416 protein-coding genes, 5 tRNA genes, 4 rRNA genes, 1 other RNA gene, 8 pseudogenes and 1 riboswitch (2 of these 435 running past the window's edge) are annotated in these 461,373 nt (G+C 50.2%); of the genes and pseudogenes, 157 read left to right on the forward strand and 277 right to left on the reverse strand.

Features of this window, described 5'->3' with window-relative positions; genetic code table 11:
• Nucleotides 1-330: ribosomal RNA gene (locus tag C5610_RS09390) — 16S ribosomal RNA — on the reverse strand (it extends 1,213 nt beyond the left edge of the window).
• A gap of 550 nt (nt 331-880) precedes the next feature.
• Between C5610_RS09390 and C5610_RS09395 the strand changes: the two genes are divergently transcribed.
• Entirely contained in the window at nt 881-1,660 is a 780-nt protein-coding gene (locus C5610_RS09395; RefSeq protein WP_158682679.1) for a hypothetical protein, read from the forward strand.
• Between the two features lie 49 nt (nt 1,661-1,709).
• Here the strand turns inward: C5610_RS09395 and rplQ are convergent, their stop codons facing one another.
• From rplQ to rplN, 17 genes are all read right to left on the reverse strand, one after another.
• Nucleotides 1,710-2,111, reverse strand: coding sequence for a 50S ribosomal protein L17 (gene rplQ, locus C5610_RS09400; RefSeq protein ID WP_105306936.1), 402 nt, complete (start codon nt 2,109-2,111; stop codon nt 1,710-1,712).
• A 38-nt stretch (nt 2,112-2,149) separates the two neighbouring features.
• On the reverse strand, nt 2,150-3,139 hold the full coding sequence (locus tag C5610_RS09405; protein WP_105306937.1) for a DNA-directed RNA polymerase subunit alpha: 990 nt from the start codon (nt 3,137-3,139) through the stop codon (nt 2,150-2,152).
• Nucleotides 3,140-3,164: 25 nt separating this feature from the next.
• The gene (gene rpsD, locus C5610_RS09410) at nt 3,165-3,785 is read right to left on the reverse strand and encodes a 30S ribosomal protein S4 (protein ID WP_105306938.1); all 621 of its coding nucleotides are present in this window, start codon (nt 3,783-3,785) and stop codon (nt 3,165-3,167) included.
• Nucleotides 3,786-3,814: 29 nt separating this feature from the next.
• Nucleotides 3,815-4,204: a 30S ribosomal protein S11 gene (gene rpsK / locus C5610_RS09415; protein ID WP_105306939.1), complete on the reverse strand. Its 390-nt coding sequence runs from the start codon at nt 4,202-4,204 to the stop codon at nt 3,815-3,817.
• A 12-nt stretch (nt 4,205-4,216) separates the two neighbouring features.
• The gene (gene rpsM / locus C5610_RS09420; protein WP_105307779.1) at nt 4,217-4,573 is read right to left on the reverse strand and encodes a 30S ribosomal protein S13; all 357 of its coding nucleotides are present in this window, start codon (nt 4,571-4,573) and stop codon (nt 4,217-4,219) included.
• Nucleotides 4,574-4,693: 120 nt separating this feature from the next.
• On the reverse strand, nt 4,694-4,807 hold the full coding sequence (rpmJ, locus tag C5610_RS09425; RefSeq protein WP_105306940.1) for a 50S ribosomal protein L36: 114 nt from the start codon (nt 4,805-4,807) through the stop codon (nt 4,694-4,696).
• 24 nt (nt 4,808-4,831) lie between these two features.
• Complete coding sequence (secY, locus tag C5610_RS09430) at nt 4,832-6,160, reverse strand: preprotein translocase subunit SecY (RefSeq protein ID WP_105306941.1); 1,329 nt, start codon at nt 6,158-6,160, stop codon at nt 4,832-4,834.
• Between the two features lie 5 nt (nt 6,161-6,165).
• Nucleotides 6,166-6,600: a 50S ribosomal protein L15 gene (gene rplO, locus C5610_RS09435; RefSeq protein ID WP_105307780.1), complete on the reverse strand. Its 435-nt coding sequence runs from the start codon at nt 6,598-6,600 to the stop codon at nt 6,166-6,168.
• Between the two features lie 3 nt (nt 6,601-6,603).
• Nucleotides 6,604-6,786, reverse strand: coding sequence for a 50S ribosomal protein L30 (gene rpmD, locus C5610_RS09440; protein WP_105306942.1), 183 nt, complete (start codon nt 6,784-6,786; stop codon nt 6,604-6,606).
• Between the two features lie 6 nt (nt 6,787-6,792).
• Nucleotides 6,793-7,293, reverse strand: a complete 501-nt coding sequence (gene rpsE, locus C5610_RS09445; RefSeq protein ID WP_105306943.1) for a 30S ribosomal protein S5 — start codon at nt 7,291-7,293, stop codon at nt 6,793-6,795.
• A 9-nt stretch (nt 7,294-7,302) separates the two neighbouring features.
• Nucleotides 7,303-7,656 (reverse strand): 50S ribosomal protein L18, encoded by a 354-nt coding sequence (gene rplR / locus C5610_RS09450; RefSeq protein ID WP_105306944.1) that lies wholly within the window; start codon nt 7,654-7,656, stop codon nt 7,303-7,305.
• A gap of 9 nt (nt 7,657-7,665) precedes the next feature.
• The gene (gene rplF / locus C5610_RS09455) at nt 7,666-8,199 is read right to left on the reverse strand and encodes a 50S ribosomal protein L6 (protein WP_105306945.1); all 534 of its coding nucleotides are present in this window, start codon (nt 8,197-8,199) and stop codon (nt 7,666-7,668) included.
• Between the two features lie 14 nt (nt 8,200-8,213).
• A complete protein-coding gene (gene rpsH, locus C5610_RS09460; RefSeq protein ID WP_105306946.1) occupies nt 8,214-8,606 on the reverse strand; it encodes a 30S ribosomal protein S8 in 393 nt (130 codons plus the stop codon).
• A 26-nt stretch (nt 8,607-8,632) separates the two neighbouring features.
• Nucleotides 8,633-8,938 carry a 30S ribosomal protein S14 gene (rpsN, locus tag C5610_RS09465; RefSeq protein ID WP_105306947.1) on the reverse strand — a complete coding sequence of 102 codons (306 nt, stop codon included), beginning with the start codon at nt 8,936-8,938 and terminating at the stop codon, nt 8,633-8,635.
• Nucleotides 8,939-8,949: 11 nt separating this feature from the next.
• Complete coding sequence (gene rplE, locus C5610_RS09470) at nt 8,950-9,489, reverse strand: 50S ribosomal protein L5 (protein WP_105306948.1); 540 nt, start codon at nt 9,487-9,489, stop codon at nt 8,950-8,952.
• Between the two features lie 20 nt (nt 9,490-9,509).
• The gene (rplX, locus tag C5610_RS09475) at nt 9,510-9,824 is read right to left on the reverse strand and encodes a 50S ribosomal protein L24 (protein ID WP_105306949.1); all 315 of its coding nucleotides are present in this window, start codon (nt 9,822-9,824) and stop codon (nt 9,510-9,512) included.
• A gap of 10 nt (nt 9,825-9,834) precedes the next feature.
• Nucleotides 9,835-10,203, reverse strand: a complete 369-nt coding sequence (rplN, locus tag C5610_RS09480; RefSeq protein WP_006956444.1) for a 50S ribosomal protein L14 — start codon at nt 10,201-10,203, stop codon at nt 9,835-9,837.
• Between the two features lie 274 nt (nt 10,204-10,477).
• Between rplN and C5610_RS09485 the strand changes: the two genes are divergently transcribed.
• Genes C5610_RS09485 through C5610_RS09510 form a run of 6 tightly spaced genes read left to right on the forward strand, consistent with a single transcriptional unit; the run spans nt 10,478 to nt 16,263 of the window.
• Nucleotides 10,478-13,267 carry a monovalent cation/H+ antiporter subunit A gene (locus C5610_RS09485; RefSeq protein WP_105306950.1) on the forward strand — a complete coding sequence of 930 codons (2,790 nt, stop codon included), beginning with the start codon at nt 10,478-10,480 and terminating at the stop codon, nt 13,265-13,267.
• Nucleotides 13,267-13,608: a Na+/H+ antiporter subunit C gene (locus C5610_RS09490; RefSeq protein WP_105306951.1), complete on the forward strand. Its 342-nt coding sequence runs from the start codon at nt 13,267-13,269 to the stop codon at nt 13,606-13,608. The genes C5610_RS09485 and C5610_RS09490 overlap by 1 nt, the downstream gene beginning before the upstream one ends.
• Complete coding sequence (locus tag C5610_RS09495) at nt 13,608-15,131, forward strand: monovalent cation/H+ antiporter subunit D (protein ID WP_105306952.1); 1,524 nt, start codon at nt 13,608-13,610, stop codon at nt 15,129-15,131. The genes C5610_RS09490 and C5610_RS09495 overlap by 1 nt, the downstream gene beginning before the upstream one ends.
• Nucleotides 15,124-15,612, forward strand: a complete 489-nt coding sequence (locus C5610_RS09500; RefSeq protein WP_105306953.1) for a Na+/H+ antiporter subunit E — start codon at nt 15,124-15,126, stop codon at nt 15,610-15,612. The genes C5610_RS09495 and C5610_RS09500 overlap by 8 nt, the downstream gene beginning before the upstream one ends.
• Nucleotides 15,606-15,875 carry a K+/H+ antiporter subunit F gene (locus C5610_RS09505; protein WP_105306954.1) on the forward strand — a complete coding sequence of 90 codons (270 nt, stop codon included), beginning with the start codon at nt 15,606-15,608 and terminating at the stop codon, nt 15,873-15,875. The genes C5610_RS09500 and C5610_RS09505 overlap by 7 nt, the downstream gene beginning before the upstream one ends.
• Before the next feature lie 10 nt (nt 15,876-15,885).
• Nucleotides 15,886-16,263, forward strand: coding sequence for a Na+/H+ antiporter subunit G (locus C5610_RS09510; protein ID WP_105306955.1), 378 nt, complete (start codon nt 15,886-15,888; stop codon nt 16,261-16,263).
• 35 nt (nt 16,264-16,298) lie between these two features.
• Here the strand turns inward: C5610_RS09510 and C5610_RS09515 are convergent, their stop codons facing one another.
• The 16 genes from C5610_RS09515 to dusA form a co-directional block, all read right to left on the reverse strand.
• Entirely contained in the window at nt 16,299-17,720 is a 1,422-nt protein-coding gene (locus C5610_RS09515) for a hypothetical protein (RefSeq protein ID WP_105306956.1), read from the reverse strand.
• Between the two features lie 162 nt (nt 17,721-17,882).
• Complete coding sequence (rpsQ, locus tag C5610_RS09520; RefSeq protein WP_105306957.1) at nt 17,883-18,146, reverse strand: 30S ribosomal protein S17; 264 nt, start codon at nt 18,144-18,146, stop codon at nt 17,883-17,885.
• Nucleotides 18,146-18,337, reverse strand: coding sequence for a 50S ribosomal protein L29 (gene rpmC, locus C5610_RS09525; protein WP_006956453.1), 192 nt, complete (start codon nt 18,335-18,337; stop codon nt 18,146-18,148). Before rpmC ends, rpsQ begins: the two co-directional genes overlap by 1 nt.
• On the reverse strand, nt 18,337-18,750 hold the full coding sequence (gene rplP, locus C5610_RS09530; protein ID WP_105306958.1) for a 50S ribosomal protein L16: 414 nt from the start codon (nt 18,748-18,750) through the stop codon (nt 18,337-18,339). Before rplP ends, rpmC begins: the two co-directional genes overlap by 1 nt.
• 12 nt (nt 18,751-18,762) lie before the next feature.
• Entirely contained in the window at nt 18,763-19,443 is a 681-nt protein-coding gene (gene rpsC / locus C5610_RS09535; RefSeq protein ID WP_105306959.1) for a 30S ribosomal protein S3, read from the reverse strand.
• Between the two features lie 10 nt (nt 19,444-19,453).
• Nucleotides 19,454-19,786, reverse strand: coding sequence for a 50S ribosomal protein L22 (gene rplV / locus C5610_RS09540; protein WP_053954203.1), 333 nt, complete (start codon nt 19,784-19,786; stop codon nt 19,454-19,456).
• 13 nt (nt 19,787-19,799) lie between these two features.
• Nucleotides 19,800-20,078, reverse strand: a complete 279-nt coding sequence (rpsS, locus tag C5610_RS09545) for a 30S ribosomal protein S19 (protein WP_026860408.1) — start codon at nt 20,076-20,078, stop codon at nt 19,800-19,802.
• Nucleotides 20,079-20,094: 16 nt separating this feature from the next.
• Nucleotides 20,095-20,919 (reverse strand): 50S ribosomal protein L2, encoded by an 825-nt coding sequence (rplB, locus tag C5610_RS09550; protein ID WP_105306960.1) that lies wholly within the window; start codon nt 20,917-20,919, stop codon nt 20,095-20,097.
• A gap of 14 nt (nt 20,920-20,933) precedes the next feature.
• The gene (gene rplW, locus C5610_RS09555) at nt 20,934-21,236 is read right to left on the reverse strand and encodes a 50S ribosomal protein L23 (protein ID WP_105306961.1); all 303 of its coding nucleotides are present in this window, start codon (nt 21,234-21,236) and stop codon (nt 20,934-20,936) included.
• The gene (gene rplD, locus C5610_RS09560; RefSeq protein ID WP_105306962.1) at nt 21,233-21,838 is read right to left on the reverse strand and encodes a 50S ribosomal protein L4; all 606 of its coding nucleotides are present in this window, start codon (nt 21,836-21,838) and stop codon (nt 21,233-21,235) included. Before rplD ends, rplW begins: the two co-directional genes overlap by 4 nt.
• Before the next feature lie 18 nt (nt 21,839-21,856).
• Complete coding sequence (gene rplC / locus C5610_RS09565; RefSeq protein ID WP_105306963.1) at nt 21,857-22,495, reverse strand: 50S ribosomal protein L3; 639 nt, start codon at nt 22,493-22,495, stop codon at nt 21,857-21,859.
• Nucleotides 22,496-22,533: 38 nt separating this feature from the next.
• Complete coding sequence (gene rpsJ / locus C5610_RS09570) at nt 22,534-22,845, reverse strand: 30S ribosomal protein S10 (RefSeq protein WP_006956423.1); 312 nt, start codon at nt 22,843-22,845, stop codon at nt 22,534-22,536.
• A gap of 272 nt (nt 22,846-23,117) precedes the next feature.
• Nucleotides 23,118-24,335, reverse strand: a complete 1,218-nt coding sequence (locus tag C5610_RS09575) for a dipeptidase (protein ID WP_105306964.1) — start codon at nt 24,333-24,335, stop codon at nt 23,118-23,120.
• A 56-nt stretch (nt 24,336-24,391) separates the two neighbouring features.
• A complete protein-coding gene (locus C5610_RS13755; protein ID WP_262339856.1) occupies nt 24,392-24,514 on the reverse strand; it encodes a hypothetical protein in 123 nt (40 codons plus the stop codon).
• Between the two features lie 24 nt (nt 24,515-24,538).
• The gene (locus C5610_RS09580; RefSeq protein WP_126820523.1) at nt 24,539-24,805 is read right to left on the reverse strand and encodes a hypothetical protein; all 267 of its coding nucleotides are present in this window, start codon (nt 24,803-24,805) and stop codon (nt 24,539-24,541) included.
• A gap of 186 nt (nt 24,806-24,991) precedes the next feature.
• Nucleotides 24,992-25,951, reverse strand: coding sequence for a tRNA dihydrouridine(20/20a) synthase DusA (gene dusA, locus C5610_RS09585; protein WP_241970656.1), 960 nt, complete (start codon nt 25,949-25,951; stop codon nt 24,992-24,994).
• Between the two features lie 183 nt (nt 25,952-26,134).
• Here dusA and zur point away from each other — a divergent pair, with 183 nt between their 5' ends.
• From zur to C5610_RS09605, 4 genes are read left to right on the forward strand one after another with little or no spacing between them, the layout of a single operon-like run.
• Nucleotides 26,135-26,575, forward strand: a complete 441-nt coding sequence (gene zur, locus C5610_RS09590) for a zinc uptake transcriptional repressor Zur (protein WP_105306967.1) — start codon at nt 26,135-26,137, stop codon at nt 26,573-26,575.
• Between the two features lie 35 nt (nt 26,576-26,610).
• Nucleotides 26,611-28,962: a M1 family metallopeptidase gene (locus C5610_RS09595; protein WP_158682680.1), complete on the forward strand. Its 2,352-nt coding sequence runs from the start codon at nt 26,611-26,613 to the stop codon at nt 28,960-28,962.
• A 25-nt stretch (nt 28,963-28,987) separates the two neighbouring features.
• Nucleotides 28,988-29,455, forward strand: coding sequence for a DUF6702 family protein (locus C5610_RS09600; RefSeq protein ID WP_126820521.1), 468 nt, complete (start codon nt 28,988-28,990; stop codon nt 29,453-29,455).
• Nucleotides 29,456-29,479: 24 nt separating this feature from the next.
• Nucleotides 29,480-29,950 (forward strand): chemotaxis protein CheX, encoded by a 471-nt coding sequence (locus C5610_RS09605; RefSeq protein WP_105306969.1) that lies wholly within the window; start codon nt 29,480-29,482, stop codon nt 29,948-29,950.
• Here C5610_RS09605 and dnaB read toward each other — a convergent pair whose 3' ends face one another.
• The 13 genes from dnaB to C5610_RS09670 form a co-directional block, all read right to left on the reverse strand.
• A complete protein-coding gene (gene dnaB / locus C5610_RS09610; RefSeq protein ID WP_105306970.1) occupies nt 29,951-31,345 on the reverse strand; it encodes a replicative DNA helicase in 1,395 nt (464 codons plus the stop codon).
• Between the two features lie 49 nt (nt 31,346-31,394).
• Entirely contained in the window at nt 31,395-32,351 is a 957-nt protein-coding gene (locus C5610_RS09615; RefSeq protein WP_105306971.1) for a DUF4097 family beta strand repeat-containing protein, read from the reverse strand.
• Between the two features lie 15 nt (nt 32,352-32,366).
• Nucleotides 32,367-32,897 carry an anti-sigma factor gene (locus C5610_RS09620; RefSeq protein ID WP_105306972.1) on the reverse strand — a complete coding sequence of 177 codons (531 nt, stop codon included), beginning with the start codon at nt 32,895-32,897 and terminating at the stop codon, nt 32,367-32,369.
• Nucleotides 32,894-33,409: an RNA polymerase sigma factor gene (locus C5610_RS09625; protein WP_105306973.1), complete on the reverse strand. Its 516-nt coding sequence runs from the start codon at nt 33,407-33,409 to the stop codon at nt 32,894-32,896. Before C5610_RS09625 ends, C5610_RS09620 begins: the two co-directional genes overlap by 4 nt.
• A 143-nt stretch (nt 33,410-33,552) precedes the next feature.
• The gene (rplI, locus tag C5610_RS09630) at nt 33,553-34,005 is read right to left on the reverse strand and encodes a 50S ribosomal protein L9 (RefSeq protein WP_105306974.1); all 453 of its coding nucleotides are present in this window, start codon (nt 34,003-34,005) and stop codon (nt 33,553-33,555) included.
• Between the two features lie 41 nt (nt 34,006-34,046).
• Nucleotides 34,047-34,274, reverse strand: coding sequence for a 30S ribosomal protein S18 (gene rpsR, locus C5610_RS09635; protein ID WP_006956988.1), 228 nt, complete (start codon nt 34,272-34,274; stop codon nt 34,047-34,049).
• A 10-nt stretch (nt 34,275-34,284) separates the two neighbouring features.
• The gene (gene priB / locus C5610_RS09640) at nt 34,285-34,584 is read right to left on the reverse strand and encodes a primosomal replication protein N (RefSeq protein ID WP_105306975.1); all 300 of its coding nucleotides are present in this window, start codon (nt 34,582-34,584) and stop codon (nt 34,285-34,287) included.
• 38 nt (nt 34,585-34,622) lie between these two features.
• Entirely contained in the window at nt 34,623-34,973 is a 351-nt protein-coding gene (gene rpsF / locus C5610_RS09645) for a 30S ribosomal protein S6 (protein WP_105306976.1), read from the reverse strand.
• 142 nt (nt 34,974-35,115) lie between these two features.
• Nucleotides 35,116-35,559, reverse strand: a complete 444-nt coding sequence (locus C5610_RS09650; protein WP_105306977.1) for a signaling protein — start codon at nt 35,557-35,559, stop codon at nt 35,116-35,118.
• Nucleotides 35,549-36,295 (reverse strand): 23S rRNA (guanosine(2251)-2'-O)-methyltransferase RlmB, encoded by a 747-nt coding sequence (gene rlmB / locus C5610_RS09655; protein WP_105306978.1) that lies wholly within the window; start codon nt 36,293-36,295, stop codon nt 35,549-35,551. The genes C5610_RS09650 and rlmB overlap by 11 nt, the downstream gene beginning before the upstream one ends.
• A complete protein-coding gene (gene rnr / locus C5610_RS09660; protein WP_105306979.1) occupies nt 36,292-38,601 on the reverse strand; it encodes a ribonuclease R in 2,310 nt (769 codons plus the stop codon). The genes rlmB and rnr overlap by 4 nt, the downstream gene beginning before the upstream one ends.
• A gap of 138 nt (nt 38,602-38,739) precedes the next feature.
• On the reverse strand, nt 38,740-41,289 hold the full coding sequence (locus C5610_RS09665) for an acylase (protein WP_105306980.1): 2,550 nt from the start codon (nt 41,287-41,289) through the stop codon (nt 38,740-38,742).
• Nucleotides 41,290-41,396: 107 nt separating this feature from the next.
• Entirely contained in the window at nt 41,397-42,176 is a 780-nt protein-coding gene (locus C5610_RS09670; RefSeq protein WP_105306981.1) for a PhzF family phenazine biosynthesis protein, read from the reverse strand.
• A 456-nt stretch (nt 42,177-42,632) separates the two neighbouring features.
• On the opposite strand from C5610_RS09670, the gene C5610_RS09680 reads away from it, so the two are divergent.
• Nucleotides 42,633-43,220 carry a CBS domain-containing protein gene (locus C5610_RS09680; RefSeq protein WP_105306983.1) on the forward strand — a complete coding sequence of 196 codons (588 nt, stop codon included), beginning with the start codon at nt 42,633-42,635 and terminating at the stop codon, nt 43,218-43,220.
• A 38-nt stretch (nt 43,221-43,258) separates the two neighbouring features.
• Here the strand turns inward: C5610_RS09680 and C5610_RS09685 are convergent, their stop codons facing one another.
• Nucleotides 43,259-44,107 carry an MBL fold metallo-hydrolase gene (locus tag C5610_RS09685; protein WP_241970655.1) on the reverse strand — a complete coding sequence of 283 codons (849 nt, stop codon included), beginning with the start codon at nt 44,105-44,107 and terminating at the stop codon, nt 43,259-43,261.
• A gap of 110 nt (nt 44,108-44,217) precedes the next feature.
• On the opposite strand from C5610_RS09685, the gene C5610_RS09690 reads away from it, so the two are divergent.
• Nucleotides 44,218-45,582: a M24 family metallopeptidase gene (locus C5610_RS09690; protein WP_105306985.1), complete on the forward strand. Its 1,365-nt coding sequence runs from the start codon at nt 44,218-44,220 to the stop codon at nt 45,580-45,582.
• 44 nt (nt 45,583-45,626) lie between these two features.
• On the opposite strand, the gene C5610_RS09695 is transcribed toward C5610_RS09690, so the two are convergent.
• Nucleotides 45,627-45,713, reverse strand: a tRNA-Leu gene (locus C5610_RS09695).
• A 200-nt stretch (nt 45,714-45,913) separates the two neighbouring features.
• Between C5610_RS09695 and C5610_RS09700 the strand changes: the two genes are divergently transcribed.
• Entirely contained in the window at nt 45,914-46,423 is a 510-nt protein-coding gene (locus tag C5610_RS09700) for an RDD family protein (protein WP_105306986.1), read from the forward strand.
• On the opposite strand, the gene lptG is transcribed toward C5610_RS09700, so the two are convergent.
• Nucleotides 46,420-47,490, reverse strand: coding sequence for an LPS export ABC transporter permease LptG (gene lptG, locus C5610_RS09705; RefSeq protein ID WP_105306987.1), 1,071 nt, complete (start codon nt 47,488-47,490; stop codon nt 46,420-46,422). The two genes, C5610_RS09700 and lptG, sit on opposite strands and share 4 nt — an antisense overlap.
• Nucleotides 47,490-48,590 (reverse strand): LPS export ABC transporter permease LptF, encoded by a 1,101-nt coding sequence (gene lptF, locus C5610_RS09710; RefSeq protein WP_105306988.1) that lies wholly within the window; start codon nt 48,588-48,590, stop codon nt 47,490-47,492. Before lptF ends, lptG begins: the two co-directional genes overlap by 1 nt.
• Nucleotides 48,591-48,723: 133 nt before the next feature.
• Here lptF and pepA point away from each other — a divergent pair, with 133 nt between their 5' ends.
• From pepA to C5610_RS09725, 3 genes are read left to right on the forward strand one after another with little or no spacing between them, the layout of a single operon-like run.
• Nucleotides 48,724-50,232 (forward strand): leucyl aminopeptidase, encoded by a 1,509-nt coding sequence (gene pepA, locus C5610_RS09715; RefSeq protein WP_105306989.1) that lies wholly within the window; start codon nt 48,724-48,726, stop codon nt 50,230-50,232.
• Nucleotide 50,233: 1 nt separating this feature from the next.
• Entirely contained in the window at nt 50,234-50,677 is a 444-nt protein-coding gene (locus C5610_RS09720) for a DNA polymerase III subunit chi (protein ID WP_105307782.1), read from the forward strand.
• A 13-nt stretch (nt 50,678-50,690) separates the two neighbouring features.
• A complete protein-coding gene (locus C5610_RS09725; RefSeq protein ID WP_105306990.1) occupies nt 50,691-53,540 on the forward strand; it encodes a valine--tRNA ligase in 2,850 nt (949 codons plus the stop codon).
• 49 nt (nt 53,541-53,589) lie between these two features.
• On the opposite strand, the gene rraB is transcribed toward C5610_RS09725, so the two are convergent.
• Nucleotides 53,590-53,976, reverse strand: a complete 387-nt coding sequence (gene rraB / locus C5610_RS09730; RefSeq protein WP_105306991.1) for a ribonuclease E inhibitor RraB — start codon at nt 53,974-53,976, stop codon at nt 53,590-53,592.
• The gene (locus C5610_RS09735) at nt 53,973-54,704 is read right to left on the reverse strand and encodes a 1-acylglycerol-3-phosphate O-acyltransferase (RefSeq protein ID WP_105307783.1); all 732 of its coding nucleotides are present in this window, start codon (nt 54,702-54,704) and stop codon (nt 53,973-53,975) included. Before C5610_RS09735 ends, rraB begins: the two co-directional genes overlap by 4 nt.
• An 86-nt stretch (nt 54,705-54,790) precedes the next feature.
• Between C5610_RS09735 and C5610_RS09740 the strand changes: the two genes are divergently transcribed.
• A complete protein-coding gene (locus C5610_RS09740) occupies nt 54,791-55,897 on the forward strand; it encodes an HD-GYP domain-containing protein (RefSeq protein ID WP_105306992.1) in 1,107 nt (368 codons plus the stop codon).
• Here C5610_RS09740 and parC read toward each other — a convergent pair.
• From parC to C5610_RS09760, 4 genes are all read right to left on the reverse strand, one after another.
• A complete protein-coding gene (gene parC, locus C5610_RS09745) occupies nt 55,894-58,170 on the reverse strand; it encodes a DNA topoisomerase IV subunit A (protein WP_105306993.1) in 2,277 nt (758 codons plus the stop codon). The two genes, C5610_RS09740 and parC, sit on opposite strands and share 4 nt — an antisense overlap.
• Nucleotides 58,171-58,182: 12 nt before the next feature.
• Nucleotides 58,183-60,075, reverse strand: a complete 1,893-nt coding sequence (gene parE, locus C5610_RS09750) for a DNA topoisomerase IV subunit B (RefSeq protein ID WP_105306994.1) — start codon at nt 60,073-60,075, stop codon at nt 58,183-58,185.
• Between the two features lie 140 nt (nt 60,076-60,215).
• Nucleotides 60,216-60,671, reverse strand: coding sequence for a DUF1249 domain-containing protein (locus C5610_RS09755; protein WP_105306995.1), 456 nt, complete (start codon nt 60,669-60,671; stop codon nt 60,216-60,218).
• Between the two features lie 3 nt (nt 60,672-60,674).
• Entirely contained in the window at nt 60,675-61,292 is a 618-nt protein-coding gene (locus C5610_RS09760) for an NUDIX domain-containing protein (protein ID WP_105306996.1), read from the reverse strand.
• 216 nt (nt 61,293-61,508) lie between these two features.
• Here C5610_RS09760 and tolC point away from each other — a divergent pair, with 216 nt between their 5' ends.
• On the forward strand, nt 61,509-62,870 hold the full coding sequence (gene tolC, locus C5610_RS09765; RefSeq protein ID WP_105306997.1) for an outer membrane channel protein TolC: 1,362 nt from the start codon (nt 61,509-61,511) through the stop codon (nt 62,868-62,870).
• Between the two features lie 110 nt (nt 62,871-62,980).
• Nucleotides 62,981-63,907, forward strand: a complete 927-nt coding sequence (gene lpxL, locus C5610_RS09770; RefSeq protein WP_105306998.1) for an LpxL/LpxP family Kdo(2)-lipid IV(A) lauroyl/palmitoleoyl acyltransferase — start codon at nt 62,981-62,983, stop codon at nt 63,905-63,907.
• On the opposite strand, the gene glnE is transcribed toward lpxL, so the two are convergent.
• Together glnE and C5610_RS09780 are read right to left on the reverse strand one after the other, a co-directional pair.
• Nucleotides 63,904-66,738, reverse strand: a complete 2,835-nt coding sequence (gene glnE / locus C5610_RS09775; RefSeq protein WP_105306999.1) for a bifunctional [glutamate--ammonia ligase]-adenylyl-L-tyrosine phosphorylase/[glutamate--ammonia-ligase] adenylyltransferase — start codon at nt 66,736-66,738, stop codon at nt 63,904-63,906. The genes lpxL and glnE overlap by 4 nt on opposite strands.
• Before the next feature lie 7 nt (nt 66,739-66,745).
• Entirely contained in the window at nt 66,746-68,257 is a 1,512-nt protein-coding gene (locus C5610_RS09780) for an inorganic triphosphatase (protein WP_105307000.1), read from the reverse strand.
• 227 nt (nt 68,258-68,484) lie between these two features.
• Between C5610_RS09780 and putA the strand changes: the two genes are divergently transcribed.
• The gene (putA, locus tag C5610_RS09785; protein ID WP_105307001.1) at nt 68,485-71,652 is read left to right on the forward strand and encodes a bifunctional proline dehydrogenase/L-glutamate gamma-semialdehyde dehydrogenase PutA; all 3,168 of its coding nucleotides are present in this window, start codon (nt 68,485-68,487) and stop codon (nt 71,650-71,652) included.
• A 47-nt stretch (nt 71,653-71,699) separates the two neighbouring features.
• On the opposite strand, the gene C5610_RS09790 is transcribed toward putA, so the two are convergent.
• The 4 genes from C5610_RS09790 to C5610_RS09805 all read right to left on the reverse strand — a co-directional run bounded on the left by C5610_RS09790 (nt 71,700) and on the right by C5610_RS09805 (nt 76,153).
• The gene (locus tag C5610_RS09790) at nt 71,700-72,125 is read right to left on the reverse strand and encodes a hypothetical protein (RefSeq protein WP_105307002.1); all 426 of its coding nucleotides are present in this window, start codon (nt 72,123-72,125) and stop codon (nt 71,700-71,702) included.
• Nucleotides 72,106-73,890, reverse strand: coding sequence for an acyl-CoA dehydrogenase C-terminal domain-containing protein (locus C5610_RS09795; protein ID WP_105307003.1), 1,785 nt, complete (start codon nt 73,888-73,890; stop codon nt 72,106-72,108). Before C5610_RS09795 ends, C5610_RS09790 begins: the two co-directional genes overlap by 20 nt.
• Nucleotides 73,891-73,978: 88 nt before the next feature.
• The gene (locus C5610_RS09800; protein ID WP_105307004.1) at nt 73,979-74,701 is read right to left on the reverse strand and encodes a general secretion pathway protein GspB; all 723 of its coding nucleotides are present in this window, start codon (nt 74,699-74,701) and stop codon (nt 73,979-73,981) included.
• A 3-nt stretch (nt 74,702-74,704) separates the two neighbouring features.
• Nucleotides 74,705-76,153 carry an ExeA family protein gene (locus C5610_RS09805; RefSeq protein ID WP_105307005.1) on the reverse strand — a complete coding sequence of 483 codons (1,449 nt, stop codon included), beginning with the start codon at nt 76,151-76,153 and terminating at the stop codon, nt 74,705-74,707.
• Between the two features lie 95 nt (nt 76,154-76,248).
• On the opposite strand from C5610_RS09805, the gene C5610_RS09810 reads away from it, so the two are divergent.
• Nucleotides 76,249-77,340, forward strand: coding sequence for a multifunctional CCA tRNA nucleotidyl transferase/2'3'-cyclic phosphodiesterase/2'nucleotidase/phosphatase (locus C5610_RS09810; RefSeq protein WP_105307784.1), 1,092 nt, complete (start codon nt 76,249-76,251; stop codon nt 77,338-77,340).
• Here C5610_RS09810 and folK read toward each other — a convergent pair.
• Both folK and folB read right to left on the reverse strand, forming a co-directional pair.
• Complete coding sequence (gene folK / locus C5610_RS09815) at nt 77,329-77,823, reverse strand: 2-amino-4-hydroxy-6-hydroxymethyldihydropteridine diphosphokinase (RefSeq protein WP_105307006.1); 495 nt, start codon at nt 77,821-77,823, stop codon at nt 77,329-77,331. The genes C5610_RS09810 and folK overlap by 12 nt on opposite strands.
• Nucleotides 77,824-77,838: 15 nt before the next feature.
• A complete protein-coding gene (gene folB / locus C5610_RS09820) occupies nt 77,839-78,222 on the reverse strand; it encodes a dihydroneopterin aldolase (RefSeq protein WP_105307007.1) in 384 nt (127 codons plus the stop codon).
• A 96-nt stretch (nt 78,223-78,318) separates the two neighbouring features.
• Here folB and plsY point away from each other — a divergent pair, with 96 nt between their 5' ends.
• On the forward strand, nt 78,319-78,912 hold the full coding sequence (gene plsY, locus C5610_RS09825; RefSeq protein WP_105307008.1) for a glycerol-3-phosphate 1-O-acyltransferase PlsY: 594 nt from the start codon (nt 78,319-78,321) through the stop codon (nt 78,910-78,912).
• A gap of 1 nt (nt 78,913) precedes the next feature.
• Here the strand turns inward: plsY and tsaD are convergent, their stop codons facing one another.
• A complete protein-coding gene (gene tsaD / locus C5610_RS09830) occupies nt 78,914-79,939 on the reverse strand; it encodes a tRNA (adenosine(37)-N6)-threonylcarbamoyltransferase complex transferase subunit TsaD (RefSeq protein WP_105307009.1) in 1,026 nt (341 codons plus the stop codon).
• A 119-nt stretch (nt 79,940-80,058) separates the two neighbouring features.
• Here tsaD and C5610_RS09835 point away from each other — a divergent pair, with 119 nt between their 5' ends.
• A complete protein-coding gene (locus C5610_RS09835) occupies nt 80,059-81,639 on the forward strand; it encodes an amidase (RefSeq protein WP_105307010.1) in 1,581 nt (526 codons plus the stop codon).
• Here the strand turns inward: C5610_RS09835 and C5610_RS09840 are convergent.
• Both C5610_RS09840 and C5610_RS09845 read right to left on the reverse strand, forming a co-directional pair.
• Nucleotides 81,636-82,667 carry an alkaline phosphatase D family protein gene (locus tag C5610_RS09840; protein WP_105307011.1) on the reverse strand — a complete coding sequence of 344 codons (1,032 nt, stop codon included), beginning with the start codon at nt 82,665-82,667 and terminating at the stop codon, nt 81,636-81,638. The two genes, C5610_RS09835 and C5610_RS09840, sit on opposite strands and share 4 nt — an antisense overlap.
• Complete coding sequence (locus C5610_RS09845; RefSeq protein WP_105307012.1) at nt 82,667-83,701, reverse strand: type IV pilus twitching motility protein PilT; 1,035 nt, start codon at nt 83,699-83,701, stop codon at nt 82,667-82,669. Before C5610_RS09845 ends, C5610_RS09840 begins: the two co-directional genes overlap by 1 nt.
• A 31-nt stretch (nt 83,702-83,732) precedes the next feature.
• Between C5610_RS09845 and C5610_RS09850 the strand changes: the two genes are divergently transcribed.
• Genes C5610_RS09850 through C5610_RS09865 form a run of 4 tightly spaced genes read left to right on the forward strand, consistent with a single transcriptional unit; the run spans nt 83,733 to nt 86,250 of the window.
• Complete coding sequence (locus tag C5610_RS09850) at nt 83,733-84,440, forward strand: YggS family pyridoxal phosphate-dependent enzyme (protein ID WP_105307013.1); 708 nt, start codon at nt 83,733-83,735, stop codon at nt 84,438-84,440.
• 2 nt (nt 84,441-84,442) lie between these two features.
• Complete coding sequence (proC, locus tag C5610_RS09855; protein ID WP_105307014.1) at nt 84,443-85,267, forward strand: pyrroline-5-carboxylate reductase; 825 nt, start codon at nt 84,443-84,445, stop codon at nt 85,265-85,267.
• Between the two features lie 8 nt (nt 85,268-85,275).
• Nucleotides 85,276-85,803 (forward strand): YggT family protein, encoded by a 528-nt coding sequence (locus tag C5610_RS09860; protein ID WP_105307015.1) that lies wholly within the window; start codon nt 85,276-85,278, stop codon nt 85,801-85,803.
• A 12-nt stretch (nt 85,804-85,815) separates the two neighbouring features.
• Nucleotides 85,816-86,250 (forward strand): DUF4426 domain-containing protein, encoded by a 435-nt coding sequence (locus tag C5610_RS09865; RefSeq protein WP_241970654.1) that lies wholly within the window; start codon nt 85,816-85,818, stop codon nt 86,248-86,250.
• A gap of 8 nt (nt 86,251-86,258) precedes the next feature.
• On the opposite strand, the gene C5610_RS09870 is transcribed toward C5610_RS09865, so the two are convergent.
• Nucleotides 86,259-87,986 (reverse strand): potassium/proton antiporter, encoded by a 1,728-nt coding sequence (locus C5610_RS09870; RefSeq protein WP_105307016.1) that lies wholly within the window; start codon nt 87,984-87,986, stop codon nt 86,259-86,261.
• Between the two features lie 46 nt (nt 87,987-88,032).
• Between C5610_RS09870 and rdgB the strand changes: the two genes are divergently transcribed.
• Nucleotides 88,033-88,686: an RdgB/HAM1 family non-canonical purine NTP pyrophosphatase gene (gene rdgB, locus C5610_RS09875; RefSeq protein ID WP_410054409.1), complete on the forward strand. Its 654-nt coding sequence runs from the start codon at nt 88,033-88,035 to the stop codon at nt 88,684-88,686.
• On the forward strand, nt 88,679-89,830 hold the full coding sequence (gene hemW / locus C5610_RS09880; protein WP_105307017.1) for a radical SAM family heme chaperone HemW: 1,152 nt from the start codon (nt 88,679-88,681) through the stop codon (nt 89,828-89,830). Before rdgB ends, hemW begins: the two co-directional genes overlap by 8 nt.
• A gap of 219 nt (nt 89,831-90,049) precedes the next feature.
• Here the strand turns inward: hemW and trmB are convergent, their stop codons facing one another.
• Both trmB and C5610_RS09890 read right to left on the reverse strand, forming a co-directional pair.
• Nucleotides 90,050-90,763, reverse strand: a complete 714-nt coding sequence (trmB, locus tag C5610_RS09885) for a tRNA (guanosine(46)-N7)-methyltransferase TrmB (protein WP_105307018.1) — start codon at nt 90,761-90,763, stop codon at nt 90,050-90,052.
• 105 nt (nt 90,764-90,868) lie between these two features.
• Nucleotides 90,869-91,963 (reverse strand): OmpA family protein, encoded by a 1,095-nt coding sequence (locus C5610_RS09890; RefSeq protein ID WP_105307019.1) that lies wholly within the window; start codon nt 91,961-91,963, stop codon nt 90,869-90,871.
• 205 nt (nt 91,964-92,168) lie between these two features.
• Between C5610_RS09890 and mutY the strand changes: the two genes are divergently transcribed.
• The 4 genes from mutY (at nt 92,169) to C5610_RS09910 (ending at nt 96,011) form a co-directional block, all read left to right on the forward strand.
• Nucleotides 92,169-93,233, forward strand: coding sequence for an A/G-specific adenine glycosylase (gene mutY, locus C5610_RS09895; RefSeq protein WP_187346264.1), 1,065 nt, complete (start codon nt 92,169-92,171; stop codon nt 93,231-93,233).
• A complete protein-coding gene (locus C5610_RS09900; RefSeq protein WP_105307020.1) occupies nt 93,230-93,502 on the forward strand; it encodes an oxidative damage protection protein in 273 nt (90 codons plus the stop codon). Before mutY ends, C5610_RS09900 begins: the two co-directional genes overlap by 4 nt.
• Nucleotides 93,503-93,645: 143 nt before the next feature.
• The gene (gene proB / locus C5610_RS09905; RefSeq protein WP_105307021.1) at nt 93,646-94,761 is read left to right on the forward strand and encodes a glutamate 5-kinase; all 1,116 of its coding nucleotides are present in this window, start codon (nt 93,646-93,648) and stop codon (nt 94,759-94,761) included.
• Nucleotides 94,758-96,011, forward strand: a complete 1,254-nt coding sequence (locus tag C5610_RS09910) for a glutamate-5-semialdehyde dehydrogenase (RefSeq protein WP_105307022.1) — start codon at nt 94,758-94,760, stop codon at nt 96,009-96,011. Before proB ends, C5610_RS09910 begins: the two co-directional genes overlap by 4 nt.
• A gap of 81 nt (nt 96,012-96,092) precedes the next feature.
• On the opposite strand, the gene waaA is transcribed toward C5610_RS09910, so the two are convergent.
• Nucleotides 96,093-98,129: a lipid IV(A) 3-deoxy-D-manno-octulosonic acid transferase gene (gene waaA, locus C5610_RS09915; protein ID WP_262339862.1), complete on the reverse strand. Its 2,037-nt coding sequence runs from the start codon at nt 98,127-98,129 to the stop codon at nt 96,093-96,095.
• A complete protein-coding gene (locus C5610_RS09920; RefSeq protein WP_105307023.1) occupies nt 98,078-98,830 on the reverse strand; it encodes a glycosyltransferase in 753 nt (250 codons plus the stop codon). Before C5610_RS09920 ends, waaA begins: the two co-directional genes overlap by 52 nt.
• A gap of 120 nt (nt 98,831-98,950) precedes the next feature.
• Here C5610_RS09920 and C5610_RS09925 point away from each other — a divergent pair, with 120 nt between their 5' ends.
• Genes C5610_RS09925 through C5610_RS09935 form a run of 3 tightly spaced genes read left to right on the forward strand, consistent with a single transcriptional unit; the run spans nt 98,951 to nt 101,710 of the window.
• Entirely contained in the window at nt 98,951-99,610 is a 660-nt protein-coding gene (locus tag C5610_RS09925) for a flavin reductase family protein (RefSeq protein WP_105307024.1), read from the forward strand.
• Entirely contained in the window at nt 99,603-101,165 is a 1,563-nt protein-coding gene (locus C5610_RS09930; RefSeq protein ID WP_105307025.1) for a cryptochrome/photolyase family protein, read from the forward strand. The genes C5610_RS09925 and C5610_RS09930 overlap by 8 nt, the downstream gene beginning before the upstream one ends.
• Nucleotides 101,166-101,182: 17 nt before the next feature.
• Nucleotides 101,183-101,710, forward strand: a complete 528-nt coding sequence (locus C5610_RS09935; RefSeq protein ID WP_105307026.1) for a lipocalin family protein — start codon at nt 101,183-101,185, stop codon at nt 101,708-101,710.
• Nucleotides 101,711-101,718: 8 nt separating this feature from the next.
• On the opposite strand, the gene C5610_RS09940 is transcribed toward C5610_RS09935, so the two are convergent.
• Entirely contained in the window at nt 101,719-103,500 is a 1,782-nt protein-coding gene (locus C5610_RS09940) for a DEAD/DEAH box helicase (RefSeq protein ID WP_105307789.1), read from the reverse strand.
• Nucleotides 103,501-103,876: 376 nt separating this feature from the next.
• On the opposite strand from C5610_RS09940, the gene C5610_RS09945 reads away from it, so the two are divergent.
• From C5610_RS09945 to C5610_RS09965, 5 genes are all read left to right on the forward strand, one after another.
• Nucleotides 103,877-105,334 (forward strand): NAD-dependent succinate-semialdehyde dehydrogenase, encoded by a 1,458-nt coding sequence (locus C5610_RS09945; protein WP_241970652.1) that lies wholly within the window; start codon nt 103,877-103,879, stop codon nt 105,332-105,334.
• Nucleotides 105,331-106,701 carry an aldehyde dehydrogenase family protein gene (locus tag C5610_RS09950; RefSeq protein ID WP_105307028.1) on the forward strand — a complete coding sequence of 457 codons (1,371 nt, stop codon included), beginning with the start codon at nt 105,331-105,333 and terminating at the stop codon, nt 106,699-106,701. The genes C5610_RS09945 and C5610_RS09950 overlap by 4 nt, the downstream gene beginning before the upstream one ends.
• Before the next feature lie 88 nt (nt 106,702-106,789).
• Nucleotides 106,790-107,641 carry a thioredoxin gene (gene trxA / locus C5610_RS09955; RefSeq protein ID WP_105307029.1) on the forward strand — a complete coding sequence of 284 codons (852 nt, stop codon included), beginning with the start codon at nt 106,790-106,792 and terminating at the stop codon, nt 107,639-107,641.
• 56 nt (nt 107,642-107,697) lie between these two features.
• On the forward strand, nt 107,698-108,774 hold the full coding sequence (gene zapE, locus C5610_RS09960; RefSeq protein WP_105307030.1) for a cell division protein ZapE: 1,077 nt from the start codon (nt 107,698-107,700) through the stop codon (nt 108,772-108,774).
• Between the two features lie 44 nt (nt 108,775-108,818).
• Nucleotides 108,819-110,282, forward strand: a complete 1,464-nt coding sequence (locus C5610_RS09965; RefSeq protein WP_158682681.1) for a winged helix-turn-helix domain-containing protein — start codon at nt 108,819-108,821, stop codon at nt 110,280-110,282.
• Here the strand turns inward: C5610_RS09965 and C5610_RS09970 are convergent.
• Together C5610_RS09970 and C5610_RS09975 are read right to left on the reverse strand one after the other, a co-directional pair.
• On the reverse strand, nt 110,279-111,346 hold the full coding sequence (locus C5610_RS09970) for an efflux RND transporter periplasmic adaptor subunit (protein WP_105307032.1): 1,068 nt from the start codon (nt 111,344-111,346) through the stop codon (nt 110,279-110,281). The genes C5610_RS09965 and C5610_RS09970 overlap by 4 nt on opposite strands.
• Before the next feature lie 14 nt (nt 111,347-111,360).
• Nucleotides 111,361-114,450: an efflux RND transporter permease subunit gene (locus tag C5610_RS09975; RefSeq protein ID WP_105307033.1), complete on the reverse strand. Its 3,090-nt coding sequence runs from the start codon at nt 114,448-114,450 to the stop codon at nt 111,361-111,363.
• Nucleotides 114,451-114,688: 238 nt separating this feature from the next.
• On the opposite strand from C5610_RS09975, the gene C5610_RS09980 reads away from it, so the two are divergent.
• From C5610_RS09980 to nspC, 5 genes are all read left to right on the forward strand, one after another.
• Nucleotides 114,689-116,113 carry a sodium-dependent transporter gene (locus C5610_RS09980; protein WP_105307034.1) on the forward strand — a complete coding sequence of 475 codons (1,425 nt, stop codon included), beginning with the start codon at nt 114,689-114,691 and terminating at the stop codon, nt 116,111-116,113.
• Nucleotides 116,113-117,726 (forward strand): GNAT family N-acetyltransferase, encoded by a 1,614-nt coding sequence (locus C5610_RS09985; protein ID WP_105307035.1) that lies wholly within the window; start codon nt 116,113-116,115, stop codon nt 117,724-117,726. Before C5610_RS09980 ends, C5610_RS09985 begins: the two co-directional genes overlap by 1 nt.
• Nucleotides 117,727-117,798: 72 nt before the next feature.
• Nucleotides 117,799-119,964 carry a prolyl oligopeptidase family serine peptidase gene (locus C5610_RS09990; protein ID WP_105307036.1) on the forward strand — a complete coding sequence of 722 codons (2,166 nt, stop codon included), beginning with the start codon at nt 117,799-117,801 and terminating at the stop codon, nt 119,962-119,964.
• 71 nt (nt 119,965-120,035) lie between these two features.
• Nucleotides 120,036-121,235 carry a saccharopine dehydrogenase family protein gene (locus C5610_RS09995; protein WP_105307037.1) on the forward strand — a complete coding sequence of 400 codons (1,200 nt, stop codon included), beginning with the start codon at nt 120,036-120,038 and terminating at the stop codon, nt 121,233-121,235.
• A 1-nt stretch (nt 121,236) separates the two neighbouring features.
• Entirely contained in the window at nt 121,237-122,370 is a 1,134-nt protein-coding gene (gene nspC, locus C5610_RS10000; protein ID WP_105307038.1) for a carboxynorspermidine decarboxylase, read from the forward strand.
• Nucleotides 122,371-122,408: 38 nt separating this feature from the next.
• On the opposite strand, the gene C5610_RS10005 is transcribed toward nspC, so the two are convergent.
• The 13 genes from C5610_RS10005 to rluD form a co-directional block, all read right to left on the reverse strand.
• Complete coding sequence (locus tag C5610_RS10005; RefSeq protein WP_105307039.1) at nt 122,409-123,059, reverse strand: tetratricopeptide repeat protein; 651 nt, start codon at nt 123,057-123,059, stop codon at nt 122,409-122,411.
• 15 nt (nt 123,060-123,074) lie between these two features.
• Complete coding sequence (locus C5610_RS10010) at nt 123,075-123,848, reverse strand: type III pantothenate kinase (RefSeq protein WP_105307040.1); 774 nt, start codon at nt 123,846-123,848, stop codon at nt 123,075-123,077.
• On the reverse strand, nt 123,835-124,815 hold the full coding sequence (gene birA, locus C5610_RS10015) for a bifunctional biotin--[acetyl-CoA-carboxylase] ligase/biotin operon repressor BirA (RefSeq protein WP_105307041.1): 981 nt from the start codon (nt 124,813-124,815) through the stop codon (nt 123,835-123,837). The genes C5610_RS10010 and birA overlap by 14 nt, the downstream gene beginning before the upstream one ends.
• The gene (murB, locus tag C5610_RS10020) at nt 124,808-125,827 is read right to left on the reverse strand and encodes a UDP-N-acetylmuramate dehydrogenase (RefSeq protein WP_105307042.1); all 1,020 of its coding nucleotides are present in this window, start codon (nt 125,825-125,827) and stop codon (nt 124,808-124,810) included. The genes birA and murB overlap by 8 nt, the downstream gene beginning before the upstream one ends.
• Before the next feature lie 191 nt (nt 125,828-126,018).
• Nucleotides 126,019-126,134: ribosomal RNA gene (gene rrf / locus C5610_RS10025) — 5S ribosomal RNA — on the reverse strand.
• Nucleotides 126,135-126,262: 128 nt separating this feature from the next.
• Nucleotides 126,263-129,143 (reverse strand): 23S ribosomal RNA (locus C5610_RS10030).
• A gap of 242 nt (nt 129,144-129,385) precedes the next feature.
• A tRNA-Ala gene (locus tag C5610_RS10035) sits at nt 129,386-129,461 on the reverse strand.
• Between the two features lie 97 nt (nt 129,462-129,558).
• Nucleotides 129,559-129,635, reverse strand: a tRNA-Ile gene (locus tag C5610_RS10040).
• Nucleotides 129,636-129,745: 110 nt separating this feature from the next.
• Nucleotides 129,746-131,288: ribosomal RNA gene (locus C5610_RS10045) — 16S ribosomal RNA — on the reverse strand.
• The 16S, 23S and 5S rRNA genes sit together here with 2 tRNA genes alongside, the layout of an rRNA operon.
• A 372-nt stretch (nt 131,289-131,660) precedes the next feature.
• The gene (pssA, locus tag C5610_RS10050; RefSeq protein WP_105307043.1) at nt 131,661-132,491 is read right to left on the reverse strand and encodes a CDP-diacylglycerol--serine O-phosphatidyltransferase; all 831 of its coding nucleotides are present in this window, start codon (nt 132,489-132,491) and stop codon (nt 131,661-131,663) included.
• Nucleotides 132,492-132,617: 126 nt separating this feature from the next.
• On the reverse strand, nt 132,618-135,188 hold the full coding sequence (clpB, locus tag C5610_RS10055) for an ATP-dependent chaperone ClpB (protein ID WP_105307044.1): 2,571 nt from the start codon (nt 135,186-135,188) through the stop codon (nt 132,618-132,620).
• Between the two features lie 68 nt (nt 135,189-135,256).
• A complete protein-coding gene (gene pgeF / locus C5610_RS10060; protein WP_105307045.1) occupies nt 135,257-135,964 on the reverse strand; it encodes a peptidoglycan editing factor PgeF in 708 nt (235 codons plus the stop codon).
• A complete protein-coding gene (gene rluD / locus C5610_RS10065; RefSeq protein ID WP_105307046.1) occupies nt 135,939-136,907 on the reverse strand; it encodes a 23S rRNA pseudouridine(1911/1915/1917) synthase RluD in 969 nt (322 codons plus the stop codon). The genes pgeF and rluD overlap by 26 nt, the downstream gene beginning before the upstream one ends.
• A 119-nt stretch (nt 136,908-137,026) precedes the next feature.
• On the opposite strand from rluD, the gene C5610_RS10070 reads away from it, so the two are divergent.
• Entirely contained in the window at nt 137,027-137,785 is a 759-nt protein-coding gene (locus C5610_RS10070; RefSeq protein ID WP_105307047.1) for an outer membrane protein assembly factor BamD, read from the forward strand.
• Between the two features lie 39 nt (nt 137,786-137,824).
• On the opposite strand, the gene glnB is transcribed toward C5610_RS10070, so the two are convergent.
• The 22 genes from glnB to C5610_RS10180 form a co-directional block, all read right to left on the reverse strand.
• Nucleotides 137,825-138,163, reverse strand: coding sequence for a nitrogen regulatory protein P-II (gene glnB / locus C5610_RS10075; RefSeq protein WP_105307048.1), 339 nt, complete (start codon nt 138,161-138,163; stop codon nt 137,825-137,827).
• A 14-nt stretch (nt 138,164-138,177) separates the two neighbouring features.
• Complete coding sequence (locus tag C5610_RS10080) at nt 138,178-139,821, reverse strand: NAD+ synthase (RefSeq protein WP_105307790.1); 1,644 nt, start codon at nt 139,819-139,821, stop codon at nt 138,178-138,180.
• 76 nt (nt 139,822-139,897) lie between these two features.
• Nucleotides 139,898-141,025 (reverse strand): flagellar biosynthesis protein FlhB, encoded by a 1,128-nt coding sequence (flhB, locus tag C5610_RS10085; protein ID WP_105307049.1) that lies wholly within the window; start codon nt 141,023-141,025, stop codon nt 139,898-139,900.
• A 9-nt stretch (nt 141,026-141,034) separates the two neighbouring features.
• Nucleotides 141,035-141,817 (reverse strand): flagellar biosynthetic protein FliR, encoded by a 783-nt coding sequence (gene fliR, locus C5610_RS10090; protein WP_105307050.1) that lies wholly within the window; start codon nt 141,815-141,817, stop codon nt 141,035-141,037.
• Entirely contained in the window at nt 141,817-142,086 is a 270-nt protein-coding gene (gene fliQ / locus C5610_RS10095) for a flagellar biosynthesis protein FliQ (protein WP_105307051.1), read from the reverse strand. Before fliQ ends, fliR begins: the two co-directional genes overlap by 1 nt.
• 8 nt (nt 142,087-142,094) lie before the next feature.
• Nucleotides 142,095-142,841: a flagellar type III secretion system pore protein FliP gene (gene fliP / locus C5610_RS10100; RefSeq protein WP_105307052.1), complete on the reverse strand. Its 747-nt coding sequence runs from the start codon at nt 142,839-142,841 to the stop codon at nt 142,095-142,097.
• On the reverse strand, nt 142,838-143,089 hold the full coding sequence (gene fliO, locus C5610_RS10105; RefSeq protein ID WP_105307053.1) for a flagellar biosynthetic protein FliO: 252 nt from the start codon (nt 143,087-143,089) through the stop codon (nt 142,838-142,840). Before fliO ends, fliP begins: the two co-directional genes overlap by 4 nt.
• An 85-nt stretch (nt 143,090-143,174) precedes the next feature.
• Nucleotides 143,175-143,609: a flagellar motor switch protein FliN gene (gene fliN / locus C5610_RS10110; RefSeq protein ID WP_105307054.1), complete on the reverse strand. Its 435-nt coding sequence runs from the start codon at nt 143,607-143,609 to the stop codon at nt 143,175-143,177.
• A 32-nt stretch (nt 143,610-143,641) separates the two neighbouring features.
• Nucleotides 143,642-144,706 (reverse strand): flagellar motor switch protein FliM, encoded by a 1,065-nt coding sequence (gene fliM / locus C5610_RS10115; protein ID WP_105307055.1) that lies wholly within the window; start codon nt 144,704-144,706, stop codon nt 143,642-143,644.
• 16 nt (nt 144,707-144,722) lie between these two features.
• Entirely contained in the window at nt 144,723-145,262 is a 540-nt protein-coding gene (gene fliL, locus C5610_RS10120; RefSeq protein ID WP_105307056.1) for a flagellar basal body-associated protein FliL, read from the reverse strand.
• A 70-nt stretch (nt 145,263-145,332) separates the two neighbouring features.
• The gene (locus tag C5610_RS10125) at nt 145,333-147,126 is read right to left on the reverse strand and encodes a flagellar hook-length control protein FliK (RefSeq protein WP_105307057.1); all 1,794 of its coding nucleotides are present in this window, start codon (nt 147,124-147,126) and stop codon (nt 145,333-145,335) included.
• A gap of 73 nt (nt 147,127-147,199) precedes the next feature.
• A complete protein-coding gene (gene fliJ / locus C5610_RS10130; RefSeq protein WP_105307058.1) occupies nt 147,200-147,667 on the reverse strand; it encodes a flagellar export protein FliJ in 468 nt (155 codons plus the stop codon).
• Nucleotides 147,668-147,674: 7 nt separating this feature from the next.
• On the reverse strand, nt 147,675-149,012 hold the full coding sequence (gene fliI / locus C5610_RS10135) for a flagellar protein export ATPase FliI (protein ID WP_187346265.1): 1,338 nt from the start codon (nt 149,010-149,012) through the stop codon (nt 147,675-147,677).
• 2 nt (nt 149,013-149,014) lie between these two features.
• On the reverse strand, nt 149,015-149,764 hold the full coding sequence (fliH, locus tag C5610_RS10140) for a flagellar assembly protein FliH (RefSeq protein ID WP_105307060.1): 750 nt from the start codon (nt 149,762-149,764) through the stop codon (nt 149,015-149,017).
• A gap of 22 nt (nt 149,765-149,786) precedes the next feature.
• Entirely contained in the window at nt 149,787-150,833 is a 1,047-nt protein-coding gene (fliG, locus tag C5610_RS10145; RefSeq protein ID WP_105307061.1) for a flagellar motor switch protein FliG, read from the reverse strand.
• A complete protein-coding gene (fliF, locus tag C5610_RS10150) occupies nt 150,826-152,517 on the reverse strand; it encodes a flagellar basal-body MS-ring/collar protein FliF (RefSeq protein ID WP_187346298.1) in 1,692 nt (563 codons plus the stop codon). Before fliF ends, fliG begins: the two co-directional genes overlap by 8 nt.
• Nucleotides 152,518-152,562: 45 nt before the next feature.
• Nucleotides 152,563-152,895, reverse strand: a complete 333-nt coding sequence (fliE, locus tag C5610_RS10155) for a flagellar hook-basal body complex protein FliE (RefSeq protein ID WP_105307063.1) — start codon at nt 152,893-152,895, stop codon at nt 152,563-152,565.
• Nucleotides 152,896-152,982: 87 nt separating this feature from the next.
• The gene (locus tag C5610_RS10160) at nt 152,983-154,359 is read right to left on the reverse strand and encodes a sigma-54-dependent transcriptional regulator (protein WP_105307064.1); all 1,377 of its coding nucleotides are present in this window, start codon (nt 154,357-154,359) and stop codon (nt 152,983-152,985) included.
• Nucleotides 154,352-155,356, reverse strand: a complete 1,005-nt coding sequence (locus C5610_RS10165) for a sensor histidine kinase (RefSeq protein ID WP_105307065.1) — start codon at nt 155,354-155,356, stop codon at nt 154,352-154,354. Before C5610_RS10165 ends, C5610_RS10160 begins: the two co-directional genes overlap by 8 nt.
• Before the next feature lie 117 nt (nt 155,357-155,473).
• A complete protein-coding gene (locus C5610_RS10170; RefSeq protein WP_105307791.1) occupies nt 155,474-156,907 on the reverse strand; it encodes a sigma-54 dependent transcriptional regulator in 1,434 nt (477 codons plus the stop codon).
• 27 nt (nt 156,908-156,934) lie between these two features.
• A complete protein-coding gene (locus tag C5610_RS10175; protein ID WP_105307066.1) occupies nt 156,935-157,450 on the reverse strand; it encodes a DUF1285 domain-containing protein in 516 nt (171 codons plus the stop codon).
• Nucleotides 157,451-157,455: 5 nt separating this feature from the next.
• Complete coding sequence (locus tag C5610_RS10180) at nt 157,456-158,079, reverse strand: LuxR C-terminal-related transcriptional regulator (RefSeq protein ID WP_105307792.1); 624 nt, start codon at nt 158,077-158,079, stop codon at nt 157,456-157,458.
• A gap of 198 nt (nt 158,080-158,277) precedes the next feature.
• Between C5610_RS10180 and C5610_RS10185 the strand changes: the two genes are divergently transcribed.
• The 3 genes from C5610_RS10185 to pdxH are packed head-to-tail and all read left to right on the forward strand — an operon-like array spanning nt 158,278 to nt 162,218.
• Nucleotides 158,278-159,954: an amidohydrolase gene (locus C5610_RS10185; protein WP_105307067.1), complete on the forward strand. Its 1,677-nt coding sequence runs from the start codon at nt 158,278-158,280 to the stop codon at nt 159,952-159,954.
• A gap of 32 nt (nt 159,955-159,986) precedes the next feature.
• Complete coding sequence (locus tag C5610_RS10190; RefSeq protein ID WP_105307068.1) at nt 159,987-161,549, forward strand: response regulator; 1,563 nt, start codon at nt 159,987-159,989, stop codon at nt 161,547-161,549.
• A gap of 30 nt (nt 161,550-161,579) precedes the next feature.
• Nucleotides 161,580-162,218 (forward strand): pyridoxamine 5'-phosphate oxidase, encoded by a 639-nt coding sequence (gene pdxH / locus C5610_RS10195; protein WP_105307069.1) that lies wholly within the window; start codon nt 161,580-161,582, stop codon nt 162,216-162,218.
• A gap of 4 nt (nt 162,219-162,222) precedes the next feature.
• Here pdxH and C5610_RS10200 read toward each other — a convergent pair whose 3' ends face one another.
• On the reverse strand, nt 162,223-163,299 hold the full coding sequence (locus C5610_RS10200; RefSeq protein ID WP_105307070.1) for an Ldh family oxidoreductase: 1,077 nt from the start codon (nt 163,297-163,299) through the stop codon (nt 162,223-162,225).
• Between the two features lie 71 nt (nt 163,300-163,370).
• Between C5610_RS10200 and C5610_RS10205 the strand changes: the two genes are divergently transcribed.
• The 4 genes from C5610_RS10205 (at nt 163,371) to C5610_RS10220 (ending at nt 167,428) form a co-directional block, all read left to right on the forward strand.
• Nucleotides 163,371-164,408, forward strand: a complete 1,038-nt coding sequence (locus C5610_RS10205; RefSeq protein ID WP_105307071.1) for a 6-phosphofructokinase — start codon at nt 163,371-163,373, stop codon at nt 164,406-164,408.
• Between the two features lie 23 nt (nt 164,409-164,431).
• Nucleotides 164,432-165,352, forward strand: a complete 921-nt coding sequence (gene speB, locus C5610_RS10210; protein WP_105307072.1) for an agmatinase — start codon at nt 164,432-164,434, stop codon at nt 165,350-165,352.
• Complete coding sequence (speA, locus tag C5610_RS10215) at nt 165,352-167,262, forward strand: biosynthetic arginine decarboxylase (RefSeq protein WP_105307073.1); 1,911 nt, start codon at nt 165,352-165,354, stop codon at nt 167,260-167,262. The genes speB and speA overlap by 1 nt, the downstream gene beginning before the upstream one ends.
• Before the next feature lie 90 nt (nt 167,263-167,352).
• A tRNA-Phe gene (locus C5610_RS10220) sits at nt 167,353-167,428 on the forward strand.
• Between the two features lie 105 nt (nt 167,429-167,533).
• Here the strand turns inward: C5610_RS10220 and C5610_RS13640 are convergent.
• The 10 genes and pseudogenes from C5610_RS13640 to C5610_RS10265 all read right to left on the reverse strand — a co-directional run bounded on the left by C5610_RS13640 (nt 167,534) and on the right by C5610_RS10265 (nt 177,059).
• Nucleotides 167,534-168,175 carry an ATP-binding protein gene (locus tag C5610_RS13640; RefSeq protein WP_222842994.1) on the reverse strand — a complete coding sequence of 214 codons (642 nt, stop codon included), beginning with the start codon at nt 168,173-168,175 and terminating at the stop codon, nt 167,534-167,536.
• A gap of 164 nt (nt 168,176-168,339) precedes the next feature.
• Entirely contained in the window at nt 168,340-168,747 is a 408-nt protein-coding gene (locus C5610_RS13645) for an AAA family ATPase (protein WP_208107642.1), read from the reverse strand.
• A 264-nt stretch (nt 168,748-169,011) separates the two neighbouring features.
• Entirely contained in the window at nt 169,012-172,143 is a 3,132-nt protein-coding gene (locus C5610_RS10230) for an efflux RND transporter permease subunit (protein WP_105307074.1), read from the reverse strand.
• Between the two features lie 12 nt (nt 172,144-172,155).
• The gene (locus C5610_RS10235; protein WP_100690626.1) at nt 172,156-173,058 is read right to left on the reverse strand and encodes an efflux RND transporter periplasmic adaptor subunit; all 903 of its coding nucleotides are present in this window, start codon (nt 173,056-173,058) and stop codon (nt 172,156-172,158) included.
• Entirely contained in the window at nt 173,055-174,302 is a 1,248-nt protein-coding gene (locus C5610_RS10240) for a TolC family protein (protein ID WP_105307075.1), read from the reverse strand. Before C5610_RS10240 ends, C5610_RS10235 begins: the two co-directional genes overlap by 4 nt.
• Nucleotides 174,303-174,349: 47 nt before the next feature.
• Nucleotides 174,350-174,673 carry a hypothetical protein gene (locus tag C5610_RS10245; RefSeq protein WP_006955685.1) on the reverse strand — a complete coding sequence of 108 codons (324 nt, stop codon included), beginning with the start codon at nt 174,671-174,673 and terminating at the stop codon, nt 174,350-174,352.
• A gap of 75 nt (nt 174,674-174,748) precedes the next feature.
• Nucleotides 174,749-175,252 (reverse strand): signal peptidase II, encoded by a 504-nt coding sequence (gene lspA / locus C5610_RS10250; protein WP_011234872.1) that lies wholly within the window; start codon nt 175,250-175,252, stop codon nt 174,749-174,751.
• Nucleotides 175,253-176,131: a cation transporter gene (locus C5610_RS10255; protein WP_187346266.1), complete on the reverse strand. Its 879-nt coding sequence runs from the start codon at nt 176,129-176,131 to the stop codon at nt 175,253-175,255.
• Between the two features lie 97 nt (nt 176,132-176,228).
• Nucleotides 176,229-176,324: pseudogene (locus tag C5610_RS10260) on the reverse strand (DUF4277 domain-containing protein); the annotation flags it as partial.
• A gap of 549 nt (nt 176,325-176,873) precedes the next feature.
• Entirely contained in the window at nt 176,874-177,059 is a 186-nt protein-coding gene (locus tag C5610_RS10265) for a hypothetical protein (protein WP_034733748.1), read from the reverse strand.
• Nucleotides 177,060-177,270: 211 nt separating this feature from the next.
• Between C5610_RS10265 and C5610_RS10270 the strand changes: the two genes are divergently transcribed.
• The 5 genes from C5610_RS10270 (at nt 177,271) to C5610_RS10290 (ending at nt 184,134) form a co-directional block, all read left to right on the forward strand.
• Nucleotides 177,271-178,521 (forward strand): TolC family protein, encoded by a 1,251-nt coding sequence (locus C5610_RS10270; RefSeq protein WP_105307077.1) that lies wholly within the window; start codon nt 177,271-177,273, stop codon nt 178,519-178,521.
• A 3-nt stretch (nt 178,522-178,524) separates the two neighbouring features.
• Nucleotides 178,525-179,637, forward strand: coding sequence for an efflux RND transporter periplasmic adaptor subunit (locus tag C5610_RS10275; protein ID WP_105306728.1), 1,113 nt, complete (start codon nt 178,525-178,527; stop codon nt 179,635-179,637).
• Between the two features lie 11 nt (nt 179,638-179,648).
• Entirely contained in the window at nt 179,649-182,846 is a 3,198-nt protein-coding gene (locus C5610_RS10280) for an efflux RND transporter permease subunit (protein ID WP_105306729.1), read from the forward strand.
• Nucleotides 182,847-182,908: 62 nt separating this feature from the next.
• A complete protein-coding gene (locus tag C5610_RS10285) occupies nt 182,909-183,796 on the forward strand; it encodes a cation diffusion facilitator family transporter (protein WP_105307078.1) in 888 nt (295 codons plus the stop codon).
• Between the two features lie 2 nt (nt 183,797-183,798).
• A complete protein-coding gene (locus C5610_RS10290) occupies nt 183,799-184,134 on the forward strand; it encodes a YnfA family protein (RefSeq protein WP_006956209.1) in 336 nt (111 codons plus the stop codon).
• Between the two features lie 48 nt (nt 184,135-184,182).
• On the opposite strand, the gene merR (C5610_RS10295) is transcribed toward C5610_RS10290, so the two are convergent.
• Nucleotides 184,183-184,626 (reverse strand): Hg(II)-responsive transcriptional regulator, encoded by a 444-nt coding sequence (gene merR / locus C5610_RS10295; RefSeq protein ID WP_006956210.1) that lies wholly within the window; start codon nt 184,624-184,626, stop codon nt 184,183-184,185.
• Between the two features lie 74 nt (nt 184,627-184,700).
• Here merR (C5610_RS10295) and merT point away from each other — a divergent pair, with 74 nt between their 5' ends.
• Genes merT through merA (C5610_RS10310) form a run of 3 tightly spaced genes read left to right on the forward strand, consistent with a single transcriptional unit; the run spans nt 184,701 to nt 186,823 of the window.
• Nucleotides 184,701-185,051 carry a mercuric ion transporter MerT gene (gene merT / locus C5610_RS10300; protein WP_105307079.1) on the forward strand — a complete coding sequence of 117 codons (351 nt, stop codon included), beginning with the start codon at nt 184,701-184,703 and terminating at the stop codon, nt 185,049-185,051.
• A 13-nt stretch (nt 185,052-185,064) separates the two neighbouring features.
• Nucleotides 185,065-185,364 (forward strand): mercury resistance system periplasmic binding protein MerP, encoded by a 300-nt coding sequence (gene merP, locus C5610_RS10305; RefSeq protein WP_105307080.1) that lies wholly within the window; start codon nt 185,065-185,067, stop codon nt 185,362-185,364.
• A 55-nt stretch (nt 185,365-185,419) separates the two neighbouring features.
• On the forward strand, nt 185,420-186,823 hold the full coding sequence (gene merA / locus C5610_RS10310) for a mercury(II) reductase (protein WP_105307081.1): 1,404 nt from the start codon (nt 185,420-185,422) through the stop codon (nt 186,821-186,823).
• A 141-nt stretch (nt 186,824-186,964) separates the two neighbouring features.
• On the opposite strand, the gene C5610_RS13830 is transcribed toward merA (C5610_RS10310), so the two are convergent.
• From C5610_RS13830 to cadR, 14 genes are all read right to left on the reverse strand, one after another.
• Nucleotides 186,965-187,105: a cupredoxin domain-containing protein gene (locus C5610_RS13830; RefSeq protein WP_153849795.1), complete on the reverse strand. Its 141-nt coding sequence runs from the start codon at nt 187,103-187,105 to the stop codon at nt 186,965-186,967.
• Nucleotides 187,106-187,150: 45 nt separating this feature from the next.
• The gene (locus tag C5610_RS13880; protein WP_006956214.1) at nt 187,151-187,318 is read right to left on the reverse strand and encodes a DUF5676 family membrane protein; all 168 of its coding nucleotides are present in this window, start codon (nt 187,316-187,318) and stop codon (nt 187,151-187,153) included.
• A 1-nt stretch (nt 187,319) separates the two neighbouring features.
• Complete coding sequence (locus C5610_RS10320) at nt 187,320-187,724, reverse strand: hypothetical protein (protein ID WP_262339863.1); 405 nt, start codon at nt 187,722-187,724, stop codon at nt 187,320-187,322.
• A gap of 214 nt (nt 187,725-187,938) precedes the next feature.
• Nucleotides 187,939-188,292, reverse strand: a complete 354-nt coding sequence (locus tag C5610_RS10325; RefSeq protein WP_105307083.1) for a cupredoxin domain-containing protein — start codon at nt 188,290-188,292, stop codon at nt 187,939-187,941.
• Nucleotides 188,293-188,329: 37 nt separating this feature from the next.
• Nucleotides 188,330-190,591: a heavy metal translocating P-type ATPase gene (locus C5610_RS10330; RefSeq protein WP_105307084.1), complete on the reverse strand. Its 2,262-nt coding sequence runs from the start codon at nt 190,589-190,591 to the stop codon at nt 188,330-188,332.
• Between the two features lie 79 nt (nt 190,592-190,670).
• The gene (locus C5610_RS10335; RefSeq protein WP_092841979.1) at nt 190,671-191,129 is read right to left on the reverse strand and encodes an ATPase; all 459 of its coding nucleotides are present in this window, start codon (nt 191,127-191,129) and stop codon (nt 190,671-190,673) included.
• Between the two features lie 27 nt (nt 191,130-191,156).
• Complete coding sequence (locus tag C5610_RS10340) at nt 191,157-191,528, reverse strand: cation transporter (RefSeq protein WP_105307085.1); 372 nt, start codon at nt 191,526-191,528, stop codon at nt 191,157-191,159.
• 57 nt (nt 191,529-191,585) lie between these two features.
• Nucleotides 191,586-191,924 carry a P-II family nitrogen regulator gene (locus C5610_RS10345; protein ID WP_105307086.1) on the reverse strand — a complete coding sequence of 113 codons (339 nt, stop codon included), beginning with the start codon at nt 191,922-191,924 and terminating at the stop codon, nt 191,586-191,588.
• A gap of 93 nt (nt 191,925-192,017) precedes the next feature.
• Nucleotides 192,018-192,395 carry a hypothetical protein gene (locus C5610_RS10350; RefSeq protein ID WP_133540735.1) on the reverse strand — a complete coding sequence of 126 codons (378 nt, stop codon included), beginning with the start codon at nt 192,393-192,395 and terminating at the stop codon, nt 192,018-192,020.
• A gap of 99 nt (nt 192,396-192,494) precedes the next feature.
• On the reverse strand, nt 192,495-195,620 hold the full coding sequence (locus tag C5610_RS10355; RefSeq protein WP_105307087.1) for an efflux RND transporter permease subunit: 3,126 nt from the start codon (nt 195,618-195,620) through the stop codon (nt 192,495-192,497).
• Complete coding sequence (locus C5610_RS10360) at nt 195,613-197,139, reverse strand: efflux RND transporter periplasmic adaptor subunit (RefSeq protein ID WP_105307088.1); 1,527 nt, start codon at nt 197,137-197,139, stop codon at nt 195,613-195,615. Before C5610_RS10360 ends, C5610_RS10355 begins: the two co-directional genes overlap by 8 nt.
• Before the next feature lies 1 nt (nt 197,140).
• Nucleotides 197,141-198,430 (reverse strand): TolC family protein, encoded by a 1,290-nt coding sequence (locus tag C5610_RS10365; RefSeq protein WP_262339864.1) that lies wholly within the window; start codon nt 198,428-198,430, stop codon nt 197,141-197,143.
• A 658-nt stretch (nt 198,431-199,088) separates the two neighbouring features.
• Nucleotides 199,089-199,739: an FAD-binding oxidoreductase gene (locus C5610_RS10375; protein ID WP_241967841.1), complete on the reverse strand. Its 651-nt coding sequence runs from the start codon at nt 199,737-199,739 to the stop codon at nt 199,089-199,091.
• Nucleotides 199,740-199,927: 188 nt separating this feature from the next.
• Entirely contained in the window at nt 199,928-200,335 is a 408-nt protein-coding gene (gene cadR, locus C5610_RS10380) for a Cd(II)/Pb(II)-responsive transcriptional regulator (RefSeq protein ID WP_004364961.1), read from the reverse strand.
• Between the two features lie 95 nt (nt 200,336-200,430).
• Here cadR and C5610_RS10385 point away from each other — a divergent pair, with 95 nt between their 5' ends.
• The 3 genes and pseudogenes from C5610_RS10385 to C5610_RS10395 all read left to right on the forward strand — a co-directional run.
• Nucleotides 200,431-201,327, forward strand: coding sequence for a cation transporter (locus C5610_RS10385; RefSeq protein ID WP_004364974.1), 897 nt, complete (start codon nt 200,431-200,433; stop codon nt 201,325-201,327).
• Between the two features lie 3 nt (nt 201,328-201,330).
• Nucleotides 201,331-201,844 (forward strand): annotated as a pseudogene (gene lspA / locus C5610_RS10390) (signal peptidase II).
• Between the two features lie 21 nt (nt 201,845-201,865).
• Nucleotides 201,866-202,441: pseudogene (locus C5610_RS10395) on the forward strand (ISL3-like element ISPpu12 family transposase); the annotation flags it as partial.
• A gap of 32 nt (nt 202,442-202,473) precedes the next feature.
• On the opposite strand, the gene merR (C5610_RS10400) reads toward C5610_RS10395, so the two are convergent.
• Complete coding sequence (merR, locus tag C5610_RS10400) at nt 202,474-202,908, reverse strand: Hg(II)-responsive transcriptional regulator (protein ID WP_105307091.1); 435 nt, start codon at nt 202,906-202,908, stop codon at nt 202,474-202,476.
• Nucleotides 202,909-202,979: 71 nt separating this feature from the next.
• Here merR (C5610_RS10400) and C5610_RS10405 point away from each other — a divergent pair, with 71 nt between their 5' ends.
• The 7 genes and pseudogenes from C5610_RS10405 (at nt 202,980) to C5610_RS10440 (ending at nt 207,819) form a co-directional block, all read left to right on the forward strand.
• Nucleotides 202,980-203,330, forward strand: coding sequence for a mercuric transport protein MerT (locus C5610_RS10405; protein ID WP_001294663.1), 351 nt, complete (start codon nt 202,980-202,982; stop codon nt 203,328-203,330).
• A 13-nt stretch (nt 203,331-203,343) separates the two neighbouring features.
• Nucleotides 203,344-203,619: a mercury resistance system periplasmic binding protein MerP gene (merP, locus tag C5610_RS10410; RefSeq protein ID WP_000732292.1), complete on the forward strand. Its 276-nt coding sequence runs from the start codon at nt 203,344-203,346 to the stop codon at nt 203,617-203,619.
• A gap of 35 nt (nt 203,620-203,654) precedes the next feature.
• Nucleotides 203,655-204,077: pseudogene (merC, locus tag C5610_RS10415) on the forward strand (organomercurial transporter MerC).
• Between the two features lie 51 nt (nt 204,078-204,128).
• A complete protein-coding gene (gene merA, locus C5610_RS10420; protein WP_105307092.1) occupies nt 204,129-205,823 on the forward strand; it encodes a mercury(II) reductase in 1,695 nt (564 codons plus the stop codon).
• 17 nt (nt 205,824-205,840) lie between these two features.
• A pseudogene (locus C5610_RS10425) lies at nt 205,841-205,990 on the forward strand (MerR family transcriptional regulator); the annotation flags it as partial.
• 35 nt (nt 205,991-206,025) lie between these two features.
• A pseudogene (locus tag C5610_RS10430) lies at nt 206,026-206,745 on the forward strand (ISL3-like element ISPpu12 family transposase); the annotation flags it as partial.
• 327 nt (nt 206,746-207,072) lie between these two features.
• Nucleotides 207,073-207,819: a MauE/DoxX family redox-associated membrane protein gene (locus tag C5610_RS10440; protein ID WP_008489767.1), complete on the forward strand. Its 747-nt coding sequence runs from the start codon at nt 207,073-207,075 to the stop codon at nt 207,817-207,819.
• Nucleotides 207,820-207,845: 26 nt separating this feature from the next.
• Here the strand turns inward: C5610_RS10440 and C5610_RS10445 are convergent, their stop codons facing one another.
• The 9 genes from C5610_RS10445 to C5610_RS10485 form a co-directional block, all read right to left on the reverse strand.
• Entirely contained in the window at nt 207,846-209,156 is a 1,311-nt protein-coding gene (locus tag C5610_RS10445; RefSeq protein ID WP_105307093.1) for an APC family permease, read from the reverse strand.
• Nucleotides 209,157-209,177: 21 nt separating this feature from the next.
• Nucleotides 209,178-209,612, reverse strand: coding sequence for a YybH family protein (locus tag C5610_RS10450; RefSeq protein WP_008489764.1), 435 nt, complete (start codon nt 209,610-209,612; stop codon nt 209,178-209,180).
• A gap of 17 nt (nt 209,613-209,629) precedes the next feature.
• Nucleotides 209,630-210,478: a copper resistance D family protein gene (locus C5610_RS10455; protein ID WP_262339865.1), complete on the reverse strand. Its 849-nt coding sequence runs from the start codon at nt 210,476-210,478 to the stop codon at nt 209,630-209,632.
• Nucleotides 210,475-210,825, reverse strand: a complete 351-nt coding sequence (locus tag C5610_RS10460) for a copper resistance protein CopC (RefSeq protein WP_006956248.1) — start codon at nt 210,823-210,825, stop codon at nt 210,475-210,477. Before C5610_RS10460 ends, C5610_RS10455 begins: the two co-directional genes overlap by 4 nt.
• Before the next feature lie 27 nt (nt 210,826-210,852).
• Nucleotides 210,853-211,596: a copper resistance protein B gene (locus C5610_RS10465; protein ID WP_105307094.1), complete on the reverse strand. Its 744-nt coding sequence runs from the start codon at nt 211,594-211,596 to the stop codon at nt 210,853-210,855.
• An 11-nt stretch (nt 211,597-211,607) separates the two neighbouring features.
• Nucleotides 211,608-213,371: a copper resistance system multicopper oxidase gene (locus C5610_RS10470; protein ID WP_105307095.1), complete on the reverse strand. Its 1,764-nt coding sequence runs from the start codon at nt 213,369-213,371 to the stop codon at nt 211,608-211,610.
• Nucleotides 213,361-213,579 carry a twin-arginine translocase TatA/TatE family subunit gene (gene tatA, locus C5610_RS10475; RefSeq protein ID WP_053954069.1) on the reverse strand — a complete coding sequence of 73 codons (219 nt, stop codon included), beginning with the start codon at nt 213,577-213,579 and terminating at the stop codon, nt 213,361-213,363. Before tatA ends, C5610_RS10470 begins: the two co-directional genes overlap by 11 nt.
• 2 nt (nt 213,580-213,581) lie before the next feature.
• On the reverse strand, nt 213,582-214,073 hold the full coding sequence (locus tag C5610_RS10480) for a DUF411 domain-containing protein (RefSeq protein WP_105307096.1): 492 nt from the start codon (nt 214,071-214,073) through the stop codon (nt 213,582-213,584).
• A gap of 66 nt (nt 214,074-214,139) precedes the next feature.
• Nucleotides 214,140-214,484, reverse strand: a complete 345-nt coding sequence (locus C5610_RS10485) for a hypothetical protein (RefSeq protein WP_011234488.1) — start codon at nt 214,482-214,484, stop codon at nt 214,140-214,142.
• A gap of 75 nt (nt 214,485-214,559) precedes the next feature.
• Here C5610_RS10485 and C5610_RS10490 point away from each other — a divergent pair, with 75 nt between their 5' ends.
• The gene (locus C5610_RS10490) at nt 214,560-214,754 is read left to right on the forward strand and encodes a hypothetical protein (protein ID WP_105307794.1); all 195 of its coding nucleotides are present in this window, start codon (nt 214,560-214,562) and stop codon (nt 214,752-214,754) included.
• 95 nt (nt 214,755-214,849) lie between these two features.
• On the opposite strand, the gene C5610_RS10495 is transcribed toward C5610_RS10490, so the two are convergent.
• Genes C5610_RS10495 through C5610_RS10520 form a run of 6 tightly spaced genes read right to left on the reverse strand, consistent with a single transcriptional unit; the run spans nt 214,850 to nt 222,300 of the window.
• Entirely contained in the window at nt 214,850-217,927 is a 3,078-nt protein-coding gene (locus C5610_RS10495; protein ID WP_105307097.1) for an efflux RND transporter permease subunit, read from the reverse strand.
• 8 nt (nt 217,928-217,935) lie between these two features.
• Nucleotides 217,936-219,456 carry an efflux RND transporter periplasmic adaptor subunit gene (locus C5610_RS10500; protein ID WP_158682682.1) on the reverse strand — a complete coding sequence of 507 codons (1,521 nt, stop codon included), beginning with the start codon at nt 219,454-219,456 and terminating at the stop codon, nt 217,936-217,938.
• 22 nt (nt 219,457-219,478) lie between these two features.
• Entirely contained in the window at nt 219,479-219,763 is a 285-nt protein-coding gene (locus C5610_RS10505) for a hypothetical protein (protein WP_105307099.1), read from the reverse strand.
• Nucleotides 219,760-220,986, reverse strand: coding sequence for a TolC family protein (locus tag C5610_RS10510; RefSeq protein WP_158682683.1), 1,227 nt, complete (start codon nt 220,984-220,986; stop codon nt 219,760-219,762). Before C5610_RS10510 ends, C5610_RS10505 begins: the two co-directional genes overlap by 4 nt.
• On the reverse strand, nt 220,986-221,927 hold the full coding sequence (locus C5610_RS10515) for a M48 family metalloprotease (RefSeq protein ID WP_158682684.1): 942 nt from the start codon (nt 221,925-221,927) through the stop codon (nt 220,986-220,988). The genes C5610_RS10510 and C5610_RS10515 overlap by 1 nt, the downstream gene beginning before the upstream one ends.
• Nucleotides 221,920-222,300: a BlaI/MecI/CopY family transcriptional regulator gene (locus tag C5610_RS10520; protein WP_105307102.1), complete on the reverse strand. Its 381-nt coding sequence runs from the start codon at nt 222,298-222,300 to the stop codon at nt 221,920-221,922. Before C5610_RS10520 ends, C5610_RS10515 begins: the two co-directional genes overlap by 8 nt.
• Nucleotides 222,301-222,786: 486 nt before the next feature.
• Here C5610_RS10520 and C5610_RS10525 point away from each other — a divergent pair, with 486 nt between their 5' ends.
• The 3 genes from C5610_RS10525 (at nt 222,787) to C5610_RS10535 (ending at nt 223,660) form a co-directional block, all read left to right on the forward strand.
• Nucleotides 222,787-223,020 carry a hypothetical protein gene (locus C5610_RS10525; protein WP_105307103.1) on the forward strand — a complete coding sequence of 78 codons (234 nt, stop codon included), beginning with the start codon at nt 222,787-222,789 and terminating at the stop codon, nt 223,018-223,020.
• Between the two features lie 69 nt (nt 223,021-223,089).
• Nucleotides 223,090-223,497 (forward strand): hypothetical protein, encoded by a 408-nt coding sequence (locus tag C5610_RS10530; RefSeq protein ID WP_158682685.1) that lies wholly within the window; start codon nt 223,090-223,092, stop codon nt 223,495-223,497.
• Complete coding sequence (locus tag C5610_RS10535) at nt 223,478-223,660, forward strand: hypothetical protein (RefSeq protein ID WP_105307105.1); 183 nt, start codon at nt 223,478-223,480, stop codon at nt 223,658-223,660. Before C5610_RS10530 ends, C5610_RS10535 begins: the two co-directional genes overlap by 20 nt.
• On the opposite strand, the gene C5610_RS10540 is transcribed toward C5610_RS10535, so the two are convergent.
• Nucleotides 223,641-224,393 carry a hypothetical protein gene (locus C5610_RS10540; protein ID WP_105307106.1) on the reverse strand — a complete coding sequence of 251 codons (753 nt, stop codon included), beginning with the start codon at nt 224,391-224,393 and terminating at the stop codon, nt 223,641-223,643. The genes C5610_RS10535 and C5610_RS10540 overlap by 20 nt on opposite strands.
• A gap of 176 nt (nt 224,394-224,569) precedes the next feature.
• On the opposite strand from C5610_RS10540, the gene C5610_RS10545 reads away from it, so the two are divergent.
• The 3 genes from C5610_RS10545 to C5610_RS10555 are packed head-to-tail and all read left to right on the forward strand — an operon-like array spanning nt 224,570 to nt 226,797.
• Complete coding sequence (locus tag C5610_RS10545; protein ID WP_105307107.1) at nt 224,570-225,220, forward strand: DUF1707 domain-containing protein; 651 nt, start codon at nt 224,570-224,572, stop codon at nt 225,218-225,220.
• Nucleotides 225,221-225,268: 48 nt separating this feature from the next.
• Nucleotides 225,269-225,886: a glutathione S-transferase family protein gene (locus C5610_RS10550; RefSeq protein WP_105307108.1), complete on the forward strand. Its 618-nt coding sequence runs from the start codon at nt 225,269-225,271 to the stop codon at nt 225,884-225,886.
• A gap of 11 nt (nt 225,887-225,897) precedes the next feature.
• Entirely contained in the window at nt 225,898-226,797 is a 900-nt protein-coding gene (locus C5610_RS10555; protein ID WP_105307109.1) for a mechanosensitive ion channel family protein, read from the forward strand.
• 49 nt (nt 226,798-226,846) lie between these two features.
• On the opposite strand, the gene C5610_RS10560 is transcribed toward C5610_RS10555, so the two are convergent.
• Both C5610_RS10560 and C5610_RS10565 read right to left on the reverse strand, forming a co-directional pair.
• A complete protein-coding gene (locus tag C5610_RS10560; RefSeq protein ID WP_105307110.1) occupies nt 226,847-229,507 on the reverse strand; it encodes a TonB-dependent receptor domain-containing protein in 2,661 nt (886 codons plus the stop codon).
• Between the two features lie 76 nt (nt 229,508-229,583).
• Nucleotides 229,584-232,340 (reverse strand): hypothetical protein, encoded by a 2,757-nt coding sequence (locus tag C5610_RS10565; protein ID WP_105307111.1) that lies wholly within the window; start codon nt 232,338-232,340, stop codon nt 229,584-229,586.
• Nucleotides 232,341-232,519: 179 nt separating this feature from the next.
• Between C5610_RS10565 and C5610_RS10570 the strand changes: the two genes are divergently transcribed.
• Nucleotides 232,520-233,362, forward strand: a complete 843-nt coding sequence (locus C5610_RS10570) for an MBL fold metallo-hydrolase (protein ID WP_105307112.1) — start codon at nt 232,520-232,522, stop codon at nt 233,360-233,362.
• Nucleotides 233,363-233,377: 15 nt separating this feature from the next.
• On the opposite strand, the gene argH is transcribed toward C5610_RS10570, so the two are convergent.
• From argH to argC, 5 genes are read right to left on the reverse strand one after another with little or no spacing between them, the layout of a single operon-like run.
• Nucleotides 233,378-235,213, reverse strand: a complete 1,836-nt coding sequence (gene argH / locus C5610_RS10575) for an argininosuccinate lyase (protein ID WP_105307113.1) — start codon at nt 235,211-235,213, stop codon at nt 233,378-233,380.
• The gene (locus tag C5610_RS10580; protein ID WP_105307114.1) at nt 235,206-236,414 is read right to left on the reverse strand and encodes an argininosuccinate synthase; all 1,209 of its coding nucleotides are present in this window, start codon (nt 236,412-236,414) and stop codon (nt 235,206-235,208) included. The genes argH and C5610_RS10580 overlap by 8 nt, the downstream gene beginning before the upstream one ends.
• The gene (locus tag C5610_RS10585; protein WP_105307115.1) at nt 236,411-237,373 is read right to left on the reverse strand and encodes an ornithine carbamoyltransferase; all 963 of its coding nucleotides are present in this window, start codon (nt 237,371-237,373) and stop codon (nt 236,411-236,413) included. Before C5610_RS10585 ends, C5610_RS10580 begins: the two co-directional genes overlap by 4 nt.
• A 21-nt stretch (nt 237,374-237,394) precedes the next feature.
• Complete coding sequence (argB, locus tag C5610_RS10590; RefSeq protein ID WP_105307116.1) at nt 237,395-238,147, reverse strand: acetylglutamate kinase; 753 nt, start codon at nt 238,145-238,147, stop codon at nt 237,395-237,397.
• Entirely contained in the window at nt 238,144-239,160 is a 1,017-nt protein-coding gene (gene argC, locus C5610_RS10595; protein ID WP_105307117.1) for an N-acetyl-gamma-glutamyl-phosphate reductase, read from the reverse strand. Before argC ends, argB begins: the two co-directional genes overlap by 4 nt.
• A 107-nt stretch (nt 239,161-239,267) precedes the next feature.
• Here argC and argE point away from each other — a divergent pair, with 107 nt between their 5' ends.
• From argE to aceA, 4 genes are all read left to right on the forward strand, one after another.
• The gene (gene argE / locus C5610_RS10600; protein WP_105307118.1) at nt 239,268-240,413 is read left to right on the forward strand and encodes an acetylornithine deacetylase; all 1,146 of its coding nucleotides are present in this window, start codon (nt 239,268-239,270) and stop codon (nt 240,411-240,413) included.
• A gap of 63 nt (nt 240,414-240,476) precedes the next feature.
• Entirely contained in the window at nt 240,477-242,105 is a 1,629-nt protein-coding gene (locus tag C5610_RS10605; protein ID WP_105307119.1) for a methyl-accepting chemotaxis protein, read from the forward strand.
• Nucleotides 242,106-242,296: 191 nt separating this feature from the next.
• The gene (gene aceB / locus C5610_RS10610; RefSeq protein ID WP_105307120.1) at nt 242,297-243,880 is read left to right on the forward strand and encodes a malate synthase A; all 1,584 of its coding nucleotides are present in this window, start codon (nt 242,297-242,299) and stop codon (nt 243,878-243,880) included.
• 31 nt (nt 243,881-243,911) lie between these two features.
• Nucleotides 243,912-245,249 (forward strand): isocitrate lyase, encoded by a 1,338-nt coding sequence (gene aceA / locus C5610_RS10615; protein ID WP_105307121.1) that lies wholly within the window; start codon nt 243,912-243,914, stop codon nt 245,247-245,249.
• Here the strand turns inward: aceA and aceK are convergent.
• Entirely contained in the window at nt 245,233-246,939 is a 1,707-nt protein-coding gene (gene aceK / locus C5610_RS10620; protein ID WP_105307795.1) for a bifunctional isocitrate dehydrogenase kinase/phosphatase, read from the reverse strand. The genes aceA and aceK overlap by 17 nt on opposite strands.
• 153 nt (nt 246,940-247,092) lie before the next feature.
• Between aceK and C5610_RS10625 the strand changes: the two genes are divergently transcribed.
• The 5 genes from C5610_RS10625 (at nt 247,093) to C5610_RS10645 (ending at nt 252,642) form a co-directional block, all read left to right on the forward strand.
• Complete coding sequence (locus tag C5610_RS10625; protein WP_105307122.1) at nt 247,093-248,364, forward strand: efflux RND transporter periplasmic adaptor subunit; 1,272 nt, start codon at nt 247,093-247,095, stop codon at nt 248,362-248,364.
• 10 nt (nt 248,365-248,374) lie between these two features.
• A complete protein-coding gene (locus C5610_RS10630; protein ID WP_105307123.1) occupies nt 248,375-249,076 on the forward strand; it encodes an ABC transporter ATP-binding protein in 702 nt (233 codons plus the stop codon).
• Between the two features lie 11 nt (nt 249,077-249,087).
• Nucleotides 249,088-250,401: an ABC transporter permease gene (locus C5610_RS10635; protein WP_105307124.1), complete on the forward strand. Its 1,314-nt coding sequence runs from the start codon at nt 249,088-249,090 to the stop codon at nt 250,399-250,401.
• Between the two features lie 12 nt (nt 250,402-250,413).
• Nucleotides 250,414-251,631 carry an ABC transporter permease gene (locus C5610_RS10640; RefSeq protein WP_187346267.1) on the forward strand — a complete coding sequence of 406 codons (1,218 nt, stop codon included), beginning with the start codon at nt 250,414-250,416 and terminating at the stop codon, nt 251,629-251,631.
• A gap of 72 nt (nt 251,632-251,703) precedes the next feature.
• A complete protein-coding gene (locus C5610_RS10645; protein WP_105307125.1) occupies nt 251,704-252,642 on the forward strand; it encodes a LysR family transcriptional regulator in 939 nt (312 codons plus the stop codon).
• Nucleotides 252,643-252,666: 24 nt separating this feature from the next.
• On the opposite strand, the gene C5610_RS10650 is transcribed toward C5610_RS10645, so the two are convergent.
• Nucleotides 252,667-255,840 (reverse strand): amidohydrolase family protein, encoded by a 3,174-nt coding sequence (locus C5610_RS10650; RefSeq protein ID WP_105307126.1) that lies wholly within the window; start codon nt 255,838-255,840, stop codon nt 252,667-252,669.
• A gap of 151 nt (nt 255,841-255,991) precedes the next feature.
• Here C5610_RS10650 and C5610_RS10655 point away from each other — a divergent pair, with 151 nt between their 5' ends.
• From C5610_RS10655 to C5610_RS10665, 3 genes are read left to right on the forward strand one after another with little or no spacing between them, the layout of a single operon-like run.
• Nucleotides 255,992-257,353: a GAF domain-containing sensor histidine kinase gene (locus C5610_RS10655; RefSeq protein ID WP_105307127.1), complete on the forward strand. Its 1,362-nt coding sequence runs from the start codon at nt 255,992-255,994 to the stop codon at nt 257,351-257,353.
• 23 nt (nt 257,354-257,376) lie between these two features.
• Complete coding sequence (locus C5610_RS10660) at nt 257,377-257,838, forward strand: TerB family tellurite resistance protein (RefSeq protein WP_105307128.1); 462 nt, start codon at nt 257,377-257,379, stop codon at nt 257,836-257,838.
• Complete coding sequence (locus C5610_RS10665; RefSeq protein WP_105307129.1) at nt 257,835-258,575, forward strand: transporter substrate-binding domain-containing protein; 741 nt, start codon at nt 257,835-257,837, stop codon at nt 258,573-258,575. Before C5610_RS10660 ends, C5610_RS10665 begins: the two co-directional genes overlap by 4 nt.
• Here the strand turns inward: C5610_RS10665 and C5610_RS10670 are convergent.
• The 3 genes from C5610_RS10670 to azu all read right to left on the reverse strand — a co-directional run bounded on the left by C5610_RS10670 (nt 258,559) and on the right by azu (nt 263,250).
• Nucleotides 258,559-261,669 (reverse strand): efflux RND transporter permease subunit, encoded by a 3,111-nt coding sequence (locus C5610_RS10670; protein ID WP_105307130.1) that lies wholly within the window; start codon nt 261,667-261,669, stop codon nt 258,559-258,561. The genes C5610_RS10665 and C5610_RS10670 overlap by 17 nt on opposite strands.
• On the reverse strand, nt 261,669-262,727 hold the full coding sequence (locus C5610_RS10675) for an efflux RND transporter periplasmic adaptor subunit (RefSeq protein ID WP_241970624.1): 1,059 nt from the start codon (nt 262,725-262,727) through the stop codon (nt 261,669-261,671). The genes C5610_RS10670 and C5610_RS10675 overlap by 1 nt, the downstream gene beginning before the upstream one ends.
• Nucleotides 262,728-262,800: 73 nt before the next feature.
• Nucleotides 262,801-263,250, reverse strand: coding sequence for an azurin (gene azu, locus C5610_RS10680; RefSeq protein WP_105307131.1), 450 nt, complete (start codon nt 263,248-263,250; stop codon nt 262,801-262,803).
• An 81-nt stretch (nt 263,251-263,331) separates the two neighbouring features.
• Here azu and C5610_RS10685 point away from each other — a divergent pair, with 81 nt between their 5' ends.
• The gene (locus C5610_RS10685; protein WP_105307798.1) at nt 263,332-264,486 is read left to right on the forward strand and encodes a trans-sulfuration enzyme family protein; all 1,155 of its coding nucleotides are present in this window, start codon (nt 263,332-263,334) and stop codon (nt 264,484-264,486) included.
• Nucleotides 264,487-264,538: 52 nt separating this feature from the next.
• On the opposite strand, the gene C5610_RS10690 is transcribed toward C5610_RS10685, so the two are convergent.
• The gene (locus C5610_RS10690; RefSeq protein ID WP_105307132.1) at nt 264,539-266,230 is read right to left on the reverse strand and encodes an NAD-dependent malic enzyme; all 1,692 of its coding nucleotides are present in this window, start codon (nt 266,228-266,230) and stop codon (nt 264,539-264,541) included.
• Nucleotides 266,231-266,466: 236 nt separating this feature from the next.
• On the opposite strand from C5610_RS10690, the gene C5610_RS10695 reads away from it, so the two are divergent.
• The gene (locus C5610_RS10695) at nt 266,467-266,862 is read left to right on the forward strand and encodes a hypothetical protein (RefSeq protein ID WP_126820238.1); all 396 of its coding nucleotides are present in this window, start codon (nt 266,467-266,469) and stop codon (nt 266,860-266,862) included.
• Here the strand turns inward: C5610_RS10695 and C5610_RS10700 are convergent.
• The 4 genes from C5610_RS10700 to C5610_RS10715 are packed head-to-tail and all read right to left on the reverse strand — an operon-like array spanning nt 266,845 to nt 270,924.
• Nucleotides 266,845-267,273, reverse strand: coding sequence for an MAPEG family protein (locus tag C5610_RS10700; protein WP_105307134.1), 429 nt, complete (start codon nt 267,271-267,273; stop codon nt 266,845-266,847). The two genes, C5610_RS10695 and C5610_RS10700, sit on opposite strands and share 18 nt — an antisense overlap.
• Nucleotides 267,274-267,286: 13 nt before the next feature.
• Entirely contained in the window at nt 267,287-268,033 is a 747-nt protein-coding gene (murI, locus tag C5610_RS10705; RefSeq protein ID WP_105307135.1) for a glutamate racemase, read from the reverse strand.
• Between the two features lie 6 nt (nt 268,034-268,039).
• Nucleotides 268,040-270,286 (reverse strand): heavy metal translocating P-type ATPase, encoded by a 2,247-nt coding sequence (locus C5610_RS10710; protein ID WP_105307136.1) that lies wholly within the window; start codon nt 270,284-270,286, stop codon nt 268,040-268,042.
• On the reverse strand, nt 270,283-270,924 hold the full coding sequence (locus C5610_RS10715; protein WP_105307799.1) for a DUF998 domain-containing protein: 642 nt from the start codon (nt 270,922-270,924) through the stop codon (nt 270,283-270,285). The genes C5610_RS10710 and C5610_RS10715 overlap by 4 nt, the downstream gene beginning before the upstream one ends.
• A 116-nt stretch (nt 270,925-271,040) precedes the next feature.
• On the opposite strand from C5610_RS10715, the gene C5610_RS10720 reads away from it, so the two are divergent.
• A complete protein-coding gene (locus C5610_RS10720; protein WP_222842996.1) occupies nt 271,041-271,775 on the forward strand; it encodes a 3',5'-cyclic-nucleotide phosphodiesterase in 735 nt (244 codons plus the stop codon).
• Nucleotides 271,776-271,803: 28 nt separating this feature from the next.
• On the opposite strand, the gene C5610_RS10725 is transcribed toward C5610_RS10720, so the two are convergent.
• The 7 genes from C5610_RS10725 to thiC all read right to left on the reverse strand — a co-directional run bounded on the left by C5610_RS10725 (nt 271,804) and on the right by thiC (nt 278,297).
• Nucleotides 271,804-272,244, reverse strand: a complete 441-nt coding sequence (locus tag C5610_RS10725) for a PH domain-containing protein (protein ID WP_105307137.1) — start codon at nt 272,242-272,244, stop codon at nt 271,804-271,806.
• 78 nt (nt 272,245-272,322) lie between these two features.
• The gene (thiH, locus tag C5610_RS10730) at nt 272,323-273,429 is read right to left on the reverse strand and encodes a 2-iminoacetate synthase ThiH (protein ID WP_105307138.1); all 1,107 of its coding nucleotides are present in this window, start codon (nt 273,427-273,429) and stop codon (nt 272,323-272,325) included.
• The gene (locus C5610_RS10735) at nt 273,426-274,196 is read right to left on the reverse strand and encodes a thiazole synthase (protein ID WP_105307139.1); all 771 of its coding nucleotides are present in this window, start codon (nt 274,194-274,196) and stop codon (nt 273,426-273,428) included. The genes thiH and C5610_RS10735 overlap by 4 nt, the downstream gene beginning before the upstream one ends.
• Before the next feature lie 2 nt (nt 274,197-274,198).
• Nucleotides 274,199-274,399 carry a sulfur carrier protein ThiS gene (gene thiS, locus C5610_RS10740; protein ID WP_105307140.1) on the reverse strand — a complete coding sequence of 67 codons (201 nt, stop codon included), beginning with the start codon at nt 274,397-274,399 and terminating at the stop codon, nt 274,199-274,201.
• Nucleotides 274,389-275,141: a HesA/MoeB/ThiF family protein gene (locus C5610_RS10745; protein ID WP_198678837.1), complete on the reverse strand. Its 753-nt coding sequence runs from the start codon at nt 275,139-275,141 to the stop codon at nt 274,389-274,391. The genes thiS and C5610_RS10745 overlap by 11 nt, the downstream gene beginning before the upstream one ends.
• Nucleotides 275,131-276,618, reverse strand: coding sequence for a thiamine phosphate synthase (gene thiE / locus C5610_RS10750; RefSeq protein WP_105307141.1), 1,488 nt, complete (start codon nt 276,616-276,618; stop codon nt 275,131-275,133). Before thiE ends, C5610_RS10745 begins: the two co-directional genes overlap by 11 nt.
• The gene (gene thiC / locus C5610_RS10755; protein WP_105307142.1) at nt 276,615-278,297 is read right to left on the reverse strand and encodes a phosphomethylpyrimidine synthase ThiC; all 1,683 of its coding nucleotides are present in this window, start codon (nt 278,295-278,297) and stop codon (nt 276,615-276,617) included. The genes thiE and thiC overlap by 4 nt, the downstream gene beginning before the upstream one ends.
• Nucleotides 278,298-278,384: 87 nt before the next feature.
• Nucleotides 278,385-278,496: riboswitch (TPP riboswitch) on the reverse strand.
• A 172-nt stretch (nt 278,497-278,668) separates the two neighbouring features.
• Here thiC and C5610_RS10760 point away from each other — a divergent pair.
• From C5610_RS10760 to C5610_RS10785, 6 genes are all read left to right on the forward strand, one after another.
• A complete protein-coding gene (locus C5610_RS10760; RefSeq protein WP_105307143.1) occupies nt 278,669-280,048 on the forward strand; it encodes a diguanylate cyclase in 1,380 nt (459 codons plus the stop codon).
• 54 nt (nt 280,049-280,102) lie between these two features.
• Nucleotides 280,103-280,354 carry a TIGR03643 family protein gene (locus C5610_RS10765; protein WP_105307144.1) on the forward strand — a complete coding sequence of 84 codons (252 nt, stop codon included), beginning with the start codon at nt 280,103-280,105 and terminating at the stop codon, nt 280,352-280,354.
• Nucleotides 280,355-280,465: 111 nt separating this feature from the next.
• Complete coding sequence (locus tag C5610_RS10770) at nt 280,466-282,229, forward strand: putative bifunctional diguanylate cyclase/phosphodiesterase (protein ID WP_105307145.1); 1,764 nt, start codon at nt 280,466-280,468, stop codon at nt 282,227-282,229.
• Nucleotides 282,230-282,314: 85 nt separating this feature from the next.
• Complete coding sequence (locus tag C5610_RS10775; protein ID WP_105307146.1) at nt 282,315-282,533, forward strand: DUF4177 domain-containing protein; 219 nt, start codon at nt 282,315-282,317, stop codon at nt 282,531-282,533.
• 5 nt (nt 282,534-282,538) lie between these two features.
• Nucleotides 282,539-282,796 (forward strand): membrane protein insertion efficiency factor YidD, encoded by a 258-nt coding sequence (yidD, locus tag C5610_RS10780; protein ID WP_241970622.1) that lies wholly within the window; start codon nt 282,539-282,541, stop codon nt 282,794-282,796.
• The gene (locus tag C5610_RS10785) at nt 282,783-283,163 is read left to right on the forward strand and encodes a hypothetical protein (protein WP_105307148.1); all 381 of its coding nucleotides are present in this window, start codon (nt 282,783-282,785) and stop codon (nt 283,161-283,163) included. Before yidD ends, C5610_RS10785 begins: the two co-directional genes overlap by 14 nt.
• A gap of 328 nt (nt 283,164-283,491) precedes the next feature.
• Here C5610_RS10785 and C5610_RS10790 read toward each other — a convergent pair whose 3' ends face one another.
• From C5610_RS10790 to C5610_RS10820, 7 genes are all read right to left on the reverse strand, one after another.
• Nucleotides 283,492-283,965 carry a hypothetical protein gene (locus C5610_RS10790; RefSeq protein WP_105307149.1) on the reverse strand — a complete coding sequence of 158 codons (474 nt, stop codon included), beginning with the start codon at nt 283,963-283,965 and terminating at the stop codon, nt 283,492-283,494.
• Nucleotides 283,966-285,249, reverse strand: coding sequence for an AAA family ATPase (locus C5610_RS10795; RefSeq protein WP_105307150.1), 1,284 nt, complete (start codon nt 285,247-285,249; stop codon nt 283,966-283,968). It lies immediately after the preceding gene.
• A gap of 656 nt (nt 285,250-285,905) precedes the next feature.
• Entirely contained in the window at nt 285,906-286,493 is a 588-nt protein-coding gene (locus C5610_RS10805) for a hypothetical protein (RefSeq protein ID WP_158682686.1), read from the reverse strand.
• A 79-nt stretch (nt 286,494-286,572) separates the two neighbouring features.
• Nucleotides 286,573-287,520, reverse strand: a complete 948-nt coding sequence (locus tag C5610_RS10810) for a hypothetical protein (protein ID WP_222842997.1) — start codon at nt 287,518-287,520, stop codon at nt 286,573-286,575.
• A 232-nt stretch (nt 287,521-287,752) separates the two neighbouring features.
• Nucleotides 287,753-287,905 carry a hypothetical protein gene (locus C5610_RS13595; RefSeq protein WP_158682687.1) on the reverse strand — a complete coding sequence of 51 codons (153 nt, stop codon included), beginning with the start codon at nt 287,903-287,905 and terminating at the stop codon, nt 287,753-287,755.
• Between the two features lie 13 nt (nt 287,906-287,918).
• Nucleotides 287,919-288,272: a TnsD family Tn7-like transposition protein gene (locus tag C5610_RS13885; RefSeq protein ID WP_105307154.1), complete on the reverse strand. Its 354-nt coding sequence runs from the start codon at nt 288,270-288,272 to the stop codon at nt 287,919-287,921.
• A 431-nt stretch (nt 288,273-288,703) separates the two neighbouring features.
• Nucleotides 288,704-289,744, reverse strand: coding sequence for a DUF429 domain-containing protein (locus C5610_RS10820; RefSeq protein ID WP_105307155.1), 1,041 nt, complete (start codon nt 289,742-289,744; stop codon nt 288,704-288,706).
• A gap of 121 nt (nt 289,745-289,865) precedes the next feature.
• On the opposite strand from C5610_RS10820, the gene C5610_RS10825 reads away from it, so the two are divergent.
• The 9 genes from C5610_RS10825 to C5610_RS10865 all read left to right on the forward strand — a co-directional run bounded on the left by C5610_RS10825 (nt 289,866) and on the right by C5610_RS10865 (nt 301,430).
• The gene (locus C5610_RS10825; RefSeq protein WP_105307156.1) at nt 289,866-290,246 is read left to right on the forward strand and encodes a hypothetical protein; all 381 of its coding nucleotides are present in this window, start codon (nt 289,866-289,868) and stop codon (nt 290,244-290,246) included.
• 53 nt (nt 290,247-290,299) lie between these two features.
• Entirely contained in the window at nt 290,300-292,309 is a 2,010-nt protein-coding gene (locus C5610_RS10830; protein WP_105307157.1) for a type I restriction-modification system subunit M, read from the forward strand.
• Nucleotides 292,306-293,532, forward strand: a complete 1,227-nt coding sequence (locus C5610_RS10835) for a restriction endonuclease subunit S (RefSeq protein ID WP_105307158.1) — start codon at nt 292,306-292,308, stop codon at nt 293,530-293,532. Before C5610_RS10830 ends, C5610_RS10835 begins: the two co-directional genes overlap by 4 nt.
• Entirely contained in the window at nt 293,529-296,750 is a 3,222-nt protein-coding gene (locus C5610_RS10840; RefSeq protein ID WP_105307159.1) for a type I restriction endonuclease subunit R, read from the forward strand. The genes C5610_RS10835 and C5610_RS10840 overlap by 4 nt, the downstream gene beginning before the upstream one ends.
• A 174-nt stretch (nt 296,751-296,924) precedes the next feature.
• Nucleotides 296,925-297,137, forward strand: a complete 213-nt coding sequence (locus tag C5610_RS10845; protein WP_105307160.1) for a hypothetical protein — start codon at nt 296,925-296,927, stop codon at nt 297,135-297,137.
• Between the two features lie 68 nt (nt 297,138-297,205).
• Nucleotides 297,206-298,225 (forward strand): IS21 family transposase, encoded by a 1,020-nt coding sequence (istA, locus tag C5610_RS10850; RefSeq protein ID WP_105306323.1) that lies wholly within the window; start codon nt 297,206-297,208, stop codon nt 298,223-298,225.
• Complete coding sequence (gene istB, locus C5610_RS10855; RefSeq protein ID WP_105306322.1) at nt 298,222-299,019, forward strand: IS21-like element helper ATPase IstB; 798 nt, start codon at nt 298,222-298,224, stop codon at nt 299,017-299,019. Before istA ends, istB begins: the two co-directional genes overlap by 4 nt.
• Nucleotides 299,020-299,232: 213 nt before the next feature.
• Entirely contained in the window at nt 299,233-300,177 is a 945-nt protein-coding gene (locus C5610_RS10860; protein WP_158682688.1) for a nucleoid-associated protein, read from the forward strand.
• Between the two features lie 2 nt (nt 300,178-300,179).
• Complete coding sequence (locus C5610_RS10865) at nt 300,180-301,430, forward strand: hypothetical protein (RefSeq protein WP_105307162.1); 1,251 nt, start codon at nt 300,180-300,182, stop codon at nt 301,428-301,430.
• Between the two features lie 9 nt (nt 301,431-301,439).
• On the opposite strand, the gene C5610_RS10870 is transcribed toward C5610_RS10865, so the two are convergent.
• From C5610_RS10870 to gcvT, 4 genes are all read right to left on the reverse strand, one after another.
• The gene (locus C5610_RS10870) at nt 301,440-302,051 is read right to left on the reverse strand and encodes a SprT-like domain-containing protein (RefSeq protein WP_105307163.1); all 612 of its coding nucleotides are present in this window, start codon (nt 302,049-302,051) and stop codon (nt 301,440-301,442) included.
• A 136-nt stretch (nt 302,052-302,187) separates the two neighbouring features.
• Nucleotides 302,188-305,076 carry an aminomethyl-transferring glycine dehydrogenase gene (gene gcvP, locus C5610_RS10875; RefSeq protein WP_105307164.1) on the reverse strand — a complete coding sequence of 963 codons (2,889 nt, stop codon included), beginning with the start codon at nt 305,074-305,076 and terminating at the stop codon, nt 302,188-302,190.
• A 109-nt stretch (nt 305,077-305,185) separates the two neighbouring features.
• Nucleotides 305,186-305,575, reverse strand: a complete 390-nt coding sequence (gene gcvH / locus C5610_RS10880; RefSeq protein ID WP_105307165.1) for a glycine cleavage system protein GcvH — start codon at nt 305,573-305,575, stop codon at nt 305,186-305,188.
• Nucleotides 305,576-305,608: 33 nt separating this feature from the next.
• Nucleotides 305,609-306,688, reverse strand: coding sequence for a glycine cleavage system aminomethyltransferase GcvT (gene gcvT, locus C5610_RS10885; RefSeq protein ID WP_105307166.1), 1,080 nt, complete (start codon nt 306,686-306,688; stop codon nt 305,609-305,611).
• Between the two features lie 141 nt (nt 306,689-306,829).
• Here gcvT and C5610_RS10890 point away from each other — a divergent pair, with 141 nt between their 5' ends.
• Complete coding sequence (locus C5610_RS10890; RefSeq protein ID WP_105307167.1) at nt 306,830-307,672, forward strand: LysR family transcriptional regulator; 843 nt, start codon at nt 306,830-306,832, stop codon at nt 307,670-307,672.
• A gap of 26 nt (nt 307,673-307,698) precedes the next feature.
• On the opposite strand, the gene C5610_RS10895 is transcribed toward C5610_RS10890, so the two are convergent.
• From C5610_RS10895 to C5610_RS10910, 4 genes are read right to left on the reverse strand one after another with little or no spacing between them, the layout of a single operon-like run.
• Nucleotides 307,699-308,871, reverse strand: coding sequence for an FAD-dependent oxidoreductase (locus C5610_RS10895; protein WP_105307168.1), 1,173 nt, complete (start codon nt 308,869-308,871; stop codon nt 307,699-307,701).
• Nucleotides 308,868-310,019 (reverse strand): 2-octaprenyl-6-methoxyphenyl hydroxylase, encoded by a 1,152-nt coding sequence (gene ubiH, locus C5610_RS10900; RefSeq protein ID WP_105307169.1) that lies wholly within the window; start codon nt 310,017-310,019, stop codon nt 308,868-308,870. Before ubiH ends, C5610_RS10895 begins: the two co-directional genes overlap by 4 nt.
• A complete protein-coding gene (gene pepP, locus C5610_RS10905; RefSeq protein WP_105307170.1) occupies nt 310,001-311,323 on the reverse strand; it encodes a Xaa-Pro aminopeptidase in 1,323 nt (440 codons plus the stop codon). Before pepP ends, ubiH begins: the two co-directional genes overlap by 19 nt.
• A 14-nt stretch (nt 311,324-311,337) precedes the next feature.
• On the reverse strand, nt 311,338-311,904 hold the full coding sequence (locus C5610_RS10910) for a UPF0149 family protein (protein ID WP_105307171.1): 567 nt from the start codon (nt 311,902-311,904) through the stop codon (nt 311,338-311,340).
• A gap of 146 nt (nt 311,905-312,050) precedes the next feature.
• On the opposite strand from C5610_RS10910, the gene zapA reads away from it, so the two are divergent.
• A complete protein-coding gene (gene zapA, locus C5610_RS10915) occupies nt 312,051-312,365 on the forward strand; it encodes a cell division protein ZapA (protein ID WP_105307172.1) in 315 nt (104 codons plus the stop codon).
• A gap of 19 nt (nt 312,366-312,384) precedes the next feature.
• A non-coding RNA gene (gene ssrS, locus C5610_RS10920) (6S RNA) lies at nt 312,385-312,572 on the forward strand.
• Between the two features lie 19 nt (nt 312,573-312,591).
• Here the strand turns inward: ssrS and C5610_RS10925 are convergent.
• A complete protein-coding gene (locus C5610_RS10925) occupies nt 312,592-314,160 on the reverse strand; it encodes an amidohydrolase family protein (RefSeq protein WP_105307173.1) in 1,569 nt (522 codons plus the stop codon).
• Between the two features lie 41 nt (nt 314,161-314,201).
• On the opposite strand from C5610_RS10925, the gene C5610_RS10930 reads away from it, so the two are divergent.
• The 3 genes from C5610_RS10930 to serA all read left to right on the forward strand — a co-directional run bounded on the left by C5610_RS10930 (nt 314,202) and on the right by serA (nt 316,781).
• On the forward strand, nt 314,202-314,783 hold the full coding sequence (locus C5610_RS10930) for a 5-formyltetrahydrofolate cyclo-ligase (RefSeq protein ID WP_105307174.1): 582 nt from the start codon (nt 314,202-314,204) through the stop codon (nt 314,781-314,783).
• Between the two features lie 72 nt (nt 314,784-314,855).
• Nucleotides 314,856-315,518, forward strand: a complete 663-nt coding sequence (gene rpiA / locus C5610_RS10935) for a ribose-5-phosphate isomerase RpiA (protein WP_105307175.1) — start codon at nt 314,856-314,858, stop codon at nt 315,516-315,518.
• A 27-nt stretch (nt 315,519-315,545) separates the two neighbouring features.
• The gene (gene serA / locus C5610_RS10940) at nt 315,546-316,781 is read left to right on the forward strand and encodes a phosphoglycerate dehydrogenase (RefSeq protein WP_105307176.1); all 1,236 of its coding nucleotides are present in this window, start codon (nt 315,546-315,548) and stop codon (nt 316,779-316,781) included.
• Between the two features lie 2 nt (nt 316,782-316,783).
• Here the strand turns inward: serA and phoU are convergent, their stop codons facing one another.
• The 15 genes from phoU to C5610_RS11015 all read right to left on the reverse strand — a co-directional run bounded on the left by phoU (nt 316,784) and on the right by C5610_RS11015 (nt 332,862).
• Nucleotides 316,784-317,509, reverse strand: a complete 726-nt coding sequence (phoU, locus tag C5610_RS10945; RefSeq protein ID WP_105307177.1) for a phosphate signaling complex protein PhoU — start codon at nt 317,507-317,509, stop codon at nt 316,784-316,786.
• A 10-nt stretch (nt 317,510-317,519) separates the two neighbouring features.
• Nucleotides 317,520-318,338 (reverse strand): phosphate ABC transporter ATP-binding protein PstB, encoded by an 819-nt coding sequence (pstB, locus tag C5610_RS10950; RefSeq protein WP_105307178.1) that lies wholly within the window; start codon nt 318,336-318,338, stop codon nt 317,520-317,522.
• A 28-nt stretch (nt 318,339-318,366) separates the two neighbouring features.
• Nucleotides 318,367-320,028 carry a phosphate ABC transporter permease PstA gene (gene pstA / locus C5610_RS10955; protein ID WP_105307179.1) on the reverse strand — a complete coding sequence of 554 codons (1,662 nt, stop codon included), beginning with the start codon at nt 320,026-320,028 and terminating at the stop codon, nt 318,367-318,369.
• Between the two features lie 20 nt (nt 320,029-320,048).
• Nucleotides 320,049-322,316, reverse strand: coding sequence for an ABC transporter permease subunit (locus C5610_RS10960; protein ID WP_105307180.1), 2,268 nt, complete (start codon nt 322,314-322,316; stop codon nt 320,049-320,051).
• 163 nt (nt 322,317-322,479) lie between these two features.
• The gene (locus C5610_RS10965; protein WP_105307181.1) at nt 322,480-323,469 is read right to left on the reverse strand and encodes a PstS family phosphate ABC transporter substrate-binding protein; all 990 of its coding nucleotides are present in this window, start codon (nt 323,467-323,469) and stop codon (nt 322,480-322,482) included.
• A 99-nt stretch (nt 323,470-323,568) separates the two neighbouring features.
• On the reverse strand, nt 323,569-324,894 hold the full coding sequence (phoR, locus tag C5610_RS10970; protein ID WP_105307182.1) for a phosphate regulon sensor histidine kinase PhoR: 1,326 nt from the start codon (nt 324,892-324,894) through the stop codon (nt 323,569-323,571).
• Between the two features lie 41 nt (nt 324,895-324,935).
• Nucleotides 324,936-325,622: a phosphate regulon transcriptional regulator PhoB gene (gene phoB, locus C5610_RS10975; RefSeq protein ID WP_105307183.1), complete on the reverse strand. Its 687-nt coding sequence runs from the start codon at nt 325,620-325,622 to the stop codon at nt 324,936-324,938.
• A gap of 101 nt (nt 325,623-325,723) precedes the next feature.
• Nucleotides 325,724-326,647, reverse strand: a complete 924-nt coding sequence (locus C5610_RS10980; protein WP_105307184.1) for an AEC family transporter — start codon at nt 326,645-326,647, stop codon at nt 325,724-325,726.
• Nucleotides 326,648-326,734: 87 nt separating this feature from the next.
• A complete protein-coding gene (locus tag C5610_RS10985; RefSeq protein ID WP_105307185.1) occupies nt 326,735-327,697 on the reverse strand; it encodes a porin in 963 nt (320 codons plus the stop codon).
• Between the two features lie 166 nt (nt 327,698-327,863).
• Nucleotides 327,864-329,126 (reverse strand): tetratricopeptide repeat protein, encoded by a 1,263-nt coding sequence (locus tag C5610_RS10990; RefSeq protein ID WP_262339866.1) that lies wholly within the window; start codon nt 329,124-329,126, stop codon nt 327,864-327,866.
• Between the two features lie 10 nt (nt 329,127-329,136).
• Entirely contained in the window at nt 329,137-329,739 is a 603-nt protein-coding gene (locus C5610_RS10995; protein ID WP_105307187.1) for an energy transducer TonB, read from the reverse strand.
• Between the two features lies 1 nt (nt 329,740).
• The gene (locus tag C5610_RS11000; RefSeq protein ID WP_105307188.1) at nt 329,741-330,148 is read right to left on the reverse strand and encodes an ExbD/TolR family protein; all 408 of its coding nucleotides are present in this window, start codon (nt 330,146-330,148) and stop codon (nt 329,741-329,743) included.
• 14 nt (nt 330,149-330,162) lie between these two features.
• The gene (locus C5610_RS11005) at nt 330,163-330,693 is read right to left on the reverse strand and encodes a MotA/TolQ/ExbB proton channel family protein (RefSeq protein WP_105307189.1); all 531 of its coding nucleotides are present in this window, start codon (nt 330,691-330,693) and stop codon (nt 330,163-330,165) included.
• 3 nt (nt 330,694-330,696) lie between these two features.
• Nucleotides 330,697-332,073 (reverse strand): MotA/TolQ/ExbB proton channel family protein, encoded by a 1,377-nt coding sequence (locus C5610_RS11010; protein WP_105307190.1) that lies wholly within the window; start codon nt 332,071-332,073, stop codon nt 330,697-330,699.
• A gap of 12 nt (nt 332,074-332,085) precedes the next feature.
• A complete protein-coding gene (locus C5610_RS11015) occupies nt 332,086-332,862 on the reverse strand; it encodes a DUF3450 domain-containing protein (RefSeq protein WP_105307191.1) in 777 nt (258 codons plus the stop codon).
• 202 nt (nt 332,863-333,064) lie between these two features.
• On the opposite strand from C5610_RS11015, the gene C5610_RS11020 reads away from it, so the two are divergent.
• Both C5610_RS11020 and rdgC read left to right on the forward strand, forming a co-directional pair.
• Nucleotides 333,065-334,810, forward strand: a complete 1,746-nt coding sequence (locus C5610_RS11020; RefSeq protein ID WP_105307192.1) for an ATP-binding protein — start codon at nt 333,065-333,067, stop codon at nt 334,808-334,810.
• Nucleotides 334,811-334,846: 36 nt separating this feature from the next.
• On the forward strand, nt 334,847-335,749 hold the full coding sequence (gene rdgC / locus C5610_RS11025; RefSeq protein WP_105307193.1) for a recombination-associated protein RdgC: 903 nt from the start codon (nt 334,847-334,849) through the stop codon (nt 335,747-335,749).
• On the opposite strand, the gene C5610_RS11030 is transcribed toward rdgC, so the two are convergent.
• Entirely contained in the window at nt 335,742-336,593 is an 852-nt protein-coding gene (locus tag C5610_RS11030) for an HDOD domain-containing protein (RefSeq protein WP_105307194.1), read from the reverse strand. The two genes, rdgC and C5610_RS11030, sit on opposite strands and share 8 nt — an antisense overlap.
• Nucleotides 336,594-336,693: 100 nt before the next feature.
• Here C5610_RS11030 and C5610_RS11035 point away from each other — a divergent pair, with 100 nt between their 5' ends.
• Entirely contained in the window at nt 336,694-338,376 is a 1,683-nt protein-coding gene (locus C5610_RS11035; protein WP_105307195.1) for a dipeptidyl-peptidase 3 family protein, read from the forward strand.
• Nucleotides 338,377-338,412: 36 nt separating this feature from the next.
• On the opposite strand, the gene C5610_RS11040 is transcribed toward C5610_RS11035, so the two are convergent.
• Nucleotides 338,413-340,587, reverse strand: a complete 2,175-nt coding sequence (locus C5610_RS11040) for a S9 family peptidase (protein ID WP_105307196.1) — start codon at nt 340,585-340,587, stop codon at nt 338,413-338,415.
• A gap of 138 nt (nt 340,588-340,725) precedes the next feature.
• Here C5610_RS11040 and C5610_RS11045 point away from each other — a divergent pair, with 138 nt between their 5' ends.
• Both C5610_RS11045 and srmB read left to right on the forward strand, forming a co-directional pair.
• A complete protein-coding gene (locus C5610_RS11045; protein WP_241970620.1) occupies nt 340,726-341,577 on the forward strand; it encodes a universal stress protein in 852 nt (283 codons plus the stop codon).
• 8 nt (nt 341,578-341,585) lie between these two features.
• Nucleotides 341,586-342,800 carry an ATP-dependent RNA helicase SrmB gene (gene srmB, locus C5610_RS11050; protein ID WP_105307197.1) on the forward strand — a complete coding sequence of 405 codons (1,215 nt, stop codon included), beginning with the start codon at nt 341,586-341,588 and terminating at the stop codon, nt 342,798-342,800.
• Nucleotides 342,801-342,805: 5 nt separating this feature from the next.
• On the opposite strand, the gene C5610_RS11055 is transcribed toward srmB, so the two are convergent.
• The 4 genes from C5610_RS11055 to pomA all read right to left on the reverse strand — a co-directional run bounded on the left by C5610_RS11055 (nt 342,806) and on the right by pomA (nt 346,456).
• Nucleotides 342,806-343,168 (reverse strand): VanZ family protein, encoded by a 363-nt coding sequence (locus C5610_RS11055; RefSeq protein ID WP_262339867.1) that lies wholly within the window; start codon nt 343,166-343,168, stop codon nt 342,806-342,808.
• 11 nt (nt 343,169-343,179) lie between these two features.
• A complete protein-coding gene (gene thiI, locus C5610_RS11060) occupies nt 343,180-344,646 on the reverse strand; it encodes a tRNA uracil 4-sulfurtransferase ThiI (RefSeq protein WP_105307804.1) in 1,467 nt (488 codons plus the stop codon).
• 107 nt (nt 344,647-344,753) lie between these two features.
• Nucleotides 344,754-345,686 carry a flagellar motor protein MotB gene (locus tag C5610_RS11065; RefSeq protein WP_105307198.1) on the reverse strand — a complete coding sequence of 311 codons (933 nt, stop codon included), beginning with the start codon at nt 345,684-345,686 and terminating at the stop codon, nt 344,754-344,756.
• Nucleotides 345,687-345,688: 2 nt separating this feature from the next.
• The gene (pomA, locus tag C5610_RS11070) at nt 345,689-346,456 is read right to left on the reverse strand and encodes a flagellar motor protein PomA (protein WP_105307199.1); all 768 of its coding nucleotides are present in this window, start codon (nt 346,454-346,456) and stop codon (nt 345,689-345,691) included.
• 206 nt (nt 346,457-346,662) lie between these two features.
• Here pomA and C5610_RS11075 point away from each other — a divergent pair, with 206 nt between their 5' ends.
• From C5610_RS11075 to dxs, 3 genes are read left to right on the forward strand one after another with little or no spacing between them, the layout of a single operon-like run.
• On the forward strand, nt 346,663-346,899 hold the full coding sequence (locus C5610_RS11075) for an exodeoxyribonuclease VII small subunit (RefSeq protein WP_105307200.1): 237 nt from the start codon (nt 346,663-346,665) through the stop codon (nt 346,897-346,899).
• Nucleotides 346,896-347,783: a (2E,6E)-farnesyl diphosphate synthase gene (gene ispA, locus C5610_RS11080; RefSeq protein ID WP_105307201.1), complete on the forward strand. Its 888-nt coding sequence runs from the start codon at nt 346,896-346,898 to the stop codon at nt 347,781-347,783. The genes C5610_RS11075 and ispA overlap by 4 nt, the downstream gene beginning before the upstream one ends.
• A gap of 13 nt (nt 347,784-347,796) precedes the next feature.
• Nucleotides 347,797-349,644 (forward strand): 1-deoxy-D-xylulose-5-phosphate synthase, encoded by a 1,848-nt coding sequence (dxs, locus tag C5610_RS11085; protein ID WP_105307202.1) that lies wholly within the window; start codon nt 347,797-347,799, stop codon nt 349,642-349,644.
• Here dxs and C5610_RS11090 read toward each other — a convergent pair.
• The 12 genes from C5610_RS11090 to C5610_RS11145 form a co-directional block, all read right to left on the reverse strand.
• Nucleotides 349,641-350,114, reverse strand: coding sequence for a phosphatidylglycerophosphatase A (locus C5610_RS11090; protein ID WP_105307203.1), 474 nt, complete (start codon nt 350,112-350,114; stop codon nt 349,641-349,643). The two genes, dxs and C5610_RS11090, sit on opposite strands and share 4 nt — an antisense overlap.
• On the reverse strand, nt 350,111-351,106 hold the full coding sequence (thiL, locus tag C5610_RS11095; protein WP_105307204.1) for a thiamine-phosphate kinase: 996 nt from the start codon (nt 351,104-351,106) through the stop codon (nt 350,111-350,113). Before thiL ends, C5610_RS11090 begins: the two co-directional genes overlap by 4 nt.
• Nucleotides 351,107-351,165: 59 nt before the next feature.
• The gene (gene nusB, locus C5610_RS11100) at nt 351,166-351,585 is read right to left on the reverse strand and encodes a transcription antitermination factor NusB (protein ID WP_105307205.1); all 420 of its coding nucleotides are present in this window, start codon (nt 351,583-351,585) and stop codon (nt 351,166-351,168) included.
• A gap of 10 nt (nt 351,586-351,595) precedes the next feature.
• Entirely contained in the window at nt 351,596-352,060 is a 465-nt protein-coding gene (ribE, locus tag C5610_RS11105) for a 6,7-dimethyl-8-ribityllumazine synthase (RefSeq protein ID WP_105307206.1), read from the reverse strand.
• Nucleotides 352,061-352,118: 58 nt separating this feature from the next.
• Nucleotides 352,119-352,769, reverse strand: a complete 651-nt coding sequence (locus C5610_RS11110) for a GNAT family N-acetyltransferase (protein ID WP_105307207.1) — start codon at nt 352,767-352,769, stop codon at nt 352,119-352,121.
• Nucleotides 352,769-353,371, reverse strand: coding sequence for a lysophospholipid acyltransferase family protein (locus tag C5610_RS11115; protein ID WP_105307208.1), 603 nt, complete (start codon nt 353,369-353,371; stop codon nt 352,769-352,771). Before C5610_RS11115 ends, C5610_RS11110 begins: the two co-directional genes overlap by 1 nt.
• Nucleotides 353,368-354,249, reverse strand: a complete 882-nt coding sequence (locus tag C5610_RS11120) for a DUF3014 domain-containing protein (protein ID WP_105307209.1) — start codon at nt 354,247-354,249, stop codon at nt 353,368-353,370. The genes C5610_RS11115 and C5610_RS11120 overlap by 4 nt, the downstream gene beginning before the upstream one ends.
• Nucleotides 354,250-354,291: 42 nt before the next feature.
• Nucleotides 354,292-355,074, reverse strand: a complete 783-nt coding sequence (gene yaaA, locus C5610_RS11125) for a peroxide stress protein YaaA (protein WP_105307210.1) — start codon at nt 355,072-355,074, stop codon at nt 354,292-354,294.
• Between the two features lie 40 nt (nt 355,075-355,114).
• On the reverse strand, nt 355,115-356,062 hold the full coding sequence (gene secF, locus C5610_RS11130; protein WP_105307211.1) for a protein translocase subunit SecF: 948 nt from the start codon (nt 356,060-356,062) through the stop codon (nt 355,115-355,117).
• A gap of 8 nt (nt 356,063-356,070) precedes the next feature.
• Nucleotides 356,071-357,918: a protein translocase subunit SecD gene (gene secD, locus C5610_RS11135; RefSeq protein ID WP_105307212.1), complete on the reverse strand. Its 1,848-nt coding sequence runs from the start codon at nt 357,916-357,918 to the stop codon at nt 356,071-356,073.
• Between the two features lie 28 nt (nt 357,919-357,946).
• Nucleotides 357,947-358,282, reverse strand: coding sequence for a preprotein translocase subunit YajC (gene yajC / locus C5610_RS11140; RefSeq protein ID WP_105307213.1), 336 nt, complete (start codon nt 358,280-358,282; stop codon nt 357,947-357,949).
• Between the two features lie 131 nt (nt 358,283-358,413).
• The gene (locus C5610_RS11145; RefSeq protein WP_241970618.1) at nt 358,414-359,922 is read right to left on the reverse strand and encodes a sigma-54-dependent transcriptional regulator; all 1,509 of its coding nucleotides are present in this window, start codon (nt 359,920-359,922) and stop codon (nt 358,414-358,416) included.
• A 172-nt stretch (nt 359,923-360,094) separates the two neighbouring features.
• On the opposite strand from C5610_RS11145, the gene C5610_RS11150 reads away from it, so the two are divergent.
• Nucleotides 360,095-360,712, forward strand: coding sequence for a trimeric intracellular cation channel family protein (locus tag C5610_RS11150; RefSeq protein WP_105307214.1), 618 nt, complete (start codon nt 360,095-360,097; stop codon nt 360,710-360,712).
• A gap of 2 nt (nt 360,713-360,714) precedes the next feature.
• Nucleotides 360,715-364,077, forward strand: a complete 3,363-nt coding sequence (locus C5610_RS11155) for a PAS domain-containing hybrid sensor histidine kinase/response regulator (protein ID WP_105307215.1) — start codon at nt 360,715-360,717, stop codon at nt 364,075-364,077.
• Here the strand turns inward: C5610_RS11155 and C5610_RS11160 are convergent.
• Together C5610_RS11160 and C5610_RS11165 are read right to left on the reverse strand one after the other, a co-directional pair.
• Nucleotides 364,027-364,683 (reverse strand): response regulator transcription factor, encoded by a 657-nt coding sequence (locus C5610_RS11160; protein ID WP_105307216.1) that lies wholly within the window; start codon nt 364,681-364,683, stop codon nt 364,027-364,029. The genes C5610_RS11155 and C5610_RS11160 overlap by 51 nt on opposite strands.
• Before the next feature lie 111 nt (nt 364,684-364,794).
• Nucleotides 364,795-367,008, reverse strand: coding sequence for a TonB-dependent receptor (locus C5610_RS11165; RefSeq protein ID WP_105307217.1), 2,214 nt, complete (start codon nt 367,006-367,008; stop codon nt 364,795-364,797).
• 212 nt (nt 367,009-367,220) lie between these two features.
• Between C5610_RS11165 and C5610_RS11170 the strand changes: the two genes are divergently transcribed.
• The 3 genes from C5610_RS11170 to C5610_RS11180 are packed head-to-tail and all read left to right on the forward strand — an operon-like array spanning nt 367,221 to nt 371,345.
• Nucleotides 367,221-368,513, forward strand: coding sequence for a GntP family permease (locus C5610_RS11170; protein WP_105307218.1), 1,293 nt, complete (start codon nt 367,221-367,223; stop codon nt 368,511-368,513).
• Nucleotides 368,514-368,523: 10 nt separating this feature from the next.
• Nucleotides 368,524-370,167 carry a long-chain fatty acid--CoA ligase gene (locus tag C5610_RS11175; protein ID WP_187346268.1) on the forward strand — a complete coding sequence of 548 codons (1,644 nt, stop codon included), beginning with the start codon at nt 368,524-368,526 and terminating at the stop codon, nt 370,165-370,167.
• Nucleotides 370,164-371,345 (forward strand): homoserine O-acetyltransferase, encoded by a 1,182-nt coding sequence (locus tag C5610_RS11180; protein ID WP_105307219.1) that lies wholly within the window; start codon nt 370,164-370,166, stop codon nt 371,343-371,345. Before C5610_RS11175 ends, C5610_RS11180 begins: the two co-directional genes overlap by 4 nt.
• A 403-nt stretch (nt 371,346-371,748) precedes the next feature.
• Here the strand turns inward: C5610_RS11180 and C5610_RS11185 are convergent, their stop codons facing one another.
• Both C5610_RS11185 and C5610_RS11190 read right to left on the reverse strand, forming a co-directional pair.
• Nucleotides 371,749-373,500: a TIGR03545 family protein gene (locus tag C5610_RS11185; protein ID WP_105307220.1), complete on the reverse strand. Its 1,752-nt coding sequence runs from the start codon at nt 373,498-373,500 to the stop codon at nt 371,749-371,751.
• 2 nt (nt 373,501-373,502) lie between these two features.
• Entirely contained in the window at nt 373,503-374,009 is a 507-nt protein-coding gene (locus C5610_RS11190) for a TIGR03546 family protein (RefSeq protein ID WP_105307221.1), read from the reverse strand.
• 110 nt (nt 374,010-374,119) lie between these two features.
• Between C5610_RS11190 and C5610_RS11195 the strand changes: the two genes are divergently transcribed.
• The gene (locus tag C5610_RS11195; RefSeq protein ID WP_241970617.1) at nt 374,120-375,547 is read left to right on the forward strand and encodes a RimK family protein; all 1,428 of its coding nucleotides are present in this window, start codon (nt 374,120-374,122) and stop codon (nt 375,545-375,547) included.
• The gene (locus C5610_RS11200) at nt 375,537-376,016 is read left to right on the forward strand and encodes a GNAT family N-acetyltransferase (RefSeq protein ID WP_105307223.1); all 480 of its coding nucleotides are present in this window, start codon (nt 375,537-375,539) and stop codon (nt 376,014-376,016) included. The genes C5610_RS11195 and C5610_RS11200 overlap by 11 nt, the downstream gene beginning before the upstream one ends.
• Here C5610_RS11200 and glpQ read toward each other — a convergent pair.
• Nucleotides 375,991-377,025 carry a glycerophosphodiester phosphodiesterase gene (glpQ, locus tag C5610_RS11205; RefSeq protein ID WP_105307807.1) on the reverse strand — a complete coding sequence of 345 codons (1,035 nt, stop codon included), beginning with the start codon at nt 377,023-377,025 and terminating at the stop codon, nt 375,991-375,993. The genes C5610_RS11200 and glpQ overlap by 26 nt on opposite strands.
• 16 nt (nt 377,026-377,041) lie before the next feature.
• Nucleotides 377,042-378,097, reverse strand: a complete 1,056-nt coding sequence (locus C5610_RS11210) for a cysteine synthase A (RefSeq protein WP_105307224.1) — start codon at nt 378,095-378,097, stop codon at nt 377,042-377,044.
• Nucleotides 378,098-378,338: 241 nt separating this feature from the next.
• On the opposite strand from C5610_RS11210, the gene C5610_RS11215 reads away from it, so the two are divergent.
• From C5610_RS11215 to cfa, 3 genes are all read left to right on the forward strand, one after another.
• Nucleotides 378,339-378,677, forward strand: a complete 339-nt coding sequence (locus C5610_RS11215) for a P-II family nitrogen regulator (protein WP_105307225.1) — start codon at nt 378,339-378,341, stop codon at nt 378,675-378,677.
• Nucleotides 378,678-378,687: 10 nt separating this feature from the next.
• Nucleotides 378,688-379,863 (forward strand): ammonium transporter, encoded by a 1,176-nt coding sequence (locus C5610_RS11220; protein WP_105307226.1) that lies wholly within the window; start codon nt 378,688-378,690, stop codon nt 379,861-379,863.
• Between the two features lie 84 nt (nt 379,864-379,947).
• Nucleotides 379,948-381,063, forward strand: coding sequence for a cyclopropane fatty acyl phospholipid synthase (gene cfa, locus C5610_RS11225; protein ID WP_105307227.1), 1,116 nt, complete (start codon nt 379,948-379,950; stop codon nt 381,061-381,063).
• Nucleotides 381,064-381,066: 3 nt separating this feature from the next.
• Here the strand turns inward: cfa and C5610_RS11230 are convergent, their stop codons facing one another.
• Entirely contained in the window at nt 381,067-382,110 is a 1,044-nt protein-coding gene (locus tag C5610_RS11230) for an AI-2E family transporter (RefSeq protein ID WP_105307228.1), read from the reverse strand.
• Between the two features lie 123 nt (nt 382,111-382,233).
• On the opposite strand from C5610_RS11230, the gene C5610_RS11235 reads away from it, so the two are divergent.
• From C5610_RS11235 to C5610_RS11245, 3 genes are all read left to right on the forward strand, one after another.
• Nucleotides 382,234-383,922 carry an EAL domain-containing protein gene (locus tag C5610_RS11235; protein ID WP_105307229.1) on the forward strand — a complete coding sequence of 563 codons (1,689 nt, stop codon included), beginning with the start codon at nt 382,234-382,236 and terminating at the stop codon, nt 383,920-383,922.
• Nucleotides 383,919-386,138, forward strand: a complete 2,220-nt coding sequence (locus C5610_RS11240) for a GGDEF domain-containing phosphodiesterase (protein WP_158682689.1) — start codon at nt 383,919-383,921, stop codon at nt 386,136-386,138. The genes C5610_RS11235 and C5610_RS11240 overlap by 4 nt, the downstream gene beginning before the upstream one ends.
• A gap of 78 nt (nt 386,139-386,216) precedes the next feature.
• On the forward strand, nt 386,217-386,504 hold the full coding sequence (locus C5610_RS11245) for an ArsR/SmtB family transcription factor (protein ID WP_262339868.1): 288 nt from the start codon (nt 386,217-386,219) through the stop codon (nt 386,502-386,504).
• A 152-nt stretch (nt 386,505-386,656) separates the two neighbouring features.
• Here C5610_RS11245 and C5610_RS11255 read toward each other — a convergent pair whose 3' ends face one another.
• Both C5610_RS11255 and C5610_RS11260 read right to left on the reverse strand, forming a co-directional pair.
• Nucleotides 386,657-387,226 (reverse strand): gamma-glutamylcyclotransferase, encoded by a 570-nt coding sequence (locus C5610_RS11255; RefSeq protein WP_105307232.1) that lies wholly within the window; start codon nt 387,224-387,226, stop codon nt 386,657-386,659.
• A gap of 18 nt (nt 387,227-387,244) precedes the next feature.
• Entirely contained in the window at nt 387,245-388,810 is a 1,566-nt protein-coding gene (locus tag C5610_RS11260; RefSeq protein ID WP_262339869.1) for a methyl-accepting chemotaxis protein, read from the reverse strand.
• Between the two features lie 167 nt (nt 388,811-388,977).
• Here C5610_RS11260 and C5610_RS11265 point away from each other — a divergent pair, with 167 nt between their 5' ends.
• The 5 genes from C5610_RS11265 to yghU are packed head-to-tail and all read left to right on the forward strand — an operon-like array spanning nt 388,978 to nt 393,679.
• On the forward strand, nt 388,978-389,472 hold the full coding sequence (locus C5610_RS11265; RefSeq protein WP_105307233.1) for a DUF962 domain-containing protein: 495 nt from the start codon (nt 388,978-388,980) through the stop codon (nt 389,470-389,472).
• A complete protein-coding gene (locus C5610_RS11270) occupies nt 389,469-390,725 on the forward strand; it encodes a mechanosensitive ion channel family protein (protein ID WP_105307234.1) in 1,257 nt (418 codons plus the stop codon). The genes C5610_RS11265 and C5610_RS11270 overlap by 4 nt, the downstream gene beginning before the upstream one ends.
• Nucleotides 390,726-390,772: 47 nt before the next feature.
• The gene (locus C5610_RS11275; RefSeq protein WP_105307235.1) at nt 390,773-391,582 is read left to right on the forward strand and encodes an alpha/beta hydrolase family protein; all 810 of its coding nucleotides are present in this window, start codon (nt 390,773-390,775) and stop codon (nt 391,580-391,582) included.
• Between the two features lie 2 nt (nt 391,583-391,584).
• Nucleotides 391,585-392,826: a kynureninase gene (gene kynU / locus C5610_RS11280; protein ID WP_105307809.1), complete on the forward strand. Its 1,242-nt coding sequence runs from the start codon at nt 391,585-391,587 to the stop codon at nt 392,824-392,826.
• A gap of 16 nt (nt 392,827-392,842) precedes the next feature.
• A complete protein-coding gene (gene yghU, locus C5610_RS11285) occupies nt 392,843-393,679 on the forward strand; it encodes a glutathione-dependent disulfide-bond oxidoreductase (protein WP_105307236.1) in 837 nt (278 codons plus the stop codon).
• On the opposite strand, the gene C5610_RS11290 is transcribed toward yghU, so the two are convergent.
• The 3 genes from C5610_RS11290 to C5610_RS11300 all read right to left on the reverse strand — a co-directional run bounded on the left by C5610_RS11290 (nt 393,676) and on the right by C5610_RS11300 (nt 396,101).
• Nucleotides 393,676-394,428 (reverse strand): sulfite exporter TauE/SafE family protein, encoded by a 753-nt coding sequence (locus C5610_RS11290; protein WP_187346269.1) that lies wholly within the window; start codon nt 394,426-394,428, stop codon nt 393,676-393,678. The two genes, yghU and C5610_RS11290, sit on opposite strands and share 4 nt — an antisense overlap.
• A 127-nt stretch (nt 394,429-394,555) precedes the next feature.
• Entirely contained in the window at nt 394,556-395,185 is a 630-nt protein-coding gene (locus tag C5610_RS11295; RefSeq protein ID WP_105307237.1) for a peroxiredoxin, read from the reverse strand.
• A gap of 19 nt (nt 395,186-395,204) precedes the next feature.
• On the reverse strand, nt 395,205-396,101 hold the full coding sequence (locus tag C5610_RS11300) for an MBL fold metallo-hydrolase (protein ID WP_105307238.1): 897 nt from the start codon (nt 396,099-396,101) through the stop codon (nt 395,205-395,207).
• 268 nt (nt 396,102-396,369) lie between these two features.
• Between C5610_RS11300 and C5610_RS11305 the strand changes: the two genes are divergently transcribed.
• Nucleotides 396,370-397,248: an MBL fold metallo-hydrolase gene (locus C5610_RS11305; RefSeq protein ID WP_198678834.1), complete on the forward strand. Its 879-nt coding sequence runs from the start codon at nt 396,370-396,372 to the stop codon at nt 397,246-397,248.
• 11 nt (nt 397,249-397,259) lie between these two features.
• Complete coding sequence (locus C5610_RS11310; RefSeq protein ID WP_105307239.1) at nt 397,260-399,005, forward strand: bifunctional protein tyrosine phosphatase family protein/NAD(P)/FAD-dependent oxidoreductase; 1,746 nt, start codon at nt 397,260-397,262, stop codon at nt 399,003-399,005.
• 54 nt (nt 399,006-399,059) lie between these two features.
• Here C5610_RS11310 and C5610_RS11315 read toward each other — a convergent pair whose 3' ends face one another.
• The 6 genes from C5610_RS11315 to C5610_RS11340 all read right to left on the reverse strand — a co-directional run bounded on the left by C5610_RS11315 (nt 399,060) and on the right by C5610_RS11340 (nt 406,947).
• The gene (locus C5610_RS11315; RefSeq protein ID WP_105307240.1) at nt 399,060-400,697 is read right to left on the reverse strand and encodes an amino acid ABC transporter ATP-binding/permease protein; all 1,638 of its coding nucleotides are present in this window, start codon (nt 400,695-400,697) and stop codon (nt 399,060-399,062) included.
• On the reverse strand, nt 400,694-402,325 hold the full coding sequence (locus C5610_RS11320; protein ID WP_105307241.1) for an ABC transporter ATP-binding protein/permease: 1,632 nt from the start codon (nt 402,323-402,325) through the stop codon (nt 400,694-400,696). Before C5610_RS11320 ends, C5610_RS11315 begins: the two co-directional genes overlap by 4 nt.
• Before the next feature lie 9 nt (nt 402,326-402,334).
• Nucleotides 402,335-403,342, reverse strand: a complete 1,008-nt coding sequence (cydB, locus tag C5610_RS11325; protein ID WP_105307242.1) for a cytochrome d ubiquinol oxidase subunit II — start codon at nt 403,340-403,342, stop codon at nt 402,335-402,337.
• Between the two features lie 11 nt (nt 403,343-403,353).
• Nucleotides 403,354-404,736 carry a cytochrome ubiquinol oxidase subunit I gene (locus C5610_RS11330; protein ID WP_105307243.1) on the reverse strand — a complete coding sequence of 461 codons (1,383 nt, stop codon included), beginning with the start codon at nt 404,734-404,736 and terminating at the stop codon, nt 403,354-403,356.
• Nucleotides 404,737-404,797: 61 nt separating this feature from the next.
• Nucleotides 404,798-405,346, reverse strand: a complete 549-nt coding sequence (locus tag C5610_RS11335) for a DUF3365 domain-containing protein (protein WP_158682690.1) — start codon at nt 405,344-405,346, stop codon at nt 404,798-404,800.
• A gap of 206 nt (nt 405,347-405,552) precedes the next feature.
• The gene (locus tag C5610_RS11340; RefSeq protein ID WP_105307245.1) at nt 405,553-406,947 is read right to left on the reverse strand and encodes a DUF945 family protein; all 1,395 of its coding nucleotides are present in this window, start codon (nt 406,945-406,947) and stop codon (nt 405,553-405,555) included.
• A 133-nt stretch (nt 406,948-407,080) separates the two neighbouring features.
• Between C5610_RS11340 and gdhA the strand changes: the two genes are divergently transcribed.
• From gdhA to C5610_RS11355, 3 genes are all read left to right on the forward strand, one after another.
• On the forward strand, nt 407,081-408,433 hold the full coding sequence (gene gdhA, locus C5610_RS11345) for an NADP-specific glutamate dehydrogenase (RefSeq protein ID WP_105307246.1): 1,353 nt from the start codon (nt 407,081-407,083) through the stop codon (nt 408,431-408,433).
• A gap of 4 nt (nt 408,434-408,437) precedes the next feature.
• Nucleotides 408,438-408,974 carry a DUF3750 domain-containing protein gene (locus C5610_RS11350; RefSeq protein ID WP_410054417.1) on the forward strand — a complete coding sequence of 179 codons (537 nt, stop codon included), beginning with the start codon at nt 408,438-408,440 and terminating at the stop codon, nt 408,972-408,974.
• 73 nt (nt 408,975-409,047) lie between these two features.
• Nucleotides 409,048-411,240 (forward strand): OsmC domain/YcaO domain-containing protein, encoded by a 2,193-nt coding sequence (locus tag C5610_RS11355; RefSeq protein ID WP_105307248.1) that lies wholly within the window; start codon nt 409,048-409,050, stop codon nt 411,238-411,240.
• Here the strand turns inward: C5610_RS11355 and C5610_RS11360 are convergent.
• Both C5610_RS11360 and C5610_RS11365 read right to left on the reverse strand, forming a co-directional pair.
• On the reverse strand, nt 411,227-413,275 hold the full coding sequence (locus C5610_RS11360) for a methyl-accepting chemotaxis protein (protein ID WP_105307249.1): 2,049 nt from the start codon (nt 413,273-413,275) through the stop codon (nt 411,227-411,229). The two genes, C5610_RS11355 and C5610_RS11360, sit on opposite strands and share 14 nt — an antisense overlap.
• A gap of 58 nt (nt 413,276-413,333) precedes the next feature.
• The gene (locus tag C5610_RS11365) at nt 413,334-414,734 is read right to left on the reverse strand and encodes a serine hydrolase domain-containing protein (protein ID WP_105307250.1); all 1,401 of its coding nucleotides are present in this window, start codon (nt 414,732-414,734) and stop codon (nt 413,334-413,336) included.
• 200 nt (nt 414,735-414,934) lie between these two features.
• Between C5610_RS11365 and C5610_RS11370 the strand changes: the two genes are divergently transcribed.
• The 3 genes and pseudogenes from C5610_RS11370 to C5610_RS13890 all read left to right on the forward strand — a co-directional run.
• Nucleotides 414,935-415,774: a transporter substrate-binding domain-containing protein gene (locus tag C5610_RS11370; RefSeq protein ID WP_158682691.1), complete on the forward strand. Its 840-nt coding sequence runs from the start codon at nt 414,935-414,937 to the stop codon at nt 415,772-415,774.
• Entirely contained in the window at nt 415,761-416,084 is a 324-nt protein-coding gene (locus tag C5610_RS11375; protein ID WP_105307252.1) for a hypothetical protein, read from the forward strand. Before C5610_RS11370 ends, C5610_RS11375 begins: the two co-directional genes overlap by 14 nt.
• A gap of 338 nt (nt 416,085-416,422) precedes the next feature.
• Nucleotides 416,423-416,911: pseudogene (locus tag C5610_RS13890) on the forward strand (methyl-accepting chemotaxis protein); the annotation flags it as partial.
• 3 nt (nt 416,912-416,914) lie between these two features.
• Here C5610_RS13890 and C5610_RS11385 read toward each other — a convergent pair.
• The 4 genes from C5610_RS11385 to C5610_RS11395 form a co-directional block, all read right to left on the reverse strand.
• Nucleotides 416,915-417,811 (reverse strand): LysR family transcriptional regulator, encoded by an 897-nt coding sequence (locus C5610_RS11385; protein WP_105307253.1) that lies wholly within the window; start codon nt 417,809-417,811, stop codon nt 416,915-416,917.
• Nucleotides 417,812-417,829: 18 nt separating this feature from the next.
• Nucleotides 417,830-418,003, reverse strand: a complete 174-nt coding sequence (locus C5610_RS13600; RefSeq protein WP_158682692.1) for a hypothetical protein — start codon at nt 418,001-418,003, stop codon at nt 417,830-417,832.
• 65 nt (nt 418,004-418,068) lie between these two features.
• Nucleotides 418,069-419,616 carry a S10 family peptidase gene (locus tag C5610_RS11390; protein ID WP_262339870.1) on the reverse strand — a complete coding sequence of 516 codons (1,548 nt, stop codon included), beginning with the start codon at nt 419,614-419,616 and terminating at the stop codon, nt 418,069-418,071.
• Nucleotides 419,617-419,675: 59 nt separating this feature from the next.
• Nucleotides 419,676-420,395: a helix-turn-helix domain-containing protein gene (locus C5610_RS11395; RefSeq protein WP_105307254.1), complete on the reverse strand. Its 720-nt coding sequence runs from the start codon at nt 420,393-420,395 to the stop codon at nt 419,676-419,678.
• 148 nt (nt 420,396-420,543) lie between these two features.
• Here C5610_RS11395 and C5610_RS11400 point away from each other — a divergent pair, with 148 nt between their 5' ends.
• The gene (locus C5610_RS11400; RefSeq protein WP_105307255.1) at nt 420,544-421,572 is read left to right on the forward strand and encodes a LacI family DNA-binding transcriptional regulator; all 1,029 of its coding nucleotides are present in this window, start codon (nt 420,544-420,546) and stop codon (nt 421,570-421,572) included.
• Nucleotides 421,573-421,625: 53 nt separating this feature from the next.
• Here C5610_RS11400 and C5610_RS11405 read toward each other — a convergent pair whose 3' ends face one another.
• The 4 genes from C5610_RS11405 to C5610_RS11420 all read right to left on the reverse strand — a co-directional run bounded on the left by C5610_RS11405 (nt 421,626) and on the right by C5610_RS11420 (nt 430,288).
• Nucleotides 421,626-424,013 (reverse strand): glucan 1,4-alpha-glucosidase, encoded by a 2,388-nt coding sequence (locus C5610_RS11405; RefSeq protein ID WP_105307256.1) that lies wholly within the window; start codon nt 424,011-424,013, stop codon nt 421,626-421,628.
• An 11-nt stretch (nt 424,014-424,024) separates the two neighbouring features.
• Nucleotides 424,025-425,524 (reverse strand): MFS transporter, encoded by a 1,500-nt coding sequence (locus tag C5610_RS11410; RefSeq protein WP_105307257.1) that lies wholly within the window; start codon nt 425,522-425,524, stop codon nt 424,025-424,027.
• A complete protein-coding gene (locus C5610_RS11415; protein WP_105307258.1) occupies nt 425,524-427,347 on the reverse strand; it encodes an alpha-amylase family glycosyl hydrolase in 1,824 nt (607 codons plus the stop codon). The genes C5610_RS11410 and C5610_RS11415 overlap by 1 nt, the downstream gene beginning before the upstream one ends.
• Before the next feature lie 97 nt (nt 427,348-427,444).
• Nucleotides 427,445-430,288, reverse strand: a complete 2,844-nt coding sequence (locus C5610_RS11420; RefSeq protein WP_105307814.1) for a TonB-dependent receptor — start codon at nt 430,286-430,288, stop codon at nt 427,445-427,447.
• A gap of 416 nt (nt 430,289-430,704) precedes the next feature.
• Between C5610_RS11420 and C5610_RS11425 the strand changes: the two genes are divergently transcribed.
• Nucleotides 430,705-432,321, forward strand: coding sequence for an alpha-glucosidase family protein (locus C5610_RS11425; RefSeq protein WP_105307259.1), 1,617 nt, complete (start codon nt 430,705-430,707; stop codon nt 432,319-432,321).
• Between the two features lie 106 nt (nt 432,322-432,427).
• Here C5610_RS11425 and tehB read toward each other — a convergent pair whose 3' ends face one another.
• Together tehB and C5610_RS11435 are read right to left on the reverse strand one after the other, a co-directional pair.
• The gene (gene tehB / locus C5610_RS11430; protein WP_105307260.1) at nt 432,428-432,997 is read right to left on the reverse strand and encodes a tellurite resistance methyltransferase TehB; all 570 of its coding nucleotides are present in this window, start codon (nt 432,995-432,997) and stop codon (nt 432,428-432,430) included.
• 304 nt (nt 432,998-433,301) lie between these two features.
• A pseudogene (locus C5610_RS11435) lies at nt 433,302-433,722 on the reverse strand (Fic/DOC family N-terminal domain-containing protein); the annotation flags it as partial.
• A 732-nt stretch (nt 433,723-434,454) separates the two neighbouring features.
• Here C5610_RS11435 and C5610_RS11440 point away from each other — a divergent pair.
• From C5610_RS11440 to C5610_RS11450, 3 genes are all read left to right on the forward strand, one after another.
• Nucleotides 434,455-435,750 carry a GIY-YIG nuclease family protein gene (locus C5610_RS11440; protein WP_158682693.1) on the forward strand — a complete coding sequence of 432 codons (1,296 nt, stop codon included), beginning with the start codon at nt 434,455-434,457 and terminating at the stop codon, nt 435,748-435,750.
• 400 nt (nt 435,751-436,150) lie between these two features.
• Complete coding sequence (locus C5610_RS11445) at nt 436,151-437,152, forward strand: reverse transcriptase domain-containing protein (RefSeq protein ID WP_158682694.1); 1,002 nt, start codon at nt 436,151-436,153, stop codon at nt 437,150-437,152.
• A 1-nt stretch (nt 437,153) separates the two neighbouring features.
• On the forward strand, nt 437,154-438,530 hold the full coding sequence (locus C5610_RS11450; protein ID WP_158682695.1) for an AAA family ATPase: 1,377 nt from the start codon (nt 437,154-437,156) through the stop codon (nt 438,528-438,530).
• A gap of 191 nt (nt 438,531-438,721) precedes the next feature.
• On the opposite strand, the gene C5610_RS11455 is transcribed toward C5610_RS11450, so the two are convergent.
• The 7 genes from C5610_RS11455 to C5610_RS11485 all read right to left on the reverse strand — a co-directional run bounded on the left by C5610_RS11455 (nt 438,722) and on the right by C5610_RS11485 (nt 446,044).
• Nucleotides 438,722-438,797 (reverse strand) — tRNA-Ile (locus C5610_RS11455).
• Between the two features lie 46 nt (nt 438,798-438,843).
• On the reverse strand, nt 438,844-440,256 hold the full coding sequence (locus C5610_RS11460) for a sensor histidine kinase (RefSeq protein WP_105307264.1): 1,413 nt from the start codon (nt 440,254-440,256) through the stop codon (nt 438,844-438,846).
• A 70-nt stretch (nt 440,257-440,326) separates the two neighbouring features.
• The gene (locus C5610_RS11465) at nt 440,327-441,103 is read right to left on the reverse strand and encodes an amidohydrolase family protein (protein ID WP_105307265.1); all 777 of its coding nucleotides are present in this window, start codon (nt 441,101-441,103) and stop codon (nt 440,327-440,329) included.
• 75 nt (nt 441,104-441,178) lie between these two features.
• Nucleotides 441,179-443,014: an RNA polymerase sigma factor RpoD gene (gene rpoD, locus C5610_RS11470; RefSeq protein WP_105307266.1), complete on the reverse strand. Its 1,836-nt coding sequence runs from the start codon at nt 443,012-443,014 to the stop codon at nt 441,179-441,181.
• A 125-nt stretch (nt 443,015-443,139) separates the two neighbouring features.
• Nucleotides 443,140-444,888 carry a DNA primase gene (dnaG, locus tag C5610_RS11475; protein WP_105307267.1) on the reverse strand — a complete coding sequence of 583 codons (1,749 nt, stop codon included), beginning with the start codon at nt 444,886-444,888 and terminating at the stop codon, nt 443,140-443,142.
• A 167-nt stretch (nt 444,889-445,055) separates the two neighbouring features.
• A complete protein-coding gene (gene rpsU, locus C5610_RS11480) occupies nt 445,056-445,271 on the reverse strand; it encodes a 30S ribosomal protein S21 (RefSeq protein WP_006954239.1) in 216 nt (71 codons plus the stop codon).
• Between the two features lie 86 nt (nt 445,272-445,357).
• Nucleotides 445,358-446,044, reverse strand: coding sequence for a hypothetical protein (locus C5610_RS11485; protein ID WP_158682696.1), 687 nt, complete (start codon nt 446,042-446,044; stop codon nt 445,358-445,360).
• Between the two features lie 255 nt (nt 446,045-446,299).
• Here C5610_RS11485 and C5610_RS11490 point away from each other — a divergent pair, with 255 nt between their 5' ends.
• A complete protein-coding gene (locus tag C5610_RS11490) occupies nt 446,300-447,736 on the forward strand; it encodes a serine/threonine-protein kinase (RefSeq protein ID WP_158682697.1) in 1,437 nt (478 codons plus the stop codon).
• On the opposite strand, the gene tgt is transcribed toward C5610_RS11490, so the two are convergent.
• The 13 genes from tgt to tkt all read right to left on the reverse strand — a co-directional run.
• Complete coding sequence (tgt, locus tag C5610_RS11495) at nt 447,712-448,827, reverse strand: tRNA guanosine(34) transglycosylase Tgt (protein WP_105307815.1); 1,116 nt, start codon at nt 448,825-448,827, stop codon at nt 447,712-447,714. The two genes, C5610_RS11490 and tgt, sit on opposite strands and share 25 nt — an antisense overlap.
• Nucleotides 448,828-448,849: 22 nt before the next feature.
• Nucleotides 448,850-449,899 (reverse strand): tRNA preQ1(34) S-adenosylmethionine ribosyltransferase-isomerase QueA, encoded by a 1,050-nt coding sequence (queA, locus tag C5610_RS11500; protein ID WP_105307270.1) that lies wholly within the window; start codon nt 449,897-449,899, stop codon nt 448,850-448,852.
• A 99-nt stretch (nt 449,900-449,998) separates the two neighbouring features.
• Entirely contained in the window at nt 449,999-450,889 is an 891-nt protein-coding gene (locus tag C5610_RS11505; protein WP_105307271.1) for a hypothetical protein, read from the reverse strand.
• Nucleotides 450,889-451,434, reverse strand: coding sequence for a hypothetical protein (locus C5610_RS11510; protein WP_105307272.1), 546 nt, complete (start codon nt 451,432-451,434; stop codon nt 450,889-450,891). Before C5610_RS11510 ends, C5610_RS11505 begins: the two co-directional genes overlap by 1 nt.
• On the reverse strand, nt 451,412-451,864 hold the full coding sequence (locus tag C5610_RS11515; RefSeq protein WP_262339871.1) for an RNA polymerase sigma factor: 453 nt from the start codon (nt 451,862-451,864) through the stop codon (nt 451,412-451,414). Before C5610_RS11515 ends, C5610_RS11510 begins: the two co-directional genes overlap by 23 nt.
• A 242-nt stretch (nt 451,865-452,106) precedes the next feature.
• Nucleotides 452,107-453,378 carry an inorganic phosphate transporter gene (locus tag C5610_RS11520; protein WP_105307274.1) on the reverse strand — a complete coding sequence of 424 codons (1,272 nt, stop codon included), beginning with the start codon at nt 453,376-453,378 and terminating at the stop codon, nt 452,107-452,109.
• A gap of 11 nt (nt 453,379-453,389) precedes the next feature.
• Nucleotides 453,390-454,070, reverse strand: coding sequence for a TIGR00153 family protein (locus C5610_RS11525; RefSeq protein ID WP_105307275.1), 681 nt, complete (start codon nt 454,068-454,070; stop codon nt 453,390-453,392).
• 94 nt (nt 454,071-454,164) lie between these two features.
• On the reverse strand, nt 454,165-456,084 hold the full coding sequence (locus C5610_RS11530; protein ID WP_105307276.1) for a methyl-accepting chemotaxis protein: 1,920 nt from the start codon (nt 456,082-456,084) through the stop codon (nt 454,165-454,167).
• Between the two features lie 109 nt (nt 456,085-456,193).
• Nucleotides 456,194-456,973 carry a YdiY family protein gene (locus tag C5610_RS11535; RefSeq protein ID WP_241970612.1) on the reverse strand — a complete coding sequence of 260 codons (780 nt, stop codon included), beginning with the start codon at nt 456,971-456,973 and terminating at the stop codon, nt 456,194-456,196.
• A 96-nt stretch (nt 456,974-457,069) separates the two neighbouring features.
• Nucleotides 457,070-458,134: a class II fructose-bisphosphate aldolase gene (gene fba, locus C5610_RS11540; protein ID WP_105307278.1), complete on the reverse strand. Its 1,065-nt coding sequence runs from the start codon at nt 458,132-458,134 to the stop codon at nt 457,070-457,072.
• 28 nt (nt 458,135-458,162) lie between these two features.
• The gene (locus C5610_RS11545) at nt 458,163-459,344 is read right to left on the reverse strand and encodes a phosphoglycerate kinase (protein WP_105307279.1); all 1,182 of its coding nucleotides are present in this window, start codon (nt 459,342-459,344) and stop codon (nt 458,163-458,165) included.
• A 45-nt stretch (nt 459,345-459,389) separates the two neighbouring features.
• Nucleotides 459,390-460,403 (reverse strand): erythrose-4-phosphate dehydrogenase, encoded by a 1,014-nt coding sequence (gene epd / locus C5610_RS11550; protein WP_105307280.1) that lies wholly within the window; start codon nt 460,401-460,403, stop codon nt 459,390-459,392.
• Between the two features lie 3 nt (nt 460,404-460,406).
• Nucleotides 460,407-461,373, reverse strand: the end of a protein-coding gene (tkt, locus tag C5610_RS11555) for a transketolase (protein ID WP_105307281.1). It continues 1,031 nt past the right edge of the window; 967 of the gene's 1,998 nt are visible here — the last part of the coding sequence; the start codon falls outside the window, past its right edge; the stop codon is at nt 460,407-460,409.

Here is a 461,373-nt window from a genome sequence, read left to right on the forward strand (position 1 = left end):
GTGTCTCAGTCCCAGTGTGGCTGATCATCCTCTCAGAACAGCTAGGGATCGTCGCCTTGGTGAGCCGTTACCTCACCAACTAGCTAATCCCGCTTGGGCCCATCTCTAGGTGTGAGGCCCGAAGGTCCCCCACTTTGGTCCGTAGACATTATGCGGTATTAGCCACCGTTTCCAGTGGTTGTCCCCCGCCTAGAGGCAAGTTCCCAAGTATTACTCACCCGTCCGCCGCTCGTCAGCAAAGAAGCAAGCTTCTTCCTGTTACCGCTCGACTTGCATGTGTTAGGCCTGCCGCCAGCGTTCAATCTGAGCCATGATCAAACTCTTCAATTAAAAGTAGTTCAATCAACTCAATGAATTACGCGTTTTTGCTTAGCTTCAAATTTGAAACCTTGCTGAACACTCATTCAAAAGTTGCAATACATAGTTCGTTTTGCTTAACTTTTGCAAGTGCCCACACAGTTTGCTTGGCTTGATATATTGTTAAAGAGCGTTGCTTCTTTCCGAAGCAGGGACGCGTATTTTACATCCCTTTTCGTTATCGTCAAGCGCTTTTTTCTGCTTTTTGATAACTCTTTTTTCTTTCGTTGTCGGAAGCCGGCTACTCGTCTCGCGTGCGGCTTTCTCCCTGACAACGGCGGCGAATTATAGAGATCTTATCTCGCCTTGCAAGCACTTTTTTTCATTTTTTTAATATTGATGACTTTCTCATCAATTTTGTTAATGGGTTGTATATTATTAGGGAACTCATGCTATGTTTGAGTGACTAATAGAAGACACAATAATAATTATCATCCGTTACTCACCATAACAGCAATGTTTTGCCGGGGGTTAAATGGCGCTAACAAACCGAGTTGGGATCACCTTCATTGGTGCAACACTCATGTTTAGTAGTACAGTGCTCTCGTTACCGGGTCACGCCGCGACGGTAGCGACATCGCAAGGCGATGAGCTGATCAGCTACATTAAGTTATTACCCGCTACTGAGCAAAAGAAAATCGAAACCTATGAAAGCGTTATTCGCGATCACCTAAATCAAAACTTTTCGATTATTCGCACTGTGCGCATTCTTACTACTCACTACCCACAGGATGTCGAACAGATTCTACTTGCGGCCTATCAGCAACATCCAAAGCGAATTGCCGTTATCAGCCGAGCCGTCATTCGTAGTGAACCAGCACTTACCACCGATGTTTTGGATACGGCGCTGAGTGTTGCGCCTGATGATTGCGAACAAATTGTACGCATGGCCATTGAAGCCGAGCCCGCCTATATCGACGATATTGTTGCGGTTGCAGCTCAGCACGCACCGGAAAAGTTAGACAGTATTATTCGAGTTGCCATAACCACAGAACCTGATTTCAGTGGTTCAATCGTGCGTTCGGCGGCGCTTAGCTCACCGACGGAATTCTTTGATGCTCTGGTCAATGCCGTTACTCAAATTCCAGATTCCGCACAAACTATTTTCTACGCGGTACGTGATTTTTTCACCGACAGCGAACAAAGCCCGCAAACGGTTCCGGCAACAAGTTCAGAACAATGGAGTGCCTTTATCAATCAGGCTAAATCCAGCGGTGTAACCCGGGAAGAAATGGAATGGTTTAAAGAACAGGGCTATATAACAGAACAGCAGCTTGCTGCCGTATACGAGAATGGTCATTGATGAAAACAAAAAAGCCGGCAAAAGCCGGCTTTTTTAATCGTTTAAAAGCTTATTCCGCTGTTGCTTCTTCAACAACTTCTGCTTCTTCAACTTCTGGTCGATCGACTAACTCGATGTAAGCCATAGGAGCGTTATCGCCAGCACGGAAGCCACACTTCATAATGCGAGTGTAACCGCCTGGACGCTGTTCATAACGCGGACCAAGTTCATTAAACAACTTGCCTACAACTTCTTTATCACGAGTGCGTGCAAACGCCAAACGACGGTTTGCAACGCTGTCTTGTTTCGCCATTGTGATTAATGGCTCTACTACGCGACGCAACTCTTTCGCTTTTGGTAACGTCGTCTTAATGATTTCGTGACGCACCAGAGAGCTAGCCATGTTGCGGAACATCGCTTGACGATGGCTGCTATTGCGATTTAGTTGACGACCACTCTTACGATGGCGCATACCTATACCCTTCTCAGTATATCAATTACTAAGATGACTTAGTCGTTATCAACGAGGCTAGCGGGTGGCCAGTTCTCAAGGCGCATGCCCAGAGACAGTCCACGTGATGCTAGCACGTCTTTGATTTCGGTCAGCGATTTCTTACCAAGGTTAGGCGTTTTCAATAGCTCAACCTCAGTACGCTGTACTAAATCACCAATGTACTGAATTGCTTCTGCCTTGAGGCAGTTCGCAGAACGAACAGTTAACTCAAGATCGTCTACCGGACGAAGCAGAATTGGATCAAACTCCGGCTTCTCTTCTTTCTCTTCCGGCTCGCTGATATCACGAAGCTCTACAAACGCTTCCAGCTGTTCAGCCAGAATGGTTGCCGCGCGGCGGATAGCTTCTTCTGGATCTAACGTGCCGTTAGTTTCCATATCGATAACCAGCTTATCCAAGTCGGTGCGTTGCTCGACACGAGCCGCATCAACACTGTAAGCAATACGCTCAACAGGGCTGAATGACGCATCAACCAGGAGACGACCGATTGGACGTTCATCATCGTCTTCAGACTGACGAGATGACGCAGGAACATAACCACGACCACGTTCGATTTTAACACGCATGTTAAACTCACTCTCACCGGTAAGGTGACAGATAACGTGCTCAGGATTTACGATTTCAACATCACCGTCGTGCTGGAAATCGCCTGCGGTTACAGGACCTGCACCGGATTTGTTCAAGGTCAACGTCGCTTCGTCTTTACCTTCCAGGCTGACTGCCAGTCCTTTCAGGTTCAACAAAATTTCGATGACGTCTTCCTGTACGCCCTCTTTACTGCTGTACTCGTGCAGTACGCCGTCGATTTCCACTTCAGTCGCTGCACAGCCTGGCATTGACGACAATAGAATACGACGTAACGCATTACCTAAGGTGTAACCAAAGCCACGCTCTAGAGGCTCCAGTGTCACCTTGGCATGAGTCGGGCTAACTTGCTCGATGTCGACTAACCTCGGCTTTAGGAATTCGGTAACAGAACCCTGCATTGTGTCCTCTCTCTATGCTTAAGCTTTACTTAGAGTAAAGCTCTACGATCAACTGTTCGTTAATTTCAGCAGACAAGTCGCTACGTTCTGGAAGACGTTTGAACTGACCTTCCATCTTGTTGCCGTCTACTTCTAACCAAACTGGCTTCTCACGTTGCTCAGCCAATTCCAGTGCTGCTGCAATACGTGCCTGCTTTTTAGCTTTCTCACGTACTGAAACAACATCTTCAGGACGAACCTTGAACGATGGAATGTTAACAACTTGACCGTTTACAACCACAGCCTTGTGGCTGACCAGTTGGCGAGCTTCTGCGCGTGTAGACGCAAAGCCCATGCGATAAACTACGTTATCCAAACGCTGTTCAAGCAACTGCAACAGGTTCTCACCGGTATTGCCTTTCAGACGAGCGGCTTCTTTGTAGTAGTTACGGAATTGCTTTTCTAGTACGCCGTACATACGACGAACTTTTTGCTTCTCGCGCAACTGCACACCGTAGTCCGACAGACGACCGCGACGGGCGCCGTGTTGTCCAGGTGCAGTTTCGATCTTACATTTAGAATCGATTGCGCGTACGCCGCTTTTCAGGAACAAATCTGTTCCTTCACGACGGCTTAGCTTGAGTTTAGGACCCAAATATCTTGCCATGATCTTTCTCCAACTATCGATTCACGCCTTTAAACGCGACGTTTCTTAGGCGGACGACAACCGTTGTGAGGAATCGGTGTCACATCGGTAATATTTGTGATGCGGTATCCCACGGCGTTCAGAGCACGAATCGATGATTCGCGGCCTGGACCAGGACCGTTTACAAATACTTCCAGGTTTTTCAGACCGTATTCCTTCGCCATTTCACCTGCACGCTCTGCCGCTACCTGAGCAGCGAACGGCGTTGATTTCCGTGAACCACGGAAGCCTGATCCACCAGCAGTAGCCCACGCTAACGCGTTGCCCTGGCGATCAGTGATGGTGATAATGGTGTTATTGAAAGATGCATGCACGTGAGCCATGCCATCGGCGACTTGCTTTTTAACGCGCTTGCGAGAACGAGTCGGTGTTTTAGCCATTACTCAATCTCCTTACTTCTTAATTGGCTTGCGCGGACCTTTACGAGTGCGCGCATTAGTTTTAGTGCGCTGTCCACGTAAAGGAAGGCTGCGACGATGACGAAGTCCACGGTAACATCCGAGATCCATCAACCGTTTGATGTTCATTGATACTTCACGACGTAAGTCACCTTCTACTACATATTTGGCAACTGCGTCACGAAGCGCGTCTAGTTTCTCTTCTGACAATGAACCGATCTTAGTGTCTTCAGCAATACCAGTCGCTGCACAGATTTCCTGTGAGCGAGTACGGCCAACACCATAGATTGCAGTTAATGCAATAACTGCGTGTTTATTGTCAGGAACGTTAATGCCAGCGATACGGGCCACTAACACGTCTCCTATAATTTGTAGGCATCAGTTGAAAAGCCCGTTAGGATACTCAACCGAATGCCGAATTGCAAACACTTCAAAGGGGGTGACCCAACGGCCACCCACCTTTCCTTCGAATCAACCTTGTCGTTGCTTATGCTTTGAATCACTGCAAATCACGCGCACAACACCGTTGCGCTTGATGATTTTACAGTTACGACAGATTTTCTTCACGGAAGCACGAACTTTCATTGCTACTCTCCGTTCTATCCAACCTTAGCGGCCGTAGCCTTTAAGGTTAGCTTTTTTCAGCACAGAATCATATTGATGTGACATCAAATGAGTCTGTACCTGTGCCATGAAGTCCATGATGACAACCACGATAATCAATAACGATGTACCGCCGAAGTAGAACTGAACGTTCCACGCAATCATCATAAACTCAGGAACCAAACAGACAAAGGTAATGTACAGTGCACCAGCAAGGGTCAAACGAGTCATTACTTTGTCAATGTACCGCGACGTCTGTTCACCTGGGCGTATGCCCGGGATAAACGCGCCGGATTTCTTCAGATTATCTGCTGTCTCGCGAGGGTTAAACACCAACGCGGTATAGAAGAAACAGAAGAATATGATCGCAGCCGCGTATAATAACACATAAAGCGGCTGTCCTGGAGATAAAGTCATCGATACTTGTTGTAAAATATCAGCGACCATTCCTTCACCGGAACCGAACCAGGTTGCGATGGTACCAGGAAACAAAATAATACTCGATGCAAAAATTGGTGGAATAACACCGGCCATGTTCACTTTTAATGGCAAGTGTGTGCTTTGCGCTGCGAAGACCTTACGACCTTGTTGACGTTTTGCATAGTTAACAACGATACGACGTTGACCACGCTCGACGAAAACAACGAAATAAGTGACTGCGAGAACAACCACACCAATTAATAACAACAGCAACAAGTGCAAGTCACCTTGACGGGCTTGCTCAAATGTTTGACCGATAGCAGATGGTAACCCTGCTACAATACCCACGAAAATCAGGATAGAGATGCCGTTACCAATACCGCGCTCAGTAATCTGCTCACCCAGCCACATCAGGAACATGGTTCCCGTGACAAGGCTCACAACCGCAGTAAAATAGAATCCAAAACCAGGGTCAATAACCAGCCCAGGCATCAAATTCGGTAAACCGGTCGCGATCCCAACAGACTGGAACGTTGCCAGTATCAGAGTACCCCAGCGCGTATATTGACTGATCTTACGTCGACCCGACTCGCCCTCTTTTTTCAGCTCTGCCAAGCGTGGATGAACCACGGTTGCCAATTGCATGATAATTGAGGCCGAAATATACGGCATGATACCAAGTGCGAATACTGACGCACGTTCTAAAGCACCACCGCTGAACATGTTAAACATGGCAACGATGGTGTCTTTTTGCTGTTCGAACAACTGAGCTAAAACCGCAGCATCAATACCAGGAATAGGCACAAAGGAGCCCGCTCGGAAAACGATGATCGCTCCTAATACAAACAACAGGCGACGCTTGAGTTCCGACGTGCCACCTTGCGCTCGATTTGATTCCAATCCTGGTTTAGCCATGAGCTCTATCCTTCGATTTTGCCGCCAGCAGCTTCAATAGCTTCGCGAGCGCCTTTGGTGACTTTAAGACCTTTTACAGTCACGTTGCGAGTGATTTCGCCAGACTTGATGACTTTTACAGCCAACACGTTCTTACGAATCAGGCCCGCAGCCTTCAATGTTGCTAAATCAGCAACATCACCATCGACTTTCGCAATCTCTGCCAAGTTTACTTCCGCAGTGGTCATTGCCTTGCGAGAAGTGAAACCGAACTTAGGCAGACGACGCTGAATTGGCATTTGACCGCCTTCGAAACCTGGCTTAACGCTGCCACCAGAGCGAGACTTCTGCCCTTTATGACCACGACCACCGGTTTTACCCAGACCTGATCCAATACCGCGTCCAACGCGTTTCTTGCTGCTTTTTGCACCAGGTGCAGGAGAAAGAGTGTTTAATTCCATCATTTATCCCTCCACCTTAACCATGTAATTAACTTGGTTCACCATACCGCGGACTGCAGCAGTGTCTTCCAACTCTACTGTGTGACCAATGCGGCGGAGACCTAAGCCACGTAGTGTAGCTTTGTGCTTCGGTAAACGACCGATGCTGCTACGCGTCTGTGTTACTTTGATTGTCTTTTTCGCCATTGTTCACTACCCCAGTATTTCGTCAACGCGCAATCCACGCTTCGCAGCAACCTGCTCCGGCGATTTCATGTCGTTCAATGCTTTGATAGTTGCACGAACAACGTTGATTGGGTTGGTTGAACCATATGCTTTTGACAGCACGTTATGAACGCCTGCGACTTCCAGTACCGCACGCATCGCACCACCTGCGATGATACCGGTACCTTCAGATGCAGGTTGCATATATACCTGTGAACCTGAGTGACGACCTTTAACAGGGTGTTGCAAAGTTTCGCCTTTCAGCTGCACGGTTACCATGTTACGGCGTGCTTTTTCCATCGCTTTTTGAATAGCGGCTGGAACTTCACGTGCTTTACCGTAACCGAAACCGACTTTACCTTTGCCGTCGCCAACTACAGTCAGTGCGGTGAAGCTAAAGATACGACCACCTTTAACAACCTTCGCCACACGGTTGACCGTAATCAACTTCTCGATCAGTTCACCGTTTTGAGCTTCTGCATTTGCCATGTTCGTCTCCTAGAACTGAAGTCCAGCTTCGCGCGCAGCGTCTGCTAATGCAGCAACGCGGCCGTGGTATTTAAAACCACTACGGTCGAAAGTGACGCTGGTAACGCCCTTTTCTACCGCACGCTCAGCGATGATTTTACCCACGACTTTAGCGGCGTCGACGTTACCCGTCGTTTTCAGCTGGTCGCGGACTGCCTTTTCAACCGTTGATGCGGCTGCAAGCACTTCAGAACCGTTTGGGGCGATCAACTGTGCGTAAATGTGACGCGGCGTACGGTGTACAACCAGTCGCTTTGCACCCAAAGCTTTAATTTGTTTACGTGCGCGAGTAGCACGACGTAAGCGAGCTGCTTTCTTGTCCATCGTATTACCCTACTTTTTCTTGGCTTCTTTACGGCGCACTTGCTCGTCTGCATAACGTACACCTTTACCTTTGTAAGGCTCTGGCTTGCGGTATGCGCGAATGTTAGCGGCAACTTGACCCACTAACTGCTTATCTGCGCCTTTAACGACAACCTCGGTTTGAGAAGGAGTTTCAATGGTGATTCCTTCAGGAATCTCGAACTCCACAGGGTGTGAAAAGCCCAGCGTCAGGTTCAGTTTTTTACCTTGTGCTTGCGCACGGTAACCAACACCAATCAGCTGTAACTTGCGCTCAAACCCTTTAGTTACTCCAACCACCATGTTTTGCAATAATGCACGCGCAGTACCTGCTTGCGCAGTGGCGTTAGCAACGCCATCACGCGCAACAGTGCGCAGTTCGTTGTCTTCTTTTACCAATTCAACGGCATCATTGACTACGCGACTCAGTGAGCCTTGGGCACCTTTAACTGTTACTTCCTGGCCATTTAGCGCAACTTCAACGCCAGCAGGAATTTCAATGGGTGCTTTAGCAACACGTGACATTTCCTACCTCCTAATTACGCTACGTAACCGATGATTTCGCCACCAAGACCAGCTTGGCGAGCGGCACGATCGGTCATTAGGCCTTTCGATGTTGAAACAACAGCGATACCAAGACCACCCATCACGTTAGGCAGCTCGTTGCGCTTCTTATAGATGCGCAAACCTGGGCGACTAACGCGCTCGATAGATTCGATTACTGGCTTGCCTTCGAAATACTTCAATTCGATTTCAAGCTCAGGTTTTGCATTACTCTCGGTGGTAAAGCCAACGATAAAACCTTCCTGCTTAAGCACTTCGGCGATAGCCACTTTCTGCTTAGATGAAGGCATTTTCACTGTAACTTTATTAGCACCTTGAGCGTTGCGAATGCGTGTGAACATATCCGCAATTGGATCTTGCATGCTCATATTTGCTTTCTCCCGTGATTCGTGGCTTACCAGCTAGCTTTTTTCAAGCCAGGAATTTCACCGCGCATCGCCATCTCACGGACCTTGATACGGCTCATGCCGAATTTACGAAGGAAACCATGAGGACGACCAGTAATACGACAACGGTTACGTTGACGCGTCGGACTGGCATCACGTGGGAGCTGTTGCAATTTAAGAACTGCTTCCCAACGCTCTTCGTCTGATGCATTTACGTCATTAATGACCGCTTTCAGTGCGTTGCGTTTTTCTGCGTACTTAGCAGCGAGTTTGGCTCGCTTAACGTCACGCGCTTTCATTGACTGTTTTGCCATAACTCTACACCTTACTTTCTGAACGGGAAGTTAAAGGCAGCTAGCAAAGCACGAGCTTCGTCATCTGTGCCAGCATTTGTGGTAATGGTGATATCCAGACCACGTACCTTGTCGACTTTGTCATAGTCGATTTCCGGAAAGATGATCTGCTCACGAACACCCATGCTGTAGTTACCACGGCCATCGAAAGATTTCGGGTTAAGGCCACGGAAGTCACGGATACGTGGAATTGCAATCGAGATTAAACGTTGCAAGAAATCCCACATGCGCTCGCCGCGCAGAGTTACTTTACAGCCAATCGGGAAGCCTTCACGGATTTTGAAACCGGCGACAGACTTGCGTGCTACAGTACGAATCGGCTTTTGACCAGAGATTGCCTCTAAGTCAGCCACTGCATTATCAAGTACTTTTTTGTCAGCCAGAGCTTCACCAACACCCATGTTCAGGGTGATTTTCTCAATCCGAGGGACTTGCATGACGCTGTTGTAGCTGAACTGTTTAACCAGCTCAGGAACTACCGATTCTTTATAAAAATCATGCAGTTTCGCCATCGTAAAACTCCAAAATTGAATTAAATGATTGCGTTGTTCGATTTGAAGAAACGGACTTTTTTGCCGTCTTCAATACGAAATCCAACACGATCTGCTTTACCTGTCTCTGGGTTAAGGATCGCTACGTTCGATACGTGGATAGGCGCTTCTGTTTCAACAATGCCGCCAGACTCACCAAGTGCCGGATTTGGCTTTTGGTGTTTCTTGACAACGTTGACGCCTTCTACGATCACGCGATCTTTATCAGTAAGAACTTTTAGGACTTTGCCTTGCTTGCCCTTGTCCTTTCCTGCCAGGACGACTACTTCGTCATCACGTTTAATTTTTGCCGCCATAATGGACTCCTTATAGTACTTCTGGTGCCAGCGAGATAATCTTCATAAACTGCTCTGAACGCAGCTCACGAGTTACCGGCCCGAAAATACGAGTACCAATCGGCTGTTGGTTGTTGTTTAACAACACAGCCGCGTTGCGGTCAAAACGGATGACCGACCCGTCTTGACGACGGACGCCTTTTCTGGTGCGAACGACCACCGCATTCACAACATCACCTTTCTTCACCTTACCGCGCGGAATTGCTTCCTTAACAGTAACTTTGATGATATCGCCGATGTTTGCGTAACGGCGGTGCGAACCACCTAGAACCTTAATACATTGTACGCTGCGCGCGCCGGAGTTATCGGCAACGTCCAGGGTAGTTTGCATTTGGATCATTTCAGTGCCCCGCTTAGTTAAAAAAACAGACCCTCTCGGGTCGTGCTGCCTTTGGTTTTTCCCTTATAAAAAGGGCGGCGAATTGTAACAGATAAAATTACGATGTGGTAGGGCTATCTAACTTTTTTTCTAAAGATAAGCTAAGTGGCGTATTTTATGCTTTCGGATTCAGTTGGCAGTAAACCGCGGGGATGGTAAATTCGTACCCATCACAACATAAAAAGCTCCGAATAATCAATAACTGAGCATTGGCAACTGGAACGATAATAAGCCTATGAACCTACTCTTTATTATCATGGCGCCACTTTTTGGAGCGCTATTACCGTTATTTCTTAAACGAACGCCGCGCACAATACAGACGCTGGTGACACTCGCGATTCCGCTGGCCGCCATTATTGTATTGCTACAGTATGCGCCTCTGACGCTGGCGGGAGAGGTACCTAAGCAATTCGTTGAATGGCTGCCCGCACTGGGGTTAAATTTCGCCTTGCGGCTGGATGGTCTGTCATTGTTGTTCGTCAGTTTAATTCTGGGTATTGGCGTGTTGATTATCGGCTACGCGCACTACTACTTATCGACGGAAGACGACGAAGGACGCTTCTACGCTTGCCTGTTGCTGTTTATGGCGTCGATGCTTGGCATCGTCATGGCTGACAATATATTGTTGATGTGGGCGTTCTGGGAGCTCACCAGCATTTCTTCTTTCTTGCTGATTGGCTACTGGTTCCATAGCAGTGACGCCCGCCGTGGCGCCCGCATGGCACTTGCGACAACCGGCGCCGGTGGTCTGGCTCTGCTGGCCGGTTTACTGATCATCGGTAACATCGCCGGCAGTTATGAATTCTCAGCGGTTTTGGCCGCTGCCGATACCATTAAAAATCATCCCTATTATCCGGCCGCACTGATTTTGCTGTTGCTGGGAGCCTTTACCAAATCGGCCCAGTTCCCGTTTCAGTTTTGGTTACCCCATGCCATGGCTGCACCTACGCCAGTAAGTGCGTACTTACACTCAGCAACTATGGTTAAGGCGGGTATTTTCTTGCTGGCTCGCTTCCACCCGGTTATGGGCGGCACCGAGCTATGGCTGACCATTGTTACCATTGTCGGCCTGATTACAATGTTAGTCGGCGCTTACTTTGCACTGCTCAAAAATGACCTGAAAGGACTACTGGCGTTCTCGACAGTCAGTCATTTGGGATTGATTTGTATGCTCCTCGGTATCGGCAGCGAGGGCGCCGTTATCGCGGCTCTGTTTCACATCATCAACCACGCCTGCTTTAAAGCCGGGTTGTTCATGACCGCCGGTATTATCGACCACGAAAGCGGCACGCGCGATATGCGTAAGTTACAAGGACTTATGGGGCTGATGCCGGTCACCGCAACACTCGCCATGATCGTTGCCGCGGCTATGGCAGGCATTCCGCCGTTCAATGGCTTTATGTCCAAGGAGCTGTTCCTCGATCAGGCTGTACAACAGCATTTGTTCGGAGGCCTATCCTGGTTTGTCCCAATTTTAGCGACGGTGGGCGCTGCACTATCGGTAGCCTACTCAATTCGTTTTATTCACGATGTGTTCTTTAACGGAGAATACAAGCCGTTACCCAAGAAGCCTCATGATCCGCCGCGCATGATGTCGGCACCGGTTGCCCTGCTGGCGGTGTTCTGTATCGCCATTGGTTTAGCGCCAATGACTATGGTATCCGGCATCCTCGACAGTGCGTCAAGTGCCGTGCTTGCGCAAAGTGTGGCGGTTAAGCTATCGCTGTGGCATGGCTTTAATCTGCCATTGTTGATGAGTTTTGTTGCCGTTGTAGCGGGGATTCTTATCTACGCCGCCCGTGATCAGTTGTTTACGTTCAATCGCCAATTTGACGGCCAGGATGCGAAACATAACTTTGAACGCATTGTGCAACGTGTCAGTGATGCGGCCAGCCGTTTATTTGATCGTCTCGACACCGGGTCGTTGCAGCGTTACATCGCCTTTGTGCTGATTAGTGTCATTGTTGTGATGCTGCCGTCGCTGGTCGATATCAGTATGTTGACCGGCAGCAAAGCTCAACAACCCATCGACATGGTTTCTATGGTGGGCGCGATGGTGCTGATCATTGCCGCTTTTGCAACCGCAACGATGCACCGCAACCGCTTTGTTATGCTGATGATGCTGTCGGTGGTCGGGTTGATGGTATCGCTTTCGTTTGCGCACTTCTCAGCACCGGATCTGGCCATGACACAGCTGGTGGTGGAAGTGGTTAGCATCATCCTGATGATTCTGGCGCTGTTCTTTATGCCTCAGAAAACCGCGCGAGCCTCCAGTGGACACCGGGTATTTCGCGATATTATCATCGCCAGCTTCATCGGTGGCATCGTCGCCACGCTGAATTTTGCCATCTTAACGTCGCCGGCAGAAACCATCTCTGACTTCTTTATTGCTAACGCCAAAACCGGCGGTGGCGGCACGAACGTCGTCAACGTCATTCTGGTCGACTTCCGGGGTTTTGATACGTTAGGAGAAATCACGGTATTGGCGATTGCAGCAGCGGGTATCCATAAGCTACTGAACAAACTGAAACCCTTTATGCCGTCCAGTGATGTTGATGGGCGTCCATGGCACCGCATTAAGCATCCGCTGATGCTCACGAATGTCGCCAATTTGGTGTTGCCAATGGCAATGATGGTTGCGGTGTATATTTTCCTGCGTGGCCATAACCTGCCGGGTGGCGGCTTTATTGCCGGGCTTATCGCTGCGTCAGCAATGATCCTGCAATACATCGCGAACGGGGTCGACTGGGTTAAGGATCGCTTCAACGTGAATTACCAGTCACTGATGTCAATTGGTGTGATGATCGCGGCATTGACCGGGGTCGGCAGTTGGCTATTCAGTAAGCCGTTCCTGACCAGTTGGTTCACCTATCTTAAATGGCCGTTGGTGGGTAAATGGGAGTTTGCTACCGCCTTATTGTTCGACCTGGGGGTATTCCTCACCGTGATTGGTGCGACCATGATGATTTTAAGTAACTTTGGCAAGATGACCACTCGCCACCGTCCAACGTACGAGGGCAATTAATGGAAACTTTATATTCGGTAACTGTTGGCATTTTAACTGCCTGTAGTGTGTTTTTAATTTTACGCGGCCGTTCTTTCCCGGTCGTGGTAGGTATTACGATGCTATCTTATGCCGTCAACCTGTTCCTGTTCTCCACCGGGCGGCTCACCATTGACGGTGCGCCCATCCTTGGTACAAAAGACAGTTATGCCGATCCACTGCCACAGGCATTGGTATTGACCGCTATTGTCATCGGTTTTGCCATGACCGCTTACTCGATCATTCTGGCGGTCCGTACACGTGGCGAAGTCGGTACGGATGAGGTCAGCGACACGGACAGCGATGCGGAGGGTAAACGCTGATGTTACAGCAACACTTAGCCATTTTACCGATATTGATTCCGCTGTTTACGGCATTACTGCAGCTTTTGCCCTGGGGTAGTCGACCACAGCCTAAGCGCCGTGCTATCGGTTTAATAGCCAGCATACTCACCCTGGTCAGCACCGTATTTTTACTGATCGATGTTAATCAGCAGGAAATGCTGGTATATCTGCTCGGCAACTGGGAAGCGCCCTTTGGTATCGTCCTTATGGTCGATCGCCTCAGTGCGTTAATGATGTTGCTGACGGCGGTTCTCGCGTTACCGGTATTGGTCTACGGCTGCTATGCAGAAGACAACCTGGGTTCGCACTTCCAGGCCCTGTTCCAGTTTCAAATTATGGGCATTATGGGCGCCTTTGCGACCGGCGATATTTTTAACCTGTTCGTCTTCTTCGAAGTCTTGCTGATTTCATCCTATGCACTGATGATGCATGGCGGCGGTAAGTTCCGCGTGCGCGCAACCTTGCACTATGTATTACTTAACCTGCTGGGTTCCGCCCTATTCCTGATCAGTATCGGCACGCTTTATGGGGTCACCGGCACGCTCAACATGGCCGATATGGCCGTTAAAATACAGTCGTTAAGCGGTGATGAAGCCATTCTCGCGAAGGCCGGCTCATTGATGTTACTGATTGTTTTTGGCCTGAAAGCCGCCATTCTGCCGTTGCATTTTTGGTTACCACAGGCTTACTCAACCACCACCGGTGTGGTTGCTGCGTTGTTTGCCATTATGACCAAAGTCGGCGTCTATTCCATCATTCGGGTTTACTCATTGATTTTTGGCGCCGATGCCAATGAACTTGCGCTGGTAGCGCACGATTGGCTGTGGGTCATGGGGCTGCTGACGTTATTGGCGGGTGCCATCGGTATTCTCGCCGCCCGTGATTTACGCTTGATGGTGGCGTATTTGGTGGTGATTTCAGTGGGTACGCTGGTCGCTGCCTACAGCCTGTCTTCGACCGCCACTACGGGTGCAACGCTGTTCTACCTGGTGCACTCAACCTTCATCACTGCGGCGCTGTTCCTGCTTGCCGACCTGATGGCTTACGAACGCGGTAAAACAGCGTCACGAATTGTGTCCGGTAAAAAGATGGCGAACCATTCAACCTACGCCACTTTCTTTTTAATCGGAGCCATTGCAATTATAGGCTTACCCCCGTTATCCGGGTTTGTCAGTAAACTGATGATTCTGGAGTCTGCAGCGGCCAACGGCCATAACTTCTGGCTCTGGGCCGCCATCATCGGCGCAACCTTTATTATGTTGGTCGCCGTCACTCGTGCCGGTAGCAAAATGATCTGGCACACGTTATCAGGCAAACCCTCAGAGCATTCAGCGCCGCTGGGTAAACGGCTGGCGTTAGCAAGCCTGCTATCGTTGTCACTGCTGATCACGCTGTTTGCCCAGCCGATTCGCGATTACACCGATGCCACGGCTGAGCAGCTACGTGATGTCGACAGTTATCCTTACCATGTTTTGCCTAAAGCGGGAGGCAACAATGAGTAAACTCTTTCCGGCGCCCTATTTAAGTTTATTTTTGTTACTGATTTGGTTGTTGTTGTTTAACTCAATCGCGGCCGGTGTGGTATTGCTTGGGATCATCTTTTCGCTGTTGATTCCCATCGTTTTTCGCAACGCCTGGCCTGCCTTTGCGCGGGTTAAAAAACCGCATTTGGCGGCTGTTTATTTTTGTATTTTGCTGTTCGATATCATCGTCGCCAACTTTAAAGTCGCGGCGCTGATACTGGGCAGACGGAAGTCAATTAAACCGGCGTTGCTGGTTTACCCGCTGAATATGACGGAAGAGCTTCCGGTAACCATCCTGGCCAGTACCATTACCTTAACGCCCGGCACGGTTTCCTGTGAAATCACTCGTGGCCGCAAAGGAATATTAATCCATGCGTTTTCTGAAGATGATCCGGAACAGGTAATCAACACCATCAGAAATCGCTATGAGCGCCGCTTAAAGGAGATTTTTGAATGTTAGGCATCATCTTACAGGTCGCTTTTTTATTATTCAGCCTGTCGATTCTGATGAACTTCTGGCGACTGATTAAGGGGCCGGATCTACCTGACCGGATCCTGGCACTGGACACCGTCTACATTAACTCATTGGCTCTGCTGCTGTTACTTGGTATGTATCAAAATACCCAAACGTATTTCGAAGCAGCCTTATTGATCGCCATGTTTGGCTTTGTTGGCACCATTGCAGCAGGTAAATTTCTGTTGCGCGGTGACCTTATCGAATAGGGGTATAATAATGGACGTACTTAATGAACTTCCGCTCTGGAGCCAGTACCTTATCGGATTCTTTATCTTACTGGGTTCTATCTTTGCGTTTATCGGATCGTTGGGTCTGGCGGTTCTACCGGACTTTTTTACTCGTCTGCACGCGCCCACCAAAAATACCACGCTGGGTATTGGCGGCATTGTCATCGCTTCGATTATTGCGACATCAGTACAAGGCAGTGTTACGTTGAGTGAGTTGTTGATTGCCATCTTTTTGTTTTTAACAGCGCCTATTAGCGCCCACATTATGGCAAAAGCAGCACTGCATACAGAACTGAAGATGTTTCATCGCACCCGGGATTATCGACAAGAAGGTGACACTTACGAGCACAAAAAAGCCGACTCTTGAGGTCGGCTTTTTTAATGCTGCTATTAACCGGGTGGTTAGAAGTAGTAACCAAAGTTAATGTTAAAGCGGTCATTAACCTCACCACCGTCGGTGGCAATATTACCGCCGATGAATGGCTGGTTTTTAGCGCGTACGTAATCGACGTAGGTGTAGAAACCGCCACCGGCCGCTACCGCAACACCCAGTACGTTCATCCAGGTATCGTCTTGATAACCCGCTTTATCGGTAATGATGCTATGGTCATTATAGAAGGTTAAGCTGGTGATAGGGCCAATCTCTACAGGCAATGTATAGGCGACGTTACCGGTGTAGATTTTCGCTTCCGTAGGAATCGCATCGTAATAGGCATAAGCGCCCATATAAACGCCGCGGTTTTCTACCTCAAGATCATACTCATAATCAGCATACTGTAACTGCACGTTCCACGGACCGTTGTTATAGTTAGCATGAGCGCCCCAAGCAAAACGGTTACCAACGTTTTGGTCATTGTACTGAGCGTACTGCTCAAAACCTTCCGCGACCGTGCCTGAGTAGTAGTTATTACCCTGCGCAGACAAGCCGACTTCCAGGTTGTGGTCATCCGCGAACGTGAACACTCGTGCACCACGGACAGCATAGCTGTTGCTCTCGCCCACAGCTAACCCTGGGGTATCGTAAGCGCCCTGTCCAGGCAAACGAATACCCACGGTGTCGTAGTTGTAACGAGCCGTGCGATCGCTGGTAGAGCCGTCTACACCACCCTGTTCATCGGATTTGTGATAGGCAATATCAAACTGCCATTGATCGTCGCGATACAATAACCGGATGCCGTTGTCGTGCTCGTCCTCTAAACCAACATAGAAGGTCGAGTTAAAGAAGTAACTGTGCGAGTTATAAGGCATGTTACCGAATGGAACTTTGACGACACCTACCTGACCTTGCCAGTTATCGGTGAAGTTATACCCAAACCAAGCGTGTTTAACGGTGTCCATGTAATGGAACCAACGGTATTCCGCCGACAAGATGACATCGCCAATTTCGCCGTCGAAGTTAAGACGGAAAATATCAAAGTCTAGGTCACCGGTGCGGTTTTCATTGCCCGAGTTGTAATTATTGTATTCATACTGAAAACGTACGGCACCATGGACTTTAATGGGCCAATTTTCGTTTTCTTCGGTTTTTTCTTCGAGTTTCGCTAAGCGAGCCTGAACGCCTGAGTCTGCTGCCGCTTCATCAGTTGCGCGGGTTCGCTTTTTAGCACCTTTTTTGTAGTCTTTACGCGTCATCATTTCTTCATGACGCTGCTGCATTTGTTCCTTTTTCTGTTCCTGCTCTGCTAATCGCTGCTCAAGTTCAGCCAGTTTCTGCTTCAGCATCTCGATTTCGGATTGCACACTCTGCTCGTCCTGTGGTGCCGCATGCGCGAGCACCGGAGAAGCTGCCAATACCGAGGCTGCTAGTATCCATCCTTTTGCCATAAAGAACTCCTTTGTTGGGCGCTAGTTTTAAACCTGTCAGTATAACGAAAGATTTGATTTATATTTTAGTATAACTTCCTGACTATTACCGACATTTTTAACGTTTAGATCAAAAAAGGCCTCCACAAGGGAGGCCTTTTGTCGTTCAAACGTTATCTGCTATTAGACAACGGTAGCACGCTCAACAACTTCAAGCAGTGTCCAAGATTTGTTCTTAGACAATGGGCGTGATTCGCGAACGATCACGACGTCACCCATTTTGCACTGATTGTCTTCATCGTGTGCATGTACCTTAGTTGTACGCGAGATGTATTTGCCGTAGACCGGGTGCTTAACACGACGCTCAACAGCTACAGTGATGGTCTTATCCATCTTATCGCTGACAACTTTGCCTTGCAGAGTACGAATACGTTTTTCTTCAGCCATTACGCACCTGCCTTCTCGTTTAAGATGGTTTTGATACGTGCGATATCGCGACGTACTTGCTTCATCATGTGAGTCTGATTCAGCTGACCGGTTGCCGCTTGCATGCGCAGGTTAAACTGCTCACGACGCAAGTTCAGCAATTCTTCTTGCAGCTGCTCAACGGTTTTTTCTTTCAATTCACTTGCTTTCATCACATTACCGTCCGAGTCACAAAAGTGGTTTTGAATGGCAGTTTACGAGCCGCAAGACGGAACGCTTCACGTGCCAGTTCTTCAGAAACACCGTCCATTTCGTACAGTACGCGACCTGGCTGAATCTGAGCAACCCAGTATTCGACGTTACCTTTACCTTTACCCATACGAACTTCTAATGGCTTCTTGGTAATTGGCTTGTCTGGGAATACACGGATCCAGATTTTACCTTGACGCTTAACGTGACGAGTCATAGCACGACGGCCAGCTTCAATTTGACGCGCGGTCATACGACCACGGTCAGTCGCCTTCAAACCGAAGGTTCCGAAGCTGACTTTGTTACCAGACTGCGCCAGACCACGGTTGCGGCCTGTGTGAACCTTACGGAATTTTGTACGCTTAGGTTGTAACATTATCGTCTCTCCTTACTTACGGTTTTTGCCGCGCTTAGGAGCTGGCTTTTCTTCTGTTGGCAAGCCACCTAAGACTTCGCCACGGAAAATCCAGACCTTCACACCAATGATACCGTAAGTGGTGTTCGCTTCTGACGTCGAGTAGTCGATGTCCGCACGCAACGTGTGCAGAGGTACACGACCTTCACGGTACCACTCAGTACGTGCGATTTCAGCACCGCCCAAACGGCCACTAACTTCAACCTTGATGCCTTTGGCACCCAGGCGAATGGCGTTTTGAACAGCACGCTTCATCGCGCGACGGAACATAACACGACGTTCCAACTGACCGGCAATGTTGTCAGCAACAAGCTGAGAGTCCAGCTCAGGCTTACGTACTTCAGAAATGTTGATTTGCGACGGAGCGCCAGTCAACTTCTGAACCTGCTTGCGCAGTTTTTCTACGTCTTCGCCTTTTTTACCGATAACAACGCCTGGACGTGCAGTGTGAATGGTCACACGAACACTTTTAGCAGGGCGCTCGATAACGATACGCGACACTGATGCATTGCGCAGTTCCTTTGTCAGGAACTTACGTACCTGATGGTCACTGTGCAGGTTATCAGCGAATTCGTTTGTATTCGCATACCAGGTTGCATTCCATGGTCTGGAGATACCTAGGCGAATACCATTAGGATGTACTTTCTGACCCATAATTTATCTCCTAGCTATCCGACACGACCACAGTAATGTGGCTGGTGCGCTTAAAGATACGATCGGCACGGCCTTTCGCACGTGGCTTGATGCGCTTCATCGTAGGACCTTCGTCTAAGAAGATCTTAGCGACTTTCAGCTCATCAATGTCCGCACCTTCGTTGTGTTCCGCGTTAGCGATAGCTGATTCAAGAACTTTCTTGATCAAGCCAGCTGCTGCTTTCGGGCTGTACGCAAGGATGTCCAGTGCTTTCTCTACTGGCAAACCGCGAATTTGGTCTGCGACCAAACGGCCCTTCTGAGCAGAAACGCGGGCAAATTGGTGTTTAGCAATTGCTTCCATCACTCTCTACCTCTTACCGTTTCTTCGCTTTCTTATCAGCAGCGTGGCCGCGATAAGTACGGGTTGGTGCGAATTCACCCAGTTTATGACCGATCATTTCGTCAGAAACGAAAACTGGAACGTGTTGACGGCCGTTGTGAACAGCGATCGTCAAACCGATCATATCTGGAATAATCATTGAACGACGGGACCAAGTTTTAATTGGCTTCTTATCCCCGGCTTCCAACGCTTTCTCCACCTTATTTAGCAGGTGAAGGTCAATAAATGGACCTTTTTTAAGAGAACGTGGCATGTTTAATCCTCAACTCTTATTTGTTGCGACGGCGTACGATGAACTTATCAGTACGCTTGTTTTTACGGGTTTTGTAGCCCTTGGTCGGCGTGCCCCAAGGTGTCACTGGGTGACGACCACCAGAGGTACGGCCTTCACCACCACCGTGCGGGTGATCAACTGGGTTCATCGCCACACCACGAACGGTAGGACGAACACCGCGCCAACGTTTGGCACCGGCTTTACCCAATTGACGAAGCATATGCTCTGCATTGCCCACTTCGCCGATAGTTGCACGACCTTCAGACTGCACACGGCGCATCTCGCCAGAACGCAAACGGATGGTGACATAAGCACCGTCACGGGCAACGATCTGTGCGTAAGCACCTGCTGAACGAGCCAGCTGTGCGCCTTTACCTGGTTGCATTTCCAAAGCGTGAACAACAGTACCCACTGGGATGTTGCGCATCGGTAATGCGTTACCTGGTTTGATAGGTGCATCAGAGCCTGACTGAATGCGGTCGCCCACGTTCAGGTTCTTAGGCGCAAGAATGTAACGACGTTCGCCGTCTGCATACAGTACCAAAGCGATGTTCGCTGAACGGTTTGGATCGTATTCGATACGCTCAACCTTACCAGGGATACCATCTTTGTTACGTTTAAAGTCGATAATACGGTAATGGTGCTTATGACCACCGCCGATGTGGCGAACCGTAATACGACCGTTGTTGTTACGACCACCAGACTTGCTGTTTTTCTCTAGCAAGGGGGCGTAAGGCTTGCCTTTGTACAGGTCCTGACCGACGACTTTAACGACGTGGCGTTGACCCGGAGACGTAGGCTTACTTTTAACTACAGCCATGATTATTCCTCCTGTTACTCAGCGCCGCCAACGAAGTCGATGTCAGCACCCTCTTTCAGGGCTACGTACGCTTTTTTCCAATCGTTGCGTTTACCGAAACGGAAACCGGTACGCTTGGTTTTACCCTTCACGTTCACGGTGCGTACGTTCTTAACTTCAACTTCAAAAAGTTTTTCGACAGCTGCTTTAATTTCGGATTTGGTCGCATCTTTAGCTACTTTGAAAACAACCGTGTTGTTGCCTTCAGCAGTCATGGTGCTTTTTTCCGAAACGTGAGGTGCTAGGATCACATTAAGCAAACGTTCTTCGCGCATCATGATAACACCTCCTCAAGCTGCTTGACTGCGTCGGCAGTCATCAGGACGTTTTCGAAAGCGATTAAGCTAACAGGGTCGATACCTTGAACGTCGCGTACGTCAACTTTGTGCAAGTTGCGAGAGGCTAAGAACAGGTTCTCGTCCACATCTTTAGTCACGATCAAAACGTCGTTCAGGTTCAAACCTTTCAGTTTTTCAACCAATTGCTTAGTCTTCGGTGCGTCAACACTGAAGTTTTCAACAACGGTTAAACGATCCTGACGAATCAGTTCTGACACGATGCTTTTGATCGCACCGCGGTACATCTTTTTATTTACTTTTTGGGCATGACTTTGCGGTTTAGCCGCAAATGTCGTACCACCTGAGCGCCAGATCGGACTGCGGATAGTACCCGCACGTGCACGACCGGTGCCTTTTTGACGCCATGGCTTCTTGCCGCCGCCTGCAACTTCAGAACGAGTCTTCTGTGCTTTAGTACCCTGACGGGCACCGGCTGCGTAAGCAACGACTACCTGGTGGACAAGTGCTTCGTTAAACTCACGTCCAAAGGTAGCTTCGGAAACCTCAAGAGCGCCTTTTGCGTCTTTCAATGTTAATTCCATCACCATTCTCCTCAGACGTTACGCCTTGACCGCAGGTTTAACGATAACATCACCACCGGTAGCTCCAGGGACCGCACCTTTGATCAACAACAGGTTGCGTTCTGCATCTACACGGACCAACTCAAGTGATTGAGTAGTGACGCGTTCGTTACCCATTTGACCAGCCATTTTCTTGCCTTTAAATACTTTACCAGGCGACTGGTTTTGACCGATTGAACCCGGTGCACGGTGTGACAATGAGTTACCGTGGGTAGCGTCCTGAGTGCGGAAGTTCCAGCGCTTCACGGTACCGGCAAAGCCTTTACCTTTAGAAGTTCCGGTAACATCCACTTTCTTTACTTCTGCAAATACTTCAACAGTCAGTTCAGAACCAACTGTGTAGTCTTCGCCTTCGCCATCTGCAAGGCGGAATTCCCAAAGACCGCGACCAGCCTCTGTACCAGCTTTAGCAAAGTGACCTGCTAAAGGCTTGGTGACACGGCTTGCTTTCTTCTCGCCTGTGGTCACTTGAAGCGCGCGATATCCGTCAGTGTCGTCAGATTTAACCTGAGTCACACGGTTCGCCAACACTTCGATCACAGTAACAGGAACAGAAGCGCCGTCTTCCTGGAAGACACGCGTCATTCCTACTTTACGACCGACTAGACCTATAGCCATTGTTAAAACCTCTCGTGTGTAATCCTATTACTGCCCACTTAACCCAAGCTGATCTGTACATCAACACCAGCTGCCAAATCTAAACGCATCAGAGCGTCTACGGTTTTGTCAGTTGGGTCCATGATATCGATCAGACGCTTGTGGGTGCGGATTTCGTACTGGTCACGCGCATCTTTGTTTACGTGTGGAGAAATCAGCACGGTGAAGCGTTCTTTCCGTGTTGGCAGTGGAATTGGACCACGTACCTGAGCACCAGTGCGCTTAGCAGTATCTACGATCTCTGCCGTTGACTGGTCGATCAGACGGTGATCGAACGCTTTCAAACGAATCCGAATTCTTTGATTAGCCATAAAAAATCAAAGCCTCAATTAAAGAGCATTTAAAAAAGAGCACAGACAAACGCAAACCTCCCTGGCACATACCGGGGGTGCGATCATCTACGTCAACCATTCAGTCCCCTATCGGGACTGTTGTGGAACATCAATTATGTAAGTCAGTCGACTTAGGGAAAATTGACGTGGTCGCGAATTATACAGCTTCGCGACCGTATGTCAACATTTAGCAGTAAGTAGGTCGCGCCTATGGCGCGACTTCATGGTATGACTTGCGCCACAGGCGCAAGTTACTTCGCGAGGTCTTCCACCTGCTGCCAGACACGCATAAAGTTGCCCCCCAGAATCATTTCGATTTCTTTTTCTGAATAGCCGCGCTCTAACAACCCTTGTACCAGGTTTGGATAGGTCGATACATCTTTCAAACCAACCGGCAAAGAGTCACCCACGCCGTCGTAGTCTGAACCAATACCGATGTGTTCAACACCGATCAATTCTTTAACGTAGTCGATATGGTCGAGTACCTGATCGAGTGTTGCGTAGGGATATGGGTTATTGGCTTCGATCTCCGCTACGCGGCGTTTTGCTTCATCACTTTCCTTGCCAAACTGCTCATACACCGCTGCAATGCGCTTTTTCATCATATCGCGATAACGGTTGGCTTGCTGAGCAACAAAGGAGGAGCCAAAGTTAATTTGAACGACACCGCCGTTTTCCGCCAGTTTCTTCAGCATATCGTCGCTCATGTTACGCTCAAAGCCGGGCGTAAACTGACGTAAAGACGAATGCGAGGCGATAACCGGCGCTTTGGTTGTTTCGATAACATCATAAAAGGCGTCGTCAGAGATATGTGATACGTCGATCATCATGCCAATGTCATTACAGGCTTTGACTAAATCGAACCCGAACTCACTCAGACCGTTCCACTGTTTACGGATGTCATAAGAAGAATCGGAAATGTGGTTGGTTTGCGAATGGGCAAACGAAATGTAACGGACACCGCGCTCATAGAACATCTCAAGATTCGCCAGATCGCCTTCCATCGGCGTACCGTTCTCCATCCCCATGGCTATCGACATCAGTCCATTGTTCATATTTTCGCGAGCTTCGGCCGGCGAGTAAGCCAACGCAAATTTATCCGGAGCGCGACCGACCAGTGCTTCCATACTGTCGATCAAATCATGCGCTAACTCGATACTGCCGCCGGTTTGCTCATACTCCGCAGGAATATAAATTGCCATAAAGGGCACATTAAGACCGCCGGCAACGGCGCGCGGATAATCGAAATCGCCATCGGCTGTTGCCACCGAGACATCTTCCCAGCGGTTATGAATGCGATACGGAACATCAATATGTGTATCGGCAATTAAATACTTCTTCGCCAGTTGTTGTGCTTTTTCACTCGCTTGATATTCGCCGTTGGCGCTATTGTCCTGGGCGACCGCGTAAAATGTGGCACAGGCTCCCATTACCGCCAGCAATGACGCTTTTATCGTTGTTTTTAACATGCTCAGTCCTCGGTAATACAACAGTTGTTCTTGTGACCAAGCAGGTTAGCAAATCTTTAACTGTGGCGCATCATTGATGCGCCAAACATGATAAAAGCGCCGATGACTAACGTTCCGATAACTAAGGTTCCTAGCACCGGCGCAATAAGCCAGGCAAGCCACCATTCATTGATAAACATGGTTAACCTCCACTTACTACAGAATTAGTGAGATTGAGGTTGGCTGGCTTTTTCGTCGACCGTTTCATTAGCCGCGACGGTTTGCTCGCTCTCAGACATCAGCAACTCATCGCCCCAGGCTGATAAAGTTTCAATAACAGTCGCTTTTGTGACGTTAAACAGTTCTACCGACACGTTGGCAACCTGCTCACTGATGAAGGATGTGGATTCTTCTTCTGCCTGTTGAGCGGAAGCGGTACTTGACAGCATAAGGGCTGTTACAGCTACGGAAGTTAATACAAGCTTTTTCATGATGTTCTCCTTTGTATTCGCCATTTTGTTCGACTTATCAGTTAAGTCGTAGGTACTAATACAAAGGTTGTGCCAACTTCCAAATATGTCTTAACTCATTGATTTTTATTGTTTTATTTTTTAGCAACACAGCGAGTGGATGACAGCCCTTAGAGTGGGCAATAACTTTTTAGCAAATTTGACCAACTAGCTGGTCAAATCCGCTAATTTGGTCTCGCGACTTTCCCGAAAAGCCAATGCTCCCTCGATCAGTGCGCGCGCGTCATCCGCTTTAGGACCTTTAATGCTCAGGTACTGACGCCATTTCTTGCCACCCGGCTGACCCTGGAAAAGCCCCAGCATATGGCGTACCACATGCCACGCACGTCCACCGCCACGGATATGTTGATCGATATAGTCGATCATCTGCACGGCAACGGCTTCACGGTGTGATGGTATGGTTGACGCTTCGTCGATGGTCGCAAGCTCGGTCAGCAACCAAGGGTTCTGGTAGGCCTCTCGACCAATCATAACCGACTCTACATAGGTGAGGTGATGATAAACCTCGGTCAACGTTGTTATTCCCCCATTGATACTCATTGGCACACTCGGGTAGCGCTGTTTGGCACGATAAACACGGTCGTATTGCAACGGCGGGATCTCTCGGTTTTGCTTTGGACTCAAGCCACTTAACCAGGCTTTACGAGCGTGTAACGTCAGTTGATCCACGCCCGCAGCAACCACTGCATCCAGAAACCGATACAGAAATTCATCAGAGTCCTGTTCGTCAATGCCGAGGCGGGTTTTCACGGTTACCGGAATATCCGTCACTTGCTTCATCGCCGCGACGCATTCAGCAACGGTTTCGGGCTGAGCCATCAAGCAGGCACCAAAACTGCCGTTCTGAACCCGGTCGGACGGACACCCCACATTAATGTTGACTTCATCGTAACCTCGTTGTTGAGCCAATGCCGCGCAACGCGCCATCGCCTCAGGGTCACTCCCGCCTAATTGCAACGCGACCGGATGTTCAGCCTCGTTATAGGCAAGAAAGTCCTGTTGCCCGAACAGTATTGCGCCGGTTGTCACCATTTCCGTATAAAGTAGTGTCTGCGGTGACAATAGCCGATGAAAATACCGGCAATGGCGATCCGTCCAATCCAGCATCGGGGCGACTGAGGTTTTGTAAGGGTAAGACGACATAAGGCTGCAAAAACCCGGGAAACGTTTGATGATTGTGGCGATTATACCCAATAATTGGCTAACTCTCATCCGCCATTGTCAGAAAAGCGGTTGCCTGCCCCTTAAAAGGGATTACAATAGGACTTCAATATTGAGAAATGAAACGCTATGACGAAGTCAGAAACCGAACGTCTTGTTCGCAAGGCAGAAAAACTGTGCCAGAAACGAGGCGCCCGTATGACGCCAACACGTAAGGAAGTGTTCACTATCCTTGCGATGCAATCTGGCTCGATTGGCGCTTACGATCTTCTGGAACAGTTAAAAGCAGCGGTTCCTAATGCCAAGCCGCCAACCATTTACCGCGCTCTGGATTTCTTGCAAGAGCAGGGGTTCGTGCACAAAATCACTTCATCGAACAGTTTCGTGCTTTGCTCTCATTTCGATCATCACCACCCGGTGCAAATGTTAATCTGCGAATCCTGCGGCAATGTCCAGGAAATACAATCCGAAGGTGTGTACGAAGAACTTCAGCATCAGGCTGAAGATCAAGGCTTCCTGGTCCAAGAGCAGACCATTGAGGCGCATGGTTTATGCGCTAACTGCCACTAACTAAAAATAACGAAAAACAACAAGTAGGATGTCCCATGAAACTACCTTACCTGCTGGGAATTACCGTTGCCAGCATTGGCTTTACAACCCTTGCCAACGGGCAAGCCTTTGACGACAAATTCCGCCAGTTAAATGACGATAAATTCAGAACCCCTAATGTTTATCGCACCGCATCCGGCGCACCGGGTCACGAATACTGGCAACAGGAAGTCGACTACGACATTCGCGTTACACTGAACGATGACAACCAGAGTGTCAGTGCACGCAGCACCATCACCTACACCAACAACTCACCTGACACCTTGCGTTATTTGTGGGTTCAACTGGATCAAAACCGTTTTAAGAAAGACTCTATCGGGCCACAATCCAGAGCAACTTCAGCAGACAGCCTAGAGCGTGTCAGTTTCTCACGCATGGAGAGCATGCTCACCCAGGAAGAGTTTCCGGCGGGCTACACCATTACCGATGTCAGTGATACACGTGGCGAGCCGATGGATTACACCATCAATGATACCATGATGCGCATTGACCTCGACGAAGCACTGGCGTCCGGCGACAGTGTCACCTTTAATATCGGTTGGCAGAACAACATTATCGAAGCCGATGTCTTAGGGGGTCGTGGTGGTTACGAGTATTTTGAAGACGACGGTAACTATCTGTATGAAATGGCTCAGTGGTTTCCGCGCATGGCCGCTTATTACGACGTTGAAGGCTGGCAGAACAAACAGTTTATCGGCAATGGCGAGTTTGCGCTCGAGTTTGGCGATTACACCGTTGCTATTACAGTACCGGCCGATCACATTGTAGCGTCCACCGGCGAATTGCAAAATGCCGACGAGGTTCTAACCGACGTCCAGCTTGAGCGTCTGGAACAAGCCAAGTCAGCGGATAAGCCGGTTAAAATTGTGACCGAAGAAGAAGCCTTAGAAAACGAGAAAGAAGGTACCGACGAGACCAAAACCTGGGTCTTCAAAGCGGAACAAGTTCGTGATTTCGCCTGGGCTTCGTCGCGTAAGTTTATTTGGGATGCACAACGCTATCAGAAAGGTGAAACCGACGTGATGGCGATGTCATTTTATCCCGAAGAAGGCAACCCACTGTGGGAGCGTTATTCAACGGCGTCAATTATTCATACCATTGACGTGTATAACGATTACAGCTTTGACTACCCCTACCCTGTTGCCATTTCGGTAAACGGCCCGGTCGGTGGCATGGAGTACCCCATGATCACCTTTAACGGTCCGCGCCCATACCTGGATGAAGACAGCGGTAAAAAATATTACTCCAAGCGCACCAAATACGGTTTAATTACCGTCATTATCCACGAAATCGGTCATATTTATTTTCCGATGATCGTTAACTCTGACGAACGTCAGTGGACCTGGATGGATGAAGGCATCAACACCTACCTGCAGTTCCTGGCAGAACAGGAGTGGGAGCCGGATTACCCGTCCTGGCGTGGTGATGCGCGTAATATCGTGACCTACATGGCAAGTGATAATCAAATGCCGATCATGACCAACTCCGAGTCTATTCTGCAGTTTGGCAACAACGCCTACGGTAAACCGGCAACGGCGCTGAACATTCTGCGTGAAACCATTGTCGGTCGCGAGCTGTTTGATTTTGCGTTCCGTGAATACGCCAATCGCTGGAAGTTTAAACGCCCGACACCTGAGGACTTGTTCCGCACGTTGGAGGATGCCAGCGGTGTCGATTTGGACTGGTTCTTCCGCGGTTGGTTTTACACCACGGACCATGTTGATATCAGCCTCGACCAGGTAAACCTGCTGACCGTCAGTACGCAGGACCCGGAAATTGAAGCGGCATGGCGCAAGCAGGTTGATGAGCAGGATCCCGAAACCATCACCGCCATTCGTAACCAGGACGTGATGTACAAAATCCATCAACAAGAGCAGTTGCAGGACTTTTATAACGAACACGACGAATACACCGTGACCAACGCTGATCGCAACAAGTACAAGCAGCTACTGGATGGTCTGAACGACGAGCAAAAAGAGATGCTGAACAACGGCAGTAACTTTTATGTCTTAGACTTCAGCAATCTGGGCGGTCTGGTCATGCCTATCCTGCTGGACCTGCACTACGAGGACGGCAGCAAAGAACACGTCCGGATTCCGGCAGAAATCTGGCGCCGCTCTCCAGAGCAAGTCAGCAAACTGCTTATCCGCGACAAGACCATCAAAGAAATCGTGCTGGACCCATACTGGGAAACGGCTGATGTTGATACCACCAACAACTATTGGCCAGCCCGTCCGGTACCGTCACGCATCGAGCTGTTTAAGCGTGGTGACCGCGACAACAGCATGATGGAAGATTACGATGAAGAACTGAAAACCGATGAACCAAAAACCGACGATGAGAACTAAATTCGCCGCTGTTTTTGGCGTTATCATGAGTATTGCGCTGCTGCCCACGGCAGCAGCGCATAAATACTTTTTTGGTCTGACTGAAGTCAGTCATAACGCCCGAACGGAACACCTTGAAGTGGTTCACCAATACACCCTTCATGACGTTCAGCGGGCACTCAAATTAAACTATGGCGACGACTTTCAGATCGACGATTCCGGTGCGGAAGAAAAAATAAAAGCATGGCTTGAAAACCATTTCGAGCTGTTTGACAGTAAAGGTAATAGGCTTAAATTAAACTGGGTCGGCTTTGAAGCCGATTTCCAGAACATTTGGCTGTACCAGGAATACGCGGCAGACACAGCAGAATTTTGTGACTGGCGTGTTAGTAACACGATGTTAATGGATGTCTTTTCGGCACAGGTCAATACCATTAATTTTGTAACTCCGGCAGCAACCCATGGGGTGACGCTGACCAAAGGACGTAGTTTAAAGTCCGTTAGTTGTAACTGATTACAAAAAAAGGGACGAGATTGCATGAATGCTGAATTCGTAAATCCATTTCTGCAGGCATTGCAAAATGTATTGTCAATGATGGCGCAAATGGAGTTGAAACCCGGCAAACCTCAAATCAAGAAAGATGAATATGCGCGCGGTGATGTCTCCGGCATTATCGGTATGGTGGGACCACAAATAAAAGGCTCATTTTCTATCTCTTTTGAGGAGAATCTGGCGTGTGAAATAATGCACAAAATGCTCGGTGAAATGCCAGAATCAGTCGATGATGAAGTCTGTGACATGGTCGGCGAGATCACCAATATGGTTACCGGTGGTGCAAAGAAGACGCTCGGCGAAAAAGGCTATGAATTTGATATGGCCACACCTATCGTCGTGTCCGGTCGCGACCATACCATTTCTCACCGCTCAGAAGGGCCGAAAATCATCATGCCTTTCAGCCATATCGCCGGTAAAGCGTATATCGAAATTTGTTTCGATAAAATCAGTTAATTAATAATGGTCATCGTCTGCGGCGCGGGCAAAGTTGTCGAACCGTGACAGATGACCATGAAATTTCAGCTCAATTTTACCAATCGGGCCATTCCGCTGCTTACCGATAATAATTTCGGCCAGGCCTTTCTCAGCGCTGTCAGGGTGATAAACCTCATCACGATAGATGAACATGATAACGTCGGCGTCCTGCTCGATAGAGCCCGATTCACGTAAATCTGAGTTAACCGGTCGTTTGTCCGAGCGTTGCTCCAGTGAGCGGTTCAACTGTGACAGCGCAACCACCGGTACATTTAACTCTTTCGCCAGTGATTTAAGTGACCGCGATATTTCGGCAATTTCCAGGGTGCGGTTTTCCGACATCCCCGGCACCGTCATCAATTGCAGATAATCCACCATAATCATGGCTAAGCCACCGTGATCGCGGGCAATACGACGCGAGCGCGAGCGTACTTCGGTGGGGGTTAACCCCGACGCATCATCGATGTACAAGTTATTCTTTTCATTGAGAATGTTCATGACCGAAGCAATTCGGGCCCAGTCATCGTCTTCGAGTTTACCGGTACGGACTTTGTTTTGATCCACCCGGCTCAGAGACGCCAGCATACGCATCATGATCTGTTCCGCCGGCATCTCGAGACTGAATACGAGCACCGGTTTTTCTTCATTCATGGCGATGTTTTCAGCCAGGTTCATGGCGAACGTGGTCTTACCCATAGATGGACGTGCGGCAACGATGATTAAATCGGATGGTTGCAGCCCAGCCGTCATTTGGTCGAGGTCATGGAATCCACTGGAGACGCCGGTAACGCCATTGTGATTCTTAATTTTGCTGAGCGCATCAATACGTTCGATAGTTTTCGCCAGAATGTCACTGACACCCTTTGGTCCTTCGGTCGCACTGGTGCGTTTTTCCGCAATTCGAAAGACTTTGCTCTCGGCTTCGTCGAGAAGCTCCTGACTGGTACGGCCCTGGGTATCATAGCCGGACTCGGCAATATCGTTAGCAGCGGCAATCATCTCGCGTAATACCGCGCGCTCTCGGACGATGTTTGCATACGCCAGAATGTTGGCAGCACTGGGGGTGTTTTTTGAGATTTCGCCAAGGTAAGCGAAGCCCCCTACTTTTTCCAGTTCACCGGCCGCTTCAAGCGTTTCTGATACGGTCACCAAATCCATCGGTTGGCTGTTATCAGCCAACTTCTGCATCGCCTGAAATATCAGTCGGTGGCCCCGATGATAAAAGTCCTGCGCAATAATGCTTCCGGCAACTTTGTCCCAGGCATCATTATCTAACATCAGACCGCCAAGCACCGACTGCTCTGCTTCGATCGAGTGAGGCGCTGATCGCAGCGCCTCGATAGATTTATCCGTTTTTTTAGCGGGTTCAGCCATGCAAAGTTATTCTCATTGGTTAGCGTCAAACAACCCGCTTACTATAGCGTTAATCGCGTTTGATTTCGATACTTCCTGATACGGTGCTCACTTTTACCTGAGCCGCTCCCGAACCTGCACTGAACTGCAGTGAGGAAGCCGTACCCCAGCGTGACTCTTCGGCTTTGTCAGCGGTCAACTCATTAATGATGTCACCGCCGGCATTGGCTTTAAGGTTAAAACTGGCATTAACGTCGTCGCTAAAGCGGAATAACAAGTCGCCACTGACGGAGGACGCATCCAAAGTAGCGGTATCACTCAAACCCAAGTGCAACTCGACATCACCGCTGACATTTTTGACCTGACCGTCATCAATGGTCGGTAATTTCATCCGCACATCGCCCGAAACATTCTGCAATTCAAAGCGACGTAACGCATTGGAGCGTACTTCAAGGTCGCCACTAACGGCCTGATACTTAGCCCGGTTGGCATTATTCTCAACATCTTTGATATCGCCACTCACCGTTTCCAGTACCACTTCACCGGCCAATTGGCTGGCATCGATATCACCGGATACCGTTTTTAATAACACATTTTGTGACGCGTTAGTGAGTTTAATATCACCACTAACCAAGGTGATATCGGTACCGCCGCTCAGATCCGATGCATTGACATCCATCGACACCCCTTCAACTTTCAAAGGGCTACTTTCCGGCATATATAAGGTCAGTTCGGAACCGTCTTCATCATTATAGCTCCAACCATTTTGCTCCGGTGTACGCACCTCTATCCGAACGCCATTACCGCGCAATTCGAAAATGAGGTCTTCGGCCCGTTTATCCAGCGTACCGACTAAACGGACTTGGTCTTTATCGTGGGTAATCACTTCCAGCTCACCGCGCTCATTGTTCAGATACACACGGGTACCGGCACTCACATCGAGGGTTTTGTCCACCGACTGCTGTGCGAAGGCCATAAAGCTGGCACTGGCTAATAACGCGCTTGCGAGTAATGATACTGTTTTCATAACGTTTCTCCTGGTCTAAATTTCTTCCAACACGGGCTGTTGCTGATACGCGTGTTTCAGTAGTTGAATTTCTTGCTCATTGATCCAGCGCAGCATGTCGATCATCTGCGCGTCACCGCCGTTTTCCTGCATCGACAGCAGTAACTGTTGCTTGGCGTTACGCAAGCTGGCTAATGACTCAATGTAATTGTTTTGCGTCATTTCGTAGCCGGCTAACTGGTAACCACTGGCCATAGCGTCAACCTGCTGATGCTGGGCCTGATTCATTTGTTGGGCCAGTAAGTACCATTCGCTGACATCCGGCTGCTTGGTAACCGGACTTTGCAGGCCAACAATAACGGCTACCGTCATCAAACTGGCAGCTACCGCTGACAGACCGCCTGCAAACCACCATTTTGTCGCGATTGGAGTGGCTGTTTGTTGTACTGGACGCTCTTCCAGTCGCGACTCGATGCCGGCCCACAAGTCCGCCGGTGGGGTTACCCCTGAGTCCTGCTGCTGATGTTCATGAATCATCGCATCAAGTTGCTGTTTTTTGTCTTTCATAACCACTCCTGCATAAGGTTACGAGCCCGGTGAAACTGAGATTTACTGGTTCCCTCGGCAATTCCCAACAAATCGGCAATTTGTTGATGAGAATAATTATTCAATGCGTGTAACACGAAAACTTGTCGGGTCTGCTCCGGCAGTTTTATCACTAACTGATCCAGCGCGCCCAAGTCGATGCCATCCTCTAAATCGGCGCAGCGATTAGGGTCCTCTTGCTCCGCCGCCCGCTGATTGCGTTTAAACCAACGCGTTTGTTTTCGTAGTTCCGTAATGGCGACGTTGTTCGCCAAGCTGTAGAGCCAGGTTGAAAACTTTGAGCGCTGGTCAAATTTCGGCAGGCTGCGCCATACCTGGACAAAAATTTCCTGCACCAAATCATCCGTTAATGACGCATCCGCTGTAAGCCGCAATACCTGTCCATAGACATTCCTTATGTGTCGATCATAAAGTCGTTTGAATGCAGCCTTGTCGCCTTTTGCAGCCAGTGCTATGTCGGTGGTTTCGGACACCGCGTTCTCCCTGTCTACGTGATTTGTTATTGAATTTGGTAATAAGTCGCTGTCGGTTGTAGCAGGGTTTACAAGGGAGGTAAAATTTTTCAAAAAAAAAGCTGCCCGAAGGCAGCTTTTTCGCTATTGCTTTTGCTCACTGCTTAGTCAGCAGCAACAACTTTCAATTTCACGTTAGCAAACACGTCCGCGTGTAAGTGTAATTCCAGCTCGTATTCGCCAGTTTCACGGATGGTACCATGAGGCATTAATACTTCTGCTTTCTTCACTTCTACGCCGGCAGCAGTGATCGCGTCAGCGATATCACGAGTGCCGATTGAACCGAACAGTTTACCTTCGTCGCCAGCTTTCGATGCAATTTCAATCGTATCCAGTGCATTGATTTTTTCAGCACGAGCTTCAGCCGCTGCCAACTGGTCAGCAAGCTTCGCTTCGTACTCAGCGCGACGCTGTTCGAACAATTCGATGTTTGATTTGGTTGCCGGAACTGCTTTGCCCTGAGGGAACAAGAAGTTACGAGCGTAACCAGCTTTAACGCTAACTTGGTCGCCAAGGCCACCCAGGTTAGCAATTTTATCTAATAAGATGATGTTCATTTTTCGCTACCCCTAATCTTGGTATTCGAACCGATGCTATCTTACTGATGTGAATCAGTGTAAGGCAGCAGTGACAAATAACGCGCACGTTTGATAGCACGAGCTAACTGGCGCTGATATTTTGCAGAGGTTCCAGTAATACGGCTAGGAACGATTTTACCCGATTCGGTAATGTAGTTCTTAAGCGTAGCGATGTCTTTGTAATCAATCTCTTTAACGCCTTCTGCCTTAAAACGGCAAAACTTACGGCGACGGAAAAAACGAGCCATGATGGTCTCCTTAAATCTGTTCTAGATGCTGAGCATGAAGTACTAATCGCGCGAGTCCATTTTTGTCCTCGTGGCGATGCAGAAAACCTTCTGCGTGAACTTCACTACCCACCGTCAATTTTTGTAACCAGTGTTGTAACCCTTCACCGCTCATAACAAGCTGCAGCTTTACGTATGACTGTCTACTCATGCCGGCTTCCGGCTGCATTGAACGATGCTCAATGGTCACCATTAAATGTTCGATGCCTGAAGGACTGGTTTCCAGCTTCACTGGCTTACAAACGGTTCCGGTAATGTGCAGTCGATTCATACGTCTCTCTGTGAAGGTACAGCCTTACTCATTATGAGTTATGCGGCTTCACTGTCACCTTTACGATCTTCCTTCGGCTTAGTCAGCGGCGAAGGTTCAACGATCGCTTCTTTTTTGCGCATGATCATGTTGCGCAATACTGCATCGTTAAAACGGAATGCAGTTTCCAGCTCTTCCACAACTTCTGCAGACGCTTCGATGTTCAACAGAACATAGTGTGCTTTGTGCAGTTTGTTGATTGGGTAAGCCAGTTGACGACGGCCCCAGTCTTCTAAACGATGGATTTGACCACCACCTTGCTTGATCGTTTCGCTGTAGCGCTCGATCATGCCAGGTACTTGCTCGCTCTGGTCCGGGTGGACCATAAATACGATTTCGTAATGACGCATTACAGTGTCCTTTTGGTTCATATAGCCTCAGTTCAGCTCAGCCGCACTGACATAGAAGCAAGGAACTCAACTAGTAGTTTATACAATGGCTGATTTAAGCCGCGCGATACTAACGCAAAATGACGATGATTGCAATCACCACCTAATCAGGCGATGTGCTTTGTTGAGCGTGGTCGGACTCGATGCGGTCCGTGAGCAGCCTTACCAGACGGTCGGCCAGCTCGTTCTTTACCTCACTTTCACCGCGCACGACAATGTGTTCAAAGCGCTCGTCGTTACGATAAAGCGTAGCATCTAGTTGTACCGCGGAGCCTGACTCGATCAGTTGTATCACCACATCGTACTGCGCTTCACGTTCGCTCACTTTATGCCACTCGTGGCGGACATCGAGCCGATTATCAACATCTTCGGCAACGTCACGCAGTAACTGCGTCGGCGACGGCTCAAACTGGTAGTCAAACGAAACGTAAGGTTTGGTCGAGCGAAGGAATTCACCGGACTCCCAGTTAGGAGTCCAACTGACAAATAACATGGCGATCAAAAAAAGTGCAATGCCGATCGGGAACAGGCGACGTTTAAGATCCATGGCGCTGTCTCACCACCTCAAACAAACAAATACCGCTGGCAACCGAAACATTCAGGCTACTCACACTACCGGCAAGGGGAATGGCAACCAGTTCATCACACGTCTCACGCGTCAAGCGGCGCATGCCCTTACCTTCAGCCCCCATCACCAATGCTGTGGCACCGCGATAATCAACATCGTATAGCGACTGCGTCGCTTCTCCGGCCGTGCCGGTCACCCACACGTTCAATTGCTGCAGATCTCGTAACGCGCGGGCTAAATTAGTCACCACCACCAGCGGAACCACTTCAGCAGCCCCACAAGCGACCTTTCTGACCGTTGGCGTTACTTGAGCCGATTTATCTTTTGGCACAATTACTGCCGTAACGCCGGCAGCATCTGCGGTGCGCAGGCACGCTCCTAAATTATGCGGGTCGGTAACACCGTCCAACACCAAAAACAACGGCGCGCCGTCACTTTGTTCTACCAGCCGCGTAAGGTCGTGCTCATTGAGCGTCGGCAAGGACGTCACCGTCGCAACCACGCCCTGATGATTACCGCCTTCGGCACGTTTATCCAGCGCCGGTTTCGGTACCCACTGCGGGCGAATGCCTAAGCCATGAGCCTGTTGCACTATTCCGTTAACCGCATCGTCCTGACGCTCTTTCGAGACATACAGTTCAACCAGACGGTCCGGATGGTTGTCCATTATTGAGCGGACCGCATGCAAGCCAAATACCGTTACTTTTTGACTCATGAGGGGTTATTACCTTTGTTTTTACTGCCTTTACGAGGTTTATTCCGGTTGGAACCCTTACCCCGTGACGACTTACCCTGTGATTTTTTCCGTTGTGTTTTGCCCGAATTACGTTTGCGTTGCTTACCCGTCGGGCTTTCAGCCCCCAGTAACGTCAGGTCAATTTTACGCTCATCCAGATCTACCGTTTTCACTGACACTTTGACTTTATCGCCGAGACGATAAATGGTGCGGGTATTCTCGCCAATCAACATGCCTTTCTGGTTGTCATACTGGTAATAGTCATCACCCAGGTTACTGATGTGTACCAACCCGTCGATTTGGTATTCATCCAGGCGTACAAACAACCCGAAGTTGGTCACCGAGGACACCACACCGGTAAACTCCATACCAATATGATCCAGCATGAACTCACACTTGAGCCACTCATCCACCTGCCGTGTTGCGTCATCCGCACGTCTTTCGGTCATCGAGCAGTGCACGCCTAAATCATCCAACTCTTTCTCGCTGTAGCTCCAGGCGCCGGTTAACGACTGCTCAGTACCTTCACGTTTACGCAGTATTGCCTTGATTGCCCGATGCAAAATCAAGTCAGGATAACGCCGAATGGGCGAGGTGAAGTGAGAGTAGGACTTCAAGGCCAGACCAAAGTGACCCTCATTCTCCGGCTGATAGACGGCCTGCTGCATGGATCTCAGCATCATGGTTTCAATTAACTCATGATCCGGACGGTCTTTAACCTCTTCCAGCAGTTTGCCATAATCCGTCGGTGTCGGTTTATCACCACCACCAAGGTTTAATCCCAGTTCAGCTAAGAAGGCGCGGAAGCTGGTCAGGCGTTCATCGGCAGGCGCTTCATGCACACGAAACAGCGCATTAATGTCCTCATCATCTTCAACCAGCCTTGCTGATGCGACATTGGCTGCAATCATACATTCTTCAATGATCTTGTGCGCGACATGACGCTTAACCGGCTCAATACGTTCAATTTTACGATGCGCATTAAAAATGAAACGCGTTTCTTGCGTATCAAACTCAATGGCGGAACGCTGCTTGCGAACGGTTGCCAGAGCTTTGTACACATTATGCAACTCTTCAATATTGCTGAGTACGTCTTTGTACTGTTCGCGCAACTCAACATCGCCGTCGAGAATTTGTTTCACTTTGTTGTAGGTCAAGCGGGCATGACTGTTCATGACCGCGGGATAAAAACGCGACTGTTTTAATTTTCCGCGCGGACCTATCTCCATTTCGGCAACCATACACAAACGGTCGACGTTGGGATTAAGGGAACACAAGCCATTGGAGAGCTTTTCCGGCAACATCGGAATCACATTGTTCGGGAAGTACACCGAGTTACCCCGGTTCACCGCTTCGTCATCCAGTAATGTGCCAGGGCGCACGTAATAGGAGACATCGGCAATCGCCACCCACAGGCGCCAGCCTTTGTCTTCCGGCAACGCACAAACCGCATCGTCAAAATCACGCGAGTCTTCACCGTCGATGGTAATCAGTGGCAGCTCTCGCAAGTCAATGCGGCCTTCATAGGCCTCTTTAGGCACTTCTTCGTCGTATTTCGCAAGTTCACGGTCAAGACCGTCGGGCCACTCATTCGGGATATCATGCTCCCGCATCGCAATTTCAATTTCCATGCCGGGCGCCATATGGTCACCAAGCACTTCTGAGATTTTGCCAATCGGGCTGGTGCGACGATTGGGGCGGCGGGTAATGGTGACAACCACTAACTGACCGTGACGGGCGCCGGCATTATCCGCGTGCGGAATTAAGATGTCCTGGCTGATGCGTGAATCGTCAGGGACGACGATGCCGATATCGTTCTCAACAAAGTAACGTCCGACAATATCACTGTCTCGCGGTTCGACCACCCGCACCACACGTCCCTCGGGACGGCCGCGGTTATCGGTTCCGGCCGGTTTTATCAGCACGATATCGCCGTGCAGCACCGAATACATCTGATGATGTGGAATAAAAATGTCTTTGCCGCCATCGTCTGGTTTACAAAAACCAAATCCGTCACGGTGTCCGATAATGCGGCCACGAATCAATTGCATCCGCTCCGGCAGGCCATAGCAGTTCGCTCTGGTATAAACCAACTGGCCATCTCGTTCCATCGCCCGCAGGCGGCGTTTTAACCCCACCAGCTGACGCTCATCATCGAGTTTAAAATGACTGATGAAATCGTCAATATGCACAGGTTTCAGTCGCTCGTCGACCAGCACCAGCAGCGCTTCCCGAGAGGGGATTTCGACTTCGTATTGTGGTGCATTTTCGTTGCTGTCGGTCATAGAATCCTTTTAATTTGCTACCAATAAATGTTTTGGCTTTGGCACAGTATACGCCTCTCTGTCGGCAATGTCAGTTAATGAAAAATGACAACCAAAAAGCCCCCGACTGAGCGGGGGCTTTTTAGTGCTTATCTCCGTCTATTCATTGTCTTGGCTAAGACTCAACTGACGAACGGTATTGGCCTCAATGTCACTGTTGTTAAACCAAATTGAACGCAATTGTGGTTGCTGTGAATACAGCAAGGTTTGATCAATGTAATGATCAGACAGCACATTGCGTGATTGCGAATAACTCAGCAAGCCCTGAGCAGAAGGCCCTTGTTCAGTGAACTCCATGGTGAACATCCAGCTTGAGCCGTAACTGATGTGGTAGCCAAGCCCCGCTTCGGTCAAATTCGAGCCATCCACTTGCGGATAAATCAAACGCGGATAAATCGTACCGTCCGAGCCTGTATTAGCGCGGAACACGTTAAAGCCACCTTCAATGTTATTGGCGCCCCCCCAAGGTAGGCGTTGTCCTGAAGGCTGACCGTCGGGCAACGCCCGTTCGACAAACTGTACCTCGCCTAATGGCGCGTCGATGTCTAGTCCAAGCGACTGGATACGAACCATGGCGTTACCCAAATCGGTCAGTACGGATACGTTATTAACCAGGTCACGCGGAGTGTTTAACGGGTCAGTCGGATCAAAGTCCACCTGCCACTTCGGATCACGATTAAACTCCGTTGCAAACTCGCGGAACAGCATGGCTCCGACGCTGTCTTTGTTCATGGTTCCGTCCCACTGTGCCAACGTATCGCAGGCCGGTTTGATACTCTGGTTACCGGCGACCGTGGCAACAGGTTGTTCACCCTGACGCGAGCACAATGACAACAAGTCATCCAGCACCGCTTCAGCCAGATAGCTACGGTTGCTGAGCAATTTTTCAGCAATATCTTCGCGGGTAAATTTACCGTCAGCTGAACCACCCTCGGCTAACATCTTCTGACCCAATCGTGAACGCCATGACTGTTCATTACCGACAGGCCCCCACAATGGCGCCACGTCGTCAATCGGTTGCTCCGGATTGGTCAGCCAGAAACTGTCGTTGGAGTTCTGCACAAAGTCAGTGCGCAGTAACGAAGGTGCGCGACTAAACGGCATCTTGCCATCGGCTTTAAATAACGCTGAATTGCCCGGCATTACCGGAAAACCAGCCGACTGGCTGATACCCTGCAACAACGTATTCTGCTGCCAGGCCGCGAGTGCTTCTTCACTGATATTCGGTACCGACGAACCATCGGTAAAGAAGGCATCACCATCGTCGTCCACCGACATCGCGTTATTGAATACGGTTCCGGTGTAATCGATAAAGCTCTGCCGATACTCCTCAATATTACGGGAGCGGTTCATCGCCAACCAGTGGTCAAGAATTTCATAATTCGGCAGGTTGGCATCGTAAATCGCATAAGCAACATCTTTACCGAAGTCATCGACACCCCAGGTGAGCGGCGAATTCGGTACTTTTATAATGGTACCGAAGTCACTGTGATAACTGGTTTTCTGCAAGGTGATGCTCTGTCCGCCGCCAACATTGACCTGGATCTGATGGGTTTTGGTGGTCATTTCGACCGGTTCCCCGTCGACCAGATAAGTTGTTCCTGTTTCATCTTCAGGATCCAGCTCGAGCTGATGCACCACGAAGCGATTTGCGGTTGAAAACGTATGGGTCCATGCCACATTTTCGTTAAATCCGATGTTTACCACGCCCGGCATACCGGATAACGAGCCGCCTGCGACTTTCAATTCGCCGGGAATTTCAATACCAAACTGCCAGAAGCGCTGATTACCGGTGTGCGGGAAATGCGGATTTGCCAATAACATCCCCTGCCCTGTAGCACTCAAATCGCGCCCAATCGCCCAGCCATTTGAGCCCATCTCCGTCGGGTTGGGTTCAGGCATATGAACGCTGACTTTTGAAAAGTCTAGGCTGGCGGTCTCCTGCGCCGGCATTACCGGTTGCGGGGTATAGTCCTGACCCGGAGGAGCGGCGACGAAAACCGCGCCGGTAAAGTTACTGGCACCAGGCAGCAACGCAACACCCTGTGCGTACGTTAGCATGTCAATCGGCGTGATTTCACGAACAAAAGGCTGGCCGGCACACTGCGGATCGATATTAGCGACGCCGGTATCGTTTAAATATCGGTTATAACCTGCGGCATATCCCTGCAATAGCGCCTTGGATTCATCGCTTAGGTTAGCAAAACCTTGCTCGGCATTGTCACGAATTCCCAAGGCCAGAAAACCAAAATCATCAATCACATTCTGACTGTTACCTGAACCAATAGGATTGTCAGGCCCGAAAAACATCGAACGTTGAGAGTTAAACTTAACGATCTGATCGGCAAGAATACAGATATTATCCTGCGCGAAGGCATAGCCCACGCCAAATGCCATACTTTCAAGATTATCAGCGGTAATATACGGCACGCCATAGGTGGTCCAGGCAATATCTGCCTGCAACTGACCATCCTCGTCAAATGTAGAAAGCGGCTCCTGCTCCGGAAGCGGGCTGCTGTAGTCCGGTTCTTCTGTCGCTGGGGGCGCCTGATATTCAGGGACTTCGTTGTCAAACTCACACCCCGCGAGCGCAACGGCCCCCGCTAAGATCATCCCTTGATAGATCCGACTTGTTTTTGGCAAATTCATCGCTTTGTCCTTTGTTATTGTATTTTGCAAACGATACTGCCTAATTCGTTTAACTGCTGAGTATGTAACCAAGTGGTCTAACCTGCAAGCAGTAAGCCGCCTTTTGCTTACAGATTTATCGTGCCAATAAGGTAATCCACCGCACGCCCGTAGAGCTGTACCCGTTCGCCCTTGACCACACAGCGAATAGTGCCGCCGCGCGCCGATAATTGACGGGCATTAAGTTCTGACTTTTGCAGTTGCTCAGCCCAGTATGGTGCCAATTGACAGTGCGCCGAACCGGTCACGGGGTCCTCCGGAACGTTGAGTTTTGGGTAAAAGCAGCGGCTGACACAATCGTATTGGTCACCGGCTGCGGTAACCACGACACCACGCGAATCCAATTGGCGTAGCGGCGTCAAGTCGATTACCAATGACTGCACTTGCTGCTCATTATCCAACACCACAATGTGATCATAACCCAGCAATACGTGGTTGGGCTCGAACCCAAGTGCTTCGGTAATGGCAGTCGGCGTTGCCACCGGGGTCGGTCGGGTTGCCGGAAAATCCATCATCAGTCCGCCTTCGGACCGATGCACGATAAGCTCACCACTGCGACTGCTGAAACGCACTTCATCCTGGTCAAAGCCCAGATGCGAAAATACCACATGAGCCGCTGCCAGGGTCGCGTGACCACAAAGGTCAACTTCCGCAGCCGGAGTAAACCAACGTAACTCGTAACCCGCGGCTGACTTAACCAGAAACGCGGTTTCAGAAAGGTTATTTTCCTCGGCAATGCGTAACAATAAGTCATCATCCAGCCATTGTGGCAACGGCACCACCGCTGCTGGATTGCCCTCGAACACGCGCTCTGCAAACGCATCAACCTGAAATAATTTTAGTTTCACCGGAACTTACCCCTTGCGGTTATTTCTAATTGGCTATACATAGTAATGTATGAAAACGATGCTGATAAAGACACTTAACCTATTACTCCTGCTAACGAGCGCAATCTCTTTTGCGTACGTTGAACAAGTGTGGGCGGACTCCGGTACTGGCGAAGCCCGCCAGTTTGTCCATCAGGCATCCGATTTTCAGCGTCATACCGAGCGTTGCAACGAAAACTGCCAAACCCATTGCAATGAAAAGGACTCCCAGGACACCAGCGCCCTAACCGGTTTTGCGCAGCTTACGCTTAACGCTGTTAAGCACTCAAGCTCAGTCGCTGATGAGCCGGCGGGGTTTGCTCACACTCGCCACCAACACCCGCAAACGCGCGCACCCCCAGTCACTTCTTAACACAACGACTACCCTCGCTCTACCGCGTTGCAGAGCGCACTTTGTTGTAATTAAGGAGTACTAAAATGACACCATTTAAAGCCCTTCAGTCTGCGCCATCGAGCACGGAACTGAATACTCTGGCCGATATTGAGCCGCCGGAAAAATTGAGCTGGAACGACGCAGCTTTGCAGGTATTTGATGACTTTCAACGCCACGACCCCATCATGGTCAGTGCGAATAGCACGCTGGCAGCCACAGAAAAACTGCTGACCAGTAGCGGACAGCGCTATGCCTGCGTTACCAATGCACAGCACAAAATCATTGGTATTGTTGCATTACGAGAGTTTTACGGTCGCCGGGCCATGCAACTTGGCTTACAAGCGCAGATACCTCGTCAGGACGTCGCTGTTAAAGACTTGATGACGCCACTAATGCAACTGCCGCAAGTGGAATACCGTCAGTTGCTATCAGCACGAATTGGCGACGCTGCAGCCACCTTAAAAATGAAAGGTCACGACTTTATTGTGATAAAAACCGGTGACGTTATCCGCGGTGTTGTTTCCTCTCTGCGTATCGCCCAGCGTACCGGAGAGTCCGTTAATATTTACCATTCGGCATCGACGTTTGCGGAAATCATGACGGCGGTCAGCCATAAAGAACTGACGGATTAAAATAACCCTGACCGTGGTAGCCGATCCCTCCGGGACGGCTACCGTCGGTCAAAGTAAGACATTGCCAACAAGGTATCATGAACGCCTTTGATGTTTAGCGGAAGCCACTCCTCATACATCGCCAAATCCCGATAATCGTCGAGCTTGATCTCGGCCTGCAATTCCGCCAATGATTTACCGTCCAACATTCCCTCGACAACCGCAAGGTAAAGATCCTGAAGGTAATTTAAATACCGTTGCACATCATGCCGGGTTCCCATTTCAGCATGTCCGCCCACAAAAACATCGAACGCCGGTTGCCTTAAAATTTCTTGAGTTGAATGGATCATGCCGTGAATGTCATAACCGGGCAGATCTTTATAGGGCATCCGACCAATGACGATCCAGTCGACCACATACAGCACGTTAGCCGGCATAAAGCGCATACTGACGGAACCACGTCCATTGTTAGGCCCGTGATAATTGAGTTGAACAGAACTGTCCCCCAGCTTGACCGTCATCCCATCCGCAAAGGTCTGCGTTGGCAGCACAGTAGGCGTTTGGGTCCACTCCAGATCTTCGGCCGCGTACTCATGCGCGAGTATTTCCACCTCAGCATCAGCCAGTTGTTCACCTCCCAGCGTATGATCAATATGATTGTGACTGTATGCCATATAGCGGATGGGTTGATTAAACCGTTGTTTAATTTGTTGTTTTAAGTAGGCCGCCGCCTTTGGATTAATGGGATCAGTAACAAACACACCACTTTGCGTCACCATGAACACGGAATGGTAATGCCCGGCACTGAATCGATAGACGTTTTCTTTCACTCGCTCGATGCGATAGTCCGCGGCCGATAAACAACCGCTGTAAACCAACAAACTGATGAATAACATTCTTAGCCACATATTGATCACTCCGCCTTATCTTAGCTGCCTCTCACCGTCGCTGGCATTAAGCTCTACTAACTAAAGCCAACTTATGCAAAACTGGCAAAAAAACATAACGAGAACGACTTATGACTTATCGTATCGCCACCCTCCTTGCCGCTGGTTTATTCGCACTCACGTCGGCGCAGGCAGACGCTCTGCAAGCTCAAGGACGTGTTATCGAATCAGCCGACCAGTTTCAGGTTGTTGCTCACCGTGACCGCATCGAACCGATGAACGCCATAACCAATCATCGCCTTGATACGTTACTTCCAACGTTAATGGATGCCGCTGATCTTGATATGTGGCTGGTTATTAACCGCGAGTACGCTGAAGATCCGGTCTACTTTTCCCTCGTGCCGCAGCCTACTTTTGCTGCCCGGCGCACCACGATGCTTATTTTTAACCGACATGAGGATGGTCATGTCGAAAAACTGTCGGTCAACACCTACCCATTTGGCAAGCCCTATGAGTCCGTCTGGTCCGGCGGTGATCTGGATGAGCAATGGCAGGCTTTGGCAACCCTGATCGCTGACAAAGACCCGCAACGCATTGGTATCAACGTATCAAAGGACTGGCCAGTAGCAGATGGCCTCACGCAAGGTTTACACAAACGCTTGCTTGAGGTGTTACCGCAGCACTATCAACAACGATTGGTTTCCGCTGAGGACCTCGTCGTGCGCTGGGTAGAAACCCGTACGGAGCGGGAAGTCAGCATCCTCAGTAGCGCAGTTGCTGTTGCTCGAGGCGTTATCGCTGAAGCATTCAGCAATAAAACCATCACCCCCGATGTAACCACCACCGACGATGTGGCCTGGTACATTCGCGAGCGCTTTGAGAAGCTGGGGCTGGAACCTTGGTTTATGCCTTACGTGACCTTCCAGCGGCAAGGTCATCGATGCGACGACAATATGCCGTTCTGTAGCACCGGTAATGGGATCATTAAGCGTGGTGACGTGCTACATACCGACGTAGGCATTTGTTATCTGGCGATGTGCACCGACACTCAGGAAATGGCCTACGTGCTTAAGCACGATGAAAATGAAGCGCCACAAGGACTAACCGACGCGCTGGCGACCGGCAATCGCTGGCAGGATATATTAACCACTGAATTTGTCGCTGGTCGCAGCGGTAACCAGATACTGGCGGCTACGATAAAAGCGAGCCAAGCGGCTGGCATTAACAGCAGCACCTATACACACCCCATTGGTTTTTACGGCCATGCCCCAGGCCCAACGATCGGTATGTGGGACAATCAAGGCCCAACACCTGTCCGTGGCGATTGGCCTTTACACGCCAATACCGCTTATGCAATTGAAGGTAATATCAAACAATCGGTGCCGGAATGGGATGGCCAGATGATTCAGATTATGCTTGAACAAACCGCCTTTTTCGATGGCGACAAGGTACTCTACAGTGCCGGGCGTCAAACGCAGTGGCATTTAATCCGCTAGTCTGCTTGTGGGAATTACTGATTGGTGTTAGTTACGAGTGTTATTGGTGCCGAGGGGGGGACTTGAACCCCCACGCTGTTACCAGCGGCGGATTTTGAATCCGCTGCGTCTACCAATTCCGCCACCTCGGCATAAAGATGGGATGTCATTGTTGGCGACGGATGGGATTATACCCGTGCGAAAGTGCTAATCAAGCACTTATTGCAGAATTTTTTCAGCATTGCGTTTGATTGCTGATTAGTTGAGCAATTCGGTCTCTTTTGCGGTGACTGCCGCTGCCTAAACCAACGTGTTATGATAACAGCGCCGTTTAACTAGACTGAAAAACTCTATGGTTTCCAACGCTCAAAAATTACACGCCAGTTTTCCAAGTGCGGGCTTTCCCCGTCGTCTGGCAGCCTGGATATATGACTTACTGGTTGCCGTTGCCATCATTATGCTGGCTTCTGCACTGGCACTTGCTTTTGCCGGCATACTTTCTGCCAGTGGTATGATAACCCTGACCGAAGACTTCGATCACGCAGCCTGGCTGGCTCAAGGGCCTTGGTACAGCATCTATCTTGTCGCCGTGCTCGCGCTGTTTTTTGGTTATTTCTGGAAAACCTCCGGCCAAACCGTCGGTATGCGCGCGTGGCGTTTGAAACTGCAAAACCGCGATGGCAGCAAACTCAGCGTCCGCCAAACCTTAGTGCGGTTGCTCACCTGTTTTGCCGGACTCGGCACCTTGTGGGTGCTGGTGGACTTTAAAAACCGCCGCGCACTGCAGGATTACGCGGCCGGCACCGAGTTAGTGGTACTGTCGAAGGAGGCCAACCAGTTGTTCTACTGGCATGAACTTTAAGCATGGTTTTTCTGCATAAAGTAAACCGCCAGGCCGGCAAACACCACACTGGGTAAAATCGCTCCTAACACCGCTGGTATCTGGTACACCTGTGCCAGCGGACCAAATATTTCATTGGTCACGTGGAAACCGAAGCCAGTCACCACGCCCAGCAAGATTCTCGCCCCCATACTGGTTGAACGCAAGGGTCCAAAGATAAATGACATGGCCACCAGCAACATCACCGCGACCGTCAGCGGCGCAAGCACTTTCCGCCACAGCGCCAGCTCATAACGTTGCGAAGACTGCTGATTACTCTCGAGATAGTTCAAGTAATCCACCAATCCTGTTATCGACAATGACTCCGGTTTTACCGTGACGACGCCCAGTTTATCGGGTGTCAATGAGGACTGCCAGGTCATTGAAGGTAGTTGCCGCTCAACAATCTTCCAGTCCTGAATTTCGGTCACCACCACTTGATTGAGACGCCATTTACTGTCCGCAAACAAGGCTGAGCGAGCGTAGGTAACCTGTTGCAATTGCTGTTGTTGATCAAATTCGTAGATCAAAACGCTGTTCAATTGACCGGTATCCTGCACCTCACCGATATTGATGAAGTTTGTGCCGTCTTTGGCCCACACTCCCCGTTGCGCAGAAATCAGGCTACCGCCGGAGATTTCCTGGGCGCGAATTAAGCGACCTTTGGCTTCCATGGGTGGCGCTACCCACTCACCAATCGCCATCACTGCCACCATCATGATAATGGCGGTTTTCATCACCGCAGCGGCTATATTCAGGCGCGAACGGCCTGCCGCCATCATCACCACCAGCTCTGAATTACTGGCCAGCATACCCATGCCGATCAAACCGCCGAGCAAGGCCGCCATCGGAAAAAACACTTCGACATCTCGGGGCAGGCTGTAAAACACAAACAGTGCAGCATCAACCACTTCATAACTGCCACGCCCCACCGCCTTTAATTGTTCGACAAAACGGATCAGCGCCGACAATCCGGTGAGTACGGCTAAACTGAGCAAAGACGTACGCAGTACGGTCATGCCGATATAACGTTCTAATATCGATAGCATCAGCTACGCCTCCACTTTAAGCTCGCTAGCATTTTTAAGCCGACCGGCCGACCTTTGCCAATCAAAATCATACCAAACACCAATAACCCGACATGAATCCACCATAATCCGATTGCCGCCGGTATAACACCGTCACGTACAGCCGACTTGGCCGCCATAAGGAGCAGAAAATAGCCCAGATAAATGAGCAGTGCCGGAGCCATCCGGGCAAACTTGCCCTGTCTCGGATTAACGCGGCTTAACGGTACCGCAATCAGCGTCAGCAACGGCATCGCCAGCGGTATCGCGATACGCCACTGAAATTCAGCGACTGCGGCATTACCGGGCTCGTTCAATAATTCCAACGTGGTATAAGCTTCTAACTTGCGCAGTTGTTCATTGACCGGTTGCTCTTTGATTTGCAGTCGGTAGCTTTCAAACTGCATTAATTGGTAGCTGTTACGATCCCCGGCAAAGCGTTTGCCCGCGGTCAGTTCGAGCCACTGCTCACCGCCCGGTTCAGTGATCACCCGGCCACCGTCCGCCATCACCACACTGCCGCCCTGCAACTCGCCCTGCTCGTGTTGATGCTGGGCAACAAACACGTTATCCAACTGACCGTCGTCGCCCTGCGCTTCGATAAAAATAACCGCTTTCTGGTTACTCGCCTGCTGAAAGCGGCCGGGCATCAACGCGGTGAGGCCACTGTCGGCACGTGCTTTATCCTCAATTTGCTGCTCTTGATCCAGCGCCCAGGGCACAGCCCACAAGGTCAGCACGGCCGTTACCGCAGCTAACACCAGTGACAACACCAGCGTAACCCGGGTTACGTACCACTCACTGACGCCGCAGGCGTGCAACACCGTCATCTCGTTGTCGGCATAGATGCGGCCGTGCGCCAGCAAAATGCCTAAAAACAAACTGAGGGGTAAAATCAGCGATAACAACGCTGGCAAGTTCAGTGACAGCAACTGAAAAATAATGGTCCCGGGTATGTCACCTTCAGAAGCGTCGGAAAGCACGCGAACAAACTTTTGGCTGACAAAAATTGTCATCAAAATGAATAAAACCGCGAGTTGTGACTTAAAGGTCTCGCTGATTAAATATTTAAATATGCGCACTGACTTTCGCTCTTAACATGGGTTTTTACTGGAATAGCTGAGATTTTTAAGTAAACTTGTTATTTTAACAACAAATTTATGCTTTGGGTAAACTATAGCAGGCCTTTAGCCCTACCGAAACAGGAGCCTTTTCATGGAGTTCAGCGTAAAAAGTGGCAACCCGGAAAAACAACGCTCTGCTTGTATCGTCGTTGGTGTGTTTGAACCCCGTCGATTGTCAGGCGTAGCCGAACAACTCGACAACGTCAGTGAGGGGTATCTGAGTAACTTATTGCGACGCGGAGATCTCGAAGGCAAATCGGGCCAGGTGTTATTGCTGCATCATGTACCCAATGTGCTGGCGGAGCGAGTATTACTGGTTGGTTGCGGTAAAGAGCGGGAACTGGACGAACGTCAGTACAAACAAATCATCGCTAAAACCATCAATACCCTGAACGAAACCGGCTCGATGGAAGCCGTCTGTTTCTTGAGTGAACTGCATGTTAAAGGGCGCGATACCTACTGGAAAGTTCGTCAGGCCGTTGAGGCCGCACGCAGCACCATTTACAGCTTTAACCAACTGAAAACGAAAAAAGAAGAGCCCCGTCGGCCACTGCGTAAACTGGTCTTTAATGTGCCAAGCCGCAAAGAACTTGGCATTGGTGAGCAGGCGGTACAGCATGGCCTGGGCGTTGCCGCGGGCATGGATCGTTGCCGCGATGTCGCCAACATGCCACCTAACATCTGTACACCTCGCTACCTCGCCGAACAAGCGCAGGAAATTGCCAGTCAGTACGACAACTTAAGCGTAACGACCGTCGAAGAGAAAGAGATGGAAGCGCTGGGTATGAACGCATACCTTGCGGTAGGCCGGGGTTCGGAGCATGAATCAGTACTTACGTTAATGCATTACCGCGGCGCGGCTGATGATCAGGCACCGATTGTGCTCGTCGGTAAAGGCCTGACCTTTGACTCCGGCGGTATCTCCATCAAGCCTTCCGCCAACATGGATGAAATGAAATACGACATGGGCGGCGCTGCCGGCGTTATTGGTGCCATGCAGGCACTGGCTGAACTGCAGCTGCCGATTAATGTCATTGGCGTTATGGCCGGCTGTGAAAACATGCCCGACGGCAAAGCCTATCGCCCCGGTGATATTCTCACCACCATGAGCGGACAAACGGTAGAGGTGCTGAATACCGACGCAGAAGGGCGGTTGGTCCTATGCGATACGCTGACTTATGTTGAGCGTTTTGAGCCTGAGCTCGTCATTGATCTGGCAACTCTGACCGGTGCCTGTGTTGTGGCGCTGGGCGCGCACGCTTCCGCGGTGCTTAGCCAACATAACCCGCTGGCCAGCGAAATCCTTAATGCCGCTGCGCAAAGTGGTGATAAAGCCTGGCGCCTGCCGCTGTGGGACGAATATCAGTCACAACTTGATAGCCCATTTGCCGACATGCAGAACATCGGTGGCAAAGAAGCCGGCACCATTACGGCTGCCTGTTTCCTATCACGCTTTACCAAAAAGTACACCTGGGCGCACATGGACATCGCCGGCACGGCCTGGCAAGGCGGTGCCAATAAAGGATCAACCGGACGCCCGGTGCCGTTATTGACCCAATTTTTGATCAACCGCTGCAGCAATGCAGAAAGCGCCGAGTAAGATGCCGAAGGTTACTTTCCTGCTGTTACCGGACGTACCGGAAGACGAGCAAAATCGGTTGATTTGCGATAAAATCGCGGATCTTTTTCGGCACTATCGTAAAGTGCGGGTTTGCGCGTCATCGCAAACCCAGGCCGAGGCCTTAGACGAACTGCTGTGGCAGCGGCCTGCCGATGGCTTTATCCCGCACAATTTGCACGGCGAGGGCCCGGCCAACGGCGTACCGGTAGAAATTATCTGGCCACAGGCCGAAAACGTTAGCCGGCGACCCGGCTACGTTTTATTTAACCTGGCGGAGCAAGTACCGGCGCAGGCACAACAAAGCCAGACACTATTCGATATCGTTCCGCCGGCCGAGGCACAGAAAGCACTCGCACGGGAACGCTACAAACATTATCGGGCCAATGGGTGTGAACTGAACACTCAGCCCTTGAATCCAGCTTAACAGAAAGGTCATTATGGATAAGACGTATTCCCCAAAAGACATCGAAGAAAACCTCTACCAACAGTGGGAAGAAAAAGGCTATTTTAAACCCAGCGGTGAGGGTCAGCCCTACTCCATTATGATTCCGCCACCAAACGTTACGGGTAGCCTGCATATGGGTCATGCGTTTCAGCATACCATTATGGATACGCTGACCCGCTATCAGCGTATGGATGGCAAAAATACACTATGGCAGGTAGGCTCGGACCATGCCGGCATCGCCACCCAGATGGTTGTTGAGCGCCAGCTCGCCGCACAGGGTCAAAGTCGTCAGGACCTTGGTCGGGACGCCTTTATCGACAAAGTGTGGGAGTGGAAAGAGCAGTCCGGTGGCACTATCACTTCACAAATGCGCCGCTTAGGTGACTCCGTCGATTGGGACCGAGAACGCTTCACCATGGACGAAGGCTTGTCCAAAGCCGTGTTAGAAGTGTTTGTGCAACTTTACAAAGAGGGATTAATTTACCGCGGCAAGCGACTGGTAAATTGGGACCCTAAGTTACAAACCGCCATTTCTGACCTGGAAGTTGAAAATAAAGAACAGCAAGGCTTTATATGGCATTTGCGCTATCCGCTGGCGGACGGTGCAAAAACCAATGATGGCAAGGACTATCTGGTGGTTGCCACGACGCGTCCAGAAACCATGCTGGGCGATGTTTGTGTTGCGGTGCACCCGGACGACGAGCGCTATCAGCATTTGGTCGGTAAAGACGTTGTGCTGCCAATCGTTAACCGCCGTGTGCCCATCATCGCCGATGACTACGTTGACGCCGAGTTCGGTACCGGTTGCGTAAAAATCACGCCGGCTCACGACTTCAACGATTACGAGGTCGGTAAGCGCAATCAACTGGGTATGATCGCGGTATTTGATAATACCGCTAAGGTGCTCGCTAAAGCCGGTCTTTACACCAGCACTGGTGAAGAGCTGGATGAGCTGAATGGCTTTACCGGCGAGTTGCCTGAGCATTACGCCGGCCTCGACCGTTTTGATGCACGCAAGCAACTGATCGCTGAATTTGAACAGCAGGAACTACTTGAGAAAACCGAAAAACACACCAACAAAGTTCCATACGGCGATCGCGGTGGCGTGCCGATTGAGCCTCATCTAACGGATCAGTGGTACGTGCGCGCAGCACCATTGGCCGAGCAGGCGACTCAGGCGGTCGAAGACGGTCGTATCGAGTTTGTACCAAAGCAATACGAAAATATGTACTTCAGTTGGATGCGTGACATTCAGGATTGGTGTATCTCGCGGCAGCTATGGTGGGGACACCGGATCCCGGCCTGGTACGATAAACAGGGTAACGTTTATGTCGGCCGTAACGAAGATGAAGTGCGCGCCGAATACAACCTGGGCGACATCGAACTGCATCAGGATGACGATGTCCTCGATACCTGGTTCTCATCGGCGCTTTGGACCTTCTCCACGCTGGGTTGGCCAGAACAAACCGACGATCTTAAAACCTTCCATCCGACCGATGTGCTGGTCACTGGTTTTGACATCATCTTCTTCTGGGTTGCGCGTATGATCATGATGACCATGCACTTTATGAAAGATGAGCAGGGTCAGCCTCAGGTTCCGTTTAAGAAAGTGTACGTCACCGGCCTTATTCGCGATGAAGAAGGCCAGAAAATGTCCAAGTCAAAAGGTAATGTGCTGGATCCTCTGGACATGATTGACGGTATCAGTGCCGATGAGCTGGTTGCTAAGCGCACCGCCAATCTGATGCAGCCTAAGATGCGGGAAAAAATCGAGAAAGCTACGCGCAAACAGTTTCCTGAGGGCATCGCCGCACACGGCACCGACGCGTTGCGGTTTACCTTAACCGCATTAGCCTCAACCGGCCGCGACATCAACTGGGACATGAAGCGCCTGGAGGGGTACCGCAACTTCTGTAATAAGCTGTGGAACGCCAGCCGTTTTGTACTGATGAATACCGAAGACCATGATTGCGGGGCTAACGGCGGTGAGCTGAAGTTATCACTGGCCGACCAATGGATCCTGGCACGCTTTAACGCGACCGTTAAAGAATTCCGCCAGGCGCTGGATAGCTACCGTTTTGATATGGCCGCGTCGATTGCCTATGAATTCACCTGGAACCAGTTCTGCGACTGGTACCTGGAGCTAACCAAGCCGGTATTGCATAACGGTTCTGAGCATGAACAACGCGGTACGCGTCACACCTTGGTACACATACTGGAGCAATTACTGCGCCTGTTGCATCCGATCATGCCATACATCACCGAAACCATCTGGCAACGCGTTAAACCACTTGCCGGTGTTGAAGGCGATACCATCATGCTGCAGCCTTTCCCACAAGTATCCAGTGATACCGATGTACAAGCGATGCAGGACATGGAATGGTTAAAGCGGGTGATCGTTGCGATCCGTAATATTCGCGGTGAAATGGACTTGTCACCGAGCAAGCCACTGCCGTTGCTGTTATCTCACGCCGATGAAATGGCGCGAGCCAGAATCGAGCAGAACCAGAACTTCCTAAGCAGCTTGGCAAAACTGGAATCCATCGAGTTTCTTGCAGAGTCGGACGAAGCACCGGCCAGCATGACCGCGTTAGTTGATAACCTGCAACTGCACATTCCGATGGCCGGATTAATCGATAAAGACGCCGAACTGAAGCGTCTGAATAAGGCGATTGAGAAAGCCGAGAAAGATCTACAGCGCGTCAGCGCCAAGCTCAGTAACGAAAACTTTGTCAGTAAAGCGCCAGAAGCGGTGATTGCCAAAGAGCGTGAAAAGCAGGCGGAAGCTCAGGAGCTGGTTGATCAATTGCGTGAGCAGCTGAAAAAAATAGAGGCTCTGTAACAGAGCCTCTGGCAACAATCGGAACTCACTTGCTCAGTGCCAGTGAGTTCTATTCTTCTTCCCCGAAATCCTCGTCAGCGAAGTCTTCGTCGTCATCCAGCAGAGCACCCCAGCCGTCATACTCAACACCGCACTCATCAGCGATGGTTGCGATTTCACGAATTTGACGAGCTAGCACCGACTCGTCCAGTTCAACATCAACCGATGCAGCAAAGGCAAACCAACGTTCGCCCTGTTCATCTTCAAACTCGTCGGCGTCATCGACGTGGTAGCCCTCTTTTACCAACTCAACGGCCGCTTTTTCCAGCTTAGTAAAGTCCTGGCTGGCTAAGTGATGGTCGATTTCGTAAGGCAGGCTGGGATCCGCACCATCTTCGATCATCGCGGCAATGGTGTCACGGCTCTGCTCCAGCAAAACGTTTACATCCACGGTCATGGGTTATCCTTTTGTTGTTCCAATGTGTTATTCAGCGCAACGATCTTGTCGTTCATCAACTGGTGGCAATGCTTACTCAGCTCTCGCAGCGTTTCCTTGCGATAATTCGCGATATGGATAGGCGCTAAAAACTCGACCAGCAACTCGCCATTATTCCAGCGGTTCATATGGATTTTACCATGTAAATTTGACACGCACACCGGCACAATATCAACACCCGCTTGATACGCCGTATGGAAAGCACCGCTTTTAAACGGCAACAGCCCGCGGCCATAACTGCGGGTGCCCTCAGGAAACATCCACACCGAAATGTCACGTTTTTTGATGGCTGCCGCAGTCTGTGCAATTGTTCCGTGGGCCCGGCCTTTATTGTTACGGTCGATAAGAATGTTACCGGCAAGCCAGTACAACCAACCAAAAAAAGGAATCCATTTTAAGCTTTTTTTGCCGAGTGTTACGGTATTTGGTGGCAACGTGGCCGCTACGGTAAAAATTTCCCAACTGTTCTGATGATTACAGACATAAACATAAGGTCCGTTTGTGGGGACATCCGGATGCACTTTTAGCTTAAGTTTTACGCCCAGAATCCGCGTTGCAGAACCAAACACCCGCGCCCATAGGTAGGTGTTATTGCGGTGAAACGGCCTTAATATACAGAACAAGCAGCCGATAATACCTATCAATACGACAAATACAGCCAATATGAACCAGCGAACCGCAGCTAACATCATTTCTCCTTGTTGTTTTGCCTCGCTAGTATAACCTCTTTAATGAAGAGTAAACGTCCGATCAGTGACGACAGGAACAAACTACGATGACGATTTTTGAACGACCGATGATAGAGCCTGAAGTATATCAGGAGTTGCTCGATGAAATCCGCGAGTTACATCAACAAGCGGAAAACAGCTTGATTGCTCTTGAGCATGACGCAAATAATGAACAACATCAACACAGTGTCTACCGAGCGATTCATACCATCAAGGGTGACTTAGGCATTATCGGGCTAAGCCCGATGGTTCCGCTTATTGGCGCTATCGAAGATCTGCTCGATCTGATCCGACGGGGGCAGATGACCTACAATTCCGTATTCAGCGACATTGTGTTGAGTTTAATTGATCAAGTTACCCAATTCGTTGAGCAATGCCAGCACCAGGCCAGTATGGATATCCCACAGCAACGTTATCAACGCATCATTGATCTATCGGCCGATATTGTTGCCAGCCCGGATTCCCGACGGCCCCCGCTATTAAGCCGCTTACTGGCACTGCTGTCGCCTGAACTGGTGCTGGATGCCGACATCCAGCCCGAGCACCATTATCGGCCACCTCATACGGAAGATGATTGGGATTATGATCTGCGCTTTTTCCGGCGGCTGATGGCTGAGGTCGAAAAACGCTCAAGTTACTGGCATGACCGTGCCGATCGCCAATTGAAAATTGCACTGATGATCAACCGTTATGCCGGTAGTCCGGTCGATGAGCGGCAGCTAACAGCGGCCTGTTACGTGCACGACTTTGGTATGGGGTTTATGCCGTTGAAGCTGTTACATCAGACCGCAACGCTAACCAGCGAACAGCACAAAACCATTCAGAACCACGTCTATCTGTCGGCAAAATTGCTGGAGAATCTCGACTACTGGAAGAGTGCTAAGCTGATGGTGTTGCAGCATCATGAACAAGCCGATGGTAACGGTTATCCACTGGGGCTGAAAGATGCCGAAATCAGCGACGGCGCAAAAATACTGGCACTGGTGGATACCTTCGATGCCATGACCCACGAGCGGGCACATCAGCATCACCTGAAACGCCCCATCAGCCGCGCCGTTGCCGAAATCAACCGGTTGGCCGGCACCCAGTTAAGTCCTTACTGGGTGACGGTATTTAACGAAGCGATGAACAATTTAGTCAAGAGTTGGCGCTAAGTGCCAGCCTCTTCCCCGTCGCTAGCCTCGGCGGTTTGCGGCAACTCGACCGTGACGCCGTCCACGCGTTGTAAGCCACGCGGTAATTTGTTACCGCGACGACCACGCTCACCACGGTAATGATCCAGATCCGCCGGTTTCAGTGTTAATTTACGCTTGCCGGCTTGTAGCGTGAGCGTAGCCCCCGCAGGGATCGTGGCCAGCGCCACCACGTACTCTTCTCTCGACTGAGCACGCAATGCCGGAATGCTCAGGATCTTGTTACCCTTACCCTTGCTCAACTGAGGTAAATCCGCTACCGGGAATACCAACATGCGTCCTTCATTGGAAATCGCCACCACGCTTTCACTGCTGACGTCATTCACCGCAACCGGATTCAGTACCTTGGCACCGGTCGGCAACGTCAGTATCGCTTTACCGTTTTTATTGCGGCTGACCAGGTCTTTAAACTGACAGACAAAGCCATAGCCGGCATCCGAGGCCAATAGATAATACTGTTGTTCTTTGCCCATGATGACCTGTTCGATCGACTCACCGGCGACAATGTTAAAGCGCCCGGTAAGTGGCTCGCCCTGCGATCGGGCTGACGGCAGCAGGTGCGCCTCACAGGAGTAACTGCGCCCTGACGAGTCGAAAAATACCACCGGCTGATTGCTCTTACCTTCTGCCGCGGCCAAGAAACTGTCACCGGATTTATAACTCAGTTTAGCGCCATCAATATCGTGCCCTTTGGCACTGCGTACCCAGCCTTTTTTCGATAACACCACGGTTACCGCTTCGGCCGGCGTCAGCTCGCGCTCGCTCAGCGCTTTTGCTTCCTTACGTTCCACCAGGGGTGAGCGTCGTTCGTCACCATAGGTTTCCGCGTCAGCCAATAACTCCTTCTTGATCAACGTCTTCATACGACGTTCGGAGCCGAGTAATTTTTCCAGTTGTTGGCGCTCTTTTTCCAACTCGCTCTGCTCGCCCTTGAGCTTCATTTCTTCCAGCTTCGCCAAATGCCGTAATTTCAGCTCCAGAATGGCTTCCGCCTGCTTGTCACTCAGCCCAAAGCGCTTAATCAATTCCTCTTTCGGCTTATCCTCATAGCGGATAATTTCGATCACTTCATCAATGTTCAAGTAAGCGATCAACAAGCCTTCCAACAGGTGTAAACGCGCCAGCACTTTGTCCAGCCGGAACTGCAAGCGACGGGTTACGGTCTGCAACCGGAATTGCAACCACTCACTCAAAATACCCACCAGCGGCTTCACTTTCGGACGTCCGTCAAGCCCCAGGATATTCAGGTTAACGCGGTATTGCTTTTCTAAATCAGTGGTAGCGAATAAATGCGCCATCAGCTGTTCGGTATCGACCCGATTAGAACGCGGCACAACCACCAGTCGGGTCGGATTTTCATGGTCCGACTCGTCACGTAAATCCGACACCAGCGGCAATTTCTTGGCTTGCATCTGCGCCGCAATTTGTTCAAGAATTTTCGCCCCGGACGCTTGATGCGGTAACGCCGTAATCACGATTTCGCCGTCTTCGAGTGCGTATTTGGCACGCATTTTTATGGCGCCACGGCCGCTTTCATAGATCTTCTTAATGTCTTCCGCGGGCGTGATGATCTCGGCGTCGGTCGGGTAATCCGGCCCCTTCAGGTGCGCCATTATCTCATCAAGAGACGCGTTTGGTTTATCCAGCAACAGCGCACAGGCATTGGCCGCTTCGCGAGCATTGTGTGGCGGAATATCGGTGGCCATCCCCACGGCAATACCGGTAACGCCGTTCAGCAGTATGTGCGGTAACCGCGACGGCAGCACCTTCGGTTCTTTCATGGTGCCGTCAAAATTAGGAATCCAGTCCGCCGTACCCTGACCCAATTCGCTCAATAGCACTTCACTGAATTTGGACAGTTTGGCTTCGGTGTAACGCATCGCCGCAAACGACTTAGGATCATCCGGCGAGCCCCAGTTCCCCTGTCCGTCAACCAGCGGGTAGCGGTAGGAAAACGGTTGCGCCATCAGCACCATCGCTTCGTAGCAGGCACTGTCACCGTGAGGGTGGAACTTACCCAGCACATCACCGACGGTACGCGCCGATTTTTTGTATTTTGCCAGTGCCGATAACCCAAGTTCCGACATCGCATAAACGATACGTCGCTGCACCGGTTTCAAACCATCGCCAATATGCGGCAAAGCGCGATCCATGATGACGTACATGGAGTAGTTAAGGTAAGCCTCTTCGGTAAAACGGCTTAACGGTGTCTGTTCACTTACTTCCATCGACATGAGTGGTCTCCGTTATAGCTCAGCCAGATCGGCCATGTTGCCTTTGCTTTCCAGCCAGGCACGACGATCCGCGGCACGTTTCTTGGCCAACAGCATATCCATCAGTTCTTCCATTTGTTCCGCATCTTCTATCGTCAGTTGCACTAATCGACGGGTATTTGGATCCATGGTGGTTTCACGTAACGTCAGCGGATTCATTTCGCCCAACCCTTTAAAGCGTTGCACGTTCACTTTACCTTTGCGTTTTTCCGCGTCGATACGTTCTAAAATGCCGCGTTTTTCATCCTCGTCCAACGCATAAAACACGTCTTTTCCTACATCGATACGATACAACGGCGGCATCGCCACAAAAATGTGGCCGTGCTCAACCAATGGCCGGAAATGTTTCACAAACAAGGCACAAAGCAAGGTTGCGATGTGCAAGCCGTCCGAGTCGGCATCGGCAAGGATACAAATTTTGTGATAGCGCAACTTGTCCAGATCAACGGAGTTTGGATCAACCCCGACGGCAACGGAGATATCGTGGATTTCCTGTGAGGCAAGGATCTGATCCGGTTCAACCTCCCAGGTGTTCAGGATTTTTCCACGCAATGGCATCACCGCCTGAAAGTCACGATCGCGAGCCTGTTTTGCCGACCCTCCGGCGGAGTCACCCTCGACCAGAAACAGCTCGCTACGAGATGGTTCCTGTGAGCTACAGTCAGTTAGCTTACCCGGCAAGGCCGGACCAGAAGTGACTTTTTTCCGCACCACCTTCTTACTGGCCCGCAATCGCCGCTGCGCATTGCTAATACACAATTCTGCCAACGCTTCGGCCTGTTCCGTGTGTTCGTTCAGCCACAGACTGAACGCATCTTTAACGACTCCGGAAATAAAGCTGGCCGATTGACGTGACGACAATCGTTCTTTGGTCTGACCGGCAAACTGCGGGTCCTGCATTTTCGTGGAGAGAATGTAACAACAACGATCCCAAACGTCTTCAGGGGTCAGTTTAACGCCCCGCGGCAGAAGGTTACGAAACTCACAGAATTCCCGCATGGCTTCGAGTAAGCCTTGTCGCAGACCATTAACATGAGTCCCTCCCAGCGCGGTTGGAATCAGGTTAACGTAGCTTTCACTGACGCCCTCGCCGCCTTCAGGTAACCAGGTAACCGCCCAGTCAACGCCTTCTGTCTGCCCGGAAAAACTGCCGTTAAAAGGTTCTTCCGGCAACGTCGGCAAATCACTGACCGCTTCCACCAGATAATCCGTCAAACCATCCTGATAAAACCAACTGTCCTCGCTACCCTCCAGCTTGTTTTTAAACTGGATGGTCAGGCCGGGACACAGTACCGCTTTGGCGCGCAGCAAATGGCGCAGTTTGGTGACGGAAAACTTGGCCGAATCAAAGTATTTCGGATCCGGCCAAAAATGCACCCGGGTTCCGGTATTGCGCTTACCACAGCTGCCGGTGACTTCGAGTTCGCTGACTTTATCACCATTCTCATAGGCCATTTCGTAGACATTACCGTCACGCCGGATGGTCAGCTCAACCCGCGTTGACAGGGCGTTAACAACTGAAATACCAACACCGTGCAGACCACCCGAAAACTGGTAGTTTTTATTCGAAAACTTACCACCGGCATGCAGTTTGCTCATGATCAATTCGACCCCGGGGACTTTCTCCTCAGGGTGAATATCAACCGGCATGCCGCGCCCGTCATCAATCACTTCCAACGACTGATCCTGGTGTAAAATGACGGTAACGGTTTTAGCGTGACCGGCCAGCGCTTCATCAACGCTGTTATCGATGACTTCCTGGCCTAAATGATTGGGGCGGGATGTATCAGTATACATCCCCGGACGGCGCTGAACGGGTTCTAGGCCATTGAGCACCTCAATTGAATCGGACTTATAATCTGTCATGAGTTTTCGTCGTTATCGCTTAGCGCTTGTAGTTATGGGAGTCGACGTAATCCAACCGACTGATGTTTCGCTGTTGTCTTTGTTGTGTAACATGTCGTCAGTGACGACGTTAATAACAACAATGTACCGCTAAGCTACGCTTATTTGAAGCCGTGCGGAAGAAATTTGTCGGCAACACCCGTTTTTACCTGTCCTTGTTCCCGGCATAACCACAGCCAGTCCGCCAAAAATTGATTGACCTGGTGCTTTTCGTCACGGTGACGCATGGCCGGATTGGGTTGCTGGTAATGCACGGCCAGTCGCCGCACGCCCTGACTGGCCATGACTTCGGCCATACGCACGTCGTGATAAAGGCGCACTTCGAGCTTCGCGCGTAGATAGTCGGCTGCCCAATGCCCGGGTTGCTGGGTAATTTCGATATCCGTGGTGTAACGTGATTCTGACGTGATACGCAGATCAAAACTCAGGTAATTACCCGTTACTATGGTGGTGATCGCCGACGTTTCCGGCAACAGGTTGACCAACCCGGCGTAATTACGCTCATGCAATCGATGCAAAGCGGCAACATCGACCTGATACTGCTGTTGATGCGACACGGGTTACTCCTGAGTCTGAAATAAGCGTGATTTATTAAGCTGTATCCATTGTAACCCAATGACACTGGCGGCGTTGTTAAATTTTCCCTGCGCCAACATCTGCACTGCATCTGCAAAACCGATGGTCGATACCCGAATGTCTTCGTGTTCTTCGGCCAATCCACCGAATTCTGCGGCCTGATTGGCGTCCACTTCGGCAATATAAATACTGATGCGTTCGTTGGTGCCGCCGGGGCTTGAGTAATACGTTAATGCCTCGTGCAGCCGTTTCGCCGTCAAGCCCGCCTCTTCCATCAACTCGCGCTCAGCGACTTCCTGTGCGGATTCGTCGCCATCAAACATGCCGGCCACAAACTCAAATAACCAAGGCCCCTGCTCGTTGTTCATAGCGCCTACCCGGAACTGCTCCAATACCACCAGCTCATCGGTCACCGGATCGTATGGCAATACCACCACGGCGTCACCACGATCCATCAACTCACGGTCAATTTCTTCACTCCAGCCACCCGCAAACAACCGGTGTCGCAAGCGATACTTATAGATCGATAAAAAGCCTTCATATTGCGGCTGGATATCCGTAATCTTCACATCGTGTTGGGTAAATTTAGGCTCCACAGTCATCCTTATTGTCTTAATTCTCGTTCAATTCATCGATTAACATACATTCTGTTACACTTAGGCGTGATCTGAAACCATCTTTAGCTTAAAGTTAGAACAAACTCAGGTTAAACTAGTATTCATTCAACGCTGTATGTAAACTATTCGGCCATTGGTGGCGACTACTGTTAAAGTAACATCATCAATCGCTCACATTTAAGCTACGGGACATTACGAACGATGAAAAAGCATTTACTGTCCGCAACTGTTGGTTTAGCGCTTTCCGCAGTTACTTTTACGTCAAGCGCTGACGATTTGGCTCAAATTTATCAGCTGGCTGTACAAAATGACCCAGCGCTATTGCGCGCTGCCGCCGAGCGCGATGCCGCGCAGAAGCAGGTCGACATTGCTGAATCCGGGTTCTGGCCACAAGTAACTGGCTCTATCGGATTGAGCGACAGTAAGGCGGATCGCTTTCAGCCCGGCTTGGGCGTTTACGAAAGCGAGTCTAATGGTTGGAACGCCGGAATCAACATCAATCAAAGTGTGTTTGACTGGAGCACCTGGAAACAGGCCGATATCGCTGACAAGCAGGCCTATCGTGCTGAGGTTGCGTATCGCGATGCTGCGCAAGGTCTGATGCTACGAGTCGTTAATGCTTACTTCGGCGCATTGCAGGCACAAGATGATCTTGATTTTGCAGAAGCCGAAAAACGTGCCATTGAACGCCAGCTTGAGCAGACCAAACAACGGTTCTCGGTTGGGCTAACCGCCATTACGGATGTTCACGAAGCGCAAGCCCAGTACGATAGCGCTGTGGCAGCAGAAATTCAGGCGCGTAACGCGGTCAACATCGCCTTTGAAAATATCCGCGAAATTACCGGCCAATACCCAGAATCACTAGCCGGTCTGCAAACCAATGCGTTTGATCCGACTAAACCGACTCCAGAAGATGTTCGCGAGTGGGTCACAAAGGCTGAGAACGGAAACCTTAGCCTGATGCAAAGTATGGTTGCGGTAGATATTGCTGAACAACAAATCAAGTTGGAGCAAACCGGTCACTACCCAACCGTGTCACTCAACGCAAGCTGGGGCACTGATGATAACGAAACCACGGTCAACGGCACAACAACCGATCTTCCCCGGCTGGATTCTCGCCAAATTGGTTTAAGTGTTGATGTACCTATCTTCTCAGGCTACCGCACCAGCGCGCTGACCGAGCAGGCGCGTGATAATTACGTGGCCAGCAGCCAGACCATGGTGGAAACTCGTCGTACCGTCGAGCGTGAAACCCGTAATGCCTTCTATGATGTCACCGCATCGCTGTCGAGCATTCGAGCCTTCGAACAAGCGGTTACTTCCGCAGAGAGTGCTTTAAAGGCAACCGAAGCCGGCTTTGAAGTCGGAACTCGTACCATTGTTGACGTGTTGAACAGCACCCGTAACTTGTTTAACGCCCGCCGTAACTTGGCCGAAGCGCGTTATGGTTATATTCGTCAGCGGCTGGCACTGGAGCAAGCGGTTGGCGATCTGACACCGGAAGACCTACAAGGTATTAACGCAGCCCTGTCAGAGCAGGCTGACGGCACCGCTGCCGACTAAGTCAACGCGGTCAGACAGCGACAAAGGCATCGTGGAGGTCGGTTCACGGTGCCTTTTGTTTTTGTGCTACTATGCGCAAAAATTCGTTCGGTAAATAAAAGACCATCACAGTGATCGAGAAACCCAAGTTTAAACTGTATTTTCTGCACCCCAAATTTTGGCTTACCTGGCTTGGTGTCCTGTTTTTGTACCTGGTATCGTGGCTGCCCTATCGACTGCAGCTGTGGCTGGGCAAAGGTCTGGGGCGATTGTTTAAAAAGGCGATGCCGCGCAGGGTTAATATCGCCCGTCGTAATCTGCAATTGTGCTTTCCTGATTACAGCGACGAACAAATCGAGCAACTGGTGACCAAAAACCTGGAAAATACCGGCATTGCCTATTTTGAAATCGGTATCGCCTGGTGGTGGCCCGATTGGCGTATCAAGCGCAAGTTGCATGTGCATGGTAAAGAAAACCTGGAGCAGGCTCAGGCTGGTGGCAAAGGCGTGCTGATGCTGCTGTTTCACTTCTTGAGCCTGGAAGTTCATGCCCGTCTGCACGGTTTTGTAAAGCCGGCGGTTGGACTTTATCGTCCACATAACAACGCGGTTATGGAGTTTTTACAAACCCGTGGTCGTGGTCGCTCAAACAAGTACATGATCCAACGACGCGATGTAAAAGGGATGCTTAAAGCCATCAGCAATGGTGAAATTGCCGGCTACCTGCCGGATCAGGATTATGGCCGCCGCCGCGTCGAGTTTGTGCCATTTTTTAATGTTCCGGACGCATCCACAACCACAGGCACTACGCTGTTTGCCCAACACAAAAATTGTAACGTGCTGGTCAGCCGTTGCGTTCGTCGCGAAGATGGCAGCGGTTACGACGTTTACTACGAACCGATGCTGCGGGACTTCCCAAGCGGGGATGATAAAGCCGATGCGGCGCGAATCAACACGTTAGTCGAGCAGGCCATTGAGCAAGCACCGGATCAATACCTTTGGGTTCACCGGCGCTTTAAAACCAGACCCACGGAGGATATGCCGAGCTACTATAACTAGTCAGGTTCGGCAAACACACGGTTCCAACAGTCAATAACGGCGTCACGTTCGCTACTTAAATCGTGCGTCACTAATGCCTGTTCGCCCTGCAAAGCCAGGGCATGACTCTCACAGCGCAGTATTTGGTAAGCATTAATCAGGTTCTGCGCGTCCAGCTCACTGATAATATGCCGTTGTTGCGCGGCTGTCAGCACGCGGATGTTGTCGCTGTAACGACACAACGACGGATGCTCATGCGAGTACGCCAACACCAGGTATTGAGTAATAAACTCAATATCAGCAATACCACCGGCGTCCTGTTTTATGTCAAAGGCCTGAGTCGTATCTGAGCGGCTTAGGTGCTGACGCATTTTGGCCCGCATCTCAAGAATGTCTTGCTTTAACTGAGCCTTATCCCGTTGCCGTGCCAGCATCGAGCGGCGAATGTCTTCCAGTTGGCTGCATAAGTGCTCGCTGCCATACACACAACGTGCTCGCACCAAGGCCTGCATCTCCCAGGTCCAGGCGTCCTCGCGCAAGTAACGCACAAAAGAATCAACCTGAGTGACCAGTAACCCGGCCTGCCCTGAAGGTCGCAAGCGCAAATCCACATCATAGAGGATGCCGGCCACGGTGCGGGTCGTGAACAAATGCAAAATACGCTGTGCCAAGCGCAGATAAAACTGCTGCACCTCGATCGGCTTGGCACCGTCTGTTTGCTCGCTGTAGTCCGCATCGCAGACGAACACCAGATCCAGATCGGAGCCATAGCCCAGTTCCAACCCACCCAGTTTGCCATAGGCCAGAACCGCAAACCCGGTATCGCTGGCTGAGCGACCCGGCGGCGTTCCATGTTTTTGTGCCAACTGCTGCCACGCCATCACGACCACTTCGGCAATCACAGCCTGAGCAAGGTAACTTAAATGATCACTGACTTTCATTAATTCCAGTGCACCGCTGATATCTGCCGCAGCGATTTTCAACTGTAATGCTTGTTTAGCCTGTCTCAACGCGTCCATCTGCCGTTCCAGATCCTGTTCCGGAATACGCATCAGGTATTCCCGCAACAGCGCAGGGTACTCTTCCAAATCGGCCAGTTGATACAATTGTTGCGGATCGATCAGTTCATCCAGCAACACCGGGTGTAAAGCCAGTTGTTCTGACACCCATGGGCTCGCCGCGCAAAGCTTACACAGCTGCTCACGTGCGCCCGGGTTTTCCGTCAACAACTCGATATAAGCGGTGCGGCTCATGATGGCGCGGATAACCGATAGCACGCGCTCCAGCAACTGCACCGGATGCTGCTGTTGCAAGATCTGTCGTAACAATACTGGCATCAGTCGCGTCAATGCCGCGCGCCCGCGCGGCCCCGAACTGCGTTTGCGCGTTTCCTGCCGAAAGGTCTTAATTTGCTGCCACAGTTCGGCAGCATCCACTTCGGTTTCCTGTTGCAAAATTTCAACCGCAGCGTCATCTTCCAGCATGTCCTGCCACAACACCTGCAGCCCATGCTCCTCTTCATCATCCTCTGACTGCGAGCCGATGACCTGGCGAAACTCCTGGTGGATACGCTGCATAACGTCATCGACACGTTGCTGTAACTGTTGCCACTCGGCATCGCCCATCATGTAACAGAGCTGCTGACGCAACCGCTCATCTTCAGGTAACTGTTGGGTTTGTTCGTCGTTAAGCTGTTGCAGACGATGTTCGAGTTCGCGCAGGTACTCGTAATCCTGCATCAATTGGTTGACGGTCGCTGACGCCATAAGTCCAAGTCGCTCGATTTGTGAAAACGCCTGATAGAGCGATTGTGTTTGCAGCGCTTTTTCCTGGCCACCACGAATCAATTGATGCACCTGCGCAATAAATTCAACCTCCCGAATACCGCCGGCACCGAGTTTTATATTGTTCTTTACGCCCTGACGCCGAGTTTCCTGGGTGATCAATAACTTCATCTTGCGCAGCGCTTCAATGGCACTGAAGTCAATATAGCGACGATAAACAAACGGCCGGATCAGCGACTGAAATAACTGGTTGTAATCCTCGTTCTGATTAATCACCCGCGCTTTGACCATGGCGTAACGTTCCCAGTCCCGCCCCTGCTCCTGATAGTAATGCTCAAGTGCGTTATAACTGGTCACTAACGGACCGGAGCTGCCAAACGGACGCAGCCGCATATCCACTCGAAACACCTGCCCGTCAGCGGTCGCTTCATCCAACGCTGCGATCAAGGCCTGTGCCAGCCGGGTAAAATAAACATTATGCTCAAGTGAGCGGCGCCCGCCGCTGGTTTCCCCCTGCTCCGGATAAAAAAAGATCAGATCGATATCGGACGAAAAGTTAAGTTCGCGACCGCCGAGTTTGCCCATCCCCAACACCACCAACGACTGCTCGTCGCCGCTAGCGGTATAGGCGCTCCCGTAACGGACTTTAAAATCCGTTTGCAACCATTGCAGAGCCTGCTGAATACAGGCATCAGCGATGGCACTGTAATGCGCCAGCGACGTTGACAGCGATACGTCACCGCGCAGTTCACGCCACAGCAGGATCGCCATTTGTGTGTGCCGGAAGCAGCGTAACTGCCGTTTTAACTGTTGTTCAGTGCTGCATTGCTGCAAGGCTTGTTGCAAGCGGTTCGCATAGTCCTGCTCGGCACAGGGCTGCGCCATACCGCTCAACAGCTTATCGCCATAACGTTCCAGTACTCGTGCGAAAAAATCACTGCTGGCGACCAGATTCCGACATTCGTCGTTTTCCTTTGCGGCGGGGTGGAGCTCTACGATGTGCTCCCAGATCCCGGCAGACTGCTGCAGTAACGATTTTGGCGGTAGTGAACTTAAATGATTCTGCATAACGTCCTTACAACTGCCAGTATGGCTCCCGTTTCAACGCGGCTTTACGTGAATACTCCAACGCTGTTAACAAGGATTCACGCTGCATACGCTGCCAATCAATCAGCTTTTCGTCATTGAAATCATCACTGTTTTTTACCGTTTCGTGCAAAATATGCAACGCGGTAATTTCACGGATACCCCGCGCCAAATCCTGCCACGGGGCGCGGAAACTGTCCCGGAGATTGGCGTCGAACAGTTGCCCAAAACAAATACCGAGCATCAGACTGTGCTGTAACTTTGGCAACAGCTTCAGGTAGCGTTCTTCACTCATGTCCTCCACCTGCTCAAACTCCTGTTGCACGTCGCGCCAGTCATCTCGTAACAGTGCCGTCGCCCATTGTTCACAGGGTTGTTGCATGTCGTCGGTTTGCTGACGTTCAATCATTAACCGTGATAAATCCAGCAACAGCAATTGGTAGTCCGACGAGCGCACCAGCTCCAGTAATTGAGTTAACTGAACCACCTGCTGCTGGCTATCCTGTAACGCTTCATAAAGACTGTTGTAGCGCTTCAGCGCACGATGGTAAGCGCCGTCTTCGGCGGTCAATTCAGCCAGTCCTTCAAATCGCTTCAGCCAACCGAAATGGGACAACATGGTGCTGATGCGATCGACCAACCCGGTACATTCGATGCCTTGGTTTGCCAGCAGCTCCAGTACTGATTTGCATAAGTAAATGCCGTCAGCCATTCCCTGTGCCGCGCGCACGTTGGCATGCCGTTCGAGACAGGATTCATTATGCTGCCAATGTTTTAAGCCATATTCCAACGCCCGGTAAAGCGCTTCGCCGAGACTGTGTTCGGCTTTGGTGCTGACAAAGTGGGTTTGTACAAAAGGTTCAAGCACGCTGCGGCCCGCCAACAGATAACCGCGCGCGGCTTTGCTGAGTGACCCCATGCGCGCGTTAAGCTGCTCCACCAACTGCTGGCCCAGGCGATAAACATCATTGATGTCGCCACCTTGCAACTCCAATTCAATTTCGGCAATGCGCTCAGAGGACTCCTGCGCCAGCACCTGACCCAGATCCAGCACCATTTCGATGACCCCATCACCGCTTTTCAGCAACCAACGATGGCGTTTAAAATCGGTCACAAACAATTGCTGCAGATCGCGTTGGACGTCATAAACCGGAAAATCGTCGGGCCAAATGTCTTCATCAAATAACGTCAGATCCGGCACCATATCCGCTATCGGAACATTGTATTCCGGGCGTTCATGCATCCCGCCGAGTACTCTTCCCGCCAGCTTGATGGTTTGTTCAAGTTGATCTCCTGAGCGTCTGATACGTAATCCCATATCGAACTGGCGTAAACGCAAGTCGCTCGTGTCGAAGTAGGCATTTTCGAGTTCAAGCTGCTGATAGTCAGCCGCAGTAGCAAAGGTTTCAGCCAGCTGCTGACAAACCGTCAGCGCATTGTCCCGCTGACTGGGTTCGATGACCAGTTTTAGCTCGAGCTCTTGCGACGTATTTTGCGACATACAATTATGGATTCCAGTGCTGTAAGGTGTGCTGCTAAAGGTATCGGCTTGCGCAGTCCGGGTCAACATAAAGCACGTTGACACTGGCTTGACAGCCCTCGTGAAAAGTTGCACCGTGGGCGAGCAAAAAGAACTCTTTACCGGGGCAAAAAGTCATTTATACTTGCGCCCGATTCCCAGCGTTGGGGAAGCACGCCGAGCTTCGGCCTGGCTTTACAGGAGATGCTATGTTTAAAGCGAGTGAGGTGCTATCCAAACAGCATCAGGCGGAGGACCTAAGGTCCTTACAGCAGGCAATCACCGACAACTATATTGTCGATGAAGACGCGTATATGCGTGAACTCTTGCCGCTGGTTCCTGCTGATGACGAAACGATTAGCGCAGTAACCGAACGCGCAGCTAAATTAGTTGAGCAAGTCAGAGAGAACGCAGCCAACGGCGTTGTTGATGCGTTTTTGCAAGAATACAGTCTGGACACCAAGGAAGGCATTATTCTGATGTGTCTAGCGGAAGCGTTACTCCGTATTCCGGACGCTTACACGGCTGACGCCTTGATCCAGGACAAATTATCCGGCGGTGACTGGCAAAAGCACATGGGCCAAAGTGCCTCATGGCTGGTCAATTCCGGTACCTGGGCTTTAGCCCTGACCAACAGTGTGACCAATCCAACGGGTAAAGCCATGGAGACCCCGCGGGGCGCTTTCCGTCGACTGGTACGTAAGTTAGGTAAACCGGTGATTCGCAAAGCCACCTACGCGGCGATGCAGATCATGGGTAAGCAGTTCGTGCTTGGCCGAACCATTGAGGAAGCCCTGAAAGAAAGTCGCGATAACCGCGACAAGGGTTATACCCATGCCTATGACATGCTGGGTGAAGCCGCGCTGACGATGAAGGACGCGGAGTACTATAAGCAACAGTACGTCAACTCCATCAAAACCATCACCAAAGAAGAGTTCAATAACCCGGATGCGCCGCGGCCGACCATTTCGATCAAATTGTCGGCTCTGCACCCTCGCTATGAGGCGGCAAACCACGAGCGGGTTTTGACCGAACTGGCAACCACCTTGACGGAACTGGTTAAATTGGCGAAAGAGGCGGACGTAGGTGTCACCATCGACGCCGAAGAAGCCGACCGCCATGAACTGTCTCTTGAACTGTTCGAAAAAGTCTATCGCAGTGGCGTGTGTAAAGGCTGGCCACGTTTTGGTCTGGTGGTACAGGCCTACTCAAAACGAGCGTTGCCAACGTTATGTTGGATTTCTGCGTTAGCCAAAGAATGCGGTGATGAAATTCCGGTGCGACTGGTTAAAGGTGCTTACTGGGATAACGAGATCAAATGGAGCCAGGAAAATGGCTTAACCGGCTACCCGGTGTTTACGCGCAAATCCCACAGTGACATCTCGTATTTGGCCTGCGCCCGGTACTTGTTAAGTGATGATACCGACGGTGCCATCTACCCGCAGTTTGCCACACATAACGCGCAAACCATCGTCTCGATTCAGCACATGAACGAGGCGGCACAACGACGCATCGAGTTCCAGCGCCTGCATGGTATGGGCGATAACCTTTACGACACCTTGATGGAGCAGGACAGTAAACTGGTCGTGCGCATTTATGCGCCTGTCGGTCCGCACCGCGATCTACTGCCCTACCTGGTTCGCCGCCTGCTGGAAAATGGCGCAAACTCGTCGTTTGTGCACAAATTACTGGATGCAGACACGCCGGTGATGGAGCTGGTTAAACACCCTATGGCTACCGCCTCGGGTTACGAAAAGTTCGCCAACAGCAAAATTCCTCTTCCCACTGAGATTTATGGGGATCGCACAAATTCGTTAGGATTGAATATGAATATTCACTCACAAGCAGATGATTTTATTGCTGCAGTGCAGCAGTACCGTGACAAGCAATGGCAGGGTGGCCCGATCGTTGATGGTAAAACCATTGAAACGGATCACCATGTTAGTATCACCAGCCCACAGGAAACCTCGAAACAAATCGGCAGCATTTACTGGGGTGATAAACAGTTGGCAGACAAGGCGCTGACCAGTGCGAATAAGGCCTACCGCGCCTGGCGTGAGGTTGCGGTCGAAGATCGTGCCAAATGCCTGGAAAAATTTGCCGATCTGATGGAAGCAAACCGCAACGAGCTGATCGCGATTTGCTCGCTAGAGGCCGGTAAAGGTCTGCAGGACGGTATCGACGAAGTGCGTGAAGCCGTTGATTTTTGTCGCTATTACGCCAATCAGGCGCGCAAGCTGATGGGCAATCCGATCAAACTGCCGGGGCCAACGGGTGAAGACAACGAACTGTTTGTTGAAGGCCGCGGAACCTTTATTTGTATCAGTCCGTGGAACTTCCCGCTGGCGATTTTTGTCGGTCAGGTTGCCGCGGCACTGGTTACCGGTAACTCCGTTATCGCTAAGCCCGCCGAGCAAACCGGCCTGATCGCCTACCGCGCGGTACAACTGGCACTGGAAGCTGGCATTCCGGGTAACGTCCTGCACTTTATGCCCGGCAGTGGTGCTGAAGTCGGTAGCTTCCTGACCTCACAGGAAGACATCGGTGGTGTTTGTTTTACCGGTTCAACCTATACCGCGCAAGCCATCAACCGCGCGTTGGCTGCCCGCACCGGTCCTATCGTCCCATTAGTGGCCGAAACCGGTGGTCAAAATGCCATGATGGTGGATTCCACCGCGTTACCTGAGCAAGTTGTCACTGACGTTGTTGCCAGTGCCTTCCAGAGCGCCGGTCAACGTTGTTCGGCATTGCGTGTGTTGTTCGTGCAAGAAGACATCGCCGACCGCGTCATCGATCTGCTGCGCGGCGCCATGGAAGAATTAACCGTTGGTGACCCGCTGTTGCACGAAACCGATGTCGGCCCGGTGATCGATGGTATTGCCAAAACCAACCTGGAACAGCACATTTCCGATATCCAGCAAGCTGGCCGTCTGATTGCTCGTGCACCGATGCCGGACTACACCATGGGTGGAACCTTTGTTGCGCCAACGGCCATCGAAATTGACAGCATCAGCCAACTGGTGAAAGAAAACTTCGGCCCTATCCTGCACGTCATTCGCTACAGCACGGATAACATCGACGACGTGATCGACAGCATCAACGGCACCGGTTTCGGCTTAACCTTTGGTATTCATAGCCGTAACGAAACCTTTGCGCATGATGTTGCCAGTAAAATCGATGTCGGTAACGTTTACATCAACCGTAACCAGATTGGCGCTGTGGTTGGTGTACAACCGTTCGGTGGCCGTGGCATGTCCGGTACCGGTCCTAAAGCCGGTGGTCCACACTACCTTACGCGCTTTATTACCGAAAAAACACGCACCGACAACATTACTGCCGTTGGTGGTAATGCAACCTTGTTGTCACTGGACGATTAATCGCAATAAAGCCAAAAGCCGGGGCCCCTGCCCCGGCTTTTTTGTGCCTAACGGTCACGCCTATCAATCACCGGGATGTCGCTGCCCTGTAATTGCTGTTCGAGCTCCTGATCGTGTATTACAGCGATCTCATAAAGTCGTCCCTGATCGGTAAATTGCAAAGCCGACAAGTCCTCCTCGTAACGCACCAGCTTCGGCGGTTGCGGTAACGAATGGTGCTTAGGCGGCAGAATAAACCGTTTTTCCAGCAATTGATTATCCGCCCAACGTGCTGCCAGCTGTTTCGGTCTGAAGCGAATGATAATGGCCGCAACCAGCGCCATTGTGGTCAGCGCGCCGATGGCAATAATCCACAATGGCACCACCCCACCAATATAGATTGCCATCCAAATGGCCAAAAAAAAGCCGCCCCAACCCTGGGGACGGCGACTGTCTCGATAAAACTCAACGTGGTCAGAATTCGTTGTCGTCATGCAGATATAAACTCTCACTTCCGTCTTTAATGGATGCGACCAGCGCATGTACGCGTGGTAAAATCCGGGCAAAATAAAACTTGGCGGTCTTTATCTTGGCGGCCAGATACGGCTTTTCTGCTTGTCGTTGCTCGGCAACGACTGCCATCCGTAGCCACAGATACGCGTAAGAAACATACCCGACTAAATGCAAATACTCAACGGCAACACTGCTGATGATGTTTTCATCGGTTCCGGCTTTTTGCAGTACCTCGGCGCTGACACCCTGCAATGCATCCATCGCTTGCTGCAATTGTGCGCGTTCCGTATTCCAACGATTATGCTGCGCAATTTCTGCAACAAACCCACTCAGTTCTTCCATGAACGGCTGTAACAGTTGCCCCTGCGACCCACAGACTTTACGTCCAAGCAGATCCAACGCTTGAATGCCGTTGGTGCCTTCGTAAATTTGCGCAATACGGGTATCACGAACTAACTGCTCCTGTCCCCACTCTCGCACATAGCCATGACCGCCAAACACTTGTTGCCCGTGAATGGTCGATTCCAGCCCGGTATCGGTCAGAAACGCTTTTGCAACCGGGGTCAATAGCGCCACCATCGCATCCGCCTTCTCACGAACCTTCGCATCAGAGGCGTATTTGGCTCGATCCAGTTGTTGTCCCACCCAGGTCGAAAATGCCCGGCCACCCTCGGTCAACGCCTTCATGGTCAGTAACATACGACGGACGTCGCCGTGGACTAAGATCGAGTCAGCCTCGGCTGCATCATTACGGGTGGCTTTTGCCCCGCGCCCCTGAATACGGTCTTTGGCGTATTCCAGCGCATTTTGATAAGAGCGTTCGGCAGCACCTAACCCCTGAATGCCAACCCCTAAACGTTCATAGTTCATCATCGTGAACATCGCCGGTAAGCCACGGTGAGGCTCTCCCACCAGCCAACCTTTAGCACCGTCGAAGTTCATTACACAGGTGGCGGAGGCGTGAATCCCCATTTTGTGCTCGACCGAACCGCAGCTCAGGGCATTACGTTCGCCCAGCGAACCGTCTTCATTGGGAAGAATTTTAGGCACTACAAACAGCGAGATGCCTTTAGTTCCGGCCGGTGCATCCGGTAGCTTCGCCAGCACCAAATGAACGATGTTATCCGCCAGGTCATGCTCGCCACCAGTAATAAAAATCTTGGTGCCGCTGATGGCGTAGCTACCATCATCATTCGGCACGGCTTTTGATTTGATGATGCCCAGATCGGTACCGGCGTGTGGCTCGGTCAGGCACATGGTGCCCGTCCATTCGCCGGCTGCCATTTTCGGCAGGTACTGCTGTTTTAGTTCTTCGCTGGCATGCAAATCCAGTGTCATGATGGCACCGGAGGTAAGCCCCGGATACAGCGAAAACGCGATGTCCGCACTGCAGAGCATTTCCTCATACTGAGCTGACAATGCCTTGGGTAAACCCATACCGCCAAACTCCGGATTGGCAGTGACACCGACCCAGCCACCTTCAGCGAGTTGTTTAAAGTTTTCTTTAAAACCATCAGGCGTCGTTACGTCACCATTATCAAAACGGATGCCCTGCTCGTCGGCCTGAAGTGATAACGGAGCGACCAGGTTTTCAGCCACTTTTGCCGCTTCATCAAGGATTGCGGTTGCGGTATCCACGTCCATCATTTCTGCTAACTCGGCTGCTTGCTGCCAGTCAGCGGCTACATTAAAGACATCGTGCAAGACGAAGTCCATATCATCACGTGGAGCTCGATAATCTGCCATGGGGAAACCTCTTAACTAAACGGTTATTTCAAACAGGTGTTTGATTTATCCGGTTAGATTAAGAAGTTCCCGAGCTAATGTCAATCAGCTATTCGTTAAGCCCGTTCCAGTCACTGAGCGCATCAATACTGAAAGCCTGTCCATCGCGCGACAGCACCAGCCGTTGCGGTTCAATCTGTTCAATACGCAGCCCGTTAAAACGTTCGCCAACGTAATAGCGTTGTTGATTTAACTCCACCCATCGCTGCTCGGGATCGGATAGGTACATGTGCCCGTCATAGCTGAACGGTGCCACTTGCTGTTTAAAGCTGTCGCTCAGTTCCGCCAACGGCGGCACCACGGAAGAACGGTTATCGTCCTGGTTAGCATTGCCGGCACTACTCTGCTGTACGGCCTGCTCAAACTTCGCTAATAGTTCCGGCGATACCTGATTAAGATCCAGAGGCTCGCGTTGGTTGTTTCGTGATTCCGGTTCCGGCCTTACCACAATCGGCTCGGCGTCAACTCGGGGGCTTTCTTCAGGTTGCTGTGCCGGCCAGCTCACTGAGCTCACCTCGTAGCTTTCTCCCAGTTGGTAATCGGATAAGGCGCTATTGGATTGCGACGGCTGCTTGTTATCCTTGTCATCAGCGGCCAGCAGTTGCCAGCCAATAAACGCCAACAGCATAATGATCACGAGGCCTAAGGCGACCAACCACACTGTCATCCTGCCACCCCGCTCGGGCGCATCAACAAGTGATGGATCCAAATCGCTACCACGGTTTACCAACGGCGATTGTTGTTGTTTCAGCGCTTTTAATAAGGATGACATGAGTTACTCCTGCGCCTCGCTCAATCGCGGCACGTTGGCATAATAACGGGCGCTCAACCACGCCAGTGTGGGGGCATCTAACTGACCGGTTACCGGCAGCCCCTGCTGTCGTTGTAACCGAGTAAACTGTTCGCTTGCGGATAGGTTGGCATCAGCGGCCGGCAAGTGCCGCTTAAGCTCCTGTTGCAGCCACTGCTGTTGCTGTTCTTCATCCATCGCCGCGGCCATAAAAGGATGTCGATACAACAACAAGATGTCGCCGTTCCAGCCCTGTGTGTCAACGGCTTGTTGCTGGCTCACCAAGGTTGCCTCACGCTGTTGTCGAAACAGAACTACCGGATAATCAATCGCACGCAACTCACGCATACTGAGCGGTTGCCGTAAACAAGCAAGCTGATACTGCTTAACCCAGTCACAAAACCTTTGTTGTTGCGGTGGTTGTGGTAACTCCCAGGCGCGGGCAAGTGCTGTTGCTGCCTGATAGTCCGTGTTGCGCGACTCACTCTGTGACTCGGCCGCGGCAGATCCTGCCGATGCCGGCAATCCCTTTTGCCATTGCCAACCGGCTACAGCCAGCAACGCCATGACCACAATGATCAGTAACCACAGCAAAAATGAACGCCCCGATGCGCGCTCTGGCCGAGCCGGCCCTTCCAGCTCTGCCACGGCAGTTTTAATGTGTTTCGGTTGTACCGCGGCAGCGCTATCGGTGTAGGCGGCCAGTAAAGCGCGATCACACACCAGGTTGAGTAGCCTGGGGACGCCCTGAGTCGCCTTATGGGCAGCAATACAAGCGGCATGGCTAAACAATGGCTTTACCGCGCCGGCAATTTGCAAGCGATAAGCGATGTAACGCTCAGTGTCTTTTTCGGTCAGCGGCAGGATGTGATAACGCGCGGTGATGCGTTGCGCAAGCTGTCGTAATTCACGCCGCCTCAGTAAGTCCTGTAACTCCGGCTGCCCGATCAAAATCACCCGCAGTAGTTTTGCCTGGTGCGTTTCCAGATTGGTTAACAGCCGCAACTGCTCGAGCACCTGGGGTTTTAAGTGTTGCGCTTCGTCAATCAGAACAACGCACTGTTCACCCCGTTCATGGGCTGCCAGCAAAAACTGGCTGAGCTTGTCGGTTAAGGTTTTACGCGTGGCACTGCGTTTCTGATAACGGATGCCAAACTCATCGCACAAACTCGCCAGTAATTCGTCTTCGTTGAGCATTGGGTTTAGAATAAACGCGGTATTGGTGGTTTCCGGTAACTGCTCTAACAACGCTCGTGATACAGTGGTTTTGCCGGTTCCCACTTCGCCGGTTAATAAAATAAAGCCGCCGCTGCCATTTAAGCCTTGAGTTAAGTGCGCAAGGGCTTCCTGATGGCGCTCGCTCAGATACAGGTAATGCGGATCCGGTGCGATCGAAAAAGGCGCTTCTTGTAAGCCGAAAAAATTTTGATACATAACCTGGTTGCGTCATTTTTTGTTGTCAGTGTAACGACTCACTTGCAGTTGGGCTAGTGATTCGACAAGATCAGGAAAAAAACACAGGAGTTAGCGTGAAAACCTATTTAGTCGGTGGCGCGGTGCGCGATAAATTACTCGGTATTGAACCGCACGAACACGACTGGGTCGTTGTCGGCGCCAGCGCCGAAGAAATGGAACGACAAGGTTTCCAACAAGTAGGGAAAGACTTTCCCGTGTTTTTGCACCCACAAACTCAGGAAGAGTATGCCCTAGCCAGAACCGAACGCAAAGCCGGAAAAGGCTATAAAGGTTTTACGGTAAACGCTGACCGCTCCGTCACACTGGAGCAGGATCTCAGTCGCCGCGATCTCACCATTAATGCCATTGCCGAGGATCCTGACGGCAACCTGATTGATCCGTTCGGCGGCCAACGTGATATCCGGCAGCGGTTGCTGCGACACGTTTCCGATGCCTTTGTCGAAGATCCATTAAGGGTGTTGCGCATTGCGCGTTTCTGGGCTCGGTTTGCTCACCTGGGTTTTCAGGTTGCCGACGAGACGCTTGCGCTGCTTGCGCAGATGGTTGCCTCCGGAGAGCTCCAACACCTAACTCCGGAACGGGTATGGAAAGAATGGGAGAAAGCACTGGCAACGCAGGCGCCGGATAAATTTCTGCAATTGTTGGTAACGCTCAACGCAGAACAGCAGGTGTTTCCCGAGTTGCAGATTACTCAGCAGGTACTGCAACATCAACGCCAAGTTTCTGCGCTAACCAAGGATACTATTTTGCGCTTTGCCAGCCTATTTATCAGCCAGCCACAACGCTTCGATGTTGCTGATTTTTGCCGCCGGCTGGCCGTACCCAACCGCTACAAGGAGGCCGCGCAACTGGCTCAGGCGCAGCAAGTGCTGTTACTGCAAACCGATACCATCAGCAGTGAGCAGTATTTTAATCTGCTCGGTGAGTTGGACTACTGGCGCCGACCAGAGCGACTCAATCAATGGTTGATGTTAAAAACCGCGTTACAGCCGGGCATACCCCAACAACAAGTACGGCAAGCGGCTGCTACTGCGGCAACCGTGACGGCACAGGAATTGTTGCAACAGGGGTTTACGGGCAAAGCGCTCGGTGAAGCGCTGACCCGACGTCGCCGGCAAGTTTTTCTCGAACAGCTAGAACGGTAGCCAGCGCTCGTCGGTCAACGGCGCTAATTGTTGTTGTCCCTGATATTCACGCCATAGCTGAGCATAGGTTTTATGCACCAACGGATGTTTACGATTCGGAGCGATGTCGGCGAGCGGCCAGAGTACGAATGCGTTTTCAAGAATTTCCGCACGCGGTAGCTGCGGATGCTCAGCGTTCAGCTCATCATCATAAAGCAGCATATCAATGTCGAGAGAGCGCGGGCTGTACTTAGGACTGTTCGGTGAACGTCCATTGCGCTCTTCGATGTCTTTGCAGCACTGCCAGACCTGCTGTATGGAAGAGTCGGTACGGACTTCAACCACCAAATTATAGAAATCGGAGCCGGCAAAACCCACCGCGCGACTCTCGAACACCCGCGAACGCTGACGCCACTCAAATTGCTCTGCTAATGCGATAACGCCACTGAGAATGTGTTGTTCGCGGTCGATATTGGAACCTACCCCTAAAAATACGGTTGCCATAAACGACTCAGAACCTCAACCAAAGGGGCTGTCAAATTGACGCCGGCTAATGCTCACGGCAACATTGGCCGCGCGTGGGACAGCGCCGGGCTTACTGACTTTGACCTCAACTTCGCGCACGCCAAATTGCTGTAGCACCAGTTGAGCGATCCCTTCAGCTACGGTCTCGATCAGTTGCCGCGGTTTTTGCTGGACCCACGCAGTAACGGCTTCTGTCACTTTGGCATAGTCCAGCGCCTGCTCAATATCGTCTTTTTGCGCTGCAGCCTGGATATCCCATGCCATTGCCAAATCAATCAGCAGACGCTGAGTCTGTTGTTGTTCCCACTCATAGACACCAATAACTGTATCTATTTGCAATCCTTCAATATGAACCCAATCAAGATCGGATGCTGACATGCTAATCCACCATTGGTATTTCAACGTAAAAGCGCTTATTCTAAAAGTCGCTGAATTCATTGCAGTCTACACCAAACATTTAGAGAATCGTACCCTATGACCGCACTGACCCTGCTGATGATTTTGGTTGCCTATTTACTGGGCTCAATCAGTAGCGCCGTTCTCATTTGCAAACTCTGGGGCTTACCAGACCCGCGCAAGCAAGGCTCGGGCAATCCCGGAGCAACCAACGTCTACCGCATTGGTGGCAAGGTGCCCGCCTTTCTGACGCTCTGGTTTGATGTGTTAAAGGGGATGGTACCGGTGTGGGGTTCGTACTTTCTCGGCATTGAACCTTTCTTTCTGGGGATTATTGCGGTGGCCGCCTGCCTAGGCCATATTTTCCCGCTGTATTTCAATTTTCGCGGCGGAAAAGCCGTTGCCACCGCATTAGGAGCGATGTTTCCGGTCGCCTGGGAAATGGCATTGCTACTGATCGCCACCTGGTTGCTGGTGTTTAAAATTAGCCGGGTATCATCACTCGCGGCGCTGATTACTGTATGCCTGGCGCCATTTTATGCTTATTGGATAAAGCCCCAATACACCATTCCAGTGATAATGATTTCCGTATTGATCGTATGGCGCCATCAGGCCAATATTCTGCGCCTCAGCAGTGGTGCCGAGGCGCCGTTTAAACGGCGCCGGGATTGAGCTAACCACCAGCCTTCATCGGTGACAAATCGGTCATTGGCCAGCGTGGAAAGGTTTTGATCGCCAACGGTTGCCGCTCTCCGGCCTGCAAGCGTAACGCGCCGGCCAGGGCGATCATGGCACCGTTATCAGTACAAAACTCGGTACGCGGATAGAAAACCTCGCCCTTTAGCTTTTTCATTAATGCGGCCAGCTGTTCACGCAAGTGTTTGTTTGCGCTGACACCGCCGGCAATCACCAGTCGTTTATAACCGGTTTGCTCAAGTGCACGGCGACACTTTATCACCAGAGTATCAACAACCGCATCCTCGAAAGCCCGGGCAATATCAGCCAGTGTCTGTTGTTCATGATCACTGGCAGCCAGCGTGTTCGCCGTAAACGTCTTTAAGCCACTAAAAGAAAAGTCCAGCCCCGGGCGATCCGTCATCGGCCGTGGGAAACGATACAGACCACTGCGCCCCTGCTCGGCCAGTTTTGCCAATCGTGGTCCGCCCGGATAATCAAGCCCCATCAGTTTGGCCGTTTTGTCAAAAGCTTCACCGGCGGCATCATCAATGGATTCACCCAGCAAGGCATAGTCGCCTATGCCTTTCACCTGCACCAACTGTGTGTGTCCGCCGGACACCAACAAGGCGACAAACGGAAACTGCGGCTGGTTATCTTCCAGCATCGGCGCCAGCAAATGGCCTTCCATATGATGCACACCGACGGCCGGTAATTGCCATCCATAGGCCAGACTGCGACCAATACAGCTCCCCACCAACAACGCGCCCACCAAGCCGGGTCCCATGGTATAGGCAACCCCATCCAGTTGCGCAGGGGTTAATTGTGCTTGTTCCAACGCCGCATTAATCAATGGCAGCGTTTTACGCACATGATCTCGTGAGGCCAGTTCCGGCACCACGCCACCATAGTCTGCGTGCAATTTTACTTGAGAATACAGCTGATGAGCCAGCAGGCCCTGCTCGGTGTCGTAAATCGCAATACCGGTTTCATCGCAGGAAGTTTCAATGCCTAATACTCGCATAGGGTTCGCGCTCTGTTGCAGTTAACGTAATCAGGCGACAGTTTACCGTATTTTTTATCGTCAATCTGCCCAAACTGTGTCAGTTTATGGCAAACAAAAATAACCAGAAGGACATTTCCATGAAGACAACGACGTCAACGCTCAAATCCCTGTTTCTGGCCAGTGCCATTGCACTCTCGCTGAGTGCCTGCCAGACAACCGACTCGACGCAGCCGGAACCCTTTGCCTATCAGCAGGCTTCGGTTGCCGATCTGCAACGCGCGATGCAAGACGGCGAACTCAGTGCCGAGCAGCTCGTACACTACTATTTGGACCGTATTGCACGACATAATACCAAGGGTTTTGAGTTGCGCGCTGTCATCAGCGTCAATGAACAGGCGCTGGCAGATGCCCGTCGTCTTGATGCCGAACGCGAAGCGGGTAAACTGCGTGGGCCTCTGCATGGTATCCCGGTATTATTGAAAGATAACATCGACACAGCTGACGGCATGCCCAATACCGCAGGTTCCGTTCTGTTCGCCAATAACTTTCCGGCCGACGATGCTTTCCTAGTTGAGGAGCTGCGCGCCGAGGGCGCTATTATTCTTGGCAAAGCGAACCTCAGCGAATGGGCCAACTTCCGCTCAACGCGTTCCAGCTCCGGCTGGAGTGGCGCTGGCGGCCAAGCCGTGAACCCCTATGACGCAACTCGCTCTACCTGCGGTTCGAGTGCCGGTTCGGCCAGCGCCGTGGCGGCCGACTTTACCGCATTAGCGGTAGGCACCGAAACGGACGGTTCGTTAGTGTGCCCCGCAGCGGTCAACGGTATCGTTACCATCAAACCGACGCTTGGCCTGATCAGCCGTGACGGCATTATCCCTATTGCCCACAGTCAGGACACGGCAGGGCCGATGGCGCGCACCGTAACCGGAGCTACCCTGATGCTGCAGGCAATGGCTGAGTATGATGCCAATGACACTGCTGGTTATGCGGCCAACAGCGACTTTACCAGCCACTTAAAAGCCGATGGCTTAACCGGCAAACGCATTGGTGTGGTGCGTAACCTGATGGGCTATAACGAGTTGCTCGATCAGCAGTTCGAGCAACAACTGGACGTTTTACGGGCGCAGGGAGCCGAACTGGTGGATGTTCGCATGCCAACCTATGGTCAATATGGTGGCGATGAATTTACGGTTCTGTTACACGAGTTTAAGTACGACCTGGAAAGCTACCTCGCCAGTAGCGACCTGCCCTACAAAACGCTGGATGATCTGATAGCGGCCAATCAACAGGCCGCCGATCAGGAGCTGATTTATTTCGGCCAGGAACTGTTTGAAATGGCAGCGGCCAAGTCGGAAGCGGATCAGGAGGAGTACGAAAAGGCGTTAGCCAACAGCAAACGCCTGGCCGGTAAAGAAGGCATCGATGCGATGTTGACCGAGCACAACCTCGACCTGTTAGTGGCACCGACCACGTCACCGGCCTGGAAGATTGATCGTGTCAATGGCGATAACTACTCCGGCTCGGCAAGTTCTCCCGCGGCGGTAGCCGGTTATCCACACATCACCGTACCGATGGGCTTTGTACAAATTGGTGAAGAACCCGCGTTACCCGTGGGAATGAGCTTTTTCAGCACGGCACGTGCCGAACCGGTGTTGATCGAGGCGGCCTTTGCTTATGAACAAGCCAGTCAACAACGGCGCGCTCCGCAACTGGACTAATTAGGAAGCGTTAGCGTTTGTTCAAGCAGCGCCCGGCCATCGACGTCGCGTAGCGACAAAATGAGTTCGGGCGTTTGCTGCCAACGCACTTCAATTTGACCATAACGGGCGTTTTCCTGCGCCTTCCCCTGTCGTTCGTTGTAAGCATAGGGCGTGTGACTTTCCGCTGACAAGTAACCGGACGTTACCTGCCATAACGGATACTCCAGTATCCCGTCAACTTTTACCAGTTCACCGAAGCCCCTGTCGCCGACCGCCAGCACCAAACCGTTTGGCTGTACCTCTTGTAACAACTGCTGCAAACGCTGCTGTTCCTGTGCGTACATGGCCCAACTGTCGTAGCCATTGAGCGGAGCAAAAAAAGGCGTTGCACTCATCAATACCCGCACTTCCGCGGGTTTTTGCAATTGTTCGCGCAGCCACTGCCATTGCTCATCTCCCAGCAAACGACCGCCGGGACTGGCCTGATAAGGCCCGAGGTTATCGTCAAAAGAACGCTTAAGCCGTTCAAACCAGCCAACCCTGCTCAGCGCATCCCGGTTCCAGCGACCATCCAATAGAATCACCTGCACCCGTTGTGGCGCGTCGCCAAAAATGACCGACTTGGCGATACCATGCTGTTGAAACATTCGCGGCGAACTGATGGGTTCGCGCCAAAAGGTCAGAAAGTGGTTGCGTACGGCGTACTTGAGCGGATTATTTGCGCCACTATAACCGTCAATTTGGTAATCCATACGATTCCACACGGCCATCACGGCCGACTGTCGACGCAGTAAACGAGGCCCGCGAAAGCGGTTTAGCACCTCATAGGCTTCCAGCATGTCATCCATGTCACCCGCGTCAACATCGACCGTATCCCCTAAAAATACAAACACTTCAGGATCAGCCAGATTCAGGGCATCAAAGACCTCTTGGCGCTCGCTATGATCCATACAACAACCAAAGGCCACTCGGGTTGACTGTTGGGCGGCAACATTCGACGCAACCGTTACCGTCAATAGAACGCCCAGCAGTAGTCGCAATACCATCAAAACTCCTCTTTATTGACCGCGCAGCGACGCGCTTCCTGTGCTTCTATATCGCCCCGGGCAAGCAATTTCTTTAATGCTTGATCGAGGGTTTGCATACCACGTTCCCCACCGGTCTGAATGGCCGAGTACATCTGCGCGACTTTGTCTTCCCGGATTAGGTTTTTAATGGCGGAGTTGCTGAGCATGATTTCATGCGCCGCTACCCGGCCGCCCCCAACACGTTTCAGCAGCGTCTGCGAAATGACCGCGCGCAAAGATTCCGACAGCATCGAACGCACCATCGGTTTGTCGTCCCCCGGGAACACATCAATGATACGATCGATGGTCTTTGGGGCTGACGTGGTATGCAACGTTCCCAAGACCAGATGCCCGGTTTCTGCGGCCGTCATTGCCAACCGGATGGTTTCCAGATCACGCATCTCGCCGACCAGGATCACATCCGGGTCTTCCCTCAAGGCTGAGCGCAAAGCGGCTTCAAACGAACGCGTGTCCCGATGAACTTCCCGCTGGCTGACCAAGCTTCGTTGATTCTCGTGCACAAATTCAATGGGGTCTTCAATGGTTAGGATGTGATCCGAACGCGTGCGATTAATATAATCTACCATCGCAGCCAGCGTGGTGGACTTACCCGACCCTGTCGGTCCGGTAACCAATACCAGCCCACGAGGAGCATCGACAATATCTTTGAAAATTGCCGGAGCTTCCAATTCATCCAGCGTTGTCACTTGGTTCGGAATCATCCGAAACGCAGCGGCAATGCCTTTTCGCTGCGTAAACACATTGACCCGGAAGCGGGCGATATCGTCCAGTGTAAACGAAAAATCGCATTCAAAGCGCTGTTCATACTCTTGCTGCTGTGGCTCGGGCATGATCTCATATAACATGCGTTTTAACTCAGCAGCTTCGTGTACCGGTTGATTCAGCGGGCGCATATCACCATCTACCCGTATCATCGGCACACTGCCCGAGGATAAATGTAAATCCGAAGCGGATTGCTTCATACTAAAGGCTAATAAGTCAGTAACATCCATAACGACTCTCATGTGCTAAAGGACAATCAATGTGACTAAGGTAGCAGAGAATAATAGCCAAACCATAGCAAAAAACCTGGCGACAGTGCGTGAACAACTGCACGATTTGGCGGCCGAGTCGAGCTATGTCAATGAGGTGCAACTGGTCGCGGTCAGTAAACGCCACCCTATCGAAGCGGTTCAGGCAGCGGCCGCCGCCGGACAGCGTGATTTTGGTGAAAATTACGTGCAGGAAGGCGTCGCCAAAATTAACGCGCTTGCTGAGCTATCACTGACCTGGCATTTCATCGGCCCGTTACAATCCAATAAGACCCGTGACGTGGCTGAGCACTTTGACTGGGTACAAAGTGTTGAGCGTGAAAAAATTGCGCGCCGGCTGAATGACCAACGTCCCGCGGATAAGCCACCGCTGAATGTGTTATTACAGGTTAATATTGACGACGACGATAATAAGTCCGGTCTGGCACCGGCGCAGGTGATGGCATTAGCCAAGCTTGTCGACGCCTGCGAGCGGCTGCAGTTACGCGGTTTAATGACCATCTTAAAAGCCGGTACCGAGCCGACGCAACAACGCGAGAGTTTTGCCCGCATGCGGTCGTTATTTGAACAGCTCCAGCAAACCTTTGGGTCCTCCGTTGACACGCTTTCCATGGGAATGAGCGGCGATATGCGACAAGCGGTGCTTGAGGGTGCTAACATGGTACGTATTGGAACTGCAATTTTTGGACAACGGGAGTGATAATGAACGATATCCGTAACATCGCCTTTATTGGTGCAGGTAACATGACGCAAAGCATTGTTGGCGGTATGTGTAAAAGTGGCTACCCAGCGAACAACGTGTGGGTCAGTAACCCCAGCGCCGGTAAATTGGAAAAAATGAAATCGGAATTGGGCGTTAACACCAGTCACGACAATCTAGAAGTCGTCAACGCCGCCGATGTCGTGGTGTTGTCGGTAAAACCCCAGTTGATGGCTGACGTCTGTGCTCACCTGAAAGAAAATATTTCAAATCTGGCTGATAAACTGATCATCACCATTGCCGCCGGTATCCGTATGCCCAAGTACCGTCAATACCTCGGCGATGACATTACTATTATTAGAGTGATGCCCAATACCCCATCGTTGGTCGGCCAAGGCATGTCCGGATTGGTCGCAGAAGATAGCGTCAGCGATACCGACAAAAGCTACGTCACTGAGGTGTTTAACGGCGTGGGCGATACGCTTTGGGTAGCTGATGAAGATCAGCTGGATATACTTGGCGCCGTTGCCGGTAGCGGTCCAGCTTACTTTTTCGAATTTATGGACAGCCTCGCCAAAGGCGCGGTCGAACTGGGCTTTGATCCGGAGAAAGCGCGCGCCATGGTGCAACAAACCTGCTTAGGGGCTGCGCAAATGGCAAAAGAAAGCGACTTATCGCTGGAAGACCTGCGTAAACAAGTCACCAGTAAAGGCGGCTCAACCGCGAAAGGGGTTGAAGTTTATCAACAACGTCACTTGCACGAGATTTCTGCTGACGCTGTCAAAGCGGCGGTTAAGCGTAATCAAGAAATGGCTAAGTTGTTTTAGGAGCGGACATGAACGACGCGTTAACGTTTTTAGTTGCCACCCTTATCGATCTGTATTTGATCGTCATTTTACTGCGGGTGTGGATGCAACTGGTAAAGGCGGACTACTACAACCCCGTCAGCCAGTTTGTCGTTAAAGCGACCCAGCCGGTGGTCGGTATTCTGCGCAAGGCGATTCCCTCAGCGGGTCGCCTTGACACAGCGAGCCTGGTGTTCGCGATCATTATCGGTGTGCTAAAAGCGGCGGCATTATTCTCATTGAATGGCTACGGTGTACCGCTGTTACCGGTGATCATTCAGGGGATTCTGTTTACCGTCAGCAGCTTACTGTCGATGTTATTCTGGATCCTCATTATTCGTGCGATCCTAAGCTGGTTCTCGCAGGGCTATAATCCGATGGAAGCCATGCTGCATCAGTTGACAGAGCCCTTGTTAGCACCGGTTAGACGGATTATCCCACCGCTTGGCGGGCTCGACCTGTCGGTGCTGGTGGTGATTATCGTGTTGCAGTTTTTACGAATCTTGATTGGCGTATAAGGAGCAATAGCGATGTCAGGCGTTATCTTAAGAGTGCTTAGTGGTTTGTTATTAGCGGCCGTTTCTGTCGTGGCTGTAGCAGAGCAGAAACAGCAAATCGGTCAATGGGACGTGCATTACAGTGCCTTTAACTCAACCTTTCTGACGCCAGAAATCGCCGCGCAGTACGGTATTACCCGCAGCGATAAACGTGGCTTGGTGAATATTTCGGTGCTGCACAGCGACACTCAAAGCGCGGTTCGTGCCAAGCCCGAAGGCTACGTCAGTAATCCACGCGGCGGTGTGCAGAACCTGGAGTTTCAGGAAATAACCGAAGGTGACGCCATTTATTATCTGGCCAGTTTTCAGTTTGGCGATGAAGAAGTTATGCGCTTTACCCTTCGTTTTCCTGACAGTAAAAACGCCGGTGAAACGCTCACGTTCGAGCAGCAATTTTATCAAGAGTGAGCCGCGGCTCACTCTTTTGCTTTAATCCCCAGCGATTTAACCTCACCCAGTTCATCAATTTCACGCACAGTAAGCACCACATCCCCAACCGTTATCATGTCCCCGATAACCACGCGCCGGTGAAATTTTTCGGTGAAGTAGTCTTTGAGCATTTTTCCCATCAGCGTATCGTCAACATTACCCAGCGGATAAACCGATGACAGCTCGGTAAAGGTTAGATCGCCGCGTAACGAGAAATCGCCGAAGAAGCCTTTGTCATTCACTTTCAGACCGCGCCCGCCAGATGCCAAAATTCGGCTGACCTCATCGATATCACGAGCCGTTGCCGCAACCAACAGATCATCCCCTTCCTCTACCACCGGTTTGGTTTCCGGTTGAATCCATTCACCATCCCGCACCAGACCAACAAAGGTCGCCGGGGCGGTTAGCTTCAACTCACTCCAACTGTGATCACAGGCCGGCGAGTCCTTATCAATACGGTACAACCAGACTTCCAGCGCTTCTTTTGACGGTACCGAAGACAATGGCATGCGTTGTTGCGGTTGTGGCCGCTTGGGCACTTCGAGGTTCAACCAGCGAGCCAGCGGCGCAATGGTCCAGCCTTGGATCAGCAGCGAAACCATCACCACCACAAAGGCAATGTCGAAATAAAGCTCCTGTTGTTCAACACCGCTTAGCCAGGGGAACAATGCCAGAATAATTGGCACCGCACCGCGCAGCCCAACCCAGCTCATAAATATCTGTTCGCGCCAGGGGAACGAAAACGGTAACAAGCTGATGAGCACCGCTATCGGACGCGCGACAAAGATCAGTGCAAACGCAATACCTAAGGCGACCGGCAAGTACTCCAGCAAATGTGAGGGGGTGACCAGCAGGCCCAGGATCAGGAACATGGTAATTTGCGCCAGCCAGGCCAGCCCGTCTTGCACATGCAGAATGTGCACCAGTTGCGGCAGCCGTGCATTACCGATCACAAAGCCCATCAAATAGACCGCCAGAAATCCACTGCCCTGCAGGGTCGCGGTGGTGGCAAACACCAATACCGCGCTTGCCACCGCCAATAACGGAAAAAAAGTAAAACTTAACGGCAGCTTACGCGCCGCAATAATAAACAGCCGGCCACCCAACCAGCCGAATAATAAACCACCAACAAGTTGCCATATCACTTCGGCCAGCATCAGGTACCAGACGTCAAAGCGACCACTGGCAACCGCTGCGGTCATCGTCAGCGTCAGGATGACCGCCATCGGATCGTTGGTACCGGACTCGATCTCCAGTGTAGCCCCGACCCGTTCCTTAATTTGCAGTCCCTGCGACTGAAAAATACCAAACACCGCGGCAGCATCCGTCGAGCTGAGAATGGCTCCGATCAATAACGCCGCCGGCCACGGCAGACCAAACCAAAATACGGCGGCGCAGGCAACCAAGGTACAGGTTAGTGCAACCCCTACCGTTGCCAGGCTTATCGCTGGCCACAGTGCCACCCGGAAGCGTTGCGGATTGGTGCGCATCCCCCCATCAAAGAGGATAATCACCAACGCGGTCGAACCGATGAAAAACGCCATATCAGGATCGTCGAAGTCAAGGCCGATAATGCCGTCCGTGCCGGCGAGCATTCCAATGATAAGGAAGGTCAGTAAAATCGGCGCGCCGAGGCGGTTTGACAGAACGCTCGCAAGAATACTGATCACCAACAGCAAGCCACAAATCAATAACAGTGTATTGGCAGTATCCAAACCAGTATCTCCTTGCTCGTTCCGACGAATCCTCGGTCATGTTATCATGCAATTCAAATTGAGTGATGAATTTAACACTATGCAAAATACCCGCAAAGAAATCGTTCTGGCTACCGGAAACCAAGGGAAAGTCAAAGAGTTACAGGCCATGTTGGCGGACCATCCGACCACCAGCAACTGGCGTATCAGAGCGCAGTCCGAATGGCACTTTGAAGAAGCTGAGGAAACCGGCCTGGCGTTTGTCGAAAATGCCATCATAAAAGCGCGCCATGCGTGTGAACATACCGGTCTACCCGCGATTGCTGATGACTCAGGTCTGGCGGTCGCGGCGCTCAACGGCGCTCCCGGGGTATTCTCGGCACGTTTCGCGGGGGCCGGCTGCAGTGACGCCGATAACATCGACAAGCTATTAACCGAATTACGGGATGTTGCCCCCGAACAACGACAGGCGACCTTCCATTGTGTCTTGGTATACCTGCAACACGCCGCCGACCCAACCCCGTTGATTTGTCATGGCCAATGGCATGGTTCAATCCTGGAACGCCCGCGGGGAGAAGGCGGCTTTGGCTACGATCCCATTTTTTGGGTAGCACAGGAGCAAGCCTCTGCGGCCGAATTGCCGCGCGAGCGCAAACAGCAGTTGAGCCACCGTGGTAAAGCCTTAGCCCAATTATTGGAACAGTTGACCCAACATGCCTAAAGCGTCTCTTGAACTGCCAGAATTATCGCTTTACGTACACATCCCCTGGTGTATACAGAAGTGTCCGTATTGCGATTTTAATTCGCATAAATTAACCGGGAACATTCCGGAACAGGCTTATATTGGCCGCTTACTGGATGACTTGAAAGCGGACAGTGAATGGGTTCAGGGGCGTGACATCCACTCCATTTTTATCGGCGGAGGCACCCCGAGTGTGATGACCGCCAGCGCTATTCAGCGCCTGTTGGACGGCATCCGCGCGCAATTAACCTTGGCCGAAGGCTGTGAAATCACGCTGGAAGCAAACCCGGGCACCTTTGAAACAGAAAAGTTTGATGACTTTGTCCGCGCTGGTGTCACCCGCTTGTCGATTGGCATTCAGAGCCTCCAGCACCACCAGTTGCAGGCTTTAGGTCGCATTCATGACCCGCAGCAGGCGAGAGCCGCCGCCGCACACGCTGGCGTCTTGCCGTTAACCAGTTTTAACCTGGATTTAATGCATGGCCTGCCGGACCAATCGCTGGCGATGGCGCTCGATGACCTTAAACAAGTCATCGAGCTTAACCCGCCGCATATTTCCTGGTACCAACTGACCATTGAGCCAAACACGCTGTTCGCCAGCAAGCCTCCGCAATTGCCGGACGATGACACACTATGGGATATTTATCTGCAGGGTCATCAATTATTGCAAGCCGCCGGCTATCAGCAATACGAAGTCAGTGCCTATGCAAAACCTGGCCATCAGAGCCGCCATAATCGTAATTATTGGCGCTACGGGGACTACTTAGGGATCGGTTGCGGGGCGCACAGTAAGGTGACTCTAGCCGATCGAAATACCATTTTACGCTGCGAGAAAGTCAAACACCCGCAGGGTTACCTCGACTTAACCCGTAACCCACGCTATCAGCTTACAGAAATTACACCGGAAGAACGGTATTTTGAGTTTTTCATGAATCAATTACGATTACTTGAGCCGGTATCCAAGCAACGCTTTGAACAAACCACGGGGCTTAGCGCCGACGCAGCCTCCGCTAAACTCCAACCTGCGATCAGCAATCAATGGCTGGTTGAATCAGAAAGTCACTGGCAACTTACTGCCAGCGGTCACCGCTACCTCAACAGCGTGCTGGAGACCCTGCTATAGCCTTATACCTAAAGGTTGGCCGCCACGTGAATACGCGAGGTAGAATTCGAGGGGGCTAAGCCAGGAATGTTGGAGGCCATGGATGGCCGGAAACAAGCCCACACGGATGTGCTCGTGGCGGTTCCTGGCTTAGCCCCCTCAAGTTCTGCCAACAGCGTATTCACTTGGCAGCTATCTCGCGGCGTTAGCTGACGCCCCGGACAATTTTCCTCGCCATAATCAGCGCTGAAACATCAAATCCCAAACGCCGTGACCTTTGCGTTCGCCTCGTTGCTCAAATTTGGTCTTCGGCCGTGTTGTCGGACGGGGCACATAGTCGTTGGTTGCTGACAGGTTCGTCAATTCAGCATTGGCATTGAGTACGTCCAGCATATGTTCGGCATAATTTTGCCAGTCGGTGGCCAGGTGCAGAATTCCGCCAGGCACGAGCTTTTGTACCAACAGTTCGACAAACTCAGGTTGAATGATACGGCGTTTATGATGGCGTTTTTTATGCCAAGGGTCCGGGAAGAAGATCTGTACCCGATCCAATGAGTGGTCTGCGATGCACTGTTTCAGCACCTCGACGGCGTCTTCATTGTAGATACGCAGGTTATTAACACCTTCCTGCTCAGCGGCCATTAAGCAGGCACCAACGCCCGGCTCATGCACTTCTACCCCGATAAAATTGCGATCGGGCTCATTGTGTGCCATTTCGACCAACGAGTGACCCATGCCAAATCCAATTTCCAGAGTCACCGGGTGGTCATTGCCAAACACCGCCTTAAGATCCAGCTGGCCACCGGCAATACTGAGCCCCATGACCGGCCATTGACGCTCAATCGCTGCAGCCTGGCCCTTGGTCAGACGCCCCTCGCGTTTCACAAAACTACGTACGGTACGTACATATTTACCCGCAGCAGCGGCTTCTTCGGCACTTTTGAATTGAGTCATGAATGGCTGTTATCCGATATTCTGAATGATGAGAAATAAAAAAACGGGCCTACCCATTGGTAGACCCGTTCTATTTTAGCGGTTTATGGTGCTAAATCGCAACGCTTAGCGTTTAACCGGCACGCGGTTTACCACTTTCAATTCCGCTTCGATGCGACGGTTTTCCTGACGGTCAGCTGCACTGTTCTCACGCACTTTAGGCTGTGACTCACCGTGTCCTTTGTAATCAACACGGTTGGCGGCGATACCAAAGCGCTTAATTAACACATCGCCCACTGACTTCGCGCGGCGTTCCGATAGCCACTGGTTATAGTCTGCCTCACCGGTAGAGTCAGTATGACCGTGGATGGTAATGCTTAGCTGCGGGTGTTCCTTCATAAAGTTTGCCATTTCTTCGATGGCACCCATCGCTGACTCACGAACTTTTGATGAATTCAGGTCAAATTCGACCAGTAATTCTTCGCGAATCACTTCATTTTCATACATCACACAACCGGTTTCATCCACTGAGTAATCTTTAGGTGTGTTGACACATTTATCTTTGCTATCGATCACTCCGTCGCCGTCAGAATCAACCGGCTGCTGTGGCTCTGGTTGTGGCTCCGGCTGTGCCGGTTGCGGCGCTACTTCAGGACGCTGACGCGGCTCCGGCGATGCGTCTCGACCACCGAAGAACCACTGCACACCAAAATTAGCAAACATCTCATTATATTTCTCGTCGGTACCCTTCTGACCGCCAGCCTCTATGCGCCATGCCAGGTTATCATTAATGAAAGATCGATGGCCCACAGTAGCGCGAATCGCTTTATCCGCGATTCCACCGATATCCGAGCTAACCACACCCAGACCGGCATAAATGCTATCGTTAAAATGATACAGTGCGTCCGCACCAACATTTTCACCGTATGCGTTTCCGCCTTGTTCTATATCGGCTTCCAGGTACTCATAGTAAGCGCGAATTTCCCAAGCATCAGTAAGCATAGAACCGACTTCGATACCCGTTGCCAGTGTCGAAAAACCATTGTCAACAGGAGCAAACTGATTGTTTTCAACGGCAACACGGTCAGGGTCGGCAGAAAAAGCGCCCATACGTGCGCCGACGTAGATATCATTCTTCTCTACTTGAGTCTGTTGAGCCATCGCTGTTGAAGTCATTCCGACACCAACTAAGGCCAGTAAAACAGCATTTAATTTCTTCATTGCAAGCTCCTTGTTACTGCAATAAGCATATTACTTCTTGCACCCTTATACGACATTTTACGTATAACGATCACAATATGAATTACGTTAACCGTTATTATAGTACTAACTGGAAAAATGTCAGATGAGTTTGCAAATATTTACAGATACTTCATGGTAGGCTCATCCTACACTAAAGCCATACAAGTTAAGGAGTAGTTAATAAATGGCAAGCCGTCAACTGCAGGCTGATTTCAGCGGTTTGGTACTCGCCTGGTTTGACCAACACGGGCGTAAAAATTTGCCTTGGCAACACAATAAATCCGCTTACCGCGTTTGGGTATCCGAGATCATGTTGCAGCAAACTCAAGTGACTACTGTTATCCCCTATTTCGAACGTTTCATGGCGAGGTTTCCAACCGTCAATGATCTGGCTACCGCCGATATTGATACGGTACTAAGCCTCTGGAGCGGCTTGGGTTATTACGCGCGTGCTCGAAACCTCCACAAAGCCGCGCAATATGTTGTCGAGCACTACGACGGTGTATTTCCATGCTCTCAGCAACAATTGGAGTCTTTGCCTGGTGTCGGCCGCTCCACCGCGGGCGCGATTGCATCACTCGGCTGTGGTGAGTATGCGGCCATTCTGGACGGTAATGTCAAACGAGTACTCGCACGTTATTTTTTAGTCGCGGGCTGGCCGGGCCGCACTGCCGTTTTAAAACAACTGTGGTTGCTGTCAGAACAAGTCACGCCGAGTCAACGACATGCCGACTTTAACCAGGCAATGATGGATTTAGGCGCATTGGTTTGTACGCGTAGCTCACCACGCTGTAATGATTGCCCTCTTAGCGAAGGCTGTGGTGCTTTTCAGCAAGGTACGCAAACAGACTACCCGGCTAAAAAGCCAAAGCAAGACAAACCGGTGAAAACCGTCGTCTTTGCGATTTATCAACGCGGCAACCAAGTACTCCTGCAACAACGCCCGGCACAGGGCATCTGGGGTGGTCTCTGGAGTTTTCCTGAATTTGAATCTATGGCACAACTTAGCGATACATTATCAGTGAGCGTAAGCAACCTGCATGCCCTGCCCTCGTTTCGACATACGTTCTCCCACTTCCATTTGGACTGTCATCCTGTCTTAATAGATAATTATGACGAAACATCACCGGCTGTGGCAGAGCCGTCGGGCGGTGACAAACAGCGTTGGCTGAGTCTGGATACCTCCCCCGACGTGGGTGTTTCCGCAGCAACTCAAAAAATTCTTCAACAATTAAAGGAATCATTATGAGCCGTACGGTTTTTTGCGAATATTTACAACGAGACGCAGAAGGTCTGGATTTTCAATTATACCCAGGCGAGCTCGGCGAGCGTATTTTTAACCACATCTCCAAACAGGCGTGGGCAGAGTGGCAGAAAAAACAAACCATGCTCATTAACGAGAAGCATCTGAACATGATGTCTGAAGACGATCGCAAATTTTTGGAAGAGCAGATGGTAGCGTTTCTGTTCGAACGGAAAACTATTGAAATTGAAGGCTACACACCGCCGGAAAACTAAACGTGCGAAAAAAGATTGCAAAATCTCTGATTAGGCTAAATTATTGACTAAAATATTGACAATAGTTTCAGGTTATGAGCGTTACTGGAGCTTAAGCATCGATTCTGTTAGACTACTAACGAATTCAACAAAAGGGAGTCTTTATGAAAGCGCCATCCTGGCGAAGAGCCGTGCTTAAAGTTGGTAGTGCGCTCATCGCGCCAGATGAAACCGGAGTTAGTACCAAATACTTACTGCCCATTGCTCGTTTTATCAACGAGTGCCGTGAACGAGGCCAGGAAGTTGTATTAGTATCTTCAGGCAGTGTTGCCGCAGGTCGTAAGCATATTCACTTCGAACACAAGAAAGTTCCGGTCGCTGTTCGCAAAGCGATGTCAGCGGTAGGCCAGAACGAAATGATGGGGTATTGGTCGCGCTTTTTCGATTTTCCTTGCGCCCAGCTATTAATGACTCACAGCGACTTACGTGATCGTGCACGTTATGTGAGTATCAAGAACACCCTAAACAGATTGTTAGAGCACAACGTTTTGCCGGTCGTTAATGAAAACGACGCCTTGGCAACGGACGAAATGAAGGTCGGCGACAACGATAACTTGTCCGCGATGATCGCGACTCTGGTCGATGCCGATGCGCTCTTCATCTGTTCGGATATCGACGGGTTATATGACGCTGATCCGAATTTGAACCCGGAAGCTAAGAAAATACCGGTTGTCGAACAAATCGATGAAAGCATTTTCTCGCTGGCCGGCGGCTCGGTCAGTGCAGTAGGAACAGGTGGTATGCGCACCAAAGTAGAGGCGGCAGAAAAAGCAACCTCACACGGTATCGATACTTACATTGTTAATGGCCGCAAAGGTGAAACCTTTGAATCGCTACTACAAGGCGAAATTCCCGGAACACTGTTCCGTCGCCAGTCTGATCCTATCAGCAACAAGAAACATTGGCTCCGGCATACGCTGGTAGCCCAAGGTGAAATTCTCATCGACGAAGGCGCTGAGAAAGCGCTAATGGAAAATGGCGCGTCTTTATTAAGCTCAGGCATTGTTGATGTACAAGGCGACTTTGACCGCGGTGACGCCGTAGTGGTTCGTAGCGCGAACAACACAGACGCACTGGCAAAAGGCATTTGCCAGTACAGCTCGCACGAATTACTGCACATTAAAGGGCAACAAACAGAAGATATCGCCGAGCAATTTGGCTATAGCCCGATTACCGAAGTAATTCACCGCGACGATTTAATGATTTTGGAGGATTCATGAGCCAGCAGTTAGCAGAACAAATTGCCCAACGCGCAGCCAAAGCCGCTCGCGCCGTTGCTACTTTATCAGAGCAGGACAAAAACAACGTTCTGCAAAAAATGGCGGACGCCATTCGCAACCATAAAGACAACATCCTGGAAGTGAATAAAAAAGACATGGTTGCCGGCAAAGAAAAAGGCCTCAGCGACGCCATGATGGATCGCTTGCAGTTAAACGATGAACGTATCGAGGGCATGGCGACAGCCATTGAAGAAATCATCGCATTGAAAGACCCGGTAGGCGACAGCTATGTCCTGGAAGAGCGTCCCAATGGCCTGACCATCGAAAAAATGCGCATTCCGTTGGGTGTCATTGCGATGATTTACGAAGCACGCCCTAACGTTACCGCCGATGCGGGTGCGTTGTGCTTTAAATCCGGTAACGCCGTTATCCTGCGTTGTGGCCGCGAAGCCATCGAGAGCAGTAAAGCGATTGCAGAAGCTTTGCATGAAGCGTTGGAACAAAGTGGTTTGCCAAAAGACGTGATCACAGTGGTACCCACTCCGGATCGCGAACTGATGACCGAATTACTGCAACAGAAAGATTACATTGACCTGGTGATTCCACGCGGTGGTGAAGGTCTGATTCATTACGTCAGTGACACCAGTAAGATCCCGGTAATTCAGCACTATAAAGGCGTCTGCCATTTATATGTCGACAAAGACGCAGACCTTGATAAGGCGCTGGCTATTCTGCTGAACGGCAAGACGCAGCGTACTGGTGTTTGTAACGCCCTTGAAGGCCTGTTAGTGCATCAGGACGTAGCGGATAGCTTCCTGCCGATGGCAGCGAAAGCACTGGCGGAAAAAAACGTGGTTATCCACGCCGACAAGCGTTCAGTGAGCTATTTTGACGGCGCTGATGAAATTGCTGATGATGCGTTTGGTGAAGAGTATCTGGCGCTGGAGATTGCGGTACGTACCGTTGATGACTACGAAGCGGCGCTGGAACATATTCAGCAATTCGGCAGTGGTCACACCGAGGTTATCGTAACCGAGAATCAAGACACGGCGAAACGCTTCATCCGCGAAGTCGATTCTGCGGTCACCATGGCGAATGCCTCGTCACGTTTCTCAGACGGTGGTCAGCTTGGTTTAGGCGCCGAAATCGGTATTTCGACCAGCAAGCTGCACGCTTATGGCCCAATGGGCTTACAAGCATTAACAACAGAGAAGTTTGTGGTCACCGGCAACGGCCAAATCCGCGAATAACCGAAGCCACCGCTAATGCATTTAAAAAGCCTGCTCAACATCTGTTTGAGCAGGCTTTTTTATTCAGAGTATGGAGAGCGTTTAAGACTTTTCATAACCTGTTAAAAATTCAGGCCAGTCACGATTTTCTTTCCAGAAAAACGACTCGTTCTTACCCTTTTCTTTCACTAACGATCGTTTCAGTCTTGCCAGATTGTCCTGCTTCCATTGATCAGGCTCTTTAAAACCACATTTATCAAAGTCAACAATCCATGCTTTGTCCTGGTCATCCAGCATCAAGTTATGACAGTTTAAGTCTGAGTGATAAACGTTGTGGTTATGCATCTGCTTCACCGCAGCACCAAGAGTTTGCCATTGTTCTGCAGTTAAAGGCTTGTCACGCAGCAACCGGAAAACATCAATAGCCCCCGGGATCACCTCAACTAAAATATCTGCCCGATAACTGAACAGCCCGGTTTTAATCATTCTTGCAGCGATCGGTTTGGGTACCGGTAATCCCAGTTCTACCAATTTACCCAGTAAATCAAATTCATGAATCGCACGGCTTTGCTGTTCAGGTTCGCGCCAAAACCGGTCTTTATTCACCTTGCCCACTAATCCACCACGATAATAATGGCGCAATAACATGCCATGATCACCCTGCTGAATAAACCAGACCGTAGCCCGTCCGGTCGAATTACCGGCAATCGCTTTTTGTTGCTGCCAGTATTTGGGAGAAAAATGTTTCGCTTCACACTCCGGCAAAACCGCTGAATCAAATTTTATAAACTCTTTGCCGTTGGTCTGAGTTTTTACCATGAAGTTTCCTGTAAAAGTTGCTTGCAAGGCCCTTTCCCGGACACGTTGTGTCGCACCTTTGTGTTGTAATAGTACCTTCTGCGCCGCTGCAATCTGTTGCTGACGAGTGTTGCTGTCAGACAGTAACTCAGCGACTTGATCGACAAGGGTATCGCAATCGTCGACCCAACGTACACCTTTGGCACGGTTTAACTGTTGATAGATTTCCGCAAAGTTATACACCGAGCGACCCGACAGCACCGCACTGCCGCCCGCGATCAGTTCCAGTGGGTTATGCCCACCCCGCTCAATCAAGCTGCCACCAACGAAGCTGATGTCAGCGGCGCAGCTCCAAACCAACATTTCGCCCATGGAGTCGGCGATAAGCACCGAGTCGTCGTTGGGCATTTCGGTAATTTCACTGCGCCGTGTAAAATCAACACCGGCTGCATTCAACAGTTCAGCGACGCGCTCAAACTGCTCCGGGTGGCGGGGTGCAATCACCAGTTGAACATCGTATGCCCGCTTAATTTTCGCATAAGCGTCCAGGATGATCTCATGCTCGCCGGGATGCGTGCTGGCACAAAGCCATACCGGCTTGTCCGCCACTGCAGTAAAAAATGTCCGCGCCTGACAGCGCTGCTCATCGGTGACCGTAACATCAAATTTCAAGTTACCATCAACCGTCACAGCAGGTGCACCGAGCGCTCGGAATCTTCGGGCTGACGCCTGTGTTTGTGCGCTCACCAGCGCCAGTTGTTGCCAAACTGGGCGCAACAGTGCCTGTAATCGCCGATAACCCGCGGCCGACGGTTGTGATAGGCGGGCATTGAGCAAGGCCACAGGAATACGACGGCGTTTCAATTCGTCTAAAAACCGTGGCCACAGTTCTGTTTCCATCAACCACACCGCTTGAGGGGCTAGTCGCTCAATGAAACGCTTTACCGCACCGGGATAATCCAGCGGAAAATAGACACAGTTAACGCGGTCGCCAAAGCGTGCTTCGATAAGTCGCCGCGCCGTCGGCGTCATGCAGGTAACGGTTATGGGCAACATCGGGTACTCAGCTAACAACTGTGCTATCAGTCCCTTCGCCGCCAGTGTTTCGCCCACAGATACGCTGTGAATCAACAGGCCGCCCTGGTACTCAGCTTTAGTGGCAGTAAAAGCCAAGCGTTCACCCAGATGTTGACGATAACCTGGGTCCTTGCGACCACGCAGCCAAAAATAAAGCACCAACAGCGGCACTAATGCTGTCATCAATGCCGCGTACAGCCGTCGTAGCATAATTAACGCCAGTACTCGGCAATCCAACGCGTCGGTAATACCTTGCGGTACCATTTACCGCTACGGCCACGCAAGGCATCGTCAGGATGCGGTTTACCGTGGAAAATAATCACCTTAGCTCCCTCAGGGATCCGCGGCTGCTGGAAGAAGCTGAGCGGGAATGGACGCAGGCAATGGCGTTTGAAGCTGCGGCACCACTGTGCCGGCCAGTATTTCAATTTACCCTGGCGGTCGACGAACTGAGTGATAAATTCCTGTTCGTTGCGCACCGGCTCGGTTGCCTTCTTCGGATCAGCCTTAAGATAATCCAGTGCATCTTCGTGCGCGCCGGCCTCAAAGCGGAACACCGAGGTATTACCGGTTGCATCGGACTTATCCCATTCTTTGATCACCAGGAATTCGCCTTCCGGCTCAAAGAACTCATCCAGGCTGCCGACAATAACGATATCAAGATCCAGGAACAGCGTTGGACCGCTTAAATCATGCAGCGGATTGGCAAAACAGGTCAGTTTTAACCAGCCGTGTGCTTTGGTCCATGGCACTTGCTTGTCAAAGTCCTCAAAACCAATTTTAGGTATCGGTTTAACCTCGACTTCGTTGCGAATGCCTTCATTATCGTCAGTAAGACAAACAAAGCGGAACGGCCGGCTCAAATTGCGGCTTACCATAGAATACAGCGTGTTGACGTAGTCAGAGCCGTATTTATTGCCCCACTTAATGCATAAAACGTTTACGGGATCGGCTTGGTTATTCATAATTGCTCCCACCAAATAAAGTAGCCGCATAATGCCATATTTTTCACTTTTTAGGTATTAGATCTGCTTGCACAGTCTGCTCGTATTAGCTTTTTACACCAGTGAAACGCAAGGAACGTTATGAAGCACTTTAATCAAAAAGAACTGGCAGACATGGAAAACGAGGCAAGAGTAAAATTTATCAACTCCTTGTCGGGTTTCAAAAGCGCAAATTTAATTGGCACCAGTAGCCGCCGCAACGAGGACAACCTGGCCATCATCAGCTCTGTTGTTCATCTTGGTGCTAACCCACCGTTGATTGGATTCATCATGCGCCCTCATTCCGTCAGCCGCCATACTCTGGAAAATATTGAAGAGACCGGAGTCTATACCATTAACCACGTTCATACCGGTATCGTTAAACAAGCGCATCAAACATCAGCGCGGTATCAACGCGAACAATCGGAGTTTGAACAAACCGGTCTCACGCCGGCCCGCTATGATGGCTTTCATGCACCTTACGTTGAAGAAAGTCGCTTATCAATGGGCGTCAAACTGGTGGAAGTTGCCAGCATCACGCACAACGGTACCGAATTTGTCATTGGCGAAATTCAATGGGTAAGAACCGAAGAGTCGGCGATTCTCGATGACGGTTTTATCGATATTGAAGCACTGGAAACCGTCACCGTGTCCGGCCTCGATCGCTACCACACAACATCGGGCTTATGTCGTTTAAGTTACGCCAAGCCCGATCGCGAACCCACTGAAATTCCATTGAGTGGACCTAAGCAGGATGACTAACAAGCGCTATCAAACCCTACGATTGATCTTAGGTGACCAGCTCAACGCCAGTCATAGCTGGTTTCAGCACCAGCAAAAGGACGTACTTTATGTGATGATGGAAGTCGCGCAGGAAACCGATTACGTTCGCCATCATCGGCAAAAAGTGCTGGCCTTTTTTGCAGCGATGCGCAACTTTGCCAAGGCGCTCACCAGCAAAGGTTTTGACGTTCACTATCTGAGACTCGATGATGAACAAAACACCGGCTCCATCACTGACAACCTTGCCGCCTTGTTAGCCCGTTATCCGGATGCCCAATTGCAGTGTCAGCTGCCCGATGAATATCGGCTCGATCACCAGTTACGCTCCTGGGCCGGCGCTGAAAACATAACCATTGAATGGTTTGACAGTGAGCACTTCCTTACTCAGCGAAATTGCCTGGATAAGATCTTCAAAAGTGACGATAGCCTGCTAATGGAAACCTTTTATCGCCATATGCGGCGCCGACTCGGGATCCTCATGGACGGCGATAAACCGCTTGGCGGCAAGTGGAATTTTGACGCCGATAACCGCAAAAAGCTGCCAAAAAATGTAACCGTACCGGAACCTCTTTGCTTCGCCAATGACGTTTCCGACATCGACACCATGCTCTCCAACTGTGGCATAGCAACGCTTGGCAATGCACAGCCCCAACGGCTGCTTTGGCCAACCTCCCGCGCACAGGCAAGGCAATTGCTCAGTTATTTTTGTCAGCACTTACTTCCTTATTTCGGCACCTATCAAGACGCCATGGCTTTGCCAGAGCAACATCAGCATGCCTGGAGTCTTTTCCATTCTCGTTTATCATTTGCGCTGAACAGCAAAATGCTCAGTCCACTTGAAGTGGTCAGCAACGTGGTCGAGCACTGGCAACAACGCCCGGATGAGATTGAACTCAACCAGGTCGAGGGTTTCGTTCGCCAGATTATCGGCTGGCGAGAATATGTTCGTGGTATTTACTGGCGCTTTATGCCGAATTACAAGAACCAGAACCAGTTGCAGCACCAACGCGATTTGCCGGCTTTCTATTGGGATGCCGACACTCATATGAATTGCGTCCGACAGGCGGTTCAGCAGTCGCTCGATTATGCCTACGCACATCACATTCAACGGCTGATGATTACCGGCAATTTTGCGCTGCTGGCGGGCGTGCACCCCGATCACGTTGATGCCTGGTATCTTGGTATCTATATCGATGCCATTGAGTGGGTCGAGCTACCCAATACCCGCGGCATGAGTCAGTATGCCGACGGCGGAATACTGGCAACCAAACCCTACGTTGCCAGCGCCAACTACGTGCATAAAATGAGCCACTACTGCAGCGACTGTTACTACCAACACAACCAAAAAACCGGTGATAAAGCCTGCCCGTTTAACAGCCTTTACTGGCACTTTATCGACCGCCATCAACAAGCATTTGCGCAAAATCAGCGCATGAGTATGATGTATTCAGTTTGGCACAAAAAAACGCCGTCTGAGCGAGAGCAGATACTGCAGCAGGCTCAGCATTATTTGGACAACATGAATACCCTCTAAAGAGTAAGGAATTCGCTATGAAACACGGGCTGCTGGCAGCACTTACCGCGCTCCTCCTGTTAGGCTGCAAATCGAATCCGACGCCTGTTGCAGAGCCGGTTCAGTCATTTCAGGCCGAGCGTTATTTGGGCAAGTGGTATGAAATACTGCGGATGCCGCATGGCTTTGAGGAAAACCTCATTGCGGTAACCGCCGAGTATCGTCTAAACGGCGATAATACGCTGGAAGTCACCAACCGCGGTTGGCATATTAATGACAAAGAGTGGCAAACAGCCATTGGCCGTGCCGAGCCGGTTGACGGTATGACGGCGGCCTATCAGGTGACGTTTTTCTGGCCATTTTATGGTGGCTATTATGTTAGCTGGCTGGACAAAGATTATCAGCTGGCCATCGTAACCAGTGACTCTAAAGACTACTTTTGGCTGTTATCGCGAACCCCCGATGTGGATCAGAGTGATATTGATTACGCGCTGGCGAAAGCCAATGAGTGGGGATTTGATATTGACCGGATGATCGAGGTTGAACATCCGGCCAATTTGCCTTAGCGAGCTACTTAGTTAAAGCGACGCGCTGCGCCCTGGCCACGACGACCATCGCGACGGCGCTCACCGCGCGCACTGTCACGCCCACCTCCGTCACGACCACCAGTACGTGGTGGACGTGGCGCACGACGCACCTGCTCAGAGGTCAGTTCGAGTGACATTGGTTGCTGACGAACACGAGCTTTCTTCAATACTTTTACTACCTCACCCGGCAAACCTTTCGGTAACTGCACTAACGAGTGCTGATCAAATAACTGGATTTGACCAATAAAGCGGCTGTCCATTGACGCTTCGTTAGCAATCGCGCCAACAATGTCGCCCGGGCGAGCGCCATGCTCGCGACCGACCTGAATTTTATAGGTATCAAAGTCAGCATCAGTTGGGCGTGGCCCACGTGCCTTCTTACGATCACCGCGATCGGCACGGTCAGTCCGTTCACCACGTTCTGGGCGTTCACGCACGATACGATCTTCTTTCAGGAACAACGGACGCTGCTTGTGTTGTTGCTTTAACAGAGCTAATGCGATTTGTTCCGCGCTCAGATCCGATTCCTGCAACCATTTTTGCAGCAATTGCTCGACCGGTTGATGGTTTTCCTGCTCCAGTGTTGCGCGAATGGTCGTCAGTAATTGTTGCTGGCGATGTTCACTCAACTGCTGTGCGTTAGGCACCTCAAAGTACTCGATCGACGAGTTGGTCAGGCGCTCATAATGACGCAACAAGTGACGCTCTTTCGGACGGAAGAATAAAATCGCTTCCCCTTCACGACCCGCGCGGCCAGTACGACCGATACGGTGAACGTACGACTCAGTATCACCCGGTAAGTCATAGTTAATGACGTGAGTAATTTCAGGAACGTCAAGACCACGGGCAACAACATCCGTTGCCACCAGAATCTCAATGTGACCGCTACGCAATTGACTCACTGTCTGCTCACGTTGCGCCTGATTCAAGTCACCACTTAACGGCGATGCTTTAAAGCCAGACCGTTGCAACAGCTCCGCCACATCCATCGTATCCTGACGGGTACGCACGAAAATCAGTGCACGTTGGTACGGGGTGACTTCCAACAAACGGGTTAATGCCGTCATTTTGGTCAAGCCCGCCACTTTCCACGCTTTTTGCTTAATCGTCGCTTTTTCACGGGCAATCGCTTCGATCTGAATGTTAAGCGGATCGGTCAGGAAGGTTTTCGCCAACTTACGGATAGCGCCAGGCATGGTTGCCGAGAACAACGCACGTTGAGCACTTTCAGGAACCGCGCTAAGAATCTTTTCGATGTCTTCGATAAAGCCCATGTTCAACATTTCGTCAGCTTCGTCGAGTACCGCAACGCGCAAGGCGTCCAGTTTTAGCACGTTCTTATTAAGCAGATCGATCAACCGACCCGGCGTGCCGACGATGACCGGAGTACCCTTCTTAAGGGCCTGGATTTGTGGTCCAAATGCCGAGCCACCGTAAACGGTAGCAACATCAACACCTTTTAGCTGTTGCGCAAAGCTTTCAATGGCTTCCGCAACCTGAATCGCCAACTCGCGAGTCGGAGTAACAACCAGTACCTGCGTTTGACGCACTGATGGATCAATTGCGGCCAGCGCCGGCAAGCCAAATGCTGCCGTTTTACCGGTTCCTGTCTGGGCTTCACCCAGTACATCTTTACCGTCCAGTAACGCCGGAATTGACTGTTGCTGAATAGGAGTCGGTTGGGTAAAACCCAGCTTTTCCAGTTGGTTAAAGATAGCAGCAGGTAGTGCCATGTCGGCAAACGACATCGCTGAAATAGAATTTGACATGAATTTCTCACTCATTCCTGTTTGCCCAAGGCAAACGTACAACAAAAATAAGGGGTCCGGCCCGGCGACAGGAATCAATGACAAGCGCAATCGTAGCTTACGCTGTGCGTATGCCTACGGTTGAATAGAATATCTGGAATCAGGCGCTCAACCCCACGAATCAAGGGTTACCGCAGCCTCTAGATGCCAGCAGTCAGTGCTGGTATAAGCGGATTTCCTTGAAGAACGCGCATTATACGCAGTTTACCGACAAATACAAGTGAGAACGTTAATTATGGTTAATCATTGAGCGACAATACAGTTTTTACGAAAAAGTTGAACCATTACGTCAATTATTGCCTACATTGTAATAGATACTTTTTTGGAAGGAGGCACTATGTCAGCGCATTCTATGTCGTCGCTAACAAAAACGGATTGTTTTATTGAGGGTCATTGGGTTCCTACCGATAAACGTTTCAGCGTAACTAACCCGGCCACCGGTGAGTCGATTACAGAAGTCGCGGATGCCGGTGAAGATCTCACCCACCGCGCCATCAACGTGGCTGAAGCTGCACTCCCAAAATGGGCTAAAAAGACCGCTAAAGAACGTGCCGACCTGCTGCGTAAATGGTATCAGGCCATGATGGATAACAAACAGGCACTGGCCGAGCTGATGAGTGCCGAGCAAGGTAAACCGGTCGCCGAAGCGGCTGGCGAAGTCGAGTACGGCGCCAGCTTTGTGGATTGGTTCGCCAGTGAAGCCGAGCGTATTGATGGTGACATTCTGCCGGTTGCCGATAACAGCAAACGGGTGTTCGTGATGAAACAACCGATTGGCGTATGCGCTGCCATCACGCCGTGGAACTTCCCCAACGCCATGATTACACGCAAAATCGCACCTGCATTGGCGGCCGGCTGTACCATCGTGGTCAAGCCACCCCAACTAACCCCGTTATCCAGTTTGGCGCTTGCACAGTTAGCCAGTGAGGTCGGTATTCCTGATGGCGTTATCAATCTTATCCCGACAAGCGACGCCAAAACCGTTGGAAAAATCCTGGCGACGTCGCCCAAGGTGCGTAAATTATCATTCACCGGCTCTACCGGCGTTGGTAAAATTCTGATGCAGCAATGTGCCGAGAATGTGAAGAAAATTTCCCTCGAATTGGGCGGCAATGCACCATTCATTGTGTTCGATGACGCGGATATTAATGCAGCCGCCGAACAATTAATGGCCTGCAAATTCCGTAATGGTGGCCAAACTTGTATTGCCGCCAACCGCGTACTGGTTGATGAAAAGGTAAAAGACGACTTCATTAAAGCCATTACCAACAAGGTCAAAGCATTAAAAGTCGGACCGGGCGATGAAGAAGGCGTCGAACTCGGCCCATTGATTGATCAAGATGCCGTCGATAAAGTTCAACGACTGGTGGTGTCAGCCACATCCGACGGTGCGACTCTGGAAACCGGCGGTGAGGTACTGACCCGGCTAGGCGATCTGTTCTATGCGCCAACGGTGATCAGCGGCGTAACCGAGGAGATGGAAATTAACAGCGAAGAGATTTTTGGCCCGGTGATTGCCATCAGCACCTTTGCGACGGAAGAAGAAGCCATTGAGAAAGCCAACAATACGCCCTTTGGGCTGGCCTCGTATTTTGCCAGCAAAGACACCGCACGCATTTTCCGGGTGAGTGAAGCACTGGAATACGGCATGGTCGGCGTTAACACCGGCGGCATTTCTCACGCCTATAATCCTTTTGGCGGCATAAAAGAATCTGGTGTTGGACGAGAGGGGTCAAAATACGGTATAGATGAGTACCTGGAAATTAAGACAGTAACTCTCGGCGGACTCGGATGAACACATGGCAATCGCTACTGGATGACCTCAATCACACCTTTCGCACCGGGCTAACACGCCCGGTGTCCTGGCGTAAAGAGCAACTGAAACAATTGTTGCAGTTCCTCAACGACCATGAACAAGACCTGCTTGATGCCTTAAAAAAGGACTTAGGTAAGCACCCCAGCGAAGCCCGCCTGACCGAACTGCAGTTTTTACGCTCTGACATTAAACATACCCTTGCCAGTATCGCATCATGGGTCAGACCGCAGCGCGTTAAAACACCGATGTTAGCCTGGCCCGCTAAAAGTGAACTAGTGCCGGAGCCGCTCGGTACAGTATTGATACTCGGTGCCTGGAATTATCCGGTGCAGCTGTTACTGGCTCCGCTGATTGCGGCGATAGCGGCCGGCAACTGTGCGGTTATTAAGCCGTCGGAACACGCAAAGCATGTGGCCCAGGTGATGGGCAAAAATTTACCGAATTATTTGGATGCATCAGCCATCCGGGTCGTCAATGGCGAGGTTGACGTGTCATCGGAACTGACTCAGTTGCCCTTTGATCATATCTTTTACACCGGCGGTGAACAGGCGGCGCGTGCGATTCTTGCCGCTGCCGCACCGAACTTAACGCCGGTGACACTGGAGCTTGGCGGTAAAAGTCCGGCGGTCGTTCTCGCCGACAGTGACATCAAGGTCAGTGCCCGCCGTATCGTCTGGGGTAAGTTTTTAAATGCCGGACAGACCTGTATTGCGCCGGACTATGTGTTGGTTGAGGAAGCGGTCAAAGCTGAACTGATCGAACAGTTAACCTCCGCCATTAACGAGTTTTATGGTGACGATCCGCAAACCAGCGATGACTATGGGCGGATCATCCATCAAGCCCATTATCAACGCTTAGTCGATAGCCTAAAAGACCAACACATTCTGCACGGCGGCGACTTTTCCAAACGCGAGCGCTATATTGCACCGACGCTAGTGGATAACGTCGAGGCCAGCCACTCGCTGATGAAAGAGGAAATTTTCGGTCCCATCCTGCCGATTGTCAGCATCGACTCTGCGAATGAGGCGATTGAATACATCAGCGCGCGCCCCAAACCTTTGGCGTTGTATGTATTCAGTAAAAATAAACGAACCTTAAAGCAATTTACTCAACGCGTTGCGGCCGGTAACGTCTGTTACAACGATACGCTGATGTTTATGCTCAACGATGAAATGCCGTTTGGCGGTGTCGGCCGCAGCGGCATGGGTCGTTACCACGGGCGTTTCGGGTTTGATACCTTCAGCCATCTAAAACCCGTAATGACGCGTCGCTTTATGCTTGATGTTGCGCTGCGCTATCCTCCCTACAGCCGACTAAAAGACAAAGTTTTATCGTGGTTTAGTTAAAAAAGTTTCGTTAGCGCACCATTGAAATTTATCACCGGCGTCTGCATATCCTTTATTATCATTCAGAACAAAGGAGCGGACGCCCGTTATGGCTGCCGATAACATCGTTGATGTCACGATTCAGAACTTTCAGCAAGTGCTGCTGGAAGGTTCAAAAGAAAAACTCGTCATAATAGATTTTTGGGCGGATTGGTGTGAGCCCTGCAAACAGTTGATGCCAACACTGGAACGCATTGCCAGCCAGTATCCAGAACAAGTAACGCTGGCTAAAATAAACTGTGACGACCAGCAGGAGCTGGCCATGCAGTTTGGTATTCGTAGCCTACCCACCGTCGCTTTCTTTAAAGATGGACAGCCGGTCGATAGCTTTGGCGGGGTGAAATCAGAGTCCGAAATTAAAGAAATGCTGAGCAAGCATTTACCCAGCCCTGCCGATGAGTATATCCAGCAGGCGCAACAGGCGATGGCGGAAGGCAACGCCGCCGATGCTTACACCTTTGCCAAGCAAGCGTTCGATATTGATAACCGCAATATGCTGGCATTAAAGCTGTTGGCAGAAGCCGCTGTCGACAATGGCCGGCTGGCACAGGCGAAAGAACTGGCTGAAACCATTCCGATGGTGGAGCAGGACAATGACTATCAACGGTTAATGAGCAAAATCGAGTTAGCCGAACAAGCCGCTGACTCGCCCGAGATTCGTAATTTACAGCAACACGTTGAGCAGCAACCGGACGACTTTGCGACGCGCCTGCAATTGGCATTGGCACTGCAACAGGCTCACCGCGACGAGGAGGCACTGGATCATGCCTTTTATGTGATGCGCAAAGATCCGGCCAACGCCGATGCAAAACGTTTTGCACTGGACATTATTAATGCCCTGCCAGATGGTGATCCGCTCGCCTCACGCGCGCGTAGAACCCTGTACAGCATGATGTATTAAATGGCTGTTCACTAGCAACGAGTTTAGCCGGCATCCTCTGCCGGCCTTTTTTTACGATGCTCACTCGTTACCAGCAACTCATCGACCAACAACAACTGACCGCCGATCCGGCGCAGAAAAATGCCTGTGCGGCGCTTGATCACCTGGCACAGCGACTCAACCAGGGCCTCACAACCGAGAGTCTTTACCTTTACGGGCCGGTTGGCAGGGGTAAGTCGATGCTCATGGACCTGTTTTATGACAGCCTGTTCATTAATGCCAAGGTACGCCTTCATTATCACCACTTCATGCGCCGCGTACATCAGCAATTGCAACTCAATGAGGGGGAAACCAATCCATTGCAACATATTGCTGCCGCCTGGGCACAGCAATGCCGGGTCATTTGTCTCGATGAATTTATGGTCGAGGATATTGGTGATGCAATGCTGCTGGCAAACCTTTGGTCCGCGCTCTTCGATGCCGGCGTGGTATTAGTAACCACCTCCAATACGCCTCCTTCAGAGTTGTATCGCGGTGGTCTTGCCCGTCATCGATTTGAGCCTTTTATTGACTTGCTGAACCGGCAATGCCGTATTGTTGCTATTGATTCCGGTACCGATTATCGGCGTCTGACAGCAGCGGAAACTCCCTATTACCTCATCGGCCAGTCTCCCACTAAACTAAAATCATTGTGTGAACACTTGTCGGGGCCAGTGAGCCCAACTCACCAAATCACGGTAATGAACCGTCCCATCAATACGCTTTGGTGCAACAGCGCAATCGTTGGCTTTGATTTCCGGCAACTCTGTTCAGGTCCTCGCAGCCATCGCGATTACATGGAGCTAGCAGACCGTTACCGGGGTATTGCCGTTAACGCCGTGCCGCAATTTAGCCTGCAGCCATGTGCCGAGGCCACGCAAGGTATCGAAGAGGGTTACCAGCGCGACCAAGCTTCGGAGCATCTCAGCCACCTGGATAATGAAGCCCGCCGATTTATTGCTCTGGTTGATGAATGCTATGACCGCAAATGCCTGCTGGTACTAACGGCAGCGGTTGATATCGACCAACTGTACCGCGCTGAACTGCTTAAATTCCCCTTCCAGCGGTGTGCCTCTAGGCTGTTCGAAATGCAAAATTGGAAGTTTGTTGCGTAAATGTTGTACACTGAATGAGTCATAAGATAATAAGAATAATTGATATGGATATTGTCTACCATTTTGCCGGCAAAACTTTTATTCCGGCGCGTAACCTGTTAATCGAAGGGAATACCGAACAGGTACTGGAACAACGTGTTAGTGATTTATTACTGGCGTTTTGTCAACAACCCAACCAAGAGCTGAGCAAAAACGAGCTAATAACGCTGGTTTGGCCTGACCGCGTGGTTAACGAAGACAGTTTATCGGTTGCTATCAGTAAGCTACGAAAAGCGCTTGGGGATAATCGTCACAACCCAGCCTACATTAAAACGCTGTCCGGTCGCGGTTACCTTTGGCTAACAGCTGTTGAAAAGGACAACGGTAACGAACAGCAACAGGAAACCGCGACATCACCGGCAACAGTTGCCAAAGCATCACGCAAACGTCTGGGTTTAACCACTCCCTTAGGAAAGACAGTAAGTGTAATTCTGGTTGTGACGTTAATTGCAGTCTCTATTGTGATCAAACCGTCAACAACAGATGTCTCGGATAATCCAGAAGTTCCTGCGGCGGTCATACAGCAACATGAGGAACTGAACAGGAGGCTCGCCCAAGTCGACAGCGAGACACAGCGGGATGTCATAAAAAAGGCGCGAAGGTTAACGGAAGAGTACCCCGAATATTTGCCTCCGTACCTTACCATAGCACAGGCCAAACTCATTCTGAGTATGATAAATGGCTACAGAGATATTGCCATTTATAAACCCGAAATCGAATCTATTATCGAGTTTGTGCTAGCCCGAGACCCCGAGAACGGTCGCGCGTGGCTTTACCGTGGTTGGCTCGCACAAATTGCCGACTGGGAATACGAAGTCGCCGGTTCTTCGTTCATGAATGCTTTAAAATACAGCCCTGAAGATCCGCTCGTTTATTTGGGTTACTCTGAATATCTCATGGCGTTAGGTGAGTTTGAGCAGGCCCATGCCTTTTTTGATCAACTGCGCCGCGAAAACCCAGACTATTACAAGTACTTGAATATGTCCTTCGTTTACTTGTTGCAAGGTGACTATGATAAAGCCAGAGCAGAAGTTCAGCGAATAGCCAATTCAGAAGCCGAGTCATATTTGTCGGATAGGATGTTGAATCGCATTGCTATCCTCTCGGGAAACGATGACGAAGCCTTCGCCACGCTGCAACGGTTAATGCGTAAAGTCGATCTGCCCAAAACCTTTATTGAGCAAATGGAAACGCTGTTCCTACGCGACGGTTTAGCCGCTGTTTATCAAAAACTCTTGGACGAGCGCATTGATGTTAATTTAGGTCATTATTTGCCACCCTTAGCATGGGCTCGTTACGCCGTTATTGCGGGAGACTTTGAGCAGGCTATCCGGTGGCTCAATCAAGCAGTGGATATAAAACAACCCGTTGCGGTTTTTATTCCATTAGATCCGCTCTACCAGCCGCTGGCGTCACTGCCGAAATTTCAGCAAGTGACGCAGCGCATCGAACAGCAAATATCCCGTTAACTGGCTAACGGAAACTCGTTTGCGGTAAGCACTCGCACCGTGGTGCCGTCTCGAAGCGTCTCGGCACCGCGGACAATCACCCGCTGCCCCGCCTCAAGAGCTCCCTCGACAGCCAGCCGCTCACCAGCTCCGTGCTTTACCTTAACGCGGATTTTTTTGGCCACGTTATCTTCTCCCAAGGTGAATACAAAACGGCCTTCCTGATTAATCACCAGGGCATCCCGAGGCACTGTAAACTGCGCCGTATCAGCAGCGCTGGGCACGCCCACGCTCACCACCTGGCCGATATCAAATTGAGCGCGCGCTGACTCTGGAATTTGCAGGTACGCAGAGAAGGTTTGCGAGCGCTCATCGCTAACCGCAACCAGTGCCCGGACCGGCAACAGCGTCCGCCCCCCATTGAAGTACACTTCCGCAGACCCTTTTTGCTCAAGGTAGCGACCATAACTCAACGGCCCGTACAGTTTGACCTCCAGTTGATCAAGGTTAACCAGGTGTAACACCGACTGTGTCGCTGATACAGCTTGTCCCACCCGCACAAAACGTTCGGTAACGACACCATCAAACGGCGCTTTGATGTGTGCTTTCGTCAAGTTATCCTCGGCCTGTTGTACTTCTATTTCCAACAACTCAACATCGGATTGCGCCAGCGCCATATCAACCCGGGCATTATTTAGTGCCTGTTCCGACACCGACTGGCTGTGCTCCAGGCGCTGCAAACGCTGATAGTCTTCCGTCAGGCGTTCCAGTTCAACGTTCTTGCGTTGCAGCTGCACTTGCAAGCGACGGTGTGCCAGGCTCAGTTGAGTGGTATCCAGTCTTGCCACCACATCACCTTGTTTTACTTTCGTCCCTGCTTCCGCTGTCCAGGCAACAACGCCACTGACGCCAGAAGAAAGCTCACTGCGATAACGGGACTGCACATGTCCGGTCACTCGAATTGATGGGCTTAATTGTTCCGTTTTTACTTCACCGACGGACACCACAGGTTCGTTCGCTGCAGCCGCACCGCGACTGAATAACAGAGTGACAACAAGCAAAATTAGGTAAAGATAATATTTCATGTGTGCCTCGCAAATTATACGTTGGGTTGAATCGATGCGTTTTCGGTGTTCAGCTTAGGTATGCGTGCGCGTACCAGTTCGGCCAGATACAACAGACTGCTCATACACATAATCATGAACAGCGTACTTACCGTCATACCACTTAAAATAACCGTTGCCAGCCCGCGGTAGAGCTCACTACCCGCGCCCGGAATTACCGCCAGCGGCAACATACCGACCACCGACGTCAGTGAACTCATGTAAATAGGGCGCACCCGCAAAGCGACGGCTTCGGCAATCGCCTCACGAATCGACAACCCGCGAGCTTGTGCCTGACGCGTCTTTTCAATCAATAGAATGGCGTTATTAACCACCAGTCCCAGCAAGATAACAAAGCCAATCATGGTCAGCAGATCCAGCGCCTGAAACTGAAATAAGTTCAGGCACCACAGTCCAATCACGCCTCCGGCAATCGCCATCGGTGTGGTTAACATCACCAACAGACTGTCGATCAATGAACGGAAAATGGCGGCCATGATTAAGAACAGAATTAACACCGCAAAGATAAAGTTGCTGATCATGGTATCGATGGTCTCAGCCAAGTCGTCAGCGCCGCCGCTAAGTGCAATAAACGTACTTTCCCCCAGTTGCTCCTGCGCCTCCACTTTGAGCTCTTCCAGCACCGCTATGGCTTCCTCCAGTGACACGTCATCCGGTGGTGTAACACCGATACTCAGCACTCTTTGTCCGTTCAGACGGCGGATTTCATTAGCGGCAACGGTGCGTGTCTGAGAGGTCAACTGATCAATGGTCTGAATGCCACTAGTCGGGGTGTAAACCGGCATCGCCGCCAAGGCTTCCGGTGTCTGCCATGGCTTGGTTTTTAAAATCACGTCACTGCGCAAGGTGCCGTCAAAGTACTCACCCAGATACTGACCATCGGTCATACTGCGTATCATTTGCCCAACCTGATTACGGGTTAAGCCGGAATTCGCAATGGCGTAGTTATTGGGACGAATGTTCAATTCGGTCTGAACCGATTGGGCATTCGGCACACGACGCACATAGGAGCCGGGAATGCGATCACTTATCTGCGCCATAGTCCGCTCGATAACCAGTTCGGTGGTACCATCCAGTTGTCCGGTAAAGTCCAGATAAACGCTTCGCCCCGAGCCAACTTTTACGGTGTTCAACAACGACATTTTGAAAGCGACACCCCGCGTATCCGGCAGGTCTGCAAACAGCTCAGTACGCACGATGTTCAACAGTTCTTCCGCTTTCGACGGATCTTCGGGGTAAATAAATATGGCGCGTCCACCGGAACTCATCGTTAGGTTAAAGTCTTTTATAGCCGGTGTTTTCTCACCCGTTCTATAGCGGTTCAGACGTGCAATCAGTTCTTTCGCCAGCTCGTTTTCCAGCGTCGTATAGTTGGTGCCAGGTGGCGTCTGCAACACCGCAATGATGCCCTCAAACTTGGCTTCCGGCAGAAAGTCGGTTTTCGGAGCCAGTGCGACAATACTGAATACTGAACCCAAACCAAGCACCAAAAACCAAACCCACGCTTGCCGACGAGTACTGCATAGGCGCTGATAGATAGACGCTATCTTTGTCCAAATTGGCAGCGGTTCACTAAAATGTGTATTACCCCGCAAAATCAAGCCGGCAACCACGGGCAACAATAACAACGCCGTTAGCATTGAGGTAAATACGGCAATGGTCATTGTCAACGCCAGATCAAAGAACATTTGCCCTTCGACACCGCCCATAAAAGCAACCGGCGCAAAAATGGCAACGGTGGTGAGCGTAGCGGCAAAGAGCGCTCGCGATACTTCCTGAGCGCCCTGTACCAGGGCTTTGGCGAGCGGAACACCTTGCTGGCGTAAACGCACAATGTTCTCCTGCACGACAATAGCAGCGTCCAGAACAAGCCCGGTTGAAAACGCCAGTCCTGCCAGTGAAATGATGTTTAACGTACGATCGAGGAGGCCCAGGCCCAGTATCGCAGCACTCAAAGACACGGGAATTGTGATACTAATCAACAGCGTTGAGCGAACGCCCCGAATCATTGCGTACAGCATCAACAGGGCCAGGGCAATACCGATACCTAAATTGCCTTTCACCAAGTTAACAGCACGTTTAATGTGCAGCGAAGAATCAAAGCTTAACGTCATGTCTAAGCCACGCGGATTAAGCTCTTTCTCATTTAAATCCGCAATAATGACCTTCAACTGCTCGAAGATTTCGACGGTATTGGCATTTTTGGCCGCGTCGAGCGTGATATAAAACGCGGGGTTATCATTTCGATAAATAAAGTTTTGTTGTTTTTCGTAACCTCGTACGACGGTCGCAACTTCCCCCAGGTAAACCGGGCGGCCATCGTTGTGGGCGACCACCATCTGGTTCATTTCTTCAGGCTTAAACTGGCCTTCATACCGCACCGAGTATTCACGGCGGCCAACCTCGGCAAAACCACCTGAAAAATCTTTGGATTCCATCACCTGATTCATTAATTGCGGTACCGTGATACCCAGTGCCGCCAACTTATAAGGGTCAAATATGATTTGCAGTTGGTTATTCAGATAGCTGGCCAAGCTCACATTACTTACCCCGGGAATCGCCCGCAGACGCGGACCAACGGTGTGCTTGATCAGCTCTTGGTACGCCGTGAAATCCTTGCTCTTATCCTGACCAACTTTCTGAATCATCATGGTCGCCGTACCTGCTTCGAATTCACCGAGCATCGCTTGCGGTTCATTCGCCTCACGCGGCATTCCCTGTACCTGGTTCAGCGCATTAATGACGTTAATGTAGGCTTGCTGCATATTTTCATCGAGAGCAAACTCAATCGTCGTTAACGCCAGGCCATTACGAACGGAGGTCGAAATTCGTTCCACTCCCACGATGTTTTTAAGAATTTCTTCTTGCGGCTCGACGATTTCAGACTCCATTTCCTCCGGAGCCGCTGAGCGCCAGCTATTGATCACCGATATGGTAGGCCGTTCAATATTCGGCATTAACTGAATGGGCATATTGATTAACGTGGTTGCCCCAAGTATCACCACGATTAAAAACGCAACGATGGTTGCGAATGCATTCTGTTGAGTTAATTTTATCCAGCTCATTGTTCTGCCCTATCAGGAATCGACAGGTTGAGCATCGCCTAACCCGTCTTAAGACTCCTGAAAAAGTCCTTAAAGGTTCTTAAATCTTCTAATTAAGCTTATGGTTTACACCTTTAATCGCAGAAACACGTTAGCCGTGCTTGCCGAGCGTCATGCCCCTTGCTAGGATTGCTGGAATTTTCTGCGCACGACAACATATGGGCGCCTGATAATAATAACGATTAAAAGAAGGAAGACCATGAGCGAACAACGCGATCAATTCAGCTCGAAAATCGGCTTTATATTAGCCGCAGCCGGTTCCGCCGTGGGCATCGGCAACCTCGTCGGGTTTCCGGTAGCAGCAACGAAAAATGGTGGCGGCGCGTTTTTACTGATCTACGCGATTTTTGTCGCCTTTATCTGTGTGCCAATTATGCTGGCCGAAATGGGCGTTGGCCGTCATGCGCAAAAGAACCCACTCGGTGCTTACTTAAGTTTGGGGAACGGTAAGAAATTCTGGAGTTTTGCCGGTTTTCTTGCGGTATTAACCCCCTTCATGATTGCCATTTTTTATATGGTCATCACGGTTTGGATTTTTGGCTATCTGTTTTACGCGGTGACCGGTGACCTGGCGCAACTCGCTCAGCCCGGTTACTTTGGTGAATTCGTTAACGACTATAAGTTTATCGGCTTCTTGGTTGCAGTAACCCTGGTCATCAACTTGATCTTGCTGGGTGGTGTCCGACAAGGTATTGAAAAAGCCGCCAAGTTTCTCATGCCAGCGTTATTTGTGATGCTCATTCTGCTGGTGATCTTTGTGCTGTCGTTGGACAACGCAGAATTGGGTGTACAGTTCTATCTGGTACCGGATTTTAGCAAGATTGATGGATCTGTTGTCAGTGGCGCGCTTTCACAAGCGTTCTTCTCGCTATCGCTGGGTATGGGCATTTTGATCACCTATGGTTCTTATTTCAGCCGTTCGGATGACATTGTCACTTCCGGCAAGTTGGTTGCAATAACGGATACCGCGGTGGCATTTACCGCCGGCTTAATGACCTTGCCGGCCATTTTCGCCATCAATCCAAATACCAATCCTGCGGATCTGAGCGAATCTTCGGTCGGCATGATCTTCTCGTTCTTCCCGCAGATCTTTATGGAGTTGGAAGCATCCATCGGTTACGTCGCTGCCAGCGTCGCCGCTTCGGTGTTCTTCTTGCTGGCATTCGTCGCCGCCATCACCTCATTGGTGTCGATTTTGGAAGTGCCGACGGCCGCCATCATGGAACAGCGCAATACCAGCCGTAAGAAAGCGCTGCTGTTCATGGTGATTGCCAATACCATACTGACCATAATCGCCGCGACGTCGTTTGGCTTTATTCCAGCCTTCACCGAGTTTGTAGAGTACGCAGGGCAATCGAAGTCGGTATTCGATGTCATTTATGATGTCTTTTATGACACCATTTTGCCGCTGAACGGCTTACTGATTTGTCTGTTTGTCTGGTTGCACTGGCGCAATAGTAATCTCGAGTCAGAACTGACCCACGGTAATCATGCTTATCCCACCACTTTACTGGCCAAGTATGTGCGTGTTTCGATTTCGACCTTTATTCCGTTAATTCTTGCCGTCGTGTTCGTCAACACCTTACTCGCTAAATTCTTCGGGGCGCAGTACGCCTTCTTCTGATGCACACGAACGGTTACCGCAGACTGGTAATACGCTCGGTTACCGACAGCTGGCAGCTTCCACTGCCAGCTGCTCAGTCAGGACACTTGCTGCTTTCCGATCGTTTCCCACAAGCCGATGCGCAATTATCCCGTTACCGTGATTATCTGGGACATGAATTTGACCAGGTTACCATTGACTGCCGCGAGCAGTTGCATGTTGATGCAATAGCCGCGCTGTCAGGAACGGTGGTTGCCGGCGGCCAACTGCAGTTGCTAACCGGTAGCACAGAGTCGCCTATGCTAAGGCGTTTGCGATCAAACTGGGCAGAACCGACAGCACCCGCGCCACCACTACCACGATTACCTACGCCCGAGCAGCAGCAACTGTCGCAACACCTGCGCGATACCAAGACCACCCATCTGTTGCTGGCCGACCGTGGGCGCGGTAAAAGCCATACCCTCGGCCAGGCCGTTGCCCGGCAACTGCAGCAGCATCCACAGCAACGACTATTGGTGACAGCGCCCCGCAAAGCCAATGCTAAGGTCTTATTGCAGTCGGCACCGGCAGCACAGTTTGTTGCCTGGGATAAACTGTTGGCAGAGCAAAAAGGCGATGCGCTACTGGTCATTGATGAGGCCGCCGGTATTCCGTTGTGGGCAACACAGCGTTTATGTCAGTTATACCGCCCCTGGCTACTGGCGACCACCATCAATGGTTATGAGGGCTGTGGTAAAGGCTTCGCGGTACATTTTACCGATTGGGCGCAACAGCAGTTTGCGGCGGTTCGATTTCACCGTCTCGACACCCCGATCCGCTGGCCTGCCGGGGACCCGCTCGAACACTGGCTTGAGCAGGCACTCCTGCTTACGCCCGCACCGCCGACGCTGACGCACATCACCAGCCGGCAAACGGTACACGCCAGCTCGTTGCCCGATGATGCTCTGCATCAGGCGTTCGAGCTGCTGTTACAGGCACACTATCAGAGCAGTCCCAATGACCTGGCCTTATTGCTCAACGACCCCCATCAATTTTTAACCCTGGAATACCAGGATAACCGCGTCGTTGGGGTAACCTGGTCGGCACTCGAGGGGCCACTGCCGGAGCCGATACGCGATGCCATTGTCACTGGTAAACGGCGTCCTAAAGGCAACTTGTTACCACAAGCCATCGGTTATTTTTTACAGCAACGCTGGGCTCTGTCGCACAAGTGGTGCCGCGTGGTTCGCATCGCCGTCGCTGACGCATACCGCCGCCAGGGAATTGCCAGTCAGCTGCTGCAGCGGGTAAAACAATGGGCAACTCAACAACAGTGTCAGTTTATCGGTACCAGTTTTGGTTTCAGTCAGGCACTGGGGGCGTTTTGGCAATACAACGATTTCCACGCCGTTCGCACCAGTACCGCACTGGATCGTGTGAGTGCGCGCCATCAGCACATTATGGCGTGCTGCCTGCACGAGCCTGTTGAACAGTGGTCGGCTTTACTGGAGTACGGTGCTGCCGAACGCGACTGGGTACTGCACAAACGTCTACAACCCCTGACTGACAACACAGTCGTTGCGGCCATCGAACAGGGTTTCAGGCAAGGCTACCTGCCAAGAGCATCGGCGGAATTTGCGCTTAATGTTCGTTAACAAACGGTAAAGAACGTTAAGAGCAAAAACGCCCCGTGCTAAAGTAACTAAAAAGATAACTGAGACTTTGGTATGCCCTCGCAACGAAAAACATCATTACTGTTATTGGCCGGCTCACTGCTGTCGCTGTTAATTGGCGCTTGTAGCTCCGCCCCAAAAGACTCAGAGCAGGCGCTTCAAAAAGGCCTCGATTATCCGGCAACCCAACGTGGCACAGCCTCGGCCGATTACCATGGGCACACCATCAGCGGGCCTTATCAGTGGCTTGAACAACTGCACACGGCTGAAACCCTCGATTGGGTTACTCGCCAGCAGCAGTTTACTCAACAGCAGCTACAACAACTAACGGCTTCCCGGTTCGTCAAAGAGCGCTTAACCGAACTTTGGAATGTCGAGCGTGTTAGTGCACCCATCGAAGTGGCAGGAAAAATCTTTTATTGGCGCAATGACGGTTTGCAGGCACAGGCTGACCTCTACATGCAACAGACCGTTGACAGCGCGCCGCTTAAAGTGGTCGATGTCAATCAAGTCGACCCAACCGGACTCACCGCAATAACTGACTTTAGTGTCTCACCTGATGGCCGTTACCTTGCCTATGCGCTGTCAGAAACCGGCAGTGACTGGCGGATTTGGCAGATCAAACATTTAAACAGCGGCGAAATTCTTAATGAGCGTATCGACGGTACTAAGTTTACCAATATCAGTTGGTACCCGGACAGCAAAGGATTTTATTACAGCCGCTACCCTCGCACAGCGCGCGGATTTGATGATAACGCTTCGGTCGACGTGTTCTATCACTCCCTCGGTACCGACGCCCGGGATGATGTTCGCGTGACAGAACTGGGCTACGAACCAGGTGTTAACCCCTATCCACAAGTCAGTAGTGACGGGCAGTTTTTGCTGTTACGTGTCCAACAGGGTCCCAATGAGAACCGCTGGTATCGCCGTCCTTTAAGGCAAACCGCCGCGGACTTTGAGCCCTTATTAGAGCAGCCGCAAAGCGAACATCAATACTTAGGGACTGTCGATGATGAGCTGTACTTTTACAGTCATCACCAAGATGGGCTGGGTAAAGTTGTCAGCATTCAGACAACATCAGCCTCCATCGAAACCGTCATTGAAGAGCAAGACCATCCGCTGACTTCTGTCAGTTTGATGGGTAACCAGCTCGTTGCTCATTACCTGGACAACGCACGTTCACGCGTCATGACCTTTGATCTTCAAGGACGTTTTGTGCGCGAGCTTGCGCTTCCCGGCATGGGCAGCATTAGTGGTTTCGAAGGTCATCCTGATTCCACTCAGGCATTTTTTAAGTATTCCAGCTTTACCGAAGCCGGAAAAATTTACCGCTATCAAGTCGAACAGCAACGCACCAGTTTATGGCAACAGTCATCGTTACCCATCGATACCAGCCGCTATCAAACTCACCAGGTGTTCTTTAGCGCGGCCGACGGTACCCAGGTTCCGATGTTTATTGTCCATGCCGATGAGGTTCAGTTGGATGGTAACAACCCATTGTTACTGCACGGTTACGGCGGTTTTGGCAGAACCCTGAGACCAGAATACCAGGCCGATTTTATGGCCTGGCTTGAACTCGGCGGTGTGCTTGCGGTTGCTAATGTTCGCGGCGGTGGTGCCTATGGTAACCCCTGGCACAAAGCCGGTATCCAGAATAACAAAGCGACGGCGATTAATGATTTTATTGGCGCGGCCCAATGGTTGATTAGCCAGGGTTATACACGTCCTGACAAGCTCGCCGTTCACGGCCGCGGACATGGCGCTATGATGGCGGCGGCCGCAATGGTGCAGCAACCGCAGTTATTTTCTGTCGTGCTCGCCGAAGTTGGCGTTTACGATTTGTTGCGCTATCAAACCGCCAATGCGAATGCCCGAGCCTGGCAAACCGAGTTTGGTATCAGCTCCTCCGCGGATGACTTTAACGCGTTAATTCAGTATTCACCGCTGCATAACACCCGTTACGGTCAGTGTTATCCCGCCATGTTACTGAGCACAGGTCAGCGTGATCAGCGGGTTGCCCCTTGGCATAGCTATAAATTTGCCGCACAAATGCAATACGTGCAGGGTTGTCCGAACCCAGTCCTGCTTGATGTCGACGAAAATGCCGGGCATGGTGATAAAACTCCCATTTGGATGGAAATTGACCGCACGCAACGGCAATGGGCGTTTGCACTCAATCAACTACAGGTTGGTTGGCTGAAAAATGAAAAGCCGAAATGATGCTTTAGCAAAAATGTGCTATCTTTCGCGACAATTATTGTCCTCAAAACTGCGATTAAAGGATTACTGATATGTCGAAAGTTTTAGTCATTGGCGCCGGCGGTGTTGCCAGCGTTGTTGTTCAAAAGTGCGCTAAATTAGCAGACGTTTTTTCTGAAATTCACTTGGCCAGCCGCACGCTCTCAAAATGTGAAGCTTTACAAGAGAAAGCCGGCAAAGATCGCGTCGTCGGTGTTTACCAGGTGGATGCCGATGATTCAGCCAAAGTGGCTGACTTGATTCGTCAGATTCAACCTTCGCTGGTCATCAATGTTGCGTTGCCTTACCAGGACTTGCCGATCATGGATGCTTGTCTGGAAACTGGCGTGCATTACCTTGACACCGCAAACTACGAGCCTAAAGACGAAGCGAAATTTGAATACTCATGGCAGTGGGCTTATCAGGAGCGCTTTAAAGAAAAAGGCTTAATGGCCTTGTTGGGTGCGGGTTTTGACCCGGGCGTAACCAACGTATTCACCGCCTATGCGGCAAAACACTACTTTGACGAAGTGCAATATCTGGATATCGTTGACTGTAACGGTGGCGATCACGGACAAGCTTTTGCCACCAACTTTAATCCAGAAATTAACATTCGTGAAATTACCCAACGCGGTAAGTATTGGGAAAATGGCGAGTGGCACGAAACCGACCCGATCAGTGTGCGTAAAGATCTGGATTATCCTAATGTTGGTGTACGTGCATCTTACTTGTTGTTCCACGAAGAGCTGGAGTCGCTGGTAAAACACTTCCCGACGCTAAAACGTGCGCGTTTCTGGATGACGTTTGGTGACCAGTACCTGACGCATCTGCGCGTACTGGAGAACGTCGGCATGACGTCGATACAGCCGGTTAAGTTCCAGGGACAAGACATTGTGCCACTGGAATTCCTAAAAGCGGTACTACCAAACCCAGGCTCACTGGCCGAAGGCTATACCGGTAAAACCTGTATTGGTACTTATGTGACCGGGATTAAAGATGGCGAACAAAAAACCATCTTTATCTACAATAACTGTGACCATGCTGAAACCAACAAAGAGTTGGGCGCACAAGCCGTGTCTTACACCACTGGCGTACCGGCGATGATTGCTGCGGCGATGATGTTAGAAGGTCAGTGGATGAAACCGGGTGTCTGGAACATGGAACAATTTGATCCAGACGAATTTATGAATCGTTTGAACCAACACGGCCTGCCTTGGCAAGTTGTTGAGTGCGATCAACCTTTTGGCGAATAGCATGAGTAAGTATACATCACCGAACATTCCCTCACCATGTTATGTACTCGATGAGGCTCTGTTGCGTAAAAACCTGCAATTGATGCAGCGCGTGCAAGAGCAAAGCGGCGCTGACATTATTCTTGCGTTGAAAGGTTTTTCTATGTGGTCGGCCTTTCCGATTGTACGGGAGTATCTGAAAGGGTGTACCGCAAGTTCGGTATGGGAAGCAAAACTTGCGGCCGAAAAATTCGGCCGTGAAGTGCACGCTTATGCACCGGCCTATAAGCAAGATGACATTGATCAACTGCTACCGTTGGTTAATCACATTTCGTTCAACAGCTTAGGCCAATGGCAACGCTACCGCGAACAAGTTAAAGCCGCTGGTGTTTCAATGGGTTTGCGCATTAACCCCGAACATCAGGAGGCGGAAACCGAGCTTTATGACCCAAGTGCTCCGGGCTCTCGCCTGGGGGTAAAGGCAGAAAGCCTTGAAGGTATAGAGTTAGAAGGTATCGAGGGCTTCCACGTTCATAACCTGTGCGAATGTGACTCCTTTGCACTGGAGCGTACCCTGGAAGCGGTCGAGAAACGTTTCGGCCACTATCTGAAGCAGATGAAGTGGTTAAACTTGGGTGGCGGGCACTTAATGACGCGCGCCGGCTACGATGTTGATCACCTCATCGAACAGTTGCGCGGCCTTGCGGAACGTTACGATTTACAGGTTATCCTCGAACCTGGCTCAGCCGTTGCCTGGCAGACCGGACCACTCATTTGTGAGGTGGTCGATATCGTCGAAAACGACGGTAAGATCGCGTTATTGGATATTTCTGCAACCGCTCACATGCCGGATGTATTGGAAATGCCTTACCGCCCTGCCATTACCGGAGGCGGTTTACCGCACGAAAAGGCGTTCTCTTACCGTCTGGGCGGCAACAGTTGCCTGGCCGGGGACGTTATCGGAACATACAGTTTTGATCATCCGCTCAGTGTTGGTGATCGCTTGGTGTTTGAAGACATGATGCATTACACCATGGTCAAAACCACCTTTTTTAACGGCGTACAACATCCTGCCATTGGGATTCTGCGTGAGGACGGTTCCTTCGATTGCGTCCGTCAGTTCCGTTATGAGGACTTCCGCGACCGACTGTCTTAACCCATTGAAAGGTCAACCAATCGCTTACCAAGCCCGCCTTAAAGTAATTTTTGGCGGGCTTTTTCGACGGCGGAGGGTGGCATCAATTTAGCCAGTTGCTCGAGCTTTTGTTGAATACGCTGATGTTCGTCACGATCGCCGGTTTCCGCATGATGCAGCCAGTGATAGGCGTGGGTAAAGTCATAAGGACTGCCGTTGCCGGCCAGCATGATATCGGCAAAACGTTTTTGCGCGGCTAAGTTACCTAAAGACGCCGCTTCACGCAAATAGCGAATAGCCCGCTCAGTGTCTTGCTGGACTATAGTGCCCGTATGGTAATAGCGACCAAGCTGCTCAAGCGCCTGAATCAACCCTTGATCCGCAGCCACACGCATATAATGCAGCCCAAGCTCGACATCGCGCTCATAACAAACGCCCCAAGCTAACATATCACCATAGAGAAACTGATACGTCGGACGTTGCTCAAGTTCAGCCTGAGCTTCGATGTCCATGACCAATTGGCAGCGATCGATCTGCTCAACCTGTTGCAAGTGACGATTATCCTCGAACATACTGACCAGCGCTTCATCGGTATAAAGCTGAACCGCCTCTAACTCATCAGCGGGTTCGGACTGTTGAGCAAGTGCAGATGCTGACAGCAGCGCTGCAGACAGGACTAGCGCCGGCGACTGGAGCCATATTTTCGCCATGAAGAAACCTCTTATTCAACCGATATCACTGTTATCGGCAGCGATTGCTAATCCCTTAAATACCAAATCGTCAATGCGTTGGTAACTGACGTTTTCCACCTTTTGCAATGACTTTAACAGTCGTTCGCCATCACCACCGGTCACCACCACCGAGAAGGGTTGTTGCGCAAATACGTCTGCAGACGCTGTTAATGCCTGCGCTATTGCTCCCACCAGAGCATAATGGACGCCATAGCTCATGCCCTGCTGTGTATTCACGGCCGGCACCCTATGGCAGGATTCTGATAACAAATCGGAAAGGTTTGCGGTACCTTTATGCAGGGATTCCTGCATCAGACGCCGCCCTGGCACAATCCATCCACCAAGGTGATGGCCGTCCTGTTTCAGCCAGTCGATGGTAAGCGCCGTACCGGCATCAATAATAAGCGCGTTGTCCTGGCGTAGACTTCGATAGCCAACCAACGCGAACCAGCGATCCGCACCGAGTTTCGACCAGTCCGAACCGTAACCATTAGTCACACCACCAAATTCGCGTTGGGTATGTAACCAGTTCACCGGACCAACAACGGACGCGAGCTTCGCCTCAATCAACCTCGCTGCCTCAGGAGCACCGACACGGCACCCCCACGCACGAGGCTGCTTACCAAGCGCGCTGCTTAGCTTCGTACACCAGTGCTGATCGAGCTTCTGTGCGATTTCGGTGTTCACGAGTTTTTCTTCGAAGACCACCTTGCCATCATCATATACGACAAACTTGGTCCGGGTATTACCGTTATCAATCAATAACATGTGCCGCCCTCAGCGATACCTCGCCGCCAAAATAACGAATAATACTGCCCTGCTGGTCGAGCAAAATGGCACCATTCTCGTCGATCCCACGGCAAATCCCTGAAACCGTCCGCTGTCCCATCATTAATGTCACCGGTTGATTAAGATAAATGTCATAACTGACCCACTTATTCCGGGTTGGTTCTAATCCATACTGGCTAAAGCGTTCCAGGGCATCCAGAACATTCCGGTAAATACTTCCTGCAATCGCATTACGCGACCAATCCGCGGAAATATGTGCCGCAATATCGGTCCAACGTTGGTCGATGGCTTTAGCGCCTTGTTCAGGCATGCGCAAGTTTACACCAATACCAATTACGCTAGTGCTTTGCCCATCAGAGCGTGAGTCCAGTTCAACCAGAATTCCGGCGAGTTTTTTATGTTCAACGTAAACGTCGTTCGGCCATTTGACACCAACATCTTTTATACCCAGCGCCGTTAACGCGTCCGCAACGGCAACGCCGACAACCAGACTCAGACCCATCGCACTATTAATGCCGTCCGTTAACGGCCAGTAAATGCTGATATAAAGATTACTGCCAAAAGGCGAGAACCAGGGCTTACCGCGACGTCCGCGTCCGGCCGTTTGTGCTTCTGCAAATACCGCGTAACCCGCCGGTAACGCTTTAGCGTGACTGAGGGTACGAATCTCATCGTTGCTTGAGCCAACCACTGACTGTACTTCAAGCTGTTGTTGATTAACTGCGGCAGCCGCAGCGATCGTTCCAGCGTCCAGCAGTTCCAGTCGATGTCCCAGCCGATAGCCCTTGCCATGCACCGAAAAGACCTCTACGCCCAGTTCAATCAGCTTTTGGATATGCTGGTTAATGGCGGCTCGGGTTACGCCCAGTTGCTCACCGAGTGCCTGACCAGAATGAAAACGTCCGTCGGCTAGCAACTGCAACACATCATTGATGCGATTATTCATACAACAGGCTCTCCAGCTCAGGTGGACTTAATAACCCGGCTCGACCAATTAATCGGACTTCCGGCTCTAAGCGCACAGCAAATGCGTGGAAAACCTCATGCACAATCTTTCGGCATAAACGAATAACGGCATCTGCGGTTGCAGTGCCCTTGTTGACCAACACCAATGCCTGTTGCTGATGTACCGCGGCACCATTAATCTCGAGTCCTTTAAGTCCGACTCGATCAATCATCCAACCCGCTGCGAGCTTCACATCATTACCGTGTTGGAAATACACAACATCAGGATGATTTTCGAGAATCTGTTGCAGATGTTGCTTTGATACCACCGGATTCTTAAAAAAGCTGCCGGCATTTGGTGTGATCTCAGGATCAGGTAGCTTGCTTTGTCGCACTTCAATCACTTTGTCGTAAACGGCTCGGGCATTAACTTCCTTACCGATCAAGCTCTGTAAAGGTCCGTAGCTCAGAACCGGTTGCCATTGCTTGGGGATGTTAAAGTTGACGTGGGTTATCAGGTATCTGCCTGGGTTTTGTTTGAATAAACTGTCACGATAGGCGAACTGACAATCCTTGACTGAAAAGCGCTGTTGCTTTGCCGCGTTGATGTCGACAACTTCCACACTATCAATAAAAGTGCCTACTTCAATGCCGTAGGCGCCAATATTCTGCACAGGCGCTGCGCCAACGGTGCCCGGGATCAGGGCGAGGTTTTCCAACCCGTTGATGTTTTTAGTGAGGCAATAGTTCACCAGTTGATGCCAGTTTTCAGCGGCACCAACCCGAAGTTTGTAGTCGGTTGCTGTTTCGCTTTCTTCAATACCGGTAAAGTCCGGGACAACAACGGTGCCCTGATAATCATCTATAAATAAGGTATTACTGCCACCGGCGAGGATGATAACGTTATCCAGTTTCGCCAAGTCCGGCAATTGTGCCAGCGAGGACAACCTAAATAATGCAGAAGCTTTAGCAGGTAATTGAAAGGTATGAAGTTGTTGCAGATCGACCGACATGCGTTACCCAATTAATTTGATTGCCAAAATTGTAGCATAGCCAGCGAAAGAACCGGAACTCTATAAGACAGCAAAGCGACAAGGGTGCGGGTTCAGATCGTCGGTCACCATCGGCTGAAGGTAACGCCGCGGGCCGAGCGGGCATAAAAAAAAAGCCCCGAGCGTGAGCCCGGGGCTTTCCTTAATTTGAAGTCTGGCGGTGTCCTACTCTCACATGGGGAGACCCCACACTACCATCGGCGCTGGTATGTTTCACTTCTGGGTTCGGAATGGAGCCAGGTGGTGCCATACCGCTATGGCCGCCAGACAAAAACTGTCACAACATGAAGGCTGATTGTAATGCCACTCGTTTGATGTCGCGCTCTGCGCAACCTCTGTTATTCGGTAAAGGTATCGTGCTTGTGCTTAACGATTCCCAAACACCTTGGGTGTTGTATGGTTAAGTCTCACGGGCAATTAGTACGGGTTAGCTCAACGCATTACTACGCTTCCACACCCCGCCTATCAACGTTGTCGTCTTCAACGACCCTTCAGAGCACTTAAAGTGCTAGTGAGAGCTTATCTCGAGGCTCGCTTCCCGCTTAGATGCTTTCAGCGGTTATCGATTCCGAACGTAGCTACCCGGCAGTGCCACTGGCGTGACAACCGGAACACCAGAGGTTCGTCCACTCCGGTCCTCTCGTACTAGGAGCAGCCCCTCTCAACTCTCAAACGCCCACGGCAGATAGGGACCGAACTGTCTCACGACGTTCTAAACCCAGCTCGCGTACCACTTTAAATGGCGAACAGCCATACCCTTGGGACCGACTTCAGCCCCAGGATGTGATGAGCCGACATCGAGGTGCCAAACACCGCCGTCGATATGAACTCTTGGGCGGTATCAGCCTGTTATCCCCGGAGTACCTTTTATCCGTTGAGCGATGGCCCTTCCATTCAGAACCACCGGATCACTATGACCTACTTTCGTATCTGCTCGACGTGTCTGTCTCGCAGTTAAGCTGGCTTCTGCCATTACACTAACCGTACGATGTCCGACCGTACTTAGCCAACCTTCGTGCTCCTCCGTTACTCTTTGGGAGGAGACCGCCCCAGTCAAACTACCCACCAGGCACTGTCCTCACACCCGATTAGGGTGCCAAGTTAGAACATCAAACATACAAGGGTGGTATTTCAAGGATGGCTCCACACCAACTGGCGCCAGTGCTTCAAAGCCTCCCACCTATCCTACACATGTAGGTTCAATGTTCAGTGCCAAGCTGTAGTAAAGGTTCACGGGGTCTTTCCGTCTAGCCGCGGGTACACTGCATCTTCACAGCGATTTCAATTTCACTGAGTCTCGGGTGGAGACAGCGTGGCCATGGTTACACCATTCGTGCAGGTCGGAACTTACCCGACAAGGAATTTCGCTACCTTAGGACCGTTATAGTTACGGCCGCCGTTTACCGGGGCTTCGATCAAGAGCTTCGCTTACGCTAACCCCATCAATTAACCTTCCGGCACCGGGCAGGTGTCACACCCTATACGTCCTCTTTCGAGTTAGCAGAGTGCTGTGTTTTTAATAAACAGTCCCAGCCACCTGGTCACTGCGACCACCATCAGCTTACGACGCGAAGTCTTCACCAACAGTGGCGTACCTTCTCCCGAAGTTACGGTACTATTTTGCCTAGTTCCTTCACCCGAGTTCTCTCAAGCGCCTTAGTATTCTCTACCTGACCACCTGTGTCGGTTTCGGGTACGGTCGATGTTTATCTGAAGCTTAGAGGCTTTTCCCGGAAGCATGGCATCAACAGCTTCGCACCCGTAGGTACTCGTCTCGTGTCTCGACCTTAAGAGCCCGGATTTTCCTAAGCTCTCAGCCTACGCACTTTCACCAGGACTACCAACGCCTGGCCTGCCTAGCCTTCTCCGTCCCCCATCGCAATAAACATCGGTACAGGAATATTAACCTGTTTCCCATCGACTACGCGTTTCCGCCTCGCCTTAGGGGCCGACTTACCCTACCCTGATTAGCATGGGATAGGAAACCTTGGTCTTCCGGCGTGGGAGTTTTTCACTCCCATTATCGTTACTCATGTCAGCATTCGCACTTCTGATACGTCCAGCATGCTTCTCAACACACCTTCATCCGCTTACAGAACGCTCCCCTACCCAGCAACAAGTTGCTGCCGCAGCTTCGGTGTATGGCTTAGCCCCGTTACATCTTCCGCGCAGGCCGACTCGACTAGTGAGCTATTACGCTTTCTTTAAAGGGTGGCTGCTTCTAAGCCAACCTCCTAGCTGTCTGTGCCTTCCCACATCGTTTCCCACTGAGCCATAACTTTGGGACCTTAGCTGGCGGTCTGGGTTGTTTCCCTCTCCACGACGGACGTTAGCACCCGCCGTGTGTCTCCCGGATAGTACTCTGCGGTATTCGGAGTTTGCATGGGGTTGGTAAGTCGGGATGACCCCCTAGCCCAAACAGTGCTCTACCCCCGCAGGTATTCGTCCGAGGCTCTACCTAAATAGATTTCGGGGAGAACCAGCTATCTCCGGGCTTGATTAGCCTTTCACTCCTAGCCACAAGTCATCCCCTAATTTTTCAACATTAGTGGGTTCGGTCCTCCAGTTGATGTTACTCAACCTTCAACCTGCTCATGGTTAGATCGCCCGGTTTCGGGTCTATACCTTGCAACTCGACGCCCAGTTAAGACTCGGTTTCCCTACGGCTTCCCTATACGGTTAACCTTGCTACAAAATATAAGTCGCTGACCCATTATACAAAAGGTACGCAGTCACCCCACAAGGAGGCTCCTACTGCTTGTACGTACACGGTTTCAGGTTCTATTTCACTCCCCTCGCCGGGGTTCTTTTCGCCTTTCCCTCACGGTACTGGTTCACTATCGGTCAGTTGGGAGTATTTAGCCTTGGAGGATGGTCCCCCCATATTCAGTCAAGATAACACGTGTCCCGACCTACTCGATTTCACTTTTCATGCGCCGTCACATACCGGGCTATCACCGTCTCTGGCTCTGCTTCCCAACAGATTCTGCTAACGCATGTAAAGCTTAAGGGCTGTTTCCCGTTCGCTCGCCGCTACTAAGGAAATCTCGGTTGATTTCTTTTCCTCCGGGTACTTAGATGTTTCAGTTCTCCGGGTTTGCCTCCTGACACCTATAGATTCAGTGCCGGATACTCTGTAAACAGAGTGGGTTTCCCCATTCGGAAATCCATGACTCAAGTGCCTCTTACTGGCTTATCATGGCTTATCGCAAGTTAGTACGTCCTTCATCGCCTCCAACTGCCTAGGCATCCACCGTGTACGCTTAGTCACTTAACCATACAACAACCAAAGTGTCTGTGACCCTTCAGATGCTGTAATCGCAACTAAGATTGTTTGTTCTCGCTGTACACAAGTTCGATACGCCTCTACCTAATCACAAAGGTTCAAATAGAGTGGCATTTCTTTCTTTTTACAATCAGCTTTCCATGTTGTTAAAGAGCGTGTAACACAAAGTTACCGGTAAACATTCAAGTCCTGAACGCTTAGCGCTAACGTCGTATTGCTACAGAGATAATAAGTGGTGGAGCCAAGCGGGATCGAACCGCTGACCTCCTGCGTGCAAGGCAGGCGCTCTCCCAGCTGAGCTATGGCCCCGGATAAAGCCTCATTTTTGAGTGACTGGCAAGGCGGGAAGTCGCGAAGCATACACCAGTATGCGAGTGACTTTCCAACGCAGCCCAGGCGCTCAAAATGGTGGGTCTGAGTAGACTTGAACTACCGACCTCACCCTTATCAGGGGTGCGCTCTAACCAGCTGAGCTACAGACCCAGTAAACCTTCAGGCATCATCTTGTGCCAAAGGCACAAGCTACCCAAATGTATCTCTGTATTTTATCAAGCCGGCAAACTGTGTGGACACTCACATCAGTCAGCATAATGTAAGGAGGTGATCCAGCCGCAGGTTCCCCTACGGCTACCTTGTTACGACTTCACCCCAGTCATGAACCACACCGTGGTGATCGTTCTCCCGAAGGTTAAACTAACCACTTCTGGTGCAGCCCACTCCCATGGTGTGACGGGCGGTGTGTACAAGGCCCGGGAACGTATTCACCGTGGCATTCTGATCCACGATTACTAGCGATTCCGACTTCATGGAGTCGAGTTGCAGACTCCAATCCGGACTACGACGCGCTTTATGAGATTCGCTTACCTTCGCAGGTTCGCTGCCCTTTGTACGCGCCATTGTAGCACGTGTGTAGCCCATCCCGTAAGGGCCATGATGACTTGACGTCGTCCCCACCTTCCTCCGGTTTATCACCGGCAGTCTCCCCAGAGTTCCCACCATTACGTGCTGGCAACTAAGGATAAGGGTTGCGCTCGTTGCGGGACTTAACCCAACATCTCACAACACGAGCTGACGACAGCCATGCAGCACCTGTCTCAGTGTTCCCGAAGGCACCAATCTATCTCTAGAAAGTTCACTGGATGTCAAGGGATGGTAAGGTTCTTCGCGTTGCATCGAATTAAACCACATGCTCCACCGCTTGTGCGGGCCCCCGTCAATTCATTTGAGTTTTAACCTTGCGGCCGTACTCCCCAGGCGGTCAACTTAGTGCGTTAGCTGCGTTACTCACGTCTTAAAGACACGAACAACTAGTTGACATCGTTTACGGCGTGGACTACCAGGGTATCTAATCCTGTTTGCTCCCCACGCTTTCGTACCTCAGCGTCAGTCTCTGACCAGGTGGCCGCCTTCGCCACCGGTATTCCTTCCAATATCTACGCATTTCACCGCTACACTGGAAATTCTACCACCCTCTTCAGGACTCTAGCGTGCCAGTTCAAAATGCCATTCCCAGGTTGAGCCCGGGGCTTTCACATCTTGCTTAACACACCGCCTACGTACGCTTTACGCCCAGTAATTCCGATTAACGCTTGCACCCTCCGTATTACCGCGGCTGCTGGCACGGAGTTAGCCGGTGCTTCTTCTGTGGCTAACGTCAACTGTAACCGCTATTAACGATTACCCTTTCCTCACCACTGAAAGTGCTTTACAACCCGAAGGCCTTCTTCACACACGCGGCATGGCTGGATCAGGGTTGCCCCCATTGTCCAATATTCCCCACTGCTGCCTCCCGTAGGAGTCTGGGCCGTGTCTCAGTCCCAGTGTGGCTGATCATCCTCTCAGAACAGCTAGGGATCGTCGCCTTGGTGAGCCGTTACCTCACCAACTAGCTAATCCCGCTTGGGCCCATCTCTAGGTGTGAGGCCCGAAGGTCCCCCACTTTGGTCCGTAGACATTATGCGGTATTAGCCACCGTTTCCAGTGGTTGTCCCCCGCCTAGAGGCAAGTTCCCAAGTATTACTCACCCGTCCGCCGCTCGTCAGCAAAGAAGCAAGCTTCTTCCTGTTACCGCTCGACTTGCATGTGTTAGGCCTGCCGCCAGCGTTCAATCTGAGCCATGATCAAACTCTTCAATTAAAAGTAGTTCAATCAACTCAATGAATTACGCGTTTTTGCTTAGCTTCAAATTTGAAACCTTGCTGAACACTCATTCAAAAGTTGCAATACATAGTTCGTTTTGCTTAACTTTTGCAAGTGCCCACACAGTTTGCTTGGCTTGATATATTGTTAAAGAGCGTTGCTTCTTTCCGAAGCAGGGACGCGTATTTTACATCCCTTTTCGTTATCGTCAAGCGCTTTTTTCTGCTTTTTGATAACTCTTTTTTCTTCCGTTGTCGGAAGCCGGCTACTCGTCTCGCGTGCGCCTTTCTCCCTGACAACGGCGGCGAATTATAGAGATCTTATCTCGCCTTGCAAGCACTTTTTGGGAAAAAGTTTTCAACTGCTCAGTTATTGTTCAGAATCGCTTTTTTCCGTTGATTTTTTAGCCTCTTTGGCATCATTTTGCCCTTCAGCTTTAAAATCTGCGTCATTACTGTCCTCGTCACCAACCACATGTTCTAATTTTAGCTTCTTCACATTCTTTATGGTCAGCACCGGGCCTGACAAGGCATAAAGGAAGAAGATTCCAAATAAAACCAATGACGGCTGGGTTGCTACGATGACGAAAGCCAACACAACGACCAGGATAACAACAAAGGATACCTTTCCTTTCCAGTCGACATCCTTAAATGAATGGTAGCGGAAGTTGGTAACCATCAATAATCCCGCACAAATAGTAACGAGTGCCGCAAAGCTGCCCATATCGCTGCCATCAATACCGTACTCGGTACCCACCCAGACTAAACCTGAAACGACAGCGGCTGCACTTGGAATGGCGAGCCCCTGGAAGTAACGCTTATCCGCTGTTCCTAAATTGGTGTTAAACCGCGCCAGTCTTAACGCACCACCAGCAACAAAGATAAACGCCGCGAGCCAGCCGAGCTTACCGAGGTCACTTAACGCGTAGTTATACATCACTAATGCCGGTGCCATACCAAAAGAAACAATGTCGGCCATACTGTCGTACTCGGCACCAAAGTCACTTTCGGTATTGGTCATGCGCGCGACCCGGCCATCGACTCCGTCAAATACCATGGCAATGAAAATCGCAACGGCCGCTTCTATATAGCGTTCATTCATTGACGCCACGATCGCGTAAAAGCCAGAAAATAGCCCGGCTGTTGTAAAAAGGTTCGGTAAAAGGTAAATGCCGCGGCGTTTATTACTGTCTGTTGCCATGCTTGGACGTTCCTTAGTGTGTCAATTCAATAATGATTTAGTCTAGCACAGTCGCTACAAACCTTGAAAACCCAACTTTTCAACAGCCAGAAATCAAAAAGCCCACCGCAAGGTGGGCTTTAGCGATTAATGAATGACGAGTTTCTCATCCTCGACCGACACTCTAATAGTCTGTCCCGGCGTTAGTTCACCCGCCAGAATCTTCTGTGCCAACGGGTTCTCCAACTCGTGCTGAATCGCACGTTTTAAAGGTCGTGCACCAAAGACCGGATCAAAACCGGTTTTCGCCAGATGATCCAACGCGGCATCATCCAGTTCTATCGCATAATCACGTTCTTCCAGACGCTTGTACAATAATTGCAGTTGCGCCTGCGCAATCGAGCGAATCTCCGCCTGTCCGAGTGGGTGGAATACCACCGTGTCATCAACCCGGTTGATGAACTCCGGACGGAAGTGCTGGCTGAGCACATTCATCACCATCGCTTTCATCTGCTCATAGCTATTTTCATGAGCATGCTCCTGAATTAAATCCGATCCCAGGTTCGAGGTCATAATGATCACCGTGTTTTTAAAATCAACGGTACGACCCTGCCCGTCCGTTAAGCGACCATCGTCCAGGACCTGCAACAGAATATTAAAAACATCCGGGTGCGCTTTTTCCACTTCGTCCAGAAGAATCACCGAATAAGGTTTACGTCGCACAGCTTCGGTTAAATAACCGCCTTCTTCATAGCCAACATAGCCCGGAGGCGCACCGACCAAACGTGACACCGAATGTTTTTCCATAAACTCGGACATATCGATGCGTACCATTGCGTCATCGGTGTCAAACAAAAAGTTCGCTAGTGCCTTGGATAACTCGGTCTTACCAACCCCAGTCGGACCAAGGAATAAAAACGACCCAATCGGACGGTTCGGATCGCCCAAGCCCGCTCGTGAACGACGAATTGCATTGGCTACGGCATCGACGGCTTCATTTTGACCAACCACACGTTTATGCAGATTCTCTTCCATCTTAACCAGCTTCTCGCGCTCTCCTTCGAGCATTTTACTGACCGGTATACCCGTCCAGCGCGACAACACATCAGCAATCTCTTCATCACTGACGCGATTTTTCAACAGACTCATGTCCTGCATTTCGGCCTGTAGCGCAAGATCCAATTGACGCTCAAGCTCAGGGATACGCCCATATTGCAATTCCGACATGCGATTGAGATCGCCGGCACGACGGGCAATGTCCATATCAGTGCGTGCTTGTTCTAACTGCGATTTAATGTGTTGAGTGCCTTGAACCGCCGCTTTCTCCGAGTTCCAGACTTCTTCCAATTCTTTGTATTTGCGTTCCTGATCGTCAAGCTCTTCGTGCAGTGCTTCTAACCGCTTCTTGCTCGCATCGTCTTTTTCCTTCTGCAACGCCTGACGCTCCAGTTTTAACTGAATGATGCGGCGCTCCAACCGGTCCAGCTCTTCGGGTTTAGAATCGATCTGCATACGAATACTTGATGCCGCCTCATCAATTAGATCAATCGCTTTATCCGGCAGTTTGCGGTCACTGATGTAACGATGCGACAACGACGCTGCCGCGACGATAGCCGGATCGGTAATTTCAACCGAGTGGTGAATTTCGTAGCGCTCCTTCAGGCCACGCAGAATGGCGATGGTATCCTCGACCGTGGGCTCGTCCACCAGCACTTTCTGGAAACGGCGTTCCAACGCCGCATCTTTCTCAATGTATTGACGATATTCATCCAGCGTAGTGGCACCAACACAATGCAACTCGCCGCGCGCCAGCGCCGGCTTTAACATATTACCGGCATCCATAGCACCGTCAGCTTTACCCGCACCGACCATGGTGTGCAGCTCATCAATAAAGAGGATGATGCGTCCTTCTTCTTTTGACAGTTCGGTCAATACCGCTTTTAACCGTTCTTCGAACTCACCGCGGTATTTCGCCCCGGCCAGCAGAGCCCCCAGATCCAGTGATAACACCCGCTTATGTTTAAGACCTTCGGGAACCTCACCATTAATAATACGCTGCGCCAATCCCTCAACAATCGCCGTTTTACCGACCCCGGGTTCACCAATCAGAACGGGGTTATTCTTGGTGCGACGTTGCAACACCTGAATGGTGCGACGGATTTCTTCGTCACGACCAATGACCGGATCCAGTTTGCCCTGCTCCGCGCGCTCGGTCAGATCAATGGTGTACTTATCCAATGCCTGTCGCTTATCTTCGGCATTCGGGTCGTCAACTTTTTCACCGGCACGCACATCATCAATCGCCTTTTCCAGCTTCTCTTTGGTGATACCGACTTTTTTCATCAACTCACCAAGTGCGCCTTTATCTTCGGTTGCTGCTAATAAAAACAGCTCAGAAGAAATGTAGCTGTCATTGCGTTTCTGCGCATATTTATCACAGAGGTTTAACAGTCGTACGGTGTTTTGCGAAATCTGTACATCGCCGCCGGTACCCTCGACCTGGGGCAATGTATCCAGTGCCTTTGCCAAACCAGAGCGGAATTGCGGAATGTCAGCACCGATCATGGTAAATAACGGGCGTATTGCGCCACCATCCTGATCCAACATCGCCTGCATCAGGTGTACGGGTTCAATAAACTGGTGATCACGGCCGACCGCTAACGACTGCGCATCCGCTATCGCCATTTGAAATTTGCTGGTGAATTTATCGTGTCGCATAGGTACTTCCTCAAATCTGTTTCATTACCAGAAATGTGGGTACTTTTTACGCAAATTCAAGTAATGCCTTACGATTTTCGCCAAATGATTGACGCAAATCGTCCGCTGTCTTTGTGTCGACGGTAAGAGTAAAACTGATCGGAACGGCAGGATGTGCACAGCCCGCTTTGGGTTATTGATGCTATACCCAGCACACGCGCCTGGTGTTCGGCGAGTCCGGGCAGATCGGCGCGCCAACGGTCTTGATCGGCGCTAAAATGACGGTTAACGGCAACATCACCCAATGCAGTTAGGAAGCTATCACGGACATCGTCACCAACCTGAAAGCAATTCTGGCAAATCGCCGGCCCAATCCATAACATCAATTGCGCCGGCGATGTCGGCATCTGTGCCACAGCGCGACTAAGAATACCGCTGGCAAGGCCTCGCCAGCCAGCGTGCACTGCGGCAATCTGCTGACCATCACGTGAGCATAACAGCAATGGCAGACAGTCGGCCGTCAACACCGCACAAGCCGCGCTGGGTTGGTCTGCGATGATGCCATCGGAAGGCGTTTGAATGACTGGCCAGGTAGAAACAATGCGGGTGTGTTGCTGAGCTAAATAGGCAACGGGTCTTGCGATCGCTAGCTCCCGTATTAACCGCCGCCGGCGCAGCACAACTCCGGCGGGATCATCATTTACGTGCGCAGCAATATTACCGAATTGACGAGTGGTAAAGGCGGCGCCGACGTTATCAGGTAACGCCCAATCAGGTTGCAGAATGCGCTTTGGCATCTTCTCTCATCGCATCCAACAGCGCTTCAAAATCTGCCGGCCGCGGTGCTTCAAAGGTCATCCAGTCGCCGCTGACCGGATGATGCAATGCCAACTGTGCAGCGTGCAGCGCCTGCCGGTTGAAGTTTCGTAAGGTCTGCAAAAAATCATCGGAAGCCTGTTTTGGCGGGCGCGGGCGTCCACCATAAGTAAGGTCGCCAACCAAAGGATGACGAATGTGTGCCATATGCACACGAATTTGGTGTGTCCGCCCGGTTTCCAGGCGCAGTCGCAACAGCGTATGGGCACGTAACCGTTCCATCACCCGATAATGAGTGACTGCCGGCTTACCACTGGCAACGACCGCCATATGTGTGCGCTTAGTCGGGTGCCGACCGATAGGCTCATCGACCATACCACCCGCAGTCATTACACCATTACAAATGGCTTCGTATTCGCGGCGGATCTCACGCTTTTGCATCATATCGACCAGCTGTGTTTGTGCCGGTACGGTTTTAGCAACCACCATCAAGCCGGTAGTATCTTTATCCAGCCGGTGAATAATGCCCGCGCGAGGTACCTGATCGATCTTAGGGTAATGATGCAAAAGCCCGTTCAGCAACGTATTATCAGGAGCTCCTGCGCCGGGATGGACCACCAGTCCCGCTGGTTTATTAATAACGATGATGTCATCATCTTCATAGACGATATCCAGCGTGATCGGCTGCGCCTCATGACGTTCTTCTGCTTCCAGCTCCGCATCCACTGCCACCAGTGCACCGAGTTCCAATTTTTCCCGCGGTTTTGTTACCGTTTCGGCATCAACGGACACTTGCCCGGCAGTGATCCACGTTTTCATACGAGAACGGGAATAATCCGGGAACAACTCTGCAAGCGCCTGGTCTAATCGTTTCCCTGCGAGTTCTTCCGGGACAATGGCTTCTAGTTGAATGGTTTCGCTCATAAATTGGTTTTTGCTGTGAAAGCCCTTAATGCTGAGTTAGAATGCCTAACTATTAAATTCTATGCTAGTGTAACCCTTTGCACGGTTAAATGCACTGTAATGTAACGTTTTGAGGTTTTATGAAAGGTCGTATTTTATTGCTGTCGGCTCTGTTGAGTGTGTCCCTGGCGGGCTGCTCAAGCAATTCTGACAACTCAAGTGAAGATTTAAAATACTCGCAAATCGAGTTGATGTACGAACAGGCCCAGGAACAACTGGAAATGGGCAACCTCAATCTCGCCCAAGAGCAGCTGAGCACATTGAATTCGCGCTATCCGTTTGGGCCGTTTGCTCACCAGGTGCAATTGGATCTCATTTACGTCAACTACAAACTCGACAATACCGATGAAGCGCTGGCGGCTATTGACCGTTTCATCAGTTTGAACCCCAACCATAAAGACGTTGATTATGCCCTATACATGCGCGGCTTGGTTAACCAGCGTGCTGAATACAACGCCATTCATGAAATTGCCGGCATCGATCGTTCGGACCGTGACTCAACGATGGCGAAAGAAGCCTTCAAGGATTTCGCTGAGTTAATCCGTAAATTTCCTGACAGTAAATACGCTGCGGATGCCAAGCAACGCATGATTGCACTGAAAAGCCGGCTGGCCAAGAAAGAACTGGCGGTAGCTCAATATTACATGGAGCGCCAAGCGTACCTGGCGGCAGCAAACCGCGGCCGATACGTGGTTGAGCATTTTGGTGATATGCCGGAAGCCGAAAACGCGCTGGCCATTATGGTAGAAAGTTATGAACAATTGGGGCTGGATGAGTTGCGTCAGGATGCCCTAACAGTATTAAAAGCGAACTACCCAAACAATCGACTGATTGATTAAGAGTCACCAACGTGGGTGAGTGGCGTTAACAAACGCTACTCACACCGCTTGTTCGTTTTCTTCTCCGGTACGGATACGAATGACCCGTTCTACATCCGAAATAAAAATCTTACCGTCGCCGATTTTGCCCGTTTGAGCGGTTTCCATAATCGCTTCAATACACCGTTCGACATCACTGTCAGCAACCACCACTTCCAGTTTTACCTTAGGCAGAAAGTCCACCATGTATTCGGCACCGCGATACAATTCCGTATGACCTTTTTGACGCCCGAAGCCTTTCACCTCAGAAACCGTCATGCCTGCAATACCGACTTCCGACAGTGCTTCACGCACATCATCGAGTTTAAAGGGCTTGATAATGGCTTCGACTTTTTTCATCACACAGCTCCCGTCTACAGTTGACGTTGAATTTCATAGCGATAATGACTGGTTATCGGATAACGTCGATCTTTACCAAAGTTACGCGACGTTATTTTCGGACCAACGGCCGACTGGCGCCGCTTATATTCATTGATATCAACAAGTTTAAGCACTTTTCTGACATCATCCTCGGCAAAGCCCGCAGCGACAATTTCTGCCAGTGACCAATCCTGTTCAACATACAATGCCAGAATCCGATCCAGATCGCTATAGTCCGGTAATGAGTCGGTATCGACCTGATCCGGTGCCAGTTCGGCCGACGGCGGCCGCGTAATTACGCGCTCTGGAATCATCTCTGAACGGCTGTTGCGGAACTTCGCCAGTTCAAAAACTAACTGCTTTGGCACATCTTTAATCGGCGCAAAGCCACCGCACATGTCGCCGTATAACGTGGCATAACCGACGGCCATCTCACTCTTATTACCGGTCGTCAGTACTAACGCGCCGGTTTTATTCGATAACGCCATCAACAGCACTCCACGACAACGTGACTGCAGGTTTTCCTCCGTGGTATCGGTTTTACTGCCCTCAAAGAACGGCGCTAACTGGCCCATAAAGGCATCAAACATCGGCTCGATGGTTACCACGTCGTACTGTACCCCGGCTGTTTTCGCCTGTCGCTCCGCGTCTTCCAGACTCATACTTGACGTATATTTAAACGGCATCATCACCGCCTGAACCCGATCGGCGCCAAGCGCATCAACCGCTAACGCCAGGGTCAGCGCTGAGTCAATACCACCGGATAAACCAAGGATAACACGTTGAAAACCGTTCTTATTGACGTAGTCGCGCACCGATAACACCAATGCGTCATAAACGTGTGCCAATCGTTGCTGTTCAGTAACTGGTTGCTCCTGTTCAACTCGAAATGACTCACATTGCACGCCATGATCATCCAGCACAACCGTCGCCAAGGTCATTTGACAGTGCGGCAATTCGGCGATCAACTGACCACGGCCGTCAATCACCAAGGAATGACCGTCAAATACCAGTTCGTCCTGACCGCCACAGTTGTTTAAATAAATAATGGGCTTATTGATTTCGGCGACTCGTTGTCGTAACACCGACAAACGTTGCTGATGCTTATCAATTTCATAAGGTGACGCGTTAACCGAAACGATCGCGTCGATCTCATCATCAAGCATCTTGGCGAGCGGTTCGGGGTGCCAGAGATCTTCACAAATCATCAAGCCAATACGTTTACCCTGCCACTCGAACACTTCCGACTTATTACCCGGAATGAAATAACGCTGCTCATCAAAAACACCGGTATTAGGCAGTCGTTGTTTCTGATAGCGTTGCAGACACTCACCACGATGCAATACCGAGACTACGTTAAACAGCTGTTCACCGGTTTTGCTCGGGTGCCCGACAATGACAACACAGTCCGACGCAGCAGCACTGATTTGTTCAACGGCATTGTCGACGGCACGCTGATGATCCGCCCGGTTCAGTAAATCTTCCGGGGGGTAACCCGTGATGGCCAGCTCAGGAAACACAATGATGTCGTGTTGAGCACTTTGCTCACGAATTGTCTTTAAAATAATCGCTGTGTTGTTATCAATGGCGCCGACGGTAAAATCCAACTGTGCCAGGCAAATTGAGAGCTGCGACATAAACTGCGGTTCCGCTTTATCAATAAAATAATGGAGGCGAATAATATAGTAGCGCGGAACATTGCGCAAATGACGGTCAGTATTTCAGATCGTCCGGTATCGGCAAATCGGAGGCGGGCTTGTTCGGTCGCTTGGCTTTGCCTTTCTTGTGCATTTTCAGCTGATAAACGTAAGCCAGTACCTGCGCTACGGCGACAAACAGGCCTTGAGGAATTTCCTGTTCGAGCTCAGTGGTGTGGTAAATCGAGCGCGCCAGTGCCGGCGATTGCACCAGTGGAATATCATACTCCAACGCGATTTCGCGGATCTTCGCCGCGGTTTCGTCACTACCTTTCGCCAGTACCACCGGCGCGCGAGCACCGTTATCTTCATACTTCAAGGCCACAGCATAGTGAGTCGGGTTGGTGACCACCACGTCGGCTTTTGGCACTTCCTGCATCATTCGGCGATTGGCCATTTCCATTTGCAGCCGTCGTATCCGCCCTTTGACTTCCGGACTACCCTCACTGTCCTTATGCTCGTCTTTTACTTCTTGCTTGGTCATTTTTAAATCTTTCTGATGCTTCCATAACTGGAAGGGCGCATCGATCACAACAATCAAAAAGATCGAGCAGCACAGCAATAAAAACATCCACAGCAGGATATCCAGTGCATTTGCCATCATATTTGGCATCTGCCCCATCGATATTTGCAGAATATTGTCGTACTGCCAGGCCAATAACAGAAACGCACTTACCGCAACGACGAGAAACTTTGCCAAGCCTTTAACCAGTTCCACCAGTGCCTGCACACCGAACATCCGTTTAAACCCATTGAGTGGACTCATGCGTGAAAATTTAGGCGCCATTGCTTTCCAGGCAAAGTTAATACCGCCTAGCCAGCTGTTCCCAAAGAAGGTAAAAACGAGAATAAACGCAAAGATGATTAGAATTGGCCAGATGATTTCACCAAAGGCAATGGCAAAGGCCTCGTACATTTTATTCGGATCAAACGCCTGCTGTCGATCGAGCGTAAAAAAGGTTTGAAAAACTGAGCGCAAACCATCGAATAACGCGCCACCAAACCACATAAAAGCAACCGCAGCGCTGACTAATACGAAGGCCGTGCCCATTTCTTTCGAACGAGCTATCTGGCCCTTTTCGCGGGCCTGCTGTTTTCGTTTCTCTGTGGGGTCTTCTGTGCGTTCCTGATCCGTCTCAGCCACAACTGCCTCCTAGCATTGACTGCCGATCAACTGACACATAGTTTGAACAACGCGCGCCCATTGATTTTCAAAGTGATAAATAAAACCACCAAGCGTCAGCCATATAACCACTAAACCGCTGACCATTGTTATCGGAAAACCGATGGCAAAAATGTTGAGTTGAGGTGCAGCTCGCGTCATCACGCCAAAGCTTAAATTAATTAACAATAACGCGATGATTCCCGACAACATTGCCGTTAATGCGGTTGAGAACATATAACTGCCCCAGTCGCTGATCATGCGGAAAGCATCGGCATCGAGCCCGCTAAAACCAATCGGTACCGACTCAAAACTAGCGACAACCATTTGGATCATCAATAGGTGGCCATCCAGTGCCAGAAAAATCAAACTCGCCAGCATCAGGAAAAACTGCGCAACCACTGGCACCTGCTGACCATTTGACGGATCCACCATGGACGCAAAACCCAGACCTATTTGCATCGCAATGATCTGCCCACCTAACACGAAGGTTTGCAGAAATATCACCGACAGCAAGCCAAGACCAACACCGATGAGAACTTGCTGTGCGGTCACAACAAAACCGCCGACCGACATCATTTCATAAGGCGTGTTGACTTCAGGTAAGGCGGGCGCAACGGCAAACACAATCGCCAGCGACAGCAACGTCTTAATACGGGCATTAACTAATGTTCCAGAGAAAAGTGCCATACTCATGATCATGGATGACACTCGGGTCAGTGGCCACAAATGCTGTTGTAGCCACTCGATCACACTCGCGGTCACCAGATCCATCAGCCAACCACTTCGGGAATACGGTTGTACATTTCAATGGTAAAGTCCATCACCATTTCGGTCAGGAAATGGCCACCTAGCCCAATTACTGCAAGCGTTACAAGTAAACGCGGTAAAAAGCTCAATGTTTGTTCGTTGATTGAGGTAGCAGCCTGGAATACGGCCACAATTAAGCCAACGATGAGACCCGGTACGATAATAAAAGCGACCATAATAACGATCACTTTTAACGCTTCTGAAAAAACGTCAAGAAAGACCTCTGGACTCATAGTGCCCCCTAAACCCCAAAGCTTCCGGCCAGTGTGCTCATGGTCATGCTCCAACCATCAACCAGCACAAACAGCATCAGCTTAAACGGCAACGATACGATCATCGGTGACAACATCATCATACCCATTGCCATCAATACGCTCGCAACCACTAAGTCAATAATCAGAAATGGAATGAAAATCATAAACCCAATCTGAAAAGCCGTTTTTAATTCCGACGTAATAAATGACGGAATCAAAATCGACATTGGTACATCGTTGGGCTCAGCGATACCTTGCTCGCCGGATATTTCGATAAAGGTTTCTAAATCGGTCAAACGTGTTTGTGACAACATAAAGGCTTTCACCGGAGCTTTCGCTCTATCCAGCGCTTCCATTGATGTCACTTCCTCATTCAAATAAGGCTGTAGTGCCTTATCGTTCACTTCATTCAGCACCGGACTCATTATAAAAAATGAGAGAAACAGTGCGATACCGATAAGAATTTGGTTTGACGGTGATTGTTGTAGACCTATTGCCTGACGCAGAATTGCCAGCACAATAATAATCCGCGTAAAGGACGTCATCATAATGACCATCGCCGGAATGAACGTCAGCGCGGTCATGATGGCAAGAATTTGCAGCGTTACAGAATACTCTTCGCTTCCATCTGGGTTGGTCTTAACCGTCACCGCACTGATATCCTGCAGAGCCCAGGCGCTATCAGGCAGCAGCAACAAAACCATCGCTATCACGAAAAAGCTCACTCGGTTCATGATTTTTGTTGTCCTTTTAATTCTACCGAGTCAGGTAGTTCTTTTAAGCAGTCGATGCGTTGGGCAGTCACGCCGAGCAACAGTTTCTTACCGGCCACTTCCACAATCATTAATCGCTCTTTGGTACCCAGTGACATCGCACTTAGTACCTTCATGTCGGCATTTCCCTGTATCTTAAGGTTAAGCCGCTTAGCGATCATGGCTAAGCCAATAATCACCGCTAAAACGACAATAAGCGCCAATAACATGGCGCCTATGTCTGCTCCCCCGATGGGAGAGTTCGCTTGCGTTTGCTGAGCGCTTGCCGAGGTACTGACAAGCAGCGTAAACGCGCTAGCGAAGCTTGCGTATACGCTCGATTTGGCTAATAACATCTGTAAGGCGAATCCCGAATTTATCGTTTACAACCACGACTTCACCGTGCGCGATGAGTGTCCCGTTTACCAAAACGTCGAGCGGTTCACCGGCCACTCGCTCAAGTTCCACCACAGAGCCTTGGTTTAGCTGCAGCAGGTTACGAATGCTGATTTGGCTACGACCCACTTCCATCGAGATGGTGACCGGAATATCGAGAATCGCGTCAAGTTTGCGTTTGTCGTCATCGCTGACTTCATCATCACTTAACTCTTCCAGCTCAGCCGTTTTGATACCGTCCATGCCCGAATGACTCGAACTTTTTTTCTTCTTACCGGATTCTTCATCTTCTGCCGCAGCCTGCTCAGCCATTGCAGCTTCCCAATCGTCCATATCTTTATCATCATTACTCATCAGGTAACCTCATTCATGCGCAGCATACGCTGTTACAAATCAATATCTTCTTCCAGTTGTCGCAACTCGGCATCACCACCAATACGACGTCCGCCGCGAGTCAGCATATGGATATCGGATTTCACGGTTTCAGGCCGTTTGATCTTATCGGTAATTTTCAACGCGACATTTTCTCGTGACCGGCCTAACTTCGCATGGAAGGTTGGCAAATCTTCAATCAGTACGGTCAAATTGTCAGGCACTTCCAGTGGAATGATATCGCCCGCCTGCAAATCCATAACCTCACGTAACGACAGGTCAAGATCCGCCAGTTTAGCAATCATTTCTACCGGTACATCCATGATTTCGTCGCGTAGCGCCTTACTCCAGCGCATATCGGTATCTTCTTTGTCCGACTGCACACCGGCATCCAACAATTCCCGGATCGGCTCCAGCATCGAGTACGGCAGCGCAATGTGAAAATCACCACCACCGCCATCCAGCTCAATATGAAACGAACTGATAACAATCACTTCGGTTGGCGACACAATGTTGGCCATTGCCGGGTTAACTTCCGAGTCAAGGTACTCAAAACCGACATCCATAACCGGCGCCCAGGCCTCTTTGTAATCTTCGAAAATCAGCTTCAGCAACATCTGAATGATGCGCCGTTCTGTCGGGGTAAACTCACGCCCTTCGATTTTCGCGTGGTAACGGCCGTCGCCACCAAAAAAGTTGTCCACCAGAATAAAAACCAGACGCGCTTCCATGGTAATCAGCGCCGTTCCTTTTAATGGACGAAAACGCACCATATTCAGGCTGGTAGGCACAAACAAGGTGTGCACGTACTCACCGAATTTGAGCATCTGCACACCATTTATTGACACTTCTGCCGTGCGCCGCATCATATTGAATAAACTGACACGCATATGCCGCGCAAAACGCTCATTAACGATTTCCAGCGTTGGCATGCGCCCACGAACGATTCGATCTTGCGATGAAAAGTCGTAATCTAACGCTTCCGACGCCGCTGCCGAGGACTCGGCATCCTCCTCCTCAACATCATCGACACCGTGTAACAGCGCATCAATTTCATCTTGTGATAATAAATCGCTCACAATTTAATTCGCTCTGTTATTGCATGACCATGCTTGTGAATAAAACTTGCTCGACCAATCCACGACCCGCCACTTTCTCCAGCGCGGCCTGAACTTCACGCAACGCAAGTTCGCGTAGTTTTTCTTTACCCGCTACTGTCTTTAGCTCTTCTGCGGTCGACGAACTAAAAACTTGGTGCAAAGTTCCCTCAATCAACGGAATATGGCGCTTAGCTAACTCTTCGTTTTCCTCACCGCGCACCATCAACTGAACCTTAATCTGAACCGTGCGCTCACGCGCATCACCCGGTACAATAAATACGAACGGTCTTGGCATACCAACATACAACGCGTTACCCACTTCGGGGGGCGGCCCAACATCAACTTCGGCTGGGGAGGTTTCAGCAGAACCCGCCGAACGGTTAGGGGTTTCAGGGGATGAGCCCGTGAACAGCCAGATGACGACCACAACGATCAATATCACACCGACACCAATACCGCCGAACAATATCAGCTTCTTTTTGCCGGCTCCACTTTGCTCTTGTTGTTCTTGTTGTTCTTGGTTGTCTTCAGCCATTTTGTCTTCTCGCTTAGTTCAGAGCGGATTGTCTCACACTATAGCGCCTATTAAACGATGATTGCAGTACTCAGACGTAGAAATCTACGCCACCTAAGCCAATGGGCCGACCGTTATCTAGAGCAATTTCATGTTCTTCGACCATTTCAGCACGGCCGCCCATTCCGCCATCACGCTGGCTGGACTCCTGCTGACCGGCGGTTTGCTGCTGTTGTTCTTTAACATCGGTATCGGCTAACGCCACACCTTGCTGCTCTAACATCTCACGCAGTCGCGGCAAGGCATTTTCTATTGCTTCGCGAGCCTGGGGTGACTGCACCTGAAACTGCACCGTGGCTTGTTCAGAGTTCATATTAATACGAACCTGAAGTTGACCCAGTTCGGGCGGATCCAAGCGTATATCGGCACGCTGTATATTTTTACTCAGCATAATGTTGATGCGTTCCTGCAACTTCTGTGACGCTTCACTTTGCTGCGGATCAAACGGTTTTTGAATCGACTGCATACTGCTCTGCAGCGTTGACGACATTTCCGTCGCTTTCACGGTACCGGTCTGTGTCGATACCGCGGCCGTTTGCTGATTAATCAATTCTTCACCAAAGCTCGTCGGCGCCTCGGTACGTGACGGTGCGGCTCGCTCTGCGACCCCGTTCATTAGCGCATTATCGGGCTTAACGTCAGCACTTTTTTCCGTATTGGGCTTGTTGCTGGCAACATCCACTGGCTTGTCTTCAACAGCCGCTTTAGGGTCTGCCATCTTGGTCGTTGTCTCAGTTGCTTTTGCTGAAGCATTCAACACAGGTTGCGCACGTTCGGTGCGTTCAGCCGGGGCGTCGTTATCGGTAACTTGAGCCAACAGTTTTTGTAATTCACTCAAGGCAGCAGGCTGACTTGTCGTGGCTGCCGCGGTCTGCGATGGCTGCATCAGTTGTTGTTCTATTTGGTTCAGAAGCTGCTGCACTTGTTGCTTTTGCTCAGTACTCAAAGAACGGTCATCATCGAGAAGCTGTTGTAGCTGCTGCAATACCGCCTGTCGTGCATCATCATCACCGGTAGCAGCACTAGATTCAGCACTAGATTCAGCACTAGATTCAGCCTTAGCCCCACGTTCTAATTCCTGTAACTGCTGAGTCAGCCATTGTAACGCCTTGGCATCATCGGAACGCTGCGCGTTCTCGCTCAAGCCTGGTTCTTTAGCGACTATTTTGCCGCCGGCGACCTTTACCGCCGCGTCAGCAAGTTCACTTAGCCGGCTCAGTCGAGACAATAATTCGGCATCGACGCTGCCTTTAACGGACTCCTGTTCGGCCACATCGGCAACGGACAATTGCATGATTTGCCGCTGTTCGTCCTCAGACAAGGTAGCAAAGACTTCACCGGCAAGTTGTTGCCGTTGCTCATCCGACAGCGACTCCGCACCAAGCTCGGCCAACAGCTCCGATAGCTTCGCCAACTGCGCTGCCATCTCTTCATCGTCAAGGTCGGATAATGCGGCTAGTTGTGCCGCATCACCCTGACTGTCACTGGCCTCACCGCCAGGCTGCAACAATGTCTGCATCTCCTCCAGCATCTCAAGAATCGGGGCTTCAACCGGTTCGCCAACGTCACTGTCATCAAACTGAAAGCGCTGCAACGCTTTGCCGTCCGATTCCTTTAGCCGCAACTGCGCCGTTGTTTGCGACACTTTTAGTTGCTGTTGGGTTATTTCACTGTCAGCACTTTTATTCAGTTCCAGCCCGGCCAACAACTCACGAGCAAAGTCGCCGCCTTTGCTTTGGCTCGCCGACGAAGGCTCCAGTCGAACATCACCGGAAGCTTTTAGGAATTGCTCGGATTGGGCCGTTAGTGTTAGCAGTTGTTGCATAATAGTGTCTCAATTTTGACGCCGAAACGCGTTTGGTCTCATTGCATTTAGTAAAGCAATTGCCGTGCCAGTTTTACTGTGTCGGCTTCCGGGCTTTTAACTGCATTTCCCGAATAAAACGCTGGCTGGAAAAATCATCTAAGTTCTTTTGTTCGCGGCGGGCGCGCTGATGTTCTTCACGCTTTTGTTGCTCGGTTATCAAATGCTTGATCGATTCTTTTTTGCGGCGCTGCGCTAGCCACTGTTGACGTCGCTGATCAGCGACCTGCTGCAGTTTTACCAACGACCGGTGAAGTTGCTCAACCCCCTCATCCAGCTTACCGACAAAGGCATGGTACTGACCAAACTGACGCGACACGATGCCTGAACTACCGCGCTGTTGTAATTGCTGCAAGTAATCAAGCCGATACTGTGATAGCCCCTCGAGTCGCGAGCGTTGGTCGTCGACTTGTTGTTGTACCTGGGCATAGTTTGCCGCCGCTTCGTCTTCACGTCGCTGCTCAAGCTCAAGTAACATTGCCATCTGTTGCAGATCCGCCATAGCCTAATTAACCCTGACGTTGCTGTGGGTTGATAACCTGCTGCAACAACAGCAGGCTCTCATCGTAACTGACCACTTTGCGCATTGGTTGCTGCAAAAACTTCTCGACTCTGGGATGCATCGCAATCGCTTGATCAATGGCAGGATCAGAACCTCTGCTGTATGCGCCAATCGCAATTAGGTCGCGGTTACGGCGATAATTTGAATACCATTTCCGCACTTGCACTGCTTGCTTCATATGTTCTTCCGACACGACCTGTGGCATAACCCGACTGATCGAAGCTTCAATATCAATGGCCGGGTAGTGACCCGAATCGGCCAACTCACGACTTAAGACAATATGACCGTCAAGAATCGCTCGTGCCGAATCAGCGATCGGATCCTGTAAGTCGTCACCTTCCGTGAGTACCGTATAAAATGCCGTTACTGAGCCTTGTCCGTCACCCCCATTGCCTGCCCGCTCTACCAGCGCCGGTAACTTTGCAAATACCGACGGCGGATAACCTTTGGTCGCCGGGGGTTCACCGACGGCCAGTGCGATCTCCCGCTGTGCCATCGCATAACGGGTCAGTGAGTCCATCAGTAACAGTACGTTTAGACCCTGATCCCGAAAGTACTCGGCAATTTCTGCGGCCGTTTCACAACCGCGCAAACGGATAAGCGGTGACTGATCGGCCGGAGCGGCTACTACCACCGACTTCTGCAGTCCTTCCTCGCCTAAAATTTCCTGAATAAACTCTTTAACCTCTCGTCCTCGTTCACCAATCAGGCCAACCACGATCACATCCGCATCAGTCCCCCGGGTCATCATTCCCAAAAGCACACTTTTACCCACACCACTGCCGGCAAACAGGCCCATACGCTGCCCTTGTCCAACGGTAATACAGGCATTAATCGCGGTCACGCCGACATCAAGGGGTTGTTTAACCGGACGACGGTTAAGCGGATTCATGGGCTGGCTACGATAGCGACGGTTCTGTTCGGTATGAATAGGTCCCCGCCCATCGAGCGGGTTTCCGCGCGCATCAATGACGCGCCCCAGCAACTCCATGCCAAAGGGGATGGTGGTTTTCTCTGAGCGAGGCTTTACTTTTGCACCGGGCACAACACCATCGGCGTCCTGAGTCGGCATTAAATAACTGATGTTGTTTTCAAAGCCGACGACTTCGGCCTCAATATCACCGTTGGCCGACTCGACCAGACAGCTCGAGCCAATCGGCGCACGCACGCCAACGGCTTCAAACATCAGCCCGACAACCCGGGTGAGATAACCGGACACGAGAACAGGAGGTTTCTGAATGCGCTGACGAGCTTTTTTAAGACCTTTTAAAATGGACTCGCTCATTATCAGCCCTTAAGTTTATCGAACACACTTTTAATACGACTGCGCAAGGTATAATCAACCGAAGAACTCTCGGTCGTCACCCGACATCCGCCACGCTCGAGCAAATCATCTTTATTTAATAACCAACCGTGTTCTCGTAACTGCTCCTCACTGTACATGTCCTGCACCAGTTCCAGATCATCGGGGTTGAGATGGATAACCACACGTTGATCGGTCACCGGCAGCACTTCCAGTGCGTTGCGGACAGCAACTTTAACAAGCTCGGGTTGCTTGTAGGGGACGTCCAAACAGATGGCTTCGGTCAATTCCATGACCATTTCCAGCAGTTCCGCTTCGACGTCGTCGGTAATTTTTTGCTCCGGATGAGATAAGCTGTCGAGCAGCTTTAACAGTTCTCCGGCTTGTTGTTCCATTTTGGCCTTGCCATCCGCCAGGCCTTGTTCAAAGCCTTTATTGAAACCGTCCTGTTGGCCCTGTTCAACACCTTCCTGATGGCCGGCCTCCAGCCCCTCGGCATGGCCTGCGTTATACCCTTCTTTAAAGCCCTCTTCGCGAGCCGCTTCACGGATTTGTTCCAGTTCCTCAGCCGTCAATGGCTGCAGTTCCTGCTCCTCATCGTCATCAGCTTCAGGCGGTTCATACTGCCAACGGCGCGGCTTGTTGAGCGCATTGGTTTTCTCCCCCTGCAGAAATTCTTCTGAGGTAATATCAGGAAACTGCCACTTCTCTGTCGTGTTAGAACCGTCGCTCATAATTGCTGTTTACCACGTTGCCTTACAGGAACTCATCGTTACCGCCACCGCCAAGCATAATTTCACCTGCATCCGCTAAACGGCGAGCGACAGCAAGAATGTCTTTCTGGGCGGCTTCCACATCGCTAATGCGCACCGGCCCCATCGCTTCAAGGTCGTCTTTCAACATGTCCCCTGCGCGTTTTGACATATTTTTGAAGATTTTCTCTTTGACGTTGTCATCCGCACCTTTAAGTGCTTTTTGCAACACGTCGCCTTCCACTTCACGCAGCAAGGTCTGGATACCCCGATCGTCGACTTCGACGAGGTTTTCGAAGACGAACATCAGATCCTGAATTTGCTGGCTCATCTCTTCGTCCTGCTCGCGGATGGCATCCATCAACTGACCTTCGATGTTGGTATCGAGGTAGTTCATGATATCCGCAGCGGCTTTCAGGCCGCCCATCTTCGCTGCCTGAGCACCGGCCTGACCGGCGAACTGTTTCTCCATGATTTCGTTCAGTTCCTGCAATGCTGCTGGCTGTACTTCTTCCAGGTTGGCAATTCGCATCATGAGATCCAAACGCACCTTCTCCGGGAACTGTGCCATAATTTCCGCGCTTTGCTCGGCATCGAGATAGGACAATACAATGGTCTGAATCTGCGGGTGTTCGTTGCGAATGATGGTTGCAACCTGCTTCGAGTCCATCCATTTCAATGAATCTAGACCCTTCGAACCACCACCCATTACAATTTGCTCAATCAAATTGCCGGCTTTATCTTCACCCAACGCTGAGGTAAGTGCCTTACGCACAAACTCTTCACTCTTGAAGCCGATGTTGGTGAATTTCTGGATCTCTTCCAAAAACAGGTTATGAACTGCGTTGACCTTATCTTGGTTAAAGTCCTGCAAACTGGCCATTGCCATACCGACCTTTTGCACTTGCTTTGGTTCTAAGTGCTTCAGGATCTGCGCAGCATCTTCTTCCGATAGACTCAACAGCAGGATAGCGGCTTTTTCAACGCCCTCAAGGCTGTGAACATCGAAATCGGTTTCACGCTTTTTGGTCTGTAATTGTGTATTAGGCATCTTCATTCAACCACGCTTTCACGACTTGCGATGACAGTTCCGGTTCATTCGCCACCAGTGCACGAACTGCCTTCAGCAAATCTTCGTCTTTATGTAAGTCCGGCAACTGCAGGCTACCGTCCGGACCAAAGCCCACCGAATTCTCATCAAACTGTGATGACAATAAGTCGATGGTTTCATCGCCCATGTGCTCGTCATCATCCAGTAATGCATGCGCATCGTCCTCGAACTCTTGCGTTGGGTTCATCAGTTTCTTCAGCATTGGCCGCACCACCGCAACAATCAGCACAATGATAACCAACGCACCCATGACCAGCCGGAATGCGCGCCAGAACCAAGGCTGATCCCACAGCGCCTGCTCGCCTCCGCCTAAATCCGGTAGTTGTGCAAACGGCACCGAGACCACTTCCAACGTATCCCCACGAGTCAGGCTAAAGCCCAAGCCACCCTGCAACAAGCGACGGATATTATCGAGTTCTTCCGCAGAACGAGGCTCTTGCACCGTCTCTCCTTCTGCATTCTGAAGGGTATTATGATTAACCGCAACCGAAACACTCAAGCGATCGATCACACCTGTTTGGTTTTGGGTGTAACTGACGGTATTATCCAATTCATAGTTACGTGTCGCTTCGCGATGCATACTACCGCTGGCATCGCGTTGCGATGACCCACCGTTAGCCTGTTCAGGAATATCCGACTCCAGTGGCGGCTGATTACTCAGAGCGCCGGGAATACCGCCAATAGCCGTACCACTAGAACGGTTTTCTACCGTCATTTCACTGCGAATCGCCGGCATATCTGGGTTGTACTGACGCTGTGTGGTTTCTTTTCGGGTAAAGTCCATGGTTACGTCCACTTGCGCGGTATAATTGTCGTAACCCAGTACCGGTATCAGTATGCTGTCAATTTTCTGACGTAATTCTTCTTCACGCTTAAGTTCCAGCTGATACTCACGGCTGCTTTGCGCCGCCAATGCACTTTGCGAACCCGAGTTCAGCAAGCGACCATTTTGATCGGTAACCGTCACATGTTCAGTTTGCAGACCGGTAACCGACGACGCCACCATATCAACAATGGATGCGACTTCTTCTTCACTCAACGACTGATTACCGCGCACATTCAGCATCACCGAGGCTTTCGGCTGCTTCTCACGGCGTGCAAATACGTTCTCTTTTGGTACGGCCAACAACACGCGTGCGGCGGAAACGGCTTTCATTTCTTCGATGGCGCGGGCGAGCTGTACCTCACGGGAGTGAATGAGGCGTTCACGCTCAAGTCGCTGACTGACACCAAAACCCGGTTCGCTCATCAAAATTTCCGAGCCGTTGCTTTCGGTTTGTCCGTAATCAACACCGGCGCGCGTGAGCTGCAACTTGATGGCATCGTATTGTTCTTCAGGAACCGAAACCGTATTGCCGGACACTTTGTATTCGATGCCATTGGCATCCAGGTAGTCGAGTGTGCTAACCAGTTGCTCGGTTTCCAGCTTGCCGATCGGTCGGTAGGTTGACTCTTGCGCCCACAGCATAATAAAGACGGCTATCGCAACACAGATTGCCAGAGCCAGTACAACCACAACCTGGCGCAACATATCAAAATTGCCGATCATGTCCATCAGGCCAGATTTACCCTCGGCATTGTCTTTGCCGCTGCCCTGATTATTGACGTTTGGCTCGGTTACCATCAAGTCTGTAGATTCAGCCACGGTTTAACTCCCTAAGTCGCGCGGTTAGACCGGCATAGACATAATTTCTTTGTACGCTTCAACAACCTTGTTTCTTACCTGCACGGTTGCTTCGAAGGCAATGCTTGCTTTTTGACTGGCGATCATGGTTTGTTCCAGCGTGACATTCGGGTCACCCAGTTCCATGCGTGTTTTTAGGTCGCCGGACGTCTGCTGTAGCTCATTGACGTTATCAATGGCATTTTTCAGCATGTTGGAGAAATCGGCTTGAGCCGTATTACCCGGCAGGGCATTGACATTGGTTGCCTTATCCTGGCTGGCATTAACACCGGATAAAGCTTGCCATTGTTGGTAGGCTGCGTTGGCATCGACTTTCATCTTTTTCTCCGTCAAAATTTCCACAGATGGATTTTCTAACGTTAGAAATGCAAGTACGATGCCAACTTTTAGGAGAGCGCGATCTGATCAGATCGGTAATCCGTTCTCTCTGATCTTTGCCAGCTTGTAGCGCAGTGTTCTTGGGGAAATCCCAAGCTCTTCGGCAACCGGTTTACGTTTGCCCTGATGACGCTGGAGCGCCTGTTTGATGATTTTATACTCCTGATGAAACATAGACTCGCCCAGGCCATCCGCAACCGTCTCAGTATTTGAAGGTAGTTCCGATGGGTTACTATCCGCAGAGTCAGCAATTTGCTCAGGAAAAACACTGTCTAAATCAAGCTCTAGCATGAGGTCCTGAGGCTTGATTTCACCATCATTTTGCAATACCAGAGCACGTTGGATAACATTCTCCAGTTCACGAATGTTACCCGGCCAAGCATAGTGCTCCAGCGCCTGTTTAGCCGCGCTTCCAAAACGCACCTGCTGCTTTATTCCCAAACGCTGCCGATGCCTTACCAGCAGAGCCTCAGCGATCGGCACAATGTCTTTGCGCCGTTCAGCCAGAGCCCGCCACTGCAACGGGAAAACGTTCAATCGATAGAGCAGATCCTCGCGAAAACGCCCTTCAGCTACCGCCTGCTTTAAATCACGGTTAGAAGTTGCAATCACCCGCACATCCAACTGGATGGATTTTCTTGCCCCCAGTCGTTCGACCTGCCGCTCTTGCAAAACCCGCAACAGCTTCGCTTGCAGGTTAATATCCATCTCGGTTATTTCGTCCAGTAAGATGGTTCCGCCCTGTGCTAGCTCAAATTTACCGGGGGTTGCCTGAGTCGCTCCGGTAAAGGCCCCTTTCTCATAACCAAACAGCAATGACTCGAGCATATTTTCGGGAATCGCTGCACAGTTAATTGCAACAAAAGGCTGCTCTTTGCGATTTGATTGCTCATGGACGTAGCGCGCCAGCACTTCCTTACCGGTACCGCTGGGGCCGGTGATCATCACCGTCGCATCGGTTGCCGCTACTTTTTTTGCCATCTCCAGTAATGCCTGGCTCGATGGGTCTTCAGCAACAACCGAACACTGATCCTGTTCGGTCAAGGGTAATTGTCGCTGCACAAGCTTTAACAAGGTTTCGGTCGAGAAAGGTTTGCTTAAGTAATCAATGGCTCCTTCCCGCATCGCGATAACAGCATCATCGACTTTCGCAAACGCGGTCATCACGATAACCGGCACATCAATACCTTGATTATTCAAACTACGCAGCAGTTGCAACCCATCGATACCCGGCATCTGTACATCACTGATGATGAGATCCACCGGTTGCTGCTTCAGCATGACCAACGCCGCTTCACCGGAGTCGGCTTCCAAACAGCAATAATCGGCCAGTTCCAATGTATCAATGATGGCCTCGCGCAATGCCGCATCATCCTCGACAATTAAAATTTTTGCTTCAACCATAACAAACCTCCTTGGCCACCGGCAGCACGTCATCCACAGGGAACGACAAGGTAAATTCGGTGCCTTTGCCTTCTTCGCTCTGCCATTGCAACTGCCCTTGATGCGCTTTCACCACGGTGTTGACAACGGCCAGGCCAAGCCCGGTGCCATTGGCTTTGGTGGTAACAAACGGGGTGAATAACTGGGCCTGAATGTGTTGTGGAATTCCGCCGCCCTGATCAACGATTCGGCACTGCCAATGGCCATTGGCTTCGCTCAATGTCATGGTCACCTGCTGACCCGCTGTCGAGGCATCAATCGCGTTGGTTATCAAATTCTGAATGGCACCACTGAGCGCCGTGTGATTGGCGCGGATACAAAGCGCCTGAGCATGACGTTCAACTCGCAGTAAAACCCCTTTGCCTTCGGCGTAGGGCTGCACTGAAGCAAGTACCGAATCCACCAATTGATCGGCGCTTAACGATTCAAGCACCTGCTGATCGCCGCTTTTGGCAAACAGCAACATATCGTTAACCTGCTGTTCCAGTGAACTGAGTCGTGATAAGAGTTTGTCAGAGAAGCGGCTGCGACGAGTGTCGTCGAGCCCCGGCATCGCCAGATTCTGAGCATAGAGGATAGCCGCCGATAACGGCGTCCGAATTTGATGCGCTAACGAAGCGACCATTCGCCCCATTGATGACAGCCGTTGCAGGTGGCTGATTTTTTGTTGTAGACGCCGCGTTTCCGTCAAATCCGTAAGAACGATTAACTGTCCCGTGCCGTCGTGCAGTGCCGAAATATCAACCTTTACGCGACGTCCGCTGTGCAGCGAGACCTCGTGCCAGTCATCAGCCTGTGGTGCAAAATACTCTGCAACACAGTCGCGCCATGGGCGTCCAACCAACGCAGCATTCAGCAGTCGATGCGCATTATCATTGCAGTGCTCTACCACGCCTGAGTCATCCACTAAGATGACCGCGTTTGGCATCGCATCAATTAATGATCGATGTGCTTGCATAGTTTCCCCGTTTTGACATCAACGTTTCTAACTATGACTATGCAAGCAGCATGCCTATTTTTTATTTATTATAATCAGTAGGTTACGTAGTTTTTGACCGTGTCAAAATACCGACAACTATTGCTTTATCTGGTATTTCTTCATTTTTTCAACCAGCGTGGTACGGCGCATACTCAACAGATCCGCTGCTTTCGCCACGACCCCGTCGGTCTTATCCAGCGCCTGCTCAATCATGGCAATTTCCAGTTCACTCAACATATCCTTCAGGTTGACGCCGTCGTCCGGCAATGACGTATTAACGTTGGCATCCATCATCTGTTCATCCAGATCATCATCGTCATCATCGGCAAAAATCGAATTGAGTGCGTCGCGTTCAAGCAACTCATCAGGGTATTCCGGCGTCACGTCAGGCTGGTCTATATGTTGGTATTTAGGCGGTAAATCCTGCACATCCACCAACTGATCCGGATGCATTATGGTCAATCGTTCAATCAGATTGGTTAGCTCCCGCACATTGCCTGGCCAGCGATGCAACGACAGTGACTCCAACGCCTTGTCGGAAAAGCGGACACCGACGCCACGCTCCTTTCTGAATCGCGCCGTGAGTTCTCTTAACAACATCGGTACGTCTTCCTGCCGCTCGCGCAACGCCGGCACTTCAATCGGAAAAACGTTCAGTCGGTAATACAGATCCTCACGAAACTTGCCTTCTTCGATCATCGTTTCAAGCTTACGGTGCGTTGCCGCAACCACGCGCACATCGGCCTTCAGGCTTTTGCTACCGCCAACCCGCTCGAACGTCCGTTCCTGCAATACCCGTAATAGCTTAACTTGCATCGCCAGTGGCATATCACCGATTTCGTCGAGAAACAGCGTGCCTCCCTGAGCTAACTCAAAGCGGCCTTTGCGCGTTCCGATGGCACCGGTAAAGGCACCTTTTTCGTGACCAAACAGCTCGCTTTCGAGCAAATCACCGGGGATAGCCCCACAATTGACGGGCACAAAAGGTCCATCTTTACGCTTGGACATTACGTGAATGCCGCGGGCAACCACTTCTTTACCGGTTCCTGATTCGCCAAGCACCAATACATTAGCGTCGCTGCCCGCAACTTGTGCGATCATACGGCGAATGGTTTGTATCGCCGGCCCCTGACCAACCAACATCGTCTCGAGCTGACCGGTTTTATGATTATGCGAGCCGTGGTGCTGCGCCAGATTACGATGGTAGGTATGACAGTAATGCAGCCAGCGCGACAGTTCCTGGTAGTCAACGTCGCTGTCAATCGGGCCAATAACGTTGGCTCTTGTCAGTGCGGGCTGGTGTGAATCACATGCAGAAATAAACGGGATAGCCGGCAACGCACGGGCGTGGTGATCGAGATCACTGACTCCCGTACCGGCGATCACACAGAGTACATCGTCCGCCCCGTCAAGTTCATCGACCGACGCGATGGTCGCAACCTTTTCGCCAACGAATGTTAAAATGGTTTTAAAGCGTTCGCGTCGGTTGTTGTCCTGCTCACATAAGTAAACGACTTTGGCGTTATTCATCATGCCTGACCGCAGATTCCCTATTAATTAAGCTTGTCCAAGCGTAAACGCCTGACCTGCACTATGGATAACAAACTCGTTATTAGGCGCATGCTGAGCCAGCTCTGCCCATTGATAATATACGTTACGGTGGACTTTGGCGGTCATACCTCTTGGTAAGCACACGTAGGGTACACCCTTCTCCACAACCAGTGGTGTCCGCGCCGAAAGAATATATCGCTCGCCAATATTTGTCGCAACTTCTATTGCCGGTTGTCCGGCCACTTCAAGCTGCCGCCATTCGGTTACAATGAAAGGCGCATCCTCTACCTGGATCTTCACCTTTTCGGCCGGAGTCACCAAGTAGTAGTCCTGTTGCTCACGCACCAACACCGACGCAAATAGTTTTACCAACCGAGGCCGCTCTATCTTACTGTTCTGGTATTCCCAGTCCCCGTTGGCTTTGATGCACAGTGGTATTTCACCACAATAAGGTGGATCCCACATTTCGGTCGGGGCATGCTGACAGGATTCAAGTTGTTCCAACAGCTTATCTAAGCTCATAAGGCTCAATCAACAAGCTTTTTCTGACGCAGAAGATACCAAAGTGTGGCTTCAGTACGATTAGACACCTTGATCGCCTTAAAGATGGCCGACAGATGGACACGAATCGTACCTTCTGTAATCCCGAGGATATTAGCAATTTCTTTATTGGATAAGCCCTGCGCCAGCAACTGCATGATTTCCAGTTGTCGAGGCGATAGAAAGGTTTCAGCACCACTGCTGCGCTGACGTGGTTCATTCAGCGAGGGGTCATCCGGCAAGTAGCGATCGCCGTTAAGCAGACTTTTTATCGCTAATTTTGCCTGCTCTGCAGAAGAGTCTTTTGGCAAGTAACTGCGCACCCCGGCAGACATTACCTGGCGCACATCACTCATTGCACGGGCTTGGGTAAAAAGCACTAAATGGGCACGCGGAGCGAGCCGTTTTAAACGTTGCAAAGCAGGACGAATTTCCTCGTCCGGCAAATCCATTTCGATGAAGACCAAATTGAATTCATCAGAGGACAAGTAAGTTTCTGCAACGCTAAAGGACTCCGCTTCAAAAATCGACGGTTGCGTCGCATAATTCGTCAATACTTGTATAAGGCCCGCGCGCATGAAAAACGACGGGTCAATAATCAGAATTTTCATGTTTTTTTCCAAATCTTGCGACAACCACACTAACTTTTAGCATACCTGAATTCGCTCTCTGAGCAAGAGTGTTTGTTAAACTATCGACGAATTACATGATAAACGTTAAAAAGACACACAACTTATAATACTATCTCCTGATACAATTTTACGCCATTAGGATTTATAGTGGCTTTAAACACCAACATGAGGTTGTGTATGTTCAAAAAATTTCTGTGTGCTGCCGGTGGTATCGCGGCATTGACGCTCATTTCTTCGCCCGTTGCGGCACAAAAAGTGTACACCAATGCCAACGGCTACACGCTGACCAGTCCTGCGGGTCAAGATGCGGTATTAAAGCAGTTTCAGACACTGGTGGTTCAAAACGGCCGCATCATTGCTTTGGGTGACCGCGAACTCGTTGGCAAATACCAGCAATTTGAGCAAGTCGATTTGCAGGGCAAAACCGTACTGCCGGGACTCACCGACGCCCATGGCCACGTTCTCGGTCTTGGCATGAGTCTGTTGCAGGTCGATCTGCGTGACGCGACATCCGTCAATGATGCCGTCAGCCGTGTCGCCGATTACGCGAAAGCACAACCTGAATTAGCCTGGATTACCGGTCGCGGCTGGAACCAGGAGCAGTGGCCAAGCCGCAGTTTCCCGAATGCCAGCCAACTGGATGAAGTGGTTAGCGACCGTCCGGTTTACCTTACTCGTGTTGACGGTCATGCCGGCTGGGCCAACCGCAAAGCCCTTGAACTGGCCGGCATCGACGCCGGCACCGTTGCTCCCGATGGAGGAGAAATCATCAAGGATGCTAACGGCGAACCAACCGGGGTGTTGATCGACAATGCCATGGCGCTGGTGGAAAGCATCATTCCAGAGCCTACCGCAGCGGAAAAGAAAAAAGCCTTTGCGCTGGCTTTTGAACACTTATTGGCGTTGGGAATTACCAGCGTTCACGACGCTGGCGTTCCGGCAACTGACTTATCGATTTATAAGGGTCTGCAACATCAAGGGCAATTACCGCTGCGTATCTACGCCATGATAGCCGCAACCGAACCACAGTTGCCCCAATTGCTTGCTGAGGGCCCGTTTGTCAGCGCCGATGATAAGCTGACCATTCGCAGCGTAAAAATTTATGCCGACGGAGCGCTGGGAAGTCGCGGCGCCGCCCTACTCGAACCTTATAGCGATGACCACGACAATCATGGTTTACTGGTCACCTCGCCGGAAGATATTGATGCACTCTATGAGCTCATCATTCCGCACGGTTTCCAAATTAACACTCACGCTATAGGTGATCGCGCCAACCGTCTTGCCCTTGATGCCTTCGCTGAGAAATTTGACAGCATCGGCGGCCGCAATTTGCGTAATCGCATCGAACACTCGCAAATTGTACACCCGCAAGATCTAAAACGTTTTAAAGACCTCAACATCATTGCCTCAATGCAGCCTACCCACGCTACCAGCGATAAAAACATGGCAGAAGATCGCCTTGGTAAAGACCGTATGGAAGGTGCCTATGCCTGGCAAACCCTGCTTGAACAAGGCACCATCGTAGCCGCAGGTTCTGACTTCCCGGTTGAACTGGCGAATCCTTTTTATGGCTTACATGCAGCCGTCACCCGTCAGGACCGCCAAAATCAACCGCAGGGCGGCTGGTATGCAGAAGAAGCCATGTCGACCGAACAGGCACTACGAGCCTTTACCATTGATGCTGCGTATGCGGCTTGGCAGGAACAGGATTTAGGTTCACTGGAACCCGGTAAATGGGCCGACTTTATTGTGGTTGACCAAGACCCGTTTGCGATTGACAACAGTGCGCTGTGGCAAATTCAAGTTGAGCAAACCTACATAGCCGGCGAAAAGGTCTATCAACAGTCACGCTAATATCGGCCATCAGGTGAGGGAGACACAGAACCATGAACGACGACTTTTTGTTTTCCGAAGACGAACCGGAAATCGAAATCAAGGACGAAGCTGAGCCTTTCCAAATCCTCATCGTCGATGACGATGAGGAGATCCACACCATCACCCGCATGGCACTCAGTGACTTTAAACTTGATGGTCACCGGCTGAATTTTAACTCAGCCTATTCCGGCAGCGAGGCGAAGAAAATCCTTCGTGAGCGCAGTGACATTGCCATGACGTTGCTTGATGTAGTGATGGAAACGGACCACGCCGGACTGGAAGTCGCACGTTGGATCCGGCAGGACTTAAAAAACAAGCTGATCCGTATCGTATTACGCACCGGTCAGCCCGGTCAGGCTCCGGAAGAAGACGTCATTGCGCGCTACGATATTGATGACTACAAAGAAAAAACTGAGCTGACCTACCGCAAGCTGGTAACCTTAATGTATTCCTGCTTGCGGGCCTATCGCGATCTGAACGCCATCGAGCGCAACAAACGCGGGTTGGAAAAGGTCATTAACGCCTCTGCCGAGGTGTTCAGTGCAAAGTCCATGCACGGTCTGTGTCAGGGCATACTGGAACAACTGGTGGCGTTGATCACACACTCCGATGACGCCATGTACTGCCGAACCGACTCGACGGAAGCAGAAGGACTGACCGCCACGCTTGAGGGCAATCACCATTTCGAGATCATTGGCGGCACCGGCGACTACGAACTGGCGATAGGCAAACCGGTAGAGCAGGATATTGACTGGGACTTAATTCAGCAGTTGCAACGCAGTCCAAACCACGTCGAATTCCGTATTCACGATAATAATTATTACGGTCTCTACAAGACCAAAGGCGAACGCCAGTATTTACTGTTTATAAAAGGTGTTCGCGAGTTATCTGAGCTGGATCAGAACTTACTTGGCTTATTCGTGAATAATAGTTCGATTGCTATCGATAATTTGTACAGCCGTGATACTGAACGGGCGCAACAGCGTGAACTGCTTTACAGCGTTGGTGAAGCCATTGATAAACGTTCGGTGGAACAAATCAGCCACCATGTTAAGCGTTCGGCCGAAATGGCCGGTCAACTGGCCATCTATACCGGCGCTTCATTCGACGATGCCGAGCAACTGAAACTGGCGGCATCAGTGTATGACATTGGCAAGGTTTCGGTGCAAATGGAGTTGGCCCAGCGCGCCGATGCACTGAGTATTCATGATTATGAAGACATCATGCAAAAGGTCATAAAAGGCCATGACTATTTAAACCAGACCGATACCGAAATTGCCCATCTTGCCGCCAAAATTGCGCAAGATATTCATGAGCGCTGGGACGGTTCAGGCTTTCCAAGTCAGAAGAAAGGCCGTGATATTGATCTGAATGCACGAATTTTGGCCATCACCAGCCAATACGATGCCATTCGCACCGATCGCACTTATCGAGAAGCGCAAACGATGGAATCGGCGGCGGATTATATTCTGCAACACAGCGGTAAGTTTTTTGACCCAGAAATCGTCGGGCTGATGCTGGATAACCTGGATGCCATCGAAAAAATCCGTCAGCGCTATCCTGATCAACGCTAACGGCAACCGTTTTTTATTAAGAGGTACGGAATGGATCTTGAGCAAATTCGCCGCGACTACGGTCTCGGAACGTTAAAACGCGAGCAATTACATGATGACCCGCATCAACAGTTTGCTTTGTGGTTGCAACAGGCGATTGATGCAGAGTTAAGTGCCGACCCAACGGCCATGACCATTGCCACCGTTGACGGTGAAGGTTGTCCAAGCCAACGGGTGGTGTTGTTAAAAGGCCATGACTCGCAGGGACTGCGTTTTTACACCAACAAGCAGTCCCACAAAGGCCGCGATCTGGCACTAAACCCCAATATCTGTGCCCATTTTTCCTGGTTGCCGCTGGAACGTCAGGTCAGCATCAAGGGTCAGGTTGAGCCATTAACGGATGAGCAGAACGATCGCTATTTCCATGCCCGTCCGAAGGCCAGTCAGGTGGGCGCGTTAGTGTCACAGCAAAGCCAGCCGATCAGTGGCCGCGAAACCTTGGATCAACAATTTGAACGGCTCATGGCACAGTACGCAGATCAGGAAGTTCCGCGTCCCGGGCATTGGGGCGGTTATTTGATTAAACCCACCGAATTTGAATTCTGGCAAGGTGGCCGCAACCGTCTGCACGATCGTTTCCTTTACCAGCTCGACGCGGGACAATGGACAGTACAGCGTTTGCAGCCATAAATTCTTAAGCTCCGCCTGACAGCGCTGTGGGTAACGTTACCCCAACCAGTTCCTCACAGCGTTGCAACACCTTCATCGTTGCTGCGCTGTAGGCAACGCCCTGCTTCAGTTGTTGCGCTTTGCGTTGTAACGCTCGTTGCCCGGGAATGCGCACAGGCTCATTAGCATCAATTGGGGTCGCCTGACGACAATCCTCCAGCATATCGTCCACTTGCTGTAGGAACGCTTTTTGTGGACCAAATGCACTGGGGTCAATCACTTGTACCCAAACCGAGTTGGCGTCGCCGTCGTTGCCGCCCTGACGGCGACCGTACTGGCTCAATGCCATCGTCATGATCTCACTGAATAATGTCAGCCCATAGCCTTTATAACCCAATTTTTGTCCACCTAACGGCGCAATAGCACTGGGTGGATCGGCGAAGAAACTGGCCGGATCGTCCGTCCATTCGCCTTGTTCGGTAATTAACGCTTGATAAGGCAAGGCGACGTCATTGGCTTTAGCCTGGCGAACTTTGCCCGCCGCTGTCATGGAAAAACTGATGTCCAGCAGCAGCGGTTGACCGGAACTGGGAACCCCGAGGGCAAACGGGTTCGGTGAAAATATCGCTTGCTTACTGCCAAATGGTGCCACCGCTCGCTGCCCCGGAGTTGAACACATCAGACTCACTACCATGCCCTGCTCTGTCGCCAGGCTCAGGTAAGCCGCCAAGGCTGCAATATGTTGACTGCGGCGAATCACAATAGTGCCGGTGCCGGCCTGCTTCGCCATGGCCGTTGCCGCTTCGATGGCCTGCGGCACCACATAAGGGCCCGGCAAATGATTGGCGTCCCAGTGTGCCACCGCGGCGCGCTCACTGACCACGGTCGGCTGGCCTTTACCCAGGCTTTTGCCCTGCTGTAACCACTGGCAGTTATTCAACAAACGAATCAGGCCATGGGTCGAATAGCCCAGCAAATCGCCTTCCAGCAGATAGAATGCCACATGACGGGCAATCTCTCCGGAAGCGCCGGCCTGTTGCAAACTTTCATCGGCCCATTGTAAAAGTTGTCGGTAATCAAAGCGTGTTACTGCACTGGACATCAAATTTCCTCTTGGTATGCCATGACACTATAGGTAAGCTAACGCTAAGACATTATCAAGGAGTAAAGATCGTGTCATCTTCTGACGCTATTAATCGAATTGCATTAATTACCAGTGGTGGTGATGCACCGGGAATGAATGCCGCCATTCGCGCGGTGGTGCTCACAGCCGAACATTACGGTATCGAAGTCATTGGTTTTCGCCATGGATATGAGGGCCTGCTGACCAATGATTTTGTGAAGCTGGGCCGCGAGCAGGTTGAACATATCCTGCAATACTCGGGTACCATCATTAAAAGTGCCCGCAGCGAGCGTTTTAAAACCGACGACGGCGCGCGTGAAGCGGCTGAGAACCTCGATGCCCATCAGATCGACGGTTTTATTGTTATCGGCGGCGATGGATCATTTCGTGGCGCAAATCATCTTGCCAAATTTTGGCAAGGCCCTATTATTGGCGTCCCCGGAACCATCGATAACGACTTGTATGGTACCGACAATACCATTGGCTATGACACCGCCGTAGAAACGGCCATGGATGCGCTGGATAAAATCCGCGATACTGCCGAAGCGATGGACCGTGTGTTTATTGTCGAGGTCATGGGCCGCAACGCGGGATATATCGGCATCAGCAGTGCGATGGCCTGTGGCTCAGAACGCATGATTTTGCCGGAGTTGCAAAAAGACAAACCGCTGACCGTCGATGCGCTGGTTAAACACATCGAAGCCGTACACCGGGTTCGCGGCGATTCCAGTTATGTCATGGTATTATGTGAGAACCAATGGCCGGGCGGTGCCGTACACTTAGCAGAGCAGTTGGAAGATCGGCTGAATTTTCCCTGCCGGCCTTGTCTGTTAGGGCACGTGCAGCGTGGTGGACGACCGACAGCCATGGATCGTATTTTGGCCACGCGTCTGGGTGTGCATGCCGTGGAACTGATCCGCCGCGGTGAAACCGGCGTTATGGCAGGTGTTGAGCGTAATGAGTTAACGCAAACGCCATTACAGGATACCTGGATGGAGCGTAAAAAACTCAGCCAGGAGTTGATCGATATACAGACCAAACTGTTTAATCCGGTCAAAAAGGAACGCCATAAGGCGACACAGAAATAATCAACAGTGAGGTGAGAGCGTTTATGTCTCAGATCCCTTTGCCGGTTCCGACCAACGATCCGAGCCGCCCTTTTTTTGGCGCCGAGCGTGCGTTTTCGATTCGCCCGGGCCATACTCATTTAATCGGTTTCGGGTTTGACGGCACCGCTTGCTTCCGTAAAGGCACGAAAGAAGGCCCTGACGGTTTACGTGCCGTATCTGAAGACATCGAGTCGTACTCACCCTACTTAGATGCCGATCTTGAAGACTATGAGTTCTTCGACCTCGGCAACCTTCGCCTGGGCTTTGACGACGACGTCGAAGCCCAATGGCACCATGCCGTCGGAGACTTTAACGCCATCTTCGAACCGCTCCAGCTAAAAGGCACAAAAACCAAGGTGCTGACGCTCGGCGGCGAGCATTCGATCTCCTATGCACCGATCGTCAAACACCTAACAGAGTTTCCGGACTTGGTGTTATTGCACCTGGACGCGCATGCTGACTTACGCGATGGGTTCCTCGGCTATCATTTTTCGCACGCCTCAATTATCCGTCGCGCCTATGACCACTTTGGTGATGGCCATCAACTGATACAGTACGGCATTCGTTCCGGAACCCGCGATGAATACCAATGGATGAAAGAGCACGGCACCATCCGACAGTCACGCCAGGCGTTCCTGGACAGCGTACGTGACATCGCAGCGGATCGTCCTATTTATCTGACGCTGGACTTGGACTACTTCGATCCCTCGTTTTTGCCGGGCACCGGTACGCCGGAACCGGGCGGTGAAGACTTTCACTCCTTTGTCAGTTTAATGAAAATCCTGTGTGGCAAAAACTTTGTCGGCGCTGATGTTGTTGAGCTGTCACCGAAAATTGATCCAACCGGTAATTCCGACGTTTTTGCAGCAAAAATTGTTCGGGAAATTTTACTAACACTTGAGCAGTCAGGAGCAAACGCTTAATGTCAGACTGGAATATTGAACAGGCCGAAGAACTCTACGGTGTTAACCGCTGGGGTGCCGGCTATTTTTCGATTGGCGAAAACGGCAACATCAAAATTGCGCCGAACCATCGCTATCCGGATATCACCATCGACATGAACGATGTGGTGGAAGAAATTAAAGCCGAAGGCATCGAGTTTCCGGCGGTTATTCGGTTTCATGACATTTTGCGTTCACAAGTTGAAATCATCAACGAAACCTTCGCACAAGCGATTGCTGATGCGGACTATCAGGGCGAATACTGCGGTGTATTCCCAATCAAGGTAAACCAGATGCGCGAAGTGGTCGAAGAGATCATGGATGCCGGTGAACCCTATGATTATGGCCTGGAAGCGGGTTCAAAACCGGAGCTGATGGCGGTATTGGCATACAATGACAACCCTAACGCACTGACCATTCTGAACGGCTATAAAGATAAAGATTACTTAACGCTGGCGTTGTTAGGCCGCCAGTTGCGCCGGAAAATGATCATCGTGATCGAGAAATATTCCGAATTGGAAATGCTGATCCCGCTCGCCAAGCAGTTGGGTGTCGAGCCAATGATTGGTCTGCGTTCAAAAATGATGGTGCGTAGCTCGGGCAAATGGGCAGGCTCCAGTGGTGACCGCGCCAAATTCGGTCTCAGCATTGCCGAAATTCTTAACGTGATTGAACGTCTGCGCGAAGAAGATATGCTGCATTGCGCCAAATTACTGCATTTTCACATTGGCAGTCAGTTGTCGGACATCCGTAAGATCAAAGAAGCGGTGACCGAAGGTGCTCGTTTGTACGCAAAATTGGTGCAAGAAGGCGTTCCGCTGGAATATTTGGACATCGGCGGCGGCCTCGGTATTGACTATGACGGTACCAGTTCCACCACCGACTCCTCGCGCAACTACTCCACCGAAGAATACGTCGCCGACGTCGTTTGGGGCGTTAAACAGATCTGCGATTTGGAAAACGTCGCCCACCCGAACATCGTCAGCGAAAGCGGACGAGCCATGACCGCCCATCATAGTTGCGTGGTGACCAATATCGTTGGTGAAATCAAACCCGCCGGAACCGATTTTGATGTCAGCGCCAGCGACAATGAGCATATTCTAGTTAAGAACATGCGTGAGTTGTATTTATCCGGTGACCAGTACCATCCGCAAGAACGTTACAATGACGCCGCTGGTTATAAGCAGAATGCCTACGAGGCGTTCAAGCTCGGCATTTTGTCGTTACCGGAAATGGCCAAGCTGGACACCATGTACTGGCGCATACTGACAGACATTCATCACTCACTGGACGAAGAGAATCAGTTTATTCAGGAGTTGGAAGAACTGGAAGACATGCTCGCCAGCCAGTATCTGTGTAACTTCTCCATTTTCCAATCGGCCGCGGATACCTGGGCGATTGGTCAGGTACTGCCGATCGTCCCCATTTCCCGGCTTGACGAGAAGCCGCAGGTACGTTGTTCGATTGCGGACATTACCTGCGACAGCGACGGTAAGCTGAGCAAATACATCGAAGGCACCGAAATCAGCGATAACATCCCAATGCACACGCTGAAAAAGGGCGAGGACTACCATGTCGGCTTGTTCCTGACCGGCGCCTATCAGGATGTGATGGGTGATATGCATAACCTGTTTGGCCGCCTGACCGAAGTTCATGTTTATTGCCACGACGACGAACCAGGTGACTTTTACATTGAAGAGGTGGTTCCGGGCACTTCGGCCGAAAAAGTACTGCAGACCATGCAATACAATACCGAGTCGATGGCCAAAACCGTGAAAAAGCAAATCGACCGTCAGGTTCGTAAAGGTAAGCTGGCACCGCGCGAGGGCGTGCGCTGGACCAACTTTTATGAGCGTTGCCTGGCCGGAAGTACCTATTTGAGCGTCGATTAACCGCAAAACGGTGATTTACTGAGCAAACAGTAAAAAACCTTAGAAAATCGGTTGACTCGGAACTCAAAAAAACGTTTAATACGCCTCGTCGCCCGGATAGCTCAGTCGGTAGAGCAGAGGATTGAAAATCCTCGTGTCGGTGGTTCGATTCCGCCTCCGGGCACCACTATTCAGAAAAAGCCCTGCACTTTGTGCGGGGCTTTTTAGTTTCTGAACATCGGATGTAACACACTTAGTCACACAGTTCAGTAACTTGGCATTACCTCTAACCTCATAAAAAATCGTTTTGCCAAAGCCACGTCATTGGAGCCGCGATGCAGTTTTCAGTCTTTAGTGGCAGTGCGTTATTGCCGCAATAGAGCAATACGCCCCCTTTAAAGCTTTTACCGGCTTGCGCAGCCAACCGTTTTAGTCCTTCACCATCTTTGGCTTGAATGCTGGCGGCTTTTTTTACTTCAATGCCATAAATGTCGCGGCCTTGTTCAAGCACCAAGTCGACTTCGATCTTGTCTTTATCTCGGTAATGGCTGAGTCGAATAGGATCCTCTAACCATTCCGCTTGAGTGCGAATTTGTTGAATGGTAAAGCTTTCCAGCAATGGGCCAAAGTCGGAAGAATAATCATGCCATTCGGCAGGTTTTAAATTATTCATAAAGGCGGCCAAGCCACTATCAATTAAATGCAGTTTGGGGGCTTTTACCAACCGTTTGGCTTGATTGCTATGCCATGCAGGTAAGCGATAAACCAAGAACAAATGCTCCAATATACTAATGTATTTTTCAGCCGTTTCGCGACGCATTTTAAGATCAGTTGCGATGCTGCTGGTATTAAGTAAATTACCTGTATGTAAAGCTAGCAATTCGGCTAAGCGCAGTAGCTCGTCCTCGTCGCGTATATTGGCAATGTCTTTCACATCGTTCTGAATAATAGTTTGCAGGTATTGCCGGTACCATTGTATGTAGCGTCAATTACGGTGGCCGGTCCGGCCACCGTAATTGTCGCTCAATAACCATTGCCGTGCTCGTGAAGCAGAGCGAGTTAACGGTTCTGGGTAACCGCCCTGACATACACGCTCTGCTACCCCAAGAGTTCCTGCTGAGCTTGAGTGATTCTGGGCTTGAGTTTGCCACTGAACAATGCCTCTAAAAAGGCGGGCTTGTTTTGCTCTTTCTCTAATTCGGCCAGTGGGTGTAAATGTAAGATCTCCACACGGCCTGCTAGCGACTCTTTCACCTTAGGTAGTAGCAATAGGTTCGCAGAGCCAGTGAGAAGAAACCTCCCTGGTTGTCGGTTGCGATCGACTTCAGCTTTTATCGCCAGTATCAATTCCGGCACCCTTTGAATTTCATCAAGCGTTACCTGTTCTGGCAGGCTTTGAATAAAGCCGGTTGGGTCTTGTTGAGCAGCTGTTAGGATGGCATGGTCGTCAAACGTCAAGTAGTGACGATCCGACGCGACCTGATGGCATAAAGTCGACTTCCCCACCTGGCGCGGTCCTAACACACAGACGACGGGTGTGTCGACCAAACACCGGTTTTGACAGCGTCTATTTGACTATTATAAGTGCGGCTACTTGCCTATTTGAAAATCCTCGTGTCGGTGGTTCGATTCCGCCTCCGCACCACTATTCAGAAAAAGCCCTGCACTTTATGCGGTTTTTTTGCACGTATCCGATGCGTGCCAATCAAATCTCTACCAATGTAAAAATTAACAAGCACGCCCAATAAAGAGCGTGCTTAAATTTTCAACTTATTCTACACGGGGTCTCTTAAAGCGCTGCACTGTGTAGTACAACGCTGGCAGCACCACCAAAGTCAATAATGTCGACGAGACAATGCCGCCGATTACCACAGTAGCCAGTGGTCGCTGTACCTCAGCGCCGACACCGGTATTAAATGCCATAGGGACAAAGCCCAGGCTAGCTACAAGAGCAGTCATCAGTACAGGTCTTAACCGTTGTTGCGCGCCTTCAAACACCGCATCTTTCAACGGCAGTCCGTCGCGCAGCAGTTGCCGTATGAATGTCAGCATGACCACGCCGTTCAAAACCGCCACGCCCGACAGTGCAATGAAGCCGACTGCAGCGGAAATTGATAGCGGCATATCACGCAGCGCTAATGCGAATATCCCGCCGGTCAGCCCTAAGGGAACGCCTGTGAATATGACGAGTGCACTGCTCAGCGAATTAAACGCACTGTATAGCAGGCCAATAATTAATAGCAGCGCTAATGGCACAACCAAACTCAACCGTTGGGAAGCTGATTGCAGCTGTTCAAAGGTACCGTCGTAGTTAACCCAATAACCTGCTGGCAAATCAACGTCAGTCGTTAGCGCATCCTGAACATCTGCCACAAAAGAGCCCAAATCACGATCTTCAACATTCGCACTCACAATAACATTGCGTTTGCTGCTTTCCCGATTGATTTGGTTTGGTCCGCTATTCAAGCTTAATTCGGCGACCTCGCCTAACGGCACATAGCTTAGCTCTGGGTTACTAGCTGAGACGTCTATCGGCAGTGATTTAAGCTGCTCAATACTCTTACGCCATTCTTTGTCGAGACGTACCATGAGTTTGAAGCGTTTATCCCCCTCGTAAATAATCCCTGACTGAACGCCGCCAACCGCTGCTTGAACTGCCCGTTGCACATCAGCCACTGTTAGGCCTAATAACGCTAAATGATCACGCTTAGGTATCACTGAGAGTGTCGATAAACCGGTCATTTGTTCAACCCGAACATCAGCAGCGCCATCAACGGTGCGAATGACTGCCGCGGCTGAGTCGCCTAACCGTTTAAGCGTTTGCAAGTCATCGCCATAAATACGAACCCCCAAGTCAGCTCGAACGCCTGCAATAAGTTCGTTAAACCGCATTTCAATCGGTTGAGTGAACTCGTACTTATTACCGGGAAGCTCTTGCACAGCAGTTCGTATTTCAGCAACCAGTTGCTCTTTGGTTTTTTCTGGGTTTAGCCAGTCCTCACGCTCCTTTAAAATAATAATGGTATCAGCGACGCTCGGTGGCATAGGGTCGGTCGCAACATCCGGGGTACCAATTTTTGAGAATACCAGTTTAACTTCGTCAAAGCGTGACACCACAGACTCGACATCTTTTTGCATTGCTATAGACTGCTGCAAGCCAGTCCCCGGAATGCGCAAGGCTTGCATGGCAATATCGCCTTCATCAAGCTGTGGCAAAAACTCAGTTCCCATGCGACTCGCCTGAAACATTGATACCGCAAACAGCCCAAAGCCAAGCAAAATAATGACAACTGGAAGCTTCAGTGTTTGCTGTAAAACCGGCTGATACACTTTGCGGGCGGCTCGCATTATTCGGTTTTCACCGTGCTTAATATTGCCACGGACAAATATTGCAATAGCAGCGGGTACAAAGGTAACGCTGAAAATCAGAGCCCCTAAAAGCGCGGCTACGACAGTAAACGCCATGGGATGAAACATTTTGCCTTCAACACCACTTAACGCAAATATGGGCAAGTACACCAGCATAATGATAAGCACACCAAATACCGCAGGGTTAAATACCTCACGAGTACTATGGGTTACTTCAATTAAGCGCTCTTTAGTGGTAAGTACCCGGCCTAAGCGTTGCTGTGCAATTCCAAGCCGTCGCAAAGCGTTTTCAACCACAATGACCGCACCATCGACGATAATACCAAAATCAATTGCGCCCAGGCTCATTAAATTACCAGACACCTTGTTGGCGACCATGCCGCTTACCGCAAACAGCATACTCAAGGGAATAACGCACGCCGTAATCAGTGCTGCACGGACATTTCCAAGCAGAATGAAAAGCACCACAATAACCAGCACCGCACCTTCAAACAGGTTTTTCTCGACCGTTGCAATAGTTTTATCAACGAGAGAAGTACGGTTATACACCGTTTCAATCACCACCCCGTCTGGCAAGCTTCGTTGCACCTCCTCAATTTTATTGGCGACATTCTGTGCAACGATGCGACTGTTTTCGCCAATAAGCATCATGGCCGTGCCCAATACCACCTCGCTCTCGCCCGAGGTTGAAGCGCCAGTGCGTAATTGTTCTCCCAGTTTGACCTCAGCCACGTCACTCACGCGCACCGGTGCATCATCACGTTTTGTCACGACCACATCACGAATATCGTCAAGTGTCTTAAGCTGTCCAGGCGAACGCACCAACCATTGCTCACCATTTTTCTCGATATAACCGGCACCAGCGTTTCTATTGTTAAGATCCAATGCTGCCAAAAGGTCCTGCATGGTCACTTTATAGGCCAGCATACGACCGGGGATGGGAGCCACCTGGTATTGCTTTTCATAACCCCCCACACTATTAATCTCGGTAACACCGGGCACCTTGACCAGTTGCGGCTTAATGATCCAATCCTGGATGGTACGCAACTGCTCGGGCGTATACGCCTCGCCATCGGCATTGGTAGCCCCCTCTTTCGCGCGTACTACATAATTAACAATTTCACCAAGGCCGGAGGCTATTGGCCCCATCGTCGGCTCGATACCGTCGGGTACTTCTCCCCTTACCTTTTGCAGTCGTTCACTGATTTGTTGTCTAGCCCAGTAAATATCGGTGCCCTCTTCAAACACCACGGTAACTTGCGACAACCCATAGCGTGAGATCGAGCGGGTGTAGTCCAGCTTTGGTAAACCTGCCATCGCGGTTTCCACCGGATAAGAAATACGTTGTTCGGTTTCTAATGGCGAATAGCCTGGCGCTTCTGAATTTATCTGTACCTGAACATTGGTAATATCCGGCACAGCATCGATGGGTAGCTTTAATGTGCTATAAACGCCCGCAGCTGCTACTAACAAGGTTGCGGCAAGCACCAGCCATCGACGCTCAACCGCAAAGCGAATGAGTGCATCTATCATTGTTTAGTCTCCCTAATGGCTGTGGCCTGCGCCTTGTTTTAGAATGTCAGCCTTTATCAAGTAGCTGTTTTCAACGACATAACTTTCGCCATTCTCAATACCCGATAACACCTCGGTGTATTCACCGTCAGTTCGGCCTAACTCAACTTCCCTGGCTTCGAAACGATTACCCTCTTTAATAAAAACAACGGGGTTATCTTCTAAACGTTGAACAGCATCATTGTTTATCGCCAAGCTCGCGTTAAAGCTGTCTGTAACGACATCCGCTTTTACGTGCATTCCCGGTCGCCAATGCCCCGACTGATTGGGCAACTCGATAAGTGCGCGTGCAATATGTCCGCCAGTCATTTGTGGCGAGATATAAGACACAGTTCCTTCGACGGTTTTATGATGATGCAAGTCGTACACATAGGTCGTTTGCTCTTCTTCTAACGACTCAATGTTCTCCGGGAACGCTGAAAGCTCTACCCAGACCGATGATGGATCCAGGACTTCAAATAATGGCTTTTGCTCAACCACTTCACCAACATTGGTAAAACGTGCAGTTACCTCTCCGCTAATTGGGCTGATGACTTCAAATGCCGTGCCTGTCGTAACATTCTCAACAACAGCCAGAGTTTGCCCGGCTTTTATGTCATCGCCGATATTGGCCTTTAGTGACGTAACAATACCTTTGTACTTCGCTCCGATATGCACAATATTGTTATTATTGGGGGCTATTACACCGAAAATTGTTTGCTTTACTCGAATGCTTTGAGCGCTCGCTGTTGCCAACGTTAATTTCGCGTTTTCTATTGCTGCATCACTTAAATTGGTATGGGGTGCTTCATGCTCTTCGTGTTTTTTCTCATAAGCCAATACGGGCAGTGAAAAACTGGCAATGCAGATAATTGTAATCAATGTGTTGAGTTTCATTGTTGTACTCCTAAAAACGGCTGTCCGGTCATGCGCTCTAATTCGATGATGTCGCTGTAAATCGCATGTTGACGGGAGATTTTTTCATACTCGAGTTTTGCTAACTCTGTTTGCGCGTCTAACACTTGCAACAAAGAGTGCGTTCCGCGTGCGTAACCCTGTTGAGTTTGTGCGAGTAACTGTTCAGATAGCGGCATCAGTCGCTGGTTTATCTTTTGCAGATAACTTTGGTGAGTTTGCAAACTATGCACTAGTGATAAAGCCAGTGACTTCAGTTGCTGCCGAACCACTTTTTGCTGCGCTAGGTTAGACTGATGCAGTAGTCGGCTTTGCTTTATGCGACCGACGTTAGGGTCAGCGAACTGCAATGGCATTGATGCCTGGACAATTAGACCGGCATCATCGAACTCGTTATTGTAACGAGCCCCAACACCAACGGTAATATCCGACGTTGAGTCCGCTGCTAACGCTCTGGCTTGCGCTTGTAGAAGTTGCTCAGAGTCCAGTAAACGCAAATACTCCGGCGCCCGATTAACAGCCGATAACACGTTGGCTTTTTCCGGGAGGCTTAGCGGAAAAGTAAAGTCTCCAGAGACGCGCGTAAAATTGAGCTCGCCTGCCCACATTGAAGCCAGTTCAGCTTGTTGCTTTTTCAGTTTACCGTTCAACTCGTCAGAGAAAGCGTATTGGCGCTCTAACTGTAATTTAATGCGAATAACCTCGGATTTAGGCACCGCGCCAGCTTCTACACGCTCCTGTGCCACTTTTATCAGTCGCTCAGTTCGCTGAATTTGACGCTCGCTGGTATGCGCGACTTGCTGAAGTTTTAAAATGTCATAGAAACGCTGTGTGGTTTCTGCCAAAACCTCAATTTGACGATACTCAAACTCTGCTCGCTGAGCTTTCTCTTTTTCGGTTGCAGCTTTAACTCGTAACTGCCGTTTGTCCCCTAACTCTATGAGCTGAGAAAAGGATACGGTCAACTGTGAGTTACTGATACCTTCTAGCCGTCCTGAGCCGGCAAAGTTTTCTATTTCCGCAGATACCCTTGGGTTCGCTGAAAACTCAGCCTGCTCTATCAGTGCTCCTGCAGCTCGTATTTTATAATCATACTCCAGTAACTCAGGGTTATTCTTGATCGTTTTTTGTAACGCTTCTTTCAGCTTTAAATCTGTCGTCGCAGCCGTCGCCACAGGCACTAGCGCACCTAAGCAAAAGGCTGCCACGAAGTATAAATACTTCATGTTGCTTCTCCATTAACTTATAGGTTTTAAAAAGTCTAAGTTAACGGTTACGCGTTTGGTGGAGGTACAGGGGGTTGGTGAGTCAGGCTTTGGTCAAAACCTACCGAGTTTGAGTTGGGTGCCAAAATAACAGGCACGGCTGAAATTAAGAGGTTATAACCAGTAATGCAACTAATATGAGGTTGTGTTTGTTGTTTACTATCATATATTGATTTATTTAAGTCTTGATTTTCACGCTCAATTTCTAAGACTAAGTCATACGCAACTCCTGCACTCTTTATTGAAGACTGACTGAAAGTACCAGCCACAGGAGCACAGGCAAAAGAGCTATGAATGAGCACAGTCAGTATTAAAAACCAAGATATTTTCATTCAATTACCCCACTCAATATAAATTCCTAATCCATCCAAAATAAGCTCGGCCATATTAATTATTATACTTACTATTTACTTAGAACCCGGTAGATTCGGTATCATTGAGACCTGCAAGTTGCTTAACAGTAATAGGATAACTCCTAGGGTAATTGCAATATCGGCAATATTAAAAACTGGCAATTGCCACGTTTGCCAACCTAGATGAAGGGAGTCGACAACATAGCCACGAAACAGTCGGTCAATGAGGTTCCCAACCGCCCCCCCAAGAATCAGCCCGTAGCTAATGCCATCCCGTTTACTTACTTTATTAAAGATCAACCTCGTTAAAGCCACAGACATTAGCAGAGCAACCCCAATAAAAAAATAGCGCTGCCAACCTCCACCATTTGAAAGCAGGCCAAATGCCGCACCAGTGTTCCAAGTGTGTACCCAATTGAAAAAAGGGGTCAATGAAATCGAATCACCGTAAGCTATTGATTGCTGCGTCTGCCACTTGATCACTTGGTCAAAGACTACAGTTAAACCAGAAATTAACAGAGAAATATAGGGCGAAAATCCTTTATCAACGCAGGACATTCAGTTCCCCTTCAGTGCAAAAATGCGTCTTGACCCGTTAAGCACGATTAAACCTGCTATGCTACCTATAATAAGATCTGGGTAATTCGACCCGGTCAACGCAACGAGGATGCCAGCGATGATTACGCCAAGGTTAATCACTACATCATTAGCTGAAAAAATCCAACTTGCTTTCATATGCGCACCACCTCCTCTATGTTTGGAGATAAGTAGAAGACAGATGGTATTGCCAATCAACGCGACAAATGCAATCCCCATCATCGCAAGTGACTCAGGTTCACTCCCGAATACGAAGCGTCTCACAACTTCTGCAAGTACACCCAGAGCCAAAACCAGTTGTAGTACGCCAGCTAGGTGCGCAGCACGTATTTGCATATTAACACTACGCGCCACGGCATAAAGAGAAAGCCCGTAAACTGCCGCATCGGCAATATTATCTAAAGATTCCCCAATCAAACCAGCAGACTGCCAAAGCAGTCCGGCAGTCATTTCCACCAAGAACAGAAGAGTATTGATGGTGAGCAACCAACACAAGGTGCGGGACTCCTGCTTATCCGAACTTGCCGAAAACTCCTCAGCTTTGATTGCCTCGGAGTCCGCAGCAGTGTCTCTTTCAAGCGAGGCACCCAAACCTAGAGTCTCTAATTTAGAAGTAATAAAGGCTGTCTCACCATCATGTAATACCTTCAGCCGACGGTTTGACAAGTCGAAGGATAATGAATGAATTTCCTCAAACCCATTCAGTGCCAAGCGAATCATTCGTTCTTCTGATGGGCAATCCATTTTTGCTACAGAGTAAACGATGAGCCGTTTACCTGACTCTTCGTAGGCATTTTTTGAGTCGCCATTTGTTCGAACCGTATCAAAGGAACTAGCCATCGTATTACTTACCTTAAATATATAGTTTCACAATTAAAAACTATAAAGTTACTATAAGGTCAAGAAATTACTTAACTAGATAGGAAATTTTCTTATGCGCATCTATCATCTCGGCAATTTCTAACTCTTGGCACATACCTGCAACCAGGCCAAGATGGTCGAGGTTTTTTATCTGGTAGGAAGGTGTAGGCATGGTTTTGGACTCCCAAAAGAGAGTAATAGATCAAGATCGGGGATCGGCGTCAAGAGGTAATCGGTAAATTGGCGATCAATCGCTCATTTATTGGACAGTTCTAAATCCGAATATTGGTGCGGAATAACGGTGTTAGTTGTAATCGAGACGTCTAAATTTCCGGAGGTTACACAACGTACTTACACAATTTTTTAAGGTTGTCCAGCGGAGCTTCGTTAGGCTACTGATGGGGAAGCAGAACAGCCGCTCCAATTTCGGTAACATAAATATAAAGAGTCTAATGCTTAGTGCCTTGTGCGGACTTTCGCTTTTAGTGATATGCCTGATTTGCGTTTCCCCTTCACTCAAAAGTTGGAATACGCTCACTTGGTTAGTAATTACATTTAGCCAGCTTATAAGGGATCTATTATATTGATATCTACTTTATATTTGGAACATTGAATGCACTATGAATCGCCACTAGTTCACTAGTTGAGAACTATTTTTAATTAATGTACCGTTAAGCTGCTTATTTAGAACTGTAAGATAATGATGCTTAGACTCGGATTTTTAATACTGGTGCTTGTTGCTGTTCTGACTCAAATCAGTCAGGCGGTTGCTGATGTGCATCAATCTCACCAGTCCTCTTCTGAGCAACACCTCAATTTTGAGCATGACGAATCCCACATCGATAAGCGCAATCTCCCTAAAAGTGGAGAAATCAGCTTTGACTGCCATCACTGCTGTCACTGCCATGGCTCATTTCATTTATATGCCATGAAGACTGAAAAAACTCTCGCGTTACCACGAATGGGAACAATGCGCCCTGGGTACACCCAGTTCTACACTAATCCACTGTCATCACCACTGTTCCGGCCTCCCATCTCCTCATAACTGTCTAATAAGCTGCTATAGCAGCGCAAAAAAATCATTATTTTACGCAGTAATATGACTGAGGAGTCTATCTATGGGTCCGTTTTCGACACATAGCAAACGCTTGTTTATTGCCGTAAGTCTGGCAATAAGTTCAAGCTACGCCAATGCACAACAGTTGCCCGAGCAATGGCAAAAAACTGTGCAGCAACACCCCAGTGTTGAAGCCGCTCAACAGCAGGCTGAAGCGCTGATCCAACAGGGCAAACAATTAAATCAGCCTTTGTACAACCCTAGCTTATCGTCACGCTTAGAGCGCGAGGGTGACATCAATAATTACACTGTTGGCCTAAGCCAAACGCTGGACTGGAGCACTCGCAATGAAGCACGAGCCAGTCAGAGTGACGCCATGACGGCTATGGCAGTGAGTATTTATCGCCAGTCGGCGACATCGCATGCTAAAACTCTGTTGAATGCCTATGTGCAATGGCTGGATGCAAAACAGCGTTACGCACTGGCCAAGCAGCAAGAGAAAATCGTTAAACAGGCGATAAGCCTGGTTGCCGAACGACGTAAAGCCGGTGACTTAGGTGCCGTCGACGAACAACTGACGGTACTCGCACTAAGTCGGCAACTGCAACAAACGGCAGCGGCTTATCAACAACTGCAATCCGCTGAAGCAGAGTTAAACGCTCTGCTAACAACGTCTGATGTCGGTCAACTCTCCATTAATGAGGAGCTATTTAACGTTGAACCTGCGTTAACGACTCGTTGGCAACAACATCCAGCGTTAAAAGCCGCTTACCTGCAATGGCAATTAAAGCGCGCCGATGTCGACTGGAAACGCTCGTTAACCACCGCCAACCCAACCATAGGCGTCGAAGCGGGCGAGACCGATAACGAAACAGTAGTTGGCTTATCATTCAGCATTCCACTACAGATTCGCAATAACTACAGCGATGCAGTACGCGCCGCCAATAGCGAAGCTGTTGCTGAAGAAAAGCGTTTGATTGCGCTACGCCAACAATGGCAAGCAGCACTGAAATCGTCCCTTAACAACTACCGCTTTGTTAAAAAACAATGGCAAAGCTGGCAAAGAGACTTCCAATCTCGGCAGGATGAGTCGATGCAGGTGATTGAGCAGTCCTGGCTCGCCGGTGACCTATCCACCACAGACTACCTCACCGCTGTGCAACAGCAGCTCGATAGCCAATTTGCAGGGATAGCGCTGCAAACACAATATCGGTTGGCCGCCATTGAATGGTTGTACCGTTCGGGCGAACTCAGTAAAGCACTGACGTTATCGCCGTTAAGCCAGCCAACAAACGCAGAGATTGGAGAGTAAACGATGTCAGTAAAACCTTTATACGCAGCAATAGCACTTGCGCTGAGCTTTTCGGTTATGGCGCAGGATGAACACGGACACGACGAAAAAGAAACTACCCACAAGGAAAGTGCAGGCGTGGAGCTATCCAGCAAGCAGCTGTCCATGGCAGATATCACCACGCGAACCTTGCAAACTCAAGTCATTGAATACCCGGTTTATGCCCCGGGCGAGGTGGTTGCTAACGACTTTAACAGCTATATCGTGAGTCCGCGCATCGACTCGACCGTGCTCAAACGTTTTGTCAGTATTGGCGACCACGTCGAAAAAGGTGAGCCGCTGGCAACCCTCTTCAGCGCGACCATGGCGGAGGCGCAAAGTCAGTATTTGGTCACACTTAACGAGTGGCAACGCGTGCAGTCACTCGGCGAGTCAACGGTGGGTGAAAAACGCTTTGTCGAAGCGAAAAACGCCTTTACCTCAGCGCAAGCGCAACTCAAAGCATTTGGTATGTCAGCCAGCGACATTAAGCGTTTAAGTAAAGCTAACTACCCTATCGGCGAATACCAACTGACCTCAGAAATTGGCGGGATTGTGGTTAGCGATAACTTCAAGCAAGGCCAGCAAGTTAATGCCGGTAATCACTTGGTTGAAGTGCTGCAAGAAGAAACCTTGTGGGTTAATGCTCGTCTACCAGGCTCAGCTGACCTTAGTGTGCAGTTTGGTGATCCTGTTACAGTGAGTGTCGACAATCAGCGCTTTGCGGCAAAAGTCATTCAGGAAGGCCACACAATAGACCATAAAACCCGCACCCGAACGGTACGACTTGCGGTAAATAACGAAAAGGACCAATTACACCCTGGTTTATTTGCGGATGTTTATTTCTCAGTCAAGTCGGATGGACCGGTGCTTGCAGTTAAGGACTCAGCCTTAATGCGGGCCCCTGATGGTGACTGGCAGATATTCATTGAGCACGAACCCGGAAAGTTTGAACCGAAGAAAGTCGAATTGGTTGATGAAAAGGGTCCGTGGAAAGTTATTCGAGGCGTTAAGGAAGGCACAAAATACGTAGACAACGGCGCGTTTTTCGTTCGCTCACAAATCGCTAAAGGCGGTTTTGACCCACATAACCACTAACAGGAGGTTGTATGTTTCAGCGCATTATTCAGTTTGCTGTCGCCAATCGCCTGTTATTGGTATTGGCTTTATTCAGCATCAGCATTGCGTCATTTTTTATTATTCCCAAACTTAATCTGGATGCCTTTCCCGATGTTACCAACGTTCAGGTAACGGTAAATACGGAAGCACCCGGATTAGCAGCGACCGAAGTCGAGCAGCTGATTACCTATCCGATAGAGTCGGTGATGTATGCCCTGCCCGACGTCAAAGAAGTTCGGTCAATCTCAAAAACAGGTTTATCGGGCATTACCGTGGTATTTGACGAGAGTGTCGATATCTACTTTGCCCGGCAACTGGTATTCGAGCGGCTGCAAGCGGCAAAGGAATTGATTCCAGAGGGAGTCGGCACGCCCGAAATGGGCCCTAACTCTTCCGGTCTCGGCCAGGTTTATCAGTATCTGCTACTTGCCGAGCCGGGCTCTGATGTCAGTAGCATGGAGCTACGCAGTCTTAACGACTATGTGGTTAAACTGCTACTGATGCCCGTTGAGGGAATTACCGAAGTCTTGTCCTTTGGCGGTGAAGTTAAGCAATATCAGGTTAACCTCAATCCCGCCAAGCTGCTGTCTTACGACCTTACCCAGCAAGACGTCATGGGCGCGGTCAACAAGAATAACGGTAACGTTGGTGGTTGGTATATGCCCCGCGGTCAGGAGCAGTTGGTTATTCGCGGCACCGGCTGGCTGGAAAGCGGTAAAAAAGGTCTACAGCAGATACAACAAATACCGCTCAAAACCGTTGACGGCGTTTCCGTAACACTGGGCCAGGTTGCCGACGTCGAAATCGGCAGTGAAATTCGCCAGGGAGCGGTCTCAATGTCGCGTAAAGTCGACGGCGAGGTCAACCAGCTGGGCGAAGTGGTGTCGGGTATTGTGCTCAAACGCATGGGCTCGAATACCAAAGCCACCATCGACGGTATTAAAAAGCGCATTCCGCTTATTCAGCAAGCATTACCCGAGGGTGTCACCTTTGAGCCGTATTATGATCAGGCCGATTTAATACAAAAAGCCGTATCTACGGTCGCATATTCACTGCTCATTGCCTTTGTCTTTATTATCGCAGTATTAGCACTGTTTTTGCTCAACATACGCGCTACTTTTTTAGTGTTACTGTCCATTCCCGTTTCTATCGCCATTGCCCTGATGGTAATGTCCGCGATGGGCATGTCAGCTAACCTGATGTCGCTGGGCGGGATTGCTGTTGCCATTGGTATGCTGGTCGACGGCTCCGTGGTGATGGTTGAAAACATCTTTAAGCACTTAAGTCGTCCGGATAGTGAACACCAAGGCGACGCCGAGCAACGCACAGAGCACCGCGACCCGGATCCTCAGGCAGCCAAACTCGATAGCCATGGTATCAAGCTGCGAGTTAAGGAAGCGGCTAACGAAGTGGCACGACCGGTATTCTTTGCCGCCATGATTATCTTGGTGGTCTTTATGCCACTGTTTAGTTTTCAGGGTGTTGAAGCTAAATTATTTGAGCCCATGGCGATCAGTATTATGTTGGCCATTATCTCCGCGGTTTTTGTGGCCATTATGGTTGTCCCGGCATTAGCCAGTTACTTTTTCAGTCGGGGTATTAAGCCTCGTGAAAATAAACTGCTTAAACCACTAGATAATGGTTATAAAAGACTATTATCGGTGGCGTTACGCAGTAAAAAGGCTGTTATTACCCTGGCCGGTGTGCTGTTTGTCGGCGCTTTGGTGTTAGTGCCTCGTCTCGGCACAGAATTTGCGCCCGAATTGGAAGAAGGCACGATTAATATTCGCGTGACATTAGCCCCCTCCTCTAACCTTGAAACGGCCTTAGAGGTGGCTCCGAAGCTTGAAAAAATCCTGATGTCGTTCCCGGAAACCACCTACGCACTCAGCCGCATTGGACGAGCTGAAGTGGGTGGTGATCCAGAGCCTATCAGCAACATCGAGATATACGTGGGTCTCAAGCCGCAGTCTGAATGGACAACAGCATCGGATCGCTACGCCTTACAAGAAAAAATGGAGGCAAAACTCGATGCTCACCCAGGCTTGTTGTTTAATTTTTCACAACCTATCGCAACACGGGTTGATGAACTGCTCTCAGGTGTAAAATCGCAGCTAGCCATCAAACTATTTGGACCCGAGCTTGACGTGTTGGCCCGTAAAGGCCAGGAAATAGAAAGTGCCGTCAAGCAAGTTGACGGGGCCGTTGCAGTAGCGATGGAGCAAATAAAAGGTGAAGCACAACTCGTGGTTTCGCCGAAACGCCAACAACTCTCACGCTACGGCTTAAATGTCTCCGATGTACTGAGCGTTGTCGACAATGGCTTGGGTGGCGCTTCGGCAGGCCAGATCATTCGCGGTAATGAGCGCTATGATATTTACGTGCGGCTGGCCAAGCAATTCCGCGATACGCCGGAGTCTATTCGCTCGTTACGCTTGTTAACTCCTTCGGGAGCCTGGGTAACCGTAGGCGAAGTCGCCCACGTCGCAATTGAATCAGGACCACCGCAAATCCGTCGTGATGATGTACAGCGTCGCGTTGTGATTCAATCGAACGTTCAGGGTCGTGACATGGGTAGCGTGGTTGCCGATATTCGGAAGGCGATTGACGAGAAGGTGGATTTACCAACCGGTTACTCAGTCGATATTGGTGGCCAGTTCGAAAGTCAACAACGAGCACAGGAGCGCTTGTCCATTGTCGTTCCCATATCGCTGGCACTCATCGCCCTGCTGCTTTATTTTGCTTTCGGCACCATGGGTCAAGCCATGTTGATTTTGGTGAATGTACCATTGGCAGTCATCGGCGGTATTGTGGCTCTCTATGTGTCAGGACAGTACTTATCGGTGCCCAGCGCCGTGGGTTTCATCACGCTGTTTGGTGTGGCGGTACTAAACGGTGTAGTTCTGGTCGAGAGTATTAACCAGAGAATAACCGATGGGCATGCGGTTAATGATGCCGTGTTTGATGGCGCATGGTCGCGACTCCGCCCAGTATTGATGACTGCAATAACCTCAGCGTTAGGACTCATTCCCATGCTGTTTGCAACCGGTGCAGGGGCTGAAATTCAACGCCCACTGGCTACCGTCATTGTTGGTGGTTTGGTATCAGCTACTCTGCTGACATTGGTTATCTTACCCGTGCTCTATCCTTGGTTTTCGAAACAAAAAATTAAGGATTTAAGCCGTTAGGGTTCAATAGCATTTAAGGGGGCGGTTATTGTCGCCCCCTTTTATTAAAAGAGGAACGTATTATGGGACATCACCATAACCATGATCACTCAAAGGACATGCCGTCCAACCGATTAGGTTGGGCATTTCTGCTTAACTTTGTTTTTACCATTATTGAGTTCATTGGTGGTTTTCTTACCAACAGTACCGCCATTTTAGCTGATGCCGTTCATGATCTTGGCGATAGCCTGTCGTTAGGTCTCGCGTGGATACTAAATAAACTTGGCAAAAAACAGGCTAACCAACACTTTACCTACGGTTATAAGAGACTGAATCTTGCCGGTGCATTTATTAATGCCGTTGTTTTAATCGCAGGCTCTGCCTGGGTACTTGTAGAAGCAATTCCCAGGCTCTGGAACCCACAAATGCCCATGGCTGATGGCATGATTGCGTTGGCGGTACTTGGCATTGTGGTTAATGGCTTTGCGGCTTACAAATTGTCAGAAGGTAAAACGTTAAACGAGCGCGTTATTAACTGGCACTTGCTAGAAGATGTTCTCGGCTGGGTTACTGTACTTATCGTTGGTATTGTTTTGCTGTTCGTAGACTGGCCGATTCTCGACCCTATATTGTCGATTGGCTTTACTCTATTTATTTTAGTGAATGTACTACGCAACCTGTGGGCAACACTGAAACTCTTCATACAGGCCACGCCAGACAAAAAAACCTACAAACAAGTCGCGGACGCTTTACTGGAGCTACCTCATGTTGCTGACCTACACCATTTGCATTTTTGGTCACTAGACGGCGAGGAGCATGTATTAACCGTTCATTTGGTGTTAACTAAGAACCTTGATATTGAGGCTCGTAGCGACTTAAAACAGCGCATCGATAACGTCCTTGCGCCCTATGCTTTAAGCCATACAACAGTAGAATTAGAAGATCCTGATGAAGCGTGTAGGGACAACTGATAATGAGTGCATTATTTTTATTGAAAACGCTCGGGTTATTTATTGCAACCGCAATTGCCGAAATTGTCGGTTGCTATTTACCCTACCTATGGCTCAAAGAGGGCCATTCCGTTTGGTTGCTCATTCCGGCAGCAATAAGCTTAGCTTTATTTGCTTACTTATTAACACTTCATCCAGCGGAAAGCGGGCGGGTCTACGCAGCTTATGGTGGTATTTACGTGTTAACTGCCATAGTCTGGCTGCGAATTGTCGATAAATCGCCACTATCCAATTTCGACCTGATTGGCACGACGTTTGTGCTAACCGGTATGGGGATTCTTGTGTATGGCTGGCGTTAGCTATAAAGCAATTCAGTTAAAGAACTCCACTCAAAAGTTTTACACAGACTAGCGCACCTTATGTTTGTCCGTCGTAGCGTCCTCAACCCCATCGTTAAGCGACGCCATCAGTGGACAATAGACATCTCCGTGTCCGGCGCTGCATTTTTGCACCAACTCATTCAGCGCTTGTTCAATTTGCTGTAAGTGCGATATCTTTCGACGAACACTGGTGAGCTTTTGCTCTCCAAGCTCCCGTGCTTCATCGCAATGAGCGCCATCTTGCAGAGTTAATAGCTCACCAATTTCATCCAGACTAAATCCAAGCCATTGAGACGCGCGAATAAAATGAAGCCGAGCAAGCGCTTGTTCGTCGTAATGTCGAATTCCCCCATACGGCTTTTCCGGCTCGCTCATTAGCCCTCGGCGCTGATAATAGCGCACCGTTTCCACGCCCACGCCGGCTGTTTTGGCCAGCGTGCCAATTGTCATTACGTTGCGTTTTTTTAACATAGCTATTGCTTCCGTAGTGAGGTACGGGTCTAAGATTAACACATTAAAGCAAAATGCCCGAAGGAGTTACTCTTATGTCAAATTCAAAATCTGGTCGGGGCTCTCTTCTCGCGGGAGGGATCGCAGCGACTCTGGCATCTGCGTGTTGTCTGGGTCCCCTCATATTACTTGCACTCGGTGTATCCGGGGCCTGGATTGGGAGCCTCACAGCACTTGAGCCTTATCGACCCATTTTTATTGCCATTGCATTGATTGCCATATTCTTTGCCTGGCGTCGAATATACCGGCGTGCTGATGACTGCAACCCTGATGACACCTGCGCAACGCCAAATGCTCGTAAGAGCTACAAAGTGATGTTTTGGCTCGTTGCGGTACTTACTTTAACAGCACTGGCTTACCCCTATGTTGTTCCTTTCTTTTACTAGGAGGCAATACACAATGAAAAAAGCAATGATAACAACCATTTTATTTTTACTGTTTAGTATGCCCGCATTGGCGGCTGAGAAAACCGTCACGCTATCAGTACACGGTATGACATGCGTCACCTGCCCAATTACTGTCAAAGCTGCACTCGGTGAAGTCGCAGGTGTGAGCGCCGTCGATGTCCGTTTTGAAGAACGGGATGCAACCGTGACATTCGACGACGAAAAAACGTCAGTTAAGCAGCTCACTGAAGCAACGACAAATGCAGGATACCCATCAACACTGAAAGCAACGGCACCAAAAAATCAGTCATGAAACATCACAATGCCTTATAGCTGCTGTAAAACTGAAAGACCAAGGAGTAACCGTTATGAGTAATAACAATTTACACATTGCTGTCATTGGTAGCGGCGGCAGTGCGATGGCTGCGGCACTCAAAGCGACCGAGGGAGGTGCCCGAGTGACGCTCATTGAGAGAGGTACTATTGGCGGAACTTGTGTCAATATTGGCTGTGTCCCGTCTAAAATCATGATCCGAGCGGCTCATATCGCCCAACTGCGGCGAGAAAGCCCTTTTGATAAAGGCTTAAGTACCCATACTCTTAAGGTAAATCGATCAGCTCTCCTCGAGCAACAACAGGCTCGGGTAGAAGAACTCCGTGAATCCAAATACCAGAGTATTCTTAGAGAGAATTCCGCCATTACCGTTATTAACGGCGAAGCCCGCTTTATAGACGATGAAACTCTTTCCGTATCACTTTGCGATGGCGGTGAGCAAACGGTTCACTTTGACCGTGCTTTTATCGGCACCGGGGCCCGACCCGCACAACCACCCATCCCCGGCTTAGCTGAAACCCCTTACCTTACTTCGACAAGCGCATTAGAGCTAAATGACATTCCTAAGAGCCTCCTTATTATTGGAGCCTCGGTCGTTGCTCTTGAGTTAGCACAAGCCTTCGCGCGTCTCGGTAGTGACGTTACTGTTTTGGCCCGCAGTCGAGTGTTATCCCAAGACGAGCCTGCCATTGGTGAAGCAATAGCGACTGTTTTTGATCGCGAAGGCATCAATGTGCTTGAGCATACAGAAGCCAGCGAAGTGCGTTACGACGGACAACACTTCATTCTCAAAACCAATGCCGGAACATTAAAAGCAGAACAACTGCTCGTGGCCACAGGCCGTACGCCCAATACGGAAAACCTCGATTTAAAAACCATCGGTGTACAAACTGAACGCGGTGCAATAACGATTAACGATCGCATGCAAACCTCTAACTCAAGAGTATATGCGGCAGGCGACTGTACGAATCAGCCGAAGTTTGTCTATGTCGCCGCCGCAGGCGGCAGCCGAGCCGCTATTAACATGACGGGCGGTGATGCGCATCTTGATCTCAGTGCCATGCCCGAGGTTATCTTTACTGATCCACAAGTCGCCACGGTGGGTTTATCAGAAGCTGATGCTAAAACTGGTGGTTACGTCACCGAAAGCCGCACGTTGGGCCTTGAAAATGTCCCACGGGCATTGGTTAACTTCGATACCCAAGGGTTTATAAAAATTCTCGCAGAAAGTGGCAGCGGCCGGCTGCTCGGTGTTCAAGTCGTCGCAGGAGAAGCTGGTGAGTTGATTCAAGCTGCTGTAATGGCGATAAGAGCAGGAATGACAGTCAATGAGTTGGCTGATGAGCTCTTCCCATACCTTACGATGGTAGAAGGCTTAAAGTTATGTGCTCAAACATTCACTAAAGATGTTAAGCAATTATCTTGCTGCGCTGGATGAGATAACCTAGCTTAACTTCACTGGACAGTTACCAATATTTCGGGTTTAGCTGCTGGTTGGTGATAGGTTAAGCTAGTTCAGGAGTGATAATAGTTGTTATAAGCACTTTTTTTTCATTCATATTACCCTTATTTGTCTCACTTATTTGACAATAAGTTTTCCTAGATACCTTTGCATCTGACAATGAAAATCGTATTCTCCGGTCTTTAATACTGGCAATTCGATCAACTTTAACTTATTGGTCGGTAAAGTATCGCTGATCCCCAGATCAGGAATAAGCAAAGTTTCAGAGCAACAGATTTAAAGGCTTCCAGTTTGACAACAATCTCATTTAGCCGTTTTCATTTGTTTATTATATAACGTTACAATTAGCCAGCCAGTAATCATAGCTCCCAAGGACCACCCGAATAATCCCGTAACAAATCCACTAAAACTCAAATGCCACTCGAAACCAGAGAGTTTTCCGTGAACCATGCCTTCTGTTAAAGCCATCATGCTAGAGAGCTATCATCATTTGCATCATATCCATTCTATGCTCCATCATTTTCATTTTATTCATCATATTCTCTTTGCCCATTTGCTCTGCTTTGTCTCCCTTTTTATGTTCTCCTTTGTTCATGCCTTTATCCATCCCATGGTTCATCATTTGCATTCCCTTCTGCATTGACTTCATGTGTTCTTCCATTAGTTTTTTACGTTTCTTGGGATCGGATTCGCTTTTTATTTTTTCCATAGCTTCGCGCATTTCTTGCATGTGCTCATTCATTGATGTCATTTTTTCATGATGCATCATTCCACTCATTGAACCTGTTTTATCATCACCATGTTTATGCTGTGCATCAGCAAAGACAGGAGAGGCCATTAAAGCTGTGATAGTTAAAGCTGAAAGTACTTTTTTCATTTTATTACCCTCTTGACTATGACCAAATTGTATTGGTCTCATTAATTTTACTTTGTTTCACTATCGTTAAATCTTGGAGCCCACGCTGACGTAGACCTCATATAACGGCGATATTTATTGCCGAATCCTTCAATGCCTTCGATGAAATTGAATTTCATCGAATCTAACGGGAAACTTTTAAAGCTCATATTGTGACCTGGACGTTTTAAGCCATTTAACCGACAACTAGCTTTCCCCGATACATTTGCATCTGGCAATGAAAGTCGTACTCTCCGGGTTCCAGCGCTGGTATTTGAATTTGCTTTAATTTGTTAGAAGGCAACGTTTCACTTATTTCTAGCTTGGGAATGAGCAAAGTTTCAGAGCAAGGAGATTGATCCTTTCGCAGAAATTTAAGCTCAACAGGCTTGCCTTCTCGCACCTTTATACGCGAAGGTGAGTAGGTACCGTTTTCTACAGTAATTACAATCTCACCTTCTTCCGCCTGTTTCTCAGCAGGTTCATAAAGCCAAAACCACCAGACAATCAGTGCAATTAATGTTAAGCCAGCGATATTAATAAATAACATTTTTACTCTCCTGAAAGAGCTCTAATTAAAAGAGGAATCAGTGACTCTTCGCTTTGAAAAAGCGCAACCGATTAGCGTTACTCACTACCGTGAGTGACGAAAAAGCCATGGCTGCACCGGCAATGACAGGGCTTAATAGAATGCCGAGAAACGGGTACAGTACACCTGCGGCAAAAGGTATACCTGCCACGTTGTAAATAAAAGCACCGAATAGATTCTGCTTGATATTGCGCAGAGTAGCCTTACTTACAGCTACTGCATCAGCTAGACCATGTAACGACCCCCGCATCAAAGTAATGTCAGCACTTTCAATGGCTACATCCGTGCCCGTACCGATGGCGAAGCCCACGTTGGCAATAGCCAGTGCTGGCGCATCATTAATACCATCTCCCGTCATGCCAACGATTTCGCCTTCCATCTGCAGCTCCTGAACCTTTTTTGATTTTTCTTCCGGCAGAACTTCAGCGAAAAATTCTTTAATTCCTACTTTTTCAGCAACTGCTTCTGCTGTCGCGCGATTATCACCAGTAAGCATCACTACTCGCACACCGTTATCTTGCAAACGTTTAATGGCGGCTACGGAGTCGTCTTTTATCGGGTCGGCAACTGCAATAATTGCAGCTAACTCATTATCAACGGCAAAGTACATAGGCGTCTTAGCTTCAGCAGCTAAGCCTTGGGCTTTTTCAACAAAGTTACCGAGCTCAACTTGACGTTCACGCAACAGCTTTTCATTACCGAAAAGGAGGGACTTCCCGTCAACTTCTGCCTCCACGCCATGACCAGCGATGGCGTTGAAGTTCGAGACCTTACTTGTCTTAATCCCTCTTTCCCTGGCTGACTCAACTATCGCCTGTGCTAGCGGATGTTCAGAGCCAGACTCAAGTGTCGCTGCAAGTTGCAGTACGGTTTGCTCATCGTACTCACTCGCTACTAATACGTCGGTGACTTTAGGAGAACCAAGTGTAATGGTGCCCGTTTTATCCAGGATCATAGCCGATACTTTCGACGCTGTTTGCAATGCTTCGCCATTGCGAATCAGCACACCTGCCTCTGCGGCTTTTCCTACACCCACCATTACCGACATAGGCGTCGCCAGGCCTAATGCGCAAGGGCAAGCAATAATCAAGACAGTGGTCGCTGATACCACAGCAAAGGCCAGTGCCGGCTCAGGCCCAAAGTTAAGCCAAGCTAGAGCACTGATAACAGCGATAATCATAACGACTGGCACAAAGTAAGCTGAAATAATATCGGCAAGACGACCGATTGGGGGCTTAGAGTTTTGCGCCCGTTTCACCATGTTAATAATTTGAGCAAGTGCTGTATCTTTTCCGACTCTTGTCGCTTGAAACAAAAAGGAACCACTTTTATTTATCGTGCCCGCCACAACGTCATCACCAACTGATTTTTCCACGGGCATGGGTTCACCCGTTAGCATAGATTCATCAACGGTGGTACTTCCCTCTATAACTTTTCCATCAACAGGGATTTTTTCTCCGGGACGAACACGTACTACGTCCTCCTCGAGTACGTCTTCGATAGCGATATCCAATTGTTTATCGTCACGAATCACCCTTGCGGTTTTCGCCTGCAAACCAATGAGACGTTTTATGGCTTCGGACGTGCGCCCACGAGCTTTCAGTTCAAGTGCCAGCCCCAAATTGATCAAACCGATAATCATTGCGGTCGCTTCAAAGTATACGTGACGCGCCATTTCCGGAACCAGGTGCGGAACCAATACAACCACCATGGAATACAACCAGGCGGTACCAGTACCAAGTGCGATCAGCGTATCCATATTAGCGGAATGATTTTTCAAAGATTGCCAGGCACCGACGAAGAAGTGTTTGCCCGAAAAGTAAAGTACACCTAACGTTAGAATACCTACGACTAACCATGTCACACGCTCTGTGGCAGTGGTCACCGTCATTTCACCAACAAAAAGGCTATAAATCATGAGAGGTACACCTAACGACAGCGCAACGGTCATCTCCCGCATCAGCCGCTTGTAATAAGCCCAGTCGGCTTGCTCTTTTTCTGCCAACGCATCACCGTCACTTTCGGACGTGGCTACTTTAGCGCTATACCCCGCCCTCTCTACTGCTTTCACTAAAGCGCTCGGATTTGCTGTTCCAGTCACACTGACCGTTCGCTGGGCAAAGTTCATCTCTGCATTTTCCACGCCGGATACAGACTTTAATGCATTTTCGATTTTGCCAACACAACTCGCGCAACCGGCTCCCTCGATAATGAGTTCCTCAATGGAACGACTACGAACGTCCTCAGTTTTTACACCCATACCTGTGCTCCTTATTGACGGGAAACGAGCCAAGCAACAGCTATTTCCCGCAAAGTACCAACGATAAAACCGTCACTCACTACATATCCGAAAATCGATTCGCAGTTTGCACCATTCGTTTAATTTCATTTTCTTCAACGTTCTTTACCGTTTCTAGCAGCTCTTTTGCGCTATCTATATCAACACGGGAATATAGGTGTTCATACAGTTCTATGACTTGCTCATGATGGTTTACAACCTTCTCCATAATGTGATCGGTATCTAACTCTTTAAAAGGCGAATCGCAGTGCCCATGCTCAACGATGGGATGTTTCCCAATATAGTCATAACACCAAGTGTCTAATGCATTTCGGTTTGCTGTACTCAAAAAACCTTCGACCATTCGCTCTAAGCTAGCCTCATGACCCGACACGTAGTTTAGAATCATCCGAGCTCGTTCATCTTGGTTTTGTTTAGAGCAGTGAGTCACACACTCCTTCAGGTTTTTGTGGAAATCAACGGTCCAACTCAGCACATCTTTGATTGTTTCTATTTGCATTTTTTACTCCTTACCTATAATTAATCGTTACTTTCGTTTGCTTTTGTTAACTGGCGGACTTCTGTGACAACTCCACGGTGTATGTTCCGAATTATCTTTAATATTTTGGTCAATAAACTTGTAGTACTCTTCTTTCAGATGAGTCCACCACCCACTATTTATTTCAACACCAAACTTCCTGAGCTTTTCCTCTATAACATTGAGATCCACTTTAGAGGCATCATAAGCGACCAATAACAAGTTATGCTCAGAGTCATAGGCAACGCTATCAAGGCCAACCAAGCGATCGATTTCGTTAATCGCTTCGCGAACTTTTTTCACACTCTCAGTGTTTAGCTTTAACGTGCGATTGACTAAGTTAATTTCCCGCACTCCGGCTCTATGATCGTTAGTTGACATTAGTACTGTCCTGTTAATTAAAACTACCAATACGTTTCAGGCAACATTTGCTCGGTGTTAACTTTGTAACGAAAGCTCTTTATTAGTGGCTGCTCGTTTATCGTGAACCCAGAACAATTCATCGATTGGCGAGATAGAAACTAATCCCTCGTTAGGTACCCCAGTATGGGCCGCTTCAACTACCAAGAGGGCAACATCACGCGCATCATCACTGTTCACATAAACTTCAAGCTGTACGTGATCAACTAAGTGATCATCGTTATAGCTATCGAAGTAGTAACCCCGTCCTCGCACAGGAAACAGCGTAAAGCCGCTAACGCCACGGCCGATGAGAGCCTCTTCCACTGAGTCTTGTCGAAGTTGATCAAAAATAGCGGTAATTTTAGATAGGTTCATATATTCTCCTACAAGCCTTAAGTCACTTAACTTAAGAGCTCTATCTAGCATGATTAAATTTCGAAAAAAGTTTTAATTGAAATTCAGCAGGAGCTATTTCGGAGGATAAAAAATATCAAAAGACATTTGCTTAACATTCCCTTCATATGAAAGAGGATGCTGCAAGTAACCAATTGACTTTATTGGTAAATTGAACGGAATTAATACTAAAGGTGAGCTTGCAGAGTTGCACCCCGCATCCATTAAACATGTATCAGCAGAGTCCGTTAAACAATAACAGCACGTTTTACTGGCAGGTTGTTCGTCGTCATCACAATGAATGTTGCTTTTTCTCTCGTTTGCAACATCTGCCTGATTAACGTTGATTACGTGCTCTGCGCTGGAGGCAGTATTATGGACAGGAGCAGCTGGGAAGGATAGTTGAATTACTATTCCTAGCATAAGCACAACTAAAAATTTTGTTTGCGCCATATGTGTGTCCCCAATCCCGAATTTTAACCTAGCATACTTGTTAGCGCACATCATTGATCAAGATCAATGATGTGCGTCTCTTAACTAAAATAATTGGTCTTATACACGCTTAACCTTTTGCCCACGCCACAAGTAGTAAACAGCGGGTAACACGAGCAAGGTTAGAATAACCGCACTGATCATTCCTCCAACCATCGGGGCGGCTATTCGGCTAACCACTTCAGCACCAGTTCCTGTGCTGAACATAATAGGCAGTAGACCTGCAATTGTAGAAACAGCCGTCATCATGACAGGACGAACACGAAGCCCAGCCCCTTCCATTACAGCGCGAGAAACACCGTCTTTAGTCAAAGCTTTACCTTGCTCTAGTTGGCGTTGTTCGTATTCGTTATAGGACTGATTAAGATAAGTCAGCATTAATATCCCTATTTCTACGGTAACCCCCGCTAGTGCTATAAAGCCAACCGCTACAGCAACTGAGAAGTTATAATCTAAAAGATACATCAGCCAAATTGAACCGACCAACGCAAGAGGTAAGGTTCCCAGTATGATCGCGATTTCCGTGGCATTTCGAAAATTCATGTACAAAAGAACGATAATAATCGCGAGCGTTAACGGAATCACGTAAGTCAGTTTTTCCTTTGCCCTTTCCATATATTCGTACTGCCCGGACCAGGTAACTGAATACCCTGCTGGCAACTCGAGTTCTTGTTCTACAACCTTCATTGCTTTTTCAACATAAGTGCCGACATCAACTCCCTCAATGTCGACAAAAGTCCAGCCATTAAGTCTTGCGTTTTCGCTTTTAATTGCCGGCGGTCCAAGTTCAACGTAGACATCAGCCACATCCGCCAAACTAATACGCTGCCCGTTTGGCGTAACTAAAGGTAGCTTCTTTAATTCTTCCGGCGAATCACGGTAATCTTGAGGGTAGCGCAAGTTTATTGGGTAACGTTCAAGCCCTTCAATGGTCTCTGAAACATTCATTCCACCAATAGCCGTGGCAACGACCTGCTGCACATCCTCAATGTTCAAGCCATAACGTGCAGCCTGCTCTCTTTCTATGTCAACTTTGACATAGCGTCCACCTGCCACTCGCTCTGAATAAACAGAAGCCGTACCATCGACATCATCAAGTATTGCTTCAAGCTGCTGCCCTATCGTCTGAATTTCATTAAGATCGGCTCCGGCAACTTTTATACCTACCGGCGTTTTGATACCTGTCGATAGCATATCAATGCGAGTTTTAATGGGGTAAACCCACGCATTGGTCAGCCCCGGAAACTTTACAAGCGCATCCAGTTCTTTTTTCAACTTCTCAGTGGTCATACCGTCTCTCCACTGATCTTTCGGTTTCAGTTGAATAAAGGTTTCAATCATCGTTAGGGGTGCCGGATCAGTGGCGGTATCCGCTCGACCAATTTTGCCAAAAACCGTCTTCACTTCCGGTACCGTTTTTATGAGCTTGTCGGTTTGCTGCAACAGCTCCCTTGCTTTACCAATTGATAATCCGGGATAGGTAGTGGGCATATACATCAAATCGCCCTCATCCAAATCTGGAATAAATTCACTACCAATTTTGTCAATCGGCCAGACACCAACGGCCAGGATAACAAGCGCTCCGACAACTGCTGTCTTGGGGTATTTCAAAATGCCTTTTAAAAGCGGTTTATACCCGGCGATCAATAACCGATTAAGCGGGTTTTTCCCCTCAGGTGTTACCTTTCCTCTGATAAAATATCCCATCAACACGGGGATAACGGTAACCGCTAAGGCTGCACTGGCTGCCATTGCGTAAGTTTTCGTGAAAGCAAGCGGAGAAAACATCCGCCCTTCCTGGGCTTCTAAGGTAAATACCGGCATAAAGCTGACGGTAATAATGAGCAAGCTAAAGAAAAGAGCAGGGCCCACCTCTGAAGCAGAGGCGGCAACCACCCGCCAGCGGTTCTCTGCTGTCAGTGGCGTTTTTTCCATATGCTTATGCATATTTTCAATCATGACGATGGCACCATCGAGCATAGCGCCAATAGCGATTGCGATCCCTCCAAGTGACATAATATTCGCGTTAATTCCTTGCCAATACATGACAATAAACGCGGTTAAAATACCCAAAGGCAAGCTGATAACGGCAACCAGCGAGGAGCGGACATGGAAGAGAAATATCACACAGATAAACGCGACAATAGCGAGTTCTTCTATTAAACTTTTCCAGAGACTTTCCACGGCATCCGAGATAAGCCCCGAACGATCATAGACAGTGACAATATCGACACCTTCTGGTAGCCCCGACTTTAACTCATCCAACTTTTGTTTAACGCCATCAATCGTTTTTTGGGCATTTTCTCCGAAGCGCATTACCACAATGCCGCCCACGGCTTCTCCCTCACCGTTGAGTTCGGCGATACCGCGTCTCATTTGGGGGCCCACACCCACATCAGCAACGTCTTTAAGCAATAATGGCGTGCCATTTTCATCAACGCCAAGCGGGATACTCTCTAAGTCTGACACACTATCAATATAGCCTGAGGCCCGGACCATATACTCAGCTTCCGCCATTTCAACCACCGACGCCCCCACTTCCTGATTGCCTCGCTGGATAGCATTTTGTATGTGAGCAAGAGGAATATCGAATGCGCGCAGCTTCTCCGGATCCACTTTCACCTGGTACTGCTTTACCATCCCGCCCAGGGCGGCAACTTCTGAAACCCCCTCGACCGTTTGCAGTTCATACTTTAAAAACCAATCCTGCATACTGCGTAACTCACTCAAATTGTGGTTACCCGTGCGATCAACCAAGGCATACAAATACACCCAACCAACCCCTGTTGCATCAGGGCCTAATTGCGGTCTTGCATTAGAAGGCAATGTCGGAGCAACCTGAGACAAATATTCCAGTACTCGCGAACGCGCCCAGTAAGCGTCTGTATCTTCGTCAAAAATGACATACACATAGGAGTCGCCGAAAAACGAATATCCACGGACGGTTTTAGCGCCGGGGACAGACAGCATAGCGGTTGTTAATGGATAGGTTACTTGATCTTCTACCACCTGCGGCGCTTGACCCGGATAGCTGGTTTTAATGATCACCTGGACATCCGACAAGTCCGGCAGTGCGTCTACGGGCGTATTCTTAACCGCAAAAGCACCAACACCCACGAGGATTAATGTCGCCAGAAGAACGAAAAAACGGTTACTCACTGACCATCGAATGACTGACTTAATCATGGTTATGCTCCTGCTCTGTCACTTGTTTTTGCTCAGGAATATGAATCGATGTGAGCTGGTACTGTTGCTTCCCGACTTGCGTTATTTCCGCATGCAAGGATAACCCCGTGCTAAGCTGAGAAAGTTCAACATCCGAAGCAACATCGAAGTCCATCGTCATTGCAGGCCAGTCCCATTCAGAAATCTCACCGTGCTCCAGCGTAACCATCGAGTGCTGAGGCATAACATTTTTAACGGTTGCTTCAACCCAGACAGCTTGAGCTGCTGCGTCACTTGACATACTGTCGTGGCTCTCGCTATCAGTGTTAGAGTCGTGGTTCATACGTTTAAAGTCGGAAGACTTACTGGACTCAGAGTCAATTAAGAACTGAGCCGATGTAACAATTTCATCACCTGCCATAAGACCCGATAAAATCTCAACTCGCGAGCTACCTAACCGCCCAACGTCAACATTAACTGATTTAAATTTCCCATCACCCAGTGCCAGGACAACTCGGTTCGAATCACCCATTCGGATAAGCGCTTCTTTAGGGATGATTAAGTTTTTGTCGCCTAAACCAGCCTTAATGTTAAGATTCGCAAACATGCCCGGTTTTAAAAAACCATCTGGGTTGTCGAAGCGAATTCGAACTTGTCCCGTCCGAGTTTTAGGGTTAAGTGACGGATAGACATAATCAACCTTTCCTTGCCACTCTTTACCTGGAGCATACTCAAGGTTCATTTGAACGTCATTGCCTACCTCAACCTGGTTCAATTGCCGCTCAAAGACTTCTGCAATAACCCAAATTTTATCCAGTTGAGCAATGGTCATTAAATTCATACTCGGCGTTACAAACGCACCTTCACGCACAGTCAGTCTATCCAATACCCCGGACTGCTTTGCTTTTACCGTGATTGTTTTCTGAATTTTACGAGTTTCTTTTAACTTCTTAATCTCAGATTCAGAGACTTGCAGAGCTCTTAAGCGTTCTTCAGCGGCATCAATTAGCACCTGTTTACCTCGCTGCGAGGCTAGTACAAGCTCCTCTTGAGCATTAACCATTTCCGGTGAGTAAATACTGTATAACGGTTGGCCTGCTTTAACCGAGTTACCGACCGCTTTTACAAAAAGGTTTTCAATCCAACCTTCAACACGAGGACTTACTGTTAAAACTCGGTCCTCATCAAACTGAACATAGCCAACTGTTTCGATATCCAGGTTGAGTCTCGAGGACGTGACGGTTGCAGTTGTAACCCCAAGGTTATTAATAACGTCGGGATCAATTCTCACCGTACCAGGTGAACTCTCTTCTGCATCATCGCCATAGTAAGGAATAAGGTCCATCCCCATTGGAGACTTTCCTGGTTTGTCTCGGCGATAATTGGGATCCATCGGAGCCACCCAATATAACGGCTCTTTTTCTGCATTGCCCGATGAACGATCAGACACTTCAGTCGATTGCATTACATAGCCAATAGCGCCAGCGCCAACTGCAAAGCCTACAGCTAAACTTATAAGAGATTTGGTGACTGTTTTCATTTTACACTCCTGAAAGTAATAAGTAGTTTGCTTCGGCAATCAATTTTTGGCGGTTGATGGCGATTGCTAATGCATCAATTTTTGCGTCGATTTCCGCAATCTGTGACCGTACCGCCTCGGCAAAGTCGCCATCATCATTTTTGTAGGCAGTCAATGCGGCTTCAGACTGGGCGGACATTTGTGGAAGTAGCTCTTCGTGATATAGGGCAGCACGTTCATTCAAACGGTTCAGTTGTAAAAACGTACTGCGTAAATTGGCTATTAACTGCCTGGCAACCAATAACTTCTCAGTTTTTTTTGCTTCCGTTTTAAACTTTGCTGAGCGTACCTGCTTATCCTGTTTGTTATCAGTAAATAAAGGGACATCGAACGTAACCCCGGCTGACAGCAAGTTGGCACGGTCATTGCCGCTTGGATCGTCGTTTCTATGGCCATATTTCAGATTGGCTGACCATTGCGGTTTATAACCTTGCTGAGCGAGCTCGACAGACGTCTTCGACGCCAAAATGTCTTGATCGATCGCTTGCAAAACCGGGTGTTCTTTTATCAATTCGTACAAGGCTTGTTTCGGTATTGTCGAAGGTGATAGCAATGTCTTCTTCAGCGTAAGACTCGGAAGGTCATCCGGTAACCTTGATTTCGCTATAACACCTATCCATTCCGACAATTCGCTTTGAAGTCGCTCCTCTTTTTGTCGCAGTGACGTCAACCTATCATCCAGGCGTGTAAGCTCAAGTTGGGCTCTAATAACATCTTGCTGCCGTGCTTTTCCCTCGGTACTGGTATAACTCGCCTTAGCGGTTGACACTAACTGTTCAAAAAGCGCTCTATCCGATTCAATCAAGCGAATACTTTGCTGAGAGAAAAAAACATCTAACCACAACTTCGTGACCGTTGTTTTGACCTTTGCAATACGATCCGCTCTCAAAAGCGGTTGTTTTTGAGCTAATTGGTTTTTCTGCTTACGAGACAACGATAATGTGTCTCCTCTGGGAAATGCTTGTGAAACACCGACGACTAACTGGGTCATCCCTTCCTGTCTTGAACTAAAACTGTCAACAGGGAAACTGGCAGCCGTGAATGATATTTTAGGGTCAGGCAAACTGGAAGAGGCTATCGCTTCACTCGCGAATGCCTCTTGGGTTTGCTTACTTGCCGTTAACCAAGGATCTTCTTGTACAGCGATACTCACTGCTTCTTGCAAATTCAAAAGCGGCTCTTGTGCATTAACGACATTTGGCACCACTACAGTCAGAACACCTAAATAAGCCATTCTTCTTAAAAGTTTCATATTGTTACTCTCAAAAACTGTGAATTTTTAAATTAAACACAGACCAAGTTATGAGTCGGACCGTAACGAGGACGACGAACGACGTCGTAACGACAATGACCGAACCAAAGTTTATAGCTGTGTTTTACCTAGACGATAGACGCGCCAGGAGCGAGAAATTTCGTATTTTTAAGAGTGGATTGGGGGGCGAAAAAGCGAGAGAGAATGCTTTTCTTTAATATTCGTATCTAAGAATGAGGTTGCGTTAAAAAGCAGCTTATCAACAGGCGGAACCGTCGATTGCTCAGAATAAACGACAGTAATTGACGGACTGTAACAATGTCGCATCATTGAATCAGAGCAACAATTATCGGTAAGAGAGTGCGACACTTCGCAATCAGCAAGATCACAAACCTGCTCAGTAGAATCGTGCATACAGGCCTCTTCCGTACTGATAGTTTGTGAAAATGACATTGTTGTTACTGCCAATAGCAATAGAGCAATGATTAAACGATACATGCGAAGTTCTGCTGTAAAAACATGCTTGCATTGTATCTCTTTTGGCTGATAAAGATCAATCAATTAAAGGAAGTACCCATAACGAGGTAGTCAACCCAGATGGTGATACGACTTCTACATCACCACCCAGATTTATTGCTAACTCAGGCGCTTTCAAGCTCTAAATACCAAAGTCATCGAACCTTACTTGTTCTCGCGGAACGCCAAAGTCAGCAAGAGACTTTAACGTTGCTTTCAGCATTGGTGGAGGACCACACACGTAAACGTCCAATGTGTTTTTGTTTTCATCTGCCAACCATTTCATTGCGGTTTCGTGCACAAAGCCAGTGTGCCCGGCCCACTCATCTGATTTAGCAACCTCTGAAAGTACCGGTATATAATTTAACCGCTCATCTCTTTCGAACTCATCCCTATAACAGAGCTCTTTTTCATATCGTGCGCCGTAAAAAAAGATACAGCGACGAGGAGAGCCTGCTGCTAATTCACTTTGTATTAACGCTCTCAACGGTGCAATACCCGCGCCGCCCCCGATGAAGACTTGTGTATGAGAGTTTTGCTTTGCCAGTTGGAAGTCTCCAAATGGCCCAACGGCATCGACACGAGCGCCAGCTTCTAAATTACATAAGTAATTTGATCCCACCCCCGGCGGTACCCCTTCGCTTGGCGATGGCAGCTGCCTTATGTTAAACACAAATCGAGTCGGGTGAGGCCGCGTAGCAACAGAGTAATGTCGTGACAATATTTCGTTTAAGTGTGGAATACGAAACTGCATAAACTGCCCGGCTTCATAATTAACGGGCTCTGAACTCACAAAGGTAAGCTCCATAATGGATGGAGTCAGTTGACGCTTTGAATCGAGTGTTAAAGCTATATCACTAACCCCCTCATTATGTAACTTTACTTCATAATTTGGGGTAAGCGGATTAAATGGTTGATCTTACCTTTGCATGAGAGTGAGACAGACCGGCATCTCATCGGATTATCTGGTTGATGCTTCACCTACTGCTGGTGCATGTTTCCTTCGCTAATTCCAGCAAGAACCCCACACGCCTCAACTTCCCGGTCATCGTTGCAACTCGCTCTCAGTGAAACGAGTTGTTTCTCAAGCGCTTGCAGAGCGGTTATCTGCGACCGCACATGAGAGATGTGATCATCGAGCAAGGCGTTGACGGCGGTACAAGGCTGATGAGGGTCGTCCTGATAGCTCTGTAGTTCGTGAATCTCAGCCAGTGACAGGCCCAGGATTCTGCAGCGACGGATGAAGGCCAGCCCCTCACCATGCTTCTCGGTATAGACACGGTAACCGTTGTCCTGCCGATCAGGCGGCGGCAACAAGCCCTGCTGTTCATAGAAGCGGATCGTCTGTGTTTCGACCCCTACCAACTGCGCCAACTGACCAATGCGCATCAGCCTCCTCCCCAACGGATTCTTTACTCTATTGACCTTATAGTAGCTTTATAGTTTAAAATGGTACCACAACATTGTTCAAGTGGAGTCGTATCATGAGCAAATCCTGTGGTGGCGCCTGTGGCGGTGATGCAACGTCCGCAGCGGATACCGATATACAGGCCTCCTCCGAGGCGCCAGGGAGATGGGTCAGTGTTTATGCCGTGCCGAAGATGGACTGTCCATCAGAAGAACGAATGATTCGCCTAGCCCTGAACGGCTTTGAGGAGATTCGGGCGCTGTCCTTCGACTTGTCGAACCGCCGGCTGAAGGTCGTGCATGACGGCGAGGTCGAGCCCGTCACCTCGAAACTGAAGACCTTGGGGCTAGGCGCCTCGCTTCAGGAAACCGTCGCTGCAAATCCGGAGACCATCAAGGCCGCCGAGTTTTCGGCAGCTTCTGCTAAGCAAGAATCCGGGACCCTGCGCTGGTTGCTCGGCATCAATGCACTTCTGTTCGTGGTGGAAATGACTGCCGGTCTGATCGCCCGGTCCACCGGCCTGATTGGAGAATCCCTGGACAATTTTGCCGATGCGGCGGTGTACGGGCTTGCCCTTTATGCGGTTGGACATAGCGTGAAAATGCAGGTACGTGCCGCGCATCTTGCTGGTGTACTGCAACTGATCTTGGCTGTGGGCGTGCTCGTAGAGGTGGTGAGACGCTTTGTATTCGGTAGTGAGCCTGAATCGCTGGTGATGATGGCTATCGCATTCGTCGCATTGATTGCCAATACCAGTTGTCTGCTGCTCATATCCAAACATCGGGAAGGCGGGGCGCACATGAAGGCAAGCTGGATATTCTCGGCCAACGACGTGGTGATCAACCTGGGGGTCATCACCGCCGGCGCCCTGGTCGCGTGGACCGGTTCCAATTATCCGGATCTGATTATCGGCACCATCGCGGGGGGCATTGTACTTAACGGTGCCAGACGCATTTTGGCGTTGAAGGGTTAAATAATGCTCATTATTGGCAAAAAGCTCTCGCCGTATGCCCTATTGTCCATATCGGGCCTGCTGGCAGCGTCTGATCAGGCTGTAAAGTGGCTGGTGCAGCAATCAATGGCCTATGGCGAGTATGTTTCGGTGACCCCGTTCTTTAACTGGGTGCACCTATGGAACACCGGTGCCGCATTCAGTCTTTTTGCGAATGGTGGAGGCTGGCAGCGCTACTTTTTTATCGGAATCGCGGTAGTGGTCTCGATTCTTCTGATCAAGCTGATCCTTGAAAATCGTCATAAAGGAGAAGCCATCGCTTACAGTCTTATCCTCGGTGGCGCCATGGGCAACCTGATTGACCGGGTCTTTCGCGGCTATGTTGTGGATTCCTTTGATTTCTATTGGCGAGACTGGCATTGGCCGGCCTTCAACCTGGCTGATATTGCAATTGTCCTAGGTGCCTTACTTTTCGTTTCCAGCAGCTTGTTGGGTAAAAAAAGCAAACACCAATGCCGAGTCGGATGGATCTGACTGACACCTACGCCTATACAACACCATGACCGAACTTCCCGACAACATCCTTCACCTGCCGCAATACCAAGTACTGGGCTGCAAATCAACCGACGACGAAATGCACTTCCAGGTGGACGTGCCCGATCCCATCGCCTGCGAGGAATGCGGCGTGCAGGGTGAGTTCGTACGGTTCGGCAAGCGTGACGTTCCCTATCGTGATCTGCCCATCCACGGCAAGCGGGTCACTCTCTGGGTGGTCCGCCGCCGATACACCTGCCGGGCCTGCAAGACAACATTCAGGCCCCAGCTACCGGAGATGGTGGACGGATTCCGTATGACACTGCGGCTGCATGAGTACGTGGAGAAGGAATCCTTCAACCACCCCTACACCTTTGTGGCGGCACAGACCGGCCTGGACGAGAAGACGGTGCGCGACATCTTCAACGCCCGCGCCGAGTTCCTGGGGCGCTGGCGCCGCTTCGAGACGCCCCGCATCCTGGGCATTGACGAGCTATACCTGAACAAGCGCTACCGCTGCATTCTGACCAACATTGAGGAGCGAACCCTGCTCGACCTGCTGGCCACCCGCCGCCAGGACGTGGTGACCAACTACCTGATGGGGGCACCTCAGAAAACGGAAAATAAAGCACGCTAAGGCATAGCTGACCTTGCCAGGCCTGCTTCGCCCTGTAGTGACGCGATCAACGGGCAGGAAACATTTCCCTTTCGTGCATGGCAGGCGCACACGAGTTCAGACAGCACGGTTTCCATGCGCGCCAAGTCGGCCATCTTCTCGCGCACGTCCTTGAGCTTGTGTTCGGCCAGGCTGCTGGCCTCCTCGCAGTGGGTGCCAACGTCGAGCCGCAACAGCTCGGCAATCTCGTCCAGACTGAACCCCAGCCGCTGTGCCGATTTCACGAATTTCACCCGAACCACGTCCGCCTCCCCATAGCGGCGGATGCTGCCGTAAGGCTTGTCCGGTTCCGGCAACAGGCCCTTGCGCTGATAGAAGCGGATTGTCTCCACGTTGACCCCGGCCGCCTTGGCAAAAACGCCAATGGTCAGGTTTTCCAAATTATTTTCCATATCGCTTGACTCCGTACATGAGTACGGAAGTAAGGTTACGCTATCCAATCCAAATTCAAAAGGGCCAACGTATGTCTGAACCACAAAACGGGCGCGGTGCGCTCTTCGCCGGCGGGCTGGCCGCCATTCTTGCATCGACCTGCTGCCTGGGGCCGCTAGTACTGGTCGCCCTGGGCTTCTCCGGTGCTTGGATCGGCAACCTGACGGTGCTGGAACCCTATCGACCGTTGTTCATCGGCGCGGCGCTAGTGGCGCTGTTCTTCGCCTGGAAGCGGATTTACCGGCCCGTGCAGGCATGCAAGCCAGGTGAGGTCTGCGCGATTCCGCAGGTGCGCGCCACCTACAAGCTGATTTTCTGGATCGTGGCCGTGCTGGTCCTGGTCGCGCTTGGATTTCCCTATGTCGTTCCATTTTTCTATTAACCAGGAGTTCATCATGAAGAAACTGTTTGCCTCCCTTGCCCTCGCCGCCGCTGTTGCCCCGGTGTGGGCCGCTACCCAGACCGTCACGCTAGCGGTTCCCGGCATGACTTGCGCCGCCTGCCCGATCACAGTCAAGAAAGCGCTCTCCAAGGTCGAAGGCGTGAGCAAGGTCGATGTGGGCTTCGAGAAGCGCGAGGCCGTCGTCACTTTTGACGACACCAAGGCCAGCGTACAGAAGCTGACCAAGGCCACCGCAGACGCCGGCTATCCGTCCAGCGTCAAGCAGTGAGCCAGCAAGCCAACGACAAGAGCGAGAGCCGCTTCATGGGACTGATGACACGCATTGCCGATAAAACCGGCGCGCTCGGCAGCGTCGTTTCCGCGATGGGCTGCGCCGCCTGCTTTCCAGCCCTCGCCAGCTTCGGCGCGGCCATCGGGCTGGGCTTCTTGAGCCAGTAAGAGGGACTGTTCATCAGCCGCCTGCTGCCGCTGTTTGCCGCGCTGGCCTTCCTGGCGAACGCGCTGGGTTGGTTCAGTCATCGGCAATGGCTGCGCAGTCTGCTCGGCATGATCGGCCCGGCCATCGTGTTTGCGGCCACGGTCTGGCTGCTCGGCAACTGGTGGACGGCGAACCTGATGTACGTCGGCCTGGCCTTGATGATTGGGGTGTCGATCTGGGACTTCGTGTCGCCGGCGCATCGCCGTTGCGGACCGGACGGCTGCGAACTCCCCGCCAAGCGCTTGTGAAAGACGGCTGACCGTGCGACACGGCGGCCCACACGAATAAGGAACGATGGTATGAGCACTCTCAAAATCACCGGCATGACTTGCGACTCGTGCGCAGTGCATGTCAAGGACGCCCTGGAGAAAGTGCCCGGCGTGCAATCAGCGGATGTCTCCTACGCCAAGGGCAGCGCCAAGCTCGCCATTGAGGTCGGCACGTCACCCGACGCGCTGACGGCCGCTGTAGCTGGACTCGGTTATCGGGCCACGCTGGCCGATGCCCCCTCAGTTTCGACGCCGGGCGGATTGCTCGACAAGATGCGCGATCTGCTGGGCAGAAACGACAAGACGGGTAGCAGCGGCGCATTGCATATCGCCGTCATCGGCAGCGGCGGGGCCGCGATGGCAGCGGCGCTGAAGGCCGTCGAGCAAGGCGCACGTGTCACGCTGATCGAGCGCGGCACCATCGGCGGCACCTGCGTCAATGTCGGTTGTGTGCCGTCCAAGATCATGATCCGCGCCGCCCATATCGCCCATCTGCGCCGGGAAAGCCCGTTCGATGGCGGCATCGCCGCTACCACGCCGACCATCCAGCGCACGGCGCTGCTGGCCCAGCAGCAGGCCCGCGTCGATGAACTGCGCCACGCCAAGTACGAAGGCATCTTGGAGGGCAATCCGGCGATCACTGTGCTGCACGGCTCCGCCCGCTTTAAGGACAATCGCAACCTGATCGTGCAACTCAACGACGGCGGCGAGCGCGTGGTGGCATTCGACCGCTGCCTGATCGCCACCGGCGCGAGCCCGGCCGTGCCGCCGATTCCCGGCCTGAAAGACACTCCGTACTGGACTTCCACTGAAGCGCTGGTCAGCGAGACGATTCCTAAGCGCCTGGCCGTGATTGGCTCATCAGTGGTGGCGCTGGAGCTGGCGCAGGCGTTCGCCCGACTCGGAGCGAAGGTGACGATCCTGGCTCGCAGCACGCTGTTCTTCCGCGAAGACCCAGCTATAGGCGAAGCCGTCACGGCCGCATTCCGCATGGAGGGCATCGAGGTGAGGGAACACACCCAGGCCAGCCAGGTCGCGTATATCAATGGTGAAGGGGACGGCGAATTCGTGCTCACCACGGCGCACGGCGAACTGCGCGCCGACAAGCTGCTGGTCGCCACCGGCCGCGCGCCCAACACACGCAAGCTGGCACTGGATGCGACGGGCGTCACGCTCACCCCGCAAGGCGCTATCGTCATCGACCCCGGCATGCGTACAAGCGTGGAACACATCTACGCCGCAGGCGACTGCACCGACCAGCCGCAGTTCGTCTATGTGGCGGCAGCGGCCGGCACTCGCGCCGCGATCAACATGACCGGCGGTGACGCGGCCCTGAACCTGACCGCGATGCCGGCCGTGGTGTTCACCGACCCGCAAGTGGCGACCGTAGGCTACAGCGAGCCGGAAGCGCACCATGACGGCATCAAAACTGATAGTCGCACGCTAACGCTGGACAACGTGCCGCGCGCGCTCGCCAACTTCGACACGCGCGGCTTCATCAAACTGGTGGTTGAAGAAGGCAGCGGACGACTGATCGGCGTGCAGGCAGTGGCCCCGGAAGCGGGCGAACTGATCCAGACGGCCGCACTGGCGATTCGCAACCGGATGACGGTGCAGGAACTGGCCGACCAGTTGTTCCCCTACCTGACGATGGTCGAAGGGTTGAAGCTCGCGGCGCAGACCTTCAACAAGGATGTGAAGCAGCTTTCCTGCTGCGCCGGGTGAGGACAAGGAGGTGTGCGATGAGCGCCTACACGGTATCGCAACTGGCCCATAACGCTGGGGTGAGCGTACATATCGTGCGCGACTACCTGGTGCGCGGCTTGTTACGGCCGGTGGCCTGCACCACGGGCGGCTACGGCGTGTTCGACGATGCGGCCTTGCAACGGCTTAGCGTGCTTTATTTTCCGTTTTCTGAGACGACCCCCTGATGAAGCTGAAAGACCGGCAGAAGGTCGAGATCGTCAGCATGGACATGTGGAACCCCTACCGGGCAGCGGTCAAGGCTGTGCTGCCCCAGGCCCGTATCGTGGTCGATAAGTTCCATGTGGTGCGCATGGCCAACGATGCCCTAGAGAGAGTGCGCAAGGGCCTCAGAAAGGAGCTGAAACCGTCCCAGAGCCGGACTCTCAAGGGAGACCGGAAAATCCTGCTGAAACGCGCTCACGAAGTCTCAGACCGGGAGCGCCTCATCATGGAGACCTGGACAGGCGCGTTCCCGCAACTGCTGGCCGCCTACGAGCACAAGGAGCGCTTCTACGGCATCTGGGACGCCACCACACGGCTCCAGGCAGAAGCCGCCCTGGACGAGTGGATAGCCACCATCCCGAAGGGCCAAAAGGAAGTCTGGAGCGATTTGGTCAGGGCAGTGGGAAACTGGCGCGAAGAGACCATGACCTACTTCGAGACGGACATGCCCGTCACCAACGCTTACACGGAGTCCATCAACCGACTGGCCAAGGACAAGAACCGTGAAGGGCGCGGTTACTCCTTCGAGGTGATGCGGGCACGAATGCTCTACACCACGAAGCACAAGAAGAAGGCACCGACTGCGAAGGTCTCTCCTTTCTACAAGAAAACCATCGGTTACGGACTGCCGGACTTCGCAGAGGAACTCAACTACGGAGTCGATCTATCAACCATCTGAGGGTGGTATCAGATTGATGGGGTGAAGGTGCCCCATCAACCATTAAATCCGTATACCCAAAAAAACTAAAGTTGTATACAAAGCTCTTTAATAGCAGCGCTTGTAGAGCTTGTATATTCAACTTTTACCCCCTTAAATATCCTAACTCTTTTAAAATCAGCTCTTATAAACGGTTAAAAAGCCATCAAAAAAAGTTGTCCAGTTTTTCAAAATTTAAAATATATTTTCAATTTTTATGAATTTTTAATCTCACAATTAGAGATGCTAATCCTCCAGCGACTATAATGCGTATATAGATGTACCATTTTTAAGTAAGGAGACGTCACTATGAGTCAATCAACTCAAAAAGCCACGCTTTACAGAATGTCGACACCTGACCACCAATGCCCTTTTGGTTTAAAAACCAGGCACTTACTTAAAGCCAACGGTTACGATGTGGACGACAACCTACTGGAAAGCCGCGAGGAAACCGACATATTCAAGGAAAAACACAACGTCGATACCACTCCACAAGTGTTTATTGGTGATGAACGCATCGGTGGGTACGAAGAGGTTCGAGCCTTTCTTGGAAAACCTCTTCCTGACCCTGACGCAACCAGTTACCGACCCGTTATTGCATTATTTATTATGACAGCGCTCCTCTCCGTAGCCACGTCGTGGTTGTCTTTTGGTCGCGCATTTACCGGACAAACCATCGAGTGGTTCATCAGTTTCTCGATGGTGGTTCTGGCCTTGCTCAAACTCCAGGACGTAGAGAAATTCTCTACCATGTTTCTCAACTACGATCTTCTCGCCAAAAAATGGGTGCCTTATGGCCGTGTTTACCCCTACGCCGAAGGCTTGGCGGGTCTGTTAATGGCAGCGGAATTTGCTCATGTCATTTCCATCCCTATTGCGTTATTCATAGGCATCGTGGGTTCTGTCTCCGTTTTTAAAGCCGTTTATGTCGACAAACGTGAGCTAAAATGTGCCTGTGTCGGTGGCTCAAGTAATGTGCCGTTAGGCTTCATTTCGCTCACTGAAAACCTCATGATGGTCGCTATGGCTATCTGGATGTTTTTTACAATGAACTAGAAAAGGAGCGCTATGCGCTCTTTTTCTTAACGCTTTTTACGTAAATACAAAATCTCACCAGCGGCAATCAATGCCATACCGATAAGAGACGCCCAAATAACCAGCGGATCGCTTGTCCATTTCACCCATATAAAAGCGGCTAAAACGATGACATCTAGCGCGATTGCGCTGACAAGTATGTAAATATTGGCATTCACTTTTTGTCTAAGATGTCTCAATACCCCCCAGTGGATCGCAATGTCCATAACGATATAAAAAATAGCACCAAGCGAAGCGATTCGGTTCAAATCGAAAAAAGCAGCTAAGACCATAGCCATCACGATAGTGTAAACCAGTGTGTGCTTCTGAATGGAACCTGGCATCCCAAAATGACTGTGTGGCACAAGTTTCATATTAGTCAACATAGCCAACATTCTCGAGACGGCAAACGCGCTCGCGATCACACCGGATACCGTTGCGACAATTGCAAAAGCGACCGTCACCCAAAGTCCAGTCTCGCCATAGACGGGTCTGGCAGCTTCAGCAAGCGCATAATCTTTCGCTTTCACAATCTCATCTATGGACAGGCTCGAGCCAACCGCCAGAGTGACCAGAACATATATTAACGCGCAGATAATCAACGAAATAATAATGGCACGCCCGACATTTTTCTTGGGCTCAACAATTTCACCGCCACTATTGGTTATTGTTGTAAACCCTTTGTACGCAAGTATGCTTAAAGCAATCCCCGCTAAAATACCGCCGCCGGTAGCTTCTTCTGGAATAGCCGATATCGATTCAAACTGAATGCCTGAGGCCCACAAACCACCAGCCGCTAAAATCACCAATCCTAAAGCCTTAACAAAGGCCATAAAAAACGAGAACGTTTGAATAAACTGATTACTCAAAATATTGATAAAAAACGCAAAGACCAGCAAACCAACCGCCAACAACGGGACAAGCCACTGCGCTTCAAAAGAAATTAATTGGCTGGTATAGGACGCAAATGTCCGAGCGACTAAACTTTCATTAATCACCATAGAAAAGTACATCAAGAGTGCGAATATTGCCGTCACACTTCCTTTCCCATAGGCTTTACTGAGGAACATCGCAATGCCCCCCGCTGACGGGTATGCTTTGGCCAGTTTCACATACGAATAGGCGCTGAAACCGGCAATGATACCGCCGCACACAAACGCCAGTACAAACCACTCTCTTGCTAGCTGAGCAACTTGTCCTGTCAGTGCAAAAATACCAGCGCCAATCATGACACCAGTCCCCAGCGACACCGCCCCCCAAAGACTAAGGCTTCCTTTCTGATAACCCTGATGTCCGTGTTCGTGATCGTGTTCCGCCATAATCAGCTCCTGTGGTTGACGTTAGTTGGACCAGTGAATCCGGATAATTTTCCAGCCAGACTCCGGGGTATGTGAAACGGTTACAGTTTCATTCATCGTTAAATCAATCTCACGCCCGTTGTACGCCCCGGAAATACTATATCGAGAAGTGATCACAGCAAGGCTAGCCACTTCATATCGTGTTCTTTCAATCAGCTTGGAAGGAACCGCCTGGCTAAATTTGATATCTGACTTAAGATGATGAGCACTGTATTCAGCCAGGGACCGTTCAACGCCACCACCTTCAAAGATAAGCACATCATCGGAAAGCACGTCTTTAACGACCTCCGTGTCACCTTCAGTTAAAGCAGTTCGAAATGCATCAAGCACAGCGGTCGGCTCAGATAGTTTTTCGGCGCTACTGGGCGCTGAAATAAACATTACCGAAACCATAAAAACACTCACAAGTAATTTCATTCTTCTTATTCCTTACATTAACCGGGGGAAAACGCGCTGCTTAGCGCAGAGGCCAGGGTAAAAATAGTGACAGCCAATACCATTTCCGCCGTTATGGAGTTTTTGAGTCGCTTGGCGGCCGCGTTATCATTTAATTGCGGTACGAACTTTAATTTATGCAATGCGGCAACAAGGAGAATCAGCGCCACAAACACAAGTTTCGCTAGTAGTACCGTGTCATACGACGTAAGCGGCAGCTCTGGCATCCATCGCCCTGTTGCACTACGATACATAACCAAGCCCGCAATAAGGAGTATTGGAACCGCTGCAGACATATGCACACCAAAACGCTCCATAATGGCTTTCGCTTTAGCAAGCGGTACCGACGTTGCCAGCTTTCGCAATGAGTTAAGACTGCCGAACCAAACCCAAGCGACTAACAAGTGTGTTAAAAGCGCTAGCTTTCCCCACCAGACGGCGTCACTGCCGTGACCAATACTTAAAAAGCTCCATCCCATGAGTCCAATGGCGACAACATATAGCACCCACTTTATACGTTTTAGCTTAACAACGGAGTAAACAATCCAAGCAATAGCAACCGCTATCTGAAGTTGGATGAACAACCCAACAGGGCCGGTCCATATAAACTGCATGTAGGTCGTGTCAATCATGCCGGCAAAGCCTTCAGCAGCAAAACTACCGACTTTCAGAAAAAAATACAGAAGGCTTGCCAGTAATAGAAGCCACGCAACAAGGCTATTCTTTCGTTCAGACTGCTTTTTTAAACCGGACAAATAAACGATATAAGGCGAGGCGGTCATCACCGCGTTAAGCCAGAATATAAAGGCCAACGTTAAAACGCTGGCCACACTCCAAAGGGTCATCATTTCACCTCAAAGCTAAAATCACCCGATATTTTATGACTGTCCCCACCCATTGCCGTCCAATAAACCGTATAACCACCTGACGCCAAATTGTTTTTAACAGCAATTTCGTACGCTGCTTTGGGAGTCATGCTCATCGAAAAGTCCAGCGGATGCATTTTACCGTCATCTGAGTGCAGCATAATTTTAGCCAGACGAACATCACCGGAAAAATTCATCGTAATTTCCGTAGGTGACTCGGACAAAGTAGCACCGTCCTCCGGGCTACTGGATGTTAGGCCGACGTGAGCGCTGGCCCATGCACTAAAAAATAACGCGGTACCGAAGGCTAATTTAAGTACGTTTTTCATGTTGTTTCCTCTTTGTTTTATTATCAATTAAAACCAAACTCTGGCCCCAAGGACCACGCCTGTTTCTGTGGTGTCTTCACCCATTCGTTTCATTTCATCTGCCGTATTTCCTAACGCCCCGTTCCAATACACACCAATGTAAGGGGCAAATTCACGACTTATTTCATGGCGATATCGCAACCCCACGCGCAAGTTGCTCAAGCCACTTTGCCGTTCATATTTGTCTGAGTCTGTCAGGTTGGCTGTTAACTCAATGCGAGGTTGTAAGTACGAGGTTTGTGTTAACTGCCACTCGTACTCGGTTTCGCTAACAAATTGGACCTCGCCTTCTTCATTCACCATCAGCGAGTTATCCATTTCGAACCAATAGGGCGCCAACCCCATAAAACTCACGACAGCATAATTTTCCATAGACGCGTCCGACGATAAGGTACCTCGCGTACCAATACCGGCCTGAAACGACCAAAACGGAGACACCAAGTATCCATACAGCAGTTCGGCACTTTCCAAGTCAGTGGGCTCACCGTCGTCTTGAACATTCTCCCCTTCACTCTTGAAAACAGCTCGGTGATAGTCACCGCCATACCAAGCCATCATGTCCCAGACGGCTAGGTTCTCTTCCTCGTTGGTTCGCGTTAACTCCAACCGATCGAACAGTACTTGCCCGGTGTAATATTCTTTGACGGGTTCAGGCCAGTCCTCTTTCGCATGTCCGGCGACTGCTAAACCTGGCAACAACGCCGCACCCACTAATAATGATTTACCGTACATAATTGTCCTCCTTATGCGACATTGACCACACGGAACATACCCGCTTTCATGTGATACAACAGGTGACAGTGGAACGCCCAACTACCCGGCGCGTCTGCCGTTATCAATAACGACACTTTTTCGCTCGGCTTCAGGCTAATCGTATGTTTGCGTGGGCGTGGATACTGTCCGTTTTCAAGTTCCATCCACATACCGTGTAGGTGTATGGGGTGGTCCATCATCGTATCGTTTACCATCACCAACCTCAGTCGTTCTCCATGATGAAACTGAACCGGGCCATCCACTTCGGTAAACTTCTTCCCGTCAAAAGACCACATGTAACGCTCCATATTACCCGTTAAGTGCAGCTCTATCTGTCGTTCGGGCTCCCGCGTATCCGGCCATTCATGCGCGCCGACCAAGTCGGTATACACTAAGACTTTATGATCAACGTCTTCCAATCCAATCCCGGGTTCATGCAAACGGCTTACCGGGTTTGTAGCAATCATAGCCGCCCCGGCACCATGTCCGGACTCACGGTGTTTGATTTTAATGTTTTCGACCGGGAGCTCTTTTTTATGTGTCATTTTATGCGTCATATGGCTGTTATTGCCGCCCATATGCTTCATATTCATGCTATTGCCTTTCATATCACCGGACATCGCCATCGCTCCCATGCCCATAGCGGCCATGCCTCGCTCAGGAACTTGCCGTAGTTCAGGCACTTCAGCCTCAAGACCAAGTTCCGGCGTTAATGTACCTCTGACATAACCACTTCGATCAAAGCTCTCAGCATAAATAGTGTAAGGCTTGTTTTGCTTAGGCTGGACAATTACATCGTAAGTTTCCGCCACACCAATGCGGAACTCGTCAACTGACACTGGTTTCACCGGTTGCCCGTCAGCGGCCACTACCGTCATTTCCAACCCAGGGATCCTCACATCGAAAAAACTCATTGCTGAACCGTTAATGATACGAAGGCGTACTTTTTCACCAGGCTTAAACAATGCTGACCAGTTCATCTGTGAATCGCGGCCATTCATCAGGTAGGTATAAGTACTGCCCGTCACATCCGCAATATCACGGGGGCTCATTCGCATTTGCCCCCACATTTCTCGTTGCTTCCAGGTTTTCTCTAACCCTTGCTGTCGCACGTCCTCGAAGGTCTCAAATATCGTACGTTTTTGATAGTTATAGTACCCCTCCGCAACTTTCAAGTTACGAAACACGGTATCCGGATCTTCGAATGTCCAGTCGCTGAGAATAATGGTATGTTCTCGATCAGCACCAATGTCTCCGTCTTTCGGTTCAATCACTAACGGCCCCAGGTGTCCCAATTGCTCCTGCAAACCGGAATGGCTGTGATACCAATACGTTCCGTTTTGCTCGACATCGTAGCGGTATTTGAACGTTCGTCCTGGCTTTATCCCTTCGAAAGATACGCCAGGCACGCCATCCATATTCTCCGGCAATATAATTCCGTGCCAGTGAATTGACGTGTCTTCCGACAACCGGTTAGTCACATTTAGCTTTGCTCGCTGCCCTTCTTTTAAACGAATCAAAGGGCCCGGCATTTGGCCATTGATGGTTATTGGTGTTCCTACTTTATTTCCCACGAGCAGTGGGGACTTTGCAATGGTGAGATCAATCTCATCGTTTGTCAGGATCTGATCTTTAAAACTGCGTCCCTGAGGAGCAGCCCAAGTTGGGGCTACTTTGGCGATTGCTAAAGCAGACGCCACAGTGAATGCAGATTTAATAAACTTTCGACGCCCTTTGTTAAACTCATTGCTCATTATGACGCTCCTCTTTTGAGGTTAAATTTTGATAACGTTGAACGTCCTGTTCCTTATCAGACGGCTCATCAGAAACCGATGATTTAAACCCTTTAATCGCACTACCAAGATCGGAGCCCAGGGTTCGTAGCTTTTTACTACCAAAAAGAAGAATGACAATAACCAGTAAAACTCCTAACTGAACCATACTCATGCCGCCAAATCCCATAGCTAAAGCCCTCCATTTGAGAGTGCTTGCTGCTGCTCTAAACTTGCTATCTGCTTATAAGGTGTAATTGAACCGTCCCCTTTGATTTCATAGACCGTATACGGTTGAAACCGAGTACCCATTTCCATACCAACAGACCCTACCGGCATGCCAGGAACAGTTAATCCAATGCCATTGGCTGACTTTTTCCCAGCTAAATAATGAGAAACCAATGTAGGAGGAACGTGCCCCTCAAAGACATAGCCATTACTAGAAATAGCGGTATGACAGGATTGGACCTCGGCACTAATACCGGAGTCACGTTTTCGTTGGGTCAGGTTGTTCGGATGTTGTACGGACACACTAAAGCTATCGGGTAAAGCTTGTAACCACTTTTCACAGCAACCGCAGTTGGGATCTTTTAGAACGGTTAGTTGCTGCTCTTCTACATCGGTTGCAGATACAGATACGGAAAACAGCATCGCCAAAACAGCGATATTGCGTTTGATAGACATAATTATTCACCGATTAATAAGTTTTAAGGAAACACGCCGAGCGTGTGTTAAATTTCTAGTAACTTATTAAGCGGTAATTATTGGGGGACGGAATAAATTAGACGCGTGTTTAGCACGAATGGAGGTGTCAACGGGCGCATCGACTTTGGCAGAGAGGTTAACTGCAGCGGCATTAACCGAAGAAGACTGTCCGACAAATAAAACCGAGCCGCCGGAGCAATGCCGAATGGTCATGTCAGCACAGCACGAGTTGTGCTTTTGCGTCTCATGCTCGCAATCGTTTGTGTCGGCTTCGTACATCATGCTGTGCTGCATTTGGCTGTTATCATGACATGCGTGAGCTTCTGCCGTTTGCGAAAACGACATCGACACCAATAGCACTGTCATTAATAACAGAATTCGAATTAGCACGAGCACCCTGCTTTTTGCAATTTAATAAACTTCAGTCTAACGTCATTTTAACGCATGTCAAATAAGGAGCAGATAATGATGAATCACGAAATGTTCGCAGGTATGGGCTTTCTATGGATGTTGGTAGTGGGTCTTATTTTTGTTATTCCAGCTTGGCGCATATGCCAACGTATTGGTTACCCGGGCCCTCTAGGACTCTTAATTTTAGTCCCTTTTGCTAATATTGTGCTGTTTTATTTCATCGCATTTGGACCTTGGAAAAAAGCATGAAGAACATTTAAAACGTACAGCTCCTTTAGCAAAAACTTTCACTAAGGCCCCGCACGAAGTGCAGGGCCTTTTTGTTTTTGTAATGAATCACATTCTTACTTATGTCTATTTAGCAAGAAATAGCCCGCCGGCACTATCACCATATTAAGCACCGTCGAAGAAATAAGACCCCAAAGGATAACTATCGCCATAGGGGCCTGGATTTCACTGCCTGGCTCACCAAGCCCTAATGATAATGGAATGAGCGCTAATGCCGTTGCCAGCGCCGTCATCAAAATAGGTACTAACCGTTCTTCTGATGCTTGCTTAATGGCATCCGTTAATTCGACACCTTTAGCCATAAGCTGCTTGATGTAGTCCACTAAAATAACGCCATTTCGCGTGGCTATACCAAACAGTGTGATAAAACCGATAATGACAGCAATGTTGATAACACCACCAGCAAAGTAAATGCCAGCGACACCACCAATCAGCGCTAACGGCAGGTTTAACATCACCAGAAACGCTTCTTTAGCCGAGTTAAACGCCGTGAGTAGCAACAAATAAATGCCAATAATTACGCCAATACCTAGCAGCATTAGCCGTGTGTTAGCGCTCTCGGCACTCTCAAACTGTCCACCAAACTCAATATAGTAACCCGTGGGCAGGTCGATACTCTGCGCTATCCGTTGCTCAATATCGTCAACCACACCAATAAGGTCGCGACCACTCACGTTTGCCATGACCACCAGGTTACGCTGCACATTTTCACGGGTAATGGTGTTAGCACCGCGCGTCTTATTGATATCTGCGATGGCTGAGAACGGAATAACCGCGCCATTCGGGGCCTTAATCATGGTATTTTTTAACGACTCAATATCTTCGCGATACCGATAAGGGTAGCGTACCACCAGGTCAAAGGTCGCCTGCTCTTCAAGAATGCGACTGGCCGATGTTCCGGCAAACGCCGTTTCCAACGCATGCGATGCCTGCTCGATACTCATCCCATACTGCGCTAACTGAGCCCGCTTGAAATCAAAGGTAATAAACGGAATTTCCGCTTGCTGATCCATCGCTACGTCAACGGCTCCCGGAACTTCTTTGACCAAGCTTTCGATTTGGGCGCCCAGCTGACGCAGTTTGTACAGCTCATTGCCAAATAACTTAATGGCGATGTTTGCTCTCGTGCCTGACAGCATATGGTCTATACGATGCGATATGGGTTGCCCGATAATGACGTTAACCCCGGTAAGAAAGAAAAACTCTTGGCGTAGGCTCTCGAGCAGCGCCTCTTTAGAGCGGGACTGCATACTGAGCTTAACGTCGATCTCCGATGCAAACACTTGCTGTGCGTGTGGGTCTCGTTCAGCACGTCCGGTACGGCGTGTCGTCGCAACCACTTCGGGCTCGTCCAGTAAGATCCGCTCTACACGTTCACCGATAGCATCGGACTTTTCTAATGAGGTTCCTGGTACCGTAACCACACTGACCGTTAAGCTGCCCTCATTAAACTCCGGCAAAAAACCGCGCCCAAATTGGAACACCGCTACTAACGCAATCAGCAACAGCACGCCCGCTGACGATAGCAAAAGTTTTGGCCGTTGCAGTGAGCCATTGAGAATGGGTCGATAGCTTGCCTTAAGCGCGCTAATAAAGCGCGTATCGTGCGATGCCAGTAAACTCTTACTGCCGCTCAAACCATAGTAACTGAGTACCGGCGTAATCGTGATCGCGACCAGTAGAGACGCAAGAATAGAAACAATATAGGCAACGCCTAACGGTTGCAGCAAACGCCCTTCAACGCCTTGTAAAAAGAACAGCGGTAAAAAAACCAAAACAATGATAAAGGTCGCAAACACAATCGAGCTTTCTATTTCTCGTGTTGCGCCAGCGATCACTTTTAATTTAGACAGTTGCTCCGCAGCCGGCTTCGCCAAATTTTCACGGAGTCGCTTAACCACGTTTTCAACCACAATAATGGCGTCATCAACAAGCGCACCTAAGGCAATCGTCATACCGCCTAAGGTCATTGTATTTAGAGAGCCTCCGAAGTGGCGAATGGTTAAGACAGCAACCAATAACGACAGCGGAATTGCCACTAAGGCAATACCGGTTGCTCGGGCACTGAAGAGGAAAATAAACATAATGGCAACGACTAAAATCGCACCGTCTCTAAGCGCGCTGTTTAGGTTGCCAATGGATGTTTCAATAAAGTCAGACTGACGGAACGTATCTGTCTGTAGCGTCATGCCCTCTGGCAGACTTTGGTTGATATCATTAATGACGCGATCTAAGTCGTCCGTTAATTCTAGCGTATTGGTGTTCGGTTGCTTTTGAATACCCAACACCACACCCGAGCGACCATTAAAAGCCGCAGTCCCACGACGTAAGGCAGGCCCAACTTCAACGTTGGCAATATCCTGCACTAACACCGGAATACCACCGCGATTAACGATCACAGTTTGTTCGATATCGCTTTGCGACTCTATGCGTCCCATGCCCTGGATGAGAAACTCCTGCTGGTTCTGTTTTACAAAGCCAGCCGATGACGTCATGTTGGAGCCTTCTAAAGCTTTGGTCACATCATCAAGCGATAAATCATTAGCAATGAGTGCATCCGGTTTCGCGACAACTTGGTATTGCTTAACTTGCCCCCCGGTCGAAATCACTTCAGCAACGCCAGGCACAGCCAGCAACCGCCGTCTAATGGTGTAATCAGCCGTTGTTTTTAGCTCTATCTCCGAATGCGCCTCTGAGGTCAGTGCTAAAAACATAATTTCGCCCATAATAGAGGACACCGGTGCCATCTGCGGTGCTCCCACGTCCGCGGGTAACTCATTCTGTAATGTTTGCAGACGCTCCGACACCATCTGACGAGCCAAATAAACATCGGTTTCCCAGTCAAACTCAACGGTAACAACACTAATACCAATGCCACTATTAGAGCGAACCCGACGTACCCCCGAGGCGCCGTTCATCGCGGACTCAATCGGAAAGGTAATGAGTTTTTCAACGTCTTCCGGCGGCATACCGTGAGCTTCTGTCACAATAGTGACCGATGGCGCGGTTAAGTCAGGAAATACATCGACGGGCGCTTTAATGGTGCTGTAACCACCCCAGACCAAAAGCACTAATGCCAACGCAATAACAATCAGCCTATTATGGAGCGACCACTGAATAATTCGATCAATCATAAAAATCCTTAATGTGCGTGGCCGTGGCCGATTTCTTCACCACCGAGAGCCGCTAAACGAACATCATAAGCGCCGATGCTTACTACTCGCTCACCCGCTTTCAAGCCTCGAGTCACTTCAATGTTCTCGCCATCCTGGATACCCAGCGTGACCTCCCGGCGCTCGAACGTTTCTCCGCCTGTATGCACAAATACAACGTCCTTACCTTCTTGTCTGATGACTGCACTCACGGGAATCGCAATCGCCGCTTTATTCGCCGACGTAAACGCCTTGGCCGCAAACGTCTGACCAATCATGGGCTGCCATGTGTCAGCAGCGAACCCCAGGGTTACGGAATAAGTTCTTGAAGCGGGCTGAACCATCAAGGAGCGTGCAGCAACTATCGAGTTTTTCTCATCTAACCGAACCATTTTCTCATCGGTATCTAGCCATGCACCTGAAATGGCTTGCACGTGCTGACTAAAACGCTCTGGAATAGACAGTTCTAACCAGCGTTGTTCGTTGGCCGCAAGCTCTGTCAGCACTTGCTGTTCGTCGACATACATACCGCTGGCTAGCGGACTGCTTAAAATTTTGCCACTAATCGGGCTTTTTATCGCAATACCGCCTTCCGTCTCACCCAATTGACCTTGCTGAATACGCGCTTGGGTGGCGTTAACTCGGCTACTCAGTTGCTGTTGTTTAGCTTTGGCTGTTTGCAGACGAGTTTCAGGTATCGCTCCATTGTCAACTAACTGCTGTAAGCGCTGAACTTCTTGCTCAGCCAAGGCCAGCTCTGATTGATATTCATCAAGCTCTAATTGCAACGAAATAATGTCTTGAGAGCTCTGCGCCCGGGGAACTAACAGCCCCAGTGTATCGCCGCGCTCAACCGAGTGACCTGCCGTAACTGAGGCATCCGGGAAAAAATAACCGGCCTGAGGAGCGCGGATCGTCGCCTGTTTGTTCGCCGGTGCTTTTACTGTGGCAAACGCAGGCACTGATTCGCTGAGGGATAACTGTTGCGCCTTAGTAGTCGCGAACGGTTGCTGCCACTGCTGTTCTTTTAAATAGGTGATATCACCAGCAACCTCTGGTTGCGAGACTTGTGCGTGTTCGTTTGCCTCAAAAACCCTGACTTCCCCGAGCTCATGGGTACTACTGAACTGATCATTCTCTAAGCGAATACTCAGTTGGTAACGTCCGGCATCACGCGGCGTGACAACAGGGGTAAATAAACCGTCTCGTGTCGGCTGTTTAACCCGGAAGCCAGCTTCCAATTTTCCATTTTGCCGAAGCTCGACATAAACGGCGCCCTCTGTAACCGGAGTAAAGTCACTAAGGTTGGTTAAATGAGCAAGAAAACGAGAGCTCTCGCCCTGTTGCAATGCCGGGAACTCTACGAAAAGCTCAGTATGCTCTGTGTAATCGGTATACACTAAACTTGTCGCTTCTTCGTGCGCATGACCATGCGACTCAGTTTCAGTTTGGCCACACCCCGCTAGCAATACGGCGATAAAAATACTTGCTAAAAGCTGATGAAGTCGCATGTTCATATCCTTGGTTCTCTAATTAGTGGTGGCCGTGCTCTTCACCGTCTTCATGGGTGTGAGTGTCTTCTTCTTTTTTACTGGCTTCTTCGGTCGAGTTCTTTGGTTCAGCTTGTTCATCACCGTAGTAAGCTTCTGTTTCCGGTTGCTCTTCGGCATGTTCATGAGTGCCCTCTCCATGTTCATGCTGCTCTTCGCTCATATGGGCACCATCTTCATCGTGCGGGTGTCCGTGGTCATCCCCGGAGCAAGCTGTTATTGCTACCGCTGCTGCGGCCATTGCCAGTAGTTTCAAGAGTGTGTTCATTGGTTAATCTCCGTTGTTTGATTGAGTAATGATTGCAAGGCGATCCAGTCTTGTCTGATCGCCAGTTTTGCCGACAGCACTTGTTCACTAAGCGCCATCTGCGTCTGTTGAATGTCAATTAATTCAGTCACACTGATCTCGCCCAACCAGTAGGCTTCAGTGGCACTATCAAGCATTTTACTGACACTTTCTTGTTGTGCTTTATTCAGGCCTTTGATGCCTGCTTTTAAGCGTTGCTTAATGCTTGCGAACGTTTGCCATACACGCCGTCGGGTCTGCTCTTGTTCTATTTCCAGTGCCGATGTCAGGCTGGCATAGTGGCGCGAATGATATTGACCGCGTTCAAACAGCGGCAGCTCAATGGCTAAGGATGCAGCCGCCTCTGACTGGTTGCCGGCATTCGTATCCAACTGTCGAACGCCCACACTGAGCGCAACTTCTGGCAGTGCCATTGCATCTGCGCCTGCACGTTGCGCATCTAAGCCTTTCAACAACGATTCAAGCACCTTTAATTCCAATGTATCCTGCGGTGGTGACAGTTGACTTAACCGACTAACCGTTAAGTCATTCGGCAACAGGGAAGCGTCAATATTGCTAAGCGTTAAACCGGTGTATGCGGTCAAAGATTTACTGGTAGAAATCACTTTTTGTTCAAGTGTGCTCAGTTGCAGCACAGCTGATGACAACGCCTGGTTCAGACGGAAATGGTCTAAGGCCGATTGTTCGTTTAACTGTAATTGTTGGTTGCTCAAATCAACCAGCTTTTCTAACTGTTTGACCCACTGCTGCGCCGAAGCGTAGTGGTCTCGTAACATGACCAACCGATAAAAAAGACGCTTAACTTCAACCAGCTCATCACGCACCTCTGCCGCTAGCCGTAATTGCTCGACCAATGCTTTGTGGTTCGCTGCTTGTTGCCGGCTGTCTCTTGCTCCCCATGCGTCGAAGGACTGCGTCAACCAAATAGCCAATTCATTTTCTTCGCTACCGTCAGCATATGTCATCGGCTCATAGCTAACTTCCAGTTCCGGGTTACGCAGCAATGCCGCTCCCTCTCTTTCGGCCTGAATGGCTTGTGTCTCGGCATCCAACCACTGCTCTATACGTTGTTGCTTCATATAGGCGGTCACAATATCTTGTTCGGTCGTGCCAGAGCTCTGTGCAACCGCGCCGGGCGCGACCGTGCCACACAACAACGCACTGATAACGAGTTGTTTTATCATTAAGTAATCCATCCAATTAAGGTCTCAAGCGCGTGGTGCTCAGCGGTTAAAAATATGGTGATGCTCAGTGTTAATACTGCCACCCATTGATAAGCTCTCTTAGCGCTAAACAAGTCACGTTCATTTAAGTTTGCTAACGCAGTGATTCGCTGCTCGATATCACCGCCAGCGCTGTTTAAGCCAGCCTCATGGTTTTTAATCGGCAACATGCGCAATAACGCATCGGCCACAGCGGCTCGGCCAAACCGACCAGCTAACTGCCTGTCGACTTTTTGCTCCCGATAAAGCACCCATTGATTCATTAAATACGTTTTTGTGCTGCGGCTGTAAAAGCTTAGGAGACACTCGATAAAGAGCATTTTAATCAGGTCACGATTGCGAACATGCTGTATTTCGTGCGCCACAATAATCCGTAAGGTTTGTCGCGATAAACGCTTTTTCAGCATGTGAGTTAGGTAAATACGAGGCTGTCTTATACCCGCTACAAAAGCCATTTCCCGATCACTGTCTAACCAATTGATGCGGCCTGTTTGGAACTGACTCACTGACCGGTTAACTCGAGCGTACTTCAACGTGCTTTTTGCCAGAGTGGCTAACTTAACCGCTATATAGAGTATGAGTAAGGATGCACCAACTACCGCCAGAAAAGACAACTGACCGGCCGGCAAATGTTCAAAACAAAGGTGAGGGTGATTTAATCCATGCACCAGGCAATGATCCACAATGAGCCCGGTGCCTTTTCCAAGAAAGGTCAAGCTAAGCGCCAATAAAATAGCTGTGGCGAGTAACACAGGTCCTGTTGTTAGAGTCACTAACAACGGTGTCGGCAAGGCCGTTTTATTGCGGCGTCTATATCGCCACACCTGACCCTCAACTATTGCCAATGACACGAAAAATACGATGGCGATTAAAAATAACGAGGAAAAAAGCAGCTCAATCATCAGGCGCTTCCTCATTTTTTATTTGCTCGACAACCGCTTTTAAGTGTTGCCACTTCGCGTCGCTTACCCCTTCTTGTTGCTCAACAAAAGCGGCCAATGTCATTGACGGATCGCTTTCAAACTCGCTAACCATATTAGTCAGCAGCTGGGCGGTAAATGCTTCACGGGATAGTTTAGGCTGGTAAACGTAGGCATGACCTTCTTTATGCCGCGTTAGTATCGACTTCCGGTATAAACGCTCTAGCGTCGACTGCACTGTGTTCTGCGACACATTTCTCGCTGGCTTTACTTGGGTATAGAAGGTTTTCACCGTCCCTGAGCCAAGCTGCCACGCCATTTTCAATACAAAAGTCTCCAGGTCACCCAGTTTCATTCGTCTACTCAACGCTAATTACTGATGGCAAATTAGCCTACAGATATAAAAACCGAGCGTCAATCGGTTTTATACAAATACGTGCTTCTGAGTTATGGTAGGCAGTATTGGTAATAACTTTCTCGGCTGGTTGCTAGAGCGCAGATTTTAGTAACACGTTAAGTTACACGGCGATTTTAATTCTAAAAATAATATATAATAAACAACTTCTTAAGTGACTTATTCGATTCCGCCTCCGGCACCACTATTCTGAAGAAGCCCTGCTAGCAATAGCGGGGCTTTTTTGTTGGTTCAAACCGACACGAGTGTCGGTGCTGTTGCACGATGCGTTCGATTCCGCCTCCGGGCACCACTATTCTGAAGAAGCCCTGCTAGCAATAGCGGGGCTTTTTTGTTGGTTCAAACCGACACGAGTGTCGGTGCTGTTGCACAATGCATTCTATTTGAGGATATACTGTCCTTTTCCATCTATTCATAACTGTTTTTATGTTAAAACGTATTTACGAGCACATTAAAATCCCCTTGCTGATTGTCCTGGTGCTGTTGCCTTCGGTGCTGTTAGCGCTCGGTATGTATTGGCTGGTCAGTGAGCTTTTACTGGGGGACGACGACTTCTGGAGCTGGTCCACGATGGGGTGGACGACGTTAATTTTCTTCGGCTTCTGGTTGCTTGTGGCACTGTTCAACAGCGACAAGATATTGTTTGGCGCAAAGCGTTAATTCATTGTTGCGAACGATTCTCATTTGTACTATTGTTGGGTCATCGTCAACCATCAGTAGGGTTTTACTATGTCATGCGCTATCGTCGAGAATCATCGCTTTCATCAAATGTTCCATGCGGCTTCCGGCAAATTGCAGCAAGGGCAACTTGATAATGCCCTCCGGCTGTTAACGAAAGCGCGCGCATCGGCTCTTGCGGCCAGTGACGATGAGGTGCTCGGCGCCAATGCACAGCAAAATTACGTCACTGCCAGCCTCATCATCATGGGTGTGCAATTTCGCCTGCAACACCATGCTGATACGCTGAGTACCTACCATGCTCTGTTTAAACAACTGGCGCATTGGCTGGAACAAGACGACTCGGACGACAATCTAAAGCGTTTGCGGGGATTTCAGGCGTTAGCCGAAAAAGCTTGCCGGCATTTACATCTGGAACGTTTTCGCGAGGAGACAAGGTATGCGTCCTCAACAAAATAACCGTGTCCGCCTGGAAATTGAATCAAGCCAGTTGATGCGGCTGATGCAACAACGGCAGTTGGTTGCCAGCGACATTCGCTGCTGCGACAGCGAGAGTCGCTGTGTATTAAAACAGTTGTTATTAAAATGCTCGGCAAACAGCCTTAATGAACAACTGAAGTGACGGGCAATGACTGATGGACTCTGATACTACCGGCAAACGCTCGCTCCAGGTTTTCGACAATGAACGTACGATGGTCGGCACCGGTCACAACGACCAGAGTACCGCCGCTGCGCGCATTCATGACGCGGACGATGTTTTCCGCTATCTTTTCATCACGTCGCTGGTTAAAGTCCAATATTGCCTGGTAACGAGTTTTGCCGAGCCACAGTTGTTGTTGCTGATCAATGGCACGTGTCAGTTGCCCATAGCGTCCGTCCATCAGACTTTCGACCGTCGCGCTCTGCAACAACGCTTGCTGCTGTGATTGCAGTTCATCTAATTTCGGCGGTCGTCGCGCCATTAGGGCTTGCTCTTTATCCAACTCCCGCTCAAGTTTTTTAACCGTTAGCGTCTGCCAATAGTTTTTGGGGATCGGTTGTCCGGTAATCGCATCACCGAGCCAATCAAAACCAAACACTCGACCCGAAAAACGTTGCGCCAACTCGACCATTTCGAGCGGATAATTGGCGTTTAGGTAGCGAGTGTCCTCACCGATATCTTCGGGTCGGATCTCAACCCCCACAAAGTCGGGGTCCAACCGCTCAACCACCTTATAAAGATGGTCGTAATTAAAGCTTGGGTGGTCTTTATGGTAGCCGTGCATTGCGCTGATGACATAGACATCCCAGCTTTTCGCCAGCACCGTTGGCACCAGCAATACCAGTATGGTAAGTGACAGTAACACCTTGCGCATAAGCACCTCTTGTAGGCAAAACGACGTTATAACCAAGCATCATAATAAATCCCAACGGTTATTGTATGTCCATTTGTAAGAACTTGTTATGTATATGTTTTATAAAAAGAAAGCTGTTTTGCGTTTAACGGCATAAGCGCCAATAATAAAAAAGATATCCATAACCGGGGAACATTATGGCGGTAACCTTTGAAGATCGCCCGCTTGAGCAGGTACGGGAAGAAACCATCGACCAGTTGGTCATGAATTACAGTCACGGCATCATTTCTGCGGAGGCCTTTGAACGTCGTCTTGATGCGGCAATGGACGCAACCTCGCATGCCCAGCTTGCTGATTTAGTGGCAGACCTTGAGCTCAAGCCTGACTCCTCTTACGACAACATCAAGGCCCGCCAATTTGCGCCGCATTATGGAGCAGGTCGCGTTGAAGCGACGGAAAATATTGTCTCAATCTTGTCTTCCAATGAACGCTCCGGAGTTTGGACCGTACCGCGAACCATCACCGTTTATGCGTTACTTGGCTCCGTCGAGCTGGATTTTAGTGATGCGATTTTTCAGCAACCAGATGTCACCATTAAAATCATCGGTGGCTTATCCAGCATCGAGATCTTTGTTCCTGAGGAAGTCACCATCAGCACCAATGTGTTTAATATTCTGGGGTCAACCGAGAATAAAGCACCTTCTATGGGCCACTTACAACAGCCCCCTCACCTGAACATCGAAGGGACACAAGTATTAGGCTCACTGGAGATTAAAGTGAAGCGCACCATGAAAGAAAAGTTTGTTGCCTTCGCCAACAGTCTGAAAAGCACCTTTCAATCTCGTTAAAGTCGGAGTAAATTGGAGCTAACACTCAGTTTAACAGGAGGTTAGCTCATGAAACTTTACGAAATGGCGAAAGCGCCAAACCCGCGTCGCGTGCGCATGTTTTTAGCCGAAAAAGGATTGCTGGACAAGGTCACCCGAGTCGAAATCGATTTAGCCAAAGGCGAAAATCTCAGTACCGAATTCTGCAATAAAAACCCGATGAAAAAAGTGCCGGTGTTAGAACTGGACGATGGCACCTGCATCAGCGAAACCACGGCGATTTGTCGCTACTTCGAAGAACATTACCCGGACTCTCCCAAGCTGCTTGGCAACAACGCCAATGAAAAGGCCATCATCGAACAATGGACCCGCTGGGTCGACTTTTACTTGTTCCTGCCCATCGGCATGGGTTTTCAACATACCACCGATTACTTTAAACACCGCATGAACCCGATTAAGGAATGGGGCGAGAGCAACATCAAAGCAGCCACCGAGTTTTTTGACTTTCTGAACCAGCACCTACAGGACAAAGACTACATTGCGTTTGGTCGCCTCACCGCAGCCGATATCAACGCGTTTTGTTCGGTCGATTTTGGCAAAGTCGTTAACCTACGTGTGACCGACGCCTACCCGAACCTTAAACAGTGGTATGAGCGCATGAAGGCGTTACCTTCTGCTAAGGTGTAGGATCGACGAACATGCAAATGAACTGGCAGGATATTGCTGACTCAGTAGCCTCATTGTGGCAGACCGAGCTGTATAAAGCGGGTGACACCCCGATTTATCTGTCGCAGGTCATCATTGCGTTAACCTTGATCATGATCGGTTTCGTCGTGGTGCGCTGGGTTGGCGCACGTCTGGTTAAGCGGGCGTTGCGCTCCAGCGGTGCTTCCGAAAACACCGTCTTTGCGTTTCGACGCCTGATTTCGTTCGTTGCCTACGTCATGATCGTGCTGATCGCGCTACCAATTGCGGGTATTCCTATCACCATTTTCGCGGTGCTCGGTGGCGCTCTGGCTATCGGTGTAGGCTTCGGCGCACAAAACCTGCTGAACAACCTCATCTCGGGCATCATTTTAATTGCCGAGCGCCCTATCCGTATCGGCGATATCGTCGAACTGGAAAAAGAACGAGGTCGCGTTGAAGAAATCGGCAACCGCTGTGTTCGCATTCGCCGTTACGACGGCGTACACGTACTGGTACCAAACAGTTACTTTCTGGAACAGCGGGTGGTGAACTGGACGCTGGTGTCGGCGGATATTCGTTCGGTTATTTCCGTTGGTGTCGCTTACGGTTCGCCGGTAGAGACAGTGCGCGATTTATTGCGTCAGGCCGCCGAAGAACACGAACAGATATCGACCGATTATCCTATTGAAGTCATTTTTGAAGACTTTGGTGACAGCTCGCTGCTGTTTAATTTGTATTTCTGGACCAGCGTTCATCAGCCGATGGATATCCGCCGCATTCAGTCGGATGTTCGGTTTAAGGTGAACGTGCTGTTCGATGAACACAACATTGTCATTGCGTTCCCCCAGCGCGACATTCATCTGGACACCTCAAAACCGCTGGAAATTCATTTAAAAGAACCTTCTGCATAGCATAAAAAAAGGGCTCCTGACGGAGCCCTTTTCGTCACTGCAGTAGTCGTTAGAATTCGCGCTTATACGTCAGCGAGAAGCTGATACCACGAGTTTCTGAACGTAACAGCGTATTATCAAACTCAATTTCTTTATCCTGATTCAGGATGTTCTGAACCTTTAAGGTTACTTGAGAATTGAAGTCCGGGTAATAGCTGTACACGGCATCAAGTGAGTGGAACGGTTGCTCAAAGGCATCACCACGGCCGTCGATTCCCGGAATGATGATACGGTCACCAAACACGTTATAGACTAACGAAGCCGAGTGCATGCCGTCGTCCGAGTCGAAACCAAGTTGGGTGTTAACCACCCATTCTGAGTGGCCGGTTAAGCGGCGTTCAGTGTTGGTGATCGACGTAGAAACGCCTGTTTGCTCAACAATATTCTGCGTATCCAGTGTGATGCTAGAGTCACTCAGGGTGACGTTACCGGATAAGAAGAAGTTGTTGCTCAGTGTTTTCAGCCATTCCACTTCGGTACCATAAACTTCACCCGTTTCAGCATTGGCGATACGTACCAGTGGTGGACCATCCTGAGAAGGCGACTGCACCGATTCAATCGGGTTGGTCATGTCTTTATAGAACAAACCAATCGACAAGGTATCGCCGTTATCCTGATACCACTCCCAGCGGGCGTCGAAGTTATCGATGTCTGTGGTGTTAAGACCCGGCGTACCACCGACGGGGAACAAAGTCAGCGGATCCAGGTAGGTTGAGCTGGACACTTCACGCAGATCCGGACGTACCACGGTTTTACCGTAACTAAAGCGCAGTTGCTGTTCATCGCTCAGGAAGTAGGTCAATGCCAATGATGGGTAGAGATCATCTTCCTGGAACGCCAGATCCGCCAGATCTTCCACGGTCGGGCTGGTTGGCAAATCAATCTCGCCGGTTTGCGGAACCAATGGTACCACCGCCTGGCGGAAATTTTCCCAACGAACACCGGCGGTTATGCGCCATTTTTCATCGAAGAAAAAGTCACCTTCGAAATAGTACGCATCAATTGTCTGAGCGGAAATATAATCATCACCCGCAACGGTGGTGTCGTTCAGAATCGGCAAGAAGCCAAGCTCTGCGTTTGCGATGACGTCATCGTTCAGGATTTCACCCAGTTGATAGCCTTCCAGGATGCTGGAATCGCTAAACGCACGAGTGTTGATGTCGAATCGACGGTTGGTCGCGTAGCGTGTCTTCTGCACGAAATCAGCGCCAGCTTTCAGGGTAATGTCCCAGTTATCCAGCATGATTGGCAGAGTCACGTTACCACCCCAGTTCTCAACTTCGTCGTTCAAGTCCTGGAAGTTATAACGGGCCGCGGTGGTGGCGTTGGTCAACACGCTCTCGTTTTCGCGATCAAACATTCCGTCATCATTGCTATCCGTCAGAATAAAACGCGTTTCGATATTGCCTGGTGCATAACGGCTTGAACGTGACTTCGAGTATTTCCAGTCAACGCCTAAGAAGTTCCAGTCGGTAAAGGTATGCATACCTTTAATCTGGTTCGCGACCATGCGACGTTCCTGATACGTCACGTCATAAGAACGGATACGCTGGTCAGAACCAAAGTTAATGTTGTTGCTGTTACCGAGCTTTTCGCGGAACTGATCTTCGGTGTCGTTCAGGATGACATGGCTTAAATCGACTTTATGGTTACTGCCGTAATTAATACCAGCGGTAAACATTCCGGACCAGGTTACCTGCTGTTCGGTCGACTCAACATCATCCCAGCCACGCAAAATGGTGTAGGTGCCATCCGGGTTAAGACTCCAGTCTTCACCTAAGTATTGCTCCGACACTTCCCACTCGTTGTCATACGCAGCTGTGGCTAAAAAGCCAATAGCCCATTTGTCGTCAATGTCATAACGATTGCCATAGGTCAGATCCAGACCATAATCTGGGTCAATCGTTTGTAGGCTTGGGTCATAATCGCGATTTAACGCCAACGCAACATCGCGGTTTTGTTCCAGTGAGATATCATCCAGAAAGGTACGCTGATCCCACAGGTCTTTCAGCATTTGCGGCGCTGCCCGAGTGCCGTCGTCTTTACCGTTCCAGTTACTGCCGCCGTCGTACCAGTAGGCGTCGTTAAAGTTTTCGCTGTTTCCGCCCACTTTAATGGAGGCGTTAAAGATCTCTTCATCCGGTGCTGATTTCAGGCGAATATCAACATTACCGCCGCCGAAGTTTGCCGGCATCGAGGCAGAATACGACTTCTGCACCGCCAGGCTCTCGATGATATCAGCCGGGAATAAATCCAGTGGAATAACAGCACGGGTGGGATCCGGGCTTGGTACTGACATACCATTCAATTGGGTACTGGAGTACCGCTCACCCAAACCACGAACATAAATAAACTTGCCGTCAACCAGGGTCAAACCGGTCACCCGGCGAAGGGCTGCTGCAGCGTCGCTGTCACCGGTACGGGAAATTTGTTCCGCGCCCATGATATCAGCAACGAACGCCTGCTCTTTACGTTCCTGAACAACCGCTGCCGCACTGCCCTGCAAACGAGTACCTGTGGTTACCACTTCTTCGATAACCGCTTCCGGTGAGGATTGTTGTTCAGACGCGGATTGTTCCTGCTGTTCTTGTGCTGCAAAAGCGCTTTGCGATGACAAGCCAGTTAAAACCGCAAGAGTAAGGCTCGCCAGAGGAAATTGTTTGGCTCGCATGATAGTAACTACCTCTTTTATACAGTGAAAACCGGGGCACACAATCCTTTGCGTACCCTCGGTTTATAGTGCGGTGTTATTCCAGACCAACAGTCCAGCCTGCAGTCCAGTCGTTATCGCTGCTTAATGCGCCAACGAAGTCTGCGTTGTCAAAGAAGGTGTCGCCGCTTAAATCAGCTGCTGCAGCGTCAGATACCGTAAAGATACCGTCCAGTGCTTCTGCTGCTGTCACAACGCTGTTGCCTTCCTGACCCAGGAACCACTGCTCCAGGTCTACATCTGAAGAACCAAACTTGAAGTTCTCACCGTTATCACAGGCCATCAGTGAGTTCGTCATGCTGATACCGCCGTCCTGCAGGTGACCCTGGCTTACCGGGTTACCTTCAACTTCTAAGCACTCACCCATACCGGCCGGGCCTGATACGATGGTGTTGTAGAACGTTGCCTGAGTACCTTCGCGCAGGTAGATACCCTCTGAAGCGTTTTCGCCAGAGAAGGTGTTACCAATGATGGTCAGGTTAGCGATGGTCGGGCTAGACATTGGTTCAGCACCTGGGTTAGAGCCATCGTTATCGGCTTCGATACCACGGTTAGCGTCTGAGTTGTCTGGGTTTTGACGTACCAGTACGTACTGCAGTTTACCTTGGTAACCGTTATCCCAGTCGATGCTGTCGTCTTGCATGTTGGTCAGTACAACGTACTTGAAGTTAACGTTGCCGCCGAACATTTCAATACCATCGTCAGAGTTGTTGTGAACTTGCAGGTACTCAACCGTTGTGCCTGAACCAACACCACCGAAGGTGATACCGTTAAGTTCGTTGTCCGGTGCGATTTCAAAACCACCGTTCATGACACGTACATAGCGCAGCGTACCTGAGTTATCAGCGGTATCGGTACCACCAAATACAGCGCCTTCCTCAGCACCTTCTACCTGCAGCGCACAGTCTGAACCGTCTGACGGGCACTTGTTGCTTGGCGCGTTACCAAGAATAATCAAACCACCCCATTGACCTGGCATGCCTTCGCCACCTTCAACATCAATTGACGATGTCAGTGAGATAGGTTCTTCGGCAGTACCCTGAGCGTCGATATCTGAACCACGGCTGATGACCAGGTAGTCATTACCGGTACGACCGTATACGGTAACACCAGGTTCGATGGTCAAGGTTGCTGAGTCAGCATTGTCACCACCGATGAACACGGCACCCGTTAATGCGTAGTAGTTACCCGCGGTCAGGGTCAGATCGTCTGTGTAACGACCTTCCAGTTCACAGGTCGTCGTTGAGCCGTCAATAGGAGTAATCGCTTCTGTGCCGGCCGGGCAACCTGCTACTGGCGCTTCTGAGTCACCGGCAGTCACTTCACCACCGCCAAAACCAAAGGCCCAGCCTTGACGCCAGTCGTCATCGCCGCCCACGGCGCCGATAAAATCAACCGATTCAAAGAAGCTACCGTCTACGGTGTTCGATACGTCTTGTCCTGCACCCAGTAACGGTGAGCCGCTCATTGGCTGACCATTGGCTGACAGCATCACAGAATCGCTGATAAAGTTATTAGCTTGATCGTTCAGGAACCAGTCTTCCAGGTCAACGTCGGTATCACCAAACTTGAAGTTTTCACCGTTGCTGCAGGCAAACACTGAGTTTTCCATGCGAATGGTGTTATCGGTTAAGTGACCTTGAGATACTTCGTTGCCTTCAACTTCAAAACACTCGCCCATTTCTGATGGGCCGGTTACTACGGTGTTGTAGAACTGCGCGCCAGTCCCTTCACGTAAGTAGATACCTTCTGATGAGTTTTCACCCTGGAAGTTATTACCAATGATGGTTAGGTTCGCGAGAATGGGGTTAGACATTGGCTCAGCAGCCGGGTTAGAACCGTCGTTGTCAGCTTCGATACCACGGTTAGCGTCGCCACCGTTTTTGTCATGCTCAACGTAAACGAACTGCATGCGGCCCTGGTAACCGTTATCCCAGTCGATGCTGTCGTCTTGCATGCCGGTTAATACAACGTGTTTAAAGTCGACGTTACCACCGAACATTTCGATGCCGTCGTCCGAGTTGCCGTGAACCTGTAAATATTCAACCGTTGTACCTGAACCAACGCCACCGAAGGTGATGCCGTTTAATTCGTTATCTGGTGCGATTTCAAAACCACCGTGCTTAACCACTAAGTAGCGTAAAACACCAGAGTTGTCTGTTTCGTCGGTACCACCGAATACGGCACCCTCTTCAGCGCCTTCAACCTGAAGCGCACAGTCAGAACCGTCAGAAGGACATTTGTTGCTTGGCGCGTTACCCAAGATGATAAAGCCACCCCATTGACCCGGAGCCGTTTCTTCACCCAGCACGTCCTGCGAAGACGTCATGATAATCGGCGCGTCCGCTGTACCTTCAGCGATGATTTGTGAGTCACGGCTAACCACCAGGTAATCGTTACCTTGACGACCAAAAATCACAGTACCCGGTTCAACGGTCAACACCGCAGAATCGGCTTTATCACCACCGACAAAAGTAGGTCCGTCCAGCGCATACATTACTGTTGTACCGTCGTCCAGGCTATTTACCAGCGTGGTATCTTCCGTGATGCGTCCAGAAAGAACCTGTACCTGAACTTCCTCACCCAGCGCTTCACTGGCTGCGAGTGAGAGTGAACCACTGGTTTCACCCGGTAAGTCAGCACCGGTATCACCGCCACCGTTGTCGCCACCACCTGTGCCTGGATCCGGTTGTTCAACCGTCGCACCGGTGTCGATGTTGATGTCACCACCACAGCCTGCCAGCGCAAGCGCTGCGGCAACAGCAGAAGCTTTAAATAGAGTTTGCAGTTTCATTGAGTTCTCCCGACCTTCATTTTTCGGTTTTGAATTGACGGAAACGAGAGTAGTGATTCGGCATGACAGATATGTGACAACTTCAAACTGTCACAAAAGATTCACGTTTTTGACACGTTGAATTGATCCCTTTCTTTGTCTACAAAGTAATCAGGTTAAAACCCAATCAGGAACCCGTTATGAAAAAACTTACCCTGCTGGCAGCCCTTGCTCTAAGCGCTGCTGCGACTGCTCAAGATCGTTTTGCTGACGTTCAGGTAAGCGCCGATGCCGTCGCCGATAATATTCACATGCTCACTGGTGCCGGCGGCAATATGGCACTGATGCATGGTGCCGATGGCGTGCTGCTGATTGATGATCAATATCAGCAGATGGCGGAAAAAATCAGCGCCAAAATTGACGAGTTGACCGGCGAGCCGGTTCGTTACGTCATCAATACACACTTTCACGGCGATCACGTCGGCTCTAATATGTGGCTACGGGAAAACCATGATGCCACCATTCTGGCTCATGACAATGTACGCAAACGGTTAAGCAATGACAGCGACTTTAATGCCGCCGGACTACCGCAGTTAACCTTTGATTCAACCGTTACGTTACACATCAACGGTGATACGGTGCATGTGTTCTATCTTGCCAATGGCCATACTGACGGGGACGTCGCGGTATGGTTTGAAAAAGCGAATGTATTGCACCCGGGTGACCTGTTCTTTAATGAGCGTTTCCCATTCATTGATTTAGGCAGTGGCGGTGACGTTGAGGGGTATATCAATAACGTCACCACACTCATCAGTAAGATTAATGACGATACGGTGATCATCCCTGGCCACGGTCCGAAGGCGAGCCGCGCCGATTATCAGGCGTTTCTGGATATGATTAAGGCCACCAAAGCGGAAGTGGACAGCATGCGTGAGCAAGGTATGGCGCTAGAGGATGCGTTGGGCAACGGCCTCAGTGATAAGTGGAAACCATGGGCCTGGAACTTTATCACCGAGGAACGCTGGATTAAAACCTTGTACTAACACCGCGTAAACGGCTTACAGCAACCGAAACTCCATGGCCAGCTCATCGCAGTTGGCCTTGCGCGGACACAGCTCACAATCTTTCATCACCTTCTCTGGCAGGCTGTCCTTCGAGCAGTGGTAAAAACCCTGCTGCTCAAAGAAGTCCGGCACCCGGGTTAACACAATCACCCGCTTTAAATGTAAGTCGCGGGCTTTGCGCAGTAGCTTTTCCACCAGCAGTCGCCCCTGCCCTTTAACCTTGCTTTGCGGGTTCACGCCAAGCGAACGAATTTCTGCCAGACCCGTGGTGTATATGTACAATGACGCACAGCCCATGACGTTGCCGTCAATTTCACTCACCGCAAATTCATTGATGGAATGAATAATATCATCCTTGGCGCGCGGCAAATTTTCACCGGCTCCCGCCCAATGACCGACCAGCCCGACAATCGCGTCAATGTCCGATAGGTTTGCATCACGAACACGTATCTTTTGCTGCTGTTGATGCTTTTTCAGTGCCTCTTTGACGCGCTCCGGTGAGGTACCGCCCAGTGCCTGCCGTTTTTCCAGCAGCGACTGTAGCGACAGCCACGGGTAGACATCCTCTTCAATCGTTTCAGTAACCTGCTGCATCTGCGATAATGACAACTGCTCCAGCGGCTTGCCCTGTTTTATCGCCAGTTGCACCAGTTCGCCGACTTGGTGGTGCGCCTGCCGAAAAGGTACGCCTTTACTCACCAAATAATCCGCCAGCTCAGTCGCGTTTGCATAACCCTGTTGAGCCGCCTGCCGGCAACGTTCGCGATTGACGCGAATCCCTTGTAGGCACTGGCTGCTGATGTTGAGCGCTGCACGCCAGTGTTTTAATGCGTCAAAGAGGCCTTCTTTGTCTTCTTGCAAATCTTTGTTGTAGGCCAGCGGTAACGATTTTAAGGTCACCGTCATTGCCATCAGCGCGCCGGTCACACGTCCGCTTTTACCCCGCACCAGTTCCAGTGCGTCGGGATTCTTTTTCTGCGGCATCAGCGACGATCCGGAAGTCACATCATCGGCCAATTCGATAAAGCCGGCCTCACCACTGTTATAGAAAATCAGATCTTCTGCCAGCCGTGACAAATGCAGCATCGATAATGACGCAGTACTGAGCAGTTCCAGCACAAAATCACGATCGGAAACCGCATCAAGGCTATTGCGGCAGGCAGAATGAAAACCCAGTTGCTGCGCCAACTGCTCCCGATCAATCGGGTAAGCCGTACCGGCCAGAGCACCACACCCCAGCGGCGACTGGTTCATACGCTCTAAAGCATCCACCAACCGCTCGTGGTCACGCTGCAACATTTCCACATAAGCCAGCGCCCAATGCGCGAATAACACGGGTTGGGCTCGTTGCAAATGGGTATACCCCGGCAATACCGTATCGATTTCACGCGCCGCGAACTCCGTCAACGCACCTTGTAACGTCGTCAGTGCCTTCAGCACCGCCTGGCCTTGTTGACGACTCCATAAGCGCAAGTCCGTAGCAACCTGATCATTACGGCTGCGCCCGGTATGTAATTTTTTGCCCAGATCCCCCACCCGCTCAACTAACTTCCGCTCGATGAATGAGTGGATGTCCTCGTCGCCGGCGCCGGCGATCTGCTGCGGATGCTGTTGCAATTCCTGCCACAGCTCTGTCAGTGCCTGCTGCAGTTGTTGACATTCCTGGGCGGTTATTACGCCAACCTGGCGCAATCCATCAGCCCAGGCTACCGAGCCCTGAATATCCTGTTCGGCTAATACATGGTCAAAAGGTAACGAGTCGTTAAACGCCTGAAAGGCTTCGCTGGGTCCGTCCGCAAAACGTCCTCCCCAAAGTTGCGCACTAGCCATCGCCGCCTCCTTGCTGTTGCAGTGCCGCTATCCGGCTGGGCAGCGAGAACAGACGGATAAAACCCTCTGCATGCTGTTGGTTATAGACCTCATCGGCACCGAAGGTGGCGAAGTCTTCACTGTACAAGGAATAGGGCGAGCGCTTTTTCACCGCTGTTGCCTGGCCTTTGTAGAGCTTCAGCACCACCTCGCCAGTGGCTTTTTCTGCCAGCACTTCAGCGGCCGCCAAAACCGACTGTTTTAACGGCGTAAACCAACGTCCGTCATAAAGCAATTGCGCAAACTGCTCACTCAGTTGCGACTTCCAGCTACGGCTTGCTTTATCCAGTACCAGTTCATCGATCGCCTGCAACGCTGCCATCATCACGGTGCCTCCGGGCGTTTCGTAGCAACCACGGCTTTTCATGCCCACCAGTCGATTTTCAACAATATCAACCCGTCCGACACCATGTTTGCCAGCCAGTTGATTGAGTGTTTCCAAACAACCAAGCGGCGACAAGGACGCACCGTTAACCGCCGTGATTTCACCTTTTTCCAACGTCACTGACAGATATTCCGGCTCATCCGGCGCCTGTTCAGGTGAGTTGGTCAGTGTCCAGACTTGTGCGCTCGGCTCGTTCCACGGGTCTTCCAACTCGCCGCCTTCGTGCGAAATATGCCAGGCATTGGCGTCACGACTGTATATTTTGGTGGCAGACGCAGAGCACGGAATATCGCGTTCTGCCAGGTAGTTTAACAACGATTCACGGCTGTCTAGCTGCCACTCACGCCAGGGCGCAATCACGGTAAGATCTGGAGCCAGCGCTGCGTAGCAGGATTCAAACCGAACTTGATCATTGCCTTTCCCGGTGCAGCCGTGCGCCAGCGCATCAGCACCCACTTTTCGTGCGATCTCGACCTGCGCTTTGGCGATAATCGGGCGCGCCATCGCGGTTCCCAGCAGATAGGTTCCCTCGTACACGGCACCGGTTTTTAGGGTGGGATAAATATATGCCCGGGCAAACTCTTCTTTCAGATCCACCACATAGCATTCACTGGCACCTGAAGCTTTAGCTTTTTCTTCCACTCCGGCCAGCTCTTCTGCCCCCTGCCCGACATCGGCGACAAAGGCAACAACGTCACAGTCGTAATGCTCTTTTAACCAGGGAACAATGGCGGAGGTATCTAACCCTCCGGAATAGGCGAGTACAACTTTATTCATGAGGCATTCCTTAAATCAGTAGCAGCGGCAAAAGCACAACTATCACTGAGCATCATGCTCAGTAACGCATTCTGGGCATACAAGCGGTTTTCGGACTGTTGCAGACAAAGAGACAAATCACTGTCAATGACCTCCGAGGTCACTTCGTAACCGCGGTGTACCGGCTGACAGTGCATCACTGCACGGGGCTTAAGCTGGGCAACCCGTTGTGCATTAATTTGATAGGGCAGAAATTTTTCTTTCACCTGCTGTAGTGGGGTATCGTCTCCCATCGACACCCAGGTGTCGGTATATAAGACATCCACCGCGCCGAGGTCATCAAAGTGGGTGGCGTTATGCGCCTTCCCGCCGGCCTGTGCATTAATATCGTCCAGCCAGCTTTGCTCAATGGCCCGATCAGCCGGCGTCACGGATGTCACCTTGGCGCCAAGCATCGCCGCATACAACATCAGCGAGCGGGTCACGTTGTTACCGTCGCCGCAATACACCAGATGCAACCCATCAAGTGAACCGAATTGCTCCTGCAGCGTCAGGCAGTCAGCCAGCGCCTGGCATGGGTGATAGCGATCACACAAGCTGTTGATGACCGGCACCGATGCGTGTTTGGCCAGTTCCTGCAGGGTCTCGTGCTGAAGCACTCGTGCGACAATCGCGTCACACCAGCAGGATAAGTTTTTTGCGTAATCCGCAATACTCTCGCGCTGTCCCAGCCCTTGCCCCTGCTCATCCAGGTAAATGGCCTGCCCGCCCAGCTTTTGCATGCCAACGGCAAAGGAAACCCGGGTACGCAGGCTTGGTTTTTCAAAGATTGTCGCGATGCTTTTGCCGGCCAACAGTTGTTGATAGGCCTGCGGCCGGGCTTTCTGTTGTTGTGCGATGCTCAGCACCTGCTGCAGTTGCTCAGCGCTGAGTTCGCAACCCGACAATAGGTTTGTCGGTAGGGTCGTGGTGTCTTTCATGGTAAAACCTAAGTCAATAAATCAGTCAACGATCGTGGTGCCGGATTCTGGGCGGGTGAGGCACGCGCACCCGCAGATTCGCACACTGCGTCGCAACTGCCTGGCGGTCGCCAGGGCACTGTCCACTTTTACCTTCATTCCCCCGGAAATGACGCCCTGTTGGCACAGGTGCCGGTACCTTGCCGAATCGAGTTGCGGGATCAACTGTTGCTGCTGGTCGTAAACACCATCTACGTCAGTAACAAAGGTCAGTTTGGCCTTTAACATTTGCGCGAGTGCCGCTGCGGCATTATCCGCGTTAACGTTGTACCAGCTGCCGTTAGCATCAAAGCCGATGCAACTGATGATGCTGAGGTGTGAGTGCTCGAGTAACCAGTTCATCCATTCAGATACCTGGCTTTGCTCCTCGTCGCAAATGCCCACTTGTCCCAGTTCACTCGACAGCGCTTTGCACCGCATTCCGGTTTCCCACAAGCTGAGACCGGTGGGCTGCAGTCCGGCTTCAATCGCATAACTCATGAGCTGTTTATTGGCATAACCGGCCAGAGCTCCGACAATCAGCGGCATCTGTTGCTCGTGACTGACCCTGAGCCCGTCACGCTTTTCGGTTTGTAGACCCATGCCTGCCAACCAGTTGTCAACGGCAGCACCGCCGCCATGCACGATGACGGTGCTGTGCTGTTGCTGTGCCAGCCCCGCAAATAAGGCTCGTAACTGTGCAGGCTGCGCCAGCAAACTACCGCCTATCTTGATCACTTCAACAACGCCGCTCATAACGGCACCCCGGTTGTTTGCGGCTCACCAAGACGCAGGTTAAGACACTGCAAGGCCTGGCTTGCGGCCCCTTTTAGCAAGTTATCAATGGCAGCAAACACAATCAGTTGAGTCCCTTTACGATGCCAGCCAATATCGCAGTAACCGCTGTGCTCGACGTCCTGAATCGCCGGTGTGTGTTGGTATCCAACCCGCACGCACGGATGTTTTTGATACACGGCATAAGCCTCGGCAACGTCTTGACACGATGTCCCTTCGGCAAGTTGCAGGTACAGCGTGGCTAAAATGCCCCGTTTAAACGCCCCCAGGTGCGGCGTGAAGACCACCGCTGTCTGCCCGTGCTGCTCAATTTCAGGCTGATGACGGTGATTAAATACCCCATAGCCCTGCAGCGATAGCTCGGCTCCCAGCGTTTTATGCGTCGGCTTGCGGCCGGCACCCGTTACTCCGGATACCGCGTTAACTATCACCGGTTGCGACGCCAATAGATGCTGCACCGGCTTCAATGCCAGTAAGGTTGCGGTGGGGTAACAGCCCGGTACCGCGATAAGATTGGCGTTTTCCAGTAAACCGGTATGCCATTCAGCGAGGCCATAGACGGCTTCGCTCAGCAATTGCGGATGCGGATGAGAAAAACCGTAATGGGTGATATAGTCCTGTGCGTCTGCTAAACGATGAGCGCCGGATAAGTCAATGATAATGCGTTTGTTGTCATATAACTGATAGGCCAACTGCGCGGCGGCCTCATGTTCAGTGGCAATAAACACCACCTGCGCTGTTGCTTTGATTTGCTTCAGTGACAGGCTGTCCAGCCCCTGTAATGGCAAATCCACCACACCCCGAAGCTTTGGGTACAGCACCGACAACTTCGTACCGGCATCAACACTGCCTTCAGAAACAAAACAGCCAGCAAGGGTCAATAATGGATGCCGCGCCACCAAACGACACAGTTCAGAACCAGCGTAACCACTGGCACCGATAACAACGGCAGTTAAGGACGAGTTTTTCTTCACGCGGCTATTTCCTTTACGACGATTTTCTGCTTCAGTGGTGAGCAAGTGAATTTTTGTGCAGAATATCCGAATAAATATATTTATGCAACTTTTATGGATAATTATCTATGTCGATACCTTCCTTTTTTTCCATGTACCAGCAGTTAATTGCTACTCCTTCCATCAGCAGCATGGATCCAGGTTGGGACCACTCCAACAAAGGTGTCATTGATTTGCTCGCAACCTGGCTGGAAGCGCTGGGCTTTCAATGCGAGATCAATGAACTGGAAAATAAACCGGGTAAGTACAACCTACTGGCACGTCGGGGTACTGGTACCGGCGGTTTGCTGCTGTCCGGACACACCGATACGGTTCCCTACGATGCCCAGCGCTGGAGCCTGGACCCGTTTCAACTGACCGAGAAAGACAATCGCTGGTATGGCTTGGGTAGTATTGATATGAAAGGCTTTTTTGCCTTTATCATCGAGGTGTTAAAAAACCTGCCCAGTGCTGCTCAGCAAAAACCGCTGATGATTCTGGCGACAGCGGACGAAGAAACCACCATGGATGGCGCGCGCCAATTGTCGATGTTCAACAACCTCAAGCCGGACACCTGCATTATTGGTGAACCGACCAGTATGCGGCCGGTTTGCGCTCATAAAGGGCATTTAAGTGAAGCCATTCGGGTGATCGGGCGTTCCGGTCACAGTTCGGATCCTAAGCTAGGTATTAACGCTATTGAGGTGATGCACCAGGTGATCGGTAAATTGTTACAAGTCCAATCGGAATTTTCGCATAACTATTCAAACCCGATGTTTGCCGTACCCGAACCCACACTTAATCTCGGTAGCATCCATGGTGGTGATAATCCCAATCGGATCTGTGGCTGTTGTGAGCTACAAATCGATGTCCGACCATTGCCTGGCATGGCCATTGATGACCTGTACGGTATCATCGACCGCCACTTGACGGAGCTCAAACAACAAACGGAAGCACAAATCGAGTGGCTGCATTTGCATGAACCCATTCCAGGCTTTGAACAAACCACCGATGCCGCCCTGGTCAAGCTCGCTGAAAAAGTCAGTCAACAGGCAAGTCAGGCCGTTAACTACTGTACCGAAGCCCCCTTTTTACAAGCATTAGGCTGCCAAACTATCGTCATGGGGCCTGGTTCGATCAATCAGGCACACCAGCCCGATGAGTTTTTGTCGATGGATTCGATAGATTCATCCAAGAAAACGATAGAAAGTCTCATTCGAGCCTTATGTTTTTAGAGCATGTGGCCGATAATGGCCAAAGCGTTCATGATCTAAATCAATAATAATTAGGAAAAGTTTATGTTTCGACAGTTCTCTATCGGCGTGCGTGCGTCCGCAGCCTTTGCCATCATTGGCCTTTTAGTGCTGGCATTGGGCATTTTTGCACTTAATCGTCTCGCAGTAGTGACTGACCAAATGGACTTTATCACCGACGTTCAGGTTCCCGCGGTCGACAACGTCAATGATCTCGATCGAGAGTTTCTTCGGGTCCGCATTCATTCGGCTAACGTCACCAATTTTGTTAACGACCCGAATCGCTTACCCGGCTACATGGACAAACTCAATGAAGCCATTGAAAGCTTGAAACGCAATCAGGATGAGTACTCCAACAGCATTGAAAATGCCGAAGCCCGTGAAAAGTTCAATCAATACATGGCGCTAGATAAGGAATATTGGACGCTTCATGATCAGTTCGAAAAACTCGTCGACGCACAGCTGACCGATCCAATTACGTCGCTGCGGGAAAATCGCATATTACCACTGACCGATGAGATCTCAGCCGCGTTAGACGAAATGCTGGCGCTGGAAATGGCATTGATTGCTGATGCAACTGAACAGGCCGGTGATGTCGCCACCTCAGCGAACATTGGTGTAATCACCGCGCTTATCGTTGCACTGATTCTGATGATCGTGTTTGCACTGGTACTCACGCGCAGTATTGTCGTACCGATTCAACAAGCGGTCGAATTTGCGCAGACCATTGCCGCTCGTGATCTTACCGCTAGCGTAGAGATTGATGGCAATGACGAAGCGACGGTGTTGCTAAAACAGTTACAACGAACCCAAAACGAGCTGCGCGAGTCGATTGCTAAGATTTCTGAGTCGTCTGAACAGTTGGCGTCAACTTCCGAGGAGCTGAGCTCGGTAACCGATGACTCTACCCGTACCATTCAACAACAAAGTGAAGAACTGGAGCAAGCTGCCACCGCCGTCACTGAGTTAACCACGGCCGTAGAAAACGTTGCGTCGGATGCCCAGAGTGCCTCTGAAGCCTCTGAGTCGGCTGATGAGCAGGCGCAGTTAGGGAATGACCGAGTCCGCAAAACCGTCACCGCGATCGAAGAGTTGTCTCAGGAAATTGGCGACTCGTCTAATAGCGTGACCGAGCTGGCCAATAAGGTTACTGATATCACCAAAGTGCTGGAGGTTATCCGTGGTATCGCCGAGCAAACCAACTTGCTGGCACTGAATGCCGCCATTGAAGCCGCTCGCGCTGGTGAATCAGGACGAGGCTTTGCCGTAGTAGCCGACGAGGTTCGCTCTCTGGCGCACAAAACACAGCAGTCTACGGTCGAAATTGAAGACATGGTGAAGGCCATTAATCAGTCCAGTGATATGTCTGTTACCACCATGAAGCGGAGCATGGAAAAAGCCACCAGTACCCTGGATATCGCCCGTGAGGCCGGCGAAGCGCTGAAACAAATCGCACAGGCTGTGAGTGAGATTAATACTCACAATACCTCAATTGCGTCAGCCGCAGAAGAACAAGCGAACGTCGCACGCGACGTTGATAAGAACCTGGTCAGTATCCGTGACCTGTCGAACTCAACGGCATCGGGTGCCGAACAGACCAGCGCTTCCAGTCAGGAACTGTCACGCCTGGCTGTCGACCTCAACGGTCTGGTCGCGCGCTTTAAAGTATCCTAACCCATTCACCGTCACATCAGCGGGGCTTATGGCTTCAGCGATAAACGCCCCGCTGAAATATTAACCACAGTTTCTCCACCTTTTAAATTACTCTAGTGAATACCCGCAATCAGTTTGATAAATTAGACTGATATAAAGAACAGGGTCTAACCTTAATCCGTGTTAACAAGTTAATAACAACGGATTCAAAAATGACCACCCAACTCGAATTTAATCAACCACTGAACGAACAGGCGAGCGCCCTGTTCACTGATGACGCCATCGCCTTCTTGACCGAATTGGTCGAGCGCTTCCAGCCCGAATTGCACCAGCTACTCGCGAAACGCAAGCAACGTCAGGCATCCTACGATGCCGGCCAATTACCCGACTTCGATCCGGCCACTCAGGCGATCCGGGACGGTAACTGGCGCATTGCCGAATTACCAAAGGACCTGACCAAACGGCGGCTGGAAATTACCGGCCCGGTGGATCGCAAAATGGTCATCAACGCCCTCAATGCAAATGTGGATTGTTACATGGCCGACTTTGAAGACTCACAGTCGCCAACCTGGGACGGTTTGCTCAACGGTCAACTCAACCTGCGTGACGCCAACCTTGACGGCATGACCTACGATGATCCTGACACCGGCAAGCACTATGCCGTTAAGGAAAACCCAGCATTGTTGATTGCCCGGGTTCGTGGCTTGCATCTGCCGGAAAAGCATATCCATGCGGGCGGCAAACCCATTGCCGGCGCCTTAATGGATTTTGCGCTGTACTTCTTTCACAACTACCAAACTCGCCTGCAACGCGGCAGCGGTGTCTATTTTTATTTGCCCAAGTTGGAGCACAGTGATGAAGCCGGCTGGTGGGCAGACGTTTTTCACTACACCGAAAAGCGCTTTAACGTAAAAACCGGTTCCATTCGTGCCACCGTGCTTATCGAAACATTGCCGGCAGTATTCCAGATGCACGAAATTCTGTACCGCATGCGTGAGCATATTGCCGCGCTGAATTGTGGTCGCTGGGACTACATTTTCAGCTACATCAAAACCTTGAAAGCTCATCCTGACCGCGTTTTACCCGATCGTCAGGTGGTGAGTATGGATAAGCCCTTTTTAAACGCTTACTCAAGGCTGCTGGTACGCACGTGTCATTTGCGTGGCGCTCTCGCCATGGGCGGTATGGCGGCGTTTATTCCCAGCAAAGACGCGACCGAAAATCAGCAAATTCTGGCCAAAGTGCGTGCGGACAAGACACTCGAACGGGACAACGGACACGATGGCACGTGGATCGCCCATCCCGGCTTGGCCGATACCGTGCGCGAAGTCTTCGTCGAGGGAATGGCTGCTGACAACCAATTGCAGGTGCTGCGCGACCAGGACAACGACATCGATCAAGCGTTGCTGCTGCAACCCTGCGAGGGTGAACGCACCGAAGCCGGTATGCGCACCAACATTCGCGTTTCACTGCAATACATCGCGGCCTGGCTGGACGGTAAAGGCTGTGTGCCCATCTATGGATTGATGGAAGATGCCGCGACCGCCGAGATTTCGCGCGCCTCAATCTGGCAGTGGATTCGCCATCAAAAGACACTCAGCGATGGCACCATTGTCAGCAAACAGCTGTTCCGGGATTACCTGCAGCAGGAGGCGGCTGTGGTTCGCCAACACGTTGGTGAGCAGCGTTGGCAAAACGAGCCATTTGCCGAGGCTCTGCAGCTACTCGAAGACATCACCACCGCCGATGAGCTGGTCGAATTTCTAACCTTACCCGGCTACCAAAAGCTGGCCTAACGATAACAAAACGCTATACAGGACAACCATCATGACAACACAATCTCTCTCTCAAGCGGCACAAGCCAAAAAGCTCCAGGAACAATGGCAGTCAGATCCACGCTGGCAAGGTGTCGAGCGTCCCTACTCCGCCGAAGAAGTGGTACGCCTGCGTGGCTCGGTACAACCGGAATATACCTACGCGCGTAACGGCGCCAATAAATTATGGCGACTGATCAACGGTGAAGCGCAGGGTAAATTTGGTAAAGACTATGTCAATGCGCTTGGTGCGCTAACCGGCGGCCAGGCGGTACAGCAAGTGAAGGCGGGTCTGCAAGCAATTTATCTGTCCGGCTGGCAAGTAGCGGCTGACAACAACAGTGCCTGCAGCATGTACCCCGATCAATCCTTATACCCGGTTGATTCAGTACCCACGGTGGTTGAACGAATCAACAACTCGTTTGCCCGCGCAGACCAGATTCAGTGGTCAAAAGGCATAACCCCGGAAGATGACCGTTACATCGATTACTTTGCCCCCATCGTTGCCGATGCCGAAGCCGGATTCGGCGGGGTACTGAACGCTTATGAGTTAATGAAACGAATGATTCAGGCTGGCGCTGCCGGTGTTCACTTTGAGGATCAGTTAGCTTCGGTGAAAAAATGCGGTCACATGGGTGGTAAGGTGCTGGTTCCCACCCAGGAAGCGGTACAGAAGCTGGTTGCGGCCCGACTGGCTGCCGATGTTGCCGGTATCCCAACGCTGATTGTCGCGCGTACCGATGCCAATGCCGCCGACCTGCTGACCTCCGACTTTGACCCCAATGACAAACCCTTTATTACCGGTGAACGCACCGCGGAAGGTTTTTACCGCGTCAAACCCGGAATTGAGCAAGCCATCTCCAGAGGCCTGGCCTATGCCCCTTATGCCGATCTGCTCTGGTGCGAAACGGCAAAACCGGATCTTGACGAGGCGCGTCAATTTGCGCAAGCGGTTCACGCCAAATACCCAGGCAAATTGCTGGCTTATAACTGTTCACCGTCGTTTAACTGGCGCCGCAACCTTGACGATGACACCATCGCCAAGTTCCAGCGCGAACTCGCTGCCATGGGTTATAAGTTCCAATTCATTACGCTCGCCGGTGTTCACAACATGTGGTATCACATGTTCGAACTGGCTTACGACTACGCCCGCAACGATATGTCGGCTTACGTTCGCCTGCAACAGCAGGAGTTTGCGGCAGCCGACAAAGGCTACACCTTTGTCGCACATCAGCAGGAAGTCGGTACCGGTTATTTTGACGATTTGACCAACGTCATCCAGGGCGGTGTTTCATCCGTCACCGCCTTGACCGGCTCAACCGAGGAAGACCAATTTAAAACCTCCGCGTAAAACGCAGGTGTTGCTCATAAGGAAACACATCCGTCAGGCATCCCTCGCGGATGTGTTTCTGTATTTTTCGCCAATAACCCGGGTCATTCAAATCCGGATGGTGCTTAAGTAAAACCTCACGCAAATGTGGCTGTGGCACCGCAAATTGCGCTAATTGCTCAGGGAATACGTCATCTGGCGCCGCAGACACTTCCGCATCCATAAAGCCATCCTGTTTTGGCAGTGCGCGAAAACTCATGTCCGTTAGGTAACGAACCTCATCGTAGTCATAGAACACCACTCGCCGGTGGCGGGTCACACCAAAGTTCTTCAGTAGCATATCGCCCGGAAAGATATTGGCCGCTATCATTTCCTTGATCGCCAGACCGTAGTCATTCATGGCCGCATCTATCTCATCATCACTGGCGTATTCCAGGAACAAGTTCAGTGGCGTCAGACGTCGCTCGACGAAGAGTTGTTTGATGATCAGCGTCTCGCCCTCAATCGCGATTGACCCGGCAACCGTTGACTGCAGTTCCTGCAGCAAATCCGCAGCGATTCGCTTGAGCGGAATGGCGACGTCGGCAAATTCCAGTGTATCAGCCATACGCCCGACCCGGTCATGACGCTTCACCATTCGGTAGCGGTCAATCACCGTTTGTCGGCTAAATGCCTTAGTGGATCCAAGTTTGTCCTTAATCACCTTAAACACATAGGGAAACGACGGCAGTGTAAATACCGTCATTACCATACCTTTTACTCCCGGTGCCGCCACCAACTGATCATCAGTCCGTTGCAGATGATGCAAAAACTCGCGATAAAACTCGGTTTTACCCTGCTTATGAAACCCTATCGAGGCATAGAGCTCGGCCAGGGTTTTGCGGGGCATCAGATCTTTTAAAAAGCGTACCAGCGCCGATGGTGCTTCGGTTTCCACCATAAAATAAGAGCGTGCAAACCCAAAAATGGTCGCCATTCGGTTGGAGTTGGTAATGAACGCATCGACATAGAGTTTGCCCTGGCTGTTCACCAGCACCGGGACAATAAACGGATAGTGATGACGCTCGGTGACAATGCGCCCAACCAAGTAAGCGGCTTTATTACGAAAAAACGGCGAGTTTAAGACATCGATACGAATGTCATGCGGTTCAATTTCGGTTTCCTGTGACCGTTGCAAAAAGGCATCTCGCAACTGCTCCAGATCGTTTTCGAAATGCTCAAACTCCCCGTTTAAGCCGCTGTCCAGAAAGATCGTTAAGAGTACCTGTTGCAGCCCACCTTTTACCGGAAAATAGCTGCGGTACTGGCTTTGTACGGAAACCGGAATGTGGCTGTGTAATAAGGTTTCAACGAAAATAAAGTCGTTATTAAAATAACGCCGTTCGAACGCCCGGCAAAACACCGAATTATAAAAGGTTTCGGCCAGTTCAGCCTGCGGGTGAAACTTGAGTAAGGATTGATAACGCTGACGCGTTGCCAACCATAACGCCGCATCAAAGTCTGCTCCCACCGCACGTTGCACGGCAACGCTGGTTTCCTTTACTTGCCGGTCATAATAGGAAATGCGTTCGGCGGAGGCATTCACCACACCTTGCCATTGTTGTTTTAAAAAACGCGAGCGGGCGCCGCGTGTGAGACGCTGAAAACGGTCATAGTGACAATGAAAACCCTGCAAAATTTTCTGTGCTAAATACTGACTATCAACCGCCAAAATCACGCTCTCCACGTCGTTTTTTAAGCTCTACCATAGCGGTTTGATACATTCTGTTACAGTCCTTTTTATGCTTTTCACAACCCTTTTCGCGCCGGCGGCGACTTAAGTTAACAATGACAACCAATTTGTTAACCGTCGAGGGTAGAGCAAATGACAAAAATATCGGATACCAGTGGGCAGGATAAAGTGCTCACGAAAACAAAACGCAGCTACTGGCGCTGGGGGATCGCCGCCGCGGTTGTGGTGAGTGTGTTTACGATCGCAGCTCCCATGGTTTCGCAGTGGTCCAGCGCTGAAGCCTCGGTGGCAGCAGAAGACCTGCGCATTGCCACCGTCCAACGCGGCGAATTCGTCCGCGACGTTTCCATTCAGGGCCGCGTTGTCGCTGCCGTCAGTCCAACACTTTACGCGCCAGCCGAAGGTGTTATCACCTACCATGTTGATGCTGGCGATGCGGTTGAAAAAGACCAACTACTGGCCGTTATCGACAGTCCAGAACTGAAAAATCAATTACAGCAGGAGCAAGCCACACTCGAAAGTTTGCTGATGGATTTGGATCGCCAGCGCATCCAGTCCAAAAAAGCGGCACTTGAGAACCAAAAACTGGTCGACCTGGCACAAGTCACACTGACCGCTGCCGACCGGGAAAAGCGTCGCGCCGACGCCGCCTGGGAAAAACAAGCCATCAGCCAGATTGACTACGAGAAAGCTCAGGATGACTTGGAGAATGCCAAAGTGGTGCACCAACACGCGGTTCAGGATGCCAGGCTCAACAGTGAGAGCCTGGCGTTTGACATCCGCTCTTTGCAATTAAAAGTCGATCGTCAACAGTTGCTGGTTGACGAGTTGCAGCGCCAGGTTGATGGCCTGCGGATTTTATCACCGGTGGCCGGCATTGTTGGTAACCGCGAGGCCGACCAGAAAAATCAGGTGGCGCGCAACCAAGCCATTATCGGCGTAGTGGACTTGTCTGAGTTCGAAGTTGAGCTTGGTATCCCGGAAAGCTACGCGGACGATTTAGCGATTGGTATGGCGGCAGAAATTAACTACAACGGCCGTATTCATGACGCTACGCTGGTCGCCGTGTCCCCAGAAATTCGTGAGAATCAGGTCGTCGGTACCGTCCGTTTCAGTGGCCAGTCACCGGCCGGCCTGCGTCAAAATCAGCGTCTCACGACCCGCATTCTGCTGGACAAAAAAGATAATGTACTGACACTGCAACGCGGTCCTTTTTTACAGGACAGCAGCGGCACGGCTGCTTACGTTGTGCGTGACGGAGTTGCTGTGCGAACCCCCATCGAAACCGGTTCCAATAGTCTTTCCAGCATTGAAATCATCGCCGGCCTGCAAGCCGGTGACCAAGTCATTATTTCTGACACACAGCGCTTCAACGGGGCGCAATCTGTCGTCATCAATCAATAAGGAATTCATCATGCTAACCATGAATAACGTCAGTAAAGTGTTCCGTACCGACACCATCGAAACCACCGCACTGCAATCCTTCAGTTTGCAAGTTAATGAAGGCGATTTTGTTGCAGTAACCGGCCCATCCGGATCGGGCAAAACCACCTTTTTGAATATCGCTGGATTGCTCGAGAGTTTTGAAGACGGTGACTATTTGCTCGATGGCCAATCGGTTAAACACCTAACCGATAAGCAGTTGTCGCGCCTGCGCAACGAAAAAATAGGCTTTATTTTCCAGAGTTTTAACCTGATTCCGGATTTGAACTTATTCGATAACGTCGACGTGCCGTTGCGTTACCGTAAGTTAAGCAAAGCCGAGCGCAAACAGCGCATTGAACACAGTTTAGAGATCGTCGGCCTGGCGAACCGCATGCAGCATCTACCCTCGCAGCTGTCCGGTGGACAGCAACAACGTGTTGCCATCGCGAGAGCTCTGGCCGGCGATCCTCTTTTCCTGCTGGCGGATGAACCCACCGGTAACCTGGACTCGAAAATGGCGGACAGCGTCATGTCGCTGCTGGAGGACATTAACGCCAACGGCACCACCATCGTCATGGTCACTCATGATCACGCGCAGGCAGAACGCGCTCAACGTCACATTCAGGTGCTTGATGGCAAGGTTACCGAGCAGCACAACGGTCCGGTAACGGCCGTACCGCTGCGCGCTTAAGGAGAGTTGCTATGTTTATGTATTATCTTCGCCTGGCCTGGCTCAGCATCCGGCGCAACCCTGTGCTGTCAACCTTAATGATGGCTGCCATTGCGTTGGGTATTGGTGCAGCAATGACAACCTTAACCATCAATTATTTGATGTCTGCCAACCCGATTCCTGACAAAAGTGAGCAGCTGTTTTATGTGCAACTGGACAGCTGGGATCCCAACCAACCCTACAGTGAACCGAATGAGCCGCCGGATCAGCTGACCTATCGGGACGCGACTCAATTAAAAGAAGCCGGAGCCGCAAAATATCAGGCAGCCATGAGTCAGTCCGCCGCCGTTGTTGAGCCGGAAGGACTTGGCAAGAAACCGTTCATGGCGCATTTACGGTTAACCCATAACGATTTCTTCGACATGTTCGAACCGCCATTTTTATACGGCCAACCATGGTCTGACGAAGCCGATAAGCAAGGTCACCTGAGCATTGTGTTGAGCAAGAAAACCAACGACGAGGTATTCGACGGCGCCAACTCGGTGGGGCAAACCATCACTCTCATGGACAAGCAGTTTGAGGTGGTTGGCGTGCTCGATAGCTGGGAGCTTAAACCGCGTTTTTACGACGTTACCACCGGCGCTTTCAATAATATGGAACACGGCTATGTGCCGTTTAAGTTAAGAGAAACCATAGAGATGCCCAACAGTGGTAACACCAACTGCTGGAAGTCTCCTGAAGGCGAAGGTTTTGCGGCTTTTCTGCAGTCTGAATGCATTAATTACCAATTTTGGGTGCAATTGGATAGCGCTGCAGCCGAACAGGACTATATGAGCTTCCTGAATGCCTATGTCGAACAACAAAAACAATTGGGTCGTTTCCCGCGGCCGCTGAACAACCGTCTGTCGGATGTGATGGAATGGATGGAAAACCAGCAGGTCGTTGACGACGACGCGCAGGTGATGATGTATCTGGCACTGATGTTCCTGGTGGTCTGCCTGCTTAATACCGTTGGTCTGCTGCTGACCAAGTTTGTCGCTAAGTCCGGCGAGATCGCATTGCGTCGCGCCGTCGGTGCCAGCCGTACCGATCTTTACTGGCAGCATCTGGTGGAAACAGCACTCATTGGCGTGGGCGGAGGCATCGGTGGTCTGTTACTGGCTTGGTGCGGGCTACAGGGTATTAAAGCGTTGTACGGCGACAACCTTGCCGGTCTGGCCGAACTGGATCTGACCCTGGTCGGCATTGGTATCGCCCTGGCGATTATCAGCAGCTTGCTGGCGGGTGCCTACCCAACCTGGCGAGCCTGTCGTATTCCTCCGGCCTCACAACTGAAAACACAATAAGGAGAACCTGCCATGAATCACATTGGACCGATTTTTCGCGCGTTATTGCGCAACAAGGTAGGTGCTGTTCTTATCGCGTTGCAGGTGGCCGTGACGATGACGATCATTGTCAATGCCATCCATCTGATCACCAGTCGCGACGATCTGATGTCGCGAGACTCTGGATTGGATGAAAGCAACCAGTTTTACATTACTACCATTGGTTATGATCAAAACTACGATGCCCGTTATGTTACTGACAGCGATTTGGACCTGTTGCGCAATGTTCCGGGCGTGGTTGATGCCATCCAGATCAACGCCTTACCCATGTCCAACAGCGGCTCTTCGCGTACCATAAAAAATGCCGCCGGCGAAGACGCCGGTGATGCCGGCGCCGCGGTTTACTATGTTGACGACCATGCCGTTAATGCCATGGGTATCGAACTGTTGGCCGGTGAAAACTTCAAGCCAACCGACATTACCTGGCGTGAAATGAACAAAGGCGACTGGCCGCAAACGGTGATGATTACCGCGACCTTAGCCACGTCTTTATTCCCGGATCTGGAGCCACAGCAAGCTGTCGGCAGAACACTCTACACCGGCGATGACGAGCCGATGACGGTCGTTGCCGTGATCAAACAACTGCACGCCCCCTGGGTTGGCTGGGGAAATATTGAGCACGCCATGTTGGTACCGCAAAAGTCCGACTCGGTCTATGCCCACTACTTAGTGCGAACCAGTCCGGGCAGCCGCGATGCAGTTATGCCACAAGCAGTGGCGCAAATGGAACAACGCGATGTCGGACGAATGGTACTCGAGCACGACACCGTCAATCAGTTGCGCAGCGACAGTTATCGCAATGACACGGCACTGCAGTCGATTCTATGGGTGATTATCGTCACTCTGATGATCATAACGGCGCTGGGTATCGTCGGCTTGATCTCATTTACCATCAACCGTCGTCGCCGTCAGATTGGTACCCGTCGTGCGTTAGGCGCCAGTCGTGGTGATATCATCAGCTACTTTTTAACCGAAAATGTGTTAATCACCTTTACCGGCGTTGTCATCGGTTGCGCCGGCAGCGTCGCACTGAATATGTGGCTGGTCAGTACCTTTGATTTACCACGGCTCAATCTCATCTACCTGCCCATCGCCATGCTGGCATTACTTGCTGTCGGATTGTTGGCTGTCTATGGTCCGGCGTTACGAGCCGCTCACATTTCGCCGGCGACCGCGACGCGCAACATCTAGACTGGCGTTAACTATTCACTGCGCTTATAATCCCGATACATTTTCTGTATCGGGATTATATTCAGGCGCTCTATGAATACCATTAAAGACATCGATCTTAACTTACTGGTTTATCTGGATGTGCTGTTGCGCGAACGCAATGTAACGCGTGCCGCAGCGCAGCTTAACATTACTCAACCGGCCATGAGTAACGGCCTTAAGCGCCTGCGTAACCTGCTCAATGATCCCATTTTAGTGCGCACCAGCGAAGGCATGGTACCAACCCAACGAGCACTGGATATGCAGGAATCACTGCGTACGGTCTTGTACTCGGTGGAAGAAATGATCCAGCCGGTGCGTGAATTCGAAGCCGCAACCAGTGACCGGGTATTCCGCATCATGGCGTCTGACTATGCGGCCTCAACCCTGATGCCTCGTTTACTGGAAGCGCTTGATGAGCAGGCGCCCAATGTGTCCCTTGATATTATGACCCCCAGCGACATCAGCTTTCACGACGTCGAAAACGGTAAAGTTGATCTCGCCATCAACCGCTTCGAAAAACTGCCGCAGTCCTTCCATCAGAAGGTGCTTTGGCAGGATGATTTTTCCTGTCTAATCCACAAAGATCATCCGTTGCTGAAAAATTACACCCTGGATGAATACTTAAAAGCGCAGCACGTTTGGGTCAGTAAAACAGGGTTTGGGGTCGGTGTAGGCATGGATCCACACGATGTCCAGAAACTGGGTTGGGTTGATGAAGCGTTAGATCAACTTGAGTGCCGTCGCCACATTAAGGTCTTTACCCGTAATTATCATGTCGCTATGTATTTAGCACGGCAGGGGCTGGTTGCAACGCTACCGACGCGGGCGGCGTCGTTGTATGAAGGCGATGAGTTTTTGGTGATGAAAGAGCCACCTTTCACCATCCCGGGGCTTACCCTGACCATGATCTGGAGCCCATTGCTGCAACACGACGCCGGCCACCGCTGGTTCCGCCAAATTGTGGCCGATACCGCGGCGACCGAAGCCTGAGGGGGTCGCCCCCCTATTTTTTAACTAGTTTTTCTCCCAGAAGAACGGTTCCCGTTGCTGTACTGACGGTAACAACTGATCCATCGTTTTGGCGTCGTACAAGACACCATTGACCATCGTATGAGTCACTTTGTCGGTGTCACGAATGTTCTCCAGCGGATCACCGTCAATCACAATGATATCAGCCAGTTTTCCGGCCTTGAGCGAACCAACCTGATGATCCATACCAAACACTTCTGCCGGCGCAATGGTTGCCGTACGCAGTGCTTCTAATGGTGTCATACCACCCTGTGCCATCATCCAGATCTCCCAGTGTTGTGCCAGCCCTTCGCGCTGACCGTGGGCGCCTGAGAGCACGTCCACACCCAGATCCTGCAACTCCGCCGCCACTTCGGCATTATTAAAGTGGTTGTAATGGTTATGAGGCGCTTTTTCGCGACGCATCGCCTTACCCACTAAAAACTCCTGCGGCACAAATGACGACAGCTTAGGGTGCTTCCATACGTCGGTTTCCGCGTACCAGTAGTTTTCACCCCAAATGCCGCCGTACGCCACGCCCAGGGTCGGTGTATACGCAACGTCCGTCTGATCCCATAACTGACGAATATCATCGTAAATGGAAGCAACCGGCAGCGAGTGTTCAATCGTTGTATGTCCGTCAACCACCATCGTCAGGTTGTGTTGTAACAGCGAACCGCCTTCAGGAACCACCATCATTTCCAGTTGACGGCCGGCTTCTACCACTTGTTGACGCTGGTTGCGGCGCGGCTGGTTATAACTTTTCACTGAGAATGCGCCCACTTTCTTCAGACGCTCCAGGTGGAATTTGGCGTCCTCAAGACTATCAACATGAGAGGTATAGCCCGGACCATGCGCACCGTACAAAATGGTTCCGGTTGAATACAGACGAGGTGCCGCAATCAAACCGGCTTTTTGCATTTCGGCAGCGGCAAAAAACTCCGTAGTATCGTTGGACGGATCGTGAATGCTGGTTACGCCGAAGGCCAGGTTGGCATATTGTCCCCAGTTTTGTTCAGGGATAATTTCATTAGCCCCCTGGGCACCGTGCGCATGGGCATCAAACAAGCCAGGCATCACCGTTTTACCACTGGTGTCAATCACTTCGGCACCCGCCGGGATGTCAACCTCTTCGGCCGTACCGACCGCGGTAATGCGGTTGTTTTCAACCACTACCACACCATTTTCAATGACGGTGTCACCTTCCATCGTGATCACCTGACCACCGACAAAAGCAACCGTGGTATCAGGTACCATGGCGTCGGCAGTAAACCCGATATTCAGACCACTGTCGGTTTGTAAAGTCTGCTCATCGACACCGGCGTTGAACGCACCACTGACGTCGGTATGGTAAAGTTCCGGGCCCAGTGTCCAGTAGATTTGTGCACTGTCCGCTGTCCACGACAAGCTCTCGCCGGCGCGAACCGACAGCTGTTTGACCGGCATTTGTTGATCGCCCGGACCGACATTAATCACTTCACCACGCTCGACCAGCGGCGTTACAAACACTTTGAAGCGTTCCGCAAAGGCCAGCTGTTTACCGTCCGGCGACACCCGGTATTCTGTCGCTAACTCAGACTGGTACAACGGGCGTGCCTGCAAGGTTTCCAGATCCACCACACTTAAGGTTGGCTTAGCCGCCGGCGTCATCAAGTACAGCCGATCGTTGCGCGCGCCAAACTGCGGCAACCAACCGTTGTCGGCGATTTTGCGTGGCTGCTCGGCATCCAGTGCGATCTGATAGATCCCGGTTTCCAGTCCATATTTGTCGCTGGTGATATAGCCACCACTGACTTTGCGATACACCACACTGCGGCCATCCGGCGAAAATACCGGTTCGACAAAGGTACCGCCGCCGGTGTTCAGGACGGTTTCCTCTCCGGAACTCAGATCACGGACAATAACTTGCCCCAGTGCCTGATCGTCCCAACTGACAAAAACCAGCTTATCCCCGTCGCGCGAGTAGCTTGGATAGAGTTCCATCCGATCCGCATCGGTAAGGCGCTCAACCTCACCATCCGGCAGACTTTTACGATACAAGCGACCCAACGCCTCATAAATGACTTCGTCACCGTCCGGTGATACCTGCGTCATTCGCAGCATTTTTACCGCAAAACGATCCTGATCGATGTCCTGCTCAAAGCGCAGCGGCTTCTGTACTTGCTTGCTGGTTTCCACAGAAAATGGAATGATACGGGCGTCACCCGATGCCACATTCAGCCGTTGAATATGACCACCGGCCCAAAACACCAGCTCTTTACTGTCCGGCGTCCAGTCCATTTTTGGATACACACCGTGAATAGCCCAGGTTTCCTGCATGTCGCGTTCCATATTGCGATAGACACGACGATGCTCACCGGTGGTCAGATCCATCACGTACAGGACGCTGTTAAAGTCTTCCCGCTTAATGTAGGCCAAATAGCGCCCATCCGGTGACGGGGTCGGGCGAATCGCCCCACCAGCACCGGCAATTAACGTCTCAATGTCACCGCTTTCTCGTTCAAAGCGTTTGATCTCATAAATGCCTTCCAACGAATCTTTACTGTAGTGGAATGTTTTACCCGGGGTATCATCCTGAGAAAAATAGATGTATTTACCGTCCGGTGAGAAAGCCGGTTCGCCAAGATCTTTTTGATCGTTCGGGCGTTCCGTTAACTGCACTCCGGTACCGCCACTGACGTGATACATCCACACTTCGCCGGCGCCCAGTGAACGCGTTGCAGTATAGTGTTTTCGGGCAACGATAAACTCGCCGTTAGGTGACCATGCCGGCGAATTTAGCAGCCGGAAGGTCTCATTGGTCACCGCACGCTGATTAGAACCATCGGCGTCCATCACCCAAATGTTGTCACCGCCACCCTGGTCAGAGGTAAAGGCGATTTGGCGACCGTCAGGTGAGAACACCGGTTGCATTTGCCAGGCGATGTCACTGGTCAGACGCTCAGCCTTTCCACCGTTGGCTGGCATACGATAAATGTCGCCGAGTAAATCAAAGACGATGGTTTTACCATCCGGACTCAAATCGACGTTCATCCAGGTACCGGAATTAACCTTAATATCAACGGTGTCGAACACCCCTTTAGGTTGATCGACATTCCAGCTCTCGGCATTTTCCTGCTGTGCATACGCAACGCCAGAAACTAAAGCAGTTACGGCCAGCGAAAGTAGTGTTTTTTTCATTGTATTCACTTTGCTTTTGAATTTATCTTTTTGTAAAACGAATCGGCAAGAATGTCTAGCCGGGCTCGGCCAGTTCGTCGAAATGGACGTTCAATAGACAATAACACTGGCTTCTGTATAGTTACTATCAGGAAAACTTCGGAACGCAGGTATGCAGGAAAGACTGGAAAACATATTGCTCGCTGTCTCACGATCAGCCGATATTGACGGCGGCCAGCTGGATAAAGCCACGGAAACCATTTTAGAAGCCATCATGGACGGGCTTCAGATCACCCGCGTTGGCATCTGGCTATTTAAAGGCAGTACGCATGAGATGAGTTCACAACTCATCATCGATAAAAACAGCAGCGACACCTCGCAGACACTAAAAATCAGCGAGGATGACTATCCTGATTACTTCGCGACCCTGCGTAACGAGCGCACCATTATTGCGAACAATGCAAAGCAACACCCGGCAACCCACGAATTAGCGGAGTATATGACCGCTTATGGCATTTACGGCATGTTGGATGTGCCGCTACGCCATAAAGGCGAAATGGTCGGTGTGTTGTGTTGTGAAAGCCGCAAAGCGGAACGCAAATGGACGGAGGATGAAGTCGCCTTTGCCGGAATTCTTGCCGATATCTACGGCCGCGCCATGAGTTCGGCGGAGCGGGTACAGTTTGAACAAATGCTGCTTAAACAAAACGAGCAGCTGGAAGCCATTGTCGAACAACGCACCAAGTCCTTGCAGGAGGCGTTGGATAACTTTAAACAGGCTCAGGACCGGCTGGTCGAGACCGAGAAAATGGCCGCGTTGGGCAAACTGGTTGCCGGCGTTGCCCACGAGGTAAATACACCGCTTGGTATTGCGGTGACGGCAACCACACACTGCGAGCATCGGTTAAAAAAATTGCGTACGGCGTTTGAAGACGGCAGCATTTCCCGCAAACAACTGGCGACCTTTATTAGCGACACCTTCGATGCGTACACGTTACTGAGCAGTAATCTTGAACGTGCCGCCAGTCTGATTCAAAACTTCAAAAAAACGGCCGTCGACCAATCAAGCTTTGAACTGGTCGAATGCGCATTGGCCGATTACCTTAATGCACTGGTTATCAGCCTAAAGCCGATGGTGAAAAAGAAAAAAGTCAGTATCAGTATTGATGCTGACGAGCGCATCAAAGTAAAAACCTATCAAGGCGCACTGGCTCAGATCATTACCAACCTGGTCTCTAATTGCCATGAACACGCGTTTACCGAGGCCGATGAAAAACATCACATCAGCATCAGCGTCGAAGCTCATGAGGACGGTGCCGTGGTGCGTTTTAAAGATAACGGCAAAGGTATGGAAACCCGTACCTTAAAAAGTATCTTTGAACCTTTTTATACAACCGCTCGTGATCACGGGGGATCCGGACTGGGCTTGTCCATCGTTTATAACTTAGTGACCCGGAAACTCAAAGGTCAGATTGACGTCCAATCAACACCAGGGGAAGGCAGTGAGTTTATTCTACTGATTCCTAACCTTTAACGTTATAGAGAAACGGTTATGCCATGCTAAAGAGACTGCAACAATTGATTCAAGCCAAGCTATCGCAGCCACAGGCGACGACTGAACAAACCATTGAAGGCCTGAGCCAAAGCCAGACCCTGAGCTTGATATTGATGGTGGAAATCGCACTCGCTGATGGCCAATTCTCAGCCGATGAACACGCATTTTTACGCGGCGATCTCATGCGCGACTACGCGCTAACCGAGCGTCAGGCTGAAACCGCCATTGAAGCAGCCCGTAAGGAGGTCAGTGAAGCCGCGTCGTTGCAACATTTCACCGCCCCACTGAAAGACCTGCCATACGCCGACAAGATCGATTTACTGGAAAATCTTTGGCGCCTTGCCTATGCTGACAGTATGTTAGATCCACACGAAGAAAGCATGCTACGCAAATTGGCCGATTTACTATACATCTCTCACGCAGACTTCATCAAAACCAAGCTAAAGGTTGCAGAGCGATTATGAACCGTCCGCAGCGCCTGTTGCCGATAGCACTTATTCTACTAGGCATCAGTCAGCCTGCGGCCGCCGATACACAAGCCGGTATGGCGACCGGCTATCCACCTTATCAATTTTTTTACCAGGGTGAGCTCACCGGTTTTGACGTGGCTGTTATCAACGCCATCTACGCGAAACTTGATGAACCTCTAGAGCTTAATCAGTACGATTGGGACAACGTCGTCAGTTTATTACGCTACGGCGAACTGGATATCGCCATCGGTATGGAAGCGACCGCTATTCGTCAGCAATACTTTGATTTTTCCACGCCTTACTACGAACGTCGCCCGACACTTTTTATCCTGTCCTCTAATCAACAGATTGAAAATGTTCGCGATTTAATTGGCAAACGCATTAGCGGCGATCGTCACTCAGCGCTGGAAACGCACTTGGTCGAGCTCGGCTTACGTGACGCCATTCGTATTGAACAAGCCAGCTCTAAAAAAGAAGCGATGGCGCAACTGGCGGTGGGTGAGGTGGAGGCCGTGATCATGCCACAACGGGTAGCACACTACCTGGCAGCACAGTATGGCCTTGAATTAAAAATACTTTGGCAACCAAAGGAGGTTACCCCTGTTGCAATGGCGGTTAATAAGGGCAACCAGGAATTATTAAATAAGCTCAATCAGGCATTGGCAGCGCTTGAGCAGGACGGCACCTTAGACCGCCTGCGCAAGCAATGGGATATTAAGCCGATTCGTTAGCTTCCTCAAGCTCGCGGCTTAAACGCGCCGATTCATCCGCCCGTGGCTTGGTAAAGCGAGCCAGCCACAAATAAAGCACCGGTGTCAGATAAAGCGTAAATACCGTTGCCAAACCAAGACCACCGAACACCACCCAACCGATGGAATTACGTGCTTCAGCCCCGGCACCGGTCGACAGGATCAACGGCAAACCACCAAGGATGGTCGACACCAACGTCATCATAATTGGCCGTAACCGAATCGATGCTGCCTGTTCAATCGCATCACGTACACTGTTACCACGATCTCGAAGTTGATCCGCAAACTCGACCAACAGCACCGAGTTTTTCGCCAATAGACCAATCAACATGACCAGGCCAATTTGCGAATAGATGTTGAGTGAAATACCGGTCAGGAACAACGCATAAATGGCGGCCGCAATACCAAAAGGTACCGTTAACATCACCACCACCGCACTGTTGACGCTTTCAAACTGCGCGGCTAACACCAGCAACACAATCAAAAACGCCAGAATATAAGTCATCGCGACTTCACGATTGGTGTCTTCGAAGGTTTGTGCTTCACCGAGGAACAGCAGCCCCATACCCGCCGGCAACTCCTCCTGTGCGATGTTGCGCAGAATTTCGGTTGCTTCAGATAATGGATAATCTTCGGGTATCTCAAACTGCACTTCGATAGCACGCCGTTGACCATGACGTTCCAGTTCCGCCGATACGCCCTCTTCGACAATCTCAGCCACACTGGAAATCGGTACCAGTTCGCCTGAGTTCGAAGAGACATACAGGTTTTGCATGTCCTGAGGTGACTGGATGCTGCCCACTCGGGTCTGCAAAATCACCGGTATACGTTGGTCGCCGACATTAAGGTCGGCAACGTCGTCACCATTAATCGCCGCCCGCAGAGTGGTCGACACATCACTCAGCGAGACCCCCAGCTCCGCGGCACGGCGGCGGTCAATCTTAAACCGCAGTTGCGGCTGCGTTGGCTGATAAGAAATATCCGGATTGGTCAGTTGTGGCGCCTGTTGCACCACTGCCGCGGTAAATTCCTGTGCGGCATTAAAAATATCGGTGTAGTTTTCACCGGTGATGGCCATCTCCACGGCACCACCACCCTGACCTCCTCTCACGTCCAGTGAGTTGGAGCCAAACGCTCGACCGGGTGCTCCCGGGATTTGCGACAGCGGGCCACGTATTTCCTCAATCACCTGCTGTTGTGAAATATCACGTTCTTCCCATGGCTGCATATTGGCGGTGATGAAGCTCAGGTTTACATCCCACTGGCCGACCACGGTATAGATGGAATCGAAAACACCAGCTTCCTGATAAGGAATCAGGATATCTTCCAGTTGCCGAGTCTGCCGATCCATAAAGTTAAGTCCCACACCGTCCGGGCCTCGGGAAAACACCCGCACCACGCCGCGGTCCTCTGATGGCAATAACTCTGAGGCGACGCGATCGTAAATAAACCCGGCACCGATTGCGGCCACCAGCGAAGCAGCAACAATCACCCAGGAAAAATTCAACGCCTTGTGCAGTGTTTTCTCATAGCCCCGTTTAAACCAGTGGCCAATTGGTCGAAAAATATTTCGCCGTCCGGCATCCTTCGGGAGTTTCGCGGTAAAAGCGGGGACCAATGACAGTGCCACAAACGAGGAAATGATCACCGCGGCGGCCAGTACGCCCCCAAATTCCCGGAACAAACGCCCGGCGGTGGACGGTAAAAATGCTATCGGCACAAATACCGCAACCAATACGGCGGTGGTCGCAACCACCGCAAAAAACACTTCCCGAGTCGCCAAAACGGCCGCCGCTCTGGGACCCAGCCCCATGCCCCGGCGACGCTGAATATTTTCAGTGACGACAATGGCGTCATCGACAATTAAGCCGGTAGCCAGCACTAACGCGAGCAACGTTAAAATATTGATGGAGAATCCCATCAGCCAAATCGCCGAGATTGCGCCAAACAGCGCCACCGGAATCGAAAGGGCAGGCACAATGGTAGCCCGGAAGGAGCCAATAAAGACCCAGAGTGTGGCTACCACGAGCGCAATGGTAATTGCCAGTGTGGTAATGACTTCGGTAACCGATTTGCGGATAAACAGCGCATCATCATTGGTCACCTTCATTTCCATATCCGGGAAACGCTGCCGTAATCGCTCCAACATCGCCAGTGCCTGGTCGGAAATTTCGATGGTATTGGAGCCAGCCTGACGAATCACCCCGACACCGACGACCGGTTTGCCGTTAAGACGTACAAAGCTGCTCGCATCGGCCGGGCCAAAATAGGCCTGTGCCACATCGCCGACACGAGTATCGGCCTCGATGATGATGTTCTCAACCTGTTCGGCGGTAACCGACGTGGCGTCGGCGCGAATAATGATGCGCTGATCGGTTGAGCGCAGACTACCGGCTGGAACGTCAAAAGGTGCTTGCCGCAGCGCATCGGCCACATCGGTGACAGAGAGCCCAAAGCTACTGAGTTTCAGCGGATCGATGGCAACCCTTAGTACCCGTTCACGAGCGCCGTTAAGGCGTACATCGGCAACGCCGTCAATTGACAGAAACTCCGGCGCCACGTCCGTTTCCAGCCGGCGGGTTAATTCTTCTAAACTCAGCGAGTCACTGCTGACCGCAATGTCTAACACCGCTCTGGCGTCATCATCCGCTTTAACAACGTTAACCTGCTCGACTTCCTCGGGCAGTTCTCGCCGCACCTGGTTAACTGACTCTCGCACTTCACTGGCGGCGACGTCTAAATCGACACCGGGACGAAATTCGACCACCGTTCGGGCGGAGTTTTCTTCGGACTGTGAACGAATGGATTTAACCCCTGAAACACGTGCCGCAGCACCTTCCAGGACGCTGGTAACCTCGGCATCAACGGTTTCGGGAGCGCCACCGGGTAAATTGGCACGCACGGTCACCACCGGACGGTCAACATCGGGTAACTCACGTACCTCAACGCCCATGATGGCGGCGATACCGGCAATCGCGATAAGAATATTGAGAACAACGATGAGTACCGGCCGGCGAATCGACAGTGACGGTAAGTCATTCGCCTCGGCAGGTGCAGGATGCTTGTTATCAGCCATCAGTCTGCCACCTCTGCAGAGTCAACACTGCCAACATTTTTAAACTTAATGTCCTGACCGTCGCGCAAATTCTGGATACCCTCAACGATTAAGATATCGTCCCGCTGGATGTCACCGGACACCAACACGCGGCCTTCGAGACGTTGTTCGATTTGCACTTCAATGCGTTTCGCCTGCTGATTTTCTGCTAACCAGATGTAAGGGGCGTTAGGTCCCCAGGATAATGCCGCTTCGGGGATGGACACGAATTCCTGACCAAGCAATTCAATTTCTGTTCTGAAACTGCTGCCCGGCAAAAAGTCATCTTTACTGTTATCAAGGGCTGCGCGAGCGCGAAACATACGGGTTTGTGGGTCGATCCGTGAGTCACGCTCGACAATTTCTGCCGTAACCGGCGGTCCCGAATAACGCCATGGCTGAACGGTCAATTCGGCGCCTTCCTGCAACAGGTTGACAGCCGCTTCAGGAATACGAAAGTCAATCAGCAACGTATCGCGATCGTCAATGGTGGTGACAATGGTCTGTTCGGTGATGCGATCGCCCTCTTCAATATCGGTGAGGCCGACAATGCCCTCAAACGGTGCGATGACCTTGCGATCATCCACTTCGGTCTTGGCGCGGCGCACTTCAACCTCGGCCAGATCACGCAATAAAATCGCATTATCTAACTCAGACTGCGGCACAGCACCCTGTTCAAAACTTGAGCGCAACCGTTCAACCGTACGTTCGGCATCCTGTAAATTCAGTTTGGCTTGTTGCAACGCGACCTGTTGCCGGCGGTCATCCAATTGCACCAGTATTTGCCCCGCCTGCACCTTGTCACCCGGCTTAAAATTCACCGCTTCGACACGATCACCGACGGCCGGATAAAGCGTGACAGACCGTCGCGCCTGTGCCGTACCAACGGCCTCAACCCGGTTTGATTCACGTTCAAATTGAACTTGTTCCGCTATCACTAATGCTTCCCGCGGGCCAAATCCTTGCGCCACTGATAGCTGGCTCCAACTGACGGTTAAAACGGTCAGCGCCATGCCTAATACAACACCAAAAACTTTCATCGATACTCCATTTAAAAGCCCGTGAATGAAGGCATACACGGGCTTTTACTCTAGCGTTTTGAATCAGCGCTAGCTATTTAGTAATTTTGAAAACACCTTGCATGATGGCTGAGTGTCCAGGGAAGGTGCAATAGAACTTGTAGTTACCGTTTGCATCCATACCCTCGGTTGAAAACGTGATTGACGTTTCTTCGCCGCCACCAATAACGTCCGTTGCTGCCAATACAGCGTCAGAGTCAGGGGTGTACTGGTTGTCGAGTCCAGCAGCCATACCTTGTTGTACAACCGACTGCATGTCCGATGCTTTACTCAGCACCCAGTTATGACCCATCACTTTTTTGCCCATCTTACCTGAGTGAGTAAGCGTCAAAGTGACTTCTGAACAACTTGCCGGAACAGACAGTTCCTTTTTATCGTATCTCATCTGATCATTGCTATCGATGGTCAGCTCACATTCGTTCGCCAGCGCAGAGTTTGCGACAAACAACAATGAACCCAGTACCATAGTTTTTAAAAATCGCATTGCATTACTCCTGTGGTTACTATCAAATAACACCCATAAATACGTGTGATTTCCTGTTTAGATTACTTTATGGGCCAGTTTATGACGCAAAAACTTCCGTTCGCGCCGCAGTCGCTGCTTGCACAAGGCTCTCCTTGTCAGCAACAGCACGACATCAACGACAAACAAGCGCTGATACCACCAGTATATAACTCAACCACTTATTTGCGTGATGAGGATAATCAATATCGCAGTGGCCGGGTTTACTCACGGGCAGACAACCCGACTTACCGCGCACCGGAAGAGCTTATCATGGCACTTGAAAACGCCGCCGATGCGCGCATTTTCAGTTCCGGCATGGCAGCGGCGACAGCTATATTTCTGGCTCTTAAGCCCGGTGACGCCGTCATTGCGCCTACGGTCATGTATTGGGCCTTGCGCAACTGGTTACGAACCTTTGGGCAAGATTTTGGCTTAAAGGTTCGATTTATTGATACCCATATTGACGGCGCGGTCGAACAGGCGTTAGCGCAGCAACCGGCACAGTTGGTTTGGCTCGAAACACCGGGCAACCCGCTCTGGAACGTTTCCGATATCCAAGCCATTGCCGAGAGTTGTCGGCGTCACGGCGCCATGCTGGCGGTCGACTCAACCGTCGCTACACCACTGCTGACTAAACCGTTGGAGCTTGGCGCTGACCTGGTTATGCACTCGGCAACCAAGTATTTAAACGGCCACTCCGATGTCATTTCTGGTGCTTTGGCGTGTCGCGACAACAATGCTTTCTGGCAACGAATCGTTGCCTTGCGGGCGCAAAATGGCTGTGTTCCCGGCCCCAATGATGCTGCGCAATTACTGCGCGGTATGCGCACTCTGCACCTGCGGGTGCGCGAGAGTTGCGAGTCGGCGTTATGGTTGGCGGAACAATTACAGCAACACCCTCAAGTTAAAGAAGTGCTTTATCCGGGATTACCCAGTTTTGCCGGCTATCACGTTGCCTGCCGGCAAATGCAGGGCGGTTTTGGCGGTATGCTGTCGATACGTTTACAGGGTGGCGCTGAGCAAGCGATTGCGACCGCCGCTAAAACTCAGTTGTGGAAACGTGCAACCTCACTGGGCGGCGTCGAGAGCCTGATTGAGCATCGCGCCAGCATCGAAGGGGCCGGAAGTCCGGTTCCGGATGATTTACTGCGCCTTTCGGTAGGCATTGAATGTAAAAAAGACCTGCTCCGGGATCTGGAACAGGCCTTCGGATAACTTCCGTCAGTAACCCCATCGGGCGTTAGCATCATGCCAACGGCACCACAGGCTAGATGCTGACGCGTTTGTAAAAGCGGTATTCGGGCTTCCAGAAATTGTTGTCAATGCGCTCACGCAGTTGTTCATCATCAATTTCCAACGCATAGCCCTCTTCCTGAGCGACCTTGCCAACCGCAAAGGCGATGTCTTTAGACAGTTGTGCTAAATCATCAAAGGCCGGCAACAGATGCTCGCCTTTGCCGTTGGCCGAGGGTGATGCTTTGGCCAAGGTCTTACTGGCAACGCGGAACATCTCATCACTGACTCGGTTTGCTTTTACGGCAATCACACCGAGGCCGATCCCCGGGAAAATATAGCTGTTGTTACATTGCGCAATGGGATACTGCTTGCCATCGTATTCGACAGAACCAAACGGACTGCCGGTCGCTACAATGGCTTTACCCTTAGTCCATTTCATCACATCAGCCGGGTGCGCTTCCACGTGTTTTGACGGATTACTTAACGGGAAAATGATCGGCTGTTCAACATGCTTAGCCATCGCTTCAACGACCTGTTCGGTGAACAAGCCTGCCTGACCAGAAACGCCAATCAAAACATCCGGCTCTGCACAGTGAATCACATCCAACAACGATGGATAGTCACCACTGTATTGCCACTCGTTAATACGCGCCAGCGGCTGTGCCAACGCCTGCTGGAAGTCGCGTAAATCGTTCATACTGTCGACCACCAGGCCGTAACGATCGACCATGAAGATGTTTTGCTTAGCCTGCTCTTCGGACAGACCTTCCGCCATCATTTGAATCATCACTTGTTCGGCGATACCACAACCCGCTGAACCCGCACCGACAAAAACGACTTTCTGCTCACTCAGCTTCTTATTTTTCTTGCGGCAAGCGGCCAGTAAGGTACCGACGGTAACCGATGCAGTGCCCTGAATATCATCATTAAAGCAACACACCTGGTCACGGTAACGGCGCAGCAGCGGCATCGCGTTAGGCTGGGCAAAATCCTCGAACTGCAGCATGACGTTCGGCCAGCGACGCGTCACCGCTTTAATAAATTTATCAAGGAATTCATCATACTGTTCCTGATTAATACGCTTGTGGCGAGCGCCCATGTACATCGGGTCATTCAACAGCTTTTCATTGTTGGTACCAACATCCAGCATCACCGGCAGCGTGTAGGCCGGGCTGATACCGCCACAGGCGGTGTACAGCGACAATTTGCCGATCGGGATACCCATGCCGCCAATGCCCTGATCACCGAGCCCCAGAATGCGCTCTCCGTCCGTCACCACGATCACCTTGACCTTTTGTTTGGTCGCGTTGCGAAGGATGTCATCCAACTGGTCACGCTCGGAATAAGAAATGAATAAACCGCGTGAACTGCGGTAGATGTCAGAGAACTTCTCGCACGCATCACCGACCGTTGGTGTGTAAATAATCGGCATCATCTCTTCGAGATGATCAGTCAGCAAGCGATAGAACAACGTTTCGTTGTTATCCTGGATAGCACGCAAATAAATGTGTTTGTTTAGCGGCGTTTCAAAGCTCTTGTACTGCATGTAAGCGCGTTCAGCCTGTTCCTCTATCGACTCGTAGCGCGGCGGTAACAGCCCGGTCAGGTTAAATGCTGCACGCTCTTCCTTTGAAAAAGCGCTGCCCTTATTCAACAGTGGCGTTTCCAACAACGAAGGGCCCGCATAGGGTATGTATAACGGGCGTTGTTCAGAATCTGACATAAGTACTTACTCCTAGAACAGTACAGGGTAACTGAGTGCTAATCATAGCAAATGTTAAGGCCGAAAGGGCAGCTCTCTTCGGTGCCGGCATAAATTCTTGAATGATTGAACTAAATCGAATGCAGATAAGTAATTAACTGCGTATAATTCAATTAAATCGAACACACGAAGATAGACCGCCGGTAACGGCTCAACCAGGGACACATACACCAAGTAACGTTATGTACGAATGCTCCATGTCTGACGAAGACTTTTTAATACAACTTGAGCAACGTTCATTTGGCAAAGATGATATCGATCACCTTTGGCACTTGCGTGTGGCCTGGGTTTATCTAAACGCCCACCCGTGGCCGATCGCGCTGTCAAAAGTGGTGGAGTTACTGCGCACCGAGCGCAACTTTGGCTTAGGTGAGATTCCCTATCACCACACCTTGACGGTTGCTTCACTGCGTATCATCAACGTTCGCATCCGCAAAGCCAATTATGCGGATTTCTGTGACTTCATTAATGACAACGGTGACTTGGTGGATGACCTGAAAGGCGTTATCAACCGCTATTATTCCCAGCAGACACTCAATTCAGCATCGGCTACGACAACCTATGTGCCACCGGATTTACGCCCCATTGAATAACGTCACCAGCACCATGACCAACAACGCGATATTGGCTAACAGCCCAAGCATAAAGAAGTAACTGCGGGGGCTTGGGTTTTTCTCGGTTGCTATCGCGTAATACAGTACCATATGAGCAATGCGAGCCACCGCAAACACCGCCGTCGCTGACGCCGTCCATAATGGATCAACATCGGCCAATATCGCTAACACCACCGTGCCCAGCATTGGGCTGAGATTTTCCAGTGAGTTCTGATGCGTCCGCCAGGCACGAAACACAAAGTCCTGATGGCTCATTTGCTGCGGTTCTTTGCCGGGAATTGCACCTGCCTGTCTGGCTTTGGTGCCACTGGCGACAAACCACTGCACCAACACCGTGGCGATAATGACGGCCATCCAGATCAACGTTGCCCGATAATCAGTTAAAAACATCGTTTCGTCCTTATTACAGTTGTAGCTGCCAACGCGCCGCCACTCGTCTTACCGCCTCGACATTTTCGGACGCCAGAATCTGAATCGGCGTCTGTGAAAACTGCGGCTTCAGTTCCAGTTGCTGTTGCAGCCAGTGCAACATTGCCTCACCCGAATGAATGGTTTGCGCACCGTTAAAATACGCCGAAATTGGCTCCGCTATCAATGGAAAATGAGTACACCCCAGCACCACCACTTGCGGTGGTTGCAGGTTACCGAAATAATGCGTGAAGGTTTCCTGTAAAATAGGGCCTTCATACAGCTCTTCTTCGACGATTGGCACAAACAACGGGGTAGCCAACGCGGCCACCTTTTGATAACCCAGTTCGTTCAAACGCCGTTGATATTCGCCCGAACCGATCGTTGAACGGGTCGCGATAACCAGAATCGATGCCGATTGGTCAATTCCCGGCAATTGTTGCAGCGCCATAACGCCTGGCTCCAACACACCATAGACCGGCTTATTGGAATAACGTTGCATCTGCTCCAGCGCCACCACGCTGACGGTATTACACGCCACCACCAACGCATCCACATCTGCACCGTTAAAAAACTCAACCGCCTCCAGCGCGTAACGAGTAACCGTATTCGCATCTTTGCTGCCATAAGGGACCCGAGCGGTGTCGCCGTAATAGAGCAAATGACTAAAACACCCACTGCGTTGCAGTGAGCGCGCTACCGTTAAACCACCGACACCACTATCAAATATTCCAAGCTTCATGCTGGATTAACTCTCCAACGTCATTCGTTTTAAACGCAGCGCATTCGTTAGTACAAACACACTCGACAAGGCCATCGCACCGGCGGCCAGCATTGGTGACAGCAAAATGCCGAACCACGGAAACAGCACACCCGCGGCGACCGGGATCAGCGCGGTATTGTAGGCAAACGCCCAGAACAAATTCTGCTGAATATTACGCATCGTGGCTTTAGACAGCGCAAACGCCTGCTGCACCACGTTCAGATTGTCCGACATTAATACCACGTCGGCGGATTCGATCGCGACGTCAGTACCGGTTCCTATCGCAAAGCCTACGTCAGCCGTAGCCAGAGCCGGCGCATCGTTAATGCCGTCGCCGACAAAAACAACACGACCCCACTGGCTTTGTAACTGCTTCACCGCATCAACTTTGCCATCGGGTTTCACTTCGGCCACGACTTTATCGATACCCAGTTCAGCCGCAATACGCTTTGCGGTCGACTCCGCGTCGCCGGTTACCATCGCCGTTTTCAGACCGCGCTGGTGCAGCGCGTGGATCAGCGCCTTGGCGCTTTTACGAACAGGATCGCTGACACAGAATATCGCCTTTAACTGACCATCAATTGCCACGTAAATAGGCGTCAAGCCAGAGTCAGACCACTCTGCCGCCTGCTCAGGGGCTTGCTGCAGATCAACCGCTCGTTCAGCCATCAATGTACTCGAGCCAACCAGTACTTGCTTGTCGTCGGCTTGACCCACCACACCTAAACCGGACAGTGCCTCAAAGGACTGCACGTCCTTCAACGGTCGCTGTTGTTGTTTGGCAAACTCGACTAAGGCTTCTGCGGTGGGGTGTTCAGAGCGTTGCTCAACGCTTGCCGCTAGCGCAAGTGTCTGTTCGTCATCCGCATCAACGGTTACCCAGTCCGTTAATTGTGGCTCACCTTCAGTCAGCGTTCCGGTTTTATCAAACACCACCGCATTAGCCTGCTGCAATGCCTGCAATGCACTGCCCTGCCGGAATAATACGCCCAGATCGGCACCACGCCCCGTTCCCACCATGATAGACGTTGGCGTTGCCAGCCCCATCGCGCAGGGGCAGGCAATGATTAATACCGCTACGGCGTTCACCAAGGCAAAGGTAAGTGAGTCTTCACCTGCGGCAAACAACCAGACGACAAAGGTCAACAATGCAATCAGCATGACCGCCGGCACAAACCACAGCGTAATTTTATTAACGGTGTCCTGAATCGGTAACTTCGCCCCCTGCGCCTGCTCCACCATGCGGATAATTTGTGACAATACCGTGGTTTCTCCAATCGCCGTCGCTTTGAATCGCAACGTGCCCCGTTCGTTGACGGTGCCGCCAACCACTTTATCATCAACTTGTTTGTGCACCGGTTCGGCTTCGCCGGTGATCATGGCCTCGTTGACGTAGCTGTCGCCACTGGTCACCGTGCCATCGACCGGGATTTTTTCGCCGGGTCGTACTTCGATTTCATCACCCTTGGATAATTCTTTTACCTCAACTTCCCGCGCTTCACCGGCGGTGATCACCCGCGCGGTTTTGCTTTGCAGACCGAGCAGACGCTGGATGGCGTCGGAGGTATGGCTTTTGGCGCGCGCTTCCATGTAGCGTCCGGCCAGAATTAAGGTAACGATGACCGCCGAAGCCTCGAAATACACACTGATCGATTGTTCCGGCAGCCATTGCGGCAACACTGTAGCGACCACCGAATAGCCCCACGCGGCTGTCGCACCAATCGCAACCAACGAATTCATGTCCGGTGCGCCCTTAGCTAACGCCGGCAAACCGATGCGATAAAAGCGTCGGCCGGGTACAAACAAGACCACTGAGGTCAACACCAACTGAATCCACCAACTGGTTTGTAAGCCAAGACTGTTATGCACCCAGTTAGAAAATGCCGGCACCATATGGTTGCCCATGGCCAAAATAAAAACCGGTAGCGTCAGTAAGGTTGCTACCAGGAGTTCTCTGCGCAAGGTACTAAACTCCTGCTGTTGCCGCGCTCGCTGTTCACGCATTTCTTTGTCACGATCAACGATTTCATGAGCATCATAACCGGCATCTTTTACGGCCTTTATCAATTGTTCGACGGTGACGTTATCGGCCTTTATTTCAGCTGAGTCCGAAGCGAGATTAACCGCAACCTCATTGACCCCTTCAAGCTGATTCAATGCTTTATCAACGCGGCCGGCGCATGACGCGCAGCTCATCCCGGAAATACTGAGTCGGATAAGTTGTTCACTCATAAGCTGTCGTCCTTATCGGGATTATGGGTTAGAAACAGCAACAACCAAAATACCGCCAGTTGAGCAATTTCTGTATAGCGTTGGATGGCACCACGAATTTCCACTAACGGATAAGACGTCATCAGCAAAAAGCCCAACACAATCACAACCGCCAGCAACACCAACGCTAACCGTACCGGCCATGAGGCTTTGGGGGTTAAGGCCAACAATAGAGCACCCAACGCGAAACCATAATAGCTGGCCGCACTGACGACATTGTGGATGGCTTGCGAGCTGCTGCCATCAGCCGGGCAGCCGGCATCACAGGGTGCCAATGCTGCCGCCAGGTAGCCAAACGGCCAGAGAAACAGCAGTAACCAGCCACAGTAACTGATGCGGTTCAGCGTTAATTTGCTGCGTATCGATACCAACAGGCTAAACGCAATCATTGCCAGCGGAATAAAACCAACCCAGCCAAGCACGCCAGCTTTTGGGGTGCCGGTGGCATTAATTTCGCTGATGTACTGGCCAATATGATCAAAGCCCGGTTTTACCCAACTGGCCACCAGTTGCAGACCAACCCAAAAGAGCGTCAGAATGATCAATTGCGGAATAAAGCCCTGTGCTTTATCGGTATTGGCTTGAGTAGCTGTTTGCAAAACGGCCTCCTGGAGAATGTTTTCGGCGACGGACAATTATCATAACACCATTGTTGCGCAAAGTTTTGCTATGCTTGCGCTATCATAGATGTGCAGTCAACCATAAGGATGATCCGGTGTCTCTTCGTGTATTAGGTTGTAGTGGTGGTTTGAGTGGTGAAAATCAACAGGGTTCAACCTGCATTCAAATCAGTGAGTCCACGCTGATTGATGCCGGTACCGGTCTGGCAACGCTGTCACTGTCCGAAATGCATCGCATTCGGCATATCTTTCTTACTCATGCACACATGGATCATATTGCGGCACTACCGACGTTTTTAAGCAATCAGTTTGAACAGCCTAATCTACCGGTCAAAGTCTATGGTTTAGCGGAAACTCTGCAGCGATTGCAACGTAATATTTTTAACGACGAAATTTGGCCAGACTTTACCAAAGCTATCGGTGGCGCTACCGCCGTTGTTGAACTGGTTGAACTCGAGGCCGGTGAGCGCATCGAGCACGAAGGGATGTTGATCGAACCCTTTGCCGTGCAACACAAAATACCCACCGTTGGCTATTCGGTAAGAAGTGAACACTTACACTATGTTTTTTGTGCGGATTGTACCGAGTCTGCACAGTTAGTCACGGACTTAAACCGGCTGGCACCGATTGATGTATTAATGATCGAATGCGCTTTTCCTGATCGGCTGACCGAAGTTGCGGAGAAAACACAGCACATGACCCCGGCGATGCTACAACGCACCTTACTGCAGGTGCAGGATATTAAGCACGTCTGGGTGACTCACCTTAAACCGAGTTATGAATCAGAACTACGCCAGACGCTCAGTGATGGCCCCTGGACCATACTTTAGCTGGCGCCTCGCATCACACAGCGTGCCGCTACTGCGTTCTTGCTTTCGCTATCGCCTGTTCCAGCTCGTATGGCTGGTAAATGGTTGATATCGCGTAATAGCGTCCACCTTTGGTATTAATCGTGATGGTGCCATAATTAAACCAGCGCCCGACAAAGCCCTGATTAATGAAGACAGAACTTAAGTCATCCCATTCTACGACTACGGTTTCCCGGAACAATGCACCGTATTTGGCCAATAGCCGCTGATTGGTCACCACCACACGGGTACCGCTGTATCGTAAAGCGACTTTGACCGCATCAATGATAACGAACAGCAGCCAGGCTATCGATAACGTATCATCATAGGAACTGGAGACCGCACTGAACAACAGCCCAATAGCGATGAACAAAAACGTTTCGCCGAGAATGACATAACTCAGCCAAGATCGATGAATAATCTGCTCATCGTCACGTAACTTTATAGCCATTTGCTTCCCTGCCTGTCACTAAACCTTCCTCCAGTTTTTACTAATACCAAACAATATACAAGCCATTGCCTCAGCAAATCACCATTGCGATAGCCAATCTCGCCAGACTGGCTGCAAACCCTGTGCCCGAATGGCAGCCGCCACCTCAGACGTGCTGCGGCTGTCATCGATACGAAACTGTTCCAGCTCGGCAGTGGCATTGGCATAGCCGCCCGGCTGTGTTTTCGACTCAGCGCTGACCGCGGTCACGCCTAAGTTAAACAGGCCATCACGAAGTCTAGCCTGTTCGCGTGTTGATAAGCTCATTTCAACGTCATGAAAACGCAATCGATAAGCACAGATAAGCTGCACCAACTGACGATCGCTGATGACATGAGTGTCAACTTGAGTCCCGGCACACGGGCGTAACCGCGGAAAGGACAAGGAATAACGACTGCGCCAGTAACGACGTTGTAAGTAGCTTAAATGCATGGCGGTAAACACACTATCCACGCGCCAGTCAGCAAGACCAATAAGGCTGCCTAAGCCGATTTTATCAATGCCGGCAGCCCCCAGCCGATCAGGCGTATTCAGTCGCCATTCGATATCCGCCTTCTTGCCCCTAAGGTGGTGCCGGCGATAAGCAGCAGCATTATAGGTTTCCTGATAAACCATCACAGCGTTGAGGCCGAGCGATGACAGTTGAAGATATTCTTTCTGGCTCAGCGGCTGTACTTCAAACATCACATAACTAAAGTACGACTTAATGATGGGTAATGCCTGCGCAAAGTATTGCCGCCCAACTTTGCGTTCATGTTCGCCGGTTACCACCAGCACCGAGTCGTAACCTTTCGCTTTAATCGCCGCGCATTCCTGTTCAATTTCAGCCATCGACAAGGTTTTACGTCGCAACCGGTTGCTCATCGAGAAGCCGCAGTAACTGCATTCATTGGCACAGAGGTTGGATAAATATAAGGGAATGAATAAGCTCAGAGTGTTGCCAAAACGTTGCCGCGTAAGCTCCTGCGACCGTGTCGCCAGAGGCTCAAGGTAAGCCTCCGCGGCCGGCGACACCAACGCCATAAAATCATCATCACTGAGTCTCTTCTTGGTCAGTGCGGCTTCAGCATCGGCCGCCGTTTTGCTGTACAGCGTCAGGCTTAACGCATCCCAGTTCAGCTTCTGCCAATGCGCAAAAAAGCTCATAGAGACTCCAGAAAATTGGTCATTGGACTGGAAGCCTCCGCGCGCCCGATGCTTGGCGCCCGGCCCCCGGCCTGACGCCCCTGATAACCCGCCAGTACCGCGAGTTTAAAGGCTTCGGCCATAGCCACTGGATCCGCGGCAGTGGCAATGGCCGTATTGACCAGTACGGCATCAGCCCCCATTTCTAATGCTTCGGCAGCGTGACTTGGCGCGCCGATACCGGCGTCAATGATCACTGGCACCTGCGCCTGCTCGACGATTATCTGCAGAAAATCACGACTGATCAGACCGCGATTCGATCCTATCGGCGCTCCCAGCGGCATCACCGCGGCACAACCTGCTTCCTCCAGCCGCTTACACAACACCGGATCAGCGCCGCAGTAGGGCAACACCACAAAGCCCTGTTTAACCAATTGTTCAGCGGCAGTCAGGGTTTCGACCGGATCCGGCAGTAAATAATTGGGGTCAGGGTGAATTTCCAGCTTCACCCAGTCAGTACCTAGCGCCTGACGCGCCAGTTTGGCCGCGAACACGGCCTGTTCGGCAGTTTTCGCGCCGGACGTATTCGGCAGCAACTGCAGCCCCAACTGCTGTATCGGCGTGACCAAATCATCCTGCGGTTGTTCCAGTTCAACCCGTTTTAAGGCAAACGTAATTAGCTCACTGCCGGAGGCGGCAATCGCATCGTGCATAACCTGCGCGCTGCGATATTTACCGCTACCAACCAGTAGCCTTGAAGAAAACGCCCTATCCGCAATCTTAAGCATCTTCAACCTCCTGCGACGACGGTAACCAGAGTGACACGATCACCCGGTTGAAGTGTGAGCGTTGGCCACTGCTCGCGGTGTACCACGTCATCATTAATCGCGACCGCAATGGCTTTGCCATTAACGCCCTGTTGCTGCAGCAATTGTTGCAGCGAGAGATCGGCTACTACGGTCAGTGGTCGTCCGTTAACGTTAATTTCCATCGTTACCTCCACATCGCGGGCACTGCACTGAACGCGGCAGATTCAGCGACTGCCAGCTCAGGTTTAGCCCGTCAAAAAGAAACAGTTTGCCCCACTCAACTTCAGTGCCGGTGAGTACTTTAACCGCCTGCAACGCCTGCAGGGTGCCCATCATGCCGACCACCGCGCCAACAACACCCACTCGTTCACAGGCCGCGCTCTGTTGCACACCACTGGGGTACAAACATTGGTAGCAACCATGGGCGTGCTGTGGGTGCAGACACAATAACTGCCCGTTCATCCCCTCGGCTGCCGCGCTCAGTAGCGGTATGCCCAGCGCATAACACTGGTCATTGATGAGATAGCGGGACGCCAGGTTGTCGGTACAGTCCAGCACCAGATCGCTGCCGCTAAGCAACTGGCAGACGTTAGCTGCTGTGACTCGTTGCTGCATTGCCTGCAGGGATATTGTCGGGTTAACGGCAGCCAACCGTTTCGCGGCGCAATCCGCTTTCGCGTGTCCGACATCCGCAGTGCTGTATAACGTCTGTCGCTGCAAATTACTCAGTTGAACCACGTCAGCGTCGAGCAGCGTGAGCCGGCCAATACCGGCACCGGCGAGATAATGTGCGGCCGCACAACCAAGCCCGCCAAGCCCAACCACAGTAACCTGCGCCCGGGCTAACGCCTGTTGGCCATGCTCACCAACTGTGGCCGTCGCGATTTGTGCGGCATAGCGAAGGTACTGTTCGTCACTCAGCACAACGAACCTCCAACCGCGCCATTAGACGCCGCACAGCGTCCTCAACGGATTCCGCCTGAGTGATAGCCGTCACCACAGCAACACCATCCACTCCGGTAGCCATCACCTCATCGAGGTTAGCAAGGTTAATCCCGCCAATCGCGACCGTTGGAATGTCGGTTGCAGACAGCAATGCCACATAATCCCGCAATCGCTTGGTGCCCTGAGGCTGCGACGGCATCACCTTGGTTCTGGTCGGGAAGATATGTCCCAACGCGATATAAGACGGACGACAGCGCAGGGCTATCAGCATTTCGGTATAGCCATGGGTAGAAATGCCTAACCGCAGTCCTGCCTGGGCGATGGCATTAAGATCAGCATCGGCCAGATCCTGCTGCCCAAGGTGCACCCCAAAAGCGCCGTATTTAAGCGCCAACGCCCAGTGATCATTGATAAAAATTTGCGCATCGTAATGTCTGCCAAGGGCTACTGCGGTTTTTATTTGTTGCTCTAACGACTTATCCGGTGTGCGCTTGATGCGCAATTGCAAGGTCCGCAGCCCCAGATCAAGTAATTGTTGCAGCCACTCAACCGAGTCCACCACGGGGTACAACGCGGGTGAGTACTTCAGTGGCGCAAAGCGGACATCACTCACCGGCAACGTCTTACAACAGACTTGCGGGAAGTTTTCCAATTCGGTAGGCCAGCCCGTGTGAGCGACGGGTCCCGGCCCAGAGCCAACCCCTTCCGCGCAGCGTAAACCCTTATGCACGTATGCATGAGCAAGCACCAGTGCGTCCTCCAGCGGGTAGCCATGGGCAACTGCGGCAGCGATGGCCGCCGACAGCGTGCAACCGGTGCCATGGTCATGAGTGGTACTCAGGTGATCATGACAAAAGCGTTGCTGACGGTCGCTGCAATACAAGTGATCGCAAACACGACCGCCGTCGTCGTTAACGTGAACGCCTGTCGCCAGCACCGCTTTACAGCCGCTCTCCAATAGCATACCGCTGGCCCGCACCAGCGATGGCTGGTCAAATACCGCTGTCCCGGACAGCCATTCTAATTCGTCCGTATTAGGAGTCATCACGTCCACTTCGGTCATGAGTGCGCGGCATTCATCGGGCGTGAGTGACGACAGACAGTCCCGCTGCGTACTGATGATCACCGGATCCCAGACCACAAAGGGACGCTCAATCCGTTCCGGCCACCGGTTCAGAAAGTCCGCAATCGCCTGCAACTGCGCGGAATTACTGATAAGTCCGATTTTGATGGCCTGTGGCGGCATGTCATCCAGTAAGCACGTTAATTGCGCTTTGATTTCTGTACTACTGAGGCCATAGATACCCCGCGTGGTCACCGAGTTTTGTGCGGTTACCGCGGTAATGACGGAACACCCATGCACGGCAAAATCAGCAAAGGTGTGCAGATCAGCCCGAATGCCGGCTCCTCCACCGCTGTCAGAGCCGGCAATGGTCCAAACCACCGGTTTGCTCATGAGCTCACCTCTGCCGCGTCTTTCACCTTGATGTTAATCCGCTGTGAACCATACTGTCGCACTTCATGGGAAATCTTCATCGAACAGAATTTAGGCCCGCACATCGAACAAAATTGTGCGGTTTTATTCGATTCCTGCGGCAAAGTTTCATCGTGATAAGCCCGCGCCGTTAACGGATCGAGCGCTAAATTAAACTGATCGTCCCAACGGAATTCGAAACGCGCTTTTGACATGGCGTCATCACGCGCCTGCGCCCCGGGATGCCCTTTTGCCAAGTCCGCGGCATGGGCAGCAATTTTGTAGGCGATCAGCCCCTGCTTTACATCCTCTTTGTTAGGCAGGCCCAGGTGCTCTTTTGGTGTGACGTAACACAACATGGCACAGCCAAAGGCCCCTATCATTGCCGCGCCAATGCCGGAGGTAATATGATCATAGCCGGGGGCAATATCCGTGGTCAGCGGCCCGAGCGTGTAAAACGGTGCCTCATGGCAGTGTTTCAGCTGCTCATCCATATTCTCTTTGATTTTGTGCATGGGAACGTGTCCGGGTCCCTCAATCATCACTTGCACATCGTATTGCCAGGCAATTTTGGTCAGCTCACCCAACGTTCTGAGTTCTGCAAACTGTGCCTCATCATTGGCGTCGGCAATGGAGCCGGGGCGCAGCCCATCGCCCAGTGACAGCGAAACATCGTACTCGGCGCAGATGGCACAAATTTCATGAAAATGCTGGTATAAAAAGTTTTCCTGTTGGTGAGCCATGCACCATTTCGCCATAATCGAGCCACCACGCGAAACAATTCCGGTGACCCGGCGGGACGTCAGCGCAATGTAGTCGTGCAATACGCCCGCATGAATCGTAAAGTAATCAACCCCTTGCTCTGCTTGTTCCAGCAACACCTCCTTAAAGGTTGTCCAGGTTAACTTCTCAGCGATACCGTTAACCCGTTCCAGCGCCTGATAAATCGGTACCGTACCGATAGGCACGGGGCTGTTACGTAATATCCACTCGCGGGTTTGATGAATATTGCGACCGGTGGACAAATCCATAATGGTGTCGGCGCCCCAGCGGGTGGCCCAGACCAGTTTCTCCACTTCTTCTTCAATCGAAGAGCTAACGGACGAGTTGCCAATATTGGCGTTTACTTTGACCAAAAAGTTGCGACCAATGATCATCGGTTCCGATTCGGGATGATTGACGTTGGCCGGCAGAATCGCACGACCCTGGGCTATTTCGTCACGCACAAACTCGGCGGTTATTGGATTTGCCAGGTGTTCACGGCCAAGATTTTCCCGCAACGCGACGTATTCCATTTCTGGAGTGATAATGCCTTTGCGGGCATACGCGAGTTGGGTTACCCCTCTTTCCGGGCTACTCTGGCGTTCAGCTATCCAGCGCTGACGTAATTTGACCAGCCCTTGTTCGATGTCGATGTTAGCTCCAGGTTCGCCGTACACGCTGGAAGTATCGTAAACGTCCAGCGGTGGGTTATCTGGCATCGCAATTCCGGGCGAGGGCTGGTGCAAACTTTTACTCAGATGAATGCGTCGATAGGGCACACGAATATCGGCTCGCGAGCCATGCAGAAACTCACGTGTTGAGTTTGGGAAATAAGCACCGCTGAGGTTTTTTAAAAAAGATTCGGCCTGTTGCCGATACTGACGTTGGTTCGATGACATAGCATACTCTCAATCGTTAAGGTTAGAGTTGCTTGTCAGGAGTGTTGAACGGAGTGACACAACCGATCGACGGTTCAGAACCATCGTAGCTGACACTCTCTTGTTCCCTTCGCAGGTATTAGCCTGATCAGGTTCAACGGATCCCGCAGTGCGGTCTCAGCCTGCTTGTTTGATAAGCGAGGCACTCCGACAAGATTTCCTTTTTAGTGAAACAAAATCACGCCAGGGGCGCAAGTACCAATAGGCTAAGAACCGAAGAAATGGGTTGATTAAGCGACAATAACAGCCTATAACCACCACAAAATGGGTATGGTGTTTAGTGGCACTATATGCCACGATTCGTCTATTTTAAACGGTATTAACAGGACGTAATGAAAGTCGATCGCGCCTTTAAGAAATTAGCAGATTCACTGCCTCTGATGATGGCTTACGTAGATAACCAAGGACGGTATCAACACGTCAATCAGGCTTATCGAAACTTCATTGGTCTTGAGCTTCATCAAGTTAAAGGTAAATTCATCAGCGAAATCATTGGTGCGGAATCTTATCAACAGATCACGCTGTATCATCAGCGCGTTCTTGCCGGTGAAGAAGTCAGTTTTACCGACAAGGTAACCTTTGTCGATGGTCGCAGTTTCCAGCTTGACGTAAAGTACGTACCTAACATCGAGAACAAAACCGGCCGGGTTAACGGCTTTTTCGCGATCATTAATGATGTCACCGAGTATGCCAGTGCCGCCGAAGTTTTGCGGGCTGTTCACGATGTGGTCAATCGACAGACGCAAACCCTGTCCACCGACCGCATTAACGAATTGCTGAGGCTCGGATGTCATTACCTGAACACTCAGTACGGTATCGTCAGCCAGGTTGAAGATACCCTGTATACCGTTAAATTTTCATACGCCGATCACGACCCTGTGCCGCCGGGATCACGCTTTGACCTGGGTGACACCTATTGTTCGATTACTCTGGAAGCTGAAAACGTCGTTGCCACCACGCACGCGTCCAAAAGTAAGCCTTATGCCGGTCATCCCTGTTATCAACAGTTTCAGCTACAAACCTATCTGGGTCTGCCAATTACCATTAACGGCAAAGTGTGGGGAACCGTCAACTTTTCCAGTCCGCAGGTGCGTTCACATCCGTTCTCGGAACTGGATATTGAGTTAATGGGACTGATCTGTTCGGCAATCGAAACCATATTAATTAACTCGTCGAAAACCAAGCGCTTGGAAAAGCTCGCTTATACCGACTTTTTAACCGGCTTGAGCAATCGTCTGTACTTAACCGAACGCTTTAACGAGTTAACCTTGCAGCGCCACACCAATAGCAAGAGCTGTTGTTTTGCGCTCATTGATATCGACCATTTTAAAGCCATTAACGATACGTTTGGCCATGATATCGGTGACAAAATGTTGCAGCAGACGGCGCTAAAAATCGCCGGTCTGATACGGACTACCGATACGTTGACGCGCATTGGTGGTGAAGAATTTGCCTTAATCATTACCGGCCTTAATCAAGCTCAGGCCGATAGTGTGTTGGAAAAAATTCGGCGGGGTGTCGAGAACAACAAATTTCAATTGGCCGATGGCTCAAGCCTTGCGGTCACGGTATCCATTGGCGCCACCCTGATCAGTGACGCTGAGCCCTTTAAAAGCGCTTATAAACAAGCAGATTTAGCACTTTATAAGAGCAAACGAGGCGGTCGAAACCGCACCACCTGGAGCCAACAATCGCTAACGATGGCTCAATAGAGCGGCCGCTTCAGGTCAACTAAAGGTTACTAGCGCTTATTTGTCGGAGTCGTCATGAGGTTTACAGCAGCAGAACAGTCACGCATCATCGAAATGGCCTGGGAAGATCGCACGCCTTTTGAAGCCATCGAAGCGCAATTTGGTTTATCCGAGCAAGCGCTGCGAAAATTTATGCGCCAACAACTGAAACCCGGCAGTTTCCGGCTTTGGCGAGCGCGTGTAAACGGGCGCACAACCAAACATCGTCAACTCAGACCAAAGGCCGTCGAACGCGGCTACTGCCCCACTCAATATAAACAGCGTTAAATAAATGTTATTTTTTTAATAACATAGCTCCATAACAACTATCTTCTTACAAAAATAATTGGCAGTGTATAGTAGTCAAACAGACTCACGTTTAATGCGAATAAAAATGATATGACGACGCTGTCACAACGCGACTCAAAATTCAGCCGGCTGGCCAATGCCATGACCCGCACAGGTTACGAGGATTTTTTGCCTCAACTTGCACACGAACTTGCCAATATTCTCGATGTTGAGTACGTCATGATTGCGCGTATCGCCGACAACGACAATGTCGCTGAAACGCTCGCCGTATCAGGTCGCGGTAAACTGTTAGATAACTTCAGTTACCCGTTGACCGGAACACCCTGTGAAACCATCCCTGAACGTGAGCCTTGTCAATATCAGCGAGGCGTTGCCAAACAATTTCCCGACGATTTACTGCTTGCCGATCTTGGTGTCGAAAGTTATTTTGGGATGCCCATCGTAACCTCTGATGGCCGCAAAATTGGTCTGATTGGAGCCATGTCGACTTCAGCAACCTTTATGGACACCGACAACGTCGAGATTCTCCGTATCGCTGCCGCACAGGTCGGTTCAGAACTCGAGTTATCGTCAAAAAAGAGCCACATCCAGACGCTAACCTACGAAGACGAAGTCACTGGCCTGCCTAATCGCCAGCAATTGCGCGAATACCTGCGCCACCAGAATGATGTACACACCGTGTTATTGGTTGATTTGCGTCGGTTTAAAGACATTAATGACCTGCACAGCCATAGCACCGGCGATACGGTGCTTTATGCCGTTGCTGATCGTTTACAATCGCGCATCGCGTCACGTGGCTTTATTGCACGTTTTTCCAGTGATGAGTTTGCCATTGTGCCCAATCCACGTTGGCAAGCAAGCGTGGAGGCGATGGCCGCTGAGATCGATCAATGGTTTTATGAACCCATAAACTGTGGCCAGCACGAATTCTTTCTGGATATCTGTATCGGTGCCGCCAAGCGTGATCCTTCACCGCTACCCGTCAATGCCAACGAGTTGTTGCGCAAAGCCTCCGTAGCGCTGGCCGAAGCAAAGGTCGCGAACTGTAAGTTGATGCTGTTTGCCGAGCAGATGGTGGAATCGTTAAAACAACGGCAGCGATTATTTGATCGCTTTCTGCGCGCTCTGAGAGACGATAAATTCAGCTTACACTTTCAACCACAAGTGGCCCTAAAAGATGGTGCTATTGTCGGCGCCGAGGCTCTGTGCCGCTGGTATGATGAAGATTTAGGCTGGGTCAGCCCGGCAGAGTTTATTCCGCTGGCCGAAGAACGAGGGCTTATGCCTGCACTCGGTGACTGGGTTCTCCAGGCCGCCGTCAAACAGCTTAAGGACTGGCAGGCAGCAGGCTCGCCACTGCCTGGCCCACTCTCGATCAACATCTCTAATAAGCAGTTGGAGTCGAGCAGTTTCTGTCAACGGGTGCTTGAACTGACGCAAGGAATCGCACCGGATGCCCTCATTTTCGAACTGACCGAGTCTGCGGTTATGCGTTCACCGGAGACCAACATCAAGCAAGTCAACACGCTCAAAGACAAAGGCTTTCGCTGGGCGATTGATGATTTTGGGACCGGTTATTCCTCGTTATCCTACCTCACACGACTACGTGCCGACGTGCTTAAGATTGATCGCTCTTTTGTTGCCAGAGTGCCCGGCAGTCAACACGATGAGTCACTGATAAAAACCATTATCGCAATGGCAAACAGTATGCAGATGAAATTAGTCGCCGAAGGCATTGAACACCCGGAACAAGCACAATACTTGCATCGTACCGGCTGTGAATTCGGGCAAGGTTATTATTTTTCTCATCCACTCCCTGCCGAGGCCTTTTTTGAAAAAATCCGCAAGCAGTAGGAGATCTCCGACAAACGGATAAGATTGACGTCCTCTTCCCCCTGCTTTAAGTTATAAAAGTTGTTAAAAAATAGGGAATTAGACAATGTCGGATTTTACAGAATATAAAGTCATTCATGTTGCCGAAGGCGGTTGCGGTACCTTGCTTCTGGGCTCCAGCGGTCTACCATTAAAACGTATCGAGTCGGTACTGAATGAAGAAGCTGCGAATGGTTGGCAACTGGTCTTTCAGGTTATCGAACAGAAGCGTTTCTGGTTGTTCTGGACTCGCGAGGCGGCCATTTTAACGCTGGGACGTAAATAACATTGATGCAACGGGCGTTACTTTCTGCGATTCGCTGGTACCAACGACGCGGGGGCTCCAGGCGGTTTTTTAATACCGAATGTAATTTTGAGCCTTCCTGTTCAGAATACACCTACCAGGCCATCAGCCAGCATGGTATCGGGCGCGGGCTTAAGCTCGGCTGGGCCAGAATTCGTCGCTGTAACGACCCCGACTGCGTCAACAAAACATATGACCCTGTAGGGTCTCATGAACAAGGACCGCATCAGGATGCAAGATCTTAAAGACGAAGAGGACCGGCTCCGCGAAAAAATACGGGCGTTGAGCGATGAGCAACGCAAACAGTATTACCGGCTTGAACGTGAACGACTGAAAGATCCGGATACCTATGCCGTATTAAATTATTTTTTTGTTGCCGGCTTACACCACTTTTATCTGGGCAAAACCACACGTGGCATGATCAATGTTGTACTGATGCTGCTCGGACTGCTATTACTGCCGATGTTTGCGCCGCTGGGTATTATTCTGTTGCTGACCGTGCTGCTGATCGAATTACCACAATTGTTTAAATCGCAGCGCATTGTGTTTGCACACAACTTAGAACTGATGGAACAGATACTGGACGAAGTCACCGATGAAAAAGCCCTCTAATAATGAGAGGGCTTTTCAAACGACTAATAATGGAAATAAGTCGTTTAAAGATGTATTCGTTTTCCAATCATATGAGCGGAACTATAAGAACGAAAGCGAAAATAATCGCTGGGCGCACATTACTCATAGAACGTCGTGAACATGCTTAGCATACATAACAAATTATGGGTTGAAGTACTCTGTAACTACATACAAACATCTTGGTTATCCGCTAAGTTATTCCCGAGGGCTTCTTTGAACAGTATTTAGAATTAATTGTGGAAGGCCTCTAACTAACTCCCATTGATAAAATCAGCGCATCGCAATTCCCATCATCTATTAAACTTTTCTAGATAACATAACTAAGCTCTTCTACTCTTCGACCTTGGAGTAGCTCTTTGTTTCTCGCCCCAGAATAAATTTTTACGTTACGTGCATTTTTTGGATACAAGCTAGAATCCTTTATAAATGGATAGCAACGAGCGTCCGACGAACAAAATAGATCGCACCTAGAAACTCCCAAAAGAGCAATAAGGTGTTGATCGTCACAGCCAGTTCCTTGGGTTTTTCGAGCTACAACCTTTTGCTGTTGGTCAACTTGGTCATCATCAATATTAACAACGTGGCCTTTCTGCTTTAGTCGTTTAATAAGCTTAAGATATGAACGCATTTTCGCCAACTCATCTTTTAGACCAGACCCTCCTAAAACCATATAGCCTCGGCCACTTAATATCCAATCCTTTACAGGTTTAAATTCTTCGTGGTTTTTGCTCGTCGCTTCGAAAACACTAGGCAATGCATTTACATCAATAACGATACACATTCAGACCTCCAGCATTGATAGGTCTTCTTTGATAAAGAAATCTAAAAAGCCATCTGGCAACTCACGCTCATACTTCCCGTTATTCTGTATGTTAACCACATGGATTTCATTGCCATTTTCTCGTCGCTCAAAGAATATTAAATTTGCTTCTGTCTGATTTTTTTCTTTCGACATCGCAAACCTGAACCTATCTATTAGGTATTCTGAATGAGTCTCTATTAGAAACTGTTGCTCTCTCTCCTCAACCAACTCAAAGAACAAGTCTCCTAACGCAGCTTGAGCCCTTGGGTGGAGGTGAACCTCTGGTTGTTGTATTGCAAACTTATTGGGCTTTGATGAAGCCAAAATTTCTACAATTAGAGGTAAAACTTGGGAAACTCCATACCCTACATTACTAATATTTAGATCAGCATCTGAAAACTGAATCATAATTTCAAAAGGGGCTTGAGGACTTCGTCCAAACTGATGGGTCGAAATCGATTTAAATAGACCTGATGATTCTCCGAAAGCTAATAGTTTTTCAACAAATCTCGACTTTTTTGACTGAGTCTTAAGCGAACGCCTCAGAAGAAATGGGGTATGCTCGCCCTCGGGAGTAAATGATTTCCTCAGTCCATCATAAATTCTTTGAGGATTAGTTCTTATTGGGGCTATCCACACCAAATCATCGACAGTAGTAAAAGCTGGCATAAAAGACGGCCGCACCTCTTTATCTTCTCGGTTTATGGCCTCTATAATTGATAGTAATATAGGGATTGGCGGGTATGGAGGAAGTCCTTTAGGTAATAACTTGAAACCAGTAGTTTCTCTGAATAGTGATTTTATAATGTCCTTTGCTTTAACAGGGAGTTCATTTGAAGCTACAACGTCTTCAGCTTTCTGCTCTTTGAACCTCGTTCTTGAGCGGTCAAATATGACATTAAAAACCTTGTCATCTCGCTTACACGAGAAACGCTTTAATTCAGGAACACCCTCGTTCGCCCCAAATTCCATTGCGTAAAAGTCGTTCTCATCATTGTCCTTCCTATTCCTTACAATTCCAACTCGAAAATAACTCGAGTCTTTGGACCTCGCCGATACCAAGTCGGAAAAGCTTCCCATATTAACTAAGTTATTGAATGCTTCTCGAGGATTGAACCAAAACTCTGGCTCTGAAAATAGATAGCAAAGACTTAAGAATGAGCTTTTACCGGTGCTGTTTTCACCGACCAAAAAGGAAACATCTTTCACCGGAACAAGCGTATCAGTAAAACCTCTGTAATTATCCATGTATATATATTTCATATCGTCCCTTATTATCGTTCTCAATTAAGATGTATCGTCTTCTAAAGCTACCTCGATATAACTCGGTATGTTTATAAAAAATAGAGGTGCGACCTCGTTTTTACGGTCAGTTTAAACTGACCATACCTTCCTATCTTTAGCTCCAACTCTCTTTTATATAACAAGAGTCCTACGGATAACAAATTCTGTATACATCGTCTACCTCTACGTATTCAGCTTTTCCACTTTTAACTAACCTATCCCAAACTTTTCCCGCGTCCTGAGTTCTATAGATATTTCCGATACCTCGAGTGGGACTGGAACATACTGATCTTTCTAAATCTGAGGATATTAGTGGAAGAAGAGCATCAGGAATGCCCTTTGCTTGATATACCTCGTCGCGGTTGTTGTACATAGCGATGACGCGAACTTCATCATCAGTTATCGCTTTCACTGTTAGCTCAAAAAACTCCCCGGATTCTGGAGGAGGAACTGACCGTACTTTATAAGTCCATTCATTTGTGTGATGGTTGGTCGTGACAGTATAATCAAAAATCCGAGTGACCGCGTCTTTACCTGTACAGGTCAATTTGTTCATTGTTTTCTTAAATTCCATATTCTAAAGCTAGTTTGAATTTAGATATTAATTTCGACAACACAAAGTTACTCTACGCTGCTCACTCACACAAAGCGTCAAACTTTCGGACGAACGCTTCTTGAAGACATCTACTACTAGCAAGCTCATCTCCGTATTGTTTAATATATTCTTTTATGGCGGCCTCAAAATCATCCCGATACACAGTTTTAGTTTCCATGCAGACAATATCCACTCCTGAATCAGACATCCCCTTTATACGCCATCCATTTTTTGTTGATGCTTCGTGAAGCAGACCACATCTGACTGACGAGTAGAAATCTATTGCTTCAACTTCTGAAAACTTCTCGGAGAACGGTTCTCGCTTGGTTAAGAAATCAATGAAGCATTGCTTGCTTCTGTTGTACTCGTGCAAATCTAGCTCATTTGTGTTGCACTGGCGATATATCTTACCTTCGTAACAAGACTCTAAGAACTCAATGAGAGAACATAATAAAGTCATTATAGTAAAGCCATAGCCATGATAACTGTCGTCATTTCTTAGGCTTTGTATCGGTTCGAAGTATCGAGACTGAACTCGCCCCCAGAAAAAGTCGTTAAACGCTTTTCTCCATTCCAACTCGTCAGTTGAACCAATTATAGATTCACGTTTTTTTTGCCAGTCCTTCACTGTTCTTCTGTTAGTTATATACATAGCTTGAGATGCTTAAAACCGAGGGTGAGAGCCTAGCGAAAGGAAATTCAACAACTCAATCTTGCTCAGCATTTTTCACCTCTCCGATATGCAGCACTTCACCTAAAAGTAAATAAGTATTAAGAAAGAGAGATCTGGCTTCTTCGGCAGTAACGTCTCTATGAACCCCGGTTGATACCCGATCATATAGGTTGGAAAGGTTTTGACGGATCTTGGCCTTTCTAGATTTACTCTCTACTCTCTGGTAAACAAAAGCATTTATTCGGTTCTGATGTCTGTTGGGTCCGAGTGAGACCTCATTACCACCCATTTTTATAGTGTCATCGGTTGGAGGAAATATTGAGTCAGCGAATGATTCGATTATTCGGCGAACCGTTGTCAATGCTTGGCTAATAGACTCGGGGGCGTCTTCCGAAAGTCGAGACATAACGGACGGAACTTGCTCCAGAATTTCACCAGAATGTCCTGCTATTAATGTATCGATATCGCTTTTATATTTTTCGAATATTGACTCGCTTAAACTATCGAACTCCTTTTCGTAGTACACATTAGTTACAAAATTATGGAGTAGCGCAAGAACCCTACTTTTTATACCACTCAGCCTTGAAATATAATTCGTTGTTGACAACTGTTGTTTCTGATACATATCCATTACGCGAATACCATAGTCACCGCCTGTATCCGGCGTTGTCATTGAGCGTAGTTTAATATTCTCAGCTTCAAGTGCTGCTTCATGTTGAGCCAATGGTCCCCAGTAACCTTTCCCTTCATCTTTCTTGGTCCAGCGTCCCGTTTTGCCCATGAATTTTAAGGATGTAGCATCTGAACCGTTATAACCACCCATCTCGAAGCCAATCCAGCGCTGTATTTCTTCTGAACCTACCCACCGAGCCAAGCGTGACGCCTTTAGCAAAAGTGCCTCAGCGGATAATCTGCTTAGTTCAATATCATCGAGCAGTTCTTTGGCTAACTGTAGAATATGTTCGGATCTGCTTTGGGACACTAATATCTCCTAAGTGCTCATTATATGAAGCCCATGCACTAGCGCTTCTATCTCTTAATCGACACTAAAAGACTTTACCGTGCAAAGCAAGAACAAGGCGCTAAGCAGCTTCCTGCTGATCGATAACGCTGTAAATTAATACGCGAAAATTCAATAATCGTCCGCTGATGGCTTAACTGTAACCTTGCAAGACCCGGCCATAAGCAGTAACTGGTCTTCCTCATTGAGCTGTTTAGCCACTGCCCGGCCCAAATAGATCCTGTATTAGCCCCTTTTCGATAATTTCATTTGCCGTCTTGGGCAACTTTTCTAACTCAGCTTCAGCTGCGCTAATCAAATCGGCATCAATGTTTAACTCTACTTTCGTTTCTTCTGACTGTGACATTTGCCTTTTCCTCTCAGTGTGAAAATTTCTTCGTGATTCTTCGGTAAAAGCGGCTGCAAATTGGCAGCTTGTCTTGTGCTCTGTTGAACCAGCTATGTCCGCCAAGTGCTTGGTCGATTTCATATTGCGATGGCACGCCTTTGTTATCGTGAAAAGCTAAACGAATGAACCCTTTCAACTGGGGGAGTAGCTCTTTATCCCTTCGCGGCCATAGCTTATGCCCTTGATATTTTCGCTTCTCATTGGCTGGCAGAGTATCCATGAGCCACTTTTTATCGTACTTATACAAAAGCCCATACTCTTTCTGAATAAGCTGTCTAAGTTGCGTCCGCGAGTGAGTTGGATATTGCTTTATCGCTTTTTGCACAACTTTCCGCGCGTTATTTCACTTTGAAAGCAGACGCAGGTATTGTCGCCAAACCATCAATTAACTAACGGACTTAGCAACGTATGTTCGCTTAGTAAATAATCTTTTTCGTAGTCAGATCATTCTGCAATCTTATTTACCTCAGTGCTTAAGGCCTTTTATGCTCACAAAAATTTCCTGCGTTACCATCGAAAGCGGTCTCTTGAGCAAAATGCTTACTTACTTCAGGGGACATCTTTACACTGCCAATAACAAAACTACAGCCGTTTGAGCTATTCTCAAGCAACCAGAAGTTCTGATAGGAAAGAGCTTTTGGGGGAGTTCACTACTCCTATAGAATGCTTAACCGATAAAGGTGTTTTTGATGTACTTGAGGAAGATAATTGTGTCGATGCGATCACATCATTTTTGCGGCGCGATTACTGCGTTCACTACCTAGTCTGGTGCTTGAAAGGCAAGTAAAAGTGCATGGCCATCTCAATACCCTTACTGTCCTTATCAATCGTTTCAGGTAGTGTTCCTCGCTCGCTATATGGTGCCTTGGCGATACATAAGCACATCATTGCATCTACGATATCGTCTCTTGCCAAAACTTTGCGTGGGTATTTTGTCAGTGCGCGTTCGTAGATTTCGCGAGCTCCTTTGATTTGCTGCTCAAGCAACCTCAGTCGCTCTTCAATACCTTCAGAACTTTTCTTTTTTGTGAACAGTGGAGCATTCGAATTGAGCATACAAAAACCAAGCTCTGGATGAACCTCTCGCACCACCTCTTTGAGTTCAGGTCGCTGCTGCAACAATTCATCGACTTCCTTTATTTTTCTGAAGATATGAAAGGCCTGTTGAGAGAGCCTTTTACCTGTTAATTCGGCACTAATGCTACATGCTTCTTCATACGTAACCGCCTGCAAACATGGTCGAACGGGTGCAGGGAAAACCGTCGAGCCTCTGGACTTAAGCGCTTGCCGAGCCAGTTTGTCGCAAGCTCTCGCCTGAGCGCCACTATCATAAAGGCCAATTGGGATGTCGATGAAAACACCAGCAACGTTATCAAACAACTCAAATAACTCGGCCACAGTGACCACTATTCCAAACCTTGTTTCTAAGTCACAGGAGGCGATATAGAACCATCCAGCCTTACACCCATCCATACCCACTCGCCAACCATCCAATTGTTTACCACAGCCGTCTGACGCAGCTTGAGGCAGGTTATATCCAATCTCTGAGTTGTGGGACTGATACTGGTTTATGAATTCATCGAACTTTTTCATCAACGTCTGCTTGTCACAATCGGTTTGCTCCCAGAGTACTTCACGTCGAATGCAATAGTCTGACTGCTGAATTTTTGGTAATTCGGATAGATCCTTACGAAAGGCGATCCAGTCAAAGCTACTGAAATCATCGCCTTCAGAATCTATGCAGAAACTGACAAATATCTTCCCCGTCGGGTATGTACATTTGATGATTTGATTCATTTCCGTTTAAACCACCTTTGTGGCACGATATCGAAAGGCTTTTTAATATACCTCACAGCGCCCGCACTAGCGTGAATCGCCAAGATAATATTTACATGCGTTGATACTAAGGATTGGTCAAATGATACGCAAGAAGCACCCAGATGTACTTAGAGTGGTTGAATACGTTTTAGACAAGGCGTCGCAGAATGAAACGTTCAGCGTGCAGTCAGCGACTGCCAGCAAAGAGCTGAATGGATTAAACCGATATCAACTCGCTCGGATCATGCGTGATATTTGTCTCGACCCAGAAGATAATGGCAGCCTTGCGAGATATACCACAGTAGATAATAACAATACCGATAATATTTCTTGTCATTGGCAGTTAAATGCCAATGCCTACTTTAGCTATTTATCATATAAATCAGTACAAACCGCCACGATAGCTTTGTGGGTCTCATCAGCTGCTTTAGCGGTTGCAATCGCAGGTTTAGCTCTCAATAGCATTGGCGTTTTTAGCTGAAAGTATCTTTTGATATAAATAATACTAGGCCTCAAGCCGGAGAATAAGAAGTAATGGCACAACTGGAAAATATAGAAGCAATTGAAAATCGCCTATGGGGCAGCGCAGATAACTTGCGGGCGAATAGCAACTACGCCAGTAACGAGTACTTTATGCCTGTGATGGGGCTGATTTTCTTGCGTCATGCCTACAGCCGCTTCCTCGCTGTGAAACCGCAGATAGAAGCATCGCTTCCATCACGTGGTGGCGTAACCCGGCCATTAACCAAAGAAGACTTTTCAAGTAAAGGCGCAATTTTTTTGCAGGAAGAAGCCCAGTTCGAATACCTCGTTAACTTAACTGAGGGCGACGATCGTGCTCAGGCTATCATTAATGCCATGGAAGCTATCGAGGACGACTACGAAACGCTTCAAGGTATCTTGCCCAAAAGCGAATATCAGGAATTAGATAATGATGTTCTAGGCAATTTATTACGAACCTTTAACGACCCTGCCCTGAAAAAGGCGACAGGCGATATCTTTGGCCGTATCTACGAATACTTCCTGACCCAGTTCGCCAACCAAAGCGCTCATGATGGGGGCGAATTTTTCACGCCTGTTTCTCTGGTACAACTCATCGTAAACATAATCGAGCCTGACCACGGTAACGTTATTGACCCAGCCTGTGGCTCTGGTGGTATGTTCGTGCAAAGCGCTCATTTTATCGAGCGCATGCATAAGAGCCCACAAGATTTGGTGACTTTTTACGGTGCCGAGAAAAACCCAACCACCATTCGTTTAGCCAAAATGAACCTCGCCGTACATGGGTTAGAAGGTCGCATCAACAAGGCGATTTCCTATTACGAAGATCCGCACGATTTTATCGGTAAAGCCGACTTTGTTATGGCAAATCCTCCGTTTAACGTCGACGACGTTGACGCTGAAAAAATCAAAAACGACCCTCGGCTACCTTTTGGCCTTCCGGGCGTCAATAAAAAAGGCAGTGTATCCAACGGCAACTACCTATGGATGTCTTACTTTTACAGCTATTTGAATGAAAATGGCCGCGCAGGCTTTGTCATGTCATCACAAGCTTCCAGTTCTGGTGGTGGCGAGGCTGAAGTGCGGCGCAAGATGGTGGAAACGGGACATGTTGATGCTATGGTTTCCATACGCTCAAACTTTTTCTATACCCGCTCTGTTCCTTGTGAACTATGGTTCTTCAACAAGGCAAAGCCTGCCAAACATAACGACAAAGTACTCATGCTGGATGCGCGTAATGTGTATCGCAAAGTCACCCGTAAAATCTATGACTTCTCACCAGAACAGCTGGCAAACCTGACCGCTATTGTTTGGCTGTATCGAGGTGAAACCGACCGTTATGTTGGTCTCGTTGAGCAGCATCTATCGCATGCGTTGAATGAAGCTGCAACAAGCAAAGTAGCCATGGATACCTTTGTTGCTCAAGCCCAAGACTTGCTCGACAAGTTGCCGCAAGTGGATACCGATATCAGCGCTGCTTTTGATGTGCTGTGCCAAGACATTTCGACCTTTGAATCAGATATTGATGCTCAAAACACAGCATGGCAGCAAATAAACAAGGACAATGCTGGGTTACTTGCTTTCGCTAACCGAGTGGAGCCGCTTACCGAAACCAGCCGCGACTTAATCAAGCAAATTGACCAGTTATACAAATTCGCCGAAAAGCAGACGAAAGAGAGCGGAGAAAAAGGCCTTAACAAACTGGTTAAAGCGTTAGATGAGCATCGCAAAGAGGCAGTCGAGCAGCTAAAGCTCATTCGTTATTTCTACAAGCAAGCTCATTGGTTGCAAGAGCGCTTCCCCGATGCCGAACTACAAGACGTCTTAGGCCTCGTGAAATTGGTAGACAGAGAAGAAATTGCCACCAACGACTGGAGCCTAACCCCCGGACGTTATGTCGGCGTTGCCGCAGAAGTCGAAGATGAAAATTTCGATTTTGAAGAAACCCTACGGGATATTCATATTGAACTTAAAGGCCTCAATGAGGAAGCAGCTCAGCTCGCGGCTCAAATTCAGAAAAACTTCGAGGAGTTGGGGATATGAGTTGGAAATCAAAATCGCTTGGTGAGCTATGTGATTCTGCGAATGGAGTCATACAGACTGGCCCATTTGGATCTCAGTTGAAGCAATCTGAGTACATCGATGATAAAGCTGGTACACCAGTAGTGATGCCCAAGGACATCAAAGCTGGAACGGTTGACGAGAGTGAGATTGCCAGAATATCGGAAGCAAAAGCTAATGCATTAAGTCGGCATATGTTATCAGCTGGGGATATAGTCTTCCCTAGAAGAGGTGAAATTAGTAAAAGAGCATACATCAAAGAGGGCTCTAAGTATTTCTGTGGTACAGGCTGTCTAAAAATTCATATACCTGATGCAGATGTACTTAATAAGTTTCTGTTTTACTACTTGGACCAAGAGCACGTGGTCAAATGGTTGGAAGGAAGAGCAATTGGCTCGACAATGCTCAACCTGAACACCTCAATTATGAGGTCTGTCCAAGTTAAATATCCAGACATAAAAACTCAAGAATGGATTGTTAATACTCTTAGTGCATACGACGACCTAATCGAAAACAACAAACGCAGGATTACTTTGCTCGAAGAGTCGGCGCGGCAGCTATATAAAGAATGGTTCGTGCGCTTCCGCTTCCCCGGCCATGAGCACGTTAAAATTGTCGATGGCGTGCCGGAGGGTTGGGAATTAGTGACATTAGGTGATGTCGCTGTCACAAATGCAAGTAGCCACAAAGCCAAAAGGCTCCCCGAAGAGCTAAATTATATTGATATTGCTTCTGTTTCAAAAGGCAATATCGAAGAAAAAAAGAGCATGATTGCAGCAGATGCGCCCGGAAGAGCAAGACGAATCGCGCAGCATGGCGATATTATTTGGTCAAATGTAAGACCAAATCTTAAAGCATATGCTTTAGTTCTGCGCCCTGTTGAAAACGATGTTTTTTCAACTGGCTTCACGGTAATTACTGCCGAAAGAGTACCTTTCACTTACCTATATCAGTTTGTTACTACCGATGCTTTTGTAGCGTACTTGGTGAATCATGCTACAGGAGTGGGTTATCCGGCGGTAAGACCCGCTGACTTCGAAAGAGCACCTTTTTTACTGCCCAAGACAGAGTTAACTGATCAATTCCACGATACTTGCAAAGCGAGTTACGAGCAAATTCATAGGTTGGGAGAACAAAATAAGCAATTAGCTAAAGCCCGTGACCTGCTACTTCCCAAACTCATGAGCGGAGAGCTTGCCGTATGAACCCACCTCTCAACGAAGATACGCTGGTTCAAGCCACCACAGCCGACTATCTAGAGACCGAGCTGGGTTGGGACAACGTGTTTGCCTACAATATGGAAACCTTCGGCAAGGAAGGTCTACTAGGTCGTCAATCAGATAAAGAGGTGGTGTTAACCCGTTATCTTGGTGAAGCACTCGTTAAGTTTAATCCCGGCCTACCTCAGGCCGCATATCAAGATGCGCTTCGTCAAATTACCGAAGCGCCTGTGACTGAAAATACCCTACAAATCAACTTCGAGCAATATGAGCGCGTTAAAAAAGGCGTGCTCGTTCAATATCGCAATGCCGAGGGCGAGTTAGAAAAGAAACGCCTGAAGGTTTTTGATTTTGAGAACCCAGAAAACAATCACTTTCTTTGCGTGCGTGAACTTTGGGTGCGTGGTGATATCTATCGACGCCGCGCTGACATCGTTGGTTTTGTTAATGGTCTTCCACTGTTGTTTATCGAGTGTAAGACCATTCACAAAGACATCCGTCATGCTTTTGAGAACAACCTGTCTGACTACAAAGACACGATTCCTCACCTGTTTTATCACAATGCTTTTGTGATTCTAGGGAACGGTGTGGATGCCAAAATTGGTTCTATCTCCAGTAAGTTTGAGCACTTCAATGACTGGAAGCGGCTAGCAGAAGCCGAGCCCGGCATGGTCGATATGGAAACTTTGCTTAAAGGCATTTGCGCCAAGCATAACTTCCTTGATCTCTTTGAGAACTACACACTCTTTGATGAAAGCAACGGCAAACTTGTCAAAATTATCGCTCGTAATCACCAGTTTCTCGGCGTCAACCGAGCCATTGGTGCTGTTCAAGAACGTGAAGCACGCAAAGGTAAACTGGGCGTATTCTGGCACACTCAAGGGTCTGGGAAATCCTATTCCATTGTGTTCTTTGCGCGTAAGATTCATCGAAAGCTAGGTGGCAACTTCACGTTTTTAATCTGCACGGACCGTGAAGATCTCGATAAACAAATCTACAACACCTTCGCTGGCTGTAAGCTGGTCGACAATGACAAAGACCCGTGCCGCGCATCCTCTGGTACGCATTTAAAAGCATTGCTAAATCAACATAAAGCCTATGTATTCTCACTGGTTCAAAAATTTAATCAGGATGTTGACCCTGACGAGCCCTACTCAGAGCGTAACGATATTATTGTTATCACCGACGAAGCGCACCGCACCCAATACGGACGCTTATCACTGAATCTGCGCAATGCACTGCCCAATGCGAGTTACATCGGGTTTACTGGCACCCCACTCTTTAAAGATGACGAGATTACACGACGGGTATTTGGTGATTACATCTCAACTTATGACTTCCAGCGCGCTGTGGAAGATAACGCCACTGTGCCACTCTACTACGATGCGCGCGGCGAAAAGCTTGGGGTGGCAACCGATGAATTGAATGAGAAAATTGCCGCTAAAGTAGAAGAACTTGAAATTGATGATCAAGACGTGTCAGAGCGTTTAGAAAGAGAGCTAAAGCGCGATTACCACATCATCACCGCTCAATCTCGGTTAGAAAGTATCGCTGAAGATTTTGTCGAACACTACAGTACAGGCTGGCAAACGGGCAAAGCAATGCTGGTGTGCATAGACAAAGTTACTTGTGTTCGCATGCACCAAATCATTCTTGATAAATGGTTAGCGAAATTAGAAGAATTGACAAAAGAGCGCAACAAGCTAAGCGATGAGCAAGCCATTATGGAGCTTGAGCGCAAGCTGGTTTGGATGGAAGAAACCATCATGTCGGTAGTCGTCAGCGAAGAGCAAGGCGAAGTCGATAAGTTTAGGAAATGGGGGTTGGATATCACCCCGCACCGTCGACTAATAAAAGAAGGCTTTGAAACGCCCGATGGCAAACGCATCGACATGGAAAGCGCCTTTAAGAAGGAAGCCCATCCATTTCGGGTAGCCATTGTATGTGCCATGTGGCTTACCGGCTTCGACGTTCCCACGCTCTCGACTTTGTATCTAGACAAGCCGCTCAAAGCCCATACATTGATGCAAGCGATTGCGCGAGCTAACCGTGTCTCTGAGGGTAAAAACAACGGCTTAATTGTCGATTACTGCGGTATTCTTAAAAATCTGCGCAAAGCACTAGCTACCTTCGCTGGACATGTAGGAATTGAAGGCGAAGGTGGCGAATCACCGAATGAATTCGATCCTGTAAAACCAGATGAAGAGTTGCTGGCCGACCTTGCCGAATCAATTGATACAGTTCGTACATTTTTGGCTGACAAAGAGTTTCGACTTGAAGATGTGTTAGAAACTACTGGCTTCGCTCGCAACAAATCAATCATTGATGCCAAAGAAGCAGTAAACGAAAACGATGAAACTCGAAAACGCTACGAGATACTGTCTCGTGAGGTGTTTAAGAAGTTCAAAGCCTGTCTGACCATTAAGGACATTAACCAATATCGCGCAGCTTACGACGCCATCAATATCATTTATAAGAGCTTGCAGAAGGACGTTGAGCGCGCAGACATCTCGGACATCATGCAAGAGTTACATAAAATTATCGAAGACAGTATCGAGATCGGCGGTGGCACGCGAGAGCCAACCAAGCCTTACGATATCAGCAAAATCGACTTTGGACGCCTACGTAAGGAATTTGAGCGCTCCCCGGCCAAAAATAGCACTGTTACAAGCCTCAAGGAGATGGTCGAACGCAAGTTACTTAGACTGCTGATGCAAAATCCTACTCGCACTGACTTTCAAAAGCATTACGAAGAGATCGTAAACGAATACAACAACGAAAAAGACCGTGTGACCATCGAAGCTACGTTTGATGCCTTGCTCAAATTAGTTGAAGACCTATCTGAAGAAGAGCAACGCGCAGTGAAAGAAGGGTTAACCGAGGAATCACTAGCGCTATTTGACCTACTACTCAAACCAAACCTCGCTAAAGCTGACACAAACAAAATTAAGAAGGTTGCGGAATCGCTTTATAAAACGCTCAATCAAGAGCTGCAACGAATTCAAGATTTTGCGGCCAAGCAAAGCACCCGCGACGAGATCAAGGTAAAGATCAAAGACTTTCTATGGGACGAAAAAAGCGGGCTACCTCCAAGCTTCGGGCCCGAGGAAGTAGACGAAAAAGCAGAGCTGGTGTTCCAACATATTTTCATGCAGCAGCGGCAATCGGCCAAACTCGCTCAGTTTAGCAGACTCAAAATGTAGAGAGTGCAAACAATTCAGCTCTCTCATTTAGAAAGTTAAGATATTAAAGAGCCCACGACTTTGATCTAAAACTTCCGAATAATGATGATGAAGAGTAAGAAATCAGACTATCAGATTGTATGTTTTGTGCCCATCTAGTAGGTTAAGGCACGAACTAATAAAAGGAAAAATGAAATGGCAGTCGAACATCATCATGTGGTCATACACCATTTACGAAAGGAATCTAAGCAGCGTATTCAAGCGCCAGTGATAAAAGAAGAGACACTAAACTGCGAAGCAGAGTCAGTACGCAAATTGGTCGAAGGCGTCATTAACCTATACGGAACTAAGGATAATAATGCAATTTTCGGTACTTTTGTTACCAACGGAGTAAAATTGATCCACTGACAACGGTTTAAAAGTGATCCACCTGAGGCATCATAGCCGCACTTTTCAATAAGACAAGGCGGCCTAACATGCTAACTCAGGAGCAACTAGTGGACATTCACGTTTTACACCGACAGGGATTAAGTAATCGCGAGATTGCACGCCGTCTTGGTATTTCCCGCAACACAGTAAAAAACTATCTGGCCCGGCCAACAGTAACGCCAAGCTATTCGGCGCGTGAAGCGCGCCCAACGAAGTTAGGCCCTTATGAGGCATATCTTCGGGAACGGATTAAAGCCGCTGAGCCTGATTGGATACCGGCAACGGTTCTCTTTCGAGAGATAGAAGCCCAAGGTTATAACGGCGGTATGACTCAGTTGCGACAGTATGTATCGCAGTTTAAAAAGCCAGAAGCGAGCGACCCAGTGGTTCGTTTCGAGACCCAGCCCGGTGAGCAGTTGCAAGTTGATTTCACTAACATCAACCGCAACCGGCGTCGCATGAAGGGCTTTGTCGCGACGTTATCGTTTAGTCGTGCAACCTTCGTACACTTTTCAGAGCGCGAGCGCCAAGAAGATTGGTTGTACGGTTTAGAAAAAGCATTTGTCTTCTTCGGTGGTGTTACTCAACACGTTCTGTTTGATAACGCCAAGACCATTATGATCGAACGTGATGCATATGGCTCAGGACAGCATCGCTGGAACCAAGCGCTGCTCGAGTTCGCTAAGTACTACGGTTTCCAACCGCGTGCTTGCCGCCCCTATCGGGCTCGCACGAAGGGCAAGGTTGAGCGTTTCAACTCGTATTTAAAAAGCAGCTTCATCACGCCATTAGCGGCGAGTTTGAAGCAGCATGGCTTACGCTTTGATGTGTCGGTGGCCAACGCTCACATTGGCCCATGGCTTGAACACGTTGCGCATCAACGTATTCACGGTACAACGGGACAGAAGCCGCAGATATTGCTTGAGCAAGAGCGGTTTCATTTACAACCGCTACCAACTAAAGAACACGGTCGTATCGTGACATCATCAGCGAGCCGACCAACACCGATAGAGAGCTTACAGCACCCGCTGAGCGTCTATGACAGCTTGTTGGAGGGACGTTTATGAACCTTCAACAAGAACGCATACTAGACGCTTGTGAGACGCTCAAGCTCGGAACCATTAGTTCTGAGTGGTCTGCCGTCGCAGATAAAACAAGTGCTAAAGAAGGTACTTTTGCCGACTTTCTAGAGCAACTACTGCAGCTTGAACTGCAAGCACGGACACGACGAACACAAGAGACGCTTCTTAAGTTGGCTGGCTTTCCAGCATTAAAATCGTTCGATGATTACGATTTTAAGTTTGCTAGTGGCGCACCACGACAGCAACTAAAAGAGCTAACTGGCTTAGCGTTCGTTGAACGTGCCGAGAACATTGTATTACTCGGCCCTAGCGGCGTTGGTAAAAGCCACTTGGCTATCAGCCTCGGTTACCTTGCGGTAATGCGTGGTATTAAAACTCGGTTTATTACAGCGGCTGATTTAATGCTTCAACTCGCAACGGCAAAAAGCCAAGGCCGACTTGAGCAGTATTTAAAGCGCAGTGTACTTGCGCCGAAGCTGCTCATTATTGATGAGATAGGTTATCTACCTTTTGGTCGCGATGAGGCGAATCTGTTCTTTAATGTTATCGCCAAGCGATATGAGCAAGGTAGTGTCATCGTCACTAGCAACTTGCCATTTTCACAATGGTCGAACGCTTTTGCCGATGACACAACGCTCACAGCGGCATTATTAGATCGGCTTCTGCACCATTCGCACATTGTGCAAATTAGTGGAGAGAGCTTCCGATTAAAGGGCAAAAAAGCTGCAGGAATAATACCTGCTGTCGAAACAAGCGCAGAAGTACTTGTTGATGCTTAAATGCAGCAATGGATCAGTTAAATACCGTTGTTGTGCACGAAAATGGCTGTAAAGGTGGATCAATTTTATTCCGATGCTTTTCGGATAAACCGCAAACCGGCCATGATAATTGACGCTGAGTAAGCACTTTTGTGGATCACTTTGTAGCCGGCGTCTGAAGTATAAAATTAGCTAAGGGTGGATCACTTTTACTCCGTTGTTTTTAGGACAAAAGTGGATCAGTTTTCATCCGTTGTTGACACTTTTGCTAACAATGACGAAGAAAGGGGCTTTTTTCCCGGCTCATTTGAAGGATTTAGACAGGGGCCTCAAAGTGCAGCTGACTTTATTTCATTGACTAAAACAGCAATGAACTCACTGCAAGCCAAAGCTAGAGACGTTAATTTCGCATCTGGTGGCTATATTTTGTTTGCATCTTACCTCAGTGAAAACAAGCCGTTTCTGCTCGTGGCAATGATAAAACAGCGCGAGGGTATACAACTCAATGAAAACCTTGAACCGGTGGGTATACAGGAATTAGACCTGAGTAAACTACATCAGGCTGCTAGGATTAATATTGAGAGATATTTGCAGCATGAGTTGGCTGAAAATGAAGACAAGGACCAGTTCAGCTATTTAAGCTTTGTCAGCCCTCGCACTAATCAAAGCGCTTCTGGCTACTTTATAAAGGCATTGGGGTGCAGCGGTGGTGTCGCTGCTAGCCGTGCTACTGACGCTGCTTGTAAAGAAATGGCTAAATTCTTCCGGAAAAAACCGGAATTAAGAACCAAAACTTCTGACCTTAAAGCCGACGTATTTTCATATTTGCGCGAATGCTATGAAGATCAGAGAGCCGCGACAATCAATGATCTCACAGCGGTAGCTCGGAAACATTTACCTGCCACATATGATGACGAACAAAGGACAAGCCTAGAAAAAGAGCTAGCAGAATATCTCAATAGTGAAGAGGTTCAGGTTCCAAGCGAGTTTAGGGTTCATTTGGCGACAATAAACAAACATGCAAAAGTTAAAATCAAAACTGCCAACTGGCAAATTCAGTTTGAGAAGCATGCTCTCGGAGTAAACGAAAACGCCGAAATTTGGTATGACAAGGACAATAGTCGCTTAGTCATAAACAATTTAACTCCCGAAATGAAGTCCGCAATCACGGATGATTGATAATGAGTAATAAGTCATCGAAAATTGAAGTCATATTAAGCTCCATTGTATCGCTTTACAGAGCTTCAGGCAGACCCCATATTGGCGACAACAACCGGATCGAAGCTGAACTAAGCGCTACGGAACAGCTTATTTCTGCCATTCAAAAATGCCAATCGCTAGACAATACTTTCGGTAGATTTGAAGAGTTATTGGTGGATGATTTAGAACTGGGTGATAACCAACAAATCGCGCCCGGCCAACAAGTTCAATTTCGTTGGGCTTTATCTACGGGAGGAGTTTTACCCTTTTATAATAGCTTCAGCCAGCTACTAACCAATCGTAAGACACTTTTCAAAGGTGACATACCTGAAACATATTATATCTCTCAAGATGACTTGTTAGTCGAGCCAAACCATAAAGGACCGAAGAGTACTAGGCTAGCGAGCATATGTAAGTTAATTAGCCTGTTATCTGAAATAGCACACTATCATGATGAAAAAACTCACGCAGAGACATATCAGTTAGTATTTGTGATAAATGATACTTCTAAAAATGGTTATCACCCTGTTGTTCTTGAAACGAGGTTTGAAGAAGATGACTTAGACGGAGAGGAACTGGACTTACGAACTCTTTCGGTTATAGTCGATTCGGAAAAAAGTGCTGAGTCTCATGCTCAGGAAAAGGCGAGTATGTTCCGTTTGTGTCTGGCAGAAACTATTGAAGCTACTCCAAAAGAAATCAATACTTTCAAATATGTATTGAATACTTGGGAAGAGTTACTTAGAAAATACAAACAGAATTTCGACATATATATCAGCGGCTTTTCATTCAGTAAGCTACGAAACGAGCTAGCCAAGGCAGAGGTTGAAATAGCAAATTCACTATCACGAGTTTTGAGTGATGTTACGGGTAAACTGTTTAGTATCCCTATTTCGTTTGCAGCGTTACTAACGATGAAAAAATTGGACTCAGTTGGCGAGGGTGCTTTATTTGTATCTGGAGCCCTGTTGGTTTCTCTGATTATTAGTGGTCTTGTCAGAAACCAACTGCTTCTAAAAAACAACATCGATGCAAGTCAGAGAATGGTCTTCAATCAGTTTGAACAAAAACGAGAAGACTACCCTCAGGATTTGAAAAACTGCTTAGATGAAGCCAAGATGACAATCGATAAACAATCAAAATTACTGGGGTTGACATTGCATGGAGCGAGAGCCGTTGGTTGGTCAATTAGCATTACTGCCACCTACATATTCTGGATGAAGTTCTATTGAGCGTTCTCGTCAACCATTTTTCCCAGCCTCAGTTAAAAGTTCGCATCGGCCTCCCACCGCTCGTCCTTCAAGGCGATTATCGCCTTGCTGTACCAGCTTGATTATTGAACGTGGCCAATGAGTCAACTCGCTCTCTGTAAGCGATTCTTCATTCGCAATTTTGCGAATTCTCCCATTTTCCCTTATCGATTTCAGCGGCTTACATAAACCGTCTATATTAACCCCACATACGAATGGACTGGCCAAACTGATTGATTTATACCAATTCTTACAACGGTGGGGTCCGCGCCTACTCTTTGTTCCGCCCAGTACCTTGAACTGGTATAGGTGGCAAAATTCGTGGGCCAAGGTGAGCAGAACTTCTTTGTTATCTTTGGCTACTATTCCTCCCTTACTAGATTTGCAAAGATGATTAACCAATTCAATTGTATGAGACTCAGAGTTGTACCAGCCCGCAAAACGATTGTATGACGATTGCGCAGTAGTCATGACAATGGGAACCTCTGCACTTACTTCGTTACTAAATGCTTTTTCGCAAAGTTCTTGCAGGAATCCATACATGAGATCCCCCGAATTCTCACCGTAGAAAAGGTTAGCAGCATTTTTAAAATCTTGAATCATCTTGAGAGCCGAGCGGTAGTATCATCAGTAAATGATACTACATTAAAATAAAGCCCACACAAGGTGGGCTTCACTTTTAAACGACTTATTTATTCCCATTAAACGACTTATTTCATGAGAATATCAAACGCACTCGCTACCGATACTCTTCAATGCTCGGGCATGAGCACATCAGGTTACGGTCACCAAAGACATCGTCAATACGGTTAACCGTTGGCCAGAACTTGTCGTAGCCGACGGCTTCAACCGGATAGGTTGCTACCTGACGGTCATATGGACGATCCCATTCGGCATCGGTAATGTCAGCCAGTGTATGCGGTGCATTGACCAATGGGTTGTTGTCCTTCGGCCATTCACCTGCGGCAACTTTATCGGCTTCTTTCTTAATGCTGACCAAGGCTTCGATAAAGCGATCCAGCTCGGCTTTCGACTCCGACTCGGTCGGCTCGACCATAATGGTACCCGCTACCGGGAAACTCATGGTCGGTGAATGGAAGCCGTAATCCTGTAAGCGTTTGGCGACGTCGATTTCGGCGATACCAGCGGCTTCTTTTAACGGACGTAGGTCGATGATGCACTCATGGGCAACCCGGTTATTGCGGCCGCGGTAAAGGATCTTGAAGTGCTTGCTCAACTGCTCGGCGACATAGTTAGCGTTTAAAATAGCTACTTCTGACGCTTCACGCAGGCCACGACCACCCATCATCGCGATGTACATCCACGAAATTGGCAGAATGCTGGCACTACCAAATTGTGCTGCAGAAACCGCACCGTTGCCGGCTTTTGTGCTATCCAGAGTAATCACACTGTGGTTTGGCAAGAAGTCCTTCAAGTGCGCCTTGACGCCAATCGGACCCATACCAGGGCCGCCGCCACCGTGTGGAATACAGAAGGTTTTATGCAGGTTTAAGTGCGACACGTCCGAGCCAATATAGCCTGGCGAGGTAACCCCAACCTGAGCGTTCATGTTGGCACCGTCCATGTAAACCTGACCGCCATAGCTGTGCACCAGATCACAAATTTCGCGGATGCCTTCTTCGTACACACCGTGAGTCGACGGATAGGTGACCATGATGCACGACAGGTTGTCGCCCGCCTCTTCGGCTTTTGCCTTAAGATCGTCCATGTCGACGTTGCCGTTTTTATCACAGTCTACGACAACCACTTTCATGTTCATCATTTGTGCCGACGCTGGGTTGGTACCGTGCGCTGAACTCGGGATCAGGCAGATATCGCGATGGGCTTCGCCACGGCTTTCATGGTACTTCTGAATGGCCAACAGACCCGCATACTCGCCCTGTGCACCGGAGTTAGGCTGCATCGACAGCGCATCGTAACCGGTGATGTCGATTAACCAGTCCGACAGTGTTGCAACCAGCTCAGCATACCCTTGTGCCTGTTCTACCGGACAGAACGGGTGCAACTGACCGAATTCCGGCCAGGTCACCGGAATCATTTCGGCGGTAGCGTTCAGCTTCATGGTGCACGATCCCAACGAAATCATCGAATGGTTCAGTGCCAGGTCTTTGTTTTCGAGCTTTTTAATGTAACGCAGCATTTCGGTTTCTGAATGGTATTCGTTAAATACCGGATGCGTTAGAAACTCTGACTGGCGCACTAATACCGCCGGGATAGACTCCACTTCGCCACTGGCAACACGGCTGTCGAGCACGTCAACATCAAGACCGTGATCGTCACCAAACAGCACCTGGAACAGGACTTCGACATCCTGGCGGGTCTTCGCTTCGTCCAGGCTCACGCCAAATACGCCATTGCCGTCATTACGTAAGTTGATGCCAGCATTCTTCGAGCGCGCCAACACCTCAGTGGCGTTATCCGCCAGTTCGAACGTCAGTGTGTCAAACCAATGACCGTTGTTGATTTTGACGCCTTTGTCCTGCAGGCCCAGCGCAACGATGTCGGTTAAACGGTGGATGCGGTTGGCGATCCGACGCAGACCTTGAGGACCATGGTAAACGGCATAAAACGACGCCATATTGGCCAGTAACACTTGCGCCGTACAGATGTTGGAGTTGGCTTTCTCACGGCGGATGTGCTGTTCACGGGTCTGCATAGCCATACGCAGTGCAGGACGACCGCGGCTGTCTTTCGAAACGCCGATGATGCGACCCGGTAGCGAGCGCTTGAACTTATCGCGGGTAGCGAAAAACGCCGCGTGTGGACCACCGTAGCCCATGGGTACGCCAAAACGTTGGGCGTTACCAAACACCATGTCCGCACCCATTTCCCCGGGCGCTTTTAGCATCAACAGGCTCATCAGATCTGACGCCACGGCGACAATGGCTTTGTTTTCCTGCAACTCGCCAATTAACTGTTCGATGTTATGCAGTTCACCGGTTTTGTCCGGGTACTGCAACAATGCACCAAACACGTCGTGATCGGAGGCTTCACGAGCCGGGCCGACAATGATTTCAAAACCAAAGTATTCCGCTCGCGTTTTCACCACGTCGATGGTCTGCGGATAGACGTTGTCGGCAATATAAAATGCGTTCGATTTTTTGTTCTTCGACACACGTTTTGCCATCGCCATTGCTTCGGCCGCTGCGGTGGCTTCATCCAACAACGACGCGCTGGCCAAATCCAGGCCGGTCAAATCCATGGTCATTTGCTGGAAGTTCAGCAGCGCTTCTAGACGACCTTGTGCGATTTCTGGCTGATATGGGGTATACGCGGTGTACCAGCCCGGGTTTTCCAGTACGTTACGCAAAATGACATTCGGCGTAACGGTATCGTAGTAACCCATGCCGATGTAAGAGGTGAAGATCTGGTTCTTCTTAGCGATGGCCTTCAGCTGCGCCAGCGCTTCACGCTCCGTTTTTGGCTCGCCAACCTGTAGAAAAGGTTCACGTAAAATGCTGCCGGGAACCGTGTCTTTGGTCAGCGCTTCCAGTGATTCAGCGCCAAGCACGTCGAGCATAGCTTTTTGCTCGTCGGCACTTGGGCCAATGTGGCGGCCAATAAATTCATCATGATGTTCTAATTGCGTCAGGGTAGTACTGGTCATTTACCTCGGCCTCGTACAAATAGGGAAATTTCTGTTTGAGAAAAACAACGAACCCCGGCTGAGAGCTCCGGGGTTCGCGACGTTCCATGTCTGCTATTACATAATGACGTTAGTCTTCGTCGATAGACGCTTCATACGCGTCTGCATCCAGCAGGTTACTTAACTCACCGCTGTCATCTGCTTTAATCTTAAACAGCCAGCCGTCGCCGTATGGGTCGTTATTGACGGTTTCTGGAGCGTCTTCTAAATCTTCATTGACGGCCACGATTTCACCGCTGATCGGTGCATAGATGTCAGACGCCGCTTTCACCGATTCTGCCACTGCGATGTCATCGCCGGTTTCTACTTTGTCGCCTACGTCAGGCAGCTCAACGAACACCATATCGCCCAGCAGGTCCTGTGCGTGTTCGGTGATACCTACGGTGAAGGTGCCGTCACCTTCGTCACGAACCCACTCGTGGGTTGATGCGTATTTCAGATCGGCTGGAATGTTGCTCATAATGACTTCCTGTAGTTCAACTTTAAAACGTTATTATAAAACAGATTGACCGTTTCGCACGAAGCTCGGCTTGACCACTTTTACCGGCACTTGCTTCTTCCGCATTTCTACTTCGGCGGTTTCACCGACGGTTGCAGGAACACGCGCCATCGCGACTGAGAAACCAAGTGTAGGCGAGAATGTACCAGATGTAATGACACCTTCGCCACCCTCAACGGTCACTTTTTGACCGTGACGTAATACGCCTTTGGTTTCCATCACCAATCCAACCAACTTATCGTGGCCTTTTTCTTTCAGCGCTTCTAATGCTTTGCGACCAATAAAGTCGCGGTCGGCCGGCTCAAACGCCACACTCCAACCCATGTTGGCTTCCAACGGAGTGATGTTTTCATCCATATCCTGGCCGTACAAATTCATTCCGGCTTCCAGTCGCAGCGTGTCGCGTGCGCCCAGACCACAAGGCGCAACGTTGGCCGCTAACAGCGCATCCCAAAGATTGACCAGTTGCTCGGCCGGAACCACAATTTCATACCCCTTCTCGCCGGTATAACCGGTGGTCGCGATAAAGTAGTCACCGACTTGTTTGCCGACGAACGGTTTCATGCCGTCGATTTCAGCGTACTGCTCAGCGCTCAGCACCTGTTGAATTTTTTCTGCCGCATTCGGCCCTTGCAAAGCGAGCATGCCCATGTCATCGCGTTCTTTGGTGGTAACGTCAAAGTTCGCGGCGATCTTTTCGATCCAGGCCAGATCACGGTCACGGGTCGCTGAGTTCACGACCATACGGTAGGACGTCTCAGAGAAGTGGTAAACGATCAGGTCATCAATAACACCGCCGTTTTCATTCAGCATACTGGTGTACTGTGCTTTACCTTCCGTTTTCAACTTGGCGACATCGTTGGCCAGCAGGTAACGTAAAAAGGCCTGAGCTTGAGGGCCTTCCACATCGACGATGGTCATGTGCGACACGTCGAATACGCCGCAGTCGCGACGCACAGCGTGGTGCTCTTCGATTTGCGAACCATAGTTCAATGGCATGTCCCAGCCATGAAAATCAACCATCTTCGCACCGGCTTTTACGTGTGCATCGTACAGTGGCGTTTTGCTACCCATAACGCGATCCTTTTTTAAGAAAAGTTTTACTGACGTAATGGGCGCAAATTATAGGCGGGTTCGACTTAAACTAAAAATGAATATTGCTTATAATGGCATTAATTTTTTAAATACCTGACGCATACATTATAAGGTCTTACAATGAAGCACCTGTCTCTAGAGGCGTTGCGCAGCTTTACCACCGTGATTGAGCTCGGCAGCATGACTGCAGCCGGTGAGCGCATGGGACGTTCGCAGCCAGCGATCAGTCTGCAGTTAAAAAAACTGGAGCAACAAGTCGGGGTGGAATTATTAACCCGTCACGGCACTGGATTCGCGTTAACAGCCGACGGCGAAGTATTATTCGATTACGCGCAACGGCTGTTGGCCTTGAACGATCAGGCCTGGGCGCAATTCGAACCCCAGCAGGTCAGTGGTAAAGTGCGATTAGGCATTACCAGTGAATTTGCCTCCAGTTTGCTACCCAGCGTGTTAGGGCAGTTCGCGCAAGTCTATCCGCAGGTAACTCTGCAGGTTACCTCTGCATTAAGTAAAGACTTACTGACCGGGCTTGGTCAACAGTTTGATATTATCCTTGCGCTGCGTGAGCAAACCAATAAGAGCGACGTGCTGATTCAGCGCGAGGAGTTGGTCTGGGTGGGGTCATCGGCGTTAATGGAGCAACCGAGTTTTCCGTTGGTTGTGGCGCCGGAAGGCTGTATTTACCGGCGCCGTGCCGAGCAATGTTTGCAACGAATTCATCAACCGTACCGTATTACTTACACCAACACCGACTTTTCCGGTCTCACCGCGGCGTTAAACAGCGGGCTGGGTATTACCGTACTGGCACGCAGTACCGTACCTGAAAACATTGCCATTATCGATCTGCTGCCCGACGGCAAGCGCCTGCCGCACCCGGGTTCCGTCAATGTCATCATGCGACTCGCCGGCGGCGCCTCCAGCGCGGCATCGCAACTGGCGGATTACCTGAAAGCACGGATCTAGCAATACCCTTGCGCCAAAGGCGCAAGCTACCGCAGGGCGATTTCGGCGAGCTTCCGTTTGAGTGGCGTCACGTGGTTAGGGAGTGCGAAAGCGATGGCGCGCAGGCCTTTGAGAATCGGGTTGGCGGTTCCAAAGCCGCGCTTGAACGCTTCCATAGCGGCAATCATAAGCTGGGTTTCAGCTTTACGGGTTCTGACATACGCCCCCAGTCTCCGCGACAGCGCGCGCAGGTCTTTCAACTCAACCTCGGCCAACACCTGCGCCAGTTCCTGCACATCACCAAACCCGAGGTTTGCCCCCTGGCCTGCCAACGGATGAATGGTGTGCGCCGCATCGCCCGCCAGGACAATGCGTTGGTGTTGCCAACGGCGCGCATACTGCATACGCAACGGAAACGCTTTCACTGGCGATGCCGTTTCGCACGCACCAAGGATCCGTCCGGATTCGGCCTCAACCCATTTCGCCAAACGTTCTGGCGACTCCGCCAGCAATTGTTCGGCAAACGGCTGATCCGCTGACCAGACAATCGACACCGTGTGCGCTTCGGGCGTCGGCAACAATGCCAACGGCCCGGTCGGCAGAAATACCTGCCGCGCAACGCCCTGGTGCGGTCGCTCCGTTTTGATATTGGCGACAATTCCCTGCTGCTGGTAATCCCAGAATGTGATCGGCAATTCGGCCCACTGTCGCACCTGCGAGCGGCCACCATCGGCACCAACAACCAGTTGTGCACTCAGCAGCTCATTACCCAGACTGAATTCCGCCGGGCTGTCTTCATCCCCCGCATTTAATAGCTTCCAGTCCTCAGCCTGCCGGATGTCGACCTGCAACGCCTGCGCCCGCTGCCAGAGAAAATGCTCAATCACATTGTTTTCGACAATAGCCCCCAAGTCATCGGCGTTGACGTCCTGGGCACTGAACTCGATGTGTGCCGGGCTATCTTTATCCCATACCTGCATACGGTGATAAGGGCCGGTGCGGTGTTGAGCGATCAATGCCCAGGCGCCACATTGCTCCAACAGCTTTCGACTGCGGGCGTTCAAAGCACTGACGCGCAGTGCCAGTTCGTCTCCCAACTGAGGTTGTGTGTGGCGCTCCAGCACCGTTACCCGGCGCCCTTGAGTCGCCAGCAGGCAGGCCAGTGCGAGGCCAATCATGCCACCGCCGACAATAGCGATATCGGTTTGCTGACGTATCATGCGCGCATCCCCATGGTTAAGCGGGCAAAAGCTGATTTTAACGGCCCGCAATGGTGTAACCCAAGTAGAGCAAGGTTACGTGGAACCACCATAGGCCAATACCGATTGGAAAAACCACGCACCAACAGATCGGTCAAATTGATGATGGCGTTGTAATCTTGCTCACGGCGCCGATGGTACTCATTCAGGGCGGCAAAAGCGCCGGCATCGTCGACACCGGACAGCACCTCGACCAGGGTTTCGACATCCCGCAGGCCGAGATTAAAGCCTTGTCCGGCAATTGGGTGCAATGCGTGCGAGGCGTTGCCCAAAATCACGCAGCGATGATGAATCGAGCGATGCGCGCGGCGCAATTGGAGCGGGTAAAAAAACCGCTCCGAGGTTGCTGTAATGGCGCCGGCTCGATAGCCGAAAGCGCGCTGGCAGGCGTCAATAAAGTAATCGTCGTGCCAGCTTTTCACGTCGTCGGCCACTTCGCCTTTAAACGTCCATACCAGTGACGCCTGTTGTTTTGGCATCGGCAACAGCGCGATGGGGCCGTCTTCGGTAAAACGCTCGTAAGCCCAGCCCTGCAGCGGACGATCCAGAGTAAGGGTGGCAATACAGCCAACCTGATTGTAATCCTCGACTGAGCTTGCCAGCCTTAGCGTTTCCCGCACGTAAGAATTTTGCCCATCAGCTCCCGCCAACAGTTGCGCTTCGATGGTACGCCCGTCACTGATGGAAACGGCGACAGAGTCACTTTTTTGTTCAATCGCGGTGACTCGGCAACCGCTCAGCCAGCGCACATTAGCCAGTTGCTGACAACGTTCAAACAAGGTCTGTAACAGTTCTGCGGCTGGCACCACAACGCCCAAGGCGGCGACGTTCTCAGCGGCCGCATGTAACTCCATCGCGCCGAGATGACCGCGGTCGCTGATATGAATGTGCTCGATCGGCGTCTGTGTCTGCGCTGCGCCGAGCACTCCAAGCTGCTCCAGGCGTTTGGCCGAAGCCGCCGCCAGGGCAATGATTCGTTTGTCGTTAGGGGGCCCGCTATCACGCGGTTCAACCACAACGATAGGCCAGTCGGGACGTTGCTGCGCGAGCATTAATGTCGTCAACGCACCGACCAAACTTCCGCCTGCAATTACAACTTTTGCATCCACGCTTCTATCTCTTCAACCGTCTTAGGCACCGATTCGGTGATGTTTTCATAGCCGTCTTCGGTGATGATCAGGTCATCCTCAATACGAATACCAATCCCGCGCCAGCGTTCATCCACGCCGGATTCGCGCGAAATATAAATGCCGGGTTCAACCGTAATGACCATACCCGGTTCCAGTTTTACCGGACGATTCTGCGCGTCTTTATAACGACCAACATCATGTACGTCGAGCCCAAGCCAATGGCTTAAACCATGAATAAAAAACTGTTTCCAGCGTTGCCCGTTAAAGTTTTCCTCGGCGTCGCCTTTTAGAATTTCCAACTCGGTCAGGCCATCATTAATAATACGAGCGGCTGCCTCGGTCGCTTGCTGCAAATCAGCCCCCGGCTTGATGCAGGCAAAGGCTGCCTGCTGTGCCTGCAGCACCAGCTCATACAACATTTTTTGTTCATCCGAGAACTTGCCATTGACCGGAAACGTTCGGGTAATATCGGCGGCATAGCCCTGATATTCGGCACCAGCGTCCACCAGCACCAGATCACCGTCGTGTAACTGATCCCGGTTGTCTGTGTAATGCAGTACACAGGCATTAGCGCCACCGCCACAAATCATGCCATAGGCGGGATACAGCGCACCGTTCATGGCAAACTCATGGTGTAGCTCGGCGCCAAGCTGATATTCATAAACTCCCGGCTGGACAAATTTCATGATGCGTTTAAACGCTTCACTGCTGATCCGCGCTGCTTCGCGCATGACGCTCAGCTCGTGCGCTGACTTAATTTGCCGCATTCGGTCAAGCCGCGGCCGCAAGTCATCGATCCTATGGGGTACTTTGTTACCGCGTTTTTCGGTTTCCCGCAAAAATGCCATGGCCTCATGGACTTGATGCTCAAGACCTTCATCCTCACCGAGGATGAGATAAACGCTCTCAGCGCCGTTAAGGATCTCCGGTAAGCGGTCGTCCAGTTCCTCAATGTCATGAGCGGTATCAATCCCCAGAGCGTTCGGTGCGTTGTGATAACCCAGCCGCAGACCGTGCCAGACCTCGGCACTCGGATCCTTATCCTGACAGAACAGGATACTGCCCGCTTGTTCCGGCAACGTACTCAACACCAACACCGCATCCGGTTCGTTAAACCCGGTCAGGTAATGAAAGTAGCTATTTTGCCGAAAGGGGTACTCGGTGTCGTTGCTACGGGTCAATTCTTGGTTCGCTGCCACCAGCGCTACAACGTTGGCCGGTAGCTGCTGCAACACACGTTTGCGTCGTTGCAGAAATTCATCCTGCGGAATCACGGGCTTCATTGACACACCTCGGTTTAATGTAAGGTTTTATTTTTCTCCGGCACAGTCTGCTGATGATGACCCAGTTCGGTAAAGCACATCATTGCCGAAATGCGCAGATATTCGGCCACTTCGAAGTAAGCACGCTCGGCATCTTCGCCGTCTTCATCATCAAAATCGAGTTTGGCAATTTCAATCATGTCGTCAAGCGCCTCGCGCAGGTCTCCGGACGTGTTAGCCACATTGGCCTGGTTGACGCCAAAACCGACCAAGAAAGACTGCACCCAGCCACCGAGTGCCTGCAGACGGTCACCGAGCGGCGCCTGATCATCGGGCAATAATAACTGATAACCCATATCACGGTCGCCCAAAGCCGCCTGAATCTCTTCGGCCTGTTCCCGCAGCAAGTTTTTTAACTCGGCGGGCATGGTATTGCCGTCGTAGGCCAAATCGGTCATCAAGGTCATCAGCTCGTCACTCTGGGCATCACTGCCCGTTGCGATGAGTCCGGTTAGCATACCTTGTACTTCCGCAGCAGATGGCGTCATATCAAATTGCGCGAGCAATTCCGCCAATCGATCGTAATTAAAACGTGTCGGCATTGTAAAAATCCTTGAATTTACTTGCTTACATCCTAACACTGGCCTTTATAATACGCTAGCTGACAAGCACCGGCGGCTCGTGTCATAATAACCGCCGTTGGCACAAACACTGTGTTTTAAAGAATGATAAGCAGGGAGTCTGCAAAATGGCGGGTCGTACTATGGACATAACCTTACTGGACAGAAACTATCGGGTGAATTGTCCTGCCGGTCAGGAAAGTGCGTTGCAGCAAGCCGCCGATGCACTCGATAAGCGCCTGCGTGACACCAAAGAACGCACCAGCTTAACCAACGTCGAGCAAATTGCGGTAATGACCGCCCTGAACCTGTGCCACGAGTGGATGCAGGATCAAAACGACCAGGCGGCACGCACCGCTAAATTGGAAGAAAAGATCCAATTACTGCAGGCAACCATAGAACAAGCTATGAGTGAACAGCGATCGCAGCGCGGTTCACGCTAAACAATATAACGATTTCTGCGGTTTCCTGGGGCGTACGACAGGTAGGCGAATGTCCCTGAGCCGATGCTTTTATCTAAAGGGGACCACTGGCCCGTCATGAGCAAGCCCGACACGTATCGGGAAGCCTACGACGGATACCAATTGCTCCCCGCCTTGAACCAATGGGTTCAAGGGCTAACGCCCAACAACGGCGCCTCCGGGAAACCACCCTATCGAGTAAAAAGCATCACTGACGTGATGCTTTTTCTTTGGCAACAATACCTTTAACGTCTTCCAGCAATTGCTGGGCATCGTACACAATACCGTCTTTGATCGTGTACTTAACGCCCTCTGTGCGCATCGGCTTATTGTTATCGTCCAGCTTAAAGTGGCCGGTGCCGTAAAGTACTTTAAAGTTGGCCAACGGATTTTCTTTTACGATCACCATGTCCGCTTTTTTGCCCAGTGCGATACTACCGATGTCGTCTTCCATGCCCAGAGCTTCAGCACCGGATACCGTTGCGGAATGAATGACTTCTAATGCATTCAGGCCCGCTTCGCGCAGCAGTTCCATTTCGCGAATGTAACCAAAGCCGTAAATTTTATAGATGTAACCGGCATCGGAACCCAGTGTGATGCGACCGCCATTGGCATGATAGTCCTTCAGGAAGGCCATCCATTTGTCGTAATTATTCTTCCACGCAATTTCGTTGTCGGTGGTCCAGTCAAACCAATAGGAGCCATGTGCGTAACGGCTGGGTTCAAAAAAGTCCCACAGTCTCGGTAAGGTATACTCATCATGCCAAATCGCCTGGCGCTCCCGCATCAAGTCCCGCGACGCCTCATAAATCGTCAGTGTGGGGTTGATGGTAAAATCCAACTCGATCAGCTCATCCCGCACGGCCTTCCACTTATCGGAGCCCGGCTCGGCAGCTTGTTGCCAGAGTTTACCCGCTTCTTCAAAGCGGTTCTGTTCGTTGTTGTAGTTGTAATGCGCGGGGTAGTCCTGGATACGTTGTTGTTCAAACAGCGCTTCCGGTAAGCCGTACCAGTGCTCCATGGAGGTAAGTCCGAGCCGCGCTGAATCCAGAGCGTTCATCGACATCACGTTCAGTTGAGCGTGGTGCATCATGGTACCCAGACCCTGTTTATTGGCCTCATCCAGGGCCGCTTCCATCACTTTACGCGAGGCACCGAAAAACTTAATCCCGGCAGCGCCCTGTTTTTTTATGTAACGCACCCAGTCGCGTGCCTGTTCTGCGTTGTATATGGGCTTATCCCAACCTTGTCCAAACCCCACATAAGGCACAATGCGTGGCGCTGCAATGTCGTTGGTCTGCGCGTTTTGTTGGTGCCACTTTACCCAATCCAGTCCGTTAAAACTGCCAGGTTCACGAATGGTGGTAATACCATGACCCAACCATAGCTTCAGTACATACTCTGCCGGAATTCCCTCGGCCGAGCCACCAATGTGGGCGTGCATATCGATAAAACCCGGCAGGATATAATGCCCGCTGACGTCCATTTCTTTATCATCCGCGCCGGCTTTGGGGCGCCGCGATTCAATCACAGGGACGCCTGGATTACCCACACTGACAATTTGCGTGATCCGGTCGTTCTCAATCACAATATCGACCGGTCCCTGTGGTGGTGCTCCTTCGCCGGTGATGACAGTGCCGCCGCGCAATATCAGCCGTTCATAAGGACCATCGCCCCGCTCCCGCTCTGGTGCTTTCGGTGGCGCTTGCCAAGCCAGTGCTGCGCTACTGACCGTGAGTAGAGCCAGTCCAGCCAACATCGTTTTTAATGCTCGCATCGGTTATCCTTGTTTTGTTGTTATTTTAGCGTGGTACTAGCATGACCCGAGACGAATTAAGACGCAAGTTACAGCAGGCCAGAGCCGCTCTTTCTGAGACCAGCCGCCGACAGGCTGCCGATGCGGTTGCGCAACGTGTAGCGCAACGCGTGACCGGTCAGCAAGGGGTTGCTGCCATCTTTCTCAGTTTTGCTAACGAGCTCGACACGGCCCCAAGTATCGCTGCACTGTGGCAACAAGGCGTCCGCACCGTGCTGCCGGTGTTACACCCGTTTGCCAAGGGCCATTTGTTGTTTTTGAATTACCAGCCTGACACGCCACTGGTGAACAATCGATACGGGATTCGTGAACCCCGGCTCGACTGCCGACAGGTGGTGCCGTTGGCCGCAATTAATTGGTTGTTTATGCCGCTGGTCGGTTTTGACCAACAGGGTAACCGACTCGGCATGGGCGGCGGCTATTACGATCGCACGCTGGCGCAATGGCGACGTGGTGCCTTACCGCGCTTACAACCCATTGGTCTGGCTTATGATCAACAGCGGGTTGAGGCGATTCCTACCGCCGCTTGGGATGTGCCGATTAACGAAGTGATTACCCCCTCAAAGCATTGGCGGTTTAAATGAATTGTGTTGTGCAACCGGCGGCTAAAACTCGTATACTGACTTACCAAATCCGTTTTTATTTGGAGCCCTCTGATGACAAGCAGTGACGAAATGAAAAAAGCAGCCGCTGAAGCGGCCATGGAATACGTACAAGACGGCAGTATTGTTGGTGTTGGCACCGGTTCCACCGTTAACTTTTTTATCGACGCTTTGGCCGCGAAAAAAGACGACATCGAGGGCGCCGTTTCAAGTTCTGAAGCCTCGACCGAACGGTTGAAAAAACACGGTATACCAGTATTTGACTTGAATTCAGCGGGTCCGGTTCCGGTTTACATTGATGGCGCTGATGAAATCAATGAGTTTGGTCAAATGATCAAAGGCGGCGGCGCTGCGCTCACCCGCGAGAAAATCATTGCCGCGGTCGCCGAGCAGTACGTTTGCATCGCCGATGACAGCAAAATGGTACCCATTTTAGGGCGCTTCCCATTACCGGTTGAAGTGATCCCGATGGCGCGTTCCTATGTTGCCCGCGAAATTGTTAAGCTCGGCGGGGATCCCGTTTGGCGTCAGGGGGTAACAACCGATAATGGCAACTGGATTCTCGACGTTCACAATTTAGAAATCATGAAACCGATGGAGCTTGAAGCAAAGCTCAATAATATCGTCGGTGTGGTTACCAACGGCCTGTTCGCTGCGCGCGGCGCTGACGTTGCCCTGCTCGGCAGCAAAGAGGGCGTGAAGAAATACACGTTTTAACCTTGCACAAACACAATAAGAATAACAATGACTGCAATAAAACAATCTCTGCCAAAAGATAAAATAAAGGTTCTGCTGCTTGAAGGCGTACACCACAGTGCCGTGCGCCTGTTCGAACGACAGGGTTACACGAACCTGGAAATCCTGCCTCATTCATTGTCCGATGACGAATTGATTGAGAAAATTAAAGATGTGCATATTGTCGGCATTCGCTCGCGTACTCAACTGAGCGAGGCCGTCTTTGCCGCCGCTGAAAAACTGATCGCGGTTGGCTGCTTTTGTATCGGTACCAATCAAGTTGATCTGGCAGCGGCAAAACGCCACGGCGTGGTGGTTTTTAATGCGCCATTCTCAAATACCCGCAGTGTTGCCGAACTGGTCCTGGCCGAGATCATCATGTTGTTACGCGGCATTCCGGCCAAGAACGCCTCAGCACATCGTGGCGGCTGGTTAAAATCGGCGAAAAACGCCTACGAAGCACGCGGAAAGACCTTAGGGATTGTCGGTTATGGCCATATCGGCAGTCAGCTCAGTGTGCTGGCTGAACAACTCGGTATGCAGATCATATACTACGATATTGAAGACAAATTGCCGCTGGGCAATGCACAGCCGGTTCACACGCTGGATGATTTGCTCAGTCAGGCGGATATTGTCACCTTACATGTGCCCGAAACCGAGCAGACACAAATGATGATGGGCGTACGTCAGTTTACCCGGATGAAGGCCAACAGCTTATTCATCAATGCCTCACGCGGTACCGTGGTTGATATTGATGCCTTGGCAGCGGCTCTGCAGGGCGGCCATTTAGCCGGTGCAGCGATTGATGTATTCCCGGTTGAACCGAAAGGAAATAACGAGGAATTTATTTCACCGCTGCGGGGTATCGATAACTGTCTGCTGACACCGCATATTGGCGGTTCGACCATGGAAGCTCAAGAAAATATCGGTACCGAAGTGGCCGGCAAATTGGTTCGTTACTCAGACAATGGCTCGACCCTGTCCGCGGTTAACTTTCCGGAAGTCAGCCTGCCAACGCACGACACCACCCGCCGACTGTTACACATTCACAAAAACCAGCCTGGCATGTTGAATGCCATCAACGGTATCTTAAGTGAGTATCACATTAACGTGGCAGGGCAATACTTACAGACCGACGAGAGTGTCGGCTATGTGGTCATGGATATCGACAGTGATAATGGCAGTGAAATTTTAGCGCGGATGAAGCAGATACCGGGCACGATTCGCGCCCGGCAATTATTCTGACGTTAATCTGGTTTTTTGTTACCCATCACCGTGCGTTGCATGCTTTCAGCTGAAACATGGCGCACGTCTTTGCCTTTAACAAAGAAGATGATGTACTCGGCGATGTTCTGACAACGGTCTCCCATGCGCTCGAGCGAGCGTGCTGACCACAATACGTCCATGATTTTTGGAATCGAACGTGAATCTTCCATCATGTAGGTCATCAGTTGACGCGTCAGCGCCTCGTATTGGCGATCCGCCTGCTCATCCTGCTGGTGCACTTCGTATGCCGCTTCAAGATCCATGCGGGCAAAAGCATCCAGCACTTTGCGCAACATACTCAATACGTGCAGACCGAGATTCTCCAGGCTCACCAGCAACTGCTCCTGATCTTTGCTGAAGCTCTCTTTCGCCACTTTAGCAATGCGTTCGGCCTCATCACCAATGCGCTCTAAATCAGCAATGGTTTTGATGATGGCAATCACCAACCGTAAGTCACTGGCGGCCGGTTGGCGCTTGGCAATAATGTGCACGCACTCTTCGTCAATTTGCACTTCCAGTTTATTAATTTTGTGGTCGCTGTTGAGCACTTTCTCAGCCAACTCAACATCCGCCTTTTGAATCGCTTCAAGGGCGTCGCTGATCTGTTGCTCAACCATTCCGCCCATACTGAGCACACGGTTACGGACAGCTTCCAGCTCTTCATTAAACTTACCGGAAATGTGCTTCCCCATATTCATTTTGTCCATCACTGTCTCCTTAACCGTAACGACCTGTAATATAGTCTTCTGTCTGCTTCTCTGACGGCGTGGTAAACAAGGTGTCGGTATCAGCGTACTCGATCAGTTTACCCATATACAAAAACGCGGTTTGGTCAGAAACCCGGGCAGCCTGTTGCATATTATGCGTAACAATCACCACGGTAAATTTCTTTTTCAGATCGGTGATGAGCTCTTCAATCGTCAGCGTTGAAATCGGATCCAGTGCCGACGTTGGTTCGTCCAGCAGCAGGATTTCCGGTTCAATCGCAATCGAACGGGCAATGACCAGACGTTGCTGCTGACCACCCGACAGGCTGAACGCACTTGCGTTCAGACGATCTTTCACTTCGTCCCATAATGCCGCGCCACGTAACGATGTTTCTACCGCTTCGTCAAGTACGCGGCGATCTTTAACCCCCTGCAGACGCAGGCCGTAAACCACATTCTCATAAATGGATTTCGGGAATGGGTTAGGACGCTGGAATACCATACCGATACGACGGCGCAGCGCTGCTACGTCGACGTCTTTGTCGTAAATATTCTTGCCGTGCAGCTCAATATCGCCTTTTACTTTACAAATCTCAACCAAATCGTTCATGCGGTTGATGCAGCGAAGTAACGTTGACTTACCACAACCGGAAGGACCGATAAATGCGGTAACACGGTTTTTAGGTACGTGCATTGAGATATCGTACAACGCTTGATCCTCTCCGTAGAACAGGTCGAGGTTCTTGATGCTCAATGCCGTCTGCTCTGGCGCCAGGTTGGCCAGATCCAGCTTTTCTGCGTTAGTTGTAGTCGGATTTACCGAAATCATAATTTAAAACCTTCTCGACAATTCAAACTTAGTGTTCAAGCGAACGATATTTTTCACGTAAGTGGTTACGCACACCAATAGCCGTTAAGTTAAGTCCCACGATAACCGTGATCAACAAGAACGAGGTTGCATAAACCAACGGGCGAGCCGCTTCGACGTTCGGGCTTTGGAAGCCTACGTCGTAAATGTGGAAGCCCAGGTGCATAAATTTACGATCCAAGTGGAAGTACGGGAAGTTACCATCGACCGGTAACATCGGTGCCGACTTAACCACACCCACCAACATCAGTGGTGCCACCTCACCCGCAGCACGGGCGACCGCCAGAATCAGACCGGTCATGATCGCCGGTGATGCCATCGGAATGATGATACGCCAAATGGTTTCCCACTTGGTTGCACCCAGTGCCAGCGAGCCTTCGCGTAAGGTACTCGGAATTCGCGCCAAACCTTCCTCGGTGGATACTATCACCACCGGCAGCGTCAGAATCGCCAGCGTCACCGCTGACCATAATACGCCCGGGGTACCGAAGGTTGGGTTCGGCAGTGCCTCCGGATAAAAGATTTGGTCAAGGCTACCACCCACCATGTAGACGAAGAAGCCTAAGCCGAATACACCATAAACGATAGACGGTACACCGGCGAGGTTAATCACAGCAATACGGATTAACTTAGTGATCGAGTTTTTGCCCGCGTATTCATGCAGATAGACCGCTGCTACGACACCAAAAGGCGTCACGATAACCGACATTAACAATACCATGAACACGGTACCGAAAATGGCCGGGAAGACCCCGCCCTCGGTGTTGGCTTCACGAGGATCCTCGCTGACGAACTTGCCCAGTTGCTGGAAGAAGTGAGCCAGCTTGGCGAAAAAGCCCATATCGTTCGGGAAGTTAACGTCTAACACCCGATACATAGGTACTTTTACCTCTTCACCACGGAAGTCTTTCACCAACAAGGCATCACGCTGCGCCTGCTCACGCAGTTCAAACAGCTCTTTTTCGTAAACCTGATAATCCGCATTCAGTTGTTCACGCTGAGCTTGCAAGTCAGCAATGGCTTGCTCCGTTAGCTGATCGTCCAGTTGCAGACGGCGGCGTTCCAGTTCCAGCTCATTGAGCTGGTAGTTAATGGAAGAAATCTCGCCTTCCTGCAAGCCCATGGCTTGCAGGTTCAGTTCTACCGCACGCTCTACCCGTTGGTACATCAACTCACGAAAGTCGGCATCGCCTTGACGCGCAATCACTTCGCCATTTTCAGTCAGCGCCGTAATCCGGCCATAAAAATTGCCGTCTTTACTGCGCTCAATCACAGCTAAGTCAGCCGGCGTTGTGTCCTCAGAAACCAGCGACTCCAGTACCCAGGTAAAATCAAGAGGTACGTACTCGCGGTTACCGATTTTCATCAGGTAACGGGTGACCGTCTCTGACTCGATTTGCGCCAGGTCAATCATCGACTGCGGCAAACGGGTCGTCGGCACGGTTTCGGTGTCATAGACTTCACCGATGATGTGCTTGGTGCTACCGTCAGCCTGCAGTACATCCATTTCATGAATGGCGGATGGCCAGAAGAAAGACAGCCCGCGCCAACCAATCATGATGACCAGCCCAATGACCGCGATAAGACTGACACTGACAGCGCCTGCGGTTAACCAAATCCAGGGTTTGCCGGTTCTAAACCACTTATTCATTGTTAAACCTCAAGTCCGGATTACATTGAGCTGTATTTGTCGCGCAAGCGTTGGCGCACAAATTCAGCAATGGTGTTAAAGAAGAAGGTGAAAATAAACAACACGAAGGCCGCCAGGAACAGAATGCGATAGTGTGAACTACCCACCTCTGATTCGGGCATTTCCACGGCGATGTTTGCCGACAGCGTGCGCATACCTTCGAAAATGTTCCAGTCCATAATTGGCGTATTACCGGTCGCCATTAATACGATCATGGTTTCACCAACAGCACGGCCTAAGCCCATCATTACCGCGGAGAAAATACCCGGGCTGGCGGTCAGTAATACGACCTTGGTCAGCGTTTGCCATGGTGTTGCGCCAAGCGCCAGCGAGCCGTTGGACAAATGCTTAGGCACACTGAATACCGCATCTTCGGCAATCGAGAAGATGGTCGGAATCACCGCAAAGCCCATCGCGATACCCACGACCAGTGAGTTACGCTGGTCAAAGGTGACGCCCAGTTCATTGGTAATGTATCGACGCGCGTCGCCGTCGAACAGCACTTGCTCGATCCACGGACTGATTTCGAACGACAGCCAGCCCGTCAGCATTACTACCGGTATCAACAGCAGCGCGGCACGACCGTCATGAACTTTGTTCTTAATGTTGGTTGGCATCTGGCTCCAGATGGCCGCCATTGCGATAACTGCCAGCGGCATCAACACCAAGACCGCAATAAATCCGGGTAAATAGGCCTCCACTAACGGTGCCAGCCACAACCCGGCAAGAAAGCCAAGAATAACCGTGGGTAGCGCTTCCATGATTTCTACGGTTGGCTTAACAAACTTACGCACCGAAGGAGACATGAAGTAAGCAGTATATACTGCCGCAGCCAGACCAATAGGTACCGCGAACAGCATCGCATAAGCCGCTGCCTTTATGGTACCGAAGGAAATCGGCACGAGGCTGAATTTTGATTCAAAGTCATCGGAACCAGACGTTGACTGCCAGGTATACTCTGGCTCTGGGTAGCCCTCATACCAAACTTCCTGCCACAAACCACTCCAGGTCACTTCCGGGTGTTCATTGTCGACATCAAACAGACCGTAACCATCGGCTGTTTTCATCAACAAATAATTCGCCCGCGGATCAACCATTACCCGTTCGATACGTGACTCGGTAGGCTGCCCCTGGAACAGATCGGCCTCGGACGTGGTGTGGAAAATATTCATGTCGCCGTTTTCTGACAAGGTGTAGAAGGTACGGCGATAATATTCCACTTCGATACTGGTGACCGGTGAGCCTGCATCAAAGCTACGGATGTATTGATACTGACGACCCTCATCACCCGGTACTTCGAACCACTGTGATACTTTACCACTGTCATGCGTGAGCAGAATCGACGAAGCGCCGGCCAACAAATACATGCCGGTTGCGTTACCCAACTCACGGGTGCGCATCGGCAACAACTCGCGTTCACTGACCGTACCGCTTATCGAAATATCAAACACATGGACGCGGTTCCCACGGCGCACCAACACCTGACGCAAGTCCGGTGTGACAACGATGTTATCAATCGCGCTGTTAAGTGGGATTTCCGTGTAATTTGGCGTTAACGTGACGGCTCCGGTCATGAAGTTTTCTTCAGCAACGAAGTGCGTGATCAGCAACGTGTTTTGCTCAACCGCTGCAGCAAATAACATACCTTCGCCATCGGTCTCGTAGGCCAGTTTCTGCAACGCTCGTTGCTGCTCATCGATCAGCAATGGCTCACCGTTATTTTTAACCTCGATGCGCGGCGTAATGACCCGCTCAACGCGGTCTGTCGCAGCGGTGGCAACGGTTTGCGGAAACGTCACTGAGAATTTCGGTTCAACAACAACGGCTTCACCAGTGGTTAAACCGTAGGCGTACTGATGGTTAACCGGCAGAGTGCGAGCAAAACTGCTGATTTGCTCGGGCTGAGCAAAGCTTTCGCGTAATAAAATATCGCCTGACTGACGTTCGTTTTTATCAATCAATGAGAAAAACTGCAGTTCGCCATCGCGCAAAAAGCGATAACCAATTTCCGCTTGCTCTTCCATCCCCACGGCTTCAACCTGACCTGATTCTGGTAGCGTGAAGCTGTTTACTTTTTTAAGGCTGACCGATTCAAAAATCGGTTGTACCACGTAAAGCAGGTAAAAGAAGATCAAAAGCAGAGCGACCAAGACCATCACACCGCCGGCGGTAACGCCATAACGGGCAAAACGGTCTTTCAGTAATCGAATCCTATTGGCCGATAACTGCTGGGCAGATTGTGTTGCCATTGTGACCTCAAGCTTCTTAAAGTGACTACAAATTAACTGTACCTAGTTTAGTAAAGTTTTATGACAGTACTGTTACAATGCTGTCATATTTTCTTCACCAAACTGTAAAAATACAAAAAGCCGGCAGTCTATAGCAGACTGCCGGCTTGCTCATACTTACCTATTAGTGGCTTAAGCCCAGCTTTTTAAGTTCAGCTTCAACAACCGCTTTCGGCAGACCAATGTAACCGTCTTTGTTGACGATATCCTGACCTTGCTTAGAAAGAATCATCTTCATGAACTCAGCTTCCGCTTTACCCAATGGCTTGTTTGGGTGCTTATTAACATAAACGTAGAGGAAGCGAGCCAGTGGGTATTGACCAGCCAGCGCGTTTTCACGAGACGCGGCGATAAAGTCGTCGCCGTCACCTTTCGCGATTGGCACAGCTTTCACACCAGAAGTTACGTAGCCAATGCCTGAGTAACCGATGGCATTCAATGAGGTTGATACAGACTGTACCACCGATGCCGAACCAGGCTGTTCATTAACGTTCGAACGGAAGTCGCCGTCACATAAGCCGACTTCTTTAAAGTAACCGTAGGTACCTGATACCGAGTTACGACCATACAATTGCAGATCGCGGTTTGCCCAGTCACCTTCAAGACCTAAGTCACCCCAGCGATTAACCTGCTGATTGGCACCACACTTACGGGTTGACGAGAAAATCGCGTCGACTTCAGTAATCGACAAACCTTCAATCGGGTTATCTTTATGAACAAACACCGCCAGTGCGTCGATAGCCACACGGACCGCCGTTGGCTTGTAGCCATGGCGCTTTTCAAACGCTTCGATTTCTTTTGACTTCATCGCCCGGCTCATAGGTCCGAAGCTTGATGTTCCTTCGGTTAGGGCTGGTGGCGCCGTCGAAGAACCTGCCGCCTGAATTTGAATGTTAACGCTTGGATACATGCGTTTAAATTCTTCACCCCAAAAGGTCATCATGTTAGCCAGGGTATCTGAACCAACTGAAGATAAGTTACCCGAAAGTCCTGAAACTTTCTGATACTCTGGCAAGTCATCGGTGTTAGCGGCAACAGCGCCACTAAATGCTACACCGCCGGCCAAAGCAACAACGGAAAAAGACTTACTTAACGTTTTAAGTGATTTGAACATACTGTTCACCTCTCTGTGAGCATCGCAAGGATGGTTCGATTCGATGCTGTTAAGTGTAGGTCAGTAATGTGACAGTTTGATGACAAATATGACAGATTTTTAACGCTTTTGTGATTTCGCTTTACCCAGGCGTTCTTCGATCAATCCGGCCGGCAATCGGAACCAGAAGCGCGAGCCAGCGCCAGGCTTGCTGTTCACTTCCAAATGGCTGTTATGATGTTCCAGTGCCTGTTTCACAATGGAAAGCCCCAAGCCGGTGCCACCACTGTCACTGTTGCGATCGGCATCGACCCGATAAAACCGTTCTGTCAAACGCGGAATATGTTCGTTTTCGATGCCCGGACCATTATCCTCGACACTAAACTCCACTTCGTCACGAACTTTTCTCCAGGTCACACGAATGTTGCCGCCCGCCTGGGTGTAGCGTACCGCATTGGTCACCAGATTTTGCATGGCGCTCCGCAGCAAATCGCTTTTACCGTACACACGAATGGGTTCAACATCAAAGACCAGCTTCAGTTGTTTATCAGCAGACAGCTTTTCTGCTTCCTGACGCAACTCGCCCAGTACCGTCGGCACATCGACAACGTGTTCAAATACGTCATGGCTGGGCGTTTCCATCCGTGATAACTGCAACAATTGATCGACCAGATTCTTCATCCGGTCACTTTGTTGCTGCATTTGCGTCAGCGCTTTTTGGGTCATCGCCGGTGGTGTATTTTCGACGTCACCGAGCATTTCCAAATACCCCTGCAACACCGTTAGCGGCGTTTTTAACTCATGCGACACATTAGCCACAAAGTCACGGCGCATATTTTCCAATTGTTTTAATTGCGTTACGTCACGGGCAACCAGCAAAAACTGATCGTCGCTGTAGGGCATCACCCGGATCTCAATATCAAGACTGTCCCGCATCGGTGACGGAATGGTCAACGCTTCGCTGAAGTCACCTTTATTGAGGTAAGAAAAAAATTCAGGATGACGAATCAGGTTGGACAGCCGCATACCAGCGTCATCCGGCCAACGTAAGCCGAAGTAGAACTGCGCCAGCTTATTGCTCCACAACAGTGAGCCGTCTTTGCGGAACACAATGGCAGCATCCGGGAGCGCTTCGGCCGCTTCCCGAAAGCGTCGTAGCAAACGCGCCAGCGAGCGGCGACGGTGCTGGCTGCGACGCTGATTACGGTAAATACCGTCGTAAATGTAACTCCAACTGCCCGGCGCGGTCGGCGGCAACAGGTTGCGACTTTGCCACAGCCATTTGGTTAGCCGCTGTTGGTAGTAATAATGCCAAACCACCAAGCCGGCAAGCCCCAATGTCAGTGTTTCCCAGAGATAACCGATTAACCAGCCCAAAATAAAAAATGGGATCAGGTATAAAACCAGTCCACGCAGCGCGAATAAATTCGAGTAATCACGATCCATGCAGCAATCTTCCCTCTTTATTCGGCCACAACCGACATCAATTAACGGCTCGAGAAACGATACCCCACACCGCGTACGGTCTGGATAAGACGATCATAACCATGTTCTGAGAGCGCCTTACGTAAACGTCGAATGTGTACATCAACGGTACGGTCTTCGACGTAGACATTGGTACCCCAAACATGATCCAGCAACTGTTCACGGCTGTAAACACGCTCCGGATGAGTCATAAAAAAGTGCAGTAACTTAAACTCGGTCGGCCCCATGTCGATGCTTTTATCGTTGGCGGAAATACGATGTGAGACCGGGTCCAATTTCAGGCCTTCAAAGTCCAGTGGCTCATCGAGCACGGTTGGCGCCACGCGTCGAAACACCGCGCGCATCCGCGCCATCAACTCTTTTGGCGAAAATGGCTTAGTGATGTAGTCATCGGCTCCGACTTCCAGCCCTTTCACCTTATCTTCTTCTTCGCCTCGTGCGGTCAGCATGATAATGGGAATATTGCGGGTGAAGTCATCACCCTTAATTTTCTTTGCCAGTTGTATACCTGAGCCACCCGGGAGCATCCAGTCCAATAACACCATATCAGGATACGGCTCGGCAATTTTGCTCACCGCAGTGTCAAAGTCTTTGGCCTCTACCGCCTGGTAGCCATGCTGCTCCATAACAAAACTCAGCATCTCACGGATGGGAGCTTCATCTTCAACAATTAAGATTCTGCGTGACATTTATGGGTTCCTGCTTTTTTTGGATGTCCCAATTATTAACAAATAATATGACATTTTTATGAAAACGCGTCACTTTTATGACAATAAGTTGGCTCACCGGCTTACGCCAACCATTGCAATAATTGGTGCACCAGCGGCAACGTAATAAATGCGATCAAGATGCCATAACCCACCATCGCCGCCGACAGACTCGGTGCCAGCCCTGCCATAATGGCAACCGCCCCTGCCGTAATCATCGGCGGCATCGCGCTTTCAAAAACCGTCACTTGCACCAAATGGGAGTCAAACCCAAAACTCCAGAGTAATACAATCGTAATAGCAGGCATCACCACTAACTTAGTAAACAACCCCACAGCCAACGGGGTTTTACTGCCTTTCGGCAGGCGAAACTTCAACTGAAAACCAACCGCCACCATAATGACCGGAACCAACGTTACCGCCAGCGATTCAACCAGCACCGTAAACACGGTCGGGTAACTCATATCTTTAATCAACAAGGCGATAACGAGTGCGATGAACGGCGGAAATAACAGGATTTTCTTACCAATTGCCAGCACCGACGGACGTGTTCTCTCACCCTGTGGATTCTCGGCAAACAGGGCGATAATAATGGTTGAATAAATGGCTAACCCGAAAAAGGAGCCAAACTGGTCATAGAACAGGCCATAGACGATCGCGTCACTGCCATAGAACGCCTCGATCATCGGGAACCCGAAAAATGACGTATTACCCAGTGGCACGCAAACCAGTAACGCGCCAATAATCGGGCGACTCCAGTTCAATAGCTTGCCAAGCAGATAAATCAAAGACGCACTGATGACGAGCAGCACCCAAGGAATGATAACCGGTATCAACAACTCAGCCGAAAACTCCAACGACGGGACTTTAGTAAAGATGACGCCGGGTAAGGCAGCGTAAATCACATACAGGTTGAGCACTTGCGCGGTGTTATCAGGAAACTTACCTGCGCGCTTGATGACAAGCCCGATAAGCAGATAGATACCAAGTACGACGAGGTTGGTCATATCGGGTTAGCTCCCGTAGCTGAAAAGAAAAAACGGGAATAGTGTAGCCTCTCAAGGATTAAGAGGCTACTTCCTGACCGGTATCAATTACCAGGAAAAGTCGTGGCGAATGCCCACCGCGAAGAAATCTTGTTCAACGCCGGCTGCGCCGCCGCAACCACGGCTGGTATAAGTGTCGATGTCACAGTCACGGCCGGTATACCAAGTGTACACACGGGTATCGCCGCTGAAGTGATAATCAGCACCAAAAGAGAACGAGGCATCGGTATCGCCGCTCTCATCAAGCGACTGGTACTGACCTTTAAATACCCAGTTATTGTAAGGGTAGGCCGCACTCAACAAGTAGCCGTCACCTTCGTAAAGCCCGTTGACACTTTCAAACTGTTGCAACGCCGCGCCCAGTTTAAACTTGCCGGCTTTGGTGTACACGCTCAGTTGTTCAATGTCATAGCCCGCGACATCACGATCGATAGCGATAGCTGCATACACCGGTGTGCTTTTCAGTTTTTCATCACCGTACAACAACCCGAAGGAAACACCGTCATCCTGGTTTTCCGTTTCTGCAGCAACGTAGGTTACGCCGAAACTGATGTTGTAAAACTCCGGAGAATAATAGGTTACGGTATTATCTTCACGGTTTTCACCACGGAATAAACTTTTTAAATCCGCTTCGTAATCTTTGAACTGATCAATGCTTCCCTGAGAGTCCTTCAGAAAGGTGTCATAACGACCAATCATGACTTTACCAAAGTTACCACGCAGACCAACCACCTGATTACGATTGGTAACGGCGTCGTCTTCAGAATCGGCTAGATCGACGCCAAACTCCAATTGGTAAAACACTTCAAGGTCATTCTCAAGCTCGGCAGAGCCTTTAAAGCCAAAGCGTGATGAGTTACTGACGACATCCGTTTCTGCGCCATTACCTTCGTCATTGCTTTGCAATGAGACATTGGCACGTCCATACACGGTAAGAGCATCACTATCTTGCGCGAACGCCGCAGGTACAAAGGCCGATGCCAATGCAACCAAACCAAGCAACTGTTTCATAAAAAAGACCCTATCTAAACGCAAACTTAATGGAACATTAAATTGTGCTGAAAGTATACTGCATAACAGCACAAGTTACAGATTCATTACTGATCTGTGTCCATGGTATGTCTTTTTTATGACAACTTTATGACAATGTGACAGTTAAGTGACGTTTTGATGTCAGTTAGATGTCGTTGTTAGCCAATTGTTGTTGAAACTCCAGTTGCGATTTGGCATAGCGAACCCACTGTGATGCCGCTGCTTCGGTGGCCTCATAATCCTGCGCCGACTGGAAAGCCGCTACGGCCTTCTGGTACTGTTTTTGATTAACATGCACCATGCCCTGCACCAGATACATGTTGCCCGGATTTTTTAACTCACCGGCCGCCAGCGCTTGTTGTGCAAGCTCCAGCGCAACGTCATTGCGATCAATATTCAGCGCCAGTTGGGCGGCCTGCGCCAGCATGTCGCCACGATCACCCAGCTCTGCTGCCTGCTGATAGGCTTCGATTGCAGCATCAAACTCTTTCGCCTGCATCAGACTCTGGGCGTAAAACTTGCGGTTACTGAGGGTATTGTCCAGTTTGCCGTTACTTAGGCCCTGTTCCATAATCTCAGCCGCTTTATAGGGCAGTTCGTTTAAATAATAAACCTGCGCTAAATTACGCAATTCGGATGGTTTTTCGACAAAGCCCTGTTGATAGGCTGCTTCCAGCACCGCCAGTTGCTTGGCATTTTTTTCCAGTTGCCCATAAACACCGGCCAGTTGCAGCCAATATTCGGGTTTGCTGTAATTCACCACCAGCTTCTCCAGCATCTTCGCCACGCCGTCCGTTTGGCCCAGTTCGTAGTGAATCGCACGAGCCAGGATCAGCCAGTTTTCTTTTGCAACATCACCTTCGTCTTCGGCTTTCGCAATGGCCTTCTGAATCGGCTCTAAAGCATCCTGGTAACGGCCGTTCTGGTACATCGCCTGCGCTTCGAGCACCCAGGCTTTGGGCAACTCATCAGCGTCAGCCAGTTGCCGCCACTGCCCTAAATAATTCAGTGACTTATCATACTGGCCGTCGCTCAATGCCAATTGCGCTAAGCTGAACAAGGTGCTTTTCTGCAGTGATTCCGGAATCGGTTGTTCTGCAACAACCTTACCGAAATAATCGATGGCTTTGGCGGTATCACCATTGTCGTAATACATGAAGCCAAAAAAGTTCCACAACATGGCTCGTTCATAGCTGTTCATGCTGTCCGCGCGGGACGCCACCTCATTGAGTACTTCAATGCCTTGTGCGTTGCCCTGTTCGTCAGCGACGGTCTGCGCCCGCGCCAATTGACTGTACACCTTTTCACGTAACGCCGGGACGCGCTCAGTTTGCTGTGCGAGCACGGGTTGCGCGGAGATAAACAGCGCAACACCGGCCATTGCCATTGTCTTCAGGATCGTATTCATGGCCAATTCCTTAGTTCATCTCAAACGTCATGCGATTTTGAACCCCTTCCACTTCAACCGGTTCGCCATCAATAACGCGAGGTTTGTACTTGAACTTAACGACGGCATCCAGCGCCGCTTGCTCAAATATGCCCTGCGGTTCTGCCTGAACCACGCGCGGATCTCTCACGGTACCTTGCTTAGTGACGGTAAATTCAACCACCACAAAACCCTCAATACCACGCTGCAAAGCTCGCCGTGGATAAGTCGCCTGCACCTTCACAATCGGCAAGTACTCACCGTCAGACGCCTGTAATGAAGCACCATTGCCAATATCGGCGCTGGCATCAACATTGGCGGAAAAGTCATAGCCGCCACTGGTGTCCGCATCCACGTCACTATCCATCTGTGGTTGCGGCAAGTCTTCCGGTGGCTGCTCAGGTTCCGGCGGACGCTCTGGCTTGCGCTCCTTTTCCTGAACTTGCTCCGGCTCCGGCGTGCGGACAAAGTCCAACACACTGCCGCGTACCGGTTCGGACATCGCCCCCTCGCCACCACTGATCAACGACTGCATCAAATAAAACAGTCCGATAGTGATGGTGGCAGCGGCGACAATCGCTGCTAAATAACGCATATCACTGCTCGTCCGTTGCTACAGAAACATCAAACACGCCAGCCGACCGCGCCGCATCCATCACTTCGATTAGGGTCTTGGTATTGGCCTGTTCGTCGGCTTGAATCACCACCGAACCTTGCGGGTTCTCCGCATACAGACGTTCGATGTTAGCTTGCACGGCACGAATATCGATTTGCCGTTTATTTATCCACACTTCATTATTCTCGCTGATCGCAACCAGAATGTTGGCACGGCTTTTCTGCACCGCAGTTGATGCATCAGGGCGGTTCACGTCAATACCAGCCTCTTTTACGAAAGAGGCGGTAACAATGAAGAAAATCAGCATGATAAAAACAACGTCGAGCATCGGCGTCATATCAATCTGGCTTTCTTCTTCTTCCACTAAGTTGGCAAAATGCTGTTTCATCGTTGGCGCTCCAATTAATGACGCTCAAGTAAAATTCGGTCTTCTAACTTCATCTTTTCACGGCGCGTGGTGCGCTGTAGCCAGGTCGCCGCAAACACGCCGGACAACGCGCCCACCATGCCGGCCATTGTCGGGATGGTGGCTTTTGATACCCCCGATGCCATCGACCGCGCACTACCGGTGCCGGTGATCGCCATCACGTCGAATACTTCGATCATGCCGGTAACGGTTCCCATCAGTCCCAGTAACGGACACAGTGCAACCAAGGCTTTAATGACCGGCAAATTTCCGCCTAGCCCCAAGGCGACTCTGGAAATCATCGCCTGCCGAATCTGTTCGGCATTCCAGGACGATTTATCTTCTCGCTGCTGCCAACGCGTCAGAGCCTCTTTTACCCGAGCCCGATGACCGCGAAGGAAGTAGAAAATGCGTTCCAGAATCATCAACCACATGGTGAAGATGAGGATTCCGATGACCAGCAGGACTTGCCCGCCGGCCTCGATAAAGTCACGCAGTGCGTGACTGAATTCAATGAGGAATAACATGCCTTATGCTCCTCGCTCAGAACGCTCCGCAATAATGCCTGAAGCTTGCTCTTGCAGGATGTGGATCATGTTCTTGCTGCGCGTGTGAAGCATCGCGAACAACAAGGTCATTGGAATCGCAACCACCAGACCCAGCACCGTTGTGACCAACGCCTGTGAGATACCACCGGCCATCAGTTTCGGGTCGCCGGTACCAAACAAGGTAATGGCCTGGAAGGTGTTGATCATACCGGTAACGGTACCCAACAGACCCATCAGCGGTGCTACCACCGAGATGATCTTAATGAACGTCAGGTTACGAGTGATCTTAGGCACTTCACGCAAGATGCCCTCACTGAGTTTAAGCTCCAGCGTTTCGGTATCTGCTTGTGGGTATTTGTCTTTAATTAACATCACACGACCCAGTGGGTTATCCGCACTCGGCTGCTCTTTCTTCAACTGACGTTTTACTTTGTTGCCGATAAGCATCAGCGACACAAAACGCTCCAGCGCGAATAACAGACCGGCCACACCTAATGCCAAAATGATGTAACCGACCGTGCCACCTTGTTGCACGCGTTCTTTCAGACTCGGCGCCTGCACCAACAAGCCCAGGATCGAACCACCGGTTGGGTCCAGACCAAAGGTCACCACGCCCGAATCCGCCTCTTGCAAGGATTCCGCTGACTGCAGGTAACGCCCTGCCGGCTGACGGACTAATTCGGCGATATTACCGGTGGTGCTGTTGTATTCGAGGTATTTGCCGTCTGCGACAAGGTTAAAGGTACCCACACGAACCACGTCTTGTGTTTCCTTTTCACCGTCCGCTTCGGTAACCATAGCTTCAAATTCGGCGATTTTGCCGGACTCGGTCATTTCTTGTTGCAGCGCAAACCAAACGGTTTCGATTTCTTCGATGGTTGGGAGCTTCGACGAACTGCCGATCTTCTCCGCCAATTCGGTCAACTGCTCTGCACGGCCAGGGAACTGTGCGGATACCACAGAGTTTTGGAATTTGCCCGACGCATCACTGGTCACTTGTTGTAAGACACCGAACAACTCTTTTAATGAGCCCATGCTCTGAGTCAGGTTTTCTTCTAAGTTTGCCAACTGGGTTTCGTTGCCTTCAAACTCGGTTTCCAGATCAGAAGCCAGCTGTTCCAATTGATTGCGTTGTGCAATGGCGTCTTCAAGGATCTGCTTTTGTTGGGCTTCCTGTTGGCGAAAACGGGCTTCACGTGCCTGGTTTTCTTCGCTTTGCGAAAACTGCCCTTGCTGCAACTGTTGCAACAACTGATCCAGGTTAATAGGTTCTTGCGGTGCCGGGGCTGCGCTGACCGATGCGGTCATTAAGGTAGCCGCCAAAGCCGCAGTTATCTTTTTCATCGAACGACGTAACATAGCGAGGCTCCTTTACTGACCTGATGTTTTATTGGCTAAAAGCGGTAACATCAGCAGATCCGGCGCTTTCTGTTTCCGCGCAATGCTGATGGCTTGGTCGATGGCAATAAGGTGACTGCTGTCGAGTGGCTTCCACTCGCGTTGTTGCTGGTCCCAGATGCCTAAGTGTTGGCCGTCGCGGGTCTTGTAAATCAGCGCTACACGACCGATACGCAGGAAGGTAACGTCCTGTTTTTCGCCGCCATTCACCGAGTGCTCAGCGGTGTAAGCTTCGATGTTGCGACCGTAATCGGTTTCAATTTGATAGGCTTCCATGACCCGACGGAATTTCTCGGATACCTCAACGTTGGCACGTTGCATCAGCTCTTTCAGTCCATTGATACGTTGTTCGCGTTCCTCGGCCAAAAATGGCACATCGAGCTCAACAAAGGTTTCCAGTGATTCGATCATGCGCATCATCAGCGGCGTAACCTGACGCTCAACAAAGCTCACCTGATCGATGGATTCGTTCAGGTCAGACATTTCCTGTTGTTGATTATCAACTTGCTGCTGTAACTGACGGGTATAGACTTGTAAACCGTCAATCTCTTTCATGATCTGTTTGTATTGCTGTAAACGCTCTTGCATTGATTCAGCAATATTATCAACGGTCAGCTGTGACTGACGCGCTGATTGGTTTATCTCCGCGGCATTCTCAACTACCGGCTCAAGACTCTGATCTTGTGCCTGCGCTGGTAGAGACAATGTGGCTGCGAGAGCTAACGCGGTACCTGTTGCTAACAACCTCATGATGTGGACCTTTTCGCTTGAATGAAGGTGATGTAAACCACCTGAAATTAGAGATGCGACAACTTTAGTGAATTTTCGTGACAACTTAATGACGGCTTTATGTCAGCTTTGTGACAACCCTTTTTATTGCGTTAGCTTTCGTAATGCTTTAGCTTACTCACTATAACGAGTGATCATAATAACCAGCGATTGTTACCCTTTTATGGCCAATAAAAGTATTTCTACCTCTCTTCTAACCCGCGTTCTGTCAGTGTATTTTTTGCTGACACTGATGGTGACAGCGATCCAGATTGGAGCGGAATACTTTGATACCAAGCGTGCCCTTATTTCCGAGTTACAGAACCAGCAAAGTACCTTCAGTGGTTCGTTAACACGTTCTTTATGGGAATTTAACAACCCCCAGATCGATACCATCGCCGATGGACTCATCAGCATTCCTGCCATCGCCGGCGTGCTGATCCGGGATGACAGCGGTAATATTGTCGTGCAACTGGGTGAAACGCTGTCGGTGGATGAACTGCCGGAACAGACGGTTGATGGCTATATGTTGCCGGAGCAAAACGGAATTTTTGGTTACTTTGACACGTTAATTTTTGAATTCTCCGGGCACTCTACCCGGGTCGGCGATGTAACGCTGTTTTCCACCCGCGATATCGCCATTGACCGGATCAAACTTAGCCTCGCGTTCATTATTGGTAACGCCATCATTAAAAGCACCTTTCTGCTGATTTTGTTCTCGCTGGCGTTCAGCCGGATGCTCAACCGCCCACTGAATGATCTGACCCGGCAGATTCGCTCGTTTCGGCTGGATAATTTGGAAGCCTCGCGCGTACGCCTGCACGACCAGCACAATAATGAACTGGTACTGATCGAACATGCCTATAACCAACTGATTGATAATATCGAGGAATATCAGGACGACCTGGAACGAACGCAGCATAAGCTGAAGCTCGCCAATCGACAGCTTGATGAACAGAATGCCATCCTCGAACAAGAAGTCGCGCGTAAAACATCTCGATTAAGTCAAGTAATGCTGGATCTCGAACAACGCAAAAACGAACTCGAGCTGCGTCAGGAAAAGCTAGAGCGAGAAATCAGCCAGCGCCGCACCATTGAAAAAACCCTGCGTGAATCCAATCAACGCCTGGAAGCCTCATTACAGCATCTGAAAGAAACGCAACAGCAGTTGGTCGAGTCGGAAAAAATGGCGTCTTTGGGTGGACTCGTTGCCGGCATCACCCATGACGTGAATACGCCAATCGGCATCAGTGTCACGGCAACGTCCTTTTTGCAGGAAAAACTGGACGAACTTGCTCACGCGCTGGAATCCAAACAGCTTACCCAGCCACAGTTGCAGAAATTTATCAGCGAAGGACGTGAAAGTCTTAACTTACTGGATAATAACCTGCAACGTGCGTCTGAATTGATCAGCAGTTTTAAACAAGTCGCTGTCGACCAGGCGTCTGATGCGATCCGCGATATCAACCTCAAGCGCTACATTGAAGACCTGATCCAATCACTACAGCCTCAACTTAAGAAAACCCAACACCAAATTCATGTAGAATGCCCGCAGGATCTTTACGTTCGCTGTCCAGCCGGCGCCATCTCGCAAATTTTCACCAACCTCATTATGAACTCGTTAGTGCATGGTTTTGAAGGCATTGAAGCGGGTAATATGTGGATTAGAGTGACACCGCAACATGACGGTCAGCAGGATAGACTGCATGTCCACTACAGTGACGACGGCCGCGGCCTTGATGAAAGCAAGTTGGCGCACTTATTTGATCCTTTCTTTACCACCAAGCGCGACCAGGGTGGCAGTGGTTTAGGCACGCACATTGTGCGAAACCTGGTAACGCAGACACTAAAAGGCGACATTGACGCCAGTAGCGAAGCCGGTAATGGGCTAACCTACGAGTTTTCGTTTCCGATTATTATTCTTAGCTAATCCAGCTCTTAGTCTATCAATAGAGAGAACCTATCTATGTGGTTTAGGAATTTACGTTTTTATCGTTTCAGCGATGAGTTTGCATTGCCTGACGACTTCGAGAATAAATTAGGCGAGCACTTATTTCGTCCCTGCGGGCGTCAGGAGCAGTCTACGTTTGGCTGGTTCTCACCGTTTGGCGCTGATCACGAAACACTGACTCATGTTCTCAACGATTGCCATTTACTCTGTGCACGACGCGAAGAGAAGGTTTTGCCGGCGGCCGTGATTAATGCCGAACTGGAAGAGAAAGTCCGGCAAATACAAGAGGCTGAGGGACGCCCTGTTAATCGAAAAGAAAAACAAAACCTCAAAGAGGATTTGATCCATCAACTGTTACCGCAAGCCTTTAGTCGTTATCGCTTGAGTTGGGGCTATATCGATTTGAAGCGTCAGTTAGTCATCATTAATGAATCGGCCGCAAATAAAGCCGAAGATTTTCTCGGCTTGTTGCGCTCTACGCTGGGTTCATTGCCGGTACAGCCGGTGAGTCCGGCAGAAGCCGCCGAACTGACCATGACTGACTGGCTAAAACGCAACGACCTACCCGCGGCCTTCGATTTTGGAGACGAAGCCGAGTTGCGGTCACCACAGCAGGATGGCGGTATCTTACGGTGTAAAAACGAAGACCTGACCCGTGACGATATCCAGGCTCATATCGAAGCCGGCAAACAAGTTACCCGTCTGGGCTTGGTGTGGCAGGAAAACATTGAGTTTATTTTGGAAACCGACTTTGCGTTGAAACGGGTAAAGGCCACAGACATTCTGATGGACGCCCAGGATGACCTAGTCGACCCAAGCCCTGAGGAAAAGCTCGACGCCGACTTCATGCTGGTGTCTGCGCAAATCGGTGAACTCTACGACGATCTCGTCAGAGCCTTTACCAGCGACGCTAACTAAGCGTTTCGAGCATGTCACGATAATCTTGTACGATAGCCTCTTCCTGCCAGAACCCGCTGGCAGGAATCACCTCACGCTGTTCGTATTCAGCCACCGTCATCGCGTTTACATCGGGTTCGGCATTGCCGGTCAGAAGGCTCGCCAAATGCACAATATCGCAATAGTTTATGACAATGGCATCATCCAGTAATTTTATTCTGCCGCAGCGGAAATAGTGAGGAACACGGATCAGATTTGGCGTGAACTCCCAGTGTTTAAGCACATCCACACCCAACCGCGCACCGAAACTCTTCATGGTCTCGTTAATCAACGATGGATTAGCAAAACTGTCGTCAAATTCGTCGGCAAGCTTTAGTATCGGGGCTAACCCAATACGCGACACCATACCGGCTAATAATGCGACATCCTGGTGTAACCGGTGTCCAATACCACGCTGTTGCAAATGTCGCGTGATAATCACCGATGCGGCAGCAATTTCCCGAGTCTGGCGAACGTAGTCCGCCGAGAACTCTTGCACAATGTCATTCTTTGGGCAAAATACCTGCTCTACCGCCATCGCCAGCGCCAGTGTGCGGATACGACGCAAACCGATCCGGGTCAGTGCCTGCATCAAACTTTCGGCTTTACTCCGGCCCCCCAAGTAGGCGCTGTTTGCTAACCGAATCAACCGTGCCGACAACGCCGGGTCATGCTGGATGATGCGCGCCAGATCTTGCAGGTTGCAGTTAGGGTTAAGCGTTGCATCACGAACTCGTTCAGCCGTTTCAGGCAATCCCGGCAGTTGCAATTCATCACGTTTTAAACGATCGTCAATGAGAGAGTAAAGCGCATTCGGCGCAGCCATTACCTTGTCCTTTATCTTATTTATGTCGCTTGCGCACACACGGAGTAAGCAGTATTTTATACATTCATATAACACTTACTATAACGAAAAAAGCTAAGCTATGTTAAAACAAATATTTACCTTAACGCCATTGTTTCTTGCGCTGGTTGCGTGCAGTGATCAAGAAGCCGCGACCACAGTAGCCAGCAACGATGCCGGCAACGCACAACAGACCGTCTCTTACCAATTGACTCCCAATGCAGAGCAGCGCTTTGACATTTATACCGATTATGAATTGACGACCGATCTCAGCCACCTGAGTGCTGACCAGAAACAGATGTTGTCGTTGCTTATCGACGCCGCAAAAATCATGGATGAATTGTTTTGGCGGCAGGCATTCCCACGGGATAAAAACGAATTTCTAGCGGCTCTGCCTGAGTCCGCAAAAGCGTTTGGTCAAATTAACTATGGTCCCTGGGATCGCTTAAACGGCAATGAGCCTTTTGTCCGCGAGTTTAGCGACAAACCTGCGGGTGCTAACTTTTATCCTGCCGATATGAGCAAACAAGAGTTTGAGGCGTTCGACAGTGAAAGCAAGCGTAGTCTTTATACGCTGATCCGGCGTGATGACAATGGCCAACTTACCACGGTTCCCTACTCAAGCGCCTATCAGCAACAACTCACAAAAGCATCTGAGTTGCTGCGTCAGGCCGCTGACTTGGCCGAAAGCCAGGCGTTTGCTAATTATCTGCGCCTGCGTGCCAATGCCTTTTTAAATGACGACTATCAACCGTCCGATTTGGCCTGGATGGATATGACCGATAACGATATTGATGTGGTCATTGGCCCGATTGAAAACTACGAAGATCAACTGTACGGCTACAAAACCGCATTTGAAGCCTATGTGCTCGTAAAAGATAAGGCCTGGAGTGAGCGTTTAGCGAAGTACGCGCAGTTTCTGCCGGTGTTGCAACAGGGCTTACCGGTTGCCGAAAAATATAAAGCAGAAATACCCGGCGCTAATGCACAGTTAAATGCCTATGACGCCATCTATTATGCCGGCCATTCCAATGCCGGCAGTAAAACCATCGCCATTAACCTGCCGAATGACGAAACGGTACAGTTGGAAAAAGGCACGCGCCGGCTGCAGTTAAAAAATGCGATGCAAGCAAAATTCGATAAGATCCTGGTGCCTATTGCCGAGGAGCTTATTGTCCCTGAACAACGCGACAATATTACCTTCGATGCGTTTTTTGCAAACACCATGTTCCACGAAGTCGCTCATGGGCTTGGCATAAAAAATACCATCAATGGCAAGGGTACCGTGCGTGCAGCGCTCAAAGAACATGCTTCGGCTTTGGAAGAAGGCAAAGCGGACATACTTGGGCTTTACATGATTACGCAACTGTTTGAACGCGGAGAAATCGAAACCGGTACTCTGGAAGACTACTACACCACCTTCATGGCCAGCATTTTCCGCTCGGTAAGATTTGGCGCCTCAAGCGCACACGGCAAAGCCAACATGATTCGCTTTAACTATTTTGCCAATCAGGGCGCTTTCACCCGTAACGCAGAAGGACAATACGCCATCAACATGGGCAAAATGCGCCAAGCCATGAATGATCTCTCAGAAAAAATTCTGACGCTGCAGGGTGATGGTGATTACGAGGGTGTGACAACATTAGTTGATAGCCTGGGTGTCATCAATAACCAATTACAGAATGACCTGGATCGCTTGAGCGACAAAGGTATTCCGGTTGATATTAATTTCATTCAGGGTAAACAGGTATTAGGACTCGAGTGAGACAAAAAAGGGAGCCTTTCGGCTCCCTGTTCTACGCTAGTTGTTCAACAAATCCAGAATAAACGCATACTCCTCGGCAATTTCTTCCAGCCTTGAGAAACGTCCCGAACTGCCACCATGGCCAGCTTCCATGTTGATACTGAAGACCAGCGGATTATCATCGGTTTTCAGATCACGCAGTTTCGCAACCCACTTGGCCGGTTCAAAGTACTGCACCTGTGAGTCATGTAAACCGGTTGTCACCATCAACGCCGGGTAGTCCTGTGCGGCTACGTTATCGTAAGGAGAATACGACAACATATAGTCGTAAAAGGCTTTTTCCTTCGGGTTACCCCATTCATCGAACTCGTTGGTGGTCAATGGAATCGATTCATCAAGCATGGTCGTTACCACATCCACGAACGGCACATGAGCCACCATACCGCGGTACAGATCCGGCGCCATATTGGCCACGGCCCCCATCAACAGTCCACCGGCGCTGCCTCCCATAGCAAACACCTTGTCCGGATGCGCATATCCTTCCTTGACCAAATGTTCGGTAACATCAATGAAGTCGGTAAAGCTGTTCTTCTTATTCAACAGCTTGCCCTGTTCATACCAGTCACGCCCCATTTCCTGACCACCGCGAATGTGGGCAATGGCGTAAACAAAGCCACGATCCACCAGGGATAAAACCGTGGAGCGAAAATAAGGATCGGAAGATGAGCCATACGAGCCATACGCGTATTGGTATAATGGCGTCGTACCGTCATGTTCGAAATCACTGCGCATCAGCAGCGACACTGGTATCTGAGTGCCGTCATCGGCGGTCGCCCACACACGCTTGGTGCGATAATCCGACGGGTCAAAGCCCCCCAACACTTCAGTTTGTTTAAGCACCTCTCGCTCGCCCGTTTTCATGTTGTAAGCGAACACGGTTGTCGGTGTCTTCAATGAGCTGTAGGAATAGCGCAACACGTCGGTATCTTGCTCGACGTTACGTTCAAAGTAGGTCACATAAGGTACTTCATCTGACTCGATGTAACGCTGTTGCGAGAAGTCCTGCCACGGCAACACGCGAATACGGCGCAAACCGTCGCTGCGTTCGTTAATGGCCAGGTAGTTATCGAACGCTTCAAAGCTCTCAATAAAGACCTCATCAGAGGTTTCGACCAGCGGCTGCCAATTGTCACGGCTGCCGATGGCATCATCAGCAACTTGCATTAGTTTAAAATTCGGCGCGTTCCAGTCGGTGCGGACAATCCAGCGTCCGTCAAAATGTTCAGCGCTGTATTGCACGCCGCGCTCTCGTGGCGCAAACACCTGCAATTCGGCGTCTGGAGTGGTCGCATCCAGAATGCGTAATTCGTCAGCAACGGTGCTGCTCATCTGCACCTTGATAAATGCATCATCCTTGCTGTTGCTTAGCCACATGTAGAACGATTCATCATTTTCTTCATAGACCAGCGTTGCTTGATCCGCTGGGGCATCGAGCTGATGCTTTAACACCCGCTTAGACAACAGCGTCTGAGGGTCGTTTTCAATGACAAACAAGGTGTTATTGTCGGCCGCCCAGGCAATACTCGACGATAACCCCGTCAGGCCTTGCGCCTTCATCTCGCCGGTCGTCAAGTCTTTAACCCACAGTTCGTATTGACGTCGCCCGGTTGTATCGACCATATACGCCAACAGGTTCTGATTGGGACTGATGGATAAATTGGCGGCATTGAAATAATCATGCTCAGCGGCCAATTCATTCACATCTAACAGCACTTGTTCTTCACCACCGGCTACCGGCTTACGCGCATGGATAGGATACTCACTACCCTCTTCGTAGCGCGTATAATACTGATAGTCACCCTTGGTGTAGGGGACTGAAGCATCATCCTGTTTGATACGACCAATAATTTCATCGGTCAAAGTTTCTGTCAGCGCCTGATAATCGGCACGGTAGGCGTCATAGTAGTCGTTTTCTGCTTCCAGATAAGCCAGTACTTGCGGATCTTTGCGCTCGTCATCACGAAGCCAGTAATAGGTATCGACGCGGTCGGCAACCGGCGACTCAACAATAAACTCTTTTTCTAAGGCATCGGGTGGAACCGGCAGTTCGGATTTATCCGCTGCCTGTGATGTGTTGTTAGTAGACTGTGCCGTTTGCTCACTACAGGCACTGACCGACAGCCCTAAAATCAGTGCAATGGTCAGCGTTAAGGTGGAACGTTTAATATCCATCAGGATCCTTCTCTTTGTTGCGATTTTGTTAAGTAATGTAACGACTTTTCAAAAAAATGAAAGCTCTGCTGCGATGACTGGAACTATTAGCGCGAGTAAGCATCCCATGATAGACTTTGCGCCGCGAAAGAGGACGATATGATGAAGCACGTTTTTGCCTGCCTTGATGGCTCAGCCTCAACTATTGCTGTCTGCGATTATGCCTGTTGGGCGGCTCAGCGGTTAAACACGCCGTTAACGTTATTTCACGTATTGGATGAACAGCGCTATCCAGCCCCCACCGATTTATCCGGACAACTTGGTTTTGGTAGTCAGGAAGCCTTACTCAATGAACTAACCGCTCTTGATGAAAAGCGCAATCGGTTGGCATTGCAGCATGGCCAAAACATGTTGGATGCCATACAACGCCGTGCCGAAGAAAATGGTCTGCAAGAAATTAGGCAACAACAGCGGCATGGCAGTCTGGTTCAGTCATTAACCGACGTCGAAGCAGACATCCGGCTGTTGGTCATCGGTCAAAAAGGTATCGACAGTAATGACAGTGTGCGCATGGGAAGTCAGCTGGAAACTGTAATCCGGGCAGTACGTCAGCCGATTCTGGTGACGCCAAAACAGTTTCGTTCACCACGCACTGTTATGTTGGCCTTTGACGGCAGCGACACGTCACGTAAAGGCGTAAAAATGTTGGCCGAAAGCCCCATTTTTAAAGGTATGCCAATACGGCTGGTAACGGTCGGTAATAACGACAACGATACCAAGGCCGCAATTGAGGCCGCCGCCAACCACTTACGCGAATACCGACACGACGTTGACTTTGATATTATTTCCGGAGCCATTGAACCGGCTTTGCATCAATATCAAAAGCAGCACAATATTGACTTGTTAGTGATGGGTGCCTACGGTCATTCACGTATGCGTCATTTGGTGTTAGGCAGCACCACGCGCAAAATGATTCAGGCATCCGACACCCCGCTATTACTTTTACGTTAAGGCTCACCATGGCTATCGATTGGCAAGATTTAGAACTCGACGACGCGTTAATTCACCCGTTATTGGAACTGGGGCTTAAAAAGCCGGCCAAAGTTCAGCAACAGACCATTCCGGTCGCACTCGACGGTCTGGATGTACTGCTCAGCTCCCCCACCGGCAGCGGCAAGACATTAGCGTTCCTGCTACCGGCATTGCAGCACCTGTTGGACTACCCGCGCCAATCACCGGGTCCGGCCAGAATTCTGGTGTTAACACCCACGCGCGAACTCGCCGAGCAGATCCATCAGCAAGCCAAAGCGTTCGAGGCCAGTACAGGGATGCGCTCGATTGTTGTTACCGGAGGCATCAATTACGGCAGCCAACTGAGCCAGTTGGAAAAATCCCACGAACTACTGATTGCCACGCCCGGCCGTTTATTGGATCTGCTACAAGCGGAACAATACGAACTGGAAAGCGTTGAATGGCTTATCATCGATGAAGCAGACCGGATGCTGGATATGGGCTTTACCAAGTCCGTCGAGGAAATTGCCCGACGTGCCCGTCACCGTCAGCAAAACATTCTTTCTTCTGCCACGCTTGCCAGCGGCGGCGTTGAGATCTTTGCTAAACGACTGCTGAATGAGCCAGAACGAATTGAAGTGCAGCCACCAAAACGCGAACGTGGTAAGATTCTGCAATACGTCTACTTGGCGGATACCGCCGAACACAAACAACAGTTATTACTGCGTACATTGTCCGAGTACGAAGGTCGTCAGATCGTGTTTGTCAAAACTCGGGAAAAAGTTGCCCAGCTTGCCGGACTTTTGCAAGCGCAACTAACGTATCCGGTACTGCATTTGCGCGGCGATCTGCCACAGGCCGAGCGCCAGCGTATTATAGAGCAGTTTAAACAGCACCCTAAGGCATTGCTGGTAGCAACAGACGTCGCCTCTCGGGGTCTGGATATCGAAGACGTTAGCGTGGTGGTAAACTTCGACTTGCCAAAACAGGCCGATACCTACGTACACCGTATTGGTCGCACCGCTCGAGCCGGCGCTAAAGGTGTCGCCGTCTCCCTGGTTGAAGCTCATGATGCACTGCTGCTAGGACGTATTGAGCGCTATACCGAGCAAAAACTGGAACGGCGTGTGTTTGATGACTTACGGCCCAAGTATAAGTTTCCTGCAACCGATAAGAAACGCAGCAAGAAGAAAAAAGCCGCGAAGAAAAACAAAAAACGCTAACTCAGTTAGCGTTTTTTTTTGTATTTCTGAACTAAAAAAACAATCGCGAAATAACCCAGTACACCCGCGCTGTCGGCCAGCCAATCATACACATCAGATCCGCGCCCCGGGATATAGCTCTGTGCCACTTCGATAAACAGACCGTACAAACCAAGCCACAAGAAGGATGCCCTCGCTGACAGGGCAAACGCCTGATGAAGGGTAAAGCTCAGTAGGAAAAACACCCCGAAATGGACGTATTTATCAATGTATGGAATACGACTGGCGCCGGTACTCGGAACCTGCCAAAAAAAGGCAATGGTGGCGCCAATCAACAGTAAAATAAAGGCTATCCGTGCCACGGTTTTTGAACGCTGTGAACGTAACAAACTTACTTCCTTTACTCAGGTTTATAGACCGAAACATTGGTATGACCAGACTCTTGCAACAGCAACGCCTGCATCTTACTCATCACGCCCTGCGAACAATACAACAGGTAATGCGTGCTGGCATCAAGTTTTACAAATTCTGACTGCAGTTTAAAAAACGGAATTTCCTTAACCTGCAGATCAACGGATAACGGCTGCTCATCAATTTCGTCCTGATTGCGGATGTCGATAATCACCCGTTCCGTGCCCTCTTCAACCGCACTCGGTTGCAGCTCTGTCTTCTCTGCTGCCTGCGCGGCGATATCGGCCATACTCAATACCTGTGCGTCATCGACAACACGCTTCAGTAAACTCATGTCCAGCTTAGCTTCTTCCGCATGCACATCATCGACAGGCGCCCGCACGGTCGGCTTAACAGAAATCACCCCGCAATACTCCGGGATCGATTTAGCCAATGGCTCGGTACCAATTTGCTTGGCAATATCGACGATCTCTTGCTTATCACGGGTAATCAGCGGCCGAAGTACCACCGCATCCGTTGCGGCATCAATAACCCGTAAGTTTGACAACGTCTGGCTCGACACCTGGCCGATCGCCTCTCCGGTCACCAATGCCTGCGCTTTTAGATAACGGGCTACCCGCTCTGCAGCTCTTAGCATTTGTCGCTTTAATACCACGCCCATAAGACCGTTATCGCAGTGGGTCAGAATATCCTCGACTACCGGCGCAAAATCAATACTCACAAATTTGATCGGGTGAGAAGAGCTATAGCGTTGCCAGAGGTAATGGCTGATTTGCCTTACTGCGACTTCGTGCGCGTCGCCGCCAAGATTAAAGAAACAAAAATGGGTACGAGCGCCGCGCCGGATAAATTCAAAGCTGGCAACACTGGAGTCGAAACCTCCGCTCATCAGGCTGACTACGGTTTCCTGCGTTGGAATTGGGAAACCGCCTAAGCCCTGCTGCCGTTTACCGACTAAGTGCACAATGTTATCGGTGATTTGAATCGGGATTTCAACGTCAGCATCCTTCAGCTGCACCCGACTGCCCTGGGTCTGTTTTAATAAATAACCTCCCAGGTATCTTTCCAGTTGCTGTGAGTTAAAGTCATGGTGGCCTTTGCGCTTTACCCGAACCGCAAAACTCTTACCATGCAACTGTTCAATCCAATGTGCACCGACCCAAGTGGCGATGCTGTCAAAATCACTGAGTTCGCGTTCCTCAACTTCGGCGAACCATGAAATCCCCGGAGTGCAAGCGAGTCCCTCTGAAATGGTGCGACGCACGTCGGTTGAGGATGCGCCAGCGTGTGCGGTGGCCGTCACTTCGATGCGATCCCAAAGCCACTTTACATAAACATCGGCATCGTCCCGGGCCAACACCTTGCGCAGATTATTCGTTAGAACCTTGCCGTGGCGTTTTCGCACCGTGCGGCTTTTAATGGTGATTTCTGCGTGTAAGCGTGCGACAAATTTCATAAACCAGACCCGTATTAACAAACAACAAAGCCGCCCCGCGCTTTGTTAAGCACATGGCGGCTTGAAAATATAGCGTTGCGTATTATACGGAATTTTATCGCTGTCGGCTATTCGACCACGTTAACGGGGTCTGACTCTTTCGCTTTGCCCTGCATAATGGCGATATCAACACGGCGGTTTTGCGCTCGGTTTTCGGCCGAGTTATTCGGTACGATCGGCTTGGTATCGGCGTACCCCATGGTCACCAGACGATCTTCCTCAAAGCCTTCGGTTTTCAGCATTTCTTCGGCAACAGCTACGGCTCGTTTTGCCGAGAGATCCCATTTCGAGGTATAGATCTCAGAAACCAGTTGCTGATTATCGGTGTGACCGGACACCGTGATTTCGCCCGGAATATCCTTCAGTGCCTCGGCAACGGCACGAATCACAGATTTAAATTGTGGTTGTAAAAATGCTGACCCTTCAGGGAACGAGCCACGTTCCCGAATACGAATAATAATTTGCTGGCCAAATTGCTCCATTTCCAACATACCGGCCTGCATTTCCTGCTGCAGTTGACGCTGAATGCGCTCCAACAACTCTTTGGTTTTTTCACTCGCGGCTTCAGAGTTACGCTCTGACTCTGCGCTTTTCTTATCGTCTTCACTTTCGGCTTGTTGACCGCCCCGCTCGGTTTGTTTACCACCGGCAAAGTCGGATTCTCCTTCCTGAAACTCCAGCATCTGCTGCGTCATTTCGACGGTTTGCTGCTGAATCGTTTCAATCGGTGTGGGTTCAGGTCGGCCGGGACGGAATTCCTGCGCAATGACGCTGGTACCTTTGGGGATATCTTTCACTTCAATTTTATTCTGTACACCCAGCGCGAACTTCATCGAGCCGGCAATCTGCTTGAACTTCAATACATCCATTTCGGAAAACGACAGCAATAACACGAAGAAACACATCAACAGTGTCATCAGATCGGCAAAGGTTGCCATCCACATCGGCAGTCCCGGTGGCGGGCATTTGCATTCTTCTTTGTCGTCTGCTGCCGCGGCCATAGTTACTCGTTTTCCTCGCTTTCACCCGCGCGTTTCGATTCTGCCAGGTAATTACGTAACATACCTTCGATAACCCGAGGGTTTTGGCCATCCTGAATGCCAAGAATGGCATCCAGAATCAATTGTTGATTGAGTTTTTCCTGTTCGGCACGCAGCAACAGTTTATTTTTTACCGGAATACAGATTACGTTCGCCATAAAGGCACCGTAGAGCGTGGTCAACAACGCAACCGCCATCGCCGGACCGATCGCCTTCGGGTCATCCATGTTGGATAACATCCCTACCAGACCGATCAAGGTACCGATCATGCCCATTGCCGGGGCGATATCACTTAACACGGTAAAGAAGCGCGCGCCCTCCTCATGGCGGGAGAAGCTCATCTGAATATCTTTTGACAGCGTCTGCCGCACCACTTCAGCATCGTGTCCATCCACCAGCATATCAATGCCCTTGCGGAAAAAGCGGTTGGGTATTTCGGCTTCTTCTAGCGCCAAGAAGCCGCCTTTGCGGGCGGAATCCGCCATTTCTACGGCCGTATCAATGAGTTCCTGAGGATGCTCGATTTTAAAAAAGAAGGCTTTTGCCATCACTTTGCCGGTGGCAAAAAACTGACCCAACGAAAAGTTGGCCAAAGTGACAAACAGTGAGCCACCCACCACGATCAAAATCGACTGCACGTTAATGAACAGGCCAATATCTCCGCTTAACACGATAGCTGCAATAACAAAGCCTATTGCACCGATAATTCCTATCAGCGTTGCGATATCCACTCAGCGTCCCCCAAAAAGTTCTTCGTTTTTACAGGCGTCTGCGGCCAGTTCCATTGCGTTCATTTTTAATCATCCCGGCGTCGCTGACAAGCGATTCCATTAAGTTCTCGCAGTAAGTTAGTCTATCATCGGCTGACATTGCTAAATCTTTATTAGATAATGGTCAGCAAACAACAGCCCAACGCACAACCTATGGCGGGAATACCATGACAGACAGTAGCAAACAGCCGTCCTTCGAACAGGCATTGCAACAACTCGAACAATTGGTTAACGAACTGGAGCAGGGTGACTTGCCGCTGGAAGAGTCGCTGAAGAAATTTGAACAGGCCATCGCACTTTCTCGTGCCAGCCAAGCGCAGTTGCAGCAGGCTGAGCACAAAGTCAAACTGTTGATCGAACAAAATGGCGAACAACAATTGCAGTCTCAAGAGGCGAATGAGTGAGTATTAAAGCCGTTACCGAAGCGGTGCGCTCACAAGTTGACGCCGCACTTGAGCAGCGTTTACGTGAGGCCAGTATCGACGCGTCTCTGGCAGACGCGATGCGCTATGGTGCCCTGCTCGGTGGCAAACGCATTCGCCCGTATTTAACCTTAACGATTGCCGACATTTGCAGTGCCGATAAAGCGGCTGCATTGGATGTGGCCTGTGCGGTTGAATGTATCCATGCGTATTCGTTAATCCACGACGATCTGCCGGCCATGGATGATGACGACCTGCGCCGCGGCAAACCGACTTGTCACATTGCCTTTGATGAGGCGACCGCAATTCTCGCCGGCGATGCCTTGCAAACGCTGGCTTTCGAATTACTCAGCGCTGCGCCGCTTGCGGCAGTACCGGCGCAACGCCAGCTTGAGATCATTCGTATATTGGCCGCCGCCAGCGGTGGCAACGGTATGTGCGGAGGGCAGGCGCTGGATTTGGCGGCTACTCATCAATCGTTATCGGAGTCCGCACTGGAGCGCGTCCACCGTCATAAAACCGGAGCGCTAATCCGTGCCAGTGCCGAGCTTGGGGTGCTTTGCGGCAAGGAACAAGCACAGCCCTACCGGTCGGCATTTGCGCAATTCGCCGATGCGCTCGGGCTGGCGTTTCAAATCCAGGATGACATCCTTGATGTCACGGCCAGCACCGAAACACTGGGGAAACCTCAAGGTTCCGACGAGCAAGCCGAAAAATCGACCTATGTTAAGTTGCTGGGGCTTGACGGAGCCCGGCAAAAACTGCTGTTATTGCACCAACAAGCACTACAGTCGCTAGCTGATATACCGTACAATACCCAGCAACTGGAACAATTCTCGACGGTCCTGCTGACGCGGGATCACTGATATAAAGAGCACTATGACAACACTTCTGGACCGTATCGAACTGCCATCGGATCTTCGTCGTATCCCTAAATCGCAACTGCAACAGGTTTGCAGTGAAGTTCGTCAATTCTTACTTAACTCAGTAAGCAAAAGCAGCGGTCACCTGGCCTCAGGCCTTGGCACCGTAGAACTCACGGTTGCTCTGCATTACGTTTACAATACACCGGAAGACAAGTTGGTGTGGGATGTTGGTCACCAGGCCTACCCTCATAAGATTCTGACCGGACGTAAACATCAATTACATACCATTCGCCAAAAAGACGGCTTACACCCATTTCCGTGGCGTGAAGAAAGCCCTTACGATGTGTTATCTGTCGGTCACTCCAGCACATCCATATCAGCCGCTTTGGGAATGGCCGTAGCCGCTGAACGCAGAGGCAGCCGCGAAAAAGTTGTGTCCATCATCGGTGACGGCGCGATAACCGCGGGGATGGCGTTTGAGGCAATGAATCACGCCGGTGACATTAAGCCAAATATGTTGGTGATTCTGAATGATAACGACATGTCGATTTCAGAAAACGTCGGTGCGCTCAACCGGCATTTTGCACGGCTTTTATCCGGTAAAGTCTATACCTCGCTGCGTGAGCAAGGGAAAAAACTGCTGAAGCCACTACCGCAGATCCACCACCTCGCCAGCCGTGCGGAAGAGCACATGAAAGGTATGATGGCTCCCGGCACCATTTTTGAGGAGCTTGGCTTTAATTACATCGGCCCGATTGACGGTCACAACGTCGACGAATTGGTGGAAACCCTGACCAATATGCGTGATCTCAGCGGTCCGCAATTGCTGCATATCGTGACGCAAAAAGGGAAAGGTTACCGTCCCGCCGAAAATGACCCGATCGGTTATCATGGCGTGCCAAAATTTGACCCGAAATCGACTCAACTACCGGTTAAACCTCCGGGTATACCATCCTACTCCGATATTTTCGGCCAATGGTTATGCGACCAAGCCAAACATGACCGTCAACTGATGGCCATCACGCCGGCCATGCGTGAAGGATCCGGTATGGTCGAGTTTTCAAAACGCTATCCGGAACAATACTTCGATGTTGCGATAGCCGAACAACACAGTGTGACCTATGCGGCAGGACTTGCGATAGCAGGCATGAAACCGGTTGTTGCCATTTACTCGACGTTTTTACAGCGTGGATACGATCAACTCATTCATGATGTCGCTTTGCAAAATCTGGATGTCCTCTTTGCGATTGACCGTGCCGGTATTGTCGGTGCTGACGGGCCAACGCATCAGGGCGCTTTTGACATCAGTTATCTGCGTTGCATTCCGAATATGGTGGTAATGACTCCAAGTGATGAGCAAGAATGCCGTGACATGTTGCAGACAGGCTATGAATACCGAGGCCCTGCCGCTGTCCGTTATCCTCGCGGTAGTGGTGTAGGCATTGAGTTGCGTGAGCAGGACCAGCCACTCGCTATTGGCAAAGCCAAACCAGTGCGCGAAGGGTCTACCGTGGCAATTCTAAACTTCGGTATTTTGTTACCTGAATGTATGGAAGTCGCCGAACAACTTGATGCGACGGTCATCGATATGCGTTTCGTCAAACCGTTGGACGTTGAAGCTGTGATTAATGCCGCTAAAACACACGATTTACTGGTCACGGTAGAAGAAAATGCCATTGCCGGCGGTGCCGGTAGTGCCGTGTTAGAAGCTCTGGCTGAACAGCAACTGGCCACAAATGTGTTAACCTTAGGCTTACCGGATCAGTTTATTAAGCACGGTTCGCAACAGGAAATACGCACTGAGCTCGGTCTGGATGCCAGCGGCATCATCGACCGTATCCGCACACGGTTAGCCGACTAAAGCCACATCAAAACCGCATGAATGACGACGCTGCTGGCGACGCCTGCCAGCACATCGTCCATCATGATGCCACTACCACCCGTCAACTGTTTGTCCACCCAGCCGATAGGCCAGGGTTTGACGATATCAAAAAAACGGAACAACACGAAGGCTGCCAGAACATAGGGCCATTCGAAGGGTAATGCGAACATGGCAATGGCGTAACCGACGATTTCATCCCAGACAATCGCCGGGTGGTCGTGCACACCCATTTTATCGGCCGTAAAACGGCAGATGTATATCCCACCAAGGGTGCCTAAAAGGATAAATAGCGCCAGCGCAGTTGTTCCCATCAGTGACAGCAGTGCCACCACCGGAATCGCTGCCAGCGTGCCAAAAGTGCCGGGCGCTTTGCGCGCTAGGCCGCTGCCAAAACCAAGCGCCAAAAAATTGATTGGATTAAAAAAGTTAACCCCTGGCCAACGCTTCAAGAAGTCGCTCCTGCATCATCAAGGAAGTGATTGAAACCCGGTTGCTCAAGCGTTAGCGGATAATCCTCTCCGTCCAGCTTAAAACTCACCGTCGCCTGCTGCGATTTTTTTATCCGGCCAATACAAACCGGTTTATTCTTTAAGTGCGCTGTTAGGGTTTCCAGCTTACCGCGGTGGTGCTCAGCGACCGTGAAACATAATTCGTAATCATCTCCGGCCGTGAGAGCCTTAGCATAAGCCTGCTGCTGGCTTAACGTTTCGGTCATTGCCAGCGACAACGGTAACTTATCCAGTTCGATTTCAGCGCCGACCTGAGAGCTCGTTAGAATGTGCCCTAAATCCGCAAGCAAGCCGTCAGAAACATCAATACAGGCATTAGCAACCCCTCTTAAGGACTGCCCAAGCGCTACCCTTGGTGACGGATAATGCAGACGTTCAATGAGCTTCTGTAAATGAGGACCGGCCTCAGGATAGCGCTGTTGAGTAATATCCAGCGCCAGCCCGGCATCACCCAAAGGACCGCTGACATACAACCAATCCCCCGGCATCGCCCCCTTACGAGTCAGTGCCTGACCCTCGGGAACCTGACCTTGTGCGGTGATGGTCACCGTTAACGGCCCGCGGGTGGTATCGCCGCCAATGAGGCTACAACCGTAATACTGACAAATCTCATGCAACCCGGCGCTAAATTCCTGCAACCACTGCTCATCAGCCTCGGGCAGGGTTAACGCCAAGCTGATCCAACAAGGCTCAGCCCCCATTGCAGCAAGGTCACTCAGATTAACGGCGACCGCTTTATGACCGATGGCTCGTGCTGGCGTGGTGTCATCAAAATGCACACCAGCGACCATGGTATCCGTGACGGTCACCAAGTCATGTTGCGGCTGCACGCGCGTGACGGCACCATCATCGCCTATGCCAATAAGCACGTCGTCGCGCGTACGCTGATGTTGCTGAAAGTAATATTCGATGAGGCTAAATTCGTTACGCATAGTGGGTATTGGTATGGCCAAAGCGCGCACCATACGATGCGCGCTTTGGCAAAAAAAGATTACTGGCGTACGGGTCGCAGCGAGTCGACGGCCTTATCCAATACGCCGTTGACGAAGCGATGACTGTCGTCGGCGCCAAACGACTTGGCCAATTCAATGGCTTCGTTAATAGCGACCTTGTAAGGCACATCGAGCCGTTCTTTCAATTCAAACGCGGCAATACGCAGTACCGCCAATTCAACAGGATCAAGATCCTTAATCGGGCGATCCAGGAAAGGTTCCAACGACTCATCCAGACTCCGGAAATAGCTGCCGACACCTCGTAGCAAATCCAGAAAGTAATCCACGTCGACTTTGCTGGTGTCCGTATCGGTCAGGTACTGAGCCTCAATTTCAGAAAACGAATTCTGAGACAGTTGCCAGGAATAAACGGCCTGTACGGCCAGTTTCCGTGCTTTTCTTCGTGCTGCAGGTTTCATCTCTTACTCCTTACAGCTGTTCAAGAACATTGACCATTTCTAACGCGCTAAGGGCTGCTTCAGAGCCTTTATTTCCCGCTTTAGAACCACTGCGCTCAATAGCTTGTTCAAGGTTTTCGGTGGTAATGACACCATTCGCAACCGGTAAACCGTATTCGGTCGCGACACGGCCTAGTCCGCTGTTACATTCGCCGGCGACAAAGTCAAAATGCGGTGTACCACCGCGGATAACAGCGCCTACAGCGATGATCGCGTCATAGCGGCCTGATGCTGCCAGTTTCTTCGCCGTTACCGGCATTTCATAAGCGCCTGGCACACGAACGACCGTGATGTCGCTCTCATTGACCTGGCCGTAATGCTTTAACGACTGTATCGCGCCATCCAGTAAGCTTTCGACAACAAAGTGATTAAAACGCGAAACGATGATGGCGAACTTTTTGCCCTGAGCGGCGATACCGCCTTCGATGACTTGCATAGATTTTCCCTTGTTCATTTTGGCGCGGATAATAGCATAATTTTAACGGTTTTGCGGGTTATTTGCGCGCCACAGTATAGGAGTAAAAACGTTCTTTTGTATCTCGGTTTTCACCGATAAAACGCGCCGGACTGTTCTCGAGCACGGCAATTGCAGGGCGGTTAGAGGCAGCCACCGGGAACAGCACCTGTTCCCACGGCCAGCTACTGCGCAACCACCCAGATAACACCTCAAACAGGTCATTATGCAGACTGGCATTCACAGCTGGTTCAGTCAGCCACCAGGTGACCTCGGCGTTAAAATTGCTGCTGTTAATAATACCAGAGCTACCGCGTTGTTCTGCCACCGGCACCAAATAAACCGCACCAACAATCATCTCGCGTTCGCGATCAATCACCAGGTAGGTGAAGGCCGTTTGATTTTGCCACTGTTTTAAATGCAACTGAACCATCGAATGATTCTGCTCCAACGTGCTTTTTTCTGACGGCCAGCTCCAGCCAAGGCGTTCGTAGAGAAACTTTTGCGAACCCATATAACTGTGAAACAGCCGTTCAGCATCCGCAGCTTCCAGTGGACGAATCTGAATGCGACTTGACTCAACGCGTTGTGGAGCCGACCAGCTTTGCCGCCAGAACTCCGCGCCGAACGCTGTGGTACAAACACACCAAAGCATGGCACAGCTGATGAGGTAGGCGGTCAGCCGCATCATTAACTGTACTCCGCCCGTTTGCCTTGAGCATGTGCAAAATAACTTTTGACCCGTTCCAATTCTTTTTCGATTTCACCCGTTATCATTATGGCTGGACCAATATCGATGGCCTTACGGGCAAAATCCATCGCCACCGGTATGATGGGTACATTGGCTTGCTTGGCCATATGCAGAAAGCCTTTTTTCCATTCTTTAACTTTCTTGCGAGTCCCCTCCGGGGTAATCACCAGAATCAATTCATTCTGTTGTTTAAACTCAGCAACCATCTTGCCAACCACGCCATTTGGTGCGCTGCGGTCAATGGGAATACCACCCAACTTGGTCATTAAACTTTTAATCGGGAAACGGAACAAACTGGCCTTGCCAAGGTAGTTCAGTTTTAATCCCAGTGCCAACATAACAAACACGCCTACCGGGAAATCCCAGTTAGACGTGTGCGGTGCAACCGGCAAAATGGCTTTTTTTACATCCGGCATTTGCCCATTGATTTTCCAGCCGCCGGATAAACGTAGGCCAACCCGGCCTACCCATCGCAAAAAGCGCCCGTCACGTGTCGGGAACTCGCCCTTCACGTGCTCAGGTAAGGTATTGCTATCATTCATAAATTTGCCTGAAACACCTGTTTTAGTTCACGTAGTTTATCTTTAATGCGCTCTATATTATCCGGCCCCATACGCAGTAATTGTTTCTGTGCCGGCGGCAACGCTTCGTACGCCGGATTAGCGTAGGTGTACATAACCTCATCGTCTTCAACTTCGACTAAGGTTTCTGGCACCGGTGTCGCCAGCAACACATCCATCGCCTCATACAAGGCATCACTCACTGCCGCATCGGGATAACCAATTTCGGCAAATGCGTCCTGTAGCAGCGGTTCAAATAAATCAAAGTTCTCTGCCAACGCTTGATTATCCATACTGATAAACCAATCCACTAAAGCGTCGTAACGCTGATAGCTGCGTTCATCAATATAGAGTTTTCCGTCGATTTCCATCACGCTAAAACGTCCGTCGGGGCGCTGTACAATAGTACGGTCGCGCACCAAGGTGCCATTGCGTAAGTTATCGATGATAACCACCGCATCACGCACCAACTGCGAACTTTTAAGCGGCTGAATCACAATTCCACTAGAGTCCAACGTCTGTAATACCGTTGGCGTACTCTGATCAAGAGGTGGTAACTCCGGTTCTGGCTCTGGTTCTGGCTCCGGTGCAGCCTCAGCCACCGTTTCAGGCTCCGGTGCAGGGCTTGGTTCCTCGGGCTCTTGCTCAGGTTCTGGTTCCGCTTCTGGCTCGACGGTTTGCGTCACCGGCTGTTGTTGCTGTGGTGCTGGTTCGGGGGTCATTTCCGTCGGCTTGTCCGCCGTTAGCCACCATACCACCGCGGCAATTACCGCGATGACGATAATAGCGACAGCTGTCCAAGTTACCGCTTTTCCCGCCCCACTTGGTTCTTCGTGTTGTTCTGTTTGATTGTCCGTCATAGTCCTATCCGCCATGCAGTGAGTTTCGGCAAGTTATCCGTATCAACCACGCGCAGCTTCAGAACGTTTAAACACCAATTTGTCTTCGCTCGATTCTGCTGCGTTAAATTGATAGCCAGCAACATCAAAATCCTTTAAATCAGACACAGACTTGGGCGTTTGGTTCACCATAAAGCGAGCCATTAACCCGCGCGCTTTCTTGGCGTAAAAACTGATCACTTTATACTGACCGTTCTTTTCATCTTTAAATACCGGCGTAATGACACGAGCCTTAAGCGCTTTCGTGTTCACGGCCGAAAAATACTCATTTGATGCCAAATTCACCAATACATCGGTGCCTTGTTGTGCCAGATCCTGGTTCAATAACTCGGTAATGGTATCACCCCAAAACTCATACAAGTTTTTACCACGAGGGTTGTTCAGCTTAGTGCCCATCTCCAACCGGTACGGCTGCATCAGGTCAAGCGGACGCAACAAACCGTATAAGCCGGACAAAATACGCAATTGATGTTGTGAGGAGTTTAGCGCCCCGGCGTCTAACTGGTAGGCGTCTAATCCGGCATAGACATCCCCATTAAACGCAAAGATTGCCGGACGCGCATTGTGCTCACTGAAAGGTCGAGACCATTCGGCAAAGCGGGCAGCATTGAGGCCTGCCAGCTTATCGCTGATTTTCATCAACGACCCCAATTGCTGTGGGCTCAGCTCACGGCAAACGTCAACCAGCTCTGCGGCATCATCCAGTAAGCGCGGCTGAGTGGCCTCAACGCTCGGGTAATCACTTTCATAATCCAAGTTTTTCGCCGGAGATAAAACAGCAAGCATGATGCGCTCCTCAACAAGTCAATCGCGTAATTTAATGGTTTTAAGGCAACGGATCCTGATCCGCGCCCTCTTTCTCTACTTCGGTCGGCATCAAATCTTCGCGGCTCACGCCAAAGGTAATGGCTACCGAACTAGCAATGAAAATCGATGAGTAGGTACCAATCACCACACCGAATAACAACGCCGTAGAGAAACCGTGGATTAACGGACCACCCAAAAAGAACAGCGTCAGTAATACCAGAATGGTGGTTAGTGACGTTACTAATGTTCGACTTAGCGTGTCCGTTAATGCCCGGTTGACCGTTTGCATCGGCGTTAGCTTCGCGAATTTACGGAACGTTTCACGAATACGGTCACTCACGACCACGGTATCGTTTATCGAGTAACCGATGACCGCCAGTAACGCCGCCAATACCGTCAGATCAAACTCGAGACCGAGGATTGAAAACAGCCCCAGGGTCAAAATAACGTCGTGCGCCAGAGCTGCAACAGCCCCCACCGCAAGCCGCCACTCAAAGCGCAGAGCAATGTATATGAGAATGCAGATCAGTGCGGTCAGCATCGCCAGACCGCCCTGTTCGATAAATTCATCACCAACATTAGGGCCAACAAATTCAATCCGACGCATTTCAATGCTTTGATCGATATTCGACCGCAGCGCCTCAATGATTGAGCTGCCCAACTGCTCGGCTTTAACGTCAGTACGCGGCTCAAGACGGATCAAAAGATCCTGTTGCGTCCCGTAGTTCTGTACGATCGCATCGCCATAACCGTTGTCGTCCAGCACGTCGCGAACCTGTTGCAGGTTCGCGGGTTGCTGGAAGCCAACTTCAATCAAGGTGCCGCCGGTAAAGTCTAAACCAAAGTTCAGTTTGTTAACCGACAATGAGACGATCGACGCGACTAACAGCAAACCACTGATAATGGCGAAGACGCCGCGAAACCGCATAAACGGAATTCGTTCATCTGTACTAATTATTTCTCGCATAACATCGCCTAAATCGAGAGTTTACTAAGGCGTTTTCCGCCCCAGATTGAGTTCACAATCGCGCGGGTGCCGACAATGGCCGTAAACATCGACGTTATAATGCCGATAGCCAGAGTAATCGCGAAGCCTTTAATCGGACCATTACCAATCGCAAACAGAATGAGCGCTGCAATCAGGGTCGTCACGTTCGCATCCGCAATGGTTGACAACGCGCTGTCATAACCGTGGTGAATGGCTTGTTGCGGACTGCGCTTGTCTTTGATTTCCTCACGGATACGCTCAAAGATCAGCACATTAGCGTCAACCGCCATACCGACCGTTAAAACGATACCGGCCATACCCGGCAAGGTCAGCGTGGCTCCCGGAATCATCGACATCACGCCAATGATCAAAATCAGGTTCGACGCCAGTGCACAGTTGGCGACCAGTCCAAATTTACGATAATACGCGACCATAAATATCAGGACTAAGATAAAGCCCCACATAATGGCTTGCGTTCCTGCATCAATGTTTTGCTGACCCAGGCTAGGCCCGACCGTGCGTTCTTCAACAATTTGGATAGGCGCGATCAATGCACCTGCACGCAGCAACAGTGCCAGGTTTTGTGCTTCCTGGGCGCCAACGCCGGTAATTCGGAAACTGCTGCCCAACCGCGATTGAATGGTAGCGACGTTAATCACTTCGGCGTTTTTAGTGAATTGCAGGTTGCCGTTTTCATCGCGCTCGTCAGTCGCTTTGTACTCGATGAATACCGTCGCCATCGGTTTGCCCACGTTATCCTTGGTCGCCATCGACATCTTATTGCCGCCAGCGCCGTCTAACGTGATATTAACCTGCGGTCGGTTGTATTCATCATAGCCGACACCCGCATTGACAATGTGGTCACCGGTTAGAATAACGTCTTCTTTCAGCAACTGCTGCGGGCCATCACGCATTGGCAACAACTCGCTGCCAAATGGCACCCGGCCGCTCATGGCATCGCGAACGTCATTTTCGGTATCAACCATACGGAACTCCAGCGTTGCTGTCGCACCAAGAATTTCCTTCGCCCGCGCAGTGTCCTGCACGCCCGGAAGTTCGACCACGATACGGTTGGAGCCTTGACGCTGAATCACCGGTTCTGCCACACCCAGCTCGTTGACCCGGTTGCGCATGATGGTGATGTTCTGTGATACCGCATAATCGCGGGTTTCTGCCAGCTTCTGCTCGGTCATACGCAATTCAAGCGTTTGTTCGTCAGGATTCTCGACCAGAGTGTATCCCTGATACCGATTATCCAGATAACTCAACGCTTGCTGATAATCTTCTTCCGTACGCAGTTGAACCTTTACCCCATCGCGATCTTCAACGTTAACGGCCGTGTAACGAATTCGCTCTTCGCGTAACTCGTTACGGACGGTATCTTTCATACCGTCGAGAATCTTGCGCATCGCTTCGTCCATATCGATTTCCATCAGGAAATGGACGCCGCCACGTAAATCCAGGCCCAGTTTCATGGGTTGGGCGCCAATGCTCTTCAACCATTCGGGGGTTGCCGGCGCCAAATTCAACGCCACGATGTAATTGTCACCTAACGATTTAACTAGGGCTTCGCGCGCTTTCAACTGCTGGTCGTCCGAAGTCAGCCGCACCAAAATCTGCTGTTCTTCAAGGGCAACGGACTTAGGAGAAATATTTTCGCTTGTTAGCGTATTGCGGACTCGATCAAGCGTTGCTGCATCAATCGTAGCTTGTCGATCTGCGGAAATTTGAACTGCCGGATCTTCGCCATAAATATTTGGCAGCGCATACAGCGCTGCCACTAGCACGACAAAGATGATCAGCAGGTTTTTCCACAACGGGTATTTATTTAACACGTCGTGCCTACCTTTGTTATTACTGTGATTACAGTGACTTCATCGTTCCTTTCGGAAGAACCGATGTAACGGCTGCTTTTTGCACGGTGACTTCAATTTCGTCAGATAGCGCGATAACGATGAAATCTTTATCGTCACTAACTTTTGTGATTCGACCGACCATGCCGCCTTGAGTAAGCACTTCGTCGCCTTTGCTCAATGACGATACAAGCTCTTTATGCTGTTTAACGCGTTTTGCTTGCGGGCGATAAATCAAGAAATAGAAGATCAAACCAAACATGACCAGCATGAAAATAAGTTCCATGCCGCCACCTTGGGCGCCACCTGCGTCTTGAGCGTAAGCAGGACTGATAAAAAAGTTCATAATATTCCCCAATTGGTCATTAATTTTATGGTATTTGTTGTCACCTTGTCTTAGATAAGGACAAGGTGACCGAATTACAAGTCAACAAGGAGGGATAGTCTAGCAAAAATTTGCCGGGAAAGAATACTGAATCAAATATCGTAACCCATTGCTTTGAGTCGTCGCCGCATTCCGACCTGCGAAACTTGCAGCTCCCACATCATCTGCTCGGTATCCCCGCGGTACTTTTCATAACACTCTTTCAGCTCCGCTTCGGTCAAGTCCTGTGCGGTTCTGATGCCATCAAAGCGTTGTATCAACTGATACACCGAGGCCCGAGAAATATTCAACTCACGCGCGGTAGCCTGTAGTTCAAAGCGATTTTTTTGCAACGCTTCAATCAACTCATCGCGACCAATGGTATTCGGCTTGCGTCCACTGCCATTTGCTTTGATTTTTTCCTGCACGCCGCGCAATGATGATTGCGGCTTCAGAATGGAAAGCAGTTGCGGGTCTAACTGCAGTGCTTCCTCATCACGACTGTCAATGACAACCTGACGAGCGACATTACGCAACTGTCTGACATTACCGGGCCAGTTAAAACTGAGTAACTGTGCAATTAAACTCGCCGGAATCTTTAATGCAAAGCTGCGCTGAGGATAAATGCGCTGCCATTGCTGCTCCACAAAGTGTAAAAACAGTATGCTGATGTCTTCAATACGCTCTGCCAACGATGGTAAAAACACCTGATAAGCGGCTAAATAGTTCATCAGTTGCCAAAGCTTAGAGCCCTGTGGACACGGGCAGGTGTCATAAATACTGGTAACAATGATTCGGCAGTTAATGGTCACCGGCTTATTGCCATTCGGTGGTATGTAACTGCCCTGCGTTAATGCCGAAAACAACAGACTTACCACCGTTTCGGAGGCATCTTCCAGATCCTCTAATACCAGTGTCCCACCCTGGGCTTGGCAAAAATAACCCGGCGAGTGTTGATCGCCACGAACCACACCAAACAGTTCCTCTTCCGCCACTACGTCGTGGATAGCGGCGACGTTCACAGAAACAAAGGGGTTATCCGCACAATGGCTTTCCAAATGGATTTTATAAGCCGCTTGTTCTTTGCCAGCTCCGGTGGCACCGCGAATGATCACCGGCATATCCAATTTCGCAATATGTTCAAGTTTATGACTAATGGCATTGATATCCGGACTGATGCCTTTAAGCACCGCATCCAAGTTATAACGGGTTTCTTCCAGCGGCATCATTTTCAGCACCAGTACCACAGTATTATTCAATGTAATAACAACACCTTGGCTGACTTCCGCTGAGCTCAGTAAATACTCACTTTGGTAGGCGCGTCCTAAAATTTGGACTTTGGTACTGGTCGAGTGCGCCCGCACGCGAAAGGCATCATCACCATCTTGTTGGAAAATAATGGGCGAACGACTGATGTGAGGATCATTGAGGGGCTTACCGGTGTAGCCGTTTTTGGAAAAATCCGGGCGGTTACGACTTAAATAATCTCGATTTTCCTGAAGAATACCCAGCAGCGGAGCGGTGTCGCCAATACGCCCCAAATCGGGGTGAAGAGCAATAATTAGCGTCGGCGCATACTCAACTCGACGTGCAATGTCATCGTCCGCATGCTTTGTTTTCATTTCTGCAACATTCATCATTTAGCGCTATTCCCTAGCATTACTACGTCTCGAGGCTGGTTACATTGTACGCGGTGACGATAAAATAGCCAACGAAATTCACCAGCTACTGACTACCAATCTTGATCTTAAAGTGACAAACTGACAAGTAAAGGTATCAGGACTCGCAGACGTTATGGATATTTTGTTTTACTGGACAGACCAGGCTGGTGTCGCGGTATTCGCCATCGCCGGTACACTGTTAGCATTCCGTAAGCACATGGACGGTTTCGGCGTTATTATTCTCGCCTCAACTACCGCCATCGGTGGTGGTACTGTGCGCGACTTAATTCTTGGCCTTCCGGTATTCTGGACCCACGACCCGACCTACATTTACACCATCTTGGTTGCAGCCGTCTTGACCATCGTCTGGTTACGTTACAAAGCTTACATTCCGATGACAACCTTGCAAATTGCCGATGCGGTGGGTTTAGCATTCTTTGCGACCATGGGCGCAGAAAAAGCGCTTTCTGCCGGCTTTTCTCCCTTTATTGCTGTCATTATGGGAACCATATCGGCCTGCTTCGGTGGTATGATCCGTGACGTACTGGCGCGCGATGTGCCGATGGTCCTTAAAAGTGAACTCTATGCCACCACCTGTATTGTCGGTGCCATGGTGTATACCTTACTGGTGCCCTATTACCCTATCATCGCCTTAGCCGCCGGCATGTTATCAACGCTGATCATTCGTCTAGGCGCGATACGGTATCAATGGTCGTTACCGGTTTTTCCTGATCACCACGACCATCACTGATCATGCTTTCGGTCAGTTTAACACTCGCAACGGCGGTCATTTATTTATTGATTCTGTTTGCCATTGCTTATCGCGGCGACCGTTCTGCAACACAGCCCGTTAAACCCTATCGTTACGCCCTGGCACAGGGTGTGCATTGTACCTCTTGGGCGTTTTTTGGCACGGTTACGCAGTCGGCTCACTATGGCTGGGCGTTTGCGCCAACCTACATCGGCGCCATCGTGGTGTTTTTGTTTTTACATGCGGTACAACTGCGCCTGTTAAGCTATTGCAAACAACAAAATATTACCTCGATTGCGGATCTCATCGGCACCCGCTATGGCAAGTCACCCTTGTTAGCCAGCGTTGTCGCCATCACCGCGTTGATCGCCGTTGTGCCCTATATTTCCCTGCAATTGCGGGCCGTAACTGCGAGCTTCTCTGCCGTCACCGGGTTCGAACCGAATCCATTCTGGCTGTTTGATTTATCCGCGTTGGTGGCTTTGGTCATGATTGGTTTTGGCTTCTTATTCGGTACCCGTCGCTTAAGCCTCGCCGAACAGCATGGTGGCTTAATGGACGCCGTGGCGTTTGAGTCGCTGGTCAAGCTGGGCGCTTTTATTATTGTCGGACTGTTTGCCACTTATGGCCTGTTCGATGGTTTAGCCGACTTACTTGATAAGAGCTTTGCTGAGCCGGTCACTCAAGCGGCTCTGAACGGTGTCGAGGGCGGCGGTTATATTTACTTAGTGCACATTTTGTTAGGCGCATTGTCGATGTTTTGTCTGCCCAGACAGTTTCACGTCAGCTACGTCGAGAATACACACAGTGATGAATTACGTGTTGCCCGCTGGGCATTTCCGCTTTACCTGTTCGCGATTAACTTCTTTATTTTGCCCATCGCCCTGGCAGCACTCTTAATCGCGCCGGAGCAGGCATCAACGGATACTTTCATGCTGGTGATTCCGCTTTCCAGCGACACTGCATGGCTGTCTCTTATCGCCTTTATCGGTGGACTGGCAGCAGCAACCAGCATGGTCATCATCGCGCTGCTGGCACTCAGCATCATGATTTCGAACGATGTCGTGATGCCGCTGTGGTTGCGGATTGGTCATCAACAGCTGACTCGCCTGCAATTTACCCCTTCGCGAATACTGTGGGTAAGGCGGATTACCATTATGGTGGTGATGTTACTTGCCTACGTTTACTATCAACTCACCATTGATACGCTCCCCTTGGTTAACTCCGGATTATTGTCACTGGCGTTGCTTGCACAATTAGGTCCGGCCATCATCGGCAGTGTTGTGTGGCGGCGTAACAGCCAACTGGCGGTGATCAGTGGTTTAGCCATTGGCACAGGTATCTGGTTTATCACCTTATTTTTACCAGCGCTTGATACCGCTAATCCAATTTCTGATGTGCAGGTAGCCGATGGTGTGCTGTTGAGTCTCGGGAGTAATCTGTTGCTTTACCTGCTGGTTTCCATTGTTTATCGGCCCGCAAGCAACGGCAGAGATAGCAGCGGTTTTGACGAGATGACGCAAGACCCCAGCTTAACCTGGGGACGTCTGCGCGCCTTGCTTGAGCGCCTCTATAACGATGAGCAACTGGTCACTCTGCAACAGAAGCTTGGTACTGATCTTGTCAGCCAGGATTCGCAAAGCTACGTACCGGCACGAACATTAATGCGCCTGGAACGCGAGCTGTCCGGTATTATCGGAACTTCGGCCACGCGCTTGCTGTTTGATACCATCACCGAACAACAGAACCTACCCGTGGCTAAGGTGGTTGACTGGGCCACTGAAGCATCCAAACTGTACCAATTTAACCGTGAACTGTTACAGGCGTCGGTAGAGAATATTCCACAGGGCATCAGCGTCATTGACCGTGAACTCAGACTGGTTGCCTGGAATCGCCGTTACCTGGAAATCTTTGATTATCCTGAAGGCCTCGTGAAAGCCGGAATGCCTGTTGCCGATCTGCTCTATTACAACGCCCAGCGCGGCCTACTCAGTTGCTCGGAGGATAATGACGTCAACGCCGAAATTGAGAAACGGCTGAATTATCTACGAGCCGGCAGCGCTTATAAATATCAACGAGCGCAAGGCGATTCGATTATTGAGCTGCAAGGCAATCCAATGCCCGGCGGTGGCTTTGTCACCACCTACAGCGATATCACCGACCGTGTCGAGGCTCAGCAGGCGTTGCAGCGGATTAACACCGAGCTCGAACAACGTGTTAACGAACGCACCGAGCAGCTATTGCTGGCCAAACAGGCGGAAGAGAAAGCACATCTGAGTAAATCGCGCTTTTTTGCGGCTGTCAGCCATGATTTGATGCAACCGTTTAACGCCGCCAGCCTCTTTTGCGAAATGCTGCAGTCGCGGGCTGACAGCGAACAACTGCCGTTAGCGTTAAACCTTCGCCGTTCACTTGATCACGCAGAAGAGCTGCTGACCATGCTGTTGGATATGACCAAGCTGGATGCTGGTAACCTCAGCCCGGAGTGGCAATCGATTGCACTGGATCAGGTACTGTCCCCATTGGTTGACCGGTATCAGGCTATGGCGTCCGAAAAAGGACTGACCTTTCATTATCAACGCAGTTCTGCCGTAATACGCAGTGACAGAAAGTTATTAACCCGCATCGTTCAGAACCTGTTATCCAATGCCCTCCGTTATACCGGTCAGGGCCGGATCATTCTTGGCAGTAAACGTAATGGCAATCGCCTAACACTGTGGGTTATCGATACCGGCGAAGGTATACCTGCGCACAAACAGCAGGAAATTTTCAGAGAGTTTCATCAATTACGATCCGAAGGCGATAATCCCGGCCTGGGGCTGGGTTTGTCGATTGTCGAGCGCATCTGTCGACTAATGGAAGTACCCATCGAAGTCCGCTCAGAGCCCGGTATGGGCACGGCATTTGGTATTCAATTACCGGTCGAACACTGGCTTCGACAGCGTTCAGCGCCAGCCTCCGTTCCAGCCGTTAGCGTTGACGAAGACTTATTGCGTGGCCTCTGTGTCTTGGTTATCGATAACGATGTTCGCGTGCTCAATGCGACCGCGTCACTGCTACAGCAATGGGGCGCAAAAGTCCTTACCGCAACTTCCCTCGCCGACGTCAAATCCTCAACTAAGGTCGACCTGATTTTTGCCGATTATCACCTCGACCATGGCGCCACCGGGATTGATGCGGTTCGGGCGCTGCGTGAACGTTGGCAGCATCACACCGCTGCGATCATTAATTCGGCTGACCCGGACGAAGTGCTGCGTGAACAAGCATTAGAAGTAGGTGCTCACTTTATTCCCAAACCATTAAAAAGTGGCGCATTAAAGCGGCTCATTAAACGTCTCAGAAGTATCCAGCATCTGCCGAAATAATATTCCTGCCTGAGTACGATTCACACAACCCAGTTTGCGCAGAATTGCAGACGCGTGTTGCTTAATGGTGGTTTCCTGGACGTTCAGCTCGTAGGCAATTTGTTTATTCAAAAGTCCATCAGCGATGCACTGCAGGACTTTAAACTGTTGCGGTGTCAGTTGTTCCAGTTTGTTCGCAAATGCGGACATTTCCTGGTCCGTCTCATCACTTAGATTTTGCATCGAGGAAGGTAGCCAGTTATCTCCGGCCAATACCGTTTCTACCGCGATTTTCCACTCCGGCAGCGGTACTGATTTGGGAATATAACCACTGGCGCCCAGCGCCATCGCCTGACGAACAACACGGCTGTCTTCGTTGGCTGAAACAATGACGACCAAAATATCGGGATACTGACTGCGTAACACCGACAACCCTGTGAGTCCTCGGTTTCCGGGCATGGACAGATCTAAAAAGACCAATTCAATTTGCGGCTGCTCGCCAAGTAACTGCTCAAGTTGTTGAAAACTCGACGCTTCAATGACGTCAGATGACAAGCAATCCGCCAGGGCTTGCTTCATTGCAGCCCGAAACAGCGGATGGTCATCGGCAATAATAGCTCTGGCCATAAGGCTCAACTTCGTTGGCGACTGAATAGTAACCATGCTAGCGACTTTCAAAAAAATTACCAGCACGCAAGCCACAGGGATAACGCTCGCGTGCCGGTAATGCGCACATCATTAGAAACGATAGCCGACGGTCAGTGAATAAGTACGGGGATCGCCGTAGTAACCCGTTACGATGTTCTCACCAAAAGTCGAGCCAAAGTTATAGCCGGATACCCGATATTCCTCGTCAAAGACATTTTTAGCATGAAGCCCAACGGTCCATTGACCCGAGTTTGAATACCACACCAGACTGGTATTGGTCAGGCTGTAAGCCTCTTCGTCCAGCGGTGAAGGTACCTCAAAAATCTGTGTGTCATCGCGGTAGGAAACGCTTCCTGACCACACTAATGAACCGCTTTCCAATGCGAATTCTTTGTTGAAGCCAATGTTCGCAGTAACTTTTGGCGTATTCTGGAATGACCAGAGATCGGAAACATCTTCAACCTGCTGAGTATCAGGATTAAAGAATGCCACCGAATCGAACTCGGCATCGATATAGCCCAGTGAGCCGGTGATATTCAGTGTCGACGTCGCGGCAAAGGTGGATTCCACTTCAAAGCCCTGTACCGTCGAGTCTGCAGCATTCAATACCTGCGATGCCACACCACCGCCTTCAATCGCGCGCTGCACGGTTACCTGCATATCCTGGTAATCGGAGAAGAAGGTTGCCGCATTTAAACGCATACGTCCGTCAAGCAGTTCGCTTTTAACACCAAACTCAAAGGTGTCAACGGTTTCCGGGTCATAAGGATTTGAGGCATCGGGATTAAGCGATACATCGGCGCGCATATCCACACCGCCGGATTTAAAGCCATTACTGTAGCTTGCGTAGAACATCAGTTCAGGATCGACTTGGTAACTGACACTGGCATGTGGACTGAATTTGCTCCAGTCCGCCTGAGTCGTAAAGTCCGAGTTAACCACGATGGGATCGGCGGAGTAGTCGCCCCGATCGAGGAATTTTACCCCGGCATAGGTGTAACGAAAGACATCTGCGGTTTTATCATCTCGGGTATAGCGGCCACCCAGAGTAACCGACCACTGGTCATCCAATTGATAGGTCGCCTGGCCAAAAATGGCCTCACTTGAGGTATCAACACAACCGCCGGTATCTATGGATAATCCCAGTAGACCCAGCACGGTACCGAATTCACCACAGGCTTCACCTTCATAAAGATACAAGCCACCGACAAAGTCCAGCCGATCGTCCCGGTACATGAACTGGAATTCCTGGGTGGTCTGGTCGTCTTCATAAATGGCCGGCACCAATAGCACCGGATTAACCGTTGAATCAAAATCGATGTTGGTGTCGGTAAGACCCTCGCGATAGGCGGTGACCGACTTGAACAGCCAATCGTTGTTAATCGCCCAGTCGATGGTCATGGAATACCCTTCGGTTTCGACCTTGTTCCAGGTCGGCATCGCGGTATAGGCATCGTACACATCGGTCAATCTGGGTTCATCACTTAACAACGACTCCTGTTCACGGTGGCCACCGCGAGCATTGGAGTCGTCGCGGGTCCAGTCTGCCGCAAATTTGACGTTGACGTCTTTATTCACCAGCCATTTGGCGTTCAAACGGCCGGTCATTAACTCTTTGTTATAGTTGTCGTCACCGGTATTAACAAATTTACCAAAGCCATCCCGGTTAAGCGTGGCAAACGCGCCGCCGACGTAGAAATTATCGGCTAGTGCCGTCTGTCCTGACACTTTTAAGTCGGCCTGATTGTAGGAACCCACCGTGCCTTTTACTTCAAACTCATCATAACCCGTCAGTTCGCGAGTCACGTATTTCATCGCGCCGCCGATGGTGTTTTTACCGTACAACGTGCCCTGCGGACCACGCAGGACTTCAACCCGCTGGACATCAAGCACTTCTAACACGGCGCCTTGCGGACGAGCAACGTACACGTCATCGATATAGATACCAACACCGGGCTCAAACCCCCACAACGGATCCTGCTGACCAACCCCACGAATATAGGCTGTCAGCGTGGAGTTGGTGCCTCGACTGACCTGAAACGTGGTGTTCGGCATTTTGTATTGCAACTCGGTAATGTCTTCAATGCCGTCGCGTTCGAGCAGTTCCTCACCAAACGCGGATACCGACACCGGCACTTCTTGTAAACTTTCACTGGTTCGGCGCGCAGTCACTTCAATGCGTTCTAGTTTGCCATCTTCTGCCTGAGTGGTGTCCTGCTCATCCTGAGCTAAGCTTGCAGGACTGGTAAACAGTGCAGCGATTGCGACGGCTACCAGCGAGTGCTTAAATTTGGCTGTATTCATTGTTGTTCCCCTGACGATGTTGTCATTCTTATAGGTGTTCCGTTTATTTTTTGAACGGCCCAGAGTCATGGCTGGCTATTAAACTAGCGCAAATTGTTAAAAAAGTGATCTGTACCATAGTACTATGGGGCAAAACTACCGAATAACGCACAATACAGTTCATGCAACGACCGGAGCATGGCTGTTTCTATTGACTCGTTGCGAGGTAACTCATGTTAAGTATGATTGGTCTTATCGGCGGCCTGGTGTTGCTGATCATCCTCACACTCAGAGGAATGAATTTATTTATCAGCGCACCCTTGTGTGCGGTCGTCGTCGCGCTTTGCAGTGGCATCCCGTTGTTTACCGGTGAGGTAAATTTCGTCAGCGCTTATATGGATGGCTTTGCCAGCTTTGTAGCCGCCTGGTTTTTCATGTTTTTGCTCGGTTCGATGTTCGGCAAATTTATGGAAGATACCGGCGCCGCCGACAGCGTCGCTCAGTGGATCATTAATAAGTTGGGTCGCAAACAAGCGGTACTGGCGGTGGTGTTAGCCTGCGCCATTCTGACCTATGGTGGTGTCAGTGTATTCGTGGTCGCCTTCTCAGTTTATCCGATGGCATTATCACTGTTCAAAGACGCTAACCTGCCACGCCGTTTTATCCCGGCCGCACTGGCATTTGGCTCGGTCACCTTTACCATGACTTCAGCGGGATCACCGGAAATCCAAAACTGGATTCCGATCAAATACCTTGGCACCTCACCTTATGCCGCGTGGGAGGTAAGCCTGGTAGTTGCGGTGTTGATGGCAACCTTCGGTTATTGGTGGTTGCGCAAAATCATTAATCGCGCCATCGCGAATGGTGAAAGCTTTGAAGCTCGCGAAGGTGACCCGGTATTGTTGGATCGGGAACTGCCCAAGCCAGTGCTTAGCTTGATTCCGTTACTGGTGGTATTAGGGCTGTCGTTTTTCTTTCACGACGAACTCGCACAGAATGCACTAATCGTCGCTCTGCTTGGCGGCGTTATTGCCATTGCAGTGATTAACTTTAAACACTTCCACCGTCCGCAGCTCGCTATTTCCGAAGCCACAACCGGCGCTTTAGTCGCCATCGGTAACACCGCCGCCGTGGTCGGCTTTGGCAGCATCGCCAAAATCACCCCGGCCTTTGATACGGCGGTTACCGCCATGACCAATTTGCCGGGCAACGAATTAGTGGGTGCTGCGGTTGCCGTCAGCGTCATCGCCGGTTTGACCGGTTCGGCCTCGGGTGGCCAGGCGATTGCGCTACCGGAGGTAGGGCCTCATTACATGCAGGCCGGCGTCAACCCAGAGCAATTGCACCGTATTGTTTCGATTTCCTCCGGTGCGCTTGATTCGCTGCCGCACAATGGCTATGTGGTCACCACCATCCGCGCCATCTGTAACGAAACACACAGTGCCGCTTATTGGGCCGTTGCCGCCGTAACGGTCGTGGTGCCATTACTCGGCCTGGCCGTCGCCATTGGTTTATTCATGCTGTAAGGAATAACACATGTTGGTTTCACCCATTCAAGGAAATATGATGCAGCGACCGTTACAAATCATTGATTTGTTGCGTTTTGCTGCGACCCGCCACCCTCAGCAGGAAATCGTCACGCGACGACTGGAGGGTGACATACACCGCTACAACTATGCCGACTGTTTTGCCCGTACCGGTCAGCTCGCTCATGCATTAATTCAGCTTGGTATCGAGCCCGGCGAGCGGGTGGCCAGCCTGGCCTGGAACACCTATCGACACATGGAGCTGTATTATGCGGTCAGCGGCCTCGGTGCGGTGATGCATACCGTCAACCCAAGGTTATTCGGTGACCAGATCGCCTGGATCATGAACCATGCTGAGAGTGGTTGGGTATTCGTCGATGTAAGTTTTGTGCCGTTACTCGAGCAGATTCAAGATGAATTACCCAACGTCAAAGGGTTTATCATAATGACCGACCCTGAACACATGCCTCAGACGTCTCTCGCTCATGTGCTCTGCTACGAAACCCTGATTAGCGACTACCCCGCTCAGTATGACTGGCCGGATATCGACGAAAACAGTGCGGCACTGCTGTGCTACACCTCAGGCACAACGGGCAACCCCAAAGGGGTAATGGCCTCGCACCGCGCCATGGTGCTGCATGCGCAAGCGACCATCGGCCGGGATATGCTGGATCTCGACAGTGATACCGTGCTGATGCCGATGGTTACCATGTACCACGTTGCCGCCTGGGGCGCTCCCTATGCGGCTCCCATAGCCGGCTGTAAATTGGTGTTTACCGGTGACGGTACCTCCGGTGAAGCCATGGCCAGCATGATCCGCGCAGAAAACGTCACGGTTGGATTGGGTGTACCCACCATCTGGTTGACGTTGCACAATTACCTGAGTGAACAGCAGCTCGAGGTACCCAGCTTAGCCCGCGTCTGTGTTGGCGGCGCCGCATCGCCGTTGGGTTTGGTTAAAACCTACGACCAAACCTATAATGTGTACTGGCAGCCGATCTGGGGCATGACGGAAACCGGCCCGTTGGTGTACTCCGCCCCACCACAAGGCGATATCCTCGCCCGCCCTAAAGAACAGCAGTATCGTATTCAAACGACCGCTGGCCGACCGGTCTTTGGCATCGAAGCCCGCATTGTCGATGCCGACAATCAACCACTGCCTCATGACGGCGAAAGCCGAGGTGAGTTGCAAGTTCGCGGCCACTGGATCGCCGCGCAGTATTTTCGTAACGATGACGTAAGCAGTTTTCCCGACGGCTGGCTAGCAACCGGCGATATTGCCGTCATCGACGCCGAAGGCTTTATGAAAGTTGTTGATCGAAAAAAAGATGTGATTAAAAGCGGCGGCGAATGGATCAGCTCACTGGATATCGAAAATATCGTCAGTCAGCATCCGGCGGTTAACGAATCCTGCGTGATTGGCGTAAAGCACCCGAAATGGGACGAGCGCCCCCTGTTACTGGTGGTATTGAACAAGGGGATGGACGCCAGCAAAGCGGATATTAAGGCGTTCCTGGACGGCAAAATCGCACGCTGGTGGACCCCCGACGATATCCTCTTTGTCGATCAACTGCCTCACACCGGCACCGGCAAATTGGTTAAAAACCAGCTCCGCAAAGACTATGAAAATTACTTACTGGAGAAGCAATCATGAAATGCACCGCCAAACTCGCTCTGTGGCTGACTACCCTGCTGTTCAGCCTGACCGGATGGGCCCAGCAACAACCCATGCTGGTCGAAAAACAACGTTTCACCCTGGATGAGTACGTCACTCATGGCGGTGAAACCATCCAGGAACTGCAAGTCGGCTGGGAAGCGTATGGCCAATTAAATGAGAATAAAGATAATGTGATTTTGATAACGCACTTTTTCTCAGGTAACAGCCACGCCGCTGGCAAATACTCAAGCGACGATGAACAGGCCGGTTACTGGGACGCGATTATCGGTCCCGGCAAAGCGATTGATACCGATAAGTATTACGTTGTCAGCGTCGACTCGTTAGTAAACGCTTACCCTCATTTGCCGTCGGTCATTACCACTGGCCCTGCCAGTATCAATCCGGCCACCGGAAAGCCTTATGGACTCGACTTTCCGGTGGTAACGATTCGCGACTTTGTTAATGTGCAAAAAGCGGTGCTGGAATCCCTTGGCATAAAAAAACTGCATGCCGTTATCGGCGCGTCCATGGGCTCACTACAAGCGATCGAGTGGGCGGCAAGCTACCCGGACTGGGTTGAGCGGATGGTATCGGTTATTGGTACCGCATCCATGGACGCCTGGACCATTGCCGGCTTAGAAGCCTGGTCACAAGCGATCAAGCTGGATCCAAACTGGAACGGCGGTGATTACTATGACGCCGAAGCACCCTTGGATGGAGTAACCATGGCACAGGCGTTGATCACCCACGGTGCCATGCACCCGACCATTTTCAACCAACTCGCCCCCGCACAAGAGACCCTGCCAGAGCAAGGCCTGGATACCGTAGACAATCAACTACCAGCCGCACAATGGCTCTATGAAAGCAGCCGCCAGCGCGCCCCCCTGGCCGATGCCAATCATATTTTATACCTCGTGCGTGCCAACCAACTGTTCGTTGCCGGACACCAAAAGACCCTGCAACAAGGCTTACAAAACATCAGTGCCAAAACCCTGTTTCTACCCGCCAGCAACGATCTACTGCTGATGCCCTACATGGCCGAAGCCGCTGCTGAGCAACTACAAAGCCTGAACAAAGACGTCACCATCGAACACATCAACGGCCCCTGGGGACACCTCGACGGCATCTACAGCATCCAGCAAAAAGCCACCACCCTAAAAACCTTCCTCGAGTAGCTTGCGCCTTTGACCGTAGCTTGCGCCTTTGGCGCAAGGGAGGGGGGCGGTCATGACAAGCAGGCTTAACAGGCTCTGTTGCCCCCGTGGCAGGGGGACGCTACGAGCACGTCCGTGTGCGCTTGTCTCAGGCCATCCCTGGCCTTCGACACCCCCTGCCACGGGGGCAACAAATCCTGTGCCTGCTTGTCACGACCTCCGCAAGTTGACCGTAAAGTGAGTACGCGCGTCAGAGTTTGAGGGGGGTTGACCAGGAATGTTGGAGGCCATGGATGGCCGGAAACAAGCCCACACGGACGTGCTCGTGGCGGTTCCTGGTCAACCCCCCTCGAGCTCTGACAGAAGCGGGCTCGCTTTACGGCCAACTTGCGCCAAAGGCGCAAGCTACCGCCAAAGGCGCAAGCTACGAGCCGAATAGGCGGTCTTTGAGTTTGTCTTTGAGACTGTCTTCGATTTTGGCTTTTAGCAATTCTTCGAGTTGCTGGTCGAAGCTTTCGGCCTGGCCGTTCAGTTGGGTAATGTCTTCCAGTAATTGGTTTTTGGGGCCCAGTTGGTTTTCGACTTTGGCGCTCAGTTCAGATTTTATGTCATCAAGCTTGGTTTGTGCCTCCGCCATGGCGGTTTGAGATAGCAATTTGCCCAGCTGTTGGTCGAGATCTGAGTTTAGGTTCAGTTTTGGATTGAGGATATCGCCCCCCACTTTGGTATTGATATCCAGGCGTTTTAATTGCGCCAGCGCTTGGGCAATGGCATTGGTGATTTTACTGCTGCCCTGTGCGGTAACCGCTAAATCGAGCATGCGGATGATCGCTTCACCATCCAATTGGTTACCTCGGACTAACACCCGCCCGTCACTGTCAATCAGTGCCGAGGTTATTGCCGCGGTCAGTTCACTGCTGTCGCTAAGACCTAAATTTTTTACGTTGGCTCCTTTTAGCTGCCACTGCTGTTTGGCGTCAATGCCCGACGACAGGAGCGATAGCTCGCCATCCAAATTAAACGCCTGCCAGAGGTCGCCATTATCCACTCGGGCCTGATAAGTCGTAGGCTGACCCAATAAATCATGTTGATGGGTGATGTTTTGCCAATCGATGTTAACGGCCGTGTCCCCAATCATCACTTCGGTGCGGGCTTGCTTGATCCAGAACTCCGGGGGGGCGTCGTCTTCTACAAATGACAGGCTCTCACCTTCGCCGCGGACTTTCTCGACCGTTTCGGTATTTGCCGAGCGCGCCAGCATCGGTGCTAGTTGCTCATATGCCAGTAACAGATATTCGCTCCATTGACGTGCCTTATCACCGAGCAACAAGCCGGTGACGTTCTGTAGCCCAGATTCATTTAACTGGAAAAAGTTGCGAATACGGTTGATGTCATTTTCCGGGGCCTCTTTGACTCGGGCAATCTGAGTTTTCACGACATCAGCAGACTCACTTAACTGCTGCCGGAATTTTTGGATCGCTTCTTTATCCTGGCGGATGGCTGCCTTAACGTTGTCCAGTTTTTCTTTGCGCGCGGCAATATCCCCAAGACCTTCAACCTTACCTTCGGTAATTGCTTTTACCTGCTGCTGATACTGCTGCAACGTTTCCTTCGTCGGCAGCGCTGCTTTGGCCTGCTCGAACTGCTCGCGTTGTTGCTCAATCTGGGTTTCTGCATCCGTCAGGATCTGTTCGGTCTGCAAGCCGACTTGCTGAACAATTTCATCGGTTGATGGCAATGAAACTTTTAACTGCTCCCAACTACCGGAGGCCCATTCTTTGATGTCCTCTTTCGAGGGCGCGACATAAACCTCGCCTTCGCCTTGCTTGCGGGCTTGATCCACACGCACTCCCACAACGTCGAGCTGCTCGATATGGATGCGCCCCAGTAACAGCTCCGCCGCGGACACATCGGCACTGAATTTTTCCAGTTGCACCTGGTTGTGGGATGGTTTGGCCGGGTCGGTCGCCTGCACATCGTAGGCGGTCAATGTTAACGGGGACCACTTATGCTCAACTTTCTGAATAGTCACTTCGGCGCCATTTAACCGCCCCAGTCCGTATTCCAGTGTCACTTTTAAAATAGCGTCCAGAAATAACCAGGAAACAATGACCAGTAAGCCAACGATGGCAGCGAAGGCGGCCAGTCCGGGCCAACGGATTATACTGCGTTTCATACTCACCCCCGTAAATCCATATACAACTGCCAGAAGCGGCTACCGCGGATAACCTGCACAATTTTTAACTTTAACAAGGTTTGCTGAATGCGTTTGCGGTAATTAACCACCACAAAATAGGTTAAGGCCGCAATCACAGGACTGATTAATAAACTAAATACCAGGCTACCCATGGTGATGGTGTGATAAAACTGACTGACACGCCCCGCTGCTGTGGCATAAATGGCCTCGTAGATCCCCTGCCAACTATCAGCTTGCAGGATTGCGAGTCCCCATTCGTGAAATAAAGGGTCGAGCAGATAAGCGAGTCCTGAGAACACACCAAACGAAATCAGGAACAGCGTGAGGTTAACGCGAAAAATAAGTGCGGCCAGCAGAATGATCAGGTTGTGTACCCGCCACAAGGGGGTCAACCCCAAAATCATGCCCAGCACCATCGCCATAGCAAGCGCCCAGGGGCTGGTTTCTGAGTTTAAGGCCTTTAATAATTTGGCCAACAGCGTCAACATACACAAAGCTCCTTGTCTTTCTTCCATGTTCTAATATAGTGTCTGCTAAGTCTCTCTCGCAAATAACATTTTACTTTATGCAGCAGCACGTCCATGTAGTTATCAATGATATGTCCGATTGGCAGCCTTACTATCCGAGCCAATCGTTATTAACGGCTAATGAGTACCTCAGTACTCACGTTAGCCGCACTCGTTCGCACATTCTCAACCTTTGTGATGACCTCAGCTACCTGTCTACCGGTTACTATGTCAGCTTACTGGCAGAAGCCCGTGGCCAGCGCGTTATGCCGTCAGTCACCACTATCAATGATTTAAATAACTTTAAACATTACCAGTTATTAACCAATGTATTAGATAAATCAGCCAGCCGCTACCTTGCTAACTATACCGATGACGCGCTGGATTTGATCATTTGTTTCGGTGTTTCCGATATTGATGAGTTTAATGGCTTTGCCCGTCAGTTGTTCGAACGCTACCCGTGCCCGTTGCTGCGCGTTCAGTTACGTAACGAAGGGCGCTGGTATATTCATTCCTTAACGGCCGGCTATTTGAATCAACTGGATGATGCTCAACAAACCATGTTTGGTGACGCACTCGATGCCTTTAATAAAAAAGTCTGGCGTAAAGCGCGGGCGCGCAAAGAATACCGCTATGACCTGGCGATTCTTTATAACCCGGATGAAGCCATTCCAACCAGTGACAAAAAAGCACTGAACCTTTTTATTAAGGCGGCAAAAGAAGCGGACATCGAAGCAGAACTCATTACGGCAGCAGACTTTAACCGGTTGCTGGAGTTTGACGCCTTGTTTATTCGCGAAACCACGCGTATCAACCACTATACTTACCACTTTGCCAAGAAAGCAGAAGCCAATGGCATGGTCGTCATTGACCATCCTGAATCCATTGTTAAATGCGCCAACAAAGTGTTTCTAAAAGAGCTGTTGGAACAACATCAGGTCGGTATGCCACGAACAGAGTTATTGTTATCCGGCACCGACATTAACTACCATGAAATCGGTGAGTCACTGGGTTATCCGGTGGTGTTAAAAATTCCAGATGGCTCATTCTCGATTGGCGTGGAGAAGGCCGATAATGCCGAGCAGTTTAAAGCCACGGCTGAAGAACTGTTCGCGCAATCAACCATTTTGCTGGCACAGGAGTTTATGCGCACCGACTACGACTGGCGTATCGGCGTACTCAATAACCGTCCGATATACGCCTGTCAGTACTTTATGGCACGTAACCACTGGCAGATATACAACCATAAAGAATCGTCCGGCCGTGCTAAAAGTGGCTCGTTCGAAACCTTTGGGGTTCATCAGGCGCCCAAAGATGTCGTTAAGATAGCGCTACAGGCAACGCGTCTGATCGGCGACGGCCTCTACGGCGTTGATGTTAAAATGACCGCTAAGGGCCCGGTCATCATCGAGATTAACGACAACCCGTCGATCGAATCCGGGGTAGAAGATAAACATCTGGGCTATGAGCTTTACCGCCTGATTATGGCGGACTTTGGACGCCGCCTGGATGAATACTGATCACCCATCGACGCGGCGCATTCGGCTGGCCGACAAGGCCGATTTAGACGCCTTGGTGCAACTCGAGCAACGAACCTTCGATTACAGCCGCATCAGCCGCCGAAACTTCCGGCGGCTGTTGCAGTCATCTTCGGTGCACTTTTGGGTGGTTACCGACGCCGGCCAAGTTATCGCTTATGCCATCGCTCTGAGCCGTTCCAACAGTCGTTACTGGCGTGTCTATTCGCTTGCGGTAGACGCCGAGCACCGTGGCCAAGGGCTGGCACGAGCCATGTTAGAGCACGTCATTACCGAGGCCAAAAAAGCCGAGTGCCACGGTCTGTCGCTGGAAGTGAAGTCAGATAACCTGGCGGCTATCCAACTGTATCGACGTTATCATTTCGAAACCATTGATGTATTACCGGGTTATTATGACGACGGTACCGACGGCTTAAAGATGCGCGTTACTTTTTATCCGGAAAGTCACTAAACACGCCGGTCACACCGGCTTGCTTTAGCCAACCCCGCAATTGTCGGTGAGACTCCACGCCTTCAGGCAAATCATCGGCTCGCAAGGTGTAAACAAACACCGGCAACTTAGCTCGTTGGGCGTTCGATAGCACATCGCTCCATTGCGGCTCGCCATCTTTCACCCCGGTCAGTACATGCCCGAGCCACAGGCCGACCCCTTCTGCATAGGATGACAATGACTCCATCCCCGCGTAAGTTCTGAGCGCATCATAGTCCACACTGCTCTCGTTCCAACTGTTGTCGGCAATTAACTGAACCAACGGATAATCAATATGGTACTGGCGCTTTAACCGTCGTAGCGTTTCCGGGTCAAAAGACTGCAGATAAATCGGGGTTGGCAACGCCCCCTCTTTATAACCCGCATCTTCCAGCACCCGCATAACGGCTGCGGTGATGTCATAGTCTTGCTGGTGATACCAACGCGGTGATTTTATTTCGATATAAACACCGGTATCGGTTCCCCTGACCCGGTTCAGCTCTTTTACTAGCGCCAGGTGTTCGGCCAGTGTCTGTACCTTAAAGGAGGTGGTCGCCAGCCCGAAACGCTGCGGGTAGCGCCGCTCACCTTTATCATTCACCCGTGGTTTTAAGGTTAATTGCTGCAAGTGCTTTAACGTGAAATCGACCACATAATATTTACCATCTGGCCGGTGTCGCTTCGGAAACACGTCAGCAACATCCGATATTTCATCCAGATAGTGATCGTGCAGCACCACCGGAATACCATCACGGCTTAACTGCACATCCTGCTCGATGTAGTCAGCGCCCAACGCGTGCGCCATCACCGCACTGGCCTGGGTGTGTTCTGGCAGATAACCGGACGCGCCGCGATGCGCAACATCGATAAAGTCCCGTACTTCAATGGTCGACAGATTTGTAACGGGTTCTACCGTTTGTGCCTGCACCGCCCCCACCGCAAACAGCCATGCTGCAGTTAACGCTGAATAGTTTTTGGTTATAAAACGCATATCGTCATCCAAGCGGTCATTCAAGACCACACCATTTTTTCGCCAGCACGTTGTCGCCCAAATTCGCATAGCGCTCGCACAATTGTTCAATCGGCTCCGGCTCAGGATTAAGGCCACGCCCTTTTAAATAGGCTTCGTTATAAAGCTTGCTGGCCGAACGCTCACCTAAATCACAGGCGAAGGTAACAATACGTTGTCCTGGCCCTTTATGCAGAGCCGCAGCCAGCGCCGCTGCGACGTTTAACGCCGAGCTACTGCCCAGCACAATACCGTCCTGTTCACGCAGATAGCGTGACAGCGTTACCAAGTCCTGATCCGGCAAATTGACCGCATGATCGATGCTGGCCTGACGGAAATTGTCCACCAACCGCATAATACCGATCCCTTCGGTCATTGAGCCACCATTCGCCACGTATTCTCCTGACTTCAGGAACTGATAAATACCAGAACCATCCGGATCCGCCAACCAGACATCGATATTGGCATCCTGTTCTTTAAAAAACTTCGAATTACCGCCAATGGTGCCGCCGGTACCCGCCACCGACACAAAAGTATCGATGCGACCTTCCATCTGCTGCCAAATTTCCGGGCCGGTATGTAAATAGTGCGCCCGCGCATTACTGGTATTTTCAAATTGGTTAGCCCACCAGCAGTCGCTGCGCTCTTCTGCAATGCGCCGTGCGGTATGGTAAAAATGATTGGGGTTCTTAAACGGCACCGGGTCAACCGCCATTAGCTCGCCCCCATGCAGAGCGATCATGCGCTCCTTTTCCGGCGCTTGATCGTTCGGCATGACCGCCAGCATTTTCAAGCCATAAGACTTAGCCACCAAAGCTAAGCCGATACCGGTGTTACCGGCGGTTCCTTCGACCACGGTCATACCCGGCTTCAGTTCACCGCGCTCAAAGGCATCTTCAATCAGCTGTTTCGCAGCGCGATCTTTTATCGAACCGCCGGGATTCTGAAATTCACATTTTAAATAAATATCACTGCCACTCAGTGCAGACAGTGACGGAATTCTCAAAAGATCGGTTTGCCCGATCAAGTCGCTCATACGTTGACCTACTAACATAGGTACCTCAGTAACTCTGTGAACAATGACTCCTAGTATCCCGCCAGTGCGTCAATGGTTCAACTCACTTTGCGTTATAAGCCATAAGCACTTTTCTCGTGCAGTTGCACCAAAACAACCACCGCGATGGGGCAAGAGGTCTCTTTGTGGAAATTAAACCATTACTTTTCAGTTACTTACATTATGGCATGACAATTGAAACCGAACTTCTGCCGAACCGTTAATCAGCTAGGAGAACCCCATGAAAATGGTCATTGCATTAATCAAGCCCTTTAAGCTCGATGATGTCAGGCGCGCATTAGCCGATATTGGCTGTGCCGGCATGACGGTATCCGAAGCCCGGGGTTTTGGCCGCCAAAAGGGCCACACCGAACTCTATCGTGGTGCCGAGTATACCGTGGATTTTCTGCCCAAGATTCGAGTCGAGCTTGCGGTTGCTGACGATATGCTTGAGCGCGTTATTGAGACCATCACTGAGCATGCCCACACCGGTAATATCGGTGACGGCAAGGTGTTTGTCTGGAACCTCACGCATTGCACCCGTATTCGCACCGGTGAAACCGGTCAACAGGCACTGTAAGGAACACATCATGTCAGCAGATAATCAGCTCGCTTTTGCGTTAGATACTTTTTACTTACTCATCTCAGGCGCACTGGTAATGTGGATGGCGGCCGGTTTTGCCATGCTCGAAGCAGGCTTAGTCAGAGCGAAAAACACCACCGAGATCCTCACCAAAAACATTACCTTGTACGCGCTGGCCTGTCTTTGTTACCTGATCATTGGCTATTCGCTGATGTATGGCAACGGTGGCGCCAGCGATTATGCCGACGCTGCCGACTTCTTTTTCCAAAGCGTTTTTGTCGCCACGGCACTGTCGATCATTTCAGGGGCGGTGGCCGAACGGATGAAGCTGGTCAGTTTTTTGCTCTTCAGTATCATCTTGTCGGCGGTATTGTATCCGGTGCAGGGCGCCTGGAGCTGGGGTGGCGGTTTCTTCAACCAGTGGGGCTTTGTCGACTTTGCCGGCTCCGGTATTGTGCATCTGGCCGGTGCCGCTGCCGCTCTTGCGGGTGTACTGATCCTCGGTCCGCGGCTGGGAAAATACAAGGACGGCAAAGCGCAGGCGCTGCCGGGTGCCAACATGCCATTGGCTGCTTTAGGAACGTTCATCCTATGGTTTGGCTGGTTTGGCTTTAACGGTGGCTCACAACTTAAACTGAGCAGCAGCGCCGATGCCGAGGCCATTGCTAACGTCTTTGTTAACACCAACAGCGCCGCTGCCGCGGGCACCATTGGCGCGCTGGTCATGACAAAATGGCTGTCCGGAAAAGCCGACTTAACCATGATTTTGAACGGCGCCTTAGCCGGTCTGGTCGCCATTACCGCGCAACCGGTCAGTCCTTCAGCCCCATTGGCCGCTGTGATTGGTGCCATTGCCGGGGTGCTGGTGGTGATATCCATCATCGCGCTCGACAAGCTCAAACTGGATGATCCCGTTGGCGCCCTATCGGTGCATGGGGTTTGTGGTTTGTTTGGTTTACTGATGGTACCGATCAGTGACACCAGCGCATCCCTGGCGGTGCAAGCGGCAGCCGCTGCAACCATTTTTGTCTGGATGTTCGGCTCCAGCCTGGTTATTTGGTGGCTTTTGCATAAACTGATAGGAATCCGGGTAAGTGCGGAACAAGAATATCAGGGCGCCGATACCGTCGACTGTGGTATCGATGCCTACCCGGAGTTTGTACGTGGCGCTTCATCCAGGTAACCGCGGTTAAGAGGTCCATCCGTTGCCAGTTTAAGCGCATCCTGTTAGCGTAAAAAAAGCTGTTGAGCAGAAAATGAGGACCTTATGGCAACGTCAAAAGCGTACGTCGAAGAACTGCTGTCCCGTGCCGACATTCGTATTAACGGCGACCGTGCGTGGGATATGCAAGTGCATGATGACAGTGTGTTTGATCAAGCCTTATCGCGTGGAAACTTAGGGTTGGGCGAGTCCTATATGGCAGGCCATTGGGATGCTCCGGCGCTGGATCAGTTTTTCCATCGTCTGCTGCGCTCCGGCATTCAGCATGAAGTGAACCCGGCTCGGCTTATCTTTCACTCCCTGAAGGCACGTATGTTTAATCTGCAGGATAGCCGTCGTGCCTGGGAGGTCGGCCAACATCATTATGATATTGGTAACCATCTGTATCAAAAAATGCTCGATGAACGAATGGTGTACACCTGCGGCTACTGGCGCCATGCCAGTAATCTCGATGAAGCACAGCGCAACAAGCTCGAACTGAGCTGCCAAAAGCTGGGACTGGAACCCGGCATGAGAGTGCTTGATATCGGCTGTGGCTGGGGCAGTTTCATGCAGTATGCGGCAGAAAACTACGGCGTTGAGTGCGTCGGCGTGACCATATCGAAAGAGCAGGTCGCGCTGGGCAAAAAGCGCTGTGAGGGGTTGCCGGTTGAATTTCGCCTACAGGACTACCGCGACCTGGATGAGTCCTTTGACCGCATCATCAGCCTCGGCATGTTCGAACACGTCGGCCAGAAAAACTACGACGACTACATGACGGTCGCCAGACGTTGCTTAACCGATAACGGCTTGTTTCTGTTGCATACCATTGGCAAAAACGTTTCGGATACAGCCGCTGATCCCTGGATCAGCCGTTATATTTTCCCTAACGGCGAAATCCCCTCAATTTCACAAATTGGTTCGGCATTGGAAGAACGTTTTGTCTGCGAAGATCTGCATAATTTTGGTGCCGATTACGATAAGACGCTGATGGCTTGGTTTGCCAATTTTGATCACGCCTGGCCAGAATTGAAGTCGGGCTTTGACAGTTCGTTTTATCGCATGTGGAAATATTATTTGTTGTCCTGCGCCGGCGCGTTTCGTGCCCGCGACATACAACTCTGGCAATGGGTGCTGTCACGAGAAGGGCTCGAAGGCGGCTACCAGCGGCCCTTCTATTAAGGATCAGTCGATATTGAATTCGCGCATGAAAATATTCCAGAACGCCATAAACAGGGCTGCTACCAGCGGCCCGATAACAAACCCGGTAATACCAAACAGGGCCAGCCCACCCAAGGTTGAGAACAACACGATGTAATCCGGCAACTTGGTATCACGACCAACCAACAGGGGTCGCAAAATATTATCCGCCAGGCCGATAACTACCGCTCCAAAGGCGATCAACACAAGACCTTCCCAAATGCTTCCGGTCGCGAGCAAATAAACCGCAACCGGTAACCAGACAATACCAGCTCCAACCGCTGGTATCAGGGATAAAAAGGCCATGACTACGCCCCAGAGCAGTGCTCCAGGAATGCCAAGAATAGCAAAGATAATACCGCCCAACGCCCCCTGAACCATCGCCACGACAATGTTGCCTTTAACGGTAGCTCGGGTGACTTCTGCGAACTTACCGAATAGCTCTCGCTCGCGCTGGTCGCCGAGCGGCAAAGCCCGCACCATCAGGTTAATCAGCAAATGCCCATCGCGCAGTAAAAAGAAAACCAGATATACCATCAGCGCAACACCGACGACAAAGCTAAAGGTGTTTTGCCCTACCGTCAGAGCTTGCTCAGCGAGTGTGCGACTCGCGGTAACCGCAAACTCTGAAATTTTCTGGCGCAAGTTATCCATTTCGATACCGAGCGTCTCGAGCAAATCGGGAATAAATGGAAAGGCGGTTTCAATTTGCTGCAAAAACTCACCGGGGCGGATTTCGCCGGAATCAACCTTCTGATAAAACTGTACGCCTTCCTGGATAAACGAGTAGGCAATACCGAGCACCGGAATCACTACAATCACGACCGCGATGGTTAAGGTTAACAGCGCATTTCGGTTCGGTTTATCACCTAAGCTCTGCTGTAACTTGCGTTGTAACGGGTAAAAAATCACCGCCACCGCGCAAGCCCAGAAAATCGACATCCAAAAGGGTTTTAACACCCATAGGAAAGCGACGCTGACGAGCAGCAACAGGAGAAGAAATGATCGCGTTTCCAGCTTGTCTTTCATTAAAGTTTCCTTTAAAACGTACGTTATTATTCTAAATGCTTGACACAGAGTAGTTTACTTCTCACTCTGTGTGCACAACTAAATAACAATAAACAGCGCCAGCTAACAACTCAAGACGCAATAATGGCAAAAATAGACGACCCATACAGCTTTGCGGCCTGGTGCCGTGAGAGTCTTGCTGACTTTACCAAGCTTAATGCCGAGAAACAGGTATTTTTCGGATTTGTGTTGGCTATTTTTATTGCCGCCATTATTAAAGTGATTGATGTTACCGGGGGGCTGCCGAGTGTTTACGAACACTTTATCTACTTACCGCTGTTTTTTGCCGGTTTATTGTTGGGCCCTCGTATTGGCGCTTTGGGGGGCTTCGTCTGTGGGCTTGCGCTGAGTCCTTTGTCACTGCCGGACGACGCCATTGCTGACTCCGAAATTGGGGTTGGCTGGCTGGTCAGGCTGTTAATTTTAACGCTGTTGCCGACCATTGCCGGACTGATTGCTAATTCAGTTCGCGAGTTGGTGGCGATGGAGAAAAAAGCCAAGCACACCTATCAAGGCACTGAACTGCCCAATATGGCCGCTTTTGTCGAACAGCTTAAGCAAATCGGTGCTGACGAGAACGGCAATGCCAACGATCTGGTTGATATTTTCAACTTTAAACTGCAGAACCTTGAGCGCATCCAGCATCAAATTGGTACCGAGCGCACCGAAAAATTAATGCGCCAGTTGGCCGAGCAGCTAAAAAAGATGATTGGTGACTCGGCGCATATCGGCCAGACCTCACAAAACGAACTGGTTGGTGTCAGTACCGACACCAAACATAGCCACCAGGAGCTTGAAGAAAAATTAAAGAAACTGTTGCAGCGCCCTATCGTCATTGACGGAGTTTCTTACAATCTCGAAAGCGCAACAGGTGTACTACGTACCAATAAAGCAAACATTAAAGAACGTGCCGAGGAAGTGGTTGAACAGGCACAGCACCACGCGTTCGAAGCCCGTGAGCAAAAGAAATCGTTCTCGTTTTTAGAGGATGACGACGCCATCAATTCAATTTCAGACGCCTCTTTCTCGCGTCAACTCACGGATGCCATTGAGCGAAACGACATCAAGCTATACTATCAACCCCGCTTAAACGCCAATACCGGTTACTTCTCGGTGCTCGAGGTCGTCGTGAAGTGGACTGACCCTAAACGCGGAGATATGAGTCCGGACGACTTTAGGCCGTTAATTGAAGAAGCGGCTTTGACAGAACAGTTTACCTGCTGGATGGTCAAAAAAGCCTTTGAAGATATCCGCTACTGGCACAAAAACGAATTTGTGGTGCGCGTTTCATTGCACATTACCTTAAACGACGTAATCGAACCGGGTGTGTTAAACGTCGTTGCCCGAGAATTACAGGATTCAAAATTCCCGGCGCGGGACTTCAGTTTGGAGGTCAGTGAAAAAGCACTGATGCGAATATCCGACAAAGCGAAACGATACCTGGAGAAACTTCGTAGTATTGGCGTTAATGTTATTGCGGATCATTTTGGTGAAGGCGCATCAACCATACAGTCTTTGTTTGTACTGCCCGTTGATGCGGTAAAACTCTCTGAAGATTTGGTGAGAAAAGCCACCTCTAACAGCGATAAAAAACGTGCTTTATTGTCGATGGTCAAGATGGCGCGTTCACGGGGCTTAAAAACCATAGCAACCGGGGTGGATGATCGCAGTAAACTGTTATTATTAAGACAAATTGGTTGCGAAGAGCTACAGGGTTCAATTCTCAGTAAGCCGCAATCCAAAGACGATATTCCATGGGCAAGGATTCGATGAACCAAAACAGCATGAAGCGCAAGCAGTGGTACCAGCGGGCAACGATACGCAGCGTCATTATGTACGTCGTACTGATGGTGTTGATCGAGCTCGGTATGCTCGCGGTTTCTAAGTTCGGCGGTTTATCCGAAGCTAATGCGCGACAACTGGATGCCGCGCAGCCGTGGGTTGTTTTAGCGCTGTCGGTGTTGTTCCTGTGGTTTTATACCCGCGCCATTGTTAAGCAATATCGTAAGCCGACTGACCTTCTGAGTGAATACCTTGCCAATAGCGCTACGATTCATTTCGAACTGCGCCGGGTAGAGAACGACTTTCGCGTGCACTGGGTGAGTCAGAACGCCGAAAAGTTGCTCGGCTACTCAGTCCAGGAAATAAAGAGTCCTAACTGGTGGTACAACAATCTGCATCCGGCTGATCGATCCAGCGTCGTCAAAAAAGCGCTGCGTGGGCTTGATGAGCCCGAATTTGTCTACGAGTACCGCTTCCGCCACGCCGATGGCCATTACATCTGGATACGCGATCAATTGCGCCACGACGATCCTTCCGGCAAACGTATTCGCGGCTCATGGATTAATATTTCAAATGATTTTAGCGTTCCCGATGACAGCCTGTACACCGATGCCATGCATCACGTAAAAGTGGGCCTGGCAGAGTTAACAGAACATCGCAAACTGAACGTCGTCGACGATATCTTTGCGTCAATTATCGGGCTATCCGCGGAGGAAGCTCAGAATCTGCGCCTGGAAGATATCCTGACGCCAATCAGTGACAACATTAGCGGTGGTCACTTTCCAACCAATGAAGCCATTGAGGTGATTGGCAGACGCCCTGACCAGTCGCGCTTTAAAGCGCAATTACTGATACGCCCTTGCCCCCGCAACGAGCAGGTTATTGCCTGTCTAGCGGATATTTCGTTGGTCGAGCAGCAACGTCAAGCGCTGCATAACGCCGCCTTTTTTGACGAGCTCAGTGGCCTGCCTAACCTGCGCAGCCTGCACTTACATTTCAAGTCGTTGATTGATGAGTTGCCCGAGGATCGCCTGGCCGCGCTGATAACGGTGAACATCAACCAGTTTCATCACATCAATCATCGGTATGGCTCGCTCGTTGGTGATAAGACCTTACAGCGGGTCGCTAAGCGGATCAAAGCCGCCTTGCCCTTTGGAAGTAAGCTCTATGCCGCCGGCGGTGACGAGTTTGTTGTGCTGATCAACAACATCACCGAATACATTGACATACAGGTTATCACGGACAACATTCTCCGGGTCTTTCGTGATAAATTTATCATCGATAACAACGCTCAGTTTTATTTAACCTGTAGCTCTGGCTCCAGTATCTATCCGTTAGACGGCTATGACAGCGATCAGTTGCTGGCGCAGGCGCGGTCAGCGATGATCCAGTCTCGTGCAGAAAGCACAACCATTTCTGCTGGTAGCCAGCCGCAAAGCGCACAGCCATCACATTTCCATTTACAGTTGGCCGAAGACATCAAGTCCACGACCTTGCACCAGGAGCTGGAAGTTTACTATCAGCCAATCTTCAATGACGCCAAAAACATTATCGGTGCCGAGGCACTGTTGCGCTGGAACCATCCGGAGTTCGGATTATTAAGTCCGGCGCTGTTTTTACACCATGCGGAAGAGGCTGAGAAACTAGCAGACATCGGTTTATGGGTGCTGGATGAAGTCGTGCTGCAATTGAATAAATGGATCGCAAATAACTCACCGCTGAATTATGTGTCCATTAACCTGTCGGCGCCTCAATTAACCTCGACCTGGATTCACAAGCTCAGAGAACATTATGACCGTGACCCGGGACTGGTCACGCACTTAGGCATTGAACTGTCAGAGTCCGTTTTGAACGAGCCGGACTTGCAAGTGCAGAACGCCATCAAAGCACTTTCCGAACTTGGCTTAGACATCATCATTGACGATTTTGGTACCGGCTTTGCCAGCTTAACCTATTTAGCCGAGTATCCCATTGACCAGATTAAAATCGATCGTCGCTTCATTGCCAACCTGGTCAGCAATGAAAAGACGCAACGTATCGTCGAGTCAATGATGACCTTTGCACGAGCCGCTGGCGTCGAAGTTGTCGCGGAAGGCGTGGAAAGCGAAGAGCAGTTTGAACTTATCCGAAAGATGGGCTGTCTTAAATGGCAGGGCCATTTGATTCATCCCGCAAAACCTGTCGATGAGCTGAATGAACTCGACTAGCATCCTCGAATTGATTCAACATGATCACAGTATAAGTCAGTACCTTAAGAGATTACGTAAATTATGAACCCGGAAGTTATGAGAGCGTCATCCGCTCAGGCAGCGCGTGTCATGCAGTTGCTGTCGCACCCCGATAGATTGCTCATTCTATGTCTGCTGAGCCAGGGCGAGTTCACAGTGGGCGAAATCGAGCAACGGCTGGAGTTACACCAGCCGATGCTGTCACAGCATCTCAATCGTTTACGGCAACAGGAACTGGTTACCACCCGCCGGGAAGGAAAGTACATCCACTACAAATTGGCCGACGAGCGAACCATGAAAATCATGAATTTGCTGTATAACCTCTATTGTCCGACCGATGAATAGCGATAACAAAGCCCGTGACCGGGTCTATCAGGTTTCCAGTAACCGACAACGGGCTTCTCATAAATTACGTTACGTCGAGGCGTCAGCACCGGCTGACGGCGACTGCCGGCTGTGTGTTGGGTCCGTCGCGGACAAGTCCGCGACCGATGATGCTATGAAGAAAGCAACGGCAACAAGTGATGGCGAATCTTCTCAACGTGAGGATCAATAACGCCCAACTCCCGCAAGCCGTCTGCCAATTTTAACAAGTATTCCGAATTTTTCCCGCTCGGGCCCTCTGACTCCGCAATATGCTTGGCGATTACGGCTTCATCCGCTGGCCCCAAAAATGCCGCATTATCTTCTGTCGCAATATAAACCAGTCCTTGTTGCTGTTCACCATCGGCAAAAGTCAGCGGCGTGAAAAACCGTAAATAGCCGTTCTTCTCGCGATGGTCGAGATGTTCAAACACATCTGGGCTGACACGGTAGGCCATCCCCGTACAGCGCTCCCCGGGAGTCTCAATTAAGGTTAATACTCGCCCCGGCCGTTCGGGGGTGCCGCGGTGATCGTGCGAGCCTTGCCAAAAGCGGCGGCTCCAGCCTTCGATGTAGGCCGGTCGGCGCTCCAGGAATGGGAAGTCCACTTTATAGATTAACGAACCATAACCGAACAACCATACCGACTGGTGCTGGCTCAGGTCTTGTCGTTGTTTATTAATTGCTGAGGTATCGTGAGGCATACGGCTTACTACAATGATTTAGGCTGGCCTATAGCCTACCCGAAAACCACCCCAATGTTTACCTTTCACCCAAATAGGAACCGATAAATCATGCATCACTTCGCCGGTGTCCCGCTTGTACGTTTGTAAAAGCAATTTCTCGGTATGTGCACCGCAGCGAGATCCCGTTGCATCGTTGAATAAGCGCCGCGAACGATTACCGACCAAATCCCTCTGCGCATCGCCGGTTAACGGCTGATTAAAGCGATCGTTGTGGCGGGCAACGTAACCATTGGGATCGGTCGCAATTGCATAAACAATATCCGGGTTCTTTTCCAGTAAGGGTTCCTGAAGTTTCGGCAACACCGCATCGAGAAATTGGGTAGCGCGCGTTTCGAACTTCTCCGGCACCACACCCTTCACCGGCTGATAGCGCCGGTCAAACAGGTCATCGAAACTGATCTCGTGCTGCTCCACTGCCGCTTCCAGTCGCGCCGCTATGGCATCAGCGGTATCTCTGGCCAACCGATAAATTTCACCATGCTCCGTTGCATCGGTATCGCTGACCAGTAATGCAAACAATTGTTCGGATTGCTGTTCCAACTGCTTGGACTTAAGTTCAACCTGAGCCAACTTGTCTTTACGTGCGCTCAGATCATCCAGCGTTTGCCGAATATCCTGCGCATTGGTGTCCATCAACTGCTGATTGTTAACCGACAGTTCGGCCATGCGTTCGATCTGCTCCGCTACATTTGCCGATTGTTGCGCGAGGGTTTGCAACTGCTCTGATAAGCCATTACTGCTTTGCGCCTGCTCATCGACATCGTCAGACAGTTTATGGATGCTACTCACGGCATGCGCAATGCGTTCCCGGATAGAGCCCACTAAATCGGTTACTTCTATGGTGGCTTTTGAGGTCCTGCCTGCCAGTTGTCGCACCTCATCAGCAACGACCGCGAAACCACGTCCGTGTTCGCCTGCACGAGCCGATTCAATGGACGCATTAAGCGCCAGTAAGTTGGTCTGGTCGGCAATTCCATCAATCACATCGGTGACTTTTACGATCTCATCAGCGGTCGTCTGCAGTTGATTCAGGGTATCTGCCGCGGCTCTGTTTTGCTCGACGATACGGGCAATACCGGCGACAAGCTGATCGATGGCGACCTTGCCCTGCTCGCTAATCGACTTGGTCTGTTCTGTATTCGCTGCCACATCTTCTGTGGTCACTTTTATTTCGGCCGCTTGTTGCTTGACCTTGTCCGAATCCTCAGCCGTCGACTCAAGCCGTTGGATGGTTGCTCCGATGACACGATTTAAGTCACTTATCGCATAACTGAGCTCTGCCGTTGCTATCGCATTACTGCCGGCATTTTCAGTGACATGCTGTAAGGTCGCGGTTTGTTCGTCCAGTGCAGGTTCTGTTGCCGTCGTCATGGGTATCGATGATGTCTTTCGTGCACACCAAAAACTCGTCCAGCCGACCACTAAAAAGAGCAACGGCAGCAGTACCACCGTTACCATGAGATGATTCAACCACAACAGCTGTACTAACGACACGGCTAGTGCGGCAATACCTACGATCCATGCAATTAACGCGTTATTCACCCGACCTACTCCCAGACCAGCATACGTTATGCTCCGATACACAATGTGCGCTAAAAAACACAAAAGTAAACTTAGACCTTGGTCGACTGAGGTGCAATAATTGACACAGAACACAGGACGTTGCAATCTTTACACAACGCTATCCCGAACCGCATGGAGCAAACCTCATGAGCAGCAAAACCGTTGCTGAACACCTTGCCCAATACGGCGACTATCACCGTGACCGCCGCAATGTATTGACGCATCTTATCGGCATTCCGATGATTGTTGTCGCGCTAATTACACTGCTTAGCCGCCCCGAATTTGCCGTTGCCTATTTACTGCTGACACCGGCCAATTTGGTTGTTTTTGCAGCCGTCATTTTTTATATCCGCCTGGATATCAAGCTAGGCCTGTTAATGACCGTACTGCTGTGGCTATGCCTTAGCCTAGGCCGCGACATAGCCGCACTCAGCACGACAGCATGGCTGGCCTGGGGCATTGGCCTGTTTGTCGTTGGTTGGGTATTTCAGTTTATCGGCCACTACTTTGAAGGTCGTAAACCGGCGTTTGTGGACGACATTATGGGCTTAGCTATTGGTCCTTTGTTTGTCGTGGCCGAAGTCGTTTTTATGCTAGGTTTGCGCCAAGATCTGAAAAAGGCGGTTGAGCAACAACGATGAATTACCCCCAATGGTTTACTGACTGGGCCAATCAACATAACTGGGCCTACACCGCCACCGCTCTGACGATCCTTTTCGTAGCGGTGTGGTTTTCACAATTAATCACTAAGCACATTTTACTGCGCGGCATCGCCCGGCTGTTGTCTCGTACCGAACTGGGCAGTGACCCCAGTGTAGGACTTAAGTTAATTGTCGGTCGAATCGCTCAGGTGGTGCCGGCACTGGTGTTATCAGCCGGCATAGCTTATGTGCCGGACATACCCGACACTCTGGTCAGTATTATTCGCAACGTCGCCATTGCCTACATTGTGTTGACGTTAGCACGAGCCTTTAGTGCGGCGATGACCAGTGCTAATGAAATTTACATGCGTCGGCCCGACTCACACCTTAAGCCAATTAAAGGCTATTTGCAGATTGCCCAGATCGTCGTCTACGTTATCGCAGCGGTACTGATCATCGCGGCCCTCATCGATAAGTCACCCGTTATTCTGCTCTCCGGTATTGGTGCCATGGGTGCCGTCACGCTGTTGGTGTTTCAAGATACCATTTTGTCTTTTGTCGCCAGCATTCAGCTCTCTTCCAATGACATGATCCGAGTCGGCGACTGGATCGAAATGCCACAACTTAATGCCGATGGCGAAGTCATCGATATGGCATTGCATACGGTGCGGGTACAAAACTGGGATAAAACCATCACCACCATTCCCACCAAGCGCCTGATTTCAGATTCTTTTAAAAACTGGCGCGGCATGCAGGACAGTGGCGGGCGCCGCATTAAGCGTTCGCTGTTTATCGATCAAACCAGTATCGATTTTCTCTCCGAAGCGCAAATACAATCTCTGAAAAAACTGTCGCTGTTAGGTGATTACCTGGACTCAAAACAGGCTGAAATTGACGACTGGAACCGAGCGCTGATCGCGCAAGGCAAAGATCCCATGAACACGCGTCAGTTAACCAACATCGGAACCTTTCGAGCCTATGTCCTCAATTACCTGAAACACCATCCCAAAATCCATCAAGGTATGACGCTGATGGTGCGCCAGCTCAGCCCGACACCTCAGGGGCTACCGCTGGAAGTCTATTGTTTTACCAATGATATCCGTTGGGAAGTCTATGAAGGCATTCAGTCGGATTTATTTGACCACTTGTATGCTGTGTTATCCCGCTTTGATTTACACGTATTCCAGGAGACCAGCGGCCAGGATATTCGTGCTTCAATTGCGGCATTGAGTGGCTCCGGGATTGAGCGATAAAGCGGTTACTTGTATAGTTTACCTATTGCAACTAACCGATAACGACCATGCACAAGTTACGTAATACGATATTCTGGGCGGCGATGGCGCTCGGCTCGACGGCGGTCAACGCCCAGCAAAACGTCAGCTTTGCCGAGGTTTTGGCACACCCCAGTCAGGAACCGGATAGCACACTAAGTTATGGCCAATCCGCGCAGCAACGCATTGATGTTTGGCTGAACGAAAACGCCTATACCGATGTCTTCTTTATTCACGGCGGTTGCTGGCTGTCTCAGTATGATGTGCAGCATGCTCGCGCTTTTGCCAGCGCCCTGCAACAACAAGGGCATCAGGTGTTTGCCATTGAGTATCGGCGTACCGGAGCAACCGGTGGCGGCTGGCCAAAAACCTATGACGATATTCGCCAAGGCTTCGCACAATGGTTAAAACAACGCGACAGCAATCGCCCATTAATTGTCGCAGGCCACTCTGCCGGCGGCCATTTGGCGTTATTACTGGGCGCTGAGTCGGATTACCGTAACCAGATTGACGCCGTTATCGGTTTGGCAGCCATCACCGATATCCGTGAGTACGCAACGGGCGATAACAGCTGCGAACGCGTTACTGTCGACTTTATGGGAGGCACCGCCGAGCAGCTACCGGACGCCTACGCAGCGGCCAACCCGTCAACCAAACAGGCACATCCCAACACCCTGTTACTGCAGGGTGATAACGACGCGATTGTACATTACCGATACGCACACAAACTCAAGGATGCCCAGCCGAACGTACTGCCCGATGCCGGTCATTTTGACTGGTTACACCCTCAAACCCCGGCGTTTAAACAGCTTCTGGATATCCTGCAGGAACACCACTGATGATAGTTGTCGACGATATTAAAACGCTCGATCAGAACGATCCACTGACGAGCTACAAGGCCCAATTTGCTTTGCCTGACGAGGTTATTTACCTTGATGGAAACTCACTGGGTGCGCTGCCCAAACGAGTATCCGAACGGGTGGAGGAAACCACCCGACAGCAATGGGGACAAGACCTCATTAGCAGTTGGAACAAACATCAATGGGTCACACTGCCTCAGCGCGTCGGGGCCAAAATTGCGCGATTGATTGGCGCTAACGCTGATGAAGTGGTGTGTTGTGATTCTATCTCGGTAAATTTGTTCAAATTACTGGCTGCCGCCATCACCTTTAATGGCACTCCCGTTCGCAACCGTATCGTTTCCAGTCACGATAATTTCCCCACCGATTTATACATCGCTCAAGGGCTGGAGACTTTGCTCGGCAGTGAGCGCTGCCAATTTGTCGATGTTGCGGAAGATGAGCTGATGCATGCCATCGACGACCAAACCGCCGTGGTAATGGTTACCGAAGTCAACTTCCGCAGCGGCAAGCGACTGGATATTGCTGCGTTAGCCCACAAGGCCCATCAGCACGGCGCATTAATTTTGGTCGATTTGGCGCACAGTGCCGGAGTAATGCCGATTCACCTCAATCAATGGCGGGTCGATATGGCCGTCGGCTGTACCTATAAGTACCTCAACGGCGGTCCGGGCGCACCGGCGTTTTTGTATATTCGCAGCGACTTACTGGGTAACTTACAACAACCTGTCGCCGGTTGGTTTGGTCACAGCAACCCTTTCGCTTTCGCTGCCGACTACACACCAGACCAAGGCATTAAACAATTTCTCGCCGGCACGCCATCGGTGATATCGATGGCCGCAGTCGACGCCTCACTGGAGTTATTTAGCGATCTTGATATGGAGCAAGTGCGTACCAAAAGTATGCAACTCACCCAAGTGTTTCATGAGTTAATCGAACAAACAGGGCTCACCAAGACGCTGACATTGTTGTCACCGTTGTCCGCCAACGAGCGCGGTAGTCAACTCAGCTACGCGTTCGATTACGCTTACGAATTATGTCAGGCATTGATTGCCCGCGGAGTGGTGGCGGATTTCCGAGCGCCTAACTTCATTCGCTTTGGCTTTGCCCCTTTGTACAACAGTTTCGATGATGTCTGGAAGGCCGTTGAGCTGGTACAACAGGTGATTGAATCAAAAGATTACCTGCAACCCCGTTGGGCACAACGCCAGACGGTCACTTAATACGACAGGAGGTTTTATGTCTGCCGATAACTATCAGCCACCCAAGGTATGGCAACCGGATCAGGCCAACGGTGGTAAGTTTGCCACTATCAACCGCCCAACGGCGGGCGCAACTCATGATAAGGCGTTACCCGTTGGCAAACATCCGCATCAGCTCTATTCCCTGGCAACGCCTAACGGCCAGAAAGTTACCATCCTGTTCGAAGAGCTACTCGAACTTGGTATTAGCGATGCAGAATACGATGCGTTCATCGTCGATATCATGGAAGGCGAACAGTTCAGCAGCGGCTTTGTCGAAGTCAATCCAAACTCAAAAATCCCGGCGTTACTGGACGTTTCCACGAAGCCGGCCACCCGCGTTTTTGAGTCTGGCTCAATCTTGCTTTACCTGGCCGAGAAATTTGGCCACTTCTTACCATCAGAGCCGGCCAAACGTACCGAGTGCTTAAATTGGCTCTTCTGGCAAATGGGCAGCGCCCCTATGCTTGGTGGCGGCTTCGGTCACTTCTACGCCTACGCACCGGAAAAACTGGAGTACCCAATCAATCGCTACACCATGGAAGTCAAACGACAGCTTGACGTGCTCGACAAACAACTCGCTCAGCACGAATTCATCGCCGGAGATGACTACACCATTGCCGATATGGCCATTTTCCCATGGTACGGCGCGCTGGTTCTGAACGAAGTGTACGAGGCCGCCGAGTTTTTACAGACCCATACCTACAAACATGTCGTTGCCTGGGCCAACCGTATTAACGAACGCCCAGCGGTTAAACGCGGCCGCCGGGTGAATAAAGTCTGGGGCGATGAACACCAGCAGTTACGCGAGCGGCACAGTGCGGATGACTTTTAAAGCACAGATTTCGCGATAACAAAAATGCCCATGGCAACCAGGAAAACTGCAAAGCCTTTTTGCAGTTTTTCTTTGGGTAATGCCCGCCCAATTTTGCTGCCAAATACCGTCCCAAAAACACCCCCGGCAATCATTAAGCCAATCACCAACCAGTCAAATTCAACGTTCTGGGACGCCATGACCGCGTAATACTTTATAAAGCCCGCCAATGACTTAATGACAATGATCAACAAGCTGGTACCAATGGCAACCGGCATCGCCAATCCGGCCAACAGCACCAGCGCGGGGACAATCAGGAAGCCACCACCAACGCCGACAAATCCGGTGATAACACCGACAACAAGCCCCTCGAGGGTCACTTTGGGATAATTCATCGCGGTGACATGATCGGGAGCTCTCGGCTTACTTCGCCACATTAATACCGCCGCCACAATCATCAGTAATGAGAACACCAGCAGTTGCCAACGACTGTCCACCAGAGTTCCCAGCCAGGCACCGCCATACGTGCCGGCCATACCGGGTAACCCAAAGGCCCAGAAGTGCTTCCAACTGACGGTTTTACGACGAATGTATGAAATCGAGCCAAACAAACTGATACCAGCCACAATGAGCAACGACGAAGCAATCGATACATCAGCCGGCATATCAACCAAGTACATTAACACCGGTACCGTCAGGATTGATCCCCCGGAACCGAACAGTCCAAGCGAAAGACCAATGATCAAAGCACCGAGAATGGCAAGCAACATGGTTACCTCATATTCCTTAATTGAATATCGTTATAACTACTTTAATTTATTTTTTCATTAAATGAAAGCGATAAAAAAGGCCGCACTGACGTCAGTCAGCGCGACCCTGTACTGCAAGTAACGCGATTTATTTGAGGTCAGTCAGACGCAAGTAAGGACGCAGTGTTTTCCAGCCTTGTGGAAACTTAACTTTGGCATCGTCGTCCGATACGCTAGGACGAATGATCACCGGCTTACCCGGAGTCCAGTCCGCTGGGCACGCAACTTCCTGCTTGTCGGTCGTTTGCAGTGCATCAATAACACGCAAGATTTCGTCAAAGTTCCGACCGACGGTCATTGGATACGTCATGGTCAAGCGAATTTTTAGATCCGGATCGATAATATAGACCGAACGAATCGCTGCGTTGTCGTCTTCATCCGGGTGGATCATGTCGTACAATTCAGCCACTTTCTTGTCTTTGTCCGCGACAATAGGAAACTCAAGAACCGTGTTTTGCGTTTCATTAACATCTTTAATCCAGCCTAGATGCTCTTCTACGGTATCTGTAGAAAGTCCCAGAGGTTTAACGTTACGCTTAGCAAACTCCGGAGCGAGTTGCGCGGTGCGCCCCATTTCGGTCGTACACACCGGGGTATAATCCGCCGGATGACTGAAAAAGAACGTCCACGAACCTTTTGCCCATTCATGAAAGTCGATGGTGCCGGTTGTTGTCTCGATGTTAAAGTTGGGTGCAATAGTACCAATACGTAAGCTCATTTTTCATACCTCTCTGTGATTAAAACTTATTAGCCGGAATTTTGAAGTAATGCTCTCCGTCATTCTCGGCCGGGGGTAACTGCCCTGCACGCAAATTCACCTGCAGTGCATGTAACATTCTGTCGGGTAGTGCCAGAGTTGCATCACGTTCATCACGAACTGAGCGATACTGCTGCTCGCTAACACCACCGGACAAATGAATATTGCTTTGTCTATGTTGCGCCACCGTGGCTTCCCATTGCGCTTCCCGACCTTCTTTGCCATAGTCGTGACCCACAAACAGCCGGGTATCATCCGGTAAACTCAAAATACGTTGTAACGAACTCCACAAATCCTTAGATGAACCTCCCGGGAAATCCGCTCGAGAGGTACCGCTGTCCGGGTACATAAAGGTGTCGTGCACAAACGCGGCATCGCCGACAAGATAAGTTATCGAACCCAAAGTGTGACCCGGTGACAACCACACAGTGACGTCGAGTTCACCAATTTTGAAGGTATCGCCTTCACTAAACAGATAGTCAAAATCTTTTGTCGGCTCAAATAAACCCGGTACGTTATAGTAATCACTCCATAGCTTTGCAATTTCACAGGTTTTCTCACCAATCGCGTTGGGCGCGCCCGTCTTATCTTTGAGATAGTTGGACGCCATCAAGTGATCAGCGTGCGGGTGCGTATCCAACACCCATTCAATCGTGAGTCCGTTATCATGTGCTAATTGCAAAACCTCGTCGGCGCTCTCAAACGAGCATCTTGCGCTACGTGGGTCAAAGTTTTGCACAACATCAACCAAGGCGGCTTTCTTCGTTGCTGGGTCAGCAACAATGTATTGCACTGACCCTGTATCAGCCTCATAAATTCCCCAAACGTCCGGCGACTGCGGACCTGTGGAAGGGCTTTTTCGAATAATGCTTGTCATCTTTGACCTCCTGGCCGTTATTGCCATTTGCAACCACCAATGTGGTTATAAGCATATAACATAATGTTTTTATCGCAAGTGATACCGCTCTGATCTGCCCCGATTACAGTAATCGATTTATACGATGAAATGTTTCGTTCTAATAGACACTTTAGTTATACCCTATTGCTATTTGATCCCTTGCCAAAATCAGAGTATGTTCTACCCATAGTTATATGCTTATTGCTTTTAGATATATAAAGAAAATGTATATTATGAGGTGTGAATTATGTCAGCAGGTATCAGCAAGCCCATCGTTACGCATTTTTTCGATGAACCAACCAACACATACAGTTATGTCGTACAGGATCCAGATTCGAAGCACTGTGCTATCGTCGACTCGGTACTGGACTTTGACTATGCCGCTGGTCGCACTAACACGACGTCGGCTGAGGCTATTTTACAGTTTATCCAGGATCATCAACTTACCGTTGACTGGATTCTGGAAACTCATGTTCATGCTGACCACCTGTCTGCAGCACCGTTTTTACAAGAAAAGACAGGCGCTAAGTTAGGTATAGGTGAACACATTAAGACCGTCCAGGAAACCTTCGGCAAAGCCTTTAATGCGGGTACCGAGTTTGCTCGTGACGGTAGCCAATTCGACCGCCTTTTTGCCGACGGTGATACCTTTACGATTGGCCATATTGAAGCCCGTGTAATGCACACCCCCGGCCATACTCCAGCGTGTTTAACCTATGTCATTGGTGACGCAGCCTTTGTCGGCGACACCCTGTTTATGCCGGACTTCGGCACCGCACGTTGTGACTTCCCCGGAGGCGACGCTCGCACGCTCTATCGTTCCATTCAAAAAGTGTTTTCATTGCCCGACCAAACACGCTTGTTTATGTGTCACGATTACAAAGCGCCGAACCGGGATGAGTATGCTTTTGAGACAACGGTCGCGGAAGAAAAGCAACACAACATCCATGTCGGTGGCGGCAAAACCGAAGAGGAGTTTGTAAAAATGCGCACCGAACGCGATGCGACATTAGATATGCCCCGGCTGATCTTGCCCTCGGTTCAGGTCAATATGCGGGCCGGTCAACTACCACCGGCAGAGGATAACCAACAGCGTTATCTCAAAATTCCATTGAACCTATTTTAGTCGAGGCAAGCATGGAACTTCGTAAACTCAGTCCCTTTATCAGTGTGTCTCCCCAAATTTCAATTGAGGACGTTGGGGTCGCGGCTTCTCACGGATTCAAAACCATTATTTGTAACCGCCCGGACAACGAGGGCGAAGACCAGGTAAATGCCGATAAAATCGGACAAGCTGCGCAAAAAAATGGCATCGCCTTTGAATACCTACCGGTCATTTCCGGCAACATTACCGACCATGATATCCGTGCGTTTGCTGAACTGATGGCTAAGGTGAAAGGCCCGGTACTTGCCTATTGCCGCACCGGTACCCGCTCGTGCACCTTGTGGGCACTAGCAGAAGCAGGGCATTTATCACCGCAAGCGTTACTCGATACAGCTCAACAGGCTGGCTATGACCTTTCAGGTCAACAAGCACGGTTACAGCAACGCTTTGCGCAATCTTCGATCGTCGAGAGTGATAAGCCCGGCAATTATTCCATCAATAAACACACGGTGGTTATTGTCGGCGGTGGCGCAGGAGGACAAGCGGTTGCCGCAAGCATCCTGCAGCGCCAACCACAAACAGATATCGCTATTGTGGAACCCGCAGACGCGCATTTCTACCAACCCGGTTGGACGTTAGTTGGCGGCGGAGTATTCGAGCGCGAGCAGACCAAGCGAAAAATGCATGATGTCATGCCCAAAGCCGCAAAATGGTATCAAACCGCAGTCAGCGAATTTAAGCCCGACCAACAGCGTATCGTGTTAGAAAATGGCGATCAGCTCGCTTATCAAAGCTTGGTCGTGGCTACGGGGCTGAAGCTGGACTGGGAAGCCATTCCCGGGTTAAAAGAAAGCCTCGGACAGCACGGTGTGACCTCAAATTATCGTTTTGATCTTGCCCCATATACCTGGAAACTGGTGCAGGCAACACGCAAGGGCAACGCCATCTTTACTCAGCCTCCGATGCCAATCAAATGTGCCGGGGCGCCACAAAAGGCAATGTATTTATCCTGTGATGACTGGCGACGCAGTGGACGCTTGAACGACATTAATGTTGAATTTTGTACCGCCGGTGCCGCGCTATTTGGTGTCAAAGAGTACGTCCCTTCGCTACAGAAATATGTCGACGACTATGGTATTCAATTACGCTTTCAGCATAATCTGATTGCCGTTGACGGCCCCAATCGAAAAGCAACCTTTGCCGTAACGGACAACGACGGTAATATCACCAACGTAGAGAAATCATTCGATATGTTGCATGTATGCCCACCACAAAAGGCTCCGGATGTTATCTCGCACAGTCCGTTGGCGGATCAATCGGGCTGGGTGGACGTCAGTCCCGAAACATTACAACACAAACATTATGGCAACGTTTATGCCGTTGGTGACGTGGCAAATGCACCCAATGCGAAAACGGCGGCTGCGGTTCGAAAACAAGCGCCGGTTGTGGCTGAAAACGTGTTATCAACACTTGCCGGTAAACCGGCAATGGCGGTTTACGAAGGCTATGGTTCTTGCCCTCTCACAGTAGAGCGCGGCAAAATCGTATTAGCTGAATTTGGTTATGGCGGCAAGTTACAACCTACCTTCCCAGCCTGGCTCGTTGACGGCACCAAACCCTCGAGGCTGGCTTGGTTGTTAAAAGAAAAAATGTTGCCATGGCTCTATTGGGACGTCATGTTAAAAGGAAAAGAGTGGTTGGCAAAACCCAAACACTTAAGTCATCGCCCTGAGCCTCAAGGCGCGCCTGACGCTTGTAACTTCGAAGAAAAGAAATAACGCTTTCCCAACCCAGCGGCGGCTACTCACTCTCTCCGGTAGTCGCCGCTTTTTTTAGTAAGATGCTAACTGAATTCGTTCCCCATCAGGCACGTTCGGGCTATTCAGTTGTTGCGGCCCAATGTGGCTAATGATAAGCCAGGTTTTATCGGGATAGGCTTTCACTAAGCGCTCTAACAGACGTTTCGCCAACGGTCGTTCAAGTCCGGCAAAGGGTTCATCAAGCAGTAGAATCGGCCGATTCTGGAGCAACACCCGCGCCAGCGCCAGTCGCCGCCGTTGTCCTCCGGAAAACATAACTCCGCGGCTTCCAACCAACGTATCTAACGCTAACGGTAAGCTGCTGATCAGACTATCCAGCTCCAGTAGCTTTAAGACCTGCCAGTAATCCTGATCGCTCAGGCGTTGCCGGGACGGGTTCAGATTGGCGCGCAAGGTGTCATCAAACATTTCGCTTTGCTGGGTAAGGTAGCCAACGTGCGCATCGGTACTGGCCGCCGGTAGTAGGCTAACTGAGCCACTATGCAACGGTCGCCAGCCCATAATGGCTTCGGCGAGTGTGGTTTTACCGATACCGGATGCCCCCTGTATCCAATGCACCTTGCCTGCTTGCAGGTGTGCCGACACATTGTCTACCACCATCCGTCCAGCCTGCATTACACGAACCTGCTCCAGTATCAGAGCAAACTTGTTGCCCCCGGAATGCGCTGCATCCGTTGCCGGCTCCTGCTCATTTTGCCCGGCAAACCTGAGCAAGCGCTTAGCCGCTGCTAAGGTTTTTCCGTAACCACCCCATTGTGTCGGTAACTCGGTTGCCAGCTCCTGCCATGCGAATGCCGAGAGCAACAACATAATCACCTCCGCACTCATAAGCTGCCCTTGCTCGAACTCAGTAATAACCAAGCCCAGTACCAGTAAAAACAGCAACTGCGCAAAAATTTCGACCTTATACAGGCACCGGTGCTGCAGTAACAACTGCCGATTATCAAGCCGCTCTTGTCTATCAGCCTGTTGCAATAACGCCTGCTCATAGTCCGGGTAAACGTTCCAGGCCATAAGCTCGGTTATGGACTCTGTGGTATTCATGGCACTGCGCCGTAAACGCTCAGCAACGCGCAGCTGTTGTACCGCCAACGTTCGCGTTGTTGCGGCTAACCGCACACTAAACAGCAATACCGCGAGCCAGCCGCCAATGGCGAGCACGGCTAAAACCGGGTTATAAAAGCTCCAGAACAACGCCAGCAACAATGAGGCGATGGTAAACACGAGCCCCGGTAGCAGCAGCCGTAACAACAGGTTATCCAGCGCATCCAAATTACGAGTCAATTGCTGCACCGCATCCGCCACACGCAATCTTAATAAACGACCCAGCGGCTGTGCCTGCAGGCGTTTAAATAGAGCCACTCGCCAGCGAGCCTGCAAGGCAAGCACGACATCATGATTAACCAACCGCTCAACGTAGCGACTGACGGTGCGTGCTATCGCAAAGAACCGAATCCCCGCACCGGGCGAATAAATATCAAAGGCCACATACAGCGCCGCCGCAGTAATAAACCACCCTGAAAGCGACAACAGACCAATTCCGAACAGTGCCGTTGCCAAGGCCAGCAACAGGCCTAATAACAACGACCAACGAGTACCTTTTACTTGTTTTAGCCACGGCCGCAAAAACCGCCAGTCCCTTCGTATCATGCCGTCACCTCGATCACATGAGTTGCCCGCGCCAACAGTTTCGGATCATGAGTGGCAACAATAACGGTTTTACCCGTTGCGGCTAAATCCACTAAACAGTCGCAAATGACCTCAGCAGACACGTCGTCCAGGTTCTCAGTGGGCTCGTCGGCGATGACAATCGGCCGTTCTGACAGCACGCAGCGTAGCAACGCAATGCGACGCTGTTCACCGCCGGACAGACCGCGTCCCTTTTCGCCAAGTTTAGCTGCCAGCCCTTCGGGCAAAGACGTCAGCAGATACCCCAGCCCGACTTGGCGCAAACCTGCGATGATGGTGTCGTCGCTGTGACGTTCAAACAGATTAATGTTATCGCGTAAACTGCCTGCGATCAGAAACGGCTGTTGCGCAAAGTAAGCCACTCCACGTGACATCTCCGTGGTACAAATCAGGTTGCCCTGATAGGGCATTTGCTTCAGCAATACCCTGAGCAAGGTGGTTTTTCCGCTACCGGAGTGACCACTGATTGCGCAAAGGCTGCCTTTCGCTATCTCGCCATCCGCATAAGTTATGCGTTTACCTTCGGCTAAGGTGACCGATAAGTTCTGCCAGCGAAACGACAAGCCCTCAGGCAACCCCGTGTTAACGGCGGGCTGCCCATCAGAGCCAGGGGCTTGTTGTCGATCGCACAGCAGCGTTGCAGCACCAATGGCCGCGGCGCGGTCGTGATAACTTTGCGCGAATTGTCGTAACGGCGCAAAATATTCCGGCGCCAGCAACAGCACCAGTAAACCGCTGAACAACGTCAGTTCATCCGCACCCAGCCAGTCAATGTAACCCAGTAAGCCAAAGCCAACGTACAGTGCTACCCCGGCAATTGCCACACTCGAAAAAAACTCCAACACCGCCGACGACAGAAACGCCACTTTTAGCGTCGACAGGGTGGCTTTGCGATAACCCTCGCCGGCTTCAGCGACATCTTGCAAAGCCGCATCACCGGCGTTAAATAACTTAAGCGTTATCACGTTGCGTAGCTTGTCCGTAAAGGTACGACTTAACGCAAACGTTTGCTCCGCGTGTTTTTGACTTAAACGCTCAGCGCCCATCCCGACCAACGCCATAAACAGCGGAATGATCGGGCCGGATAATAACAGCAGTCCGCCAACCACAGGATTCAGTGAAAAACAGACAATTAAGATGAGTAGCGGCGAGGCAAACACCAAGTACTGCTGCACCAGATAGCGGCTAAAATAGCCCTTTAATGACTCAATGGGTTCTAACTGTAGCGCTCCGTCGGCAGCCGACAGCTGCGCCCCACCATCAATTTGCCGACGCCAACGGGTAAGCAACCGCGTTCGCGCATGGTGGCTTGCCGTCTGTGTGGCCAACCGTAGGCAGGCATTTTGCAGTAGCCCGATACCCGCGCGAGCAAAACTGAACACCACCAGCCAAATAAACAGGTGCAACAGAGACACCAGCCCACGCCCATGAACAAAGAGTTCATGAGCCAGCGAAGCCACGATTGCCAACTGAATAACGATGACAGCGGTTTTGATTAAGCCAAAACAAAACGCCCACATAATGGGGCGCTTTACTGTCCGCGCAAGTTGCTGCAAATAAGCGTGCGCAGACGCCGCAACTGTACTCATCGGGTATCCTTAATGATAACCTTGATCGGCCTTCACTTTGCCGCGGAACACCCAATAGGTCCATGCCGTGTAAACCAGCACGATAGGTATCACGAACAGTAAGCCAATCAGCAGGAACAACTGGGACTCATGAGCCGATGCGGCATCGGCCAGTGTATAACTTGGCGGCACCACATAAGGCCACTTGCTGGCCAACAAGCCTAAGTAAGTGAACACAAACAACGCCATCGTTGCCACAAACGGCGTGCCCTCACGGCGTTGACTGACGGAGCGGTAAATCCAGAACGCACTGGCTAAACCGAGGATTGGCAGCAGCCAGATGGGTGAAACACCGTCAAACCAGCGGTTAGCGACAAATTCATCAACAAAAGGCGTCCAAATACTGATGACGACGAAAATCAACAACACCACAGCCAATAACGGTTTCACCAGCTTATACGCCCACTGCTGCGTTGAGCCTTCTGATTTCATTATCAGCCAGGTCGCTCCCAATAAGGCATAGCCGGCCACCAGACCGATCCCGGTCAGCACCGTGAATGGTGTTAACCAATCCAGAGCACCACCAACATAGCGCATATTTTCCGTTTCGAAGCCTTGAATGTAAGCACCCACTACCGCACCCTGCGCAAAGGCAGCTACCGTTGAACCTATGGCAAATGACCAGTTCCATAGGTAACGGGAAGAATGTGCTTTAAAGCGGAACTCAAACGCCACACCGCGGAATATCAGTCCGGCGAGTAACAGAAAAACACCAATGTATAGCGCCGGCAGAAATATCGAATAAACCAGCGGAAACGCAGCCAATAACCCGGCTCCGCCGAGCACCAGCCAGGTCTCGTTGCCGTCCCAGACCGGCGCAATCGAGTTCATCATGATGTCCCGATCGTGATCGCTCGGTGCAAACATGAACAAGATACCCTGCCCCAGGTCAAAACCGTCCATCAGCACGTACATGATCACGCCAAAGGCGATGATAGCGGCCCAAATATAGGTTAAATCAAAAATCGGTTCACTCATTGCAATCACCTTTAATCAAAACTGGCTTCTGCGGCAGACAGCGGACGTTTGGCACGATGTTTATCGTCATCATGCTGTTCCGTGCCCTCAGTACCTGTACGGATGACCCGCGTGAGGTAATAGGCACCCGCAGCAAACACGCAGGCATAAACCAAAAAGTAGCCAATGAGAGTAAACAGCGCCATACCGCCGGTTAGCGACGGAGTCAGCCCCTCAGCCTGAGTCATTTGTCCGTAGACCAAATAAGGCGCTCGTCCAACCTCAGTAACAAACCACCCCGCCAAGACGGCAATAAAGGGACTCAACGTCATCAGTCGCAGCGTTTGCAAATACCAACGGCTGTGCATGTATGCGCGGTTACGACGCAAGAACAACCCAATCACAGCGACCAGCACCATGAGTAACCCCATCGCGACCATGACGCGGAACGACCAGAATACAATGGGAACATTCGGCTGTAGCTCGGGAGGTTGCTCCTTGACGCCGGGAATCTCACCGTCCCAGTCGTGGGTGAGAATGAAGCTCGCGAGCTTAGGGATACCCACTTCAAAATGGTTGGTTTGCTGCTCTTGATCCGGAATCGCAAACAGCAGCAACGGCGCTCCCTTCTGGGTGTCCCAATTGCCCTCCATTGCTGCAACCTTTGTCGGTTGATGTTTTAGCGTGTTCAAACCATGCAGGTCACCAATGAAGACTTGTAATGGCGTTAATAACAACAGTAACCATAAGGTCATGGATAATGCTTTACGGTGCAGCTCTGTGTCACGCTTCTGAATCAGGAACCAGGCGCTGACACCAGCAACCACAAAGCCGCCGGTAAGAAACGAGGCTAGCCCCATGTGGGCAAAACGATACCAGAACGAGTCATTGAAAATCGCTGTTGACCAATCGACCACATGGTATATCCCATCACGCACCTCAACCCCTGCCGGCGTTTGCATCCAACTGTTGGCTGAAAGGATCCAGAATGAAGAAATGAAGGTTCCTATCGACACCATCAACGCGGCAAAGAAATGCACTCCGTTAGGTACCTTGCCTCTGCCAAATAACAGCACACCAAGGAAAGCCGCTTCAAGGAAGAACGCCGTCACCACCTCATAACTCAATACCGGCCCGAGAAAGTTTGCCGTTGCCAGCGAAAAATTACTCCAGTTGGTGCCGAACTGAAACGACATGACAATACCGGAAACCACCCCCATACCAAACACAACCGCAAATACCTGAGTCCAGAATCCACCAAGGCGCTCCCACTTGGGATCATTGGTTTTAAAGGCAAGTCCGTAAATCAAGGCAATGTAGGATGCCAGTCCGATAGTGAAGACCGGAAAGATAGCATGGAAGGAAACAACGAACGCGAACTGAATTCGCGAAAGTAACAGCGGATCAAGTTCCATAATTAGAACTCCTCATCAGATACTAATATCAGTCTACTTTATATCCATATAAGTTACATGGTTATTGTGAAGACTTTACAACAAATGCGCCCCGAATTTGTCCAACCTCAAAGTTCGTTGCGGCATCTTCCGGATAGCGCTCAACAATGGCTTGCTTCAGAGCCGGTTCAATATTGCTCCCGTGGCAGGCGGCACACTGCGGTTGCATGATAATCGCCTGCATCCAAACTTGCTGGCCTTGATCGTTGGTATAGGTTGCCGTTGGCACAACATTTTTTGTGTGTTGCCACTGTTCTACAAACTGTTGCAAGACGTCACGTTGACGTGCTGTTGGAGCATTTTTCGGATTACGCACCCTTAATGCAGTACGCCCTACTTCCAAGTTAAGATCGCTACCGACCGCTTGGGCAATTTGAGGGGCTTGCTCGTTACAGACCCTAATCGCAGCCACATGGCCTTCGGTCTTAATGGTATGCATGAGTACCTTGCCAAGCCGCTGCTGCAATTGCTGCGCCGCTTGTTGATAGGGTTCATCGCCGGCTAAAGCCAGAGAAGAACCGGTTAACAGTAAGGCTATACCGGAGATTCGTAAAAAGTTGTTAAACATCATCGGCCACTCCAAAGGTTGGAAACACATGTGATGTTATATGCTTATTCGTTTGCGTTCTAGCAAAGTCACTGTGTCATTTTGTCGCAATTAAACTGGTTGCACAATGAACAATTTATGAAAATACAGATTTAATCAAGGCGGGAGCAGAAATGAGGTGGATTTAGAGGTAATGGGGTCTCTGAGGACCCCAATCCTTAACAGCTAGATTAGATAAGAGGAATCGAATTACCGTTCAGTAACAGCACACCATTCTGTAATTCGATGGCACTCCGGTACTGCTGCTCTTGCTCTTCAATAAAACCTTGTTGCAAATAGACACCAATGACCTGTTCAGCTTGCTGATTCAGCATCGACTGAATTTGCTCTGACTGCATATCTTGATTAGGCATTTGAGCCGCCAATGCCGTTTCTAACTGCATGATAAACGCATTGCGTAACAAGGCTTTATCCATCTGCATATAGCCTTCTGCCAACAGCTGTTTTAACCAATAATCACCGCTGGCATTCACCATTTCTGCTGCCGCATTTTCCGCCAGTTTTACCGATAACTCGCCGTCAAATTGACCGTCCGGTGCCTGCCCACTCAGCTCGCTGATGATAAATTCAGGATCCGCTGCAACGACAGGCTCTAAATGTTCTTTCATTAACGCCTGCAATTGCTCTTGCATCTCTTCAACATCAGCACTGTATGCATCATTAACCGTTTCTTGGTAAGCCCGCATAAAGGCGACATCAACACGCCGCATTTCGATCGCTAGCGCTAAGTTGTTCCAGTTGCCGGTTGCTGAGGTGATGTTATTAATATTGGTGACAAAACTGATATCCAGGGTTTCGCCGTTGTCCGACAACTCACTCTTCGCATCAAGCTGAACATCCCTCATCGAAAAGGCCGGCGTCGATGCCTTTGCAATGTTCAGCACCACTTCAGATTCCAGCAGTTGCGAAGTTAACGCTTCCGCGAGCGTACCCTTTGCTTCAGTGGCGAACGTCAGATCATCTATTTGCACACTCTCATCGGCAATATCCACGCGGAATCGTTTATTCGTCCCTTGGTAAGCGAATTGCTCGGCACCAAACTCCCCGTTACCACGGTAGTCGTTAAGTTCAATCGTCATATCACTAGCTGCGTCGCGGTATACCAGCCCCGCAATCCGATCGTGATACTGTCCGCTGCCGACCAGATTCATCGAGCCAATCATCTGGTAAAGTGGTTCGCCGTCATTCCAGGTCAAATTTGCCCTTAATCGTTCATCGGCCGCCTGCAACTGCCAGGACAGCAGTCCTAAACCCGCATCATAGTCCGTCAACACAGGACCGTGTTGTAAGTCCAGCACCACTTCACCACTGCGAACCTCTGTCATTTTAGTGCCGCCGCTTTGATCAAAGTCAGCCATTTGCATCGAATGTTCAAATACGGCCTTCGAACTAAACCAGCCACGTTGGTAAGATTTCAGTTCAAGCTGGTGCACCGGGTTATTGTTCACCGCTGCGACCAATGCGTTGATATCTTGCTCCGCCTGCTGACCAATAAAATGAGGCGCAACTAAGACTGCGGCAACGCCCACACTGAGAATCCCTAATACCGGTTTTTTTAAATTCATATTTATATTAACTTGTTGTTTTTTTGTTTCAGGAAGTGATAAATCCTATCTTTCTTTATTGAAATAATCCAGAGTTGAGTGGATACAGTAGTAATTAAGCAATCAACCACAAGCATCACAAATAGGGACCATTATGAGCTTTATTAAAGAAACGATTGAAAAACTCAAACAAACCAGTCCCGCCCAATCAGAATTTTACCAAGCGGTGGAGGAAGTCCTGGAATCCATCGAACCGGTTATCTCCGAACGTCCAAAGTACCGTGAACAAGGCATCATCGAGCGCTTAGTTGAGCCTGAGCGGCAGATTATGTTCCGCGTGCCCTGGGTTGATGATAACGGTCAAGTACAGGTGAATAAGGGCTATCGAATTGAATTCAATTCGGCGCTGGGGCCTTATAAAGGTGGCTTGCGTTTTCACCCCAGTGTTAATGCCGGCATCATTAAGTTTCTTGGGTTTGAACAGATTTTTAAAAATGCCCTGACCGGCTTACCCATTGGCGGTGGTAAAGGCGGTGCCAACTTTGATCCAAAAGGAAAGTCTGATGGCGAAATCATGCGTTTCTGCCAATCCTTTATGAACGAGCTGCACCGTCATATTGGCCCCAACACCGATGTCCCTGCCGGTGATATTGGTGTCGGCACCCGTGAAATCGGCTATTTATTTGGCCAGTACAAACGTCTGGTCAATCGCTTCGACGGCGTCCTCACCGGCAAGAGCGCGTTGTGGGGAGGCTCCCATGTGCGCAAAGAAGCCACCGGTTACGGCGCTGTTTATTTCGCACAATGCTTGTTGGGCGACAACAATGAATCCATGAATGACAAACGCTGCCTGGTTTCGGGCTCTGGTAACGTTGCGATTTATGCGATGGAAAAACTCTACGAGCTTGGTGCCAAACCGGTTTCCTGTTCGGATTCCAGCGGTACGATTTACCACGAAGCCGGTATTGATCTGGACCTCGTCAAACGCATTAAAGAAGAAAACCACGATCGTCTTGAAGCGTATTTAGAAACTCACAGTAATGCACACTATACCGCTCGTGAGGACTACCCCGAGGACGGGCATCAAGTATGGCGCTACGAGGCCGATATCGCCTTCCCTTGTGCAACGCAAAACGAACTGACCGAGAAAGATGCACAGGCGCTGCTCGAGAACGGCTGCCGCTACATTGTTGAGGGTGCCAATATGCCCTGCACGCAGAATGCTGTCGACTTATTCATCGAAAGCAATACCGCCTATGCACCCGGTAAGGCTGCAAATGCCGGAGGTGTTGCCACCAGTCAACTGGAAATGGCACAAAACGCGAGTATGCTGAAATGGAGCTTTGAAGAAGTCGACGACAAACTGCAGCGTATTATGCGCAATATCTATCGTGACTGTAAGCGCGCCGCAGAAGAGTTCGACCACCCTTCAAATTTAGCGCTGGGCGCGAACATCGCCGGCTTCCGCAAAGTCGCCGATGCGATGTTGCAACAGGGCGTGGTGTAACGTGTTGAGGCAGTCCTTTATTGTTATTGTCGCCGGTTTTCTCGTTGCTTGCTCTTCCGGCGACTGGCGCAACACGTCGCGTGAACCGGCGGGGATTGCACCGGATCCTGCTGTGCAGCGTGAGGCGGTTATCGAAGCTTATGCGGCCGATGCGTTTGGTTGGCGCGGCTGGTTTGCGGTGCATACCTGGCTGGCCGTAAAGCCACAGGATGCTGCTGAATACACGGTCTACGAAGTGGTTGGCTGGGGTGTTGAGCACGGCCGCCCCGCTCTGCGCGTTTATAAAACAGCCACCCCCGATCGCTTCTGGTACGGCGCCAAACCCGATAAGCTGTTGTCGCTCAGTGGCGCCAAAGCCGCTCAGCTAATCCCGCAAATCGAGCAAGCCGCGGAACGTTACCCATGGGCCAATGAATATGAGGTCATACCCGGCCCCAACAGCAATACCTTTCCGGCATGGATCGCCCTGCAAATTCCCGAGCTAGGCCTGAAATTACCCTTCAGTGCCATTGGCAGCGGCTACGCCGATAATGATCAATAACTGAAAGTGTGGGATAATCCCGCACTTTCATGCTTACTATCCGTTCACTACTACAAGCGAAAGCCTGCTCCCTATGGAAATCAACGTTCGTTTTCTTGAAAACATGCGCCTTGAGGCGAAATTTGACGACTTTACCGTTATCTCTGATCAACCGATCCGCTATAAAGGCGACGGTTCAGCGCCGGGGCCTTTCGATTATTTCCTTGCCTCATCGGTGATGTGCGCAGCGCACTTCATTCGTTTGTACTGCGACTCACGGGATATTCCCACCGAGAATATCCGCATTTCGCAGAACAACGTGGTGGATCCGGAAGATCGCTATAAACAGCTGTTCAAAATTCAGGTGGAGTTACCGGCCGATCTTTCTGACAAAGATCGTACCGGAATTATTCGTGCGGCTGAGCGCTGCGCAGTAAAGCGTGTGATCGAAAACGACCTCGAGTTTGATGTTGAAGCCGTTGAAAGTATTACCCAAAACGCACAGGCGCTGCTGACCATCGATCCCGATGGCGATCGCAAAACCTTCATTGAAGGTAAAGATCTGCCATTGGAAGATACCATCAAAAACATGACCCGCATTTTGGCGGATCTGGGCATGAAAATCGAAGTTTCTTCTTGGCGCAATATCGTTCCGAATGTCTGGTCCTTGCACGTTCGTGATGCGGCCTCACATATGTGTTTCACTAACGGTAAAGGCGCCAGCAAAGAAAGCGCGCTGTGCTCTGCACTCGGAGAATTTATCGAGCGCTTAAGCTGTAATTTCTTTTACAACGACCAGTTCTTTGGTGAAGAAATTGCGAACGCCGAGTTTGTCCACTACCCCAATGAAAAGTGGTTTAAGCCAGGCCCTGACGATCAACTTCCCGAAGGCTTGTTGGACGACTACACCCGTGCTTTCTACGATCCGGAAGGCGAATTACGCGGTTCCCATCTGATTGACACCAATTCCGGTCGCAGCGATCGCGGTATCGTTGCCTTGCCTTTTATACGTCACTCCGATGGCGAAACCGTTTACTTCCCATCCAACCTGATCGAGAACCTGTATCTGAGTAATGGCATGAGTGCCGGTAACACGATGGCCGAAGCTCAGGTGCAGTGCTTGTCGGAAATTTTCGAGCGGGCTGTTAAAAAACACATTATTGAACAGGAAATTGCACTGCCGGATGTGCCTCAGGAAGTCCTTGCTCAGTACCCTGATATCCTGGCGGGTATCCAAGGCCTCGAACAACAAGGCTACCCGGTACTGGTAAAAGACGCGTCATTAGGCGGTCAGTTTCCGGTCATGTGTGTCACTCTCATGAACCCCCGCACCGGCGGCGTGTTTGCCTCCTTCGGTGCTCACCCCAGCTTCGAAGTGGCACTCGAGCGTAGCCTGACCGAGCTGCTGCAGGGCCGCAGTTTTGAAGGGCTGAACGATTTGCCACCGCCAACGTTCAACTCGATGGCGGTCACCGAGCCCAACAACTTCGTCGAACACTTTATTGATTCATCGGGGGTGGTTTCATGGCGCTTCTTTAGCGCGAAATCCGATGTTGAGTTCGTCGCATGGGACTTTACCGCCTCCAGTAATGAAGAAGAAGCAGAAATACTGTTTGGCATTCTTGCCGAACTGGGTAAAGAATCCTACATCATGGTACACGACGATTTAGGCGCGCCGGTCTGCCGTATTCTCGTGCCCGACTACTCCGAAGTGTATCCGGTGGAAGACTTGGTCTGGGACAATACGAACGTGGCGCTTCAGTACCGCGAGGACATTCTTAATTTACACCGTTTGTCCGATGAACAACTGGGCGATCTGGTCGAACGGCTGGAAGACAGTCAGTTGGACAACTATATGGACATCATCACGCTGATTGGTATCGAGTTTGATGAGAACAGTGTCTGGGGCCAGCTCACCATTCTTGAGCTAAAACTACTGATTTACCTGGCGCTGCAACGTCACGAAGACGCGCAGGAATACGTCGAGATGTTCCTGCAGTATAACGACAACACCGTTGAGCGAGTGCTGTTTTACCGAGCGGTAGAAGCGGTGCTCGAGATTACCCTCGATGACGAACTGGAGCTGGACGACTTCCGTTATAACCTTGGCCGTATGTACGGTGAAGACGTGATTGAAGCGGTCATTGGTTCCGTTCACGGAAGCACCCGGTTCTATGGCCTGACCCCAACCAGCATGAACCTGGAAGGGATCGACCGTCATTTGAAACTGCTGGACAGCTACAAAAAACTGCACCAGGCAAGAGCACGTCGTATCACTGGATCTTAAAACGCCCGACCGTGCCTTTCAGTTCCGCAGAAATATCACGCAGCCGGTGAAAATCGGCTTGCATTGCGCTGGAGTGTTCCACCATTTGTTCGGTCAAACTATGAACACTCTCCAGCTCAGTGTTAACTTCGGCTGCAAGCGTGCTTTGTTCACCCGTTGCATCAGAAATACTGCGGTTCATATCGGTGACCTTACGCATCGCCTGCTCGATTTGCGTAATGGCTGACAGCACACGCTCTACCTGCTGCTCTCCGTCGTCGCTCATCGCGTCGGTATGCTCCATCGCCTGTTTCACCTTATTGGCGCCGCGCTGCAACTTCTCGACCGTCGCCTGAATATGGTCCGTTGATTCCTGTGTGCGCGTGGCCAGTGTTCGCACCTCATCGGCGACCACCGCAAACCCTCGCCCCTGCTCACCGGCACGGGCAGCCTCTATCGCCGCGTTTAACGCCAGCAAATTGGTTTGCTCGGCAATCCCGGTGATGACATCAAGCACGGTACTGATGTTACCGACATCGTCATTTAAGCTCTGTACCGCCTCGGTTGCACTTGAGATGGATTTCGAAACGTTACTGATCACTTGCTGGGTTTTGTGAGAGTTATTCGCCACAACGGCCACCGAATCCGCCGCTTCTTCCACCGCCTGAGTGGCATCGCCGGCATAGTCATTGATGGTATCGCTGGCGGCATTCATGCGCTGAACCGCAGCTACGATACGCTCCAGTTGCTGCTGCTCATTTTGCATTTCCCGGTTAAATTCATTCACCGTTTTTGACACTCTATCAGCAGCCTCGGAGACCTGCTCAGAGGATTGGTTAGCGTGCGCAATCAGTTGCTGAATGCGATCTGAGAATCGATTAAACGCACGCGCCATACTGCCCACTTCGTCGTCTGAATCAATATTCAGCCGACGCGTTAAATCACCGTCGCCCTGAGCGACATCTTCCATCGCCGCAGCAATTTGTTTGACCGGTTTGAACACCTTCATCGAAACGTAATACGTCACCAACGTCAGCACCACGATAATCAGCATTAAGATTGCAAAGGATGACCAGCGAGCCTGACTAATTGGGGACTCAATCATTGAGCTGGGCACCAACAACCCGAGCTGCCAGTCAATATAAGGCTGTTGCGATGCGATAGGCACATAGAAAACACGATAATCGCGGCCTTTCCAGGTCACTTCAATACCGCTCCCCCGGGGTTCTTGTGTCATCGCCTCGGCTAAAGCGGCAAAACCCGCGGTCGGCACATCCAGAGCGCGTTCATAAATACCATCGAGCTTGCCAATCGGCGTGTTTAAATCGAGTTCAACATCTTCGGTTGGAAAGTACACCAACTGGTTTTCTTCATTGACCAGAAAAGCTTTGCCGTCACCCTGATACTTAATGCCATCGACCAAATCCGCAATGGTAGTGATCAGAATATCAACACCACCAACACCTAGTAGTTCACCGCTCGCGTTTTTGATTGGCATTTGCAGTACCGAAGAAATCGTACCATCCGTTGCATCCACTTGCGGTGAGGTTAGGTACAAACGGTCCTTCTCTATCGCCTGATGCCACCAGGGACGCTGATTGGTGAAATAACCCTTGGACGGATCGCCGGCATCTGGCCCTGAAGTGTCCACACCAACGCGTCCTTGTTCATAAAGGTATTCATAGGTGTTGGCTGAGCCCATAAACACCGACTTGATGGTGGCGTCATTACTGGCCAGATTCTGAAAGGTCCGCGTAATGGACTGGTACGTATCATCGGTGGATAGATCTTTACCACGTTGATCATAACTGGCAAGCCAGTCTGTTACCCGCGGGTCAGTCAGTACCGATAACGGAATACGTGCGCGTTCAGCAAAAAAGCTCTTTATTTCGGCAGCCTTGAGCTCTATCAGTTCCGCCACCTGGGCTTCTGTTTTGTCGCGCGTCAGTTCGGCAATGGTTTGCGTGACAAAAATACCAAAAGCGGCCAGTAGCACCACCAACACACCAGAAATAGAAATAATCAGCTTACGCTGCAAAGAGCCTTTTATTTGCATAACCCAGCCACTTTTTTATTGTGATATAGAGCTTATTATCGACCGTAATAAAAATTTCTTAATCGCGCTTTAACGCACGTAGCACATCGCGCGCAAAGTCGTGTTCACTGAACCCTTGCTGACCTGCTACGTCATAACCGCGACGGACGATAACCAGATTTTCGCTTGGAATGACCAGCAAAAACTGGCCGCGATTCCCGCGCGCAGCAATGGTATCGTCGGGCAGTTCTGGAAAACGTTCATTGTACAGCCACCACTGCGCTCCATACCCCGGCGCATTTTCAGGCGGCTGTGCCGGCGCTGGTTCGCTGATATAATCCAACCAATTGCCCGGAAGAATCTGTTCGCCCTGCCATTTACCTTGTTGTAAATGCAATACGCCCAACCGCGCTAAATCTCGCGACGTAGTCCATACCTGTGACGACAGGATAAAGTCGTTTTGCCAGTCGGTTTCCAAAAACGTATGACGCATACCGATCTTATCGAGCAGCGATGCGTAGGGAAATTTGACGTAATCCTCTTCGCTTGCCATGGCCTCGCGCAGGACTCTCAGCGCCAGCATGGTGTCGTTATTGGCATACTTCCAACGGGAACCCGGTTCAACTTCCAGCGCGGTTTCGGTTGCCGTATCGCTCACCAGACCTCCGCCCATGTAGACCCGATCGGTGCGGTTGCCTGCCTTATTGCTGTCCAGTCCGGAAGACATATGTAACAGATTTTCCAGAGTAATATGCTGACGCGGATCAAGTGGATGTGACCAATTCTCGAGACCCGCTTTCTGTTTGGTTGTGACAATGCCTTGTTGCACCGCTGCCCCGATCACGCTGGCACCGATACTTTTCGCAACCGACCAGGTACGTTGGGCGGTTTCCGGCGTGAATCCTTGTTTGTAATGCTCCGCCAGAATCTTATCCGGTGTTGCAATTAACACCGCAGACGTACGCGCACCGTCTCCGTAATGTTTGCTAAAAGCTTGCTTAATCACTGCATCTAAACGCGGATTGCCGGTTGCCTGGTTGACACCGTTATGATGCTGCCATGGCGCACCGCTATCCGGCTGCGAAGCTGTATCTTTGGAAAAGGGGCGATAGACCTTTTTGATACTGTCAGCGCTCGCGCCAACGGGTAAATCTACACACCCGAGCCGTGGCCGCCAAACCGAGTAGCGTTCCCGCTTACCGTCATCATAAGCCACCCGCACCCAGCGCTGCTCGGTATTAATTGAGGCGTCAAGTTGATGAACGGCATCGGCAATCAACGGGTAAATACCGGTGAGTTCATCTTCTTCTATTTGCGCCGTTGATTTGCCACCATTAAAAACCGCGCTGCAAGTGAAGTTAGCCTTATAGCCTGCCGCGTAAGCGTTTAAGGTGGTTTGCGTTTCCTCCGAAGCGAATGCCGTGGCCGAGAGGGTGGTGGCAAAGCCTGCCGTCAGTAGTATGGTTAAGTAATTTTTCATTTTTATGCTCTAGTTATATTTGGGTTGATCCCGCTTTACGCCTCACTGCATTTGCGGGGGAATTGCTTCTGATCACGTTTTACGTAAATCTACGGATTCAACAATAAATCAAACCGCTTTAAAATAAAGAGTGATTTGGATCAAAGTCGTTTACTCACTATGACAGAAAACACACACAGCGAACCAGGGAACGGATGCCCATGAAGCAAAGAAGCTATTTTTTTGTCTTATTTTTTCTCGCTGTCGCAACACTGACTTTACTCGCCATTCAGTCACTAAGTCCGTCTGCGTCACAACCAGAAAGCGATAAGAAAACCTTGGTGGCAGGCTACACGAATGAGCCGCCTTATGCCTACTATGACGAAACTGGCAAAGTAAACGGGCTGTTCCCCGCAGCGCTTCGCAACATGATCCAGCCACTGGGCTACGATAAAGTCGAATGGGTGATGATGACGTTTGAGCAGCTACTACCGGCGCTGCTGTCCAATCGCGTCGATGTCATTGCGGCCGGTCTTGTCGTAACCGAGCAGCGTAAACCCTTTGGCTGCTTTTTGTCGCCGCTGGCGTTGACGCATACTGCAGTGATGGTGCAAGATGATTCACCACTATCAAACCCATTACACTTCAGCGATTTAAAAAATAAAAACATCGCCACGCTCTCAGGTAGCATTGAAGAAACATTAGCGGTAAAACATAAGCTAGGAAACAAGTTGGAAAAAGTGCCGGATGTGCAGGCCGGCGTTTCTATGATATTAACCGACAGGGCCGATGCACTGATGTTGACGCGACCAACACTGGAATACCGCAAAAAACAACTGAACACTGTTGAGGTATTGGCTATCGAAGAACTAAAAGACGAGGCCTTAGGCCCGGCATTTTTATTTTCGCACCGTCTTCATAGAAAACTAGAACGCGCCCAACAGGCTCAACAGCAATTTATGAACTCACAGGAGTACCAAAATTATCTGCGCCAATTTGGTTTCGTGAGACCTCCGGAAAACAGCCTATCAGCGGAGTGCTCGAACCGTGCCGCTTCATAACCGGTTGCAAACCCGCAAGCTCAATCGTCAGGTTTCATTTATTATTGCCGCAGGGCTGGCCATCATTACCATCATCGCGGCGTTGTTAGTCTGGAAAGAGCGTGAAGTTGAAAGCCGCGTTTATTTGATCGATAAAATTGGTACCGCGGCTGAAGATTTTCATACCGGTGTCATGCACGTCAGCCTCTCTACGAACGATGCCTCTAGTCCTTGGCACTACAGCACTGGACTTGCACTCATCCAACAGGCATTGCAGGAATTCCGTGAGGCAAACGCCGAATTTCCTCGGAGCTTGCCAGTGAAACACTGACGCTGTCGGCAAATGTGTTTAAAGAACAACTACAAAATTACCAATTCCCTGAAGATCAGGACGACATCCGTTTACGTCAGGCAAGCTACGTGCTCAACACCAACATCCGAAACATTGAAAAAGCCTTACGGCAGGAACTCGATCAGGAACGGATGGCTCAGCGCCTGTGGTTTTCACTGGCGCTGCTGGTTGCCGTTGCTATGCTGGTGCCACTGGTTATGTCCCTGCTGCGCTCGGAATATAAGCGTCTTCGTTTGGACTATCAATTACGGCAGAGTGAACAGAAATTTCTTGAACTGGCCGAAAAAATCTCTTCCTTTGTTGAGCTAATTGAGGGCGTTACCGATCAAACCAACTTACTGGCATTAAATGCAGCCATAGAAGCAGCTCGAGCAGGACAGCACGGACGTGGATTTGCCGTTGTCGCAGATGAAGTGCGCTCATTAGCGCAAAAGACGCAAGAAACTACTCGCGATATCGTCACAATGACCGGCGAACTTCGTAACGTTATCTCCTCTTCAGCACATATTAGTGATAAAGCACTTGAAGCTGCAGAAGAAGCACAGGCAATTTCAGCGGAATCGATTAATTCATACAGTCAGGTGTTAACCGCTGTAAAAGATATAAACAGCGAAGTTGATTTAGTGACGGACGCCAGTCAACAACAGAACAGTGCTGTTGAGACGGTCAGTCAGAGTATCCAAACACTGAGTGAATTATGTGATGATGCATTCGACCAGGCTGACACATTAGCATCGAATACTGACGAGCTCAGCGAGTTGAGTAGTAATATTGTGAAGCAACTGGACAAACTCGATGATGACTAATCGTTAGCCTAATTTTTGCTCTAAAAAATTGATGGTTTCATTGACCGCAGAGCTTGCGTATTGGCGCGTTGCGAACAGCAAGCTGACGGGGATTGGCGGCGGCATAAACGCATTCAGTAGCTGCTTGAGTTCACCACTTTCGAGGAGCTCGGCAACCGAGTATTCCGGCAGAAACGCAATACCCAGTCCATTGCGGGCAGCCTGTTTTATGGCGCGGTTTTCATTGCTAAAAAAACGTCCACGCACAGGAACCGTTACCTCTTCCCCGCCGCGATAAAAATGCCAGCGGCTTCCCAACGCCGAAGGGTTCCTAGGTATGCACCAATGCGACGACTGATCAACGCTCAACTCCTCAGGGCTAGCGGGCTCGCCAAAGCGGTTCAAATACGCCGGCGAGGCAACGACAACGTGCCTTAACGGTTTCAAGCGTCGGTAATAGAGCGCCGAATCTCGCAGTTCGCCGCAACGTATCGCGATATCCACATCCTGTTCTTTAAAGGCAACCACTTCGTCAGACAGTGTCAGGTGAATATTCAGGTGCGGGAATTTAGACAACAACTGGTCAATATGCGGTGCCACTTGCGCAGCGCCGAAATTTACCGGAGCCGAGACCGATACCGTGCCCTTAGGCTCACTTTGGTACTCACCCATATGTTCTTCGGCTAACTGAGCCTCTGAAACAATCACCTGGCAATGCCGAAGAAATTGTTCACCTTCGCCGGTGAGTGACAGTCGACGTGTGGTTCTGCGCAACAGCTTCACCCCAAGGTGACTTTCAAGACGGTTGACTGCCTTACTTACCGAGCCTTTTGTGACCCCCAACTGTTCAGCGGCACGTGTAAAGCTGGTAGCCTCTGCCACTGCGGCAAAGGTTGCCATGTCGGATAAACGCTCAAACATTGACTCTCCCGAAAAAATTCAGCAACAGCCGACACAGCATTTCTGCTCAACTTGCCTCATCAAATCATCGTAACCATGGGGCTTAATCATTGGCTTAGGATGTTCAACGTTCACTTTGGTATTACCCTCAGAAAACATCAAACCACGCGCCATTTCGCCCAGCACACTGATAAATTGTTTGCGATTAAACATGTTCCTGACTCCTCTGTTAAAAGACAGGAACCATTTTATTGTTTAATAATGCGCTAAAAAGTACCTCACTGGAAACTCATTGTTTCCAGTTGCGCACGAATAAACTGACGCGTGTCATCCAACAAGGCTTTGCGCGAAGGTTCATGCACGTACATCATGTGGCCACCGTGATAGTAACGGTAAATGATGTCATCGCGAGCGATGCCGTGGCGGTTAAGCGTATATTCCGCATCGAAAAATGGCGTGACAAGGTCATAATAACCCGACCCCACCATGACTTTAAGCGCTGGATTGCTTCTTAGCACCGACGCCAGATCCGGCGCCGTATTGACGTAGTGTGGCTCCCACGAGCGGCCTTCCGGTAACGGACTCCAGCGCCACTTACCGGACAATTCCGGGTCCGATGGGTTTAAGTAACGGCGGTTCCAGTCAATGCCCAGCTCATTTCTCATGTAATGCATAAGTGAGGCTTTGTAGGCCGGTGAAATCGCACGAGCCGCATCGTCTTGCGGACGTGCCGCGACATCGTCGCGTTCGTCTTTGGTATAGCGACTGTCAAGCAGACCGACCGCAACGCCCTCATCACGCCGTAATTCTTTGGCAAATCGGAAGGCATTAATGCGCAAATCGACTTGTTCGATATAGGTTTTACTTAGCCCCGTGAACCGTTGCAGCTCGCTGACCAGTCGTGCGCGTTCGTCATCGCTCAACAAATTGCCCTGAAATAACGCCGGCAGCAGTTCCTGAGTGGCAAACTCACGACTTTCCGCAATGAACGATTCAAAGTCTCCGGTATTATCAACTTTTCCGTGATACCAAGCCGTCGCCGCCATGGTCGGGATGTAGGTGATATAAGAGATGATATTGTCATCCACATAAGGCGTAGAGCCTTGGTAATCCAAGGCCTGAGAGACAAACACGATGCCGTTGACGTTAATCAGATAGTCATCGAGCAACACCTTAGCGACAGCAGCCGCGCGGGTCGTACCAAAGCTCTCCCCCAGTAAAAACACCGGTGAGTTCCAGCGGTTGTTGTTGGTCAGCCATTCCGCAATGAACGCCGCCATCGACTCCGCATCCTCGGTCAGCCCCCAAAAATCTTCTTTCTTCCCCTGACCAATGGCACGAGAAAAGCCCGTACCAACCGGATCGACAAACACCATGTCCGTCACATCAAGTATCGTTTCGGGGGCATCCTTAAGCGTGTACGGCGCTGCCCCCGGGTGCTCTGCCTCACTCGGCACCACGATGCGTTTCGGACCGTAGCCCCCCATATGCAACCAATTCGACGACGAGCCGGGCCCCCCATTCCAGAAAAACGTCACCGGGCGGTTTTCATCCTCCTCGGCAATGTAATCGAAGGAGAAAATGCTCGCGGTCGGTTCACCCTCAGCATTGTTCAGGTAGGTCTCGCCCGCGTTAACCCGATAGTCGATGCGTGCTCCGTTAAAGGTACCGCTATGCTCGGACACAAACTGCTTGGGTTCAGCAACCGGCGGTTCGTCAGGCGCTGGCTCATTATCTTGCGCCATCACGGTTAGCGAAACCATTGCTAACAGCAACGTCGCTAAAACGCTGAAATAGCGATTGGGTGTGTTGATGGAGTGTTTCACGAATTGCTTCCTGTTGGTTCTGTTGTATCTGAGATTAGCATAACTCAGCATCCTATAAATTACTTATTGAGCAGACGACGTTCAAGCGCAATGCCTAGCACCCCACACATCAGCAAAAACAAACCCAACGCTTGCAAAACGCCATTAATCACTCGAGGCTGTTGAATGGTTCCGTCGATGTAGTAGGTCCGTTTGATATTGGGATCATCCGCCTCAGGTGCCGGCACCGTGAATTGTTTTCCCCGATAGTCGGTCAGTATCATGATATCCGGGTTTGAGCGCTCAGCCATCCGTTTTGAGAGCTTCTCCAATTCGTCAAAACCAACGACGGTATCATTCCAATTACGATAATAATTAGGGTTTTCACCCATCAATAATATGCCCGGAGACATATATTGGTAGGTTAGTTCAGGGAAAAGAACCTTGGTGTAGCCACTGTAAAACGTCGGTAATGAGAGCGCGATAAGCAGTCCGCAAATGGTTAACCAGCCCCGTCGTTGACGCTGATAATTTGCGGTTTGTTCTCGTAAATAAGCATCAATCGATGGAATCTGTCGCAAGCGTCCTTGTAGATAACTTGGATCAAACTGTTCTGCCACCTGCTCTATGGTGAGTTCTAGTGCGCTGAGCCATGTCTTCAGTACATCATCTGAGGGAAGTGATCGATCACTTTCCAATTTCGATAAGTAAGACTGCTCAATACCGACTTGCTCAGCTAACTCTGACTGGCTAAGATGCAACTCGATACGTCGTTGTTTAAGGAGCTCTCCAAGTACCATATCCTTGTTCCTTATGTGAGATGTGAGGATTCCACAGTATTCTTTCCTATTCCTTAAGGCATAAAAACAAGAATATATGCGAATTTAAAGGAATATTTCGCGCAGCTGTATTACTCTGAGCCACCGCGCACGGATTACGAGGAACGATATGAAAGGTAAAGCCACTTCTTTCGATATAGCTCATAGAGCCGGGGTTTCTCAGTCGACGGTTTCCCGTGCGCTGCGAGGCAGTCCGCTGGTTAATGAAGAAACACGCCGACGGGTCGTTGAAATTGCCCGCGAGCTTAATTACAAGGTGGATAAAAACGCCAGTAATTTGCGTGCGCAACAAAGCTCTACCCTGGCGGTATTGTTGTTTGAAGATCCTACTTCTGACGATTCACAAATTAATCCGTTCTTTTTATCCATGTTGGGTTCGATTACCCGTGCCTGTGCGAAAGAAGGCTATGACTTACTCGTTTCGTTTCAATCCAGCAGCAACGACTGGCATGCGGACTATGCCGAAAGCCATCGCGCCGACGGCATCATATTGCTCGGCTATGGCGACTACATCGACTATCAGGCCAAGTTTGCCCGGCTGTTGGACACAGACACCAAATTTGTTTGCTGGGGCGCGAGCGTTGATGGCCGACCTGAGCTGACGGTAAGCTGCGATAACGAGCATGGGGGACGGCTGGTCGCCGAACACTTTATTGAGCTCGGTCGCACCGACTGTGCCTTCATTGGCGATGCCTCACATCACAGCCCCGAGTTCAGTGCCCGCTTCAATGGCTTTGAAAATCGCCTACAGGAGCACGGTAAACACTGTAGCGAGCGCAAAATGGCAACCGCGATTTCTACCGAAGAGTCCGGTTATCAAGCGACCAAATCACTGCTTGCCAATAACATCACGTTTAACGCCCTGTTCGGTGCCAGTGACTTAATTGCTATTGGTGCAATTAGAGCGCTGCAAGAAGCCGGCTTAAGTGTTCCTAAAGACGTTTCAGTGGTGGGTTTTGACGATATCGCGGTCGCCCGTTTTTGCAGTCCGCCGTTGTCGACCGTACAGCAAAATACGACCTTAGCCGGACAAATGTTGGTGGCAAATCTGCTGAACCTGATTGCTGATAAAGACGTTGATGTGGCCAGCAGCATTTTGCCGCCCAAACTGATCGTACGCCAATCGAGTTGTTTATAAGACAAAAAAGCCGCCAGATAAACGCTGGCGGCTAATACTCATCAGACGGTCATTCAGTCAGCGAGCTTCTGTTCCACAAGCGGATAATTATCCCATACCGCTTCGTCACTCAGCGAGCGTAACAGCTTAACGTATTCGGCATGAGTCCACGCCAATGGTGTGGCTGAGTTGGTGCCTTCGCCAACCTCATAACCGAAAGGATTGACCCCGACGCCGTCCCATACCTGTTCCGGTAACATCATGCCTTGGTTCGCAAATGCTTCCATTCCCAACACATAGGTGTTTTTAATCCGTTGGTACTGCGCGTCCGTCAGGTCGCCGTCACTGGCTTTCGCAACGGCGATTTCATAATGCCCCCGCTCACCGGTAAAGAAAGGCCAGACGCGGCCACGTTGACCTGCCGTCTGGTTGCCGCCTTCAGCATAATTGGTGCCTAGCTCCTGATCCTCGCCGTAGCCATCATTGCCATAACGGCGCCAGCCAGGGAAGCTTTGCCCTTGATCGTTCATAAAGGTGTATTTAACCCGTAGCTTATGCTCGAGGCTTTGATCGTCATATTCCGGTAACGACGCCACAATCGACGGACTATCAGCAGAACGCACGCCGTAACGCACCAGCTCTAAAAAGCCACCATCAAGGATCAGTTTTTTATCCATCCCCGGACGACCATTATTGGCTGCCAGTTTGGTGTCTGCATTGACGTTTTCATCCTGTGCGATGCGCACAAAATATTGACCGTCAGCTGCATCGCCCTCCAGCGTGCCCTCCGTTGTGAACATCAAAGCTTCGATATCCTGTTCATACTCCCGCGCGGTTTCCAGATAGCGTTGTGCGTTTTCCTGGTCACCGCTCAGAGCGGCGATCTCGCTGGCGGTTATCAGGCCAGTTACCGTGGCGGCAATGGTTGAAGGAGAGTATCCTGCCTGTTCTTCCCAACGCTCCTGCTGGGTATAAGGCGGCGTGATCTGAGTATCATTCCACAATATTTTCGCTAAACCTCCGTCAACCAGAAAATCGGCCGCAGGCTTAAGCATTGATTCGTACCACTGGCTCAGCTCAGTTTCTGACAGCACGCCGTTTTTATAGAGTTTCCAGGCCAGCATGATCGGCATCGAGGTTTGATCAAGCTGTACTGCCACCCATTCCAATTCGCCGTCAACGTGGGTTTTTTGCAGGAACCAACCGGTATCCCCCTGATTTCCCGGCGTATCCTCTCTGACTTGTACCTTCGGCAAGTAACTGAACGCGGCTTTAGCCGTTTCGGTGTCGCCCAGCGCCAGAAACGCCATCGCTACTTGATAAAAGTCGCGCACCCAAACCGCTTTATAGCCCGTTTTACCCTGTTCGGCAGAAACCGTATCGCCCCAAGGGTTTGATAACGACGCAATCAACGCGCCAGCATAGGTTTTGTCTTCCTGAGCTTTGAGCACCAGGGCACTGGTATTCAGTAACTTGCCACCATCCGTAGTGGCGCCGTACATTTCTTCAAGGTTCAAGCTTTGCAGATAATCTTGCCAGCCAATCGCGTCACCCTCACCGTTGTAATGCGCCAGCACGGTATCGTATCCGCGCTTCAAGGTCTGTTGCCCCTGCTCTCTGGCCTGTTGTTCGCTGTTACCGTAACTCAGTACCAAATCAAATTCGGCCGCTTCTGAGATCTCACCCAGGGTCGCACTCATAGACACATTACCGGGTTGCTCACCGGTGCTCTGATAGCGCGTCAGTTCGCCTGAGGTTTGTAATTGAGAATAGCGGTCGGATGTGCCCATAAAGCCTACCGAACCTTGTTTTAAACCTTGTTCACTTTGTAACGTCAGGTAATGTTCGCCGGAGTAGGCCACTAACGCATCACCCTCGACCTTAGCACGGTCATCGACGCCATCGTTGTTCACATAAGGGTTCACCTGTACGTGAGCGGTGAGCCCGGGTTGATTAGCTTCAAAGCGCACACGAACCATCAGCGATTGCGCATCAGGATCGGTAAAGATGTCTTTGATGATGCGAAAACGTCCCTGGCTATCCTCACTGGTCACGCGATACGCCAACGACAGCGGCCGGCCCTGCTCATCCACATGCAGGTATTCCACGGTATTTTTCAGCCCATCTGACTCTGCCACCACAAAATCATCGCCGCTGACGATAAACTGTAAATCACGGATTTGCGCTTGGTGAATAAGGCCAAACATGGTTTCCGTGATCATCCCTTTAGCCAACGAGAACCAGACCTTGGAAACCGTGCCGGTGGCACTGGCGTCGTCATAGTGCCCCTGTTGATACGCTTCATAAGAAGTGCCGATGCCGGTTTTACCCGAGTAGGCCCAAAACGGTGTTTCCCCCGGTGCGCCCGGCGCCACCTGACTGGCGGCTTCGGTAGTGCCGCTGTTACAGCCTGCTAGTCCTGCCAGTAACATTGCACTGGCGATTGCGTTTACGACTTTCACTGTATCACCCTCTAATTAGTTAGTTTTACCCGCGTCAGCGATAACGCAGCCAACACAAACGACAGTCCGCCAATGACTAAGGCGTAAATCGGCTGGTTGGCAAAGCCATGCTTTAGAATCAAGCCGAGAATACTGGCGGCAAGCAATTGCGGAATCACGATAAAGAAATTAAAAATGCCCATGTACACGCCCATCTTCGCGCTGGGCAGCGCGCTGGCGAGCATGGCATAAGGAAGCGATAAAATGGACGCCCAGGCGAAGCCAATACCGACCATCGGTACCATCAGCCAGGCGGGGTCACTGATCAGCAAAAAGCTCACTAGTGACAGCGCGCCAAAAATCAGGTTAATCGCGTGAGCAACGCGAATACCAAAACGTTTCACCATCACAGGGATCACCAAAGCAGCCAGCGCCGCAAAGCCATTGTAGGCAGCAAACAACACACCGACCCAATCGGCACCGTCGTTGTAGGCTTTGGAGGTCACATCAACACTATGGTAGTGATAACTGGTGACGGCACCGGTGGTGTAGATCCACATCGCAAATAACGAGAACCAGCTAAAAAACTGCACCCAGGCCAGCTGTCGCATCGCCCGCGGCATGGTGAACACATCGTATACGACGGTGAAAAAGCCGTTGTCGGTATAGCGTCGTTGCTGTTGCCAGGCGGCGACCCCCTGCAGCAGGGCAAAAGCCAACAGTAACCCACCCAGTAAATACAGTTCTTTTTCTAAGCCCATACCGCCAACGGCAGCGATAATGACAACCCCGACAAGGCCGCTGACCGACATCGTTTTGGCAAAATTTATCGTTGTTTTAGGTTCGCTTTGTGCGTTCGCTTCAGCACTGTCGCTAAAGGCGGCAAGCTGCTCAGGGCTGTATTCGCTGGTGGTAAACACCGTCCACATCACACAAATCAGCAAGAAAGCGCCGCCAACATAGAACGCATACTGCACCGACGGAGGAATAATGCCAGCCGCGGCGGTATTGCTGACGTCAAACCAATTGGTCAGTACCCAGGGTAGACTGGAAGCAATCACCGCTCCCACACCGATAAAAAAGCTCTGCAATGAATAGCCCAGCGCCCGTTGCCGGTTAGGCAGGTTGTCGCCGACCAACGCGCGAAATGGCTCCATCGTGACATTAATGGAAGCATCCATGATCCACAGCATGCCCGCCGCAACCCACAATGTGGGCGAGTTGGGCATGACCAACAGCGCCGCGGTGGTAACAATCGCACCATAGAAGAAATATGGGCGCCGACGCCCCAGACGGCCCCAGGTCTTATCACTCATGTAGCCAATAATTGGCTGTACGATCAACCCGGTCAGCGGCGCAGCCACCCACAAGATGGGGATATCATCGATTTCTGCACCCAAGGTCTGGAAAATACGACTGACATTGGCGTTTTGCAGCGCAAAACCAAACTGAATGCCCATAAAACCCAGACACATGTTCCATATTTGCCAAAAACTCAGGGTCGGTCTCTCGTTTTGCAGGGTATTTTGCATCAGTGGTTACTTCCCAGTTGTACCACGCTCACACCCTGATAGGGCAAGGCAATGGTGACACCGTTGTTGGTGAATTCCGGCGGCGTACCGAGTAAGGTATTGCCTTGCGAGGCGTTCACGTCAACGCTTACGGACTGTTGTTGCCCGGCGAAATTTGCCACCACCAGCAGACGCTGTTCACCCTGCTGGCGAATAAAGCTGACCACCTGCTGCGGCTGCGAATTGTTCACTTCAACCAGTTGCCCTGCAACAATCGCCGGTAATCGATTCAGGCTCATCAACTGCACATAAAACTGTCGCAGTTCGCGCTGAGCTTCGCTCAACTGACCGCCATCAAAGGCGCCATTATTCATCCACTGCTGGTGCGCAGGAACGCCGATGTAGTCAAAGATACTGGTGCGCGTAGGAGCACCAAACCCGGGTTCTTCCGAACCGTCCTCGCCCACGGTCTGACCGAAGTAAATCATGCTGGGTCCGCGGCCAATCAGCGTTGATACGGTCATCGCCGGTTTTCCCCAATTCATATCACCGGCAAAGTCGGCACTGGCGATACGTTGCTCATCGTGGTTTTCTAAAAAATGCAGCATGTGCTGTTCAATATCCAGCACTTGGCGGTGTTCGGCAAGCAGCGCTTGAGCCCCTTGCCGCCCCTGAATAATTGCTTTCAAGGTGTCATAAAAACCCACCTTGTCATAGAGGTAATCCATTTTACCGCTATGAAGATAAGGACGATAAAGGCTGGGGTTGTAGACCTCGGCCAGCAGGAAAGCGTCTGGATTGGTCATTTTGATGGATGAATTCAAGAAGCTCCAAAATTCGACAGGCACCATTTCGGCCATGTCATAACGGAAGCCATCCACGCCTTTGTCCAGCCAATATTGAGTAATATCGCGAAATTTATACCAACTGTCCGGCAGTTGTTTATCCTGCCAGAACGCGTAATGCGCTTGGTAGTCTTTATCGGCGTATTCCGGCGGCAAGCGCGGAAAGTCGTAACCGCCATCGGGTTTTACGCCGTAATTAATCTTAACCGTTTCGTACCAGTCATTAATGTCCGGCTGCGCCTTGCGCGCGCCATTACCGGTCCATTTCGCCGGGCGCTCGACAAACTCGCCATCCGCCTTAGGGTGACTCATCCCCCCTAACACTTGATAATCATCGTCCTGCGGTACCTGGAAGTCCTCGCCAACCACATAATAAAAGTTATTGTCGCGACGATAGCTGACGCTGGTATCATCATTGACGCCGAAATCCTGTACACCGTCTGGCTTAGACACCGAGTGATAATCCCGCGCCACATGATTCGGGACGATATCGATAATAACCTTCATACCCTGCTCATGGGTGCGCTTTATCAACGCTTCAAATTCTTGCAGTCGACGTTCCGGGTTAACGGCTAAATCCGGGTTAACGTTGTAATAATCTTTCACCGCATAGGGAGAACCGGCACGACCTTTGACCACATCAGGATCATCCCCCGGCAACCCGAATTCACTGTAATCGGTTACCGTTGCATGATGCAGCACACCGGTGTACCAAATGTGCGAAACACCGAGTTCTTTAATACCAGCCAACGCTTTGTCATCAAAGTCGGCAAACTTACCCACACCATTTTCCTGCAATGTGCCCCACGGCTTGTTGGTCGTATTGGTGTTACCGAACAAACGGGTAAATACCTGGTAAACGACCGGCTTTTGCTGGTCTTTGGCGCCCCGCTCAGAGTCAGCTGACGTTGATTGTTTATTATCCGTGCCACCGCAACTGACAAGAGCGGTTGTCAGCGTCAAAGCGAACACTGTTTTTGCTAGCTTGTGAACTTTCATTGATACACTTTATTGTTTGATTTGTCTTGCCATGAAACGGCGAAAAAGCCCCTGAACGACGCCAAGGGCTTTTGCATCAAGTCACCACGTTTATCGATTACAGCTCGTACTTAATGCCAAGCATGTAAACACGACCATAATCCTGGTAGTCGCGCACTTGCAATGCGTTGTCGCCCTGCAACGAGATAAACGGTTCTTCAGTAATGTTCTGTACCTGGAAGGTCAGCTCAAGATTCTCAAGTCCCGCAATACCCGACTCGGAGAAGTCATAACCGAGCTGCGCATCCCAGATGGTCTCACCCTGGATATCCACTTGCTGCGTCTCGAAGCCAAGACCATAGATGTCGCCTTTAAAATCGCTCCGCTTACGCATACTGGTGCGGACGCTAAAGCCGTGACGCTCATAGTAGAAGGTTAAGCTTTGAATGCTGTCAGACAGACCCGGCAACTCATAGTCATTGCCATTAGGGTCCTCGATGTCCTGTTCAACACCCGTGTGGCTTACCAGTAAGCCAAAGCCTTCTAACTGGTCTGCGAACATACTGAATGGCAGCGCAACGGCTAACTCGTAGCCCCACAGGTCGCCACCGCCACCATTGATTTTGCCTGAGCCAGTGCCGGTTGTCGTATCCGGTAATTCACCCGTGGCCGGGTCAGGTACGCCGCTCATGTCAATTTCATAAGTACCGTCGAAAATCCACTCGTTCAGGTCTTTGTAGAACAGGGCTGCAGAGAAGTAGCCTTCTTCATGGAAGTAGTTCTCATAACTCAAATCAACGCCCGTTGCTTCTTTTGGCTCCAATTGCGGGTTACCACCGGATACCGACCAATAATTGCCATTTTCGTCAGGCTGTTGCGCACTGTAGGTGGCACTGACCGAAGCGTTCATTTCGTCCAAGCGAGCGCGTGAAATCGTTTTTGCAGCACCAAAGCGCAGAATCTGCTGCTCATCCAGAGCGAAATTCAGGTTCAGGCTCGGTAACACGTGGCCATAGTCGTGGCTGATGTCGGTTGGCTGTGCAACCACAAGCCCGGCGTCGTTAACGTTAAATGCGTTACCTTGAGACGATTGGTCGGTGTGCACGTAACGTAAGCCAACGTTACCGGTAACCGGAATACCACCTACTTCAGCGTCAATATTACCTTGAACAAATGCCGCTGTGACTTGCTCCTGCACCGTCCACGAACGTGTTAAATGTTTTGGATCGGTCAAGCTTTCGCGCAGCAGTTCAAAATAACCGTCGCTAACCAGCCCTCGGGTATCATAAGCAATCATTTGTCCCATACCGATGAAGCTTAGATCCGCCGTGCCTTCACGGTATTGTTCAGGAACCGGCAACATGCCCACATTATCCGGATAGGAAAAATCGGCCAGCGTCATGTAATAACCTTCAGAATTTTTGCTCTTCTGACGGTCACGATAAGAGACACCAAACTCGATACCTTTAAAGTACGCATTATCAAGCGCTTTGCGCGCTGCCAGTTTCAGCGTACTGAGCTCATCTTCGACTTCCGGGGCATTAATAAAACCGTCTTGCGCGGTGTTCTCATAAGGAGTTCCGACCAACCCATACTGATTATTCAGTGCCGCACTTGCGCCCCAGGACAAAGGACCACCGAGCTGAATCAGGTCAAAGTCGCCGTAATCTAACTGATGCGAGAACTGTGCTCCGGTGTTGCCATCGTCGAAGGTATAGCCAATGTTATCCGCGATGCCGTTGGCATCACCGCGACCAGTACCGGAGTAACTTTCAATACTCCAGACCTGACGCTCAACTTCAGAACGGCTGGCATCAAACTCAAGCGTCCAGTCGTGGTTAAGGAAGTATTCGACGTTATAACCGAACTGCGTTAACTCCGCCTCGCGGTCTTCAAAGTCATTACGCACCACCACACGTTGCCCTTCCGTTACCGCACTGGTCACGAACCCGGTTTCAGGGTCAACCGTTGCGTTTTCCGGAGATATTGAACCTTGCCCCCAGGCAAAAGGTACTTCGATACCACGCAGAATTTTTTCGTCGGAGAAGTCAACGTACAGGGCGTCAAAAGTTACGCTCAAGTTACTTGTTGGCGCGTACTCAAGCACCAACATGGCTGAGTCTCGATCCAGCGTTGACGAACGCACATAAGGTTTCGCACCGCCCAAAATCGATACGGTTTCACCAGATTCTGACGTAAACTCCGGGTAACCCCAGGCGTTCCAGCGTTTTTCCTGATTCGGCGAACTCATTGAGGTATAAGCAAAAGCCACACCAAAACTGTCATCCGCAAACTGATCAATGTACGACACCGTGCCGCGATAGCCTTGGTCATCGCCATCCGGGTTTAATTTTTCAAAGCCTGTTTGTTCCAACTGACCGTTAAACTGAATGACTTGCTCACCTTTGCTCAGCGGACGTACCGTTTGCATATCAATGACACCGGCAATACCTTCCGCATCCAGCGAAGCACTTGGCGTTTTATAAACCGTTACGCCGCTCATGATTTCTGATGGGTAAAGGTCGAACTCGACCCCGCGGTTATCACTGATAGAAACTTGCTCACGTCCATTAAAGGTTGTCGCACTTTCGTTTTCACTAAAGCCACGTACGCTGACGCGTGATGCACGTCCGTCCAAACGCTGCGCCGTCAAGCCAGGTAGTCGCGCGATAGCCTCTGCGATGGATGAATCAGGCAATTTACCAATGTCTTCCGCCGATACCGACTCGACAACCTCACTGGCAAAACGCTTGGTATTAATCGACTCAACAACGCTGCGGCGGAAACTGCTGGTTACCTCAATGCGTTCAACATCGCTTTGCTGGCTTTCTTTTTGCTCTTGTTGCTGCTCTTGCTGTGCTTCAGCATTTTGAGCGTCGGTATCTTGTGCATAAGCGACTTGGCTACTTAAGCCGGCACTGATCAGTGCGAGCGTTAGCATACTGGGTTTGAACGTAGACATAATGTGCATCCTGATTAATTATTTTTATCACCATTTTGGTGCGCTCTGGCGCCACACCATTCGGTATATTGCTTGTTGTCGGCGAAATACTAGCGCTCGTAATAAATTATTAACAAATTTATGCATACGTATTCAGCCGCAGGTTTGCCCCACCATTGTGCATCGATACCGCACCACATGAGTAAAAACTACACTATACGAAAAAATGCGATTTATCAGTTTACGTAAACGTAAAGTCGTTAAAAAATTAACTTACCGGTCATGGTTTAGCGCTACACCCCTTCACTCAGACGTGTTGTAGCCCTTTCGCCGCAAATTGCCTTTGACTGCATACGTATGCAGTTTTTTTACAACACTTCTAACCCTGACTTATTCTTTGCCCAACAAAAAAAATAATCGATGTTCTGGAGCAAAAAATGGCGAACCCTCTTTGGTGGAAAGGTGCGGTGATATATCAGATATACCCACGCAGCTTTCAGGATACAAACGATGACGGGATCGGCGATCTTCGTGGCATTATTAACCGCCTCGACTACATTAAAAGCCTCGGTGTTGACGCGGTTTGGATCTCGCCGTTCTTTAAATCACCGATGAAGGATTTCGGCTACGACATCAGTGACTATCGCGACATCGACCCAATTTTTGGCAACCTGGACGACTTTGATGACTTAATTGCCCAAGCCCATCAACGAGGCATCAAGGTTATTATTGATCAGGTATTGAGCCACACCTCCGATCTGCACCCATGGTTTTTACAAAGTCGCGAATCCAAAACCAACGATTACGCTGACTGGTACGTGTGGGCAGACGCCAAGGAGGATGGAACACCACCGAACAACTGGCTATCGATATTCGGAGGCCCGGCCTGGAAATGGGAACCCCGACGCGAACAATATTATTTACACAACTTTTTGACCGAGCAGCCCGATCTTAATTTTCACAACCCTCAGGTGCGTCGGGCGGTGCTCGATAACGTCGAGTTTTGGCTGAAAAAGGGCGTTGACGGTTTTCGGCTTGATGCGATTAACTTCTGCTATCACGACGCGAAGTTGCGTGATAATCCGGCAAAACCAAAGGAGAAGCGTCAGGGTCGTGGCTTTAGCGAAGACAACCCCTATGCGTTTCAGTACCACTATTACAATAATACCCAACCAGAAAACCTCGAATTTATGCGCGACATCCGCGCATTACTCGATAAGTATCCGGGTACTGTGGCGCTGGGCGAAATCTCTTCGGAAGACTCACTGGCGACCATGGCGGAATACACCAGCGGCGGTGACAAACTGCACATGGGCTACAGTTTTGAGCTGCTGACCGACGATTACAGCAGCACCTACATTCGTCACACGGTAGAAACGCTCGAGGCCAATATGCGTGAAGGCTGGCCATGCTGGGCTTTTAGCAACCATGATGTTGAACGCGTAGCCAGCCGCTGGGCCGAAAATGGTGAAGTAAACACGGCACAAGTGAAAATGCTTACGGCGCTGCTGGGTTCCCTGCGCGGCAGTGTCTGTATGTATCAAGGCGAAGAATTGGCCTTAGGTGAAGCAGAGGTTCCGTTCGAAGCTTTGCAGGACCCCTACGGCATTACCTTCTGGCCCAACTTTAAAGGCCGCGATGGTTGTCGTACGCCAATGCCCTGGCAGGAGGGTGACAATGCTGGCTTCAGCCAGGGGAAACCGTGGCTGCCGGTGAGCCCCGGCCACCTTGCAAATAATGTCGCTAAACAACAGCAGGATCCTAACTCGACGCTAAACGCCTTTCGCGAATTTATGGCATGGCGTCGAACCCAGCCCGCACTCATAGAGGGCGATATCCGTTTTATCGAAACCGATGAACCCGTACTGGCGTTTTATCGCCAACACAACGATGAAACACTATTGTGCTGCTTTAATTTGGCCAGCACCCCGGCAACCTTACATTTATCGCAGCAGTCAGCTCATCCGTTTGACGGGCTTAGCCACAACAACGCGTCATTACACGGCGATACGCTGCATTTACCACCATACGGCTGCTGGTTTGCCGCCGTGTGAATACACTCTCCCCTGGTGTCATAATAAGATGTGACATTTTTATAGCACCCTTCGGGGTGCTTTTTTTTTATCACAACCCAATAATCACTGTTTTGCCTTGCGGGGTTTACTGGCTGGGTTTACGCGCGAGCATGGTTGCAAACTGAAGTTGCGCTCCGTTGTGCATGGTTCCAAGGTCTTCGTTGTACTTCAGTAACTCCCACCCTTTATAGGCGTCGCGCAGCTGCTCAGTTTTAAACGTAAAGGGAAAAGGAACCGGGCATGGGTGTTCATTAGTATTCATAGCGCAAACAATTAAATTGTAGCCACCAGGTAAGGTATGCGACTGCATATTTTCAATAACCGCATCAACCCGCATAGGGTTAAGAAACATTAAAGTTACTGTGCAGGCAATCAACCCATAGTCGCCGCTTAACGCTGCATCATTAATGTCGTAGACCAGCGCTTCGATATTGTCGATGCGTTCTTCGCTAACAATTTGTCGTAGCATATTGATAGCGTCAGAGTTATTGTCTACTGCGGTCACATTGAAGCCGAGCTGGCTTAAATACAAAGCATTACGGCCATTAGAACAGCCCATATCCAACGCCTTACACGGAGCGACAATCTCGCCAGTTTTCACAACTTCGCTGTGCGCGGGGTTTAGACCATAACGGCTATTTATATCAGCTGACATTATACTCACCTAGTTTTCAGTAGTGTGCTGGCATGGTACTACTTTTAAGGCGTTATTAAATAACCATAGCTGGCAATGCGGTCGATGCAGATCAATATCTGAGTTGTTAAGTATGATGCTTTACAGTGAAATATGGTGGCCCCTCCCAGACTTGAACTGGGGACCAACCGTAATTTGCTTATAATCGGCGATGTACTAACCAGTTGGCGAAAGTGTCATTTATTTGCTTTACAAAGGTTTAATACTATTACTGTCTTTTGTCATTAGCGTCATCAACCGCGGATGCACAAATAATTTTCCCTTTCGTCCCCGGTACTTTACGAATATCCATTTCTGATTGCGTTAAGGTACTGCATACCTCAATCGACGTCGCTGTGCATAGCGGTTTTTTCTCAAGTTTTATAAAGCCCTAGTATAACGCAGTTCGGTAACGTAATGCTTCCTTGGTTGCATGATCAGCACCTTTACCCCCCTTGCGCATACTGAAAAAGCTTATCGGTCGTGGTAACAATATTTTCAATTTCTGAACTATCTTTTGCTTCAAGCAAAGGCAGCAGGTTAATTAACATGCTTTGGTTGGGAATGAGCTCTCCAGCCTTTTTTAATTCCGCTACAGCAGCACGTGCAGAAATACAGGCCTTCAGCACAGCTCTAGTTTCTATGACATCTAGGTTGGGTGGTAATGTCGGTAATTGGTTGTACGGTTGCTCTGCTTGCCAAGTCATGTTTGAATTTCCAGTTTAAATCGACATAAATGACCATGGGTTCACTTTATGTCGTTCCTATCGACACATTAATTTAACGTGTCGATTTTTTCTTGTTTTTTCGACATAAATTGTTTTTAGGTCGATATCATCGGCATACCAAACCTTAACCCCCCACTATGTCAGCCTAGTTGTCTCTTGGTGCATGATAGACCTCTAATTAGGTGGCCAAATTTAGTTTGCCACTACAGTATTAGTGGTACAACTGAGCCTTACCAAATAGAAAGAGTTTCAACTATGTCCTGTATTTTTTAGGAAAAATAACGGGCAAACTAATGCACTTATTACCCTCAGACTAGTCTTTTTGAAGGCTAATTTCTATGGCTTAACGAATATGTTCTTCAGGGGGGGAAACACATCTAACTGAGAGTTTAGAACCGAGGCTGAAAGTGAAAAGCAACTTCAGATCATGGTTTCAATGACGAATTAGCTTAAGGCTACAATAAAATAAAGCCTCCCATAGGCCGATCATACTATTTTTGGGAAAGACTGCGTCAGCATAGCGCTATACAGGAGATGACATCTCTAATTCTGTCGACAAGGTATCTTAGTGCTGAGATACAGCCTTCTGTACGGCTTAAACTTCACAGTGCCAGAACCATTCCGTATATACAACATAAATCGTATTTAACGATTATATTCAAAGGGTTAGATTCCGTTTATTCAAGACATCGAATAACGAGGAATCATATCGTGCCAACCAAGCCACGCCAAACGATTATTTATATCGATACCACTAAAATAGTGTTATCTGATTACTATGAACAAGCAAGCGCCAAATCAGTGTCCTACGAAGTCTTTCGTGACCGTATCCGGTCTCTACGCAATCGAGATGTCGAAATCAATTATGATCACTTAGAGCGTGCAATCCAAACGCCCGTCAAAGAATATCAGAAGTACAGTGGTTTGGGACGCGCAGTCAGTTTTACATATCGTGGCCAACGTTTCCCAGAACAGATCGGAAAGATTTTCCCAAGTATCAAGAGCTTTATGTGTGAAATTGGTCTTGAACACCTTTATCCAAAGGTTAAGGCCAAAAGAAAGATCTCAGACCTTTCCTTAGATGAATTAATTGAAGCAGCCCAACACGGGGGTCTAGCGAAAAAGGCGAAGAAAGGAATACTTTACCGAATCACACACATAAATTCGGGTGCGAAATATTACGGTCTTACGCGACAAAAATTGCATCACCGCTGGAATCAGCACTGCAACCAAGCTAGAAAAGGTAGCTCGCTCCCCCTTCACTATGCAATAAGAGAGAATGGCACTGCATCATTTCGTGTGGAAGTCGTGAAAGAAGGGGTTCCACTTCAACAGCTCTCCAAATTAGAGCGACACTACATAAGCAGAGAGCAAACTCAGTGGCCTAATGGGCTGAACGCATGCTCCGGTGGTCAGATTGGAAACCTAATAGAGTACCCTGTCGAATTCAAAGGCCAGATATTCATTACACAAACCGAGTTTGGTGAGTACATTGAAAACTTAACAGGTGGTGCTGTGAAATCCCATGTTGCGATTTCACGTCTCAGAGCCGGTCAAGAAATCTTAGGCAAACAACGGCACCATTCACCTGAGCCTTACGCAGGGAAGCCACTCTATCGCATCTGGAAAGCTAAGTTTAATAAGGGATTACTGTGCAGTCGATGGAGATCATTTGAGCGCTTCATTTATGATATAGGAGCACCAGGTGACTATAGCTCGCCTTATCCCGGTAAATCATTGTGCCGCATTGACAATAAAGTCCCATTCGGACCAAACAATTACCGATGGATGACACGTGCTGAGAAGGCCGCGGAAGTGACTGCTCGTTCAATTGAATACAACGGCAAGAAATTTTCATCATTTGCGAATCTAGCCAAGGCTACAGGTATCGCGGCGTCAACGCTAATTTACTGGAACAAAAAACACCCACATTCTTATGTGTCAAAAATTACAGAAAAGATAACTACAAAAGTATTCTTAGGCACTCAACTTGGCGTACCTCTATAAGCAACATGCGCCGCTTGCTTGATATTCAAAACTTTAACCGCTATCATAATCACATACCCAGCGACTAGGAGTATCTCCAGTCATTATGCAGGGTCCCTACAGGCTATGAGTCAATGTTACCTTGCGTTACTCTTTACGCTCATTTAAAAGCATAAAGTGTAGCGCAAGCTAGTAACTCGATTAGCCGCGACAACCCCTCCGTGCATACTACACCCTAGACTATCATTATTATTTAACTAGCCTTGGATTACCTTACCTAAGATCGTATCAAAAATAGAAGAACACAAATGACTGGCCGATTATGAGCTGATTTGGTACTTTTATGTAACCTTGCGCTTTGTCAATTGAGTCAAAGTAGAACAGTCTGAAACACTACGAAGAGAAGCCTCAGGAGTTTGTTTTGACGTCAATTCAGAAAAAAAGAAGCCTTCAAGAGGTTTTCTTGTCAACTTTTCATTCGCAGTTAACTTTCGATGATTTTCTAAATCTGAACGTTGCGCATGAATATAAAAAGGTTGAGATTCAAAAGCGAGTCATTTACATCCCTTCCTATAAGCTCAAGAGAATTCATAAGTTCTTAAATAATACAGTTTTTAATCATGCGCGCTTCAACACAGATGTGGTATTTTCCTATAGGAAGGGCATTAGCGTCAGAGATGCTGTAACACCTCACGCAAAAAATAAATTCTTCTTTCAAACCGACATTGTAAGCTTTTACCAAAGTATCAAAACCAATGATGTAGAACGAGCATTGAAGAACCAACTTTCCGATGTGCCTATTTCTGACATCGATCGGTATATCGACCATATAGTGAACCTCGTAGTAGTAGATGACCATATACCAGCCGGCTTCGCTACTTCCCCAGTGCTAAGTAACATATGCTTAGTCAATTTTGATGATGCTCTTCTCGAGTACTGTAAGACGCAACATCTTACATATACACGATATTCAGACGACATCATCATTTCTGGGGAATATGAACTAGAGCATAAAGTAATCGAGATTTTCGTTACTGAATTGCTTAAAGCAAACTTAGGTAGAGCTGCGGAGCTTAATATACAAAAGACCAAAAGATACAAGAGAGGTCACGATTTCAAGCTCTTGGGTCTCAATATATTACCTAATGGTGTCGTTACAATTCCTAGAGAAAGTAAAAATGAAATAGAGGTAATGCTATACCTCTACTTAACAGATGCTAAAGGTTTTGATGATTACGTTAAACATACCTTTTTCTCTTCAGAGACGGATATTGATAGCAGCACATTACGAGAACGAGGTATCGCGAAATTATCAGGGAAAATAATATCAGCGAAATCGATGGATAATAATTACATATCGAAGCTTAGACGTAAGTACGGAAACACGATAATGGAAATGTTTATACGGAAATCGGTGAAATAACGTGCAACTAGATATCTCAATTAGAAACGTACAACATATTAAACACCAACACGTTAGTCTAAGTCTTCAGCACAATAAACTAATGTGTATTGCAGGCAAGAATAGTATTGGCAAAACCACGTTGCTTAGAGCTATTCGGAATATTTCATACAACGATACCTTCATTCAGACTGCTGCTCCCTATATATTCAATCAAGATAGTTCGATCACATACTCGGTAAGTACACTTGATGAAGATATTGTTTTTGGGTACAACAAATTCATAAATTCTATCGACACCAAGCAGAATATTCCAGATGAGCTTCGACGGCTAATTAACGTTGAGCTTGCAATACCTCATGGTGAGCGATTTAGTCATTTTCGTCGACTCGCAGATATTGATGCTCAGTTACGTTCAAAAATAGCAGTAGGCGAGTTCGAAACGCCTTATGAACTTATTGAGTTCTTGAACAAAGTCTATCGAAATAATTCTTTTAGCGATCTTCGAGAAGTTACTATCGATAACAAGACTTATTACTTCATCCTTAAGGATAACGATGAACGCTTTTATATAAGAGAAGATTATCTTAGCTCTGGCGAATATTTCGTTATAAATTTATATAAGCAAATCATCAAAGAAAAAAAATTAATCGTCATAGATGAAATAGATATATCGCTTGACGCTAGCGCGCAAGTTAATCTGATTAGCTCACTCAGAGAGCTCTGTATTGAATACGAGACGAACATTGTATTTACGACCCATTCTCTGGCGCTAATACAAACTCTCGACAATGACGAAATTTACTTCATGGACATAAATGAAGACACTGGGGTGGTTTCAATACAGCCCCGTTCTTTCAACTATGTTAAGTCAATCATGTTTGGATTTAAGGGGCGAGATAAGTACATCCTCACAGAGGATAAACGCTTAGAACACTACATAAACTGGGTAATATCAAAAATCGAGCCTACCCCCTTCTATTTGTACCACGTTATCTATATTGGTGGCGGGAGCCAAGTTAAGGACATCGCCATCCGGAATAATGACGAAGAGTTTTTTGGGCCAGCTGATAATATACTGGCGGTTTTAGATGGCGACCAAGAAGGTGAGCGATATTTGGAGGATTTAGAGGGGCGATATCTACTACTCCCATTCAGGAGCATAGAAAAAGAAGTATATGCGCAATACGAAAACGAACACCCTGATATTCCTAGAGTGCCAACTATCGATGGTGGCAACTTGAAAAAACGTGCAAGGAATCTCTTTGGTCAGCTTACCTCTAAATACAACGAGACTCAGCTAATTTCTGCTGAGCGGCTCTACACATTACTTGAAAAGGAATATCCGGAAGAGGTTCAGGAGTTTAGAGCAAGAATAATAGCCTTTCTCAATCCATAGAATTAGATAAATTGAGTGACACTGGCGATTTATGAAAAATTGAGCCCTCAAAACATCGAGAACATCTGAAATAGTGAAAGGCTGCTTTTTTTAATCTATTTTTTTCAGCTTACTTGACCCGTTACTTGACCCCTGCTAGCTAAATTACCCGAGATGTTAGCGTTCACTTTCGCTAAAAACATCTATATTAGTGGTGGCCCCTCCCAGATTTGAACTGGGGACCAACCGATTATGAGTCGGGTGCTCTAACCACTGAGCTAAGGGGCCATATCAGGATGGAATGCGTTTAAGCGGCGCAGATTATACGAACTTTTTACTCGCTTGTCATGGGTATCTGCATGATAAATCGTGAGTTTGCGCCATCGGATTGATAACTCACGTCACCACCAATGGCTTGCACGGCATCGCGTGCCAGCTTCAGGCCATTACCATAGTGCTGAGGCAAGACATCGTCCTGCCGGAACAGTCTGCGTTCGTCTTGCGAAGATAATCCTTCAAACTCATCGATGACTTCAATCACTACCTCGTGCTCGTCGCCACTGGCTTTGATCAGCACTTCTCCCTTATTAGGACCAAAATTGAGGGCGTGGGCTATCAATGTGTCGAGCGCGAAACGCACCAACAAGCTGTTGCTTGTCAGCGTCAGCGGCTCAGGACAAATCGCGGTTAACGTCTGACCATCATTGGCGGTACGTTGCTGATGGAAGGTAATAATTTGCTCTAACCATGGTTGTAGCGTCAGGGTTTCGTTACCATCGCGGCCCGGATTCCGGGTATCGAGATTTTCAAACCCTACCACCAGGTTTTCTATCCGCTGCAAGTCCTCGAGCAATACGTCCAACTGGTCGTTGTCGATTGACTGCTTTTCCGATAGCAGTTGCTGGACGCTCAGTTTCCACTGTTCGACCCGTAGCACCAACTCTCTAGCCAACGACGAGGATAACCGCGCGATATGCGACAACTCCTGGTTTCGACTCAATTTAGCCTCGAGCGCTGTTATAGTTCGCTCCAGGTTGATGTTTTTCTGCCGTGCTTGATACAACAACATCAATAACGGTTGTATTTCGTTAATATCGGACGTTACCGGCACCGGTTTCGACTCATCTTCGCCCTGCTTAACCAAACGGTCGCGCTCGAGATACCAGCGCCGCTCAAATTTTATGGTCTGCGCCAGCATTATAATCGCCAACACACCCAGCAATACAAACAACACGCCGGTCGTTATCGTATTGTGCACAGGAACCAGACTGGCGCGCTGCATTAACCAGGCACTGAGTCCTTCGTGTGTTGTTATCGGGCAGGCCACTGCTATCAGCGCACTATCGGCATTACGTTGCACCGCTTCGACTAACTGGTCCTGTTCAAGGGCGCGCTGAGACAACGAGCTTAGCAAGGTTTTTTCGGCGTTGGGTACATCCGTTTTAATGTCGCTGCCAAGATAGGTGGGGAAGGCATAGCCGAAAAAGTTGGTATGAATATGCCAAAAGCCGCCTTCAACGCCTGGTAAATTGGCCGTTACGCGGTTGATTTGTTGCTGCAGTAAGTCGGGATTGCCAACGCGAACTTGCTTCTGCTCATTACGGGGGAAAAGCTGTTGGATGTCGGTCTGCAGTTGCTCGCAATTTTTACTGAGTAGCGCAGTTTGCTGAGAAACCGTTTGTTGCGCCGATTGCCAAAGGGTAAATACAAAACCAGAAACGGCAATGGCGATGAAAATCATCGCCATCCATCGATTCAGTTTTGAATGGGAAGACAGAGAGTACACCCAATAACCACGCTTTAATTAAGACAGACCGTTACGGGAGCTTATAAAACTCTCGCGCATTTTCATAGAAAACTTTATCGATCGCTTGTTCATCATCCAAGGCTTCAATCATGGTATCGATATCACTTGGTTCAAAAGAGCGGTTACTGCGCGTGCCTGGCAAGTCGGTGCCAAACATTAAGCAGTCAGGGTTGGCTTTATAAAGCGTTTTCATTGCATCCGAGACATTCACTTCGGTGCGACCAAAGCCACTGGCCTTAATCTTTACCCCACCTTCGGCCAGGCGGCGCACTTGCGACAAGCCTGATTTTGCCATACCCAGGTGATCAACGCTGAGCTTAGGCAGCTTCAGTAAGGTCGGCACCATATCGTCTAGCTCTCGGCTATCGACGTATATTTCTAAGTGCCAACCGGCCAGATCCCAGATGCGCTGACCAAATTCAACGATACCTTCAATATCACGGTGCACACCGCGCTTAAGGTTAACTCGCACACCGCGAATACGGTGCTCATTCAGCTGTTGAATCTTTTCATCACTGACGCTACCGGGTAACTGAGTCACGCCAACATAGTTGTCGCCCAAGTTTTCCAGTGCCGCTTTAAGGTAGCGTTGTTCGAAGCCCTGAAATGAGCCAGAAACAATAACACCGCCTTCAATTGGCATACCGGTAACAAGCTTACGGTAATCGTCAATGTAAAAAGGCTCTGGGATATGCCCTTGGTTTTCAATCAACGGAAATTGATCGTCATAAATATGCAGGTGCGAATCAATAATCCGTTTTGGCCAGTTGTTGCGGCTATTTCCCATAGTGCCTCCTGAGCTTATCTTCCTAGTTTGGCCAGATTAACGCATCTGGCCTAAGAACGTAAATCGCAGACCTTATTACTCGTCCAGGAACGACTTCAGTTGTTCAGAGCGACTTGGATGACGCAATTTACGTAATGCTTTGGCTTCAATTTGACGAATTCGTTCCCTTGTTACGTCAAACTGCTTACCCACTTCTTCTAATGTGTGGTCCGTATTCATATCAATACCGAAGCGCATACGCAACACTTTCGCTTCACGCGCGGTCAACCCGCCAAGCACTTCACGAACCGAATTGCGCAAGCTTTCCGAGGTCGCTGAGTCAATCGGTAGATCCAGCGTATTGTCTTCAATGAAGTCACCCAGATGCGAATCTTCGTCGTCACCAATCGGCGTTTCCATCGAAATCGGCTCTTTCGCAATTTTAAGCACTTTGCGAATTTTATCTTCCGGCATCATCATTCGTTCTGCCAGCTCTTCCGGCAGCGGCTCCCGACCCATTTCCTGCAACATCTGACGTGAGATGCGATTCAGCTTATTGATCGTTTCGATCATGTGCACCGGGATACGAATGGTACGCGCCTGATCCGCGATCGAACGTGTGATCGCCTGCCGGATCCACCACGTTGCGTAGGTTGAGAACTTGTAACCACGACGGTACTCGAACTTATCCACCGCTTTCATCAGGCCGATGTTACCTTCCTGAATCAGATCCAGGAATTGCAGACCACGGTTGGTGTACTTTTTAGCAATTGAAATAACCAGACGCAGGTTCGCTTCGACCATTTCTTTTTTGGCCCGGCGCGCTTTCGCTTCGCCAATCGACATGCGGCGGTTAATGTCTTTTACCTTGGCAATGGTTAGCCCGGTTTCACGTTCCACTTCAAGCAGTTTGGTGACACTACGTTCGATATCGCCACGAATCTCACGCAAACCTTCAGAATAACCTTCACCGGCGTTGATGTGCTCGTCGACCCAGGCCATTGAGTTCTCGTTACCAGAGAATGCTTTCATGAACGCGCGTTTTGGCATGCCAGCCTGTTCCACACAAGCTTTCATCACCAGGCGCTCTTGCACGCGGACACGATGCATCATGTCACGCATGTCTTTCACCAGACGATCAAACTGCTTTGGCACTAACCGGAACTGCTTGAACAGCTCGCTCAATTTATCAATTTCAGCGCGCGCTTTCGGGTGGTCACGGCCATTATCAATGATGGCCTGACGGGTCACTTCGTACTGTTCACGTAGCTCAGTGAATTTTGCGCGGGCAAACTCAGGATCGATGCCAGTATCGGCTTCTTCTTCGTCTTCGCTGTCATCGTCATCATCGTCTTCTTCTTCCAGCTCTTCTTCTGAAAGTTCAGAACCGACGTGCGTGGCGCTGACCGGTGCCTCGTCCACTTCATCGGGGTCGATAAAGCCAACAATGATATCGGTCAGGCGAAGCTCTTCGGCTTCGTAGGAATCCCATTGTTCAAGCAGGAAGTTAATCGCTTCCGGGTATTCAGCAACAGAGCACTGTACCTGGTTGATGCCTTCTTCAATACGCTTGGCAATGTCGATTTCGCCTTCGCGCGTTAACAGCTCAACGGTACCCATCTCACGCATATACATGCGCACCGGATCGGTCGTGCGACCAATTTCACTGTCAACCGTTGCAAGTGCTTGTGCGGCTTCTTCTGCGGCATCTTCGTCCGCAGCACTTTCCGCCATCATCAAGTCATCGGCATCCGGCGCGCTCTCGAACACGCGAATACCCATGTCATTGATCATGCGAATAATATCTTCTATCTGATCGGAATCAACAATTTCCTGAGGTAAATGGTCATTAACCTCAGCGAATGTTAAAAACCCTTGTTCTTTGCCTTTCGCAATAAGGACTTTAAGTTGCGATTGCCGACTCTGCTGCATACAGACGTTCCACCCAATAACTGACAATGAGATAACAATGAAAAATCAGTGAGAATACCCAAAATGACCAGAAAGTATAACAGATTGCTGCCTTTTAGGCCAGCAAAACACTCACTTCCGGCCTGTCACTGCTTTTTCCTCAGATGCTGTAATAGCATCAAATATTCCTGCTTTTCAGCTCTATTAAGCTGATGTGTTTGCTCTTTTCGTAACAAGTCGTTCGCACGTTGTTCAACGTACTGATCGATGAGAAAAACAAAGATGTCATAAAATTCTGCATTGATTTGCTCCTCATCTAATTGGTGCTCCCAAACCGCCAGTTTTTCAAGGGCACCATGAAATTCTGTGTCCCGCCAAGCTTCCAGCAACTGCGCCGTGGTCATTGCCTGAGCCGCGGTTTGCCGGTGCAGTTGCATAAACAACTCAACACCGTTCAAACGGAGTTGCCCGAGTTCTTCTCGAACCGGTACCGTTTGCCCAAGCCCCGGGTACTGTAACAGCAATGCGATGGCTTTACGTAACGGTGTCATTTTCATCGCCTGCGGCGTCATCCGTTGCTGTTTCGGTTTATCCACGTAACGTTCAAGTTGCGAGCGGTCCCGACGCAGCAAGTTCGCGAGTTTTTCCATCAGTGATTCGCGATAAAAGTCACTCGCAACTTTTTCGATACGGGGCTTTGCTTCACTCAATAATTGAGAACGTCCAGCGTCATTACTTGGATCGATGTCAGCCAGCAAATGTTCAAAAAAGTAGTCAATAAATGATGTTGCCTGCGCTAATTGTTGCTCAAAAGCCTCAGCTCCTTTGCTTTGCACCAGCGAGTCCGGATCTTCTCCGTCAGCCAGAAACAAGAAGCGCATATCGACGCCGTCTTTTAACAGCGGCAAGGCGTTTTCCAGTGCCCGCCAGGCGGCGTCGCGACCGGCTCGGTCGCCGTCATAACAACATACCACCGTGGAAGTGGTTCGGAACAAACGCTGCAGTTGCTCTGTGGTCGTTGCCGTACCCAGAGATGCGACGGCATAATCAATACCCGCCTGCGCTAAACTGACGACATCCATGTAGCCCTCAACAATCACAACTTGCTCGGGGCGTTTACGCTGTTGTTGTAAATGCCAGAAGCCGTACAGTTCATGCCCTTTGTGAAACAGCCGGGTTTCCGGCGAGTTCAGGTATTTCGGACCATCGCTGTCGATCACCCGGCCGCCAAATCCAACGACTCGTCCACGCCGGTCATGGATTGGAAACATGATGCGGTCACGAAAAAAGTCGTAATGACGGCCGTTGTCATTCCGGTTCACCAGTTTTAAGTCAACCAATTGTTGGCGCTGTTGTCCGGAGCGGCCAAAGGTGTTGAGCACCCCATCCCACTCGTCGCCGGCATAACCGATTTGAAATTTCTTGACGATCTCGCCGGTTAATCCGCGTTTCTTTAAATAGGAGATGGCTTTTTCAGCCTGTGCGTGGTGTTTCAACTGATGTTGATAGTACCGCGCGCATTGACTCATTAACTCACTGTCCTGACGCTGCTGTTGCTGACGCTGTTGCTGCTGTTGCGGCGTAGTATTTGATTGCTCCCGAGGCACATCTAAACCCAGCATGCTGGCCAACTCTTCAACCGCATCCGGAAAGTCGAGCCCATCGTAGTTCATTAAAAAGTCGATGGCATTGCCGTGCTCACCACAACCAAAACAATGGTAAAACTGCTTATCCTGACTAACAGTAAACGACGGCGTTTTTTCGTTATGGAATGGGCAGCAGGCCTGGTGATTTTTACCGGCTTTTTTTAACGGCACACGGCTGTCGACAACTTCCACAATATCAGCACGATCCAGCAGATCATGAATAAATGATTTTGGGATAAGCCCTGCCATACGCGTTATCGCCCTTAGTTCTGTTGCCCCTAACTGAAAGGGTTACCAAAAACAAGAAAGCCGCGACGGCATTCCGACACGGCTTTCGAAACAAGACTAAATTAGCAAGTCATTGTCATTACGCGAAAGGTTTCGCTCTTCGCTTTGCCTGTCTTCGAGGCTAAAGCTTAGTACAAACGTGTACGACGAGCGTTCTCGCGAGCCAGCTTTTTAGCGTGACGCTTTACAGCTGCTGCTTTCTTGCGCTTACGTTCTGCAGTTGGCTTTTCGTAATGTTCACGACGGCGAACTTCAGACAGAACACCTGCTTTTTCACAAGAGCGCTTGAAGCGACGCAGAGCTACGTCAAACGGCTCGTTTTCTTTCACTTTAACGACTGGCATTAAAAAATCACCTCGGGTAAATTATCTATTTTGATTAAAAATTAACCACTACGGGTTTAATTGGTGCTGAATTGTACCGAGTCAAATTACTCTTGTAAAGCCTTATCCGAATTTGATCCTTCCGATCGTCCCGAGCTTTTCAGTTGTAAGACAGGGATAGAGTTCATTAACAGCCGATGCATGAGATCGACCCGATCATCATCGTTCATCACTGACTCCAGGCCAATACGCCACTGCTTAGGTCCAGCTTCTTCAACAGACTTGATACGCACCGCCCGTGTTTCATGCTCATCATCAGACAATTGAATCGTTAATTGCGCGTTTTTGCCAAGCAGTTGGCCTTCAAAACACGGTAATACACCTTCGCAGTCAAAGCCAAAACCATGTGCCGCCATATCATGCAGCAGCCCATTAGTCATCGGCTGCTTTTCACCCTCAAGTGTCAATTGCCCACGCACTTCAATTTGCATTCGTGGTGTCTTTCGTAACGATCTCGTTTGGGAGTTCTTAGGATAAGAAACAAACAACAACTTATCGGGGAACTGGGTGGCGTGGATCAAGTCAACCGAGCCGACGATAACTTCGCCCTGCGCTGAGATGGTTCGCATGACCAGTTGATCACTGCCGCGCAACGCCGGCAGTACGTCCTGCCAGCGATATAAATGTGACACTTCAAGAATCAGATAGTCTGGATAATGCTGACCAATCAACGTAAAATGGAACCGTCCATTCGTGTCGTGTCCGGCCTGAGATGCGCACTGTAATTCCACCACCTGATTGTACCCAGAGGCTATTAATTTGTGCTTGCTCGTTTGCATACCGTAAGTGTTGTTGATTGGCGATGGTTCCAGCATAGCGCATTTTTTCAGAATGTTAATAGTTGATTTTATGCACATTTTTTTGACGTCGTTTGACGCCACCCTGTTCAAATACCTACCTTAAAGGCAACTTGTTTTGTCCTGAAACCGAGGATATAGGTACACTGAAAATGGATTAATGACCTCAAAATAACGCAAAAAGGTGCGACTTTGGCCCCCGAGGATCCGATAAATACAACCGAAGAGGCTCGATTTCCTTATCGAATAGCCGATCGTTACCACTGTAAGGGATACCTTGGTGGTGGCGGCAGCGGACTTGTATTTAAAGCATGGGACGACATGCTGCAACGCATGGTAGCGATAAAGTTTATTCGCAACCCCTCGCTTATCGCACGCCAAAGACTGGTTGCCGAAGCCCGAGCCCTGGCCAAAGTGAATCATCCCAGCATCTGTTCGATATACGATATCGGCGAGCCGGTTGATGAACACTCGTCCCTATTCATGGTTATGGAGTTGATTGAAGGTCCACGGCTGACCGAGCTGGCCGGACAGTTAAGCACCGCCTCCGCAATTAAGATCATTCACAAATTGGCCGAGGGCTTGAGTGAGCTTCACGCCGCAGGGCTGGTTCATAACGACATTAATCCGGGCAATGTCATTATTAAGCAACAAGATGGTGATGAACCTTTCCCAACACTGATTGATATGAGTATTGCCGGCCGTCATAGCCACCCGATTCGTGCGCGTGGTTTTGGAGTTACGCCTTTGTTTGCAGCACCTGAACAAAGCAACGGCGATGTCATCAACCCGCGCCAGCGAGAGCGCGTTGATATTTATAGCCTGGGCGCATTATTGTTTTTTTTGATTACCGGTCAGGCACCCAATAAGCATCCGGAAAAGCTGCTTCGCGAACACAATGACCGATGTCCCGCGCCGCTGCGGCGTATCATTTTGCATTGTATCGCCCGCGATCCAGGCAAGCGTTTTCATTCAGCAACGCAACTGGTTGAGGCGTTAGGCCCTCTCCGTTACCCTAAGCGCCCTTGGCTACCTATCGCTGCGGTTGTCGCCGGAAGTTGTTTGGCCGTTGCAGCCGCCGTCACTGTTGTCCACAACATCGATTTTACGATGACACGTGGCAATACCGAGAACATCAAACTGCGAGAAGAACTGATGTCTCAGGCAACGGCTTACGCGCTTTATGCCGAACAATTACAGATTGACAATAAACATAATGAAGCGCGCAAACAGGCACAAAAATCCGTGCAATATTACCGCCGCGCCATTGCCGTTTCCGAAGAAGCGAACATTCGTCCGATAATGCAACTGATCGATTTTCTACTGAGCTATCAGCGTTTATTCAGTACCTCGGAGTTATCAGCGCTATTGCTCGATACCCTGGCACAGCTTGAGGAAAGAAAAGAGATTAGCAGTGACGATCACTTGTTGTCGTTCACACGAGCACGAATTTATTTCAACTTAGCGAAATTACATAAAGATCAGGAACATTTGACTGATCGCTGGGCTCAACGCGCCTTGTCGGAAGTAAAACGGGCTGTTAAAAAACAGCCCGCTTTAGAACGTTATACCCAGTTCCAATGCCGGGTTGAAAAACACCTGGGTCAGTCAAGCACCGGTACTTGCTGATCTCTGGCAGCATAAAAGTTCTGCACGTACTCATCGAAAGTACCCTCATCCAACGCATGGCGCATATCACTCATCACGCGTTGATAAAAACGCAGATTATGAATGGTATTCAGACGCGCCCCTAGAATCTCGTTGGTGCGATCCAAATGGTGCAAATAGGCCCGCGAATAATTCTTACAGGTATAGCAGTCACAATCCGGGTCCAAAGGACCAGTGTCGGTACGATGAACCGCATTTCGAATCTTAACCACGCCGGTGCTGATAAAAAGATGACCGTTACGGGCATTTCGTGTCGGCATCACACAATCGAACATATCGACACCACGACGCACCGCTTCGACCAAATCTTCCGGCTTACCAACGCCCATAAGGTAACGCGGTTTTTCCACCGGCATTTGTGGTGTGGTGTGTTCTAAAATGCGCATCATGTCTTCTTTCGGCTCGCCGACGGAAAGTCCACCGATAGCATAACCATCAAAGCCAATCTCGGTCAGGCCATTTAATGAGATATCCCGCAATTCCTCGTACATTCCGCCTTGGATAATGCCGAATAACGCCGCGTCATTCCCTTCGTGCGCTTTCTTTGAGCGCTCAGCCCAACGCAACGATAACTCCATCGATTGACGCGCTTCCGCCTGAGTTGCCGGGTAAGGCGTGCATTCGTCAAAAATCATCACGATATCTGAGCCTAACTCCCGCTGAACCTGCATTGACTTTTCCGGTGTCAGCAGAATCTTCTCACCGTTAATCGGCGAGCGGAACGTTACGCCTTCTTCGGTGATTTTACGCAACTCGCCCAAACTGAATACCTGGAAACCGCCTGAATCTGTCAGAATCGGCTTATCCCAATTCATAAAGTCGTGCAAATCACCGTGTTGTTGAATGATCGACGTACCCGGACGAAGCATCAGGTGAAACGTATTGCCCAAGCAGATTTCGGCACCGGTTTCCTTCACTTCCTCTGGAGTCATCCCCTTTACGGTACCCAGGGTGCCGACCGGCATAAATGCCGGAGTCTCTACCGTGCCGCGTGCAAACTTCATGCGTCCGCGACGAGCTCGTCCATGTGTTTTATCAAGTTCAAATTTCATCATATTCTAAGCTTCGTTATCGTTAGCGCGACAGGAACATCGCGTCGCCATAACTGAAAAAGCGGTATTTTTCGGCTATAGCCTGGTGATAGGCGTCCATAATCAGGTCTTTGCCGACGAAGGCAGAAACCAACATAATTAGGGTTGATTCCGGCAAATGAAAGTTAGTGATGAGCGCATCAATGACTTTAAATTCAAAACCGGGATAAATAAAAATGTCAGTATCGTCAAAAAACGGTTCGATCAGCTCGTCACTCCGGGCAGCCGCCGATTCCAGTGACCGCACCGAGGTTGTGCCAACCGCGACGACACGTTTGCCGGCAGCTTTCGTTGCCTTAATTTTTTCACACGTTTCAGCAGGCACTTTGGCGTATTCGCTGTGCATGACGTGCTCTTTGATGTCGTCTACCCGCACTGGCTGAAAGGTACCTGCGCCGACATGCAGGGTCACATAAGCAAACTCAACGCCTTTGTCGGTCAACTGCTGTAAAATGTCATCATCAAAGTGCAGCCCCGCCGTTGGCGCGGCAACCGCTCCTGGCTCACGGTTGTAGACGGTCTGATAACGTTCTTTGTCACTGTCCTCATCGGGACGATCAATGTAGGGTGGCAGCGGCATATGGCCATACTGCTCCAACAACTCCAATACCGTCTCATCGTGTTCAAAGCGCAATTCAAACAGAGCATCATGACGAGCCACCATGGTTGCCGTCACTTTACCCTCCAACCGTAATTCCTGCCCCGGTTTGGGTGCACGGTTAGCGCGCACATGGGCAAGTACGCGATGGTCGTCCAGCAACCGCTCCACCAACACTTCGACCTTACCGCCAGAAACTTTCTCGCCCAGCAGTCGTGCAGGGATAACCCGCGTATCGTTAAAAACCAACAAATCGCCGGCATCGAGCTCAGCGACAATGTCTTTAAACATTTTATGCTCGATACGCTGTTGTTGCTGGTTGACCGTTAGCAGGCGACTGGCGCTACGTTGCTGCTGAGGATAACGCGCGATCAGTTCGTCCGGTAAATCAAAACTAAAATCGCTGACTTTGAGCGAGGTATCAGGCCGGGTCATGATTATACTGCATTCACTTTAATGACTAATGTGCGCGGATTTTACTCGAAACTCGGCAGCCTGTCACGGCTGCCGGTAGGGTTGGTCGGTTAGTCGGTATTAAAAGTAGTACGGCTTCGCTGCTTCAATCAAGTCAGCGGCCCCGTCATTACCGCTGCACTCGCGAATGTCGTCCATTGCAAACACATAAACGCGATCCCGACGACGCTCACCGGCACTATTGTCCGCCCCCTCCAGAATAAAGGTGACAAACTCATCCTGTGGCAGTGCTTTCAGTGTTATGCCGTAATCGCAGAGGGTTTTTGACAACAGTTGCTCAGCATTGGCAATGGCTTTATCGCGCGTTTCTATCTGTTGTTGACGGATTTTTTCACGCTCAGCCTTTAATTCTTGCTTCAATGCCTCGGATTTTTCCCTCAATGCGCTCTGCTCCGCCCGTAGCTCATCTAATTGCCGCTTTATCTCATTACGCTCACGGGTCAGCTCCGCCTTTTCACTGTCTTCGGTGTTACGTAGCCGGAACTCAATATCACGCAGCTCTCGTTCCTGTTCGCGAATATCCCAGGCAAGGTCACGCTGCTTTTCCGACAACTCAAACCATTCCTCCGAGTATTCACCGCTGAGCTTACTGAGTATCCGGTGCGCCGTTCGCAATCCCTGCTCAACCACGACATCCAGTTGCAAATCACGGGCAAACTCTCCCATATCAGCGGCTTCCGGCGGCATTGGCGGCTCCGGCGCATCAGGCGCCACGAAACGCCAGCCAGACTGGCCAAGTCGAACTCGGTAAATCACGCCTTGATCGCGCACATAGGTGTATCGAAAGTCCGACAAACGGGCTTCGTCATCACCGCTTTGTCGAGCCGCTGTCTGGATGATGCCGGTAAAAATTTCTAACTGGTCTTTTAATTCACTATAAGGTTCGTTCGCTTGAGCGGCTGCGCCATAAAAGGCACTTGCTACAGCCAGCGATAATAGCCACTTTTTCATCACTCATTCTCCAACATCGGTGGATGGTTTTGCATTCCCACACGGCGTAATTGCTGTGCATAGAATGTAATATCTTCTTCGCGAGTATCGTTTACGTACTCAACCAGGTTTTCCATATCAGCTTGCCGTTCCTGCCGGTTGGTGGCCAGGATGTAAGTCGCCAGTTGTGTGGTCGACGTTGACAGCTGTTCACGAAAATCGTTACGCAAGTCCTTACTTTGCTGAGCCAGTCGCATTTTCTGCTGCTCCTCGAAAACACTCAGCTTTTGCTCAACAATTTCAGCCACTCGAGCATCAACCTGAGCATCAATATCGGCCCGGTAACTTTGCACAACCACCAGCGATACCGCCAGACAAGACAGGGCAAAGGATGCGAATGCCATTGGCTGAGACCACCAGGATAATTTGCCGGTCGGCCGGTAGTGCGCCCGGAAAATGGCTTCGCGATCCCACTCCGGCATGTTTTCCGCACTGCGGTATTGCTCGCCGGCATCGGTTAGCCACTGCTCAAAGCTTGGTTTGTTATTTGACGATGGCTTGTTCATAGACATCCTCCAGGTACACCTTTAATTTATCCAACCCAGCATACAGCCGAGACTTAACCGTATTCTCTGATTCACCCTGTTGTTCAGCAATTTCCCGCGTCGTCAACTGGCGAAAGAACTTTGCTTCGACCACCGCGCGTTGTTCCATCGGCAAACGCTGCAACGCTCGTATGATGCGCTGTTGTTGCTGCTCAAAGTCGGCACTTTCGTCGGGCGATGCCTGCAACGATTCGTCCGCCTGATCGTGTTGCTCAATATCCCAGCCGTCTTCCTCCTTACGGCGGCGGTAATACTCAACGCAACGTCGATGCGCGATGGTCATCAACCAGCCGCTGAAGGCATGCTGCTGATTCCAGTTGTGCAGGCTCCGAAACACACTGGCAAAGGTTTCCTGCACTAAATCCAGTGCATCATCTGCATTCGGCAGCATACGCAAGCCGTAATGAAAGACTCTTTGTTCATAGCGTTTAACCAGAGCTACCCAAGCCTTACTGCTCCCTTTGAGCGCCTGTTCGGCTAGTTTTTTATCGCTTTTTTTAAACACGTGTCGTTGCGTCCGAGGATTTGTTTATAAAGTCGATAATGAACAAAAAAAAGTTGGATGGGAATGTGATTTTTTTTCGGGTAAAAAAAAGCCCCGTATAAAACGGGGCTTAGCAACGGCATATCCTCTTAGGCGACACCGAATATCGCTTTCAGAATGTAGAAGAAAATAATCGACATAATCGCGCCTGCCGGCAGCGTCACGACCCAGGACACCACGATGTTGCGCACGACGCCAAGGTTTAGCGCCGCAATACCGCGCGCCATGCCTACACCAAGAACCGCACCAACCAGCGTCTGTGTGGTTGAAATTGGCAAACCAGTACCCGAGGCAAGTACCACCGTCGACGCAGCGGCCAGCTCGGCGGCAAAACCACGGCTTGGCGTCAGATGCGTAATGCCCTGACCAATGGTCGCGATAACACGTTTACCCAGCATCGCCAGGCCGACAACGATACCCACGGCACCTACCGGAAGCACCCACCAGGCCAACGCCGCTTTCGACGAAATTTCACCATTGTTGGCAACGATGCTGACAACAGCAGCCAACGGACCAATCGCGTTTGCAACGTCATTCGAGCCATGCGCAAAGGCCATCGCACAGGCGGTCACGACCATCAGCACGGCAAACACCTTCTCAACGTTGGTGTAGTGCATCTCTTTGTCGTCGGATGGGTTAAACTTAAGCCGTGAAATAGCAAACTTACCGATAAAGAAGACCACGACGGCAATACCAATCGCCCATAGGTAACCTTCCATTGAACCTAAGTTCAAACCGACGTGTTTTAAGCCTTTTTTGATGGTAACCAGCGACAACACGAAGCCGGCCATTGCCATATAGAATGGCACATACCGTTGCGCCATTTTTAATGGGTTAGAGCGGTCAAAAATCAGTTTCTGCGCACTCATAAATATGAGGTACGCAATAAAGCCTGATATCGCCGGCGTTACCACCCAAGAGCCTACCACACCGCCAACTTTTGCCCACTGCACGGAATCCATGCTAACGCCAATGGCCGAGAAGCCGACTATGGCACCGATGATCGAGTGCGTAGTTGATACCGGCCAGCCCAGGTAAGAAGCGATCAGCAGCCAGAAACCGGCAGCAAGTAGTGCCGAGATCATGCCGAATACGAGTAGTTCGGGGCTGTCAACGAAATAGGCAGAGTCAATGATGCCTTTACGAATGGTGGAGGTTACTTCACCCCCGGCAAGATAAGCACCTGCAAATTCAAACACCATGGCGACGAGAATCGCTTGCTTGATGGTCAGCGCTTTTGAGCCAACCGAGGTACCCATTGCATTTGCTACGTCATTTGCGCCGATACCCCAGGCCATAAAAAAGCCAAAGACCGCCGCCATGATCACCAGGATCATGCCATAAGAAGTAATGATATCCATGAATCGTTCCCTTAAACTCGCGCCAGCATGAGTTCAAAACGTGCGCCAACACGTTCAGAGAGGTCGGCAAGGTCGCCCACCCAGTCCAAAATGCGATACAAAAACATTGCATCGAGTGGGTTCATTTCGGTTTCAATTTTGCGCAGATCTTTGCGCAGTTGAACTTGCAGCGTGTCAGTGTCCGCTTCAATTGCATCAAGTTCTGCAATGAAGTTGTTCACCAAATCCCGCTCCCGACCTTTAAAGCCGGTTTCCAGCAAGTCATCAAACTCGCCAATGGTTTCTTTGGCTTTTTCGGTCGCGTCAAGGCAACGTTTGAGGTAGGCATCGAAGGCGTCGATTAATGGCTCGGGGATTTCTAATTGACGCCCGGTCATTAAGCCTGAAATATCTTTTGCTTTATTCGCAATACGATCCTGCTGCGAGACAAGCTCGAGCAAATCGGTCCGTTCGACCGGCATAAACAAACCACCGGGTAGGTTCAAACGAATATTGCGTTTCAGTTCATCTGCCTTTTGTTCATGCTCAACCACATGCTTGCGCGCCTGCTCGGCGGCATCCCAGTCTTTGGCATAAACGGCTTTAAAAAACTCCTTCAACCATTCAGCGCACCGGTGAACTTCGTCCATGTGCTCGATCATTGGTTTTATTGGGGACTTAGCAAACACCCCAAGAAATGAGTTTACCGACATATCGGATCCTTACTTGTATTAGCCTATTTTAGCTGCCGCGAATGGTAGCTAAATCTTAGATCAAAAGGAACCGTTTTGCCGACAAAACTCTGCGTTAATGCTCAAAAACTTGCTCAATTTTGTGCTGCTGCTGTCGTGTTTGTTGTGTCGCCTGAGTTAACAGTTGCACGGATTCTTCAAGGCCGTCTACCAACTCGGTCATGCGATGTTCAAAATCCTGCATTTTTTCCGCTTGTTGCGACACCAGAGTAAATGCCCCGCTCACTTGTTGCGAAGATGAATCCGCCTGTTCACCCGTTTGTTCTATCAGGCCGACAATATGATTGACCTGTTGCTGCTGTGTTTCCGCCGCTCGATCAATTTCAACGTAGTTCTCACCGAGTACACGCGAAGCCTGTGTCAGTCGACTAAGAATTTGCTGAACCTCGGCGAGCGACTCATGGGTCTGTTGCGCGAGCTTTCTGACTTCATCGGCTACCACCGCAAAGCCACGGCCATGCTCGCCGGCTCGCGCCGCTTCAATGGCCGCATTCAGTGCCAACAAATTGGTTTGCTCAGAAATGTTACTGATGACGGTAAGGATGTGGCTCACTTCTTTCACTGACTGATTCAAGTCGGTGACCGCGTCAGAACCGGATTCGATAAGCTGTTGTGTCCGTTTCGATGCCTGATGCAAGGTCTCAGTGGTCTGCCCGCTGTCCTGCACCGAGGTTCGAGTCGCTCTGGCATTGGTCGCCAGAACATCAAAGCGCTGTTGCAACTGATTACCCAGCTCCGCTAACTCGCTCAGTTGCTGCTGATTATTAAGGGCAGAATCCTGGCTGGCCCGGGAGCGCTCGACGACTTGCTGGATCTCACCATTGATGGTCTCCAGAGCGCTTTTCACGATGCCCATTTGTTCCTTCTTCTGCTCGGCTTCGCGGGCATTGAGCTCCAGTAGCGCATTGAAACTCGACGCGATATCACCCATTTCAGTGTTCGAGTTAGCCCCTGGCAAAACCTCCATTTGTCCTTCAGAGACCAGCTTTTTCATCGCGTCACGCAGTGTTCTTAACGGTGCCAGCACCATCCTGCTGAGCAGGACAAAGTTGACCAGCGCAAAAACGATCAAAACCACAACCAGCACGACCACCACGGATTTTATCTGCAACAATGTCTGTTGGTAGGATTCCGCCAATTGTTGTTCGGCCCCGAGTGCGTCGGTTTGTAAGGCGGCAATGTCGGAGCGCAATTGTTCGAACGCTTGTTCACGTTCACTGATTTGTTGCTGGGTTTTTGCCAGTTCCCGAGGGTAGCGATTTAATAAACTGTTTAGCTCGGACAGGATACCGATGCCGAGATCTTTCGCTTCGCGCTGCACCAGCATCATGGACTGGTCTGGTAGCTCTTCTTTAATGCCCAGTAGAGGAAGGTTTTCGAGTTGCGCGACGGTCTGCTTCAAATTATCCAGTATTGGCTGATACTCGGCACTACTGTCTCCCTGCGACAACTGTTGCCGAATGTGTATCAAATGAACCAGCTCTTGCATCACGTCATTGGCCAGCGCAATGTACCGCTGTGCCGTTTCCGGCTGTGTTTCGATACCCAACTCTGCATAATCAATTAAACTGGATAACTCATTACTCAATGAACGTTCCGCATTTAATACCAATTCATTCTTCGAACCAGCCAGTTTACCCAGAGCTCGGTAATCAGAATTGGTCTTCTGCAGGAGATCCTGCACTGATTGCTGCAGCCGGCTAAGACGTTCACTGTCCAGTTCGGCCAGTTGCTGTTGCACACCAGTCAGTGTTTCGGCAGCGTTGCTTAACAACAGCGTATCGCCGGATTGCAGATACTGGCTGAGTGACGTAACCACATCCACCTGTACCCGTTGCTTAATCTGCTGGAAATGTTGGTCGAGTTGTTTTTGCTCATCCAGCTTGATGTTGCCCCAGGCCAGCAAGCCAAGGAACAACAGCGATACCAGTGAAAGCGAAAGCGACGATAAGCGGCTAAAGTGAGATACGCGCATACAACTGAGTGGGCTGAAAACATTGGCGCTATACTAGCTCGGTTGTATGACACTTTTATGAAAAAGCCCGCCAGAATGGCGGGCTTCAATGCATCAGAACAGGACGGGTCTAAAAGCTATAAACCAAAGTCACTGCGGTTTCCGTATCAAGATTTTCAATGGTCTCGTTAGCAACTTCTGAGTTATGCGTTGCTGAGAAGGACACTTTCATTGCCAGCGAGCTGTTCAAGTTTGATGACACCGACAGCTCAGCACGGCTTTTGGTGTTGTCTTCACCAATTTCCGACGAAACCAGCGCATTGAACTTGGAAGTTTCAGAAATTTTCCAATGAGCGTTACCCGCCAAACGGAGGATTGCAGAGCCTTCTGACTCCTGCGGTACGCCGTCAACAATCGGCTTATAACGCGCATAACCCGGACCAATTTCATAGTCCGCATAAACCGCTTCGCTGTAACGATAGCGGGCGCCATAACCTAAAGCCACAGTGCTCTGATATTCATAACCACTGTATTCATCTTCTTCGTAGGAACCAAACAGAAACATTGATGACTTACTTTCAGGCGCAAATTTATAGTTACTCTGCGCGGAAATAAACAGGCTGTCTGCAGTCTCTGAGGTTTGGCCCGTCGACTGGTCTTCCTGCTCGGCCGTGTAGTAATCGATAATGCCTTTATGACGCCACTTTTTGTAGTCGCGAGAAACGTTTAATTTGCCTTTTAAACTCTCGGTCTTGGTGTTACCTGTGGTGAATAACAGGCCAAACTCTGCGCTTGCCTCCCATTCTTCAACGGTATTTGTATCCATATCCTCGGCATCGTCAAACATAAAGGTTTGTGCTGATGCGGATAGGGGCAACATTAAACTGGCAAAAATAACGGATAAGCGCACGTATACCTCGACTTACATTTTTATACGAGCCGCACAGGATGGACAATTTTCTATCCCATGCGACTCAATTTTCGATTTAATTAAGCAAAGTTTACGTTACTTTACAACAGCCTTCAAATCCCCACGTTCATATTTCTTGAACATTTCCTCAAGAGAAATAGGCTTGATTTTGCTAGCCTGACCTTCACAACCAAATGCCAGGAAACGTGCTTCACAAATTTCCTGCATCGCGTCAGTGGCCGCAGCCAGGAATTTACGCGGGTCGAAGTTCGACGGGTTCTCCGCCAGGTGACGTCGAATCGCACCCGTGCTGGCCAAGCGTAAGTCGGTATCGATGTTCACTTTGCGCACACCGTTTTTAATGCCTTCCTGAATTTGTTCTACCGGTACACCATAGGTTTCCGGAATTTCACCGCCAAATTCATTGATGACCGCCAACCAGTCCTGTGGTACTGAAGAAGAACCGTGCATGACCAAGTGAGTGTTTGGAATACGACGGTTAATTTCCTTGATGCGGTCAATCGCAAGGATGTCACCGGTTGGTGGACGAGTAAACTTGTACGCACCGTGTGAGGTGCCACACGCGATCGCCAGCGCATCCACTTGTGTTGCCTGAACGAATTCTGCCGCTTCTTCCGGATCGGTCAGTAATTGATCGTGTGACAATTTGCCTTCAGCACCAACACCGTCTTCTTCACCGGCTTCGCCGGTTTCCAGCGATCCCAGACAACCCAGTTCACCTTCGACCGATACACCACAGGCGTGCGCCATAGCAACCGCTTGCTGAGTGACGCGCACGTTATAATCGTAATCGGCCGGGGTTTTACCGTCTTCGCGCAGCGAACCGTCCATCATCACCGAGGTGAAACCTAACTGAATCGAACGCTGACAAACGGCCGGTGAGGTGCCGTGATCCTGATGCACAACCACTGGAATATCCGGCCACTCTTCGCTAGCCGCTTGCATTAAGTGGCGCAGAAACGGCGCGCCAGCGTATTTACGAGCACCAGCAGAGGCTTGCACAATCACTGGGCTGTTCACTTTTTCCGCCGCCTGCATAATCGCGCGCATTTGTTCCAGGTTGTTGACGTTAAACGCTGGAATACCGTAGCCGTTCTCCGCGGCGTGGTCCAGTAACTGTCGTAGTGACACGAGGGCCATAATGTAACTCCTTAATTTGTTGTTCCGATTATGCGTCTTTTGCGCGCTGTTCTAAAATGTCGACCGCGGGCAGCTTTTTACCCTCGAGAAACTCAAGGAAGGCACCGCCGCCGGTAGAGATATAACTCATCTTATCAGCGATACCGTATTGGTCAATCGCCGCCAAGGTGTCGCCGCCACCGGCAATCGAAAACGCCTCGCTGTCGGCGATCGCATTAGCCATCACTTCAGTGCCGTGGCTAAATGCATCAAATTCAAACACACCTACTGGGCCGTTCCACACGATAGTGCCTGCATTTTTCAGCTTTTCCGCCAGCATTTGTGCGGTGTCCGGGCCGACATCGAAAATCATATCGTCGTCCTCGACTTCATTTACCGGCTTGGTTTCAGCACGGGTATCGGCACTGAATTCTTTACCGGTTACCACATCCGTTGGCAATGGAATTTCCGCATTGCGTTGCTGTGCCTGCTGCATCAAGCGTTTTGCTTCCGGAATCAGGTCCGGTTCGTAGAGCGATTTACCCACGGAGTGACCTGCAGCCGCGATAAAGGTGTTGGCAATACCGCCACCAACGATCAATTGATCAACCACATTGGACAACGATTCCAATACCGTAAGTTTGGTTGATACTTTCGAGCCACCGACGATCGCCACCAGTGGTCGTTTCGGATTATCCAGCGCTTTACCCAATGCCTCGAGTTCATTTACCAGCAGAGGACCGGCACAAGCAACGGGCGCGAACTTCGCCACACCATGGGTTGACGCCTGAGCCCGGTGAGCTGTGCCAAATGCATCCATAACGTAGACATCACACAGTGCCGCCAGTTTCTTAGCCAGCTCATCGTCATTGCTTTTTTCGCCCACATTAAAGCGGACATTTTCAAATACCACCACTTCGCCGGCGGCAGCATCGGTACCGTCTAAATAATCATTTTCTAACCGTACCGGCACATCCAGTGCATCGTTCAAATAATCGACAACCGGCGCCAGCGAAAACTCAGCATCAAATTGTCCTTCGGTCGGTCGCCCCAGGTGTGACATCAGCATGACCGCGGCACCTTTTTCCAGAGCCAGCTTAATGGTCGGCAACGCCGCACGCAGACGAGCGTCAGAAGCCACTTTGCCGTCTTTTATCGGCACGTTCAGATCTTCCCGAATTAAGACGCGCTTGCCGTTTAATTCCAAATCCGCCATCGCTAATACAGACATGGTTTTTCCTCTTTTCAATGATTTCGATTGTTAGCCTTCACGGCGCTACAGCGTGTTGATGATAACGCGTGTGGTATCGAGTAACCGGTTTGCAAAACCCCATTCGTTGTCACACCAACACAGTAGCTTCACTAACCGTTTATGGCTGACGCGAGTCTGGGTGCCGTCAACAATGCTGGAATGGGGATCATGATTGAAATCGATAGAGACTAATGGCTCTTCGGTATAGTCCACGATCCCATTGAGTTCATTTGCGGCCGCCTCTTTTATCACCGCGTTTACGTCATCCAATGATGCATCATTATTTAAGGTAACGCTTAGATCCATCGCTGTCACATTGGTGGTCGGCACGCGCACCGCAATCGCTTCAAAACGCCCTTGTAAATGCGGCAAAATACGCTCGATTCCTCGCGCCAGCTTAGTATCCACCGGAATGATGGAGCGCCCTGCAGCTCGGGTTCGGCGTAAATCCGGGTGGTACGCGTCAATCACCTGCTGATCATGCATCGCCGAATGAATGGTCGTTACCGCGCCTGAATCAATACCAAACGCATTATCGATGATGTTGATGATGGGAACGATACAGTTCGTGGTACAGGAACCATTGGAGATAATCCGATGTTCACGGCTTAGCTGTTGGTGATTGATACCGTAAATGGCAGTAAAGTCGACATCCGGCTGTCCCGGATGAGAAAACAGGACGCGCTTAACGCCCTGCTTCAGATAGCGCTGGCCGTCAGCCTGGCTACCAAACACACCGGTACAATCGATAACAATATCAACGGCGTGCGCCGCCCAGTCGACCGCTTCTATGCTGGTTTCGTGGGTAACCGCAATATCATCCTTGGCAACCGTCAGCTGCTCGCCCGCTTGCTGCACCGCAAACTTAAAACGGCCATGACTCGAGTCATACTTCAGCAAGTGCGCCATTGACGCGGCCGGCGCCGGTTCATTAATCAGCACCACCTGGAAGTGTTCGCGGTAATTGTTTTCGTACAATGCCCGCAAACAGCTCCGTCCAATCCGTCCAAATCCGTTGATAGCGACTCGAATCGACACAACTTAACCCAGCAACGCGTTGGCCTGAGCCACGGTGTTTTCAACAGTGATGTTAAAGTGCTGATAAAGCTCAGCCGCTGGCGCCGACTCACCAAAGGTGGTCATACCGACCACCGCGCCATTTAAGCCAACGTATTTGTACCAGTAATCGGCGATACCCGCTTCAATCGCGATACGTTTGCTAACCGCCGCAGGGAGCACCTGTTCACGATATTCTGCCGACTGTTGTTCAAACACATCAGTGCTTGGCATCGACACAACTCGTACTTTGTGCCCCTGCTCCGTCAGTTTGGCGGCCGCCTGCACCGCAATATCCACTTCTGAACCGGTCGCAATAGCGATCAGTTCCGGCGTACCCTCGCAGTCTTTCAGGACATAACCACCTTTGGCAATATTCTGCAGTTGTTGCTCATCACGTTGCTGTTGCGGCATACCCTGACGGCTGAACACCAGTGCACTAGGTGTGGTCGTACTTTGAATCGCTGCACCCCAGGCTACTGCCGTTTCCACGGCGTCACACGGGCGCCAGCAATTCAGGTTTGGCGTTAAGCGCAAGTTGGCTAGCTGTTCCACCGGCTGGTGAGTCGGCCCGTCTTCGCCTAAACCGATCGAGTCGTGGGTATAAACGAAAATCGCTGGCTGTTTCATCAACGCCGCCATCCGCACAGCATTACGGGCGTATTCCATGAACATCAGGAAGGTGGCGCCATAGGCTTTAAAACCACCGTGCAAAGTAATCCCATTCATGATCGCTGACATCGCAAATTCGCGCACACCGTAGTACACGTAGTTACCACTAGCGTCGTTCGCATCGATGCCTTTCGCTCCATCCCAAAGGGTTAGGTTCGAACCTGCCAGATCGGCAGAACCGCCCAACAGTTCACCCAGCTTTGGACCAAATTCGTTTAACGCATTCAGCGAGGCTTTACGTGTCGCAGGGTTATCCGGGTTCGCCTGTAACCGTTTGGCG

This window comes from Idiomarina sp. OT37-5b (assembly GCF_002968395.1).
Classification (GTDB): domain Bacteria; phylum Pseudomonadota; class Gammaproteobacteria; order Enterobacterales; family Alteromonadaceae; genus Idiomarina; species Idiomarina aquatica.

Coding starts and splice junctions, on each gene's coding strand:
- C5610_RS09920 (WP_105307023.1), bottom strand. CDS start 98,830: ATGAATAACCAAGCCGATCCCGTAAACGTTTTATGCATTAAGTGGGGC.
- C5610_RS10340 (WP_105307085.1), bottom strand. CDS start 191,528: ATGTCAACTAACGATCATAGAGCCGGAGTGCGGGAAATTAACTTAGTC.
- trmB (WP_105307018.1), bottom strand. CDS start 90,763: ATGACTCAATTCAAAAGTGCCGAAGAAGCCGCTGCTGCGGGTAAATAT.
- rpsH (WP_105306946.1), bottom strand. CDS start 8,606: ATGAGCATGCAAGATCCAATTGCGGATATGTTCACACGCATTCGCAAC.
- merT (WP_105307079.1), top strand. CDS start 184,701: ATGTCAAATTCAAAATCTGGTCGGGGCTCTCTTCTCGCGGGAGGGATC.
- C5610_RS10345 (WP_105307086.1), bottom strand. CDS start 191,924: ATGAACCTATCTAAAATTACCGCTATTTTTGATCAACTTCGACAAGAC.
- rpiA (WP_105307175.1), top strand. CDS start 314,856: ATGACAAGCAGTGACGAAATGAAAAAAGCAGCCGCTGAAGCGGCCATG.
- C5610_RS10760 (WP_105307143.1), top strand. CDS start 278,669: ATGAAAGTCGATCGCGCCTTTAAGAAATTAGCAGATTCACTGCCTCTG.
- C5610_RS11215 (WP_105307225.1), top strand. CDS start 378,339: ATGAAAATGGTCATTGCATTAATCAAGCCCTTTAAGCTCGATGATGTC.
- C5610_RS09970 (WP_105307032.1), bottom strand. CDS start 111,346: ATGAAATATTATCTTTACCTAATTTTGCTTGTTGTCACTCTGTTATTC.
- C5610_RS09840 (WP_105307011.1), bottom strand. CDS start 82,667: ATGGTATTGCGACTACTGCTGGGCGTTCTATTGACGGTAACGGTTGCG.
- fliI (WP_187346265.1), bottom strand. CDS start 149,012: ATGAGCGAGTCCATTTTAAAAGGTCTTAAAAAAGCTCGTCAGCGCATT.
- nspC (WP_105307038.1), top strand. CDS start 121,237: ATGAGTAAGTATACATCACCGAACATTCCCTCACCATGTTATGTACTC.
- rpsF (WP_105306976.1), bottom strand. CDS start 34,973: ATGCGTCATTACGAAATCGTATTTATGGTCCACCCGGACCAGAGCGAG.
- C5610_RS10565 (WP_105307111.1), bottom strand. CDS start 232,340: ATGAAACTGCAAACTCTATTTAAAGCTTCTGCTGTTGCCGCAGCGCTT.
- C5610_RS10540 (WP_105307106.1), bottom strand. CDS start 224,393: ATGCGCAAGGTGTTACTGTCACTTACCATACTGGTATTGCTGGTGCCA.
- C5610_RS10490 (WP_105307794.1), top strand. CDS start 214,560: ATGATGAATCACGAAATGTTCGCAGGTATGGGCTTTCTATGGATGTTG.
- serA (WP_105307176.1), top strand. CDS start 315,546: ATGACTGCAATAAAACAATCTCTGCCAAAAGATAAAATAAAGGTTCTG.
- lspA (WP_011234872.1), bottom strand. CDS start 175,252: ATGTCCTGCGTTGATAAAGGATTTTCGCCCTATATTTCTCTGTTAATT.
- C5610_RS09700 (WP_105306986.1), top strand. CDS start 45,914: ATGGTTTCCAACGCTCAAAAATTACACGCCAGTTTTCCAAGTGCGGGC.
- zur (WP_105306967.1), top strand. CDS start 26,135: ATGACGAAGTCAGAAACCGAACGTCTTGTTCGCAAGGCAGAAAAACTG.
- C5610_RS10965 (WP_105307181.1), bottom strand. CDS start 323,469: ATGTTCAAATCACTTAAAACGTTAAGTAAGTCTTTTTCCGTTGTTGCT.
- C5610_RS11145 (WP_241970618.1), bottom strand. CDS start 359,922: ATGAAAACAAAGCATGCGGACGATGACATTGCACGTCGAGTTGAGTAT.
- C5610_RS09935 (WP_105307026.1), top strand. CDS start 101,183: ATGAAACACGGGCTGCTGGCAGCACTTACCGCGCTCCTCCTGTTAGGC.
- C5610_RS10650 (WP_105307126.1), bottom strand. CDS start 255,840: ATGAAAAAAACACTACTTTCGCTGGCCGTAACTGCTTTAGTTTCTGGC.
- glnB (WP_105307048.1), bottom strand. CDS start 138,163: ATGAAAAAAGTCGAAGCCATTATCAAGCCCTTTAAACTCGATGATGTG.
- hemW (WP_105307017.1), top strand. CDS start 88,679: ATGCCTAAAGCGTCTCTTGAACTGCCAGAATTATCGCTTTACGTACAC.
- C5610_RS10465 (WP_105307094.1), bottom strand. CDS start 211,596: ATGTACGGTAAATCATTATTAGTGGGTGCGGCGTTGTTGCCAGGTTTA.
- C5610_RS09990 (WP_105307036.1), top strand. CDS start 117,799: ATGCCCTCGCAACGAAAAACATCATTACTGTTATTGGCCGGCTCACTG.
- C5610_RS09620 (WP_105306972.1), bottom strand. CDS start 32,897: ATGAAAGACAAAAAACAGCAACTTGATGCGATGATTCATGAACATCAG.
- C5610_RS10470 (WP_105307095.1), bottom strand. CDS start 213,371: ATGAGCAATGAGTTTAACAAAGGGCGTCGAAAGTTTATTAAATCTGCA.
- C5610_RS10795 (WP_105307150.1), bottom strand. CDS start 285,249: ATGAAATATATATACATGGATAATTACAGAGGTTTTACTGATACGCTT.
- C5610_RS10365 (WP_262339864.1), bottom strand. CDS start 198,430: ATGAAACTTTTAAGAAGAATGGCTTATTTAGGTGTTCTGACTGTAGTG.
- C5610_RS10530 (WP_158682685.1), top strand. CDS start 223,090: ATGTCATGCGCTATCGTCGAGAATCATCGCTTTCATCAAATGTTCCAT.
- fba (WP_105307278.1), bottom strand. CDS start 458,134: ATGGCCCTCGTGTCACTACGACAGTTACTGGACCACGCCGCGGAGAAC.
- rplX (WP_105306949.1), bottom strand. CDS start 9,824: ATGGCGGCAAAAATTAAACGTGATGACGAAGTAGTCGTCCTGGCAGGA.
- C5610_RS11330 (WP_105307243.1), bottom strand. CDS start 404,736: ATGGAACTTGATCCGCTGTTACTTTCGCGAATTCAGTTCGCGTTCGTT.
- rpsU (WP_006954239.1), bottom strand. CDS start 445,271: ATGCCAGTCGTTAAAGTGAAAGAAAACGAGCCGTTTGACGTAGCTCTG.
- C5610_RS09865 (WP_241970654.1), top strand. CDS start 85,816: ATGTCAGGCGTTATCTTAAGAGTGCTTAGTGGTTTGTTATTAGCGGCC.
- C5610_RS09505 (WP_105306954.1), top strand. CDS start 15,606: ATGTTAGGCATCATCTTACAGGTCGCTTTTTTATTATTCAGCCTGTCG.
- C5610_RS11255 (WP_105307232.1), bottom strand. CDS start 387,226: ATGCCTCACGATACCTCAGCAATTAATAAACAACGACAAGACCTGAGC.
- rplQ (WP_105306936.1), bottom strand. CDS start 2,111: ATGCGCCATCGTAAGAGTGGTCGTCAACTAAATCGCAATAGCAGCCAT.
- gdhA (WP_105307246.1), top strand. CDS start 407,081: ATGAGCTTTATTAAAGAAACGATTGAAAAACTCAAACAAACCAGTCCC.
- rpsN (WP_105306947.1), bottom strand. CDS start 8,938: ATGGCAAAACAGTCAATGAAAGCGCGTGACGTTAAGCGAGCCAAACTC.
- C5610_RS10010 (WP_105307040.1), bottom strand. CDS start 123,848: ATGTTATTGATTGATAACGGTAATACCCGGACCAAGTTTGTCGTATAT.
- rplW (WP_105306961.1), bottom strand. CDS start 21,236: ATGATGCGCGAAGAACGTTTGCTTAATGTGATCCTAGCACCTCACGTT.
- fliJ (WP_105307058.1), bottom strand. CDS start 147,667: ATGGCGGATCTGCAACAGATGGCAATGTTACTTGAGCTTGAGCAGCGA.
- secY (WP_105306941.1), bottom strand. CDS start 6,160: ATGGCTAAACCAGGATTGGAATCAAATCGAGCGCAAGGTGGCACGTCG.
- C5610_RS11370 (WP_158682691.1), top strand. CDS start 414,935: ATGAAGCAAAGAAGCTATTTTTTTGTCTTATTTTTTCTCGCTGTCGCA.
- C5610_RS11190 (WP_105307221.1), bottom strand. CDS start 374,009: ATGTTGACGCTGTTGGCCAAATTATTAAAGGCCTTAAACTCAGAAACC.
- C5610_RS11230 (WP_105307228.1), bottom strand. CDS start 382,110: ATGAAAGACAAGCTGGAAACGCGATCATTTCTTCTCCTGTTGCTGCTC.
- C5610_RS09725 (WP_105306990.1), top strand. CDS start 50,691: ATGGATAAGACGTATTCCCCAAAAGACATCGAAGAAAACCTCTACCAA.
- C5610_RS09735 (WP_105307783.1), bottom strand. CDS start 54,704: ATGTTAGCTGCGGTTCGCTGGTTCATATTGGCTGTATTTGTCGTATTG.
- yidD (WP_241970622.1), top strand. CDS start 282,539: ATGCAACGGGCGTTACTTTCTGCGATTCGCTGGTACCAACGACGCGGG.
- C5610_RS10910 (WP_105307171.1), bottom strand. CDS start 311,904: ATGCCGACACGTTTTAATTACGATCGATTGGCGGAATTGCTCGCGCAA.
- C5610_RS11020 (WP_105307192.1), top strand. CDS start 333,065: ATGGCCAATAAAAGTATTTCTACCTCTCTTCTAACCCGCGTTCTGTCA.
- C5610_RS10790 (WP_105307149.1), bottom strand. CDS start 283,965: ATGTGTATCGTTATTGATGTAAATGCATTGCCTAGTGTTTTCGAAGCG.
- parE (WP_105306994.1), bottom strand. CDS start 60,075: ATGACAGATTATAAGTCCGATTCAATTGAGGTGCTCAATGGCCTAGAA.
- merA (WP_105307081.1), top strand. CDS start 185,420: ATGAGTAATAACAATTTACACATTGCTGTCATTGGTAGCGGCGGCAGT.
- fliN (WP_105307054.1), bottom strand. CDS start 143,609: ATGAGTAATGATGATAAAGATATGGACGATTGGGAAGCTGCAATGGCT.
- C5610_RS11290 (WP_187346269.1), bottom strand. CDS start 394,428: ATGTTGCTTGCCATTCTCGGTGCTTTGATCATTGGTCTTTCGCTTGGA.
- C5610_RS09805 (WP_105307005.1), bottom strand. CDS start 76,153: ATGTATCAAAATTTTTTCGGCTTACAAGAAGCGCCTTTTTCGATCGCA.
- C5610_RS10005 (WP_105307039.1), bottom strand. CDS start 123,059: ATGGCGAAAATATGGCTCCAGTCGCCGGCGCTAGTCCTGTCTGCAGCG.
- priB (WP_105306975.1), bottom strand. CDS start 34,584: ATGAATCGACTGCACATTACCGGAACCGTTTGTAAGCCAGTGAAGCTG.
- C5610_RS10625 (WP_105307122.1), top strand. CDS start 247,093: ATGACAAAAATATCGGATACCAGTGGGCAGGATAAAGTGCTCACGAAA.
- fliO (WP_105307053.1), bottom strand. CDS start 143,089: ATGTTATTGGCGCTTATTGTCGTTTTAGCGGTGATTATTGGCTTAGCC.
- C5610_RS09860 (WP_105307015.1), top strand. CDS start 85,276: ATGAACGACGCGTTAACGTTTTTAGTTGCCACCCTTATCGATCTGTAT.
- C5610_RS11275 (WP_105307235.1), top strand. CDS start 390,773: ATGCACAAGTTACGTAATACGATATTCTGGGCGGCGATGGCGCTCGGC.
- C5610_RS11340 (WP_105307245.1), bottom strand. CDS start 406,947: ATGAATTTAAAAAAACCGGTATTAGGGATTCTCAGTGTGGGCGTTGCC.
- rplB (WP_105306960.1), bottom strand. CDS start 20,919: ATGGCTGTAGTTAAAAGTAAGCCTACGTCTCCGGGTCAACGCCACGTC.
- C5610_RS10570 (WP_105307112.1), top strand. CDS start 232,520: ATGAAAAAACTTACCCTGCTGGCAGCCCTTGCTCTAAGCGCTGCTGCG.
- C5610_RS11420 (WP_105307814.1), bottom strand. CDS start 430,288: ATGTCTACGTTCAAACCCAGTATGCTAACGCTCGCACTGATCAGTGCC.
- gcvP (WP_105307164.1), bottom strand. CDS start 305,076: ATGACCAGTACTACCCTGACGCAATTAGAACATCATGATGAATTTATT.
- C5610_RS13595 (WP_158682687.1), bottom strand. CDS start 287,905: ATGTCACAGTCAGAAGAAACGAAAGTAGAGTTAAACATTGATGCCGAT.
- rpmD (WP_105306942.1), bottom strand. CDS start 6,786: ATGGCGAAAAAGACAATCAAAGTAACACAGACGCGTAGCAGCATCGGT.
- C5610_RS11530 (WP_105307276.1), bottom strand. CDS start 456,084: ATGCGCGTATCTCACTTTAGCCGCTTATCGTCGCTTTCGCTTTCACTG.
- rlmB (WP_105306978.1), bottom strand. CDS start 36,295: ATGAGTCAAAAAGTAACGGTATTTGGCTTGCATGCGGTCCGCTCAATA.
- thiS (WP_105307140.1), bottom strand. CDS start 274,399: ATGGAAATTAACGTTAACGGACGACCACTGACCGTAGTAGCCGATCTC.
- rpsJ (WP_006956423.1), bottom strand. CDS start 22,845: ATGGCTAATCAAAGAATTCGGATTCGTTTGAAAGCGTTCGATCACCGT.
- C5610_RS09600 (WP_126820521.1), top strand. CDS start 28,988: ATGAGTATTGCGCTGCTGCCCACGGCAGCAGCGCATAAATACTTTTTT.
- C5610_RS10255 (WP_187346266.1), bottom strand. CDS start 176,131: ATGGCTAGTTCCTTTGATACGGTTCGAACAAATGGCGACTCAAAAAAT.
- C5610_RS09615 (WP_105306971.1), bottom strand. CDS start 32,351: ATGAAAACAGTATCATTACTCGCAAGCGCGTTATTAGCCAGTGCCAGC.
- C5610_RS10990 (WP_262339866.1), bottom strand. CDS start 329,126: ATGAATACGATCCTGAAGACAATGGCAATGGCCGGTGTTGCGCTGTTT.
- C5610_RS10170 (WP_105307791.1), bottom strand. CDS start 156,907: ATGAATAACGCCAAAGTCGTTTACTTATGTGAGCAGGACAACAACCGA.
- fliE (WP_105307063.1), bottom strand. CDS start 152,895: ATGAAAGTCGATGCCAACGCAGCCTACCAACAATGGCAAGCTTTATCC.
- C5610_RS10495 (WP_105307097.1), bottom strand. CDS start 217,927: ATGATTGATCGAATTATTCAGTGGTCGCTCCATAATAGGCTGATTGTT.
- thiI (WP_105307804.1), bottom strand. CDS start 344,646: ATGAAATTTGTCGCACGCTTACACGCAGAAATCACCATTAAAAGCCGC.
- C5610_RS10280 (WP_105306729.1), top strand. CDS start 179,649: ATGTTTCAGCGCATTATTCAGTTTGCTGTCGCCAATCGCCTGTTATTG.
- C5610_RS09790 (WP_105307002.1), bottom strand. CDS start 72,125: ATGACGACAACGAATTCTGACCACGTTGAGTTTTATCGAGACAGTCGC.
- C5610_RS09685 (WP_241970655.1), bottom strand. CDS start 44,107: ATGTGGCTAAGAATGTTATTCATCAGTTTGTTGGTTTACAGCGGTTGT.
- C5610_RS10985 (WP_105307185.1), bottom strand. CDS start 327,697: ATGAAACAGTTGCTTGGTTTGGTTGCATTGGCATCGGCCTTTGTACCT.
- C5610_RS09720 (WP_105307782.1), top strand. CDS start 50,234: ATGCCGAAGGTTACTTTCCTGCTGTTACCGGACGTACCGGAAGACGAG.
- C5610_RS10070 (WP_105307047.1), top strand. CDS start 137,027: ATGAAAGGTCGTATTTTATTGCTGTCGGCTCTGTTGAGTGTGTCCCTG.
- cfa (WP_105307227.1), top strand. CDS start 379,948: ATGGCAACGTCAAAAGCGTACGTCGAAGAACTGCTGTCCCGTGCCGAC.
- C5610_RS09910 (WP_105307022.1), top strand. CDS start 94,758: ATGAGCCAGCAGTTAGCAGAACAAATTGCCCAACGCGCAGCCAAAGCC.
- thiC (WP_105307142.1), bottom strand. CDS start 278,297: ATGTCATCGAACCAACGTCAGTATCGGCAACAGGCCGAATCTTTTTTA.
- trxA (WP_105307029.1), top strand. CDS start 106,790: ATGGCTGCCGATAACATCGTTGATGTCACGATTCAGAACTTTCAGCAA.
- C5610_RS13600 (WP_158682692.1), bottom strand. CDS start 418,003: ATGTTTAATCGCAAACAATTTATCAGTGTGCTGGGCGAAATGGCGCGT.
- fliR (WP_105307050.1), bottom strand. CDS start 141,817: ATGGATCTGGTGACCGCGAGTGTGATCGAGTGGCTACAACAGCATTTG.
- C5610_RS11320 (WP_105307241.1), bottom strand. CDS start 402,325: ATGAGTACAGTTGCGGCGTCTGCGCACGCTTATTTGCAGCAACTTGCG.
- parC (WP_105306993.1), bottom strand. CDS start 58,170: ATGTCGATGGAAGTAAGTGAACAGACACCGTTAAGCCGTTTTACCGAA.
- C5610_RS09405 (WP_105306937.1), bottom strand. CDS start 3,139: ATGCAGGGTTCTGTTACCGAATTCCTAAAGCCGAGGTTAGTCGACATC.
- gcvH (WP_105307165.1), bottom strand. CDS start 305,575: ATGAGCAACATTCCAGCCGATCTGAAATACGCATCAACCCACGAGTGG.
- C5610_RS10385 (WP_004364974.1), top strand. CDS start 200,431: ATGAGCAAATCCTGTGGTGGCGCCTGTGGCGGTGATGCAACGTCCGCA.
- C5610_RS11515 (WP_262339871.1), bottom strand. CDS start 451,864: ATGCTGCCGAATGCAGATGATGCACTGGATTTAGTGCAGGAAACCTTT.
- rpmC (WP_006956453.1), bottom strand. CDS start 18,337: ATGAAAGCAAGTGAATTGAAAGAAAAAACCGTTGAGCAGCTGCAAGAA.
- rdgB (WP_410054409.1), top strand. CDS start 88,033: ATGCAATTCAAATTGAGTGATGAATTTAACACTATGCAAAATACCCGC.
- C5610_RS09980 (WP_105307034.1), top strand. CDS start 114,689: ATGAGCGAACAACGCGATCAATTCAGCTCGAAAATCGGCTTTATATTA.
- C5610_RS10660 (WP_105307128.1), top strand. CDS start 257,377: ATGCTAAAGAGACTGCAACAATTGATTCAAGCCAAGCTATCGCAGCCA.
- C5610_RS09395 (WP_158682679.1), top strand. CDS start 881: ATGTTTAGTAGTACAGTGCTCTCGTTACCGGGTCACGCCGCGACGGTA.
- C5610_RS09495 (WP_105306952.1), top strand. CDS start 13,608: ATGTTACAGCAACACTTAGCCATTTTACCGATATTGATTCCGCTGTTT.
- merA (WP_105307092.1), top strand. CDS start 204,129: ATGAGCACTCTCAAAATCACCGGCATGACTTGCGACTCGTGCGCAGTG.
- C5610_RS10180 (WP_105307792.1), bottom strand. CDS start 158,079: ATGAAAATTCTGATTATTGACCCGTCGTTTTTCATGCGCGCGGGCCTT.
- C5610_RS10500 (WP_158682682.1), bottom strand. CDS start 219,456: ATGCGACTTCATCAGCTTTTAGCAAGTATTTTTATCGCCGTATTGCTA.
- C5610_RS10700 (WP_105307134.1), bottom strand. CDS start 267,273: ATGTTTTTAACTGATTATCGGGCAACGTTGATCTGGATGGCCGTCATT.
- C5610_RS09515 (WP_105306956.1), bottom strand. CDS start 17,720: ATGGCAAAAGGATGGATACTAGCAGCCTCGGTATTGGCAGCTTCTCCG.
- C5610_RS10185 (WP_105307067.1), top strand. CDS start 158,278: ATGTTCAAAAAATTTCTGTGTGCTGCCGGTGGTATCGCGGCATTGACG.
- rplC (WP_105306963.1), bottom strand. CDS start 22,495: ATGGCTATAGGTCTAGTCGGTCGTAAAGTAGGAATGACGCGTGTCTTC.
- pepA (WP_105306989.1), top strand. CDS start 48,724: ATGGAGTTCAGCGTAAAAAGTGGCAACCCGGAAAAACAACGCTCTGCT.
- C5610_RS10690 (WP_105307132.1), bottom strand. CDS start 266,230: ATGTCAGATTCTGAACAACGCCCGTTATACATACCCTATGCGGGCCCT.
- rpsR (WP_006956988.1), bottom strand. CDS start 34,274: ATGGCTCGTTTTTTCCGTCGCCGTAAGTTTTGCCGTTTTAAGGCAGAA.
- C5610_RS10640 (WP_187346267.1), top strand. CDS start 250,414: ATGAATCACATTGGACCGATTTTTCGCGCGTTATTGCGCAACAAGGTA.
- C5610_RS09795 (WP_105307003.1), bottom strand. CDS start 73,890: ATGGCAGATTATCGAGCTCCACGTGATGATATGGACTTCGTCTTGCAC.
- C5610_RS11065 (WP_105307198.1), bottom strand. CDS start 345,686: ATGGCCGCGGCAGCAGACGACAAAGAAGAATGCAAATGCCCGCCACCG.
- C5610_RS11385 (WP_105307253.1), bottom strand. CDS start 417,811: ATGTTTGAGCGTTTATCCGACATGGCAACCTTTGCCGCAGTGGCAGAG.
- rplI (WP_105306974.1), bottom strand. CDS start 34,005: ATGAACATCATCTTATTAGATAAAATTGCTAACCTGGGTGGCCTTGGC.
- fliQ (WP_105307051.1), bottom strand. CDS start 142,086: ATGAGTCCAGAGGTCTTTCTTGACGTTTTTTCAGAAGCGTTAAAAGTG.
- merP (WP_000732292.1), top strand. CDS start 203,344: ATGAAGAAACTGTTTGCCTCCCTTGCCCTCGCCGCCGCTGTTGCCCCG.
- C5610_RS10350 (WP_133540735.1), bottom strand. CDS start 192,395: ATGGCGCAAACAAAATTTTTAGTTGTGCTTATGCTAGGAATAGTAATT.
- speB (WP_105307072.1), top strand. CDS start 164,432: ATGTCTCAGATCCCTTTGCCGGTTCCGACCAACGATCCGAGCCGCCCT.
- C5610_RS09680 (WP_105306983.1), top strand. CDS start 42,633: ATGACACCATTTAAAGCCCTTCAGTCTGCGCCATCGAGCACGGAACTG.
- fliH (WP_105307060.1), bottom strand. CDS start 149,764: ATGAGCGACGGTTCTAACACGACAGAGAAGTGGCAGTTTCCTGATATT.
- folK (WP_105307006.1), bottom strand. CDS start 77,823: ATGGCAACCGTATTTTTAGGGGTAGGTTCCAATATCGACCGCGAACAA.
- tatA (WP_053954069.1), bottom strand. CDS start 213,579: ATGGGATTTGGCGGCATGAGTATGGTTCAGTTAGGAGTTTTACTGGTT.
- C5610_RS11150 (WP_105307214.1), top strand. CDS start 360,095: ATGGATATTTTGTTTTACTGGACAGACCAGGCTGGTGTCGCGGTATTC.
- C5610_RS10245 (WP_006955685.1), bottom strand. CDS start 174,673: ATGAAAATATCTTGGTTTTTAATACTGACTGTGCTCATTCATAGCTCT.
- C5610_RS11015 (WP_105307191.1), bottom strand. CDS start 332,862: ATGAGGTTGTTAGCAACAGGTACCGCGTTAGCTCTCGCAGCCACATTG.
- C5610_RS11315 (WP_105307240.1), bottom strand. CDS start 400,697: ATGATACGAAGGGACTGGCGGTTTTTGCGGCCGTGGCTAAAACAAGTA.
- C5610_RS10535 (WP_105307105.1), top strand. CDS start 223,478: ATGCGTCCTCAACAAAATAACCGTGTCCGCCTGGAAATTGAATCAAGC.
- C5610_RS10230 (WP_105307074.1), bottom strand. CDS start 172,143: ATGATAGATGCACTCATTCGCTTTGCGGTTGAGCGTCGATGGCTGGTG.
- phoR (WP_105307182.1), bottom strand. CDS start 324,894: ATGGATCGTGATTACTCGAATTTATTCGCGCTGCGTGGACTGGTTTTA.
- C5610_RS11030 (WP_105307194.1), bottom strand. CDS start 336,593: ATGGCTGCGCCGAATGCGCTTTACTCTCTCATTGACGATCGTTTAAAA.
- gcvT (WP_105307166.1), bottom strand. CDS start 306,688: ATGGGTAGCAAAACGCCACTGTACGATGCACACGTAAAAGCCGGTGCG.
- C5610_RS09945 (WP_241970652.1), top strand. CDS start 103,877: ATGTCAGCGCATTCTATGTCGTCGCTAACAAAAACGGATTGTTTTATT.
- tehB (WP_105307260.1), bottom strand. CDS start 432,997: ATGTCAGCTGATATAAATAGCCGTTATGGTCTAAACCCCGCGCACAGC.
- C5610_RS13755 (WP_262339856.1), bottom strand. CDS start 24,514: ATGTTTATCAATGAATGGTGGCTTGCCTGGCTTATTGCGCCGGTGCTA.
- C5610_RS10775 (WP_105307146.1), top strand. CDS start 282,315: ATGTCGGATTTTACAGAATATAAAGTCATTCATGTTGCCGAAGGCGGT.
- C5610_RS10360 (WP_105307088.1), bottom strand. CDS start 197,139: ATGAAAACAGTCACCAAATCTCTTATAAGTTTAGCTGTAGGCTTTGCA.
- merR (WP_105307091.1), bottom strand. CDS start 202,908: ATGGAAAATAATTTGGAAAACCTGACCATTGGCGTTTTTGCCAAGGCG.
- C5610_RS10080 (WP_105307790.1), bottom strand. CDS start 139,821: ATGTCGCAGCTCTCAATTTGCCTGGCACAGTTGGATTTTACCGTCGGC.
- C5610_RS10240 (WP_105307075.1), bottom strand. CDS start 174,302: ATGAAGTATTTATACTTCGTGGCAGCCTTTTGCTTAGGTGCGCTAGTG.
- rplN (WP_006956444.1), bottom strand. CDS start 10,203: ATGATCCAAATGCAAACTACCCTGGACGTTGCCGATAACTCCGGCGCG.
- C5610_RS11175 (WP_187346268.1), top strand. CDS start 368,524: ATGTTGGTTTCACCCATTCAAGGAAATATGATGCAGCGACCGTTACAA.
- C5610_RS11040 (WP_105307196.1), bottom strand. CDS start 340,587: ATGGATATTAAACGTTCCACCTTAACGCTGACCATTGCACTGATTTTA.
- folB (WP_105307007.1), bottom strand. CDS start 78,222: ATGTCAGCATCCGATCTTGATTGGGTTCATATTGAAGGATTGCAAATA.
- C5610_RS09835 (WP_105307010.1), top strand. CDS start 80,059: ATGAAGACAACGACGTCAACGCTCAAATCCCTGTTTCTGGCCAGTGCC.
- clpB (WP_105307044.1), bottom strand. CDS start 135,188: ATGCGACACGATAAATTCACCAGCAAATTTCAAATGGCGATAGCGGAT.
- argB (WP_105307116.1), bottom strand. CDS start 238,147: ATGAGCGGCGTTGTTGAAGTGATCAAGATAGGCGGTAGTTTGCTGGCG.
- C5610_RS11460 (WP_105307264.1), bottom strand. CDS start 440,256: ATGGCGATGATTTTCATCGCCATTGCCGTTTCTGGTTTTGTATTTACC.
- C5610_RS11265 (WP_105307233.1), top strand. CDS start 388,978: ATGAGCAGCAAAACCGTTGCTGAACACCTTGCCCAATACGGCGACTAT.
- speA (WP_105307073.1), top strand. CDS start 165,352: ATGTCAGACTGGAATATTGAACAGGCCGAAGAACTCTACGGTGTTAAC.
- C5610_RS11210 (WP_105307224.1), bottom strand. CDS start 378,097: ATGTTAGTAGGTCAACGTATGAGCGACTTGATCGGGCAAACCGATCTT.
- rplD (WP_105306962.1), bottom strand. CDS start 21,838: ATGGAATTAACATTGAAAGACGCAAAAGGCGCTCTTGAGGTTTCCGAA.
- C5610_RS09690 (WP_105306985.1), top strand. CDS start 44,218: ATGACTTATCGTATCGCCACCCTCCTTGCCGCTGGTTTATTCGCACTC.
- C5610_RS13880 (WP_006956214.1), bottom strand. CDS start 187,318: ATGATGGCTTTAACAGAAGGCATGGTTCACGGAAAACTCTCTGGTTTC.
- proB (WP_105307021.1), top strand. CDS start 93,646: ATGAAAGCGCCATCCTGGCGAAGAGCCGTGCTTAAAGTTGGTAGTGCG.
- C5610_RS10235 (WP_100690626.1), bottom strand. CDS start 173,058: ATGAAACTCAACACATTGATTACAATTATCTGCATTGCCAGTTTTTCA.
- queA (WP_105307270.1), bottom strand. CDS start 449,899: ATGACCCGGCCTGATACCTCGCTCAAAGTCAGCGATTTTAGTTTTGAT.
- thiH (WP_105307138.1), bottom strand. CDS start 273,429: ATGAGCTTTTTTGCGCATTGGCAGAAGCTGAACTGGGATGCGTTAAGC.
- C5610_RS10870 (WP_105307163.1), bottom strand. CDS start 302,051: ATGATTCAAGATTTTAAAAATGCTGCTAACCTTTTCTACGGTGAGAAT.
- C5610_RS10820 (WP_105307155.1), bottom strand. CDS start 289,744: ATGAATCAAATCATCAAATGTACATACCCGACGGGGAAGATATTTGTC.
- dnaG (WP_105307267.1), bottom strand. CDS start 444,888: ATGGCAGGGCTTATCCCAAAATCATTTATTCATGATCTGCTGGATCGT.
- C5610_RS10770 (WP_105307145.1), top strand. CDS start 280,466: ATGACGACGCTGTCACAACGCGACTCAAAATTCAGCCGGCTGGCCAAT.
- C5610_RS10585 (WP_105307115.1), bottom strand. CDS start 237,373: ATGAAAGACACCACGACCCTACCGACAAACCTATTGTCGGGTTGCGAA.
- C5610_RS10545 (WP_105307107.1), top strand. CDS start 224,570: ATGGCGGTAACCTTTGAAGATCGCCCGCTTGAGCAGGTACGGGAAGAA.
- C5610_RS11235 (WP_105307229.1), top strand. CDS start 382,234: ATGGCAAAAATAGACGACCCATACAGCTTTGCGGCCTGGTGCCGTGAG.
- C5610_RS09485 (WP_105306950.1), top strand. CDS start 10,478: ATGAACCTACTCTTTATTATCATGGCGCCACTTTTTGGAGCGCTATTA.
- C5610_RS10980 (WP_105307184.1), bottom strand. CDS start 326,647: ATGACCAACCTCGTCGTACTTGGTATCTATCTGCTTATCGGGCTTGTC.
- C5610_RS09490 (WP_105306951.1), top strand. CDS start 13,267: ATGGAAACTTTATATTCGGTAACTGTTGGCATTTTAACTGCCTGTAGT.
- C5610_RS09580 (WP_126820523.1), bottom strand. CDS start 24,805: ATGAAAAAGCTTGTATTAACTTCCGTAGCTGTAACAGCCCTTATGCTG.
- C5610_RS11525 (WP_105307275.1), bottom strand. CDS start 454,070: ATGTCGGTAAACTCATTTCTTGGGGTGTTTGCTAAGTCCCCAATAAAA.
- C5610_RS11520 (WP_105307274.1), bottom strand. CDS start 453,378: ATGGATATCATTACTTCTTATGGCATGATCCTGGTGATCATGGCGGCG.
- C5610_RS10655 (WP_105307127.1), top strand. CDS start 255,992: ATGCAGGAAAGACTGGAAAACATATTGCTCGCTGTCTCACGATCAGCC.
- C5610_RS09890 (WP_105307019.1), bottom strand. CDS start 91,963: ATGAAGAAATTAAATGCTGTTTTACTGGCCTTAGTTGGTGTCGGAATG.
- C5610_RS10845 (WP_105307160.1), top strand. CDS start 296,925: ATGGCAGTCGAACATCATCATGTGGTCATACACCATTTACGAAAGGAA.
- C5610_RS10685 (WP_105307798.1), top strand. CDS start 263,332: ATGACGCAAAAACTTCCGTTCGCGCCGCAGTCGCTGCTTGCACAAGGC.
- C5610_RS10450 (WP_008489764.1), bottom strand. CDS start 209,612: ATGAAATTACTTGTGAGTGTTTTTATGGTTTCGGTAATGTTTATTTCA.
- zapE (WP_105307030.1), top strand. CDS start 107,698: ATGCTCACTCGTTACCAGCAACTCATCGACCAACAACAACTGACCGCC.
- C5610_RS10550 (WP_105307108.1), top strand. CDS start 225,269: ATGAAACTTTACGAAATGGCGAAAGCGCCAAACCCGCGTCGCGTGCGC.
- C5610_RS11360 (WP_105307249.1), bottom strand. CDS start 413,275: ATGCAAATAAAAGGCTCTTTGCAGCGTAAGCTGATTATTTCTATTTCT.
- C5610_RS10325 (WP_105307083.1), bottom strand. CDS start 188,292: ATGTTATTTATTAATATCGCTGGCTTAACATTAATTGCACTGATTGTC.
- fliF (WP_187346298.1), bottom strand. CDS start 152,517: ATGGTAACCGAGCCAAACGTCAATAATCAGGGCAGCGGCAAAGACAAT.
- dxs (WP_105307202.1), top strand. CDS start 347,797: ATGACAACACTTCTGGACCGTATCGAACTGCCATCGGATCTTCGTCGT.
- C5610_RS10285 (WP_105307078.1), top strand. CDS start 182,909: ATGGGACATCACCATAACCATGATCACTCAAAGGACATGCCGTCCAAC.
- C5610_RS11075 (WP_105307200.1), top strand. CDS start 346,663: ATGACAGACAGTAGCAAACAGCCGTCCTTCGAACAGGCATTGCAACAA.
- C5610_RS09900 (WP_105307020.1), top strand. CDS start 93,230: ATGAGCCGTACGGTTTTTTGCGAATATTTACAACGAGACGCAGAAGGT.
- glpQ (WP_105307807.1), bottom strand. CDS start 377,025: ATGCGTTTTATAACCAAAAACTATTCAGCGTTAACTGCAGCATGGCTG.
- C5610_RS10520 (WP_105307102.1), bottom strand. CDS start 222,300: ATGAAACTGGGTGACCTGGAGACTTTTGTATTGAAAATGGCGTGGCAG.
- rpmJ (WP_105306940.1), bottom strand. CDS start 4,807: ATGAAAGTTCGTGCTTCCGTGAAGAAAATCTGTCGTAACTGTAAAATC.
- C5610_RS09575 (WP_105306964.1), bottom strand. CDS start 24,335: ATGTTAAAAACAACGATAAAAGCGTCATTGCTGGCGGTAATGGGAGCC.
- argH (WP_105307113.1), bottom strand. CDS start 235,213: ATGGCTAGTGCGCAACTTTGGGGAGGACGTTTTGCGGACGGACCCAGC.
- rpoD (WP_105307266.1), bottom strand. CDS start 443,014: ATGCAGCAGAGTCGGCAATCGCAACTTAAAGTCCTTATTGCGAAAGGC.
- C5610_RS10630 (WP_105307123.1), top strand. CDS start 248,375: ATGCTAACCATGAATAACGTCAGTAAAGTGTTCCGTACCGACACCATC.
- C5610_RS10925 (WP_105307173.1), bottom strand. CDS start 314,160: ATGCGAGCATTAAAAACGATGTTGGCTGGACTGGCTCTACTCACGGTC.
- C5610_RS10515 (WP_158682684.1), bottom strand. CDS start 221,927: ATGATTGAGCTGCTTTTTTCCTCGTTATTTTTAATCGCCATCGTATTT.
- C5610_RS10510 (WP_158682683.1), bottom strand. CDS start 220,986: ATGATAAAACAACTCGTTATCAGTGCGTTGTTGTGTGGCACGGTCGCG.
- ribE (WP_105307206.1), bottom strand. CDS start 352,060: ATGCAAGTCATCGAAGGCGGTATCGCCGCTCAGGGCAAAAAGTTCGCC.
- C5610_RS10160 (WP_105307064.1), bottom strand. CDS start 154,359: ATGGTTGAAGCAAAAATTTTAATTGTCGAGGATGATGCGGCATTGCGC.
- C5610_RS11245 (WP_262339868.1), top strand. CDS start 386,217: ATGAGAGCGTCATCCGCTCAGGCAGCGCGTGTCATGCAGTTGCTGTCG.
- azu (WP_105307131.1), bottom strand. CDS start 263,250: ATGCGATTTTTAAAAACTATGGTACTGGGTTCATTGTTGTTTGTCGCA.
- rluD (WP_105307046.1), bottom strand. CDS start 136,907: ATGAGCGAAACCATTCAACTAGAAGCCATTGTCCCGGAAGAACTCGCA.
- C5610_RS10995 (WP_105307187.1), bottom strand. CDS start 329,739: ATGCGTTATTTAGCAGCGATTGTCGCCGCTGCCACCATCACTATCGGA.
- thiL (WP_105307204.1), bottom strand. CDS start 351,106: ATGCGTAACGAATTTAGCCTCATCGAATATTACTTTCAGCAACATCAG.
- C5610_RS11425 (WP_105307259.1), top strand. CDS start 430,705: ATGGCGAACCCTCTTTGGTGGAAAGGTGCGGTGATATATCAGATATAC.
- rpsK (WP_105306939.1), bottom strand. CDS start 4,204: ATGGCTAAAACACCGACTCGTTCTCGCAAGCGCGTTAAAAAGCAAGTC.
- C5610_RS10695 (WP_126820238.1), top strand. CDS start 266,467: ATGTCTGACGAAGACTTTTTAATACAACTTGAGCAACGTTCATTTGGC.
- C5610_RS10460 (WP_006956248.1), bottom strand. CDS start 210,825: ATGAAAAACGTACTTAAATTAGCCTTCGGTACCGCGTTATTTTTTAGT.
- C5610_RS11365 (WP_105307250.1), bottom strand. CDS start 414,734: ATGAAAAATTACTTAACCATACTACTGACGGCAGGCTTTGCCACCACC.
- rplR (WP_105306944.1), bottom strand. CDS start 7,656: ATGGACAAGAAAGCAGCTCGCTTACGTCGTGCTACTCGCGCACGTAAA.
- C5610_RS10320 (WP_262339863.1), bottom strand. CDS start 187,724: ATGAAAAAAGTACTTTCAGCTTTAACTATCACAGCTTTAATGGCCTCT.
- C5610_RS10765 (WP_105307144.1), top strand. CDS start 280,103: ATGAGGTTTACAGCAGCAGAACAGTCACGCATCATCGAAATGGCCTGG.
- yajC (WP_105307213.1), bottom strand. CDS start 358,282: ATGAACTTTTTTATCAGTCCTGCTTACGCTCAAGACGCAGGTGGCGCC.
- pstB (WP_105307178.1), bottom strand. CDS start 318,338: ATGATTTCGGTAAATCCGACTACAACTAACGCAGAAAAGCTGGATCTG.
- rnr (WP_105306979.1), bottom strand. CDS start 38,601: ATGACCGACAGCAACGAAAATGCACCACAATACGAAGTCGAAATCCCC.
- C5610_RS11010 (WP_105307190.1), bottom strand. CDS start 332,073: ATGTTACGTCGTTCGATGAAAAAGATAACTGCGGCTTTGGCGGCTACC.
- C5610_RS10275 (WP_105306728.1), top strand. CDS start 178,525: ATGTCAGTAAAACCTTTATACGCAGCAATAGCACTTGCGCTGAGCTTT.
- C5610_RS11000 (WP_105307188.1), bottom strand. CDS start 330,148: ATGAAACAGCATTTTGCCAACTTAGTGGAAGAAGAAGAAAGCCAGATT.
- C5610_RS09975 (WP_105307033.1), bottom strand. CDS start 114,450: ATGAGCTGGATAAAATTAACTCAACAGAATGCATTCGCAACCATCGTT.
- C5610_RS10270 (WP_105307077.1), top strand. CDS start 177,271: ATGGGTCCGTTTTCGACACATAGCAAACGCTTGTTTATTGCCGTAAGT.
- C5610_RS11310 (WP_105307239.1), top strand. CDS start 397,260: ATGGAACTTCGTAAACTCAGTCCCTTTATCAGTGTGTCTCCCCAAATT.
- C5610_RS10525 (WP_105307103.1), top strand. CDS start 222,787: ATGTTAAAACGTATTTACGAGCACATTAAAATCCCCTTGCTGATTGTC.
- srmB (WP_105307197.1), top strand. CDS start 341,586: ATGGCTATCGATTGGCAAGATTTAGAACTCGACGACGCGTTAATTCAC.
- murB (WP_105307042.1), bottom strand. CDS start 125,827: ATGTCGGTCGATCTGCAACAACTTCATACCTTTCAATTACCTGCTAAA.
- tsaD (WP_105307009.1), bottom strand. CDS start 79,939: ATGCGAGTATTAGGCATTGAAACTTCCTGCGATGAAACCGGTATTGCG.
- waaA (WP_262339862.1), bottom strand. CDS start 98,129: ATGGTACCGCAAGGTATTACCGACGCGTTGGATTGCCGAGTACTGGCG.
- C5610_RS10200 (WP_105307070.1), bottom strand. CDS start 163,299: ATGTCCAGTGCAGTAACACGCTTTGATTACCGACAACTTTTACAATGG.
- fliG (WP_105307061.1), bottom strand. CDS start 150,833: ATGCCTAATACACAATTACAGACCAAAAAGCGTGAAACCGATTTCGAT.
- C5610_RS09995 (WP_105307037.1), top strand. CDS start 120,036: ATGTCGAAAGTTTTAGTCATTGGCGCCGGCGGTGTTGCCAGCGTTGTT.
- C5610_RS09605 (WP_105306969.1), top strand. CDS start 29,480: ATGAATGCTGAATTCGTAAATCCATTTCTGCAGGCATTGCAAAATGTA.
- C5610_RS11545 (WP_105307279.1), bottom strand. CDS start 459,344: ATGTCTGTATTAGCGATGGCGGATTTGGAATTAAACGGCAAGCGCGTC.
- argE (WP_105307118.1), top strand. CDS start 239,268: ATGTCGATACCTTCCTTTTTTTCCATGTACCAGCAGTTAATTGCTACT.
- C5610_RS09930 (WP_105307025.1), top strand. CDS start 99,603: ATGACTAACAAGCGCTATCAAACCCTACGATTGATCTTAGGTGACCAG.
- aceB (WP_105307120.1), top strand. CDS start 242,297: ATGACCACCCAACTCGAATTTAATCAACCACTGAACGAACAGGCGAGC.
- C5610_RS10825 (WP_105307156.1), top strand. CDS start 289,866: ATGATACGCAAGAAGCACCCAGATGTACTTAGAGTGGTTGAATACGTT.
- C5610_RS11200 (WP_105307223.1), top strand. CDS start 375,537: ATGAATACTGATCACCCATCGACGCGGCGCATTCGGCTGGCCGACAAG.
- C5610_RS11180 (WP_105307219.1), top strand. CDS start 370,164: ATGAAATGCACCGCCAAACTCGCTCTGTGGCTGACTACCCTGCTGTTC.
- C5610_RS09965 (WP_158682681.1), top strand. CDS start 108,819: ATGGATATTGTCTACCATTTTGCCGGCAAAACTTTTATTCCGGCGCGT.
- C5610_RS10355 (WP_105307087.1), bottom strand. CDS start 195,620: ATGATTAAGTCAGTCATTCGATGGTCAGTGAGTAACCGTTTTTTCGTT.
- putA (WP_105307001.1), top strand. CDS start 68,485: ATGTTTAAAGCGAGTGAGGTGCTATCCAAACAGCATCAGGCGGAGGAC.
- C5610_RS11510 (WP_105307272.1), bottom strand. CDS start 451,434: ATGAACAAGCCATCGTCAAATAACAAACCAAGCTTTGAGCAGTGGCTA.
- C5610_RS10635 (WP_105307124.1), top strand. CDS start 249,088: ATGTTTATGTATTATCTTCGCCTGGCCTGGCTCAGCATCCGGCGCAAC.
- rpsS (WP_026860408.1), bottom strand. CDS start 20,078: ATGCCACGTTCTCTTAAAAAAGGTCCATTTATTGACCTTCACCTGCTA.
- C5610_RS09760 (WP_105306996.1), bottom strand. CDS start 61,292: ATGACTGTGGAGCCTAAATTTACCCAACACGATGTGAAGATTACGGAT.
- C5610_RS11295 (WP_105307237.1), bottom strand. CDS start 395,185: ATGAGCTTACGTATTGGTACTATTGCACCCAACTTTAACATCGAGACA.
- birA (WP_105307041.1), bottom strand. CDS start 124,815: ATGAATAATCGCATCAATGATGTGTTGCAGTTGCTAGCCGACGGACGT.
- phoU (WP_105307177.1), bottom strand. CDS start 317,509: ATGGACAAAATGAATATGGGGAAGCACATTTCCGGTAAGTTTAATGAA.
- pgeF (WP_105307045.1), bottom strand. CDS start 135,964: ATGCCAAAGCGCATTCTGCAACCTGATTGGGCGTTACCTGATAACGTC.
- C5610_RS09940 (WP_105307789.1), bottom strand. CDS start 103,500: ATGTCAAATTCTATTTCAGCGATGTCGTTTGCCGACATGGCACTACCT.
- C5610_RS10125 (WP_105307057.1), bottom strand. CDS start 147,126: ATGCAACAACTGCTAACACTAACGGCCCAATCCGAGCAATTCCTAAAA.
- C5610_RS10175 (WP_105307066.1), bottom strand. CDS start 157,450: ATGAGCTTAGATAAGCTGTTGGAACAACTTGAATCCTGTCAGCATGCC.
- C5610_RS10675 (WP_241970624.1), bottom strand. CDS start 262,727: ATGAAAGTTTTTGGTGTTGTATTAGGCATGGCGCTGACCGTTTTAACC.
- C5610_RS11170 (WP_105307218.1), top strand. CDS start 367,221: ATGTTAAGTATGATTGGTCTTATCGGCGGCCTGGTGTTGCTGATCATC.
- C5610_RS09500 (WP_105306953.1), top strand. CDS start 15,124: ATGAGTAAACTCTTTCCGGCGCCCTATTTAAGTTTATTTTTGTTACTG.
- istA (WP_105306323.1), top strand. CDS start 297,206: ATGCTAACTCAGGAGCAACTAGTGGACATTCACGTTTTACACCGACAG.
- C5610_RS09800 (WP_105307004.1), bottom strand. CDS start 74,701: ATGTCATCCTTATTAAAAGCGCTGAAACAACAACAATCGCCGTTGGTA.
- C5610_RS10265 (WP_034733748.1), bottom strand. CDS start 177,059: ATGGCAGTGACAGCAGTGATGGCAGTCAAAGCTGATTTCTCCACTTTT.
- pssA (WP_105307043.1), bottom strand. CDS start 132,491: ATGGCAACAGACAGTAATAAACGCCGCGGCATTTACCTTTTACCGAAC.
- rpsC (WP_105306959.1), bottom strand. CDS start 19,443: ATGGGTCAGAAAGTACATCCTAATGGTATTCGCCTAGGTATCTCCAGA.
- C5610_RS10785 (WP_105307148.1), top strand. CDS start 282,783: ATGCAAGATCTTAAAGACGAAGAGGACCGGCTCCGCGAAAAAATACGG.
- C5610_RS10445 (WP_105307093.1), bottom strand. CDS start 209,156: ATGGCGGAACACGATCACGAACACGGACATCAGGGTTATCAGAAAGGA.
- C5610_RS11410 (WP_105307257.1), bottom strand. CDS start 425,524: ATGCAAAATACCCTGCAAAACGAGAGACCGACCCTGAGTTTTTGGCAA.
- C5610_RS09845 (WP_105307012.1), bottom strand. CDS start 83,701: ATGGATGTTACTGACTTATTAGCCTTTAGTATGAAGCAATCCGCTTCG.
- C5610_RS11220 (WP_105307226.1), top strand. CDS start 378,688: ATGTCAGCAGATAATCAGCTCGCTTTTGCGTTAGATACTTTTTACTTA.
- cydB (WP_105307242.1), bottom strand. CDS start 403,342: ATGAGTGAACCGATTTTTGATTTAACCTATATTTGGGCCGCTATCATC.
- fliP (WP_105307052.1), bottom strand. CDS start 142,841: ATGAACCGAGTGAGCTTTTTCGTGATAGCGATGGTTTTGTTGCTGCTG.
- C5610_RS11195 (WP_241970617.1), top strand. CDS start 374,120: ATGTCCGATTGGCAGCCTTACTATCCGAGCCAATCGTTATTAACGGCT.
- C5610_RS11400 (WP_105307255.1), top strand. CDS start 420,544: ATGAAAGGTAAAGCCACTTCTTTCGATATAGCTCATAGAGCCGGGGTT.
- rplP (WP_105306958.1), bottom strand. CDS start 18,750: ATGTTACAACCTAAGCGTACAAAATTCCGTAAGGTTCACACAGGCCGC.
- merP (WP_105307080.1), top strand. CDS start 185,065: ATGAAAAAAGCAATGATAACAACCATTTTATTTTTACTGTTTAGTATG.
- C5610_RS10840 (WP_105307159.1), top strand. CDS start 293,529: ATGAACCCACCTCTCAACGAAGATACGCTGGTTCAAGCCACCACAGCC.
- proC (WP_105307014.1), top strand. CDS start 84,443: ATGAACGATATCCGTAACATCGCCTTTATTGGTGCAGGTAACATGACG.
- C5610_RS11270 (WP_105307234.1), top strand. CDS start 389,469: ATGAATTACCCCCAATGGTTTACTGACTGGGCCAATCAACATAACTGG.
- C5610_RS10960 (WP_105307180.1), bottom strand. CDS start 322,316: ATGGCAACACAATCTGCCCAGCAGTTATCGGCCAATAGGATTCGATTA.
- lptG (WP_105306987.1), bottom strand. CDS start 47,490: ATGCTATCGATATTAGAACGTTATATCGGCATGACCGTACTGCGTACG.
- C5610_RS09510 (WP_105306955.1), top strand. CDS start 15,886: ATGGACGTACTTAATGAACTTCCGCTCTGGAGCCAGTACCTTATCGGA.
- murI (WP_105307135.1), bottom strand. CDS start 268,033: ATGAAGCTTGGAATATTTGATAGTGGTGTCGGTGGTTTAACGGTAGCG.
- pdxH (WP_105307069.1), top strand. CDS start 161,580: ATGGATCTTGAGCAAATTCGCCGCGACTACGGTCTCGGAACGTTAAAA.
- C5610_RS11465 (WP_105307265.1), bottom strand. CDS start 441,103: ATGGGAAATAGCCGCAACAACTGGCCAAAACGGATTATTGATTCGCAC.
- C5610_RS11155 (WP_105307215.1), top strand. CDS start 360,715: ATGCTTTCGGTCAGTTTAACACTCGCAACGGCGGTCATTTATTTATTG.
- C5610_RS10455 (WP_262339865.1), bottom strand. CDS start 210,478: ATGATGACCCTTTGGAGTGTGGCCAGCGTTTTAACGTTGGCCTTTATA.
- C5610_RS11120 (WP_105307209.1), bottom strand. CDS start 354,249: ATGACGGACAATCAAACAGAACAACACGAAGAACCAAGTGGGGCGGGA.
- C5610_RS09985 (WP_105307035.1), top strand. CDS start 116,113: ATGCACACGAACGGTTACCGCAGACTGGTAATACGCTCGGTTACCGAC.
- C5610_RS10330 (WP_105307084.1), bottom strand. CDS start 190,591: ATGGGTGTAAAAACTGAGGACGTTCGTAGTCGTTCCATTGAGGAACTC.
- zapA (WP_105307172.1), top strand. CDS start 312,051: ATGGCGGGTCGTACTATGGACATAACCTTACTGGACAGAAACTATCGG.
- C5610_RS10930 (WP_105307174.1), top strand. CDS start 314,202: ATGACCCGAGACGAATTAAGACGCAAGTTACAGCAGGCCAGAGCCGCT.
- tgt (WP_105307815.1), bottom strand. CDS start 448,827: ATGAAATTTGAACTTGATAAAACACATGGACGAGCTCGTCGCGGACGC.
- phoB (WP_105307183.1), bottom strand. CDS start 325,622: ATGTCACGCAGAATCTTAATTGTTGAAGATGAAGCTCCCATCCGTGAG.
- C5610_RS10670 (WP_105307130.1), bottom strand. CDS start 261,669: ATGGCTGATAACAAGCATCCTGCACCTGCCGAGGCGAATGACTTACCG.
- C5610_RS10605 (WP_105307119.1), top strand. CDS start 240,477: ATGTTTCGACAGTTCTCTATCGGCGTGCGTGCGTCCGCAGCCTTTGCC.
- C5610_RS11005 (WP_105307189.1), bottom strand. CDS start 330,693: ATGTTATTCCTCATTGAATTCAGTCACGCACTGCGTGACTTTATCGAG.
- aceA (WP_105307121.1), top strand. CDS start 243,912: ATGACAACACAATCTCTCTCTCAAGCGGCACAAGCCAAAAAGCTCCAG.
- C5610_RS11395 (WP_105307254.1), bottom strand. CDS start 420,395: ATGGTACTTGGAGAGCTCCTTAAACAACGACGTATCGAGTTGCATCTT.
- C5610_RS09740 (WP_105306992.1), top strand. CDS start 54,791: ATGACGATTTTTGAACGACCGATGATAGAGCCTGAAGTATATCAGGAG.
- C5610_RS11160 (WP_105307216.1), bottom strand. CDS start 364,683: ATGGCCAGAGCTATTATTGCCGATGACCATCCGCTGTTTCGGGCTGCA.
- C5610_RS09595 (WP_158682680.1), top strand. CDS start 26,611: ATGAAACTACCTTACCTGCTGGGAATTACCGTTGCCAGCATTGGCTTT.
- C5610_RS10480 (WP_105307096.1), bottom strand. CDS start 214,073: ATGTCTATCAAACGCAATATCGCTGTTTTGGCGATGCTGTTTTCCGTA.
- C5610_RS11355 (WP_105307248.1), top strand. CDS start 409,048: ATGGAAATCAACGTTCGTTTTCTTGAAAACATGCGCCTTGAGGCGAAA.
- dnaB (WP_105306970.1), bottom strand. CDS start 31,345: ATGGCTGAACCCGCTAAAAAAACGGATAAATCTATCGAGGCGCTGCGA.
- C5610_RS10895 (WP_105307168.1), bottom strand. CDS start 308,871: ATGATACGTCAGCAAACCGATATCGCTATTGTCGGCGGTGGCATGATT.
- C5610_RS09780 (WP_105307000.1), bottom strand. CDS start 68,257: ATGTCGCAAAATACGTCGCAAGAGCTCGAGCTAAAACTGGTCATCGAA.
- dusA (WP_241970656.1), bottom strand. CDS start 25,951: ATGCTGGATTGGACGGATCGCCATTGCCGGTATTTTCATCGGCTATTG.
- C5610_RS11240 (WP_158682689.1), top strand. CDS start 383,919: ATGAACCAAAACAGCATGAAGCGCAAGCAGTGGTACCAGCGGGCAACG.
- C5610_RS09925 (WP_105307024.1), top strand. CDS start 98,951: ATGAAGCACTTTAATCAAAAAGAACTGGCAGACATGGAAAACGAGGCA.
- C5610_RS11185 (WP_105307220.1), bottom strand. CDS start 373,500: ATGAAACGCAGTATAATCCGTTGGCCCGGACTGGCCGCCTTCGCTGCC.
- plsY (WP_105307008.1), top strand. CDS start 78,319: ATGACCGCACTGACCCTGCTGATGATTTTGGTTGCCTATTTACTGGGC.
- C5610_RS10335 (WP_092841979.1), bottom strand. CDS start 191,129: ATGCAAATAGAAACAATCAAAGATGTGCTGAGTTGGACCGTTGATTTC.
- C5610_RS10405 (WP_001294663.1), top strand. CDS start 202,980: ATGTCTGAACCACAAAACGGGCGCGGTGCGCTCTTCGCCGGCGGGCTG.
- rpsQ (WP_105306957.1), bottom strand. CDS start 18,146: ATGGCTGAAGAAAAACGTATTCGTACTCTGCAAGGCAAAGTTGTCAGC.
- istB (WP_105306322.1), top strand. CDS start 298,222: ATGAACCTTCAACAAGAACGCATACTAGACGCTTGTGAGACGCTCAAG.
- C5610_RS11300 (WP_105307238.1), bottom strand. CDS start 396,101: ATGACAAGCATTATTCGAAAAAGCCCTTCCACAGGTCCGCAGTCGCCG.
- rpsD (WP_105306938.1), bottom strand. CDS start 3,785: ATGGCAAGATATTTGGGTCCTAAACTCAAGCTAAGCCGTCGTGAAGGA.
- merR (WP_006956210.1), bottom strand. CDS start 184,626: ATGTTAAAAAAACGCAACGTAATGACAATTGGCACGCTGGCCAAAACA.
- secF (WP_105307211.1), bottom strand. CDS start 356,062: ATGCGAGAAATAATTAGTACAGATGAACGAATTCCGTTTATGCGGTTT.
- pepP (WP_105307170.1), bottom strand. CDS start 311,323: ATGAAGCCCGTGATTCCGCAGGATGAATTTCTGCAACGACGCAAACGT.
- fliL (WP_105307056.1), bottom strand. CDS start 145,262: ATGGCTGAAGACAACCAAGAACAACAAGAACAACAAGAGCAAAGTGGA.
- C5610_RS11305 (WP_198678834.1), top strand. CDS start 396,370: ATGTCAGCAGGTATCAGCAAGCCCATCGTTACGCATTTTTTCGATGAA.
- C5610_RS10665 (WP_105307129.1), top strand. CDS start 257,835: ATGAACCGTCCGCAGCGCCTGTTGCCGATAGCACTTATTCTACTAGGC.
- C5610_RS11335 (WP_158682690.1), bottom strand. CDS start 405,346: ATGATGTTTAACAACTTTTTACGAATCTCCGGTATAGCCTTACTGTTA.
- C5610_RS10890 (WP_105307167.1), top strand. CDS start 306,830: ATGAAGCACCTGTCTCTAGAGGCGTTGCGCAGCTTTACCACCGTGATT.
- C5610_RS11035 (WP_105307195.1), top strand. CDS start 336,694: ATGTTAAAACAAATATTTACCTTAACGCCATTGTTTCTTGCGCTGGTT.
- C5610_RS09950 (WP_105307028.1), top strand. CDS start 105,331: ATGAACACATGGCAATCGCTACTGGATGACCTCAATCACACCTTTCGC.
- C5610_RS10165 (WP_105307065.1), bottom strand. CDS start 155,356: ATGCAAGCACATCGATCATTAATTGATGCGATGCCAAACGCGGTCATC.
- rraB (WP_105306991.1), bottom strand. CDS start 53,976: ATGACCGTGGATGTAAACGTTTTGCTGGAGCAGAGCCGTGACACCATT.
- C5610_RS10710 (WP_105307136.1), bottom strand. CDS start 270,286: ATGAGTGAACAACTTATCCGACTCAGTATTTCCGGGATGAGCTGCGCG.
- C5610_RS10290 (WP_006956209.1), top strand. CDS start 183,799: ATGAGTGCATTATTTTTATTGAAAACGCTCGGGTTATTTATTGCAACC.
- C5610_RS10735 (WP_105307139.1), bottom strand. CDS start 274,196: ATGCTTAAGATTGCGGATAGGGCGTTTTCTTCAAGGCTACTGGTTGGT.
- C5610_RS10835 (WP_105307158.1), top strand. CDS start 292,306: ATGAGTTGGAAATCAAAATCGCTTGGTGAGCTATGTGATTCTGCGAAT.
- rplO (WP_105307780.1), bottom strand. CDS start 6,600: ATGGAATTAAACACTCTTTCTCCTGCACCTGGTGCAAAAAGCAGCAAG.
- C5610_RS10725 (WP_105307137.1), bottom strand. CDS start 272,244: ATGGCTATAAAGTTACGTGACGATGAGCAGATTATTCATCGATCTTGG.
- C5610_RS10865 (WP_105307162.1), top strand. CDS start 300,180: ATGAGTAATAAGTCATCGAAAATTGAAGTCATATTAAGCTCCATTGTA.
- C5610_RS11110 (WP_105307207.1), bottom strand. CDS start 352,769: ATGATGCGGCTGACCGCCTACCTCATCAGCTGTGCCATGCTTTGGTGT.
- C5610_RS09650 (WP_105306977.1), bottom strand. CDS start 35,559: ATGGATCTTAAACGTCGCCTGTTCCCGATCGGCATTGCACTTTTTTTG.
- cadR (WP_004364961.1), bottom strand. CDS start 200,335: ATGCGCATTGGTCAGTTGGCGCAGTTGGTAGGGGTCGAAACACAGACG.
- C5610_RS10190 (WP_105307068.1), top strand. CDS start 159,987: ATGAACGACGACTTTTTGTTTTCCGAAGACGAACCGGAAATCGAAATC.
- C5610_RS10830 (WP_105307157.1), top strand. CDS start 290,300: ATGGCACAACTGGAAAATATAGAAGCAATTGAAAATCGCCTATGGGGC.
- rdgC (WP_105307193.1), top strand. CDS start 334,847: ATGTGGTTTAGGAATTTACGTTTTTATCGTTTCAGCGATGAGTTTGCA.
- C5610_RS10440 (WP_008489767.1), top strand. CDS start 207,073: ATGAGTCAATCAACTCAAAAAGCCACGCTTTACAGAATGTCGACACCT.
- C5610_RS11045 (WP_241970620.1), top strand. CDS start 340,726: ATGATGAAGCACGTTTTTGCCTGCCTTGATGGCTCAGCCTCAACTATT.
- rplF (WP_105306945.1), bottom strand. CDS start 8,199: ATGTCACGTGTTGCTAAAGCACCCATTGAAATTCCTGCTGGCGTTGAA.
- C5610_RS10505 (WP_105307099.1), bottom strand. CDS start 219,763: ATGAACACACTCTTGAAACTACTGGCAATGGCCGCAGCAGCGGTAGCA.
- pstA (WP_105307179.1), bottom strand. CDS start 320,028: ATGAATAAGTGGTTTAGAACCGGCAAACCCTGGATTTGGTTAACCGCA.
- glnE (WP_105306999.1), bottom strand. CDS start 66,738: ATGCAGAATCATTTAAGTTCACTACCGCCAAAATCGTTACTGCAGCAG.
- mutY (WP_187346264.1), top strand. CDS start 92,169: ATGGCAAGCCGTCAACTGCAGGCTGATTTCAGCGGTTTGGTACTCGCC.
- thiE (WP_105307141.1), bottom strand. CDS start 276,618: ATGAGCAAACCGGTGGTTTGGACCATTGCCGGCTCTGACAGCGGTGGA.
- rpsE (WP_105306943.1), bottom strand. CDS start 7,293: ATGGCAAATGCAGAAGCTCAAAACGGTGAACTGATCGAGAAGTTGATT.
- yaaA (WP_105307210.1), bottom strand. CDS start 355,074: ATGCTTGCTGTTTTATCTCCGGCGAAAAACTTGGATTATGAAAGTGAT.
- yghU (WP_105307236.1), top strand. CDS start 392,843: ATGTCTGCCGATAACTATCAGCCACCCAAGGTATGGCAACCGGATCAG.
- nusB (WP_105307205.1), bottom strand. CDS start 351,585: ATGAAACCTGCAGCACGAAGAAAAGCACGGAAACTGGCCGTACAGGCC.
- C5610_RS10560 (WP_105307110.1), bottom strand. CDS start 229,507: ATGCGAGCCAAACAATTTCCTCTGGCGAGCCTTACTCTTGCGGTTTTA.
- C5610_RS11115 (WP_105307208.1), bottom strand. CDS start 353,371: ATGAATGATAGCAATACCTTACCTGAGCACGTGAAGGGCGAGTTCCCG.
- C5610_RS10645 (WP_105307125.1), top strand. CDS start 251,704: ATGAATACCATTAAAGACATCGATCTTAACTTACTGGTTTATCTGGAT.
- C5610_RS11415 (WP_105307258.1), bottom strand. CDS start 427,347: ATGAAAGTTCACAAGCTAGCAAAAACAGTGTTCGCTTTGACGCTGACA.
- C5610_RS11505 (WP_105307271.1), bottom strand. CDS start 450,889: ATGAAAAAGTGGCTATTATCGCTGGCTGTAGCAAGTGCCTTTTATGGC.
- C5610_RS09665 (WP_105306980.1), bottom strand. CDS start 41,289: ATGAATTTGCCAAAAACAAGTCGGATCTATCAAGGGATGATCTTAGCG.
- rplV (WP_053954203.1), bottom strand. CDS start 19,786: ATGGAAGCAATTGCTAAACACCAATTTGCCCGCGTTTCTGCTCAGAAG.
- tolC (WP_105306997.1), top strand. CDS start 61,509: ATGAAAAAGCATTTACTGTCCGCAACTGTTGGTTTAGCGCTTTCCGCA.
- C5610_RS10580 (WP_105307114.1), bottom strand. CDS start 236,414: ATGAATAAAGTTGTACTCGCCTATTCCGGAGGGTTAGATACCTCCGCC.
- C5610_RS11165 (WP_105307217.1), bottom strand. CDS start 367,008: ATGAATACAGCCAAATTTAAGCACTCGCTGGTAGCCGTCGCAATCGCT.
- C5610_RS10555 (WP_105307109.1), top strand. CDS start 225,898: ATGCAAATGAACTGGCAGGATATTGCTGACTCAGTAGCCTCATTGTGG.
- rplE (WP_105306948.1), bottom strand. CDS start 9,489: ATGGCGAAACTGCATGATTTTTATAAAGAATCGGTAGTTCCTGAGCTG.